Here is a 461,373-nt window from a genome sequence, read left to right as displayed (position 1 = left end):
CGTCGAGCCAGGCCCCGTCGGTCCACGTGGCGAGCGCGCGCAGCCGTCGGCGCGGGCCCTCGGGCGCGGGCGGGGCCAGGGCCACCGGGGCGACGACGAAGAACGCGAAGCCGATGCTGGTGGTCGACTCGACGACCGACACCCACAGGTTGCCGGGTTCGAAGAACCGGCCCCCGGCGGCGGGGGTGGCCTCCAGGACGTAGAACGTGGCGGCGACCGCCCAGCAGAGCCCCGGCGAGGTGCCGACGGTCCGGCAGAACCGGCGGACCGGGCCGTCGGGGCCGCTCTCCCGCCAGGCCCACTCGGAGAGGGTGGCCAGCGCCATCCCGACCGCGAACATGCCCATACAGCGCGGCAGCCAGGAGTGCATGAGCTCGCGGGGCTCCGGGAAGTACTGCGGGACCAGCGCCAGGTACGACAGCACCGTGATCACGACCAGTCCGCCGATGAGCCTGCGGCCGCGCGCGTCCACGCTCGCCCCGCCCCTGGCCCACAGGCCGAGGAAGACCGCGAAGAGCGGGAGTGTGAGGTAGAAGGCCACCTCGACCGACAGGCTCCACATCTGGCCGAGGCCCTCGGGTCCCGGACCCGCCCAGTGCGGGCTGGTGTTGAAGGGGAAGGTGAGGGTGAGCACCTCGGCCCAGTGCCGGACCGAGGCCAGGTGGTCGCCCGCGTACAGCACGAGGGCGACCGCGGCCACCACCCAGTAGGCGGGGAAGACGCGCATGACGCGTCGCCACAGGTAGGCGCGGGTGTTCGGCCCCCGTGTGCCGTCCAGCGCGGCCCGGGCCCAGGGGCGGTACAGCAGCACGCCGGAGAGGGCGAAGAACAGCGGCACCGCCATGGCCGAGGCGCTGAGGAGGGCCCCCACGGGTCCGGGGGCCAGGGCGTCACCGGTCTCCGTGGACACGTGGACCACCAGCACCATGAGGCAGGCCAGCCCGCGGACCCCGTCGAGGGCGTGGTGCCGACCGCTCACCTGCGGCAGCAGGAGCGCGGGGTCGGCGGTGGTGGTTCGGGCGCTGCCGGAGGTGGGGTCCTCGGGCGCGGAGGAAGTGGGCGCCATGGGGCCTTCCAGAACGGGAGGGAGCCGAAACGCGTTCTACTAGAACGTGTTATAAAAATTCAGACACGCCCAGGTGACGTCGTTCACTACTGGGCAGTACTCTACCCGGAACTGAACCTAGTTCCAGCTCTGACTCTCATCCGCCCAGGAGGGCACATGCGCCGTACCGTTGCGGTTGTTCTCATCGCGCTGGGGGTCTTCTGTCTCGCCTTGGCACCCATGATGCGCACGTGGATGTCCAGTTCCCTGATGAAGACTCCACTGGACTACTACAACCCCACCGTCAACGTCGGAGAGGTCACCTACTTCAACATCGAGGACGTCGAGCTCGTCGAGGACGCCGACGTGGAGGCGCACTCGACCATCCGGGCCGACGTGGCCTCCAGCACCGACGACGTGGTGGTGTGGGACCAGTTCACGTGGATCAAGGACGCCGAGACCGACTTCGGCATCAGCTCCACGAACCGCCGCGCCGGGCACGACCGCGTCACCGGTGAACTCGTCGACTGCTGCGACGCCATGATCAACGACGAGGCCGTCCAGCAGTCCGGGCAGGGGTGGAAGTTCCCCTTCTTCACCGAGCAGCGCGACCACGACTTCTTCGAGACCACCGTCCAGGAAGTCGTCCCCATGCAGTTCGAGGGCGTGGAGGAGGTCGACGGGGTCGAGGCCTACAAGTTCGTCCAGACCGTCGAGCCGACCGTCATCGACGAGCGCGAGATCCCGCGTTCGGTCGCCGGGCTGGAGGGCGACGGTGACGTGGTCGGAGACGAGACCTTCTCCATCGTCCGGACCTACTGGATCGAGCCGGTCAGCGGTTCCCCCATCGACATGAGCGAGGAGCACCACCGCGTCGTCGTCGTCGACGGCGAGGAGGTCCTCACCCTGCTCAGCGGTGAGCTCCGGTTCGACGACGCCACCCGCGCCGCCGCGATCGAGAACAGCGAGCAGGCCCGCACCGTCCTGCCGATGCTGCACACCACGCTGCCCATCGGCGCGCTGGTGCTCGGCGCCGGGTTCGTCGGCATCGCGGTCGTCCTGCTGGTCACCGGCCGCCGCACCGAGAACCACGGCTGACACCCTCCACGGAAGCGCCCACCCCCCGGGCGCCGCCCCCGCGCCGCCTGACCCCGGCGCCCACGGCCCCGCACCGTGACGGCCGCCCCGCGGCCGTACCGCAGGCACCACCGGCCGGACCGCCCACCCCCCTCACGGGCGGTCCGGCCGCCACACTCTTCGCGATCACCAGGAGGGGGCGCGCATGCACCGCACCGGCGCCCTCGTCCGGGCCTGCCGCCCCCGCCAGTGGCTGAAGAACCTGCTGGTGTTCGCCGCCCCCGCCACCGCCGGAGCGCTCGGTGACCCCCGCACCCTGCTGCTCTGCTCGGCCGCCTTCGCCCTCTTCTGCCTGGCCGCCAGCGGCACCTACCTGCTCAACGACGTCCGGGACGCGGCCCGTGACCGCGAGCACCCCCGCAAGCGGGACCGGCCGGTCGCCTCCGGGGACCTCCCGGCCCCGCTCGCCCTGGCCGTCGGGGTGCTGTTCGTGACCGCCGCGCCCCTGGCCTCGCTGGCCCTGGGAAACGCGGGGCTCACCCTGGTGCTCGTCGGGTACGTCCTGCTCACCCTGGCCTACACGCTCCGGCTCAAGGACGTCGTCGTCTGCGACCTGGTCGCGGTCGCCTCCTGCCACATGCTCCGGGCCATGGCGGGCGGGATCGTGGTCGGGGTACCGCTGACCTCGTGGTTCGTCATCGTGGTGGCGCTCGCCGCGCTGCTGGTGGTGGTCGGCAAGCGCGAGGCGGAGCTGCGCGTCACCGCCGTCCCGGGGGACGGGTCCACCGCGCACCCCACGCGCACGGCGCTGCTCGGCTACACGCCCGGCTACCTGTCCCACATGCGCGTCATGGCCTCCGGTGCCATGATCGTCACCTACTGCCTCTGGGCGCTGGAACAGGGTGGTGGACCGCAGTCCGTGTTCCACGCCGCCAGTATCGTTCCGTTCATCATGTTCGTGCTCCGCTACAACCTTCTCGTGGACCGGGGCGCGGGCGAGGAACCCGAGGAGATCGCGTTGCGGGACCGCCCGCTCCAGCTCGCCCTCGTCGCCCTCGCCCTCCTGGTCGGACTGGGGATCTACCTGTGAGCCGCCCGACCCTCCTCACCGGCTGGGGCCGCACCGCCCCGACCGCCGCGCACGTGGTGCGCCCCCGCACCGCCGAACAGGCCGCCCGGATGCTCGCCGAGGCCGGGCCGCGCGGCGCCCTCGCCCGGGGGCTGGGCCGTTCCTACGGGGACGCCGCCCAGGCCGCGGGCGGAACCGTGCTGGACTGCTCCGAACTGACCGGGCCGCCACGCCTGGACACCGAGAGGCGGGAGCTCACCGCGCCCGCCGGGACCAGCCTGGGACGGATCATCGCGCACCTGCTGCGCCGCGGGTACTTCGTGCCCGTCACCCCCGGGACCAGGCACGTCACCCTCGGCGGAGCGATCGCCGCCGACGTGCACGGCAAGAACCACCACGCGGACTCCTCCCTGGGCGCCCATGTGCGCGCCCTGACCCTGCTCACTCCCACGGGGGAGGCGCACCGGCTCGGCCCCGACGGCCCGGACCCCGACCTGTTCTGGGCCACTGTCGGCGGGATGGGCCTGACCGGGGTGATCACCGAGGCGACCATCGGCGTGCACCCGGTGGAGACCGCCTACGCCCGGGTGGACACCGACCGCACCCCGGACCTCGACTCCACGCTGGACCTCATGGCGCGCTCCGACCACGCGTACCGGTACACGGTGTGCTGGGTCGATCTCCTGGCCCGGGGCGGTTCCCTCGGGCGCGGCGTGCTGACCCGCGCCCACCATGCTCTCCGCGCCGACCTGCCCGCGCCCCAGCGCCGCGACCCCCTGCGGCACCGGCCCGGGACCCCGCTGGCGGCACCGCCCTGGGCCCCGCCGAGGCTGCTCAACCGCTGGACGGTGGGCGCCTTCAACGCCGCCTACCACCGCGCCGCGCCTCTGCGGGAACGGGGCCGCGCCCAGCCGCTCGGCGGGTTCTTCCACCCCTTGGACGCGGTGGAGGGCTGGAACCGGATGTACGGGCCGCGCGGGTTCGTCCAGTACCAGTTCGTCGTGCCCTTCGGGGAGGAGGACACCCTGCGCGCCGTGGCGGAGGGGCTGTCCCGGGTGGGCGCTCCCTCGTTCCTGGCCGTCCTCAAACGGATGGGCGCGCCCACCCCCGGGCCGTTGTCGTTCCCGCGCCCCGGCTGGACCCTGGCCCTGGACCTGCCCGCCGAACTCCCCGGGCTCGCGCGCCTCCTGGACGGGTTCGACGAGCGCGTCCTGGCGGCCGGCGGACGCGTGTACCTGGCCAAGGACGGCCGGGCCCGGCCGGAGACCGTGCACGCCATGTACCCCGGACTGCCCGACTGGCGGGCCACCCGCGCCCGCGTGGACCCGGACGGCGTCCTCGTCTCGGACCTCGCCCGACGCCTGCGACTCGTCTGACCCTCCGCACCAAGTAGCCACCTGTCCCGGAAGGACCCGCCCATGCGTGACTCGCTGGGAAGCGTACGAACCGTCCTGCTGCTCGGCGGCCGCAGCGAGATCGGCCTGGCCGTCGTGGAACGGTTGGTCCGCGAGGGCGCCCGCGAGGTGGTGCTGGCGGCGCGCGGCGGGGTGGCCGAGCCGCCGGAGGTGTTCGGTTCGCTGGGCGCCACGGCGCACTCCCTGGCGTTCGACGCCGAGGCCCCGGGCACCCACGCCGCCACGGTGGCCGCCGCAGTGGAACTGGTGGGCGACCTGGACGTGGTGGTGGACGCCTTCGGGGTGCTGGGCGACCAGACGGCGTACGAGGCGGACCCGCTCGCCGCCGCCCGCGCGGGCGCCGTGAACTACACCGGGCACGTGTCCGTGGACCTGGCCGTCGCCGCGCGGCTGCGCGAGCAGGGCCACGGAACCCTGGTGGTGCTGTCGTCGGTGGCCGGGGTGCGGGTGCGCCGGGCCAACTTCGTGTACGGCTCCGCCAAGGCCGGGCTCGACGGGTTCGCCCAGGGGCTGGCCGACTCCCTGCACGGCTCGGGCGCCCGGGTCCTGGTGGTCCGGCCCGGCTACGTGGCCACCCGGATGTCGCGGCACGTGGATCCGGCGCCGTTCCCCGCCACCCCCGCACAGGTGGCCGAGTCGGTGTCCCGGGGTCTGCGCGGCAACGCCACCACGGTGTGGGCCCCGCGCGTGCTCCGGCCGTTGTTCACGGGCATGCGGCTGGTGCCCCGCCCGCTGTGGCGCCGCCTGGGCCGCTAGCGGGCGACGGCGCGCGGGCCGGGGCGGTCAGTCGGTCCCGGCGCGTCGGCCCAGGTAGGCAGCGACGATCCGGCGCAGCTCCGCGCCGTCCTCGGCCGTGTCGAACTCCTCGTCGTCACTGATCAGGTATCCGGCGTCGGTGAGCGCCACGATCCAGCGCGCCGCGCGTCGCGGGTCCACGGGAGTCCGGAAGACACCCGACTCCTGTCCCGCCGCGACGATCTCCGCGAGGCTGGCCCGGGTGCTCTCGTCCTTGGCCACGACCGTGGCGCCGAACTCCGGGTCGCGCTGGGCCAGCTGGATCATGGCCCCGGCCAGGCCGGGGGCGATCGGGTCGCCCAGGTCCGCCGTGAGGAGGTCGAGGACCTCGTCCAGCGCCCGGTCCGGGTCGGTCCGGTCGATCCGTTCCAGACCGGTGGTGACCGTGGCGAGGTCGTCCGTGACGATCGCCAGGAACATGGTGCGCTTGTCCGGGAAGTAGTGGAACAGGGTGCCCGAGCCCACGCCCGCCCGTTTGCAGACCGCCGCGGTGGTGGCGCCGTCGTACCCCCGCTCGGCGAACACCTCGGCCGCAGCGCCGAGGATCGCGGCCCGGCGCGCCGCGTGCTTCTCCGGATCGACCGTCCGCATGTGCGGCTGCTCCGTTCGTCGGGGGCGTTCTGGTCCTGGGCACAGTTAAGCGCCTTATTATTGTAGTGCTTACTCTATTAATGACGTACGCTGACGCCATGAACAGTTCACGGGGGCCGGTGGCGGCCCGGGGGCGGGCGCTCGGACCCGACCTGGCCCGGGGCGTGATGCTGCTGTGCATCGCGCTGGCCAACTCCCACTACTTCGTGCGCGGGGACGCCTACCTCGGCGGGTTCCCGATCGACGGCGGCTCCGTGGACCGCGCGGTCTCCTGGGCGATCGCCACCTTCGCGGACGGTCGCGCCTTCCCCATGTTCGGCCTGCTCTTCGGGTACGGCGTCGCCCTCCTGGTCAGCCGCAACACGAACGGGGACCGGCCCGCCGCCCGCAGGCTGCTGTGGCGGCGCGCGGCCGTACTGGTCGCCGTCGGTGTGGTGGACGGCTTCCTGTTCTACGCCGGGGACATCCTCGCGATGTACGGCGTCCTGCTGCTGCTCGGCTCCTTCGCGGTGTTCTGGCGCGACCGCTGGCTGCTGGCCGTGGCCGCCCTGTTCCTCCTGGTCACGTCCCTGCCGGACGCGGGGGTGTTCGGCACCGAGGGGCCGGACCCGGTGCTCCTGCCCCAGGACCCGCTGACCATGCTCACCGACCGCGCGGCGGCGGTGGCGCTGGTGTCGCTGGTCGGGCCGATCGGCTTCGCGGCACCGTTCCTGGTCGGGCTGTGGGCCGGGCGGCGCCGGATGCTGGAGCGGGAGGGGCGGCACCGCTGGCTCCTCGTCACCACGGCGGTGGCGGGACCGGTGATCGCCGTGCTGGGCGCGCAGCCGCTGGCCCTGGCCGTCGCGGGCGTCGTTCCGGTTCCTCCCGTGCAGGACCAGGCGGTCCTGGGCGCCCTGCACGGGGCGAGCGGGGTCGCGGGCGGGTTCGGCTACGCGGCGCTCATCGCGCTGGTGGCGCTGCGGATCGAACGCCGACCGAACCCCGGGCCGGTGGTGACCGCCCTGGCCTCGACCGGTCAGCGCTCCATGACCTGCTACCTCGCGCAGTCGCCGGTGTGGGCGGTGGTCTTCACCCCGTTCCTCCTCGACCTGTCCGGCACCCTCACGGTGGCGTCGACCGCCCTCCTGGCCACCGTGGTCTGGCTGACCACCGTCGTCCTCGCCGACCGGATGCGCCGGGCCGGACGACGGGGGCCGTTCGAGACCCTCGTACGGCGGGTGACCTACGGCCCCGATCGCAGGGTGGAGCCGAAGACCGGCGCGGAACACGGCGCCTAGGAGTCGGAGCCGGACCGCCCGCCGGAGAGGTCGGGGCGGGTGCTGGGCAGGAACATCGCGGGCACCATCGCCGCGGCGGTCAGACCTGTCATCCACCCGAAGGTCGCCTGGAAGGCGGTCTCGGGCCGTACGGTGTCGGAGAGCAGGGACGCGAGCAGGAGCGCCAGCGCGGCGGTGCCGACGGCGGCGCCCAGCCGCTGGGTGACGTTCAGGGCGCTGCTGGCCCGGGGCACCCGGTCCGAGGGCAGGCCCCGGTAGGCGGTGGCCAGCATCGGCACCATCGCCGCACCCAGCCCCAGCCCCCGGACGAACATCGCGGCGGCCAGCAGGGCGGGGGAGGTCTCCGGTCCGGCGAGGACGAACGGGGCGGTGGCGGCCGCGCCCACGAACAGGCCGCCCACCACCAGGTAGCGCGGTCCCACGTTGTCCGTGACCGGCCCCATGAACAGGTTCACCAGGGCCACGCCGGCGGCCATCGGTGCCATGAGCAGACCGGCGGTCATCGCGGAGGTGCCCTGGACCTGCTGGAAGAAGAGCGGCAGCAGGAACATGCCCGCCCACACGCAGATCCCGAAGACGAACATGAGCAGCGCGCCCAGCCGGAACAGCAGGTTCCGGAACAGGCGGAGGTCGATCACGGGCGGCGGGCCGCCGGGCCGCTCACGCAGGGCGTGCACCACGAAGCCGACGATGAGCAGCAGCCCCGCAGCGGCGAACAGCGGGGCCAGCGCCGAGCTCCCCAGCACCGACAGCCCGTGCAGCAGGGTCGCGATGCCGGGGGAGAGCAGGAGCAGCCCCACCACGTCGAGCCGTTCGGTGGCACGGGGGGTGCCCCTGGGCACCCCGCGCACGGCCAGGGCGATGGCGAGCAGGATGAACGGCACGGAGATCACGAAGATCCACCGCCATCCCAGCGTGTCCAGGACGATCCCGCCCAGCACCGGGCCGAGCGCGGGCGCCAGCTGGATGGGCACGCTGATCAGTCCGATCGCCCGGCCGAGGCGCTGGGGTCCGGCGGCCTGCACGAGGATCGTCATGACCAGCGGCAGGACCATGCCGCTACCCAGGCCGGTGAGCACGCGGAAGACGATCAGGCTCTCGATGGACCAGGCGGCGGAGCACAGCAGGGACCCCACCCCGAAGAACACCAGCGCGGTGATCCAGGTGGCCCGTTGGCCGTAGCGGTCGATCGCCCAGCCGGTCACCGGGATCACGGCGGCGGTGGAGAACAGGTAGGCGCTGGCCACCCACTGCGCGGTCGAGACCGGGGCGTCCAGGGCGCGGGAGAGGTGGTCCACGGCCACGTTGACGATGGTGGTGTCCAGGAGGGCGGCCATCGAACCGACCAACAGGACGGCGGCCAGCTTCACCAGCGGCCGGTCGAGCCGGTGGGGCGCCGGGGGAGGACCGACAGAGGGGCGCGCGGGGGGCGGGGAGGTCTGTGCGGGGTCGGCGGACACAGCGGAGGAGGAGTGGGGGTCGTGCTTCGCCATAACAGGTAAACTACACGGTGCAGTTTCGCGGGGGAACGGGGTTCTCCCCGGTCGGCGAGGGCACGAGGACAGAGGGCGAGAGATGACCGACACGTGCGGGGACGGGCGGGAGCGCCGGTCGGCGGTCAAACGCGAGGCCATCACGGAGGCCGCGCTGCGCGTGTTCCTCAGGGAGGGCTACGCGCGGGCCAGCGTCGACGCCATCGCCGCCGACGCGGGCGTGTCCAAGCGCACCATCTACAACCACTTCGAGGACAAGCAGCGGCTGTTCCTCACCATCGTCACCCAGAGCAGCGCCGTCCTGGCCGCCGACCACGCCGAGGCCACCGCCCGCCACCTCGGACCGGCCACCGACGCGCGGACGGCGCTGGTGGGCTTCGAGGACGAGTGGCTGTCACCGTGGGGGCGCAGGGCCGACCACACGGCCCTGGTCCGGCTGCTGATCGGGGAGGCCACGCACTTCCCCGAGGCGGCGCGCGCCTGGTCCGACAGCGGCTCGGAACTGGTGGTGGGGGCCCTGGCCGCCCACCTGCGCGCCCTGGCCGACCGGGGCCTGCTGGAGATCGCGGAGGGCGGGGAGGAGACCGCCGCCGGGCACTATCTGGCCCTGGTGCGCGGCCCCGCCAACAGCCGTTCGTTCTTCGGGGCGCTGCCGCTGTCGGACGAGGAGCGGATCGCGACGGTCCGCTCCGGGGTGGACGCCTTCCTGCGCATCCACGGTCCCGTCCGGGGCCGGTAGGGGCGGGGGCGGAGGGGGCCGCCCCCGCCCCCACCGGCGGGGATCAGCGCTCGGTCGCCTCGGACGCGGCACTCGCGGTCTCGGGTGCCCCGGCAGCGGCGTCCTCGACGGGGACGGAACCGGAGTCCTCGGACACACGAGGAGACGGGGCCAGGGACTGGCCGGGGGCGGGGACCCTCGCGCCGGTCGCGGCGACGTCCCGGGTCAGCATGTCGTGGGGGACCGGGCAGCCCTTCGGGAACGTGCCGATGCGGTCCGGCTCGTAGCCGTCGGGGTAGCTGCGGATGTTGGGGCTCATCCGGGCCCAGCGGGGCTCCTGGCGCGGCTTCATCCGCCGTACGACCCGCGCGCGCAGCCGCAGGGCGAGGTCGCCGCCCCTGCGCCAGAACGCCGAGGGCTCCGGGTAGTCGAAGGCCTTGATCAGCGGCGGGTCCAGCAGGGCCTTGGTGAAGGGGCGCACCAGCGGACGCTGCCAGGCCGGGTAGAAGTCCACCATCAGTCCGAGGGTGGCGTCCGAGACCGCGCGGCCTCCCTCGGTGAAGGCGAAGTGCTCCGCCTCGTAGGAGTCCATCAGCTCGCGGAACTCGGCGTAGGTCTCCGGGATGTCCTTGATCCCCATGTGCCTGCCGAGCTTGCGGTAGTAGTTCGTGCTGGCCGCGATCTCGTGGTCGCTCAGACGGCGCCAGCTGTACCCGTAGTCGTTCAGCCAGCGCACCGGCATGACGACGAACGTGCTCAGCACGTAGCGGTAGTCGTCGTTGCTGATGTCGTACGACCGGTGCATCTGGTTCATCCGGCGCAGCGCGTCACGCCCGCGACCCGGCCCGAAACCGTGCTCCATGATGTCGTTGAGGATGAGCGCGGTGTCGTCGTAGCGGTGCTGGGTGCGCGCGGTGAACTCGTGGGTGTCCCCGAGCAGCCGACCGATGGACGGGACCGCGTAGGTCCGGTACAGGGCCAGCCCCAGGGCCTGCTCCAGGTCCCAGGGGAACTCCAGGGTGCCCAGGATCCGGACGATCCTCTCGCAGTCGGCCTCCGCGTCCAGGCCGCGGATCTCGTCTCGCCAATGGAAACGCTGCATGGAACTCCACCTTCGTCCTGGACCTCCCGGGACGTGTGCCCCGGATTCCTCCGAACGCCCGCCGTCGAGGGCACCGCGCTGCCCCGCACTTTACCTGGAACCTACACGTGTACAACGGAAGGGGGAGGCCCCGCGCCGTCCGACACACGCGAAGGGGCGGGTGGAGGGGAGTGCCGAACCCCCTCCACCCGCCCCGCGTCGGACCGGCCGCGCCAGCCGTGACCGGCACGGATCAGGCCGCGACCTGCTCCGACACCCGGTTCATGAGCGCCAGCAGCACCTGCTTCGCGGACTCGCGCTCACGGGCGTCGCACAGCGTCACCGGAATGTCCGGGTTCAGGCTCAGCGCCTCACGCACCTCGTCCGGCTCGTACTGGTGCGCCCCGTCGAAGCAGTTCACCGCGACCACGAACGGCACCCCGCGCTGCTCGAAGAAGTCCACCGCGGCGAAACAGGTCTCCAGGCGGCGCGTGTCCGCGATGACGACCGCGCCCAGGGCGCCCTCGGACAGCTCCTCCCACATGAACCAGAAGCGCTCCTGACCCGGCGTGCCGAACAGGTACAGCACCAGGGCGGGGCTGATGGTGATGCGGCCGAAGTCCAGCGCCACCGTGGTGGTGGTCTTGGACTCCACGCCGGAGAGGTCGTCGATGCCGTAACTGGCCTCGGTCATCACCTCCTCGGTGCTCAGGGGGGCGATCTCGCTGACCGCGCCGACCAGGGTGGTCTTCCCGGCGCCGAAGCCCCCGGCGACCAGGATCTTGAGTGCCGAGGGGACGGGGGCCTCGGGGCCCGGGTCAGAGTCTCTGGATGCCATCGAGAACCGCCTGGAGTACGTCCCGGCTCACCGGGCTCTTAGCTGTGTAGGGGGCGCGGGCCAGGGCCAGCCCGCGGTTGAGCAGGTCACTGAGCAGGACCTTGACGACGGCCACCGGGATGTCCAGGTGGGCCGACACCTCGGCCACCGACAGGGGACGACGGCACAGCTCCAGGATGCGGAGCTGCTCCGGTTCGAGGGCCATCTCGTCGACCTCGGCCCTCTTGGCCGCGATCACCACGCTGATCATGTCCAGCTGGACGGCGTCGGCGTGGTCGCGTCCCTGCGCGATCACGTACGGCCGGACCAGCGGCCCCGCCTCCTCGCCCTCGGGAGCGTCCGCGTCGAACCCTCCGACGGCGTCGCGGTGCGGCAGGCCGTGCGGGGACTCACCAGGATCGAACTCGCTGTGTGCTTGCATACGAACCCCTATCGCGTGGCTTCCCCGGACGCCTCGGCCGCGCCCTCGTGACGGGGAGCGGAGTCGAGGTAGCGGCCCACCTGCTCGACCAGGACGTTCATCTCGTAGGCGATGAGACCGACGTCGGCGCTCTCCTCCGCCAGGACGGCCAGGCAGGCGCCGCGACCCGCGCCGGTGACGAAGAGGTAGGCGCTCTCCATCTCCACGACGGTCTGGAGGACCTCGCCGCCGCCGAAGTGGCGGCCGGTGCCCCGGGCCAGGCTCTGGAACGCGGAGGCGACCGCGGACAGGTGCTCGGCGTCCTCCTTGACCAGTTCCTTCGAGCGGCCGATCAGCAGGCCGTCAGCGGAGAGGACGATCGCGTGGCGCGAACCCACGGCGCGGTCGAGCAACTCGTCCAGGAGCCAGTCGATGTCCTTCTTGCCCGCGGCGCTTCCGCTGCCGCGCTCAGCGCTTTCGGTACTCGTCACGGTTACGCGTCCTTGTCGGTGTCGTTGGTGTTCTGCTTGCTCTCGCGCCGTCCACGGTCGGTTCCCTGCTGGAACGCGGACATGTTCCGACGCAGGCGCGCCAGCCGTTCGGTGCCTTCCATGGGGGACTCGGCGGAGGCGGACCGGCCGAAGGTTCCGGACTCGGCGGGGTCGGTCGCCAGCTGCGGCGCCAGGTTCTCCTGCGGCCGCCGCTTGGGCAGCGCGGGACGGCCGCCGCCGGCCTCGACCGTCTCGGGCTCCTCGGCCGTCTCGGCGGGTTCGGGGGTCTCGGGGGTCTTCGGAGCCGCGGGCTCCTTGGCGGGGGCGTCCTTGGCGGCGTCCGGCACCGCGCTGATACGGGACTGGCGGGTGGGCAGGACCGGACGGGACTCGTCCTTCGTGACCGGGGCGCTGAGCAGGTCGCTCTCCGAGGCCTCGGGGGTCTCGGACGACGTCTCCGGCTCCTTCGTGCTCGGGGACGTGGACACCGAGGTCAGCACGGGCTTGCCCGGCCGGGCGGACCGGCTCGCCTCCAGGGCGACCTCGGGCGTGCGGTCGACGATCTCGCGCACCTCCCAGATGTCGCCGGGCTCCTCCGTCGCGGGGAGCGGGGTGCGGTCGCCGGAGATCAGTTCCTGCGGGAGCAGCACGATCGCCTGGACGCCGCCGTACGGCGACGGGCGCAGGTGCACCTTGATCCCGTGACGGTGCGCCAGGTGCGAGACCACGAACAGGCCGAGGCGCATCTTCTCGTTGAGGCGCATGACGTCGAACTCGGGCGGGTCCGCCAGCAGGGCGTTGGTCGAGGTGAACTCGGCCTCCGCCATGCCCAGACCGCGGTCCTCGATCTCGATCGTCACGCCGTTGGGCACGTCGTCGCTGCTCAGGCGCACCTGGGTGTGCGGCGGCGAGAACATGGCGGCGTTGTCCACCAGCTCCGCGACCAGGTGGATGACGTCCGCGACGGCGGGGCCGTTGAGGTTCACCCGGGCGATGCGCTCACGCTTGACCCGCGTGTAGTCGCCGGACTCGGAGATCGCGCCGCGCAGGACGTCGATCAGCGGCATCGGGCGGTGCCAGGTACGGCCCGGGGCCTCACCGCCGAGGATCAGCAGGTTCTCGGCGTTGCGGCGGGAACGGGTGGCCAGGTGGTCCAGCTTGAACAGCTGGGCGAGCTGGTCCGGGTCCTCCTGCTCGCGCTCCATCTTGTCCAGCAGACGGAGCTGGCGGTGCACCAGCGTCTGGCTGCGGTGGGCGATGTTGAGGAAGACGCGGTTGACGCCGTGGCGCAGCTCCGTCTGCTGGACGGCCTCCTCGACGGCGGCGCGCTGGGCGGAGTTGAACGCCTTGGCGACGTCACCGATCTCGTCCTCCTCCGTCCGCAGCTCGGGCAGGGAGGTCGAGGCGTCCACCCGCTCGCCCCGGTGCAGGCGGTCCATGATCTCGGGCAGCTTGTTCTCGGCCAGGTCCTGGGACTCCTCGCGCAGGGTGAGCAGGCGCGAGGTGAGGTTCCGGGAGGACCGACGGGCCAGGGTGAAGGCGATGAGGAGGACGGCCGCGACGCCCAGGCTGCCGCTGACGGCGAGGATCACTGCGCCGTGCGCGTCGCCGCGGGTCACCTCGGCCGCGTACAGCGACTCCTGCGCGCCCAGGTCGGTGAGCTCGGTGATCACGTGCTCGTACGCCGCGTCCCACTCGGCCTGGGAGACCGGCATGGAGAGGTCGTCGACCGTCTCCGGGAGCAGGGTGACGGGGTCGGTGACCGTGGTGGTCTCGACCTGGCGGTCCGTGATCTGGTCCGAGAGCTCGGTGAGGGTGGCGTACTCGGGGCTCTCCCGGACGGCCTCGTACCGGTCGAGGAGGCCGTCGCCCTCCAGGTAGGGGGCGTTGGCGTCCAGGAGGGCCTCGAAGGCGCCCATCATCCTGGTGAACTCGCGCTGGTCCTCGACGGTGAGCTCGCCGGTGGCGAAGGCGCGGGCGATCTGGGCGTCGGCCCGCGCGCCCACGTCCACGGTGCGGAAGAGGTAGATGGCGGTGAAGCCGGGGCTGACCGCGTCCCCCTCGTTGCCCTCACGGCCCTGGCTGTCGAAGCTGTCGGCGCCGTGCAGGACGAGCTCGTTGTAGAAGTCCAGGACGTCGGCACGGGTGGCGTCGCCGTCGTCGACGGACGTACGGACGCCGTCGATCTCCTGGTACATGTCGTACAGCATCTCGATGTGCATGCCGCCGTCGCCGGGGGCGAGGTCCGCGAAGCCCATGAGGTCGTCCACGACGACGCCCAGGGACTCGTCGGTGGCCTGACGGCTCTGCTCCAGCCGCTGGGCCAGCTCGGCGTCGTCGGGGTCCTCGATGTAGGCGATCGTGGCCGAGCGCTCGGACATCGCGGAGACGAGGCCGACGGCGGCGGGGGTGACGAGGTCGTCGGTGGCCTTGGAACGGATCAGCTGGTAGGCAGCGTCGCCGCCGAGGACGAAGGTGAGGATCAACCACAGTGCGAACAGCGCGGTGGTGGGGATCATGACCATGGCGCGAATACGGGCGGCGATGGTCCGCCCACGTTTCTTCGGTACTGCCTGCACGGTTCTCCTGTCGATCCGCGTCAAAGTCTTCTCAGGCACTGTCGGAGCCGAGCGGTCGCCTGGCCGCGTCCAGCGGGCCGGCGCGCGCGGACCTCCCGCCGTGTGGTCCGCGCTCGTCCCTCCAGGGGTCGGGGCTCGCCGGAGAGTCACCACATGCGGGGGTTTTCGGCGTTGGGGATCGTATCTCGCCCGAGAAACGGCGGATTATCCGGGTGGTGCAGGCAGTCTGCCATGAAGTAGTGAATTGTTCACACAAGGCCAGGTATGGCGCGTGCGAACCACCACGTGGGGAGCCGCGCGCTCGCCGTGGGACCAACGTCACAGGGGGTTTCGGCGGTGTCGGGAAGGTACCCCTCCGGGCCCGGAGAAGCGCGCCAGCGGAGTGATATCACGGTTCCCTCCCCACACACGTGCGGCCCGTACTAGCCTGGCGCACCGGGAACGAGCAAGGGGAACGCACACGCCATGGGGCAACCGTTCGGCGGAGGTCAGGCCGCCATCGAGGTGGCGGTCGCCGCCATACCGCTGTTGATGGTCACCGCATCCGCCCTCTACCTGCGCGGACAGCACCAGAGGTACGGGCGCCTGGTCGGTTGGCCCGGGCAGCTGACCCTCGCCGCCCTCGTCACCGGGCTCGGACTGGCCGCCTACGCGGTCTGGCCCCTGCCCGCCTCCGCCGACGGGCTGTGCGCCGTCGAACCCGCGCCCGTGCCAGCCCTGACCGTGCGCGACGCGGCCCTGGCCCTGGGCGTCTTCCTGCCGGTCGGCCTGCTCGCCCGCTCCCGGTTCCGCCGGGGGCCGGTCACCACGGTCGCCGTCGGAACCGCGCTGGCCCTCGCCGTGGTGGTGGTCCGCGCCACCGGGGTCCTCGGCCTGTACCCCTGCGCCTACAACGCGGTCGGGTTCGGGACCGCCGGGGTCGGCGCCGCCGCGACCCTCCTGGGCTGGCTGCTCGCCCGCTGGGTGCCGACGGTGTGGCCGTTCGGACCGCACCGCTCCTGGCCCGCCGCCGTCCCGGACCGGGTCGCTCCCGACCTCGGTCGGCGGATGCTCGGCACCCTCGTCGACCTGGGCCTGTGGTGGTTCGGCGCGGCCACGGTCGTCGCCCTGACCGCCGCCTACGGAACGGTCGGCCCCGGCGCGCGGGAGCACCTCCTCACCGCGACCCTCCTGGTCCTGGTGGTGCTCTTCGGGCTGTTCTCACCCCTGCTCCGCGGCGACCGGTGCACCCCGGGCGCGGCCTCGGTCCGCCTGGCCCTCACGGAGTGGCACCGCCCCCGACCGGCCTCCCGGTTCCGGGTCCTGGCCCGCACCGCGCTGCTGTACGCGCCGGTCGCCGTGCTGGTCGCCCTCGACCTGCCCTGGTTCTCCCTCGCCGTCCTCGCACTGCACGCCAGCACCGCCGTGGTCCGCCCGGACGGCGCCGGCCTGGCCGACCTCGTCTGCCGCGTGCGGGTCCGCACCCGGTCCAGCCTCAACGGCGACCTGCCCCGACGCCTGGTCCGCTACGCCCCGCCCCGGGAGGCGGAGTCCCCCGCCCCCGTGTGAGCGGCTACTGCTCCCACCAGTGCAGATAGCCCAGGAAGAGGCCGATGAGGACCAGCACGAGGCCCAGCCCGCCGAACATCCCGCGCACCCAGTGGCTCAACCACGGCCCGGAGACGATCCTGGCCCGCTCGGGGACCTCCGGGTCATAGGAGACGGTGACGATCTCCCCGGCACGGGAGGCCATCCACCCGGTGTTCTCGTGCTCGGCGTGGACCTCCTTTCCGTCCTCGGTCTGGAACTGCACGATCATCCGGGAGGCCACCGACGTCTCGTGGTAGCCGATCACCCTCCCCTTGGCGCGCACGCCGTTGCGGACGAGCATCAGCTCGATTCGGGTGTCGCGGGTGACCATCCACAACAGGACGGCACCGACGATCACGGGCAGCAGAGGGTACAGATCGGCCATGGCGGGGGAGTCCTCTCCGGAGTTCTTCTTCGGGTGTCAGCGCGGGGAGGCGGGGGAGCCGATGAGTCCGTCGGCCAGATGCGCCAGGGTGGTGTGGATCTCCTCGACGGGACGCTCTGGCTGGAGCGTACGCCAGTCGAGGGCCACGGTCACCACCATGCCGAACAGTGCCGATCCCGCGAGGGCCGTGTCCAGGTCCGGCCGGGTCAACCCGCGTTCCACCATGGCGTCGAGCTGACCGGTGATGACCCCGATCGCCTCCGTGCGGATCTGCCGGACGGTCGCGTACCAGGCCCGGTTGGTGCGCCAGGCCTCCGCCATGAGCAGCCGGGCCATCGCCTCGTGGGTGCTGATGAAGACCACGCCCGCACGCAGCACCGTGGCCAGGGCCTCCCGGGGTTCGACCTGCTCAGCGGGATCGGGCACCGAGCTCCGCAGGGTCTCGGCCAGCCGGGTGATGCCCCACTCCATCAGGGCCGCGTACAGCTCGTTCTTGCCCCCGAAGTTGTAGTAGACGGTGCCCTTCGCGACACCGGCCCGTTCGGCGATCTCGTCGACCGTGGTCGAGCCGTACCCCTGCTCGGAGATCAGCGTGACCGCCGCCTCGAACAGCTTCTGCCGGGTGGCCTCACGGCGCCCGCTGCGGGGCCTGTCGGGGGTGCTCACGTTCATCGGTTCCCTATCCTTTTGCATCTCCGCTTCGCTTCGGCCCGTGTTCGGGCGCCCAAGAAGCCAGGGACTTCTTCATCCTCGTCCACGCCTGGCTCGTTCCTCGCTGGCGGCTTGACTCGTCTTGCAGAACCCTGGCGGCGCCCGAACCGGGCACCCCCTTGTGGTCAAGCTTCGCAGGTGGCCACTTGGTCTTCGATTGAGGCGGGCAGTCGGGCACTCGGCAGGGGCTCCCGGCCGCTCTTCGGGCGAGGGCCGGGTGCCCCCGGTGATCAGACCTTCAGCGCGGGATAGAGCGTGGACATCGTCCACACCCGCTTGCTGTTCACCGCTCTCCAGGTGAGCAGCAGGGGCACCACGAGCCATAGGGCCATCACACCGAACGCCTGCGCGACCAGCATCATGTCCCCGCCGCCGATCAGGTGCCGCATGGCGGTCACCGCCCAGTGCAGGGGCAGGTACGGGCCGATCGCCTGGAAGAACGTCGGGCTCGTCTCGATCGGGTAGGTGCCGCCCGCCGACGTCAGCTGGAGAACCAGCAGCGCCAGCGCCACCACCCGGCCCGCCGCGTTGAACTTCACGTTCAGGTACTGGACGGTCGTGGTGAAGGCGGCGGAGGTGAGCGCCAGGAAGGCGAGCATCAGCGCCCAGTTCTGCGACTGCAGGCCCAGCCCCAGGTGCAGGACGGTCATCATGACCGCCACCTGTGCCCAGCCGAGCAGCAGCGGCACGACGCGACCGGACAGCGCCACCCGCCAGGAGGGCGCTGAGGAGGCCAGGGCCCGGGTGGACAGGGCGGGCAGCACCATGAAGACCACCATGGCGCCCACCCAGAGGGACAGGGGCACGAAGAACGGCGCGAAACCGGTGCCGTAGTTGGGTGCCTCGTTGTCCACCTCGCTGTCCAGGCGGACCGGCTCGCTCATCATGTCGGCGGCGCTGACCCGGCCGTCGTCGGAGTAGGTGGGGATCTCGTCCACACCGTCGGACAGCCCCTCAGCGAGTTCGTCCGAGCCCGAGGCCAGGTCGCCCAGACCGTCGTGGAGGTCTCCGGCGCCGCCGCTGAGCTGGCCCAGCCCGCTGTTGAGCTCCCCGGCGCCCGAGGAGGCCTCGGAGAGGCCGTCGCGGAGCGTGCGGGACCCCTCGGCCAGGGTCTCCAGGCCCTCGGCGAGCTCGTCTGCCTTGGCCCGCGCGTCCTTGGCGTCCTCGACCATCGTGGGCAGGTCCTCGGAGAGGGCCGCCGCCTTCTCGCTGAGCGCGGCGGCCTCCGCGGCGGTCGCGTTGATGTCCTCGCGGTTGTCGTTGACGTATCCGGCCACCGACAGCGCTGTGTCCATGGCCCCCTGGAGGTCGGTCAGCAGCGCGTGCAGGTCGGGCTGTTCCTTCTCCAGCTCGGGATGGTCCTGGAGGTAGGTGGACAGGCGACCGTCGACCTCGTTCAGGGCGGTGACGTCGATCTCCTGGGGCAGGTCCTCCAGGGCCTCGGACACCCCGGCGGACACCTTGGCGGCCTCACCGGCGCGCTTCTGGATGTCGGGGATGTCCTCCTCCAGCTGCGGCAGCCACTCGTCGGCCAGGTCGTCGAGCTTGTCGACCTGGTCAGAGACCTGCGAGGAGGCGCTCGTGGCACCGGAGGCGAGGGTCTTGGAACCCTCGTGGAGCTCTCCGATACCGCCGCTGAGGGTGCCCGCGCCCTCGTGGGCGCCGTCGATGCCCTCGGAGAGCTCACCGGAGCCGCTCTCGGCGTCCCCGGCACCGGTGGCGATCTGTCCGGCGCCCTCGGCCGCGTCCTCGGTCTGGCCGTGGATCTCGTTGAAGCCCAGGAAGATCTGGTCGAGGTAGTCGCTGATGGCCGAGGAGGTCGCGGCCGAGCGGATCTCGTTGAAGGCGCTGCCCGCGAGCTGGCGCACGACGTAGCTGTTGGAGTCGTTGTAGTTGGCGATCAACAGAGCGGGGACCGGGTCCTCGCGGTCCCGGGAGGGCGAGGTGAGGGCCTCGCTGAAGTACGCGGGGATGGTCAGGGTGACGTAGTACGTACCGTCGTCCAGCCCCCGGGCGGCGTCGGCGCCGTCCACCAGGTGCCAGTCGAGGTCGCCCCGGTCGAGGAGGGTGTCGGCGAGCTCCTCACCCGCGTTGACCTCCTCGTCGTCGACCTCGGCGCCCTCGTCCTCGTTCACCAGGGCTACCGGGAGGTTCTCCATCCGGTCGAAGGGGTCCCAGAACGACCACAGGTACATGCCGGAGTACAGCAGGGGGATGAGCATGAGCGCGGCGAGCGCGGCCGTCGGGAGCGGTGACCGCAGGAAGGACCGCATGGTGAGCAGTCCGAGCCGGGGGACGGACATGAACCGGTAGACGGGTGCGTCCCCGGCGTCCTTCTTCTTCCTGTCACGAAAGCCCACGGTGTCTGCCCCCCTTCCGGGCGGACCCGTCCTCGGACGGCGGATCCGTCTCGGTTCCCTCGTGGAGCAGTTGGTCGATCCCGATCACTTCCTCGGTCGGTTCCTCTCCGGTGTCCGTGTCGCCCTGCCTGATCCGGAGGGGGCCCTGGGTGTCGGGCCCGGCCACGGAGTCGAACTCCTGGGCGTCGGCGCAGGTGGCGATGACGGTCAGCCCCTCGTCGGTGAGGTTCGTCAGGGACCGCCACATGTCGGCCTGGTGTTCGCGGCTGAGCCCGCCGTCCACGTTGTCCACCACGAGCAGGCGCGGTTCGTAGACCAGTGCGAGGGCGACGCCGAGGCGCCGCCGCTCCAGCATGGAGAGCTCCTTGATCATGGTCCGGCGGTCCAGGTCGGCCAGGTCGGCCGCCTCCATCGCCTGGTCGGTCACGGACCGCGCGGCGGGGCGCATACGCAGCAGGCGGGCCTCGGAGAGGTGCTCGCTCACCCGCAGGCGGTCGTCGAGGGCGTTGACGTCGTCCATCAGCCCGAGCGAGCTGATCCGGCGTACCTTCCGTGCCTGCTTGGGCAGTGCGTACCCGTCGACGTGCAGGCTGCCCCCGGTCGGCTTCATCCGGCCGGACAGGGTGAGCAGCAGTGCGCTGCGCCCGCCCCCGGAATCGGCCTGGAAGACGGTGAGCGTTCCCGGCCGGGCGGTGAAGTCGACCCCCGTGTAGACGGGTCCCTCTCGGGTGGTGAGTGTGACGCCCTCGGCGTGCACACGAGCTCCGGTGGCCCGACGCATTCTTGCGGCCTCCCCAATTTTTGAACTGACCGGTCAGTACAAATTCACGGCTCCACGGTACTGCTCCGGGGCGGTGCTCCCGAGCGTTCGGGTCTGTGGCCTCCGGCACAACGCGACGCTCCACAAGGCGTATGAAATTGGGCGGTTCTTTTCTTGGCGGCGGAGTGGTGTACGTTGATACGTAATTACGTAGAAGAATCCCCAGGGAGTCCAGATGCGAGGCATCCTCACGAACCTCGGCGCACCCCTGCTGGTGGTGTACTTCGCCTACGCCGCCGCGGCCATCGCCTTCGGCCTGCCGATGGAACCGCTGCTGCCCCTGCTCGCCGTGGCGGGGGTGTTCCTGTTCGGGCCGCGCCTGTGGACCCGCAAGCCCTCCGAACAGGCCAGGGAGGAGGCGACCGTCACGGTGGCCCCACCGGTCGCGGGCGCGTGGGTGGGGCTCAACAGCCCGGCCGACAGGGTGCCCAGCCACGGCACCCACCAGTACGGGCAGACCTACGCGATCGACGTCTACGTGGACGAGGGCCGCCCCCAGGGCCGCAGCTACTGGTGGCCCCTCTCCCGCCGCCCCGACGACGGCTACCCCGCCTTCGACCGGCCGCTGCTGGCCGTGGCCGACGCCACCGTCGTGCGCGTGCGCGACGGCCAGCGCGACCACCGCAGCCGCGACACCTGGCCCGGGCTCCTGTACCTGCTCCTCGAAGGCACCGTCCGGAGCCTCGGCGGTGCCCGCCGGGTGGTCGGCAACCACGTCGTCCTGGACCTGGGCGACGGCGTGTACGCCGCCTACGCCCACCTGCGGAAGGGATCGGCCGAGGTCCGCGAGGGCGACCGGGTCACCGCCGGACAGCGGATCGGGCGGTGCGGCAACTCCGGCAACTCCAGCGAACCCCACCTGCACTTCCAACTGATGGACCACCCCGATTTCAACCGGGCCATGGGGATCCCCTTCCGCTGGGAGGGGGCCGGGGTGCCCGCCGCCGGGCAGACCTTCACCGGCCTAGACTGCGCCTGAGAGCCCGGACGGGGAGCGGACGAGGGAACCGAGGAACAACACGTGAGCGACGTCGCGCGGCGGGCGGCCCAGGCGCTGGACGACCCGGAGAACTGGCCGAGCGACCCCAAGGAGGCGGTGGCCCGGCAGCGCCTGCTGGCCGACCGGGTCCGCACGGAAACCCTCGACCCGGACGCCGTGCGCTACGTGGCCGGACTCGACGTGAGCTACGGCGTGGGCGACAAGGAGCTGGCGGCGGCCGCCGTGGTTCTGGACGCCCGCACCCTGGAGGTGGTGGACACCTCCCTGGTCGCCGACACCCCGTCCTTCCCCTACATCTCCGGACTGTTCGCCTTCCGGGAACTGCCCCCGGTGCTCCGCGCCATCGAGGGCCTGTCCGTCACCCCGGACGTGTTCGTCTGCGACGGCTTCGGCGTGGCCCACCCCCGCCGCTTCGGGATCGCCAGTCATCTGGGCGTCCTCATCGACGCACCGGTGGTCGGGTCCGCCAAGTCCGTGCTCTACGGCCGCAACTCCCCGCCGGGGGAGGAGCGCGGATCGTGGACCCCCATGGTCGCCGGGCGCTCCGAGGTGGTCGAGGACACCGAGACCCTCGCGGCCGAGGGGGCCGAGGTCATCGGCCGGGTCCTGCGTACCCGCGCCCGCACCAAGCCCGTCTACGTCTCCGTGGGCCACCGTGTGGACCTCGCGGGCTCCGCCGAGCTCATCCTGCGGGTCTCGCCCAGGTACCGGGTCCCCGAACCCATCCGGCACGCGGACCGCCTCTGCGGCCGGTACCGCAAGGAACACGAGGCCGGCAGCCGGGAGGACGGCTCCGCCTAGCCGACGGGCACGGAGCCTGGTCCGGGCACACGGAAGGGGAGGGGCCCGAAGACCCCTCCCCCTCACCGTGTTCCGAACGGTCGCCGTCTACCAGCCGTTCTCCACGGGACGACCCTCGTTGTACCCGGCGGCGCTCTGCACGCCGACCACGGCGCGCTCGTGGAACTCCGCCAGCGAGGTGGCGCCCGCGTACGTCATGGAGCTGCGCACACCGGCGATGATCTGGTCGATCAGGTCCTCGACCCCGGGACGCTCGGCGTCCAGGTACATCCGGCCGGTCGAGATGCCCTCCTCGAACAGCGCCTTGCGGGCCCGCTCGAACGGGGAGTCCTCGGACGTGCGCAGACGCACCGCGCGCGCCGAGGCCATCCCGAAGCTCTCCTTGTACTGGCGGCCCTGGGCGTCGCGCATGACGTCGCCGGGCGACTCGTAGGTCCCGGCGAACCAGGACCCCACCATCACGTTGGAGGCACCGGCCGCCAGGGCCAGGGCCACGTCGCGCGGGTGGCGCACACCGCCGTCCGCCCACACGTGCTTGCCCAGCTCACGGGCGGCGGCCGCGCACTCCAGCACGGCGGAGAACTGCGGACGGCCCACGGCGGTCATCATCCGGGTGGTGCACATCGCGCCCGGGCCCACGCCGACCTTGACGATGTCGGCCCCGGCCTCGATGAGGTCCCGGGTCCCCTGGGCGGTCACGATGTTGCCCGCGACGATCGGCACGTCCGGCGACAGCGCGCGGACCTTGCGGATCGCGGAGATCATCTTCTCCTGGTGGCCGTGCGCGGTGTCGATCACCAGGGTGTCCACCCCGGCCTCGAGCAGCTCCGCGGCCTTGCCGGACACGTCGCCGTTGATGCCCACGGCGGCGGCGACACGCAGCCGGTTCCGGTCGTCCACGGCGGGCCGGTACAGGGTCGAGCGCAGCGCGCCGGTGCGGCTGAGCACGCCCACCAGGGCACCGTTCCCGTCGACCACCGGGGCCAGCCGGTGCCGGTTCTCGTGCAGTATCCCGAACGCCGCCTGAGGGTCGGTGCCCTCGGGGATGGTCAGCAGCTCGGCGGACATCACGTCGTGCAGCTGGGCGAACCGGTCCGCGCCCGCGCAGTCCGCCTCGGTGACCACGCCGACGGGGCGGCGCGCGTCGTCGACCACGATGACGGCGTTGTGCGCCCGCTTCGGCAGCAGGTTGAGCGCCTCACCGACGGTGCTGGTCGGGTTCAGGGTGATGGCGGTGTCGTAGACCAGGTCGCGTTGCTTGGTCCAGGCGATGACGTCGGAGACCACCTCGAACGGGATGTCCTGCGGGATGACGGCGATGCCGCCCCGGCGGGCGACCGTCTCGGCCATCCTGCGGCCCGCCACGGCGGTCATGTTCGCGACGACCAGCGGCACGGTGGTGCCGGTGCCGTCCGGGGACGACAGGTCGACGCTGAGCCGGGAGCCCACGGCGGAGCGGCCCGGAACCATGAACACGTCGCTGTAGGTCAGGTCCTGGCTGGGAACCTGGTCGTTGAGAAAACGCAATGCCTCTACCTCGGTCAAGACCGAAGGGGGTGGACCACTCCGCCCGGCTGCGCGCGGGCGGCACCCTGTTGATCCCCCTCTTACCTGTCAAGTATGCCGTCACCGATTAGGTTGGGGGTACCCCCGTCTGGCATGATGACTCGATTCCCGCCTCAACCCAGCCCTCGCCCCTGCCCACAAACGGTGCAGATTCCGCCGCACCGTAGGCGTTCGCGGGTTAACAGGGCCCTCCAGGAGAACCCCGCATGTCGCGTTTCACGCTCGCGCAAGTCAAGGACGAGACCTACAAGGCGAAGGACGCCTGGTGGACCGTCTTCCTGGTTGATCCGCTCGCGGGTCGGATGGTGGTGTGGACGGCGAACCGGACCAACGTCACACCGAACCAGCTCACGCTGGGCGCGGGCGTGCTGGGCCTGCTGTCCGCGATCTGCTTCGCGGCCCCCGTCTGGGCCGGTGACCTGGGTTGGGCCTGGCTGCTGGCGGGCGCCCTGCTGTTCCACCTGAGCTTCGTGCTGGACTGCATGGACGGAAAGATCGCCCGCCTCAAGGGCACCGGGTCGGTCTTCGGGAGCTGGGTCGACTTCGTCTTCGACCGCATCCGCTTCTTCGGCTGCGTGATGGCGCTGCTGGTCGGCCAGTGGCTGGTCACCGGCCAGGCCGCCTACCTGATCGTCGCCCCCGTGGTGGTCTTCTTCGACCTGCTGCGCTACCTCAACGGCTCGCAGGTCGCCAAGACCCGCAAGACCATGAAGCAAGCGCTCGCCGTGGCCTCCGGGGACACCGAGCGGCTGCGCGACGAGGCCACCAACCCGGACGTGTCCGACCCCGAGGACGACGAGGTGTCGGACGCCCCGGCCAACGCGGACGCCCCGGCGCCCCGCGGCCTCTACCCCCGGGTGCGCGGCGCCCTCCTCAGGCACCGCGTGCGCCCGCACCTGTTCAGCGGCATCGAGTTCGAGATGTTCCTGTGCGTGGTGGCGCCCGCGACCGTCGTGTTCGCCTTCTTCACCCCGCTGAACAGCCTGATCATCCCCGTGGCGGTCTTCTCCTGCCTCGCGCTGGGCTTCTTCGAGGTGGTCCTGGTGGGTCGCCTGTGGAAGGAGTCCCGCCGCTTCGAGGCGCGCCGCCGGGAGCTGGCCGCCGCGACCCCGGCGAGCGTGGGCGGCAGCTGAGCCCGACCCGGCCCGGAGCCGGGTACCCGAACGAGGGAGGGGGCGTTCCGCACCGTGCGGAACGCCCCCTCTTCTTCCCGTCTGTGGACGCGGTCGGCTACACGGAGCTCCGCTCCGCCTCGGCCGTCCGCCTCCTCGCCTCGGCCTCCTCGTGGGCCAGACCCCTGTCGTCCTGGCGCAGGAACCACGTGGGCTGCGGTTCGACCGCCCACCGCATGCACCCGCGCACCCACGGAGTGCACAGCAGGAGGGTGAGCCCCATGCCCAGCGACAGGGTGGTGGCCAGGGCCACCGGGCCGGACATCAGGTCGTACCAGGGGCTGGCCTTGAGCAGGATCAGGAAGACCGAGTGGCCCAGGTACACGTAGAGCGTGTAGGCGCCCAGCGACGTGTACCAGGTCCGCCTCTTCGGGGTGAGCGCCAGGACCGCGACGGTCATGACCAGGGCGATGCCCATGAAGGCCAGCCGGATGCCGATGCTCGGCATCAGCGGGTCGATGGCGCGGTCGGTCAGGCTCTCCTTCCAGAAGAGCCAGTCCCTGCTCATGCGGCCCGAGACCGGTACCGCCAGGACGGCGGTGAGGCCCAGCACCAGCACGGAGGCGATCCGCACCCAGAGCCGGTCCAGGTGGGCGAAGTGCTCGCGGCGCAGGCTCAGGCCCAGCACGAAGAAGGGCAGGAAGCTGAGCACCCGGCCGATCGAGAGGGTGCTGCCCAGGTCCGCCGTGGTGGCGAACAGGGAGATGACCACCGCGATCGCCACGGGCCAGCGCAGCCGCTGCCAGACCGGCACGGTGAGGCGCCACAGGAAGAGGGCGACCAGGAACCACAGGGTCCAGGTCGGCTTCAGCACGGACAGGGTGTCCGGGAGTCCGCCGCGCTCGACCGTGTAGATGGTCTGGTGGATGGTCCAGAAGATCAGGTAGGGGACGGCCAGCGTCAGGACCAGCTTCTCCACCCGCATCGACGAGGAGTCGAAGGAACGGGAGAGGTAGCCGCTGATCATGATGAACGCGGGCATGTGGAAGAAGTAGACCCAGTAGTAGAGGGCACTGGCGGGCCCGTAGTCCGAGAGCGGCTCGATCGCGTGGCCGACGACGACCAGAGCGATGAGGATGAACTTGGCGTTGTCGAGTCGGGCGTCACGGCCCGGCGGTCGCGCTGCCGCCGAGGCCCTTGCTGCGGAGACCGGGTCGGTCGCGCCGTTCCCGTTCTCCGTGGACTGGGGTGCCGGACTGGTCGTGGATGAGGCCACTAGGGACTCCGAGATCACTGATTTCTGGGGCTTGTGTGTCGGTCCCGCGACCCTCTGTGCGGGATGTGGTCGACCGTCGGTCAGGGGCCAGGGGCCGATGGTGTGGTGCCGCGTGGCGCGCGAGGGGGGCACCGGCGAATCCGTTGCGCGAACGTAGTTCCGTTACCCTACTGAGACATACTGCGGTATGCCAGTAGTTCGCACAAATCAGGCAAAGGTCCCCAACGCCGTGCCGGGATCCGAGGAACGGGGACCCACGAGGGCACGCGCACCCGAGGACACGGGTGTGGGATGGCTTACCGTGTGCAGACCCTAACCCATGGGCACCACCAGGGGACGCCAAGGCGCACCGCGGCACCAACGTGTCGGTGTGAACGCGCGACGGACACGCCGATAGGCTGCCCCCAGGCGGCGGAACCCCCTGTCAACCTGTCATAGCCCGCCAGACGAGAACGAAGAAGGCGGTGGAAACCGTGCCGCACGCGGTGGACCCCAACCGTGCAGCCCAGCACGGAAGCGTGGTCATGCGACTCCTCGACGAGCTCTTCCCGCTCGTCGAGGGCGTCTACGTCGACCTGCACAAGAACCCGGAGCTCTCCCACTCCGAACAGCGCACCGCCAGCGTCGTCGCGGAATGGCTGAACCGAACCGGCTACGAGGTCCACCGGGGCGTCGGCGGCACCGGTGTGGTCGGCATCCTCCGCAACGGCCCCGGCCCCACGGTGATGCTCCGCGCGGACATGGACGCCCTCCCCCTGGAGGAGAAGACCGGTCTGCCCTACGCGAGCACGGCCAAGGCCCACGGCCCCGACGGCGTCGAGGTCCCCGTCATGCACGCCTGCGGCCACGACGCGCACACCGCCTGCCTGATCGGCGTCGCCGACCTGCTCTCCGAGACCCGCGAGGAGTGGGCCGGGACCATCATGATCGTGGCGCAGCCGGGCGAGGAGACCCTCGACGGCGCCCAGGGGATGATCGACGACGGACTCTACGACCGCTTCGGCCGCCCGGACGTCATCCTCGGCCAGCACCTGGGTCCGCAGCCCGCCGGGCTCATCTCCCACCGGGCCGGGATCATCCTCGGCGCGGCCAGCGCCTACCGGGTGCGGATCTTCGGAGAGGGCGGCCACGCCTCCCAGCCGCACACCACCGTGGACCCGGTCCTCATCGCCGCGAACATCGTCACCCGCCTCCAGGGCGTGGTCTCGCGCGAGATCAGCCCCAGCGAGATGGCGGTGCTCACCGTCGGCAGGATCCAGGCGGGCACCAAGGCCAACATCATCCCCGACGAGGCCTACCTGGAGATCAGCACCCGGGCGCTCAACGAGAACGTCTCGGACCAGCTGGAGCGGGCCATCGAGCGCGTCGTGCGCGCCGAGGCGGCCGCCTCCGGGGCCAGCCGAGAGCCCGAGGTCGAGCGCTTCCAGAGCAGCGGGGTCACCCACAACGACCCGGCCAGCACCGCCGACGTCGCCGCCGCCCACCACGCCTACTTCGGCGGCGACTACGTCATCCACCTGCCCGACCCCTCCCCGGCGACCGAGGACTTCTGCCGCTTCGGACTGCCCGAGGACCCGCAGCCCATCCCGTACGTGTTCTGGTTCGTCGGCGCCACACCGCACGACGTGTGGGACAACGCCCCCGGCGACACCCCCTACGAGAAGATGGGGAACGTCCCGAGCAACCACTCGCCGTTCTTCTCACCCGACCGCGAACCCACCCTGCGGGCCGGGCTCGCGGCGCTCACCATCGCCGCCCTGTCCTACGTGGGCAGCGACAACCCCAACCCCGCCGCCATGGCGTCGCCGCCCGGAGCCGCCCCGATGGGCACGGCCTTCCCGGGCCCGGCGCCCTCCGAGGCGGCGGACACGCGCGGCAACACCGACCCCGGCGCCCACTCGGGGGAGGCCCAGCCCCGCACCGAGGCACCCGCCCCGGTCCACGCCCTCTCCGATCCCCTCTCCGACCCGCTGACCGGGCCGCGCCCGGCGGAGCCCAGCTTCTCGGACGAGGCCAACGACGCCTACGACAGCGCCTTCCTGGCCGCGTCCTCCGCCTGGCCGGAGGAGCCGGGCAAGGCCACCCACGACACCGACATGCAGTCGATGATGGGCCGCCAGGACCAGGAACGCCGCGACGAGTGGCGCAGTGAGAAGGCCGAGGAGTCGACCCTGTCCGCCGACATGGCCGCGATCATGGACGAGGACGAGGCCCCCGCTCCGCCGCCGTCGGCCCCGCCCGCCGGTCCCGCCTTCGGGGGGCCGCCGCCGATGGGCAGCGCCCACTCCGCGCCCCCGCCCCCCGGCCCGGACGACGACCTCCCCGACGCGCAGTACCGGCTCTGACCGCACGTGGGGGCCATCCTCTGGCGATGGGGTGACCCCCGCGTCCGCCGCTCCCTGCGCCATCACCGGGAGACACCCCTCCTGGTGGGCTGTGTCGCCGTCACCCTGCTCGCCGTCGGGGGCGCCGTCAGCCGTGCGCTCTCCGGCGACCCCAACGAGCCGCTGCTGCTCCTGAGCATCCCCCTGCTGGTCTTCTTCGTGCGCGGACAGCTCTACGCGCGGCAGCGGGTCAACGGTGTGCGCATCACCGAGGCGCAGTTCCCGGACGCGTACCGGATGGTCCAGGACGCCGCCCGCGCCTTCGGGATGAGCCAGGTCCCCGAGGCGTACATCGTGCTGGGCAACGGCACCATCAACGCGTTCGCCTCCGGGCACGGGTTCCGCCGCTACGTGGCCGTCCACAGCGACCTGTTCGAGGTGGGCGGCCGCCTGGGCGACCCCGACGCGCTGCGCTTCGTGATCGGCCACGAGGTCGGCCACATCGCCGCCGGGCACACCTCGTTCTGGCGCCAGTTCGCCGTCTCCATCGCCCAGGTGATCCCGGGGGTGGGCAGCACCCTGGGCCGCGCCCAGGAGTACACCGCCGACAACCACGCCTACGAGTTCTGCCCCGAGGGTGTGCAGGGCATCCGCGTTCTGGCCGCGGGCAAGTACCTGTACCCGGCCGTGGACTTCGACGACATCGCCGCGCGCGCCCACACCGACACGGGCTTCTTCGTGATGCTGGTCAACCTCCTGTCCAGCCACCCCGTGAACACGTTCCGCTTCGCCGCCCTGGCTGACCGGTCCACCCCCGGAAGGGTGCTCTAGGAGGTAGGGCCTCTTTTCACCTCCGCTTCGCTTCGGCCCGGGGTTCGGCGCCTTTGCAGAGGAACCTTCGGCACCTTCGGTGTGATGGCTCGTTCCTCGCAATCCCACCTGCGGCACCTCCAGAACCCTCTCCGGCGCCGAACGGGCACCCCCCGGTGGCCAAGACCAGGGGCAGGGCTCACGCCTGTGGCTCAGGCTGGGCGGACCGGCTTCCTCCATGACTGAGGTGCTCGCTTCGAGGTCGCTGGCCTGGGCCTACCGGTGTCCGGACCCGGCCGGGCGGTGGCCGAGCTGGGCGGGCAGGGGCTCGTGGCGCAGGTAGTCCCGGGTGAACACCCCGGTGCCGTGCGAGACCGAACGCAGCTCCACGGCGTAGCGCAGGATCTCCAGTTCGGGGACCTCCGCGCGGACCACCACCCGGCCGCCCGGCGCGGTCTCGGTGCCCACCACGCGTCCGCGCCGGGCGGCCAGGTCGCTGAGGACCGCGCCCAGGTGGGCGTCGTCGACCTCGACCGTCACCGTGTCCACCGGCTCCAGGACCGACAGCTCCGAGGAGGCGGCGGCATCCCTCAGAGCGAGCCTCCCGGCCTTCTGGAAGGCCATGTCGGAGGAGTCCACCGAGTGCGCCTTGCCGTCGTACAGGGTGACGCGCAGGTCCACCAGCGGGTGCCCGTCGGCCACGCCCTCGGCCATCTGGGCGCGGACGCCCTTCTCCACCGAGGACACGTACTGGCGCGGGACCACACCGCCCACGATCCGGTCCACGAACTCCAGACCGGCACCGGACGCCAGCGGCTCGACCCGGATCCGGCACACCCCGAACTCCCCGTGCCCACCGCTCTGCTTGACGTTGCGGCCCGTGCCCTGGCAGGGGACGGTGAAGGTCTCCCGCAGCGGGACGAGGACGTCCTCCGTCTCCACGCGCACCCCGTACCGGTGCTCGAGGCGGTCCAGGGAGGAGTCCAGGTGGGCCTCGCCGAGGCTCCACAGGACCATCTGGTGGGTCTCCTCGTTCACCCGCACCCGAAGGGACGGGTCCTCGGCCAGGAGCCGGGCCACCGCCAGGGAGAGCTTGTCCTCGTCGCCGGCGGAGGCCGCGCGGATCGCCACCGGCATGGTGGGGTCCGGGAAACGCCAGGGCGACACCCGGAGCGGCAGCTCGGGCGCGGAGAGCGTGTCCCCGGTCCGGGCCTCGGGAAGCTTCGCCACCAGGCACAGGTCGCCCGCGATCACCTCTCCCACCGGACGGGCCCTCGAACCGAGCGGGACGGAGAGGGCCCCCGTGCGCTCGTCGTCCCCGGACCGTTCCCCGTGCAGGTGCACGTCGGCGTCGGGCCGTAAGGTCCCGGAGAAGACCCGGACCAGGCTGACCCGGCCCACGTACGGGTCGGTGGACGTGGTCAGCACCTCCGCGACCAGAGGCCCGTCCGGGTCGCAGGACAGCCCCTCCACCGGTCGGCCGTCGGGGCGGGTCACCGACGGGAACGGGCGCCGGGTCGGGTCCGGGCAGGAGAGCGGGAGCTCGCGCAGGAGCTCGGGGACCCCCACGCCGTGGGTGGGGCTGAGCGCCAGGACGGGGTGGAACCCGCCCGCCGCCACCGCCTCCTTGAGGTCCTTGATGAGCAGGTCCGGGTCGAGCTCACCGCCCTCCATGTAGCGCTCCATGAGCGCCTCGTCCTCGCTCTCGGTGATGACCTCCTCGATCAGCGTCTCCCGCAACGGGCCCGCCTGTTCACGCAGCCAGTCGGGGGCGGAGTCCGGGCCGCCCTCGCCCGAGTAGTCGTGGTAGCGCTCCGAGACCAGTCCCCAGAGCCCCACCAGGGCGCGATGGTCCCCCGAACCCCGCATGGCGGGCACGTAGGCGGGGTGGACACCGGGGCCGAACGCCTCCTGGCAGCGCGCCACCACCGCGTCGAAGTCGGCGCGCGGATGGTCGATCTTGGTGACGGCCACGGCTCGCGGCATGCCGACGGCCGCGCACTCCTCCCACAGCATGCGGGTGCGTCCGTCCACGCCGTCCAGGGCCGAGATCACGAAGAGGGCGGCGTCGGCGCCCCGGAGCCCGGCGCGCATCGCCCCGACGAAGTCGGCGTAGCCGGGGGTGTCCAGCAGGTTGACCCTGACGTCGCCCACCATGATCGGGTTGAGGGTCAGGTGCACCGACCTCCTCTGGCGGACCTCGACCTCGTCGTGGTCGCTGACGGTCGTGCCCTCCTCCACGCTGCCGGGGCGCCTGATCTCCCCGGCGGCGAGGAGCAGCGCCTCGACCAGGGTCGTCTTGCCCGCGTCGGCGGGACCCACCAGCGCGACGTTGCGGATGTCCTGGGGCCCGTCGGCCCCGGGTACGGCTCGATCAACCATCCTCGTCCACCCAACCCTCGGGGTTCCGGGCGGTGGTCGTACGGGACCACCGCTGGTATGACCTGCGACACTCACCACCGTCGCTCTTCGCGGCTCCGACCACAAGGGGTACGCCGGTCCGTATCCGGGATGGGCGCTTCCGTGTCCCTATGACCCGGGTCGTTCTTCTAGGCTGTGCCCGTGCCATGGTCGGAGAGTCTTCCTCAATTCAGTCTCGCCGGGACCCTGCTGACGGTCCTGCTGCTGTTCTTCGCGGCGTTCGGCGAACCCCTGCTCGGACGGCGCGCGTTCGCGTGGCTGTCACGCCGTGAGAACGGCGACGAGCGCGCCCTCGGGCTGCTGTACGCCGTCACGATGGCGATCCACGTGCTGTGGGGCCTGCTGGTCCTCGCCGTGCTCCTGCTGTCGCCCGAGCTGAACCTGGTCGACCTGGGGCTGCGCGTCCCGGACGCCTTCGGCCCGATCGTGGGCGCCGCGATCGGCGGCACCGTCGCGCTGGCCGCCTTCTGGGTGCTGGTCAACGGTCTTCCCACCCGGGGCGCCAAGGGCGGTAAGGGCCGCAAGGGCCACCGGGGACGCCGGGGCGCGGCCAAGCCCATGACCCTGCCCGAACCCGGCCGTCGGCAGTACCTGCTGCTGCCGCGCACCGGCCGTGAGCGGGCGCTGGCGGCCGGGATGGCCGTCACCGGAGGTGTGTTCGGGGAGCTCCTCTACCGGGGTCTGTTCATCACGCTCGTCGCCAGCATGGGTGTCCCGCTGTGGATCGCCGCTGTGCTGTCCGTCCTGCTCTTCTCGCTGGCCCACGCCTACCAGGGCTGGTGGGGTCTGCTCAGCGCGGGCTTCTCGGGCACCCTGTTCACCGTGCTGTACCTGGGAACGGGCAGCCTGGTCGTGCCGGTGCTGGTGCACGTCGCGCTGAACCTGCGTTCGGTCGTCTTCCCCCCGGCCTCGGAGCGGGAGGCGGCGGAGGAGGCCCTGCGCCCGGACGAGGACTACTACGACGACGAGTACCCGGAGGACGAGTACGCGGACGACGGGTACCCGGACGACGAGTACGGTCGCACGGGTGAGTTCGAGGCGGTCGGGGAGGAGACGCCCGCGGGCCGGGCGCACGTCCAGGACACGCCTCCCCACGGTTCCGCGCCGGTCGACCCCCACCCGCAGGCCCCCCAAGGGCCGCCGCAGGGTCAGTTCCAGCAGGGTCGGCCCCCCGGCCAGTACCAGCAGGGCCCATCGCCGGACCAGTACCAGCCGGGACCGCTCCCCGGTCAGTACGCACCGGGACCACCGCCCGACCAGTTCCGGCAGGGTCCGCCGCCCGGCCGGTACCAGCAGGGTCCGCCCCCCGGTCAGTACGCGCCGGGTCCGCCGCCAGGCCAGTACCAGCAGGACCCACAGCCGGGGTATCCCGCGCCGAACCCGCAGCGGCCCGCCCCGCCCCAGGGCCTCCCTGACGGCCCGTACCCGGGTCCCCACCCCGGCCACCGGCCCGGGGGCGACACACCGGGGCCGCACTCCCCGTACAGGGACTGATCGTGCACGATGGAGTGGTGTCCGACGCCATTGACCACTCCATCGCCCAGCCCCGGGAGAACCGTTTCTGGCTGACCACCACGGACGGTGTGGGGATCGACGCCGTGCTGCTGCGCGGCTCCGTCCCCCGCACCACCGTGGTGGTCCTCGCCAACGGCTTCACCGGCACCTACCGGAGCCCGCACACGCGTGCCATCGCCCAGGGACTGCTGTCCGTCGGCGACGTGATGACCTTCGACTTCCGGGGCCACCACGGGTCCGGCGGGCGCAGCACCGTGGGCAACGCCGAGATCCACGACCTCGAAGCGGTCGTCGGCCGCCTGCGCGAACTCGGGTACACCCACATCGCCACCCTGGGCTTCTCCATGGGCGCCGCGGTCGCCATCCGGCACGCCGCCATCTTCGGCGGGGTCTGCGCCGTGGTGTCCGTGAGCGGCCCCAGCCGCTGGTACTACCGGGGCACCCGCTCCATGCGCCTGCTCACCTTCGGCGTGGGCCGCAGCTTCGGACGCGCCTTCCTACGGCGCTTCCGCAAGGTCCGCGTCACCGACCAGCGCTGGAACCCCACTCCGGCCGAACCCCGGGAGGTCGCCGGAGAGGTCGCCCCGGCGCCGCTGCTCGTCGTGCACGGCGACTCCGACAGCTACTTCCCCGTCTCACACGCCACCGCCATCCACGACGCGGCGCGCCAGCCGAAGGACCTGTGGATCGTCCGGGAGATGGGGCACGCCGAGCGGGCGGTCCGCCCCGAGCTCGTGGTCCGCCTGCGGGACTGGCTGGGGGAGCGGCTGCCCCAGCCGGAGCAGCCGGGATAGGGGAGCCGGGCCGTGTCGACAGCCCGCCACGGCTCGGTTAGAAAGGACGGATGATCCCATCTGGCTCCCCGGCCGCAGGTAGCGGTGCCCCCGTGCCCGACGACGACCTTCCCGGACTCCGGGGGCGGGGCTTCGCCCTCCTGATCATGGCCACCGCCGTCGGCCTCTGCGGGTTCGCCGCCGTCCTGCCCCTCGTCCCCCTGTGGGCCAGTCGGGGCGGCGCGGGCGAGTTCGGCGCGGGCGGCACCACCGCCGTCTTCATGCTCACCACGGTCCTCACCCAGCTGGCCATGCCCTGGCTCCTGGACCACGCGGGCGGCTACCGGTGGACCTTCCCCGTGGGCTCCCTCATCATGGGCCTGCCCATGCCGCTGTTCGCCCTCACCACCGACCTCGGCCCCCTGGTGGCCATCTCGGCGGTGCGCGGGATCGGTTTCGGGATGGTGACCGTGGCCGGGACCGCGCTCGCCGCCCGGCTGGTGGCCGCGCACCAGGTCGGCCGGGCCACCGGCTACTACGGACTGGCGATCGGCCTGCCGCAGGTCGTGATCCTGCCCGGCGGGGTGGCGCTGGCGCTCAGCCTCGGGTTCGACACCGCCTTCTGGCTCACCGGGATCTGCGGCGTGGTGGCGGCGGTGCTCGCCTCCGGCATCTGGTTCGCGGACGGCGGCCGCAACCGGGCGGCGCTGCGCGGAGCCGGACACGACGAGGGTGACACGGCGGCCCCCTCGGGCTCCTCGCGCGGACTTCCGCTGATGGTCGCCCTCGCCGCGCCGCTGGTGATCATGCTGGTGGTGGCCTCGGGTGCCAGCGGGGTCGTGACCTTCCTGGCGATCCCGCTCGAACGGGCCGCCTGGCTGGTCGGTACGCTGCTGGCCGCCTACGCCCTCGGCGTCGTCGCCGGGAGGTGGACCGCCGGGATCCTGTACGACCGGCACCGGCGCACCCTCCTGCTGATGCCGGGAACCCTCGCGGCGGCCGCCGGGGCGGGACTGATCACCGCCGGACTGTGGGCCAACGGCGACGCGACGCCCGGCGCGGGCGTGGCCCTGCTGGTCCTCGGCGGGTCGGCGCTGTTCGGCCTGGGGTTCGGCGCGGTGCAGAACGAGACCGTCACGGTGATGCTGGGCCGCGCGGGACCGGCCGGGTACGGCAGGGCCAGCGCGGCCTGGAACATCGGCTTCGACGCGGGCACGGGGGTCGGGGCGGTCGGCCTCGGCCTGCTCATCCAGCTCACCGGATACGGCCCCGCCTTCGCGGTGGTCGCCGTGGCCCTGGTCGCGGTCCTGCCGCTCGCGCGGGCCCGGGCGCCGCGGCCACGGATCAGTACGAGCTGATGTGCACGTGGTCGTAGTGGTTCTGGGTCAGGTCGCCGCGGTCGTTCATCCAGGTCCACTGGCGCGACGTCGACTGCCAGATCTGCTGCTCCCAGATGATGTACTTGATGCCCAGGCGGTCGGCGTTGGCGATGCCGTAGTCGGAGATCTGCTGGCCGAGGGCCTTGTTCGCGGCTGAGGGAGCGGCGCCGTTGGCGCTCATCATGAAGTCGCAGGCGGTACCGGTGCCGTGGTCGTCACTGCTGGGACGCCAGCAGCCCACCGGGTAGGGCGCGCCGAACTGCATGATGATCTCGTCGCGGATGGCCGCCATCCGGGGCGTGGTCTGCTCCCAGCCGCCGCCGCGCGCGCTGTCGGGGATCGAGCCGTTGCCGGGGTTCTCCGGAGCCTCCGGGACCTGCTCCTCCTCGTACTCCTCGATGCGCTTGGTGACCTCCTCGCGCTGCTCCTCCAGGTCGTCGATCAGCTCCGAGGCCTCGGACATCTCGTCCTGGAGCTCGCTGGTGAGCACGGCCTGCTCGTCGCGGAGCGTGATGAGCTCGGCGATCTGCTCGGCCTGGCTCTGTCCCAGGTAGTCGACGGTCGCGGCGTCCGCGAACATGTCCTCGGGCTGGCTGGAGAACACGATCTGGAGGGTCGGGTCGAAGCCGTCGCCCTTGTACTGGGCGGCGGCGATGGCCGACACCCCGCCGCGGGACTGCTCCAGGCGCTCGTCGAGCTCCTCGAGCTCGGCCTCGGCGGTCTCCACCCGGTCCTTGATCTCGGTGTACTGGAGCAGCTCGCCGTCGTAGGTCTCCTCCAGCTCCTCGGCCCGCTGGTTCAGCTCGTCGATGTCGACGTCGTCGTCGGGGTCGGCGTGGGCCGCACCGGGCAGGCCGACGAGGACGAGTGCGGTCACGGCGGCGACGGACGCCGTGAACCGGCCGCGACGAGTGGCGTTACGAGGAGTGGATGTCATTTCTGCTCCGTGGATGATCCGAGAGCATCCGCTGCGCCGAGGGGACGGTTGGGCCGTCACGGGAGGGGAGGTGCTCAGCGGACCATACGAGGTCTCGGTGATACGTGCACAGTGAGTTGACTCGCGTTGCTGTGGGGGTTGAGCGGGGGTCTGTCCAGAAGATACCCGGACCGGGTGACCGCACCGAACGTCCGGGTCAGGCTCTGCCGCCGAACGCGCTGGGCAGGCTGACGGAGGTCGAGGGGGCGGGCGTCTCCGAGGGCAGGAACCAGTCCGAGCGGCGGATGTCACGCAGGGCCTGCTTGCGGGTCCCGGCGTCCAGGCGGTCGATGTAGAGCATGCCGTCCAGGTGGTCGGTCTCGTGCTGGAGGCACTGCGCCATCAGGCCGGTGCCCTCGACGGTGACCGGCTCATTGCGCAGGTCCACGCCCCGGACCACGGCCCGCAGGGCGCGGCGGCTCCTGTACCAGAGGCGCGGGATGGACAGGCAGCCCTCGTCGCAGTCCTGGAGCTCCTCGGAGAGCTCGACGATCTCGGGGTTGATCACATAACCGGTACGGCCCTCGACGTCGTAGCTGAACACGCGCGAGCCGACCCCGATCTGGGTGGCGGCCACCCCGGCGCGCCCGGGGGCGTCCACGGTGTCGAGGAGGTCGCGGACCAGCTTCTCCGTGCGCTGGTCGAAGGTGGTCACGGGTGCGGTCCGGGTCACGAGGACGGGGTCGCCGAAGCGGACGATGGGGCGCATGGTCATGTCCCCAGATTAGTTGCCCGGCCCGGTGGGCGGACCGGTGGCTCAGGTGGCCAGCCCCGGCCGCAGGGACTCGTCCAGGACCATCTCGATGTAGTCGAGGGCGGCGCGGCGGCGGGCCAGGGCGCTCTCGTACAGGGAGGGGGCCTGGACGCCGCGCCGGACACGCAGGCACTCGTTGACGATGCGCTGCCAGCGGTCGGGGAAGGCGTGCAGGGCGTACAGGCCGGCCCCGGACTTGGAGGTGATCTCCCCGGTCTTCAGGGTGAAGTGCAGGCGGCTGACGCTGAGCACGCTCCAGGACGGGGCCAGCGAGCCGAGGACGGCCAGGCCGCGCGGGGTGACCAGGCGTCCGGCCTTCTCCCGCCAGCGGCGCCAGTGCTCGTCGAGGGAACCGAGGGACCAGGTGCGCAGGCTCTCCGGCTCGTCCCACACGTCCAGCTCGGAGGGGTGCGGGCCGCGCACGGTGACGCCCCGGTCGGCCAGGACGTGCCAGGTGACCGGGTTGACGTCGACGGAGGCGCGGTCGCGGAACCGGCCGTTGATGACGGAGGGGACGGGGCCGCAGGCCGAGGGGTCGCGGTTGAGCTCGTCCCAGGTGACGTGGACGCCGTTGAACTGGGGGCGCGGGACCTCGCTCCGGGTGCGCGCGTGCACGCGGCGCAGGGCGTCCAGGTCCTCCCGCTCGGCGCGGCGGTTGGTCACGATGACGAAGTCGACGTCGCTGGTGTGCGGGCGGAAGTCGCCGAGGGCGACCGAACCGGTCAGGTAGAGGCCCTGGACCAGGCCGGGAGACTCCTGGTCGGCGTTGGCGAGGAAAGCCTGGGTCAGCGTCTGCACCCGAGGGTGGACGGCCATGCTCAACTCCAGTCTGGGACGGCTCGGTGGTCTTCGGTGGTGGTCCGTACGGTGGGGCGGGCGGCCCCGTCGCGCTGTGGGGAGGTCCTCCGGTGTGCCGGGGGGACAGCGGGACGCTGGTGGGACCGGAGGTCCCTGCCCATTTGGTTCCCAGTGTGCTGCGGGTGCGGGGGTATCGCAAGTGATCACGCCGGACTCGCACCCTGTCTCCCCACGTCAAGTGGTGTGCGGTTCTGCTGGGGAGGGGGAGTGTGCACCCTTGACAACGGGGCTGCCATGTGGCAAGGGGTGGGAGCTCCATTTCCGGTGTGCGGGGTGAACCCGCGCATTCCGTGGCACGTGCATCCGGCCCGTGCATTCGCCTCGGTCATCCATTTACGGCGGATTTCTCTGGAGAGGTCCGGGAAAGGTTGTGAGTGGCGTCCGGGAGTTGGTCGAGAAATCGGGACCCGGTTCCCTTTGGGCGTTCCTCGTCGGCCTATTCGCGTGTCCCACGAGGTCAGTGGGGAGAAAGGGAAAGGCTGCGAGTTCCGAGTCCGCGTTCTGGAGACGCACGCCACTCTCCGGGGAAGTGGACACGCGTCCTCCGGTGGTGGATTGTTATGATTCACCAAGACTTCCCCTGGTGATAACCATCACAGCCATTGTCCACTGTTTTCCTCCGCGTAACACCGGGGCGCATTCACGAAACCCCGCCTCCCTACGCTCGGTGGACCATGGCTGACGCCTCAGCGATCCCAAGGAGCCGATCATGGTCCCCACGATGGTTCTCGTTGCCGACGACTCGCGAGACGCCCACCGACGCGAGGCCCTGTGCGGGCTGGCCGAAGCGGTGGCCGACCGCGGAGAGGCGCCCGTCTCGGCGGCCTTCGGCAGCCCGGACGAGGTCAGGGCGGCGATCCGCGCCGTCCGCGGCCCCAAGGTGGTGGTTCCGGCCTTCGTCGCGGGGGGCGACGTCGCCAGCGCCCACCTGCTCACCCAACTGGACCTCGGCCGCATGGGGGACTCCTGCCAGACCTCTCCCCTGGGAGCGGTCCCGTCGATCGTCGCGGACCTCGCCGGTCGGCTCGCGGACTCCGGCCGCAGACCGGACGACGGCGTGGTCCTGGCCGCCGACGGCACCACCGGTACCGAGGAGCGCCAGGTGGTCATGGACGTGGCCCGGATGCTGAGCCGACGCCTCTCCTCCCCGGTTCAGGTCGGCTACCTGCGCACCTGGGCGCCCTCCGTCCTCGACGCCGTCGCGCGGCTGCGCCGTGACGGCCAGGACCAGGTCGCCGTGGCCGCCTGGAGGCTGGTCGACGGACCCGACTTCGACCTGCTCCGGCGCCTCGACGCCACCGCGATCACCGCTCCGCTCTGGCCCTCCGAACTGGTCGTGGACACGCTCCTCGCCCAGCACCGGGCGGCCAAGGGGCGCCTCACCTGACGTGCCCGGGCGGTCCCCCTCCGTGGTGGCGCCGCCGCGAACAGCCACGATGCCGTTACCGTCGCCGCGAGGATGGGTATGTGCCCCACGGGCGGGAACTCCCCGCACCCGCGACGCGGCGACGGTGCGGCCACGGCCCCTACGCGAGGTACCCGAACGTCAACCCGGTGCGCGACCCCCTCCACGGCGGGCACCGGCGTGAGCGAACCGAAGGTGGATGTATGAACGACGGAACAGCGCAGTTCGTCGACGACCGGCAGCGCCGCCGCCTGGAACGGCGCTTCGGGGGCCACGTCACCGAGTGGCTCGCCGAGCTGCCCGCGATCGTCGAGAAGCTGGCCTCCGAGTGGGGGCTGACCGTCGAGGGCCCCGCCCCGCACGGGCGCACCTCCGTCGTCCTCTACGTGCGCCGCTCCGACGGCGTCGAGGGGGTCCTCAAGATCTCCCCGGACAGCGGCCTCTCCGTCTCCGAGGCCGACCTCCTGCGCATGTGGGCGCCCTCGCGGCGGGTGCCCGACGTGTGGGGGGTGGACGCCGACCGGGGCGCCTTCCTGATGGAACGGGTCGAGGGGGACACGGTGGCGGCCACCGGCGTGGTCCCCGCCATGGAGACCATCGGCGGCCTCGTCGCGGAACTCCACGCCGTGGAGGTCAGCCCGGCCGAACGCATGGAACTGCGCCCGCTCAGTGCCAGGGTGCAGTTCGTGTTCGAGATGTGGGGCCGTGAACGTGAGGAGGGCGCCGCCGCGGACATCGTCCCGGCCGCCGTGATGCACCGGGGCGCGGCCAACGCCCGCGACCTGGCCCACGGAGACGTCGACGTGGTCCCGCTCCACGGCGACCTGCACCCCGGCAACGTCATCGACGGCGGGGAGCGCGGACTGGTGGTCCTCGACCCGCGCGCCTGCCTGGGTGACGGCGCGGCGGACGCCGTCGACTGGGCCGTGTGGAAGGCCGCCGACGTCACCGAGGTGGAACGGCGCGTGGACGCGCTCGCCCGGGCGATGTCCGTGGACGCGAACCGGCTGATGGAGTGGGTGCGCGCCTTCGCCCCCTGCTTCGCGGTGGCCAAGGCCAACCGGGGACAGACCGACTCCGTGGAGTTCGACCTGATGATGGACCTGTGCGGGGCCGCCGCCCCCTGAGGGGGACGCCCCGCACGGGTGCACCCCGGACCCCGCGCCCCCGGGAAGGGCGCCCGCACCGTCCTCGGGCAGGGGGTCAGCCCTCCCGCTCGAAGCGGTAGCCGCGACCGGCCTCGGTGATGAGGTGGCGCGGGTGGGAGGGGTCGGGTTCGAGCTTGCGGCGCAGCTGGGCCAGGTAGACCCGCAGGTAGTTGGTCTCGTTCTGGTAGTTGGGCCCCCACACGTCGTGCAGGAGCTGGCGCTGGCTCACCAGCTGCCCGGCGTTGCGGGCCAGCAGCTCCAGGATGTGCCACTCCGTGGGGGTGAGCCGCACCTCCTCGCCGTCCCTGGTCACGCGCTTGGCGCCCAGGTCCACGTCGAAGGAGTCGGTGTGCACCACCGGGGCCTCCTCGGTCTGGACCGCGCGGCGCTCGGCGGCCCGCATCCGGGCCAACAGCTCGTCCATCCCGAACGGTTTGGTGACGTAGTCGTCCGCCCCCAGGTCCAGGCAGCGCACCTTCTCCCCGGCGGAGTGCCGGGCCGAGAGCACGATGATCGGCACCTGCGACCAGCCGCGCAGCCGTTGGATGACCTCGACGCCCTCCATGTCCGGAAGTCCGAGGTCCAGCAGCACCACGTGGGGGTGGCGCTCCGAGGCCAGGCGCAGCGCGCTCTCACCGTCCGGGGCGGTGTCCACGTCGTAACCGCGCGCCCTCAGGTTGATCCGCATCGCCCGGATGATCTGCACGTCGTCGTCGACGACCAGGACCCGCATGCCGCTCCTCACTCGTCCGCCTCGTCCACCGCACGCAGGGTGAACACCATGGTCAGTCCGCCGCCCGGGGTGTCCTCGGGGGCCAGGGTCCCGTGCATCGCCTCAACGAAACCACGCGCCACCGCCAGTCCGAGCCCCACCCCGGTGCCCTGGGGGGCGTCCCCCAGGCGTTGGAAGGCCTCGAACATCCGCTGTTTGGCCTCGTCCGAGACGCCCGGCCCCCGGTCCACCACCCGCAGCTGCACGCTGTCGCCGTGCGCGCTGGCGGCCACCAGCACCGGGAAGCGGGGATCGGGGTTGTACCGCACCGCGTTGGTGACCACGTTGGCCACCGCCCGGTCCAGCAGGCCCGCGTCCACGCGTACCCGGGGCAGGCCGTCCGGGACGTCCACCACGACCGCGTCGCCGGGAACGCCCAGCAGCGTCGCCGGGATCACCTCCTCCAGCGCCACCGGCCGCAGTTGCGGTCGCACGCTGTCGGTCTGCACCCGGCTCATGTCCAGCAGGTTCCCGATGAGCCGGTTCAGCCGGTCCGCCGACTCCTCGACGGTCTCCAGCAGCTCCGCGCGGTCCTCCTCGGAGAGCTGGATGTCCGTGGCCCGCAGACTGGACACGCTCGCCTTGATGGACGTGAGGGGTGTGCGCAGGTCGTGCGAGACCGCCGCCAGCAGCGCGGTGCGTATGCGGTTGCCCGCCACCTGGCCGCGCGCCTCGGCCGCGTCCCAGGCCAGCCGCTGGTGTTCCAGCGCGATCCCCACGTGCGTGGCGAAGGCCTCCATCACGCCCCGGTCGGCGGCGGGCAGCACCCGGCCGCGCAGCGCGAGGGCCACGGTGTCGGAGACCGCCACCAGGGCGTCCGCCTCCTCGGGGGCCTCACAGGCCGGTGCCCCCACACTGTGCACCGGGTACCAGCGGCCGTCGTCCAGGCGCTCCAACAGCGTCGCCGAGCGCTGCCCGAAGGTCTCCCTGATCCGCCGCAACAGCGCCTGGAGCGGTTCGTTCCCGGACAGCACGCTCGCGGCCAGGAGGGCGACGGCGTCCGCCTCCGCCCGCGCGCGCAGGGCCTGTGACGACCGCCGCGCGGCCATTTCGACCATGGTCGCCACCAACCCGCCCACGAGGATGAACGCCGTCATCGACAGGAAGTTGTCCAGCGACACCGAGGGCCGTCCGTGTAGCGGTGACAGCAGCACCGTGAGCAGGACCGCGCTCCACAGGGCCGAGGCCAGCGCCGGTCGCAGACCCCCGACGGCCGCCGTGGCCACGGTGATCAGCAACAGGAACAACGGGTCCGCCGCCGGTCCCACCTCGGAGAAGACCGGCAGCGCCAGCACCAGGGTGACCAGGGGAGGGGCCATCAGGGACAGCGACCACCCCCACAGCCGCCGGTGCTCGTTCAGGCCCCGGCCCGGCGCGGGCAGCGGCCAGCTCCCCCGACCCACCTCCTCGTGCGTGACGATGTGCACGTCGATGTCGCCGGACTCCCGGGCCACGATCGTGCCCACTCCGGGGCCGAACACGTACTGCCAGGGCCTCCTGCGGGAGGAGCCGAGGACGATCTGGGTGGCGTGGGCGCCGCGCGCGAACTCCAGCAGCGCCGAGGGCACGTCGCCCCCGACCACCTGGTGGTAGGTGCCGCCCAGCTCCGCGAGCAGGTGCCGCTGCCGCAGCAGCTCCCCGGTGGGGCGTTCACCGATCCCGCTCGGCGGCACCACGTGCACCGCCAGCAGGTGGCTCGGTTGGGGGCGCCCGCCTCGTGAGCGGGCCGCGACCCGGGCGGCGCGGCGGATCAGGGTCTCGCCCTCCGGGCCCCCGGTGAGCGCCACCACGACCCGTTCCCGGGCTTCCCAGGTGTCGCGGATCTCGTGCTCGCCCAGGTAGTGGCTGAGCCCCTCCTCGACCCGGTCGGCGGTCCAGAGCAGGGCGAGTTCACGCAGGGCCGCCAGGTTCCCCTCGCGGTAGTAGTCGGCCAGCGCGGCGTCCACCCGCTCGGCGGGGTGCAGGTCGCCGTGGGCCATCCGGCGGCGCAGCTCCTGGGGGGTGGCGTCGACCAGCTCGATCTCGGCGGCGGCGCGCACCACCCGGTCCGGGACGGTGTACTCGGGCCGGACGCCGGTGATCTGGTGGACGACGTCGTACAGGGAGTCCAGGTGGTGGATGCCCACGGTGGCCAGGACGTCGATCCCCGCCGACAGGAGCTCCTCCACGTCCTGCCAGCGGGTGGGGTTGGGGGAGCCGGGGTCGTTGGGCCGGGCGAGGTCGTCCACCAGGACCAGTCGGGGCGCGCGGGTGATCACGGCGGCGGTGTCCACCGCCCCCGTGGGCAGGGGCGGGACGGTCTCCAGGCCCTCCAGCAGCGCGGAGGTCTGGGCGCGGCGGTGGGTGTGGACCGCGCCGACCACCACGTCGGTCCCGCGTTCGGCACGGCGTCGCGCCTCGGCCAGCGCGTGGTGCGTGCTCCCGACACCGGGGGCCGAGCCCAGGTGGATACGGAGTGTTCCTTTCACGTGTCCCATTGTGGGTGCGCGGAGCCGCGAACGCCTTCGTCCGGGTGTGATCATGGCGACGGTAGGTGACCGAAAGAGGACGCGCGCAGATTCTTCACGTCCTGTGTCCGGTAGAACTTGAAGGGCCCGATTTCGACAGATCAGACCACGAGGTACCCCCATGGGACAGCCCCCGCCCCCGAACGGCCCGCAGGGCCCCTACCCCGGCCAGCCGCCCCAGGGCCCGCCGCCCGGGTACGGGCAGCAGCCGCCCCAGGGTCCTCCCGGCCAGTTCCCCCCGCAGGGGATGCCTCCCCAGGGTCCGCCGCCCGGGTACGGCCACCAGCCGCCCCAGGGCCCGCCCCCGGGTTTCGGTCAGCAACCTCCGCAGGGACCTCCTGGCCAGTTCCCCCCGCAGGGGATGCCTCCCCAGGGTCCGCCGCCCGGCTACGGACCGCAGGGCGCCCCCAAGAAGAAGACCGGTCTGATCGTGGGCGCCGCCATCGGCGCCGTGGTGCTGGTCGCGGCCATCGGCGGCGTGGTGATCGCGCTCAACTCCAGCTCGGTGTACACGGCCATGCCTAACAACTGCGCCGACGCCTTCGACAACCGCGTGATGAGCCCCTTCTTCGAGGGGGACGTCCCCTCGGCGTCCGGCGGCTTCGATCCGGAGGACCGGTCCATCGGAGAGTCGTTCGGCACCCTCTCGTGCTCGATCGAGTCCGACGACGCCTACATCGAGGTCACCGCGGAACTCATCGATCCCGACGACCCGGAGACCCAGCGGGACCTGGACGAGCTGTTCAGCGGGGAAACGATCCGCGACGAGCTGCCTGACTCGCTCCCGCCCGCCGGCGAGATCACGGACACGGAGCACGGGTACGGCGTGACGTCCCAGGTCCTGTGGGACTTCGCCTCCATCGGCACCGAGAGCCTCGTGTTCGCCTCGATGGCCGAGGGCGGCGGCGACATGGTCAGCGCCTCGGCCTCCGGGGGCATGGGAACCTTCCTCACGGACAACATCGTCGGCGTCGTCGTTGTGAGCGGTGCCGGGAGCGATGGTGACGTGCAGGACCTGTTCAACACCGTGGAGTCCGTCAGCAGTGACGTCTCCCGCCAGCTCAAGCGCTCGGCGGAGAAGTAGGCGGTCGCGCCGCCCCCGCACCGGTGACGTGCGGGGGCGGCGCGGGCCGTGACGACCTCCCTCAACGGACATCGGAGCGCAAGGCACCACCATGGGACATCCCCCGCCCCCGAACGGCTCTCCCGACCCCTTCCCGGGGGTGCCCGGGCCGCCTCCCCCTCCCGGCCGACCCCCGGGCTCGGCGCCCCGCCGACGGTGGGGCCCGATCCTCGGCGGGACCGGAGCGGTCCTCCTGCTCCTGGTCTCCACGGGGGTCGTGGTGGCGTCCCTCTCCGGTGGCAACGGCCCCTACGCCTCCCTGCCCGGGTGCGGCACGCTGATGCCGCGCGAACTCCTCCAGGAGATCCCCGGTGTCGGCGCCCCGAGGGCCAGCGGTCAGTACACGGACTACAGGGAGGCGGGGGCGGGCGCCCTCCTCAGGGACGACGACTTCGCCTTCGTCGGCGCCCTGCCCTGCGAAGTGACCGACGGTGGCGAGGTCCTGATGGTCGTCGACATCTCGTTGAGCGAGCCCCGCCCCTCGGATCCGGAGGCCGCCCAGCGGCTCAACGAACACCTCGTCGAGGCGATGGGGGAGCGCCGCGAGCCCTGGGAGAACGGTGACGCGTTCGACTCCGCCCTGGGCCGGGACGTGCGTGAGTGGCGCGAGACCGGGGTCGGGGACGGAGGGACCGTCGCGTTCATGGAGACCTCCGACAACTCCCGCTCACGGGAGGCGGTGATCTTCGAGTTCGTCACCGACAACCTCTGGGTCCGGGCCCTCCACACCCCCGAGGGCACCCCGGAAACGGGGGAGACCCTCGACCGCATGGAGCGGTTCTCCGAGCGGCTGCACCGGCGGATCACCCGGGAGGCGGAACCGGCCGTCTGACGCACGGCCGGGCGCGGACCCCCTCGGAGTCCGCGCCCCGCCCGACCGCTCAGGCCTCCGGGATGAGCTTGCCCGGGTTGAGCACACCCTCCGGGTCCAGCGCCGACTTCACCGCGCGCAGCACGTCGGCGCCCAGCGGGCCCAGCTCGGCCGCCATCCACGGGCGGTGGTCGGTGCCCACGGCGTGGTGGTGCGTGATGGTGCCGCCGTTGGCCACGATCGCGTCCGAGGCCGCCCGCTTGGCGCGGTCCCAGCGCGTGGCCGGGTCCTCGCCCGCGCCCGTGGCCACGGTGAAGTACAGCGAGGCACCGGTGGCGTAGGTGTGCGAGACGTGGCACTGCACCACGGCCCCGCTCTCGTCGTCGTCCAGGGCACCGGTCAGGGCGCCCGCCACGGCCGTGTACAGGGGCAGCAGGTCGCTCCAGGACGCGGCGGTCTCCAGGGTCTCCGCCAGGATCCCCGCCGACAGCAGGGTGTCGCGCAGGTACGGGGCGTGGAAGCGGGTCTCGCGCCAGTGCGCCACCGGGTCCGGGCCGAGCGGGGTGCCGCCCGCCGCCTCCATGACCTCCCGGACCACGGCCGCGCGCGCCTCGACCTCGGCGTCGGTGCCCTCGAAGCCCAGCACGGCCTGGCAGCCGGGGACGGCCTCGCGCCCGCCGAGGGCCGCGTTCACGAAGGTCTCGGTCTCGTCGGACAGCCGCGCCATGGTGGGCCGGGTGTCCGACTGCGCGAGGGTGCGCAGCGCGTCCACCCCGGTGGCGTAGTCGGGGAAGGACCAGGCCTCGTCCAGGACCCGCTCCGGCCTCGGACGGACGCGGACGGCCACCTCGGTGATGACGCCCAGCGTGCCCTCCGAACCCACGAACAGACGGCGCAGATCGGGTCCGGCGGCGGAGGCCGGCGCGCCGCCCGCGTCCAGGGTGCCGCGCGGTGTGGCGACCCGCAGGCCCACCACCATGTCCTCGAACCGCCCGTACCCGGCGGAGGCCTGGCCGCTGGAGCGGGTGGCGGCGTACCCGCCGATGGTCGCGTACTCGTAGCTCTGCGGCACGTGCCCGAGGGTGAGGCCGTGCTCGGCCAGCATCGCCTCGGCGTGCGGGGTGCGCACGCCCGCGCCGAGGACGGCCGTCAGGGACGTGGCGTCCAGGGAGACCAGCCGGTTCAGGCGGCGCAGGTCGAGGGTGACGACCGCGCGGAAGCCGCCGTCCAGGGGGGAGACCCCGCCCACCACGCTGGTGCCGCCGCCGAAGGGCACCACGGCCACGCGTTCCGCCGAGCAGAGGGCCAGGATCCGCTCCACCTCGTCGTGGTCGGCCGGGTACAGCACGGCGTCGGGGGCGGGGGCCCGACCGGCCCGGCGGGCGAGGAGGTCGGGGGTGCTCTTGCCGCCGGCGTGGACCAGGCGGGTGGCGTCGTCCGCGAGCACGTGCCCGGCGCCGAGGACGTCGGTGAAGGCCGCCAACAGCGGGCCGTCCAGGCGCGAGGGGGACAGTTCCACATCCGACGCGGCCACCGGGGGCATGTCCGCGGTCCTGGTGCGCAGCACCTGGGAGACCAGTTCACGCAGTCCGGGGTCGAGCTCCTTCGCCTTCGCGGGGTCGCCCCAGGCGTACCAGCTCATGTCCGGAGCGGTGGCGGCGGTGTCGGTGAGGCTGACAACGCCGGATTCAGTGCGAGCATCGTGGGTCATGCTCTACAGTTTTACACATGGCGTCAAAACGTAACGTAGAGGACGACATCCTCGACGCGGCGCGCGCATGCGTCGAGGCCTTCGGCGTCCGCCGCACCACCCTGACCGACGTGGCACGGCGCGCGGGGGTCAGCCGCCCCACCGTCTACCGGCGGTGGCCCGACGTGACCGCCCTCGTCGCCGACCTGCTCACCCGCGAGCTCCGGCAGATCCTCGTCGCGGAGGAGGTGGGCCCCGGCGGCGCGGAGAGCATCCGCGCGCAGCTGGTACGGCACGCCGCCAGGGTCGCCCGGGCGATGCTCGCCCACCCGCTGGTCACCCGCATCGTGGACACCGAACCCGAGCTCCTGGCCACCTACACCTTCCACCGGCTCGGCAGCAGCCACCGGGCCGCGCTGGAACTCCTCGAACCGGCCGTCGCGCAGGGCCAGGCCGACGGATCGGTGCGCGGGGGAGACCCCGCCGTCCTGGCGCACCTGATCATGGTCACGGTGCAGAACACCGTCACGTCCCACCGCCTCCTCACCGACGTCCTCGACCACGACGGCCTGGTCGACGAGCTGTCCACCCTGCTGGACGGCTACCTCCGGCCCTGATCCACCGCTCCCGGCCCCTGCTCCCCGGCCACCCTCTCTCGGAAAGGACGCCACGATGCGTCAGCAGAACCGGTCCGCATCCCTGAACGCCGCCCGGCGCGCCGCCGACCTCGCTGAACTGGAGGCACGTCCCGAGGTGGACGTCCTGGTGGTCGGCGGGGGAGTCACCGGCACCGGGGTGGCCCTGGACGCCGCCGCACGCGGTCTGTCCACGGTGCTCGTCGAACGCGAGGACCTGGCGTTCGGCACCAGTCGCTGGAGCTCCAAACTGGTCCACGGGGGGCTGCGCTACCTCGCCAAGGGGCAGGTCGGCATCGCCTACGAGAGCGCCCGCGAGCGCGACGTCCTCATGCGCGTCACCGCCCCCCACCTGGTCCGGCCCATGCCGATGGTGGTCCCGGTCTTCCGCGGGTCCGGTCTGGCCCGCTCCCTCTTCGTCCGCACCGGTATGGGCCTGGGCGACCTCCTGCGCGTGCTGTCCGGCACCCCCTCCTCGGTGCTGCGCGCCCCCCGCCTCCTCAACGCCCGCCAGACCACGCGCCTGTTGCCCGGGGTGCGGACCGAGGGGCTGCTCGGCGGCATCCTCTCCTTCGACGGGCAGCTCGTCGACGACGCCCGCCTGGTGGTGGGCATCGCCCGCACCGCCGCACGCGAGGGCGCCCGGATCATCACCCGCTGCTCCGCCGAGAGCGTCAGCGCGGACGGGGTGGTCCTGCGCGACGAGACCACCGGCCGGATCATCCCGGTCCGGGTGCGCGCGGTGGTCAACGCGACCGGCGTGCACGCCGACGCGCTCGACCCCAGCGTCCTGCTGAGTCCGAGCCGGGGCACCCACCTGGTGCTGGACGGGGTCAGCCTCGGCAACCCCACGGCCGCGCTCACCGTCCCGCTGGAGGGCAGCGTGAGCCGGTTCGTGTTCGCGCTTCCCCAGCCCGACGGCCGGGTCTTCGCCGGGCTCACCGACGAACCCGTGGACGGCCCCGCCGCCCGCGTGCCCGAGGTCCCCGAGGAGGACGTGGACTTCCTGCTCACCCAGTTCAACCGCGCACTGGCGACCCGCCTGACCCGGGCGGACGTCATCGGCTCCTTCGCCGGGCTGCGCCCGCTGCTCCAGGGGGACGGCTCCAGCGCCAACCTCTCCCGCGAGCACTCCGTCTCGGTCGCGCCCAACGGCACGGTGACCGTGGTCGGCGGCAAGCTCACCACCTACCGCGCGATGGCGGAGGAGACCGTGGACGCGCTCGTGGCCGCGCACCGCCTGTCGGCGGGGCCCTGCCGCACCCGCACGATCCCGCTCGTGGGCGCCGCCTCCCACGAGGAGCTCGACGGGTTGGACGCCCCGCGCCACCTGGTGGCCCGGTACGGAACCGAGGCGCTCGACGTGGTCGCCGAGGCTGGCGGAGACCCGGCGGCGCTGACACCGGTGGTCCGGGGCATCACCCCCGCCGAGCTCCGCTTCGGCGTGCGGCACGAGGGCGCTCTGGACGTGGCGGACCTGCTGGAACGCCGGAGCAGGCTGGCCCTGGTCGACGCCGAGCGGGAGCGCGCCGAGGACGCGGCCAAGGAGGCCCTGGCCCTGGCTGAGTGACGGGAGGGGGCGGGAGGGGGGACGGATACGGCTAATTCGGGAACTCACCACACCGGGCTCCCCTGTTCCGCGACGATGTGATCGCGTAAGGTCATACCGGTTCGAGCCCTCCCTCCCCCCTCGGACACTCCCGCAGCCGCCCCCGTTCCGGCGCGCCCGTCCACTGAGCCGCCCCGCCGAAGGAGTCAGTCATGCCCACGCTCGTTGCCGTGCCCACCCTCACCAGGAACGAGGACGGTGTTCTCGCGAGGGTCCCGGACGAGTACCGGCACTACTTCAACGGCCGTGTCCCGGTCCCGTTCACCAAGCGCCGCTGGGAGTTCGCGGGTGAGCCCGTCAGTGTGCCGATGGTCCGCGCCTTCCTGGACACCTGCGCGGCCGGACGGGACTCGGACTACCGGTACGTCCTCACCCTGCTCGGCGCCGAGCTCGCCACCAACGCGATCCGGCACAGCAGGTCGGGGGAGCCGGGTCAGAGCTTCGTGATCCGGGTGGACCGGGGGCCGAACGGGCTGACGGTCACCTGTAGGGACAACGGGACGCCCCTCAACGCGCTGAGAGACGAGGGGGGCCAGCTGTTCGCGTCGCCCCCCGAGGACCGGCTCACCGCCGAGGACGGGCGGGGGCTGGCGCTGATCGACAGCTTCGCCACCACCTGGGGGGACAACGGGCACCCCAGTATCCGCAAGGTGTGGTTCCACCTGGCCTACGACATGACCGGGAGCTCCTGGCCCGCCGCCTGACCTGGTGCGGAGGGGCCCTTGCCAGTCGGGGTGACGCGTGCCACCATCTCCTACCTGTAGGTAGCCATGTGGCGTGGGTCACGTGTCCACCCCGACCGCTCCGCCGCCCCCGCGGCCCTCCCCCCAAGGTGCCCCCATGGACTCCGCCCTCACGACGATCGGTCTGCCGGTCGCCCTCGGCGTCATCATGCTCGGACTGGGCCTGTCCCTGACCGTCCGGGACTTCACCCGGCTGCTCTCCATGCCCTGGACGATCGTCCTGGTGCTGGGCTGCCAGATCGTCCTGCTGCCACTCTTCTGTTTCGGCCTGGTCCTGCTGTTCGTCACCCGCTTCGACCTCTCGCCGCTGCTGGCGGTGGGCATGATGATGATGGCCGCGTCCCCCGGCGGCACCACCGCGAGCCTGTACAGCTACCTGTTCAAGGGGAACGTCGCGCTCAACATCTCGCTGACCGCGATCAACTCGCTCACCGCGATGGTGACCCTTCCGCTGATCACCGGCTTCTCCCTCGGCTACTTCACCGAGGGCGGCTCCATCGGACTCCAGACCGACAAGATGGTGCAGGTCTTCGCGGTCATCCTGGTCCCGGTCGCCCTGGGCATGCTCGTCCGCGCGAAGCTGTCCTCCTTCGCGGAGCGCATGGAGAAGCCGGTCAAACTCGGCTCCGTCCTCGTGCTGGTCGCCGTCATCGTCGGCGCCATCGCCGCCGAGTGGGCCAACCTGCCGGAGTACATCGTCTCGGTCGGCCTGATGGTCCTGGTCTTCAACGTGGTCAGCCTCGTGATCGGCTACTGGGCGCCGCGCCTGGTCGGTACCGAGCGCCCCGAGGCCGTCGCCTCCTGCATGGAGATCGGCCTGCACAACACCACGCTGTCGCTGACCATCGCCGTGACCGTCCTGAACAGCACCGAGATCGCCATCCCCTCGGCGGTCTACGGCGTGCTGATGTTCTTCACCGCGGCGGCGGCGGGCGCCCTGCTCAACCGTCGCGGTGCCCGTGAGGACCGAGCGGCCCAGGCCGTCTGATCCGTCCCACCCGGCCCGGGCGGAGCCGCGCCGCTCCGAGCGGCGCGGCTCCGGCCTCAGGCGCGGTGGCTCAGGTAGGCCAGGACCGCGCGCACCCTGCGGTGGCCGCTGTCCGTGGGGGCCAGGTCCAGTTTCTGGAAGATGTTGCCGATGTGCTTGTGGACCGCGTTGGTGGTGACGACCAGCCGCGTGGCGATCTCACCGTTGTCGTGCCCCTCGGCCATGAGCGCGAGCACCTCGCGCTCCCGGGCGGTCAGGGTCTCCAGCGGGTCCCGTCTGCGCGAGGTCAGCAGCTGCTGCACCACCGACGGGTCCATCACCGTGCCGCCCCCGGCGACCCGGTCCAGCGCCTCCACGAACTCGCTCACCCGGCCCACCCGGTCCTTGAGCAGGTAGCCGACCCCGCCCTGGCCGTCGGAGAGCAGCTCGCCCGCGTAGTCGCGCTCGACGTACTGGGAGAGCACCAGGACGGGTAGTCCCGGGTGGGCGCTCCGGGCGGCGATGGCGGCGTGGATGCCCTCGTCGCGGAAGCTCGGCGGCAGCCGCACGTCCACCAGGGCGAGGTCGGGGCGGTGCTCGTCCACGGCCGCCGCGAAGGCGGGCACGTCCACGGCGACGGCGGCCACCTCGTGCCCCCGGGTGGACAGCAGCAGTTTGAGGCCTTCGGACAACAGCACGTTGTCCTCCGCGATCACGATCCGCACGGCAACTCCACCCTGATCGTCGTCGGTCCCCCGGAGGGGCTGCTCACGGTCACGCTCCCGTCCAGGGCCGCGGCCCTGCGGCGCAGCCCCCGGACCCCGCTTCCGGCGGTCTCGTCCACGCCGCCCCGCCCGTCGTCGGACACCTCGACCCGCAACAGGGCGTCCTCCCGGGTCAGGCGGACGGAGATCGTCTCCGCCCCGCTGTGGCGGACCGCGTTGGTGACGGACTCGGTGACCGCGTAGTAGGCGGCGGTCTCCACCGCCACCGGCAGGGTGCCGGGGTCGGCCACGTCCAGCCGCACCGGCAGGGTGGTGCGTCCGGCGAGCGCGGTGAGCGCGCCGGGCAGGCCCCGGTCGGCGAGGATCGGGGGGTAGATGCCCCGGATGACGTCGCGCAGCTCGGTCATCGCCTCCTCGGTCCCGCTGTGCGCCTGTTCGAGGAGGGTGGCGACCGCCGGGTCGGAGGCGGCCTCCTTCGCCACGCCCAGCTGCATGGCGATCGCCACCAGGCGGGCCTGGGTGCCGTCGTGCAGGTCGCGTTCGATCCGCCTCAGCTCGGCGCCGTGCGCGTCCACCACCCCGGCGCGGGTGCGCTGGAGCTCGTCCACTCGGTGCGCGAGCACCTCCTGCTCGGAGGGGGCCAGGGAGCGCACGCACATCCGGGAGTACGCGTCGGCCATCGGCACCATCGCCCACCTGAGGAAGGCCAGGCCGAACGCGAGCTGGAGGACGGCGGTGACCACCGCGATCCCCCATCCGTCGACGGTGAACCCGAGCTGCGCGAGCCGGTCGTCGGCCGGGAACGCCCACCACAGGAGTGACAGCGCGGAGTTGAGCACCATGCCGGGGCCGAGCAGGGCCAGGCATCCGAGCAGGACGCTCACCAGGGAGAAGAGCGGCATCCACAGGAGTACCCGGTGGGTGGCGGGGGCGCCGAGCAGTGCCCGGAGGCCGCTGTCGGCGGGGCCGGGCAGGTCGGGGATGTCGACCCCCAGCCACCGCGCGGCGCGCCGCCGGTGCGAGTCGGCCCACGCGGTCACCAGGCGGACCCACCAAGAGACCAGGAAGGTACCGACCCCGCTGAGGGGGAGGGCCAGCGCCACCACCAGGGTCAGGGGTGCCATGACGAGGGTGAGCAGGCCGGCTCCCAGCGCCGCCAGCAGGAGGCCGCACGCCCGTATCGGCCGATCCCACACCTTCCGCATTCCGTGCTCCTCAGCCGAGTGTCCGTGACGGCGTCGGTCCGCCGTCACGGACCAGTCTGGGGCACCGGCGGACCGGGGACACTACAGCTGGCTACCGGAAGGGGGGAGGGTCAGTCGTCGTCCCCGTCGTGCCCGTCGTCGCCGGTGAGGGCGTCCACGGCCACGGCGACCGCGATCACCAGGGCGGGGTCCCCGGCGAGGTCGCGCCGGTGGGTGTTGACGTCCACCGCGTAGGTGTCGCGCATCCGGAACCACTTGCGGGAGACGACCGCGACGGTGCCCTCCTTGTCGCTGATCGAGTACTCCTTGTCGAAGAAGCTCCCGACCACCTCCCAGTCGTGACCGTCCGCGACCTCCACGTTCAGCTTGTCCCGGACGGGGTTGAACAGCCGCTTGCGGACGGTGGCGACGGTGGTGCCGTCGTGCTCCACGCGCATCTGGTCGCGGACCTTGAAGAGCTTCTTGCGGATCACCATGAGGACCTCGCCCTTCGGGTCCTTGAGCTCGAAGGTGGTGCGCAGTCTCAGGGCCTTGCCGTCCACCCAGAACACCTTGGCGCCCTGTTCGTCGGTCACCCAGAAGTCGTCGCCGATGTCGAACACGCGTTCACGTACCAGAAACTTCATGCCCCGACGGTAGGGCATAGGCCGGTCTCGGCCACACCTCACCGCTGTGGGCGGGCCGGGTGGCCGTGATCGGGCGTGCCCCCCCCGCCTCAGCGCCGCGTCCCCTGGCGCTGGGACAGCCAGATCGCCAGGACCACCAGCACGCAGCCGCCCAACTGGACGGGTGTGACCCGCTCGCCCAGGAAGACCGCGCTCATGGCCACCGCGAGCACCGGCGGAAGCACCAGGATCGCCGCCCCCGTGCTCGCGGTCAGCCTGGGCAGCGCCGACCCCACCAGCAGCCAGGTCAGCACCTGCCCGGTCAGCGCCAGCATCGCCAGCCACAGCCACGCCATGGCGTCCAGCGAGGCCAGGTCGATCCCGCTCCACAGCGCGCCCAGCACACCGGCGGCCAGCGCGGCGGAGGCGGTGGAGACGCACACCGGGGTCACCGTGTGCCCCTGGCCGCCGCCGAGCCGGGACAGGAAGAGGTAGCCCGCGTAGGTCACCCCGGCGGCACAGCCGTAGAGCAGGCCGAGCCAGGGGTCGCCCCCGGGGGCGGCGCCCGTGCCCGGACCGACCACCCCGGCGGTCAGGGCCACCCCGGCCAGCATCACGGGGACCGCGAGCAGGAACCGCAGCGGGGCCCGGTCGCCCAGGAACACCCACGCCAACAGCGGGAAGACCACCACCTGGATGTTGAGCAGCACGGTCGCCATCCCCGCGCCCACGTGCTGGATGCTCGCCACCCAGAACACGTAGTCCACACCCAGCAGCAGTCCCGCCACCAGGTCCAGTCCCACCAGGCGGAGCGCCCGGGGGCCCACCCGGCGGACCTCCACCAGGGCCATCGGGACCAGGACGAACAGCGCCAGCGCGCACCGGAGGAAGGCCGCCGTCCCGGTGTTGGCGCCGGACAGCTTCACGAACACCCCCGTGGCGGAGGTGGTGGCCGACCCCACGACGGCCAGGACCACGGGGTTGGCCCGGTCCAGCACCGACCCCTGATCCGTCCGCCTCGTGTCCGTTCCCGCCACTGGTCCCGCGCCCCCTCCGTCACCGCCGACCCGCCGCGCACGGGCCACAGGTCCAGGGTGACGCCTCCGACCCAGAAACAAAAGCGATGATTTGTCGCAGGTAATCGGTAGTGTTGCTTACGTGTTCAGCTTGGAACGACTCAGGGCGCTGGCCGCCGTGCGCACCCACGGCTCCATCGCGCGCGCCGCACGGGTCCTCCACGTGACGCCGTCGGGCATGTCCCAACAGCTCGCCAAACTGGAGCGGGAGGCCGGGCAGACCCTGCTCGAACCCGAGGGTCGCACCGTGCGGCTCACCCACGCGGGCCGGGTCCTGGCCGCGCACGCCGACCGGGTGCTGGCCCAGGTCAGCGAGGCGCAGACCGACCTCGCCGCCCTCGACCGGCAGATCCTCGGCCCCCTGCGCCTGGGCGGTGTGGGCAGCGCCGTGCGCAACCTGCTCCCCGGCGCGCTGTCCGCACTGCTCACCGCACACCCCCGGCTGGTCCCCACGGTCCGCGACGGCGAGGTGGTCTCCCTGATCCCCCCGCTCCTGCGCGGCGAACTGGACCTGGTCCTGGCCGAGAGCTGGTCCAGCCGCCCGGTCGCGCTGCCCGCCGGGGTCCGTACCGTGGAGCTCCTGGAGGAACGCGTGTGCCTGGCGCTGCCGGGGGGCCACCCCCTCGCGGACCCGGCCCCCGTCGACCTCGCGTCGCTGGCCGCACCCGGCGGCCTGCCCTGGGCCAGCTGCCCGGCGGGCACCGAGCCCTACGAGGCGATCCTCCAGGCCCTGCGCTCCCGAGGCGTCGAACCCGACATCAGGTACACACTCGCCGAGATCCCCTCCCAGTTGGAACTGGTGGCCTCCGGGCTCGCCATGGCACTCGTCCCCGACCTCGGCCGACGCACCGCACCCGAGGGTGTGCTGTTCCTGCCCACCGACCCGCCTCTGCGTAGGACGATCAAGGCGGTGTGGCGGGCCGACGCCGAGACCCCGGCGATCCGCGCCTGCGTCACCGCGCTCACCGAACACACGGTCCCACCCCGCACCGAACCGAGAACACGAGGAAACACGTGAACACTTCCTGGCACACCCGGCCCATGGCCGCCTTCGACGTCGAGACCACCGGCCTGGACGTCGAGGGCGACCGGATCGTCACCGCGGCCCTGTGGCGCATCGACCCCGCCAACCGGACCAAGGACGTCACCACCTGGCTGGCCGACCCCGGGATCGAGATCCCGCTGGAGGCCACCGAGATCCACGGCATCACCACAGAAAGGGCCCGCACCGAGGGGCGCCCCGCCGCCGAGGTGGTCACCGAGATCGCCGCCGCCCTGGAGGCGGTCATCGCGGAGGGTCTGCCCGTCGTGGTCTACAACGCCCCCTACGACTTCACCCTCCTCGACCGCGAGCTCGCGCTCCACCGCCCCGGCCAGCCCCTGGCCGCCCAGCCCCTGGTGGTGGACCCCCTGGTCCTGGACAAGCAGGTGGACACCTTCCGCCGCGGCTCGCGCAAACTGGTCGACGTCTGTGCCCACTACGAGGTCCCCCTCGCCCAGGAGGAGGCGCACGGGGCGGCCGCCGACGCCCTGGCCGCGGCCCGCCTCGCCTGGAAGATCGCGGCCAACCACCCGGAGATCGCGGCGCTGACCGCCGAGGAACTGCACGCCGCCCAGATCACGTGGAAGTCGGAGCAGTCGGCCAGCTTCCAGGAGTACCTGCGCCGCCGGAACCCCGAAGCGGTGGTGGACGGCTCCTGGCCGCTGATCCCCGCCTGAGCGCGCCGTCCCGACCCCGAGAACACGAAAAGACCGGCGGGACAGTGTCTCCGCCGGTCTTTCCTCGCTGTGCCCCCTGGAGGATTCGAACCTCCGCACCCGGCTCCGGAGGCCGGTGCTCTATCCCCTGAGCTAAGGGGGCGCTGCTGCGAGAACAACTGTAGCAGGGGTTCCGGGAGGGTTGACCACCCGAGCGCCGGACCCGCCTCCGGCCCCCCTCAGATACTGGATTCCAGTGGTGCGGCCACGCTCGGCGGCGGTAGTGTCACGGGCGTGAACGCCCTTCCCGCACGGGTTCTCGTCGTCGAGGACGACGAGGTCATCCGCGAACTCATCCGCCTCAACCTCGAACTGGAGGGGTTCGAGGTGTTCACCGCCATGGACGGTCAGGACTGCCTGGACCGGGTCGGCCACGTCGACCCCGACGTCATCACCATGGACGTGATGATGCCCCGCCTCGACGGGTGGTCCACGGTCGAGCGCCTGCGGTCCGACGGTTTCGCGCGCCGCATCGTCATGGTGACCGCCCGCGCGCAGGCGGACGACCGCCGACGCGGAGAGCGGATCGGTGTGGACGACTACCTGACCAAGCCCTTCGACCCCGACGAGCTGGTCGACCTGATCCGGGCGCTCCTCGGGGAGGGTGACGGCGGGATCGGGGGAGCGGCGTGACGCCCCGGAAACTGGAGACCCTCGTCCGCAGGGCCGCCCTGGGCGCCTTCGGGCTCGGCGACGCCGACGTCCCCCACGTGTGGCCGCGCGCCGACCACGCCGCCGAGGGCACCGACGCCGCGATCGCCCTGGCCCCCCGCCTGGTCGGCCGGGTCAGGGACGAGCTCCCCCGCGGCCGTGAGGACTCCCACCGGCTCATGGTGTCCGAACGCATCGTCGCCAGGATCGAGGACATGGCCGACGAGGGCGATCCCGACGCCGGATTCGCGCGCGTCCACGCCGACCGGCGCGGCTTCGCGAACTTCACCTTCACCTGCGAACAGCGCCAGAGCCTCCTCGACGCGGCGGCGGACGGGCCCCGCTACCTCACCGGCCGGGCCTGGACCGGGACGGGGGAGTGGCCCCGCTCCGACCTGCACGAGGCCGGACCCCTGGCCCAGGCCCGCCGCTACGCCCGCGCCGACGCCCGAGCCCGTATCGCCATGGCCGTGGAGGGGGACCCCCCGCCCGGCCCCGAGGGCGAGGTCTCCTGGCGCGACCGCTACCTCGACACCGACCAGTCCGCGCTCTTCACCCCCTCGGGACGCGCGCTCGGCCGGATCGGTGAGGCCAGCGCCCGCGTGGCCTTCTGCCGGTCGGTCCCCGAACGCCCCAGGGAGAACGAGACCACCGGCCGCGACCTGCCGGTGCTGCCCTCGGCGGAGAACGCCGGATCCTGGGTCCGGCTCACCGACGCCAACCCCGCCTTCCGGCTCCGCTACGCCCACGCCCACGCGCTGACCAGCACGCGCTGGGCGGAGGAACAGCGGGCCGCCACCGGACGGGGTTCCACACGGACGCGCTGCCACCACGCACACGGCGCGAAGGTGCGCGGACTCCTCTTCGACGGCCCCAGCGTCCTGGACACCGCGGCCCGCCGAGAGGAACCCCATATCCTGGTGAGATACCTGGAGGCACTGACCAGTGCCTACGATGAGTGGCGGACCGGTTCCACCGCCGGGGCCGAACCGGCCTCGGAGCCGGAACCGACCTGGGCCGCGCTCGACCCCGCGCTGCCCGCCGCCGTCGCCGGTGTGGTCGGCACCGGACTCTTCCTGCTCGGAGTGTCAGCGCCCACAAGGCTGTAGACACCCGAGGCCGTGAACCCCCGGTGGGGCCAGCCCAACCCCTGTGTTCCGATCGGCTTGGTGGACAATGGGCGGAGCGACCGCCCCGACCCCCCGCGCCGCACCGAACACAGCACAGCCAAGACGCACCAGCAGTCCCAGCCGAAAGACCGTCATGAGCCGCTACGCCCACCCCGCCGGATCCCGCCACGCGGAGGTCCTGCCGGAGGAGAACCCGCCGCTGCCGCCCGAGGACCTCAACGCCCTCAACCCGCGGATCTGGCCCGCCACGGCGCACCGCTCCGACGGTGAACTCACCGTCGGCGGCGTCGGTGTGCGCGCGCTCGCGGCCGAGTACGGCACCCCGCTCTTCGTCATGGACGAGGAGGACTTCCGCGGCCGTGCCCGCGCCTACTCCACGGCCTTCGCGGACGCCGACGTCTACTACGCGGGCAAGGCCCTGCTGAACAAGGCCGTCGCCCGCTGGGTGGTCGAGGAGGGGCTCAAGCTCGACGTGTGCTCCGGGGGCGAGCTGGCCGTGGCCCTGGCCGCCGGGGTCCCCACCGACCGCGTCGCCATGCACGGCAACAACAAGTCGGTCTCCGAGCTGCGCCGCGCCGTGGAGGCCGGGGTCGGCCGGATCATCCTGGACTCCCTCGACGAGATCGACCGCCTGGAGGCGGTGGCCGCCGAGTCCGGCGCGCACCCCCGGGTGCTCATCCGGGTCACCACCGGCGTGGAGGCGCACACCCACGAGTTCGTCGCCACCGCGCACGACGACCAGAAGTTCGGCTTCGCGCTGAGCACCGGCGCCGCCGCCGAGGCGGTCCGCCGCGTCCTGGCCGCCGACCACCTGGAACTGGTGGGCCTGCACTCGCACATCGGCTCGCAGATCTTCGACACCTCGGGCTTCGAGGTCGCCGCCCGCCGCGTCACCCGGTTCCTCACCCGGATCCACGAGGAACTGGACATCACCCTGGCGGAGCTCGACCTCGGCGGCGGCCTCGGTATCGCCTACACCGCCGGGGACGACCCGCTCGACCCCAGGACCATCGCCGCCAGCCTCACCGAGATCGTGCGCCGCGAGTGCCAGGACGCGGGGCTGCCCATGCCGCGCATCGCCGTGGAGCCGGGGCGCGCCGTGGCCGGTCCCGCCGGGATCACCGTCTACGAGGTCGGCACCGTCAAGGACGTCGAGGGCATCCGCACCTACGTGAGCGTCGACGGCGGCATGAGCGACAACATCCGCACCGCCCTCTACGGCTCGGAGTACACCAGCCAGCTGGTGTCCAGGGAGAGCGACGCCGAGCCGATGCTCTCCCGCCTGGTCGGCAAGCACTGCGAGAGCGGTGACATCATCGTGCACGACCTCCACCTGCCCGCCGACCTGCGGCCGGGCGACCTGGTGGCGGTCGCCGCCACGGGTGCCTACTGCTACTCCATGGCGAGCAACTACAACCACCTGCCCCGCCCCGCCATGGTGGCGGTCCGGGACGCGAACGCACGGGTGATCGTGCGCAGGGAGAACGAGGAGGACCTCCTCCGCCTCGACGTAGGCTGAACAGTCCGCCCTCCGGGCGCCGCACCGGCGCCCGGCTCGGACACGAGAGAAGTGGGAGTCACGCCCAAATGGCGATGAAGGTGGCGCTGCTCGGATGCGGCGTTGTGGGTTCGGAAGTCGTCCGCCTGGTCAACGAGCAGTCCGAGGAACTGGCCGCGCGGATCGGCACGCCGATCGAGATCGGCGGCATCGCGGTCCGTCGGCTGGACCGCGACCGCGGCGTCGACCCGGCGCTGCTGACCACCGACGCCACGGCGCTGGTCACGCGCCCGGACATCGACGTCGTGGTGGAGGTCATCGGCGGGATCGAACCGGCCCGTTCGCTGATGCTCGCCGCGATCAAGTCGGGCAAGTCCGTGGTGACGGCCAACAAGGCCCTGCTCGCCGAGGACGGTCAGACGCTCCACGCGGCTGCCCGCGAGGCCGGGGTCGACCTCTACTACGAGGCGTCCGTGGCCGGGGCGATCCCGCTGCTGCGCCCGCTGCGCGACTCCCTGGCCGGGGACCGGGTGAACCGGGTCCTGGGGATCGTCAACGGGACCACGAACTACGTGCTGGACCGCATGGACTCCCTGGGCTCGGGGTTCACCGAGTCCCTGGAGGAGGCGCAGACCCTCGGTTACGCCGAGGCCGACCCGACCGCCGACGTCGAGGGCTTCGACGCCGCGGCCAAGGCCGCGATCCTGGCCCGGCTGGCCTTCCACACCCAGCGGGTGACCGCCGCCGACGTCCACCGCGAGGGCATCACCGGGGTGTCGGCCGCCGACATCGCCAGCGCCCGCGCGATGGGCTGCGTCGTCAAGCTCCTGGCGATCTGCCAGCGCTCCGAGGACGGGACGTCCGTGGGCGTGCGCGTCCACCCGGTGATGCTGCCGGTCGAACACCCCCTGGCCAGCGTCAAGGAGGCCTACAACGCGGTGTTCGTCGAGGCGGAGTCCGCCGGGCGCCTCATGTTCTACGGGGCCGGTGCCGGGGGGACTCCCACCGCCAGCGCCGTCCTGGGCGACCTGGTGGCGGTGGTCCGCAACCGTTTGGCCGACACGTCCGTGTCCGAGGGCGCGCACGACACGGGCCTCCCGGTGCACGACATGGGCCACACCATCACCAGCTACCACGTCGCGCTCGACGTGGCCGACCGCCCGGGTGTGCTCTCCAAGGTCGCGGAGATCTTCGCGGACCACGGGGTGTCCATCAAGAACGTGCGCCAGGAGGGGACCGGGGACGACGCCCAGCTCGTGCTGGTCAGCCACCCGGCGCCCGACTCCGCCCTGAGCAGCACCGTCGAACAGCTCAGCGCGCACCCGATGGTGCGCGACGTCGCCAGCGTGATGCGCGTGGAGACCTTCCAGGACTAGGGCGCCGGCCCGGGTCGCACCCGGGCCGGAATGTCCACATTGTGAGAACAACATTCCCGAGATGCAAGACGGCTCGGGCTTGGTCATAGACTCGTGGCTGGTGGGACGGATCGCTCCGCGACGCCCGCCACATCCCCACGCGCGCCGGTCCGGCCGCGCGTCAACAGAATCCACCCGAAAGGGACACCGTCGTGAGCATGACACGGGCGTGGCGAGGCATCGTCGAGGAGTACCGCGACCGCCTTCCCGTCAACGAGAACACCCCCGTCGTCACCCTCCAGGAGGGCGGCACTCCGCTGCTGCCCGCCACGCGCGTATCCGAGCTCACCGGATGCGAGGTCCTCCTCAAGGTCGAGGGCCTCAACCCCACCGGTTCCTTCAAGGACCGGGGCATGACCATGGCCATCACCAAGGCCGCCGAGGACGGCGCCAAGGCCGTCATCTGCGCCTCCACCGGCAACACCAGCGCCAGCGCCGCCGCCTACGCCATCCGCGCGGGCATGACCTGCGCCGTGCTGGTGCCCCAGGGCAAGATCGCCATGGGCAAGCTCGCCCAGGCCCTCGTGCACGGCGCCCGCCTCCTCCAGGTGGACGGCAACTTCGACGACTGCCTGGAGCTGGCCCGCAAGCTCAGCGTCGACTACCCGGTCGCCCTGGTGAACTCGGTCAACCCCTACCGCCTCCAGGGGCAGAAGACCGCCGCCTTCGAGATCGTGGACGCCCTCGGGGACGCCCCGGACATCCACTGCATCCCGGTCGGCAACGCCGGCAACATCACCGCCTACTGGATGGGCTACACCGAGTACGCCAAGGACGGCGTCTCCACCAAGGCCCCGCGCATGTTCGGCTTCCAGGCCAGCGGCTCCGCGCCCATCGTCGACGGCGCCCCGGTGACCAGCCCGAGCACCATCGCCACCGCGATCCGGATCGGCAACCCCGCCTCCTGGAAGCTCGCCGAGCAGGCCCGCGACGAGTCCGAGGGCCTCATCCACAAGGTCACCGACCGGCAGATCATGGCCGCGTACAAGCTCCTCGCCGCCGAGGAGGGCGTGTTCGTCGAACTCGCCTCCGCCGCCAGCGTGGCCGGGCTCCTCCAGTCCGCCGAGGCCGGACTGGTCCCGAGGGGCAGCCGCATCGTGTGCACGGTGACCGGAAACGGCCTCAAGGACCCGGACTGGGCCCTGGCCGGAGCCTCCTCGGCCACCACCGTGCCCGTGGACGCGCTGGCCGCTGCCAAGGCCCTCAGCCTGGCCTGACCCCATCCGCAGCCCCATCAGGCGAAGAGTCGACCGGAAGTCCCAGCCCGGACACGGGGCTGATCGGGTGCCTCCGTTCCGGGAGGCGCCCGTTCAGGGACCTCCGTAGCTGACCGGACGTCTCAGCTGACAGACGAATCGCGCCTGCTCACCCGTGAACCGGATCGAGCGCTGACGGGGTCTCCTAGGCCACAGCCGTGGATCCTGCACGTTCACCTGAGCCGCAGAGGTGTGCTGGCCGGGCCAGCTCAGCCAGAGGTGTGAGTCGGCCCGTCCGCCTCGGCCACAGGTGTGATTCCCGCCCGAACACCCCTGCCGCAGGGGGGTGCCCCGTTCGAGCGCCGGAGAGGGTTCTGCAGGAGGAGTCGAGCCGCTAGCGAGGAACGAGCGTCAGGCGTGGACGACGACGAAGAATCCCTCTGCAAAGGCGCCGAACCCGGGCCGAAGCGAAGCGGAGGCCCAAAGTGGTACAGCCGAACCCCGGGCCGAAGCGAAGCGGAGGCCCAAAGAAAGCAGGAAAAGGAATGACCCCACCACGCGTGTCCGTCCGGGCCCCGGCCACCAGCGCCAACCTCGGTCCGGGCTTCGACGCCCTCGGTCTGGCCGTCCGGCTGTACAACGAGTTCCACGTCGAGCTCCGCACGGACGGCGAGCTGCACATCCGTGTCGAGGGGGAGGGTGCGGGCGAGGTGCCGCTCGACGGACGCCACCTCGTGGTCCGGGCCATGCGGGAGGCCTTCGACCGGGCCGGGGAGAAGCTTCCCGGGCTGGACCTGCACTGCGTGAACGGGATTCCGCACGCGCGCGGGCTGGGGTCCTCCTCGTCGGCGATCGTGGGCGGGGTCGCGGCGGCCTCGGCGCTGCTGGGCCGGTCCGGTCCCGGGGGCGGGCCGGACCGGGAGTGGATCTACCAGGTCGCCGCGGACATCGAGGGCCACCCGGACAACGTGGCGCCGTGTGTCCACGGCGGTTACACGGTCGCCTACCGCGACGGCGGATCCTGGGGCGCCGCCCGGCTGACTCCGGACCCGCGGGTGCTGCCGGTGCTGTGCGTGCCCGGGTGGCGGCTGTCCACCGAACGCGCGCGCGGGCTCCTGCCGGAGTCCGTCTCCCACGCGGACGCCGCCTTCAACGCGGGGCGCGCCGCGCTGATGACCGCGGCCGTTTGTGGCCAGACCGAATCCCTGTACGCGGCCACCGAGGATCGGCTACATGAGGCGTACCGGGCCCCGGCGATGCCGCGTACCCTGGATCTCATCCGTGACCTGCGTGAACACGAGAAACTTCCGGCGGTGGTCTCCGGTGCGGGCCCCACGGTGCTCGTTCTGTGCTCCGTTTCGGAGGGACACGCGCGGGCGGATTCACCGGAAATCACCCGACAGGTTGATTCGATTCGCCTGCGGGCGGGTAATGATTGGGACATACGCCCCCTGCACATCGAGCCGGTGGGGGTGCGGACCCCATCTCCCCATCCGTAGCATCTGTGTCGAGGAATAGCCGTGGCCTCTGGTGATGTTAGGCTTGGTGAAGCACCAGATGCCCCGTTGCGGGGCGTGTGCTCATCCGCCACAACGGCTTCCGCGTCTCATACTCCGGCGGTCCGATCTCTCGACCTGTTGGAAGCGGTGGCCCAAGTGTCGATCCAGCGGATCTCCCGCTGTGCCCACGTCTCCCGAGTACTCTCCTCCGTCATGGTCGAGTGTGTCCTCAGGGTAGACAGGCAGTACCTCCGAGCCACTCGCCCCGACGTCTGGCTGTACCCAGAGCCCGCCGCGATTGGGTAGGGGACCGTCTTCGCCGGTTTCCGACATCCACGTGGGGCACGCCCTACCCGGCCCCTGCCGGTTCGCACCACCGGGCCGGCCGCTCAAGCAATCCGCTGACGGCCGAAGCCCGCTCCTTGGGAAGGACCCTTAGTGAGCGACACCACCGAACTCCGAACGGACGCGGCGGTCGACAGCAAGAAGAGCGCCGACGCCTCCTCGGAGGCCGGCGAAGCCACGACCGCAAGGTCACGCACGGCCTCGCGCGGTACCGGGCTCTCCGCCCAGAAGCTCCCCGAGCTCCAGAAGCTCGCGTCGAGCATGGGTATCACCGGCACGGGGCGCATGCGCAAGAGTGACGTCATCGCCGCGATCGAGGCCAAGCAGGGCGGCCCGGTCGGCGGACCGTCGACGGCCAAATCCGCAAAGAAAGCCGACACCGCCCCCAAGGCCGGTAAGGTCGAATCAACTGACGGCCCGGCCGAAGCCCAGTCTCCCGCCAAGTCGGGCACGGACGAGGCACCGCGCAAGAGCGCCGGTGAGCGGTCGTCCGACCAGGCCGTGACCGAGACCCAGGGTGGGAAGGGCGAAAAGCCCTCCCGTAACCGCCGCTCGTCCCGCAGGCGCGGCGACGAGTCCGGTGACCAGACCCGCTCGGTGGACGGCACCGACTCCTCTACCTCCGCGAGCAGCGTGACCAAGACATCCAGCACCCCCCAGAAGAACGGCCCCGACTCCGAGGACCGTGACACCAGGTCCGGGCAGGGTCGCGAGCGCCAGCGCAACCGTCGCAACCGCAACCGCGGCGGTGACGACCAGAACGCGAACAACAACTCCGAACGCCAGCAGGGCGGCGGCGGTGGCGGCGGCCAGAACCAGGGCGGCCGCGGCAACAGCGGGAACAACAACGACGACGACGACTTCGGTGGCGGTCGCCGCCGCGGGCGCCGTCGGGACCGCCGGGACCGTCGCGGCGGACGCGGAGGCGGCCAGGAGCCGGAGCCGGTCATCGGTGAGGACGACGTCCTGCTGCCGGTCGCGGGCATCCTGGACATCCTGGACAACTACGCCTTCGTCCGCACCACCGGCTACCTGCCCGGGCAGAGCGACGTGTACGTCTCCCTGGCCCAGGTGCGCAAGCACGGACTGCGCAAGGGCGACCACATCATCGGTGCGGTCCGCCAGCCCAAGGACGGCGAGCGCCGCGAGAAGTTCAACGCCCTCGTGCGTCTGGACTCGGTCAACGGCATGTCGCCGGACCAGGCCCGCGGCCGTCAGGAGTTCTCCAAGCTGGTTCCGCTCTACCCCCAGGAGCGTCTGCGCCTGGAGACCGAGCCGAACATCCTGACCACGCGCATCATCGACCTCGTCGCGCCCATCGGTAAGGGCCAGCGCGGTCTGATCGTCTCGCCGCCCAAGGCCGGCAAGACCATGGTGATGCAGTCGATCGCCAACGCGATCACCGAGAACAACCCCGAGTGCTACCTGATGGTGATCCTCGTGGACGAGCGTCCCGAGGAAGTCACCGACATGCAGCGCACGGTCAAGGGCGAGGTCATCCACTCGACCTTCGACCGCCCGGCCGAGGACCACACGGTCGTCGCGGACCTGGCGATCGAGCGGGCCAAGCGGCTCGTGGAGATGGGCATGGACGTGGTCGTCCTGCTCGACTCCATCACCCGTCTGGGCCGCGCCTACAACCTGGCCGCCCCCGCCAGCGGACGCATCATGTCCGGTGGTGTGGACTCCACCGCCCTCTACCCGCCGAAGCGCTTCTTCGGCGCGGCCCGCAACATCGAGGGCGGCGGCTCGCTGACCATCCTGGCGACCGCGCTGGTCGAGACCGGCTCGCGCGCCGACGAGGTGATCTTCGAGGAGTTCAAGGGCACCGGCAACATGGAGCTCAAGCTCAACCGGTCCCTGGCGGACAAGCGGATCTTCCCGGCCGTGGACGTGGACGCCTCCAGCACCCGTAAGGAGGAGATCCTGATGTCGCCGGAGGAACTGAACGTCGTCTGGAAGCTCCGCCGGGTGCTGCACGCCCTGGACACGCAGCAGGCGATCGAGCTGCTCCTGGACAAGATGAAGGAGTCCAAGAGCAACGCCGAGTTCCTCATGCAGATCCAGAAGACCACGGTGGGCCCCGAGCGCTCGTAGCCGCTTCGGAGTCCGTCTCACGAGGGCCCCCTTCCCGGGTTCGGGGAGGGGGCCCTTCGTGTGTCCGGGGTGCCTCCGCAGGGGTGGTTTCCGGAGCGCGGAAGCCGATGATCACCGATGTGTCTCGGATCACAGTGGGGGGCTGGTGGGTGTCGGTCCGCGAACGTAGGGTCACGCGGGCCAGAGTGCACACCCCCTACCAGGGAGCCGCCTGGATGGACAACCTCGCCCTGCTCAGCCTTCTCGCGCTCACCCCGATCCTGGTCGTCGGAGTCCTGCTCGTCGGGTTCCGCCTCCCCGCCATGTACGCGATGCCCGCCGGATACGTCGTCGTGGTCACGATCGCCGTCCTCTTCTGGCGGACCGAATGGGCGACCGTCGCCGCCTCCACCCTCCAGGGCCTGATCCTCGCCGCGGGCCTGCTCTACATCATCTTCGGCGCGCTGCTCCTGCTCTCGACCCTCACCAGGAGCGGGGCGGTCGCCACCATCCGCCGGACCTTCACCGACATCACCCCCGACCGCCGGATCCAGGCGATCATCATCGGCTGGCTGTTCGGCAGCTTCATCGAGGGCGCCTCCGGGTTCGGCACCCCCGCCGCCGTGGTCGCCCCCCTCATGCTCGCCCTGGGCTTCCCCGCCATGGCCGCGGTCATGGTCGGCATGGTCATCCAGAGCACCTCGGTCAGCTTCGGCGCGGTCGGCACCCCGATCCTCGTCGGCGTCGGCGGCGGCCTGGAGGGCGGCGGAGGGGTGGAGGCGCGTGCGTCCGAACTCGGCATGAGCTTCCCCGAGTACGTCACCGAGATCGGCTTCCAGACCGTCCTGCTGCACTCGATCACCGGGACCCTCGTCCCCGTACTCATCTGTTGCATGCTCTGCGGTTTCTACGGCGGGAGGCGGCGCTTCTCCGACGGTCTGGAAGTGTGGCGGTTCGCGCTCTTCAGCGGTTTGGCCCTGACCGTCCCCTCCCTCCTGTACAACTACTTCCTCGGCGTCGAGTTCACCAGCCTCCTCGGCGGACTCACCGGCCTGGTCATCGTCGTGCTCGCCGCCCGTCGGGGCTTCCTCATGCCGAAGCGGGTCTGGGACTTCCCGCCCCGGGAGGACTGGCTGGCCCGCTGGACCGGGCGGATCGAGTCCGGCGGCGCGGAGCGGACGGCCGACACCGGCCGACGCGTCGGCTTCCTCAACGCGTGGGCCCCCTACCTCCTGGTCGCCGCCCTGCTCGTGGCCACCCGCACCGTCGAGCCGGTCAAGGACTGGCTGTCCGGCGTCACCGTGGGCGCCACCGACATCCTCGGCACCTCGATCGGGGACTCCGTGGCCCCCCTCTACTCGCCCGGCGCCACCTTCGTCCTCGTCTGCCTCGTCACCTACGGCCTGCACCGGATGCGGCCGCGGGAGATCCTCGACTCCTGGCGGACGGCCGCCTCCCAGCTGGCCGGTGCCGCCGTGGCCCTGCTCTTCGCCGTGCCCCTCGTACGGGTCTTCATCAACACGGGGACCGGGTTCGGCGCGACCGACCTGGAGAGCATGCCGCTCACCCTGGCCACCGGGGCCGCCGAACTCGGCGGCCAGCAGTGGCCACTGCTGGCTCCCTGGATCGGTGCCCTGGGTGCCTTCGTGGCCGGGTCCAACACCGTCTCCAACCTGATGTTCTCCCTGTTCCAGCACTCCACCGCCGAACGCATCGGGGTCCCGCCCGAGAACGTCGTCGCCGCCCAGGCCGCCGGTGGTGCGGCGGGCAACATGATCACCGTGCACAACGTGGTGGCCGCCTCCGCCGTGGTCGGCCTCGCCGGGAGGGAGGGCGACATCCTCCGCCAGACGGTGTTCCCGCTGACCTACTACCTGTTGACGGCGGGTTCCCTGGCCTACCTGTTCATCCACGGGCCCGGTGCCAACGCGGGACTCCTCATGCTCTGCCTCACCCTCGCGGCCACCGGCGGCACCCTGGCGTGGCTGTGGCGCCGCGACCGCCGTGAGTCCGCGGCGGTCGGGACACCGGGCGCGAAGACGCCGGAAAGGGGGCGGGAATAGGTACTGGTCCCGGCACGGTTGATGGTCTGGCAAACTGGTATCAGGGAACGGCCGTCCTCCCGAGGGGGAGTGCACGCCGCCCTCTTACCTGGATCGCCGCGACACCGGTTCGCGCATGGTCAACGAACGCCGCCCCACCCCCGACGGTGGTGCGGTCGTCATGCGTCCGGCGGTCGCGCACTAGCAAGGAGACACACATGCAGGCCGACATCCACCCCGAGTACGTCCCGACCGAGGTGACCTGCACCTGCGGGGCCCAGTTCGTGACGCGCAGCACGGTTTCCGAGGGCAAGATCCGCGCCGACGTGTGCTCCGCGTGCCACCCCTTCTACACCGGCAAGCAGAAGATCCTCGACACCGGTGGCCGGGTCGCCCGCTTCGAGAAGCGCTTCGGCAAGCGCAAGTAGCGCTGCCCGTCGCCCGGTGGTGCCGCCCCTCCCAGGAGCGGGCGGCACCACCGGGCATCCAGGCGGTTCCCCGTACGGGGGAGACGGACAGGGCGAGCGACAAGACGGGAACGTGGGAAAGTGAAGCTGGACGACCTCCTTGGGGAGTACTACGAGCTGGAACAGCAGCTCGCCGACCCCGAGGTGCACGCCAACCAGGCCAAGGCGCGCACGCTGGGCAAGCGCTACTCACAGCTCACCCCGATCATCGAGGCCTACCGTCAGCTCAAGGAGGTCGAGAACGACATCGACGCCGCCCGTGAGCTGGCCGCCGAGGACTCCTCCTTCGCGGAGGAGGCCGACCGCCTGACCGAGGATGCCGAGCGGCTCACCGAGCGCCTGCGCGTCCTCCTCGTCCCGCGCGACCCGGCCGACGACAAGAACCTCATCATGGAGGTCAAGGCCGGCGAGGGCGGGGAGGAGTCCGCCCTGTTCGCGGGCGACCTCGTCCGCATGTACCTGCGCTACGCCGAGCGGCAGGGGTGGAAGACCGAGGTCATCGACGCCACCCACTCCGACCTGGGCGGGTACAAGGACATCACGATCGCCTTCAAGAACCGGGGCACCCCCGAGCCCGGCACCGGCGTGTGGCCCATGCTCAAGTTCGAGGGCGGCGTCCACCGGGTTCAGCGCGTCCCGGTCACCGAGTCCCAGGGGCGCATCCACACCTCCGCCGCGGGCGTCCTCGTGGTCCCCGAGGCCGAGGAGATCGAGATCGTCATCAACGACAACGATCTGCGCATCGACGTCTACCGCTCCTCCGGGCCCGGCGGTCAGAGCGTCAACACCACCGACTCCGCCGTGCGGATCACCCACCTGCCCACCGGCATCGTGGCCTCCTGCCAGAACGAGAAGAGCCAGCTCCAGAACAAGGAGCAGGCCATGCGCATCCTGCGTGCCCGCATCTTCGCCGAGGCCCAGGCCAGCGCTGACGCCGAGGCGTCCGCCGAGCGCAAGAGCCAGGTCCGCACCGTGGACCGCTCCGAGCGCGTGCGCACCTACAATTTCCCGGAGAACCGTATCTCCGACCATCGCGTCGGCTACAAGGCCTACAACCTCGACCAGGTCCTCGACGGGGAGCTGGACGGGGTCGTCAAGGCCCTGGTGGACGCGGACACCAAGGAGAGGCTCGAAGCCGCCCAATCATGAACTTCCTGCTCGACGAGGTCGCCCGCGCCACACTGAGGCTCGCGGAGGCGGGCGTGGCCTCACCCCGTACGGACGCCGAGGAACTCGCGGCGTTCGTGCACGGTGTCCGTCGAGGGGAACTCCACGCCGTCTCCGACGCCGACTTCGACGCACGTTACTGGGAGTGCGTCTCCCGCCGCGAGGCGCGCGAACCCCTCCAGCACATCACCGGCCGCGCCTACTTCCGGTACCTGGAACTCCAGGTGGGCCCGGGGGTCTTCGTGCCTCGGCCGGAGACCGAGATCATGGTGGACTGGGCGATCGAGACCCTGCGCTCCATGGACGTCGCGGACCCCCTCGTCGTGGACCTGGGCTCCGGCTCCGGCGCCATCGCGATCTCCATCGCCCAGGAGGTCCCCCGCTCCCGCGTGCACACCGTGGAGATCGACCCCGGCGCCCTGTCCTGGACCCGCCGCAACATCGAGGCCACCGGGCACGCCGACCGCGTCACCTCCCACGAGGGCGACATGCGCACCGCCCTGCCCGAGCTCAACGGCCGCGTCGACCTCCTCATCAGCAACCCGCCCTACGTCCCCACCAGCGAGGCCGGGGTGATCCCGCCCGAGGTGCGCGACTACGACCCGGCGCCCGCCCTGTGGTCCGGCGCGGACGGGCTGGACATGATCCGCGAGCTGGAGGCGGTCGGCCGCAGACTCCTCCGCCCCGGCGGCGCCATGGCCGTCGAACACCACGACGGCCAGGGCATCGACATCCCCCGGCTGTTCCCCGAGGACCGCGGCTGGCGCGACGTCCTCAACCGCAAGGACATGGCCCGGCGCGACCGCTTCGTGGTCATGCGCCGCGCCGACGACGACGGTTAGCCGCCCCGTGTCCGCAGAGCCACACCCCCCATCCCCACCGCAGGACCGGCAACCAGGTCCGGTCGACCGAGATTGAGGTGACGCAGGTGAGCCGCATCTACGACTGCGCGGACGAGACCGCCCGCAAGGACGGCATCGCCGACGCCGCGTCCGCGGTACGCCGAGGCGAACTCGTGGTGCTGCCCACGGACACCGTGTACGGCATCGGCACCGACGCCTTCAGCCCGAAGGCGGTGGCCGGACTCCTGGAGGCCAAGGGTCGCGGGCGGGACATGCCGCCGCCGGTCCTCGTGGGCTCCATGCGCGCCGCCTCCGCGCTCATCGAGGACCTGGGCAACCACGGACGTGACCTCATGGAGGAGTTCTGGCCCGGCCCGCTCACCCTCGTGTGCACCGCCACCCCCAGCCTCTCCTGGGACCTGGGCGACACCAAGGGCACCGTGGCCGTGCGCATGCCGATGGACCCGGTGGCGCTGGAACTGCTCAAGGAGACCGGCCCCATGGCGGTGAGCAGCGCCAACAAGTCCGGTCAGGCCGCCGCGACCACGGCGGAGGAGGCGATCGAACAGCTCGGTGACGACGTCGCCGTGTACCTGGACGGCGGCGAAGCCGAGAGTCCGGTGGCCTCCACGATCGTCGACCTCACGTACGCGGTACCCCGCGTGCTGCGCTCCGGAGCGATCTCCATCGAGCAGCTGCGTTCGGTGTGCGGCACCGTGATCGGGGAGCTGCGCAAGGGCCGCACCAAGCCGAAGAAGGCGCAGGAGGGCGAGGCCCCCGCCGAGGCGGCGGCCGAGTCGCCCGAGTCAGCGGAGGCACCCGAGTCCGGGGCCGCCGAGCCAGAGACCCAAGGGTCCAAGGACACCGACCGCTCCGAGAGCTAGAGGGATCAGGCAGTGCGGGAGTACGCGCTCACCTTCGTCATCGCGGCCGCGGTGACCTACCTGCTGGTCCCGCTGGTACGCCGACTGGCCATCGCCTTCGGCGCCGCGCCCCCCGTGCGCGACCGCGACGTGCACACCGAACCGATCCCACGGCTGGGCGGGCTGGCCATCTACGGCGGGTTCGCGGCGGCGCTGCTGATCTCCGCGCAGCTGCCGCACCTCCAGAACGTCTTCGTCGCCAAGACCTGGATCGGTCTGCTGCTGGCGGGCGGGCTCATCACGGTCATCGGCGTCATCGACGACCGGTGGGGGATGGACGCCCTGAGCAAGCTGGCCGGTCAGGTCGCCGCGGCGGGCATCCTCGTGTGGCAGGGCGTGCAGCTGCTGTGGCTGCCGCTGCCCGGAACCCAGCTGTCGCTGGGGCCCTGGCTCGGGGCGATGATCTCCATCCTGCTCATCGTGGTGACCATCAACGCGGTCAACTTCGCGGACGGGCTGGACGGCCTCGCGGCGGGCATCGTCGGCATCTCGTCGCTGGCGTTCTTCGCGTACTACTACGTGGTCGCCGTGGAGCAGGGCTTCGTCCGCCAGTCCTATCCGGCGATGATCGCGATCATCCTGGCCGGAACGTGTGTGGGCTTCCTCTTCCACAACTTCCACCCGGCCCGCGTGTTCATGGGCGACACCGGCTCGATGCTGCTCGGCCTGCTGCTGACCTCCATCACCATCACGGTCACCGGCCAGTTCGACGCCAACACCGCCAGGGAGGAGTTCAACTCCTCCGGTCTGGTCGTCTTCCTCCCGATCGCGCTGCCGCTGCTGGTGATCGCGCTGCCCCTGGCCGACCTGGTCCTGGCGGTCCTGCGCAGGACGCTGGCGGGCAAGTCCCCGTTCGCGCCCGACCGGGGCCACCTCCACCACCGGCTGCTCGACATGGGGCACACCCACACCCGCGCGGTGCTGCTCATGTACCTGTGGGCGGGGATCGTCGCCTTCGCCGCCGTGTCGCTGTCCATCTTCGACTCGGCCCTCATCGTCCTCACGGTCACCGTGTTGGTGGCCACGTGTGCGGTCGGTCTCATCGCGCTGCCGCGTCTGCGCCGCCGCGGACTCCTTCCGTGGGACCGGGGGAGCCGGGCCCCGGAGAGCGCAGATCACCATCGGTCAACCGATGGATAAACGCGGCGTCACGTTCGGGACGGAGGTCCCGCAGTGCGTTCGGAATGTGCGCTGGTGTGAAGCTCGAGGCAAGTGTGGCCAAGGTGACACAAGGGCCGAAGTGGCCGTGGAACGGCGCTTTCGCGAGGCGTTAAGACCGCGTTAAGGGCACCCTGGATATGGCACCAAAAACCTTGTGATAGCTTTCACGAGCAGGTAATCACTGAACCCCACGGAGCTTCGTCATGCAGGAACACGACGCCCGGATTCTCCGCGGCGCCGCGCTTCCGAGCGCCGCGTGCGGGGTCCTGGCCATCGCGGTCTCGGCCCTCTTCGCGGGTATGGCCGGAGCTCTCAGCTCGGCCCTTGCGGTCGGCATCATCCTGGCCTGTTTCGGGCTGGGCCAGTGGGCGGTCATGATGGTCACCCGGAGGAACAAGGACCTGTTCCTCGTGGCGAACATGCTCGGCTTCGTCGTCAAGATGGCGCTGCTCGGCATTCTGCTGGTGACCCTCGGTCAGAGCCCCTTCATCGCTGACCTGAGCAGTAACTCCTTCGTCTACAGCGCACTGGCCGTCGTCGTCACGTGGCTGGGCGGGCAGACCTGGGCCACCTCCCGGGCGAAGATCCTCCACGTGGACCCGAGTGAGAGCTCGGAGAACACGTGATGGGGTGCCCCGCCGCAGCCCGTGGGAACGGGCGTAATACCCTGTTCCATGGCAGGCGGGCAGCCACGGTCCAGCCGTGCCCCACATGCTATATTCCGGAGCGAGATGAGCAGCGAACCAGCCAAGAAGAAGGACTCCAGCGCGCCCCGGGCGCCGCGCGAGTCCGACGGCTGGGCACTCTTCTCCACTCTGCTCTCGGGTGTCCTCCTGTGGAGCGCGGTCGGCTGGGGTGCGGACAAGCTCCTGGGTTTCCAAGCGCTCTTCCTGCCCATCGGGGCCGTTCTCGGCATGGCCGGCTCGATCTACCTGATCGTCGCCAGGACTCGCCACCTCTGAGCACCCCGCAGTCCCGCGTCGCCCGCACTCGCGACGACGCTTGCAGTAACAACCATCAACGAGGCTTTCTTGCGTCACGACGAAAGGATTCGCCGTGAGTGCTGACGTGCGCATTCTCGCGGCCGAACCGGGTTGCCATCTCTTCGGCGACAACGGTTGCGGGTTCGAGGCTCCCACCATCAAGATGTTCTTCCCGGAGCCGTGGTTCGCCAACATTCCGGGCAGCGCGGGCATCGACCTGTACCTGGTTCTGTTGCTCGTCGCGGTCGGTGCGGTCCTGCTTCTGTGGTCGTGGTTCAGCAGGAAGCTGAGCCTCGTCCCCAGCCGCAGGCAGAGCGTCGGTGAGATGCTGATCCTGTTCATCCGGGACAACATCACCCGACCCACCATGGGTGCCAAGGGTGACAGCTTCATCCCGTTCCTGACCGGCATCTTCACGCTCATCCTGGCCATGAACTTCACCGGGCTCATCCCCGGGATGCTCCCGGTCAACAGCAACCTCGCCTTCACGGCGATGTTCTCCCTGACCATCTACGTGATGACCATCGTCATCGGTATGCGCAACCAGGGCGGTTGGGGTTACTTCCGTAACCAGATCTTCCCCCCCGGCATGCCGAAGGTGTTCTACGTCATCGTCACCCCGATCGAGATCCTCTCGGTCTTCCTGATCCGCCCCGCGACGCACGCCCTGCGTCTGTTCGCGACCATGTTCGCGGGCAGCCTGCTGCTGGCCGTGTTCGCCTACGGCGGCTGGTACATGCTCAACCTGACGGCGGAGCCGATGCTCGCCGCGGTCTCCGTGGTCTTCTCCGGTGCCGCGCTGCTCGGGTACATCGCCTTCTTCGTCTTCGAGATCCTGATCATGCTGATCCAGGCCTTCGTGTTCACGCTGCTCGCGAGCCTGTACCTCAGCCAGTCGCTCGAAGCGGCTCACTAAAGACCCCCTCCACGTTCCCCCGATCCCCTGATCGGACCAGGGCGCGGAGTGCTTCTGACCCGTCCACACCGGCGCACTGACCAATCGCAGAACGCGACGCCGGACGTCGAGTAAAGGGAAACACCATGGACATCGCCGCTATCTCCGGCAGCATCAACACCGTCGGCTACGGCATCAGCGTCATCGGCGCCGGTATCGGTGTCGGTATCGTCTTCGGTCTCGGTATGCAGGCCATCGCCCGCCAGCCCGAGGCCCGCGGCCCGCTCCAGACCAACATCTACCTGGGCATGGCCCTCGTCGAGGCTCTGGCCATTCTGGGCTTCGTCCTCGCGTTCGCCGTCAACTAGCCGGTCGGATCGCCAACCGTTTTTTGATGGCTACTGACGTGAAGGAGGGCTGACCATGTTGGTCGAGTTGGCAGCCGAACCAAACATTCTGCGGATCGACTGGGTGAAGTTCACCTTCGGTGCGATCGCGCTCGCCGTGGTCTACTTCTTTGTGGCCCGCAAGGCGGTCCCCAAGGTGATGAAGGTCCTCGACGAGCGTCACGACGCCATCGAGGGTGGCATCGAGCGGGCCAAGAAGGCCGAGGCCGAGGCCGAGGAGATCCGCCAGCAGTACCGCGAGAAGCTCGAAGAGTCGCACCGCGAGTACGCGCAGGAGCTCGAGAAGGCCAAGGAGCAGCGCGCGGCGATCATCGCCGAGGCTCGCGAGGAGGCCCAGGTCGAGGCCCAGCGCATCATCGAGTCCGCCAAGGCGCAGATCGAGGCGGACCGGCAGCAGGCCTTCGTCCAGCTCCGCGGCGAGATCGGCGCCCTGTCCACCGAGCTCGCGAGCCGCATCGTCGGTGAGACGCTCAGTGACGGCGCCGCTCACACCCGTGTGGTGGACCGGTTCCTGGAGGAGCTGGACCAGGACGAGAGCGCGAAGCAAGCCGGGGTGCGCTGATGCGTGGTATCAGCCGTAGCTCCCTGGCTGAGGCGATCCGGCGCCTGGACGAGAACGTCCTGGCGTCGGCCAGCGCCGAGCAGGCGGTCTCGCTGGGTGGCGAGCTCTTCGAGGTCGTCGCCCTGATCAGCGGCGAGCACTCGCTCCGCCGCTGGCTGGCGGACCCGGCCAACGACCCCGAGAAGAAGACCGCGCTGATCGGTCAGATCCTTGAGGGCAAGGTCTCGCCGTCCACGGTCCTCGTGGTCAGCGACGTGGTCTCGCAGCCTTGGTCCACCGGGCGCGACATGCTGGACGCCCTGGAGCGGACGGCGCTCTACGCGACCGTCGCCTCCGTCGAGGGCACCCGGCTGGACGAGCTGGAGGACGAGCTGTTCCGCTTCCAGCGGATCGTCGTCGCCCAGCCCGAGCTGCGTTCGGCCCTCACCCGTGAGGGCGTGGCCGACGCCCACCTGCGCGCGCTGGTCGAGAACCTGCTCTCGGGCAAGGTGAGCACCGCGACGCTGGCCCTGGTCGGCCAGGCGGTCACCCACCCCCGGGGACGTACGCTGGAGCAGGCGCTCGACAACTTCGGACAACTGGTGGCCGAGCGCGCGAAGCGCTTCATCGCCGTCGTCCGTACCGCCCACGCGCTGAACGAGACCCAGCAGACGCGCCTGCGCACCCTGCTGAGCCGCAAGTACGGCCGCGAGATCCACCTGAACATCGAGGTCGCCCCGGAAATCCTGGGTGGACTCTCCATCCAGGTGGGCGACGAGGTCATCGACGGCACGATCGCCGGGCGCATCGCTGAGGTCCAGCGCCGCCTGGCCGGCTGACGCGAAGACAAGCAAGCACGCACGGCGCCGGCCCGGCGCCATTTGAGAGCAAGGACAACGTAGAGATGGCGGAGCTGACGATCCGGCCGGATGAGATCCGGGACGCGCTACAGCGCTTCGTCCAGTCGTACGAGCCTGACGCCACCCGCGCTGAAGAGGTCGGTACCGTCACCTACTCCGGTGACGGCATCGCCCGCGTCGGTGGCCTTCCCTCGGCGATGGCGAACGAGCTGCTGCAGTTCGAGGACGGCACCCTGGGCATGGCCCAGAACCTTGAGATCGGTGAGATCGGTGTCGTGGTGCTGGGTGACTTCACCGGCATCGAGGAGGGGCAGAAGGTGCGTCGCACCGGCAAGCTCCTCTCGGTCCCGGTGGGCGACAACTTCCTCGGCCGTGTGGTGGACCCCCTGGGTAACCCCATCGACGGCAAGGGCGAGATCGAGACGACCGAGACCCGCGAGCTTGAGCTCCAGGCCGCGACGGTCATGGAGCGCCAGCCCGTGGGCGAGCCGCTCCAGACCGGCATCAAGTCGATCGACACGATGACCCCGGTCGGCCGTGGCCAGCGCCAGCTGGTCATCGGTGACCGGCAGACCGGCAAGACCGCGATCGGTATCGACGCGATCATCAACCAGAAGGCGAACTGGGAGACCGGCGACCCCACGAAGCAGGTGCGCTGCATCTACGTCGCGGTGGGTCAGAAGGGCTCGACCATCGCCAGCGTGCGCGGTGCCCTCGAAGAGGCCGGCGCCATGGAGTACACCACCATCGTGGCCTCCCCGGCGTCCGACCCGGCCGGCTTCAAGTACCTCTCCCCGTACACCGGTTCGGCCCTGGGCCAGCACTGGATGTACGAGGGCAAGCACGTCCTCGTCGTCTTCGACGACCTGACCAAGCAGGCCGAGGCCTACCGCGCGGTCTCCCTCCTGCTGCGCCGCCCGCCGGGGCGCGAGGCCTACCCGGGTGACGTCTTCTACCTCCACTCCCGGCTCCTGGAGCGCTGCGCCAAGCTCTCCGACGAGCTGGGCGCGGGCTCGATGACGGCCCTGCCGATCATCGAGACCAAGGCGGGCGACGTCTCGGCGTACATCCCCACCAACGTCATCTCGATCACCGACGGTCAGGTGTTCCTGGACTCGGACCTGTTCAACCAGGGCCAGCGTCCGGCGATCGACGTCGGTGTCTCCGTCTCCCGAGTCGGTGGCGCCGCCCAGACCAAGGCCACCAAGAAGGTCTCCGGCACGCTGCGTCTGGGCCTGGCCCAGTACCGCGAGCTCGAGGCGTTCTCCGCCTTCGGTTCGGACCTGGACGCCGTCTCCAAGCAGCAGCTCGCGCGCGGTGCCCGGATGATGGAGCTCCTCAAGCAGGGGCAGTACTCGCCCTTCTCCATGGAGAAGACGGTCGTCTCGGTCTGGATGGGTAACACCGGCCTGATCGACGAGGTCCCGGTCGAGGACGTCCGCCGCTTCGAGGAGGACCTCCTGTCCTTCCTGGACCGCGAGCACAAGGCCGTCCTGGACACCATCCGGGACACCGGCAAGTTCGAGGACGACAGCCAGAAGACCCTCCAGGCCGCCATCGAGAAGTTCAAGCAGAGCTTCCAGACCTCCGCCGGTACCCTCCTGGGCACCGAGGCCGAGGCCGAGGCTCTCGCTGAGGAGAAGGTCGGCCAGGAGACCATCAAGGTCGCCAAGGGCGGGAAGTAACCCATGGGTGCACAGCTTCGCGTCTATCGCCGGAGGATTCGCTCGACGAAGTCGATGGCGAAGATCACCCGCGCGATGGAGCTCATCGCCGCCACGCGCATCACCAAGGCGCAGCGCGCGGCCGAGGCTGCCGGACCCTACGCACGGGAGATCACGCGGGCGGTGTCGGCTCTGGCCAGCCGGGTGACGGATCACCCGCTGCTGACCGAGGCCGAGAACCCCACCCGTGCTGCCGTCCTGGTCGTCACCAGCGACAAGGGTCTGGCCGGCGCCTTCTCGAGCAACGTCATCAAGGAGGCCGAGTCCCTCACCCAGCTCCTCAAGGAGCAGGGCAAGGAGGTCCTCACCTACATGGTGGGCCGCAAGGGCGCCGCCTTCTACAAGTTCCGCGGCCGTGAGGTCGAGGAGTCCTGGGAAGGCTTCACCGAGCGGGTGACCTACGCGCACGCCCAGGAGATCGGCTCCACTCTCATGGAGAGGTTCTCCCAGGACACCGCCGAGGGTGGTGTCGACGAGATCCACGTGGTTTCCACGGAGTTCGTGTCGATGCTGACCCAGCGGGCGGGGGCGGTCCGCGCCCTTCCGCTGGAGGTGGAGGAGGTCGAGGCCGAGGAGCTCGAGGAGAGCGTCGGCGGCGAGGCGTTGCCGCTGTACGAGTTCGAGCCCTCCGCGGAGGAGGTCCTGGACCAGCTGCTTCCGCAGTACGTGGTCAACCGGATCTACGCGTCCCTCCTGGAGTCGGCCGCCTCCCAGCAGGCGTCCCGTCGGGCGGCCATGAAGGCCGCGACCGACAACGCGGAAGAACTCGTCAAGAACCTGACCAGTCTGGCCAACCAGGCTCGTCAGGCCGAGATCACCAATGAGATCAGTGAGATTGTCGGCGGTGCCGATGCGCTCTCTGGGTCCAGCGCGGGAAGTGAGTAACAGAAGTGACTGCGACAGTTGAAGGTACGGCCGGCGCTGGCACCGCCACCGGCCGCATCGCCCGGGTCACCGGCCCGGTCGTCGACGTGGAGTTCCCCGTCGGCTCCCTGCCCGGCATCTACAACGCCCTGCACACCGACGTGAGCATCGGTGGCACGGAGAAGGTCGTGACCCTGGAGGTCGCCCAGCACCTGGGTGACAACCTGGTCCGCGCCATCTCCCTCGCCCCGCAGGACGGCATGGTCCGTGGCGCCGAGGTCCGCGACACCGGCGCGCCCATCAGCGTGCCCGTCGGCGACGTCGTCAAGGGCCACGTGTTCAACACCCTGGGCGAGTCCATGGACGTGCCCACGGCCGAGCTCGGCGTGACCGAGCGCTGGCCGATCCACCGCAAGGCCCCGGCCTTCGACCAGCTCGAGTCCAAGACCGAGATGATGGTCACGGGCATCAAGGTGATCGACCTCCTCACCCCGTACGTGCGCGGTGGGAAGATCGGCCTCTTCGGTGGCGCGGGTGTGGGCAAGACGGTGCTCATCCAGGAGATGATCACCCGTATCGCCCGCAACTTCGGTGGTGTGTCCGTGTTCGCCGGTGTCGGTGAGCGCACCCGTGAGGGTACGGACCTCTTCCTGGAGATGGACGAGATGGGCGTCCTCCCGGACACCGCGCTCGTCTTCGGCCAGATGGACGAGCCCCCGGGCACCCGTCTGCGCGTGGCGCTCTCGGCTCTGACGATGGCGGAGTACTTCCGCGACGTCCAGGGTCAGGACGTGCTGCTCTTCATCGACAACATCTTCCGTTTCACCCAGGCGGGTATGGAGGTCTCCACGCTGCTGGGCCGTATGCCCTCGGCCGTGGGTTACCAGCCCAACCTGGCCGACGAGATGGGTCAGCTCCAGGAGCGGATCACCTCGACGCGTGGTCACTCGATCACCTCGATGCAGGCGATCTACGTCCCCGCGGACGACTACACCGACCCGGCGCCGGCGACCACGTTCGCCCACCTGGACGCGACGACCGAGCTCTCCCGCCCGATCTCGCAGAAGGGTATCTACCCGGCGGTCGACCCGCTGGCCTCCACCTCGCGCATCCTGGACCCGCAGTACGTGGGCGAGGAGCACTACCAGGTGGCCCAGCGCGTCAAGGAGATCCTCCAGCGCAACAACGACCTCCAGGACCAGATCGCCATCCTCGGTATGGACGAGCTGTCCGAAGAGGACAAGATCATCGTCAACCGGGCTCGTCGCCTGGAGCGTTTCCTCTCGCAGAACATGTTCGTGGCCGAGAAGTTCACCGGCACCCCGGGTGTGTTCGTTCCGCTTGAGGAGACCATCGCGTCCTTCAAGGGTCTGTGTGACGGCGAGTACGACCACCTTCCCGAGCAGGCCTTCCTCGATGTCGGCAACATCGACATGGTCGTGGAGAAGGCCAAGAAGCTGCAGGAAGGCTAGTACTGCGCGTCAGTGTCCCCCCGCTCTGGGAGCGGAGGGCGACGGGCGGGGCTAGACCCGAGGCGGGGCCGAGTATCCATTTCGTACTCGGCCCCGCCGAACCCACCCGCTAGCCGAGGAGTTTGTGGCAGTGTCGAAGAAGCTTTTCGTCGAGATCGTCTCTCCGGACCGCGAGGTCTGGGCGGGCGAGGGCGACATGGTCATCGCGAAGACCGTCGAGGGCGAGATCGGCGTCCAGCCCGGGCACGTCCCGGTGCTGTCGCTTCTGGCCGAGGACGCGGTCGTTCGCGTTCTGGGCGCGCGTGAGACCGGTGAGATCCGGGCCGCCGCCCACGGTGGGTTCGTCTCGGTTTCGGGTGAGGGCCGTATCTCCATCCTCGCCGAGACCGCGGAGCTCGCCGAGGACATCGATGTGAACCGTGCGCGTCAGGCGCTGAAGGACGCGGGCGAGTCGGGTGACAACCTGGCCGCCGCCCGTGCCCGCAGCCGCCTGCGCGCTGCTGGCGAGGAAGTCGCCTAGCGAAGCCGGGAGGCGACGAGACGTGGGAGTGGCACCGCTTCAGGGAACACCGTGGTTGGAGTCCTTGTGGTGGGTGGTCCTCGCCATCGTCCTGCTCGTCGTGCTGGTGCTCGGCACCGGCTGGATGCGACGGTTCGTGCTGCTGCGCAGCGGCGGGGCCGTCGAGTGTTACCTGCGCGCGCGTGGGGAGAAGGGGCGTCGGGGATCCTGGCGGATCGGCTTCGGCCGGTACGGATCGGGTGACCTCGGCTGGTTCCCCGTCCTCTCCCTCAGACCGCGGCCGACAGTGCGACTGTCGCGCCGCGGTCTCGTCGTTGTGGGGCGTCGTTCCCCCGGGGCGGGGGACGCGCCCCTGCCCGCCGACGTCACCGTCCTGGAGATCGGTTGGGCCGGGTCGGACGGCAGCGACCCCAGTGCGGCGGCCTTCGAGGTCGCGATGGGCGAGAGCGCGCTCACCGGGTTCCTGTCGTGGATCGAGTCGATGCCCCCGGGCACCCAGTGGCAGGCCTGACCGCCGCGCGGCGGAGCCCCTGAGGTTCACAGGGACGGGGCCCGTGTGTTTGCATGGCCCCATGAGTACCATCGTCGCTTTCTCCGTGTCCCCGCTCGGTACGGGCGAGTCCGTCGCCCCGGCCGTGGCCCGTGCGGTCAGGGTCGTACGCGAGAGCGGGCTGCCCAACGAGACCTCCGCCATGTTCACCACCGTCGAGGGTGAGTGGGACGAGGTGATGGACGTCGTCAAGCGCGCCGTGGAGGCCGCCGGTGAGGGTGCCGCGCGGGTGAGCCTGACCCTGAAGGCCGACGTCCGCGAGGGCGTGACCGACGGACTGCACAGCAAGGTGGAGGCCGTCGAGCGCGAACTCGGCGGCTCCTCCTGATCCTCGTCTCCGGGCCGGGCGGCGGGAGTCCCGGGAGCCTCCGGGGCGCCTAGCGTTCGCCGCCCGGCTTCCACAGGATCTCGTCGCCGTCTCCGGCGACGTGGCGTCCCAGGATGAACAGCAGGTCCGACAGACGGTTCAGGTACTGCGCCGTGAGCGGGTTGACGCCGTCCCCGTGCTCCTCGATGGCCGCCCACACCGAGCGTTCGGCGCGGCGGACCACGATACGGGCGGCGTGCACCAGGGCGACGGTGGGCGAGCCCCCGGGCAGGATGAAGCTGCGCAGGGTCGGCAGGTCCGCGTTGTAGGTGTCGCAGGCCTCCTCCAGCCGGGTGACGTACTCGGGCAGGACGCGCAGCGGGGGGTACTCCGGGTCGGGCACGATCGGCGTGGACAGGTCCGCGCCCAGGTCGAAGAGCTCGTTCTGGATCCGCAGCAGGAGGACGCGCACGTCTTCGGGGAGGTCTCCCAGGGCGAGCGCGACGCCGATGGCGGCGTTGGCCTCCTCGGTGTCGGCGTAGCCCACCAGGCGGGTGTCGTTCTTGGAGGTGCGGCTCATGTCGCCGAGCGCCGTCGTGCCGGAGTCACCGGTACGCGTGTAGATCTTCGACAGTACGACCGGTTTGTCCGTGTCCCTTGTGCTCATGGCCCCAGCCTAGGGGAGGGCGTGGTCGGGGGCCGGGTCGGGGCTCTGAGCACGGGTGGGTCACGGAGGATAACTGTTCAGTATCAGGGGGTGGTGGTGATGTGGCTCACTGATACCTTGAGGTACGAGGGAGCTACACACCGTAGTTTCCGGCGGTGTTCACGCGCGGACACCCGGGCGAGACTGAGGGGGGTCGCCCGGACGACCGTACGAGGGGGAGACATCGCGAAGGGCGGGCGGCGTGGAACCGGGGGGTTCACGCCACCCGCCCTCCAGCATTCCGGGGTCAGCGGATGTTCACGCGCCTAACGGACCCAGGCGTCGCCCTTGCGGGGCAGGTCCACCGTCACGGAGGACATCGACAGCACGCCGTTGACCGGGAGGGTGCTGTCTGCGAAGAACTCCACGCCGTGCGCGCCCGCCGCCGACAGCTCGGCCACCGAGTCCCAGTTGACGTTCTCCATGGTGTCGTCGGCCGTGTGGTAGTACGGGTCGAACGGCTGGCCGGCGGTACCGCCGTACCACTCGGCCTGCTCCTCCGACTTCACGACGTCGGCGCCGCTGAACAGGCCGCCGGAGGGCACGCCCGCCTGCATGAAGGCGAGGTAGTCGCTGCGGCCGCTGAGCACGCCCGGCTCGCTGACCTGGCCCTGCTCCTCGAAGTAGTCCTCGAAGACCTTGGCGATCGCACCGGAGCCGGACGGGGCGCCGCCGGACTCCGGCAGGTCCATGCGGCCGTCGAGCACGAACCGGCCGTAGTTGTGCGAGCCGATCATGTCGAAGTTCAGGTAGAGCGCGAGGTCGTCGAGCTGCCGCTCGTCCAGACCGGCCACGTACTCGCTGGAACCGACCAGGCCGGACTCCTCGGTGCCCCAGAAGGCGAAGCGGACCTGGTTGTTCGGGTCGGCCTGCTCGGCCATCCGGATGGCGGTCTCCAGCAGGAAGGCCGTGCCGCTGCCGTTGTCGTTGATGGCGGGACCCTCCTCGACGCCGTCGAGGTGGGCGCCCACGACCACCACGTTGTCGTCCCTGCCTCCGGGGGTCTCCGCGAGCACGCTGTAGGAGCTCTCCTGGCGCACCTCGGAGTCCACGGTCACCTGGAGCTCCAGGTCCGGGATCGACAGCAGGTCGGCGCCGACCAGACCGGAGACGCCGACGGCCGGGATGGCGGACAGCTCGCCCACGGTGCCGAGGAAGACCTCGTCCTCGTTGTTGACCACGACGGCCGCCGAGGCGCCCGCATCGGCGGAGTTGGTCACCTTGTCCTCGAACGCGCAGCTGCCGCGCACGGTGATGGCGATGGCGCCCTCGGGGAAGTCCGCGAAGTCGTCCGGGGAGCAGCCGCTCGCGGCGCTGTCCGGGGCGACCGCGACGGCGGGGGCGGTGACGTCACCGGAGCCCGAGTAGCTCATGGTGACGTAGTCCTGGTCGAGCTCGTACGCGTGCTGCTTCGGCGCGGACTGCGCCAGCACGGCGGGGGAGTTCTCGCGCCAGGCCTCGAAGTCGTACTCGTGGCGGTAGGGCTCGTATCCGGCCCGCTTGAGCTGGTCCTCGACGTACAGCGCGGACACGTCGTACCCGGGGGTGCCGCTGGCCCGGTTGCCCCCGTTGTAGCGGGCGATGGTGGCCAGGTTGGCCATGTGGCCCTCGATCGCCTCGGCCGTCACGAGGTCGGGGAGGTCGGCCTGCTCGGCGTGGGCCGGTGAGCCCGCCAGGGTGCCCGCGGTCATCATGAGGGCGGCCAGACCGGCGGTCGCGGCGGTGCGCCGTCTGGAGGAGGGGAGTGCGGCCGCTCTGTCGCGCGGGCTCCCAGGGGTGGTCGGTTGCACGGACTTCCTCCGGTTCGCGGGGGTCCATCGTGCCGTGGTGTGGGGGATGGACGCCTGGGGTGGGCGAGGTACCGGAGAAGCCTCGCAGGAGGTTCCGGTCGCGGCAAGACATGGCACGGGACATTGCCACAATCAGCCACAGACCTTACGAGAAGGTGCGCGCTGTGATTTGATGGACGGCCCGAAAAGCCCGGATCGTCGCGTCAGTCGTCGCCCTCGCCGTTCTCCTGGTGCCTGCGCGCGCGGTACGAGACCCCGACCCCGCCCATCAGCGCGATACCCCGGATGTGCACGATCGGGGCGCCCGGCTCCACCACGCTCGGGGTGTCGCCCTCGATCCCGAAGCCGCCCATGACCGGCAGGCCGTGCACGCGCACCTGGATGTCGTCGGGGACGATGATGCCGACCCCGCCCATGACGGCGCCGATCCAGACGGTGGTCTCGCGCTCGGTGAACCGGGCCTCGCGCAGGTCGAGTTCGACTCCTCCCATGGTCGCCACGGCGAAGAACCGGCGGGGGACGACCCAGTTGCCGGAGCGGTCGGCGCCGCCCATGAGGGCGATCGCGCTGTGGCTGGTGGGCGGCTGGTCGACGATCCGGCTCGCGCCGTACACCGGGCGCGGGGACCGGAAGTCGGACGGGGCCGGGAGTCGTGCGGACACCGGGTCGGAGCCCGGCAGGTCCTCGGTGAGGGGGACCAGCTCACCGACGGTCTTGGCGCGGTACACCGCGTCCAGCCGGTCGCTGTGCTCGTCGGGGTCCAGGCGCCCCTCGGCGAGGGCCTCCCGGAGCAGGTGCGCGACGGCGTCGCGGTCGGCGTCCGAGGCGCGCATCCGGCCGTTGCCGTCGTCGTGGGGGGTGAGTTGGCTCATCTGTTCCACCATATGCCGATTCTGCCGTCCGCGGAGGTCCACGGGATCGGGGAGAACCCCCGAACCGACCCTGAGAACCGGGCCCCGGGGCTACTTCTCGGGGAGCAGGCCCCGGCGCATCGCCTGGGACACCGCCGAGGTCCGGTCGCCCACCCCCAGCTTCTCGTAGACCCGCATGAGGTGCGTCTTGACCGTCGTGGCGCTGATGTGCAGGGCGCGACCGATCGCCGCGTTGGTGAGCCCGTCCGCGGCCAGCCGCAGCACCTCGACCTCGCGGGGGGAGAGGGCGGGCCCCTCCGGCTCGGTGCGCTGTCGCACCCCGGTGAGCAGCTTGCCCGCCAGTCTCCCGCTGAGCACCGTCTCGCCCCGGGCCGCCGAGCGGACCGCGTCGGCCAGCTCCGCCCTCGGAGTGTCCTTGAGCAGGTAGCCGGTGGCGCCCGCCTCGACCGCGCGCAGGATGTCGGTGTCGGTGTCGTAGGTGGTCAGCACGAGGACGTGGACGCCCGGGTGCTCCGCACGGATGCGTTCGGTGGCCTCGGCGCCGTCCCCGCCGGGCATGCGCAGGTCCATCAGGACCACGTCCGGGACCAGGGACGCCACCCGGGCCACCGCCTCGGGTCCCGAACCGGCGTCACCGACGATGTCCAGGTCGGGTTCGGCGCTGAGCATGCCTCGGATGCCCTCGCGGACCACGGGGTGGTCGTCCACCAGAAGGACACGGATCATGGGACGGCTTCCTCTCCGGGGCGGATCATTCGTCCGCTTCGTCATGGGGGATGGCCAGGCGGACGGTGGTGCCCCGTCCGGGGACGCTCTCCAGGTCGAGCAGGCCGCCCACCGACTCGGCCCGGTGGCGCATGTTGGCCAGGCCGTTGCCATGGGCGGGCAGGGAGGTGTCGAAGCCGAGCCCGTCGTCCGCCACGGTCAGCCGTACGCCCACGTCGGTGTAGGCGAGGGTGACCGCGGTGGTGCGGGCTCCGGCGTGCTTGCGGACGTTGGCCAGAGCCTCCTGCGCGGTGCGCAGCAGACAGATCTGGAGGTCGTTGGGGAGCTCCTCGGGCTCACCGGCCACCTCCGCGTTCACGGAGATGCCCAGTTCGCGGCCGAGCCGTTCGCAGATGCGCCGGACCGAGGCGTCCAGGCCCTCGTCCTCCAGCCGGAGCGACTGGCGGGCGGCCACCATGGCACGGGTCTCGGCCAGGTTCTCCGAGGCGGTCTCCCGCATCAGCGCCAGGTGGCGGCGGGCGGTCACGGGGTCGCTGTCCAGTTCCGACTCCACCGCCTGGGCCAGGGTGACGATGCTGGTGAACCCCTGGGCGAGGGTGTCGTGCATCTCCCGGGCCAGGTGTTCCCGCTCGGCCAGCGCCCCGGCCTCCTCGGACAGCCGGGACACCTCCTCGCGGCTGCGCCGCAGGGCCTCGATGAGCTCGTACCGCTCGGCGCTCTGCACCACGATCCGCTCGATCCAGGTCCCGAACCACAGGGCGTAGCCCAGGAGCGCCCCGTTGATGAGCAGGCTGACGCCGACCGAGGACCAGGCCTCCCAGCCGAGCAGCCCGCCCAGCACGGTGGGCAGGATCAGGATCACGCCCACCGTCGCCACGGCCAGCACGCTGCCCACCGTCATGAAGCAGACCGGGGCGATCGCGATCAGCGCGAACACCAGGGTCGGGTTGATGATCACGGCGGGGACGCTGGGCAGGAGGAAGAGGCCCATCAGGCCCAGTGCCCTCCGCGTGCTGGGGAAGTCCTTCGCCGGGCTGATCAGCGGACGGGCGAAGACCAGGTAGACGAGCACGACCGCGATCATCAGCGCCGCCGTCAGCCAGCGCCACTCCGGCGGGCCGGTGACCAGGGCCAGCACGGTCACCGCGGCCATCGCGGCGGTGAAGGCCACGTGCCACCAGGTGCCCATGTTCCACGCGTGCCGCTCGTCCCGGTCCGGCGACGGGGCGGAACCGGTCGGGTCCGACCCGGTGGGATCGGACCCCGGCGGCGCCGTCGTCTCCGGCCCCGGGGCCCGGTCCGTCGTCATGTCATCCGTCCTTGCGGGTCTTCCAGCGGAACGTCAGGAGTGTCAGGACCAAGCCCACCACACACCAGCCCCCCAGGACCAGGGCGACCATGGGCAGGTCCCAGGCCCCCGACGCCTCCATGACGGCCATCTCGTCGGGGAAGAACGCGGCGCGCATGCCCTGCGCCATCCACAGCAGGGGGAAGAGCGAGGCGCCGGTCAGGATCCAGTCCGGCATGAGGTGGACCGGGACGAAGATCCCGGAGGTGAACTGGAGCAGGAGGAAGGGGATCACGACCACGGCGGAGGCCGTCTGCGCGGTGCGGGCCAGGGAGCTCATGGCGATGCCCAGCAGGGAGCAGCCGACGGTCCCGAGCACGAACACCCAGGCGACGGTGGACCACGCGGCCAGCGTGGACGGCATGGTCCCGCCGAAGAACAGGGCCGCGACCGCCAGGAGGAGGGCCACCTGACCCACGGCGAGGAAGAGCACGAGCAGCGTCTTGCCGACGAAGTAGGCGCTGGGCGGCATGGGCGTCCCGCGCAGACGGCGCAGCGCCCCCTGGTCGCGTTCGACCGCGATCGCGATTCCGAGCGTCTGGAAGCTCACCGACATCAGACCCATCGCGATGAGCCCGGGCAGGTAGTAGTCGACCGCCGCCATCTCCATGTCGAACATGCCGTCGAAGATCGACGCGAACATGACCAGGATCAGCGCGGGCAGCGAGAAGGTGAAGATCAGGCTCTCCCACTCGCGGGAGAAGGTGCGGATCTCCAGCCAGCCCCGGGAGAGGCCCACGCGCACGGCGCCCGGCGGGCGGCCGTGGGCCTCGGGGGCGGGGGAGGCGGGGGCCGCCGTCACGGTGTCGGTGCTCATGCCGCGACCTCCTCGTGGTCCTGGTCGTCCTGGATCATGTCGAGGTAGATGTCCTCCAGGGTGGGGCGGTGCACGCTCAGTTCGGGGATCTCCCCGGGGATGCGCGCGCTCAGCTCGGCCACCAGCCGGGTGGGGGTGTCGGTGCGCGTCTCGTGCCTGCGCCCGTCCTCCGTCCAGGAGACGGTGGCCTGCGCGGAGGCGCGGCCCCCCAACTGCCCGGGGGCGTCCACGGCGCGGATGCGGCCGTTGGCGATCACGCACACCCGGTCGGCCAGGAACTCGGCCTCCTCCAGGTAGTGCGTGGTGAGCACGATGGTGGTGCCCCGCCGGGCCAGGCCCTGGATGAGCTCCCAGAACTCCCGGCGCGCCCGGGGGTCGAAGCCGGTGGTCGGCTCGTCGAGGAAGAGCAGTTCGGGGCGGCCGACGATACCCAGGGCGACGTCGAGGCGGCGCCGCTGACCGCCGGAGAGCGCGTCGGGCAGGGCTCCGGCCTTCTCAGAGAGGCCGACCATCTCCAGGACCTCGTCGCTGCCGAGAGCCCGGGGGTAGTAGCCCGCGAAGTGCCGGACGACCTCGCGCACCGGCATCTTGGGGACCATGGTCTCCTTCTGCCACACGATCCCGATCCGGGAGCGCCAGACCCGGCTCGCCCGGCCCGGGTCCTCGCCCAGCACGCTGACGTCGCCGCCGCTGCGGGTGCGGAAACCCTCCAGGATCTCCACGGCCGTGGACTTGCCCGCGCCGTTGGGCCCGAGGAAGGAGAAGACCTCTCCCCGGGGGACGCTCAGGTCGATCCCCGCGACCGCGTGGTTGTCGCCGTAGCGCTTGGTGAGGCCCTCGACCTCGATGACTGTTCCGCTCATACGCCCAGCGTTCCGTGAACGGGGCGTGAGGGGTGTCCGCTGGGGGGACCGACCGCTGTCCTCCGAACGGAGGACAGGCGGGGGCGTGCCAGCACGCGGGCCCGCCCCCGGGTGGTCAGAACAGGCGCAGGGTGTCGGGCTCGATGCCGCGCAGTTCGTCGTAGTCGAGGACCACGCAGGCGATGCCCCGGTCCTCCGCGAGGACCTTCGCCTGGGGCTTGATCTCCTGGGCGGCGAACACACCGGACACCGGGGCCAGGGAGGGGTCCCGGTTGAGCAGTTCGAGGTAGCGGGTGAGCTGCTCCACGCCGTCGATGTCCCCGCGCCGCTTGAGCTCCACCGCGACGGTGTTGCTCTGGCCGTCGCGGCAGAGGATGTCCACGGGGCCGATGGCCGTGGGGTACTCGCGGCGGATGAGGGTGTACCCCTCGCCCAGCGTGGTGATGTGCTCGGCCAACAGCTCCTGGAGGTGGGCCTCCACGCCGTCCTTCTGGAGGCCGGGGTCCTTGCCGAGCTCGTGCGAGGAGTCGTGCATGACCTCCTCGATGGTCAGCACGAGCTTCTCACCGGACTTGCTGTGCGTGACCGTCCACACGTCGGGACCGTCCTCGACCGTCTCCTCGCGGAGCTTGCACGGCGGGTTCATCCAGTTCAGGGGTTTGAACGCCCGGTCGTCGGCGTGGATGGACACGCTCCCGTCGGCCTTGATCAGGATCAGGCGGGGAGCCATGGGCAGGTGGGCGGTGAGTCGGCCGACGTAGTCGACGCTGCACCGCGCGATGACGAGACGCACGGGACGTCACGTTACCGCCTCCGCCGCGCCCGCGAACCCGCTTCCGGGGGAGGGACGCGCGGGGGGCGCGCCGGGGGACGGCTCCGACACTCCCTAGGCTGGCGGGATGCTCGTGCGCAATCGTTGGGTCGTCCTGTCGGTCAGCATGGTCGCGCAGGTGGCCAGCGTCTCGGTGATGTTCGGGGTGCCGGTCGTGCTGCCGCAGCTGCGCGAGGCCTTCGGGGTCTCCACGGCGCAGGCGGGGATGCTGGCGGGTCTGCCCTCGTTCGGGCTGCTGGTCACCCTCCTGGCCTGGGGCGTGGTCATCGACCGAGCGGGGGAGCGGGCGACCATGGCGCTGAGCCTGCTCCTCACCGCGGGCGCGCTCGGGCTGCTGTGGACCGTGACGGACCTGTGGGGCGCGGCCGCGGTCCTGCTGCTGGCCGGTGCTGTCGGCGGCCCGGTCAACGCCGCCAGCGGGCGACTGGTCATGACCTGGTTCGCGCGCCGGGAACGGGGGCTGGCCATGGGGATCCGCCAGTCAGCCCTGCCCCTGGGCGTGGGCCTGGCCGCCCTGGTGCTGCCCCGGGCGGCGGACGCGTGGGGGTTCGTCGGGGCGATGACCCTACCGGCGGGGCTCGCCCTGGTGGCCGTCCCGCTGGTGCTGGCGATGGCCTCGGCGCCGCCGGTGGCCGTCCCGGAGGCCGACTCCCCGGAGGCAGACTCCCCGGCGGTCCCACCCGCACCGGCCCGAGCGGAGTCCCCCTACCGCCAGTGGGCGATCTGGCGGGTGCACGGCGTGAGCATGCTCCTCGGGGTCCCGCAGGTCACGCTGATGGTCTACACGGTCATCTACCTGGTCCAGGAACAGGGGTGGAGCCCGCCCGCCGCCGGAGCGGTGGTCGCCGCCGCGCAGATCCCCGGGGCGGTGGGGCGGCTGCTCCTCGGCGCCTGGTCGGACCGGACCGGCGACCGCATGCGACCGGTCCGCTGGCTGGCCGCGGTCTCCGGGGTGAGCCTGGTCCTGCTCACCTTCCTGCCGAACGTCTGGGGCGGGGCGGCCGTCCCCCTGGTCCTGGTCTGCCTGGTCCTGACCATGTGGCACAACGGCCTCACCTTCCTCTCGGTCGCGGAGATCGCCGGAACCGCCTGGGCCGGACGGGCGCTGGCCGTGCAGAACTGGCTCCAGTCGGTCAGCACCACCCTCACCCCCGTACTGATGGCCGCCGTGATCACGCTCGCGGGGCTGCCCGCCGTGTTCGCGGTGAGCGCCGTGTTCTCCGCGCTGGCCCTCGCCGTGGTGCCGGTCCGGCGCGGGCGTATTACCGAGCAGTAGTAAAGATCTGGTCCCCGTGCGCGGTCGGGACCCCCGGGAGGTCTAGGGTGGGGCCCATGGTGCAGGAATTTGACAAGGTCGGCGTCGTAGGACTGGGCACGATGGGTGCGGGCATCGCTGAGGTGTTCGCCAGGGCCGGGTTCAACGTCGTCGGGGTCGAGATCGACCAGGCCGCCCTCGACCGCGGCCGTGGCCACGTGGACAAGTCCCTCTCGCGCGCGGTGAGCAAGGGCAAGATCACCGAGGAGGAGCGCTCGGAGATCGACGCCCGCCTCACGTTCAGCACGTCCCGCGAGGACCTCGCGGACGCCGACTTCGTCGTCGAGGCCGTTCCCGAGCGCATGGACATCAAGCGCGACGTGTTCGGGGACCTCGACCGGATCTGCCCGCCCGGCACGATCCTGGCGACCAACACCTCCTCGCTGTCGGTCACCGAGATCGCTGCGCTGACCGACCGCCCCGAGAAGGTCGTCGGCCTGCACTTCTTCAACCCGGCCCCGGTCATGAAGCTGGCCGAGGTCATCACCACCGTCTCCACCAGCGCCGAGACCGTCGACATCGTCACCGAGGTCGCCAAGCGCGTCGGCAAGACCCCGATCGCGGTGGGCGACCGCGGCGGCTTCGTCGCCAACGCCCTGCTGGTGCCCTACATCAACGACGCCGCCCGTCTCTACGAGCGCCGGATCGCCACCCGCGAGGAGATCGACGAGTCCGCGAAGAAGGCCGCCGGCCTTCCGATGGGCCCGCTCGCCCTCGCCGACCTCGTCGGCCTGGACGTGTGCCTCGCCGTCATGGACGTCCTCTGGGACGAGTTCCGTGACCCCCGCTACGCCGCCACGCCGCTCATCCGCCGCATGGTCGCCGCGGGCCGCCTGGGCCGCAAGACCGGCCAGGGCTTCTACGGTTCCGGTGACGAGGCCCCCGAGCCCCGCCCCACCGGCCGCCTCGCCGAGATGGTCCGCGAGGAGGAGACCCTCGACCTGGGCGAGATGCTCCTCGTGCCGCAGATCGACGACGCCATGCGGATGGTCGGTGACGGCTACGCCTCCGCCAAGGACGTCGACACCGCCATGCGGTTCGGCTGCGGCTACCCGAAGGGCCCCACCGAACTCCTGGAGGAGCGCGGTGCGGAGTCCGTCATCACCACGCTCGTCGCGATGTCGGAGTACAGCCTCACCACCATCGCCGTGCCCGCCCCGCTGCTCATGGACCAGCTCCCCGACGCCGAGGAGGGCGCCGCGCACGGAGGCGGCTGCGCCTGCCACTAGTGTCCTCAGGGACTTCGGCCGCCGTCACACCACGAGATGTGACGGCGGCCACTGTTCGTTCTCTCCTACCCTTGGAGGGTGAGCCCGCGCCGTAACAGCCCCCGCCGCAAGACCGCCCGGGGCAAGAGCACCCCCGGAGGCCCCCCGGACGAGGACGCCCTCATGCTGCGCGTCACCGGAGGACAGCGCCGGGAGACCGGACCCGACGGCGAGTGGGTCACCCGCCGGATCAGCGGCGGCGCCGCGACCAAGGTCTACCGCTGCCCCGGCTGTGCCCAGGAGATCCCCGCCGGAATGCCCCACGTCGTCGCCTGGCGCCCCTACGGTGACGGCGGCGACCGGCGGCACTGGCACACCTCCTGCTGGGACCGGCGCACCCACCGCTCGCCCAGGGCCCCCAGACACTGACCTGACGAAGAGGACCCATGGAGATCCGCGCCACCACGGTGCTGCCCGCCGTCCGACGGCCCATCACCCTGCACACCGCCGACGGACTGGAGCTGGTCGGAGAACTGGCCCTGCCCGAGGGGCGCAGGCCCGTCGCCACCCTCGTCTGTCTGCACCCGCTGCCCACCGCAGAGGGCATGATGGACAGCCACGTCCTGCGCAAGGCGTCCTTCCGCCTGCCCGCGCTGGCCAACGTCGCCGTGCTGCGCTTCAACACGCGCGGCACCACCTCGCGCCACGGCACCAGCCAGGGCGAGTTCGGAGAGGGCGAGACCGAGCAGCACGACGTCATGGCCGCCATCGAGTTCACCGAGTTCGAGGACCTGCCCGAACCCTGGCTGCTGGGCTGGTCGTTCGGCACCGAACTGGCCCTCAAATGGGGCTGCGACCCGCAGGTCCGGGGCGCGCTGCTGCTCTCCCCGCCGCTCCACCGCGCCGACGAGTCCGACATGCGGGTGTGGGCCGACTCCGGCAAGCCGGTGGTGGCCCTGGTCCCCGAACACGACGACTACCTGAGGCCCGACGAGGCCCGTGAGCGCTTCGCGCCCCTCACCCAGGCCGAGATCATCGGCGTCGACGGCGCCAAGCACCTGTGGGTGGGCGAACCCTACGTGCGCCGCGTCCTCGACGAGGTCGTGAAGCGGGTCAACCCGGAGGCGTACCCGCTGCCCACCGAGTGGGACGGGCCGTGGGAGAAGGATTCCGCATAACTTTGGGCCTCCGCTTCGCTTCGGCCCGGGGTTCGGCTGTATTTCCTTGGGCCTCCGCTTCGCTTCGGCCCGGGTTCGGCGCCTTTGCAGAGGGATTCTTCATCCTCGTCCACGCCTGACGCTCGTTCCTCGCTAGCGGCTCGACTCGTCTTGCAGAACCCTCTCCGGCTCCGAACGGGCACCCCCCCTGCGGAGGGGGTGTACGGGCGGGAATCACGCCTGTGGCTGAGGTGAGTGAGCGGCTTTCCTGTGGCTGAGCCCCCGGGCCTGGGTCTTCGGGTGAGAGTCACGTCTGTGGCTGAGGGGGACGGCAGAGCACGCTTCTGGACGGTGGTCGGACACGCGTGTTGGGCACTGAGGCGTGATGCGGACGTGCGAAGGGCCCGGCCCGGGGTGAACCCCCGGGGCCGGGCCCTTCGTCGTGTCAGGACGACTCAGCCGAGGCCGGTCGTTACTCCTGCCACCAGTCCTCGTCGTCGGAGCCCTTGCCGGAGTGGGCGGGCTGCTTCGGCTCCTCCGCCACGGGGGCGGGGGCGGGCGGAGCGGCCGGGGCCTCCTGCTGGATCGCGGCGGGGGCGGGAGCGGCCGGAGCGGCGGGGGCGCCGCCGCCACCGAGCAGCTGACGCAGCTGCTGGAGGTGCGACTGGATGCTGTCCCGCTGGCGGTTGAGCTCGTCGACCTCCTTCTTGGCGGCCGTCATGATCCGGTTGGCCTCGGACTTGGCGTCGCTGAGCTGGTGGTCGGCCTTGGACTTGGCCTCGGTCTCGATCTGACCGGCGTTCTTCTTGGCGTTGCTGACCAGCTGCTTGGCGTGGTTCTCGGCGTCGCGGCGGGTCTGCTCGGCCTGCTGGCTGGCCTTGGTGGCCCGCTGCTCGGCGCTGGAGGCGCGCTCCTCGGCCTCGTTGACCATCTTCTGCGTGGCGGCCTGGGCGGCGGCCAGACGCTCCGCGTCCTGGCGCTCGGCCTCGGCGCGGCGGTCGGCCAGCTGGAGCTCGAACTGGTCCTCGGTCTCGGTGCGGCGCGCCTCGGACTCGGCGTAGGCCCGCTCGGCGTTCTTGCGCAGCTCCTCGGCCTGGCTCTTGGCCGACTGGATCGTCTCGTCGCGCTCACGCTTGGCGGCGGCACGGGCCTGGGCGCACTCGCGCTCGGTGGTGGTGCGCAGCTTCGCGATCTCACCCTCGAAGGTGGCGCGCTTCTCCGCGATCTCGTGGTCGACGGCCGAACGCTTCTTCTGCACCTCGCGCTCGGTGGTCGAGGCCAGCTCGTCGGCCTCGCGGCGGGCGGTGGTGCTGATCTCCTCGGCCTCGGTCTCGGCGGCCTGGCGCTGCTCGTCGGCCTCGCGCTGGGCCAGCGTGCGGACCTCGGTGGCCTCCGATTCGGCGGCGGCGCGCATCTCTGCGGCCTCGATCTGGGCGGCCGAGCGGATGTCGTTGGCGTCGATCTGGGCGCTCTGCACCAGCTCGTTGGCCTGCTCCTCAGCGAGGCGGAGCAGTTCCTCGATGCGCGAGCCCAGGCCGGAGTAGGAGGGGCGCTCGCGCTCCTGGAGCTGGCGGTTCTTCGCGTTCAGCTCGGACTTGGCCTTCTCGAGCTGCTTGCTGGACTGCTTGACCTCGTTGCGCAGCCCGTCCAGGTAGTCCTGCACCTGGGTGCGGTCAAAGCCACGCAACACCACGTCGAACTCTGGCGGGGTGTTGTCCTCGTCGAAGATGTTGTTGAGCTGGGTGTCAATGTTGTTTGACGACATGTGGCGGAATCCTGAACGGGTGCGAGACGGCTACTTGCAAACTGCCGGGGGACGACAGGAGGGCTGCTGTGCCCCCGGGGGACGGGTTGTCGCCGGGGTGGCCGGGACGCGGGCGGACCGGTGGACGGGTTCCCGAAATGACCCTGACCGCCTCCGACGGACGCCTGGGTACTGGTGGACACCCGGATGCGACCGCCCCGGCTCACTGACCGGACTGCAAGACATGGACCAACGCCGGAGGGACATACAAATCCGGCAGCTAGCCGACTTTATCAAGCGTGACACCCCTGGGAAGGGGGTTTCGGGTAACTTCCGGCGGGGTGGGTGGTCAACCGCACCACGGGAGCTCAAGCTGTGATGAGTCCGGAACGTCCCCGTGACGTGAACCGGTCGGTCGGTTCCCTCAGCATGGCGCTAGTGGGCGCTCTGCACCAACTCGGTGAGGACGCCACCGCAGTCCTTCGGGTGCAGGAACACGATTCGCGAACCGGCCGTGCCCGAACGCGGCTCGGCGTCCAGCACGCGCACCCCGCTCTCCCCGATCCCCGCCGCGCTCGCCGCGACGTCGGCGGTGCCGAACGCGATGTGGTGCACGCCCTCGCCGTTGCGGGCCAGGAACTTCGCCACGGGGGAGTCCTCGCGCGTCGGCTCCAGGAGTTGCAGATACGTGGCGCCACCGTCGTCCGTACCGTTGATTCGGAGCATGGCCTCACGGACCCCCTGCTCCTCGTTGACCTCCTCGTGCTCCACCTCGAAGCCGTAGGTGGTCCGGTAGAACTCGACGGACGCGTCGAGGTCGCGGCAGGCGATCCCCACGTGGTCCAACCGGGTCAGACCGCCGAATGGGCCGGTGGGGCTGGGTGTGTCACTCACTGGCGAACCTCCCGAACGTCGCTGGGACCTGTGTGGGTATCGTTGCAGACCAACTGCGACACTCATCACTTGGAGGCCAGTCAGATGCCCGGTTCCGTCATCGTCGGTGGGGCCCGCACCCCGACCGGCCGTCTCCTCGGCTCCCTCGCCGGGTTCTCCGCCGCCGACCTGGGGGGCTTCGCGATCAAGGCCGCCCTGGAGCGCGCCGGGATCAGTGGTGACCAGGTCGGGTACGTGGTCATGGGACAGGTGCTCCAGGCGGGCGCCGGTCAGATCCCCTCCCGTCAGGCCGCCGTCAAGGCGGGCATCCCCATGGACGTCCCGTCGGTGACCATCAACAAGGTCTGCCTCTCCGGTCTGGACGCCATCGCCCTGGCCGACCAGCTCATCCGCGCGGGCGAGTTCGACGTCGTGGTCGCGGGCGGCATGGAGTCCATGACCAACGCCCCCCACCTGCTGCCCAAGTCCCGCAAGGGCTACAAGTACGGCTCCGTCGAGGTTCTGGACGCGACCGCGCACGACGGCCTCACCGACGCCTTCGAGGGCGACTCGATGGGCGCCTCCACCGAGCGCCACAACGGCAAGCTCGGTATCGAGCGCCCCGAGCAGGACGCCTTCGCGGCCCGGTCCCACCAGCGCGCGGCCGCCGCCGCCGAGCAGGGCCGGTTCGACGCGGAGATCGTCCCCGTGGAGATCCCGCAGCGCAAGGGCGACCCGGTCGTGTTCGCGCACGACGAGGGGGTCCGCCCCGACACCACCGCCGAGAGCCTGGGCAGGCTGCGTCCCGCCTTCGACAGCGACGGCACCATCACCGCCGGGTCCTCCTCGCAGATCTCCGACGGCGCCGCCGCCGTGGTCGTGATGAGCCGGGAGAAGGCCGAGGAGCTCGGCGCCCCGATCCTCGCCGAGATCGGCGCGCACGGGAACGTCGCCGGTCCGGACAACTCCCTGCACTCCCAGCCCTCCAACGCCATCAGGCACGCGCTCACCAAGGCGGGCAAGAAGGTCGCGGACCTGGACCTCATCGAGATCAACGAGGCCTTCGCGGCGGTCGGCATCCAGTCCACCAAGGACCTCGGCGTCTCGGAGGACATCGTCAACGTCAACGGCGGCGCCATCGCGCTCGGTCACCCGATCGGCGCCTCCGGAGCACGCATCGCCCTCCACCTGGTCCACGAGCTGCGCCGTCGCGGCGGCGGGCTCGGCGCGGCCGCCCTGTGCGGCGGCGGTGGCCAGGGCGACGCCCTGCTGTTCACGGTGCCCGGGGAGTAGCGCCGCCCCGGTCCGTGCGCGGGCCGGGCGGGAGTGAGATCGTACGGGGCGGGGGCGTCGGGCCTCCGCCCCGACACATGTCCGCAGGTCGAAGTCGAGGAGTCGCATGAACGCCCCCCAGTTGGTCGAACGGGTTCGCGGGGGTGACCGCCGGGCGCTGGCCCGCGCGATCACCCTGGTCGAGAACGGTGCCGCCGAACTGCGCGAGATCATGGCGGGGCTGGCGCCCCACACCGGCCGGGCCCGCGTGGTCGGGTTCACGGGCTCCCCCGGGGTGGGGAAGTCCACCACCACCAACGCCGTGGTGCGCGCGCTGCGTGCCCGGGACCTGTCGGTCGCGGTCCTGGCGGTGGACCCCTCCTCGCCGTTCACCGGCGGCGCGCTGCTCGGTGACCGGGTACGGATGCAGGAGCACGCCACCGATCCGGGGGTGTACATCAGGTCGGTGGCCAACCGCGGACACCTGGGCGGGCTGTCCTGGGCGACCCCGCACGCGCTGCGGGTGCTGGACGCGGCCGGGTTCGACGTGATCCTCGTGGAGACGGTCGGCGTGGGCCAGGCCGAGGTGGAGATCGCCGGTCTGGCCGACACCACCGTGGTGCTGAGCGCGCCCGGGATGGGCGACGGGGTCCAGGCCGCCAAGGCCGGGGTCCTGGAGGTGGCCGACGTGTTCGCGGTGAACAAGGCGGACCGCGACGGCGCCAAGGTGACCCTGCGGGAGCTGCGCCAGATGATCGCCATGAAGGACCGCTCGGACGACGAGTGGAAGCCGCCGATCGTCATGACGGTGGCGGCGAAGGACGAGGGGATCGACGAGCTCTGGGAGCGGGTCGAGGAACACCACGCGCACCTGGAGGGCTCGGGGGAACTCGTGGCGCGGCGCCGTCGGCGCGCCCGTGACGAGGTGGAGGCCATCGTGCTGGACCTGCTGCGCGCCCGGATGGGCGGTGTGGGCTCGGAGCACGGGCTGGACGAGCTGGCCCGGGAGGTCGCGACCGGTGAGCGTGACCCCTACGCCGCCGCAGACCTGCTCCTGAAGGAGCTCGGCGCCGTCACGGCGGAGTGGACCCCGGTGGGGGACTCCGGGCCCCGGACATGAGGCGGCCGGGGCGGACCGTCGCACGTCGGTCCGCCCCGGCCTGGCGGCGGTGCTCCCCGGATCAGAGCACCGACGCCGCTGGTTCCCGCCACCGGCCTGGACCGGAGGCGGGGGTCCTCGGTCCTACCCGCCGAGCGACGAGTCGATGGCGGCCATCAGGCTGCCGTCGGCGTCGTCGCCGTCGATGGACCAGATCATGACGCCGCCGAGGCCGTTCTCCGTCACCCAGTCGGTCTTCTGGGTCATGGCGGTCTCGTCGTCGAACGTCCAGAAGGTCTCGCCGTCGTAGAGCCAGGCCGTGCCGAGGTCGTCGTCACGGAACAGCTCGTACCCGGGGAGGTCCTTGAGGTTGCGGTACTCCTCGCTGCCGTCGGCGTAGGTGCCGGGGGCGGGGCCGGTCGCGGGCTGGAAGAGCCCGTCGCCCTCCGGGCCCGGTTCCACGCCGGTCCAGCCCTGCCCGTAGAAGGGCACGCCCAGGACCAGCTTGTCGGGGTCCACGCCGCGGTCGAGGTAGGCCTGGATGGTGGTCTGCGTGGAGATGACGTCGCCCGGGTCGCGCGGGTCCGGCGCCAGGTTCGACTGGTGGTTGGTGACCGACTCCCAGGTGCCGTGGTAGTCGTAGCCCTGGACGGTCACGAAGTCCATGTTGGGCATGATCTCGTCCAGCTCGAAGCCGGTGTCGATGCGCCACGGCCCGGCGGGCATGAACGAGCTGATCTCGTAGTGGCGGTCGGTCTCCGCGCCGAGCTCGTCCAGCTGGTCGCGGAACTCCTGGACCAGGGCGGTGAAGTTCTCCCGGTCCTCGGGGCGGACCACGTTGTGCGGGTTGCCGTCGGAGGCGGGCCACTCCCAGTCGAGGTCGATGCCGTCGAAGACGCCGTAGCCGACGCCCTCGCCGCCGGCCCCGTCGATGACCGGCAGATTCCCCTTCAGGTACAGGTCGACGCAGGAGCTGACCAGTCGCTCGCGGGACTCGGGGGTGAGCGCGGCGTCGGAGAAGTGCTCCGACCAGTTCCAGCCGCCCAACGAGATGTTGACGATCAGGTTGGGGTACTGCTCCTTCAGCTTGCGGATCTGGTTGAAGTTGCCGCGCAGGGGCTGGCCGGGGCCGTCGGCGGCGCCGTCGACGCTCTCCGAGGCGGGGACGGCGCGGCCGTAGTCGGCGCGGGCGTCGCCCTGCTCGGGCTCGTTGGTCATGAAGCACTCGCCGTCGGGGCCCACGTTGCCGAACGCGTAGTTGATGTGCGTGAGTTTCTCGGCGCTGCCCGAGTCGACGAGGTCGCGGACGGTGTAGTCGCGCTCCTCGACGCCCCACTGGGTGAAGTAGGCGATGCTGCGGCTGCCGTGCTGGGGCCCCTGGTCGGGCTCTCCCGCGCACGGTGCGCCGTTGACGGTGCAGTCGAGGAGGTGGCTGTTGCCGCCGGTGTGGACGCCGTTGAACCCGAACTGGTAGCTGCCGCCGGCGGGGATCGCGGCGCCCCAGCGCGGCGGGGTCACGGTGTAGCCGTCCTGGGCGGTGCCGGCGAGGGAGGCGTTCCACAACTGGTGGACGCTGCTGCCCTCGGGGAGGTCGAACTCCAGCGTCCAGTCGGTCAGCTCCGCCCCGGAGGTGTTGTGGACGGTGATCTCGCCGCTGTAGCCGGTGTTCCACCGGGCCGACTCGACGTAGGTCACCCGGAGGTCGGAGGGCTCGGCGTTCTCGGCGGCCACGGGCGGGACGAAGAGGGCGAGCGGCGCCACCAGCGCGGCGGCGGCCGCCACCGAGAGGTGGTTTCTGAGTCGTCGTGAGCTCACGTCGCGAGTTCTCCTGGGGGGAGGGTGTCAGGGATCTGGGGGCTGCCCGCGTCCCTGACGTGGGGGGATAAATTTTTAGGAAACTTAACTAATAATTACAGCCCCCGTCAACGCCCCGCCGGGAAGTTTTCGCCGACCCGCACCGGATTCCCTGGTCGGCGAGCGGTCGGTTCGACGAATCTGCCGAGTTGGCGGGCCGGACCAGTGGGTCGCGTCGAGAACTGTCCCTTTGTGGCCACGGAAGAGTCTTGACACGTCGTGCGCTGAAAGGGTAGGAGCCCCGGCTGGGACAGTCGGGGCTCCTGTTTCTGATGTGTCGGGAGTGGGGGCTACTGGGCCAGCGCGGCGTCCACGGCTGCCATCAGGGTGCCGTTCGCGTCGTCACCGTCGATCGACCAGATCATCACCCCGCCCAGCCCCTGGGCCTGCGCCCAGTCGGTCTTCTGGGTCAGCGCGATCTCGTCGTCGTAGGTCCAGAAGGTGGTGCCGTCGTAGAGCCAGGCCGTACCCAGGGCGTCATCCCTGTGCAGGGTGAAGCCCGGCAGGTCCTTGATCACCTTCCAGTCGTCGATGCCCTGCTCATAGGTACCCCGGGCCGGGCCCGTCGCGCTCTGGAAGAGACCGTCCCCGTTCGGTCCGGGAGCGACACCGGTCCAGCCGCGGCTGTAGAAGGGCAGTCCGAGGACCATGTCCGCGGGGTCGACGCCCCGGCTGACGTACTCCTGGACGGCGATCTCGCTGGAGAACCGCCGCGGGCTCGGGTCGTCGGCGTCGAACACCGTGTTGGACTGGTGGGCGGTGGCGTTCTCCCAGGCGCCGTGGAAGTCGTACCCCTGCACCGTGACGAAGTCGAAGTTGGGCATGAGCCGGTCCATCTGGAAGCCCGCCTCGACCTTCTCCGGGTCGGCGGGCAGGAAGGCGGTCAGCTCGTAGGGTCGACCGGTCTCGGCGCCCAGGGCGTCCAGCTGGGTGCGGAACTCCTGGACGAGGGCGGTGAAGTTCTCCCGGTCCTCGGGGCGCACCACGTTGTGCTCGTGGCCCGCGCTGCCGGGCCACTCCCAGTCGAGGTCGATGCCGTCGAAGACCCCGGCCGCCGCGCCCGGACCGCCCGCGCCGTCGAACAGGGGCAGGTTGCCGCGCAGGAACTGGTCGACGCACGAGCTGACCATCCGCTGGCGCGACTCGGGGGTCCGGGCCGCGTCCGAGAAGTGCTCGGACCAGGTCCAGCCGCCGAGCGAGATGTGGACCTTCAGGTCGGGGTGCCTCTCCTTGAGCTTGCGCAGCTGGTTGAAGTTCCCGCGCAGGTCCTGGTTCCAGGTGTCCGCGACGCCGTCCACGCTCTCGTCCGCGCGGAAGGAGCGGCCGTAGTCGGCCCAGGCGTCGCCCTGGCCGAGCTGGTTGGCCATGAAGCACTCGCCGTTGGCGTTGACGTTGCCGAACGAGTAGTTGATGTGGGTGAGGTTCGCGGCCGTGCCGGAGGTCTCCAGGTTGCGGACCAGGTAGCCGCGGTCGTAGATGCCCCACTGGGTGAAGTAGGCGACGCGGCGCTCACCGGTCGGTGAGGTGCCTCCCCCCTCCAGTGTGGTGGCGGTGACCGCCGGGCTCTCCGCGCCGCGGTTGTTGGAGGTGTCGAACGCCCGGACCGTGAAGCCGTACCGGGTCAGGGGCGCCAGGCCGCCGACCGTGGCCGTCAGGGCGTCCGCGCCGACCGAGCGCACGACCTGGCCGTCGGAGACGATCTCGTAACCCGCGACGGCGACGTTGTCCGTGGCCGCGTCCCAGGACAGGGCGACGGTGTTCGAGGTGACCTCTCCGACGGTCAGCCCGCCGGGTGCGGAGGGCGCCTCCGTGTCGGGCTCGGCGGGTCCGCCGGAGCAGGAGGCGCCGTTCACCGTGCAGTTGACGGGTGCGGTCTCCGCGCCGCCGTGAGTGCCGTTGAAGCCGATCTGGTACGAACCGTTCGCGGGGACGGTGGCGCCCCAGGACGGCGGGGTGAGGGTGTGCGTGTTGCCGTTCGCGGTGTGGACGGCGTTCCACAGGCTGGTGATCCGGACCCCGGTGGGGGTGTCGAAGCTGACCGTCCAGTCGGTGAGGTCGCTGGCGGTCTCGTTCCGGATCGTGATCTGTCCGCCGTAGCCGCTGTCCCAGCGGGACGTCTCGACGTAGGTGACGGACACCTCGCCCGGCGCGGCGGCCGCCGGGGCGGGGGACAGGAGGGGGACGACCAGCAGTGCCGCGGCCAACGCGGCGAGCCGGGTTCTCAGATGGCGTGCTCTCACGGGGCTCTCCTCATGGGGGAGGGGTGGGGGGACCGCAGGGGAGTGGGGGGCTCCCGGCAGCGGAAGGAGTCCTTGCGGAGTCGGGGTGCGTGGGATCTGAGATGGGAATTCCAAGGACGGTGGCGAGCGAGCCATAGCGCCTCTGAAGTGGGAAAACCAATTTTTAGGAAAGTTAACTAATAGTTTCCCGCGCGTCAATGAGAGTACGCCGACTTTCTTCGCCTTTCGTGGAGTGGGGGCGGGCCCGGACCGCCCCGGACCGGCTTTTCCGAGTTGGGGTACCGGACCAGTGCCGCGTGGCCCTCCTGTCCCCTTCCGGCCAGGGGAACCCCTTGCCCTTCCCCGTCGATCGTGCAGCGGTGCGGGATCGGGGTGAGAGGTGCCGGGTCGCGGCGGGGCGGTGGTCCGGCCCCCCGTGCGCCTCTTCACGGGGGTCGGAGGGCCGGGGAGCACGGTTAGAGTGACGGCGTGGGAAACCCTTTGAACCTTCCGTTCGACCCGATCGAACGCGCTCACGACAACTGGAGTGAGAGATGGGGTGCCTCGCCCGCCATGGCGGCGGTCACCTCCCTCATGCGCGCGCAGCAGATCCTCATCGGTGAGCTGGACGGCACTCTCAAGCCGTTCGGCCTGACCTTCGCCCGGTACGAGGCGCTGGTCCTGCTCACCTTCAGCTCCTCCGGCTCACTGCCGCTGGGCAAGATCGGTGAGCGCCTGATGGTGCATCCCACCAGCGTCACGAACACCATCGACCGGCTGGAGGGGCAGGGCCTGGTGCTCCGCCTCCCCAACCCGAGCGACGGCCGCGGCGTCCTGGCGGAGATCACGGAGGCCGGGCGCGAGGTCACGGAGGAGGCCACCCAGGCGCTCCTCGGAATGGACTTCGGGCTCGGCTGCTACTCCGGTGAGGAGCTGTGGGGCATGCACGAGGCGCTCACCCGGCTCAGGGTGGACTTCGGTGACTTCCCCGCCCCCGTGGCCGAGGCCGCCGAGCAGCGCTGACCGGGCCGGTCACCGGCGCTCGCGCGCCGGAGGCGCCGTGTCTGTACATATATAGTTGGACGTCCTACTATCTTCGTATGGCGAACACCACAGGAGAGCCCACGGGCGGCGGGTCCGACGAGATCGAGGCCGGACGCGACCGCTGGCAGCGCCGCTACGACGCCGCACGCAAGCGCGACGCCGACTTCACCTCGCTGTCCGGCCGCCCCCTCGCACCCGTCTACGGGCCCCGGCCCGGCGCCGAGGTCCCCGGGTTCGAGCGCGTCGGCTGGCCCGGCGAGTACCCCTACACCCGCGGCCTCTACCCCACCGGTTACCGGGGGCGCGCCTGGACCATCCGCCAGTTCGCCGGGTTCGGCAACGCCAGGCAGACCAACGAGCGCTACAAGATGATCCTCGCCCAGGGCGGCGGCGGGCTCTCGGTCGCCTTTGACATGCCGACCCTCATGGGCCACGACTCCGACTCGCCCCACGCCCTCGGAGAGGTCGGGCACTGCGGCGTGGCCATCGACTCGGTCTCCGACATGGACCTGCTCTTCGACGGCATCCCGCTCGGTGAGACCACCACGTCCATGACCATCAGCGGACCGGCCATCCCGGCCTTCTGCATGTACCTGGTCGCGGCCGAACGCCAGGGCGTCGACGTCGGCGGCCTCAACGGGACCCTCCAGACCGACATCTTCAAGGAGTACATCGCCCAGAAGGAGTGGCTGTACCCGCCCGAGCCCCACCTGCGCCTCATCGGTGACCTGATGGAGTACTGCGCGGAGCACATCCCGGCCTTCAAGCCGCTCTCGGTCTCCGGGTACCACATCCGCGAGGCGGGGGCCACGGCCGCGCAGGAGCTGGCCTACACCCTGGCCGACGGGTTCGGCTACGTGGAACTCGGCCTGTCCCGGGGGCTGGACATCGACCGCTTCGCGCCCGGTCTCTCCTTCTTCTTCGACGCCCACATCGACTTCTTCGAGGAGATCGCCAAGTTCCGCGCCGCCCGCCGCATCTGGGCCCGCTGGATCCGCGACACCTACGGCGCGAAGACCGAGAAGGCCCAGTGGCTGCGGTTCCACACCCAGACCGCCGGGGTCTCCCTCACCGCGCAGCAGCCCTACAACAACGTCGTGCGCACCGCCGTCGAGGCGCTGTCCGCCGTGCTCGGCGGCACCAACTCGCTGCACACCAACGCGCTCGACGAGACCCTGGCCCTCCCCACCGAGCAGTCCGCCGAGATCGCCCTGCGCACCCAGCAGGTCCTCATGGAGGAGACCGGCGTGGTCAACGTCGCCGACCCGCTCGGCGGCTCCTGGTACGTGGAGGCCCTCACCGACGAGATCGAGGCCGAGGCCGAGCGGATCTTCGAACAGATCCTCCGCATGGGCGGGGGAGAGGACGCCGAACACGCCATCGGGCCGATGACCTCCGGCATCCTCGCCGGAATCGGGAACGGCTACTTCAGCTCCGAGATCGCGGAGTCCGCCTTCCAGTACCAGCAGGCGCTGGAGAAGGGCGACAAGCGCATCGTCGGCGTGAACTGCCACACCAACACCGTCTCCGGCGAACTCGACATCCTCAAGATCAGCCACGAGGTCGAGCACGAGCAGAAGCGCGCCCTCACCGACCGCCGCACCCACCGCGACAGGGACGCCGTGGACCGCGCCCTGGCCCGCCTCCTGGAGGGTGTCCGGGCCGACGACGGCAACCTGATCCCGCTCATCATGGACGCCGCCCGAGCCGAGGCCACCCTCGGCGAGATCTGCGCCACGATGGGCGAGGAGTTCGGTACCTACACGGAGGACCCGCAGTTCTGAATTGGGCCTCCGCTTCGCTTCGGCCCGGGCGCCTGAACACGAGCGCCCCCTTGCGGCGAAGGCCTGGGGGTGTGGTGGGAGATCCCGGGGCGGTCCTCGAACCGCTCCGGGATGCGGCAGGATAGGGAACATGCAGCCTTCGGACTTTTCACCGAACAGTGCGGTTGACCTCGGGGCGCGCAAGGCGGCCTTGGAGCGTGAGGCCAAGCAGCGTGCCGAGGTGTCGGCCGGTCGAACCAACCCCTATTCCGTCAACGCCGACGAGTCCAACTTCCAGCAGGTGCTGGAGCGGTCGATGGCCGCCCCGGTCGTGATGGCGGTTCTGGCGAGCTGGTCCGAGCAGTCCAAGCAGGTCGAGGCGGTCCTCGACAAGCTCTCCCAGGGCTCCGGCGGGAACTGGCTCCTGGCCAAGATCGACAGTGACGCGAGCCCGCAGCTGGTGCAGGCCCTGCGCGTGTCCGGGACCCCCACGATCATCATCGCGGTCCAGGGGCAGGTGATGCCCCTGATGCAGGGTCCGGCCAACGAGGAGCAGCTGCGCGACGCCCTCACCCAGGTGTTCGGCGCGCTCGCCCAGCAGGGCATGCTGCCCCCCGGCCACCCCGGGACGGTGGACGGCGACCCCTCCGAGATCCCGGAGGAGTCCGAGCCCGCCCCCCAGGAGGACCCTGTGGCAGCGCAGGCCCAGGCCGCTCTGGAGAGCGGGGACTTCGAGGCCGCGGCGGCGGTCTTCGAGAAGGCCCTGGAGGACGACCCGAAGAACGTCGACCTCAGGGCCAACCTCGCCCGGGTCCGGCTGGTCGGCCGTCTCCAGGACGTGGACGGTCCCGCTGTGCGCCGGACGGCGGACGAGGACCCCGCGAACGTGGACGCGCAGATCACCGTCGCGGACATCGACGTGTACGGCGGCGAGTACGAGGCGGCCTTCGACCGGCTCGTCGAGACGGTCCGGCGGACCTCGGACGACGACCGCGACCGGGTGCGCGGGCACCTGATCTCCCTGTTCGACCTGCTTCCCGCAGGTGACCCCCGGGTGAACGCGGCCCGCCGCAAGCTCACCTCGGCCCTGTTCTAGGTCGGTTGTGACCGGCCCCGGGACCCCCGGGGCCGGTTTCTTTATGCGGATTTCCTCCCCGTGTGTCACCAGGAGCGGCAAATCGGTGCGTATTTACCGATTTGAAGATGGGGGGATAGCGCCCCCGCCGCGGGGTAGAAGCTGGGGAGAAGTTCCGTTCGGCGAACCGGGCAGGTGTTCCATGGTGAACAACGACGCTACGGCGCCCGTGGTCACGATCTCCGCGACCTTCGGCGCGGGCGGCAGTGTGGTCGGCCCCGCGGTCGCCGCCCGCCTCCACGTCCCCTTCCTCGACCGCGCGGTCCCGAGTGCGGTGGCGGCCGAGATCGGCTGCTCCCTGGACGAGGTGCTCCAACGCGACGACCGGACCCCCGGCGGGTTCGAGCGGCTGCTCGCCAGCGCCGCGCGCCTGCCCACGGTCACCCTCGGCAGCGTGGACACCGGCTTCATCGGCACCACCAACGAGGAGGGGCGCCTCCTCTACGACCACGAGTTCGTCGAGCAGACCGAACGGGTCATCCGCGACGTCGCCCGCACCGGCGGCGTGGTCCTGGGGAGGGCCGCCGCCGTGGTGCTGGCCGACCACCCCGGTGCGCTCCACGTGCGCCTGGACGGGGAGCGGACGGCCCGCCTGCGCAGGGCACGCGGCCTGTGGGAGAGGGGCGACCCGGGGGAGTTCGGCGGGCGCACCTGGGACCCGAATCCGCCCACGCTCCGGCTCCTGGACGACAACGACCGCGCCCGCGCGGCCTACGTGCGCCGCTTCTACCGCACGGATCCGGCCGACCCCGGCCTCTACCACCTGGTGGTCGACTCCACGGCGCTGTCCACCGACGCCTGCGCGGACGTGGTGGTGCGCGCCGCCGCCGACCGCGCGCGGGGCTGAGATCCCCGAAGATGCTCGGAATTAATGCGATTTTTTCCGAAGGCGTTAATTGTCACCTTGTGCTGACGTTACCTGCTTGACTCGGGTAAGGTGAGGCGACTCGGTTGTGGGATCCCAAGTACCGCCCCCGCCCGGCAACCGAGGCCCGCGCAGGACGCCCGATGACCGGGTGTTCCACGGCGGGACGCGCAACCGTCACGGACCCGGGTCCGATCGGCGCGCAGGCGCCGACGAGGCTCCACCGGGTCCGGCCACGGAGTGCAGGCCGTGCGCCCGACCCCCGGTGGAGGAGTCCCGACGTCGGTCCGTACGTCCACGGGAGGGGCCGCCGGTGTGCCCCGCGGACGCATGACATCAGCAAAAGCCAAGGAGCAATACGTGGCCACCCTTCCCAGCGTTTCGTACTCCATCACCGTCCGCCTCGAACTGGACGCCGGAGGCAGCGCGGTCGGCAGCCTCACCAACGCGGTGGAGCAGGTCGGCGGCATGATCACCGCCCTGGACGTGGCGGCCGCTGGGCACGAGCGCATCCGCATCGACGTCACCTGCGCCGCCCGCGACACCGACCACGCCCAGGCCATCGTCGACGCCCTCGGCGGGGTCGAGGGGGTCGTGGTCCACAAGGTCAGCGACCGCACCTTCCTCATGCACCTCGGCGGCAAGATCGAGATGAAGTCCAAGGTCCCGCTGCGCAACCGCGACGAGCTCTCCATGGCCTACACCCCCGGTGTCGCCCGCGTCTCCCAGGCCATCGCCGCCAACAAGGACGACGCCCGCCGCCTGACCATCAAGCGCAACAGCGTCGCCGTGGTCACCGACGGCTCGGCCGTCCTGGGCCTGGGCAACATCGGCCCCGAGGCCGCCATGCCCGTCATGGAGGGCAAGGCCGCCCTGTTCAAACGCTTCGCGGACATCGACGCGTGGCCCATCGCCCTGGACACCCAGGACGTCGACGAGATCGTCCGCACCGTCCAGCTGCTGGCCCCCGGCTTCGGCGGGATCAACCTGGAGGACATCTCCGCCCCCCGCTGCTTCGAGGTCGAGGCCCGCCTGCGCGAGCTCCTCGACATCCCCGTCTTCCACGACGACCAGCACGGCACCGCGATCGTCGTGCTCGCCGCCCTGCGCAACGCCCTGCGCGTGGTCAACAAGAAGCTCTCCGAGGTCCGCATCGCCATGTCCGGCGCGGGCGCGGCCGGTACCGCCATCCTCAAGCTGCTCATGCACGCCGGTGCGCGCGACATCATCGTCAGCGACGTCCACGGCGCCGTCCACGCCGGCCGCGACAACCTGGACAGCAACCTGCGCTGGATCGCGGAGAACACCAACCCCCAGGGCTACAGCGGCGACCTCAAGGGTTCCGTGGCCGGGGCCGACGTCTTCATCGGCGTCTCCGCCCCGAACCTGCTCGGCGGTGACGACATCGCGGAGATGAACGAGGACTCGATCATCTTCGCGCTGGCCAACCCCGACCCCGAGGTCGACCCCGAGGTCGCCCACCTGCACGCGGGCGTGGTGGCCACCGGCCGCAGCGACTACCCGAACCAGATCAACAACGTCCTGGTCTTCCCCGGCTTCTTCCGCGGCCTGCTGGACGCCCAGAGCCACCACGTCACCTCCGACATGATGGTCGCCGCCGCCGAGGCCCTGGCCGACGTGGTCACCGAGGACGAACTGGGCCCGAACTACATCATCCCGAGCGTGTTCCACGCGGACCTGTCCACCCACGTGGCCACCGCCGTGCGCGAGGTGGCCCAGCGCGGCCAGTCCGAGTAGCGATTCGGGGAGTCGGCCCAGCGAGGGGCGACCACCGGGCCGGTTTTCCGGGTAGGTGTGGAGCATGGACCAGTCGACACTGACCGGGCGCCTGCTGGTGGCCGCCCCCCTCCTCCAGGAGGACTCCTTCCGCCGATCGGTGGTCTTCGTCGTGGACGACGCCGACGACGGCACCCTCGGGGTCATCCTCAACCGTCCGCTGGAGCTGCCGGTGGACGAGGTGGTGACGGACTGGGGCGCCTACGCGAGCGCGCCCCGGGTGATGTTCTCGGGCGGGCCGGTCGGCACCGACTCCGGGATCGCCCTCGGCACCGTGCCCCCGGACGAGGCTCCGCCCGGCTGGGCCCCCTTGGAGGGGGTCGGTCCCGGCCCGGAACTGGCCGGGGTGGGGCTGGTGGACCTGGAGGCACCCACCGAGTTCCTGGGCGCGGCACTGGTTTCCCTGCGGGTGTTCGCCGGGTACGCCGGATGGGGTGCCGGGCAGCTGGCGGGGGAGATCGGGGAGGGCGCCTGGTACGTGGTGGACACCCTCGCCGACGACCTCTTCGGAGGTTCCCCGGAGACACTGTGGTCGCGGGTGCTGCGCCGCCAGGGCGGCGAGATGGCCCTGTTGTCCACCTATCCTGACGATCCCACCATGAACTGAGCGGTTCGCCGAGGGCTTCGAAGTGGGGCGCGTCACCCTATACCGTGGTAGACGGACGTTGAAAGGTGTGAGGACGATGTCGATGGATGTCCTGAACAAGGTTCTTCCGGACAGCGAGACCAGGCCGGACATCTCGCACGACGACGGGGACCGGGAACGGTTCGCCCACTACGTGCAGAAGGACAAGATCACCCAGAGCGCGGTGACCGGCGACCCGGTGATCGCGCTGTGCGGCAAGGTCTGGGTGCCCAACCGGGACCCGAAGAAGTTCCCCGTGTGCCCCGACTGCAAGAAGGCGTACGAGGACATGATGAAGTGACGGCCCCTCGTGGCCGGAACGCGGAAGGGCCCTGACCCACCCCGAGGGGTGAGCCGGGGCCCTTCGTGCCGTCCGGGGGCGGGCCCCGGGGATCAGGCCACGGCGCCCGCGCGTCGGCGGGTGGCGACCAGGGCGGTGCCGCCCGCGGCCACCGCGACCCCCGCCGCGACCAGGAGGCCGGTCAGGGCCGCACCGGTGTTGGGCAGGCCGGGCTTGCCGCCGCCCTCACCGGGACCGGGCGTGGGGTCCGGGGTCGGAGCGGTCCCGCCGTCGCCGCCGCCGGTGCCGCCACCGGGAACCCGCACGTCCTCGTCCACGCTCACGGTGAGGCTGATCGGGTCGAGCCGCTCGCCCGCGCCGTAGAAGTCCGCGAAGGCGGGGACGCCGTCGGCGGTCAGGGTGGCCGGGATCGGGTCCCAGGACAGCACGCCCTCGTCCAGACCGTGTCCGACGCCGGACAGGTCCAGGTCCGCGAAGGCCACGTCGTCGTAGGTGACGAGCTCCTCGTCGGTGAGGGACTTGCTGACCACGTCGGCGTAGAGCGTGCCCGTGTCGCCGTCGATCTCGACCCGGGGGTCGGAGACGGTCATGTACAGCAGGGGGTCGGCGTCGCCGTAGACGTGTCCCTCGAAGAGCACGGTCCCGGCGAAGTCGATCTCCGCGACCCCCTCCTCCAGGTTCACGCTGCCCGTGCCGTCGGTGAAGGAGAAGGTGTCGTCCTCGTTGCGGGTGGCGCCGTCCTCGGTGCGGATCGCGCCCTTGGCGATGTTGCCCTCGATGTAGGTGCGGAAGGACTCCTTCACACCCCAGTCGGCGCGGCCGTTGTACACGGTCAGGTCGCCCTCCGGGGTCTGGCCGCCGCCCTCGCCGCCGCCCTCGCCGTCGCCGTCGCCGTTCCCGGCGGCCGTGAAGGTGACGGGGGTCCACACGTCCTGGTCACGGTTGTCCAGGTCGTGGCGGTCGTTGAACACCGCCACGTAGCACTGGCTCTCCAGGCAGTCGTAGGCCGTGCCGCCCTTCTCGAAGGCGCCGACGACGTCGAGGTCGGTGCTGAACGCGCCGTCCGCGTCGGGCGCGGATCCCTCACGCAGCCACACACCGCTGCCGTACCAGTGCTGCGGGTGCGAGGCGTCCGACCGGGCGATGCCGGTGAGCGCCACGTACACGCCCGACCCGGGCCGGAACCCGGTGCCGTCGACCCGGACGGTCTGGCCCTCGGGGTCCAGCCCGGTGGTCTGGTCGACCCGCACCTCGGGGGAGGGGGCGGGCACCTCGGGGTCGGTGGGGTCGGTCGGGTCGGTGCCCCCGGCCGCCTCGGTGGTGAAGGACAGCGGGTCCATGGTCTCGCCCGCCGAGTAGAAGCTGGCGAACGGTTCCACGGCGTCGGCGTGCAGGGTCCCGGCCTCGGAGGTGAAGGTGATCACGTCACCGTCGACACCGATCTCGGCGCCGGTCAGCTCCGCGACCGCCACCTCGCCGTACTCGACGAGGTCGCCCGGGGGGAGCGCCGGGTTGGCGCCCGCGAACTCGCGGCTGGTCACGTCGGCGTAGACGGTGGCCGCGCCCTGTCCGTCGAACTCCACGCGCGGGTCGTTCACACGGATCTCCAGGACGGGGCCCTGGCCGTAGTCGTGGCCGCTGAAGACCACCCCGCCGGAGAAGCTCACCGCACCGGAGGAGTCCTCCTTGGAGACCGTGCCCTCGGCGGTGGGGAAGTCGAGGGTGCCGTCGGTGTTGCGGCTGGCGCCGTCGACCGCCTCGTAGCCGCCGTGGGCGATGGGGCCGGACACGTAGTTGCGGAAGGACTGCTTGACGCCCCAGGTGGCGGAGCCCTGGGTGACGGTGACGGGGGCCTCCTCGGCCAGGGCCGGTGCGCCTCCCAGGGTGAGGGAGGCGCCGAGGGCGGCGGCTCCCGCGAGGCAGAGGAGGGCGCGCGGGGAGCGGCGGCGTGGGCCCGCTCCGGCGGCTCTCGTGACGGTGCTGCTCATGGGGACGGGTTCCTATCGACTCGGGGGATGGACGGGTGCCGGTTCCGGTCGCGCACCGGGTTCCGGGCAGGGGAGTGGGGCAGCGGTCCCGGGGCTGAGCGGGCGCTGGTGGGGCCGCTGAGGGAGAACGTGGTCGGTGGTGCCTAGGCGGTGGTCGGGGCCGGGGTGGCGGCACGGCGGCGCGCGGCGAACAGCGCCACGGCACCGGTGAGCACGGCGACGGCGGCGGCCAGGACCAGGCCGGTCAGGGAGGACCCGGTGGTGGCGAGCGGACCGTTGCCGCTCCCTCCGGAGCCGCTGGGGCCCGCGCCACCCGCACCGGACGCCGTGGTGCCGCCGGTGGTCCCGGATCCGGTCGCGCCGTCGCCGGAGGCGCCGCCGTTCCCGCCGGACGCGCCCGGGTCGCCGGTCTGTCCGCTGAACGTCACGGGGACGAACACGTCCTGGCCACGGTCGCTGGAGCGGGTGTGGTCGTTGCGGGTGACGACGGCGCAGTCGGTGGCGGCGGAGAGGCAGTCGGTGTGCTCGTCCGATCCCTTGACGGTGAGCTCGACCGTGAACCCGCCGTCGGTGCCGCCGCCGGTGTAGGGGGTGGCCAGGCCCTCGCCGTAGGGCGGCGGGTTGCTGGAGACCCAGACGGAGGCGCCGCCCTCGCCCTCCATGTCCACGCCGCCGATGCACGGGCTGGGCGCCTGGGTGGAGCTGGCGTTCGCGGTGTCGCACAGGGCGACGTAGACGCCCTTGGAGGTGTCGTAGCCCGTTCCGGTCACGGTCACCTTCTCGCCGGAGGGGTCGAGCCCGCTGGTCCGGGAGACGGTCAGGGCCGGGGTGCCCGGGGTCCGGGGAAGGGTCCGCGGCGCGGACTGGGCCTGGGGAGCAGCGGGCGCCTGGGCGGAGGCGGGGGCCTGGGGCCGGGAACGCGGTGCCGACGGTGCGGCGGGGGCGGCGAAGCTCACCGGGACCACGCCGACGACGGGCGCGCTCCGGGGGCGCGCCGGGGCGGTCACCGGTGCGCTCCGGCCGGGGCCGGGGGCCGAGACGACCTCGGTCCCCTCCACGTCCCGTGCTTCCGGCGCGGTGTCGCCCTCGGGGTCCGGAGAGCCGGGAGCAGTGGGTTCGGGGGTCCCCGGGGTGGTCTCCTCGGGGACGGGAGCCCCGGCGATCTCGGTCAGGACGATCTCGAAGGGGTCCTCGGCCGTGTCGAGCCCGGCCTCGGCGGCGAAGCCGACGCCGGTGACGAGGTCCTCCGTGAACAGGCCGCGCTCGTCCACCTCGACGCGGACGGTGTTCCCGGTGTCCAGGACGGCGGACTCGTCGGAGTCCTCGGCCGACGCGGCCGGGGCGGGCAGCGCCCGGGTGGTGATCTCGATCAGGCTTCCGGGGTCGTGCCCGATCCCGGACACCGTGACGGTGTCGCCCCGGGGGTCGAGCCCCTCGGTGCGGTCGACGACGGTGGTCCGGGGATGGGCGCGGTGTTCGGTCGGGGCGGCGAGCGCCGTGTCGGGCAGGGAGGCGGACAGGACCGTCGCGGCCGCCACTGCGGCCAGGGAGGGGAGGAACCCACGGAGGGAAACCGCTGCTTGCATCGGGGGCCTTCGCGTTCGTGCGGGCCGGACGGTGTCCGTCACCCGCGAGACCTGGGGAATGGGGTTTAGGTTATGCTTACCTTGGCAAAGTGAGCCTTACCTAACTTGATCCCGCGCTGGAACAGTGGAACACCGCACCTCCACGGTTGTCAAGAAGATGACGACCTGTCATGAAAAAGGCCGCATCGCACCCCCGCTCCCCGGCGACACCCGGCACACGGATCCATCGAAAGCGACCGCCATGCCCCACGCCCTCCCCCGATCCCCCCTGCGCGGACACCCAGGAACAGGGCCGGCCGCCGTCCTGCTCGCCGTGGCCTGCGCCCTCGCCCTGACCGCCTGCACCGGATCGCCCGCCCCCGAGGACGCGGCGGCGGGCGAGGGCATCCCCGAGCTCGCGGAGAACCGGCTCCAGGTCCTGGCGGACGCCCCGGACCCCGAACTCCCCGTCACCGTCGACTCGGTGGTCCTCGACCCCTACCGCACCAGTGCCGACCCCCTGGAGTACGAGGAGGTCGAGGTCACCGACGCCAGTCGCGTCCTCCCGCTCACCGGCGGCCTCGCCGAGATCGTCTTCACCCTCGGCCTCGGAGACCGGGTGGTCGGCCGCGACGTCGCCGCCACCTTCGACGAGGCCGCGGACCTGCCCGTGGTCAGCGAGGGCCACGACGTCTCCGCCGAGTCCGTCCTCGCGCTCCAGCCCACCGTGGTCCTGGCCGACACCCAGACCGGGCCGCCCGAGGTGATCGAGCAGATCCAGCGCAGCGGGGTCCCCGTGGTCATCGTCGAGGAGGCCTGGTCCTTCGACGAGATGTACCCGCGCTTCGAGCGCGTCGCGGAGGCGCTCGGCGTCCCCGACGCCGGGACCAGCCTGGTCGACCGCACCAGGGAACAGATGGCCGAGGTGCGCGAGACCTCCGTGGAGACCGCCGGCGACCCCCTCGTCGCCTTCCTCTACCTGCGCGGCACCGCCGGGGTCTACCTCCTCGGCGGTCCCGGATCGGGCGCCGACGCCATGCTCTCCGAGATCGGCGCCCGCGACGCGGGGGTCGAGATGGGCCTGACCACACCGTTCACCCCCATCACCACCGAGGCGCTGATCGAGGCCCAGCCGGACGTCCTCCTCGTCATGACCAAGGGCCTGGAGTCGGTGGGCGGTGTGGAGGGGCTCGTCGAGATCCCCGGAGTCGCCCAGACCCCGGCCGGTCGGAACCGGGCCGTCATCGACTTCGAGGACGGCGTGCTGCTCAACTTCGGGCCGCGCACCCCCCAGGTCATCGTGGCCCTGGCCGAGCAACTGGCCGCGCTCCCCGACGACGGGGACACCGCGTGACCGCCCTGCGCCACCGCGGCGCCACCGCGCCCGGACCCCCGACGGAGGGCGGCGGCCGCGTGCGACGTCGGCTGCGCGCCGGGCTCCTCCTCGGCGGGCTGTCCGCCACCCTCGTGACCGTCGCCGTCGTGGCCGCCGGGGTCGGTGCCTACCCCATCCCGGCGGGACAGGTGGCGGCGTCCCTCCTCCAGGAGGTCGGTCTCGACGTCGGCGCCGAACCCGACCAGATCGCCCGCACCGTCCTGTGGGACGTGCGGCTGCCCCGCGTCGTCCTCGCCGTCATGGTCGGCGCGGCCCTGGGCAGCGCGGGCGCCATCATGCAGGGCGTCTTCGGCAACCCCCTCGCGGAACCCGGCGTGATCGGTGTCTCCGCCGGTGCGGCGGTCGGCGCGATCGCCGTCATCTTCACCGGGATCACGGTGCTCGGACACTGGACCGTCATCGCCTCGTCCTTCGTCTTCGGGCTGGCCACGACCCTGTTCGTGTACGTCTTCGCGCGCTCACGGGGCCGTACCGAGGTGGTCACCCTCCTGCTCACCGGGATCGCGGTCAACGCCATCGCCGGTGCCGCGATCGGTCTGATGACCAACTTCTCCCAGGACGCCGAGATCCAGACCATCACGTTCTGGCAGCTGGGCAGCGTCTCCACCGCCACCTGGTCCAAGGTCGCGGCGATCACGCCCTGCCTGCTCCTGGGACTGGCGGTCGTCCCCGTGTACGCCCGCCGCCTGGACCTGCTCGCCCTCGGGGAGGGGCCCGCCCGCCACCTGGGCGTGGACGTGGAACGCATGCGCCTGGTCCTCATCGGCGCCATGGCCCTGCTCACGTCGGCGGCGGTCGCCTTCGCCGGGATCGTCGCCTTCGTGGGTCTCGTGGTCCCGCACATCATCCGTATGGTGACCGGACCCGGCCACCGGGTGCTGCTGCCCGCCTCCGCGCTCGGCGGCGGACTGCTGCTGCTCGCCGCCGACTTGCTGGCCCGAACGGTCGCCGCCCCCGCCGAGATCCCGCTCGGCGTGGTCACCGCCGCCCTGGGCGGGCCGTTCTTCTTCTTCCTCCTGTACCGCACCCGCGCCAAACAGGGAGGCTGGTCGTGAGCACCGACACCACGGGCACCCCCGGTACCACCAGCACTGACGGCCCCACGGGGCACACCCCACGGCGCTCGGCCCTCGCCCGCGGGTGGGCCGCGGCCGTCGCGCCCCTGACCCGCGCACCGGCCCCGCCCGCACCCGCCGAACCCGGATCCGTGGTCGTGCGCGCCGAGGGACTCACCGTCCGCCGGGGCGGCCGCGCCCTGCTCGACGGGGTCGACCTCACCGTCCGCGCCGGTGAACTCCTCGCCCTGGTCGGACCGAACGGCGCGGGCAAGTCCACGCTGCTGTCCGCGCTGTCAGGAGACGTCACCGGCGGCCCGACCAGGGGCGAGCGCGACTCCGGAACGGTGCGCCTGCTCGGCCGCCCGCTGCCGGAGTGGAGCCCGCCCGAACTCGCGCTCCGCCGGGCGGTCCTGCCCCAGGAGGCGGCGGTCAGCTTCCCCTTCTCCGTCACCGAACTCGTCGCCATGGGTCGTGCGCCCTGGGCCGGGCTGAGCTCCCCGGACCGGGACGACGCCCTGGTCCGGGACGCCATGGCGGAGGTCGGCGTCACCCATCTGGCCGACCGCCGCTTCCCCACGCTCTCGGGGGGAGAACGGGCCCGCGTGATGTTCGCCCGCGTCCTGGCCCAGGACACCCACCTGCTCCTCCTCGACGAACCCACCGCGGCGCTGGACATCCGCCACCAGGAACTCGTACTCTCCATCGCGCGCGGCCTCGCGTCCCGCGGTGGGGCGGTTATCGTGGTCCTGCACGATTTGGGGCTTGCGGCCGCGTACGCCCATCGTGTGGCGGTACTCTCCGGAGGACAGGTCGCCGCGCGGGGAACCCCCGCCGACGTGTTCAGCTCGTCGCTCCTCAGCGCTGTGTACCGACACGAGGTCGAAGTTCTGCCGCATCCGCGTACGGGGGTCCCGCTCGTCGTCCCCCTCCGGTCGCCCGGGTGCACACGAAAGCGTCCACAGGAGTAGGTCGTATTGGTGTCCACAACTGAACGGCAGTCCCATGATGAGCCCCACCCCTCGGGCGAGGGGCGTGAGCGGCCCCCACGGGGCCGTCGGCGCCGCCCGCGCAAACGGGCCACCCCGGGCGACGTCGTCCGGGGCATCGTCCGCTTCTTCGGCGAGGTCCTCCTGACCCTGGGTCTGCTGATGCTCTTCTACGCCTCCTACGAGGTGTACGGCTCCCAGTGGGAGACCGACCGGGAGCAGCAGGGGCTGGCCGACGGTCTGGACGAGGCCTGGGCCGCCGCCGACGAGCGCGGCCCGGACTCCGAACCCCTCCCCGGCAGCGCCGACAGCCGCCTGTACGTCCCGAGCCTGGACCTGGACTGGGTGGTGGTCAACGGCACCACCCCCGACGACATCCGGTACAGCCCCGGCCGTTACACGGAGTTCGACAGCGCGCCCGGCGAGCTCGGCAACTACGGCGTCGCCGCGCACCGCACGCCCGGTCTCTTCTGGGACCTGGACCTGCTCGACGACGGCGACGTCATGGTGCTGGAGGACGGCGAGAACTTCCACACCTACGAGGTCTTCCGTGAGGAGACCGTGCTGCCCGAGGACTTCTGGGTGGTCAACCCGGACCCCTTCGAGGAGGCCTCCGAGGAGGACCCCGAGCGGGCACTGCTCACCCTCACCACGTGCGCGCCCAAGCTCAACAACACGCACCGGCTCATCGTCTGGGCCGAACTCACCGAGACCACACCCAAGTCCGAGGGCATGCCCGACAGCATCGCCCACATGGCTCCGGACGCCTAGGGGAAGGGACGCACGAATGTACGGTCTGATCTGGCGCATCCTGCCCGGCCCCTGGGCCTCGAAGTTCATCATGTCGGTGGGCCTCCTGGCGGGCGCGGCCGCCCTGCTGTGGTTCTTCGCCTTCCCGGCGCTCTCCCCGCACATGCCGTTCAACGACGGCGCCGTCGACATGACCGGGGTCGGGGGCGAGGCCCCCGTCGGGGAGGCCGACCCGGCGACCGGTGAGGCGGACCCCGGGGAGACGGAGGTCTCCGGCGAGGGCACGGGGAACTAGGGGAGGAGCGTTCCCGAGGGGGATCTCCACACGGATTCGGAACGACGGCGCGGCGCGGTGCGGCAGGCACCGTGCCGCCTTGTCGTGGGGTGCGCGGGAGGCGCGGGGCCCGGCTCCGCGGCCCGATCGCCGGACACGCCCGGGGTGGCCGCTGTGCCCGGCGCCACCGCCGGGGCTCCCGATACGGTCTCCGGCGGCCGCTAACCTCAAGCAGGTGAGTAACGGGGGACGGAACGAATGACGGTGACGCAGACCACGACGGAGAACCGCCTGAGCGGTCTCCGGGCCTGGCAGCGGGAGGCCTTCGAGGAGTACTTCCGCAGGCAGCCACGCGACTTCCTCGCCGTGGCCACGCCCGGGGCGGGCAAGACCACCTTCGCCCTCACACTGGCGAGCGAGCTCCTCCAGCGGCACGCGGTTCGAGCGATCACCATCGTCTGCCCCACCGAGCACCTGAAGAAGCAGTGGGCGGAGGCGGCGGCCCGGTTCGGGATCGCCATCGACCCCGACTTCAAGAACGGGCAGGGCGCCCTCGGCCGCCAGTACGTCGGCGTGGCCGTCACCTACGCGCAGATCGCCGCCCACCCGATGCTGCACCGCAACCGCACCGAGGCGCGCAAGACCCTGGTCATCTTCGACGAGGTCCACCACGCGGGTGACGCCCTCTCCTGGGGCGACGCCGTCCGGGAGGCCTTCGACCCGGCCACGCGGCGGCTCTCGCTCACCGGAACCCCGTTCCGCTCCGACATCAACCCCATCCCGTTCGTGGACTACGTGCAGGACGGGGCGGGTGTGCGCCGCTGCTCGTGGGACTACAGCTACGGGTACGCGCCCGCCCTGGAGGACGGGGTCGTGCGCCCGGTCATCTTCATGGCCTACTCCGGGGAGATGCGGTGGCGGACGCGGGCGGGTGACGAACTCGCCGCCCGCCTCGGCGAACCCCTCACCAAGGACGCGCTGTCCCAGGCGTGGCGGGCCGCGCTCGACCCCAAGGGCGACTGGATCAAGAAGGTCCTCCAGGCGGCCGACCGCAGGCTGACCGAGGTGCGCAAGACCCACGCGGACGCGGGCGGCCTGGTCATCGCGAGCGACCACGAGAACGCCCGCGCCTACTCGCGCATCCTGCGGCAGATCACCGGCAAGGGCGCCACCGTGGTGCTGTCCGACGACCCCACCGCCTCGAAGAAGATCACCCGCTTCTCGAAGAGCGACGACCGCTGGATGGTCGCGGTCCGGATGGTCTCGGAGGGCGTGGACGTGCCCCGCCTGATGGTGGGCGTGTACGCGACCTCCACCAGCACCGCGCTGTTCTTCGCGCAGGCCATCGGCCGTTTCGTGCGGGTGCGCCAGCGCGGCGAGGTGGCGTCGGTGTTCCTGCCGTCGGTGCCGACCCTGCTGGAGTACGCGGGGGAGATGGAGCGCGAGCGCGACCACGTCCTGGACAAGCAGCCCGCGGACGACGAGTACCCCGAAGAGGACCTCCTCAAGGAGGCCAACAAGAAGAAGGACACTCCGGACGCGGGGGAGGAGCTCCCCTTCGAGACCATGGAGTCCGCCGCCGAGTTCGACCGCGCGCTGTACGACGGGCTGGAGTACGGGGGCGGGGCCGCCGGGTCCAGCGAGGAGGAGGACTTCCTCGGGCTGCCCGGACTGCTCGACCCGGACCAGGTCTCCCAGCTGCTGCGCAAGCGCAAGGCGGACATCCACGCGAGCCAGCTCAAGGCCAAGGGGAAGTCCGAGCCGGAGGAGGAGTCGGGGCCCACGCACGAGGTCCTGGCCGAGCTGCGCAAGGACCTGAGCAACCTGGTCGGCGCCTGGCACCACCGCACCGGCAAGCCGCACGGGGTGATCCACAACGAGCTGCGTCGCGCCTGCGGGGGGCCGCCGGTCGCGCAGGCCACGCCGCCGCAGATCCGTGAGCGCATCGCCAAGCTCAGAGCCTGGGCCGTGGGCCAGAAGTAGGTCCGCGGCGGGGAGCGGGGCGTACGGGCGGCGGCCCCGCCCACGGGCCGGGGACGGCAAACACTTCGCAAGGTCGGGCAAGTTCACCAAACGCATAGCAATCGGACCACTACAGTCCGTGAGGTGATTGGACGAAGCCCGCGCGGAGGCTCAGCCGCGACCTGGACCGGCCTGACCCTGTGCGCACTCGCACTGACCGGTCTGGTGGCGAGCTCGCTGCCAGAACCCGCCCACCCCGAACCACAGCGGGCCGGGGTGACGCTCGCCGCGGACCAGCACTGTCCCCCCGAGGGGGACCGGGTCGACGACGCCGTTGACACCGCCGCCCGGGCGGCCTCCACCAGGGTCGCCGGCCCCGGGGCCGGGACCGCCGAGGTGGAGATCACCCCGGAGAAGGCGGCCGAGTACGAGGAACGGCTCCGCGACGCCCTGGTCGCCGAGCGCGGACGCGAGCTCGCCGCGCCGTACACGGTGCCGGTGGCCGTGCACGTGATCTCCGCCGAGGACGGCCGGGGCGAGGTGACCGACGAGCGGATCCAGGAGCAGGTCGACGTCCTCAACAAGGCCTACCAGGGCGGCTACGCGCTCGGCTCCGAGGGCACCGACACCGGTTTCCGCTTCGAGCTCTCGGACGTCACCCGCAACGTGAACGACGCCTGGTTCCGCGACTTCAACCGTTACCGCGACACCATCCGGGCCGACCTGCGCCAGGGCGGTGCCGAGACGCTGAACATCTACACCACCCAGCTCGACTCCGGTCTGCTCGGCTACTCCACCTTCCCCCAGGACTACGCCGCCGACCCGGAACAGGACGGCGTCGTCATCGCGCACGACACCTTCCCGGGCGGGACGCGCGACCGCTTCAACGAGGGCCACACCGGCACCCACGAGGTCGGCCACTGGCTGGGCCTGTTCCACACGTTCCAGAACGGCTGCGAGAGCCCGGGGGACTACGTGGACGACACCCCGTACGAGCGCGAGGCGGCGGCGGGCTGCCCTGAGGGTCGGGACAGCTGCCCCGATCTCCCGGGACTCGACCCCGTCACCAACTTCATGAACTACAGCGACGACGCCTGCATGACCCACTTCACCCCGGGGCAGTCCCAACGCATGGCCGAGCACTGGGAGGCCTTCCGAAGCGGATCGGCCCGGCTCTGACCGGTCCGCTCCCAGGAGGACGGCGCCCCGCCCGGCGGGGCGCCGTCCGCGTGTCCGGGGCCGGGCGGCGTCGATAGGCTGGGAACATGGCAGCGAACACCTATCTGACCGGGATCAAGCCCACCGGCGACTTCCACCTGGGCAACTACATCGGCGCGATCAAGCCCGCCCTGGCGGCGGCGGAGGTCTACGACACCTTCTACTTCATCGCGGACTACCACGCGCTCAACATCATCAAGGACGCGGACGAACTCCGTCAGAGCATCCGGTCGGGCGCTGCCACCTGGCTGGCCTGCGGACTCGACCCCGAGCGCACGGTCTTCTACCGTCAGTCCAGCATCCCCGAGATCTTCGAGCTCACCACGATCCTGAGCACCCTCACCCCCAAGGGGCTCATGAACCGCGCACACGCCTACAAGGCCGCGCGCGACCGCAACACCGAGGCGGGCGTCACCGAGCTCGACGCCGGGGTCAACATGGGGCTGTACAACTACCCCGTGCTCATGGCGGCCGACATCCTCATCATGGAGGGCGAGCGGGTCCCCGTGGGGCGCGACCAGTCCCAGCACATCGAGTACACCGCCGACATCGCCGGGTACTTCAACCACCGGTACGGCGACCGATACAGCTTCCCCCTCCCCAAGGGCGTCATCGACGACAGCGAAGCGAGCATCCTGCCCGGGACCGACGGCCGCAAGATGAGCAAGTCCTACGACAACCACATCCCGCTCTTCCTGCCGGAGAAGAAGCTCCGCAAGGCCATCAACCGCATCCCCACGGACTCCACCCCCGTCGAGGACCCCAAGGACCCGGACACCTCGATCCCGTTCCAGCTGCTCACCCACTTCGCCGACGCCGAGAAGGTGGCCGACGTGCGCCAGCGCCTGGAGGCGGGCGGCATGGGCTGGGGCGACCTCAAGAAGGAGCTCTTCGAGGCGGTCAACACCGAGCTCGGCCCCAAGCGCGAGCGCTACGAGGAGCTCATGGACTCGAAGACCGAGCTCGACGAGATCCTCGACTCCGGCCTCGAACGCGCCCGTTCGCGCGCCCGCCGCGTGCTGGGCGACGTCCGCGCCGCCATCGGCATCGACTAGGGAGTGTTTTTTGGATGCTTTCGCTGGTGGCGGCGGAGCCGCCATCGATGCGAGCGGCCGTCGCCCCTACTGTGCACTGCTACGCAAGCTCCGCAGCCTCGCACAGCGGGGGCCCGGCAATCTCTCGCAAGACGTGGAGTGAAGCTGCCCCTACTGTGCGCTGCTACGCAAGCTCCGCAGTGTCGCACAGCGGGGGCCCGCCCGGGTTTGGCTGTCCGAGCTTCATCGGCGCAGTGAGAGGCAGCCTGGTGGTCGCGAGCGCGGAATGATCCAAAAAACACGACCTAGGTTGTGTTTTGTGGTTCGGCTGCGGGGGCGGATGCCGTGCTGTTAGTGATGGAAGCGTGGTTCGACGACACGAGATCACTGACCAGGCCTGGGAAACGATTGCCCCGCTCCTGCCCACCAACCAGGGCCGAGGCGGCCGCTGGCACGACCACAGAACCATGCTCAACGGCATGATCTACAAACTCGCCACCGGATGCCCCTGGCGTGACCTGCCCGAACGCTACGGACCCTGGCAAAGCGTCTACGGCCGCTACCGGCGCTGGGCCCACGACGGCACCATCGACCGAATCCTCGAACACGTCCAGGTCCGTCATGACGCCGTCGGCCGTATCGAATGGGAGGTCAGTATCGATTCGACCGTGGTGCGCGCCCACCAGCACGCCGCCGGCGCACCAAAAAAGGGACCGAGCACAGAACAAAGCAGGACCAAGCACTCGGACGCTCCCGAGGTGGGCTGAGCACCAAGGTTCACCTGGCCACCGACGGGCGCGGACTACCGCTGGCCCTGGTCATCACCACGGGAAACACCAACGACTCCACGGTCTTCGCCCAGCTCATGAACACCATCCGGGTTCCCCGGCCGGGCCGCGGACGTCCCCGTAGCCGACCCGAACGCGTCATCGCGGACAAGGCCTACTCCTCCAAGGCGATCCGGCGGCTGCTGCGCAGCCGCCGGATCGGGTGCACCATCCCCGAGCGCAGCGATCAGAAGGCCTGGAGACAGCGGCGCGGCTCCTATGGCGGGCGCCCGCCCGCTTTCGACCGCGGCGCCTACAAGCGCCGCAACCTGGTCGAACGCTGCATCGGATGGCTCAAGCACTACCGGGCGGTCGCTACGCGCTTCGACAAACTCGCCACGCACTACCGCGCCGGAGCCGTACTGATCAGCGCCCTGTTCTGGCTCAACCACGAACCAAAAAACACGACCTAGGGAGTGTTTTTTGGATGCTTTCGCTGGTGGCGGCGGAGCCGCCATCGATGCGAGCGGCCGTCCAGGCAATCTCTCGCAAGCCGTGGAGTGAAGCTGCCCCTACTGTGCGCTGCTACGCAAGCTCCGCAGTGTCGCACAGCGGGGGCCCGCCCGGGTTTGGCTGTCCGAGCTTCATCGGCGCAGTGAGAGGCAGCCTGGTGGTCGTGAGCGCGGAATGATCCAAAAAACACGACCTAGCGGTACCCGTACACAGACGGGGGCGGTGGTGATCGCGTCACCACCGCCCCCGCCGTCGTTCCGGGCCCCGGACGGGGCCGCCGCCGGGCTCAACCCACCAACGGCTCGCCCTCCAGCTCCACACCGGCCCCGCGCAGCCGCTCCAGCGCCGAGTCCACCGTGGGCCTGGCCACCCCCGCCGTCAGACCGAGCAGGACCCGGGTCCGGATCCCCTCGCCGTTGGCGTCCAGAGCGGTCGCCCGCACGCAGTGGTCGGTGGCGACGCCCACCACGTCCACCTCGTCCACCCCGCGCTCGCGCAGCCACGCCGCCAGAGTCGTCTCGCCATCCCCGGCCGTGCCCTCGAAACCGCTGTAGGCCGCCTCGTACTGCCCCTTGCTGAAGACCTCCTCGGCCAGCGAGGCGTCGAAGTCGGCGTGGAACTCCGCGCCGGGCGTTCCCGCCACACAGTGCACGGGCCAGCTGTCCACGAAGTCGGGGTCGTCCGAGAAGTGCGCCCCCGGGTCGATGTGGTGGTCACGGGTGGCCACCACGTGGTCGTAGCCGCCGGTCCGCGCGAGCTCGGTGACGGCGGCCGCGGTACGGGCGGCCCCCTTCACGCCCAGGCTGCCGCCCTCGCAGAAGTCGTTCTGAAGGTCCACCACGATGAGTGCCCTGGTCATGTCGGCACCTCACTTCCTTGTCGTCGAGAAGCCGATCGGGATCGGCGGGGTGGCTCGGATCAGTGGAAGACGGTCGCCAGCGCGACGTCGCCGCGGGACATCCTCAGCGCCTGCTCGGGAAGCTCGGCCAACGCCGCGCTGTGGCGTGCCCGAGCCTCGTGCACGCTCTCGTGTCCCACCACCTCGCCGCCGGTGACCAGCGGGCGCAACAGCGGCCGGGTCCCGACCTGGTCGGTCGGCTCGTGCGGGTACACCTCCTCCGCCACGGCGATCCCCTTGTCGTCCAGCCGCCGGACCGCCCACTTGCGGCCGCCCCGGCTCGGCTTGCCGACCGAGCGCTTGGCGACCGGCTCCAGCGGAGCGTCCGGCTCCAGGCCGCGCGCCCGCGCCACCAGCTTGTACACCAGAGACACGGTCGGGGCCCCCGAACCCGTCACCAGGGACGTACCCACTCCGTACCCGTCGACCGGGGCCACCGCCAGCGCCTGGATCGAGTGCTCGTCCAGGTCACCGGTGACCACGATGCGGGTCCCGGTCGCGCCGAGGTCGTCCAGCTGCCGACGCACCCGGGAGGCGGTCGTCCCCAGGTCCCCGGAGTCGATCCGGATGGCGCCGAGCTCGGGTCCGGCCAGCTCCACCGCGTGCCGCACCGCGCGTTCGACGTCGTAGGTGTCCACGAGGAGCGTGGTCCCCGTGCCCATGGACTCCAGCTGGGCCTTGAAGGCGTGCTGTTCGCTGTCGTGCAGCAGGGTGAACGCGTGCGCCGCCGTGCCGCCGGTCGGTACCCCGAAGCTGCGCCCCGCCTCCAGATTGGAGGAGGTCGAGAACCCGGACACGTAGGCGGCGCGGGCCGCCGCGACGGCCGAGCGCTCGTGGGTGCGCCGGGAGCCCATCTCGATCAGGGGCCGCTCTCCGGCGGCCACGCGCATCCGGGTGGCGGCGGAGGCGATCGCGCTGTCGTGGTTGTACACCGACAGGGCGAGGGTCTCCAGGATCACGGCTTCGGCGAAGGTGCCCTCCACGACCAGGATCGGCGACCCCGGGAAGTAGGCCTCGCCCTCGCCGTAACCCCACACGTCCCCGGAGAAGCGGTACTCCGACAGCCACTTCAGGGTGGTCTCGTCCACGACTCCGTGGTCGGACAGGAAGTCCAGTTCCTCGGAGCCGAAGCGGAAGCGCTCCAACAGGTCCAGGAACCGGCCGGTCCCCGCCACGACGCCGTAGCGTCGGCCCTCCGGCAGGCGTCGGCCGAACATCTCGAACACCGACCGGCGTGCGGCGGCCCCGCTGTGCAGGGCTCCCTGGAGCATCGTCAGTTCGTAGTGGTCGGTGAGCAGCGCGCTGCTGCTGTCCTCGCTCATAGGGGCGAGCCTACGTGTTCCGGTCTGGGCGGGTACGCGCGCCCCACCTGCGCCGGGGTGCTCTCCGGAGTGACCTCCCCCGCATTAATACCCACTTGGTTGGTAGAGAAGCGGATGTGGGTACCCTGGAGCCATGCTGAGGATCGACCGCTCCATCCACGACCAGATCGTCGCCCACGCGCGACGCGACCACCCCGACGAGGCGTGCGGTGTCGTCGCGGGGCCCGAGGGCTCCGACCGCCCGGAGCGGATCATCGAGATGCTGAACGCGGCACGCTCCCCGACGTTCTACGAGTTCGACTCGACCGAGTACAAGAAGGTCTACGACGAGCTGTGGGACCGCGACGAGGAGTTCGTCGTGATCTACCACTCCCACACCGCGACCGAGGCCTACCCCTCGCGCACCGACATCACGTACGCGCAGTGGCCCCAGGCCCACTACGTCCTCGTGTCCACCCGCGAGCCCGACACCGCCGAGTTCCGTTCCTTCCGGATCATCGACGGCGAGGTCACCGAGGAGCCCGTCGAGATCGTCGACGCCGACGGCTCCGGCGCGGACCAGTAGGTACGCGCCCATCGGACGACCCGGCACGACGGCCCACGGAATGCCACCGGCGGGCCGCCTGTTGGACCTGAACGCACAACAACGACCGTTTACGGAGTCACCTTCATGGCCATCGAGGTCCGCATCCCCACCATCCTGCGCAACCTGACCAACGACGCGAAGGTCGTCCAGGGGTCCGGCGAGACCCTCAGTGACCTGGTCACCGACCTGGACCAGCAGTACCCCGGCATCGCGGAGCGCCTGGTGGACGGCGGCAAGCTGCGCCGGTTCATCAACGTCTACCTGAACGACGAGGACGTCCGCTTCGTCGGCGGTCTTGAGGCCAAGCTCTCCGACGGCGACAACGTGACCGTCCTGCCCGCCGTCGCGGGCGGCTCTCGCTGAGGAAGCCATGCGCTACGACTCCCTGCTCGACTCCCTCGGAGGCACGCCGCTGGTCGGCCTGCCTCGGCTCTCGCCCTCGCCGGAGGTCCGGCTGTGGGCGAAGCTGGAGGACCGCAACCCCACCGGCTCGATCAAGGACCGCGCCGCGTTCTTCATGATCGAGCAGGCCGAGAAGGACGGGCTGCTCTCCCCGGGGTGCACCATCCTGGAGCCGACGTCGGGGAACACCGGCATCTCGCTGGCCATGGTCGCGAAGCTGCGCGGCTACCGCATGGTCTGCGTCATGCCGGAGAACACCTCCGACGAACGCAGGAAGCTGCTGGCCATGTGGGGCGCCGAGGTCCACTACTCCGACGCCGCGGGCGGTTCCAACGAGGCCGTCCGGGTCGCCAAGAAGATGGCCGCGGAGAACCCCGACTGGGTGATGCTCTACCAGTACGGCAACCAGGCCAACGCGCGGGCCCACTACGAGACCACCGGGCCCGAGCTGCTGACCGACCTGCCGGAGATCACCCACTTCGTGGCGGGGCTCGGCACCACCGGAACCCTCATGGGTGTCGGCCGGTACCTGCGCGAACGCAAGCCGGACGTGCGGATCGTGGCCGCCGAGCCGAGGTACGGGGAGCTGGTCTACGGGCTGCGCAACCTCGACGAGGGGTTCGTTCCGGAGCTCTACGACGAGTCCGTGCTCACCACGCGCTTCTCCGTCCCCTCGGAGGCGGCGCTCCGGCGGACCCGCGACCTCCTGCACAAGGAGGGCATCTTCGCGGGCATCTCCACGGGCGGAGCGCTGCACGCGGCCCTGGGCATGGCCCGCAAGGCGGAACGGGCGGGCGAGAGCGCCGACATCGCGTTCGTCATCGCGGACGCCGGGTGGAAGTACCTCTCCACCGGCGCCTACGAGGGCACCGTCGAAGAGGCGGAGGAGCGCCTGGACGGCCAGCTCTGGGCCTGACCCGGGCCTGACCCGGGCCCCGCGACGGCGCGGGCCGGGCCGCGTCCGGGGTGGACGGGTCCGGGTGCCCGTCGCAGGGTGCCACGGTGTCACGGAGGCCGGTTTCCCACGGGGAACCGGCCTCCGGTACGTTCCCCCACAGGTCAGTTCCTGTCCTGAACTCGGCCCCGGTGAACCGGTCAAATCTGGTCAATCGGTGTGAAAAATTCACACGTGATGCACGTCGCCTGAGATGCGGGCCACATTTTGTACCACCCAGGCGGTCATTGGGGTACACCCGTAACAACGGGACATCCGCAGAACCAGCCGCCCACCGCTCTCCCCGCACACGTCACCAAGGGGCCACGGAAGCAGTGCGGCCGATCGAAAAGGCGACGACGACGTGCGACTCACGATTATCGGGTCCTCCGGGAGCTTCCCCGGGCCGGACAGTCCGGCCTCCTGTTACCTGGTGGAGGCGGACGGCTTCCGGCTCCTGCTCGACCTGGGCAACGGCGCGCTCGGCGCCCTCCAGCGCCACGCCGACCTCTACTCCGTCGACGCCGTCTACCTCAGCCACCTGCACACCGACCACTGTGCGGACATGTGCGCCTACTGGGTCGCCCGGATGTACTCGCCCGGGGGCGCCAAGCCCCCGATCCCCGTGTACGGCCCCGAGGGCGTCGCGGACCGCCTCGCGGAGATCTACGGACTGGACCCCGACCCCGGCATGACCGAGGTCTTCGCCTTCCACGAGCTCACCCCGGGTGAGTTCCGGATCGGTCCCCTGACCGCCCGCGTCGCCCGGGTCAACCACCCCGTCGACGCCTTCGGCATCCGCCTGGAGCACGGCGGCGTCAGCCTCGTCTACTCCGGCGACACCGGCTCCTGCGACTCCCTGGTCGACCTGGCCCGCGACACCGACCTGTTCCTGTGCGAGGCCGCCTTCCACGACCACGTGGAACACCCGAAGGACATGCACCTCACCGGCAGCGAGGCCGGCGACCACGCCACCAGGGCCGGGGCGCGCAAACTGCTGCTGACCCACCTGGTGCCGTGGAACGACGACGACGTCACGCTGGCCGAGGCGCGCGGCACCTACGAGGGGCCCATCGAACTGGCCCGGGGCGGAGAGGTCCGCGAGATCGGCGCCTGACCCCGACCGTTCGGTGAGGCGGTACCCGGACCCGACCGAAACACGGAGGGTCACGGACACACCGGGTCACCAATGAGGTGGGACCGTGTCCGTGTGAGTAGGGGTGGGTGGGGCCCGTGTGGCGCGGGTCCCACCTGACCGGTAGGACCCGGCTCCAGCACAGTGGAACACCGTGCCGATATACGCTCGTGTCCATGGCTCGACCTGACGGACGCGTTCCGACCCAACTCCGCCCTGTGAACATCCACCGCAACTGGCTCCGCCACGCGGAGGGATCCGCCCTCATCGAGTTCGGGGACACCCGCGTGCTCTGCGCGGCCACCGTCGAGGACGGTGTGCCCCGCTGGCGCCGGGGTACCGGCGAGGGCTGGGTCACCGCCGAGTACGCGATGCTCCCGCGCTCCACGGACACCCGAGGCGCCCGTGAGTCGGTGCGCGGCAAGATCGGCGGCCGCACCCACGAGATCTCCCGCCTGATCGGCCGCTCCCTCCGTGCCGTCGTCGACTTCAAGGCGATGGGCGAACACACCATCACCCTCGACTGCGACGTGCTCCAGGCCGACGGCGGCACCCGCACCGCCGCGGTGACCGGCGCCTACGTGGCCCTGGCCGACGCGATGAAGCACCTGCGCAAGCGGCGCAAGCTCAAGAACAACCCGTTGACCGGCTCGGTGGCGGCCGTCAGCGTCGGTGTGGTGCAGGGGCAGCCCCGGCTGGACCTGAACTACCTGGAGGACTCGGTCGCGGACACCGACATGAACGTCGTGCTCACCGGTGACGGGAAGTTCGTGGAGGTGCAGGGCACCGCCGAGGGCCAGGGAGCCGCCTTCGACCGTGAACTGCTGAACAAGCTGCTCGACCTCGCCTCCGGCGGGTGCGAGGAGCTGACCGCCATCCAGAAGAAGGCCCTGTCGGAGTGACTGTCGTGAGCGGGCCGGTCCGGTACCGGCACCGCTCCCCAGGGGGAGGTCCCCTGGGAGGAGTAACGGTGAGAGCGGAGGAGGCACGGTGAAGCTCGTCCTTGCGACGCGCAACGCGAAGAAGGTGCCCGAGATGCGCGCCATCCTGGCCGAGGCCGGGGTGACGGCGGAGGTGCTGGCCCTGGACGCGTTCCCGGACGCGCCCGAGGTCCCCGAGACCGAACCCTCCTTCATCGGCAACGCCCTGCTCAAGGCGCGGGCGATCGCGGCGCACACGGGTCTCCCGGCCGTCGCGGACGACTCGGGTCTGAGCGTGGACGAACTCCGGGGGATGCCCGGGGTGCTGTCCGCGCGCTGGGCCGGGCGCTTCGGTGAGGGCGACCAGGACCGGGCCAACCTGGACCTGGTGCTGGACCAGCTCGCGGACACCCCCGCCGACCGCAGGGGAGCGGAGTTCGTCTGCGCGGCGGTCCTGGTGATGCCGGACGGAACCGAGGCCGTCGCCGAGGGCGTGCTGCGCGGGCGCCTGGTCGGCGAACGCCGTGGGAAGAACGGGTTCGGCTACGACCCGGTCTTCGTCCCCGAAGGGGAGACCCGAACGGCGGCGGAACTGTCGCCCGAGGAGAAGAACGCGATCAGCCATCGAGGCATCGCCTTCCGGCAGCTCGCCCGTGAACTGGCGGAGATGGTCTGAGCCGTCGGCAGGGCCGTCGGACCAGCGACGGTGGGGGCGGGTGCGGGACCCGGTCGGGTCCCGCACCCGCCCCCACACGGTTTCCGAGGCCATGGTTCGGAAAAGAATCGCTGACCGGTGTTTGACCGGACCCCGTGCGGGGGAGGACCACCTATGTCTGACAAGCAAGCCACGAGAAGCGCCGGTCTCCGTCTGTGGGACCGAGCCGAACGGGGCGTCGCTCCGCGGACCGGTGAAGGACCCGAGATCACGGGGGCTTCCGGTTCGACGCGGAACGTCCGGGCAGATCGGGGTTCCTCCCACGGTCCGGACGGATTTGACGTCTTCGGACCAGTTACCTAGACTCAGCGAGTCGCTGCGGGACGGCGAGCGGAACCTTCGCGGTTTCGACTCGGAACCGGGCCGCGATCACAGACATCCTCCCGAAGCAGAGTGGTTCGAGCAGTCGCTCGGAGCATGTAGGCTCGGGGAGTTGCTTCAAAAGCCCGGCGGAAACGCAGAGCGGACGAGGCACCGGGAATTCTTTCTCCGGATCAGGTTTGAAAGCGAAAACGCCGATTTGGCGGGGCGCGGAACACCTGATAAAGTAAAGACACAACACAGCGAAGAAGCCGCTAAAGCGGTGGAAACGCAGAGGCCTTCTCCGGAAGAGCAGACGGAACCTTGAGGTTCTGGCGCTTGTACGGGAAGAGCGATTGTTTCTTGAGAACTCAACAGCGCGTGTTTGATTTTCTTTAAGCCATGTTTGTTTTGGCCCCGACGCACTTCGGTGCGTAGGGTTCCTTTGATTAACCAACGCGAGTTGGTTGGTCAGGATTTCTTCTAGGTTTACTCGCCCCAGGCTGACCTCTGGTCGCCGGGACGGGTTGTTTGACCTTTATGGAGAGTTTGATCCTGGCTCAGGACGAACGCTGGCGGCGTGCTTAACACATGCAAGTCGAGCGGTAAGGCCCTTCGGGGTACACGAGCGGCGAACGGGTGAGTAACACGTGAGCAACCTGCCCCTGACTCCGGGATAAGCGGTGGAAACGCCGTCTAATACCGGATACGACCCGCCACCTCATGGTGGAGGGTGGAAAGTTTTATCGGTCAGGGATGGGCTCGCGGCCTATCAGCTTGTTGGTGGGGTAACGGCCTACCAAGGCGATTACGGGTAGCCGGCCTGAGAGGGCGACCGGCCACACTGGGACTGAGACACGGCCCAGACTCCTGCGGGAGGCAGCAGTGGGGAATATTGCACAATGGGCGAAAGCCTGATGCAGCGACGCCGCGTGGGGGATGACGGCCTTCGGGTTGTAAACCTCTTTTACCACCAACGCAGGCTCCACGTTCTCGTGGGGTTGACGGTAGGTGGGGAATAAGGACCGGCTAACTACGTGCCAGCAGCCGCGGTAATACGTAGGGTCCGAGCGTTGTCCGGAATTATTGGGCGTAAAGAGCTCGTAGGCGGCATGTCGCGTCTGCTGTGAAAGACCGGGGCTTAACTCCGGTTCTGCAGTGGATACGGGCATGCTAGAGGTAGGTAGGGGAGACTGGAATTCCTGGTGTAGCGGTGAAATGCGCAGATATCAGGAGGAACACCGGTGGCGAAGGCGGGTCTCTGGGCCTTACCTGACGCTGAGGAGCGAAAGCATGGGGAGCGAACAGGATTAGATACCCTGGTAGTCCATGCCGTAAACGTTGGGCGCTAGGTGTGGGGACTTTCCACGGTTTCCGCGCCGTAGCTAACGCATTAAGCGCCCCGCCTGGGGAGTACGGCCGCAAGGCTAAAACTCAAAGGAATTGACGGGGGCCCGCACAAGCGGCGGAGCATGTTGCTTAATTCGACGCAACGCGAAGAACCTTACCAAGGTTTGACATCACCCGTGGACCTGTAGAGATACAGGGTCATTTAGTTGGTGGGTGACAGGTGGTGCATGGCTGTCGTCAGCTCGTGTCGTGAGATGTTGGGTTAAGTCCCGCAACGAGCGCAACCCTTGTTCCATGTTGCCAGCACGTAATGGTGGGGACTCATGGGAGACTGCCGGGGTCAACTCGGAGGAAGGTGGGGACGACGTCAAGTCATCATGCCCCTTATGTCTTGGGCTGCAAACATGCTACAATGGCCGGTACAATGGGCGTGCGATACCGTAAGGTGGAGCGAATCCCTTAAAGCCGGTCTCAGTTCGGATTGGGGTCTGCAACTCGACCCCATGAAGGTGGAGTCGCTAGTAATCGCGGATCAGCAACGCCGCGGTGAATACGTTCCCGGGCCTTGTACACACCGCCCGTCACGTCATGAAAGTCGGCAACACCCGAAACTTGTGGCCTAACCCTTCGGGGAGGGAATGAGTGAAGGTGGGGCTGGCGATTGGGACGAAGTCGTAACAAGGTAGCCGTACCGGAAGGTGCGGCTGGATCACCTCCTTTCTAAGGAGTCTTTTGAAGACCAACACCTTTCTATCGTTGGTCGGACTCGAAAGTGGACCTCACACCCTTCGGGGTGATGGGGAGTGGCTGAAGTGAAATCGAACTTAACCTCCGGCGACTAGAAGCGTCGGGGGGCGCGCTGTTGGGTATCTGAGGAAGCAATCCTTGTGGTTGGTTCCCGCTACCACCTCCAGTAACTCCCACGATCCTGGCCCTTGCGGGTTGGGTTTGTGGTTTGAGGTAGGGGAGTTTGTGGTTGGTGTTTTGATTTGTGAATAGTGTGCGCGAGCATCTTATTATCTGTAGTGGCCAAGTGATAGTGGCACACGGTGGATGCCTTGGCATCAGGCGCCGATGAAGGACGTGGGAGGCCACGATAGGCCGCGGGGAGCTGTCAACCGAGCTTTGATCCGCGGGTGTCCGAATGGGGAAACCTAGCCCGAGTTGTGTCGGGTTGCCGCTACCTGAATGTATAGGGTAGTTGGTGGTGACGCGGGGAAGTGAAACATCTCAGTACCCGTAGGAAGAGTAAACAACAGTGATTCTCCTAGTAGTGGTGAGCGAACGGGGAAGAGGCTAAACCGTGCGCGTGTGATAGACGACAGTCGTTGCGTGTGCGGGGTTGTGGGATGCATCTTTTCAGGTCTGTCGGCCTGGAGCGCTGATGATTTTTCTAGCTGAATCCGTTGGGAAGCGGTACCGGAGTGGGTGAGAGTCCCGTAGGTGAAGGAAGAGTCTAGGTGTTGATGTTCTCCCGAGTAGCGCGGAGCCCGAGAAATTCCGTGTGAATCTGGCAGGACCACCTGCTAAGCCAAAATACGTCCTGATGACCGATAGTGCACTAGTACCGTGAGGGAAAGGTGAAAAGTGCCCCGGTGAGGGGTCGTGAAATAGTACCTGAAACCGTGTGCTGTCAAGCCGTCAGAGCAGTCCTTCGGGGTTGTGATGGCGTGCCTTTTGAAGAATGAGCCTGCGAGTCATGGTGTGTGGCGAGGTTAACCCGGGTGGGGTAGCCGTAGGGAAACCGAGTCTGAATAGGGCGTTTGAGTCGCATGCTGTGGACCCGAAGCGGAGTGATCTACCCATGTCCAGGGTGAAGCGGGGGTAAGACCTCGTGGAGGCCCGAACCCACCAGAGTTGAAAATCTGGGGGATGAGGTGTGGGTAGGGGTGAAAGGCCAATCAAACTCCGTGATAGCTGGTTCTCCCCGAAATGCATTTAGGTGCAGCGTCGCGTGTTTCTTGCTGGAGGTAGAGCTACTGTTTGGCTGATGGGCCCTACAAGGTTACTGACGTCAGACAAACTCCGAATGCCGGTTAAGTGAAGCGTGGCAGTGAGACTGCGGGGGATAAGCTTCGTAGTCGAGAGGGAAACAGCCCAGATCATCAGCTAAGGCCCCTAAGCGTGTGCTAAGTGGGAAAGGTTGTGGAGTTGCCCAGACAACCAGGAGGTTGGCTTAGAAGCAGCCATCCTTTAAAGAGTGCGTAATAGCTCACTGGTCAAGTGGTTCTGCGCCGATAATGTAGCGGGGCTTAAGTACACCGCCGAAGCTGTGAAGTCCAAGTTTATTCTTGGGTTGGTAGGGGAGCGTCGTGCATCCAGTGAAGCTGCCGAGTGATCGAGTGGTGGAGGGTGTGCGAGTGAGAATGCAGGCATGAGTAGCGAAAGCAACGTGAGAAACGTTGCCGCCGATTGACTAAGGGTTCCTGGGGCAGGTTAATCCGCCCAGGGTGAGTCTGGACCTAAGGCGAGGCCGACAGGCGTAGTCGATGGATAACGGGTTGATATTCCCGTACCCGTGCACGAGCGTCCAGTATCGAATCAGGTGATGCTAACCACGCTGGTTCTTGGTGGTCCCTTCGGGGAGTGCCTCTGAACTGGTCTGGGACCCGAGCTTGTAGTAGGTAAGTGATGGGGTGACGCAGGAGGGTAGCTCTACCCGGCGGTGGTTGTCCGGGGGTAAGCGTGTAGGCCGAGGGGTAGGTAAATCCGCCTCTCATGAAGGTTGAGACGTGATGCCGAGCCGTTTTTGGCGAAGTGAGTGATCCCATGCTGTCGAGAAAAGCCTCTAGCGAGTTCGTGTGTGGCCAGTACCCTAAACCGACGCAGGTGGTCAGGTAGAGAATACCGAGGCGTTCGGGTGAACCATGGTTAAGGAACTCGGCAAATTGTCCCCGTAACTTTGGGAGAAGGGGAGCCCTGTCCGGTGAAGAAGCATGCCTTCGGAGCTGGGTGGGGTCGCAGATAGCGGGGGGAAGCGACTGTTTATTAAAAACACAGGTCCGTGCGAAGTCGTAAGACGCTGTATACGGACTGACGCCTGCCCGGTGCTGGAACGTTAAGAGGACTGGTTAGTGGGTTTCGGCCCGCGAAGCTAGGAATCTAAGCGCCAGTAAACGGCGGTGGTAACTATAACCATCCTAAGGTAGCGAAATTCCTTGTCGGGTAAGTTCCGACCTGCACGAATGGCGTAACGACTTCCCCACTGTCTCAACCATGGGCCCGGTGAAATTGCACTACGAGTAAAGATGCTCGTTTCGCGCAGCAGGACGGAAAGACCCCGGGACCTTCACTATAGCTTGACATTGGTGTTTGGGATGGTTTGTGTAGGATAGGTGGGAGCCTGTGAGACTGTCACGCTAGTGGCGGTGGAGGCGTTGGTGAAATACCACTCTGACTGTTTCGGGCATCTAACTTTGGACCGTGATCCGGTTCGGGGACAGTGTCTGGTGGGTAGTTTAACTGGGGCGGTTGCCTCCCAAAGAGTAACGGAGGCGCCCAAAGGTTCCCTCAGCCTGGTTGGTAATCAGGTGTTGAGTGTAAGTGCACAAGGGAGCTTGACTGTGAGACGGACGTGTCGAGCAGGAGCGAAAGCTGGGACTAGTGATCCGGCACCGGCGTGTGGAAGCGGTGTCGCTCAACGGCTAAAAGGTACCCCGGGGATAACAGGCTGATCTTCCCCAAGAGTCCATATCGACGGGATGGTTTGGCACCTCGATGTCGGCTCGTCGCATCCTGGGGCTGGAGTTGGTCCCAAGGGTTGGGCTGTTCGCCCATTAAAGCGGCACGCGAGCTGGGTTTAGAACGTCGTGAGACAGTTCGGTCCCTATCCGCTGTGCGCGTTGGAGACTTGAGAAGGGCTGTCCCTAGTACGAGAGGACCGGGACGGACGAACCTCTGGTGTGCCAGTTGTCCTGCCAAGGGCATGGCTGGTTGGCTACGTTCGGGAGAGATAACCGCTGAAAGCATCTAAGCGGGAAGCTTGCTTCGAGATGAGGTCTCCTGCCTCCTTGAGAGGGTAAGACTCCCTGTAGACGACAGGGTTGATAGGCCGGGTGTGGAAGCCTTGTGAGGGGTGGAGCTGACCGGTACTAATAGGTCGAGGGCTTGTCCGCTGCAGATAATTGGATGTTCGCGCACACTTTGTTCACGAAGCTTGCTCGTGGCTGTCATTCCCTTTCGGGGTTGAGTGGTGGTTGTGGGTGTTGGTTTCCGTGGTGGTTTTGGCAGGAGGGTCACACCCGGTCTCATTCCGAACCCGGTCGTTAAGTCTCCTTGCGCTGATGGTACTGCCCTGTGATGGGGTGGGAGAGTAGGTCGCCGCCACGGTTTTTCTTGGAAGGGGAGGGGAAGGGTTCACGCCTTGGGGTGTGGGTTCTTCTCCTTCTCTTTTTTGTTGTCCTGGTTTGTGCATTTGTGAATTGGGAAAGTGGTGGGTGGGCGGGTCTGTGTGGGTGGGGGTGGATGTTCCCCCGGTGTCGATGTTGGGTGTGGTGGGTGGGGGTTGGCCATGGCGGGTTTGTGAGCCTGCGGACAACCTCCGACAAGGCGATCGTCCGGGGTGCTGGCGGTGCCGTTTTCCCGCGATGGGAGAATTTCCCCATGACGAAGACAATCCCCGAGGACCTGCTGGCGGCCGCTGAGGCGGCGACCGGTTTCATGCCCACTGACGAGGGGACGGCCCTCTTCGAGGCCGCCCTGGAGTACGCGGATCGCGGCCCCGTCGTGGAGATCGGCACCTACTGCGGCAAGTCCACCGTGTTCCTCGGTGCCGCCGCCCGTGTGGGCGGGGCGAAGGTCATCACCGTGGACCACCACCGGGGTTCTGAGGAGCACCAGGAGGGCTGGGAGTACCACGACAGCTCCCTGATCGACCCCGTCACCGGGAAGTTCGACACCCTTCCGCACTTCCGGCACACGATCACGAAGGCGGGCCTGGACGACGAGGTCATCGCGATCACCGGTGCCTCCGTCGATGTCGCCGCGGTCTGGGGCACGGAGCTGGGCATGCTCTTCATCGACGGCGGGCACAGCGAGACCGCCGCCCAGAACGACTACGAGGGCTGGTCGCCGCACGTGGCCATGGGCGGGGCGCTGGTGATCCACGACGTCTTCCCGAACCCCGAGGACGGGGGTCGGCCGCCCTACAACATCTACTGTCGGGCGCTGGACTCCGGGCAGTTCCGGGAGGTGCGCGTCGTGGGCTCCATGCGGGTCCTGGAACGCGTCCAACGCGTCTCCTGAGGCCTGGCGAGGAGGCGTCATTTGTGACGGGGGTCCCTGGAGTCGAATGCGCACGCTCCGTGATTGTTCCTGAGTATGGCAATATTGGTTCAGGAAAGTGAGTGAGCCAACATCCGGACATAGACACGTCTTCGAAGGGTAAGCCTTCGGTAAGAAGTGACCGTGCGGTTACGGATTCGACCTTGACACGGTTACGTGCGGGTATCGTGGCTTCGAGGGTGGAGCGATGATGGTGATTTTCCCCGAAATACCGCTTCAGCCCTGAATCGAACTGAACCGATCAGGGGCACTCGCGCGTCAAACACCAGGACGGCACGGTGCCGGACGTGATTTGCCTTGGGGGCGGGGAGCTGAGCAAGAGCACACACGGCGATGGCGGGACGGACGGACAGCGTCCCGATTCGAACACGCCGGAGACGAACGACACCTCTGCTGAGGAGCTGTCCAGTCCAGCGACCCCCCAGGGTGATGATCTACCCACCAGTGGTGAGGATCAATCCGAAGGGGAGACTTCGGAGTCGGGTACGGAGCCCAACGGCCAACCCGAGCCGGAGTTCATCGCGGGACCCATCGCATTCAAGACGAGCGGCACGTTCCTTCGTGACCGCGTGGCAATGACACTCGCTGAACAGGGCTTCGAGTCCGAGGGGTCGGACTCCGCCGGTGGAGCTGACGACTCCGCCGACGGGTCGGAGCAGGCGGAGACCCAGGTTCCCGAAGAGGTCACCGACGACTCCGCCGCCGCCGAGGCGCCTGTCGCCGGTACGGCCGGGGAGAGTGACGGGGACTCCGCGCGGGCGGCCACCGAGGACGCCGAGCCGGAGGAGAGCCGGACGGAGCAGATCCCGGTTCTGGGGACCGAGGAGACCGACCAGTCCGAGGACACCGTCGAACCGGCGGTGGCTGCCGCAGCCGCCGCCGTCCCAGGGACCCCGTCCGAGCCTGAGGGGGACTCCGCGGTCGAGGCTGACACGGGAAGGGGCTCCGACGAGGAGGCCCGGACCGAGGCCATGCCCGCACCCGCCGCAGGGGCGGTGGCCTTCGCCGCCGCTCCGCCGGAGGGGAACGCCACCGGAGGCGACGGTGCCGAGGGCCCGACCGAGGCCACTCCCGCCGAAAGCGGATCCGGCGAGGGCACCGACCCCGGTGCCTCGGCGGAGGACGCCGCGATGTGGCCGACGCCCCGACGGCTGTCCGACTACGTGTCGGACCAGCCCGGGTCGGAGGGCTCCTCCGGGAGCTCCGACGGTGCGGAGGGTGTCGCGGCGGCCGGTGCCGGCGGTGCCGGGACCCCGGGCGGGCCCGAAGGTCCGACCGACAGCGCCGGGGGCCCGGGTGACGGGTCCGGCAAGAACAAGAAGAAGAAGGCGAAGAAGCCACTCTGGCTGCGGATCCTCCTGTGGTTCCTCGCCATCACCGGCCTGGGCTTCATCCTGGCCTGCGCCGTCTTCACGTTCTTCTACGTGACCGTCGAGGTCCCGGACGCCGCCAAGGCCGACGCGGTCGAGCAGGGCTCCACCTTCTACTTCGCGGACGGCGAGACGGAGTTCGCCTACCGGGGCACCGACCGCGAGGTCATCGACTACGAGGACATGACGGCCGGCGGCGACCACGTGGTCGAGGCGGTCATCTCCGCCGAGGACCGCGGATTCTGGACCGAGCCCGGTGTCTCGCTGAGCGGCACCATGCGTGCGGCGTGGTCCACCATCACCGGCGAGCAGGTGCAGGGCGGCTCGACCGTCACCCAGCAGATGGTGCGCAACTACTACGAGGGCGTCTCCCTGGAGCAGACCGTGTCCCGCAAGGTCCAGGAGATCATCATCTCCATCAAGGTGGACCAGAGCGAGGACAAGGAGTGGGTGATGGAGCAGTACCTCAACACCATCTACTTCGGTCGCATGTCCTACGGTGTCCAGGCGGCCTCGCAGGCGTACTACCACAAGGACGTCGACGAGCTCACCGCCGAGGAGGCGGCCTTCCTGGCCGCCGCGATCCAGCAGCCGACCCGGTTCGGCCAGGCGGACGTGGAGACCACGCCCGACATGGAGAACCGCTGGCAGTACGTGGTCAACGGCATGGTCACCACCGGGGCGATCACCCAGGCCGAGGCGGACGCCATGGAGTTCCCGGCGCCCGAGCCGGAGAAGACCACGGAGGACCTCAGCGGCTACCGGGGGTACATGCTCCAGGAGGCCATGAGCGAGCTGTCGGACCTCGGCTACACCGAGGACCACATCAACCGCCAGGGCTTCAAGATCGTCACCACGTTCGACAAGGACATGATGGACGCCGCCTACGAGTCGGTGGAGGAGATGGTCGACCCGGAGAGCCTCCCCGAGGGCGTCAACATCGGCCTGACCACCATCGACCCGAAGACCGGTGAGGTGCTGGCCTTCTACGGCGGGCACGACTACCACCTCAACCAGTACGACAGCTCGTTCCTGGGCGCCGCGCAGGCGGGTTCGGCGTTCAAGCCCTACGTGCTGGCCACGGCGTTGGAGCAGGGGTACGGCCTCAACTCCACGGTGGACGGGCGCGGTCCGCAGACCATCCACGGTTCCCGTGTGCAGAACGCGGGCAACGCCCCCGGTGGGGTCATGACGCTCACCCAGGCCACCACGGTGTCCAACAACCTCGGGTTCGTGGAGCTGGCCCAGGAGGTCGGGTTCGAGGAGGTCAGGCAGACCGCCTACGACATGGGCCTGCCTGAGGGGAGCATCGACGACAACCAGCTGGTCCCGGTCATGCCGCTGGGCGCCACGAGCGTCCGCTCGGTCGACCAGGCGAGCGGCTACGCGACCTTCGCCAACGGGGGTGTGCACATGGAGGCGCACGTCATCAAGGAGATCGTCAACCAGGAGGGTGACAACGAGCGGCCGGAGATCGAGGGCGAGCGAGCCCTGGAGGCCTCGACCGCGTCCGACGTCACCTACGCCCTGGAGCAGGCGGTCAGCTCCGGTACCGGTACCGCGGCGCAGCTGTGGGACCACCCGGTGGCGGGCAAGACCGGTACCACCAACGGCAGCGTGGCGGCCTGGTTCGTCGGGTACACCCCGCAGCTGTCCACGGCGATCGGCGTCTACAGCGGGAACAACGAGAGCTTCTACATCCCGGGGCACAACATCTCCGGTGGCGGTCTGCCCGCCCAGATGTGGAAGTCGTACATGAACCGCGCCATGGAGGGCTACGAGCGCGCCTCGTTCCCCGGGCCCGAGTTCGGCGGCACCACGGAGAACTGGGCGCCCGACCCGGCGACCCAGGAGCCGCAGCAGCCGGAGGCACCGGAGGGCGGCGAGCCCGAGGTCCCGGAGGGGCCGGAGACACCCGAGGTGCCGACCGATCCCGAGCCGGAGGTCCCGGACGTTCCGACCTTCCCGGAGAACCCGGAGGGGCCGGGCGAACCGGAGGAGCCGGGGATACCCGAGATACCGCCGGGCCGGGGCGAGGAGACCGGATAGTACGCGAAGGAGGGCCCCACGGGGCCCTCCTCGTGTGTTCAGGCCCCGGTGTGCAGGAAGACCCGCGACCCCGGTGTGGTGCGGGTGAGCGCGTCCACCGCCAGGATGATCGCGGCCGAGGTCCAGGTGCTGCGCTCCACCGGCCAGCGGACCTGCTCCGCGAACTGGTAGCCGGTCCAGTAGACGCCGTCGTCGGCGTCGCGCAGGTGCTGGACGTCCCGCAGGACGCGCACGCCCGTGTCGGTCTCGCCCATGGCGGCCAGCGCCATGACCAGCTCGGAGGACTCCGCCGCCGTCACCCAGGGCTGGTCGCTCACGCAGCGCACACCCAGACCGGGCATGACGAAGGTGTCCCAGCGCTCCGCGATCCGCTCCTTGGCGGCCTCGTCCCGCAGCACGCCGCCGAGGATCGGGTAGAACCAGTCCATCGAGAAACGGGAACGGTCCGAGAACAGGCCCTCGTCGTGGGTGATCAGCTCGGCCAGCCGGTCCGCCGCCTTGGACCAGTCCGGCCGTTCGCGGCCCAGCCGCGCGCCCAGGGCGGCGCCGCAGCGCAGGGCGTGGTGCACGCTCGCGCACACGGTGAGCAGCGCGTGGTCGCCCGGGGAACCGTCCTCGGAGCGGGCCCACAGGATCTCCCCGTGCTCGCCGCGCAGGCCCAGCACGAACTCCAGTCCGCTCTCCACCACGGGCCACATCCGCTCCGCGAAGGACGCGTCGCCGGTGGTCAGCAGGTGGTGGAGGAGACCCACGGCCGGGTAGGCGGCGTGGTTGGCCTCGCGCAGGGCGGTCACGGGTCGGCCCTGGCGGTACTTGGCGTACCAGCCGCCGTCGGGGTGAGGGCTTCCGTCCAACCACAGGTAGGCGCGGCGGGCCGCCTCGGCGTGCTCGGGGACGAGCACACCGGTGACGGTCAGCGCCATGGCGCACTCCACGTGGTCCCACACGTCGGCGTGGCCGCCCGGGAACCACGGGATCACCCCGTCGCCCTCCTGGGTGCGGGCGAGGTAGTCGGCGGACCGGTACAGCTGTTCGGCGCTGAGGACCCCGGGCAGGCGCAGGGCGCCGGGGTCGGACGGTACGGGGGCCATCAGGCGGCCGCGTCGGCGTGCGGCTTGCGCACGTACACGATGACGCTCTTGCCGATGACCGGGTTGAGGAGCCGCTCGGCCACGCGGGTGACCCTGGGGGCCTGGAGCATGTCCCAGACCAGGAGGTCGTGGTAGGCCTTGGCCGCCGGGTGGTCGTTGTTGTCGGTACCCACGGCGCACTTGATCCACCAGTACGGAGCGTGCAGGGCGTGCGCGTGGTGGTGCGGGCCGATCACGAATCCGGTGGCCTTGAGCTTGGCCTCCAGTTCGGCGCGGGTGTAGATGCGGATGTGGCCGCCCTCGTTGGTGTGGTACTCCTCCGAGAGGGCCCAGCAGATGCGCTCGGGCAGGAAACTGGGCACGGTGACGGCCGCGATGCCGCCGGGCCTGAGGACCCGGTAGAGCTCCTTCATGGCGGCGGTGTCGTGCGGCAGGTGCTCGAAGATCTCGGCGGCCACGACGCGGTCGAAGCTGTCGTCGTCGAAGGGCATGTCGAGGGCGTCGCCCTTGACCGTCTCGGCCTTGGCGGAGGAGGGGGCCTCGCCTTCGTGGGCCATGGCCGCGAACATGGTCTCGACGTCGGCGAGGTCGCTCACGTTCTGGTCGAAGGCGACCACGTCGGCGCCGCGGCGGTAGATCTCGAAGGCGTGGCGGCCGCCGCCGCAGCCGAGGTCGAGGACGCGGTGGCCCGGGCCGACGGGGAACAGGTTGAAGTCGACGGTGATCAGTGGAGGCTCCCTAGGGACGGTGCTGCGGGTCGTGCGTGGAGTCAGGCGCCGTTCGCGCGGGCGGCCCGCGCGGGTGCGGGCCGGGTGTCGTCGTCTCCGGTACCGGCGCTGGTCCCCTTGACGGCGTCGATGGTGGTGGCGTAGCGCTGGGCGGTCAGTTCGGCCACGGCCTTCCAGGTGAAACGCTCCTGGACCCGGCGCCAGGCGGCGGCGCCCATGCGCTCGCGTTCGGCGGCGTCGTCGAACAGGGAGGCGAGTTCGGCGGCCAGGAGCTCGGGGTCGCCCGGGGGGATGAGGCGTCCGGCGTCACCGTCGGTGCCGACCACCTCGGGCAGGGCGCCCGCGTGGCTGGCCACGAGGGGGGTGCCGCAGGCCATGGCCTCCACCGCGGGCAGGGAGAAGCCCTCGTAGAAGGAGGGGACGACCGCGACCTCGGCGCTGGAGACGAGTTCTCCCAGCTGCTCGTCGTCGATACCGCTGACGAACTCCAGCCGGTCACGCAGGCCGAGTTCGTCGACGAGCTGGTCGGTGGGACCGCCGGGCTTCGGCTTGCTGACGATCCTCAGGGTGACGTCGCGCTCCGTGGCGAGTTTGGCGGCGGCGCGCAGCAGCACACTGACCCCCTTGAGGGGGCTGTCGGCGCTGGCGGTGCAGACGATCCGGCCGGGGACGCGCTCGACGTCGGGGCGCGGGTGGAAGTACCGGGTGTCCACGCCGAGCGGGGTGACCTCCATGGTGGCGGGGTCGACGCCGAACTCGCGGGCGATGTCGTCGGCGGAGGACTGGGAGGGGACCAGGATCGGGTCGAGGCGGCGGGCCACCCGGGCCTGCATCCTCACGAAGCCGTACCAGCGGCGCTTGGAGAGCTTCTGGAGGCCCCGGGCCTCCTCGATCTCGATCCGGCGGTCCACGCTGATGGGGTGGTGGATGGTGGTGACCAGCGGAAGCCCGGCGGACTTGATGCCGAGCAGGCCCCAGCCGAGGGTCTGGTTGTCGTGGACGACGTCGAACTCACCGAGGCGGCGGCGGAGCTCGCGGTTGGCGCGCAGGGAGTAGGTGAGGGGTTCGGGGAACCCGGCGGTCCACATGGTGGCGACCTCCAGGACGTCGATCCAGTCGCGCCACTCGCGCACGGGGGGCGCGACGAACGGGTTGACGTCGTTGTAGAGGTCGAGGGAGGGGAGCTTCTCCAGGGTGACGCCCTCGTCGAGGACGGGGTAGGGCTGCCCGGAGAAGACGGTGACCTCGTGACCGAGCGCGGCCAGTTCGCGTGACAGGTGGCGGACGTAGACTCCCTGCCCGCCCACGTGCTGTTTGCTGCGGTACGACAGGAGGGCGACGCGCAGGGGGCGGTCGCCGGAGGGCCGTGGGGTCGGTTCCGTGCTGGTGCCCGACTGGGTCAAGAGTCCACCTCTTCGTTGGATCGCGTGCCCGGTCGCCGCCGTTGGTGTCCCGGCCCTGGCCGGAGCCACTGGTGGGCGGCTGCTGGGATGCTGCGCGCCCCCATATGTTACTCGCGAGTTCACTCGGGGTCGGCGCCGGGCATCAGGTACAGGGGATCATATTCGGGGCGTGGTCCCCGGGGTGACGCTGGCCCAGCGGGGGAGGTGTGCGGGTCCCTCGCGGGCGACGCGGCCGCGCTCCTCCAGCAGTCGCAGGTGCGCGGCGGTCTCGGAGGCGGCCATGTGCCGGGCCAGGGGGCGCATGTCCGCCCAGGCGCGCCGCCACTCCAGTCGTGACGTGAGCTCCCAGAGGGTGGTGGGGCCCTGGCCGACCAGACGCACCATGAGGTCCAGCCGCTCCTCGTGGTGGTCGACGATCTCCTCGGCGCGCTCGGTCAGCCCGGAGAAGCGCGTCTCGTGTGAGGGAAGACATAGGAGCCGGTCCGCGCCGGGCAGGCGGCCGATCCGGGCCTGGGAGGCGAGGAAGTCACCGAGGGGGTCGCCCTCGGCCGAGTCCAGGGGGAACTGGCCCACGTGCGGGGTGATGCGCGGCAGGACGTGGTCGCCGGTGAAGAGGAGGTCGCGTCCGGCCAGGTGCAGGCACAGGTGCCCGGGGGTGTGGCCGGGCGTCCACACGGCGCGCAGGTCCAGGCCGGGGAGGTCGACACGCTCGCCGTCGTCGAGGGAGGCGTCGGGGAGCGCGGGCGGCCGGAAGACGGCGGGGGAGTCGCGGAAGGCCTCGATGTCCTGCTGGGGGAAGCCCGCGCGGACCATCTGCTCGATCACGGAGGCGGCGCGTTCGTCGTCGGTGCGCCCCTCCTGGCGGCGCAGGACCTCGGCGTCGGCGGGGTGCATGGCGATCCAGGCGCCGGAGGCCTCGCGTAGGCGGCCGGTGAGCCCGGAGTGGTCGGCGTGGAAGTGGGTCACGACGGCGCCCCGGACCTCGTCCACCCGGTGGCCCGCCTGTCGGAGGCCGCCGACCAGGGCGTCCCAGGAGTCGTCGTGGTTCCAGCCGGTGTCGACGAGGAGGGGGCCGCCGGGCGTGTCGAGGGCGTAGACGTAGGTGAACCCGATGGGGTTGTGGGGGACCGGCACGGGGATGCTCCACAACCCCTCGCCCAGATCCTCCACTGGGGGAACCTCACGCATCCTGGCCCGACCTCTCCACTGGAAACCGAATCTGGTTCGATTCTAGGGAAGCGTCCTTCGGGGCGTGCGGGCGGTGGGTGCCTCCGAGGGCCGGTCGCGGCCCGGACGATTTCGGCCCGACAAAATAGAACATATTCTACAAAGGTCGGGGCGCCTTCCTGAAAGTTGCCGTCAAGCCCTCGTATTGCCTCTGCCACGTCGGGCAATGAGGCGAGGATCATGGGTTCCAGGCGCTGTGATCAAGGGAATTCGTTGGATAACGTGTTCTCGTGAGCCGGGTCGTCGGGCGGGGAGTCCACCCGGTGCGGTCGACCTCGGCGCCGTGGACACGACGGCGACGCGCGGACCGAAGACGAATGGGAGAGACCCTGTGGCGGTGCAGGCACCGATCGGAACGATGACACGGACTCAGACCCAACGTCGTCGGCGCATCGTCCAGACCGCGGCCGCACTGGCCGTGCGCGGGGGCGTGGAGGCGATGCAGATGCGTTCGGTCGCCGAACGCGCGGGGGTCGCCCTCGGCACGCTCTACCGCTACTTCCCCTCCAAGATGGACCTGGTCGTGGCCGTGGTCACCGAGGAGCTCGACCTCCTGGAGGGCGGCATCGTCCGCCGACCGCCCACCGCCGACAGCCCCTCCGGCCGCGCGGTGGACGTCCTGCTCCGCGCCACGCGCGGCCTCATGCGCGAGCCCGAACTGGCCGACGCCCTGGTGCGGTCCCTGATCATGGCCGAGGTCAAGATCGAGCTCGACGTGCGCATCAGCGACCTGGTGTGGCGGGTGGCCACCGGCAACCTGGAGGGCGCGGTCACCACCGACGGGCCCCGGGACGACGAGGCGGAGACCGGCACCGACGTGGACCGCGACAGCACCGGATACGTCCTGGTCGGCGCGCTCACCAGCGTCTGGATCTTCGAGCTGGTGGAGATCCTCAAGGGACGCCGCGACATCGACGAGGTCGAGGGGCGGCTCCAGACCGCCGCGAGCCGCCTGCTGTCCTCCTTCTAGCGGATCCGGCGCCCGGCCGCCCAGGGCTGAGCGGGCTACTCGTCCGGTTGGTCGGCCTCGCTCTGACCGCTCCCGAACAACAGCCCCAGCAGGCCGCCGAGCAGACCGGAGGAACCGTTCCCCGGAGCCGCGCCCCCGTCTCCGGGGGGATCCTCCTCGTCGGCGCCCTGGCCGGGGTCGGGGTCCTGCGCCGGGGGACCCGGCGCGCTCGGCGCCTCCCCCGGGTCGTCGGGTGTGCTGCCGCCGCGTTCGGGCGGCCCCTCGCGCTCCTCGTCCTCCGGCCCGTTCGGGCCGCCGCTGGGATCGTCGTCCGGCGCGTCCGCCCCGGGGCTCTCGGCGCCCGCGTCCCCGGTGACCGTGACCGGGGTCGGCTCGGTCCCCGGCTTGCCGTCGGAGGCGGTGGAGACCGCCTCCGCCTCGGACAGGCCCGGACGCTGGCCCGGCAGTACCGGGCCCGAGTCGATCATGGTGGTGGGGTCGCCCATCGAACTGGCCCACCACCACAGCCCCACCGCCACCGCGACAGTGGCCAGCCCGGAGATCGCGGGCAGCGGCCAGCGCCGACGCCCGGTGTCGGTGACCTCGTCGAGCGGGTCGTGGTCGGGGGAGGGCAGCGGGGAGCGCGCGTCGTCGCGCACGGGGTGGTCGGCGGTGGTCAGGAGGTCGCCGGGCAGGGCACGGGGGAGCGGGACCTCGACGGGCCCGCTCTCTTCGGGGTCCTCGACCACCGGTGCGCCCGGCGGGCGTGAGCGGTGGACCGGGTAGCCGTCGGCCGTGAGCGGCTGCATGGCGGCGGAGATCCGGGAGCGCTCCTCGGCGGCGTCGGGCGCGGTGCAGGTGTGCACGACCCGGTCGCGTAGACCGGGCGGGGCGCCGGGCGGACGCAGCAAGGCCAGCGCGGAGGAGACCTGGTGCACCTGGGTGCGCCAGGTGCCGCTCGGGGTGTCCTCGTCGGGTTCGGGCGCGGGCGCGGGGAGCTCCTCCAGCCCCTCCGCCGCGCGGCGGATCGCGGAGCGGGACAGTTCGCCGCAGATCCTCGGCTCCAGTCCCAGGACCCGGGAGACGGCCGAGGTGGACAGCGCGTGGCGCAGGTTCAGTTCGACCAGTTCGCGGTGGCTGGCGGGCAGGCGCGAGAACATCCGCGCGACCGGGGCCTCGTCGGGCACGGTGGCCAGGCGCGTGTAGGGGCAGGTCGGCGCGAATCCGCGCCGCTGGCAGGCGGCGCGGACGAGGGCGAAGAGCCAGGGGCCCCGGTCGGCGGGGTCGCTGAGTCTGGACTCCAGTCCGATCCCGGCGACGAGGGCCTCGTGGACGGCGTCGGTGACCGGGTCCTCGTCGGGGCGGTCGGCGCCGTCGGTGTACTGGTCGGGATCGCCCAACAGGGACCACGCGTACCGGTAGAGCGGCTGCGCGAACGCGTCGTGCAGCGCCTCGACGGTCTCCGCCTCCGGTACGCCTGTTTCGTTACCTCTGGTCACGATTCTCCCCCCGCTCCTGAGGTGACGCTAGCGAGGGGAGGCGTCTGGTGTGGGCGAATGGATCAGCTGTGGCTGGAAGGTGAGACTTCTGTTACCGTCCAGGCGCGTGCGGCGCCACGCGCACGCGCGCCTCCTCGCCCGACGCGACGGCTACTCGCCGCCCCGTGAGGGCTGTCCGATGGCGACCATCCGCTCCACGGAGCGGCGGGCCCGCTCGGCGGTCCCGGGGTCCACCAGGATCTCGGTGGTGCCGTGCCGGAGCGAGTTCAGCAGCTTGTCGGCGTCGATCATCTTCATGTAGTGGCACTCGGCGCGCGAGTTGACCGCCTCGAACTCCGTGGTGGAGTTGGCGTTGCGCAGCTGGTGGAGCATGCCGGTCTCGGTGGCGATCAGCACCTTCTTGGCGGTGGTGTTCTCCGCGGCGCTGAGCATCCCGCCGGTGGAGAGGACCTTGACCCGCTCCTCGGGGACGGCTCCGCTGCCCACGAGGTAGAGGGCGGAGGTGGCGCAGCCGCACTCGGGGTGGACGTACACCTCGGCGTCGGGCTCGGAGGCGACCCGCTCACGCAGGGTGTGGCCGTCGATCCCGGCGTGCACGTGGCACTCGCCCATCCAGATGTGGATGTTCTCGCGGCCGGTGACCCGCTTGACGTGGGCGCCCAGGAACTGGTCCGGGAGGAAGAGGATCTCCCTGTCCTCCGGGATGGACCGGATGACGTCGGCGGCGTTGGACGAGGTGCAGCAGATGTCGGTCTCGGCCTTGACCGCCGCCGTGGTGTTGACGTAGGCGACCACGACCGCGCCGGGGTGCTGGGCCTTCCAGGCGCGCACGTCCTCGGCGGTGATGGTGTCCGCCAGCGAGCACCCCGCGTTGGGGTCGGGCAGCAGAATGGTCTTCTCCGGCGCGAGGATCTTGGCGGTCTCGGCCATGAAGTGCACGCCGCAGAAGACGATGGTGCCGGCGTCCACGCTCGCGGCGAGCCGGGAGAGTGCCAGGGAGTCGCCGGTGTGGTGGGCGACGTCCTGGATTTCCGGGCGCTGGTAGTTGTGCGCGAGGATGACAGCGTCGCGCTCCTCTGCCAGGCGGCGGACCTCGGTGGCCCACTCCTGCCTGGTCATGGTGTCCGCCGTCGCGGTGACCGATGCCATGTCCTACTACTTCCTTGGGGCTGTGGGCACGCCGTGCGGGCGCCGTGCCAGGGGAGATGCGTGCGAAGACCTAGTTTTTGTCTGTCAGGCACAAACCTGGTGAAGCTTAACATGGCGTGGAACGGAAGGGACAGGGTGGATATCCCGGAAGCAAACGGACAGGCCATGGTGGCCGCCGCGGGCCCGACCGCGACGGCCGACCCCGAACGGAGGGGAGGGGCGGCGGTGCTCTCGGCGCACGAGGCCCTCGCGGTCGTCCTCCAGATCCGCGCGGGCGAACTGTGCGTCCTGTTGTGGCGGCGGGCCCTGCCGCCCTGCGAGGGCGAGTGGGCGCTGCCCGGCGGACGGCTGGGCGCCGACGAGAGTCTGGGCGCCTCGATCCGCCGACAGCTCGCCCAGAAGGTCGACGTCCGCGACGTCAGTCACATGGAACAGCTGGAGACCCGCAGCGACCCCCACCGTGATCCCCAGCGCCGCACCCTGGCCACCGCCTACCTGGGCCTGGTCCCGGCGCACATCGACCCGGTGGTTCCGGCCGACACCGGCTGGCACCCCGCCGCGGACCTGCCGCCGATGGCCTTCGACCACGCCTCCATCGTCCGCTCCGGCCGCCGACGGCTGCGCTCCAAGCTGAGCTACACCAACCTGGGGTTCGCCCTGGCTCCCCCGGAGTTCACGATGTCGGAGCTGTCGGCCCACTACCGGGCCGCCCTCGGGCACGACGTGGCCGCCACCAACCTGCGCCGGGTCCTGCTGCGGCGCGGGCAGATCGAGGAGACCGGCCGCTCCGTGCCCTCCGGCCGCTCCGGCGGCCGACCCGCCGCCCTCTTCCGCTTCCGCGCTCGGGAACTGGAGGTCACCGACGCCTTCGCCGTGCTGCGCCCGCCCGGCGCCTGAGCCCTCCTCGGCGCGGGCCCGGGCGCCACGGCCCGGGTCCGCGCCGGTGCACGCCTTGTACACTCCCTAACCGTGGCAATTCGTACTGTGGTGTTCGACGTCGGCGAGACGCTCATCGACGAGACGCGGATCTTCGCGCGCTGGGCGGACCGGTTCGCCATCCCGCACATGGCGTTCTTCGGCACCATCGGCGCGGTGATCGCCTCCGGTGGCACGCTCACCGACGGTTTCCGGCTGCTCGTGCCCGGGTTCGACCTGGAGACCGAGAGCGCCCGCTGGCGCGCCGAGGACCCCGAGGGCGTCCGCGAGCACTTCGACGAGCGCGACCTCTACCCCGACGTCCGCCCCGCCTTCAAGGCCATGAGCGCGGCCGGGCTGTCCCTGGTCATCGCGGGCAACCAGCCGCCCGAGGCCGGACCCACCCTGGACGCCATGGGCCTGGGCGTCGACGGCATCGGCATCTCCGACGTGTGGGGCACGCAGAAGCCGCAGCCGGAGTTCTTCGACCGCGTCCTGGAGCTGGCCGACCGCGGCCGCCCCGGCGTCACCGCCGAGGAGATCCTCTACGTGGGTGACCGCGTCGACAACGACGTCCTGCCCGCCCGCCGCGCCGGTATGGGCACCGCCCTGCTACGCCGGGGCATCTACGGGTACCGGCACGCCGCCACCCCCGACGCCCGGAGGGCCGACGTGATCGTGGACGACCTGCACCAGCTCACCGAATGGATCGCCGCCCGGGGCTGAGCCCGGCCAGCGCGGAACGTGCCCCGATTCATACTCCTGTTCGATTCGGGCGGAGTGTCGTCGTGTCCGCCACCTCCCGGCCTCGGGTACCCTTCCCGGCACGCCCAGGGACCGACCGGGGTCGCGGTCCGGTCACGGTGCCCGCTTCCACCCGTTTGATCCCCGAGCCCAGGGGAAGGCCGTGTACCCGCGCGGCCCCCCGCGGTAACCCAACAGGCCCCCGAACGGAGACGACCCCGCGATGATCACATTCGAGGGCGCCGCCAAGACCTATCCGGACGGCACCGTCGCCGTCGCCAGTCTGGACCTGACAGTGGAGTCCGGCGGGACCACGGTCTTCGTCGGCCCCTCCGGCAGCGGCAAGACCACCTCCCTGCGGATGATCAACCGCATGGTCGAACCCACCGCCGGAACCATCCGCGTCGACGGCGCCGACATCCGCGAGCAGGACCCGGCCCAGCTGCGCCGCTCCATCGGCTACGTCATCCAGCAGGCGGGGCTCTTCCCGCACCGCACCGTCCTGGACAACATCGCCACGGTGCCGCTGCTCCTGGGATGGCGGCGCGCCAAGGCCCGCGCGCGAGCGGCCGAACTCATGGAACTGGTCGGCCTCGAACCCGCCCAGGCCAAGCGCTACCCCCACCAGCTCTCCGGCGGACAGCAGCAGAGGGTCGGCGTCGCCCGCGCCCTCGCCGCCGACCCGCCGATCCTGCTCATGGACGAGCCCTTCAGCGCCGTCGACCCGGTCGTGCGCACCAGCCTCCAGGACGAGCTGATCCGCCTCCAGCAGGAGCTGCACAAGACCATCGTCTTCGTCACCCACGACATCGACGAGGCGGTGCGCCTCGGTGACCGGATCGCGGTCTTCCGCCCCGGTGGCGAACTCGCCCAGTACGACACCCCGAAACGGCTCCTGGCCGAACCCGTGGACGCGTTCGTGGAGTCGTTCATCGGCTACGACCGGGGTGTGCGCCGCCTCTCCTTCTTCCCCGCCAGCGCGCTCTCCCCGCGTGAGGACGTGGTCTTCGACGACGAGGACCGGGTCGAACGCGCCAAGGACGTCGTCACCGAGGACGGCGAACCGTGGGCGCTCGTGGTGGACGCCGACCGGATGCCCCGGGGGTGGGTCAGCGCCGCACAGCTCGACCGGGCCCCCACCGGCGTGCCGCTCGGCTCACTGGGCCTGGCCCCCTACGGGCACACCTTCGACGTGGGCGCCGACTCCCTGCGTGCCGCCCTGGACGCCGCCGTGCTCTCCCCGGCGGGACGGGCGGTCGGCGTGGACGACGAGGGCCGCGTCGTCGGGGTGGTCTCCCAGGACGACCTGGGCGCCGCGATCTGGTCGGTGTCCGAGTGATCGCCGCCGACGGCGGGAACTGGGCCGTGGGCGTCTGGGAGTGGGCCGTCCGGGTCACTGACTGGGGCGTGACCAACTGGAGCTACCCGGGCGAACCCGACCGGGGGATCCTGCCCCGGCTCCTGGAGCACATGCGCCTGGCCTACCTGTCCATCCTCATCGGGCTGGCCGTCGCCGTGCCCCTGGGGCTGGCGTGCGCGCGCTGGCGCGGGGTCTACCCGCCGGTGCTCACCGGCGTGAACGTGCTCTACGCGGTGCCCTCGATCGCCCTGTTCTTCCTCATGCTGCCCTACACGGGGTTCAGTGACTGGACCGCGATCATCCCGCTGTCCCTCTACACCCTGGTGATCCTGCTGCCCAACGTCGTGGACGGGCTCCGCCAGGTCCCCGACCACGTACGCCAGGCGGCGGTCGCGATCGGCTACGGCCCGTTCCGGCGCCTGGTGACCGTGGAGATGCCGGTGGCGGTACCGGTGATCATCGCCGGGCTGCGCGTGGCCTCGGTGGCCACCATCAGCATGGTCAGCGTCGCCTCCCTGGTGGGCCTGGGAGGGCTGGGCCAGCTCATCCTCAGTGACGGGTTCCGCCGTCAGTTCGACGCGCCCATCGTGGTCGGCATCGTGCTGGTGGTCCTGCTGGCGTTCGTCACCGACGCCCTGCTGGTGATCGCCCAGTACCTGCTCACCCCCTGGACGCGCGGCACCGGGCGGAAGGGCACCGGGTTCCGGGCCCGCCCGCGCCGAGGGGCCGCCGCGCCCACCCTGGCGACCGCGGGCACCGCGCCCGCGCACCCGAGCCCAGCCACGGCGGGGGAGTGACCATGGACATCCTGAACGAACTCGTGGCGTGGTTCGCGGACCCCGCGCAGTGGAGCGGCTCGGCGGGCATCCCGGCCCGGCTGGGCGAACACGTCTCCTACTCGCTGCTGGGCCTGCTCATCTCGGCCGCCATCGCGGTGCCGATCGGCCTGTTCACCGGGCACACCGGCGTGGGCGGCTTCCTCACCGCGAGTCTGGCCAACTTCGCCCGGGCCCTGCCCACCATCGGCGTCCTCTTCCTGATCGTGCTGGCCGCCGGGATCGGGCTGGTGCCCGTCATCGCGGCCCTGGTGGCACTGGCCGTCCCGCCGATCCTCGTCAACACCCACGAGGGGGTCCGCGGCGTCGAGCCCCGGCTCAGGGACGCCGCCCTGGGCATGGGCATGCGCGGCCGCGAGGTCCTGTTCAAGCTCGAACTCCCGGTGGCCACGCCGCTCATCCTGATCGGGATGCGCACGGCCGCCGTCCAGGTGGTGGCGACCGCCACCATCGCCGCCTACGTGGGAGTAGGCGGTCTGGGCCGCTACATCGTCGACGGGCAGGCCCGCCAGGACCTCACGATGATGCTGGCCGGCTCCGTACTCGTGGTGGCGCTCGCCGTGGTCACCACGCTCCTGTTCGCCGGGCTGCGACGGGTCCTCGTCGCACCCGGACTGCGTGCCGAGTCCGCGGTGGCGCGCTGACCGGGCGGTCTTCGGGCACCGCCCGTCAAGTAGGACTCCCCAGAGAGAAGGTTCGGACATGCACAAGAAGCTCGCCCTCATCGGGCTTCCCCTGGTGTTGCTCCTCAGCGCGTGCGGTGGCAGCGACCCCTACGAGGAGGACGGTGGCGAGGACGCCGCGTCGGGAGCGGTGGTCATCGGCTCGGCCGACTTCCCCGAGAGCACCCTGCTCGCGGAGCTGTACGGCAGAGCCATGGCGGCCGAGGGCGTCGAGGTCGACTACCAGCTCAACATCGGCAGCCGCGAGGTGTACTACTCGCAGATCGAGTCGGGCAACCTCTCCGTCTTCCCCGAGTACAACGGGGCGACCCTGGCCTACCTCGACGACGAGGCGCCCAGCGCCGACGCCGAGGAGACCAACGCCCTGGTCGAGGAGGCCCTGCCGGAGGGGCTGGAGATCCTGGACTCCTCCAGCGCGGAGAACAAGGACTCGATCACCGTCACCAGAGAGGTGGCCGAGGAACACGACCTGGCCAGCCTCACCGACCTGGCCGACGTGGCCGACCAGCTCGTGCTGGGCGGACCGCCCGAGTTCGAGACCCGCCACCAGGGCGTGGTGGGCCTGGAGTCGGTCTACGGGATCGAGTTCTCCGAGTTCCGCTCGCTGGAGGTCGCCCTGCTGACCAAGGCGCTCAAGGACGGCGACATCCAGGCGGCCAACCTGTTCACGACCGACCCGCAGATCGCGGTGGAGGACCTCGTGGTCCTGGAGGACCCGGAGAACCTCTTCGGCTCGCAGAACATCACCCCGCTCATCAACGGCGAGCAGGTCGACGACACCGCGCGTGCGGCCCTCAACGCCGTCTCCGAGGCGCTGACCACGGAGGAGCTCACCCAGCTCAACGAGCGCGTCGTGATCGCCAACGAGAACGCCGCCGACGTCGCCCAGGAGTGGCTGGAGGAGAAGGGCCTGGTCTGACCCGCCCGTCCACGAGGGGCCCCGGAACCGCGTACCGGTTCCGGGGCCCCTCACACGTCCGGCGGGATCAGCCCAGGGAGTGGTACCGGCCGTCCCAGCGGACCATCGCCGGGCCGCGCCGCTCCGCGCCCACCTCGGGCAGGCCCACCACGTCCGCGAAGAACACCGTGTGGTCACCGACCTCCACCCGCTGGCGCACCGAGCACTCCAGCGCGGCCAGGGCGTCGTCCAGCACGATCGCCCCGGTGTGCCCGCCCCGGTGGTGGGACAGGCCCGACACCAGGTGCCGGGCGCTGGGGCGTCCCTCGGCGGCGAACCGTCCCGCCACCGCGCGCTGGTCGGCGGCGAGCACGCTCACCGCGAAGGCGCCGACCTCCTCCACGACCTCGGCCACGTAGCCCTCCCCGGCCACGCTCAACATCACCACCGGCGGGTCCGTGGAGATCGACACCAGGGCACTCACCGTCGCCCCGATGTCGTCGCGGCCGTCCGCGACGGTCACCACGGTCACACCGGTCGGCAGCAGCGCCATCGCCTCCAGGTAGGCGCCGCCCGGAACGCTCAACGGATCTCCCACGAGCCGGGCATGCTCAGCGGACCGGAGGCGGGCAGCCCCAGCCGTGCCGCCACGTGCTCCAGCGGGCCCCAGGCGCTCAGGACCGTCTGCGGCTCGGCGGAGGCCACGTCCTCGCTGGACTCGTGCTGGCGGAGCCGGTCCAGTGGGTGCGAGCGCGGGAAGACGCGCACGGGGAGCGCCCCGGCCCCGGCCTTGGCACGGGCCAGTCGCACCGCCGTCTCGACCCCGCCCAGCTCGTCGACCAGACCGTTCTCCAGGGCGTCCGCCCCGGTCCAGATCCGGCCCTTGGCCACCGCGTGGATCTCGTCCCAGGTACGGCCCCGGGCGGCGGCCGCCTTCGCCACGAAGTCCTCGTAGATGGTGTCCAGCAGCGTGTTGATCCGCTCCCACTCGGAGTCGCTGAACCCCGTCAGGGTGTCGAACATGCCCGCGTGCGGACCCTCGCTCACGGAGTCGGAGGTGATGCCGAACCGCTCACGGAGCGCGCCCAGGACCGGCTTGCCGATCAGTACGCCGATGGACCCGGTGATGGTGGCGGGCTGCGCCACGATCGCGTCGGACCCCAGCGCGACGTAGTAGCCGCCCGAGCCCGCGACGTCGCCCATGGTCGTGATGACCGGCTTGCCGGCCTCACGGGTCAGCTGGCTCTCCCGGCGGATCAGGTCCGAGGCGATGGCCGACCCCCCGGGGCTGTCCACCCGGAACACCACGGCCCGGACCCGGGGGTCCTGTCGGGCGGCGCGGAAGGCGGCGCAGACGGTGTCCGAGCCCATCACGCTGCCGCCCAGCGGGGAGCGGCGGCTCTTGCCCAGGTTGATGCCGCCGTTGGCGGAGATCAGGGCGATGTGGTCGCCGCCGTCCGCGATCCGGGGCCGGGGCGGCGGGACGTGTTTGCGGTGGTAGCGGGTGACGAACTGGAGGGCGGGCTCGGGGGAGTCCTCCCCCTTCCGCGCGCGCACCTCGGCGTTCAGCTCGGCGTACACCTCGTCGCGGTAGGCGAGCTGGTCGACGAGCCCGGCGTCCAGCGCCTCCTGGCCCAGGATCGGCGCGGTCGCGACCAGCTCCCGGACCCTCTCCTCGCTGAGCCCGCGGCTCTTGGCGACCGCCCCGACGATCTGGTCGTTCATGGACGCGACGAGCCGCCCGGCGGCCTCGCGGTGGGCGTCGGTGTACCCGGTCTGGGTGTACGGGTTGATCGCGTTCTTGTACTCGTGCCGGGCCCCGGCCTCGAACTTCACGTCGAGCCGGTCCAGGGCGCCCTTGAGGAAGGTGGTGCGCGACATGAGGCCGCTCAGCCCCACCAGGCCGGTGGGGGACAGGACCACCCGGGAGAAGGCGGTGGCCAGGTAGTAGGGCAGGTTGCCGTCCCCGGCCTCCCCGAAGGTGTCCGCCCAGGCCACGGCGGGCTTGCCGGTGGCACGGAAGTCGGTGACGGTGTCGCGCAGCTCCTGGATCTTCGCGATCCCCAGGGAACGGGCGTCCACCCGTACGATCAGACCGCCCACGTCCGGGTCGCGGGCGCCTCTGCGAATGCCCTCCAGCACCTCCAGGTAGTGCTGCTTGCGCCTGTTCATGATCTGGCTGAGGGGGTCGCCCGGCGCCTCGTCGGCGACACCCTCCGTGAGGTCCAGCTCCAGGACCAACGGCCCCTTGGGCCGGGGGCCGAACCGGTTGAGGGACAAGGGCTCAGTGATCTTCGCGAGGTCCACCATGGACCCAGAGTAGTGGGGGAGGTGGCCCGGCGCGGAGGGTGTGTCGGGGGCGCTATGGTCGACTGTGCTCCGATCTGTCAGACACGAGGTCGGGGACCGTACGAGAAGGGCGGAACGGACAATGGCGGGCACGACGGACCTGGTTCGGCACCGGCTGGGGGGCGGTCGCGTGGCGGCGGTCGCCGCTGCGGCCCTGCTCGCGCTCACCGCCTGCGGTTCCGACGAGGCCTCGGGCGGAATCGAACTGGAGCGCGGCGAGAGCGGCATGATGCCCGCCGTCGAACCGCCCGGCCCGGAGGGCTTCGACAACGCCGACGTGATGGGCGTGCGGATCGACACCCCCGAGGACTGGGACGTCCAGAACGACGGCTCCCAGCTGTGCATGACCCCGCCCGGACAGAGCTCCTGCGCCTACGGTTCGATCCAGCTCGTCCCCAAGCAGGCCGACCAGCACCCGCAGAGCTGGCCCAAGAAGGACGACGCCTTCCACGACGACGACGGCTGGGCGGACAACACCGACAGCTGCCGCAGCCTCAACACCGCCGCCTCGGGCAACATCGGGGTCGAGGGCGCGACCCTCACCACCGGGCCCGGCAACGTCTTCGAGCACGCGGACGGCCTCAAGTCCCACCACTCGCTGTGGACCGTCACCTGCGACAACGACGACACCTTCGAGGTCCGTATGTGGTTCCTGCCCGAGAGCGACGTGCTCCTCTACGTGTGGTCCGTGGACGCCCAGTACAGCGCCGTCTACGACGAGATCGCCGCGTCGATGGACACCACCGAGTACCGGAACGGATAGAAGCGGGTAGGGCTGTATCTTTTTGCATCTCCGCTTCGCTTCGATGCGTGTTCGGGCGCCCAAGTAGCCAGGGATTCTTCATCCTCGTCCACGCCTGGCTCGTTCCTCGCTGGCGGCTCGACTCGTCTTGCAGAACCCTGGCGGCGCCCGAACGAAAGCACCCCCCTGGTGGTGACGGCCCCCGGGCGGGTCTCACGGCTGTACTTCTTTGGGCCTCCGCTTCGCTTTGGCCCGGGGTTCGGCGCCTTTGCAGAGGAACCTTCGACACCTCCGGTGTGACGGCTCGTTCCTCGCAATCCCACCTGCGGCACCTCCAGAACCCTCTCCGGCGCCGAACGGGCACCCCCTCGTGGCGGCGGTGTGCGGGCGGGACTCACGGCTGTGGCCGGGGTCCTGGGCGGGGCTCAGGGCCCGGTTCCGTGCTCTGCGGTGCGGCCGGGACGGGGGTCAGGTTCGCGTCCGTGGATTGCCCGAATCGTGTGTCCCGGAAGGGGTCCGAGGACATAGGGTCGTGTTCGGTGAAGCAGTCAACGGAACTTGATGGGGTGCATGCGCTGGTGACCACCATGGGAACGGCGGGACGGGTCGAGCAGTACACGCTGGACAACGGACTGCGTCTGGTGACGGCTCCGGCCTCCACCGGCCAGGTCGCCTCGGTCAACCTCTGGTACGGGGTCGGCTCTCGGCACGAGGTGACCGGCCGCACCGGGTTCGCGCACCTGTTCGAACACCTGATGTTCCAGGGCAGCGGGAACGTCACCAAGGGCGAGCACTTCGACGTGGTCGAGCGGCTGGGCGGCGACATCAACGCCTCCACCTCGACGGACCGCACCAACTACTTCGAGACGGTGCCCACGCACGCCCTGGACACCGTCCTCTGGCTGGAGTCGGACCGGCTGGCGACCCTGCGCGACGGCATGACCCAGGAGGTCCTGGACAACCAGCGCGACGTCGTCAAGAACGAGCGCCGCCAGCGCTACGACAACCAGCCCTACGGCACGGCCCTGGAGCGCATCCTGCGCCTGGCCTACCCCGAGGGCCACCCCTACCACCACTCCACGATCGGCTCCATGGCCGACCTGGACGCCGCCGACCTGGACTACGTCAAGTCGTTCCACAAGGCGCACTACGGCCCCGACAACTGCGTGCTGACCATCGTCAGCGACCTGGCGTCCGAGGACGTCCTGGCCAGGGTCGAGAAGTACTTCGGCGGCATCCCCGCCCGCGAGGAGATCCCCGAGACCCCCGACCCCGCGCTGCGCGCCCCCCTGGGCGGCCCCGTGCGGGACGCCGTCACGGAGACCGTCCCGGCCGCCGGCGTCTTCATCGGCTTCCGCGTCCCCTCCTACGGCGAGCGCGGCCACGACGCCGCCCAGCTGGCCGCCGCCGTCCTCGGCCAGGGACAGGGCAGCCGCCTGTACCGTTCGCTGGTCGTGGACCGGCCCATCGCCGCCGACGACGGCGGCGGTTCCGCCGACATCCTGCCCTTCCGCTACACCGACAGCCTCCTGCTGGTGAACATGCTGGCCCGTGAGGGCGTGGAGGGCGACGTCCTGGAGCAGGCCATCCGCGAGGAGGTCGCCAGGCTCGGCAACGGGATCACCGACGAGGAGCTCGACCGCGCCCGCGCCGTCCTGGAACGCGAGCACCTGCACTCCATCGCCAGCCCCTCCGGTCTGGCCGACACCATCGGCAGCTGCACCCAGCTGCTCGGCGACCCCGAGCTCGCCTTCACCTGGCCCGAGCGCTGGGCGGACATCACCGCCGAGGAGGTCCGCGCCGCCGCCGCGAACCTGCTCGTCGACGACAACATGCTGATCGTCCGGTTCGACCCCGAGCCGGAGACCGCCGCCGAGACGCTCCAGGCGGAAGCCGAGGCCGACGCCGCGGCCCACGTCCAGCAGGCGTAACCGCCCCGTTCCCGCCCAGCCGCAGAAAGAGCCGCAGAGCATGCAGCAGAACCGCCCGGACCTCGGCGCGCCCGCGTCCTTCACGTTTCCCAAGCCCCAGCGCATCACCGTCGGCGGCGGCACCATCGTCGCCCTCGACGTCCCCGGCCAGCAGCTGGCCTCGCTCCGCCTCGTGCACCCCTTCGGCGGTGCCGTCGAACCGCTCGACGCCATGGGCGTCAGCGCCCTGACCAGCGAGGCCCTGGAGGACGGCCCTGGTGGCAACAGCTCCCTGGCCCCGGCCCTGGAGCGCCACGGCGCCGAGTGGATCGCGCGCGTCAACTGGGACGGCTTCATCACCGGCCTGGACGCGCCCACCAACCGCCTCGGTGAGGCCGTCCACCTGTTCGCGGACGCCGTGCGCCGTCCGGCCCTGAACCCCGACGACGTCGTGCGCCGCCGCGAGCAGCTGTTGGAGCGCTTCTGGCTGGACGCCTCCTCCGCCTCCACGCTGGCCATGCGCAGCCTCGGCGGTCAGCTGTTCACCGGCCGCTACGCCACGCCGCTCGCGGGCGGACCGGTCAAGCTGGCCGACATCACCCCCGAGACCGTCGCGCGCTTCCACGCCGACTCGATCGCCTCGGTCGCCGGGACCCTCGTGGTCGTCGGGGACCTCGCCAACGTGGACCTGGAGGAGCTGGGCCGGATCGTGTTCGGCGACGCGGCGCCCGCGCCCGAGCGCCAGACCACCGAGCCCGCCCCGCCGCCCGGCGACCTGCCGCGCGTGCTCATCGTGGACCGGCCCGGCTCCGTGCAGTCGGCCCTGGTCATCGCGCACCGCGCCCCCTCGCGTTCGCAGGTGGACCTGCCGCGCGCCGAGGGCATCGGTGAGATCCTGGGCGGGATGTTCACCTCCCGCCTCAACATGGAACTGCGTGAGCGGCTGGGCTACACCTACGGCGCCGGGAGCCGCTTCGACCTGCGCCGCGACAGCGGTGTGTTCTTCATGAGCACGCAGGTCGAGGCCGGGACCACCGCGCACTCGGTCACCTCCTCCCTGGAGCAGGTGAACAAGCTGCGGGACCAGGGCGTCACCGAGGACGAGCTGTCCACGGTCCGCGAGTCCAACACCGTGGGCCTACCGGTCACCTACTCCACGGCCCGCGCCATGGCCGGGGCGCTGGTCGACATGGTCGTGCACGACCTTCCCGACGACAACGTGGACCGCATCCGCGCCGGGTACGAGAAGCTCACCGCCGAGGACCTGAACTCCGCGGCCGTCGAGTACCTTCGTCCCGAGGAGGCCGTCGTGGTGGTGGTCGGTGACGCCGACAGCCTGCGCGAACCGCTGGCCAAGACCGGCGTCGGGCCGGTCGAGGTACGGACGCCCGAGTCCCTCTGGAGTTGATCCCCCGGAGGCGGTGCCCGCGCGCACGCACGTGCACGTGAGGACCGCCCAGGTCAAGGATTGGCAAGGGAGAGCCTCGTCACGGTATGCGTGGCTCTCCCTCGGACATAACGAAACCGAACCTATGTGTCAGCCATCAGACAACCAGCGGCGTGGCCCCGGCGTCATCCTGGTATAACGAGTGATCCGTGCACCTAAGTGGTGACAGCGACCGCAATGCTCCGCAGGAGGCCACCATGGCCGGTGAATGGACCCGTGGATAACCGTGTCCTCCCTAGAAAACCCGCACACCCAGCGGCCCCAGACGTCGCCCGACGCCGCGCGTCCCGAGGCGGCCGTGGCTGAGCCGGAGGGCGGTGGTCGGCTGCTCAAGGGTCGCTACCAGCTGACCTCCGAGATCGCCCGCGGCGGTGTCGGTACCGTCTGGCGCGCCACCGACCTGGTCATCAAGCGGGAGGTGGCGGTCAAGGAGCTCCGCCTGCCCTCGGACCTGAGCCGGAACGAACGCGAGTCACTGGTCCAGCGCACCACGCGGGAGGCCCGGGTCGCCGGGCGCCTCGTCCACCCCAGCCTCGTCACCGTCCTCGACGTCGTGGACGAGGACGAGCGGCCGTGGATCGTCATGGAGCTGCTGGAGGCCTCCACCCTGGAGGAGATCATCCAGGTGGGCGGCCCGCTGCCGTACCAGCGGGTGGCCGAGATCGGGCTCCAGCTGATCGACGCGCTCAAGGTGGCGCACAACGAGGGCATCGTCCACCGCGACGTCAAGCCCGACAACGTGATGATCAGCGAGGCCGGACGGGTGGTGCTGACCGACTTCGGCCTGGCCGCCTGGAACGGCGAGTCCGCTCTGAGCGCGTCCGGACGCATCATCGGTTCACCCGCCTACATCCCGCCGGAGCGCGCCAAGGCCGGTCCGGTCGGCCCGGAGTCCGACATCTGGTCCCTGGGCGCCACCCTGTACGCGGCGGTCGAGGGCTACCCGCCCTACGACCGCAAGGGCTACATCAAGATCCTGCGCCAGGAGCCGTTGGACGAGCCCAAAGAGGCCACCAACGCCGGTCCGCTCGCTCCGGTGCTCGCCGGGATGCTGCGGGTCGAGCCGGGTGAGCGGCTGCGCGCGGAGAACGCCGCCAAGATGCTGCGGATCGCGGCCCTGGCTCCCTGGGCCCCCGAGCGCACCGACCCGGAGCGGTCCTCCGCGGCCGGGTCCGAGGAGGGGGCCGACGGCGACGAGGAGCCGGAGGAGCGCGAGTCGGCGCGGGAGCACTTCCGCGCGGGCGCGCACGTGCTGGCCGAGTCCATCAGCGAGCGGCTGCGCAACAGCCCCGAGGCGGTCAACTCGATCATGCTCTCCATCCGGGAGTCCACGGAGACGCTGGGGCTGACCAAGTCGGGCAAGCACTCGGAGCGCAGCCACCTGACCGTGGCGGCGGGCGTGGGCCTGGGCGTGGTCGCCCTGCTGGCCCTGGTCGTGTGGGCGCTCTTCGGTCTGTGACCACCGGACACACGAAGAGGCGCGCGAACGGGTTCGCGCGCCTCTCGTCGTTCCTGGTTCCGCCGGGCTCCTCCGTAGGGCTCCCGGGGCGAGTGGGGCCGGCGGGATTCGAACCCGCACTGTACAGCACCTAAAGCTGCCGTCTCCTGCCAGTTGGACTACGGCCCCGACGGGGTCACTCTACCGGGATCGGGGACTCGACCGGCCGTCCGGGGCCCGTGGCCGCCGGACGGCCGGTCGGCGGGCTCAGACGCCCAGTTCCTTCTTGACGCGGTCCACGTGGCCGGTGGCCTTCACGTTGTAGAAGGCCCTGCTCACCTTGCCGTCGGTGCCCACGATGACGGTGGAGCGGATGACGCCCTGGACGACGCGGCCGTAGTTCTTCTTCTCACCGAAGGCGCCGTAGGCGCGGAGGGTGTCCTTCTCCGGGTCACCGAGCAGGGTGAAGGTCAGGCTCTCCTGCTCCCGGAACCGGGCCAGCTTCTCGGACGTGTCCGGGGAGACGCCCAGGACGGTGAACCCGGCACTGGCGAACTCCGCGATGTTGTCGCGGAAGTCGCAGGCCTGCGTGGTGCACCCGGGCGTCATGGCGGCCGGGTAGAAGTACAGGACGACGCTCTTGCCGGTGTCGGCCAGGACCTTGCTCAGGGTGACGGGCTGGCCGTCGGCGTCGCTGAGGGTGAAGTCGGGAGCCTGGTCGCCGGGCTCAAGGCGGATGGGGTCGCTCACGTTGTGTCTTCCTGTCTGCTGCTGGCGGACCGCGTGCGACGGTCCGCGTCGTTCACGCCTCACAGTACGAGATCCGCCTGAGCGGAGGGAGGGCCGGTTCGTCGGCGCTGGTCGTCGGGGCGGATGATCTTCGGTTGCGATTCCGGTTCGGTTCATCCGCTTTGGGATCGACCAACGGTTCGATCACCTATTGTTGACCCTGTGCTATAGGTTGGTCGTCCTCTGGGACATGGCGCAGCGTGCGCGGGTCTCCCGTGACCCGATGGTGTGTCCGACGGCCACGGACCGGGACACATCCGCTTCGCTTTGGGAGTAGTTCGTCACGATGCCTGGATACACACTCGACGAGGTCAGGGCTCGTACCCTCAAGGAACGCGACTCCTGGTTGACGGTGTACCTGGTCGACCCGATCGCGGTCCGGCTCGTGCGACTGTTCGCGAACCGGACGGCCGTCACCCCCAACCAGCTGACCGTCGTCGCCCTCTTCCTCGGCCTGGGCGCGGCCGTGTGCTTCGCGTTCGGCTACTGGCAGCTCCTGCTCCTGGGAGCGCTGCTCTACTACCTCTGCTTCCTCGTGGACTGCACGGACGGCAAGCTGGCCCGCCTCACCGGTTCGGAGTCGCTCTTCGGGGCGTGGATGGACTACGTCTCGGACCGGTTCAGGGTCCTGGTGTGCGTGGTCGCCCTCATGGGCGGCCAGTACCGGGAGACCGGGCACGTGGCGTTCGTCTGGCTGGCGCTGGCCGTGGTCTTCCTGGACATGCTGCGGTACCTGAACGCCCTCCAGGTGTACAAGGTCCGCCGTGAGATGCGCTCGCACCTGGCGGCCGCCCTGGAGCGGGCCCGCGCCACCCTGTCCATGCTGGAGCCGGAGCGCGACGCCACCGGCGACGCGACGGGCGGCGGCGGCCGCACCATGAGCGACGGCGGCGAGCAGGCGGTGCTGCGGCACGGCATCGGCGTCCTGGAACAGATCCTGCGCAGCCAGAACGAGCGGGAGGCCCGCAACCAGCGCACCGCTGGCAAGCAGCCGGACCTGACGCTGCCCAAGGTGGACCTGCACCAGGAGTTCCGTACACGTTTCCCCTGGTACCAGCGGTTCTGGGCGGCCCTCAACGCCCGACGGATCCGGACCCACCTGGTGGGCGGGATCGAGTTCCAGATGGCGGTCTTCGTGGTGTCGCCGGTCGCGGCGGTGGTCTTCGGGCCGCCGGTGATCGGCTGGATCACCGCGTTCGTGGGCGTTTCGCTGCTCGCCTTCGAGATCGCCATCATCTATAAACTGTGGTTGTCCACGCGGGACTTCTTCCGCGTGGTCGACGGAATCGATGGCGCGCTGAGATTCTCCAGTCCGTTCGACGGCGCGGAGGAACAGGGTCGGGACACCGGCTCGGACTCGGGCTCTCAGACAACCGTGCGCTAGTGAAGAGAGGCACCCCATGACGGGACACGAGACCGAACCGCGCCAGACCCCCGCCGAACTCCAGGCCGAGATCACCCGAGAGCAGCGCCGGTTGGCGGAGACGCTGGACGAGCTCAGCGTGCAGGCCCGACCGGCCAACATCGCCCGGCGGCAGATCGACCGGGCCAAGGACCGGGGCACCCGCATCTTCGACGAGGCCCGCGCACTCGTGTTCGGCGGCGGCGCCGTACGCGTGGAGAGCCGCCTGGTGCACCCGGAGGAGGGCAGCATCGTGGTCAAGGGCGACGACAAGGTGGTGACCACCTACCAGTCGCGCGGCCAGCTGCCCCCGGAGGCGCTCCTCCTGATGGCCGGGGTGGGTACGGTCGTCGCGGTGGGCGTCGTCGCCTGGGCGGTCCGCCGCAAGCGGAAGTAGCCGCACCCGGGCCGTTTCCGGCCCACCGAAGGCAGTGAGGGGCCCGCGCGAGAGTTCGCGCGGGCCCCCTCGTCGTGTCGGGCGCCGCCGTGGGGGCGGTGGGTCAGAGGAAGGTCCGGCCCTCGCCCCGGTAGGTGGGGACGGAGCCCTCGTAGGTCCCGGTGTCGGAGTCGACGAGGTGCAGGGTGTCGAAGCGTTCGCAGAGTTCCCCGGCCTTGGCGTGGCGCATCCACACGCGGTCACCGACGCGGAGCCCGCGGGCGGCCTCACCGATCAGTGGGGTCTGGACCTCTCCGGCACCCTCGGTGGAGCTGTAGGACAGACCGGCGGGCAGGTGGGGGACCGGGGGACGGTGGGCGTCGGCGGGCCCCGAGGCCGGGTAGCCGCCGCCGAGGACGGTGGCCACGTTCGGGGCGGGGCGGCGGACGACGGGCAGGGCGAACAGGGCGGCGGGGCGGCCCCGGAACGAGCGGTACTGGTCGAACAGGTGCGGTTGGTAGAGACCCGAACCGGCGGACAGCTCGGTGACGGCGCGTTCGCGCCCGGTGGTGTGGAGGCTGCCGGTGCCGCCGCCGTTGACGAAGCGCGGTTCGCTGACACCGCGGACGGCGCGGGTGATCGCGGCTCTTCGTCTGGCCAGTTCGACGGCGGAGCGGCGCTGGACGGCGCGCAGGACCCGGCCGTACAGGGGGCGGCCGGGGGGCGCGTCGCCCACTCCGGCGATCTGCCCCTCATAGGCCATGATCCCGTCCAGTTCCAGCTCGGGGCGGCGCACGACGGCGCGGGCGAGCGCGGCCGCCTGCGCGGGGGTGCGGACGGGGGAGCGGTAGGCGCCCACGCGCAGGCCGGAGCCGAGCGGCTGCCAGCTGGTGTCGATGTCCAGGCAGACCCGGATCGGGGGCGCGTCGGGGGCTCGGTCGGCCCGGGCGACCGCGGCACTGATGAGGTCGAGGTGGGCGGTGTCGTCGACCATCAGGGTGATCACGCGGGCGGCGCCGGGTGAGGCGGCGAGTTCGGCCAGGGCGTCGGTGTCCGCCGTGGGGTAGGCGACGAGGATGTCGTCGCTGAGCGGTTCGGTGTCTCCGGTGGCCAGCCAGAGCGCCTCGGGGAGGGTGTAGGCCATGACGCCCTCGTACCCGGGAAGGTCGAGGACGGCGCGGAGGAGGGCCCTGGAGCGCACGGACTTGCTGGCCACCCGGATGGGCCGTCCGTGGGCGCGGCGGGTCAGGTCCGCGGCGTTGGCGCGGAAGGCGGCCAGGTCGACCATGGCGAAGGGGGCCTGGATGTCGCGCGTCGCGGCCTCGTACTTCTCACGCAGTCTCGTCATGTTCCCGAGGATGCCAGAACATGAATGAGCTTCATATTGTCCGGAGGGCCCGATTTCGTGCTTTTCGGGTCAGGCGCGGGTGACGCGGGATACCCGGGCGGCGGCCCCGTGGGTGCCGCACGCTGGATATCCTGGGGCGTCACGGCTGATCAGCCGGTCGACCCCGGGAGTTGTTTCCATTCATGAACGAGCGCGAGTACGTCCTGACCCTCTCCTGCCCCGACAGCCGGGGCATCGTCGCGGCGGTGGCCAACCTGTTGGCCGACCACGGTTGCAACATCACCGAGAGTCAGCAGTACGGTGACCACTTCAGCGGTCGCTTCTTCCTCCGGACACAGTTCGTGGCCGAGGCGGGGCACGCGGGCGCGGTCAGCGAGGACGTCCTGCGCGGAGCCTTCGCCGCCCTGGCCGGGGGGTTCGGCGGCGGCGACGGCGGCTCGTTCGTGGAGTGGGACCTCCAGGCGCGGGACGTGCGCCCCCGCATGATCGTGATGGTGTCCCGGTTCGGGCACTGCCTCAACGACCTCCTCTACCGCCAGCGCAGCGGTCTGCTGGACATCGACATCGCGGCGGTGGTCTCCAACCACCCCGACCTGGAGTTCCTGGCCGACTCCTACGGCGTGGACTTCCACCACCTGCCGGTCACCCCCGAGAGCAAGGGCGAGCAGGAGGGGCGGGTCCTGGAGCTGGTCGACTCCTACGACGTGGACCTGGTGGTGCTGGCCCGCTACATGCAGGTGCTCTCCGAACAGCTGTGCACCAAGATGTCCGGGCGCATCATCAACATCCACCACTCCTTCCTCCCCAGCTTCAAGGGCGCCCGTCCCTACCACCAGGCGCACGCGCGCGGGGTGAAGCTGATCGGTGCCACCGCCCACTACGTCACGGCCGACCTGGACGAGGGCCCGATCATCGAGCAGGAGGTCTCGCGGGTCGACCACACCCACAGCCCGGAGCAGCTCACCGCGATCGGCCGGGACCTGGAGTCCGTGGCCCTGGCGCGCGCCGTGAACTGGCACGCCCAGCGGCGGGTCCTGCTCAACGGGGACCGGACGGTCATCTTCGGCTAGGGTCGCCGCCCGGCCCGGCGACGCGGCGGGCACAACACGATTTCGGACGCAGGGGTGCCTACGGGCACCCCTGACGTTTTTCCAGCCCAGCCGGGGTTCCGGATGTGTTTTTGGGGCAAGGATGGAATCACCGTGACCCTTCTGACCTGCAAATCATGACTGCTGGTGTCTTGTTGGCTACATAGAGTGCGTATAAGGTGTGATGAGGCCGAAACCGTTCCGGTCGTCCCGACCCGGGGGCGACACGGGTTTCGGACTGACAACCCTGAGCCGTATCGGCTCTGATCAGGGGGTACTCATGGGCAAGCACTTCGACGACGCGGCCGGTAAGGGCAAGGAAGCCCTCGGCAAGGTCACCGGGGACAAGGGCACCGAGGCCGAGGGCAAGGTCGACCAGGCCAAGGCGGGGGCCAAGGACGCCGCCGACAAGGCCAAGGACAAGGCCGAGGACCTCAAGGACAAGGCCGAGGACAAGATCAAGGGCGTCTTCAAGAAGAAGTAGCGGCGTCCAGGACGGTTTTCGCACTGCGTAGGGGGACCAGTGTCGGACATCAAGACCGAATCGGCGGTACCGAGCGCCCGTGAGTCCAAGGGCGGCGACTCCGCGAGCAGGAACGAGCACGGACACACGCAGATCGCTGACGGCGTCGTGGCCAAGATCGCCGGTATGGCGGCCCGCGAGATCGGCGGCGTCCACGCCATGGGCGGCGGCGCGGCGCGCGTGGTCGGGGCGGTACGCGACGCCGTGAGCGGCGGCAGCTCCTCCGGGTCGGTGGCGCAGGGCGTCTCCGTCGAGGTGGGGGAGCGCCAGGCCGCCGTCGACATCGACCTGGTCGTCGAGTACGGGGCCGCCATCCAGGACCTCGCCTCCGCCGTGCGGCGCAACGTCACCCACGCGGTCGAGCGGATGACGGGCCTGGAGGTCACCGAGATCAACATCCGGGTGGACGACATCCACCTGCCCGAGGACGACGAGTCCGCCGACGACGGCGGCTCCGAGCCCAGGGTCCAGTAGCCGTGAGCGGCGACGACCGGGGCGCGGTCGCACGGGCCCTCGCGGAGGGCGCACTGCGCTTCTCCGACGTGGTGGAACTGTCCTCCGGATCCTTCGGAACCCTGAGCACCGCGGTGCCCGGGGGCCGTGTCCGGGGGGTGGCAGTGCGGGAGGACCACGTCGAGGTCGGTGTGGTGCTCCGCTACGGGCGTCCGCTGCCGGAGATCGCCGCCGAGATCCGCCGGGGCCTGGCCCCGCTGTCCGGCGGCCGCGCCGTCCACGTGTCCGTGGAGGACGTGGTCGCCGGGCTCGGAGACGGCACACGCACCGCCAGCTAGACCTACAAGCAGGGATTAGAGGGGGTAGCCATGTGGCCCATCGTTGGTCTGTCCTACGGGACGGTGCTCGGGCTCGCTGCGGCGTTCGGCGGGTTCCCCGCCTTCGCGCTGGTACTGGTCCTCGGCCTCGTCGGGTTCGTCGCGGGCCGGGCGATGGAGGGTGAGATCGACCTCGCCGAGATGTTCACACGGCGGTCGGCGTAGACAGGGGTGAGGTCGTGGTCGGGGTTCGCAGTGACACCGTCCCTCGTCAGCGGGGACCCGCCCCCGAGGGGGAGGCCGGGAGGCACGCCCGGGACCGGGACCCCGGAGGCCGCACGGACATCCCCGGGGCCGCCATCGAGAAGGTGGCGGCCAGGGCCGTCGGGGAGGTCGCCGGGGCGCGGGCCGCGCGGTCCCGGGCGGCCCGCGCCAGGGTGAGCGGGGAGATCGTCCTCCTGCGGCTGCGGGTCGGGGTGCGCTACCCGAGGCCCGCGCGCCAGGTTGCCGAGGAGGTGCGCGGCCACGTCAAGGACCGGGTCGAGCGGATCACCGGCAAGCAGGTCCACCACATCGACATCGAGATCGCGGAGCTGGTGCGCTGACATGACCACTGTGGAAGAGGCGCTCGGCCGTCCGAGCCAGGGGATCGACCGCCGCGCCAAGCGGGTCGCCGTCCACACGTTCCGACCGCGCAGGTCATGGCCCGCGGTTCTCACCGGGTTGCTGATCCTGGTGGTGGCCGTGGTCGCCGCCGCCGAGGTCATCGCCGCGCTCGCGGGCAACCCGCTGCGGCTGATCCCGGTCGCTCCGGCGACGGACTACGCCGCGGCCACGACCTGGTCGGAGCCGTCCGTGCAGATCGCCTCGGCGGTCCTGGCGCTGATCGGGCTGGCCCTGATCGTGGTGGCGCTGGCGCCGGGGCGGAGCCGGTGGACCGCGCTGCGCACCGACGACCCGGCGCTGGTCGTCGGCCTGACCCGGCCCGCCCTGCGGCGGGCGGTGGCGGCCGCGGCGCAGGACGTGAGCGGGGTCGACCACGTGCACGTGGCCGTGCGCGGCAACCGGCTCCGGGTCCACGTGCGCACCGGGATGCGTGACTCGCACGGGCTGCCCGCCGAGGTCACCTCGGCCGTGGAACACCGGCTGGAGGAGCTGGCCCCGCTGCGCAGCATGCGGATCGCCACGCACGTTCGATACGCGGAGGGTTGACCATGGCGAGGGACAGGTCTCGAAGGTCGGCCCGGGGCAACCGCCTGGGCCTGGTGATCGTGGGTGTCGTCCTGTTGGCGGCGGGCCTCGCGGCCCTGGCCGCCGGACGGGGCCTCCTCGGCGGCGACCTCGCCGCCACCCCGCTGCTCGGGGACCGGACCAACGAGGTGCTCGCCCAGCAGTGGGTGCCCTACGTGGCGGTGGCCGTCGCGTTCGTGGCCGGATTCCTGGCCCTGCGGTGGCTGATGGTGCAGGGCATGAACGACACGGTGGGCCGCCTGTACCTGGCGCGCGACGAGGCGGGCAACGTGGAGATGTCGGAGAGCGCCGCCCGGGGCGCCCTGGAGCAGGAGGTCGCGGACTATCCGGGTGTGCGACGGGCCCGGGCCCGCCTCACGGAGTCGGGCGACCGCCCCCACCTTCGGCTGGCGCTGACCCTGGAGGACGACGCCGACGTGGCCGGGATCTGGCGGCGCGTCCGCTCGGAGGCCATCACCAACCTGCGCGGCGCCCTCGAACTCGACCAGGTGCCCGCCGTCATCCGGATGTCCATGACCGCCCCCGCCAGGAACCCCCGGCGCAGCCTGGCCTGAGGGACCCCGTGGAACGAGGGAGGGGGCGGCGCGAGAGGCGCCGCCCCCTCCGTGCCACTCACGACTGGTCGGTTTGAGGACCGTCGGGACTCACTGCCAGCGGATGATCGACTCCCCGTACACGGGGGACGGGAAGGCCTCCTCGGGCTCAGCGGAGCCGTCGAGGGGGACGCGGTACCAGCTCTCGTCACCGGTCTCCGGCTTCGAGACGAAGAGGACCTCGGTGCCGTCCGGCGAGACGAAGGGGTAGGTGTTGACCCGGGGGCTCTCCGGAATGAGCGTGTGTGCGGTCGGAAGCGGATCCCATTGGGTGACGGGCTCCTGTTCCCGGTCGCCCGCGTACTCTTCCAGCGTCTCTTCGGTGAACTCCACGACAGACAGGGAGTTGTCCGCGATCAGCAGGGTGTTGTCGTCGACGAACACGGGCAGGCCGTTCGTCTGCAGGTTCACCTCGCGTTCGGTCAGCTCGTGCGCCTGGCCGGTGCCGATCAGCGCCGGGGCGTCCTCGGTGACCGTCTCGAGGCCGAAGAAGCCCAGCTGGAGGCCGCTGCTGTTGCTGTCCGCGTAGATCAGGGTCGTACCGTCCGGAGACTCGAGGAGCTTGCCCTGGCCGACAAGGTCGCTCAGAACCGGGGTTCCGGTCTCGGGCAGAACCTGGAGTTGGCCGCACGTGTCCTCGCAGCTGCCGACGTCACTGACGTCCCCGCTGTACAGGTCCATGGCCTTGACCGCTCCGGTGCGGCGGTTGTCGCCTTCGTACTCCACGTAGAGGATGCGTTCGTTCAGAGCGTCGTAGGTGGGGTGCTCGTAGTTCACGGGGGTCCCGAAGTCGGAGATCTCCTGCTCGGGGGACAACGTGGTGACGCCGTTCTCCGGTGAGAGCACCCCGAAGTTGCTCACGGTGTTGCCGTTGATCTCCTCCTCATAGGACACCAGGAGCAGCTGCTCGTCCGGTGAAAGGTGGATGAGGTTCTTCGAACAGATACTGAGGCCGGTTGGATTCGGGGAGGCCGCTCGGCCGTGGTCGAGTGCCTCCGGGGGATCCGCGGGCTCCGGGCTGTTCTCGAAGGTCACGCTGGTGATCTCGGAACCGTCGTCGGGGGAGTGCAGGGTGAAGACGTTGGTGGTGTTGTCGCAGGCAACGGCGAGCAGGCCCGCGTCGGTGATGGAGGGCTGGTTCGCGGCGTCCTCGGCCCCTTCTTCGGTGGAGGCGCCCGCCTGGTTCTCGTCGGAGGATCCACCCTCTCCGTCGGAGCCGCCGCAGGCGGAGAGCAACAGGGCCAACGCGGCCGCGGGGGCGAGCGCGCGGATAACGGGGGAAATGGTTCTGGAGGTCACGGGCGAAATCTATCCCACTCGCGGAGGGTGGGAATTCGGGGAGTTCTGGGAATGACAGTGAGAATGGCCATGCGTTTCCCGCGAGAATCGGCTCGAAACAGGAGTATTCGGAGGCGGCACAGGCCGGAACGACCCACCCGGGGACCGGTGGCCGGTTGTGGCCAGGTGGGTGCCCTCAGGAGTTATCGCCAACCGATGACCGTCGAGACGTTCCCGGGCATCCCGGGCAGCTCCTCCGGTGCGCCGGATCCGTCCGTGGGCACCCTGTACCAGCTGGCCGGACCGCTCTGGGGCTGGTTGCGGAAGAGGATCTCGGCGCCGTCGGGGGAAGGCACGACGTGGGAGTTCTCCCCGTCGCCGTCGGGGGCCAGCGTCCGGTTGACCGGCAGGGGCTCCCACAGGTTCCGCGGCGTGGTGGCGTTCTCCTCCTCGTAGCCGGCGAGGGTGCTGTCGGAGAATTCCAGGACGCTCAGCACCTCGTCGTCGAAGAGCAGGGTGTTGGAGTCGAGGGCCTGAACGGTGCCGCTGGCGTCCACGTCCACCTCGGTCGTGCGGTCCCGGTTGAGGAAGTTGAGGGTCAGGTCGACCACGTCGGAGTCGGCCTGGTCCCCGATGTCGAAGAAGGACAGGCCCAGGTCGTTGCTCTGGACCACCGTCGAGCCGTCGAGGACCACTGCCATCGGAGTGCTCTGGCCGTCGTCGATGGCGACTCGGTCGAGCCCCGGCATGATCGTGAGGTTCTCGCAGACCTGCTGACTGTCACAGGTACCGAGGTCGGTGAACTCCCCGCTCTCCAGGTCGAGGGCCTGGACGGTGTCCTCGCCCTCGCCGGTCTCCGTCACGAAGACGATCCTGTCCCCTTCCGGATCGGCCACGGGGTGGACGTGGTCGGCCGGGGCGTCGGCCCCGGACTCCTCGTGGTCGGGGCTGAGCGCCGTGAACGTGCCGTCCTCGGCCATGACCCCGAACCCCGTGACGGCGACGCCGTCGACCCTCTCCTCGAAGGTGCCCAGGACGAGGCCGCGTTCGGGGAACAGCGACGGAGCGTCCGTGTCGCACGAGGTCTCCAGGGAGACGCTCCGCGCGTCCACCGCACGGCCGTGGGTGAGGTCGTCCGACTCGGCGTGGACGGCCTCGGCGGTGTCGAACCGGACGCTGGTGATCTCCTGGGCGTCCTCGGCGGAGTGGAGGGTGAACTCCAGCCAGCCGGACTCGGGCTGGCACGCCGCGGTGAGGATGCCGGGGTCGGCCAGGGAGTTCGACCCCGTGGACCTCTCCCTGGAGGGGCCGCCCTCCTCGGTGTCCGGTGCCTCCGTTTCCTCGGAGGCACCCTCCTCGGTCTCCGTGGAGGCGGGTTCCTCCGCCCTGAGAAGGCCGCAGCCGGAGAGCAACAGGGCCAGCGCGGCCGCGGGGGCGAGCGCTCGGACGGCAGGGGGAATGGTTCTGGAGGTCACGGCCGAAATCTATACCACCCTCGCGCCGGGGGAATTGCCGGAGTGCCGAAAATGGCGCTGGGGCCGTCACGTGTTTCTCGCGGGAGCGACCTGGAAGAGGTGGAACGGGTGGTTATCCGGGCGCGAATCGCCGGGTCCCGCTGCGGTGGCCGGAAGTGGCCAGAAAGGGGGCGAGTCTGGTGGCGAGCAGAGCTCAAGCCACCAGACCCGGGGTGACGGCCGACGAGGGCGAGCGGGTGGGAGCTCGAGCCCGGTCGTCGACCGTGCCCTCCGTACAACCAGGGAACGAACCAGGACATTCCCGGCACACGGTCAGCACTCGATGACGTTGACGGCGAGGCCGCCGCGGCTGGTCTCCTTGTACTTGTCGTGCATGTCGCGGCCGGTGTCGCGCATGGTCCGGATGACCTTGTCCAGGCTCACGAAGTGGCTGCCGTCGCCGCGCAGGGCCATGCGGGTGGCGCTGATCGCCTTCACGGAGGCGAGCGCGTTGCGTTCGATGCAGGGGATCTGGACGAGGCCGCCGATGGGGTCGCAGGTCAGACCCAGGTTGTGCTCCATGGCGATCTCCGCGGCGTTCTCCACCTGCGCCGGGGACCCGCCCAGGACCTCGGCCAGACCGGCCGCCGCCATGGAGGAGGCCGAACCCACCTCACCCTGGCAGCCCACCTCGGCGCCGGAGATGGACGCGTTCTGCTTGAACAGTATGCCGATGGCCGCCGCCGTCAGCATGAAGCGGACCACGCCGTCGTCGCCCGCGCCCGGGCTGAAGTGCAGGTAGTAGTGCAGGACCGCCGGGACGATACCGGCGGCGCCGTTGGTCGGAGCGGTCACCACACGCCCGCCGGCGGCGTTCTCCTCGTTGACCGCCAGCGCGTACAGCGTGATCCAGTCGCTGCCGCGCATCGGGTCCGGGTCCACGTGGGTGGGGGCGAGCAGCCCCTGCTCGTCGCAGTTGCCGCCCAGCTGGCGGTAGAGCCGGTGCGCGCGGCGGGGCACCTTCAGGCCCCCGGGCAGACTGCCCTCGGTGGACACCCCGCGGCGCACGCACTGGCGCATCGCCGTCCAGATCTCCAGGAGCTCCTCGCGGATCTGGTCCGGGGTGCGTCCGAAGGCCTGCTCGTTGGCGAGCATCAGCGCGCTGATCGACATACCGGTCTGCTCACACAGCTCCAGCAGCTCCTCGGCGGACGAGAAGGGGTGCGGCAGGACGGTGTCGTCGGCCTTGATCCGGTCGGCGCCCGCGGCCCGCTCGTCCACCACGAAGCCGCCGCCCACCGAGTAGTACACCTTCGCGGCCACCTCGGCGCCGGAGGCCTCCAGTGCCACGAAGCGCATCCCGTTGGGGTGGTCCGGCAGGCTCTCCCTGCGGCGGAAGTCCACGTCGACGGCGGGGTCGAAGTCCACCGCCGGGCCCTCCGGGCCGCCCAGGAGGAGTCTTCGGTCCGACCGCACCCCCTCCACCAGGCGGGGGACGGCGTCCACGTCCACGCCCTCGGGAGTGTGCCCCATCAGCCCCAGGATCACGGCGGTGTCGCTGCCGTGCCCCTTGCCGGTGAGCGCCAGTGAGCCGTACAGCTCCGCCCGCACGTGGGTCACACGCGACAGGAGGTCCTCGGAGCGCAGACCGGACACGAACGTCCGGGCCGCCTTCATCGGGCCGACGGTGTGGGAACTCGACGGTCCGATACCGATCTTGAACAGGTCGAAGACGCTGATGGCCATGGCTGTCCTCCTCGTTGAGCACAGGGGTGGGGCCGTGGTGACCGGCGCCGTGTGGGCCCGCGCGGCCCACACGGCGGGGACTGCTACAGGTTCGGGTAGAGCGGACGCTTGGCGGCCAGAGCGCTGACCCGGTCGCTCAGGGCGGCCTCGTCGAACTCGGGCTTGAGCGCCTCGGCGATGACGTCCGCGACCTCGACGAAGTCACCCTCGTCGAACCCGCGCGTGGCCAGGGCCGGGGTCCCGATCCGCAGACCCGAGGTCACCATCGGCGGCCGGGGGTCGTTCGGGACCGCGTTGCGGTTGACCGTGATCCCGACCGAGTGCAGCCTGTCCTCGGCCTCCTGCCCGTTGAGCTGGGAGTCGACCAGGTCGACCAGGACCAGGTGGACGTCGGTGCCGCCGGTCAGGACCTTGACCCCGACCTTCGCGGCGTCCGGCTGGGTGAGCCGTTCCGCGAGGATGCGGGCGCCCGCCACCGTACGGCGCTGGCGGTCGGCGAACTCCTCGCTCGCCGCGACCTTGAACGAGACCGCTTTGGCCGCGATCACGTGCTCCAGCGGGCCGCCCTGCATGCCGGGGAAGACCGCGGAGTTGATCTTCTTGGCCAGCTCGGCCTTGGACAGGATCATGCCGCCGCGCGGGCCGCCGAGGGTCTTGTGGGTCGTGGTGGTGACCACGTCCGCGAACGGCACCGGGTTGGGGTGCAGTCCGGCGGCGACCAGACCGGCGAAGTGCGCCATGTCCACCATGAGCAGCGCGCCGACCTCGTCCGCGATCTCGCGGAACTTGGCGAAGTCGAGCTGGCGCGGGTAGGCGGACCAGCCCGCCACGATCATCTTCGGCTGGTGCTCCTTGGCGAGGGCGGCGACCTCGTCGTAGTCGACGGTGCCGTCCTCGTCGCGCACGTGGTACGCCACGGCGTTGAGGATCTTGCCGGAGTAGTTGATCCGCATGCCGTGGGTCAGGTGACCGCCGTGGGCCAGGTCCAGGCCCAGGATGGTGTCACCCGGCTTGAGCAGCGCGAAGTACACGGCCGTGTTGGCCTGCGCGCCCGAGTGCGGCTGCACGTTGGCGTGCTCGGCGCCGAACAGCTCCTTGGCGCGGTCGATCGCCAGCTGCTCGACGACGTCGACGTGCTCGCAGCCGCCGTAGTAGCGACGGCCGGGGTAGCCCTCGGCGTACTTGTTGGTCAGGACCGTGCCCTGGGCCTCCAGAACCGCCTGGGGGGCGAAGTTCTCGGAGGCGATCATCTCCAGGGTGTCGCGCTGGCGCGCCAGTTCGGCGTCGACCGCGGCCGCCACCTCCGGGTCCAGCTCGCCCAGGGTCTGGTTGAGAAGGTTGTCGCTGGTCATGCTAGTTCTCGCCTTCGGTCAGCTCGGTGTACTCCTCGGCGGAGAGCAGGTCGGCGGGCTCCTCGGAGACGCGCACCCTGAACAGCCAGCCACCCTCGAAGGGCTCGGAGTTGATGGTCTCGGGGGCGTCCTCGAGCGCCTCGTTGACCTCCACGACCTCTCCGGTGACGGGGGAGTAGATGTCGCTGACGGACTTGGTGGACTCCACCTCGCCCGCGGTCTCGCCGGCGGTGACCTCGTCACCGACCGCGGGGGTCTCGACGAAGACGATGTCACCCAGCGACTCGGCGGCGAAGGCCGTGATCCCGACGGTGGCGATCCCGTCCCTGACCGCGATCCACTCGTGTTTGGCGGTGTAACCCAGCTCCGTGGGAACGCTCACTTCAACTCTCCTTGGAGGTGTTCCATTTGTCTGCCGTGCGCCCGTACGGCGACCCGGCCCGGCCTACGCCTGGCCACGCCCCGACCGTGCCGGTCCCTCGTGGGGATCCGGCCGCGCGGGGCGTGCAGGTTCTCGGGTCCGCCCGCTGGCGGCCCCGCTTCCTACGACTGCCGCTGGTAGAACGGCAGCTCGACCACGTCGACGTCCTCGCCCCGTCCGCGCACGTCCACGGTGAACGCGCCGGTCGAGGTGTCGAGGTCGCCGTCCACGTAGGCCATGGCGATGGGGCGGCCCAGGGTGGGGGAGGGGGCGCCACTGGTGGTGACTCCGATGACGGTGCCGTCGCGCAGCACGTCCTGGCCCTTGCGGAGCGGGCGGCGGCCACGGGAGACGAGGCCGATCAGGCGCCGACCGCGAGCGGTGCGCGAGGCCTCCTCCAGCGCGGCGCGGCCCACGAAGTCGCCCGGCTTGTCGAGCTTGACCACGCGGCCCAGTCCGGCGTCGAAGGGGGTGAGGTCGGCGGAGAGCTCCTGGCCGTAGAGCGGCATCCCGGCCTCCATGCGGAGGGTGTCGCGGGAGGAGAGCCCGGCCGGGACCAGCCCGTGCGGGGCGCCCTCGGCCATGAGGGCGGCCCAGACCTCGGGCGCCCGGTCGGCGGGCCGGACGAAGATCTCGAACCCGTCCTCGCCGGTGTAGCCGGTGCGGGCGAGCAGGACCGGGACCCCGGCCACGGTGTGCTCGTATCCCGCGTAGTAGCGGATGTCGTCCAGGTCGGCGTCGGTGAGCGGGGCGAGGATCTCCACCGCGCGCGGGCCCTGGACGGCGATGAGCGAGTAGTCGGCGGACTCGTCGATCACCTCGACGTCGAAGCCGGACGCGCGCTCGGCCAGGGCGGAGGCGACCACGGGCACGTTGGCCGCGTTGGCCACGACCAGGTACTCGTCCTCACCGAGCCGGTAGACGATGAGGTCGTCCAGGACCCCGCCGTCCTCGGCGGTGATCATGGTGTAGCGGGCGCGGCCCACCCTGACCTTGGACAGGAAGCCGACCAGGGCGTGGTCGAGCGCCTCGGCGGCCTGCGGGCCGGTCAGCCGGATCTCGCCCATGTGGGAGAGGTCGAACAGCCCGGCGGCCTCACGGACGGCCGTGTGCTCGGCGGTCTCGCTGCTGTAGCGGAGGGGCATCAGCCATCCGGCGAAGTCGACGAGCGTCGCCCCGGCCTCTTCGTGGATCTTGTGCAGCGCGGTGAGGCGCGGCGCGGTCGCGGACTCTGACATGGGCACTCCCGAGAGGATGGGTGTCGTGCGTAAGGCGTTGCCATCCTCCCCCTCTGTCATGGGTGCCTGAGAGCTTCACCGCGCGCTCGGCGTGGTTTGCACCTTCGGCGAGGGAACGCGTCCCTGCTTTCCAGAGTGGTCTCGCCCGTACGGTCCGCTGTGCCTGAGAGGTTGTCTTCGGGGAGGGATTGCTCCTTCGGCGGCCCACGCTGGATACGCGGACACTCTCCCGTACGGGGTCAGCAACACGCTCAGCCTAGCAGCGGCGAACTGGGTCGCCCAAGACTGCCCGGGCGGTTGTGGACGACCCCGCCGCCCCGCATCCGACCGGCGGGGACGACCTTCGCGACACGGTCCGCCGAGGTCACGAAGCATGGTGTGTGACCACCGTGCATGCCCTAGCTTTGTTGGTGGACGTTCCTTCGGACAGCCTGTGGAGGAGACGAGTGCGTACCGACACCGAACACGCTCCCGGGAGGCCGGGGCACGCCCCCGGCCGCTTCGCCCTCGGAGCCGCCGGTTGTGCCATCACCCTGTTCAGCGGGGCCGCCTGCGCGACGACGGACGACACGGAGCCCGCGCAGGGAACCGTCGGCAACCCCGTCCAGCTGGGCGACGTGCAGACCGTGGAACGTGAGGACCTGGAGGCGGTCTTCGCCGAGGCCGGGGTGAACGGGACGTTCGTGCTCTTCGACGCCGGTGACCGGTCCGCCGTCGTGGTGAACCCGGAGCAGGCCGACGAGCGCGCCGTGCCCGCGTCCACCTTCAAGCTGCCCAACACGCTGATCGCCCTCCAGACCGGCGAGGTGTCCGACGTCGACGAGGCGATCTCCCCCGAGTCCGGCGACGAGCTGAGCCTGCGCGAGGCCCTGCCCACCTCCGACGTCCCGGTGCACCAGGAGGTCGCGGACCGGATCGGGTACGAGCGCATGTCCACCTGGGTGGACCGTTTCGACTACGGCAACCGGAACGTCGGCGAGGAGGGGGCGATGGACCGGTTCTGGCTGGAGGGCCCCCTGGAGATCTCCGCGCTGGAGCAGGCCACCTTCGTCGCGGAACTGGCCCGCGAGGAACTGCCCGTGGACGTCCAGCACCAGCGCGCCCTGCGCGACCTGCTGCTGGTCGAGGAGGGGCCGGACCACCAGCTCTTCGGCCGGACCGGCCTGGGCGTGGACGTGGACCCGGTGCCCGGCTGGTGGGTGGGCTGGGTCGAGCGGGGCTCCGACCTGCACACCTTCGCGCTCCGCCTGGAGGTCGAGGACGAGGAGGACGCCGAGCTGCGCGAGTCGCTGGGCCGTGAGCTCCTGGTCGCCCTGGACGTCCTCCCGGCGGCCTAGCGCCCCGGGCCCTACGGGTCGCCGGGGGACCGGAGCTGGACCGGCACCGACCGCACGAAGCGCTGGTCGGCGTCGGTCACCCCGCCCATGAACTTGAACGTGCGCAGCGTCATCCGGCGGTCCGCGATGCGCAGCCCCGGCAGCTCCTCCAGCAACCTGCGCTCCACCCGGGTGAGGTCGGGGGCGTCGCGCAGCCACAGGATGAACAGGGTGTTCTCCGGACCCGCGATGGTCGTGCACAGACGCACCTCGGGGATGCGTTCCCCCAGGTCGGGCACACCGTCCAAGACGCTCGGGTCCACCGTGCCCCACAGGGTGGCGGCGCTCGGCCACCCCATGTGCGCCCGGGAGATGTCGCAGCGCAGCCCGAGGAGGCCGTCGCGCAGCAGTCGGTTGATCCGCCGCGCGGCGGTGGTGGGCGCGACGTCGAGGCGGTCGGCGATGGCCTGGTAGCCCAGCCGCGCGTCCCAGCACAGCAGGTCCACGATGTCCTGGTCGAGCTCGGTGACGCGTTCGTCGCCCACCGGGGCGCGCAGGGTGGGGGAGAGGGCGCGCAGACGGCGCCGCTGCCCGGGTGACAGGGCGCGGACCTGCCACAGGTAGGCCTCCCTGGGTACCTCGGTCACGACGTGCACCCGGTAGGAGACCACGTCGGGGATGCCGCCCACCCAGTTGAGCAGGTAGTCCGCCAGCCCACCGCCGGGCACCACGGTGAGCATGAGCTGGTGGGACCCGGCCACGAACTGGATGCTCAGGGTGTCGCGGTCCTCGGCCAGCGCAGCCGCCACCCGCTCCACCGATCCGTTGCGGCAGCTCAGCTCCACGTAGCTGAGGTGCCGACGGGCCATCACCCGGCGGCGGGGGAACGCCGCTATGCGGGCCAGCCCCTCGTCCTCCAACCTCTTCCAACGGCGGGCGAGCGTGGTGGGGTCCGCGTCCAGCACGGGCCCGAGCTCGGCCCAGGTGGCCCTGGGGGCCAGCTGGAGCGCGTTGATCAGGGACAGGTCGAACTCGTTGGGCATGCTCGATTCCGGCAGAATCCACCTCCTCCATAGCGGTTTCCGGCGATTTCCGAAGGCTACCGGAGCATCCACGTAGGTTTCCGCAAGATCAGAAGCGCGGCTCTGAGCTGCGAGTCCTCGGTTGGATGCGCGCCGTCGCGTCCGGGTGGCCGCGTCGCGGCGCCGGGACCGGGTGCGGGGAGAAAGGTGGCGTCGATGGCCTCGGCTGTCAGGACCCTCGTGGTCCACAACGGAACCGTGATCGACGGGACCGGAGAGGGTCCCCGCCACGACTGGGCACTGGTCCTGCGTGACGGACGGATCGACTGGATCGGCCCCGCCGACCAGGCGCCGCACGTCGGCGAGCCCCACGAGAGGGTCGACGCGGCCGGGGGCACGATCCTCCCGGGCTTCGTCGACACCCACGTGCACATGACCATGTCCGGCGACGGCATGAACCCCGCCGACCTGATCGACCAGCCCCCGCACTACGGCTACTTCACCGCCATCCCGCGCCTGGGGGCCACCCTCGACGCGGGGGTCACCAGCGTCCGCGACCTGGCCGGGCTCGACCAGGCCGTGGTCCGCGCCGTCGACGAGGGCATCGTCCCCGGCCCGCGCGTCACCACCGCCTACCGGGCCCTCGGCCCCACCGGCGGCCACGGCGACTTCCGTACCTGCTGCGGCTTCGACTACGGCACGGTCCTGGGCCCGGACGGGGCCGTCTCGATCAACACCGACGGTCCGGCCGAGGCCCTGCGCGCCACCCGTGAGGTGATGCGCAAGGGCGCCAGGGTCATCAAGGTGATGGCCAGCGGCGGCGTGTGGAGCCCCCAGGACACCCCCTGGCACGACGGCCTCAACGTCGAGGAGATGTCCGTGATCGTGCGCGAGGCGGCCAGCCACGACATCCCGGTGGCCGCCCACGCGCAGAGCGCCCGTAGCATCCGCAACGCCCTCACCGCCGGGGTCACCAGCGTGGAACACGGCTACGAGATCGACGAGCGCGGTATCGAGCTCATGCTGGAGAACGGCGCCTACCTGGTGCCCACCCTGTCCACCGCCACCACCCCGCCCGACCCCGCGAAGTCGGCCGACTACGCGGTGGCCAAGAAGCTCAAGCTCCAGGAACACCTCAGCGAGAACATCACCGCCGCCGTCCGGGCCGGGGTCCGTGTGGCCCTCGGCACCGACTCGGGCATCTGCCAGCACGGCCGCAACCTGCGCGAACTCGCCCTGCTGGTGGAGCACGGCATGAGCCCCATGGGCGCCCTGCTCGCCGGAACCCGCGACGCCGCCGCGCTCCTCGGGCTGAGCGGGCAGATCGGCACCCTCGAACCCGGCAAGCGCGCCGACGTCGTCGTCTGCTCGGGGGACCCCCTCGCGGACATCACCCTGCCCGGCGACCCCGACAACGTCACCGTGGTCATCAAGGACGGCGCGGTCCACAAGGACACGGCCCGCACCCGACCGGGCACCGCGAACTGACCCCCCCGGGACCCACCCCGACCCCTTCATCCCAGAGGTGACCCATGAGCACCCCACGCTCCCACCAGGCCGTCGGCGGCCCCGGCCGCTCCGCGCCCCGCCCCGGGTTCTTCGCCCGCGTGCTGGACGGCATCGAGCGCGTCGGCAACCGGATCCCCGACCCGTTCGTCCTCTTCCTCCTGCTCTTCGCGATCGTCGCCGTGGCGTCCACGGTCATGGCGTCGGTCGGCACCACCTACGAGGTGCCCGGCAGCGACGAGGGCGAACAGGCCATCAACGGTTTCCTCACGTCTGACGGCCTGACCTGGCTGACCACGAACCTGGTCCCCAACTTCATCGGCTTCCCGCCCCTGGGCGTGGTCCTGACCGTCCTGCTCGGTGTCGGCCTCGCCCAGCGGACCGGCCTGCTCAACGCGCTGGTCCGCAGGGCCTTCGCCGGAGCGCCCCAGTGGCTGCTCCCCTACGTGGTCGCTCTGGTCGCGGTCTCCGGCAGCATCATGAGCGACGCCGCGATGGTGGTCATCCCGCCGCTGGCCGCGATGGTGTTCAAGGCGGCGGGCCGCCATCCCGTCGCCGGACTCATGGGCGGCTTCGCGGTGGCCACCGCCGCGTTCAGTTGCAGCCCCTTCATCACCAGCACCGACGCCCTGCTGTCCGGCATCAGCCAGACGGCCGCCGCCTCCGTGGGGATGGGCACCACCGTCACACCGGTCTCCAACCACTTCCTCACGTTCACCATCGCGGTCCTGCTCAGCCTGGTCGGCGGCCTGCTCATCGACAGGGTCCTCGAACCCGCGCTGGAGCGCGGCGGGGTCACCCGCGAACAGGTCGGCGCCGAGGACGCGGGCGACGCGGAGGACCGCCCCGACATGCGGATGGACCCGGTCCTGACGCGGTCCGAGACGCTCGGTCTGCGCTGGTCCGGCGTGGCGCTGCTGGTGACCGTCGCGGCGGTGCTGTCGGTGACCCTGCCCGCGAACGCGCCCCTGCGCAACGGGGAAGGCACCTTCCTGCCGGAGTCCCCGCTGCTCAGCTCGGTGGTCTTCCTGGTCTTCCTGACCCTGGCCGTCCCGGCCGTGGTCTACGGCCTGGCCACACGGACCATCAGCAGAGGAGCCGACGTCCCCCGCATGATGGGCCACACGGTCAGGGAGATGTCCGGCTTCATCGTCCTGGCCTTCGTCATGGCCCAGTTCCTGGAGCTGTTCAACTGGACCGGGGTGTCCACCTGGATCGCGATCCGGGGCGCGCAGGGCCTGGAGGCCACGGGTTTCACCGGGTTCGGGGCCATCCTCTGCTTCATTGTGCTGGCGTTCCTGATCAACCTCTTCATCATCTCGGGCTCGGCCCAGTGGGCCCTGTTCGCCGCGGTGTTCGTCCCGATGTTCGCGCTCATCGGCTTCGAGCCCGGATTCGTCCAGGCGGCCTTCCGGATCGGTGACTCCACCTCGAACGTGCTGTCGCCGCTCAGCCCCTACGTGGTGATCATCCTCGGCTTCCTGCGCCAGTACGAGCCCAGGGCGGGCATCGGCACGGTCATCGCGCGTGCCCTTCCCTTCTCCCTGGTCTTCCTGGTGCTGTGGACCGGAGTCCTCGCCGTGTTCTACTTCGGCGGACTGCCCGTCGGCCCCGGCATGTACCCGCACATCTAGGTCGCGGGCCCGGGGGACCGGGCCCGCCTCCCGCACGCACAACGACGCAAGGAGACCGCCCATGACCCGCGCCAGGACCCTCTACCGGGACCTCACCCTCATCGACGGCACCGGAGCCGCACCGGTCACCGACGCCGCCGTGCTGGTCGAGGACGGGCTGATCGCCTACGCGGGGCCCGCCGCCGACGCGCCCGAGCCCCGCCCCGAGGACACCGTGGAGAGCCTGGGCGGTCGCACCCTGCTGCCCGGGTTCATCGACACCCACGTGCACTTCGGGTTCTCCGACAGCCGGGCCCTGGCCAGCAACAACGCGGCCGTCTCCCGCAGCCTGCACGCCTTCGAGTCCGCCGAGCGGATGCGGGTCACCCTGGAGGCGGGCGTCACCGGCGCCCGCGACCTGGGCGGGGCCGACTCCGGGTTCCGCGTCGCGCAGGAACGCGGGCTGATCCGCGGGCCGCGCCTGAGCATGGCGCTGCGCCTGATGAGCCACACCGGCGGCCACGCCGACTTCACGCTGCCCTCCGGCGCCAACCCGCACGACTGCGAGCACACCGCGGCCGAGATCGCGGACTCCCCGCAGGAGGTCCGGGTGGCCACCCGCAGACTGGTCCGGGACGGCGCCGACGTCATCAAGGTGTGCGCCACCGGCGGGCTCTCCAGCCCCTCGGACGGGCCCACCGACGAGGGGATCACGGAGGAGGAGATCGCCGTGATCGTGGCCGAGACCGCCAAGCACGGCGGGCGGCCGGTCGCGGCGCACGCCCAGGGCGCGGCGGGGATCAGGAACGCGGTGCGCGGTGGTGTTGCCAGCGTCGAGCACGGCTACCTGATCGACGACGAGGGCATCGACCTCATGCTGGAGCGCGGCACCTTCCTCGTACCGACCCTGACCACGTTCGACTTCGAGGACCGGGTCCACCTGATGACCCGGAAGGCGATCGACACCAAGCGGGCCCTGGCCGAGGAGACCTACCGCCGGATCTCCCACGCGGTCAGCCGAGGGGTGCGGGTCGCGATGGGTACCGACGCCGGCATCTCCGAGCACGGCCGCAACCTGCGCGAACTCGCCCAGCTGGTGTCCGTGGGACTGTCACCGATGGAGGCGATCCAGGCGGGGACGGGCAACGCCGCCGAACTGGTGGGCACCGCCGACCGGACGGGCACGGTCGAGGCGGGCAAGTTCGCCGACCTCGTGGTGTGCGAGGGCGACCCCCTCGCTGACATCTCACTGCTGGGTGACCGCGCCAACGTGGTGCTGGTCGTCCAGGGCGGCGAGGTCGTCAAGGACACCCGGGCCTGACCCGGGTCCCCGACCGACCCGGGCTCCGCCTCGGGCGGACACCCGGGCCGACGGGACGGGCCCGGCACGCCGTCCTCGTGCCGGGCCCGCGTACGCCGGGAGTCAGGCGGCGTTCTTGCGGCGCTGGCGGACCGCCTCGGCCAGGTTCTCCAGCACGCCCTCGGTGGTCTCCCAGCTCATGCACTTGTCGGTGATGGACTGGCCGTAGGTGAGCTGGGCCGGGTCACCCAGCTTCTGGGCGCCCTCCTCGATGAAGCTCTCCAGCATGACGCCGACGATCCCCCTCTGGCCCTCGGCCACCTGGGCGGCGATCTCCCGGGCCACACCCGCCTGGCGGACGTGGTCCTTGCCGCTGTTGGCGTGGCTGGCGTCGATCATCAGGCGGCGCGGCAGCTTGGAGCCCTCGAGCACGTCCAGGGCGGAGGCGACCGAGGCGGGGTCGTGGTTGGGGCCGCCGCGCCCGCCGCGCAGGATCACGTGGCAGTCCGGGTTGCCGTCGGTGACCACGACCGAACCGGTGCCGGCCGGGTCCACACCGAAGAACGTGTGGGAGGCGGCGGCTGCGCCCACGGCGTCCACGGCCACCTGTACGTCGCCGTCGGTGCCGTTCTTGAAGCCGACGGGGGTGCTCAGACCGCTGCTGAGCTGGCGGTGCACCTGGCTCTCGGTGGTGCGGGCGCCGATCGCGCCCCAGGAGACCACGTCCGCGATGTACTGCGGGGTGATCGGGTCCAGGAACTCGGTCCCGGCGGGCAGCCCGAGGGCGTTGATGTCGATCAGCAGCTCACGCGCGGTGCGCAGTCCCCGGTGCACGTCGTAGGTGTCGTCCAGACCGGGGTCGTTGATCAGGCCCTTCCAGCCGACCGTGGTGCGCGGCTTCTCGAAGTACACGCGCATGACCACGCACAGCTCGCCGCTGACCGACGGCACGAGGTCGCGCAGGCGACGCGCGTAGTCCAGGGCCGACTCGGTGTCGTGCACCGAGCAGGGGCCGACGACCACGAGGAGGCGGTCGTCGCCGCCGTCCAGGACGCGCTTGACCTCGGCGCGCGAGCTCTCCACGAGGGCGGTGCTCTCCTCGCTCATGGGGAGCTCAGCGAGCAGGTCCTGGGGGGCGATGAGCGGTTTGTAGCTCGCCACCCGTGTGTCGTTGGTGCTCGTCATCGTTTCCCCTGGTCCCATCACGTCGATCGCCTGGCGGCAGATGCTCGTGCCGCACCACGACCGTAGCGCGGTCCGCCGGGGCGGACACGGTCGCGGTGGGAATTGGACCGTGAATCCGGGGATGGGAAAGGCCACACCGGCGCATTCCGCGGGAAGACGTCCCAACCCGCGAGACACAATGGCCCGGTCGCCATTTCCGTCGGGCGCCGTACCGCCCCGCGGGGTCAGTCCTTCAGACCCGGGAGGTCCTCCTCCCAGTACTCGCGGGGGTTGCGCACGCCGTCCGCGACCGTGCCGCGCTCCTCCTCGGCACGGCGCAGCCGGACCCGCCGGATCTTGCCCGACACGGTCTTGGGCAGCTCGGTGAACTCCAGGCGGCGGACCCTCTTGTGGGGTGAGAGGCGTTCCCGGGCGTACTCAAGGATGGCGCGGGCGGTGAGGGCGTCGGCCGCCACACCCTCGGCCAGGGTCACGTACGCCTTGGCCACCGACAGCCGCAGCGGGTCCGGCGAGGGCACCACGGCGGCCTCGGCCACGTATTCGTGCTCGAGCAGAACGCTTTCCAGCTCAAATGGTGAGATGCGGTAATCCGAGGCCTTGAACACGTCGTCGGATCGGCCGATATAGGTAATGGAACCGCGCGAATCCCGCTTGGCGATGTCGCCGGTGCGGTACAGCCCGCGCCGCGTCGCCTCCCGTGCGTCGCCGGAGGCGTCGGCGTAGCCGCTCATCACCCCCACGGGGCGGTCGGCCAGGTCCACGCAGATCTCACCGGTGTCCGAGGGCTCCTCCGTCTCCGGGTCGATCAGGACGACGTCGTAGCCGGGCATGGGCCGCCCCATGGACCCCGGAACCACCTCCTGGCCGGGACCGTTGCCGACGAGCAGGGTGGTCTCGGTCTGCCCGAACCCGTCCCGTACCGAGAGCCCCCACACCTGGCGCACGTACTCCACGATCCGCGGGTTGAGCGGCTCCCCCGCCGCCACGACCTCCCGCAGCGGTACCTTCCAGGCCCCCAGATCCGCCTGGACCAGCATCCGCCACACCGTGGGCGGCGCGCACATCGTGTGCGCCCCGCACCGCACCGCCGCGTCCAGCAGGGTCGCCGGGTCGAATCGCTCCTGGTTCACCACCAGCACCGTGGCCTCGGCGTTCCACGGCGCGAACACACTGCTGTAGGCGTGCTTGGCCCAACCCGGGGCGGACACGTTCAGGTGCACGTCTCCGGGCTGGACCCCCAACCAGTACATGGTGGACAGGTGCCCCACGGGGTAGGAGCTCTGGGTGTGGGTGACCAGCTTCGGGCGGGCCGTGGTGCCGGACGTGAAGTACAGCAGCAGGGGGTCGTCCGGGTCGGTGGGGCTGGGCTGGGTGAAGTCCAGCCCCGAGTGCTCCGAGTCCGGGTAGCTGAGCCACCCGTCCATGTAGCCCACGCAGATCCTGGTCCAGTGGCCGCGCAGGAGCTCGAACCGCTCGGTGTGCTCCGGCGAGCAGATCACGTGCGCGACCTCACCCCGCTCCAGCCGGTCCACCAGGTCGGCGTCGGACAGGTTGGTGGCGGTCGGCGTGACCACCGCACCCAGTTTGACGGCGGCGAGCAGGGTCTCCCACAGCTCGACCTGGTTGCCGAGCATGAGCATGATCCGGTCGCCCGGGTGCACCCCCTGGCCGATCAGCCAGTTCGCCACCTGGTTGGAGCGCTCGGACATCTGGCGGTACGTGTGGTGCGTCTCGGTCCCGTCCGCCTCCACCAGCCACAGCGCGGTGCGGTCCGGTCGGGTGGCGGCGACGTGGTCGAAGTGGTCCAGCGCCCAGTTGAACCGTTCCGGCCGGGGCCACGTGAACTCCCGGTGGGCCGTCTCCTGGTCCTCCCGGTGCTGTAGGAGCAGGTCCCGCGCGGCGCGGAACTCCCGTGCCCCCTCGGACATCTCGTGCGACATCGAAGGCCTCCGGTTCGGGGGCGGCGCGCGGTGCGCACCTCCCACGGGCTCCCGGCCACCGGACGGGTGGCGGGACGAGGTGTGCCCCGGTTCTACCCGGAACCGGACATCCCGACCCATCGTCGCGTCGGTCCCGGCACTGGTCGGGCGCCTTGAGACGTGGAAACCGGGGATGTCCGCCCGGCACGGGCACCTCTAGGATGGTCTGCCATGGAGGAACTGCACGGACACCACGCCATCTGGCGCTTCGACGAGGAGACGGTGCGGATCGGTTTCGGTACCGGCCGCAAGGTCCCGGCCCTGTTCAAGGCGCTGGGCCACTGCTCCGTACCGCTGAGCGCCGTACGCGACGTGGAGTTCGACCCGGGCGACCGCAAGCAGGGGTGGCGGCTCCGGCTGCGCCTGGTGGAGGGGGCCGACCCCTACGCGCCCCTGGAGACCGCGGGCGGCTCCGGGGCCGCCACGCCCCTGGTCCTGACCGGCCCGCACGAGCGCGAGCTGGTCGCGGAGTACTGCGCCGACCGGATCACCGAGTCGGCCCGCTACGCCCGCGAGACCCGCTCCTCCCCGCTCGACCTGGCGCAGGTCGCCAGGGCCCTCGTGGTGGGGCTGCCCTACCAGGCCCGCACCGGAGAGGGCTCCGTGTCGTTCGACGGCGAACGGGTGCGGCTGGTGTGGGACGGCTGGATGGCCAGTACCGCCAAGGGCCAGGAGAAGTCGCGTGAGTTCCCCTTCTCCGAGATCGACTCCGTCCAGTGGTTCCCCCAGCGCGACTTCGACGAGGGCTTCCTCCGGGTCGTGCTGCGCGGGGTGACCATGCCCGAGGCCTCAGGCCTGGAGAACGACTTCTTCACCCTGGCCTCGCACGGCCTCAAGGGCAGCGAGGAGAGCCTGTTGATGGCCGCCACCGTCAACACCCACATCGCCCTCGCCGGGGAGGAGGCCGCCGACGAACCGTCCGGGGAAGCCCCCGCGCTGGAGGCGGCGCCCCCCGCCGAGGGCAGCGACGAGATCTTCGCCAAGATCCGCGAGCTCGGCAGCCTCCACGCCGAGGGGCTGCTGACCGACAGCGAGTTCAGCAGCAAGAAGGCCGAGCTCCTCGACCGGCTCTGACTCCCAGCCACCACCACGAAAGGGCCACGCCTTGCGCACCTTGTACCCGCCCATCGAGCCGTACGACTCGGGCATGCTCGACGCCGGTAACGGACACCGCGTCTACTGGGAACTGTGCGGAAACCCGACGGGCAAGCCGGTGGTGTTCCTGCACGGCGGCCCGGGCGGCGGCTGCACCCCCGACCACCGTCGGCTCTTCGACCCGGAGAAGTACCGCATCCTCCTGTTCGACCAGCGCAACTGCGGCCGGTCCACCCCGCACGCCAGCCGTATGGACTCCGACCTGTCCACCAACACCACGTGGTCGCTGGTCGAGGACATCGAGCGGCTGCGCGAGATGATCGGCGTGGAGGCCTGGCAGGTCTTCGGCGGTTCCTGGGGCAGCTGCCTGGCCCTGGCCTACGCCCAGAAGCACCCGGACCGCGTCACCGAGCTGATCGTGCGCGGCATCTTCACGCTGCGCGACCAGGAACTGCGCTGGTTCTACCAGGAGGGCGCCTCGAACCTCTTCCCGGACCTGTGGGAGTCCTACCTGGAGCCCATCCCGGAGGAGGAGCGGGACGACCTGATCGGCGCCTACGCCCGCCGCCTGGAGTCCCCGGACCGCGAGGTGCGCCTGGAGGCGGCCCGCGCGTGGAGCGTGTGGGAGGGCTCGACGATCACGCTGCGGCCCAACCCGGCGCTGCGCGAGCACCACGCCGACGAGGACTACGCGCTGGCCTTCGCCCGGATCGAGAACCACTACTTCCACAACAAGGGGTTCCTCACCCCCGAGCAGCTCATCGAGGGCGCCGCGAGTATCCGGCACATCCCCGGCGTGATCATCCAGGGGCGCTACGACGTGTGCACCCCGGTGCGCACCGCCCACGACCTGCACCGTGCCTGGCCGGAGGCGGACTTCCACATCGTCGACGACGCGGGCCACGCCTTCAGCGAGCCCGGCATCCTCGACCTCCTCATCGAGGCCACCGACCGCTTCGCCAAGTAGCGGGTGGGGGTCGCGCCCGACCGGGCGCGACCCCCTGTGGTGTTCCGGAACCGCGCAGTCGGCGCGGTCGGAGGCGGCTCCCCCGAAGTCGTGAGCGGGGCGCGGGCGCGCTCACGGGAGAGGTTCCCGGCACCGGTCTCGTCGGAGTACGACAGGCGCGCGACCGGCCCGCGTCACGCGGGGCCGCCATGTGACGTCGGTCTCTCCCGGGCGGTTGGTGGCTAGGGTGTTGCCACCCGCAGACCCCCAAGGGCCCACGGCCCAGGAGAGAAGGACGACATGCGAGTAGAGGTCGACTACGACCAGTGCGAGAGCAACGCCCTGTGCATGGCCGCCGCCCCCGAGGTGTTCGAGGTCAGGGACGACGACTTCCTGTACCTCCTGACCGAGGAGCCGGGCGAGGAGCTTCGCGAGAAGGTCCTCAAGGCGCAGCGGCTCTGCCCCAAGCAGGCCATCACCGTGACGGGGTGACCCCCGCCGCGGCCAGGGCCTCGTCCCAGGTGGTGGGCTTCTCCAACAGGCCGCGGTAACGCATGGTGCGTGGGGTGGAGCGCAGCCCGAGCACACCGGTGAGCATCCCCCCACGCCCCAGGAACGCGACGAACTTTCGGTCCTCCGGTGACCCGTGCACGAAGGTGACCTGATCGGCGGGCGCGCCCTGTCCCAGGAGCTGGATCTTCTTCCGGTACTGGTCAGACCAGAAATAGGGCACCGGGGTGAACGGCGTCCGCCCCGACCCGGCGAGCAGGTTGCGGGCGGCCGCCTCCCCCTGCTCGCTCGCGTTGGTCCAGTGCTCCAGCCGGATCCGGCCGCCGTAGCGCGGGTGCGGCCAGTTGGCCAGGTCACCGACCGCGTACACGTTCGGCACGGAGGTCTCGGAGTACTCGTCGCACACCACCGACCCGTCGTCGAACAGCTCGACCCCCGAACCGCGCAGCCACTCGGTGTTCAGGTGCACGCCCACACCGGCCACCACCAGGGAGGCGTCGATCGTGGAGCCGTCCGCCAACCGGACCCGCTCCACCCGGCCCGCCCCCTCGAACGCGCGCACACCCACGCCGAGGCGCACGTCCACGCCGTTCTCCCGGTGCAGGTCGGTGAGGATCCCACCGATCCGGGGGTCGACCACCCGGGTCAGCGGGGTGGTCGCCGCCTCGATCAGGGTGACCTCCATGCCCACCGCGCGGGCGCTCGCGGCCACCTCGGCGCCGACGAACCCGGCGCCGACCACCACCAGGTGCCCGGAGGAGTCGAAGGCAGCCCGGACCGCCTCGGCGTCGTCCAGGGTGCGCAGGACGTGCACCCCCGCCAGGTCGGTGTCCGGACGCCGGGCCCGTGCCCCGGTGGCCACGATCAGCCCGTCGTAGCGCAGCGCACCCTCCTCTCCCGGTCCCTGGACGCGCACCTCCCGCGCGGCCGGGTCCAGCCCGACCACCCGGGTGTTGGGGCGAAAGTCCAGGTCGAGGCCGTCGATGACGGAGTCCTCGCGCAGCTGGAGCCCACGGTGCCCGACCAGCCAGCCCGGGCCCCCGTTGGCCGGGTCCAGTCCGACACCGGTCAGCGCCTCCTTGGACAGCGGGGGTCGGGAGTAGGGCCGGTGGGCCTCCTCGCCGACCAGGGTCAGACGCCCCTCGAAGCCCCGCTCCCGCAGGGCCTCGGCGGCATGCAGACCAGCCATGCCCGCACCGGCGATGACGATCTCGTTCAGGGTGTCCGACACCGTTCTCTTCTCTCCTTCAGCCGTCCCGTCGTCACGGGAGACCAGTCACAGTCCACGTCCGTCCCAGTGAACCCGCCGCTGTCCCCAACCAGTCCTGGAACCCCCTACAGGGCCCGGACCTCACCCACCTTCGCCCCGCCACCGTTCACCGGTGTGGTCAGGCGGTCGTTGACCGCGCTGACGTCCACGCCCAGGGCGCTCAGGGCGGTCAGGCCGACCACCACCCGCGAGCGCTCCTCGGCGTCGCCGTCGCTGATCTTGACCGCGACGGTCTCACCGGTGGGGGCGTTGAGCACGAGGACGCCGTCCGCTCCGATCTTGGAGACCAGGCCGGGCATCCGGGTCATGAGGTCGGTGTCGACGCGCTCGGGGCCGGAGACGTACTCGGGGTGCGCGCTCATCGCCTCGACGATCCTGCGCTCGTGGGTGCCCTCGGGGGACAGGCGCATCCCCTGGACGCCGCGGGCCAGACCGGTGAGGGTGACGGCGAGTTGGGGCGCGCCGCAGCCGTCGACGGCGGTGTGGGCGACGGTCTCCCCGCACATGTCCTCGGTGGCCTCGCGTACGAGCAGCTGGAGGGGGTGCTCGGGGTCGAGGTAGTCGTCCGTGCTCCACCCCTGGGCGACGCAGGCGGCGAGCATGCCCGCGTGCTTGCCGGAACAGTTCATGTACCGGGACTCGGGTTCGCGTCCGGCCGCGACGAACGCCCGGCGGGCGGCGGGGGCGCCGGGAACGGCGGGCGGGCACCGGAGGGCGTCGGCGGTGAGCCCCACGGAGGCCAGGATGCTCTCCGCCTCGGCGGCGTGGAACTCCTCGCCGCCGTGGCTGCCCGCGGCGATCGCCAGGGAGGGGCCCTCCAGCCGGGCGCCCGCGCGGAGCATGGCCAGTGCCTGGAAGGGCTTGGCGGAGGAGCGGGGGAACATGGGGTCGTGCACGGGGCCGCGCGCGTAGGCGATCTCACCGTCGGCGGAGAGACCGATCACCGCTCCGTAGTGCACGCCCTCACGCATTCCGGACCGGACGACCTCGGCCAGGGGGGCGTAGCTGGGCAGCGGTGGCTGGTTCATGCGGCTTCTCCTCGCCGTTGAGGCTGTGCGGTTCGTGCCCGTTGGTGCCGGGCACGCGTCAAAACGTACACACACCCCTCCTTCTTCCCGTTCGGCGGTGTGCGGTCCGTGGGGCCGTGTACGCGGGGGCGGCCGGTGTCGGGCACGGGCAGTAAGGTCGTGAGCCGACGTTGATCGACCACAGGGAGTAGGGACAGACGATGGGAACGCTGCGGACGGGCGCACTGACCCGGAGAAGGGTCGGCACGCGGGCGGCGGACCTGGAGTACGCGGTACTCGACGTCGAGACGACCGGGCTGGACCCGCGCGAGGGCGCGCGGTTGGTGGAGATCGCGGTGGTGCGGGTACGCGGGGACGGCACCCTCGTGGAGGAGTTCAGCACCCTGGTGGACCCCCGGGCGCCCCTCAGCGGGCAGGAGTTCCACGGGATCGGGGAGGGCGACGTCATCGGCGCCCCGCGTGCGGAGACGATCGTCCCGCGCGTCTCCCAGCTGCTCTCCGGCGCCGTGGTGGTCTGTCACAACCTGGACTTCGAGGAGCGCTTCCTCACCTCGGAGCTGGTGCCCGCCGGGCTGCCGCGCGGGCTGTCGGGGCTGTGCACGCTGCGCGCGCTCCGTTCCCAGCTGGACCTGCCGCGCTACTCGCTGCCGCGCGCCACCCACCTGCTCAGCGGGGAGTGGCCCACGGGCCAGCACACCGCGCTCGGTGACGCGCGCGCGTGCGCCCGGCTGCTCGTGGAGATGATCGCGAACGCCCCCGGCGAGCTGCGCTACACCGGACCGGAGCCGCGTGTGCTCCGGGCCGACGTGTCGTCGGTGGGGGAGGGGTCGGACGAGCCGGTGCGCTGGAAGCCCCGGACCACGCCCCTGCCCGGCGGCCTGACTCCCCTGAACCCCTGGAACGCGCGCTGGCGCGGGAGCGAGCTGGACGCCGCGCTGTGCGGGGGCGCCTTCCGTGAGACCGAGCGGGCGGTCGCGGAGTCCGCCGCGCGGCGCGGGTCCCGGATGCGGAGCCGGGTGGCCACGGCCGCGGCGGTGACCGGAGGGATCGCGGCCACCGTCGCGGGCGGGCTCCTGGTGCGTCTGGCCGGAGGGCGCGGCGGCCGCCGGGGCCGCGCGAGCTGAACCGGCCGGTGCGGACCGGTGCGGTCAGAGACCGGACAGGCTGAGGAAGAACGCCACGATCAGCGCGCTCCCGCCGACCGCGGTGAACAGGGCGCGACCCTGTTCGGTCAGTCGGGCGGAGACCAGGCGTACCCGTGGGGGCACGCTGGTGCGCTGCGCCGTGGCGACCCCACCGGCGGAGCGTGGATCGGGCAGGCGTCCGGGCACGTAGCGGGGCACCTTGTTGAAGAGGGCGAGCGACACCAGGGCGGCGCCGACGGCGATCAGCGTGAGGGACACGAGGAGGAGGGCCTAACGGGTCTCGGCGGCGGTCGGACGGGTACGCCCGGGTGGGGGTCGGGCAGTGCGGGTCGTTCCCCGCTTCCGAAGCCTTCATGCCGCAGGGTGATGGCCGCTAACGGCCACCACCCGGTTAGAACCTGACCCTTATGACTGAGGGTGTTTCAGTTGGAACTCTGTGTGTTCGACTGGGGGTCGGAGGGGAGGATCGTGTCCACGGTTTCGGTCCGCACGCCGAGGGCGCGGAGCACGAAACGGGTCACCAGGGTGTGGGTGCCGTCGATGTCGACCTCGCCGTTGACCAGGGGCAGCCGCTGCGAGCCCACCATGGACAGGGTCAGTCCCGCGACGCGCTCGGCGGGCAGGCGGTCGAACTCCCCGGCGGCGCTGCCCTCCTCCAGGATCTCGGTGAGCAGGCGCTGCATCGGGGCCACGTGCGCGGCCAGCGCCTGGTAGGCGTCGGGTCCCAGGCTGGCGCCCAGCTCGGCGGCGGGCGGGTGCGGGTGCGCGACGATGCCTTCCAGCTGGAGGCGGACGAAGGCTGACAGGCGGCGGGCGGCCGAGACCCCCGAGGGGAGCTCGCGCTTGTAGCGTTCGACGAACGCGTTGCTGACCTGCTCGGTGAAGGCGAGGAGCAGCGCGGGCTTGTCCGGGAAGTAGTTGTACAACGCGGTGCGGGTGATGCCCGCCGCGTTGGCCACGTCGGTCATGGAGATGCGGTCGATCCCCTGTGACCTGGTCAGCTCCTCGACCGCGTCCATGATGCGCTCCCGTGTGCGGGCACGGTGAGCGGCGATGGTCGGAGCCGTGATCTTGGGCATGACTCCTATGGTGGCACGCCAGGGGAGTGCCGGACGTTCTCCCGGGCGTGCGGCAGGGGGAGGCGGGAACGGGTCAGGCGTGGCGCCTGCCGAGGTCCGCGAGCACCTCGGTGTTGAGTTGGTAGGCGAGCCGGGTCTCCCGGAGGAGGAAGTCGGCGGTGCGCTCGTCGAGGTCGAGGGAGTCGAGGCGCTCCCGGTACCCGGTACGGAACTTCGGCAGGCTGCCCAGGGCGTCGAAGACGTAGAAGGCCACGCCCGCGTCGTCGGTGAGGCCGTACGCCCTGGCAGCGATCCGCCGGATGAACTGCCCGCCGGAGACGTCGCCCAGATAGCGGGTGTAGTGGTGTGCCACGAACCCCGCCGGGTGGTCGGCCATCTGCTCGATGCGCGCCACGTAGGTCCGGGTGGCCGGGGTCGGGGAGACGCGGTCGCGCCAGTCGGCGCCGAGCAGGTGGGCGAGGTCGGTCTCCAGTGCGGGGACGCGCTCCAGCTCGGGGTAGCGGAAGCGGCCCGCGACGGGGTCCTCGGCCAGGTCGCGGCCGACCCGCTCCAGGGCCACGTACGCGAAGTAGTGCTGGGCGACCATCGCCGTGTATCCGTCGAGGGGGAGTTCGCCCTCGGTGAGGGCCCTGGTGAAGCCGTGGTGTTCGGCGGCCGCGTGGTCGTTCCAGGTGGCGGCCTTCAGCCGCGCGGAGAACGGTTCGGCCGAGGGGTCGACCGCGGTGGGGGCTTCGGCCGTGGCGCTCATGGTCACCTTCACCTCTCTTTCCGGAATCTTTATGACATGATGTCATTTAGGTGGTTCGGGTTGTCAAGATGGATACGACACTGTGTCAGAAAAAACGTGACACAACGCCCACTCGAAGTGTCCTGTGTCACTGCGTTCACGTGCCTGCGCACGCGCATCTGCACGCGCTGACCACCTGCGCGACCCCTCAGCCACGCCGGGCCCCCTCGCCCGCCCGGCCCCCGCGACACGCCCGAACCAGAGTGGTTCCGCCCCCCGGCGTTGGATGTGTCTCGTCTCGTCTGCTGGTCAACTGGTCGCCGGGGCGTTTATCGTTTGGGTGTCGTGCGGTCCGAACCACCGGTGTGACCCGAGGCCAACGCCTCGGGTACGCGGCGTGACGGACTCCCACGGCCCCGTGGACCTTGAGGCGATGAGTGGATACCAGGAGAACAGGGCACGATCACGTGACAGTGATCGGCGACGACGCGGCCCGAGCCGCCGACGGCGCTGCGACACACGGCAGCGCCGCCCTGGGTGACGACACCGTTCTGGACGACCGGGTGGAGGCTACCGTCGAATCAGTTGACGTCCTGCTGATCGAAGACGACCCCGGGGACGCCTTCCTCGCCGAGGAACTCCTCGCGGACACCGCGCTGACCACCAGGATCACCTGGGTCTCCACGCTGGCGGCCGCCCGCGAGCACCTCACCGGCTTCCGCGGCTGCGTGCTGCTGGACCTCAACCTCCCGGACGGGCACGGCCTCGGCCTCCTGCGCGAGGTCCTCGAGGGCGCGCCCTCCGCCGCCGTCGTCGTCTTCACCGGCCTCGACGACGAACACGAGGGCATCGCCGCGGTCGCTGCGGGAGCCCAGGACTACCTGGTCAAGGGCCAGGTGGACGGCTCCCTGCTGGCCCGCAGCCTGCGTTACTCCCTCGAACGGCGCCGCGCCGACGAGAACGCCCGCCAGCTGCGCGAGGCCCGCATGCGCGCCCGCGAGAACATGCGCCTGGAACGGGGCCTGCTGCCCCAGGTCCTGCTCGACAGCTCGCCCCTGAGCCACCGCGCCTACTACCGCCCCGGCCGCAAGCGCGCGCTGGTCGGCGGCGACTTCTACGACGCGGTCGAGAAGGACGGCACCACCCACGTCATCATCGGTGACGTCAGCGGCCACGGGCCCGACGAGGCCGCCCTCGGCGTCAGCCTGCGCATCGCCTGGCGCACCCTGGTCATGAGCGGGGTCGCCGAGAAGCGCGTCCTGCCCAACCTGGAGGACCTCCTGGTGAGCGAGCGCGCCCAGGAGGAGATGTACGCGACGCTGTGCATGATCAGCCTCGACAGCGGCAGCGACCGCGCCCGAGTGCGCGTCCTCGGACACCCGCCGCCCATGATCGTCCGGGACGGCGTCGCGGAGGAGATCCAGGCCGTCCCGCAGCCGCCCCTGGGCGTGTTCCCCGTCGACCAGGACGAGTCGACCGAGGTGGTCCTGCCCGAGGGCTCCAGCATGCTCTTCTACACCGACGGCCTGGTCGACGCCTACGACGGCGGGCCGCCCGCCCGCCTGGAGGTCGCGGGCCTGCGCCGGATGGTGAACGGGGTCCTCAGCCAGGGCGTGGCCCTGTACAACCTGCCCGAACACCTGGTGGACGAGGCCGAACGCAGCAACGGCGGCCCGCTCCAGGACGACGTGGCGATGCTGCTCATCAACCACGGAGAGCCGCAGTGAGCCCCTCCGGGGAGGAACACCGCACCATGGACACCGACTCCCGGACCGGAGACCACGACGGGGAACCGGACGAGGGGGCCCGGACGTCCGTCGGCGGAGCCCCGTTCGTGAACGCCTCCCCGCACGAGCGCGTCCACTCCAGCCGCCACTCCTGGAGCCTGCGCCGCAGGGTCACCAGCCTGCTGACGGTGGTCGCCGTCGTCCTCGTGGTGGCCGTCTCGGTCATCACCCTCGCGGCCTTCCAGGCCAGGGACTCCCTGGTGCTCCAGGTCGACTCCCTGACCCCCGGGCTGAGCACCGTCGAGCAGACCCGCTCGGCCTACCTCAGCCAGGACCACGCCCTCCGCGGCTACATCCTCACCGGCGACCGCGACTTCCTCCAGCCCTTCGTCGAGCAGCGCATGTCGCTCGCGGAGCACCGGAGCGCCCTGGCCACGCTGGCCGAGGAGAACCCGGACATCGCGCCGAAGGTCAACGAGCTCATCGAGGCCGGGGACGTCTGGAGCGAGCAGTTCGCCGAACCCGTCCTGGAGGAGGTCCGCAGCGGCGAGACCCCCACCCAGGAGGACCTCCAGCGCGGACGGGTGCTCTTCCTGGAACTGAACCGGGCCGCCGACGCCACCACCAACCACCTCACCAACGAGATCCAGGAGGCCCAGAGCGGCCTCACCCTGGCCACCCAGCAGGTCGTGGCCCTGCTGGTGCTCGTCGGTCTGGTCGTGGTGTTCCTGTCGGTGTTCCTGTGGGTCATGCTCCAGCAGTGGGTGCTGCGGCCCCTGGAGGAACTGGCCGGGCACATGCGCCAGGTCTCCGAGGGCTACTACGCGCACCGCATCTCGCTGCACGGGCCGCCCGAGATCGTCCAGCTCGGCCACGACGTGGACGCCATGCGCGAGCGCATCGTGCAGGACCTCGACGAGGTCGCCTCCGCGCGCCGCAAGCTCCAGGAGCAGTCCACCCTCCTGGAACACCAGACCGAGGAGCTGCGCCGGTCCAACCTGGAGCTGGAGCAGTTCGCCTACGTCGCCTCGCACGACCTCCAGGAGCCGCTGCGCAAGGTGGCCAGCTTCTGTCAGCTGCTCCAGCGCCGGTACCACGGCCAGCTGGACGAGCGCGCCGACTCCTACATCGACTTCGCGGTCGAGGGCGCCAAGCGCATGCAGACGCTCATCAACGACCTGCTGGCCTTCTCCCGGGTTGGGAGGACGAAGAACTTCGCGCCGGTCGACCTCAACGTGGCCCTGGACGACGCCCTGAGTAGTCTGGAGACGCGTCTGGAGGAGGCGGGCGCCGAGATCTCCGGCGACACCCTGCCCACCGTCCAGGGCGACCGCACCCTGCTCACCCAGGTCTTCTTCAACCTGGTCGGCAACGCCGTCAAGTTCCGAGGCGAGGACGCCCCCGAGGTGCGCCTGAGCGTCGAGCGCCAGGGCGACGAGTGGGTCTTCTGCTGCTCCGACAACGGCATCGGTATCGAACCGCAGTACGCCGAGCGGATCTTCGTCATCTTCCAGCGCCTGCACACCCGGGAGAAGTACACCGGCACCGGCATCGGCCTGGCCATGTGCAAGAAGATCGTGGAGTTCCACGGCGGCCGCATGTGGCTCGACACGGGCGCCGAGAACCCCGAAGGGTCCGAAACCACCGACGACACGGACTCCGGGCGGACCGGAACCCGCATATGCTGGACCCTGCCCGTAGACATCGAGGCGGAGAAGGAAGAGTCGGTTGCCGTGGAGGGAACCGAACCGACCGACGACGTCGATAACGGTGTCGAGGGCACCGAGGTCGCCGAGCCCGCCCCCACGGACGAGGCACCGACGGCCACACGAGAGTCCGGCGGCACCGAGCCGGAGACCGGTTCCCCCACGGGCAGTGACGCCGAGGGGGATCCGAGTCCCCTGCCCGGCGGCGCTGGCGGTACGGTTCCACCCGGTCACGGGGCGGGGCCCGTATAGGGGTCTGGAAGCTTGAGCGAGGTCATGTTGGTGCATCCCATTGAGGTGCTGCTGGTCGAGGACGATCCCGGTGACGTCCTGATGACCAAGGAGGCGTTCGAGGAACACAAGCTGGGCAACCGCCTGCACGTGGTCTCGGACGGCGTCGAGGCGCTCCGCTTCCTGCGTCGCGAGGGCGAGTTCGCCGACGCGCCCCGGCCCCACCTGATCCTTCTCGACCTCAACCTGCCGCGCAAGGACGGCAGGGAGGTCCTGGAGGAGGTCAAGAACGACGACGACCTGGCACACATCCCCGTCGTCGTGCTCACGACCTCGGAGGCCGAGGAGGACGTGCTGCGCAGCTACCGCCTGCACGCCAACGCCTACGTGCCCAAGCCCGTGGACTTCGAGCAGTTCATCAGGGTCGTGCGGCAGATCGACGACTTCTTCGTGACCGTGGTCAGGCTGCCCAAGGGCTGATCCGTGAACGGACCGGGGACGGAACCGTCACTCACCGCGCCGGATCGGGTGGGTGTGGCGGTTTTTCGTTACGGTAAGGGGCATGAGCCTGCCGGAACCGCGTGACCCCACTGGTCCCTACCGTGTCAGCGTCGTGTGCCTGGGCAACATCTGCCGATCGCCCATGGCCGAGAAGGTGCTCACCGCCGACCTCGAACGCGCCGGAATGAACGACCTCGTCCGGGTCGACAGCTCCGGCACGGGCGAATGGCACATCGGGGACGGGATGGACTCCCGCGCCGCCGCCACCCTGCGCGTGCACGGGTACCTCACCCACCACACCGCCCGCCAGTTCCACCCCGAGGACCTGGCCACCCGGGACCTCGTCCTGGCCATGGACCTGGACAACCTCGACGACCTGCGCGGGGTCGTCGACGAACGCGGGCCCGAACTCGGCTTCGACCCCTCCCGACTGTTCCTGTTCCGCTCGTTCGCGCCGGGCGGGGGCCCCAACCCGGAGGTCCCCGACCCCTACTACGGCGGAGACGACGGGTTCACCGCCGTCCTGAACATGGTCGAGGCCGCCTCCAAGGGCCTCACCGGGGAACTCGTCGCCCGGTTGCGGGGCTAGTCGCGTGGACAGGGAGCCGATCGTGCGGTCCTTCGGGGGCACCGGTGACGGACCGGGCAGACCGGGCCGAGACCCGCAGACCGGCACCCTCGCGGACCGGGTCGAGGCGCTGCTGGACACCGAGGTCCGCCGCGCCGCGAAGGCCGGGACCAGCCATGACTGGACCCTGTCCTACGTCGAACTGGCCGACGGTACCCGGCTGTTCGTCAAGTCCCAGACGCGCGGGGCCGAACCGGCCGGGGCCCTGGCCGCCGAGGCGCGCGGCCTGGAGTGGCTCGGCCGGTGCTTCGGCTCCCCGGTGCTCCAACCCCTGGGCTGGGACGAGCGCCTGCTCGTGCTCCCCCTGGTGGAACAGGACGAACCCACACCCGCCGCCGCCGAACGGCTCGGCCGACAGCTCGCCGGAACCCACCTGACCGGAGCGGACGCCTTCGGTGCCGACTGGCCCGGCTACATCGGCCCGCTGCCGATGGACAACACCCCCGCCCGGCACTGGCCGCGCTTCTACGCCGAACAGCGGCTGCGCCCCTACCTGCGCCAGGCCCTGGACCAGGGGGCGCTCACCCCCACCGACGCCCGGGCGATCGAGCGCGTGGTCGACTCGGTCGAGGAACTGGCCGGGGAGCCCGAACCGCCCGCCCGTGTCCACGGGGACCTGTGGAGCGGCAACGTGCTCTGGCGCGCCCGCGACGCCGTGCTCATCGACCCGGCCGCACACGGCGGCCACCGCGAGGCGGACCTGGCGATGCTGGCGCTGTTCGGCCTGCCCCACCTGGACCGGGTCCGCGACGCCTACAACGAGGTCGCCCCGCTCTCCGCCGGGTGGCGCGGCCGGGTGGCGCTGCACCAGCTGCACCCCCTCCTCGTGCACGTGTGCCTGTTCGGCGCCGCCTACCGGACCACCGCGCTGGAGGCGGCGCGGGCCGCCATCCGCTCCACCTGAGTCACCCCTTGACGCTGCCCGCCAGCAGCCCGCGCACGAAGTAGCGCTGGAGCAGGAAGAACACGAGCAGCGGGACGACGATGGACACGAACGCGCCCGCGGTGAGCCGGTGCCAGGCCTCGCCCCGGGTTCCGGCCAGCTCGGCCAGCCGCACGGTGAGCGGGGCCGTGGAGGTGTCGCCCCCGGCGAAGATCAGCGCCACCAGCAGGTCGTTCCACACCCAGAGGAACTGGAAGATGCCCAGGGAGACCAGGGCGGGCGCGATCAGCGGGAGCGCCACCTTCCGGAAGATCGTCCCGTGCCCGGCCCCGTCCACGCGGGCCGCCTCGAAGAGCGACCTCGGCAGCTGGGACAGGAAGTTGTGCATCAGGAAGATGCCCAGCGGCAGACCGAAGACGGTGTGCGCGACCCACACGTTGGTGAACGCCATCGCCCCGGTGAGCTCCCACGCGGGCAGCAGCTGCACCTCGCCCACCGACACCCCCTGCGAGAAGAAGCGCAACAGCGGCACCAGGGACATCTGGATCGGCACGACCTGGAGGGCGAAGATCCCCAGGAACACCCAGTCGCGGCCCCGGAAGTCGATCCAGGCCAGCGCGTAGGCGGCGAGCGCCGCCAGGCCCAGCACGAACACGGTCGAGGGCAGGGTGATCACGAAGGAGTTCACGAAGTGGCTGGCCAGACGTCCGTCGTTGGCGCTGCCGAAGAGAACGTCCCGGTAGTTGTCCAGCGTCACCTCGGGGGAGCCGAAGAACGTCCACCAGCCGCTGCCGCGGATCTGGTCGGCGGGCCGGAACGACGAGATGAACAGCCCGGCGGTGGGGAGCGTCCACAGGACGGCGATGACCAGTGCCGCGAGGCTGGCCGCCCCTCCGCTGAGCCGACCGCGTACCCGGGCGGCGGCGCTCCGGTTCCGCGCGACGTGATCGATGCTCATGCCAACTCCCTGGCCTTGCGGTTGCGCCGGATCTGGAGGACGACCAGCGGGACGACCAGGACGAAGAGGACCACCGCCAGGGCGGACCCCTGGCCCGTCTGGCCCTGGGAGAAGGCCTGGCTGTACATCTCGTTGGCGATCACGCTGGTGCCGTAGTTGCCGCCGGTCATGGTGCGGACGATGTCGAAGATCTTGAGGGTCTGCGCCGAGATGGTGATGAGCACGACCACCAGGGTGGGCCACACGGACGGCAGGGTGATGCGGGCGAACAGCTGCCAGGCCCCGGCCCCGTCGATCCGGGCGGCCTCCACCGTCTCGGCGGGGATGGCCTTGATCGCGGCGGACATGACCACCATGGCGAACCCGGCCTGGACCCAGATCAGGACCAGGATCAGCAGGAACGTGTTGAGGGGCTGTTCGAGGAGCCACAGCCGGGGCTCGCCGCCGAACCACACGACGATCTGGTTGAGGAGGCCGTACTGCTCCTGGTCGGCGGGCCGGTAGGCGTACACGAACCGCCAGATGATGCTGGCGCCGACGAAGGAGATCGCCATCGGCATGAACACCATCGACTTGGCCAGGGACTCGAACCGGGACCGGTCGATGAGCACGGCGTAGAGCAGGCCGACGGCGGTCGCCAGGGCGGGGGCGAACAGCACCCACAGCAGGGTGTTCGACAGGACCTGGAGGATCTCCGGCCGCTGGAACATCCACTGGTAGTTGGCCAGCCCGACGAACGCGTCCCCGGAGCGGTCGTGGAAGGAGAGCACGGTGGTGCGGACGACGGGGTAGACCAGCCCGCCGAGGAGCAGCAGGACGGCCGGGCCGAGGAAGAAGGCCGCCTGCCAGCGGTCCCTCCTGCTCCTGGGGGTGTCGAGCAGGACGAGCATCAGGCCGATGACGCCGAGGAACACGGCGATCCCGATGAGCATCCAGACGAGCTTGGGCAGCTCGTCCAGGAAGGAGAACTCCATGGAAGACCCCTGGTGGTACCTGGAGGTGTGGGGGGAGGGCCGGCCGGGGCTCCCGGGCCCCGGCCGGAGGGCCGACCGCGTACGTCAGCCCCGAGGGGGCGACCGAACACGGACCGAGGCGAAGCAGTGGCTCAGAGAACTAGGGCCAGGCCGACTCCACGCTCTCCAGGACCGTCGCGGTGTCGGCTCCGGTGACCCAGTCGACCATGCCGCTCCAGAAGACGTTGGTCCCCACGGAGGAGGGCATGGCGTCGCTGCCGTCGAAGTGGAAGACCGTGTCGGGGTCGTTGAGGACCTCGGCGGTGAACTGGTCGGTGGGGTCGGACAGCACGGACGGGTCCAGGTCCTGGTGGGCGGAGACCCAGGAGCCGAGGGAGGCGCGCTGGTTGGCGAACGCGCCCGAGGACAGGTACTCGTGGACGGCGACCACCTCGTCGCGGTCGTCGAAGGCGACGACGAACTCCCCGCCGCCCATGATCGGGACCTCGGAGTCGCCCTCCAGCGGGGGCAGCACGAAACCGTAGACGTCGCCGTCCTCACCGACCTCCACGTCGTCCTCGAACTGGGCGCCGTAGAAGGAACCCATCAGGTACATGGCGCAGCCGCCGTCCAGGAGCGGCATCCCGGCCTCCTGGAAGGAGGTGACGGCGATGCTGTCCACGCCGCCGAAGGTGCCGTTGACGTAGTCCTCGTTGCGGATGACCCCGTCCGCCAGGTCGAAGGCCTCCTCGACCTCGGGGGCGTCGAAGGGGATGTCGTGGGCGATCCAGTCGTGGTAGACGTCCGTGCCCGAGGTGCGCAGGAGCGCGTTCTCGATCCAGTCGGTACCGGGCCAGCCGGTCGCGTCGCCGGACTCGAAGCCCACGCACCAGGGCTTGGTGCCGTCCGCGGCGATGGTGTCGCTGAGCTCGATCATCTCGTCCCAGGTCTCGGGGACCTCGTGGCCGTTCTCGGCGAAGAAGGTGGGGGAGTACCAGACCATCGACTTCATGTTGGCGCCGAGCGGGGAGCCGTACAGGTCGCCGTCGACGGTGGCGTAGCCCCGCCAGTCCTCGCTCCACCCGGACTCGACGTTGCTCCGTACGCCGTCCGCGACCGGGACGGCGTGGCCGTCCCGGGCGGCGCGCTCCAGCAGGCCGGGCTGGGGGATGAAGGCCAGGTCGGGTGCGTTGCCGCCATCGAGGCGGACAGGGAGCTGGGCCTCGAACTCGCCGCTGCCCTCGTACTGGACGGTGATGCCGGAGCAGGCCGCGAAGTCCGCCCAGGACTGCTCCAGGCGGTCGCCCTCCTCGTCGCGGATGGAGGCGTAGACGGAGACGGTGCCGCCGGTGCCCTCCCACTGTTCGTAGGGGGAGCAGTCGATGCCGGAGGTGTCGGCGCTGCCGCCGTCGCCCCCGCTCAGGTAGGAGCAGCCGGAGACGAGGAACACCACGCCTCCGGCGGCCAGGGCGCGTCGAGTGACCGAACTTGGCATGGGGGGTCTCACTCCTTCGGCACGCACACCCACCGGGGGCGGGGGTGTGATCCAGGTCATGCGCTTCTCGATGTAAGTCCCATCCGGGGCGAATGTCCATACCTCGCGCAACTTCTTGCGTAACGATCCGAAATATTGCAGGACAACCGTGTGCGCTGCGCCTTTGCCGAGCCGAAGTGGATCCGGCCACCCGTCCGGTCCCGGGGCGGGTGCGCCGTTCGCCCGACGGGTCCGACGGAGCCGTACATTGGGGGCATGGCTGACGCATCCAGCCCTGGTCAGGGCCCACACGACGGACCCGAACTGCACGTGGCCCTGGTCGGCTACGGCAAGGGCGGCGAGGTCTTCCACGCGCCGCTCATCGACGCCGTCCCGGGGCTGCGCCTGTCCGCCGTGGTCACCGCGTCCCCGGAACGCGCGCGGGCCGCACGGCAGCGCTACCCGTGGATCACCGTGTACCCCAGCGTCGCGGAACTGTGGGCCGACGCCGCACAGTACGAGATCGCGGTGGTCAGCACGCCCAACGACACCCACGCGCCGCTCGCACGGGCCGCGCTGGAGTCCGGGCTGGCCGTGGTCGTGGACAAGCCGTTCGCGCTCACCGCCCGCGAGGCCCGGGAGCTCACCGACCTGGCCGACAAGCTGGGCCACGTGCTCACCGTCTACCAGAACCGCCGCTGGGACGCGGACTTCCTCACCCTGTGGCAGCTGATCGAGGAGGGCAGCCTGGGGCGGGTGCACCGCTTCGAGTCGCGGTTCGAGCGCTGGCGGCCCCAGCCCAAGGGGACCTGGCGGGAGACCGGAGGCGTCGACGCCGGAGCCGGGCTGCTGTACGACCTCGGCCCGCACCTGATCGACCAGGCGGTCAACCTGTTCGGCCCGGTGGCCACCGTCTACGCGGAGATCGACGCCCGCCGTGAGGGGGTGAACGCCGACGACGACGTGTTCCTGTCCCTCGGGCACGTGCGGGGGACCCGCTCCCACCTGTGGATGAGCGCCCTCAGCGCGCAGAACGGACCCCGGTTCCGGGTCCTCGGTGACGTGGCCGCCTTCACCAGCTTCGGCCTGGACGGCCAGGAGGCCCGGCTCACCACGGGCGAGCGACCGGACACCGCCGACTGGGGCGTGGTCCCGCGAGAGGACTGGGGACTCCTCGGCACCGACGGCCACACCGAACCGGTGCCCAGCGCGCGCGGCGCCTACCCGGAGTTCTACGCGGGGGTCCGCGACGCCGTGGGCGAGGGCGAACCCCTGCCGGTGGACCCGCACGAGGTGATCCACGGCCTGGAGGTCATCGAGGCGGCCCGCCGCTCCGCCCGCGCCAACGAGGTCGTGCGGTTGCCAGCCCGCTGACCGGCTCCCGAACCCCGGCCTTGGCCCTATGTTGGACACAGGTCAGTGCAGGGATTCCAACGCCGAAGGAGCAGCGCCGTGGCCCAGGTCCTCGTGGTCGCCGATGACCTCACCGGAGCCAACGCCACGGGCGCGCGGTTCGCCCGCACCGGCATGCGCGTGGCCACGGTGACCCCCGAGCACGTCAGCCGGGTCGCCGGGGACTACGACGTCGTGGTCGCCAACCTGGACAGCAGACACGTCCCGGCCGAGCAGGCGGCCGACCTGGTCACCGACGTCGTCGAGGCGGTCTGGCCGGTCGGTCTGGTGGTCAAGCGCACCGACACCACCCTGCGCGGCAACGTGGGCGCGGAGATCGAGGCCACCTACGACGCCGTTCGCGAGCGACTGCCCGCCGGGACCCGCGTCCGGGTGCTGTTCGCCCCGGCCTTCCCCGGTTCCGGCCGCATCACCGAGGACGGCGTGCAGCTGCTCGACGGGGTGCCGCTGGAGCGCAGCGAGCTCGCCAACGACCCGCTGTGCCCGATGACCACCAGTGTGGTCTCGGACATCCTCGCCGCCCAGACCGACCTCGCCGTGAGACACGTGCCCCTGCGGCGGATCACCCAGGAGATGCTCACCGCCGAGCTGCTCGCCGGTGACGAGCCGATCGTGCTCTGCGACGCCAGTACCGAGCAGCACCTCACCGACATAGCCGAGGCCGCGGCCGCCGCCCACCACGCGGAGGGAATCGTCTGGGTGGCCGTGGACCCCGGTCCCACCGGGGCCCTGCTCGCCTACGCCCTGCGCCTACGCGGCCAGGCCGGTTCACGCGGGCCCCTCCTCGCCGTGGCGGGCAGCACCACCGACCTCACCCGCCGCCAGCTCGCCACGGTCGCCCGCACCGGCGCGGTCCGGTTCGTGGACCTGGACGCCGTGGCCCTCAGCGACCCCGACAGCGACCACCCCGACCAGGTGGCGCGGGAACTCACCGACCACCTGTCCTCCTCGGGCTTCCCCGAGCTCTGCGTGCTGAGAGTGGTCACCACCGCCGAACGCGTCCGCGAACTGCCCGCCCACACGAGGGCCGAGCTGCCGGGCCGCGTCGCCGGTCTCGTGGCCGACGTGGTCAACGACCTGGCCGACACGGTGGGCGCCCAGGCGCTGCCCAGCGGCCTCTACCTGACCGGGGGCGACCTGACCGCCAGCCTCCTGGACGAACTCGACGTGCACGCCTTCGACGTGGGCGGTGAGATCGTCCCGCTGGCCGTACACGGCCACCTCAGCGGGGGCCCGCTCGACGGAACCCCCGTCGTGGCGAAGGGCGGTCTGGTGGGTGACGACATCACGCTGGTCGAGTGCCTGGCCAAACTGCGCCGGTCGGTGCAGGCCCGCCTGCACCAGGTCCACTCCGAGGTGTCCGAACACGTGATCCCCACCGCGACCCGCGACGTGTAGTGGCCCGGTGGCTCCGGGCTGCTCGGACCGGAGACGCCGGGCGGCATAAGGCTCCGGCTGTTCAACCCGCGTGGGCGGGCCCTTTCTCGAAGGCCTGCTCCACCCGCAGGCGTTGTGTGTGGTGCATGTCCAGCTCACGGGCTTCCTGCCGGGTGAACCAGCCCGCCTCGTGCGACTCGTGGCTGACTGCCAGCTCTCCTCCGAGGACCCGGGCACGGAAGCAGACGTTGAACTGGCGGCGTACCTCACCGTCGTCATAGGCGATCACGTGCCGGGGATCGGTGTAGGTACCGACCAACCCCGACACCACGACCTCGTAACCGGTCTCCTCGAGAACCTCACGCGCGGCGGCCTGAGGGAGGCTCTCCGTCATCTCCATCGCTCCACCCGGCATCGCCCACAAGCCGTTGTCCACCCGCCTCTGGAGAAGGATTCGGCCTTCGTCGTCGATGACCGCGGCGCTGGCAGCGACCACCAGGTTGTTGGGCTCCGGAGCGTCCGGGGCGTCGAAGTACTCGGTTCTGGCCATGTCCTGAATCACCCCTCCAGAGGTCGGGCTGTGCTCCACACGGCGTCCATGCTGGCGGCGTAGGCGTCGAACAATCCGCTGGGAGCCCTGCGTTTCAGCCGTAGCAACGGGTTTCCGAACGCGGTGACACCGTAGACGTGCGTGTTCACGTACATCTGGTCATCGGCTCGGTAGAGCGAGTTGTACAACGTCGAGGAGTGCACTCTCACCGCGACCCCTGGGGCGGACGCCACGTTCTGGTAGTGCATCGCGGTCAGGTGGCATCGGGACTGGATCCCATGGCCGAAGTGTTCCTCCTCGCCTCGAACACGCACCGCCTCGCATTCGGGATCTCCGATGAGTACACGCACACGGACACCGTTCTCCGCCTTCTCACGGAGCAGTTGGTTCCAGTCGGGAATCTGTTCGTGGAGGAACAGCGCGGCGAAGACCAGTATCTCGATCGACTTCTCGGCCGCCGCGAACATCTCCCGCCAGTGTTCCGCTGGTACGTCGGAGCGCTGACGGTGCAGTTCCACCAGGTCCGTGGCGTCGGACCTGGGCGTGTCCAACGCGGGCCAGAGTTCCCGGACCTCCGTACCCAGCACCCGGGCCACGGAGTGGGCGTTCCGGCGGTGCGGTACGCGTCCGGTGGTGATCCAACGAACCACGGTCTTCGGGTCGGTACCGACGCGCTGCGCGAGGGAGGTCGCCGTGTGACCGGATCGCTCCAAGTGAGCGCGGAGACGTTCGTTGGGGGGCATGGGACGTTTCTACCGCACGAGGACGTCCTGCGAGGTGTCCTCTGTGGGGTCGATACGTCCCTCCGATCACGGCCAGAATCGTGAACAGGATCTATGGGAACGAAGGAGCGATCGACGATGCACGACGACGAACTCCCGAAGACGGAACGTGGTCCCGTGGCGCACGAGATCCCACCCGTCCTCGTCACACTCGGAGACGCCGTGGAGCTGACTGAGGGAACGAGTAACAGGAGCGGAACCGAGGACAAGCGCTACAAGTACCGGTAGCTCGTACGAGGGAGTCGGCAGGCGCTCACCAGAACAGGAGAGTCATGCAGTGGTTCGGCGGGACACTCGGTTCGCACACGCTCCACCCGGTCTCCTCCACGTGGTCTCGGAAACTCTCTTGCGGGCGGTTGTGGACAGCCGGTGCCGCCAACAGAGTGTCCCTGGCCACGGCCGAAGTGGGTCCTCTGTTCGGTGCGGTGATCGGTTCCCACACGGTTTCCCCTGAGCGTCTGAGCGCGTGGCTCTCAGGGGAATGGCGTTCCGGACCACCTTCCTGGGCGGGCAACTACGCCGTTCTCGTCGCCTCCGGGGGAGAGGCCACCGTGTTCGCTGATCCGGTCCACGCGTTGCCCCTCCACTACCGCGAAGTCGACGGGGCGGTGGCGTGGGCGTCGTCGAGCCGTGCCCTCTCCGGTATCACCCGCAGTGGAGTGGACCCCGTCTGGGTCTCGGGCCTGCTCCTGGCTCCTCCGGAGGCACACGGGACACACCGAAGCGCCTTCCCGGACGTACGCACCGTCCCGCCGGGGCACTCGCTGCGGGTGAGCGGAGGTGGGCGAGCCCGCGTCAGTCGTTGGTGGTCACGGCCCAGGGTCACCCGACGGGTCGAGGCGTCGGATCGGTTCAGGGCCGCTCTGGAAGAAGCGGTCGCGGTACGGACCGCACAGGCCGGACACCTGTCCTGTGACCTGAGCGGTGGGCTGGACTCGACCACGCTGTGCCTTCTCGCCTCCGCGGGGAGGCGGGGCCTGACAGCCTGGACCGTCCACCCGGCCTCGAGACTCCGGGGTGCGGACCTGGACCACGCGCGGAACGCCATGTCCGGTCGGCCCCACGTACGGCATGCGCTGTTGCCCATGACCGATGTGGAACTTCCCTACGGCGGCCTGGACCGGCTACCACCCACGGACGAACCAGCGCCAGCGACGATCACCCGGAACCGGCACGTTCTGGCCTACCAGCGGATCAGCGCCTTCGGTAGCACGCTCCACATGACGGGAGACGGAGGCGACGCCCTTCTGATGCAGTCCCCCGAACTCGTGCTCAGGCTGGCGGCTGGCGGACGTGTGCTCCGGGCTCTTCGCGACCTGCAGGGATGGGCCAAACTCGATCGCGGCAGCCCCCTCCGTCTACTGCCAGGCGCGGTCGGGGCTGGGCGACCCACGTTTCCCCGCTGGTCCACCGCGAAGGCGCGGGAACTGGCGGGTCCCGGAGAGGGGCGTCGCATCAGGGACTTGCTGCGCACTGACGCGGAACTCGCCACACTGTCCGGTATCGGACGCACCGCCCACGCCGACACCCAGTTCGCCGAGCCCTTCGGGGTGCGCCTCGAGTCTCCGTTCCTGGACCGGAACGTGGTGGAGTCCGCCATGGCCTTCCGGGTTCGGGACCGAGGTTCGCCCTGGAGGTACAAGCCCCAGTTGACGGAAGCCATGGGAGACGTACTGCCCGACGGGGTCGCCCAGCGCCGCACGAAGGGCGGTACGGACGCCGATCACCACCTCGGACTACGTGCACATCTGCCCGAGGTGTCGGCCCTTCTCAGCGACGGCTGGCTCGCGGGCCACGGCCTGGTCGACGTGGAGGTCCTCCTCGCGGAGCTGCGGTCCGCTGCTACGGGCAGGCGCGTGTCATGGGGGATGCTGGAACCGGTGGTGGCCGCCGAAGCGTGGGTACGGACGGTCGAAGCAGGCCCCCCGGTCAGGTGGACGCGGGTCGCCGCGTGCTCGGGGGTGAAGGGGTGACCCTCCCGTCCTCTGTCGTCCCCGCCGGGGACCTGAGGTTGGTCTGTTTCCCCGCCTCGTGCGTCGCGCTCGACGTGCGGTCGGGAACGGTGCGACTCCTCTCCGAAGGGGGCTCGGAGGCCCTTGTGCACCTGCGGAGCACCGGCGGAGCCACATCGACGTCATGCGAGCGGGAACGCGTGTTCCTCGCCCTGTTGGTCGCAGGGATCCTCCTCCCGGGAGAGAGCCACCGTGACTGGGACCGGGTCAGACTCGGTGTGCCCTCCTCCGCCAGTTGGGGAGCGTCCGAGAGTCCAGCCGCGCTGGAGCCCCTTCCGGCGGCATCATGGCGGTGGTACGCCCTGGGAGCACTTGCGCTGTTGGTCGTGCTGAGCTGTGGCGCGGGAAGCCGCAGAGGTGCGTTCACACGTACTCGACGGCTGGTGGCCAGGGCCAAACGGGGAGCCCCGGACCTCGACGCGGCCGAGGAGGCGGCGAGGGCCGTGCGGAGGGTCGGTCGCCTGGTCCCGCTGCGCGTGGCATGTTGGGAAGAAGCCGCGGCGACCAGTACCGCTCTGCGCTGGGCGGGCTTCCAGGCGGCGTTTCGGCACGGAGTGGCGACCGACCCGGTGCGATTGCACGCCTGGGTCGAGGTCCGGGGACGGGCCGTCGCCGAGTCCGACGACATCACCGACTACACACCTTTCGAGGAGCCTCGTGAGTGACATCGCCGAACCGGTTCTCTGGGCACGGGCCGAGGGCATCGCCCTGGGGGCCCTGCGCTCGGACCTGGCTCACGAGTACTGGCGGTGGGAGAGCGACCCCGGCGCGGTGTTGGGATACGGCCGCCAGGTGGCCGAGAGCCCCGAGTCCCGAGCCGAGGGACTCCAACACCAGTTGCGCGGAGCCCCTGACCAGGCACGGTTCACCGTCTACGACCTGCGGGGCGGCGAACCGACCCCGTGCGGACTCGCGAGTCTGCTCATCGACCACGCGGTGCGCACCGCCGAGTTCGTCCTCGTCATCGCGCCGGAGGCCAGGGGCACGGGCGCGGGTACCGTGGCCACTCGGTTGACGTTGGACTACGCCTTCCACATCATCGGGCTGGAGATGGTCTGGCTCAAGGTCCTGGAGCCCAACACCGGGGGAAGAAACGCCTACGCCAGGGCCGGTTTCCGGGAGGTCGGCGCCATGCGCAGCGCCGGGCTCTGGAAGGGGCGGCGCTGCGCGGAGATGGTGATGGACGCTCTGCCGGACGAGTTCCCGTGGCCCTCCGTCCTCGTGGACGGGGAGGCCTGAAGAAGGGGCGCGGTGCCACCTCTGCACCGCGCCCCCGTATGTCGGGCCCTACGCCTTCGCGTCCTCGATGATGTGGTTGGCCGCCAGTTTCCCGACCAGTTCAGCCAGGGTTCCGGGGGCCTCCAGGGGGCCCATGTGGCCGAGACCCGGGATCACCCGGACCTCGACGGGGTCCTGGACCAGCTCACCGATGTGGTGGGCGTGCCACGGGGGAGTCAGCTTGTCCTCGTCACCTCCGACGACGACGGTGGGCACCGCGATCTCCCGCACCGAGTCGTCCAGGTGCAGCCTCGTCATGACCCGGCCCCACTCGCCGCGGGGGATGCTTCCGCACTCGTGCACCAGCCGGGCGCACAGGCGCTTCGCGGCCGGGCTGCTCCCCTTGCCCATGACCAGGTACCGGAGCACGTTGGCGCTTCCGGCGTTGGCCGGGCCCAGGGGCAGCGGCGCGGTCAGGAAGACCTTCGCGCCCAACTTCCCGAGCGGGCCGGGCAGGGGGATCGCGGTCGACCGGTCGGGCAGCTCCGTGCACCCGGTGTTGGTCAGGAGCACCGCGGCCACCTTCTCCTTGAAGGTCGCGCGCGGCCCCGAGGCCATGATGGTCATCCCGCCCATGCTGTGCCCGGCGACCACCGCTTTGTGCCCGGTGGGCACGGTCGCCTCCAGGACGGCGCACAGGTCGTCCGCGAGCTTCTCCGTGCCGTAGCCCGCGCGGGTGAGGGGGGTCTGGCTCCGCCCGTGGCCGCGCTGGTCGTAGAGGACCACCTGGAGGTTCGGGTCGAGGTCCCGCACCACGGGGCCCCAGGAGGCCAGGGACGTGGACCAGCAGTGGGAGAACACCACGGTCGGTCCGTCCGAGGGCCCGCGCACCTCGACGTGCAACTGGGTGCCGTCGTCGGACCGGACCCGGAGTTCCCGTGCCGGTCCCACGTGTCGTGTCGCCATGGGGGTCTGCCTCTCAGTCGTCGAGGTCGATGCGGGGGACGGCGAAGGGCGGTGTGCCCGACCCGTTCACCGGGAGCCCTCCCCACAGGTTGGGGCCGTCGAGTTCACCGACCCCCTCGTGGCCGTCGGGGGTGCGCACGATGACTGTACGCGCCCCCTCCTCGTAGGCCCTGGTGAGTCCGGGCTCCGGGGCCAGGCGCCCCTTCCAGCGGTAGTCGCCGGTGAGCGGCGAGAAGTGTCCGGCGAAGTGCGCCCGGACCTCGAAGCTCTCCGCCGGATCCGTGCCCTCGGAGTGCAGCTGGACCGTCACGGGGCCCTGGTACTCCTCTTCCTCGTCGTCGAAACCGCTCACGCGCCCTCTCCTCCGGTCGGTACGGGGCGCCGGCTGCTCGGGGCGCGGCGCAGGTCGTAGTTGTGCGGGTCGAACCAGCGGGTGCGCAGCGCGTAGTTCCAGGTGAAGGTGGGCCACAGCGTGGTGTTGCGGCCCTGCTCGTTCAGGTACCAGCTGTCGCAGCCCCCCGTCACCCACACGGTGCCCCGCATGGACCTGTGGACCATCTCGTTGTAGGCGTGCTGGGCCTCGGGGCGGGGCTCCAAGCGGTCCACCCGGTTGCGGCAGGCGAACTTCAGCGCCTGCATGGTGTACCGGATCTGCGCCTCGATCATGAACACCTGCGAGGTGTGCCCCAGGCCGGTGTTGGGTCCGGCGAGCACGAACGCGTTGGGGAAGCCGCTCACGGTGGTGCCCCGGAAGGCCTGGACGTCGTCCCCCCAGTGCTCGGCGAGCGAACGGCCCCGCGCGTCGTACACGCGGTGCGCGATGGGCGGGTCGGTGACCTGGAAGCCCGTGCCGAGGATGATCGTGTCCACCTCGTGCTCGGTCTCCCGGCCGGAGGAGTCCCGGGTGACGACGGAGTTCGCCCGGACCTCGACGATGCCGTCGGTGACCACGTCCGCGTTGGGCCGGGCCAGCGCGGGGTAGTAGTCGTTGGACATCAGGATGCGCTTGCACCCGGCGCGGAAGGTGGGGGTGAGCTTCCGCCGCAGTTCGGGGTCCTTCACGCTGCGGTTGATGTTGGCCCGGCCGAGCCGTTCCACGACCCCGAGCAGCCTGGGGTTCTTCGCGAACCCGAAGATGTAGGTCTCGCGCCCCCAGTAGATGCTCTTGCGGGCGATCTGCTGGGCGCCCGGGACGTTCCGGTAGAGCCAGCTCTCGGCCTTGGTGATGTCCCGGTCGTGGCGGAACATCACCCACGGGGCGGTGCGCTGGAACAGCGTCAGCCTCTCCACGAGCGGCTGGATCTTCGGCACGAACTGGATCGCGGACGCGCCGGTGCCGATCACCGCCACCCTGCGCCCGGTGAGGTCGTGCTCGTGGTCCCACTCCGCTGAGTGGAAGAGCCTGCCCTCGAAGGAGTCGAGGCCCTTGATGTCCGGGTAGGTGGGGTCGGCCAGCGGACCGGCGCCGCTGACCAGGAACTGCGCGGTGACGGTTCCGCTGGTGGTCTCGATCCGCCAGCGGTTCTCCTCCGGCTCCCAGCGGGCGGCCCGGACGTCGCTGTCGTACCGGACGTGCCGGTCCACGCCGTGCTCCCCGGCGACCCGCTTCATGTACTCCCAGATCTCCGGCTGCGGGGAGAAGGTCCGGCTCCAGCCGGGGTTGAGCGCGAAGGAGAACGAGTACAGGTGGGAGGGGACGTCGCAGGCGGCACCGGGATACGAGTTGTCGCGCCAGGTCCCGCCGATCCCGTCGGCCCGTTCGAGGATGACGAAGTCCCGGAGCCCGGCCTGTGTGAGGCGCACAGCCATGCCGATCCCGGCGAACCCTGAGCCGATGATGGCGACCCGGTGGTGCGGCACTTCTTCGGTCACGATGCTGTTCCCTTCGTACGGGCCCGGTGCGGCCGTGGACGCTGGCGTACCGACCGGCAAGTATGGACCCCCGGGGAACGTGGCGCGTTACGTTCCCCGGGGGAGGGGGGTCGGGGGCTGAGCGCGTGGCGCGTTCGCTCTCAGCCCCCGACGTCTGGGCCGCCGCCGGAAGACGTGGCGCGTTGCGCCTTCCGACGACGGTGTTCCGGGGAGAGGTGGTCCTCTCGGGAGGGGGCTAGGGAGTGTTTTTTGGATGCTTTCGCCGGTGGCGGCGGAGCCGCCATCGATGCGAGCGGCCTCCAGGCAATCTCTCGCAAGACGATGAGTGAAGCTGCCCCTACTGTGCGCTGCTACGCAAGCTCCGCAGTGTCGCACAGCGGGGGCCCGCCCGGGGTTGGCTGTCCGAGCTTCATCGGCGCAGTGAGAGGCAGCCTGGTGGTCGCGAGCGCGGAATGATCCAAAAAACACGACCTAGCGGCCGAGCAGCCCGGCCTTCTTCCAGAAGTACCGGCCCAGGCCCGTGATCGCACCCGCGGTGTCCAGCGTGTTGACGACCTTGCGGGCGGCCCAGGTCTTGGTCTCCACCCAGTGCGGGTTTCCCCTGGCGACCCGCTGGGCCTCCTTCGGGTCCAGCCCGACCTGTTCGTAGACCTTCGGGTTGATGAGCCGGGTCGCGGAGTAGTAGGTGACCAGGCCCAGCACGATCCGGCTGTAGGCCTTGTTCAGGGCGCCGCGCTCGGGCCAGTCGCGCTGGAACTCCTCACGGGCGTACCGCATGTGGCGCGCCTCCTCGGTCACGTGGATGCGGGCCACCGCGCGCACCAGCGGGAGGATCTGCTCGTCCGGGACGGCCTCGCGCTGGAGCTGGTCCAGGACCTCCTCGACGAAGAGCGCGCCCGCGAAGATCAGCGGGCCGTGCGCGATCGCCTTGAACACACGGCCGAGGTGGAACGTGACCGGGTCCAGCCGGTGCGCCTCCCAGCCCAGCTTCTGCACCATCTTCGCGAACATGACCGTGTGGCGGCACTCGTCGGCGATCTCGGTGTACGCGTACTGGACGTGGAGGGTCGTGGGGTCGTTGTGGTACGCGTGCCGGACCAGCATCTGCATGAGGATCGTCTCGAACCAGATGCCGATGGTGGCGACGCTGGCGACCTCCAGGCGGGAGAGCTCCTTGCGCTTCTCGTCGCTGAGGCGGTCCCACAGGTGGGTGCCGTAGAGGGAGATCCGCTCCGGGCGGATCGCCCACATGTCGGGGTCGACGGGGGCGTCCCAGTCGATCTCGACCAGGGGGTCGAAGGAGGCCTTCGCGGAGCCGCGCAGGAGGCGCTTGGCGATGTCCTCGCGGTCGGTGAGTTTCGGCTTGGCGACGACTTCGGCGGTCATCTCGTTCCTCCTCAGGAGGCGCTGGTCTGGGCGTGCGGGGAACCGTGGCGCGCGTGGAGCCCCCGGGCGATCTCCGCGTCCGCGAAGGCGCCGTCGGTGAGGAGCAGGCCGAGCTGGAGCGACACGATCTGTTCGGTGGTTCCGGGGAAGTGCTTGGTCAGGTGCAGGGCGGCCGTCCCGAACGCCGTGCAGGCGACGTCGCGGGGGGCGCGCCGGGCGCCGGCGGCGCGGACCACCGTCATCACGGTGTCGCGCTCGCTCTCGGCGGGTACCAGGCCGTCGAGTGAGGCGCCGGTGGCGCGGGAGCTCTCGTGGATGGGGGTGTCCACGTAGCCGGGGTAGACCGTGGTCACGCCGACGTGCGTGCCGTACTCGGCGCGCAGGCCGTCCGCGTAGGCGGTCACCGCGCGCTTGGAGACCGTGTAGGCCCCGGCGAGCGGGAGCTGGAGGTTGGCCAGGAGCGACGCGGTGACGATCACGCGGCCGCGGCTCTGGAGCAGGGCGGGCATCGCGGCGGCGGTGACGCGCCAGGTGCCGAGGAGGTTGACCTCCAGCGCCTGGTGGGCGTGGGAGTCGGGCAGGTGGCCGATGTCCACGGAGGGGCCGACCCCGGCGTAGTGGATGAGCAGGTCGAGGCGTCCGCCGAGCTGCTCGATCGCCTGGGCGACCCCTGTGCGCACCTGCTCGTCGTCGGTGATGTCGCAGGCGATGACGCCGGGGGCGGGCTTGCGGTCGATCCCGACGACGTTGACGCCGAGGTGGCGCAGGACCGCCACCGTGGCGCTGCCGAACGCACCGGAGGCGCCCGTCACGATGGCGTTCTGGCCGGGCAGCCGACTCAGGTGGCGAGGCAGGGGGGCCGTCATGTGATCTCCTCCACAGTCATTGCGGGAACGTTACAACGAGCATTGTCACAATGCAATGGGTATCAGCCGGAAATTTACTCGCGAGTAAGGTCCGTGTTCCGCTGCTGTGACGCGGTGCTGGCACGAGGACGGGGCCGCGCCCGCGCGCGGCCCCGTCGCTGCGGTCCGTGTCCTACCCGCGCCCGAGCAGCCCGGCCCTGCGCCAGAAGTACCGGCCCAGGCCGGAGATGGCCCCGGCGGTGTCGAGCGTCCTGACCACCTTGCGGGACAGTTCGGTCTTGCTGTCGATGAAGTGCGCGTTGCGCCGGGCGGCCCGCTGGGCCTCACGCGGGTCGAGGCCGATCCGCTCGTAGACCTTCGCGTGGATCAGCCGGGTCGTCGCGTAGTAGGTGACCAGGCCCAGCACGAGCCGCGAGTAGGCCCGGTCCACGGGGCCGCGCCGCACCCAGTCGCGGTGGAACTCCTCGCGGGCGTAGCGGATGTGGCGCGCCTCCTCGATCACGTGGATGCGGGAGGTGGCCCGCACGACGGGCTCGATGCTCCCGTCGTCGATCATCTCCCGCTGGAGCTGGTCGAGGATCTCCTCGACGAAGAGCGCGCCCGCGAAGATCAGCGGTCCGTGCGCGATCGCCTTGAAGAGGTTGCCGAGCACGTGCGCCACCGGGTCCAGGCGGTAGGCGGTGGATCCCAGCTTCTCGATGGCCTTCGCGAACATGACCGTGTGGCGGCACTCGTCGGCGATCTCCGTGTAGGCGTACTGCACGTGGAGGGTGGTGGGGTCGTTGTGGTAGACGTGCCGGACCAGCATCTGCATGAGGATCGTCTCGAACCAGATACCCGTGGCCATGGTGCTGGCCATCTCCAGCCGGGACAGCTCCCGGCGCTCGTCCTCGCTGAGGCGGTCCCACAGGTGGGTGCCGTAGAGGGAGACCCGTTCGGGGCGCATTCCCCACAGGTCCTCCAGCGGAGCCTCCCAGTCGATCTCCACCAGGGGGTCGAAGGAGGCCTTCGCGGAGCCGCGCAGGAGGCGCTTCGCGATGTCCTCGCGTTCGGTGAGCTTCGGTGTCGGCGCGTTTCCCACGGACATGTGTACCTCCAGGGGGTTCCGTGCCGGAGGCGCGCCGAACGGGCGGTTCGAGTGGTGTGACCCCGTTCACTCCGATCACCTGAAACGTTACAATCTCCGTTGTCATCGTTCAACGGCGCCAGGGAGCGGATTTACTGATGAGTACGGCACCACAGGGTCTCTAGGCTGGGTTCTATGGCGGAATACCGTATTGACGAACTCGCCCGGCTCGCCGAAACGACGGTGCGCAACGTGCGGGTGTACCAGGACCGAGGTCTCCTCGCCCCGCCCCGGCGCCAGGGCCGGGTGGGCATCTACTCCGAAGCGCATCTGGCGCGTCTGCGGCTGATCGGCCAGCTCCTCCGGCGCGGCTACACCTTCGCCAACATCGGTGAGATGTTCCAGGTGTGGGAGCGCGGCGGCGACCTGTCCGAGATCCTCGGCTTCGAGTCCGCCGTCGGTGACGCCTGGAGCGACGAGATCGCCGACTACCTCGGCATGGGTGACCTCAAGGACCTGTTCGGCAAGGGGGTGACCCCCAAGACCATAAGGCGCGCCCTGGACCTCGGCGTCCTGGAGCGCGACGGACTGCGCTTCCGGGTCCCCAGTCCGCGCCTGCTGCACGCCGGCGTCGAGCTGGTGAAGCTGGGGATGAGCGTGGGCGCGGTGCTGGACATCGCGGAGAACCTGCGGGACAAGATCGGTGACGTCTCCGAGCACATGGTCCGCCAGGTGTCCGACCACATCATCGCCGAGCACGCCCCCGGCACCGTGATCCAGAGCGAGGAGGTCGCGCAGATCGCGGAACTCATCCGCCGGGTGCGCCCCCTCGCGCAGCAGGCGGTGGACGCGGTCCTGGCCCAGGAGATGGCCCACCACCTCACCAACGTCATGGGCGACCACTTCGCGGACGCCATGGAGCACCTCAGGAGCGAGGACCAGACGCCCCAGGACACCGACGGCCCGCACGGGCCCTGAGACGAACGAGGACGCGTCGCACCCGCCGGACCCGCTCTCCGGCCCCCGAACCCCCTGACACCCCCACCCCCCGGCCCCCACCGCGCGACCCCCGTACATCCCAGCCCCGAACATCCGCCCCTCGACACGGACCACGGGCCCGGACACCAGCGCAGGTGTCCGGGCCCGTCCGTCGTCGGGGTCGGTCAGTCGTCGACCTTCGCGGCCCCGTTGGCGGGGGCGGTCGTGCCCTCGACCACGGTCAGCGGCAGCGACGTCGTGAAGCGCAGCTCCGCGAAGGCGCCGCTCGGCACCGCCGGGGCCTTCGGGAAGACCGGCCGGACGCTCCGGTACGCCTCGCCCGGCGCCGGGCGGGCGTCCTCCTCGCCCTTGTTCGGCCACATGGACATCGCCCGTTCGGCCTGGGCGGTGATGGTCAGGGACGGGTTGACGCCCAGGTTCGCGGTGACCGCCGAACCGTCCACCACGTGCAGGCCGGGGTGCCCGTACAGGCGGTGGTAGGGGTCGATCACACCGGTCTCGGGGCTGTCACCGATCGGGCAGCCGCCCAGGAAGTGGGCGGTCATCGGGATGTTGAAGATGTCACCGATCGTGCCGCCCGCGTAGCCGTCGATACGGTCGGCCAGCCGCGTGGCCACCTCCTGGCCCGCGGGGATCCAGGTGGGGTTGGGCTCGCCGTGTCCCTGTCTGGAGGTGAGCTTCTTCCTGCCGCCCAGCAGCCCGCGCTTCACCGAGGTGGTCAGCGAGTTGTCCAGGGACTGCATGACCAGGCCGATGATGATCCGCTCGGACCAGCGCCGGTTGGAGAAGCTGCGCAGGAACACGGTCGGGTGGCGCGCGGCCAGTCCCAGGAAGCGCAGCCAGCGCGGAATCGAGCCGCCGCCCGGAACCTGGATCGCGGTGAGCAGGCCCATCGCGTTGGAGCCCTTGCCGTAGCGGACGGGTTCGATGTGGGTGTTCTCGTCCGGGTGGATGGAGGACGTGATCGCCACGCCGTGGGTGAGGTCCTCCGGCGGCGGCACCTGCCTGCTCATGGCGCCCACCAGCGCCTCGGAGTTGGTCCGGGTGAGGGTGCCCAGCCTCTCGGACAGCCGTGGCAACAGGCCGTCGGAGCGCATCCGGTGCAGCAGGCTCTGGGTGTTGTAGGTCCCGGCGGCGACCACGACCTGGCGGGCGGTGAACGTGCGGGCGTTGGAGCGGCGCCGGGGCGCGTCGGTGCGCAGGGTGTCCACCGCGAAGCCGCCGCCCTGGGACCCGGGGCGTTCCCGCAGCCGCTCGACGGTGGTCAGCGGGTGCACCTTCGCGCCGCCGCGCTCCGCGAAGTACAGGTAGTTCTCGGTGAGGGTGTTCTTGGCTCCGTGGCGGCAGCCCGTCATGCACTCACCGCACTCCGTGCAGGCCCGGCGCTCCGGGCCCGCGCCGCCGAAGTAGGGGTCCCCGACCGACGCGCCGGGGGCCGCCTGGGAGCCGTCACCGTCCCGCCCGTCGCCGAAGCACACGCCGACCGGGGTGAGGCGGAAGGTGTCACCGACCCCCATCTCGTCGGCCACGGCCTTCAGGTGGACGTCCGAGGGGGTGACGGTGGGGTTGGTGCGGACGCCGAGCATGCGGCGGCCCTGGTCGTAGAAGGGGGCCAGCTCCGACTTCCAGTCGGTGATGTGGCGCCACTGCGGGTCCTCGAAGAACGCGTCCATGGGGTGGTAGAGCGTGTTCGCGTAGTTGAGCGAACCGCCGCCGACACCGGCTCCGGCCAGGATCATCACGTCCCGCAGGAGGTGGATGCGCTGGATGCCGTACAGCCCGGCACCCGGGGCCCAGAGGAAGTTCCGCACGTCCCAGGACGATGACGGCAGGGTCTCGGGTGTGAAACGTCGGCCCGCCTCCAGGACGCCGACGCGGTAACCCTTCTCTGTGAGGCGTAGGGCGCTGACCGATCCGCCGAAGCCGGAGCCGATCACTACCACGTCGTAGTCGAAGGGGTCTTGTGTGTGGTGCGGACCTTCGGCGGGGTCTTCCGTGCGCTGAGGGGACATGGTGTGGGTCTCTCTCCAGGTCGGATGCGTGCTCGTCCTGCGCCGGAAACGAGTCCGCAACGATGAATGCGCCATCTAGAAATGTGACATTCGATATTGTAATGTTCGTCACTACCGCCGAGTAAGGTGTGTTCCATATAACACACGAGGCGTGCTTCGGCGCAAGTTTCGCTCCCCCTCGCCGCTCCCCCCAGCGGCGGACCACTGGAGGTTCACATGCCCAAGGCCCCCGAAGAGGTGCCCGAGGCGCCACAGGACGCGCCTGAGCAGCACGAAGGCGGTGGCGGAACGCGCTGGCGCAGGTTCGCACTCGTGGCGGTGCCCGGGTTCCTGGCGGCCGGAGTGCTCGGCGCCATGACCACGCAGGGCCTCCTCGCCGCCTCCTTCGCGGTCTCCGGGGACAGCTTCAAGATGTCCGCGGACTCGCTCTCCGGGACGGGGTTCAGCCAGTACGGCGACGTCGCCAACTCGGTCGACGGCTCCGCCCGCGCGGTCGGCCTGTCCACCGTGAACACCGCCGAACTGGAGAACCTGTGCATGTCCTCCCTGTGGGACCTGCCCATCGGTGAGGCCACCCTCGTCATCAACGCCGGGGCCAGCAGCCCGGTCGAGGGCACCAACCTCGTCATCGACATCGAGCAGCTCCAGGGCAACGCCGAGTTCGGCGCCATCGAGATCGGCCGTGACGCCAGCACCCTGGACAAGGCCGAGGGCGGCCAAGGCCCCGCCGGTGGTTTCGGTCTCCAGGCCGACTCGATCACCGTCTCCGAGATGGAGATGACCACCTGGGCGGTGACCTCGGGCTCGCTGCGCCTGACCGGGCTCAACCTGGCGATCAAGCCGGGCAACCACGAGTGCTTCTGAGCTCATGGCGCACGCACTGACGCCGATCCGATCGGGGTGGAGGTGGTTCCGTGACTGGCGGCGGAACCGGCCGTTCTGGGGCGGCTTCCTCCTCGTCGCGGCCGGGATCGAGCTGCTGGTCGCACCCGCCGCGCAGAGCCTGATCCTGCCGATCGACCTGGTCATCTACGCGGGCATCGCCGGGGTCTACGGGCCCCTCATCGCGCTGCTGCTGATCTCGCTCGGCGTGCTGAGCTGGCTCCAGCCCGCGCAGCACGTGTTCTTCGGCCTGGTCGGGCTCATGCTCGCCCTCGTGTCCTTCCCGACCTCCAACTTCGGCGGATTCGTCATCGGCATGCTGCTCGGCATCGTCGGCGGATCCCTCGTGTTCGCGTGGTCCCCCGAGGTCAGGCGCCGACCCCGTCGGCGCCGCGGGGACCGAACCACAGTCGAGGACACCGAGGACACCGGCGGGGAGCCCGATCCCGCCGAAGGGTACGGCGAGACCGAGGGCGCCGGGACGCGTTCCGAGACGCCCGCCGGGGACCACACCCCGACCGAGACCGTCGACCCGCCCGCACCGCGCGGCCCGACCCGTTCCCTGGCCGCCGTCGCCCTGCCGCTCGCCGCCGCCGTCGCCCTCGCCTCCGCGCCCGCCCCCACTCTGGGCTGGCCCTGGGACTGGCTGGTCCCCGGTGACGACAAGGAGCAGAACGAGGAGCGGCCCTCCGAGGAACCGTCGGACGAGCCCACCGAGCGGCCCGGCGGCACCGACCCGGGGAACCCCGAGGACGACCCCACTGAGGACCCGGCCGACGAGGACCCCGACGCGGAGGAACCGGAGGACGAGGAGGAAGAGGAGACCGAGCCGGAGGAGGGCGACGCCGAGGACTGCGAGCTGCGTGTCGGGGAGGCCGCCCTGGTCGAGGACGAGGAGGATCTCCTCGCGGCGGTCCTGGCCTGCCAGGCCGCCCAGGACGAGGGCCTGTACCCGGAGGTCCTGGTCGACTCCGACTACGACTGCTTCCGGGGTTCGGTCCGGGAGTCCGGACTCACCGCCGACAGCCTCGCCATGTACGGCGCCCGCTACCGGGGCGTCGTGGAGTGTCCCACCGAGGACGGTCCCCGGCGCTACATCCGCCTCACCATGAGCAGCGGCGACGTCCGGGGCGGCGAGCTGTGGTTCGACGACCTCGGCACCCGGCGGAGCCTCGGGCTGCCCACCATGAACATGACCGGTGACGTGGAGATGCACGTGACCCGCATGCACGTCCGGCTGCTCGGGATCCCGCTGACCTTCACGCCGGACTTCCCGCCACCGCTCCTGCTCCCGATCATGTACCTCACCGACGTGGACGTGGACAGCCCGATGGCGTACACGGACTCGATGACCATCCCCGACCTGAACGGCCAGTACGGCGGCGGCTAGCCGCCCAGGAGCCGCCGTGGTCCCCACGGCACCTGACGGGGACGCCCGGCAAGGGGCGTCCCCGTTCCCGTGCGGCCGGGCTCCGGGCACCCGGGCCCGAACACCCTCGCGTCCCCAAGCGGGCACCCCGACGGGGCGGGTCGCCCACAGGGGGCGCCCGCCCGATCAGGACCTCAGCGGCGGTGCGTCAGCGCACCGGGATCACCAGTTCTCCGAGATCAGACGGCTCGGCTGGCCCACGTGCGACACGTACAGGGCGTCGCGGGCCCGGGTGCAGGCCACGAACAGCAGCGTCCGCTCCTGCTGGTGGGTGTGCTCCAGGGCCACCTGGTCGCCGTCGGCGGCCTCCAGCGCGGCCTTGGGCGGCAGCAGGTGGTCACTCACACCGACCAGCGCCACGCAGCGGAACTCCTGGCCCTTCATGCTGTGCATGGTGCCGACCCGGACCGCCGCCGGGTCGGCGGCGCCCTCCACGGGAGTGGTCCGCACACCGAGGGCCTCCAGCTCCTTGGCCACACCGCGCACCACCCAGTGGTTGCGCCCGGCCACCGCGATCTCGGCCGGGTTCACCCCGGCCTCCAGCCACACCCGGACCCACTCGCCCAGGGCGTTGAGCTCCTCGGCACGGCTGTCACAGCCGCGCACCACCGGAGCGGGGCCGCGCAGCAGCGAACGGTAACCGGCCAGGGTGTCCGCGTCGTCGTCCATCCCGAGGGCCGACCTGCGCCCCAGGATCGGCATGCTCCAGTCCAGGATCTCCTGGGTCACCCGGTAGCTGACCCGCAGCCGGTGGCCCCGGCCGCGCACGTTGATCCCCAGCGAGGCCAGCGACACCCGGTTGTCGGACACCCGCTGGTTCGGGTCGCCCACGATGAACAGGTCGTCGGAGCACTCAGGGACGGCGGCGCGCAGCATCCGCCACTGCGTCGGGTGCAGGTCCTGGGCCTCGTCGACCACCACGTGCCGGAACAGCGGACCGGTGCGGCCCAGCAGACGCGCGGCCTCACCGGCCAGCTGCGGGTGGGACCACAGGCCCTCCACCCGCATCGCGCCCACGTAGCGCCGGACCGTCTCCCACACCTGCCGCCGGTGTTCGGGTGCCAGGTGCTGGACCCGGCCGCTGCGCTCGCAGCGGATGTAGTCGGGCAGCAGCTCCAGACCCTTGGCCAGGATCACCTGCTCCCACTCGTCCACCAGGAAGCGGCCGGAGAAGGGCAGACCGTCCGCGAGCGCGACCGCGCGCCAGCGCTGGGCCAGCTCGTCCCTGCCCACCATGCGCGGGGCGACGCTGGTGTGCGACTGGACGATCGACCGGGCCAGGCTGTCGACGGTGGCCACCCGGACCCGGGAGCGCGTGTCCGGGTCGGGCAGCAGCTGGTCGAGGCGCTCGGACAGGGACTGGGCCAGGGCCCGGTTGTAGGAGGTGAGCAGGATGGACTCGCGGTGGCCACCGGGGTCCTCGGCGGCGTCCAGTTCGGCCAGGTGCGCGGCGCGGTACAGGGCCATCACGGTCTTGCCGGTGCCGGGCCCGCCGGTGACCTGAGCCGATCCCCTGAAAGGCGCCTTGACGACCCGGTGCTGGTCCGGGTGCAGGGTGATCCGCCACTGGGAGAAGGGCGCGCCGAGGGCGCCGGAGAGCTCGGGCGGGCCGACGGGGGTGGGGTCGACGCTCTCGCTCCCGACCTCGGTGAGGGTGTCGGAGGTGCGCGGGCGCAGGCTCCGGGCGTAGCGGAGCGCCTCGTCACGCGGGCGCACGGTGAGCAGCCGGTAGTGCGTGTCGGCGGCGTCGTCCCCGGCCGGTTCGGTTCCGGCGTCGGGGTCGGGGACGATCACGCCGGACCAGTCGGGGGCGATGCTGACGACCCGGACCCGGGGGTCGGCGGCGCCCTCGACGGACTCCGTTCCCGGGTGGTCGCCAGCCTGGTAGGCGCGCATCACGGCCAGGGTGTCGAGCTGGACCTCGGGCGTGAGACGGCTGAAGTCGCTGAGGAAAGTCGGGGCGATCGCAAGGGCTGACACGTGGTGTGTTCCTCCGGTCTTCGACCTGGTGGTGGCTCTGGTGGACGGTCGGATCGGATGTGTCGCGGGAGGAGGCCGACGGGCTTCGCTCCCACCTGAGACATGCTCGCGGCGGAATTTGGGCAAACGCCGCCCGAGGGTGGATTCGCGGCAGGTTTCCGGAGTGTTGGTCTCTTCTTGTCCTTGCAGGTCAGGGTGGTGTTTGCGTAAGGGAGTTCGATGGTGTTCCGGAGGTTCTCCGGGGCCTTCCGAGTGGCCTCTTCTGACCTGCGGTTCCTTGGGGCGGGGAAATGTCCGAAAGTAGGGTTGTGTCGTGGACCGAAACCCGTGAATCGCGCGTGGATCTCGCTGTTCGCGCTGAGAAGCACGGGGGAGGGGAGGGGCGGCAGGCTCGTGGGAACGCGGTGACCGAAACCCGACGTGGGTGCGGGGCGCGGGAGGGGCACGAACATGAGAGGTCACCCGGTCCGGGCTCACACTCTGGCCAGTTTCGGACACGCTCTGTGCGGAAGGCCGCGCGGTGCGAGATCGTGTACGCACCCGGGGCGCATGACGCGTGGTTCAGGACTCTGCCGGGGTCCGTCCTACCCCGGCAGAGTCCTCAACCACCCGGAGGGCGGGGTCGTCGGCCCGCGCGACGAGTGCGGCCGTCGACCGCTCCGGCGTGAGGGGGACCTCGACCACCCTAGAGAAGCGGTACCCCGTCCCCGGCCTCCCCAAAGCCCCGACGCCGCCGAAGCCCCGCGTCGTCGAGGGTCCCGCCCGCCGCGGCGATGTTCCCCCTCGGCCCCGGGGCCCCTTCCGGCAGTGCTCATCGTGTCCCCTCCCTCCCGTGCCGATCCGTCCCGCACCGCTGCGGCTCCCGGGCCGACGCGGCTCCGTCTCCGTCCCGTGTGCCGCCTCAGCGCCACGCCGCACCCTCCTCCCTCCCGCGCCGATCCGGGCCCGGTCGGCGGGCCCCAGGTCGTCGACTCCGGGACGCATCCTGCCGTGTGGGTGCGACAATCGGTCCCGGGGCGTGACGACCGTGGTCGCGGGTGCGGACGCCCGACGTCCGTGGCGGCGCGGACCGGGGGGCATGCTCTAACGTTGGTGAAGACAAACCGGGCGGAAGGAGCGGGACGAGCACGTGGCCCCCAACGACAAGAACCAACTGCGTATCTCGGACACCGAACGCGACCAGGTCGCGGAGATCCTGCGCGAGGCCGCGGGCGAGGGCCGACTGGACCTCGACGAGCTGGACGAACGCCTCGGCGCCGTCTACGCCGCCAAGACCTACGCCGACATCCAGCCCATCGTGGCCGACCTCCCCGCCGGCGCGGGCGGCTTCGGCGGCTCCGCGCCAGCCGGACCGAACCGACCCGGCGGACTCACCCCCCAGGTCCCCAGCCCGGTCTCCTCCGGAGGGCAGACGCTGTACCTCACGGGCCAGGGCGACTCCGTGGTGCGCAAGAAGGAGTGGACCGTCCCGCAGCGGGTCGAGGTGAACGTGCGGTTCGGGGAGGCCAGACTCGACTTCCGCGAGGCCCGCCTGACCGCCCCGGTCACGGAGGTCTGGCTGGACGTCTCTTGGGGCTCCGGCGACCTGATCATCCCCGAGGGAGCCACCGCGGAGGTCAACCTCGAGACCTCGTGGTTCGGCAGCCAGCGTTCGGACGTCGACTCCATCGCCCGCCACGGCGCCCCGCACTTCGTGATCACCGGCAAGAACCAGGGCGGCAGCCTCAAGGTGCGTCACAAGAGGTCAGGCGGCTGGTCCGACCTCTTCGGGTGACCCGGACGGCCCGAGGCCCGGTTCCCCCGCCCCCACCGTGCGCCATGATGGTGTGGCCGCGCGGCAGGGGCCGCACGGGGAGCGGAGGTCTCGGGCTGTGGGTATCTGGATCGCGGCGACGTTCGCGGGCGTGTGCGCCCTCGCACTGGCCCCCTTCGCCTGGACCTACCTCGCCAGCGCGCGCCGTCGCGGCACCGTCGCGTCCGTGCCCCACCGGCCCGTCGCCGTGGTGCTCGGCGCCGCCGCCTGGCACGACGGCCCCTCCCCGCTGCTCGCCCGCCGCCTCGACCTCGCCGTCCGGCTGGTGGAGACCGGGAAGGTGGACCGGGTCATCGTCTCCGGGGACAACCGCGAGGTCTCCCGCCGCGAGACCGACACCATGACCGACTACCTCGTGGCCCACGGCGTCCCCGCCGACCTGGTGACGGCGGACCCGTTCGGCTACCGCACCTGGGACACCTGCGTGCGGATGCGCGGGCTCTACGGGGTGGACGCCGCGACGATGGTCACGCAGTCCTTCCACCTCCCGCGCACCGTCTCCCTGGCACGGGCCGCCGGGATCGACGCGGTGGGGGTGGGCGACCCCAGCCTCGGGGCGCGCCGCCGGTCCACCCTCATCGGCTACGCGCGGGAGGTCGGCGCCGCCGCCAAGGCCCTCAAGGACGCCGTCCTGCGCCCCGAACCCCTCCGAGGGGAACTCACCGACTCGGACTCCTAGGCACCGTCGGGGGTTCCCCCCTCACCGGTGAGAAGCCCGACGCCCGACGCCGATTCGCGTGCGGCCGCCGAGCCGGGATAATCGGCACATGAACGCGACCACGGGAAACGAACCACACGACAACGCGGCGGACACGGACTGGACGGCCCTGATCCCCGAGGGCGGTGAGCGCGTCCCCGAGCTGCTCGAACAGGTCGCGGCCAGCGACAGCGCCCTGTCCGACCTCCACGACCTCATCCACTTCCCCGCCCCGGGCCACCGGGCGGCCCCCAGGGTCGTTGACCGCCTGGTCGACGTCGCCACCGCGGAGGAGACCCTGCCCACCGACCGGTGGCGCCCCCTGAGCCTCCTCCTCGAACTGGTCAGCGCCCACGCCGAGGACCGCTTCCCCCAGCACCGCGACCTCGACCAGTGGCGCGACGAGGTGGCCTGGGCCGTCTCCAACGACGCCGAGAAGGTCCGCGAGCAGTACCGCGCCTGGATGGAGGAGGCCCCCGACGAGCAGCACTTCCACCGGATGCGCAACCGCCTGGCCGTGATGGAGGCCGACGACGGCGCCGAGCTGCTCCAGGCCGAGCTGGACACCTACGAGGCGGTCCTGGCCCGCGTCCCCGACCTGGTCACCCTCCTCCAGGGCGGCGCCAACCGCGGCGGCCTCGACCGCGCGGGCGAGTGGGTCAGCTACCTGCTCGGCTTCCTGCCCTCCGACTCCGAGCGGATCTCCTCCGAGATCACCGGAGCCTCCCAGATGCTCCTCGCCAAGGACCTGCGCTCCGCACCCAAGGCCCCCACCTCCATGCGCGAGATCATGACCCAGGGGCTGGACAGCGGTGAGCCGCTGCCCGCCGAGCTGTTCGCCCTCGGCCAGGTGGCCGACCCCCGGGACGTCGACACCACCATCGGCCTCACCCACCAGATGGCCGGGGGCAACCTCTACAACTCCTTCGCCGCCTCGGTGGCGCTGGTGCTGATCCACGGCGAGAACACCCCGCGCGAGGGGCTGCGCCGGATCGGTCGCGGCGGCGGCACCACCGTGGGATACGAGGGTCTGTTCAACGAGTCGTGGCCGCACTGCGGGCAGCGTTCCCCGCAGGTCCTGGGGTTCCTGGCCCTGGGCCGCGCCGGTGACCGCGCCCGCCGCCTGCGCCTGGACATCCTGCCCGGGCTGATCAAGGGCGAGGACGACTCCCGCGCCCTGGTCACCGGTGCCGGTCTGGAGATGGTCCTGGGCCCCCGCTCCAAGGGGCACACGGTCGAGGAGCACGCCCAGGCTGACTACGACGAGGAGACGTTGAAGGTCCTGTGGGCCATCGCCGAACTGCCCGCCTCCGCGTGGGAGGACGAGGAGTTCAGGGAGACCCTGCGGGCCTGGGCGCTGCCGGACGACGCCGAGGAGTACTGCGCCCTGGTCGGTGTGGAGCCCGAGCCGGAGGCGGAGGAGCCGCAGGAGGCCGCGCCGCAGCAGCCCCAGGAGGCGCCCGCCGGTCTGTTCGGCCGCCTCTTCGGCGGAGGCCGCTGACCCCACCCCCGAACCCGCTCCCCGGCGCCGAGGCCCCGGAGCGGGTTCGCGGTCAGGGGGTGCGTGCGGCGGCGAGGGCGTCGTCCACGCCGGTCTCGTAGTCGCCCAGGAAGTGGGGGTCGGGCCGGAGCACCACGGTGCCCAGGGCCGCCACCGCCGCCGGGACCTCACGGGCCCACCCGTAGACCGTGGCGACGGCGCGCTGCTCCATGCTGGCCCCGCCCACCCCGACCGTGTCGATCCCCGCCGCACGGCACAGGCGCACCGCGCGCGGCAGGTGGAACTCCTGGGTGACGACCGTGGCCTCCTCCACGCCGAACACCTCGCTGGCCCTGGCACACGAGTCCCAGGTGGAGAACCCGGCGTGGTCGCCCACCACCCTGTCCTCGGGGACGCCGGCCTCCACCACGTAGTCGCGCATCGTGTCGGTCTCGTTGTAGTGCTCGGCCCCGTTGTCGCCGGTGACCAGGACCGCCTCGACGCTCCCGGCCTCGTAGAGCTCCACCGCCAGGTCCAGCCGCTGGGCCAGCAGATAGCTGGGCAGGCCGTCGGAGCGGACCCCGGCGCCCAGGACGATGGCCACGGGCCGGTCCGGAACGGAGTCCACGGAGTGCCGCAGGCCTCCGGTGGAGGCCAGCACCCACACGAACGGCGCGAACCCCAGGAGCACCGCGGCCGCGGCCAGCAGGGCCAGACGGCGCCGCGACCACCCCCGGCGGGAGGGTGCCGTGTCGGGGCGGTCGGTGGTCTCGGACCCGGGAACGGATTCCCCGTCGGGGCTCGGTGTCGCTGAGGTCGTCACATCAGGGGAGACGCACGGGGAACGGCCGGAGTTCCGGGCGGGGCGGGCGTCCGCCCCCGGAAACCCACCTGTGTGGCAGGGGTGCCCGGGGCTAGAGTCGGCGCATGTCTGCACAGCCCCACGAATCCGCACGGTCCCCCCACGACGACCTCCCCCCGAGGCTGAGGGCCATCGCCGACCTCATGCCCGGATCCCTGCGCGAGGGCGCGGGAATGCACGAGTACGACGGCAGGGCCGCCGACCTCTCCCCGGAGGGGGTGCGCGCCGCCCTGGCCGATCTGGGCGGTGAGCCCCTGGACGACCCCCACGACGAGGACCACCTGACCGCCTTCGAGAACGGGCTCCGCCACGAACTGGGCGAACTCCAGACGCACCGGACCAACCCGCTCCACCACGTGGGCGAGATGGACCTGTCCAGCTACGAACGCGCCTACGCCCCCGAGGCCGAACGCGCCGCCGCGCGGATCGAACACCTGCGGCTCTGGCCCACCCTCGCGGACAACGCGGTCGCCGCGCTGGACCGGCTGAGCGCGCCGGTCGCCCAGTCCCTCCTGGGCGCGGTCCGAGGTCTCGCGGAGGGGCTCCCCGAGGGGCTTCCCGACGACGTGCGCCGCGACGCCCTGGCCGCGCACGCGCGCCTGCTCGCCCACGTCGAGCACGCCGCCGGACACGGCCCGGAGAGCGCCGCACTGGGCGCCGAGGCGCTCAGCCGTCTGATGGGCACCGGAGAGGCCATGGAGGTCGACCTCGACGCCCTCGCGGCCCGCGCCGACGCCGAACGCGACCGCCTGCGCGCCGGACTCGCGGCGGCCACGGCGCGGCTGGCCCCCGGGCGGGATCCGATGGAGTTCAGCCGGGAGCTCACCCGCCAGCACCCCGACTCCGAGAGTGTGCTGGACGCCGCCCGCACGTGGACCCGGATCGCCCTCGACTTCACCGAGGAGCGCCAGCTGGCCCCCTTCAACGACGGCGAGTGCCGGATCGACGTGCCGCCGCCCGCGCTGCGCTGGGCCACCGCGATGATGGCGTGGTCCGGCCCCTGGGAGGCGGACAACCCGTCCTTCTACTACATCACCCCGCCCGACCCCGAACTGTCTGAGCGGGAGGCCGCCGAGTGGCTGGAGCAGTTCAGCCACACCACCCTCCCGGCGGTGAGCGTCCACGAGGTGGCGCCCGGCCACTTCTCGCACGGGCGGGCCCTGCGCCAGGCGCCCAGCCAGGTGCGCCGGGCCCTGCACTCCATGACCTTCGCCGAGGGGTGGGCCCACTACGCGGAGGAGATGTGCCTGGAGGAGGGGTTCGGCGCCTACGCCGCCGAGCGGCTGGGCGACCCCGACTGGACCGCCGACCACTACGAGATCGGCGTGTGGCTGGAGGCGCTGATCCGCGTGACCCGGCTGTCGGTGGCCATCGGCGTGCACACCGGCACGATGACGGTGGAGCAGGCGGCGGCGCGCTTCTCCGAGGACACCCCGTTGCAGGGTCCGGCGGCGCTCTCCGAGGCCCGGCGCGCCACCTTCGACCCGACGTACGGTCGCTACACCTGGGGGAAGCTGGAGATCCTGGCGCTCCGTGAGCGCGCCAGGGAACAGTGGGGGAGCGCGTTCTCGCTGCCGCGCTTCCACCGCGCGCTCCTCCAGCTGGGCTCGCCGCCCCTGGGCCTGATCGGCGCGGCCCTGGACGACTGACCGGTGGGGCCCGGGGACACCGGCGCGGTGTCCCCGGGCCCCTCGTCCCTAGGCCCCGGGGGTCTCCTGACCCGGCAGGCCCAGGTCGGCCAGGGCGGTCCGCACCCGGCCACGGGCCTTCTCCAGGGACCTCGCCGCCGTGACCGCGTCCACCTCGGCCAGCAGCGACACCAGGGCCACACGGGTGTCGCCCTCGGCCTCGGAGAGGGCCTCCGCGCAGACCTCCTCGGTCAGACCGGTGGCCTCCACCAGGATGGTCACCACGCGCCCGCGCAGCTTCCCGTTGGTGGCGTCCACGCCCACCATCAGGTTCGAGTAGGTCCGCCCGATCCGCACCATCACGGCGGTCGAGAAGGCGTTCAGCAGCAGCTTCTGCGCCGTGCCCGCCTTCATCCGGGTGGAACCGGCGATGACCTCGGCTCCCGTGGACACACCCACGTGCACGTCGGCGGCCGAGGCCAGCGGGGCGTCCGGGTTCGCGGTGATCAGCACCGTGGCGGCCGACCTCTCACGGGCCGCCTCCAGGGCACCGCCCACGTACGGGGTCCGGCCGCTGGCGGCCAGGCCGACCACCAGGGCGCCCGGCCCCACGGCGGCGGCGTCGATCCGGCCGGACTCCCAGTCGTCCTCGATCCCCTCGACCGCGCGGACCAGGGCCTCGCCTCCGCCCGCGTGGTGGGCCACCACCCACTCCGGGGGGACCCCGTAGGTCGGCGGCAGCTCGGCCGCGTCCAGCGCCGCGATCCGCCCGGAGGTGCCCGCGCCGAAGTAGTGGATGCCCGCGCCGCGCTCCAGCGCCGCCACACCCAGCTCCACGGCCCGGGCCAGCTCCGGCAGTACCGCGGCGACCGCCGCCGCGACGGTGGTGTCCTCGGCGTTGATCTGCCGCAGCACGTCCAGCGCGGGGAGGAGGTCGATGTCGTAGGTGCCCGAGTTGCGGGCCTCCGTGGGCGCCCGCACGATCACGGCCCCACCGTCGGCCGCTCGCCCGTCTGATCCGTTTCCGGGGTCCTGCTCCGTGCCACCGTGCACTGCGCTCTCCTGTTCGGTCCGCACCCTCGTCCTTCCGCTCGGCCGCGCCCGGCGGGCGGGCGGGTCAGTCGTCGCTTCCGGCGGGGGTGTTCCTCGCGGCGGACGCCTCGTTCCGCCGACGTCTGCGGTCGTCGCTCAGACGGAGACCACGGACCGCCTCGTAGGTGGTCTCCAGAGCGGTCCTGCTGTCCGTGTAGCGGATCTGCGCCAACCCGACGAACAGGCAGTCCACCACGGTCAGCTGGGCCAGCCGGGACGCCGTGGCGCCCGATCGGAACATGGTCTCCCGCGCCGCCGTGGTCAGCACGTGGTCGGCGAACCCGATCGGTGACCGGGGGAAGTTGGTGATCGCCACCGTGCGCGCCCCGCGTCGGCCCGCCTCGGTCAGCGCCTGCACGGTGTCGATGGTGGTTCCGCTGTGCGAGATGCCGATGGCGACGTCGCTCCCCTCAAGGAGGGCGGCGCTGGTCAGCATCACGTGCGCGTCCGACCACGCGAACGAGGTCAGCCCGATCCGGTGCAGCTTCTGCTGGAGGTCGGCGCCGACGAAGGCGCTCGCACCCACCCCGTAGATGTCGACGCGTCGCGCGTTCGACATGGCGTCGATGACCGCGCGCAGCACCTCCACGTCCATGGCGGCGCCGGTCTCCTCGACGGCCCGCGCGTCGGTGTAGGCGATCTTCTGCACGACGGTGACGAGGGTGTCGTCGGGGTTGATGTCACTGGCCAGCTCGGCCGCGTCGCCGCGCGCGCCCCGGGCCTGACCGGCCTCGGTGGCCAGCGCCAGGCGCAGCTCGCGGTAGCCGCTGAAGTCGATGGTGCGGCAGAACCGGATGACCGTGGCCTCGGAGGTCGCGCAGTCCTTGGCCAGCTGGGTGATCGAGGAGGCGGCGGCGCGTTCGGGGTCGTCGACGACCCGCTGGGCCACACGCTGTTCCGCCGGGGCCAGCGAGGGGAGTAACGACCTGATCCGCAGGACCGTCGTGGGGACCGGCGGTGGAGGGACGTCGCCACGGCCGCCAGACGGCTTCGGGATTTGCGCCATGGAGGAAAGTTTCTTTCGGTCGTGGTGCAGAGTCAACGCACTGGCGGGAAAAACCGGGAGATTCAAGGATTTCAAGGGACGGCCCGTGCGGCAAGTGCCCCCGTTCTGATTGCGATATCCCAGCTCAGACGGCACCCTTGGAGGCGAGGCGGCACGTTCCCACCCAACACACCCGTGTCCGCCTCACAGGGGGGATGGAGCCGTGCCGCTGTACGACCCGCCAGAGGTTCGGGGCGCGGCGACCGTCGACGCTGCCGTGACGGCCTCCCAGGGACTCCACGTCGGCCTCCTCGGCCGTTTCGTGGTCCAGGTCGACGGCGTTCCGCTGAGCCTGCGCGGCGACCGCCGCCGCGCGCTCCTGGCCACCCTGATGCTCAACACGGGCCGGACCGTCTCCACCGACGAACTCATCGAGCGCGTCTGGGACACCCCGGGACAGGCGGCCAGGGGAGCGCTCCAGGTCCACGTGGCCCGGGCGCGCGCCCTCCTCGAACGGCACCTCGGGAGTCCGCTGATCCAGGGCGCGGACGGAGGCTACCGGATCGACCTCGACGAGCACCGTTCCGACCTCCTGCTCTTCCGCTCGCTGGCCGAACGGGCCGAGCGCGCCGCCGCCAAGGGGGAGACCGACGAGCACGCCGACCTGCTGCACCGGGCCCTCAACCTGTGGCGCGGCCCCGTCCTGGGCGACGTCACCGCGCCCCTGCTGCACGCCCGGGACGTGGCGCGGCTGAACGAGGAGCTGCTCCGCGTGGCCGAGCGGGGGTTCGACGCGGCCCTGGCCCGGGGGGAGCACCAGCGCGTCGCCGCCCGTATCGGCCCCCTCGTCGTCGACCACCCCGAACACGAACCCCTCATCCGGGCCCAGATGATCGCCCTCTACCGTTCCGGCCGCCAGAGCGAGGCGCTACGCGTCTACGCCAGGACCCGGACCGTGCTCGCCGAGCGCCTGGGGGCCGACCCCGGCCGCGAGCTCCAGGAGACCTTCCACGGCATCCTGCGCGGCGACCTCGACTCCCGCCTCGGTGCCGGTCCCGCCAAGGCGGCTCCCGCCACGGGCGCCCTCGTGCCGCGTCCGCGCACCCACAACGAGACCCGGCCCTGCGCCGCCCGCCGCGCCACGACCCGGCCGGGCAGGGGCCTGGTGCCCGCCGAGCTCCCGTCCGCGCCGCGCACGCTGGTCGGTCGGGCCGAGGCGATGGCCGAGCTCGACCGCCTCGTCGACCCCTGCTCGCCGGTGCCGGGCAGCGTCCTGGTCCGGGGCCCGGCCGGGGCGGGGAGCAGCGCCCTGGCGGTGCGCTGGGCGCACTCGGTGGCCACGCACTTCCCGGACGGACAGCTGTACGTGAACCTGCGCGGCCCCGACGGCAGCCCGCGCCAGCCGGGGGAGGTACTGCGCCGCCTGGTCCGCTCGCTCTCCGCGGGGGTCGTGGACGCCCGGAACCCGGACGGTCCGCCGACCGAGCCCGACGAGGTGGCCGCCCGGGCCCGTTCCCTGATGGCGGGGCGCCGGGTGCTGATCGTGCTGGACAACGCCGCCACGGCGCACCAGGTACGGCCCCTGCTGCCCGGCGGTCAGGGGAGCTGTGCCGTGGTGACCAGCCGCAACTGGCTGACCGACCTGTTGGTCAGGGACGGGTTGCGTGCCGTGCCGGTGGGCGCCCTGCCCGAGGAGCACGCGGTCACCCTGCTGCGGTCACTGCTGGGCCCGGACCGCTGTCCGCCCGAGTCGCTGCGGCGCGTGGCCGAGCTGGCGGGCTGCCTGCCGCTGTCCCTGCGGATGGCGGTGGCCTGGCTGGACGCCCACCCGGAGCGGTCCGCGTCGGAGCTGGTGGGACTGGTGGAGCGGGAGGACCCGGCGCACGGGGTCTCGCCCACGGCCCGGATGGCCGCGGTCCTGCGCGCCGGGCCCCTGGGGGCGGGCACGGTCGCAGGGAAGTACCGACCGGGTCCGGAACCCCGGGCCTGAGTCTCCGCGATCCGTCTTACGGTCGGCTTTCATCCAGGCGAAGTCCTCGTGTGCGGATGCGGGGGACCGGTGGGTGCCGGAGCCACGGGGGTGACCTGGTTGTTTCGGAAAGTCCGGGTTTTGGTCATCCCAACAGAGGGTTGTGGGATCGACCGGATCTTCCCCAAGGGGTGCTCAGCGGTCAGATGAGTCGCTAGTGTCAAGGCCATGACGCAGAACAACGATCCCAGCATGGACCCGGCGGGAACCACCCAGCACTTCCGCCGTTTCGTCGACGAGAACCCCGAGCCCGAGGAGGCTCCGCGCCGCCCGATCCTGCCGCTGGTGCTCGCCGGCGTCGGTGTCGCCCTGACCGTCGGCATCATCGTCGCCCTGTTCGTGGCCTTCTTCTAAACGGAGCGCTACGAGCCGTGCCCGGTGGGTTCGCCCCTTCCGGGCCAGGGCCGCGATGTGACGGGGCCGACGCGTGGTCGGATCCGAAACCGGTTCGCGGCCACCCCGTGGTCCTGCTAGAGTTAACTCGTTGCCGCAGAGAGCCGGAAGGCGCGAAGCGGAGACCGGCGTCATTAGCTCAGTTGGTTAGAGCAGCTGACTCTTAATCAGCGGGTCCGGGGTTCGAGTCCCTGATGACGCACAGCGAAGGGTCCTGGCGGGTGGAGTTCGTCTCCATCGGCCGGGGCCCTTTTCCGTGTGCCCCGGGGACCCTGTGGGGCTCCGCGTGGGCCTCCTCCGTGTTCTGGGGCACATCGCCCGTTTCCGGCCCCGGGCGCTCCAAAGTTCGGGTAGAGTTAACTCGTTGCCGCAGAGAGCCGGAAGGCGCGAAGCGGAGACCGGCGTCATTAGCTCAGTTGGTTAGAGCAGCTGACTCTTAATCAGCGGGTCCGGGGTTCGAGTCCCTGATGACGCACAGCGAAGGGTCCTGGCGGGTGGAGTTCGTCTCCATCGGCCGGGGCCCTTTTCCGTGTGCCCGACGGCCCGCCTCCGTCCCGGTCGGGCCGAAACCTGCGTAACGAACTCCCGAATCGGTTGAAACCTTCTCGCCGTCGGACGCGTCTGGATAGATACGCCGATACCCCTCCCGAGTCGGTGAGCAACCAGATACCCCGTGGAGTCGTCATGTTGTCCGAAGCGCACCGTCCCCTGCTTGGCCGAATGGCCCTCGTGGCCGTGGCCACCGGTGCCGCCCTGTCCCTGTCCGGGTGTGGCCTGCCGCTGCTGCCGCCCGCCCTCACCGGGGGCGGCGACGAGCCCAGCGAGGAGTACGACCCCGAGGCGGCCGAGGAGACCGAGTACGACGAGGAGAGCGAGCCCGCGGAGGACGTCGACGCGCCCGTCGGTGCCGAGGACCAGGACATCAACGCGCTCGCCGTGGGCGACTGCCTGAACGAGATGTCGACCGAGGTCGACGACTCCGTCAGCTCGGCGCCGATCATCGACTGCTCCGAGCCCCACGACCTGGAGGTCTACCACGGTGGCTTCCTGGACAGCGGCCTCGACTACCCGGGCCGCGAGGAGCTCATCGAGATGGTCGACGAGCAGTGCCTCGGCACCTTCCAGACCTTCGTCGGCACCTCCTACGAGGAGTCGGCCCTGGTCTTCCAGACCCTCTTCCCGATGGAGGAGGGCTGGGAGATGGGTGACCGCGAGTACCTCTGCCTGATCAGCCAGATGGACGGTTCCCAGACCACCGGCACCCTCGCCCAGTCCAACCTGTAGGCGCCACCCGGACGCGCGGCCGTGACCGCGGAACGTGAACGAGGGCCCGCGCCGCGCGAAGGCGCGGGCCCTCGTCCGTTCGCTGGCGCCGGAGGCCACTCCGGGTGCGTGTTCCGCCGCGTCCTCCCCGAATGTCGTCACCCCGCGAGATGATCGGTGCGGCCTCGGTTCCTTTCCGCCAGGGGAAGGCCGGGGAATCGCCGCCACCCGGCGGTTCCTTTCGTTTCCCGGATCCTTCCGCCGCCGCTTCCCACCCGGTGGGAAAAGTGCCCCTGGTGAGTGCTGGATGCCATGACTTTCCAGGTCAGGCGTGCTGGATCGCCCTCGTTCGGTCACCTGGAGTATTCATGCGTCACATATTCGTGTTCGCCGGAAAACCAGATTGACATCGCGCTCCACCTGGTGAATTCTTTCATTCTCGCCACCACCGTTCCGGCGAGATTCCCCGCAAGCAAGAAATCCCGGAGTTCCCTCATGTCTTCCCTCTCCCCCGCCGTCCGCGGTGCCGCCCTCACACTGCTCTCCGCCGGTGCCGTCGTCAGCCTGTCCGCCTGTGGCGTGCTCAACTCCGTCCTCGGAGGGGGCAACGTGATGGAGATCGGGGTCGGTGACTGCTTCACCGAGAGCGAGATGCAGACCGCCCTGGGCGGCGGGGAGGTCGAGGACATCCCCCTCGTCGACTGCTCCGAGTCGCACGACTCCGAGGTCTTCCACGTCGAGGACCTGCCGGAGGGCGACTTCCCGGGCACGGAGTCCGTGAACGCGTCCCTGGACGAGATCTGCGCCGGCAGCGCCTTCACCGAGTTCGTCGGTGTGGATTACGCGGAGTCGGAGCTCTACGCCAGCGGTCTCAGCCCGACCTCCGAGACCTGGGAGATGCTCGACGACCGCGAGATCGTCTGCTACGTCGCCTCCGACGCACCCATCACCGAGAGCCTCGAGGGCGCCAACCGCTGACCCGTCACCGGTCCCTCCGTACGGGAAGGCCCGCGCCGTGCGAACGGCGCGGGCCTTCGTCATGCCGGTGCGACCCTCCCTACCTCAGGGCGGTCGGCGTCAGCCAGGCGTCCGGCTGTTCGACGTCCGTCAGGATGACGTCCGGGGCGGCGTCGAGGGCCGACACCTCCGCGGCGTCCGGTCGGGGGATGCCCCCGCACTCGGTGTCCTCCGGAACCACGCCGTCGACCAGGTAGGCGTCCACGACCCCGTTCACGCAGGGGTAGCCCAGCTCACCGGTGTACGGGTCGGGCATGAGGTAGAACCCGTGGCCGCCCTCGTCCGTGACGGTGAGCAGGGGGCTCTCCAGTCGCTCGGCCATGGCCGGGCCGCCCGCGTAATGGGTGTTGGCGTCGTGGTCGGCGGCGATCACCAGCGCCTCGGGGTGTCCGTCCCGGACCAGCTCGACCGGCTTCTCGGTCGGCGCGTTCCGGGTGAAGGTGCACGCCTGCGGGGCGGTCCACAGGGCGCCCGTGCTGTACGGGTGCGCGTCCCGGTACTCCCGCGACTGCTGGTGGTACAGGCCGAGCCGGTCGGGCCACTCCGACTCGCAGACCACCGCGGAGAACAGGTCCATGTTCGTGTCGAAGACGGGGTTGATCTCCGGCTGTTCCACCTCCTCACCCGGGACCGGTTCGCCGTTGACCAGCAACTGGAGGAACCAGGCGTTGGCGTCCCAGTGGCCCTGGGCGCGCGAGGCGCCGAAGACCAGGCTGTCGAAGGCGGCTCCGTCGAGCAGTTCGAGGTTGGGGACGTCGTCCCGGGGCTCCTCGTCGAGCCGCGCCGAGGTCTCGTCGAAGAGGGCGACGATCTCCTCGGGGTCGGTACCGAACCCGTACACGTCGTCGTGCTCCGCGAGCCAGGCGGTGTAGCGCTCCAGGTTGGCCGTTCCGGCCGGGGCCTGCCCCAGGAACACGTCCCGCCAGATCTCGGCGGGGTGAACGGACGAGTCCAGGACGCTGCGGTCGAGCCGCTCCGGGAAGAGTGAGCCGTACACCGGGCCCAGGTAGGTGCCGTAGGAGTAGCCGAGGTAGTTGACGGTGTCCTCGCCCGACGCCGCGCGCAGCACGTCCATGTCGCGGGCGGTGTTGGCGGAGGTCATGTGCGGGAACCGGTCGCCCTCGGCGGCGTCGCAGGCCCGGGAGTACCGGATCTTCTCACGCGTGTCCGCCGCGATCTGCGCGTCGCTGGCGCGGAAGCGGATCATCGGGAACTCGACGCCGCAGTCGAGAGGCGAGGAGGCCCCGGTGCCGCGCGGGTCCATGCCGATGAGGTCGTACGCGGCGTGCGCGGACGATCCGGCCAGCGCGGCCGGCATGATGCGGGCCGCTCCGCCGGGACCGCCGGGGTTGATCATGAGGACGCCGCGGCGCTCCTCGGGGTCGGTGGCGGCGGCCCGGCTCGCGGCGACGGTCAGCCGGGTGCCGTCGGGATCGGCGTAGTCGAGCGGGACCTCGAACTCGGTGCACTCCAGGCCGGTGAGTTCGACCTCGGGGCACTCGGCCCAGACGATCTCCTGGTCGTGGAAGGCGGCCAGGGCGGAGTCCTCCACCGGATAGCCGGGGGAGAGGGGAGCCGTGACGGGGTCGGCCGCGGCCGGGGGCGTCGCCGCCAGGGAGAGGGCCAGTCCGGTGGCGGTGGCCACCGCGACGGCGCGGATGGTGTTGCGTGCTCGGGGCACGGGGGGTTCCCTCCGATGTCCTGCCGCCGGGCGGGGGAGCGGGTCCGTTCCGGCAGGCGCGAGTGATGACTCCGTGACAGTACGAAGCGCCCATAGAGCAGCAAAACCATCAAAAGTAGCGTCTTCCCGCTTCTTCGGATGAGTGGCCGGATACGGCCACAAGTTAGTTGGCCATTTGTGGGTCTATGTCATCTTTTGTTCTTTTTGTGATGCCGATCATGTCGCACAAAAGACGCCGTTTGGTCACGAGGGTGGCGTGAGCCACATCGGTGGCGTTACCGTGACGTTCTATTAGGAAAGTTTCCTAATTAATACGTGCCTGCCCCCACCCCCTCCCCCCACCGCCGTGCCCCCTGCTCGAAGGAGCCTCGTGGCCACCGAAATCGCGGCCTCCCCACCACCTCCGGACACGGGTGAACCCGGGCCCGCCGCCCCCCGGACGACCCAACGCCTCCTGAACCGGATCTGGCGCAACTACGTCTTCGTGAAGCTACGCAAGGCCTTCGTCGTGGTCTTCGTGGTCGCCAACGTGACGTTCTTCCTCGGCCGCGCCATGCCGGGCGACCCCATCGACGTCATGGCGGGCCGCCTCACCCAGGGCGGCATGTCGATGAACGAGGCCCGGGCCATCGCGATCCACTCGCTGGCCTACGACCCGGACGCGCCCCTCTTCCGGCAGTGGTGGGAGTTCATCGTCGGGCTGTTCACGCTCGACCTCGGCGGCACCATCAACCGCCCCGGATACAGCGTCACCGAGGCCATCGGCGCCTACCTCCCCTGGACCCTCTTCAGCATCGGCGTCGGCACCCTCGTGGCGATCGCCCTCGGCCTCGCCCTGGGCATGATCATGGCCTACCGCCGCAACCAGGTCCTGGACCACGTGCTCAGCGTCCTGGCCTCGGTCCTCGGTGCGATCCCGAACTACCTCATCGCGATGGTGCTGGTCGTCGGCGGTGGCATGTACCTGGGCTGGTTCAACCCCATCGAACTGCGCGGCACGCTCAGCCCCGGCGTCCAACCCGAGTTCACGCTCAGGTTCGTCGGTGACGCGTTCTTCCACGCCGCCCTGCCGATCGGCACCTACGTACTGGCCATCATCGGCACCTGGATGCTCGTCATGAAGGCCTCCACCACCGAGGTGCTCGGCGAGGACTACGTGACCGTGGCCCGGGCCCGGGGGCTGCGCGACGGCCGCATCGCCACCGCCTACGTCGGCCGCAACGCCGTCCTGCCGCTGGTCGCCCAGATCGCGATCTCCTTCGGCACCCTCGTCGGCGGCGCGATCTTCGTCGAACAGGTCCTCGTCTACAAGGGCGTGGGCGGTCTGCTCCTCGACGCGGTCAACTACCGCGACTATCCGCTCCTCCAGGGGCTGCTCATCATCATCACCTCGTGCGTGGTGATCGCCAACCTCGTCGCGGACCTGCTGTACAGCAGGCTCGACCCGCGCATCCGGAAGTAGGGGGACGCACGCATGGCCGTCACCACCGCACCAGCGTCCGCGGGCGTCTGGGGCACCATCTGGCAGGGCATCACCCGGAGCACGAGCGGCTTCATCGGACTCTGCCTGGTCCTCAGCGTCCTGCTGTTCTCCTTCGTGGGACCGCTGCTGATCGACCACCACAACCCCACGGACGTCAGCAAGATCTGGGGTCCGATGAGCTCCGAGCACTGGCTCGGCACCAACCACGAGGGCAAGGACACCCTCACCCAGCTGATCCTCGGCGGGCGCGAACCCATCCTGGTCGGCCTCATGGCCGCCGTCATCACCGTCGTCATCGCCGTCGCCCTCGGCGCGGTCGCCGGATACGTCCGGGGCCGGATCGACCACTTCCTGCTCCAGCTGACCGACATCACGATGACCATCCCCTTCATCGTCCTGATGCTGGTCATCGCCTCCTTCTACCGGACCTCCTCCCCGCTGGTCGTCTCCTTCATCATCGGGCTGGTCACCTGGCCCTACCTGATGAGGTCGATCCGCGCGCAGGTGCTGACCCTCAAGGAGCGCGAGTTCATCGAGGCCGCCCGCCTCCAGGACCTCGGCACGGCCCGCATCCTCTGCGTCGAGGTGCTGCCCAACATGGCGGGCTACATCTTCATCAACTTCATCATCGCCATCACCAACGCGATCTACGCGGTCGTCGGCATGTACCTGCTCGGCCTGCTCCCCAGCACCGCCGAGAACTGGGGGCTGATGATCCAGCAGGCCTGGGACAACAACGCCTTCCTCCTCCCGCAGGCGGCGCCCTTCCTCGTCGCCCCGATGGTGATGATCATGCTCTTCCAGATCGGTCTGGTCACCATGACCCGGTCCCTGGAACAGGCCCTCAACCCACGACTCCGGGACAGGTGAGCCCCGTGAACGACCTCCCCGCCACCCCGGACGACTCCGGTCCCCTGCTGTCGGTCCGCGGCGTCGACGTCGGCTACCGCACCGGGCGCAGGACCCAGGTCACCGCCGTCCACGACGTCTCCTTCGACCTCCACCCCGGCCAGTCCATGGCCCTGGTCGGTGAGTCCGGCTGCGGCAAGACCACCCTCGGCCTCGGCCTGCTGCGGCTGCTCCCGCGCACCGGCGTCGTCCCCAAGGGCGAGATCCTCTTCCGCCGCAAGGACGGCACCCGCGTGGACGTGCGCACCCTGGAGAAGGAGAAGCTGCGCCGCTTCCGCTGGAACGAGGCGGCCATGGTCTTCCAGGGCGCCATGAACGCGTTCAACCCGGTGCTGCGGATCGAGGAGCACTTCCTCGACACCTTCCGCGCCCACGAACGCGCCGGGCGGCGCCGCCCCCGCAAGGAGATCATCGAACGCTCCGCAGAACTGCTGGAGATGGTGCGGCTCGATCCGGCCCGCGTCCTCGACAGCTACCCGCACGAGCTCTCCGGCGGCATGCGCCAGCGCAGCCTCATCGCCCTGGCCCTCGCGCTCAGGCCCCAGCTGATCATCCTCGACGAGCCCACCACGGCGCTGGACATCCTCACCCAGCGGTCCATCGTGGAACGCCTCGCGGAACTGCGCGAGGAACTGCGGTTCTCGATGGTCTTCATCACCCACGACCTCGGGCTGGCCGCCGAACTCGCGGACCGGGTGGGCACCATGTACGCCGGACGGCTCATCGAGACCGGGACCACCCGGGACATCTTCTACCGCTCCCGGCACCCCTACACCTCGGCGCTGATCAACTCCGTGCCGCCGGTGGTGGGCGACCTCCACATTCCCGAGTCCCTGCCCGGCGGACCGCCCAGCCTCAACGCACTGCCCCCGGGCTGCGCGTTCGCGCCCCGCTGCGCCCACGCCCTGGACGCCTGCACCACCACGCGTCCCACGCTCGACGTTCTCAAGCACCGTGACGCGGGCCTGAGCCACACGGCGGCCTGCCTCCGCTCCACCGACGCCGAACTCCACGCCGAGGGGGTCTCCCGTGATTGACCGGACCGTCAACCCCGCCCACGCGGAACCGCGTCCCGACGACACCGCGCCGCGTGCCGCCAGCACGGTCGGCCACGCCGGAGCGCCCTCCGACCCGGCTCCCGGCAGCGTGCTCGACGCCGCCGACGCGACCGAGGCGGACGAGCGCCGTGCCCAGCCCCCCGTGCTGACCCTCAGGGGGGCCCAGCAGATCTTCCGGACCTCCCGGGGCGACGTCCCCGCCGTCGCCGGGGTCGACCTCGACGTCCGGCCCGGCCAGGTGCTCTGCCTGGTGGGGGAGTCCGGCTGCGGCAAGACCACCACGGCCCGCATGGCCGCCGCCCTGTCCAGTCCCACGGCCGGTGAGGTCCTCTTCCGGGGCAGGGACGTCGCCACGATGGACCGCAAGGAGCGGGCGGCCTTCCGGCGTTCCGTCCAGTACATCCACCAGGACCCCTACGCCTCCCTGAACCCCGTGCGCACCGTCTTCTCCACGGTCTCCGCCGGGCTGCGCCGCCACCGGCTGGTGAAGGACCGCCACGAGGCCCGCCGGGTCGCCACCGAGCTGCTGGAGCGGGTCGAGCTCACCCCGGCCGAGGACTACCTGGACAAGTACCCCCACCAGATGTCCGGCGGCCAGCGCCAGCGCGTCGCCGTGGCCCGGGCCCTGGCGATGGACCCCGAGGTGATCATCGCGGACGAGTCCACGTCGATGCTGGACGTGTCGATCCGCGTCAGCCTCCTCAACACCCTCGGGAGGCTCCGCGACGAACTCGGCGTGAGCTTCCTGTTCATCACCCACGACCTCGCCGTGGCCAAGTACTTCGCCTGGCGGGGCGAGATCGCGGTCATGTACCTGGGCAAGGTCGTGGAGCACGGACCCACCCCCCAGGTGGTCAACGATCCCCAGCACCCCTACACGAAGGCGCTCATCTCCGCGGTCTGCGAACCGGACCCGGACCTGGCGCGGAGCAAGGAGCGGGTCCGGCTGCGCAGCTCGGACATCCCCGACCTCACCGACCTGCCTCCCGGGTGCGACTTCCACCCGCGCTGCCCGCTCTACGCCGAGGGCAGCTGCGACACCGAACGGCCGCCGCTGGTCCGCAGCCACGACCGGTTGCTGGCCTGCCACGTCGTGACCCGGGGGTGAGGTGAGCTGCTGCTCCTCATTGGACGCTTCGGCCTGTTCGTCGGAGCGTTCCTCACCCTCGCCTGCACGCTCATGGTCGTGATCACATCCCCCGGCACAGCCGAGTTCGTCATCAGCGTCGTCACCGTCGGTGTCGGCCTGGCCGTTCTCTCCCTCGGTCTGCTCGCCGTCCTCCTGGAAAGGAAGCGTCAAGAATGACCTCCACCCCCTCGCGCAACGCGATCCTGAACGATCTGAGCAGAAGGCGGCTCCTCAAGGCCGTCGGCTTCAGCACGGTCGGGGTGGCCGGCGCGGGTCTTCTGTCCGCCTGCTCCGCAGACGGCGGCGGGAACTCCGACGCCACCCAGTTCACCGGGGTCTTCGACTACGACCTCGACTCCATGACGCGCAACGTCCACCGTGAGGACGGCGCTCTGCTGCTCAACTCGGTCTACAAGGACCTGTTCCTGTGTCCGGGGGGCGTCTACAACTGGGCCGAGCACGAATGGGACTACCTCCTGCTGGAGGGCCACGAGTGGGATGGCGACGACCTCGTCATGACCCTGCGCTCCGGGCTGAAGTGGAGCGACGGCACCGACCTGAACGCGGACGACATGATCCGCAGCTACGCCATGCGCGTCCTGGAGGCCCCGCCGTGGGGCTTCGGCTTCCCCCAGGTGCAGAACCTGGAGAAGCTGGACGACCTCAGTGTGCGGCTCGGGTTCGAGAACCCCTTCCCCAACATCGAGCGCAGCATCGTCAAGCACCGGATCGTCTCCAAGGTCACCTACGAGGAGTTCGGTGAGCGCGCGGTCGAGATGGTCAACGACGGCGTCCGGCAGGGCGACGACGAGCACGCCGAGTGGAACTCCGGGTTCATCGAGTTCAACCCCGACGTGATCGTGTGCAGCGGCCCGTACATGTTCGACGAGGCGCAGATGTCGGACGCGCGCATCACGCTGGTGCGCAACGAGAACGGCTACCAGGGCACCGAGGTGAGGTTCGACGAGGTCGTCGTCCACAAGGGCGACAACCGGCAGTCGGCGCTGCTGGTGCAGCAGGGCGAGGTGGACTACTCCAGTCTGGCCCCCTCCGCCGCCGACCAGCAGGCCTTCCAGAGCGTCGAGGGCTTCCGCTGGGTCGAGCACGCGGGCTACGACGGCTGCGGCATCATGTTCAACCACAAGGCCAAGCCCGAGGTCCAGGACGTGCGCGTGCGCAAGGCGCTGGCCTACGTCCTCGACGGCGACCAGATCGGCCAGGTGGCTCGGGGCGAGGGCTACAGCCGCGTCAACCACTACGCGGGTCTGGCCGACATCCAGGCCGAGGAGATCCTCACCGCGGAGGAACTGGCGGACTTCGAGACCTTCGACCAGGACCTGGACAAGGCCACGGAGCTGCTGGAGGACGCGGGCTGGACCAAGGAGGGCGGCAGGTGGTTGCTCCCTGACGGCGAGGAGGCCAGCTTCGAGGTCATCGGCGTCGCTGGCTGGGGCGACTTCGAGCTGACCGCCTCCCAGGTCGAGGAGGCCTGGAACGCGTTCGGCATCAAGACCGAGGCGCGCAACGTCCCCGAGGACAACCCGTGGGGCATCTGGGGAGCCGGTGACTTCGAGGTGGCCGTGCGCCACTGGGGCAACCCGGAGCAGCCCGACTACTGGGGCGCCTTCCAGATGAACTTCCTGACCGAGAACGCCAGGACCGAGGACTCCCCGGGCCAGGGGTTCGAACTCCAGGTCGAGAGCCCCTCGCAGGGCGACGTGGACATCGAGGAGCTGGTGGACACCGCCCAGCGGGCCGAGACCGAGGAGGAGCAGAAGGAGGCCCTGAAGACGCTCGCGATCGTCTTCAACGAGCTCCTGCCGCGCATCCCGATCTGGACCTACAAGTACCTCGCCCCGGCGGTCGAGGGCGTCCGCGTGAAGGAGTTCCCGACGGACACCCCCACCTCCCAGAACGAGCAGTACCAGGACAACCACGTCATCCTGGCGCTGATCAAGGGCGAGCTGGAGCCGGTCGAGGGTTGAGCGACGGATCCCCGGCGGTGAACCGGGGGTGACCGGGCCGGTCCCGGGCGGGGGCGGGTGCCTTCGGGCCCCGCCCCCGCTGGTGTGCCCGACCCCGCAGGGGGGTTACGGGCATGCGGGAGTTTGTCCCTCCGGGGGGCCGTTTGTGCGCGTTCCAAGCGAAGACAGGTAGTCTCCCGTGCATTCGCACGCGCATCTGCGCGGTGCCTCTCCGTTCCCGTCCCCTGTCCCGGCACCCGCCGACCCCCGTTCGCCCCGCCCCCGCCCCGCCTCCCGGCGCCCTGGAAAGGACTGGCACACCGTGACCAAGGACCCGAAGGACCTGTACGACCTCGGTGAGGTACCGCCCCTGGGCCACGTGCCCGAGCGGATGCACGCCTTCACCATCCGGCGGGAGCGCTACGGCGAGCCCCGCGACGCCTTCGCCCACGAGATCGTGCCGGTCCCGGAGCTTCGGCCGGGTCACGTGCTCGTCTACACGATGGCCGCGGGCATCAACTACAACAACATCTGGGCGGCCAAGGGCCACCCCGCCGACGTCATCGCCGCCCGGGAGAAGGCCGGGGCGACGGAGGACTACCACATCGGGGGCTCCGACGGCTCCGGAGTGGTCTGGGCCGTGGGGGAGGGGGTGAGCGGGGTCAAGGTCGGTGACCACGTCATCATCGCCTCCGGCCAGTGGGACGAGGGTTCCGACGACATCCGCATGGGAGGGGACCCCGTCGCCTCCCGGAGCATGCGCGTGTGGGGCTACGAGCACAACTACGGCTCCTTCGGGCAGTTCACCCTCGTGCAGGACGTCCAGTGCCACCGCAAGCCGGAGAACCTGCCCTGGGACGTCGCGGGCGGCTTCCTCGTCAGCGCGGCCACCTCCTACCGGCAGCTCTTCGGCTGGGAGCCCAACGTCGTGCGACCGGGTGACCCGGTGCTGATCTGGGGCGGCGCGGGCGGTCTGGGAACCTCCGCGATCCAGCTCGCCCGCCAGGTGGGCGGAAAACCGATCGCCGTGGTCTCCACCCCGGAGAAGGCCGAGGTGTGCCGCAGGCTGGGGGCGGTCGGCACGATCCTGCGCACCGAGTTCGACCACTGGGGCCGGGTCCCCGACGAGAGCGACACCCAGGCCTTCGCGGCGTGGATGCGCGGGGCGAGGGCGTTCGGCAAGAAGTTCTGGGAGGAGCTGGGGGAGCGGCGGTCGCCCCGGATCGTCTTCGAGCACACGGGGGCGGACACCCTGCCCACCTCGCTCTACCTGTGCGACAACTCCGGGATGGTGGTGATCTGCGGGGCCACCTCGGGTTTCCAGGCCGACGTGGACCTGCGCTTCCTGTGGATGCGGCTCAAGCGCCTCCAGGGCTCGCACTTCGCCTCGCCCGCGCAGTGCCGCATGGTGATCGACCTGGTGGCCGGCGGACAGCTCGACCCCTGTGTGACCAAAACCGTACCGTTCGACGAGATCGGTACCGCGCACCAGCTCCTACGGGACAACAAGCAACCCCCGGGGAACATGGCGGCCCTGGTCAACGCCGCTCCGGGGCAGGTCGGGATCGAACTCTGACGGTCCCTTCCGGGGGTGGTCGCGGGGTCGTCCTCCAAGGAGGTGACACCCGGCAAGAATCAGACATTTCATGACAAAAGCACTACTTTCGGTCTGGTTCGAGCGGCGTATTTTCGGGTGTTCTCGCACGTCACCCGGGTCCTGTCCGGTGCCCCTTCGGCGGATCTTCGATTCTTCTGTCAAGCTGGGCGTCCTTTGTTAGTCTGACGAACCGAACGACGGTTCCCGGTGGAAGTACGGGAATTGTGTGGAGCGTGGACACTTGTCCACCGGATCGGGCGCTCTCCGCCGACCCCGGCCGCGCACCACGATCCCCTCTCCCGCCAGAACCGTCGAGGCGTCCCCCCGGCGTTCGGGGCGTCTGGTCGTCTCACGGGCCGAAAGGTCCCGAGAAACGATTTCCTCCCTGGTCAGGGCGGTGGTGCGGGGCCACCGCCATCCGCCCACCTGATGCGAGGAGACGAGATTGTGGCACAGGCGTCACCGCAGGAACGCGATGACCACTCCCTGGCCAAGATGATGTCGACGGAGGATGGGCGTGGAGCCAGGCGCGAAGGAAGGTTCCGCCGAGCCATCTCCCGGATGGTCAAGTCCCAGGAACCCCCGTCACCGGAGACCGAGCAAGGAAATCCCGTGCATCAGCCCGTGCATCCGCACTCGCAGAACCCCGACCGAACGTCGGACGGCGAGGAGACAGCCGCGACGGAGCCCCCCACCGGACCCTTCTCCGCGTCCGCCGAGAACGGTTACCGTCCCACCTCCCGGGTGAGCGTCCCCAACCCCTACACGACCCGGAACCTGGAGATCGACGACGTCGACACCGGCGCCAACCAGGTCGGCCAGTGGCGCGGCGTCGGGCTCAACGAGCCGGAACCGCGCAGCCCACACATCCCCGCCACCACGGACACCATGACCGACAGCCCCAAACCTTCAGAGCACACAGAGCGGCCCGAGGCCCCTGTGTCACCCACGGCACCGGCCACGCCGGAAGCCACGGCCGCGCCCCGGCACACGCCGGGCCCGCGCGCCGCCCACGAGACCGCGAGGACGGAACCGCCCAGGGGCGAGTCCGGCGTGCCCGAGGCCGCCGACGCCCAGCGCTTCCCGGCGCCGGCCGAGTCGCGGTGGCCCGCCAACGAACCCGCCGAGCCCCGCGCCCAGTGGACGTCCCCTCTGGGCGACCCCGCGCCCGCGCCGTACGAGCAGCGACGCCCCGCCCCCGCCCGCCCCCAGGGGTCGGAGCCGGGACGGGAGTACCGCCCGACCGGGCAGGACCCCCACGCTCCGTACGGCTACCAGGGCCCCCCGGAGCACAACGGCCACCCGGGCCACCCGGGGGCGCGGAACCACCAGCCCTCCCAGGGCTACCCGGAGCCCTACGGCTACCAGGAGCCCCGCTACCGCCACGACCACGGCGGCTACCAGGAGCGCCCCGGACACCCGGACCAGGGCCCCCAGGGCCCCGGCTACCCGGGGTACGGCTACGGCCGCCCCGAGGCCGTGCCGCCCGGCTACCAGCAGCCGCACGAGGCCCAGGGCCACCCGGCCCCCTACGCCGGGTACGCGGCGCAGCCGCCCGCGCCGCACTACGCGGCCTACCCGCCGCCGCTGCCGTACCAGAGCGCCTACCCGCTGCCCTACCAGCCTCCCGGCTACGTCCTTCCGGGCCAGCCGGTGGTCTACCCGGGCCAGTTCGCGCCCTACGGGCAGATGAACCCCTACGGTCAGCCGGTCCAGCACGTCATCGTGCTCGCCGCCGGTCAGCAGCCGCAGGTGATCACCGCGGAGTCGGCCGCCACGCTCTTCTCCGAGCGCACGGAGCCGTCCGTCTCCCCGGAGATCGGCCAGGACCGGGCGCTCACCCGCTCCGAGACCGGGACGGACGCGAACACCGCCACCGAACCGGCCAAGGAGACGGCCGAGCCCGAGGCCCCCGCGCGGGGCCGGGACGGTGGGGCCGCCACCGAGGCACCCGTCACGGAGGCCGTCCAGCACGCGCCCGCCGAGTCGGCCGGGGCCACCGCCGCCCCCACCGAGGACGGGCTCCAGGGAGACCTCCTCAACGAGGCGCTGGCCGGTCTGGCCATGCGCGACCTCTCCCTGGTCGACGCGCTCCTCGAGATGGTCGAGGCCCTGGAGACCGGGGCCCAGGACCCGGACCTGCTCGACAAGCTCTTCCAGATCGACAACTTCGCGACCCGTATGCGACGCAACGGCGAGAACTTCCTGGTGCTGACCGGGCACGACGGCGGCGAGTCCGACGCCCACGACGAGATCGTCCCGCTGCTCGACGTCGCCCGCGCCGCGACCTCGGAGATCAAGGACTACCCCAGGGTCAGCCTGGGCAAGATCCCCCAGGCCTCCATCACCGGTCTGGCCGCGGACGACATCAGCCACCTCCTGGCCGAGCTGCTGGACAACGCCACCGCGAACTCGCCCGAGCACTCCCAGGTCGTGATCAGCGCCCGTGAGCTGGACGACGGCCGCCTCATGATCGTCGTCGAGGACGAGGGCGTGGGTATCCCCGAGGCCCAGCTGGTGGAGCTCAACAGCCGTCTGGACGGCGAGCCCGTCCTGGACGACGAGGTGCCCAAGCACATGGGCCTCTACGTAGCGAGCCGGATCGCCCAGAAGCACAACCTGGAGACCAGGCTGGAGTCGCGCTCCTTCCGAGGGGTCAGCGCCTACACCATCGTCCCCAAGGAACTCCTTCGCGTGGCCACGCCCCGGATCCCCGGGCAGACCAGCACCACCACGATTCCCAGCACGAGTGCTCCCGTGACCTCGACCGGACCGATCCCGCAGCAGCCCTCCGACGGCCGTGCGGTCAACGGCTCCAGCGGGCCCAAGACCCCGCCGCAGCCCTCTCCCGGAGGGAGCTCCGCGGTCACCTCGGCGGGCCTGCCCCGGCGCAGCGCCACCCCGCACGGCTCGCCGCTGCGGATGATGCCGCACCCCGACGCGCTGTCCGAGAACCCGCCGCCCCCGCCGAAGGGCCGGGACGACACCCCGCCCCGCCTCACCGGTGAGGCCCGTGCGGAGCAGATCCGCGACGAGATCGGTGACTTCCTCGACGGGGAACGCGCCGCCCTCGACGGCGAGGAGCTTGAGGACGACAAGGAATGACCTTCCAAGCGGGGGCCCGAGAGTCCCGTCCGGGCCCCCACACCCCAGACCCCCAGCGAACACGACCTTCGGCCGAGGCAGGTAGAGCACAACCATGACTGAATCCACGAACGACAGCGTTGAGAACTTCTCGTGGCTCATCGACCGGTTCGTCCGGGACGTGCGCGGTGTCGAGCACGCCGTCGTGGTCTCCTCGGACGGCCTGGTGCTGACCCACTCCAGTGACTTCCCCGAGGTGCACGCCGAGCAGCTGGCGGCCATCGCGAGCGGGCTGCACAGCCTGGCGGTCGGCGGTGCCAGCCTGTTCCAGCGGGGGGAGTGCGAGCAGCTCCTGGTGCGCTTCAACCACGGCCACCTGTTCATCATGGCCATCAGTGACGGTTCCTGCATGGCGGTGCTCACCGCACCCGGTACGGAGCTGAAGATCGTCGGTTTCCAGATGGCCAAGCTCGTGGACAACGTCGCCCACGTGCTCACTCCGCAGTTGCGCTCGCAGCTGCGCGAGGTCATCCAGAACTGACGACGGTGACCCGTAACGGTTCGGCAGGAATGAGGTTGCCGCGGCTATGAGCTTCCGCAGGCGAAGGAGTAACCGTGTTCGCCCGTTCACCTTCACAGGTGGGCGGACGCGGTCACGGCATCCGCTGATGGTGCAGACCCTGGTCTCGACGTCCGAGCCCGGGCAGGAACCTCCTGGCACCCTCATGCCGGAGTCGATCAGTATCTACAAACTGTGCCGGGAGACGCGGTCTCTCGCTGAGGTGTCGGCCGAGTTGAACATCCCCCTGGGTGTGACTCAGGTTCTGGTCAGTGACCTGGCCGAGCAGGACCTGGTGTACATCCACCCGACCATCACCGGCAGCAGTCCGTCCGAAAACCAGGTTCTGGAGAGGGCTCTTCGTGGTCTCGAACGACTTTTCCAGTGACAACAGGTCGAATCGCAAGAAGATGTCGAGCAAGATCGTCATCGCCGGTGGCTTCGGTGCCGGCAAGACGACCTTGGTGCGCTCGGTGTCGGAGATTCCGCCGGTCACGACTGAAGCGATCATGACCGAGGCCAGTGTCGGACACGACGACACCTCGGTCACACCCGACAAGACGACGACCACCGTCGCGATGGACTTCGGCCGCATCACCATCGACGACGAACTGGTCATGTACATGTTCGGCACGCCGGGTCAGGCCCGGTTCTGGTTCATGTGGGACGATCTGGTCCGCGGCGCCGTGGGCGCCGTCGTCGTGGTCGACTGCCGAAGGCTCGCGGACTCCTTCGACGCGGTCGACTACTTCGAGACCAACAAGCGGATTCCCTACATCGTGGCGCTGAACAAGTTCGAGGGGCGCCTGGACTACACCGCCGAGCAGGTCCGTGAGGCTCTGGAGGTCAGTCCGGAGGTGCCCATCATCGACTTCGACGCTCGACACAGGACGTCCGGCGGCGACGTGCTCAAGACCCTGTTGCGGTACGCGCTGGAGCACAACCGAGCGAGCGAGCCCGTCGCCTGACGGGCGGGGGCGTTCGGACTCCCTCTGGCCGATCCTCCCCCGCGGCCCCGTAGATTCCCAGGAAAGTTAGCGACACAATGCGCAAGATCCTTATCGTCGGCGCTGGCCACGCCGGCCTGCACCTGGCCCACGGTCTCCTGACCCATGGCTACGACGTCACGGTGATCACGGGGCAGTCCTCGATGGAGATCAGGACCGGGAAGCCCTCCATCTCCCAGTTCACCCTGCCCACGGCCCTGGAGTACGAGCGCAAGTTCGACCTGGACTTCTGGAGCGCGCTCTCCCCGCAGATCCGCGAGCAGAAGCTCATCATGTACGTGGGCGGTCAGAAGGTCACGTCACTCACCGGAAGCTCCCACCCCGGCAACGGGTACACGGTCTCCGTCGACCGGCGGGTGAAGATGGCCGACTGGCTGGAGTCCTTCGAGGACCGGGGCGGCAAGGTGGTCATCCACGGTGTCACCGTCACCGACCTCGACTACTTCTCGCGGATGTTCGACCTGATCATCGTCGCGGTCGGGCACGGGGAGCTGGGTCAGCTCTTCGACCACGACAGCAGTCGGTTCAGCGGGGCGCGGCCGCGCTCGCTGGCGCAGGCCTACATCTACGACGTGTGGCCGGACCCGGAGGAGTCGGAGAACGTCGGCTGGGCGGCCATCACCGAAGAGGCCGGGAACATCATCTTCATCCCCATCCTGAGCCAGGACGGGCCGTGCTACAGCATGTTCATGGTGGACAAGAAGGGCAGCCCCATGGACGCCTGGCCGGACCGGCCGGGGCCGCAGGAGCAGCTGCGCCGGATGAAGGACCTCAGCCGGAAGTACGCCCCGGACGTCTTCGAGCGGGTGCGGGACGCCGAGCTGATCGACGGCCGCAGCACACTGGTGGAGGACCTGACCCCTCAGGTGCGCAACCCGGTGGGCACCCTTCCCTCGGGAGGGAAGGTCCTGGGCATGGCCGACGTGGTCGTGACCATGGACCCCTTCGTCGGTCAGAGCTGGAACAACTCCACCCGCTGCGCCGAGGCGTACCTGGAGAGCATCATCGAACACGGTGACAAGGAGTTCGACGAGAACTTCCTGGTCAGGGCGTTCGACCGCTTCTGGGCCTTCGGCCAGGACAACCAGATGTGGGCCGAGTTCGCGGGGAGTATGTGGGAGCACGACCTGCCCGAACACGTCACCAACGTCATGACGGCGGCCTCCCAGCACCGGGAGATCGCCGACCGCTGGATCCAGGGGTGGGACCTTCCGTCCGACTACAAGAACTGGCTGTTCGACAAGGACGTGGCCCAGGCCTACATCGAGGAGGTCAAGGCGCGGAACGGCGGCTGATCCGCCCGTCTCCCCGGCCCCGACACCTCTGAGGCCCGGCGTCCCACTGGGACGCCGGGTCCTTTGTAGCATGGGTGCAAATTCGGGTAATGAAGGCCCGAATCCTCTGTCCGAAACCCCCCTCCATTGTCAGTGCTTGTGAACTAGCGTTACGCTCTTTCGGGTTGATGCCCGTTAGTCCTGAATGGTCTTTTGTGGGTCGGCGCCGAGAACAACTCGGTCCGCCTCGGTGAAGGTGTGGTAGACGCGTCTCGAAAACAACGTCGGCCTGTGCAGGTGCACGGTCGCTTGTTCATTCCCCGTGTGAGGAACGGACGCCGCCTCTCGCACAAGGGCCGGACATGGCGGACGAGAGTGAGAGGCAGCGATCGTGAGTGGCGAACCAGAGGGAACCCCTGCCCAGGACACCTGGGAGCCGGTCGCCGTCGTCGGGCTCGCCTGTCGGTTGCCCGGTGCCGGTTCCCCGGACGAGTTCTGGCGCCTGCTCTCGGAGGGACGTGAGGCCGTGGGCCCGCCCCCCGAACGGCTCGGGGAGACGGTCACCGAACGCGGCCCCGGCTGGGGCGGTTACCTGGACGACGTGGCCGGGTTCGACGCGGGGTTCTTCGGGGTCTCCCCGCGCGAGGCCGAGACCATGGACCCACAGCAACGGCTGATGCTCGAACTCGGCTGGGAGGCGGTGGAGCGCGCCCGGATCGCCCCGAGCACCCTGAGGGGCGCACGCGTGGGCGTGTTCACCGGAGCCATCGGGTCCGACCACGCCCTCCTCCTGGACCGCGAGGGCCCCGAGGCCCTCACCCGACACAGCCTCACCGGGACGCACCGGAGCCTGATCGCCAACCGCGTCTCGCACACCCTCGGGCTGCGCGGCCCCAGCCTGACCGTGGACGCCGGGCAGGCGTCCTCGCTCGTCAGCGTCCAGATGGCCGTGGAGAGCCTGCGCCGCGGCGAGTCCGAGATGGCGCTCGCGGGAGGGGTCAACCTCATCCTCGTCCCCGAGAGCACCGAGGCCGTCGCCCGGTTCGGCGGGCTCTCCCCGGACGCCCGCTGCCACACCTTCGACGCGCGGGCCAACGGCTACGTGCGCGGTGAGGGCGGCGCCCTGGTCGTGCTCAAACCGCTGGGCCGCGCCCAGGCCGAGGGCGACCGCGTGCTCGCGGTGATCCACGGCGGTGCGGTGAACCACTCGGGGGCGGGCGAGTTCCTGACCCGCCCCACCGCGGGGGGTCAGGCCGCCGCCATCCGCGCCGCGCACGAGGACGCGGGCGTACGCCCGGACCGCGTCGGCTACGTCGAACTGCACGGCACGGGCACCCCGGCGGGCGACCCGGTGGAGGCCCGGGCGCTCGGAGAGGTGTTCGGCGCGGACCGGTCCGACCCCCTCCGGGTCGGGTCGGCCAAGACCAACGTCGGTCACCTGGAGGGGGCCGCCGGTATCGTCGGCCTGGTCAAGACGGTGCTCAGCCTGGACCACCAGACCCTGGCGCCCTCGCTCAACTTCGTCCAGCCCCACCCCGACATCGACCTCGACGGCCTCGGCCTCTCCGTGCAGGCCCGGCGCGAACCCTGGCCGGGCCACAGCCCGCTCGCGGGTGTCTCGGCCTTCGCCATGGGCGGCACCAACTGCCACCTGGTGGTGGGCCCCGCCCCGGCCACCGACCAGACCGCGGCCGAACACGGCGGCGGCTTCGGCGGCTCCCGGGTCCTGGACCCGGTCCCGTGGGTGCTGTCGGCCCGTTCGGAGGCGGCGCTGCGCGAACAGGCCTCCGCCCTGCACGCCCACGTGTCCTCCCGGCAGCGGGACCGGGCCCTGGACGTCGGCCTGTCCCTGGCCACCACCAGGGACGTCTTCGAGCACCGCGCGGTGGTCTTCGCCTCCGGTGAGGACGACACCCGCGAACTGGAGTCGGTCCGCCTCGCGGACACGGGCGGCCCCCTGACCGACCCCCACGGGCCGGTGCTGGTCTTCCCCGGTCAGGGGGGCCAGTGGGTCGGCATGGGGCGCGATCTGCTCACGGGTGACGGGCTCCTGGCCAAGGCGTTCTCCCAGCGGATCCGGGTCTGCGAACGCGCCCTGCGCCCGCACGTGGACTGGTCGCTGTCCGCCGTGCTCCGGGGCGACCCCCAGGCTCCGCCCCTGACGGGGGAGGGGGCCCGGGTCGACGTCGTGCAGCCGGTGCTCTGGGCGGTGATGGTCTCGCTGGCGCAGGTGTGGTCGGTGCTGGGGCTGCGGCCCTCCGCCGTGGTCGGCCACTCCCAGGGGGAGCTGGCCGCGGCCTGCGTGGCCGAGGCCCTGCCCCTGGAGGAGGCCGCGCGGATCGTGGCCCTGCGCAGCCGCGCGCTGACGGCGTTGGCGGGCAGCGGTGCCATGGCGTCCCTGGGCGTCTCGCCGGAGGAGGCGGAGGAACTGGCGGCCTCCCTGCCGGACCTGCACGTCGCCGCGGTCAACGGGCCGCGCGCCGTCGTGGTCTCCGGCGCGCCGGAGTCGGTCCGCGAGGCGGTACGCGGGTGTGAGGAGCGGGGACTGCACGGCTCCCTGGTGGACGTGGACTACGCGTCCCACTCGGCGCACGTGGAACGTATCCGGGGGCGGTTGCACACCGCCCTGGGCCGGGTGCGCTGGCGCCCCGCGAAGATCCCCTTCTACTCCACCCTGACCGGTACGGAACCGGGCGGGAGCGGCCCGGCCCTGGACGCCGACTACTGGTACGAGGGCCTGCGCAACCAGGTGCGGTTCGCGTCGGCGGTGCGGGCGCTGGCCGCCTCCGGGCGCCGCACCTTCATCGAGGTGGGCCCCCACCCCGTGCTGTCCTACGGTCTGCGGAGCACCCTGGCCGAGGCCGGGGTGCGCGGACACGTGCTGGAGACGCTGCGTCGGGGCGAGGGCGACCAGGCCCGGTTGCTCACCGCCGCGGCGGAGGCCTTCACCGCCGGGGTCGACGTCGACTGGGCGAACCTGTTCGAGGGCACGGGCGCGCGCACCACGGACCTGCCCACCTACCGCTTCCAACGCGAACGGTTCTGGCCCCGTGCCCGGGCCAGGGCACGGGCGGTCGCCCCCGCCGAGCCGTTGGACGAGCGGGGTCTGGAGCTGGTTGACGGGCGCACGGTGTTCGGCGGGCGCTTGGACGACGCCCGCCAGTCGTGGGTGCTCGACCACCGGATGCTCGGCCGTACGGTGCTGCCCGGCGCGGCCGTGGCCGGTCTGCTGTCGCACGCCGGTGAGCGGTCGGGCGCCGCCACCGTCGCGGAACTGACCGTCGAGGAGCCGCTGGTGCTCCCCGGCGGCGGCCGGGAGACCGAGGTGCAGGTGACCGTCGGGCCCGCTGACGAGAGCGGAGCCCGGGACGCGAGCGTGCACACGCGCGGCCCCGGCGAGACCGGGTGGACCAGGCACGCCTCCGGTTCCCTGGAGCCGGGTGGACTCACGTCCGAACCCCTCGTCGGAGCCTGGCCGCCACCGGAGGCGGTCGACGTCGGTCTGGATCCCGAGGACGCCTACCGGCGTCTGTCGCGCCGGGGCTACGCCCTCGGTCGGCTCTTCCGCTGCCTGCGCCAGGTGTGGAGCCTGGGCGACACCCTCCTGGCCAGGGTCGCCCTCCCGCGCGGCCACGGACAGACGCTGACCGGGCTGCACCCCGCGCTCGTCGACTCGGCGCTGCACGCGGCGCTGCTGTTCGGTTCGCGGTCCGAGGACACGACCCTGGTGTCCGCGTCCTGGCGCGGCCTGCGCACACGCGCCGGGGCCGCGCCCACGGAGCTGTGGGTGTCCCTGGAGCCGCTGGGCGCCGACCGCTACCGGGTCAGCGCCCTGGATCCGACCGGCCTCCCGGTCCTGGAGGCCGACGAGGTCGGGTTCCGTTCGGTGGAGCAGGGGGCGCTGCCGCCCGCGCCCGGCGAGGAGCCGGTGCTGTACCAGCTGCGCTGGGACCCGACGACCGTGCCGAGGAGCACCACCGACGCCCCCGCGAACCTGCCCGACCTGGACGACCTGGACCCTGACGGCCCGGTCCCGGACGTGGTCTTCGCCGAGCTTCCGGCCGCCGTCGTCTACGCCGAGGGGGAGAGTGTCCCCGACACCGTGCGGGAGGGGTTGTCGGCGGCGCTGGGGACGGTCCGCTCCTGGTTGCGTGACGAACGCTTCGCTGACTCCACCCTGGCCCTGATGACCTGGCGCTCCGTCTCGGTCGGACCGGACGAGCACATCGGCGGCCTGGCCGCCGCCCCCGTGTGGGGGCTGTTGCGCTCGGTCCAGCGCGAACACCCGGGTCGGCTGCTGCTGGTCGACACCGACGGCTCCGAGCGCTCGCACGGCATACTGCCCTCCGCCGTGCGCTCCGGCGAACCCCAGATGGCGCTGCGCAACGGCGGTGTCCTGGTACCGAGGCTGGTCCCCGTGGCCGACGCCGACCGGTCGGCGTCCGCGGCGCCCGTCTGGCGCCTGGACGCGGACGGCTCCGGTTCCTCACGGGACCCGGACCTGTCGGCGGCCTCGGACGCCACCGCGCCGCTGGTGTCCGGCCAGGTACGGGTCGCCCTGCGCGCCGTGGGCGTGGGCCGCCGCGACGTCTCCACCGTGATCGACGGCGGAGCGGGGCGGCGCGGGGGTCTGGACGGAGCGGGGGTGGTCGTGGAGACCGCCGAGGACGTCACCGACCTGTCCGTGGGGGACCGTGTCACCGGCCTCTTCCCCGGCGCGACCGGCCCGATGGCCGTGGCCGACCGCCGGGTGCTGGCACCCGTCCCCGACACGTGGGGGTGGGCCGAGGCCGCCGCGATCCCCGGGGCCTACCTGGTCGCCTACCACGCGCTGGTCGACGTGGCCGGGCTGCGGCCCGGCGAGAGCGTCCTGGTGCACGCGGCCGCCAGCGGTGTGGGCCTCGCCTCGGTCCAGTTGGCCCGGCACATGGGCGCCAGGGTGTTCGGCACCGCGGACCCGCACCAGTGGCCGGTGCTGGAGGACTACGGCCTCTCCCAGGACCGGCTGGCGCCCTCCCGGACCCTGGACTTCGAGGACGCCCTGCGAGCGGCCAACGGCGGTTCGGGCATGGACGTCATCCTGAACTCCCTCACCGGCCGGTTCGTCGACGCCTCCCTCCGGCTGCTGCGCTCACCCGCCGACGGGCGCGGGGCCGGCGGCCGTTTCGTGGAACTCGGCGGAACCGACGTGCGCTCGGAGGCGGAGGTGGCCGCCGCCCACCCCGGGCGCGGTTACGAGAGCTTCGACCTCCTCGACCTGGCTCCCGAACGCGTCGGGCAGATGCTCACCCGCGTCATGGAGCTGCTGGCGTCCGGGGCCGTGCGGCCGTCGCCGGTGAACGGGCTCGACGTCCGCGACGCCGAGGAGGCGTTCTCCGCGGTGCGTCGCGGGGAGTACATCGGTCGCACCGTCCTGCACCTGCCTGCTCCCTTCCCGCACGGCGCGACGGTCCTGGTCACCGGTGGAACCGGAGAACTCGGCCACCGGGTGGCCCGCCACCTGGTCGCCGGCTACGGGGTGCGCCACCTGACCCTGACGAGCCGTCACGGCGAGTCCGCCCCCGGGCAGGACGAGCGGACCGACGAGCTGCGCCGGATGGGCGCGGAGGTGGTGGTGCGGGCCTGCGACGCCGCTGACCGCCCCTCGTTGGAACGCCTGGTCCGAGGGCTGGACCGGCCGCTCGGCTCCGTGGTGCACGCGGCCGGGACGGTCGACGGATCCCCCGTCCTTGACGGTGACCCGGACCGGTGGGAGGAGACGCTGCGGTCCAAGGTGGACGCGGCCTGGAACCTGCACGAGCTCACGGAGGACCTGCCCCTGGCCTCCTTCGTGCTCTTCTCCTGCGCGGGCGGGGTCGTGGGGTCGCCCGGACACGCCCACCAGGCGGCGGCGGACGTCTTCTGCGAGGCCCTGGCCCACCTCCGCCGCGGCCGGGGCCTGCCCGCGACCTCCCTGGCCTGGGGCCCGTGGCGCGGAGACGACCGACCGGCCGAGGAGGACGACGCCGCCACGGCCGGTGGTGTCCTGTGGCCGATGCCGCCGGACCGGGCCCTGGCCAAACTCGACGCCGCGCTGTTCCTGCGGGGGACCGCGTACGTTCCGGCGCTGCTGGACACCGAGGCCCCGGACCTGCCGGTGCTGGCCGCCGGTGCGCGTGCCGAGGCCACGGCCGCCCGGCCGACGGCGCCCCTCGTGCCCCGACCCGCCGTGGAGCGCGCCGACGAGGAGAGCGCGGCGGAGCCCGGTCCCACCGGGGGTGACTGGACCGGGGTCGACGGCCCCGAGCGCGAACGCCGCCTGCTCGCGGAGGTGCGCGCCCACACCGCCGACGTCCTCGGGCTCCGTGGCGGCGCGGCGGTCCCCGCCGACCGGCCCTTCCGCGAGCTCGGACTGGACTCCATGGGCGGGGTCGAGCTGCGCAACCGGCTCTCCGGGGCCACCGGGAGGCGGTTGCCCGCCACGGCGGTGTTCGACCATCCCAACCCGCGTGCCATGACCCTGTTCCTCACGAAACTTCTGGAGACTACTGACGACGCGGCCTCGGTGGTCGCGGACGAGACCGACGACGGGACCAACCGGACCGAGGGAGGCGCCGGCGACGCCGCCGGAGCCAGCGACATCGACCGGATGGACGTGGCGGGCCTGCTCGGCCTGGCACTGGGAGATCAGGGCCGTGACTCGGCCGAGGGGGAGACGGTTGATGGCTACCGATGACGTGGGGAACGCGCAGCTGGTCGAGGCGCTGAGGGCCTCGCTGAAGAAGAACGAGCAGCTGCGCCGCGAGGTCGAGCGGACCTCCGAGCCCATCGCCGTGGTGGGTATGGCCTGTCGGCTGCCCGGCGGTGTGGACACCCCCGAGGACCTGTGGGCCCTGCTGGACAAGGGCGCCGAGGCCGTCGGCCCGCTGCCCGGCGACCGGGGCTGGGACGTGGACGCGCTCCTGGGCCGTGGCGACGGCGGCGCGCGTTCGGCCATGGGCCAGGGGTCCTTCCTGGAGGACGCCGCCGGGTTCGACGCGGGGTTCTTCGGGATCTCCCCGCGCGAGGCCGAGGCCATGGAACCCCAGCAGCGCCTGTTCCTGGAGGTCGCCTGGGAGGCGATCGAGCGGGCGGGCATCCCGCCGACCTCGCTGAACGGCACCGACACCGGTGTCTACGTGGGCGCGATCCCCCAGGAGTACGGTCCGCCCCTCGCCCAGGCCCCCGGCGACGGGTTCGCGATGGCGGGCACCACGACCAGCGTCATCTCCGGCCGTGTGGCCTACACGCTGGGTCTGACCGGGCCCGCGCTGACGGTGGACACCGCCTGCTCCGCCTCGTTGGTGGCCGTGCACCTGGCCGCGCGCGCCCTGCGCGCGGGGGAGTGCGCCCTGGCGGTGGCGGGCGGTACGACGGTCATGTCCGACCCGGGGCTGCTCACCGAGTTCACCCACCTCCGGGGACTGGCCCCCGACGGCCGTTGCAAGGCCTTCGGCGCGGGCGCCGACGGGGCCGGCTTCTCCGAGGGGGCGGGCGCGGTCCTGTTGGAACGGCTCTCCGACGCCCGCCGCAACGGGCATCCGGTGCTCGCGGTGATCCGCGGCTCGGCGGTCAACCAGGACGGTGCCTCCAACGGGCTGACCGCGCCCAACGGGCCCTCCCAGGAACGCGTGATCCGGGCGGCCCTGGCCGACGCCGGGCTCGCACCGGGTGACGTCGACCTGCTGGAGGCGCATGGGACCGGCACCACGCTCGGTGACCCCATCGAGGCCCAGGCGCTCCTCTCGGCCTACGGCACCGGACGGAACCCGGACCAGCCGCTGTGGCTCGGATCGCTCAAGTCCAACGTGGGCCACACCCAGGCCGCCGCCGGTGTCGCCGGGCTCATGAAGCTCGTGCTGGCACTGCGCCACGGCACCATGCCCCGCACCCTGCACGCCGACGAGCCCAGCGGCCACGTCGACTGGTCCCCGGGAACCCTGCGCCTCCTGAACCGCTCCCGTCCCTGGCCCGAGGGGGACCGTCCCCGCCGGGGCGCGGTGTCCTCGTTCGGGATGAGCGGTACCAACGCGCACGTGGTGGTGGAGGAGCCCCCGGAGGAGGAGCCCTCGGAGCGGCCCCTCGCTCCACCGCACCACGCGGCGCTCGGGAACGGGATCCCGGTGCCCTGGGTGCTGTCCGCCCGCGACGGCGCGGCGCTGGCCGCTCAGGCCTCCCGTCTGCGCCAACACCTCCAGACCCGGCCGGAGGCCGACCCCGTCGACGTCGGCCGGACCCTGGCCGCCGACCGGGACGCCTTCGAACACCGGGCCGTGGTGATCGGCCGCGTTCCCGGTGACCACCTGTACGGGCTCGACGCCCTGGCGGCGGGGCGCCCCGACCCGACGGTGCTCACGGGCCGCGCCCCCGGCGACCGCGGCACCGTCCTGGTCTTCCCCGGTCAGGGCGGCCAGTGGGCGGGCATGGCCGTGGAGCTGCTGAGGTCGTCGCCGCGCTTCGCCGCGCGCATCGCCGAGTGCGAGGCCGCCCTGGCCCCGCACGTGGACTGGTCGCTCGGTGCCGTCCTGCGAGGGGAGGAGGGCGCCGCGTCCCTGGACCGGGTCGACGTCGTCCAGCCCGCGCTGTGGGCGGTCATGGTCGCCCTGGCCGACCTGTGGACGGCCCACGGCCTGCGCCCCGACGCGGTCGTCGGCCACTCCCAGGGCGAGGTCGCCGCCGCCTGCGTCGCCGGGGCGCTGTCCCTGGAGGACGGCGCGGCGGTGGTGGCGGTGCGCAGCCGCGCGGTCCTGACCCTGTCCGGCACCGGCGGCATGCTGTCGGTGGCCCGGTCCGAGGAGCAGGTCCTGGCCGACATCGCCGACGAGCCGCTGCACGTGGCCGTGGTCAACAGCCCCTCCGCCACGGTGGTCGCCGGTGACGCGGAGGCGCTGGACCGCCTGGCCGACCGCTACGAGGAACAGGGGGTGCGGGCACGCCGGGTCGCGGTCGACTACGCCTCCCACACCCCGCACGTCCAGCGTCTGCGGGAGACCCTGCTGAGCTCGCTGGCCACGGTGACGTCCCGCCCGGCCGACATCCCCATGTACTCGACCCTCACCGGGCAGCCGGTGCGGGACGGGGAACTGGACGCCCTGTACTGGTACCGCAACCTCTCCGAGCCCGTGAACTTCCAGCGGGTCACCGAGTTCCTGCTGTCCACCGGGCACGGCGTGTTCGTCGAGGTCGGACCGCACCCCGTCCTGAGCATCGCCCTCCAGGAGACCGCCGAGGCCGCCCACTCGGGCGAGACCGCCGTGCTGGCGACCCTGCGCCGCGACGAGGGCGGACCGGACCGTTTCCTCGCCTCGATGGCCGAGGCCCACGCCCACGGCGTGCCCGTCGACTGGTCCACCGTCTTCGGGCCCGGAGCCCGCTCCGCGGACCTGCCCACCTACCCCTTCCAGCGCCGCCGCTACTGGCGCTCCCGTGCCGCGACCCCGGCGGCGCCCACCGCCGTACCGGAGCCCGGAACGGCCGGAGCCGAGCCGGAGCCCGGACCCGCGCGGACGGCGGTCCGTGCGTGGACACTGCCGGAGGGCCTTTCCGACGCCGAGCGCCAGGACGCCGTCATGGGCCTGGTCCGCACCGAGACCGCTGTGGTGCTCGGCCATCCCGGCCCCGAGGAGGTGGAGCTCCGCCGGGGCTTCCTGGACGCCGGAGGCACCTCCCTGGCGGCCGTCACCCTGCGCAACCGGCTCAACGAACTCACCGGGCTGAATCTGCCGGTCACCGTCGTCCTGGACCATCCGACCCCGGTGGAGCTCACCGCCCACCTCCTGGAACGGCTCGCCTCCGACGAGCGGACTCCGGTGGGGTCCCTTCTGGAGGAGCTGGACCGGCTGGAGGCGTCGCTCTCCGCCGCCCCCGTGGAGGCGAACGTCCGCGACGAGGTCGAGGAGCGCCTGCGCGGACTCCTGCGCCGCCTTGGTGAGGGCACGCGGACGGACGGCGGACGGGACCTGGAGGAGGCCTCCGACGATCAGCTGCTCGAACTGATCGACCAGGAGTTCGGGATCTCCTGACCAGAGCGAGAACGTACAGGAAAGTAGCACCGGCATGACTCACGAGAACAAGTTCCGCGACCTGGTCAAGAAGATGGCCGTCGATCTGCGCCAGGCGCGCGCACGCGTCGACGAACTGGAGGAGCGCGACCACGAACCCGTCGCGGTGGTCGGGATCGGCTGCCGCTTCCCCGGCGGGGCGAACACCCCCGAGGCGCTGTGGGACCTGCTCACGGAGGAACGCGAGACCCTCGGCGCGTTCCCCACGGACCGCGACTGGGACCTGGAGGGCCTGTTCGCCCCGGACCCCGACGCCCCCGGGAGCACCTACGTGCGGGCGGCGAGCTTCCTCGACGGAGCCGGAGACTTCGACCCCGCGTTCTTCGGCGTGAACCCGCGCGAGGCACTGGCCATGGACCCCCAGCACCGGCTGGTGCTGGAGACCGCCTGGGAGGGTCTGGAGCGCGCCGGGATCGTCCCGTCCACCCTGCGCTCCACCCCCACCGGAGTGTTCGTGGGCATGGTCGGGCAGACCTACGGCCCGCCCGTCCAGGACTCCACCGCCGAACTCATCGGCTACCGGATGCTCGGCGCGATGCCCGCCGTGGCCGCCGGACGCCTCTCCTACACCCTGGGGCTGGAGGGCCCGGCGGTGACCGTCGACACCGCCTGCTCCTCCTCCCTGGTCGCCCTGAACCTGGCCATGCGCTCCCTGCGCTCCGGTGAGACCGGGCTGGCCCTGGCCGGGGGCGCCACCGTCTTCACCGACACCTCCTCCTGGGTCTCCTTCTCCGGTCACGGCGCGCTCGCCGGGGACGGCCGCTGCAAGGCCTTCTCCGAGCACGCCGACGGCACCGGTTGGGGGGAGGCCGCGGGCATGCTCGTGCTCGAACGCCTCTCCGACGCCCGCCGCAACGGACACCGCGTACTCGCGGTCCTGCGCGGCGGCGCCATCGGTCAGGACGGCGCCAGCAGCGGACTGACCGCCCCCAGCGGGCCCGCCCAGGAACGGGTGATCCGCCAGGCGCTCGCCGACGCCCGTCTGACCCCCGGCGAGGTCGACGCTGTGGAGGCCCACGGCACCGGCACCCGGCTCGGTGACCCGATCGAGGCCAACGCCCTGCTGGCCACCTACGGCCGCGACCGCACCGGCGCCCCTCTGTGGCTGGGATCCCTGAAGTCCAACATCGGGCACACCGCGGCCGCCGCCGGGGTGTCCGGGGTGATCAAGATGATCCTGGCGATGCGCGAGGGGATCCTGCCGCGCACCCTCCACGTGGAACGGCCCACCTCCCATGTGGACTGGGCCTCGGGCTCCGTGGAACTGCTCACCGAGGCCCGCTCCTGGCCCGACACCGGACGGCCCCGGCGCGCCGGGGTGTCGTCGTTCGGGGCCAGCGGCACCAACGCCCACGTCATCGTCGAGCAGGCCCCGGATCCCGAACCCGCCCCCGAGACCGACCCCGGCGCGCGGCCGGTCACGCTCTCCCGGCCCACCGGCCCCGCCCCGGTTCCGGCCCCGATCCCGTGGGTGCTCTCCGCGCAGACCCCCGACGCGCTCGACGCCCAGGCCGACGCCCTGCGCGCCCACGTCGAGGCCCACCCGGACCTGGACCCCGCCGACGTCGCCTGGGGCCTGGCCACGGAACGCGAGGCCCTGCCGCACCGCGCCGCCGTGGTCGGCACCGACCGCGCCGCCCTCCTCGGCGGCCTGGCCGCTCTGCGGGAGAACACCAGGGAACCGGGGACCGTACGCGGACGCGCCCACGAGGGCCGCACCGTCTTCGTCTACCCCGGCCAGGGCTCCCAGTGGCCCGCGATGGCACGCGAACTCCTGGACTCCTCTCCGGTCTTCGCTGACCGGATCGCGGACTGCGAACGGGCCCTCAGCCCCCATGTCGACTGGTCGCTGACCGACGTGCTGCTCCAGCGTGACGGCGCGCCGCCGCTGGACCGGGCCGACGTCGTCCCGCAGGCGCTGTGGGCGGTCATGATCGCGCTCACCGCGCTGTGGTCCTCCCACGGCATCCGCCCGGACGCGGTGGTCGGTCACTCCCAGGGCGAGGTCGCCGCCGCCCACGTGGCCGGTGCCCTGTCCCTGGAGGACTCCGCCAAGGTCATCGCCCTGCGCAGCCGCGCCGTCCGCGCGCTGGTCGGCAACGGCGCCATGGCCGTGCTCGCGCAGGGGGAGGAGCGGGTGCGCGACCGCCTCTCCGAGTTCGGTGACCTCCACGTGGCGGTGGTCAACAGCCCCGGGACCACGGTGGTCGGCGGAGACCACGCCGCCGTCGACCGGATCGTCGCCGCCTACGAGGCCGAGGGCGTCCGCGCGCGGGTCTTCTCCGCCGACGTCGTCTCCCACATCCCCCGCACCGAACCGGTCCGCGCCGAACTCCTGGAGTCCCTGGCCGACATCCGGCCGCGGCGCCCGGACATCCCCGTCTACTCGCCCGTCACCGGAGGCCTGCTGGACCGGCCGATGGACGCCGACTACTGGTACGCGGGACTGAGCCGACCGGTGCTCTTCCAGAAGGCCACCGAAGCGCTCCTGGCCACCGGCCACACCGTGTTCGTCGAGGCCAGCGCCCACCCGGTCCTGACCGTGCCGGTCCAGGAGACCGTGGCCGAGTCCGTCGAGCGGGCCACCGCCGTCCCCACCCTGCGCCGCGACGACGGCGGCCCCGAACGGTTCCTGACCTCGCTCGCCCACGCCCACGTCGCCGGGGCCACCCCCGACTGGTCCACCGTCCTCGACGGCCCCCGCGCCCCCGTGGACCTGCCCACCTACCCCTTCCAGCACCAGCGGCTCTGGATCACCGGGGGCCGGAGCGGCGGCGACGTGTCCGCCGCGGGCCTGGAGACCGAGGACCACCCCCTCCTCGGCGCCGCCCTGCCACTGGCGGAGACCGGAACCACCCTGTTCACCGGCCGGGTCTCGCGGCGGAGCCACCCCTGGCTGACCGACCACGCGGCGGGGGACACCGTCCTGCTGCCCGGGACGGCCCTGCTCGAACTGGCCCTGAACGTGGGGGAGCGCCTCGACAGCCCCCACGTCGAGGAGATCGTCGTCCAGGCCCCCCTGATCCTGCCCGCGACCGGCGCGGCGCAGCTCCAGGTGACCGTCGAGGCCGCCGACTCCGAAGGGCGCCGGGCCTTCGCCGTGCACGCCCGCCAGGCCGGTGACCCCAACGCCCCCGACCTGGGGGACCGGCCCTGGACCCGGCACGCGAGCGGCGTCCTGGCTCCCGAACCCGCGCGCGCGGGCGAGGACCTGGTCGCCTGGCCGCCGCCCGGCGCCGACCCCCTGCCCGTCTCCGACCTCTACACCCGCATGGGCGACATCGGCTACACCTACGGCCCCGCCTTCCGCGGGCTCGTCGCCGCGTGGCGGCTGGGCGAGGAGGTCTACGCCGAGATCGAACTGCCCGACCCCCAACGGGCCGACGCCGCCCGGTTCGGACTCCACCCCGCCCTGGCCGACGCCGCCCAGCACGCCGTCGCCTGCGCCCCCTGGATGCCCACCGACGGGATCCGCCTGCCCTTCACCTGGAGCGGTGTCACCCTCCACACGGCCGGGGCCACCAGGCTCCGGGTCCGTGTACGGCCCACCGGCACCGACGAGGTCGCCATGGTGCTGGCCGACGGCACCGGCGCGGCCGTGGCCACCGTCGACTCCCTGGTCCTGAGGGCCCCGGCGGACGGCCCCGTCGCCGCCGCCCCGGCCGACGACCTCTTCCACGTCATCTGGACCCCCGCCGCCACCGAACCTGCGGCGGAACACCAGGTGTGGGCGGTGCTCGGGGAGGACATCCTGGACACCGCGGCCGCGCTCACCGCCTCCGGGCACACCGTGCGCGTCCACGCCGACGCCGACGCGCTCACCCGCGCGCTCGACTCCGGTGCTCCGGTCCCCGAACGGATCCTGCTGCCCTACCTGTCCCGCCCCGCCGAACCCGGTCCCGCGCACGTGCACACCGTGCTCAAGCACGTCGTGGCCCAGACCCAGCGCCTGCTCTCCGACGACCGGGCGGCCACCGCCCGCCTGGTGCTGCTCACCCACGGGGCGGTCGCCACCGGCCCGGACGAGGACGTCCCCGACCTCGTGCACGCGCCCCTGTGGGGCTTCGTGCGCTCCGCCGAACACGAACACCCGGGCCGGTTCGCGATCGTGGACACCGACGACCCGGGCCGCACCGCGCCGCTCCTGGTCAGCGCGCTCACCGGCGGCGCCCACCAGTCGGCCGTCCGCGCCGGGGCCCTCCTCGAACCGCGCCTGGCCCGCACCGAACCGCAGGGTGCCCCGATCGACTTCGGTGACGGGACGGTCCTGGTCACCGGGGCCACCGGCGCCCTGGGCGGGGAGGTCGCGCGCCACCTGGTCGACCGGCACGGCGTCACCGACCTCCTCCTCGTCAGCCGCAGGGGCCCCGACGCCAAGGGCGCCACCGAACTCAGGGAGGACCTGCTGGCGCGCGGGGCCTCGGCCACCCTCACCGCGTGCGACACCGCCGACCGGTCCGGGTTGGCCCAACTGCTCTCCCGGCACCGGGTCTCCGCCGTGGTGCACGTGGCAGCCACCCTGGACGACGGTCTGCTCACCTCACTCACCCCCGAGGGGATCGACCACGTCCTGCACCCCAAGGTCGACGCCGCCTGGAACCTGCACGAACTCACCGACGACCTGTCGGCCTTCGTGCTGTTCTCTTCTGCCGCCGGGACCCTGGGCAGCCCCGGACAGACCGACTACAGCGCCGCCAACGTGTTCGTCGACATGCTCGCCCACCACCGGAGGGCCCACGGCCTGCCCGCCACCTCCCTGTCCTGGGGCATGTGGGAGCGGCGCGGCGAGAACACGGCCAAGCTGGGGGAGAGCGACATCGTCCGCTACGCCCGGCTCGGCATGGCCGGGCCCGTCGCCACCGACCACGGACTGCGGCTGTTCGACGCCGCGCTCGGCAGCGGCCATCCGCACCTGCTGCCCGTCCCCATGGACCTGGCCGGGGCGCGTGCCCGGGCGGCCAGGTCCGGGGAGGTCGCCACGATGCTGCGCGGACTGGTCCGTCCGCCCCGGCGCCGGGCCGGCACGGGCGGCCCCTCCGCAGACGACCTGCGGCGCGCCCTGGCCGCGACCCCGCAGGAACAGCGCCACGGGGTGGTGCTCGACCTGGTCCTGGGCCGTACCACGGAGGTCCTGGGGCAGGGTGCGGCCGAGGCCGTCACCGCGGACTCGTCCTTCCTGGAGATGGGCTTCGACTCGCTGACCGCGATCGAACTGCGCAACCACCTCAGCTCGGCCACCGGGCTGCGGCTGCCCGCCGGGCTGGCCTTCGCACACCCCACCCCGGCCGCGCTGGCCGCGTTCCTGAACGGCGAACTCACCGGCACCGTCGAGGAGGCGCCCCGGGAACGGCGGGACACCTCCGACAGCGCGCTCGTGGACCTGTTCGTGCGGACCTGTGAACAGGGCAAGATCGTCCAGGGGCTGGACCTGATCTGGGCGGCCTCCCAGGTGCGCCCCACGTTCGACGGGCCCGATCAGATCAGCGAACCCCGCGTCCCGGTCCGCCTGTCCAAGGAGGGCGGCGGCGTGCGACTCATCTGCCTGCCGTCGGTCCTGATGATCTCCGGGGTACAGGAGTACGCCCGGTTCGCGGGCGGTGTGCGCGGACTGCGCGAGGTGGACGTCATCCCGCAGCCCGGGTTCGCCGCCGGGGAACCCCTGCCCGCCTCCATCGAGGCGGTCACCCGGGTCCTGGCCGACGCCGTCGTCGAGTGCGCGGAGGGGCGCCCCTTCGTCCTGGTGGGCCGCTCCTCGGGCGGCTGGGTGTCGCACGCGGTGGTCGAACGCCTCGAACGTCTCGGCCACCCTCCCCGCGCCTCCGCCATGATGGACACGCCCCACCCCAGCGACCTCGCGACCATGCCCACGCTGGAGACCAACGTCGTCGAGCGCGGCGAGATGCTCGGCATCATGGACGGGGTACGGCTCACCGCGATGGGCGCCTACCTGCGCCTGTTCCGGGACTGGCGGCCCGGGCCCGTCCGCACCCCCACGGTGGTCCTGCGGCCGGAGGAACCCACCTTCGACCGCGAGGGCGTGGCGGTGCCGCCGTTCACCTGGGACCTCCCGCACGACGTCCTGCGGGTGCCCGGGGACCACTTCACCATGCTGGAGGGGCACGTGGACGTGGTCGGCCGCGCCCTGCACGACTGGTTGGAGGAGCGCGGCCTGTGAGAGGCGCCGCACCGGAACAACTCCGACATCCCGGGCGTTGCCCCTGAGGCGCGCCCGGGACGTCCCGTCCGGCACGGGCCCGTCCCGCCCAGAACCGTGCCCGCCGGGAAAACCGGTTGCCAGCCCTCCTAACCTTGAGTACTGATGAGCACCACCACGCCCGCGCCCGCCACGGACCAGCTCCGTTCCCGGTTGCGCGACCTCATGCCCGCCGACCGGCACCGTCTGCGTCGCCGTATCGACGGTCTGGCCAGAATCCGTGACGAGCGCCGCCGCGCCTCGGTGACCGCCCAGATCTCGGGCGACATCGACCGCGCCGAACTCCGCGTGGGCCTGCGCCGCGAGGCCGTCCCCGAGCTCAGCTACCCCGAGGACCTGCCGGTCAGCGCCCGGCGCGAGGACATCGCGGAGGCCATCCGCGACAACCAGGTCGTCATCGTCGCCGGAGAGACCGGCTCCGGGAAGACGACCCAGCTCCCGAAGATCTGTCTGGAGCTGGGGCGCGGCGTCATGGGCACCGTGGGTCACACCCAGCCCCGCCGCCTGGCCGCCCGCACCGTCGCGGAGCGCATCGCCGACGAGATCGGCACACCCCTGGGCGAGACGGTCGGCTACAAGGTCCGGTTCACCGACTCCTCGAACGACAGCACGCTGGTCAAGCTGATGACCGACGGCATCCTGCTCGCGGAGATCCAGCACGACCGCATGCTGCGGCAGTACGACACGCTCATCATCGACGAGGCGCACGAGCGCAGCCTCAACATCGACTTCCTGCTCGGCTACCTCAAACAGCTCCTGCCCAAGCGGCCGGACCTGAAGGTCGTCATCACCTCCGCGACCATCGACCCGGAACGGTTCTCCCGCCACTTCGACGACGCCCCCATCGTCGAGGTCTCCGGGCGCACCTACCCGGTCGAGGTCCGCTACCGGCCCATCTCCGAGGACATCCTCGACCCCGAGGAGAAGAACCCCGGCCCGGGAACCGACAAGGACCAGACCCAGGCCATCCTGGACGCCGTCGACGAACTCTCCAACGAGGACCCCGGGGACGTCCTGGTCTTCCTCAGCGGGGAGCGCGAGATCCGCGACACCGCCGAGGCCCTAGAAAAGAAGAAGATCCGGGGCCTGGAGGTACTTCCCCTCTACGCGCGCCTGTCCGTGGCCGAGCAGAAACGCGTGTGGTCCCGGCACGGCGGCCGCCGCGTCGTCCTGGCCACCAACGTGGCCGAGACCTCGTTGACGGTCCCCGGCATCAAGTACGTGATCGACCCCGGCACCGCGCGCATCTCCCGGTACTCGCACCGCACCAAGGTGCAGCGCCTGCCCATCGAGGCGGTCTCACAGGCCTCCGCCAACCAGCGCAAGGGCCGCTGCGGCCGTGTGTCCGAGGGCATCTGCATCCGGCTCTACTCCGAGGAGGACTTCCTCTCCCGCCCGGAGTACACCGACCCGGAGATCCTGCGCACCAACCTCGCCTCGGTCATCCTCCAGATGGCCGCGCTGGGCCTGGGCGACGTCGCCGCCTTCCCGTTCGTGGACGGCCCCGACCACCGGCAGATCAAGGACGGCGTCAACCTGCTGTCCGAACTCGGCGCCCTCCTGCCCGAGAACCGGGACGAACCCCACCGTCAGCGCCGCCTGACCCCGACCGGACGCCGCCTCGCCCAGCTGCCCATCGACCCCCGCCTGGGCCGCATGGTCCTGGAGGCCGAGAAGCGCGACTGTCTGGCCGAGGTCATGGTCATCACCTCGGCCCTGTCCATCCAGGACCCCCGCGAGCGCCCCACCGAGAAACAGCAGCAGGCCCAGCAGGCGCACGCCAGGTTCACGGACAAGGAATCGGACTTCCTCGCCTTCCTCAACCTGTGGAACCACCTGCGCGACAGGCAACAGGAGCTGTCCGGCAACCAGTTCCGCCGGATGTGCCGCGACGAGTTCCTCAACTACCTGCGGGTACGCGAGTGGCAGGACATCCACGGCCAGCTCAAGCAGGTCCTGCGCACGATGGACATCGAGGTCCCGCCGCTGCGCGAGGAGGCCGCCGACCCGCGCTCCGTGCACATGTCGCTGCTGGCCGGTCTGCTCTCGCACGTCGGCCTCAAGGACCCGGACAAGCACGAGTACCTGGGCGGCCGGGGAGCGCGGTTCGCGATCTTCCCCGGCTCCGCGCTGTTCAAGAAGCAGCCCCGCTTCGTGATGGTCGGTGAACTGGTGGAGACCTCCAAGCTCTGGGGTCGCATGGTCGCCAGGATCGAGCCGGAGTGGGCCGAGGAACTCGGCGCGGACATCGTGAAGCGCGGTTACAGCGAACCGCACTGGGAGCGCAAGCGCGGCGCCGTCATGGCCTACGAGCGGGTCACCCTCTACGGGGTGCCCATCGTCGTGCAGCGCAAGGTCTCCTACGGGAGGATCGACCCCGAACTCTCCCGGGAGCTGTTCATCCGCCGTGCCCTCGTCGAGGGCGACTGGGAGACCCGGCACCAGTTCTTCCACGACAACCGCAAGCTGCTCGACGAGGTCGAGGACCTGGAGCACCGCGCCCGCCGCCGCGACATCGTGGTGGACGACGACACGTTGTTCGACTTCTACGACCGTCGCGTGGCGGACAGCGCCGTCTCCGCCGCCCACTTCGACTCGTGGTGGAAGAAGGCACGCCGCACCGAGCCCGCGCTCCTCGACTTCACCCGCGAGGAACTCATCAACGACGGTGTGGAGGGAGTCAGTGAGGACGACTACCCGGACGTGTGGCGCCAGGGCGCGTTCGTCTTCCCGCTCACCTACCAGTTCGAGCCGGGCAGCGACTCCGACGGCGTCACCGCGCACATCCCGGTGAAGTTCCTCAACCAGGTGGAGAACACCGGCTTCGACTGGCAGATCCCCGGCCTGCGCGACGAGCTCATCACCGCGATGATCCGCTCGCTGCCGAAGCCGCTGCGCCGCAACTTCGTCCCCGTCCCGGACAACGCGGCCCGCGCCCGGGGAGGGATCACCCCCTACGAGGGCTCCCTCACCGAGGCGCTGGCCGCCGAACTCACCGTGATGGCGCACGGAGAACGCGTCCGCCCGGAGGACTTCCAGCTGGACCGGGTCCCCGACCACCTGCGGATCACCTTCCGCGCCCTGGACGACCGCGGGCGCACGCTGGCCGAGTCCAAGGACCTCGAACAGCTCCGCGCCAAGCTCAAGCCGCGCCTGCGCGAGGCGATCGCCACCGAGGCCAAGGGCGTGGAGAAGAAGGGGATCACCTCCTGGGACTTCGGTCCGCTGGAGCAGACCCTGGAACGCAAGGCCCTGGGGCCCAAGGTCAAGGGGTATCCCGCTCTGGTCGACGAGGGCGAGAGCGTCGCGATCCGCATCTTCGACACCCGGCCCGAACAGCGCGCGGCCATGCGCGCGGGCACCCGGCGCCTGCTCATGCTCACCATCCCGTCCCCCGCGACGGCGGTCAGCAAGGGCCTGAACAACCCGGACAAGCTCGCCCTGGCGGACAACCCGCACGGGTCGATCCGCAGGATGCTGGAGGACGCCGAGGCCGCCGCCGTCGACCACCTGCTCACCCGCGAGGGCGGGCCGGTGTGGAACGCCGACGACTTCGCCCGGCTCTGCGACCGGGTGCGCGCCGACCTGGGCGACACCCTCGCGGAGATCCTGGACCGCACCGCGCGCGTGCTCGTGCTGTGGCGCAAGGTCAGCAAGAAGGTCAAGGGCACCACCTCCCTGGCGGTCCTGCCGTCCCTCAACGACGTCCAGGGTCAGCTGGGCGACCTCGTGGGCGACGGGTTCGTCACCCGCACGGGGCCGGCCCGCCTGGACGACGTGCACCGGTACCTGCGCGGGATCGAGTACCGGTTGGGCAAGCTCCCCGAGAACCCGCGCCGCGACCAGGTCAACATGTCCAAGGTCGAACAGATGCGCCAGGCCGTGGCGAAGGTCCGCGGGGCGCTCCCGGCGGGCCGGGCCGACGACCCGGACGTGGTGGAGCTGCGCTGGATGCTGGAGGAGTACCGGGTCAGCCTCTTCGCCCAGGAACTGCGGACCGCCTACCCGGTCTCGGACAAACGCATCATGAAGGCGATCGAGGCCGTCAAGGACGCGGGCAGGCGGCCCTAGGCGCGGAGGGTCGCCCCGCCGGGGCGACCCTCCGCGGCCCCTCCTACCGAGGGCCGGGGCCGGCGGCGGCGTGCCTTCCGGCCTTCGCCGCGAAGAAGTCGCCGCCCTTGCGCAGGGTGTCGTCCGTGCCCCAGGACTCCTCCGCGCCGACCCGGCGCAGGTGCGGGATGTGCTTGCGGCAGTGGATGTAGGCCTCCTCGACCTGCACCATCATCCACATCTGCGCACGCTGCCCCGGAACCTGCGGCAGGGGCAGACTCGGGACGTGCGGGCGCAGCGTCTCGTCCTCCATGATCTTCACCCGGCCGTTCACGTGCAGGCCGATCCGCTCCCGCTCGAAGTCGAGGAACATCAGCCCGATGTGCGGGTTCTCCAGGATGTTGCCCGCGCTGGCGAACACGCCGTTGCCCCGGTACTCGGGGTAGGCCAGGGTCCGGTCGTCGATGACGTGGACGAACCCGGGCGGCCCGGCCCGGAAACTGGAGTCGCACTCGCCCCGGGCGTCCGCCGTGGCGACGAACAGCATCTCCTGGCGGGCGATGAACTCCTTCATGAGCGGGTTCAGGTGGTCCAGCATCTGGTCGCGGTAGAAGCGGTCGGCCCGTTCGGCGGTGCCCATGACCGCCTGCACGTGGCGTTCTCCCTCGGTCCCGGGCGTACGGTTCTGATGGCTCTGAGTCATGGACGAAGGCTTTCGACGGGGGTGAGAGGAGGTGGGGTGCGGGTCCGCGTCAGCGTCGCCGGTGGGACGTGTGCGCGGGTTGGGGGGCCTGTTCGGCCCCGGCGATCATGTTCGCGGTGATCCACTGGTAGACGAGCACCCAGGCCGAACTCATCGAGGACGACCAGGTGGGGGAGACCTCGCTGACGGCGCGGACCAGGGCGCGCCCGACGTGCGGGTAGTGCTCGGGCAGCACCCCCAGCTCGTCGCGGTGCTGCCGTCCCAGGCTCTGCAGGTAGCGGGCCACGTCGTCGGGGCTGTCGAGGTACCGCACCACGGACAGCAGGGCGTCCGCCATGCGCTGCTGCTGGGGCTTGATGTCCTCGGAGAACATGCTCCGCACCTCGGGGACCATCATGAACAGGTTCTCGTAGAAGGACCGGGCCAGACGCGTGGATCCCTCGGGGATGTCCACACAGGACTGACGGACCAGCTCGATGATCTCCTGGTCGGGCAACGGCACTTCGGACAGTGAGCGATGGGTCAAGACGAATCCAGACGTCGGGTGAGCGGGGAACCACGGAACGCGATGGGGGACCGGTGTACCGAGGCTCGGGTTCCTCTGGCGGTGGTCTTCGTCCGCGGGGTATCACTCGGTCCCGCGGGTGCAGCGCCGAAACGGTATCCGCTCGCGGCCTCGTCGATCCGAGGCCCGGAACCCGAAGACGAACGGGACAGGTCGGAGTGAGGGGGACCTGACCACCGTTAATCGGGCTGTCGAGGAGGAACTGTAACAGAAGGGCTACGTGAGGCAGAGGATTCTCTTGGTGAGCACCAGGTGAGGGCGCTCCGCGCCGTCCTTCCCCGCCGACGACCGGGACGGTAGCATTCCGGCCGTGGTCTGGACCACGATCCTGCCCGAGGCGACGGAAACGAGACACCCTGTGGACACACCACGACGGCTCCTGCTCGTGGGGACCTACACCCCTGACTCCGACCCGCCCGGCAAGGGCGAGGGCGTCCACCGGGTCTGGTTCGACCCGGAGACCGGCGAGCTGAGCTCGGACGGCGTCGCCGCCCGCACCACCGGACCCTCGTTCCTCGCCTTCCGGCCGGACCCGCCCACGGTGTACGCGGTCAACGAGAGGGCCGAGGGCTCACTCACCGCCTTCCGGGTGCACGGGGACGCCACCCTCACCGAACTCGGCTCCGCGCCCACCGGCGGGGGATCGCCCTGCCACGTCCGCCACCTGGGCCCCGAACGGGTCGCGGTGGCCAACTACGCCAACGGTGTGGTGACCCTCCAGCCCACGGGCGAGGACGGCGCGCTCACGGAACCCCGCCGCGAACTCGCGCACCGGGGCCGCGGTCCGGTCACCGACCGCCAGGACGGCCCCCACGCGCACAGCACCGCGGTGGTCCTCGACTCGCACGACCCCCGCCTGCGCTACCTGCTCGCCGCCGACCTCGGCACGGACGAGCTGCGCGTGTACCACTACGCGACCCCGCTCAACGAAGAGAACCAGGGCCCGGCCCCCGACATCGACGAAGGCCTGCTGGGCACCGTCCGCCTGCCCTCCGGCACGGGCCCCCGGCACATGGCCGTCAACGGCCGCCACGTCTACGTCACCGGGGAACTGGACTCCCGAGTGCACGTCGTGCGCTGGAACCCCCGCAACGGCACGGGGGAGCACCTGGGGTCCGTCCCCGCCGTGGGCGACCCCCTCCCGGACAACTTCCCGGCCGAGATCGCGCTCCACCGGCTCAAGGTCGAGGGCCGCGAGATCGCCGACGGCGACGCCCTCCCGATGACCACCACCTACGAGGGGCGCGTCTACGTCTCCAACCGCGGCGCGGACGCGGTCTCGACCTTCGCCGTCCGCGACGAGGGCGCCCGCCTGGAGCACCTGGCCGACACCCCCGTGGGCGCCTGGCCCCGCCACTTCACCGTGGTCCGGGGGCACAACGGCCAGCCCGACCACCTGGTCGTGGCCGCCCAGAACGAGGACTCCCTGATGTCGCTGCGCATCGACCCGGACACCGGAATCCCCGCCGACACCGGCCACCGCCTCGACGTCCCGGTCCCCGTCTGCGTGCTGCCGGTCCCCATCAAACGCATCCAGCGCGCCGAGGCCGCCCGGGGCTGACCGGGGAAGTACTGGACATCCCCAAAGGGCCACCATTGGTCCGATCTCGACCTTCGGTGGCCCCTCCCGCGAACCCTGTCGCATTCGATGACGGGCGTTGCGCTGGATACCACGAGGTGTCGCAGGCGCCGCCACCGATACCTCCGGCGTCACGGGATCCATCCTCGCTTGAGATTCGTGGCTGGATGAGGAGGGCATTGAACGAAGCCGGAGAAACGGAGGGGGAAGGCCATCTGCGTCGGTAGGCTCGTGGGTATGGCCACCCCCATCGCCGTTCGGCACGTGAGAATCGCCATCTGCCAACATTTCGCGGATGTGATCGACTTCAGTGACTCTCCCGGAAACTCCCTCAAGGACGAAGACCCCTCTTCCGCTGCTCTTACCAGAGGGCTGGCGGCCTTGGCCGTCGCGAAGCTGTCCGGATGTGAGATCGAGGAGGCAGGGGCCTCGGTTATCGACGGAACGGACGACGGTGGGATCGACGCCGTCCACGTCGACAGCAGCCGGAGCCAGCTGTTCCTGGTCCAGTCCAAGTGGCGGGCCAACGGTAACGCGACGCTCGACCTCGGGGCCACACTCAAGTTCTGTGAAGGGGTTGGCCGGATCCTCTCAGCGGAAGTCGACGCCTTCAACGACAGGTTCCAGAAGCTGTGGCCAGCAGTCCAGGAAGCAATCGACAACTCACGAGTGAGGATCACCGTCGTGATCGCTCTCCTGGGAAACGAACCCGTGCACGAGGACATCCGGTCACGGCTGGACGCGCTCGTGGAGCTGCACGGTGAAGACATCCTCGATGTGGAGTACGTGCATTTGCGCGACTTCCATCAGTTCGTCAAATCAGGTGTCAGCCGCTCCAGAGTGGATCTGGAAGTAATGGTCGATCTCTGTAACAAGTACGAGGCCCGCCAGAGTCCGTACAAGGCCTACTTCGGCACTGTCCCCGTTGGCCAGATCAAACAGTGGTTCGACGACCACGGCGACCGTCTCTTCGACGGGAACATCCGCAGGTCCCTGGGTGTCACCGGGGTCAATCAGGAACTCATCGACACGTTGAAGTCCGAGCCACAGCACTTCTGGTACTTCAACAACGGCATCACAGTCCTCGCCGAATCCGTCCGCAGGGGCGTGAAGTACACGGGGACGGCAGGGGGAAGCGGCCAACTGACAGTAGAGGGGGCTAGCATCGTCAATGGTGCCCAAACCGTCACCGCCATCCACCGGGCGGTTCGGGATGAACCCGATCTGGGGGAGCGTGCCCAGGTCGGGGTCAGGTTCATCTCGCTGGGTGAGGAGGAGGGTGACTTCGGGGAACGAGTCACTACCGCGACCAATACCCAGAACCAGGTGGAGCGGCGCGACTTCGTTGCCTTGGACAAGGTACAGGCTGAGCTCCGGGACGACTTGGTGCTGACGCTCGGCAAGACCTACGCGCTCAAGCGCGGAGAACAGATCATCCCTTCCCAGGACGTCGGTTGCACGGTTCGGGAGGCCGCTCTGGCGCTGCTGTGTGCTGAACCCCGACCCGAGTGGGTGGCCAGGGCCAAGGAGAACGAGGACGTGCTGTGGGGGCCTGCCGGTGACCCCCTGTACAAGCGTCTCTTCGGCCCTGAGCCCACGAGCGCGCGGGTCTGGAATAGCGTTCGCCTGTTCCGGGTGACTCAGGAACGGTTGAAGTTCCTTGCCGACCAGCGTGAGGGGCGAGGTGCCGCCATCGCCGAACAGGGGCGGCTGTTCATCACCCATTTGGTGTTCCAGAACACCGACACGAGCGAGATCGGGGATCTGGACTCGGATTGGGATACCGAGCTGGAGAACGCGGCCGAGGCTGTTGAGTCTCTGCTGGACCTCACCATCCACTACGTGGACGCTCGGTTCGGTAACACCAGCTACCCGCTCACCACGTTCAAGAACCCTGAGCGGTGTGTGGAGCTGAGTGAACACGTGCTGACCCACCTGGAGACCGGGCAACCCGTCTCACCGGCTGTGCAGGAGGCTTACACCAAGCAGAAGAAGCAGCGTAAGCCGCGCACCGTGAGCACGCTCGTTGACGCCAACGCGATTCCCGAGGGCACGGCTCTGGTGTTCGAGCCACAGAGTGGTCCGCAGCGCAAGGGCATGCGGGCCTGGCTGGAGGAAGTGCCCGAACGACGGTTCGCGACGTGGGTCAACGACCGTTCGCAGCCGCTCCTGTGGGCGGCGGACGGCAGGCGTTACTCTCCGAGCAACCTGTCACTCCGGATGATCCAGGAGGCCATGGGCGTCAAGGCACCCAAGGCCGTTCAGGGGCCCAAACTCTGGTTCGTCCAGGGGGAGGGGTCTCTGGTGGAGCTCGCGGAGCAGGTACTGCGGGGCGAGGCGGAGTAGCGAGATCGTGGGGGCCGCACGAGCGTTTGGCCTCCCACAACAGCAGCTCGGGTGGCTCGGGCAGCTCCGATTCGTTCCTGTCGTAGACCGCTCCTAAGCTGGGCTTCTCGTGTCGATGAGACCTGTGAACGGCACGAACACTTCAAGAGGGGACTCTGTGGCCACGCACGCCAAACTCACCTTGCCTCAGTTGGAACGACACCTGTTCTCGGCGGCTGACATCCTGCGGGGACGGATGGACGCCTCCGAGTACAAGGAGTACATCTTCGGGATGCTGTTCCTCAAGCGTGCCTCTGATGAGTTCGAGGACCACCAGCGGCAGGTGGTCCAGGAGCTACTGGACGACGATCACACCCCGGAGGAGGCCGAAGAACTCAAAGAAGACGATGTCTTCTATGAGGGTGTGTTCTTCGTTCCGAAGGAGGCGCGGTGGGAGCGCCTGCGCGACAAAGTGCACACCAACGTCGGTAGTGAGCTCAACAAGGCGCTGGAGGCGCTGGAGGGAGCCAACCCCGAGCTGGAGGGCGTGGTCCAGCACATCGACTTCAATGCCACAATCGGTAAGACCCGCCTGTCCGACCGCTCTCTGCGGGACCTGATCAAGCACTTCAGCCAGCACAGGCTGCGTGACACCGACTTCGAGTTCCCCGACCTGCTGGGTGCGGCCTACGAGTACCTCATCGGCCGGTTCGCAGACTCGGCCGGCAAACGCGGTGGTGAGTTCTACACCCCGCGTGCGGTGGTACGGATGATGGTCCAACTCGTGGACCCGCAGGAAGGGGAGAGTGTCTACGACCCCACCGCGGGGTCGGGCGGAATGCTCATCATGGCCAAGCAACACATGGAGGAGCAGGACCGCAACCCGCGTGACCTCAAGCTGGCCGGGCAGGAGCTCAACGGCGGTTCGTGGTCCATCTCCAAGATGAACCTGCTGCTGCACGGAATCCCTGACGCCGACCTGCAAAACGAGGACACCCTCATCAACCCCCAGCACGTCAGTGACGGCAAGCTGGATCGGTTCGAGGTAGTGCTGGCCAATCCTCCGTTCTCCCAGGTGTTCCAGGGGGAGGAAGCGAAGTTCCGTCAGGAGCGTTACCAGTGGGGCCAGGTCAAGGACGGCTCCAAGAAGGCCGACCTGATGTTCCTCCAGCACATGGTGGCGGTACTGACCAAGGACAGTGGCCGGGGTGCCACCGTCATGCCGCACGGTGTGCTGTTCCGTGGGGGAGAGGAACGCCAGATCCGCACCGACCTCGTGCGTGACGACTGCATCGAGGCGGTCATCGGTCTGGCGCCCAATCTCTTCTACGGAACCGGTATCCCGGCCTGTGTGATCGTCTTCCGTGCTCCGCGTAGTAAGCCTGAGCAGCGTAAGAACAAGGTGCTGTTCATCAACGCCGACCGTGAGTTCAAGGCGGGCAAGGCTCAGAACTACCTTCTGCCCGAGCACGCGGAGAAGATCCTCTACGCCTACCAGAACTTCGCGGATATCCCAGGTTATTCGCGGGTGGTGGACCTGGAGGAGTTGAAGGAGAACGACTTCAACTTCAACATCCGCCGCTATGTGGACAACGCTCCGCCGCCGGAGCCGCAGGATGTGTACGCTCACCTCCACGGCGGGGTGCCGGAAACGGAGATCGCCGATCGTACGGAGGACTTCGCCCGCATCGGTTTCAGCGCTGACCGGACTCTGATTCCGCGTCCCGAAGGTGCTGATGGCGAAAACGGACCCTACCGGGATTTCGCGGAGGGGTTGACGCGAGCTGATTTGGCCGCCCAGGTGTCTGAGGACAGCGGTGTGCAGGCCAAACGCGAAGAACTGTTCAAGGCTCTGGACGAGTGGTGGGAACGTCAGAGAGAGCTGGTGGTGGCCCTGCCGGAGACCAAACATTTGATGAAGGTGCGCCAGGAGCTCATCAACAGCTTTGTCGAGGCCTTGGAACCAGTGGGTTCGCTGGACCGGTTCGAGACCACGGGTGTGGTCGTTCGTTGGTGGGATGCGATCCAATACGACATGCGGGCCTTGACGGAGATCGGGTTCGCTGGAGTGTTGGATGGCTGGATCACCAACATCGAAGATGGTGCGCAAGCCATCCCACCCAAGGACCCTACCGGGCACCCATTGGTGAAGGCGCTGCTCCCGAAGCACTTGGACAATTTGGCTGAGGCTGAGCAACAGGCTTCGAAGCTGGACACTGAGATCAAGGCCATGGCCCCGGAGTCGGCAGAGAACGACGATGGCGCCACTGACGAGGAAAACGCCAGGGAAATTGCGGACAATTCGCTGACGGTGAGTGAAGCCGAACTGAAGAAGCTCAAGAAGCAGCGCACCGAGGCAAAGAAGAAGGTTAAGGCTCTGAGGGAGGGCTTGGTTGCGGCGCTGAAGATGGAGCGTGAGGGGATGGGAAGTGAGAAAGAGCGCGCCTACATTCTGGAGTTTGCCGAGTGGGAACTGGTGGGAGAGCTTCAGGAGTACTCAGATCAGCAGCGACGCGTAGTTGTGGCTGAACTTGAGAACTGGTGGGACAAGTACCAGACTTCACTGAGGCAGATCCAGGGCCGCCAGGACAGGGTGGGGGATAAGTTGGATGGTTTCCTGAAGGAACTTGGCTATGTATAGTTCAGGCGTGCTTCCCTCGGTGAGGCTCGGCGAGATTCTCTCTTTGGAATACGGCAAATCACTTGAATCGTCTTTTCGTTCAGGCGATGGGTTCTCCGTCTATGGTTCTGGGGGCGTAGTTGGTGAGCATGCTGTTGGATTAATCCATGGACCGGGTGTGATTGTTGGTCGCAAGGGCTCGGTTGGGTCAGTTTATTGGAGCTCTGGAGCGTATTGGCCTATTGATACGGTCTACTATGTGAACCCCGTGTTTGATGGGAAATTTCATGACAGGTGGGTCTACTGGCTACTTAAGTGGCTGCCATTGAAGAGACTTGACTCTTCGACCGGGGTTCCCGGGCTTAACAGGAACGATGTTTACCGCATCAGTGTGCCGCTTCCGTCCCTTGCTGAACAGTGGCGTATTGCTGAAGTGCTCGACGTCGTGGATGAGGCCACTGAGGCTTCTGCTGCGTTCTCCGAAAAGCTTAATGCGGTGCGGGCTGGGCATGTAGTCGAGATGCTTGGTTCGATCGAATCTTGGGGAAAGTTGGGAGACTTTCTTTCGTCTGATCCAAAAAATGGAATATATAAACATCAATCATTCTATGGTGATTCGGGTGTTCCTATTCTGCGGATTGACTCTTTTGGTAATGGAGTTATTTACGATTTGAATCGACTGCATAGAGTTCGTCTTTCTGAGTCTGAGATGCTTGGCTACTCTCTTTGGGGAGGTGATATTGTGATCAATCGAGTGAATTCTATTGACCACATCGGGAAGTCTGCATTGATTCCATCCCTGTCGGTGCCTATGGTTTTTGAATCGAATGTAATGAGGCTCCGCCTTGTTGGATCCGAGTTGGATTCGAGGTATGCATCTCTAGCATTGAATGGCGGAAATTGTTTGAATTATTTTCGAAGTCGCGCAAAGAGTGCAATTTCTCAGGCCAGTATTAATAAGGGAGATGTTGTTGCGTGTCCTGTTCCTGTTCCATCCTTGGGAGAGCAAAGGCGCATCGTCTCGATCATTGAGGCACATGACGATCGGATTGCGGTAGAGCAGGCGCGGCTGGAGAAGCTGCGAATGCTGAAGGCCGGGCTGATGGATGACCTGCTGACCGGGCGGGTGCGGGTGAACCAGCTCAAGGACCTTCCTGTGTGACGGTTGGGGGCCTGAACACAGGTGCGGCCCGGGATGGGGTCCCGGGCCACTGTTGGTGTGAACTAGCAGAACGCACGAGTACGGGCTGGGCGTCGCCAGAAAGAGAAGCGTCGCGTGGGCGCCTGCGTCGGGTAGTTGCTTGGCTGGATGCGCTCGATCTCAGCGGTCAGGGCCTGCGGGCTCTCGCCGCTGAGCAACACCATCCGTCCGGTATGGGCAGCCCAGTACTGGTTCGTTGAGTTGCCGTGCCAGATGGTCCATCCCCGCTTGCGGTAGGTAGCCAGGAGCCTGCGCAACTGAAATGCCAGAGGTCCTTCCAGGGTGTCCAGAGTCATCACTGGCTGTGCTCCTCTGCCAACTTTGTCTTTCCGCTGCCGAGGACGGTGAGTGCTCGCCTCAGCTCATCCGGGTTCCCCGTCACGATCAGCTCCGGCCGACCGTCGGTGTTGTGGGTACTGGTCGCGGTGAAGCAGGGGCTGCCGAACTCACCGCTGAGTTCGCAGATGAGGAAGTCCGGGAACTCCGCGCGCAGGCGCCGGATCGTTTCGCTGGGGTGCAGCTGGTAGCCGGTCATGGTCATCACCGCTCCCAACGCAGCTCGAAGTACATGCCGGGCCCCCGGCCCGACTCGAAACACCCCCACTGGGAGGCGAGGGCGTTCACGAGCAAGAGTCCGCGACCGTGCTCGGCGTTCAGGTCGAGGGAGATGGCGTGGATCTCCGGGTTGTTGCCTTCCACGTCCCGAACCTCCACCCGGAGCCATCCGTGGAAGAAGAACGCTCGGACGAAGTAGTCCCCGTTGGACTTGTCGGTGCGCGGCGTGTGCAGCACCTGGTTGGTGGCCAGCTCGGAGAGCAGGAGTAGCGCGTTGTCGTGGTTCTGCTCGGGAACGGACGCGCCATGTACAGGCGGCGCGTGAGCCAGTCGCGGGCCTGCTTCACGCTCGTGGGCTGTCCGGCGAACCGGAAGGAGCAGCGCCGGAGCGGCAGCCGCTGGCTCCTGCTGGCTGGGGAAACGATACGGTTGACCATGAGTCCTCACCTGGTGTCTCAGGTTGTGGGCTAAGGCCCTGTGCAGGTGCTGTCACACCTGTGCGGGGCCGTTGTCATGTGAGGCCGCAAACGACTCGGGCTCACATGATCACGGTTGCACGTCCAGCACTGAAAAGTCTCGCGTGGCCAGCAGAAGTAGCGGATTGTGGAAAAGTGCAGCGGAGAGTGTCCAACTGTGGTCAACTGTGTCCATGGCGAGCGGGAAAAAGACGGTCTCTAAGTCGGCATTAGTCCGCTTTGGTAGTGAATTGCAACGATTGCGCCAGTCGGCAGATCTCTCCCAGCGCGAGCTGGCGAAGGCCACGCTGATCTCGCATCAGATGCTGGGTGCGGTCGAGCGGGCCGAGCGTGCTCCGCGAAAGAGCTTTGCTGAGAAAGCGGACACGGTACTTGGCGCCCGCGGTGGCTTGCTGCGTCTCTGGCCTGGTGACCAGGACGGATATCCTCAGGGGTTCAAGGAGTACGTAGAGCTTGAGAAAGATGCGAGGATAATTCACGATTTCCAAGCTCAGGTAGTTCCTGGCCTATTGCAGACTCGGGAGTACGCCGCTGCCGTGCTGCGTGCAGGTTGGCCGCCCAGTGAGGACGAAGAGGTGGAGCGCCTGCTGGAACGCGGGTGGCACGTCAGCGGATCCTTGAGCAAGAGCATCCACCCCTGATGTGGGTCGTGGTTGATGAGGGTGTGCTGCGGAGGCCAGTGGGTAGCTGGGAGGTGATGGATGCCCAGCTCGCCCACTTGTTGCAGTTGGCGGTGCGCCCTAGTCTTCGGCTTCAGGTCCTGCCCTTCTCGAAGGGTGTGCACGCGGCGATGGATGGTTCGTTCAAGGTCTTGGACATGGGTGGGGGTGAGCAGTTTGCTTACGCTGAGACTCCGGGAAGTGGACGCGTGTCCATCGACTTCGCGGAGGTGGAACAATGCACTCTGCGCTTCGGGGCGCTGCGCTCACTTTCGCTCTCTCCAGACGAGTCCGTTGACTTCATCTCCCGCTACAGGGAGGCACACAGCCATGGAATTGACCCCTTCTAACTGGCATAAGTCCAGCTACAGCGGCAACCAGGGAGGCGACTGCGTCGAGGTTGCGGACACTTCCCGCCGCGTCCACGTCCGGGACACGCAGAACAGGGCGCTGGGGCACCTCTCCTTCGTGCCTTCCGACTGGGCCTCCCTCCTGGGTGCTCTGCGTGAGGGCGAGGCCACCCAGTAGTCTCGGGCCTGTCGAGATCAGCGCTCTCGGAGGGCCCCAACCCTCCGAGGGTGCGGGCGTTTGTCATCACCGACCGGCAGAATCCGGGCAACATGGACATGTCGCCCGCTCGCTGAGTCGCCCGTGATGAAAGGTCGCCGATGGACACCCCCGAGGGTTCTTCCCCCAACCCCTCCGCCCCCTCCTCCGGTCCCTCCGGCAAGCAGCCCACCGGGCCCGAGTGGGAGCTCACCGAGAAGCCCCTCATCGAGCAGCTCACCACCCTGGGGTGGACCCTGGACGAGGGACACGGCAAGGGCGCCGGCCGTTCCTCCTACACCCAGACGCTCCTCGAACTCCCGCTCCGCTCCGCGCTGCGTCGGATCAACCTCGATGACAACGGCGACGAATGGCTCGACGAGAGCCGTATTGACCAGGCCATGAGCGCGATCACCCGCCCTCAAGCGCGCACGCTCATCGAGATCAACGAGGAACTCACCGGCCTTCTCCTCGTCGGGACCGAGGTCGACGGGGTGGAAGGCTGGCACGGTGGCCGCCGCCAGAGCGTCCGGTTCATCGACTTCGACGACGTCGACAACAACGACTTCCGTATCGCCCGGCACTTCGTCCTGGACGGACCCGGCGCCCTCGGAACCGACCGGATCATCCCGGACCTGGTCCTCTTCGTCAACGGCATCCCGCTGGTCGTCATCGAGTGCAAGTCACCCGACGCCAGTAGCCCCATGGCCGCTGCCATCGATCAGCTGCGCCGGTACGCCGACCAGCGATCCGAGGTCCGTGCCAAGGAGGGCAACGCCAAGCTCTTCCACACCAACCAGTTCGTCGTCGCGGCCCAGGGCACCAACGCCCGCGCGGCCGGGTTCACCGCCGGGCCCGAGCACTTCATGGAGTGGAAGACCACCGAACCCGCCACCCCTGAACAGGTCGCCGCCGAACTCGACCTCACCGGCCCCGAGGCGTCAGGCCCCGACGCGGTCAAGAACCTCAACGGTCAGCAGATACTGGTCGCCGGGATGCTCCGTCCCGCGATCCTGCTGGACCTGGTCCGGCACTTCACCCTGTTCATGGAGACCGGAACCCGGCGGGTCAAGGCCGTCGCCCGGTATCAGCAGTACCGGGCGGTCCACCGCGCCATCCGGCGCATGGCCACCCAGCCCACCCGGCTCCAGCACGGCGAGTTCGACCAGCGCGGCGGCATCGTCTGGCACACCCAGGGCTCCGGCAAGAGCCTCACCATGGTCTTCCTGGTCCGGGCCATGCGCTCGCACCCGAAGCTGACCGCCTTCAAGATCGTGGTGGTCACCGACCGCACCCAGCTTCAAGGCCAGCTGTCGGAGACCATGGCGCTCACCGGGGAGAGCACCGAGACCATCGAGAAGGTCAAGGAACTCGAAACCACCCTGGCCATCCCCGGCAAGGGCCTGTACTTCGCCATGATCCACAAGTATCGGGGGGATAGCGCCGTCACCCGCGAAGAAACTACACCCGATGGCGAGGCGGCGGACGAGGAAGCTCCCGAGAGCGAGAGCGAGGCCAAGGAGAGCAAGGAGAAGAAGGAGATCGTCCCGCAGCTGGACATGGCCGACGACTCCACGGACATCCTCGTCCTGGTCGACGAGGCGCACCGCTCCCAGGGCTCCCAGCTGCACGCCAACCTCATGGGTGCCCTGCCCAACGCTGTGCGGGTCGGGTTCACCGGGACGCCCATCATCATGGGCGACAAGGACCGATTCACCAGCAAGATCTTCGGCGCGTTCATCGACTCCTACACGATCAAGCAGTCCGAGGCCGACGGCGCCACCGTGCCCATCCTCTACGAGGGCCGCACCACCAAGGCCCACGTGCGCGACGGCAACGACCTCGACGAACTGTTCGTGAGCATGCTCGACGCCACCCCCGAGCAGCTCGAAGAGCTCAAACGCCGCTACGCCACCAAGAACAACGTCCTCGAAGCGGAACAGATGATCGCGGCCAAGGCCGCCAGCATGCTCCGCCACTACGTGGACGTCATCCTGCCCAACGGCTTCAAGGCGCAGGTCGTCGCGGTCTCCCGCAAGGCCGCCGTGCGCTACCAGGCCGCGCTTCTCGTCGCCCGAGACGATTTGGTCGCCGAGATCGACGCCCTGCCCGCTGAGCTGCGCACCCCCGAAGCGGCCGAGGACCCCGAGGCCCACGGCGCGGCCACCGCCCGGCTCATCCGTGCCCTGCCCCACCGCGACCTCATCGCCCGGCTCGACGCCGCCGCCGTCGTCTCCGGCGCGCACAACGACAGCGCTGACTGGAAGGTCCAGAACAAGGAGTGGACCAATGAGACCCAGCACCGCAACCGCATCCGTGAGTTCAAGAAGCCGCTGCCGCACGGCACGGACCCCCACCCGGAGCAGACCAGCCCGCTGGCCTTCCTCGTGGTCAACTCCATGCTGCTGACTGGCTTCGACGCCCCCAACGAGCAGATTCTCTACCTGGACCGGCACATCAAGGAGGCCGAACTCCTCCAGGCGATCGCCCGGGTCAACCGCACCGCGCAGGACAAGCAGGTCGGCTACGTCATCGACTACTACGGGGTCGCCGAACACCTCAAGACCGCGCTGGCTGCCTACGCCGCCGAGGACATCGAGGGCGCGCTGAGCAGTGTCCGCAGCGAGGTGCCCCTTCTGCGCGAGCGGCACGAGCGGGTGCGCAAGATCTTCACCATCCACGGGCTCGACCGGTTCGGCACCGACGAGGAGCGGGAAGAGTGCGTGCAGCTCCTAGCGGACGAGTCCCGGCGGCGCGAGTTCCGCAACGCGCTCAAGGACTTCAACCGGAGCCTGGAGACCGTGCTGCCCCGCCCCGAGGCCCGCGAGTTCGTCCCCGACGCGAAGTCCTTCGGCACCATCGCCACCCTCGCCCGCGGACGCTACCGGGAGGGTGACGGGTTCGACCCCTCCCTGTACGGCGGCAAGGTCCGGGAGCTCATTGACCAGTACATCCGTGTGCACGACATCCGGACCAAGATCCCGCCGACGGCCATCACCGCGAGCGACTTCGAGACCAAGGTCGAGGCGCTGTCCTCGGATCGGGCGAAGGCCTCGGAGATGGAACACGCGCTGCGCCACCACATCAGCGAGAACCTGGACCAGGACCCCGAGCACTACGGCAAGCTCTCCGAACGCCTCGACGAGATCCTCGACCGGCTCGACGGCAACTGGGCTCAGATGTACGAGGCCATGCGCGACCTGCGCACCGACATGGCCGAAGGGCGTCAGGCCGACGACACCGGACTCGACCCGAACACCGAAGCACCCTTCTACGACCTGCTCGCCACCACCATCCGCGACGAGCAGACCGGCGAACTGGCCCCGGAACTGGATGACGTGCTGGTCGACTTCACCAGGGGCGCGAGCCGTGATATGCAGGCCGCCATTGCCCTTCGGGGCTACGGGGACATCCCGGGCCGGAACCTGCGCAAGAAGATGACGCAGAAGTTGATCAAGGTCAAGTTCGCCGAGACACGCCTCTTTCCCATGGACGTGGCCAAGGAACTCGGCCCCCGCCTGGTCGACCTCGCGGAGCGCAAGTTCGACCACAGATGACCGGAGCCCGAACCGTCCTCGGCGGTCAGCCCAGCCAGGCCTGGCCGCCGAGGGCGGCGAGCCGGTCGCGTTGGCGCTCGAAGTCGGGCATGACGGCACGGACTCGGGCCCAGAAGGCAGGGGAATGGTCCCGAACCGCAAGGTGGGCGAGCTCGTGTGACAGGACGTAGTCGATGACGGTGGGCGGCAACTGCATTACCGCCCAGTGCAGGTTGAGCCGGTCCCTCGCACCCGCCGAACCCCACCGGTGTCCCAGATCACGCACACTCACCCGTTCGGGGTACAGCCCCATGCGTTCGCTCCAGGGCCTCAGACGCGAAGGTACCCAACGACGGGCTCGACCCCGGTACCACGCCACCAACGCTCCGGCCGGATCCGGACCGTTCGCCACCGACGAGTGCATGCGGATCCGGCCGCCGTTGAAGTGCACGCACTCAACCTCGTCGGAGATCTTCAGTCGGTAACGGCGCCCCAGGTAGTCGAAACCCTCACCCGAGACGAACTCACGACGCGGCTGGTCTGACAGCAGCAGGTCCTTCTCCGCGAGCTTGTCCCTCACCCAGTGCCGCTTTCGGCGCACCCACTGCTCGACCCTGGCCCAATCTGTATCCGTTGGCACGTGCAGGTGCAGAGATCCGTCCCGGTCGACCGTGATTCCCACTGTCCTTCGTCTGTTCGAGACGTGAACCGAGAACACCAACCCGTCCAGTCGCAGTGGAGTGGTAACCGGGAGCACGGGCATACCCACCAGCTTAGGGCACCTGAAGTGCGAATAGAGGGAGGTCCCAGCCCTGCTCCCACGTGGGCCGCCTGCATCAGGCAGCGACTCCCGGCTGATGCATGCGTGAAAACTTGACGATCAGGACCCAGTTCGTCCGGAGCCTTATTGGAACCGCCACAGAGGGGAGAAGCCCGCGGAGCGATGACGACCCGGGTCCCACCGCCGGTGTGACCCGGGTCCTAGGCGAACCCCTACAACAGGCGTGCCGGGGTTCTGTGTGCCCCGCCTCCTGCCGGGCGCCTCCGCATAACGGACAATGGACGGTGATCCGCTCCCGACTCCTCCCCGAAGGGGACCACGCATGCCCACCACCGTGACGGCCCACGTCCGCTACCGGGGCCTCACCGCGCGCGACCTCGCACTCGTCGCCGTGTTCGCGGCGCTGATCGCCGCGCTCAGCGTCACCGTCGCCATCCCCGTCGGCCCGGTCCCGATCACCCTCCAGACCCTGGGCATCATGCTCGCCCCCAGCCTCCTCGGGTGGAAGCGCGGCAGCCTGGCGATCGCCGCCTTCCTGGCCCTCGGCCTGGCCGGGCTCCCCCTCTTCGCGGGCGGGCGCGGCGGCCTCGGCGTCCTGGCCGGGCCCTCGGCCGGGTTCATCGTGAGCTGGATCTTCGCCGCCCTCGTCATCGGCCTCCTCACGGACCTCATGGTGGCGCGCGGGAGGTACGGCTTCTGGCGGGGCCTGCTCATCAACCTGCTGGGCGGGGTCGTCGTCATCTACGCCGTCGGCGTCCCCTGGATGGCGGTGGTCCTCGGGGACGGCGTCCTCGCCGGAGCCCTGTCCATGGCGGTCTTCCTCCCGGGCGACATCGTCAAGGCCGTGGTCACCGCCGCGATCGCCAGCGCCGTCTTCCGCGCCTACCCCATCCCTCCGGCGGGCCGCCCGGTCATCGACGACCGGGTCACCCGGGAGAACGACTGATGCTCCGTCTCGAAGGGGTCTCCCACTCCTACGACGGCCGCGCGGTGCTGCGGGACGTCAGCCTCGACCTCACCGAGCACCGGATCGGCGTGATCGGGGCCAACGGTTCGGGCAAGTCCACCCTGGCCCGCACGCTGAACGGTCTGGTGCTGCCGGACGCGGGCCGGGTCTCGCTGGGGGAGTGGGACACCCGGCGGCACGCCAGGCAGGTCCGGCGCCGGGTCGGCTTCGTCTTCTCCGACGCCGCCAACCAGATCATCATGCCGACGGTGGCCGAGGACGTGGAGATCGGGCTGCGCTCCCTGAGACTGGGCAGGGAGGAGACCGCCCGCCGGGTGGACGAGGTCCTGGAGCGCTACGGGCTCGGTGACCACCGGGACCACCCCGGGCACCTGCTCTCCGGCGGCCAGAAGCAGCTGCTCGCGCTGGCCTCCGTTCTGGTCACCGGGCCCGAGATCCTGGTCTGCGACGAACCCACCACCCTGCTCGACCTGCGCAACACCCGCATGGTGCACCGCACGCTGGCCGGGCTCGACCAGCGGGTCGTCCTGTTCACCCACGACCTGGACCTGCTCACCGACTTCGACCGGGTCCTGGTCATGGCCGAGGGCCGGGTGGCCTTCGACGGCGCACCCGAGGACGCGGTGTCCTTCTACACCAAGCTCATGGACCAGGCGGACACCGCGTGAGCGCGATCGGCCTGTACGTCCCCGGCACCGGGCCCCTGCACCGGATCCCCGCCGGGCCCAAACTCCTGGGCCTCCTGGTGGTCGGCGTCGCCCTGCTGGTCGCCGCCGACCCGTGGGTGTCCCTGGGCGTGTTCGTCGCGAGCCTCGTGGTGTACCCCGTGGTCGGCCTGCACCCGCGTCGGGCCCTGGGGGTCCTGCGGGCGCTGTGGCCGTTCCTGTTGGCCATCGGGGTGTTCCAGGCCCTGTTCGGCGCCTGGGAGGAGGGTGTCCGGCTGTGCGCCCAGCTCGCCTCCCTGGTGCTGTTGGCCAACGCCGTCACCCTCACGACCCGGGTCCGGGAGATGCTGGACCTCTTCGAACGCCTCGCCCGTCCGCTGCGCCACGTGGGAGTCAACCCCGACCGGGTCGCGCTGGTGCTCGCCCTGACCGTCCGGTCGATCCCGATGGTCGCCACCGCCTGGCGCGCCGCCCGTGAGGGCTACCGGGCGCGGGGCCTGTCCGGGCGGCCCCACCTGCTGGTCGTGCCGGTGATCGTCCAACTGCTCCGGATGGCCGACGCCACCGGTGAGGCGCTGGTGGCCCGGGGGATCGACGAGGACACCCGCGAGCGCACGGACTGATCCGGCGGTACCGATTCGGCATCGGGTGGGTGATTCGCGCCGATTGTCCGGGGATAATGTCCGGCACCAGTTCCCACGGTGCAGAACCGGTGATCGCGTGACCAGGCGTTCCCCCACCGAAGGGCGGCCCGCGGCCGTCCTCGTCGCCCTCCTGATGGCCGTCTCCCTGCCCGGAGCGCACCCCGCGATCGACGCCGTCCCCGAGGCCGCGCGGATCGCCCACCCGGCCGCCCCGCCCGCTGTCACCGCGCGCGGCGGCACGGCCCTGCCTCCGGGGGAGCGGGCCGCCCTGGCCGCACGCGTCGGGGCCCTCGACACCGAGCACCCGGCGGAGTTCGGGATCGCCGTCCAGGACCTGCGGACCGGCACCACCTTCAGCCACGAGGCGGAGCGGCCGTTCCCCACGGCGAGCGTCGCCAAGCTGACCGTCCTCACCATGCTCCTCATGAGTGCCGAGGAGGAGGGCCGCGCGCTCACCGCGAACGAACGCGAGCGGGCCGAACGCATGATCAGGTACAGCGACAACTCGGTGGTCGACGACCTCTACCTCCGGATGGGGTTCACCGACGGGTTCCGCCGCCACTCGGAGCGCCTCGGGTTCACCGCCACCGAACCCCACCCCGGCGGTAGCTGGGGCTCCACGACGACCACCGCGGCCGACCAGATCCGCCTGCTGCGCGCGCTGTACACCGACGAGGGACCGCTCTCCGAGGACCACCGGGCCGTCGTCCGCGCACTCATGGAGTCGGTCGCCCCCGAACAGGCCTGGGGCGTCTCCGCCGTCGCCGGTCCCCGGGACACCGCGGGGGTCAAGAACGGTTGGACCCCGCGCGAGTCCGACGGCCTGTGGACCGTCAACAGCGTCGGCCACGTCCGGGGCCCCGACCGCGAGTACCTGGTGGCGGTCCTGTCCGACGGACACCCCGACTACGCCTCGGGTGTCGACCTCGTCGAGGAGCTGGTCACCGAGGTCACCGATGCCATCGAGGGTCGACCCCTGCCCCGCGACGACCTCGCCCCGGCGGCGCACACGTTCCCACCGCACTGACCAAAGCGGGGGAACTCCGGTGCGTGGAGGAGTCCTGACCAGCGCGTTGTGTCAGGGTGAGGAGACGAGGGGTAACGATCCACGGGTCCACCACTGGGGAGACGGCGGCACATGGACAGCTACGGGGTGCAGCTCGGGTTGGTTCTGGCCCTCGTCCTGGTCAACGCGCTGTTCTCGGGCAGTGAGATCGCCCTGATCACCCTCCGCGAGGGCCAGGTCAGGCAGTTGGCCGAACGCGGGGCGGGCGGCAGGGCCGTGGCCCGCCTGGCCGGGGACCCCAACCGCTACCTCGCCACCATCCAGATCGGCATCACCCTCGCCGGGTTCCTCGCCTCCGCGACCGCCGCCGTGTCCCTGGCGCGTCCGCTCGTCGAACCCCTGGGCTTCCTCGGCGCGGCGGCGGCCCCGGCGTCGGTCGTCCTCGTCACGGTCGTCCTCACGTTCGTGACGCTCGTGCTGGGGGAGCTCGCTCCCAAACGCGTCGCGATGCAGCGCGCCGAGACCTGGGCGCTGGCCGTCTCCCGCCCCCTCGACCTGATGGCGACGCTGTCCCGTCCGGTCGTGTGGCTGCTGAGCGCGTCCACCGACCTCCTGGTCAGGCTGACCGGGGGTGACCCCGCGGCGGCCCGGGAGGAGATCTCGGAGGAGGAGCTGCGGGACATGCTCGCCTCCCAGCGCGACATCACCCAGGAACAGCGCACCATCATCACGGGCGCGTTCGAGATCGACGACCGGCGGCTGCGTCAGGTGGTGGTGCCGCGCGGGGAGGTGTTCGTCATCCCGGCCGGGACACCGACCGACGACGCCCTGCGGATGCTCGCCGACCACGGCCACTCCAGGGCGCCGGTGGTGGCCGAGGGCGACCTGGACGAGGTCCTCGGCGTGGTGCACTGGTCCGACCTCGTGCGGGGGACCGGAAGCGTGCGGGAGGTCGCGCGCGAGCCGATGCTGCTCCCCGACTCGCTGGTGGTCTCCCTGGCCCTCGAACGGATGACCGAGGAACGCGCGCAGCTCGCCGTGGTGGTCAACGAGATGGGCTGGATCGAGGGGATCGTCAGCCTGGAGGACCTGCTGGAGGAGATCGTCGGGGAGATCTACGACGAGACCGACACCGACGTCCGTGTGGTCCGGCGGCACGAGGACGGTTCGATGTCGCTGCCGGGCACCTACCCGGTCCACGACCTGTCCGACCTCGACCTGGACCTGCCGGACCCGCCCGAGGGCGACTACGTCACCGTGGCCGGGCTGATCCTCGCCGTGCTGGGACACATCCCGCAGAGCGCGGGGGAGCGGGTGGACTTCGGCGGCTGGACGGCCGAGGTGGCGGAGACCAACGGGCGGACCATCACCGAGGTCCTCGTGCGGCCGAGGACGGACGAACAGCCCTCCTGAGACCCCGGTCCCGGAACCCGGTGGCCGGAACCGGCCACCGGGTGCGACGGCGCCCCGCCGGTGCGGGGCGCCGTGCGGGCCGGTCAGTCCAGGGGACCGCCCGCCACGTACAGGACCTGCCCGGACACGAACCCGGCGTCCTCCCCGGTGAAGAAGGCGACGGCGTTGGCGATGTCCTCCGGGTAGCCGACCCGCTGGACCGGGATCTCGGCCGACTTGAACGCCTTCATGTCGTCGTAGTCGACGCCGATCCGCTCGGCGGTGGCCCGGGTCATCGCGGTCTCGACGAACCCGGGGGCGACCGCGTTGCAGGTGACGCCGAACTTGCCCAGCTCGATGGCGAGGGTCTTGGTGAGGCCCTGGAGCCCGGCCTTGGCCGCCGAGTAGTTGGCCTGGCCCCGGTTACCGAGCGCGGAGGAGCTGGACAGGTTGACGATCCGGCCCCACTTGGCCGCGGTCATGTGCGCCTGGGCGGCCCGGCTCATCAGGAACGACCCGCGCAGGTGGACGCCGAGCACCGTGTCCCAGTCGTCGGCGGACATCCTGAACAGCAGGTTGTCGCGGAGCACGCCCGCGTTGTTGACCAGGATCGCGGGCGGGCCGAGCCGTTCGGCGACGGTGTCGACGGCCGAGGCGACCTGGTCCTCGTCGGAGACGTCGCACCCCACCGCGACGGCCGTGCCTCCGGCCTCCGTGATCCGGTCCGCGACCTCCTGGGCGTCGGACTCCCCGAGGTCCAGCACGGCCACGGCGCGGCCCTCACGGGCCAGGCGCTCGGCTGTCGCGGCGCCGATTCCGCGGGCCGCGCCGGTCACGATCGCCACACGAGGCGTTGGGGACATGGTGTTACCTCCGTAATTCGTGTGCTGGACGCGGGGGAATCCTATCCGCATGCCTACCGGTCGGTACGTGCCCGGGTGGTGGTTGCGCCGCACTTGCGAAACGCTCGGGTAACGCTTCCGCGACAGCTGTTCGATACGTCTCACCTGCGCGCAGGTAATCCTTTCGGGTTCGTGTCCGCGTTTGCCTGCACTTTGCCGGGGCGTGGCCTACGATTGCGTGCAACACCGAGATGCACGTGCATTCGGGTCGTGCACCGGCACGGGCCCTCCCTTTCGTCGGCGGCCCGGCGCGCGAAGCGTCAGTGAGGAGTTGAGGGGCATGGAGTGTGCGGAGGCGGTGGCGAAGCCGACCGGCGCCTGGTGGCTCAGGGTCCTGACCCACGGTTCGCGCCGTTGGAACACCCCGGTCTGCGGTGACCGGCACGACGCCGTCACGTGGACCTTCGAGCCCCGTCCCCGGGCGGTGGCCGCCGCTCGTGAGATTTCCGCGGCCCTGCTCCTCGAATGGCGCATGGAGTACTTGTCCGGTGATGTGGCGGTGGTTGTTTCCGAATTGGTCACCAATGCGGTACGCCACGGTGGACCGCTGGCCTTGACCAGGCAGGGCGAAGCCGGTATTCAGCTGTCCCTCATGCGCAGCGGCGGGGAATTCATCTGTGCCGTTCGTGACGGCGGAGATCGCTTGCCCCACAGAAGGGAAGCGGAGCCCAGCATGGAGGGGGGCAGAGGGCTTGCCCTGGTGAGCGCTTTCGCGCGAGAGTGGGGAGTGATTCCCACACCGCCCGGCGGAAAGTTCGTTTGGGCGCAATTCGTGTGAGTCGATGACATGGGCCCCCTTCTCGGGCGGCCGACCGCTTGGCTGGCCCCGGAGGGGGCTCATCCAGCGGTCCGTCGTCCCGGAGGGGTCGACGGGACCGATCCGTGGGTGCCGCGGGGCGCGGGCTATATCGTGTACGTGTAGTGTCCGGACCGCGCGGCAAAGGGGTTCGGCCGACCCGATACCCTTGTTCGGAGAATGACAGAGAGGCGGCGAAGGTGGATATCGCTCAATTGCGTCAGGGGAGTGGACCCACCGTGCGTCGCATGCTCCTCGGGCACCAGCTGAGGAAGCATCGGGAGCGCAGCGGTCTCACACGAGAGGCCGCTGGCGAGAAGATTCGCGCCTCCGCCTCCAAGATCAGCCGCATGGAACTCGGCCGGGTCGGATTCAAGACCCGTGATATCGAGGACCTCCTGAAGTTGTACGGCGTCACGGACCGGAAGCTGCTCAAGCAATTCCGTGAACTGGCCGCCGAATCCAACAAGCCCGGTTGGTGGAAGGAGTACGGCGACGCCCTCCACAAGTGGTTCATCCGCTACGTGGGCTTCGAGGAGGCCGCCGACCAGATCAGGATCTACGAGTCCCAGTTCGTCCCCGGCCTGCTCCAGACCGAGGAGTACGCCCGCGAGATCATCTCGGGTGGCGTGGACACGGACATGGTGACCGAGCAGCGCATCCAGGCCAGACTCACCAGACAGAAGCACCTGGAAGCCGGGAAGAAGATGTGGATCATCCTCGACGAGGCGGCCGTGCGCCGTCCCATCGGGGGCAGGGAGCGCGGGCCGGAGATCATGGGCGGCCAGCTCCGTCACCTGATCCACCTCTGTGAGAACCACGAGAACGTCACCCTCCAGATCATCCCCTTCGAGGTGGGCGCGCACGCCGCGGAGGCCGGTTCCTTCACGCTGCTGCGCTACTCCGAGTTCGAGCTCTCCGACATCGTCTACCTCGAACAGCTCACCGACGGCGAGGTCATCGACAAGCCCGCCACGGTGGAGGCCTACACCAAGGCCATGACGCGGCTCAGCGTCTCCGCGGCCACCCCCGACGAGACCCTCTCCCTGCTCAAGGACATGTTGAAGGACCTCGAAGGCAACTGACACCGGGACCACAGCCGTCCCCCCGACCGCAGCAGGCGCCCCCGCCCGGCCGGTCCGCACACGTGTGAAGGGCTCCGTCCACGCCGGACGGAGCCCTTCGGTGTTCATGGAGCCCCTGCGGCCTGGGAGAGAGCAAGGGTGAGGCGAACCAGGCCGTGGTTGACGCACCGCCCCGGGGTGCGCCGATCAGGTGCGGCGGAACACGGCCTAGCTGAGCAGGTTGTCGAAGTCGCCGTCCTTGGCGCCCAGGATGAGGCAGTCGATCTCCTCCTGGGTGTAGACCAGGGCCGGTCCGGTCGGGAAGCGCGAGTTGCGCATGGCGATCGAACCGTCGGTGAGGCGGGCCATCTCCACGCAGGCGCCCTGTGAGTTACTGCGCTTGGCCTTCTGCCAGGAGGCCTCGATCAGCTCGGTCGCGCGGATGCCGTTGTGTGCGGTCATGTTCGTCTAGCTCCTTGGTCTCTCTGAGGGGATGTGCGTGCGGATGCACTGCCAGATGCACGTGCAAAAGCACTGACACTCTTCCGAGCATAGCGTGACCATCGCCACTTGTCCTCGCGTTTGTGAGGATGTAAGCGCCATGTAATCGAGATGCGTTGCGGTTATCCCCTCGACCCCCTTTCGTTGCAGGTCAGGCAGGTTGCGGCGGCAGATCCGGCCCGTTTGTGACGATCAAGGAACCGTTCTTGGAAAGGGCGCTCCGATTCGAATGCCCTGTGGTAGCAAAAAGCCCCGCCGGTCATCCGACGGGGCCTGGTTCGGGGGTCTCTCCACCCCCGGAACTCACTCGCAGGAGAGCGCCGCGGTCAGCGCGTCCAGGTTGCCGAGCATGATCGACGGGTAGTCGTCGCCGGGCGACCGGTCGGTCACGCCCTCCAGCGGATCGAGCACCTCCACCCGTGCGCCGGTCTCGGCGGCGATGGTGTCGGCGGTGGCGGCGGGCATCAGCGGCTCGGTGAAGACCGTCGTGATGTCCCGCTCCCGGACGACGTCGGTGATCGCCGCGATCTGGGCGGGGGAGGGCTCGGTGTCGGGGTCCACGCCGCTGACCCCGATCTGCTCCAGGTCGTACCGGTCGGTCAGGTAGCTGAAGGCGGTGTGGCCGACCACCACCTCGCGGTGCTCGCAGGTGGCGAGGCCGGTCTCGTAGGCCTCGCCGAGGGTGGACAGCTCACCGACGACGCGCTCGGCGCCCTCCTGGTAGCGCTCGGCGCCCTCGGGGTCGACCTCGCCCATCCGCTGGGCCAGGGCCTCGGCGGTCTCCTTCATGAGGTCCACGTCCAGCCAGAAGTGCGGGTCGAGGTCGCCGTGGTCGTGCCCGTCGTCCTCGGCGTGCCCGCCCTCCTCCTCGTGGTCATGGTCGTGGTCGTGGTCGTCCTCCGCGTGCTCGTCCTCGCCGCCGGCGGGGCGGAGCTCGACGACGTCGGCCACGTTGAGCGCGGCCCCCTCCGCCTCCTGGCCGATCGCCTCGTCCACGGCGGGCTGGAGGCCCTCGACGTAGAAGGCGATGTCGGCCTCGCTGACCTGGCCGATCTGCCGACCGGTCAACTCCAGGTCGTGGGGTTCGGTGCCCGGCTCGGTGAGCTGAACGACGGCGACGCCGTCACCGCCGATCTCCTGCGCCAGCCACTCCAGCGGGTACACGCCGGTGACGACGGTCAGGTCCGCGTCGGCGGGGGAGATCCCGTTCCCACCGTCCTCACCTCCGCCGCTTCCGCACCCGGTGGCGATCAGGAGTGTGGTGGCGCCGAGGGCGGCGGCTCGCGCGATGGGAGTTCTCATGGACCCATCATCGGGAAAATGAAAACGGTTGTCAATTTGCGCGCTTTGCCGGAACCCTCCCGACCTGCCCGAACCCGGCTCAGGTGGTCTCCGCGAACCGCTCCACGTCGTCGGTGCGCCCCGCCACCACGATCACGTCGCCCTTGTGCAGGACGGTCTCCTGGGTCGCGTAGGTGAAGGAGGCTCCCACCCTCTTCACCGACACCACGGTGATCCCGTACTGCTGGCGCACCCGCGTCTCCCGCAGCGTCCGACCCAGCAGCGACTTCGGCGCCCGGGTCTTGCCCAGCGCGAAGCCGGCGTCCAGCACCACGTAGTCCAGCATCCGCCCGGACAGCAGGTGGGCCACCCGCTCGCCCATGTCGTGCTCAGGCAGCACGACGTGGTCGGCGCCCACCTGTTCCAGGATGCGCCCGTGCCTGCGGTTGGTCGCCTTCGCCCAGATCGAGGGCACGCCCATGTCCACCAGGAGCGAGGTGGCCAGGATGCTCTCCTCCAGGTGGCTGCCGATCGCCACCACGGCCCGCGCGTACTGGGCCGCGCCGATCTGCTTCAGGGCCTCCTCGTCGGTGACGTCGGCGACCACCGTGTGGGTGAGCGCGTCGGCGTAGGTCTGCACCAGACGGGGGTTGGAGTCCAGGCCGAGCACCTCCCACCCGCGGTTGACCAGTTCCAGCGCGAGCGAACTCCCGAACCGGCCGAGGCCGATGACCAGCACGCGTTTGTCGTCGGATCTGTCTCGATGTGGCATGTGCCCTCTCCTCCGGGGAAGTGCTGGGTGCGCCCGCCGCTCAACCGATGATCGGTCGGGCCTCCGCGAGCTCGTATCGGCGGTGCCGGTCGCGGAAGGCCAGGGCCGTCACGAAGGTGACGGGCCCGATCCGCCCGGCGACCATCAGCACCGCCATCAGGTACTGGTTCCACGGCGCGAGCTCGGGTGTGATCCCGGTGGACAGCCCGACCACGCCGAAGGCGGACACCACCTCGAACAGCACCTGCATGAGGTTGAACCGGGTGGCGTACAGCATGAGCACCGTACTCACGGCGACGACGGTCGCGGACAGGAACACCAGGCTCAGGGCCTGGCGGATGACGTCGTAGGGGAGCTGGCGGCCGTAGACGTGCACGCGGTCGTGCGCGCGGACCTCCGCCAGCACCACCAGGAAGATGACGGCGAGGGTGGCGACCTTGATGCCGCCCGCCGTTCCGGCGCTGCCGTTGCCGACGAACATCATCATGACGGTCAGCAGCAGCGTGGAGTCCTGCATCTCGCCGGTGGGCACGGAGTTGAGGCCCCCGCTGCGCGGCATCACCCCGGCGAAGAACCCGTCGGTGATCCTCGCCCACCAGTGCAGCTGCCCGAGGGTGGCGGGGTTGTTCCACTCCATGATGGTGACCAGCACCGCTCCCACGACGAACAGCAGGCTGGTGGTGGTGACGGTGAGTTTGGTGTGCAGGGTCCAGCGGCGCGGGGTGCGCAGCTGGCGGCGCAGTTCCAGCAGCACGGGGAAGCCGATCCCGCCCAGGATCGAGGAGAGCGCGATGGGGAAGAGGACGAACGCGTCCCCGGAGAACCGGATGAAGCTGTCGGGGTACAGGGACAGCCCGGCGTTGTTGAACGACGAGATGGAGTGGAAGAAGCCGGAGTAGACCGCCTGGCCGAAGGTGAGGTCGTAGCCCAGCCACATGCGGGGGGTGATCAGGAGGAAGGTGATCCCCTGGCAGACCAGGAAGATGGTCAGCACCCGGCTCACCAGGCCGCGCACGTCACCGACCCAGAGGGTGCGCACCTCGGCCTGCACGTTGAGCTGCATGCGCAGCCCGAACCGGTGGATCACGGCGGTGCCCAGCAGCGAGGCCAGGGTCATGATGCCCATGCCGCCCGCCTGCATCAGCGCCAGCACCACGCCCTGGCCGAACCCGCTCAGGTCGTCGCCGATCGAGACGACGCTGAGGCCGCACACCGAGAGCGCGGAGGTCGCGGTGAAGAGGGCCTGCTCGAAGGGGAGCCCCCGGCCGTCCGTGGTGGCCCACGGGGTACTGAGGAGGACGGCGCCGACGAGGTCGACGGTCACGAACATCAGCAGGAAGACGCGCGCCGGCTTGAGCCAGACGCGGGACTCGCGCGGCGCGTGCCACTCCGAGCCCCGGTTGCGGTTCCGTGCCGCTCCCCGGAGCGAGCGCAGGCCGCGAACGAGCTGGCGCAGCGCTCTGGGAGGTCGGCGCGCGGGCGGTGGGATCACCGCTGACGTGCCTGGTGGTCGGCGTTGCGTGACACGGACACTCCTCGCTCGGGGACCCGAACAATACTGCCAAAGCCCCCCGCTCCGGGCACGTCGCCCCTCCGTGTGGTGTCGGACCCCTCAGGGGTGCCGGGCGCCCTCGTGGTCGGCGTGGCCGGGCGGTTCCAGCTGGAGGGTGGAGTGCTCCACGTCGAAGTGTCCGGTCAGGCACTCGTGCAGCTCGTCGAGCATTCTCCCGGAGTCGCGCAGGTCGTCCTCCGAGACCACCACGTGCGCGGACATCACGGGGACCCCGGAGGTGATGGTCCAGGCGTGCAGGTCGTGGACGTCGATGACGGCGGGGTGGTTCATGAGGTGTTCGCGGACCTCGCTCAGGTCCATGCCCTTGGGGGTCGCCTCCAGCAGGATGTGGACGGCCTCCTTGAGCAGTGCCCAGGCGCGGGGCACGATGATCGCGGCGATGCCGAGCGAGACCAGGGTGTCCGCCTGCTGCCAGCCGGTGAGCCACACGATCAGGCCGCCCACGATCACGCCGACCGACGCCAGGGCGTCGCTCATGACCTCCAGGTAGGCGCCCTTCACGTTGAGGCTCTCCTTGGCGCCCGAGCGCAGGACGACCATCGCCACGATGTTCATGACCAGGCCGAAGGCGGCGATCACCACCATGCCGAGTCCGGACACCTCGGCGGGGTCGCGGAGCCGGTCGACCGCCTCGACCACGATGAACGCGCACAGGGCGAACAGCACGATCGCGTTGACGGCGGCGGCGAGGATCTCGGCGCGCTGGAATCCGAAGGTGCGTTTGCTGGTGGCCGGGCGTGCGGCGATCCACACGGCGGCCAGGGCCAGGGCGATCCCGAAGGAGTCGGTGACGGTGTGCCCGGCGTCCGCGAGCAGGGCGAGGCTGCCGCTGAAGGCGGCGCCGGTGACCTGAACGACGGCGACGACGAGCATCAGCCCGAGGACCAGCGCCAGCTTCCTGCTGTTGGCGGCCCCGGCGGTGATCGGGCCGTGGTCGTGTCCCGCGCCCATGGGTTCCCTCCTCGGTTCTGCGAACGGTGGTGTCCCCACGCGTCGCGGCGGTCTGCTGCTGCGGGCCCGCGCGCTCGGGCGGTCCCGGGTGTCCGGCCGAACAGTTCAGCCTTCACTGTTTATACAGCGAGGACTGTCTATACAGCAAACGATGTACAATGATTTTCATGTTGACCTCCGAGCAGCGCCTCTCCGCGATCCAGCGTCTCGGCCGCGCCCTGTCCGACCCCACCCGGTGCCGCCTCCTCCTGGCGCTGCTGGAGGGCGCCGACTACCCCGCCGGGCTGGCCGACCGGCTCGGCCTCACCCGACAGAACGTCTCCAACCACCTCGCCTGCCTGCGGGACTGCGGACTCGTGCGGACCCAGGCGCGCGGTCGCCAGGTCAGCTACGAACTCGTCGACGCGTCCCTGGCCCACGCGTTGGAGGACCTCCTCGGTGTCGTCTGGGGCACCACGCAGCCGCACGCGGCCCTGGACTCCCAGGGAGAACCAGGGGAACAGGCGCCGGTCGCCTGAGTCACCGCGGCGCGCCGTCGGGCGTGCCGGGCGCGGGTGAGCGCGCCTGAGGGTTTCGGGGGGCCGGAACGCGACCTGTGATGTCCGTTACAGGAATCCGTGAGTTCGGAGTGCACGAAGACCCACTTCGGGACGGGCGACCACCGACTTTCCGAGGGTGTCCCTAACTTTGGTCGGACGGGACCCTGACAGAAGGCTGACATGTCCCTGAGAGATCCCTGAACCTCCCGGGTTCCGCCCAACTTCCGATATAACGCGACGTATGGTGAGTGGTGCGCCCGGCGGATGCGCAGCCCTCGCGGGCCCCGTACCAGGCGGACGACACCCGCATCCCCCACACCCACGTCCTCGCGGATCGGCACCGAGACCGCACCGGTGAGCGCGCGCTCGACGAGCGAACGCCGCACACCCGGGTCCGGCCGTCCCACACACGGCGAGCTAGGAGCGAGCACCTCTCATGTCCAGACAGGCCCCAACGGCCCCCGGCGCGGAGCACCCCCTCACCCGGGGCTCCGCCCACCCGGTGGAAGGGACGAACGCGTGAACCGCCTTTCGGTCATGTCGCTCGGCAACCGGGCGCTGGTCCTCCTCATCACCTTGGCCGTCCTGCTCTTCGGCGTCCTCGCGGCGATGTCGTCCAAGCGTGAGCTCTTCCCCGAGATGTCCCTGCCGATGGTGATGGTCTCCGCCCAGTACCAGGGCGCCACACCTCAGGTGGTCGAGGGACAGGTCACCGAACCCCTCGAACAGGCCCTCCAGGGCGTGGAGGGGGTCGACACCATCACCTCGACCTCCACCACCGGGTCCGCGCAGATCATGGCGGAGTTCGACTACGGCCGCGACCAGGACGCCCTGGTCCGCGAGACCCAGGTCGCCGTCGACCAGATCTCCGGGATGCTCCCCGACGACGTCTCCACCTCCGTCATGGCCCTGAGCATGGACATGATGCCGGTGATGATGCTGGCCGCCAGCACGGAGAGCGGCGACGAGCAGTCGATGGCCTCCTCCATCGAGAACGTGCTCATCCCGGAGCTGGAGTCGGTCCCGGGCGTCCGCTCGGCCAACCTGTCCGGCGTCCCCGACCAGCGCGTGGAGATCACCCCGGACGAGGACGAGCTCGCCGACGCCGGGATCACCACCCAGGACCTGGCCGACGCCCTGGAGTCCAGCGGCCTGCTCATGGCGGGCGGCAGCATCGACGAGGACGGCCGCAGCCTCAGCGTCACCACCGGTGACCAGCTCACCAGCCTCGACGACATCGAGGACGTGTGGGTGCAGCCGTCCCAGGGCGCGGACCCGTCGGGCGCGATGCCCGGCGCCCCGCCCGCACCGGCGCCCTCGCCCGTGCAGCTCTCCGAGGTGGCCGACGTCGAGATGGTGACCGAGGACGCCTCCTCCATCGCCCGACTGGACGGCAACCCCAGCGTCGCGCTCATGGTCATGGCGACCCCGGACGGCAACACCGTCGAGATCTCCGACGGGGTCCAGAAGGTCCTCGACCAGCAGTCCGACCTGCTCGGTGACGACATCTCCCTGAGCGTCGTCTTCGACCAGGCGCCCTTCATCAACGACTCGATCACCGACATGTTCGAGGCCGGTGCCTACGGCCTGGCCGCATCGGTCATCGTGATCCTGGTCTTCATGCTGTCCATCCGCTCCACGCTCGTGGTGGCGGTGTCCATCCCGGTGTCGGTCCTGGCGGCCTTCATCGGCATGCAGGCGTTCGGGTTCACCCTGAACATGCTCACCCTCGCCGCGATCACCATCGCGATCGGCCGGGTGGTGGACGACTCCATCGTGGTGCTGGAGAACATCCGCAGACACATGGACTACGGCAAGGAACGGATGGCCGCCGTCAAGGACGGTGTCCGCGAGGTCGCCACCGCCGTGGCCTCCTCGTCCTTCGCCACCATCGCCGTCTTCCTCCCGCTGGCCTTCGTCGGCGGCATGGTCGGTGAGATCTTCATGCCGTTCGCGGTGACCAGCAGCCTGGCCCTGGCCGGTTCCCTGCTCGTCGCCCTGACCATCACCCCGGTCCTGTGCTACTGGTTCCTGCGGCCCGCCGAGGTCGGGGACTCCAGCCGCGAGGAGATCGAGCACGCGGCCTACCAGCGCGAGATGCGCACCCCGCTCCAGCGCGCCTACCTGCCGGTCATCCGGTGGATCACCACCAAGCGGAAGGTGGCCACGGTGGTCACGCTCGCCGCCTCGGTGGCGATCTTCGGCGGTACCGCCGTGATGGCCGCCAACTCCGAGACGGACTGGCTGGGCGAGGCCGAGGAGAACACCTACACGGTCATCCAGGAGCTCGAACCGGGCATGTCCCTGGAGGCCGCCGACGCCGAGGCCGTCAAGGTCGAGGAAGCCCTGGCCGGGATGGCCTGGATCGAGACCTACCAGGTCAACGTCGGAGGCAACCCGATGATGGGCGGCGGTGCCGCCGACCAGATCGACTACACGATCACCGCCGACCCCGACACCGACCAGATCCGCAACCGCGACGTCCTGCGGGACACCTTCGCCGGACTCGACACCGAGTACGAGCCGCGCCTGGACTCCACGGGCGGCATGGGCGGATCCGGCATCGAGGTCCGCGTGACCGCCGAGGACCAGGACACCCTGGTCGAGGCGGCCGGGATGATCGAGGACGAACTGCGCGAGATCGACGGCGCGGACGACGTCACCAGCGGTATCTCGGAGTCCCAGCCCGCGCTGGAGGTGCACGTCGACGGCGAGGAGGCCGCCGAGTACGGTCTCAACGAGACCATGGTCGGCCAGACCGTCTCCGCGGCGTTCAACGGCCGTGACGTCGGTGACGCCACCATCGAGCACATCCGCCGCGACGTCGTCGTCCTGGTCCAGGACGCGCCGGGTACCGTGGCCGAGCTCAGGGAGCTGCCGATCACCACGCCCACCGGGCAGGAGATCGAGCTCGGTGACGTGGCCGAGGTCTCCGAGGTCGAGCAGCCGCCGGAGCTCACCCGCATCGACGGTGTCACCAGCACCACGGTGTCGGCCAACCCCACCGCCTCCGACCTCGGCGCGGTCAGCGTCGCGATCACCCAGGCGCTGGACGGCATGGACCTGCCCTCGGGCGCCACCGCCAGCCTCGGCGGGGTCAGCCAGGACCAGACGGAGGGCTTCGCCCAGCTGGGTCTGGCGCTGCTCGCCGCGATCATCATCTGCTACCTGATCATGGTCGCGACGTTCAAGAGCCTGATGCAGCCGCTCATGCTGCTCGTCTCGGTCCCGTTCGCCGCCACCGGCTCGCTGGGCCTGCTGATGCTGACCGGTACCCCGATCGGCGCCGCGGCCCTGATCGGCATGCTGATGCTGATCGGCATCGTGATCACCAACGCCATCGTGCTGATGGACCTGATCAACCAGAACCGGAAGAAGGGGATGGACCTCAGCGAGGCCATCGTCGAGGGCTCCCGGCACCGCCTGCGCCCCATCCTGATGACCGCGGTCGGCACCATCGCCGCGCTCGTCCCGATGGCCACCGGGCTGGCAGGCGGCGGCGCCTTCGTGTCCGCCCCGGTCGCCCTCGTGGTGATCGGCGGCCTGGTCACCTCGACCCTGCTCACCCTGATCCTGGTCCCGGTCCTCTACCAGCTGGTGGAGGTCCGCCGTCAGCGCCGTGAGGCCAGGTCTGCGGCCCGCCAGGAGCGGCGCCGCGCCAAGCGCCGGGCCCGCGCCGAGGACAGGGCGTCCAGCGACGGCCCCACGGCCGAGGGCGACGCGGGAGAGGTCCCGGAGAAGCAGGACACGGCCACCGGAGGCTAGCTCCGGAGCCATAAACCCAGGAGGGTGCCCCGCGCGGTCCACGTGCGGGGCACCCTCCTCCGCGTTCCCCGAGGCTCCGGGACGGGTGGGGGACGCGAGGGGCACGAAGCCGTCGGCTGAGCGCAAAGCCCTGTGAATCAGGGGATCCAGGGCCCTTCCTCTGTGTCACCGGTATGTCGATTTGTGCTATCCGCGCAGTCCAGGCAGGCTTCCTCACATGGATGATTCGAAGAAGAGCCTGGACGACCTCGTCCGCGACGAACTCGGTGACGAGCCCTCCCAGGAGGCCAAGGACTACGCGCGCGAACTCTACGAGCGCTACCGGCTGCCCGCCACGGACACCGGTGCGACCCCAGCGGACCCCAAGGGGGCCGCTCCGACCACGGCCGAGGAGTAGGACCGCACACGCCCCCGGCACGGCGACGCACGGACCTCACGACCGGAAACGCCCCGCTCCAGACCGCATCGGCCCCCTACCGGGGCTGGTCGGACTCCCGGTCGTCGCCGTCCCACACCAGCTCGAACCACACCTGGCGGCCCCGGCCGTCGTGGCGTGGTTCGGTCCCCCACTTACTGGCGAGCGCCTCCACCAGGTCCAGACCCCGGCCGTGTTCGGCCGTGTCGTAGGGATCCCGGTGCTGGGGCGCGGGCGCCTCCGTCGTGCTGCCGAGGTCGCGGACCTCCACCCGGGCCCACCCGGGCGCGAGCCGCACGCACACCTCGAACTTCCCGGTGGCACGCCCCGAGTCGCTGTGTGTGATGGCGTTGGTGGCGAGCTCACTGGTCAGCAGCGTCGCCGTGGTGACCTCCGGTGAGACCGCCAGCTGGCGCGCGACGAACCTGCGCGCGTAGGCGATCTGGCTGGGCAGACCGGGGAAGCGCCGCCGTGCGGGTCGGCACTCGGTGGTGGACGGGGTGCTGCTGGACTCTTCCATGGGACTGGCCGGGCGTTGGGGACGGTCGAGAGGGGCCGACGCCGTCGGGAGCGGGTGCGTTGGCGCGGAACGAGGGGCTGCGGTCTCACACAAGTGGGTTCACTCCCCGAGGACGTGTGTTCGCGGGCAGGGCCGAACTGGCGCCTGGCCCTGGACGCGTCCATGCCCGGAACGGGTCACGGCGCTGGGTGCAGACACGGGGCGAAGCCCCCGGGGGCAGGGAGGGACACGGCTCGGTGCCGTTGGGGACACGGCACGAGGGCGGCGTGCGACAGGGGAGAAGCCGCGGGGCTTCACACGGGACGGTGGCGTGGCCGGGGGGCTGGCCGTGGAGGATGGTCATGTGTGCGGTGGGGTGTGCCCTACGACACTGAAGGGCCTACTCGCGCTCAGCATACGCTCCGTGCCTCCTTGACGACCCAGCCGACCTGGTCCGGACAGGGTAACCCCCTCTGAGCTGCCCAAAGAGGGTTCCGGTCGGGTTGGCTGGCCCGGCGGGGACCGAATATCGGCGCGGATGCGCGCCCCTGCGCCGATTCAAGGGCGAATAACGATTTGGTGAAGACCTCCCGAATTTTGCTACTTGCTTCGGTCTTGCGCGTGCTGTGGATCACCCGACAGGGTGGGAGTCATGGCCTCGCCCATCCCCGATCCCCTGCCCGTGGGCCTCGGCGTCGAGATCGACCGCGCCGTCCGGCTCACGGACGAGGGCCACGTCCTCGTCGGCGGTTCACCGCCCAGCGCCCTGCGCCTGCCGCCCGAGGGCGTCAGCTCGGTCATCCGCTGGCTCAGCGGGGCCGCGCCCGACCGCCCCGGTGAACGGCGGCTCGCGCGTGCGCTGGTGGCGGCGGGGCTGGCACACCCCCGCCCCGCCCCCGGCGTGCCGGTCCCCGGTGTGCAGGTCGCCGTGGTCGGGGCCGCGGACCACCTCGCACTGGAGGCGACCCTGGACCGGCTCCGGTACGAGTACCCGGACCTGAGGCCGGTGGTGGTCGGAGCGACCTGTCTGGGAGCCCGGGTGGCCCGGACCCGGGGCCTGCACGTGGTGCCCGGCCCCCTGACCGGGGCCGAGGCCCGGGCCGTCGCGCTCAGGGTCTGCGACGCACCGGTCGTCGCCCTGCTGGACGCCGGCGCCCGGCCCGCCCCCGGCTGGCTCGCCACGGCGCTCGGCCACTTCGCCGACCCCGGTGTCGCGGCGGTGGTGCCCCGGGTCCTGCCCGAACGCGTACGGAGCGGCCCCCGGGGGATGCTCGTCGCCTCCCTCAGCGCCCTCCACACCGACCGGGGCCCGGACCCCGCGCCGATCCCGCCCTGGGGCCACGGCTCCGGCGGCCCCGCTCCGACCCGCGGCCCGGGGGTGTCCCCGGAGCCCGTGCCCGCACTGTTCGTGCGCCGGGGTCTGCTCGACCATGACCCCGCCCTGGGCGCGACGGCCGACGTGGACCTGCTGTGGCTCCTGGCCGCGCGGGGGTGGTCGGTGCGGTACGAGCCCCGGTCGAGGGTGCGCACCACACCCCACACGGACCTCCGTTCCTACCTGGGTTCCCGGTTCGAGGCCGGTGCCGTGTCCGGGCCGCTGGCGCGTAGGCACGGTCGGCGGGTGGCCGGCCCCGAGCTGTCCCTGTCCGGCGCGGTCGGCCTGGGCCTGGCCCTGTCCGGTCGGCCCCTGGCGGGCCTGGCCGTGAGCTCCATCGGGGGAGCGGTGACCGCGCGGAGGCTCACACGGGGTGCCGGTGTCCCGGCCCGGGACACGGTACGCCCGGTGGTCGTGGACCTCGCCCACACCGTGCGGTCCGGGGCGCGGCTCGCACGTACCGCGCACTGGCCACTCGTGGCGGCGGTGGCGGTCGGCGGGGCGGTGCTCTGGTCGCGGGAGCGGTCGGGCGGCGGGCCCGCTCGCGGCCCACGCACGGCCGGTTCCCCGAGACGCGGGCGTGCGGGCCGTCGGGCCCTGGTGGCGGCCGCGGTGCTGACCGTCCCACACCTGCTCTCCTGGCGGCGCCACCACGGTGTGGCACCGGTGGGCCCCCTGGCGTGGACCGGCCTGGCCGTCGCCGGTGACGCGGCGCGCTCGCTGGGCACGTGGTGGGGTGTGGTCCGATCCGGTTCCCCGGCTCCGCTGGTACCTCGTGTCCGCCCGGCGGTGTCGGCCACGTCACTTGAATCGTTGCAGGTGACAGAGGGTCCGGCTGAGTCTGTTCGTAAGGCTGGGCCAGGGGCGATGCTTAGCCCGTGTTAACGCGTGTTACGTAGGGTGACAGAATTCGCGCCCCCGGATTGGCCTCCGAACGCCGGAAATCACGGTTTTTGTGACTCACGGTAATGTTCGACCGGTCTCGTTCGTCGTTGGGGGAAGAGCGTGTTTCCAGGGTGTCGCGAACGGCGCCCGTCACGCTGGCGAATCGTCGACCGGGGTCGGTTTCTCGTAAACGTCGTTTACGCGTATGGCCCTCTCATCTCTCATATGTCCAGTTCAGCGGGCATTTGTGACACACCGGAGTTGGTTCACTGCGTTGCGTGCCACACTTGACAATTGCACGCGAACTTGCTGCCCGCATTGCCACCGTTGTCCTTTCTTGATGTGGCGGTTACCAGCAAGTGTCTAGTGATCCCCCAGAATCTTGACATTCCGGTCACTGACCGTGAACCGGAAGACCGTGTGTTTCGGCAGTCACTGGGGGTGATCCCCGCGGTGTCGGCAGAGCTTGCGCGCTTACCCGGGCTAACCGGCCGGAGCGCACGAACCTTGCCCGACCCGTGTCACTCCCCGTGCCGGCGACTCGCAACAGATCAAGACAGATCAAGCGCCGGGCTCGGCTGTGAGGTTCGGAGATAGTTTTGGGCAAGTTCCTGGCCAGACGGCTGCTGAACTACGTCGTGCTGATTTTCATCGCGACGAGCTTCGCGTACGTGCTAGCGGCCACCAATCTTCAACCGCGCGTCTACTTCGAGCAGATGCAGCCACCTCCGCCGCCAGAGGTCGTCAACACGCAACTGGACTCGCTGAACCTCAACGACCAGACGCCGCTCGCCCAGCGTTACGTCACCTGGATCAGCGGGGTCCTCACCGGTGACTTCGGTAAGAACATCCAGGGTGGCGACGTCACCTCCCAAATGTGGTTGAAGGCCGGCGTCACCCTGCGTCTCATCACCGTCGCCACCATCCTCGGCAGCGCCCTGGGCATCGCGATCGGCGCCTACGCAGCCGTACGTCAGTACCGGGCCTTCGACAAGGCGGCCACAGGAGCCTCCTTCTTCGTGCTCTCGATCCCCACGGTCGTCATCGCGATCGTCATCCAGGTCCTCGCGGTGGCGATCAACGACGGTCTCGGGTTCACCTTCCTCAAGTACGTCGGCGAGTACTCGGCGGGCTTCCAAGGCAACCTCTGGGAGACCCTCCTCAATCGCGTGCACCACGCGATCCTGCCGACCCTCGTCCTCGCACTGGCGCTCTTCGCCGCCTTCGCTCGCTACCAGCGCAACATGATGCTGGACGTGCTGGGTTCAGACTTCGTGCGGACGGCGATGGCCAAGGGGCTCACACGGCGGAAGGCGCTGTTCAAGCATGCCCTGCGGACCGCGCTGATCCCCACCATCACCTACTTCACCTTCACCTTCGGTGCTCTGGTCTCCGGATCGACCTTCACCGAGAAGATCTACGGATGGCACGGCATGGGCGCCTGGCTCATCGACTCCATCGCGCGACAGGACGTGCACGTGGTCGCGGCGGTCTCCTGGTTCATGGCCGTCACCATCATGGCGGCGTCGTTCCTCTCAGACATCCTCTACGCCTGGCTCGACCCGAGGGTGCGGGTGTGACGATGCCGAACCGCCACGCCACCAGGACAAGCGAGCCCTTCCCGGACGCCACCGCAGCAGCCATGTTGGAGACCACGCAATGACCACCGCCACCGAGATGCCCCAGGAAGTCCCCACCTCGCCACCTGCGCCGAGCCGACTCAAGGACATCGCCCGGCAGCTCATCTCCACCCGGCGGGTCATCGTCGGCATCGTGATCCTCGTGCTGCTGATCGCACTGTCCCTGATCGGGCCCATGATCAGCCCGTGGAACGTCGGGGAGCGCGACTACGGGGCCCTGCTCAAGGGCATCTCACCGGACCACTGGTTCGGAACCAACCGCACCGGCCTGGACATCTTCACCCAGACCACCGCCGGTCTCCAGAAGTCGCTCCTCATCGGCCTCCTCGTGGCCGCGATCTCCACTGTGATGGCCGCCCTCATCGGCGCCTTCGCCGGCTACTTCGGCGGAGTCACCGACCGCACCCTCACCTGGATCGCCAACCTGGCCTTGGTCCTGCCCAGCTTCGTCATTCTCGCGATCCTGTCCCGGCACTTCGTCGGCCAGGGTGGCTGGCTCATCCTGGTCATCCTGCTGGCCGCGTTCAGCTGGATGGTCACCTCGAAGATGGTCCGGGGTCTGACCATCTCCCTGCGTGAGCGCGAGTACATCCACGCCGCCCGCTTCATGGGCGTACCCCCCTACAAGATCATCCTGCGGCACATCCTGCCGAACATGTCGTCGCTGCTCATCGCCGACGCCACGATCACGGTCAGCACCGCGATCATCGGTGAGACCGCGCTGAGCTACTTCGGTCTGGGAGTGCAGTCACCCGACGTCAGTCTCGGTGTCGTCATTGCTGACGGAGCCTCCTTCGCCACCACCGCGCCCTGGGTCTTCGTTTTCCCCACGGCCCTGCTGGTGCTGCTGGTCCTGGCCGTCAACATGATCGGGGACGGGCTGCGCGACGCCCTCGACCCCACCGCCAAGTCGCGTCGGTCCTAGTAGGGGGAAGGCCCACCAATGAGCACCGAGACCATCGCGGACACGGAGTCCGAGAACACCGCCAACACGGGATCGACCCCCGTCCTGGAGGTCACCGACCTCACGGTCACCTTCCGTGGCTTCAACAACAACCCCGACGTCAAGGCCGTACGAGGCGTCAGCTACGCGGTCAACCGGGGCGAGGTCCTCGGCATCGTGGGCGAGTCCGGCTCCGGCAAGTCGGTCTCCTCCATGGCCGCCATGGGGCTGCTCCCCGAACACGCCGAGATCACCGGCTCCGTGCGCCTGCACGGCCAGGAGCTCCTGGGGAAGTCGGACCGGGACATGGCCCGCATCCGCGGCAAGGTCATCTCCATGGTCTTCCAGGACCCGTTGTCCGGCCTGACCCCCGTGTACACGGTCGGCGACCAGCTGGCCGAGGCCGTCATGGTCCACAACCCCAAGGGCGGCAAGGACAAGGCGCGGCGCCGCGCGGTCGAGCTCCTCGACCTGGTCGGCATCCCCAACGCCGAGGACCGCTACCGCTCCTTCCCACACGAGTTCTCCGGCGGTATGCGTCAGCGCGTCATGATCGCCATGGCGATGGCCAACGACCCCGACGTGATCATCTGCGACGAGCCCACCACGGCCCTCGACGTCACCATCCAGGCACAGATCCTCGACCTGCTGCGCACCGCGCAGCGCGAGACCGGCGCGGCGATCGTCATGATCACGCACGACCTCGGTGTCGTGGCCGGATTCGTCGACCGACTTCTGGTCATGTACGCGGGACGTCCCGTGGAGATCGGCAGCATCGACGAGATCTACTACGGCAGCCGTATGCCTTACACCATGGGCCTGCTGGGTGCGGTGCCGCGCATGGATCTGGAGGACCAGGGCGCACTCGTCCCGATCAAGGGCACCCCGCCCTCGCTGACCGACCTGCCCCCCGGCTGCCCCTTCGCGCCCCGCTGCCCCATCGCGCGGGACGAGTGCGAGGCCGCCGAACCGGAGCTGCTCGTGATCGGGTCCCGGCGGGACCTCGACGAGGACCCCGTTCGCGTCGAGGACACCGGGGTCCAGCGCGCGGCGTGCATCCGCTCCGGCGAGATCGACGCCAACGACTGGACCGCCAAGGACATCTACCCGGTACCCGAGATTCCCGAGGCGCAGGCGTCCTCGGTGCGGAGAGAGGACCTTCCCGAGGTCCTCCGCGTCCGGGATCTGATCAAGCACCACCCTCTGATGAAGGGGGCGGTCCTCAAACGTCGTGTCGGCACGGTGTACGCGGTGGACGGCCTCGACTTCGACATCCGGGAAGGCGAGACCCTCGCGCTTGTCGGGGAGTCCGGCTGCGGGAAGTCCTCCACTCTCATGGAGATCCTGGGCCTGGAGAAGCCACAGCGAGGCAGCGTCGAGGTCATGGGCCGGGACGTCTCGACACTGTCTCGCACGGAGCGGTTCGCGCTCCGTCGCGACATGCAGATCGTGTTCCAGGACCCGATGAGTTCACTGGACCCGCGCATGCCGGTGTTCGACATCATCGCGGAGCCCCTGCGTACCCACAGGGTTCCGACGCGGGAGGTCACCGAGCGCGTCTACGAGCTCCTCCAGCTCGTCGGCCTGAACATCGAGCACGCCACCCGGTTCCCGGCGGAGTTCTCCGGTGGCCAGCGCCAGCGCATCGGCATCGCCCGCGCCCTGGCTCTGGAACCCAAGCTTCTGGTGCTCGACGAGCCGGTCTCCGCCCTGGACGTGTCCATCCAGGCGGGTGTGATCAACCTACTGGAGGAGCTCCAAGCCAAGCTCGGTCTCGCCTACCTGTTCGTGGCACACGACCTGTCCGTGGTCCGGCACATCGCTGACCGGGTGGCGGTCATGTACCTCGGGAAGATCGTGGAGGTGGGCGACACCAAGTCGATCTACAGCCACCCGAGCCACCCGTACACCCAAGCCCTGCTGTCCGCCATCCCCGTTCCCGACCCGGAACGCGAGCGGGCACGCACACACATCGTTCTGGAAGGCGACCTGCCGAGCCCCGCCAACCCGCCCACGGGTTGCAGCTTCCGGACGAGGTGCCAGAAGTTCATCACCCTCTCGGAGTCCGACCAGGAGAGGTGTATGAGCGCAGAACCGGCGATCCTGTCGACCAACGGAGGAGACCAGGCCTCGGCCTGCCACTTCTCGGATCGGCAGGCGGGTCTTGCCTGACCCACGGTTCACCCAAGGCAAGGCCGACGCCGCCCCGCGCGCCGGTCAGACCACCCCTAGGAGGAAGATCCCCATGCGTATCGGGAAAGCGCGTTATCTCGCGCCCGTGGCCGCACTGGTGCTGATGGCCAGCGCCTGTGCGAGCGATGAAGGTCAGAGCGAGGACGACGCCCGCGAGGAGCAGGCCGCCCTCGCCGCTGAGGACCTCAACCCGGCGGACCGCGACGACCTTCGGGACGGGGGTGACTTCGTCTGGGCTCTGAGTGAGTACGAAGAGCAGCACAACATGAATCACGTGCAGGGCAACAAGGGCGACGTCCGTCGCGTCATCGCCGCCGTCATGCCGTCGGCGAGTCGTTACGACGCCGAGGGCGGGTTCGCTCCGAACGAGGACTACGTCCTCGAGTACGGTGTCAGCGACGACGGCCTCGAGGTCAACTACGAGCTGAACCCGGACGCCGTCTGGTCCGACGGTGAGCCCATCACCTGGGAGGACTACGAGGCCACCGTCATCACCCGCAAGGGCGAGCGCGACGGGGACTTCGAAATCCTCTCGACGACGGGCTACGAGTGGATCGACGAGATCGTCCAGGGCGACGACGAGTATTCCTTCACCCTGAAGATGAAGGAGCCGTACGGCGAGTGGCCGACCCTCTTCTCCCCCCTGTACCCCAAGGAGTACATGGAGGACGAGGAGCTCTTCGCGGACGGCTACAACAAGGACATCCCCGTCACCGCTGGCCCGTTCGGTGACGTGGAGTTCGACGACGTCGCCTCCCGCATCACGGTGCACAAGAACGAGGACTGGTGGGGTGACGAGGCCAAGCTCGACCGCATCATCTTCGCGGGTCTCGACACCAGTGCCCAGGCCGGTGCCTTCGCCAACGGCGAGATCGACGGCTTCTACCTCGGCTACGACGCCGCCGGCTACGAGCGCGTCAAGGACATGGAGGGTAACGGAGCGTACTTCACCCGCGCCGTCAACCACGGTCACCGCTTCACCGCGCTGAACGGCTCGAGCCCGCGCCTGGAGGACAAGCGCGTGCGCCAGGCCATCGCCATGACCCTGGACCGCGACACCATGGCCGAGGTCGCCCTCGGTGCCGTCGACTGGCCCATCACGGGTGAGGTCAACCGCCTCCTCCGTTCCAGCCAGAACGGCTATCAGGACAACAGCGGCGACCTGGGTGAGCGCAACCTCGACCGCGCCGCCGAGCTGCTTGACGAGGCCGGCTGGACCCTGGAGGAGGGCGAGGAGATCCGGACCAACGAGGACGGTGAGACCCTGACCCTGGCCTACGTGGCCTCCGAGGGCATGGACCTGGCCGTCGACGAAGGCGAGATGGCGCAGCAGATGCTGGCCGAGGTCGGCGTCGAGGTCGACGTCCAGCAGGTCCCCGCCAACGCGCTGTTCTCGGAGTACGTCACCCCTGGCAACTTCGAGATGGTGACCTACGTCCTCGTCGGTACCTCCCCCTTCACCGCCGCTTCCAAGGGCAACTACGGTATGCCGCTGGACGAGGCTGGCGAGGACTGGGGCGCCAACAACAGCAAGCACTCCACCCCGGAGATCGAGGAACTCTTCGACGAGCTCTCGATCGAGACCGACCCTGAGCGGTACGCCGAGATCGCCAACCAGATCGACACGCTCCTGTGGGACGAGGTCCTCACCATTCCGCTGTTCGAGCGCCCCGGTCTCTACGTGGTCAACGAGGACCTGCACAACTGGGGCGAGTACGGCCTCGCTGCCGACTACGTGTACGAGGACATCGGCTGGGCCAAGGAGTAGTCACCCCAGAGGGTGATCGGAGCTCCCCGCTGTCCGCGCCGGACACCGGGGAGACCGCACCGGCGAGCGTTCGCGAAACGTGACAGTCAGGGCGTCGGCCCCCATCGGACGGGGTCGGCGCCCTGCGCCGTGCCCGGAACCCCGCGGGAGCGCACGGGCGGTGTGTCCGGTGTCTCGTGCCGCCTGAGAGAATCGTCGGAGTCCGACATCTCCCCCCGCCCCGCTCGTTGGAAAGTTCCCGATGCGACTCCACCCTCTCGCCGCCGCGTGCCTGGCGGTCCTCGTGTGTGTGGCCCTCAGCTCCTGCTCCCGCCAGGAGGAGGACACGGACGACACTCTCGAACCCCCCGTCGGTGCCGCCGTGGACCCGGACCCGGGGGAGGCGGACGAGTCCAGTCCGCCCCCGGAGACAGCTGAGGACGAGTGGCCCTTCGGCACCCCGGTGGGCTGGGCGAGCCAGCCCCTGATGCTGCCCGACCCGGATGACGAGGAGGCCGAGGACGTGGACCCGGAGGACGGGGACGCGGACGCGGAGGACGCGCCCGTCGAACACCCCGGAGTGACCGGCGGGGTCGAGGGGGACACCGTGGCCGCGGCCGACGCCGACCAGCTCACCGAGTACCTGGAGGCCGAGGAACCCCTGGTGGTGGAGGTGGAGGGCGAGATCGACCTGGACGGTACCGTGCGGGTCGCCTCGGACAAGACCCTCGTGGGCACGGGGGAGGGCGCCGAGCTCACCGGCGGCGGCCTGCTCGTGGACGGCGCGGAGAACGTCGTCCTCGCCAACCTGGGCATGGACTCGGAGGGACCCGCCATCGAGATCCGGGGAGGCGCCCACCACGTGTGGGTGGACGGGTCCACCTTCTCCGGTGGCGGGGACGACTCGCTGATCACCGTGGCCGACGGCGCCGACCACGTCACCCTCTCCTGGAACCACTTCACCGACGCGGAGTCGGCGGTCACCATCGGCGGCGGTGACGAGGAGCCCGGCGCGCTACGGGTGACCGTGCACCACAACTTCTTCGACGGCACCTCCGAGCGTCACCCGAGTGCCCACAACGCCGAGCACGTCCACGTGTTCAACAACTACTTCCGCGCCAACCCGGAGTACGGGGTCCGGTCCGCCCACGGCTCCCAGGTGCTGGTCGAGGGCAACTACTTCGAGAACACCCCGGTCTCGGTGTCCACGGAGCCCGACGAACCCGGGAACGTGGTCACCCGTGACAACCTGCTGGTCGACTCCGACCAGCCCGAACCGCGCGGCACCGTGCCCGACCCTCCCTACACCTACGAACTCGACGACACCGTCAACGTCCCCGAGCTCGTGATGGGCCGCGCCGGAACCGACTGACCCCTGAGGCTCAGGGTTCCGCCCCCGGGTTGTTGCCCGCGTACCGCGTTCCTGGGTCGGTCCCGCCCGTTCCCGGACCACGCGTCCACAGTCCGCCACCCCCAACGGACACCCCCGGCCCGAGGGCACCGGGCCTGGAGGTCCTGAGGTCCGGGGTCGCCGTCGACCGCGTCCCGGATCTCCAGCACGGCGGGCCCAGCGGTCTGTTCACTCCTCCCACGAGTCGCCCGCCACCTCAACGAACGCCCGTGGCCGACGGCCCTGTGCTCGCTTCCGGTGTCCCCTGAACGGCCGCGTGCCGCGCGGGCTCCCGGCGTCGGTACCAGGCGGCCGCTCGCCTCCGGCGCGCCCGCTAGACGGCCATGGGGTGGTAGTCGTAGGTCTCGCCGAACCCGTTCACGGCGGTGTAGCTGAGTCTTCGGGGGTGTCCGGCCTCGTCCACCCAGAGGTCGAACCGGGCCTCGGGGACCGGGAGGAGGCTGTTGCGGCCGACCTCGGACAGGTAGTCTCCCGCCTCCGTCGCGAAGGTGCCCGTGTACCGGTAGGCGGTGTGGGTGCTGGCCGGAACTCCGCGCGTGCTCTCGGGGAGCTCGATCTCCTCCGATCCCACCAGCTCCAGATCGGCCGCGGTCTCCACCAGGTCCTCCAGGACCGCGAGCACGAACTCCTCCGAGCAGAGGCGGCGGTCGGCCTCCGTGGGCCGGTCCAGCACGGTCATGCCGGGCAGTCCCTTCTCGGCGGTCATCATGAAGCCGGTGCCGGGCAGGTCGTAGCGGTAGACCCGCACCCCCTCGGAGGTCTCGAAGTAGTGCTCGAAGGCGGTGTCGGAGTCGGGTTCGTGGCGGGCCCACCCCCGAGCGGGCTCCGCACCCTCGACGGTCCGGGTGTAGCTCACGTGGAAGGAGGGGGCGTCCCGGACCACCTGGACAGCGGACTCCAGGAACACCTCCGGGTCCGAGGGATCGGCGTCCACGGCCCGCACCAGCGGAGACTCCACCCCGCCCGGATCCACCGCCGGCGGAGCGGCGGTGCCTCCGTCCAGCGTCAACCGGGCCACGGTCCAACCACTGGCGACCACGGCCAGGCTGGCCAGGGCCACCAGCAGGCTCAGCAGCCAGTTGGGCCGTCCGGGGACGGCGTCCTCCAGCTCCTGTTCCGTGGACGGCATCGACGTCGACACTGACAACGCCTCGATTCTGCGGTTCGGTGTTCGGGGGGTGCCGCTTACGCGGAGTACGACGCAGTAACTCACCGCTCTGTTCGGGGGTCGGGTGAACATCATCGCCGCGGCCACTGACGAACGAGGCGCCCGTCACGGTCCCCGGAGCCCGGCGCGGCGGTATCCGATCCACGGATCTCCCTCCGGTCCGGAGCGCGTTCGACCAGGGTGCCGCACGCGCGCGGCGTCGTCGCGCGGGCCAGCACACGGACTCCCACAGGGAGGGCCCTGACACGGTACGGATCCGCCCCGTGGCCGCATGTGGCCGTCCCCGTGAACGCGGAAACGGGCTGTTCGACGGCGAGGACACGCCGTGCCCCGACCCCACTGTGGCGGATGACGGCGGGGGTTGGTTCACCACGAGGGGGCTGAGAGCGAGGTGATGCGAGCCCCGCATACGGCGGGAATCCACGTGACGGGGCCACACGGCGAAGGCCCACGGCGGTGCCCCTTCCCCGGGCCCGTTCCTCGCGTGAGGTCCCCGTGCGGGCGGGGCCGAGCGGCCCGGTGCCGGGCGACCCGCGCACGGCCTGGTCTCAACCCAACTTCGGGGGTCGGCGCTCGACACGGTGGATGGACCGCCACACCCTCACCGTCCGCTCCGGTGTCCCCGACCAGCCCCGGTCGGTGAGCGCCGCCAGGACCTGCCGCAGGAAGCCTGCCGGGCGTGAGCACAGGTCGTACACGCCGATTGAGATCACGATCCACTCCGCCTCCTTCATCGCCCGGTACCGCAGTCGGTCACGGGCCCGGTCGACCGGCAGGGAGTGGTGCTCGGCGCTGTCGTACTCCACCGCCACCCGGTACGCGGGCCAGCCCAGATCGACCCTGAACTCGCCCTCCACGGTGGAGACCCCGCACTGGGGCACGGGCCTGGGCAGGTCCACCTGGTGCAGCAGGACCCGGGTCCAGCTCTCGGCAGGGGACTGGCTGCGCCCGTCAGCGAGCCTCAGCGCACGCCTCAGCTGCCCCTGCGCCCGACGGGGGTGGGTCAGGGCGGCGGCCCGCAACCTGTCCTCGGAGGTGAGACGCAGCGCGAGGAAGCGGTCCAGGGCCGCGGTCGCCGCGTACAGGGAGCCCGACTGCGCCGCGGCGTCCAGCGCGGTCCGTGCCCTCGTCGTCACCCGCACCCCGCCCAACCGCGTGCGTTCGGACTCCGGAACGCACTCACGGTGCGCGACGACCCCGGCCCGGGCGGCTCCCGCGACACCCGGGGGCACCGCCACGTGCAGGCGGTTGCGGGTGACGGAGGTGCCCTGGGGGTACAGGTCGACCCCCCACACGTAGGCGGCGGTCCGACCGAAGGCGACCGCCCGAGGGGACAGCTGGGCCAGCACCGGCCGCAGCGTGCGGAGCAGGAGGTCGTGGTCGGGTGGGGGACCGGCCAGTGGAGAGGGCCGCCCGGGACGTGCGTCGGAGCGGGTGGCCCTGGGGGCCGGCGTGGGTCGGGGGAGGGGGAAGAGCGGGGAGCAACCAGAGGGAGCACGGTGGTCTCGCGTCATGCTTCCAGGTTCGGCCGACGGACCACCCCGGACAAGCCCCGACTCGGATCTGTGGACAACGCACCACGGGGCCCGGCGGAAGCGGGACACACGACCTGGAGAACAGAGTCGCGTGCCCCTCGACCGGAGCCCGCCCGGCGTCCTGGGGCACGGGGAGCTCCGGGCGGTGAACTACCGGAAGGGCGGTGGACCGGCGGAGAGGTGGATGTGGTCCACGTGGTCCAGGGTCGGGTTGTTGTACACCGTGTTCGCCGGACGTCTGACCTCCATCCAGGGCCCGGTGCGATCCTTGCTGGGACTCCAGATGTGGTAGTTGTAAATGATCCCCTTGACGTTGAGATCCTGGGCGTTCGCGATGAGGAAGTCGATCACCTCGATGGCGGTCGCGTCCATCTCCGAGGTCGGAGTCGCACCCAGGTCGGCCATCATGTAGTCCACCGCCTGGCCGAACCCGTGGTCGCTGGTCCTCTCGTCCCGGTACCCGCCCGCGCTCAGGTAGAAGCCGGGGAACTCCTGGTTGAGCGCCTCGTGCGCCGCGCACATCTGCGGGTGCAGGCCGCCCAGGGAACCGCAGTCGGTGATCGCCCCTCCGCCGAAGACCGAGTTCGGATCGAACTTGAACCGGCCCTCCTGGTCGATGAGGTGCACGTCGAAGAACTCCCTCGCCTGGTCCTGGTCGGTGACGGCCCGTCCGCCGCACACCAGTCCGTCGGTCTCCCGGCCACACTCGGCCGAGAGGTCGATGATCGCGATCGCGGCCGCGGTGCCCTCGAAAGACCCGGCGTCGTCCTCCTCGCCGTCGCACACCACGTCGTTCCAGGCCCGGGAACCGTCCTCCGTCAGCTCCTTCTGACAGTGCGCCCCGCGCACCTCCACCCGCACGATGTTGCCGAAGCGGCCCATCGCGTTGTCACTGGCCCGGATGTCCGTGAGCACGCCGCCGTTGTTGCGCGCGTACGTCTCGGCGCGGGACTGGGCGATCTCCTCGTCGTACCGGGGCATGGGGTGGACGCCGTCGGCGAGCTGTCGGGCGGCGTGGTCCCGGAGCCCCGCCACCGCCGCCAACACCGAGGCGTCGGCGGCCGTCTGCGCCTGTGAGCGCATGTCGTTGGCCGCGCCGACCCGTACGAACAGCACGGTGAGCGCGAGCAGGCTCAGGGTCAGACCGAACAGGAGGAGGACGTTGGCCTGTCCGTCGTCGCGGCGTCCCAGGAGACGGCGTCTGCGTACCGGGGAGGAGGGGGGCCTTCGCATGGCGGTCCGGGGGTTCGGTCCCCGCGCGGAGAGCGGGGGAGACGGGCTCGGGAGGACTCGGAGGGGCGGGGCGGGGGCCGGGGCGCGTGGACACCGCGAAACCCCTGTCCGGCGCAGCTTAACCCGGGCGGGCGCGGGAGGGAAAGGGAACGCTGAAGGCCCTGTGGACAACCGCCCGGTCACCCCAGGTGACGCCGGTGACACCTCCGGGAACGCGGTCGCGGCCGCCCGTCCCCCGTGGACGGGCGGCCAGGAACCGGCCACCCGCCCGCGGCGGCCTACAACAGGGTCGTCCAGTAGCTCCAGAAGGCCTCAGCGACCGCGCCCGCGATCACCACTCCCCAGACGGTGAGCACCACCGTGTGGTTGCGGGCCAGCACACCGACCGGCCGCCGCAGCGCCACCGGTACCCGGAGGTGACCGGCGCGGAGGTTGTGCAGCGTGACGTACCAGAAGATCGGGATCGTCGCCGCCCACACCACCATGCAGTACGGGCACAGCGCCCCGATCCGGTACAGGCTCTGGAAGATCAACCAGTGCACAAACACCACACCGAACAGGCATCCCGCCTGGAGACCCAGCCAGAACCAGCGCCGGAACCCGGGGTCCGCCCCGGTGCCCGGACCGGTCCGGGCGAGCAGGGCCGCGCCCACGGCCGTGACGGCGGCGAAGCAGGCCACCCCGATGAGCGGGTTGGGCACCCCGAACACCTCGGCCTGCGGGGTCACCATCACCGTCCCGCAGGACAGCACCGGATTGAAGCTGCACGCGGGTACGTGGTCGGGGTCGGCCAGGACCCGGATCCTCTCCACAAGGAGGGCTGCGGCCGCGACCAGGCCGACCAACCCGCCCACCACCAGCAGCCACGGCAGGGCCCGGCTGACGATCGGCACGTCCGCGCCGGGGAACGGGTTCCGGGTGTCGGCGGTTTCGTGGCGTGCGGGGGCGGCCATCACTCCAGCTCCGAGTCGATCATGGCGGACAGGACCTCGTGACTCGGCATGCTCGGCGCGGGACGGCCGTTGACGAAGATGGTCGGGGTGCCCTGCACGCCCAGCAGGAGACCGTCGTCGAAGTCCGCCTGGACCCGCTCCTCGGTCTCCTTGGACTCCATGGCCTCCACGAACTCGTCCATGTCCAGGCCGAGGTCCTCCGCGAAGCCCACGAACACCTCGCTCTGATCCTCCCGGGACTCGCCCCACTCGCCCTGGGTCTCGAACATCCGCTGGTACATCTCGTCCAGGGAGTCCTGCTGCGCGGCGGCCTCCACAGCGGCGGCGGACGGGCCGGAGTTGAGGTGGCCGGGGAGCGGGAAGTAGCGGATCACGACGTTGATCCGGCCGTCGTAGTCCTCGCGGATCCGCTCCATCACGGGGTACTGGGCGCGGCAGGCCTCGCACTCGAAGTCGAGGAACTCCACCACCGTGACCTCGGCGCCCTCCACCTGGTCGAGGTGGCGGCTGTTCTCCCGCACGAGCACGTCGGCGGGAGCGGCGGGCTGTTCCTCGGGGGTGGCCCCGGGTGCGGTCGGTCTGGCGGCGCCCCGGGCCGTCGCGGCCTCGTCGTCCCGGTCCAGGTAGACGAGCAGGCCGATCCCGAGGGCGGCGACGACGAGGAGGCAGAGGGTGATGACCAGGTTCTTGCTCATGTGAGGGTTCCAAGGGTCCGAAGCGAACGAGGGCACGCGTGTGAGCCCCGCGAGTGGGTGCGGGGCTCCTCGGTGCTCCTAGACCCGCTGGACGCAGAGGAGGGTGAGCAGGCGGTGGCCGTGGGGGCCGGCGGGGTCCCCGCGCGTGCGGCGCGGAGAGGGTCCGACCCGCGGCGGCACGGGCAGACACAGGACCAGGGCCGCCCCGAGGGCGAGCATCGGCTGCGCGGTCAACAGCCCGCGCTCGTCCGGCGTGGGACAGGCGTGCGGGGAACCGGGGTCCTCGGCGGAGTCGGAGGCCGCGGACCACTCCGCGGCCACGCGGGCACCGCCCTCGCCCGGGGCACCAGCGCCGGGATAGCAGAGCGCGCACAGGAAGCACAGCACGACGACGGCGACGAGGGGCACCACCAGGGTGCCCCACCGCCAGGTCGTGGTGTGACCGCTCATGAGGGGAACTGTAGCGGTGTGTCCACGATTGTCGAGGCCGGGGTGGCTGACCTGCCCCGACCTCGGCGCCTCCGCTCGGGTGTCAGTGGATGCGGCGGTTGATGGCCGCCACCAGGTGGACGTCGGCCACGGTGACCTGGAGGTCTCCCGAACCCGTCGCGGAGACCGTCGCGGAGCGCACGTAGGCGCCGTGGCTCCACCTCCGGGCCGTCTGGTCCGGCACGGCCTTCGCCCCCACCTTGGCCAGGGCCCCGGCCGGTCCCGCCTTCAACCTGAGCTGCCACGAGGTACGCAGCACCGATCCCCGGTGGTCGTCGTGGTCGAGCAACGGCAGGGTCCCCACCAGCCGTCCCTCCTGGCGGCCGGGGTGGGCGGGCATCGCCTCCAGCGGGTACCGCTGCCCCGCCCCGGTGCCCCGTACGACCTCCAGCGCGAAGCTCGTGTCCTCGGGCAGCGGGGTCCCCAGCACCACCTCGAAGTACAACAGGTCGCCGCGGCGGCCCATCGGCCGCGCCCGGACCCGGTCCACCGGGAGCGACGGGGCGAGCGGAGCGGTCAGAAGCCCCAACCGGTCGTTCACCGTGTAGTACGGGCGCACCCTGGTGCCGAGGCCCCGCTCGGGCCGCACCTTCTGGGGCGCGTACTGGATGATCTTCTTGTACCCGACCACCCCGGACAGGTGCCGCCCCACCGTGTACTCGGTGCCGTCCGACAGGATCACCCGCATCTCCCACTTCTCGGAGTCGCCCTCCCGCCCGCGCACCACCAGCTCGGGGTCGATCACGGAGGTGAACTCGCCTCCGGCCGCGACCGCCGAGGGGAACTCCCTACGGGTCTGGGGTGAGGTCCGCAGACGCACCACCAGTCGGGCGCGCGCGTCCGGGCGGTGTCGGCCGAGCACCCGTCCCTGCACCGTGATCAGCCCGTCCGCGACCTCCACGTGGGAGATCTCCGCGTGGTGTTCCGAGCGCCGCACGTGCAGCACCAGGCGTCCCTTCGAGGACCGCGAGGGGATGACGAGCGAGAGCCCCGGGGTCCGCGCGGGCGACAACGGGAAGCCGTGCTGGTGGATCTCCACGTCCCGCACCGGGGCCTCCAGGCCGGCGTCCACCCGGAACACCTGCCACACCCCGGTGACCAGCCCCTTCTGCCGACCGCCGCCCGGTCCCTCCATACCCGTGCGGGAGGCGTCCACCAGGAACCGGCCGTCGGACTCGGGGAGCACCTCGACCCTCCTGCCCGGCTTGGTCAGCACCACCCGCTCGGGAAGGCGTCCCACCACGGCCCCCGCGGCTCCCTCGGGCGGACCGAACGACAGCACCGTCACCCCGTCGGGACCGGCCTCCACCCGACAGGAGGCGGTCGGCTCCGGACGCGGCGCGGGCAGGGCCGACACCGGCGAGGGCGGCATCCCGACCCCGACGAGGTCGAAGAACAGCTCCTCGTGCAGGCGCACCACGTTGACCGGGTCGAAGCGCTCGGAGCCGGTGAGGGCCGCCGCCGACATGCGTCGCCGAAGCGCGTCGTCACCCATGAGCCGCGCCAGGCCCTCAGCGATCCCCGAGGCGGACTTGTTCGGTACCAGCAGCCCGTCCTCCCGGTCCCGGATGATCGACGCGGGCCCGTGGGGGCAGTCGGTGCTCACCACCGGCAGGCCGGACCGCATGGCCTCCACGATGGTCATCCCGAAGGGCTCCTCGCTGGAGGTCACCGCTGCGAACGCCCCCTGCGCCCACGCCTCCTCGACCCTCGGGTGCGGCCCCATCAGCCACACCTGGTCCTGGAGACCCAGGGAACCCACCAGCCTGCCGAGCGCCCCGCGTCGGCTGCCCCGTCCGTAGATCCTCAGCGTCCAGTCCGGGAACTCCTCGCTGATCATCGAGAACGCCTGCACGAGCAGGTCGTGCCGCTTGCTGGGGGCCAGCCTGCCCGCGGAGACGATCGTGCGCGTGTCGTGCCCGTTCACGGTGAAGGGCGGCGCGGGCACCGAGTTGGGGATGGAGAGCAGCCGCACCCCCGGCAGCGGCATCCGCGCCGCGTAGGTGCGCGCGTCCGCCTCCGTCACGGTGACGAAGGCGTCGAGGTTGGGGTACTCGGCCGCCATCACCCGGCGCAGCTCCTCGGAGTGCTGCTCGTAGGTGAGGTGCTCCTGACCGATCTTGATGATCCTGCCGGGCGCCGCCCGAGCGATCACCACGTTGAGCCCGGGCCGTGTGCCCACGACCACGTCGGCGTCGGTGGTGGCCAGGTACTCCTCCAGCCGGTCGTCGGTGAGGCGGCTGTGGGTGTCCCCACGACCGTCCTCCACGGGGAAGAGCAGCGGGGGGAGCCCGGCCCGTTCCGACCCCTCGTACAGCGGGCGTCCGTCCACACCGGTCGAACGCTCGTCCTGCTGGCGGATGTCGACCAGCGGACGGAGGCTGACCTGGGCGGGGACGGGGAGGACGGGTTCGGCGCGGTGCCGGAACACCGAGACGATCTCCACCTCGTGCCGGGCGGACAGGGCCGCCGCCTGGTTGGCGACCGTGCGCACGGTGCCACCGATGCCGTACACGTCGTTGATCAGATAGGCGATCCTCATCGAGCCCCCATGTCCCCGGGGCCGTCCACGCGGTGTGCGTGCGAGGCGGCCCCGGCCCCCGTCCCCCGCACCGAGCCGGGCCCCCGGCCAGGGACTCAGTGGGGATTGAGGGATCAGGCTATGGGCGATATGGCCCTAAAGGTCCGCATCTGTCCCGAGCTGTCCAAAGGTTTGCCGCCACCTGTTGGTGTTTTGCGGCGGATTCACGCGACCGTGGTGGGAGAGATCCGCTCCCCCGCCCCGCGGCAAGGGGAGCCGTTGGGCGGGGGAGCGGTGGTGGGAGACGGCGCGAGCCGGGTTCCTGGGAAATCCTCGGGCGGGTGCTCGGAGACCCTCCAGGTCCGAGCACCACCCCCGACTGCGGAATCCGACCCGTCCGAGCGGGGCCCGCCCCCCGCTTCGGTACCGTCTCCTGGTCTGTGGCCCCATCGGTCACCGGGCACGATGGGGACTCGCTGCTTCCAGCGCTACACGCTTGTTTCAACCGAACAACGCTCGGTGGTTGACCCACCGACGACGTCTCGCGGAGAGCAACGCGACGTTGGTTGACAAGGACACTCTGCCGGATCGGACCGCGAAAATCGTGGGTTCTGGCGGACTTCCCGTGGCCGAATCCGGCCACAGCGGGGAAACGCCAGGTCGCACAGGGTGAGAGAGTCCAGGAAGCCGCGCCTGGTTCGCGGACGGGCGTTCGCCTAGTACGTCCCGGTGCTCTGCCAGTACCGCCAGGCCGTACAGGGGGAGCCGTGCGCTTCCTGGATGTGCCCCAGACCCCAGCTGATCTGGGCGGACGCGCTGTCGTCGAACCCCGGGGGCAGCGATCCGTGCTGCGCGGCGTTGAAGCCGACGATCCCGCGCGCACCCGTCGTCGGGTCGACCAACCCCTGGTCCCAGTTGGACATCGCACCCCAGAGGCTGTCCAGGCAGGTCCACTCCTGCTCGGTCCAGTTGTACGGCTCAGCCGCCGCCGCCTGCATACCGAGGTTCTTGTTGTCGCTGGTGTTGGAGTTGCCCGACCCCCACTCGAACTGTTCGGGCTCCTCGGGTCGGTCCTCGTCCACCCAGGTCTGGTCACCGCAGCCGGGACCGTTCACCAGGCACACCATCTGCCGAACGCCCTCGTTGAAGGTGGAGCTCACCCCGGAGGCGTAGACGGTGGTGATGATCAGCCCGGCGAGGATGACCGTCGCCCCCATCTCCACGAAGGCCGCGCCCCGGTCCCGCTGCCCCCCCGGAGCGGGCCTCGCCCAGCGTGGGAGCCCCGGCCGCCGCACGGACATCCGAGGAGGGCGGTCGCGCCCGTCCGAACGGTTGGGGGGTCGGCTGGAGGAGGGGCGGCGCGTGTCCCCGAGCTCGGGACGGTGGGGGGTGGTCAACTCCGCCTCCAGAAGAGTCCAGGAGCGAACGTGGGGGCAGTTCCCAGGATAGGGGAGTCCCCGGGACCCGACGCGAAGTCCGTTCCCGCCCTGGGAACGGGACGGTGGATCGCGAGGATCAGGAGACGGGGATGTTCTCGATGGCGTCGAATCCCGGGATCTCCAGGTCGATCTCATCCACGTCGGTGGGCACCGAGTACATGGACCAGTAGGCGACCTTCTCACCTGGATCAATGGTGCTCTTGGAGTCCACGTTGATGTTTCCCGAACAGAGACAGTCGCCCTCGCTGTCCATGACCGGGTGGTATCTCTGCCCCTCGTCGGAGGAGGAGACGGTGACCCCCGAGTACGAGTTCGCGTTGTGGTACATGTACGTGGTTCCGTGCGGCCAATCGAAAATGGCCTGCGCGTCTCCCTGGTTTTCCACGCTCCAGGCCACTGAAAGCAGATTCCCCGACCCGTTCCGTTCCGCGGAGTGGGCTTCCGCTGTGAGCCCCGAGCTGATCGAGTCATTGGATTCCGCTGTGCCCAGAGAGTCGAGGTTCTCGGTCTGCGGGGCTGGTGCCGCGAGAACGCTCGAAGCCGCCCCGAAGGGGAGGACCAGTACGAGCGGGACGGCCCAGGTCCATCGGAGTCTCAGGTTCATCGCTGCCCCTACTTCTCGAAGGTGACGCTGACTCGGCGGTTACGTTCGCGACCCTCTTCGGTGGAGTTGTCGGCTATGGGATCGGCGGATCCGTGACCCTCGACTTCGAACGTGACTCCCTCTCGGGTGATGAGGTCGTTCAGTGCGGACTCAACGCTTTCGGCGCGTTCCTTGGAGAGGGGCCGGTTCACGCCGTCGCTGCCGGTGTCGTCCGCGTGGCCGTCGACGGACACGACAGCGGAGCTCGCGTCGTCGATCTCCTGGGCCACCTGCTTCAGGATGTCCTGGGCCTCGTCGCTGAGGTCGGAGCTACCGGTGCCGAAGAGGACGTCGGAGGAGAGAATGATGCTGACTTCGTCGCCGCTCTCGGTCCGTCCGGTCTGGTCCTCTTCAAGGCTGTCGGAGATCAGCGTGAGGTCGAGGATCCGTGCCTCCCCGAGGTTGCTCTGCTCGACTGACTCGGAGACATCGCTGATGGGGATGTCGAAGAACGGTGAAGTCAGCGGAGTCGTGACGGTCATCTGCTCCAAGGATCCCTGGTCGCCGGGGAAGATCACCCAGAGAGTCTCTGTCGTACCACTGCCGAGGGGGCCGTTCAGTGAGTCACAGAAGCAGCTTCCGTCGCTCTGGTCGTAACTCAGGTACCGCTGTTGATTGACGTCGTCAATGAGGCTGATCTTGCTGGCGGTCTGCGCATCGAGTTCCTCGGCGAGCTTGTACCCCAGATCGAAGCTTTCGGAGGAGTTGTTGGTGATGCTCATCCGGAGACGAAGGAGATCGTTGCTCAACCGCTCCAGCGCGATGATGTCGATCTGTAGGTCCGAACCGATGTCTGAAGAGGTGAACTGCGAACTGGCGATGATCGCTTCCTCTTCCCCGGCCTCCTCCGGAGCCGACTGCCCGGGTTCCCCGGTGGCCCCTTCTCCGGGGGCCTCCGGCGACTCCTCCGCCCCCACGACGCACCCTGCGGTGAAGAGGAGAACCAGAGTCGCGGCCAAGCCGACCCACCGGTGGCTTCTCTCCTTCAACGGGGAAGGTCTACTTCTGGGGGCCACGTTCTTCCCGTTCCTCTGGCTTCCTGGGGCGTGGAGCGACCTGTGCGGTAGTTCCCTGGCGGTTCCTTCTCCGACTGGACTACGGGGGGCCAGCGAAGATGCCGTCAATGGTGCTGCTGATGCCCTGGGCGATACGGGTCCCGATTCCGGCGTTCATGATCACCACGGCCACGAGTGCGACGAACACCAGGATCGCCCCGTACTCGACGAAGCCAGCGCCTCGGTCGCTGCTCCGCCCGGCCCTGGGCAGGGCGAGGGAGCTGAGCTTGACCCAGACCTGGTGCGTGAGGTTCACGGGGTGACTCCTTGGGGAACAGGGGCTGCGACTTCGATGCTGCTGGGACGTTCGCCTGGTTCGGGGGGCAGGGGAGGGGTGGTGTGGACGGCCCGCTCGTGGGCGGCCGCCTCGAACGTGGTCATCGCGATCACCTCCTCACGGGGTCTGGCGGATCCGGCTGCGCGCATGGCGGTGCCCTGATCCTGTGCCCCTCCACTATCGGACATCTCGCGGTGTCCTACCCCAGAGTCTGGCCGGATGTGGCCAGATCGTTTCCCGGTGCGTTTCGGCCGCTGAGCTCTGCCCACACCCTTTCTGTAGAGGTATTCACAGGTGAGGGGTGATTCCCACGGGTTCTCCCCCATCACTGGGGGCATCGGATTCCACCCTGCGCCTGCCTGCTGCCACTTGACAGCGGATCGCGTCGTGTGTTCCTGCGGCCGAACGCCCAGCGCGGGGGCGAAGGCCCAGGCCAGGGGCCGTGTCCGCGTCATGGTGTTGAATTGTCCAGTTCTCGTACGCGCTGCCCCCGGATCCACCCCCTTACCCCAGAGACCCTCCACCGCCGCACTCCCCGCTCCAGCTGATCCTCCCGGCCGACTCCATCGGTCGGCCTTTCAGAAAGGCCCGAATCTTGGACGCCACGGTGCTCATCCCCCTCCTGGGGGCCCTGCTCGGCCTGGCCATCGGTGTGTTTCCCCTCGTCAAGGTCTTCAACGCGAACCGCTCGATCGGCGCCGCGATCGCGTCCGTCCCCGTCCCGACGCGTCGTCCGAGGCCTGAGGAGCTCACCCCCACCGAACTCGCCTACCTCGTGGGCGGCGCCACCCGCGTGGGTGAGGTCGTGCTCATGGACCTCTTCCTCTCGGGCCGCGTCCGGCGTCAGACCAGGGGCGGGTTCTTCACCCTGGTGGGGCCCTCCAACGCCTATGTCACGGAGAAGGACCAGGTCCGCCGGGACATCGTCAAGGCGTTCAAGGACCGCACCGGCCTGACCGCGCGGGGGATGATCCGGACCGCCACCTTCAGCCGGGGCATCGACCGCGTGCGGGAAAGGCTCGCGGACCGGCGTCTGATCGCCCACTCCGGTGAGCTCACCAGGTCGCTCGCTGACTTCCACGACGCCGGGTGGGTCGCGCAGCGGCTCTCCTTCGTGAGTACGGGGCTGCTGATCGCCGGGCTGGTGCTGGTGACCGCCTACGAACAGAACGGGTGGACGGTGGCGCTGGTCGTGGTCGGCGGGGTCCTCTCAGTGTTGAACGGTCTCTCCTCCGGGCTGTACCTGGGGAGGGGAGGGCGGAACGTCACCACCAGGACCCCCGCCGGTCGGGAACTGCTCGTGGAAGCGGAACAGACCTACTCCGTCGGCCGGATCGAGAGGCGTCCGATGGTGCGCGAGGTGGCGCTCGGCTACACCGCGGTGATCGGGCTCGCCAGGATGGGCCGCGAGGGCGGACAGCGCGGGCGCGGCCGGGACGGTTCCGGGGACGACGCGGTGCGGGTCGTGACGGACTCCGGTTCGGCGCGGCTGGTCGGAGAACCCTCGGGGAGGGTGGGGGAGCAGACCCCGGAGCCCCGGGAGGGGTTCGAGCTCGACTGGGGCAGCCTGTGCGAGTTCGCTGACCTCTGCTCGGTGGGCGGCCACTCCATCAGCTCGGACGGCTCCGGTTCCCAGGGTGCCTCCGGTTCCCACGGTGGTTCCTCCGGCGGCGGCCTCTTCGACGGAGGTTCGGGGGGCGGCTCCGGAGGTGACTCCGGTGGCGGTGACGGAGGCGGCGGTGGCGGAGGGGACTGACTCCGGACCGCACCCCCTACACCCCCGGCGGCCGGTCCGCATCCGCTTCCCAGGAAAGGGGTGAACCGCCGGTACGGGTGCTCGGCGTAAGAGAATGCAGGGGGAAGTGAGGTGTGTGGGGTGCCACGACGGTGTGCCCGGCTCGGGGGGCCGAGGGGCGATCCCCGGTGCTCGAAGCGGGGGATCCGCTCCGAGCGAAGCCCCCACACCACGCCGCGATCGTCCCCTGAGCCCGATCCCCGTGCCCCCGGCCCGTTCCCGCCCGGCTGATCCCCGGCGACGGCCTCCGAACCGACCCAGCTCACCCAGAAGGAGTTCCATGACTCCGGAACCAGCGGAACCAGAGGCGGGGGAGTGGTTTCGCCGCTACTTCGCCCCCGAGGAGCTGGACCGGCTCGAACAGTTCCCGGTCCGCATCCCCACAGGCCACGAGTTCGGTCTGCTGGGCCTGCTCGGCGCCTGGCACACGCACGTGCGAAGACTGCGGGAGGACCTGCCCCTTCTGGACGCGGACCCCTCCGCCTGCGGTGTCCACGACCTGGTCACCGCGCTCGTGCTGCGCGACTTCGTGGACCGGGGGGTCGCCACTCTGGGTTCGGAGCGCACCGCCAGCGTGGACTCCGCCCTGGCCGACATCGACGCGCGCTTCCGCTCCCTCACTGAGGAGGACGGCGCCGGGCTGCTGGCCCTGGCCGAACCCGAGGCGCGGGACCGGACCGACGAGCAGTGGTGGTGGCGGCGCATCCCGTCGAGCGGCCCCGCGCGCAGGGAGCTGGACCGCGCGGCCGCCCGTGAACGGGACGGCCGGGTGCGCGCCGAGAAGGGCTAGCCGGACCCGTTCGCGGCCCTGGTCAAGGGCGGCCGGGGTCCCGGACGTGATGCGGGGCGGGGTCCCTGACGACCCCGCCCCACCCCTGTCACCGGAGGAAACGGTTCCGGACCCTGCCTGATCCGGTCCCGCACCCTTGACCAGTACCCCCGGTCAGGGTTCCGTGCCGACCTCAGCCCCCGTTGGGCGCCGCCAGGCCGAACGCGTCGGCCAGCAGCTCGTAGGAGCGGAAGCGGGCGGTCTTGTCGTAGATCATCGAGGAGATCATCAGTTCGTCCGCGCCGGTGTCGGCGACGAACTGGTCGATCCTGCTCCGCACGGTCTCCTGGGAGCCCACGAAGGAGTAGCGGAGCATCGCGCTCGTCTGCTCCTTCTCGCCGGGACGCCACATCGTGTCCATGGCCGAGCTCCGGACCGGGGGCTGGAGCAGTCCGCGCGCGTTGCGCATGATGCCCAGGAAGGCCTGCTGTTGCGAGGTGAACAGGTCCTTCGCCTCCTCGTCCGTGTCCGCGACGACCACGTTGATCCCGGCCATGGCGTAGGGCTTCGAGGCCTGTTCCGAGGGGGTGAAGTCCTCCCGGTAGGCGGCGAGCGCGTCGTGCAGCGCGCTCGGCGCGAAGTGCGAGGCGAAGGCGTACGGCAGCCCCAGGTGCGCGGCGAGCTGGGCGCCGAACAGGCTGGACCCGAGGATCCAGAGGGGCACCCGCAGGCCCTCACCGGGGACGGCGCGCACCGGCTGCCCGGGGCTCGCGGGCTCGAAGAGGGACCGGAGCTCCTGGACGTCCTGCGGGAAGGTCGAGGAGGCGGAGTGGTCACGGCGCATCGCGCGCATGGTGCGCGGGTCCGTTCCCGGGGCGCGCCCCAGACCCAGGTCGATGCGTCCCGGGTAGAGGGACTCCAGGGTGCCGAACTGCTCCGCGATCACCAGCGGGGAGTGGTTCGGGAGCATCACGCCGCCCGAGCCCACCCGGATGGTGGAGGTTCCCTCCGCGATGAAGCCCAGCGAGACCGAGGTGGCGGCGCTGGCGATGGCCCGCATGTTGTGGTGCTCGGACAGCCAGAAACGGGTGTAGCCCCAGCGCTCCAGGTTCTGGGCGAGTTCACGGGCGTCTCGGAGGGCCTCGCCGGGGGTCGAGCCCTCGACGATGCTGGCGTGGTCCAGGACGGACAGGGCGGGCCCCGTCCCCGGTACCCCGGTCTTCGCGGACCCGGTCTTTTCCGTCATCTCAGTTACCCCCACTGGCCTGGATCATTCGATGATCGACGAACATCGAACAGTGACGGTACACTCGCCGCTGAACGCACGCCAAATCCTGTTCGCGGACCGGCTCGGCCACCGGGCGGGGTCGGGTGGGACGGTGGGGCCCTCGGGCGAGCGTGCGGAACGGCCGTATGACAGAGGAAGCGGAGGTGGGGTCTTGGTTCCCAAGGGGACGTCGAAGGGGCACGAGCATCCGGCCCTGTCCGAAGTGGATCTGGTCACGGTGCTGTCCGCGCTGGCCGAACCCACCCGGATGCGGATCGTGTGCATGCTCGCGGAGTTCGAGGGTGAGCGGGCCTGGAAGGACATCGAACTGCCGATCGCGCAGTCGACCCTGAGCCACCACCTGAAGATCCTGCGCAACGCCGGCGTGATCCAGAACCGGACCGAGGGCACGCGCTGCTTCGTCTCGCTGCGGGACCAGGAACTCGACGGGCGGTTCCCCGGGTTGCTGGAGACGGTGCTGAGCTGCCGGGGCCCGCACTAGGCCGTGTTTTTTGGATGCTTTCGCCGGTGGCGGCGGAGCCGCCATCGATGCGAGCGGCCGTCCAGGCAATCTCTCGCAAGACGATGAGTGAAGGTCAGCCCGGGTTTGGCTGTCCGAGCTCCATCGGCGCAGCGAGAGGCAGCCTGGCGGACGCGAGCGCGGAATGATCCAAAAAACACGGCCTTGGGTGACCCGGCGGCGCGAACACGTCATATCTTCACTCACGCAGGCGCAACGAAGCCCGATCACACTGAGTTCCCGCCCGCGACGGGTTTCTGGCGGGACTCTCCCGTGCGCGCAACGGCGACGGCCGTTCGGAACCGGGGCCGTATGCGTGATCCGGGTGAGGGCTCGACACCGGGCCGCGTTCGTGGGATGGGCGCCCCCCGGGGCGGGTGCGACGGGCCGCGGCCCCGGTCGCGGTCGGCTCGGTGTGAACCGACGCGATCCGGGGCCGCGCCTGAGGTTGGCCTCCGCTCCCGTGTCTCCCCCAGACGCCGGGAATCGGAGAGTGCCCCCCTTTTTTTCCTCATGGTCGGGGCCCGCGAACCCTCTGTTCCCCTTTGCCTCCCGGTGGCCTTGCCGCCCGGCAGTCAGCAGAGGGGTGGGGCCCCTTGGTGGCGAATGGAACATTCACGTGCTCGGTGAACGTGAATTCCCCCGAATCCCATGCCACCCCGACGGGTGGGAGTGCTCTTGGCGGAAGTTCCCCCTAGATCGCAACTTCCACGAAGTCACTCCCCATTGAACCCGCGCCCCTCCCGTGTGACGAACGAGAGAAAGCGAGATCCCGCAGGTGCACTCTATCGCTTCGCGAAACCATTCTGTCCAGGTCCGGGAGCCTCGTTCTGTGGTGAACGTGAACCAACCGGCGGGCCCCGGGAACGAACGGGCGCACGGAACGTCGAGTGCATGGCGCGGGCGCCTGGACACGCGCTGGCTTCGGGCTCTAAGCCTGCGCCGACCGGGCGACCGACGGTCCGAGTATGCCTGAGGAGGAGGGCGCTTCGCAGCCGTTCTACGGCAATTCCTCGAACTGATTCTCCGATGTGGTCGAGTGGCGCACTCGGGGTGGCCATTGGCGGCGTCCGGATTGGTCCGGACCGGAGCCTCGCACCGTCTTTTGTAGGTGGTTTGGTGTCTAAAGTCATCGCTTGGCGGAAACCGGACACCCTCGGGGCAATGGTTTCGGGGGTGGCTGATCCTGAGGGTGTCCGTGCGGGCCCTGTCGGTGTCGTGGCGCCACGGCGGGCCCCTGGGAGTGCCTCGGGGTCGGTGCGGCCGCAGCGGAGGCCCTGGCGGCCCTTGGGGACTCCGGGGCATTCTTCGACCCGAAGTGAGACATCGACTGTTGTCCCATTCGATGGGGCGACTGTCCGGTTTCCCCTCGTGGTGGGCCTGGGGGCGGTCGAGGGGCGGCTGGTCTCTCGGAGGGATCCGGTCATCACATGACATCAAGGCGAGGGTTCGTCACCGGTGAGTGGCGGCGGACTCGATCGGCGGGGTGGCGCCTTCCCTGGGGGGCGAGGACGAATCGGTACGAATGCCAACATCGTGCCTCCGGGGAGAGAAGGTGCCGGGTAAGGGACTTCCGGGGGTTCGGCGGGGTCCCTGGTTGGATGGCGCGGAGGGCGCGCTCAGGTCGGGTTTCCGCAAGGTGTCCCCGTGCTTTCTCCCGGGGGTTTTCCGAGTGAATGCGAATGGACGGTTTCCGAGAATGGAGCGTCGTTCCGCATGGGAAATGCGTGGTCTCGCCGGTCCGACCTGGAGCCGCCGTCGAGGTCGTGGGTGGTGGAAGTGCCGCAGGGGGCGGGTCAGGTGAAGAGGGGGGCTTCCCTCGGGGGCGAAATCATGAGTTCTATGCGAGTCCCGCATGAAGTGGACCGTTCCGGAACCGTCGGCCCCGAATACTCCGGGCGGAGCCCGGCGCTCCGCGGAACGGGCGGGGTGTCGGTCAGGCTCGGATTCGGGTCATCCGGAGGAAGCCACCGCACTGCCCGACGACGAGTCCGAGGTTGGCCAGGGCGTAGACCCACCACAGCGAGGCCAGTCCACCCGCCGAGGCCACGGGGAAGGCGGCCAGGGCCAGCAGCCCGAAACACACCGCGAACGTGTACAGGGTCGGGGTGGTGCGCCTGAGGGCGAGCAGCCCCATTCCGGGCAGGGCCTGCACGCCGTCCGCGAGGACGACCACGAAGACCACCGGTACCAGCACGGTGACCAGTGCGGAGACCGCCGGGTCGGGGGTGAGGACCCCGATGATCGGGCCCGCCGCGACCCAGAGCAGCAGCATGCTCAGCGTGATCACGGGCAGGGCCAGCGCCAGTCCCGCGACCAGTGCCCTGCGGACCTCCCCCAACCCGTTCCCCGAGGCGTCCTCCTCTGGGTCCTCGGCCGTTCGTGCGGCACGGGCCATGAAGGGGACCGCCGCCTGTCCGGCCGCGGTAGCGGGGAGGAAGGCGAAGGTCACCAGGGTCACCATCACCTGGTGGGCGGCGGCCTCGGTGGCACCGACCCGCGCCACCGCCATCGCGAGCAGGCCCAGCACGCCGAACTTGATCAGCATCGTCGACCCCATGGGGAGCCCGACCCGGGCGATGTGCCAGACCCCGGCCCAGTCCGGTGCCCTCGATCCGGGCGGCCGGGAGGTCGGCGCGGTGCCGCGCCGCAGCAGGACGTGGGCCACCGCGGTGGTCGTCAGGGCGGTCAGGAGCATCGCGAGACCGGCGCCGGTGATGTCCAGACCCAGCACCAGGACCAGCGTGGGGATCAGCACCACTGACGACGCCGTTCCGACCAGGCCCACGGCCATCGCCCGCTTCGACCGGCCCAGGCCGATGAGCAGGACGGTGGTGCACGACTGGAAGGCGTTGACGAGGAGGGCGAGCGCCATCAGGTAGGGGAAGGGACCGAAGGCCGCCACCGTCGCGGCGGGCACCCCGATCAACCGGGCGACCATCGGCACCGCGGCGACCACGGCGCCGCCGACCAGGCCCACGCACAGGGCCAGCCAGAGGGAGTCGCGCAGGACGGGGGCGAGGGCGGCGGGGTCCTCGGAGTTCCGCGCGACGAACGGCATCGAACCGCGCAACGCACCCTGGACCACCATCGAGGCGGGGTTGTACAGGGCGATGGTCAGGGAGTAGGCGGCCAGGACCGCGGTGCCGGTGTGCCCCAGTACCACCGCCGTGACGACGGTCCCGAACACCGTGGCGACCATGGAGAGGTAGAGGGGGAGGGCCTTTCCCGCGATCGCGCCGACCAGCCGGAGGAAGGGCGGACGGGGCTTCCGTGGTGGCTCGTTCACGGTCGCGTCCTCCGGGAGAGCGGCCGAGGCCGGGAACCCGTCACCGGAGGCGGGGGAGGGGTCGGTGCGGTGCCTCGCGGTGTTCCCGGTGTCGTCAGCCATGGTCTTCTCTGTGGGGGAAATCGGGGCCGTCGAAAAGCTATCAGTGGAAGTTCAGGGCGATTTATGGTGATTTTGAACTGGTGTTTGGTCCGTGGTTGGATCGAGGTTTATCGGCCTTTCCCGAACGCGTGCCCCGTAAAGGTTGATATGCGACCAACGTCCGTGGCCAGCCGGGTGCGGACCGCTGTGCGTTCGGGGTCGCGGGTGTGGTGTGGGCCAGGAGCGCGGGCGGGGTTCGGGGGCTGGTGATTGGCCGGACACGGTCAGGGCGGCCCGTCCCCGAGAGTGCCTCTGGGTCGGTGCTCTGGTCGGAGGCGCGTCCGCGCGCCGGGGGTGTCCGGTTCGGCGGGGCCCCACGCTCTCGGTCCGTCGTCAGGACGAGGCCTCTCCCGGCGCCCGGTGGGGTGTGGTTGACGATGGTTTACACCGATTTCCTCTCCTTCCCATAACGTCCTCACCCACCGTGTCCACCGGCGGTGCCCTTCGCGGCGGTCCCCTCGGGCGTCGGGGCGGTGTCACGGGGACCGCCGCGATCCTTGGTGAACAGGGCTAACCGGCCCGCACGCCCGGGCGCGGGCGCACGATCGCGCCGGGGCGGACACGCGCCGCGAATGAGTCCCGTGTGCACGGAAAAAGGGGGGATCGCTGTGTCGGCTCCCTCACGAATTAGGTAGATTCGCAGAACAACGGGATCGAATGTGCTATCCCGGCACAGCCCACCACAACCGTCCCTGATGTGTGGAAAGCTGCCCCCAATGGACTTCTCCCTCCCCGCTCTGCCGCCGAACGTCACCCCCCTGACCGACGGTGACCCGCTCCAGGTGGGCCGCTACCGAATCATCGGACGACTGGGTGCCGACGGTGTGAGCACCCTGTTCGCCGCGGTCTCCCCCGAGCGAGAACCGACCGCCCTCCGGATCGCCGGTCCCGAGTGGGCCGCCGTGGGTGCCACCGGTGCTGAGACCTCGACCGTCGCCCGGAACGACGGCGTGTGCGCGGTGGGCGTTCGGGAACTCGGGACACACGAGGGTCGGCCGTGGTCCGCGATGGGGTACCTCCCCGGTCCCGATCTGCGTGAGCACGTGCGGATGCACGGTCCCGTTGGTGGAGACGCCCTGTTGGCGCTGGCCGCGGGGATGGCCGAGGCGCTCGCCACCACCCACGGCGCGGGTGCCGTGCACGGCGACGTGCGCCCGGAGAGCGTGGTGTCGTCGGCGCGCGGTCCCCGCGTGCTCGACTTCGGGATCGCCCGCCGGATCGACGACACGGCGTCGGTGCAGAGCGGGACGAGTCTGGGCTGGCTGGCCCCCGAGCGCTACGACGGTTCACCCGCCACACAGCGCTCCGACGTGCACGGGTGGGCCTGCCTCGTCGTGTTCGCCGCCACCGGTGAGCCGCCGTTCGGGGCCTCCCCGGCCGGGCACACACCTGGGCGGGTACCGGGGCAGATCCTGTGGGAGATGGCCCGCCGCACCCGCGAGGCGAGAGTCGACCTCAGGGCGCTCCCGGAGGACCTGCGGTCGCTGCTGCTGCGCGCCTTCTCCCCGGACCCGGAACTGCGCCCCTCCGCCGAGGACGCCTACCTGGAGTGCCTGCTCATGCTCGGCATCGACGAACAGTCGACCGCCGACACCTGGCCGGACCAGCTCCGCGCGCTCACCGCGCGACACTGGCCGATCCCGGACCTGGGCTGGCACGACCCGGAACGCTGGGCCCAGGCCGCACACGCCCTGAACCAGCGCCCGCCGGAGCCCGGTGACACGGGAGCGGCGCCCGGGGCGGTCGCGTCGGTCGAAGGCGGCGCCGAGCCGGGGGAGCCCCCAGCCGGCTCCGCCCCCCTCGGAGGCGACACGACCCCCGGGAACACGGGTGCCGGGTCGGGTCCCGACGACGAGGCGTGGGGCCCCGAGGCGGCGGCGGAGGCGTACGGGCACTCCCTCCCCGCACCTGCCGCTGACGGGCACGGTGCCGTGCCCGGAGCTCGCAGCTCCGGCACGGCGGGTCGGGGCGGAGCTGACTACCTGTTCGGACCCTCGCGAACCGGAAGCCACGACCTGTCGGGAGTGGAGAGCGCCGGGATTGACCTCGACGAGGACGACGGCACCGGCTCCCGGGGCAGGGTCGGCCTCTGGCTCGCCGTGGGAGCCGCCGGGATGGTCGCGGTGCTCGGGGGCGGGTACCTGCTCCTCGACGCGCTGGGCGAGTCGCCCGCCGACACCGTCGTCTCGGAGGACGTGGCCGAGGAACCGGCCGGGGCCGAGGACGAGGAGGAGGCCGGAGACGCTGCCGCCCCCTCCGCGCTGCCCTGTGACGACGATGAGCGGAGGGCAGCCCAGAGTGAACACGCCCCCTGGCGCCCCTTCAGCACCGACACCGTCTCCCCGGACGCGTACGCCCCGCTCCTCGTCCCGGGCCCCGAGGGAGAGCCGAACACCAGCCCCGACGTCTGGCCGTTCGTCTCCCCGCTGGACCACGACACGATGGACTTCGGGTTGGTCACGCCCAACCTGGAGGCCTTCCCGGTGATGAGCGTGTGCATGACCGGGGCGCGGGACACCGGCGAGGGGGTCGAGTTCACGGCGGAACTCACCTACCACCCCACCGTCGGCAGCCACCGTGTGTACGAGGAGGACTTCCTGGCGGTGACGCCCCTCGACCCCGAACTGAACGGGGGGATCGACAAGGAGGTTGTCAGGGGCGGGAGCGGCAGCGAGTTGGGACAACCCATGGCCACGCTCACGGAACTGAGCCCGCAGCACCCGTCCGCCGAGGTCACCGTGCTGGTGCCGGGAGCCCCGGAACGGGCGGGGGTCGCCTACCGTCCCTCCGAGTACGCGGGCGCTCTGGTCCACGACCTCAGCGGGCACTGCTACGACGTGGACGGAACGGAGGAGTGGCGGGACGGAAGCCGACTCGGTTCGGGCTACTTCGCCCTGCCGAGCACCGTCCCCGGAGAGAGCGACATGTCCCTGTGCCCGGTGGACGGGTCCCCGGAACAGGGCGGCGCCTGACCTCCCGGGTCCCGACCGCGCCTCAGCGCGGTTCCCGCGAGGAACCCGGCAGACGGGTGCGGGCGTAGGTGAGCCGACGCAACACCACCTCGGCCGGTCCGCGTAGGCCGCGGCGGCGCGAGGCCTCGGCGAGGGCCACGGTCAGCCCCCAGGTGAGGACGGCCACCAGAACGGTGACGGAGGCGCTCGCGGTCGCGCCCAGCCCCAGACCGTAGGGGGCGAACACCACGGTGAACACCACCGCCTGCGCCAGGTAGCAGCTCAGCGAACGCTCTCCCACGGCGGCGATCGCGGTGGCGACCGGCCCCGGAGAGCCGTCGCCACCCCCGCGTGCGGCCCGCTCGGTCAGCCACAGGGCGACCAGAGTGATCAGCGCGGCCCATCCGGGCCCGCCCACCCAGCCCGCGACGTCGTGCACCATCCACAGGGAGACCAGCACCGCGGGCTCGGGCTCCGGCAGGAACTCGGCGGTGACCAGGGCGTCCGGCAGCCCGGCGACGACGGCAACGCCCAGGCCCACGACGGCGGTGCGCACCAACAGGGGAAGGTGTTCCCGAGGGTGTTCCAGGATGCCCCGGCGACCGGCCCACATCCCCACCAACAACGGCGACGTCACCACCAGCAACAGGGTCACCGGTGTGTACAGGGTCCACTCCGCGAACCGTTCGGCGCTGGCGGCGAGGAAGCCCGGCTCCACGAGTGAGGGCGCCGTGGGCGCCGGTTCGGTGTCCCCGGGGGCGGTGTTGAACGCGTTGCCCAGACTGAGCACGGTGTTCAGTGAGGCGGACGCGAGGGCGACGGCGCCCGCGGTCCACAGCAGCACCGCGTCACGCGCGCGCAGGAAGCCCACGAACAACAGCAGACCGAGCCCGTACGCCCCGACGATGTCCACCGGCAGCAGCAGGACCCCGTGTGCGAGCCCGATCACCAGCATCCACAGTCCGCGACGGCGCAACACCACGCGGGCGTGCACCCACCCGCCGCCCGCGTCGAGGACCCGGCGCATGATCCACACGGTGCCGTAACCGAAGAGCAGGGAGAACATCGGGATCGCCCGCCCGGTCACCAGCGTGCTCTGGACGAGCAACAACACCTGGTCGGTGAGGGTACGAACGGTCTCGGAGTGGGTGAGGAAGAACTGGGCGTTGACCAGCGCGATGAACAACAGCATGAAGCCGCGCGCGAGGTCTGGGGCGAGGGAGCGCCCGGGCCCGAGCACGGGTGGGACGCCGGTCGAGGGAGGACGGCGGGGCTTGCTCATGACGGTTCCTTCGTGGGGGGCGGACACGGGGGACAGGGGCCAGTTTGGGGCCCGTCAACGAAACTACGGAGTCGCGGATCCCGTTCCAATGGGGCCTTCCCGATACTTCGGGTGGGTCCGTCCCCACCCGAACGAGCGCCTATGATGGTGGGGCGTCGCGTGTTCCCGGCCAAAGAGCAGTGGGTCGGCCGGAGTGCATGGAGGCGCCATGACCTTTTCGGGGAGCCAATCGTGAGCACACACTTCGCGTACCGAATCTGAGCGGCTGAGCCGTTCGCGGCGCCGGTGTGACGCGGCCGTCGAGACCGTGCCCCTCGGCCCCGGTGAGAGACCGGGCCCTGTGGAGTCCGACCCGCCACCCCTGGCCCCGCTTCGGCCGTACACCCGCCAGCCCGGTGCCCCGGCACCACTTCTCGGCGGACTCCCCGAGCCCTTCCGGCCTGACGGCTGCCCGGTGCCCTGCCCCCCGACCCGCACCCCGGAACCGAGCGCGACACCCGCGCCCTCGGGGACGTCCGCCTCCACGACCAACAGTGAGAGGACCGTCCCTTGACGGAGACCGACAACAAGAAGACGACCGATGAGAACACCGGCGGCCCGGACCAGCCGCCGGTCGGACCACACCAGCGCCCCGCGCCCTTGGTGAGCCCCTGGAACGAACCGGTGGTCGCGGAGTTCCGCGCCAACGGCGGCCGTGTGGGCGGCCGGTTCGAGGGCGGGGACCTGCTGCTGCTCACGACCACCGGAGCACGCTCGGGCCGCGAGTACACCAACCCGCTCGGCTTCGTACGGATCGACGACCGCGTCTACGTGGTGGGTTCGGCCGGGGGATCCCCGAAGGACCCCGACTGGTACCGCAACCTGCTCGCGCACCCCATGGTGACCGTGGAGCTGCCGGGAGAGGACACCCGCGAGTCCATCGCGGTCCCGCTGGCCGACGACGAGCGCGACCGGACCTTCCAGGAGATCGTCCGCCGCCACCCGGGGTACGGCGACTACCAGGACCAGGTGGAACGCCGGATCCCGGTGGTGGAGCTCCAGCCCTCTCCGGAGTTCGGCCCGGGTGAGGTGGGCAACCTCGCGGACAAGCTGTTCCAGATCCACGCGTGGTTGCGTGGCCAGCTCGCCAACGTGCGCGCGGAGGCCGAGCGCTACCTGGCCGGGCGCGACGCCGCGTCGACCGCGCCTCCGGTCGGGCTCAACCTCCAGATCCGCCAGCACTGCCTGGCCTTCTGCGAGTCCCTGCACTTCCACCACACCAGCGAGGACAGGATGTTCCCCGGCCTCGCTGAGGGGTTCCCGCACCTGAGGGAGCCGGTCGAGCGCCTGGTGGAGGAGCACCGTGTGGTCGACCGTGTCCGGGGTGAGCTGGAGGGACTGCTCGCTGACGTGCGCACCGCCGACCCGGTGCGGTTCATGGCGGAGCTCGACCGGCTGACCGAGGAGCTGGAGGCCCACCTGGACTTCGAGGAGGAGGCCCTCATCCCGACGCTGTCCGGGATCCCCTTCCCGCCCGCGTAACCCCCTCGGGGGAGAGTGGGGTGCCCCGGGGCCGTTCGTCGGCCCCCGGGGCACCCCGGCGCCAGCCGCGACCCGGTCACGGGGCTCCGGTGGCCTATCCGCCGAGGAGGGTGCCCAGGTCGATCTCGGTCCCCAGGAACATCGAGCCGATGATGAGGATCAGCAGCCCCGGGAGCAGGGTCGCCGCGGTCACCATCGTCACCCTCGGGTTGAGGCGCTGGGCCTTGCGGCGCATGTACTGGGCGTCGGCCAGGCGCATGTCCTTGCTGATGTCCACCAGGGTGTCGCTCAACGGCGCGCCCAGCTCCTCGGCCTGCTGGATGGCGGTGACGAACTTGCTGAGCGACTCGTTGCGGTTGCGGCGGCGCAGTGACTCGAAGGCCTCCCGGCGGGAGGTGCCCAGCTCCATCTGGTGGAGCGCGATCGTGAACTCGTCCGCCAGGACCCCCGGCATCGACACCGCCACCCGGGCGACGGCGGCGCGGAACGACATGCCCGCGCTCACCGTCACCGCGAGCACGTCCAGGAAGTCCGGCAACTGCGTCTGCACCTCGTCGGCGCGCTCCTGGGTCTGCACGTACAGGTTCAGGTCGGTCAGCCCCGCGAAGGCCAGCGCCAGGAGGGCGAGCAACGGACTGGAACCGGCCAGCAGCACCACGACCGCGAGGGTCCCGTAGATCGCGACCTCACCGACCTTGCGCCGCACGTACCGTTCCGTGGTCAGGCCGTCCGGTCGCCCCGCCGCCTCGATGCGGGAGGAGACGGACGCCTTCGCCTTCTCGCTCATCGACGCCATCAGCGCCTTGGAGAAGGGGCGTCCGATCCGCTCGGTGATCCGGTGCAGGAAGAAGGTGTCGTCGCTCTTGGTGGTCACCGGGGCGTTGACCGGGTCGTCCACCGCCACCCGGGTCTGCGACTGGGTCAGGTGCAGGCCGTAGACACCGAGCAACACGACCAGGGCCGAGGCGAGGGCGGCCGCCAGGGGGATCAGGAACGGGAGGTTCATGGGGGTGTCCTTCGAGGAGCGGGGCGGGGACCGTGACTTTACGAGGCGCTACATCTTGAACCTGGTGATGCGGGCGACCAGCACGAATCCGGTCGTGTACAGCGCCGCCACGACCAGCAGCACCGCGATCCCGGAGCCGGAGCCGGTCATCGTGCGCATGATCCCCGGCTCGACGCCGTTGATCAGGAACAGGGCGCCCACCGACATGAACCCGAGTGCCCACGCGGTGGAGGTCGTCTCACTGAGGATGGTGCTCACCTCACGTCGCGTCTCCTTGCGGCTCTCCAACGTGGAGGAGATGTTGCGCAGGGCCGTCACCAGGGACCCGCCGGACCTCGACGACACCAGCAGCGTGGACAACAGCACGCCCAGTTCGCGTGAGGGCATGCGCTGGCGGAGATCCGCGATGGCCTCCTCGAAGCTCGCGCCGAGCTTCATGGACTCCGCCATCCGGCCGAGCTCCTCCCCGGCCGGGCCGTCCAGCTCGTCGGCGGCGATGGCCACCGCCGTCGGCAGCGCCAGCCCGGCGGAGGTCGCGTTGCCCAGCACCCGTGCCAGGTCGGGCAACTGGTTGGTGAACTCCTCCCGCCGCTTGGCCTCGGCCCGGCGCAGGTAGGAGAAGAACAGGAAGCCCACGCCCGCGGCGGCCAGCAGACCGAAGAACGGCGCGAGGACCTGCCACACCACCAGGACCGCCAGCAGCGCCCCGGACACCAGCGCCACGACGAACGTGGCCGGGCGCATGTCCGTGCCCGAACGCGCCATACGGCGTGCCAGCCGCGCACCCCACTGCGTGCGCCGCAACCAGGCGTCGAACCTGGCCATGGGAGTGGACGCGGCGTACTCCGCCTGGTCCAGGGCGCTGCGCGCGGCGATCAACCGCCGCTGCTCGGCGCTGGCCACGAACTCCCACAGCGCCCACAGCATCAGGAACAGAACCAGGGCGAGGCCGCCGAGGATCGCCGGAACCTGCCAGTTCACCCGGACTCCCTTCGGGCCGGTGCCGTCCAGCGGCCCGGTGTCGTACTTCGCGGGGGGTACGTCCTCGCGGACGCGGTGCGGGCCCTCAACGGCTGCCCTGGTCGCGGTCGTCGGTCACGACCCCGAACACGGAGGGGATGCTCTCCCCCACGTGGTAGATCCGACCGGCGACGTGGCGCGGCAGCGGGTGGTGCCGGAACCGCCCCTCGACGGTGCGGTCGGGGTTGGCCGGAAGCGCCGCGAACTCCATGAGCCGGTCCAGCCGGAACTCCTCGCGTCGGCGCGAGGACACCACGGCGATCTCGTTGATCCGTCGCGAGCCGTCCGGCCACCGGCCCAGGTGCACGACCGCGTCCACCGCGTTGTTGATCTGGTCGCGGATCGCGTCGTAGGGGATGTTCCCCTCGCCCAGGGTCGCCAGGGTCTGCAACCGGTGGATGGCGTCGTCGGCGGAGTTGGCGTGCACGGTCACCAAGGAGCCATCGTGGCCGGTGTTCATCGCCTGGAGCATGTCGATGGTCTCCGGGCCGCGGACCTCACCGACGATGATGCGGTCCGGGCGCATCCTCAGCGCGTTGCGGACGAGGTCGCGGATGGCGATCCCGCCCCGGCCCTCGATGTTGGCCGGCCGCGACTCCAGCCGCACCACGTGCTCCTGCATCAGCTGGAGTTCGGCGGAGTCCTCGATCGTGACGATCCGCTCCCGGCTGGGCACGAAGGCCGACAGCGCGTTCAGGAAGGTCGTCTTTCCGGTGCCGGTACCGCCGGACACGACGATGTTGAACCGGGCCCGCACCATCGCGGACAGCAGCACCCCGGTCGCCTGGTCCAGGCTGCCCATCCGCACCAGTTCCTCGATGGGGTAGGGCTTGGGGAAGCGCCGGATGGTCAGGACGGGGCCGGACAGGGACAGCGGCGGGATGATCACGTTGACCCGCTCGCCGCTGGGCAGCCGGGCGTCCACCATCGGTGAGGACTCGTCCACGCGCCGGTTGACCAGCGAGACGATCCGGTCGATGGTCTGGTACAGCTGCTCCTCGCCGTTGAAGGCCGCGTCGATCCGCTCCATGCGGCCGCCGCGTTCCACGAACACGTTGTCGGGGCCGTTGACCATGATCTCGGTGATGCTCTCGTCGGCCAGCAGCGGCTCCAGCACGCCCAGCCCCAGCGCCTCGTCCACGACCCGGCGGATCAGCACCGAGCGTTCGCGGTCCGACAGCACCGGGCCCTCGCGGGACAGGAGGTGTCCGACGACCCTCTCCAGGCGGACGCGGCGCTGGGCGAGCGTCAGCTGGGTCAGGTCCTCCAGGTTGATCTCCTCCAGGAGGCGCCGCCGCCAGTGCGTCACACTCCCGCGGTCCGCGCGCTCCTCGACGCCGCGGTCCTCCTCCAACCGGTCCTTCAGCCCCATGTCCCTCGTGTCCTCCCTTGCCGGTGCCGTCCTGGTCGCGCGGGTCCCGCCCGCCTCACACGTTCGGCATGTCCACCCGTCGGGTCAGTGTCAGGTTCAGGTCCACCGACGAGAACACGATCGGCAGTGGATGCGAGACCTCCACGAAGTAGCCGTCGCTGTCGTTGGCCCCGCTGGTGACCGTGGCGTCGTCCAACCAGCCGGGCAGGGCGGTGCGGGCGGCGTCCTCGGCCCCGGACAGCTGCTGGGTCCCGGCCGCCCGGGCACCCGCCCTGGCGGCCGACTCGATGCGTTCGACGGCGGTGAAGGCCAGGAAGACCTCCATCGCCACCACCACCGTGAGCAGCAGGACCGGCAGGGTCGCGGCGAACTCCAGGATGGGCCCGCCCCGGTCCGACCGCGGCTGGCCGCCGAACAGCAGCCTCCGGAGGACGGGGGCCCGTGTTCCGGGATCCGTCCCCGCGCCGTGAGTGGCCGGGCGGCGCGTCCCGGGGATCCGGGGCCCACGGGCGCGCTCGGTGGGGGGTGTGCCGCTCAGGGGGACTCCACCCCCTCGGGGTCGGTGGTCCCGCGCGGGCGAACCTCCGTGACCACCTTCGCCTCCCCGGTGATCGGCCACGGAGCCGTCACGCCCGGGAGGAAGACCGGCATGTCCAGGCTCACCCGAGCGAACCGGTCGCCGTCGCGCTCGACGATCTCCGTGGTCAGCACGTCCTCACCGTCCCAGGGCGCCCCCACCCGTTTGCGCGCCTCCTCGTCGATGCGCGCCATGTCGTCCGGCGTGACGGAGGCCTGCCTGGCCGCCTCGGCGGCACCGTGGGAGGCGTACATGGAGGTGACGCCGACCAACAGCACCTGCCACACCAGGGCCAGCGCCAGCATCATGAACGGAACCATGGCCGCGAACTCCACGAAGATCGCGCCGCGGTCGTCCCGGGTGGTCCGTCTCCTCACGGATCCCCGGTGGTCCTCAGCCACCGATCCCTCCTGAGTGCTGGGGGCCGACCTGACCCCAGGGCGGCCCGACCGGCCGGGACTGGTGACCGGCGGACGGTTCGGGGCCGCCCATGGCGTTGAGGAACCCGGACACGTCCCGGGTGGTGGGGCCGCTCGGCGGTTGGGCACGCGAGGCCAGCCCGGCCAACCCCTGGGGGAGTCCGGCCGAGGGGGTCGTGTGGCCGCCCTGCCCGGTTCCGCCCGAGACGGCGGCGGGCGGAACGAGCAGGTCCAGCTCCGACGCGAGCCGCGCGAAGGCCTTGCGCAGTCCCTCGTCGGTCACCTTCGTGGGGTCCCCGTTGTTCTCCCCGGGCTCCAGCGCCCGGTAGGCCGCGGGGACGGGTGTGCGCAGCACCTTGGTGCCCAGCAGCTGCTGGAGGAAGTCCGGCTGGATCTCGTTCTTCCGGCTGTGCCGGTTGACCAGCGAGTAGACGTCCTCGTGCGAGCGGATCTGGAGGCGCTCCCACATGGCCATCAGCCGTTGGGCGCCCCGCAGCGCGGGCACGTCGGGGGTCACCGTCACCACGGACCTGTCGGCCACCTCCACCGCCATCGCGGTCGCCTCGTTCATGGTGGAGCCGCAGTCCACGATCACCAGTTCGTAGCGGGACCGCAGGGCGCTCAGGATACGGCGGGTGGCCCGCGCGGTGACGTCCTCGCCGCGCTCGCCGTGCTGGGGCGCGAGGAGCACGTGGGGGCCGCGCGGGTCCACGTAGAGGGTCTCGGCGAGCATTCCGGGGCTGATGTCGTCGGCGGCGTCCACCAGGTCCGTGATGGACCTGCGGTGCTGGAGGTTGAGGTAGGAGGGCAGGTCACCGGCCTGGAGGTCCAGGTCGACCAGGCACACCAGCCGGTCCCGCCGGGCCGCCGCCATCGCCAGGTGCACGGTGCAGGTGGTGGTGCCCACCCCTCCCTTGGCCCCGCTGAGCGTCAGGATCCGGCCGCGCACCCCCGAGGCGGGCAGGTCCAGCGACGCCGACTCCAGGTGTCGGCGCAGGGTCCGCGACCACTCGGCGGCCTTGGCCACCCGGGTCTCCAGTTCGGTGGCACCGGAGTCGGCCGGGACCACGCCCCGTGCTCCCGCCTCCATCGCCGCGGTGAAGGTGTCCGGGTCCATCGACGGCGAGACCAGCAGGATCGCCAACTGCGGATGCCGGTGCGACAGGTCCCGGATCGTGTCGAAGACGGGGGTCGGACCCAGCTCCTGGTGCACGAGGACCACGTCGAGGTCGGGGTACTCTCCCGCCCCGCTGATCAGGTCCGTGCTGGTGAGACGGGACGAGACGAGGTCGGCCCCGGACAGCTCCTCGAAGCGCGCCGCGATCACCATCTCCGTCTCGGAGCTGGGCATCCCCGCCAGGACTCGGAAGTTCACTGGTACTTACCCCTCGTGCGGCGTGCGCCGCTGGTCGCTCTGGTCGTCCTGGCCGGTTCCGCCGGAGGCGTTCTCGAAGATCCCCTCGAAGTCACCGCTGCACACCTGGGTGTCACCGGGGTCTCCGCCGCCCGCCGCGCTCACCAGGGCCATGCGGAGCTTGGTGGCGAACTCCTCGGCGTAGGCGAGCTGGAGCGCGGTCTGCGGGTCGAGCCGGAAGGTCACCGGGACGACGCCGGTCACCCCGCCGGCGTCGGACTCCTGACTGCGCAGTTCCCCGACGTCCAGGACCTCCACCTCGGTGACGATCCGGGTCGCGCAGGCCTCGCCGTGGTCGCGCGGCTGGAAGGTGCCGTAGATGTCCACGACCGAGCCCCGCTGGATCTTGCCCGCCATCCCGGTCTCGGCGTTGACCATGACCGCGATCTCCCGCTCGCCGGCGGTCAGGGTCGGCTGGGGCTTGACCATGCCGTGCTGGAGGATGGCCCCCTCGGTCAGGTGGCTGGCGGCCACCAGCTCCTGACCCTCGGGGGTGTCGATCTCCTCCAGGTCGGAGATGAAGACCTCCGGGTCGAAGTACGACGCGGGCACCTCGACGGAGGTGTACGAGTCCTGGCCCAGCGGCTGGTTGGCGTCGACGTCCTCGACCAGTTTCAGGACGGTGGCGACCCTGCCCCCCTGGTCCTGCTGGCCGTTGACGTAGGTGAAGACGGAGGCGAACACGGCGACGGCGCCGATAGCGGCCACGACCATGAGGAGTACGCCGCGTCGCTGACGGGGGTTCATAGGGGGTGGTATCCGTTTCCGTGTCGTCGGGGGCCGTCCGTCCGGGCGGCGGAGCGGCGGGCCCTAGCGGGAGAAGGTCCTGGGGGATTCCGGGCTCGGCAGGGCGTCCGGGTTCGCGGGGCCCGGTGGCGGGCTCGGCGGGGCGGACGGCCGGTGCCCGTTCGCTGGTACGGGGGGTCTGTCGGGGTGCGGGCCGGAGGAGGGAAGGCCGGTCCCGTGGGGAGGGTTCGGCGCGGCCCGGTGGGGCTGGGCGCCCCACTGCACGACGGTCGGCTGTTGGGCCGGGGCCGGGGCCGCCTGGGGCGCACGAGGGCTGTGGGGGTCGGGGGTCCCGTGGGGTCCCTGGGTTCCGCGCGGTACGGCGTCGACCCGTGACGAGGGGGAGCCGGGCGGGCCCGGCGGTGCCGGGGAGACGGGTGGCCGGGGCCCGGAGGGTGTCCGGGGCGTGCCGGGATCCTGGGTGGCGGTGCCGTAGGACGCGGTGCCCGGCGCGGTCTGGGTGGAGGGGCCGTGGTGCGTCCTGGTGGGGGTACCGCTGCTGACCCCGCCGCAGAACGGGCAGGAGGTGGCGGTGACGGGCTCACCGCACCAGGCGCACTCCGCCGCTCTGAGTGCCCCGGCGGCGTAGGCGAGGGCCTGGGGGTGGGCGCTCAACGCCACGAACTCCACGTACTTGCTGGTGCCCCAGTAGGTACTGCCGAGTGGTTGGACGGGCAGGGTCCGGGTGGCCACCGGCTGGATCGCCTGGGGCAGGTTCTCGTCGAACACCCGGGTGATGCTCGGGTCCGGGGTGGAGCACAGCAGCTGCACCGGTTGGACCGGACGGAAGGGCAGCTCGCTGATGACGTCGGAGGGTCGCAGGCGCCCCACCTGGGCGGAGGGGGCGCAGTAGGCGAGGAAGGAGACCGTGGGCGCGTACGAACCCATGTGCTGGCGCAGGCTCGTGGGGAGGGTGGACAGCCCGGACACCGTTCTCAGCCAGGCCCCGGCCAACAGGTGTTTGGGCAGTTCCGCGCTGAGCGCCGCCACCATGCCCGGCGGCAGGTAGGGGGCGAGGTAGGCGAGCTGGTCGGCGATGAGGGAGAGGGCGAGGGGGGACAGGTCGACGCTGATCCCCGCGATGTGGTCGGTGCGCAGGGCACCCCGCGCGAAGTTGACCGCCTTCTGGGCGTCGGTGGAGCGCCAGGCGGGGTAGAGGGCCACGACCCGACGACCCGCCCGTACCTCCTCCATGGCGAAGGCGACGAAGGCGGCGCTGCGCGCACCCACGTCGTCGCCTTTCATGGCGAACCGCCGTGCTCCGGTCTCGCCCACGTGGCCCGTGCTGGGGATGTCCGCCAACAGGGCTACGGTCGTCTCCGACCGCGGTAGGGCATTGGACACTGGAAAGGCTCCATCGGTTCTGCGCGCTCGGGCGATGTCGGTTGCTTCGGAGGCGCCCCGCGTCTCAGGTGCCACTCGGACGCATCGTAACGAATGGGTGTGGTGCAGCGGGAGACCCGGTATTCACCACCTTGGGGCACGGGTTGCGCCATGTGGTGGGTTTTCGTCAATGAGGCCAAGGTGACCAGGACAACGGGAAGGGGCGCTGGGGTCGGTCGAGGGGCGGAGGCGGCCAGTCACGTGTCCGGAGTACTTCGGGCCGGGACGGCCCGTGTGGGGCCGTATGCGGGCGATCCTATGTCTTTCGTGCTCCTCGTCCTCTTCGTTTCCTGGCGTCGTTCCGGCTGGCCGTAGCCGGAACCACCCTCGTCGAGCGGTGTCGCCGCTGATGGGAGGGTGCGTGGTCTGCGTCCGGTGGCTGGGCGACGGTGTGGTGGCGTCGCGCGGCGGTGGGAGGGGCGGGGTGCCGTTCCTTCCAGCATGCCCCTCCCGCTCCGGACCCACCAGTGCCACCGGTCCTCCTGTGGACAACTCGGCGGTTCGGGGAGCCGGTCCGCAGGTGTCGTGTCCGTCTCGTTCGGGGTTGTCGTCCGTGTCAGGGGGAACGAACGAGGGTGACTTCGCGTCATATCTTGAGAAGTCACGTGCCCCCTGAGGAGACGAACACGATGCGCAAGGCAAACCGGGCCGCAGCCGGTGCGGCCGCTTGGCAGGTCATCCAGAACTCGGACAGCAAGGTCTCGCTGTGGGAGCGGACCCGGGCGATCCCGCGCATGCTCGGCGCGAAGCTGCGCGGACGCTACCCGGAGCTCGGCGGCGGCAAGCTCTTCATGATGCTGGTCCTGGTCGGCTACATCATCTCCCCGATCGACTTCGTCCCCGAGCTGATCTTCTCGGTGTTCGGCCTGGTCGACGACGTCGCCGTCGCCGTCTGGCTCACCACCATGGCGTTGGGGGAGAGCGAGCGCTTCGTCGTCTGGGAGCGCGGGCAGCGGGCCCAGGAGGCCTTCGACCGGACCAACCAGCAGGGTCAGTACCCGGGCCAGGGCGCCCAGGGGCAGGGCCCTGGCGAGGGAGGGCACCGGACGCCGGGCCAGTACCCCGGCCCGGAGCAGGAAGCCGCCCACCAGCGACAGCGGCGCTGACCGGAACCCCCGGACCCTCGGACTCCCAGGGCCCGGGAGATCCGAGGCCGCACCACCTTCCCGAAGGACACCGTGTACACATCCCCCAGAACGCCTGACCACCCCGGGCGCCTCCGGGCCCCGTTGATCATCGGGGCCACGGTCCTCTCGGTCGCCCTGTTCGGCGGCGCTCTCCACTGGGCGCTCCCCGGACTCGTCGGCCGACCCGAGCCCGAGCCCGCGCACGTGGACGACGACGCGGACACGCCTCCCTACGCGGGCGACTACCTGGTCGGCGAGGCCACCTGGGGTCTGAGGACCTCGCGTCTGGCCCGGACGATCTCCGAGGTGTGGACCGAGGAGATCGACGAGGTCACCTTCTCGGAGCAGGTCGCCAACGACCTGCTCGACCCGGGCGCCGAGTTCCTGGCCCTCGAGCGGGAGATCGACGCGCCCAAGAACGGCGCCGCCTACCGCAACGACGTCGTGCTGACGCACAACACGTGGTACACCCGGCTCCGGGACGGAACCCTCGACGTGCGTGACGGTGACCCCGTCCGGGAACCCGAGAACGTCATGGTCCTGGGCAACGTCTCGCCGAGGACCCTTCAGTACGTCGTCAGGGCCGACTCCGACATCCACACTCTGGAGGATCTGGCCGGTGCCACGGCGCTCATCCCCCGGGAGAACCCCGAGATCCTGGAACTGAGCGACCTGGTCCTGCTCGCCGCGGGACAGGACCCGCTCGCCATGGACGTCGCCTCCGAGGCCGACTTCGAGTCCCGCCACACCTCGCAGCAGCTCCTCATCGACGGTGACGTCGACGTCTACGTCCTCTGGGAGGGGGTCCGCAACGCGGAGCTCGACCACTTCGAGCGGCAGGGGGCGGACCCGCGCGTCCTGGAGATCCCGGAGGAGGTGGTGGCGGCGGTCGGCCGCGTCGACCCCTCCCAAACGAACCTCACCGTCGAGGCGGGGACGCTGCCCGGTCAGGACGGGGACGTCAATCTGATGGCCTCCTGGAAGACCCTCCACGCCCACGCCGACCTCGACGAGGACCTGGCGTACGAGCTGGTCGGCGCCGTGTACGAGGAGCTCGGAGACCGCATACCCGGTGAGGTGACCGCCACCGCGGAAGAGGCGCTGAGCGGGGTCGACCCCGGCTGGGTCCACCCCGGCGCCGCTCGCTACTTCAGCGAGCGGGGCGTGCTCTGAACGGACCCCTCGGCAGCGCGCCGCCGACCCCGGGGTCCTGAGGTCCACGCGCTCATGCGCGCAGCACGGTGTGGGCGGCGCGCAGGCGGGCCTCCTCGGTCTCCGAGCCGGTCTCTCCGGATGGCCCGCCCGCGACCTCGTCCGCCCAGGTGAGCAGCTGTCCGAGGGGAGCGCCAGCGTCGCCCGTGGTGACGCGGGTGCGGCCCAGGAACAGCTCACCGCTGGTGCCGTCGACGGTCACGGTCGCGCCTTCGGGTACCCGGTGGCCACCGACGCGGATCGCACCGGGCTCCACGGCCAGGTCCCCCACGCCCACCACCGCCGGAGTGCCCAGGGACCGGGCGACCACGGCGGCGTGGCTGGCCGGGCCGCCCCGTGCGGTGACGATCCCCGCCGAGGCGGCCAGTCCGCGCAGGTCCATCGGTGAGGTCTCCGGGCGGAACAGGACCACCGGATCCCGTTCGGCCGTCCGGACCGCCCGCTCCGCGCTGGTCGCCACGCGGCCGACCGCCACGCCCGGGCAGGCGCCCACGCCCCGGGCGAGCGGGGGCCGTCCGTCCGGCGGGACGGCGCGGGCGGTGCGCGCGTGCCGCAGCTGCGGGGGAGCCACCCGCAGCAGGGCCTCCTCGCGGGTGATCGCGCCCGCCTCCGCGAGATGGACCGCCACGCGGACCGCGGCGGCCCCGACCAGGCGGGCGGGGCGCAGCTGGAGCATCCACAGCCGCCCGGACTCGTAGGTGAACTCGACGTAGCAGGCGTCGCGATGGTGCCCCTCCACCCGGTCCAGAGCGGCCAGCAGGTCGGCCCAGACGGCCGGTTCCCGGTCAGCGAGCTCTCCGAGGGGACTGGTCAGCGTGGTGCCCGAGACGACCGCGTCCCCCTGGCGACCGAACAGCACCTCGCCGAAGGGGCCGTGTTCACCGGTGTTGGGGTCGTGGGTGAACGCGACCCCGCTGCCGCTGTGGTCGTCGCGGTCCCCGCGCACCATCACCTGCACGGTCACGGCGGTGCCGAGGCCGTCGGGCACGCCGTGCAGCGCGCGGTAGGTCCTGGCACGGGGAGTGTTCCAGGAGGAGAACACGTCCGTGATCGCCTGGTGCAGCGCCCCCAGGGGGTCCGCCGTGCCGTCCCGGAAGGTCGGTGGGCCGACGTTGAGGATCGTCGTCATCATGCCGGGCATGGAGACGCTGGCGCCGGAGCGCACGGACACCGTCAGGGGGTCGCGCGGGTCACCGAACCGGCGTCCGGTCCCGGCCTCCAGCGCTGTGACGGCGGCGGCGACCTCATCGCGCAGGCCGTCGGGATCCCGGCCCTCGCGGAGGAAGGCGCGACAGGCCTCGGTGGTGACGACGAACCCCGCCGGTACCGGCAGGCCCAGGCGTCTCAGGGTCAGGAGCCCGTGGGCCTTGCCGCCCAGCAGGTCCGGGCCGTGCCCGACCCGTGCGGAGAGTGGGTGCGTCCACGTCATCACGACCGCCTTTCCGGGGTCTCCGTCAGTACCGGGGGAGACCGAGGGTCACCAGCAGGTCCTCGTGCAGCTGGGCCCACACCGCGTGATACGAGGCGGTGCCGTCCGCGACCTGGTCGCGGGCCCCCGCCCGGGCCCGGTCGAGGGCGACGGAGAGCCGGGCCCGGTAGCGGCCGAAGCGGACCAGGCGCGCGGACAGGTCGTCGCAGACGGCCGCCAGGCGCCGGTCGAGATCGGAGAACAGCTCCAGGACCCGGGAGTCGTGGTCGGGGTCGGTGTGGTCGTTCACGGTCGGTACGCCGTCCACCGTCCGCAGCTGCCAGGCGGTGCAGAGGTCCAGCAGCTCCGGGTTGAGTTCGAGGAAGCCCTCGTGGGTGTGCTCCACGAGGGGTCGGGCGCCGGTGGCGTCCAGCTCGGCGGTGATCCGCGCGACGCCCGCCGTGCGTCCCGCCTCGCTCAGGCCCCAGCCGCCGAAGTCCCCGGCGGTGCGGGTGACCAGTCCCGCGACGGCGAGGTCGATCAGTTCGGACTCGGCCTGCGCCTCGCTCAGGCCGGTCACCTCGGCCAACCTGGCGGTCCCGGAGAACCCCGCGCAGCGCAGGGCGTGCAGGACCAGCAGGTCCTGATCGGTGGTGTGCGGTGTGCTCGTCGACTCCATGGATCCCCCTCAGCGTTCACCAATCAAGATACTGTAATCATCTGGATGATGAGAACATGCGAAATTGCGAGCTGGGGGAGTCCTCGCGTTCACGGGCCCGCCTCTCGTGGCGGGCCCGTGAACGGGTTCCGAGGCTCAGAACTCCTTGGCGAGCGGCCCCAGGACCGGGATCCACTCCCGCACCGAGACGTCCGTGACCACGCCCTCCAGGCGGAACGGGTCGGGCTCGGTGTGGGCCAGGGCCTCCTTGGCGGAGTCCGCCCGGAAGAGCAGCAGGGCCCCGGGGGTGTCGTCCGGGCCGAAGGGGCCCGAGCAGAGGTTGACGTTCCGCTCGGAGAGTTCGTCCAGGTAGGCGCGGTGCGCCGGGCGGTGCTGGTCGCGTGCCTCGGTGCTGTTCTCCGCGTAGGTGTAGGTGACGGCGTAGACGGCCATGGTGGGTGCCTCCTGTCGAGCTGCCCGGGGGCAGGGGTGGTCGGTCCGGAGCCAGGATGCCAGGTCCCGTGGGGTGGAGAAGGCGCGTGCCCGGTATCGGGGCCCGCCCGGACTCGCGCCGACGCCGGACCGCGGCCCCGCGCGTGCGCGGTACTCCGTTCGATGCGAGACTGACCGGACCGGATGTTCGCCCCCCGCCCGTTCGGGCGCCGGGCGAACACGCGGGGCGAGCTCCGGAGGTGTTCGGGAATGGCCAGGTCCGCGTCGGGGGAGTCCGTGCTCACCCGCACCATGAGGATCCTCCGCGCCTTCAGCACCGTCTCCACCTCGCTCACGGTCTCCGAGATCGCCCGCCACACCGGCCTCCCCAAGGCCACCGCGCACCGCCTGGTGGCGGAGCTCGTCACGCTCGGAGCCCTGGAACGCGAACCCGACAGGCGCGTCCGTGTCGGCTACCAGCTGTGGGAGATGGCCGCGCGTTCCTCACCCGCCCGTGACCTCGGCCGCGCCGCACTGCCCTTCATGGAGGACCTCCAGGCGGTGGTGCGCGAACACACCCAGCTGGGAGTGCTGGAGGGCGACGACGTCCTCTACCTCGAACGCCTCTCCGCGCGGGAGGCCGGGCGCAACGTCGCGGAGATCGCCGGGCGCCTGCCGGTCCACGCCACCTCCACGGGCCTGGTGCTGCTCGCCCACGGCCCCGACGAACTCCGGGAACGGGTCCTCGGCGCAGACCTGCGAGCACACACCCCGCACACCGTCACCGACCCCGTCGAGCTCCGGCGCCTGCTCGCCGCCGTGCGCAGGGACGGGTACGCGGTCGCCCCCGGCATGATCGACCCGGGCGCCGCGGGTCTGGCCGCGCCGGTCCGCGACCGCGACGACCGGGTGGTGGCGGCCCTGTCCGTCGTCGTCCCGTTCCCCGGTGCCACCCCACCGCGCGCGCACCTCCCGGCCCTCGTGGCGGCGGCCCGTGGCGTCTCCCGGGCCATGGGCGCGCCGGCCAGGGGAGGGGGCGTGATCCGAACGAGGGGCCGCGCACGGTACCCCTCCCGCTGATCCCCTACGGCGGAAACCGTCCCATTCAACGGAACGGGACTGGTGCCGCCCCCACGACGGATCGCATGCTGTGCCCATGGACACCAACCCCCGCCAGGTCAGGGCCCGCGTGGCCGTCGTCGGCGCCGGGCCCGCGGGCCTGATGCTCTCCCACCTGCTCTCCCTCTCCGGAATCGACTCCGTCGTCATCGACGTGCGCGCACGCGCCGACATCGAGGCGACCATCCGCGCCGGCATCCTGGAACAGGGCACGGTCGACCTCATGACCGGAACCGGGGTGGGCGACCGGCTCCTCACGGAGGGCCAGCGCCACGAGGGCGTCGCGATCCGCTGCCGCGGCGAGTCCCGGCGCATCGACTTCCGCACGCTCACCGGCCGCGCCGTCCACCTCTACCCGCAGCACGAGGTGCTCAAGGACCTCATCGCCGCCCGCCTCGCCGCCGGGGGCGACCTGCGGTTCGGGGTCAGCGACGTCAGCGTCCACGGCGTCACCACGGGCGCCCCGCTGGTCCGCTTCACCGAGGCGGACGGGACCCGGGTGGAGCTCTCCTGTGCCGTGGTCGCCGGCTGTGACGGCACCCAGGGGGTCTGCCGCGCCGCCGTCCCCCGCCAGGCGCGGACCGACTACTTCCACGCCTACCCGCACGGCTGGTTCGGCATCCTCACTGAGGCGCCACCCAGCTCCCACGAGCTGGTCTACGCCCACTCCGAACGCGGTTTCGCGCTGATCAGCTCCCGTACGCCCACGGTGCAGCGGATGTACTTCCAGTGCGATCCCGCCGAGGACGCGGCGGACTGGAGCGACGAGCGGATCTGGGCCGAACTGCGCGCCCGGGTCAACGGCGGCGGGTTCGAGCTGAAGGAGGGCCCGATCATCCAGCGCGGCGTCATCCCGATGCGCAGTTACGTCGTGGACCCCATGAGCCACGGCCGCCTCTTCCTGGCGGGGGACGCCGCCCACACGGTGCCGCCGACCGGGGCCAAGGGCCTCAACCTCGCCGTCTCCGACGTCGCGGTGCTCTGCCAGGCCCTCGAACGCCACTTCCACCAGGGGGACCCGGGCCTGCTCGACTCCTACGGACGTACCGCCTCGGACCGGGTCTGGCGGGCGCAGCACTTCTCCTGGTGGATGACGTCCATGCTGCACACCGACCCGGCCGCCGACGCCTTCGGCCGCCGTCGCCAACTGGGCGAGATCGATCAGCTCACCGCGTCCGCGGCCGGGAGCACCTATCTGGCGGAGGCCTACACCGGCTGGCCCGTCGCCCGTACCAACCCCGACTCGGTCATCGCCGACACCCTCCGCCGGTCGGCCGAACGCACCCCGTGAGCGCTCAGGAACCGCCCAGGACCTCGTCGATCCGGGAACCCATGTCGTCCGCGAGCAACCGCGCGTAGGTGCCCGTGAGGTGGTGGGAGTCCCGGTAGACCACCACGTTCCCCACCACCGCCGGACAGGTGTCGTCCGTGCAGATCAGGTCGTTGAGGTCGACCATCTCGGCCCCCTCCACCTCCCGGACCGCCAGCTCCTGGGGGTCGTCCCGCTCCAGGGCGTCCGACACCGGCCGATCGCAGGACGAGGGGTCGTCCGCGTTCTTGGCCAGGCAGTCGAGCACGTCCGCCGTGGTGCGCGGCGTGTCTCGGATCGCGACGAGCGGGGTGCCGGACGAGGTGACCTCCTCCCACAGCTCGACCATCCCCTCCGCCATGGCGTCGCGCGCCTCCGGCCCCGACTGGTGGCCGTAGGGGAGCCCGGCCGCCGAGGAACTGCTGACCACCAGGTCCGGTTCCATGTCCTCGATCTCGTCGACCACCGCCTGGTTCCACTCCTGGCACTCCTCGTAGGGTTCGCCCTCACGGCCCACCTCGGCGGCGGTGAACGCGCAGGCGGACTTGTTGAACACCGCGAGCCGCCAGCCCCGGTCCTTCGCGACCTCGTGCAGGGCGGGGAACCACTGTGTGCTGTGCGAGTCCCCGGTGAGCGCCACCGTGGTGTCCGCGTCGTCGGGGCCGTAGAGGCACGGGTCCGAGGGGTCCCGTTTGTCGAAGCCCGCGTGGCAGCCGTCGTCGTACGCCTCGGGGGTGTCGTCCTCCGCGCCGATCGGTGAGGGGTACATCCAGGCACCCTCGGGAGAGGGCAGACCGATCGCCTTCGGCCCCACGTGCAGCTCCGGGTCGAAGTCGCTGGCCTGGAACCGCTCCACCCGCACCAGCGCCGTCGCGGACACGGCGGCCACGGCCAGGACGCCCACCAGTGCCACGGACAGCGCGCCGCGCCCGGTACGCACCAGGCCGTGCCGGGCCACCGGGTCCTCCACCCACAGCTTGGTCAGCCATGCCAGCAGGATCGACGTCGCCGCGACGGCCACCGTCCCGAGCGGCCCCAGGGTGTCCCGTTCGAGCAGCACGAGCGCGAACACGATCAGGGGCCAGTGCCACAGGTACAGCGCGTAGGAGATGTCACCGACGAACCTGGCGGGGCCGGTGCTCAGCACCGTGGCGGCGGAGGGACCCTCGGAGCGTTCGGCGGCGATCACCGCGACGCAGCCCAGCACGGGCAGCAGCGCGGCGTACCCCGGGAAGGGGGTGCCGGAGTCGTAGAACACGGCGGAGGCCACCACCGCGGCGAGCCCCGCCCACCCCAACGGCAGGCGCAGTCGGCGCGGCAGCCCCCGGTCGGCCAGGAACACCGCAAGCAGCCCTCCCGCCGCCAGCTCCCAGGCCCGGGTGGTGGGCAGGAAGTACGCGGAGGGATCGCCGCTCCCGGTCAGGACCACCGAACAGACCAACGACGCGGCGAACACCGACGTCAGGACCACCGTGAGCACACGGAGCCGACCACGCAGGAAGAGCGCCCACAGCACGAACAGCAGCGGCCACAGCAGGTAGAACTGCTCCTCCACCGACAGGGACCAGAAGTGCTGCACTGGGCTCGGAGCGGTCTCCGCCGCCAGGTAGTCCAGCGTCTGGTTGGCCAGGTACAGGTTCTCCACGTACGCGGCCGACGCCAGCATCTGCCAGGCGGTGTCGCCCAGCCGGGTGACCGGCAGCAGCACCAGCGCGGCGGCCCCGGTCATGAGGAGGACCACGGTGGCGGCCGGGAGCAGGCGCCGGACCCGGCGCACGTAGAACCCGGCCAGCGACACCCGGCCGTGCTCCCGCACCTCACGCAGAAGGAGGGAGGTGATGAGGAATCCGGAGATCACGAAGAACACGTCGACGCCCACGTACCCGCCCGGCAGCAGCTCCGGGTTCAGGTGGTAGACGAGCACGAGCAGCACGGCGACGGCGCGCAGCCCCTGTACCTCGGGTCGGAAACGGTTCCCGCGACCCCGGGCCCCGGACCGCCCCGGAGCGGCCTCGGCCTGTGGCGAAGTGAAGTCGGGTGATCGCATGCCGTCATACTGCGCCCCGGCACGGCCTTTGTGGAGGGAACTCGGAAGACCTTTCGCCAGTGTTTCCTGAGTCTTCGCCCTCCCGAGGGACACCGCTCCACTCACGTGCCCTGGGACCCTCCTGCCGCGGTGCCCCGACGGCGTCGGAGCCGACCTCGTCGGGAGGTTTCCCGTTTCCCCTCGCCTGGGCGGAGGGAAACAAGCCCATTGGCCTTTCTGAATCAGCTGTTTGGGCACATTATCGGAGCGCTGGCAAAAGGCGGATGGTGGCGATATCAACCACCGCGACCAATGCTGCCCAGGGTCCAGTGAAGTTCGTTCGAATGACGTGTTTCAGTGTGGAGGGAAATCCGTGACCAGCTGTTTCATCAACTATCGGACCGGAGATGGCGAGCAGGTCGCCACGCACCTCGGGCGGGAACTTTCCCAGCGTTTCGGTGAGAGTGAGGTGTTTCGTGCCAGTGATTCGATTCCGGCCGGTGTCGACTTCGAGCGGAGTCTCAAAAAGGCCGCTCGTGGTTGTGAGGTCCTCCTGGCGGTCATTGGCACCCGCTGGTTGGAGAAGCGGGAGAGCGACGGCCTGAGGGCGATCGACGATCCGGACGACTGGACGCGTTGGGAGATCGCCGCGGCCTTCCAGGCCGGATCCACCGTGATCCCCGTTCTGATCGACTCGACGCCCCGTCTGCGTGCCGCCGACCTTCCCGACGAGATCGCGGCCCTGGCTCGCTGCCAGTACCGGCGACTCCGTCACCGGACCATCGGCCCCGATCTCGACGAGATCGCCGAGGCGGTCCTGATCGCGGCCCCCGAACTTGAGGAGAGGGTGCGGTCGAGGGAGGAGGCCGGGGCGGCGGAACGGTCCGAACCCGGTACGGGCAACACCATGGGAAACGTCGAGGGGACGGCGATCCAGGCCAGGGACTTCAGCAACCACGGCGTGGTCGTCAACGGCGACCACGCGACCAACAGCACCGGTTCCGGTGACATCAACCAGAACTCCACCGTGCACCATGTCTCCGGGGATCAGAATTCCACCGTGCACCACGTCTCCGGGGACCACAACTCCACCGTGAACAACGTGTCCGGCGATCAGAGCATCAAGGAGCAGAACACCGGCCGCGCCGACCGGCGGGGGCGTGAGTGACCACCCAGGACACCGTGCGTCCCCCCGGTTCGCCTGCCATGTCCGTCACCGGTGACCGAGCCACCACCCACACTGGGTCGGGCGATGTCAACCAGGATGCGACGATCAACAACGTCACCGGCGACCAGTACCTGAACCAGTACTACGTGAGCGCCTACTCTGAGCGGCTCGGGTCGGGTGCCGACGGTGGCGTCACGTACGTCAAGGAACGCAGGATCGTCGCGGGTGACCGGCTGGCGACCCTGCGTCGACGGTTCGTCGCGCCGCCCGACTTCGACGAGCTCCACTGTCGCACCGTCATTGCCGAGCATGGCGCGGTGGTCCTCAGCTCCTCGCCGGGCGACGGTGCCAGGACGGCGGCGCTGATGGTCCTGGCGCCCGAGGGCGAGGAAGTGGACGGGGACGTCGAGGACGACCTCGTTCGCACCGGTCCGGACGGTCAGCCGGAGCTCGACGGAGCCACGCTTGAGGGCGGAGCCCGCTTGCTCGTGGATCTGACCAGGGAGAGCGGGTACTCCCTCACTCCCCTGCGCGACGCGCTGGAGGGTTTGCGCGTGCGAGTACATCGCGCTGGAGCCTCCTTGGTGGTGCTGGTCGGACGAGGCGATGAGGGGAAGCTCTCCCCGTCCCTGCGGGACCTGGTGGTGCGCCTCGACCGGCCGGACCCGCTCGCCGTGCTGGACAGGCACCTGGAGTCCCGCAATGTTCCGGGTACTTCCACTGCCTACGCCACACAGAGGGTCCGTACCTGGGCCGACACCGCCACCATGGGCGAGATAGAGGAAGTGGCGCGTCGCACCTTCACCGCTTACGGGGAGGCCGGGTACAAGGGGACGATCGGGGACTGGTTGGGCAGGGCCCTGGAATCGGGGGAGGTGGCTCCACCGGAGGACCTTGAAGCCGTGAAGGGGCGTGCTCGGGCGATCCTCCTCGCCACCTCCCTGATGGAGGGGGCTCCCGTCGAGAACCTGGCCGTCGGGGTGGATCTGTTGCTGTCCCAGGTCTCCTTTCCCGATGACGAGACACCCCTGCTCGACCGGCCGGGTTTCCAGGAGGAGCTGCGTCTGTGCGGGATCGAGACACGCTTCGAGCGCAGGGCGTACTTCACACGGATGGGCCGTGCTCGGATACTGCGGTCGGCGTTCTGGGACGCGCACCCCCGGCTCCACACCTCGTTCGGTCAGTGGGTGGACGCTCTCATGGCCGATCGCTCACTGCCGCCCGTGGACCGTGACCGGATCGCGGAGCGCTGGGCCGAGCAGACGCTTCGGATATCGGACCTCGGCGCGCTCTTCCCACGGGTCGAGAAATGGTCCAGGCAACGGCGATGGACGGCTCCGCAGGCGGCCGTACTGCTGACGAGTGTGCTGCGACACGAACAGTACGGGAGGAACGGTCGCCAGTTCATCTACTCGAAGGCGAAGAACGCGACCCTCTCCCCGGAGCTCGGTCAGGTCCTGGTCGCCGTCTGCGCGCAGGAGCTGGCCGCGACCCACCCGGGACAGGCGATCGTCCGGTTGCACCTGCTCGCTGGGAACCAGGAGACGGCGGTGGCCGACGCTGCGCGGGCCGAACTGGCCACGCTGACGACCGAACGCCCCCTGTACCTGAATCTTCTGGTCAGGGTCTGTGACCAGCTCCAGGAGCACTGCCACAAGCCGGGCTGGGACCACGGCACGGATCGCGACCTGCTGTGGGATCTCACCTCGCCCGCCCGATTGGCTGGCGTCCTGCGGGAGCGAGTCGGTCGCACCGCCGTGGAGTGGCGACTCAAGTCCGGATTGGCCGCGCTGTTCCACCGTGAGCAGGCCCAAACGAGAACGTACGCGGCGCGGTGGATCGGGTCAGGGCGGAGGCTGATGGAGGTGCTGCTGGCCGCCTCGGTCTCTGCCGGGACGCTGCCCGCCCTCTACACCTCCGGGCTGCGCTGGGCCGACGGGACGGCGACTCCGGAACAACGGGAAAGCCACCGGGCGGACGGCGAACTCCTCGTTCGTATGGTCGACGCCGCCGAGGGCCTGGACGGTCGTGAGTCACCGGTGGCGGACACCTCGACCCCGGCCGGAACACCGAGGAAGGAGAACGGATGAGTCCCGCACAGCGACGTGCCGCGATCCTGACCGCAGCGTTGGTCTCGTTGGGGGTGGTCCTGTACCTGACCATCGACTGGTGGGCCCTGGTGTTGGTACCGCCTCTGGTGCTCATCGGGGTGCTCGCTCTCATGATCAACAGCACCAAGGCGGCGACCCCCGGGGAGACGGTTCGCCCACCGGACCCGTTCGTGGAGAGCGGACCGAAGAACACCCGGATCAAGGCGGCCCTGGCACCCAGTCAGGACAGGGAGTACCCGTTCGTCCTCTCCGCCATGGTCTGGTGGAAGTGGGTGGGGGATCCGGACCACCGGTTGCGCAATCCCGAGGGCCTGGCAAGACAGCTCGTCGTGGAACAGGCCCGACGGGTGAGCGAGGGGTATCAACCCGAGCAGCACGACATGGCGCTCCACCAGGTCGCGGCGACGCTGGGAGTGGCGTCCCACGGATTCGGTGGGGCTGTGGAGGTGTGGGCGGAGGACGTCACGCTCGCGCTCTCCGAGGAGGACGAGACCCGGCTGGCCCGTATCGCCAAGGCCCGGAAGGAGAGCGTCCTCTGGGAGGTGGAGCGTTCGGTGGAGTCCGCGAAACGCAGGTACTACGCGGATGACGTGCTGGCGACCCCCGGCAGCGCGATCGTGTGGGACCTGGTGCGAGGGGACGCCGACGTCGACCGGACCCATGGACTGATCGAGGTGCTCACGCGGGTCGCGGAGGCCTCGAAGGGCGTCGACTCCGCCGATCTCCTGGATCGGCTGAGGGTGGCCTCCCCGGAATCGTTCTCCTTCCTCAACGGGACCGGACTCGCGGGCCGGTCACCGGACGGTTCCGTGTGGGAGTGGCCGGAGGGCCGGGACTGGGCGGACGAGGTGACGGTCGCCCGGACCTCCGGTGGCGGGGCGTCCACCAGCGCCGAGGGTGCTCTCGACGGAGCGGTCGGCGTGCTGATGAACGCGATCGAGGGCGTGGAGAACGAGGACCTGCGAGTCCAGCTCGTGGACAGACTGGTCAAGGATTTCGAGTTGGCTTCCCTGACCGGGATCGCGGAGATGATCCGTCGCCGCCATCCGCTTGAGCCCGAACGTGAAGCAGGCGGTGACGAGTCGCCCCTGATCGGCCTCACGTACCTCGCGCCGGAGGCGGTGCCCTCACCCAACGGTAACGGGGTGCCTTTCTGATCACGACGCACCACTGAACGAGCGAGGGGCCGTGCCGGGGAGCTGTCCTGGGGCACGGCCCCGCCCTTGTCCCGCTTCCGTTCAGCTGGCATGGTCCTCGCCCCGAATCGGGGCGAGGACCATGCTGTTTCAGACCGTGCTCAGACCGTGCTCAGAGCGGTGAGGAGACTCGGGGAGAGCTCACGCACGGATCGGTGGCCGTGGTGTCTCGCCAGGGTCTGGTGGAGGCGGCGTAGGTCCAGGCGGACGGTGGCCGAGTCCACCCCTGACACCCCGGTCAGGAGTTCGGTGGCGATGGTGCAGGACTGCTCCACCTCCCCGGACAGGGCGTGGGCGAGCGCTCGGCGCACCCCGAACCGGGTCCGCGCCCGAATCGCCTTCTCGGGCAGCGACGCGCATTCCTGGTCCAGGAGTTCGGCCGCCTCGTCCACGCGACCCAGATCGACCAGGCACCAGCCTCGGGTAACCCCCACCGGGTCGCCGACGTGCCGGGACCCAAGAATCTCCGGGCTGACCGTCTGAACGTCGGGGACTCCGGCCTGATCAGCGGCGAGGTGCTCACGGGCTCGCTCCAGGGCGCGCTCACAGGACACCAAGTCACCGATCAGGGCGTGCCCCTGCGCTTCACGTTTCGCCGCGAGACCGAGCACCCGGGACGACGTTCCAGGTGACATCTGGGCCTGCTGAGCCAGGGCAACGGTCTGCGGGCCGTCGTGCGCGTACATGGTCAGCAGGGCTCGGCGCACCAGCGCGTACTCGCCCATCTCCGCGTCGCCTCCGGCACCGGCCAGGGCCACTGCGGTGTCGGTCCACCACAGTGCCCAGCGCTCCGATCCACTCTCCTGGGCCATCCACCCGGTGTACTCCGCGAACCGCGCGGCCAGCCTCAGCACGGCTGGGCGCTGAGCCGGGGGAGCGGACTTCGCCAGCTGGCGGAGGGCATTGGACTGGACGATGGCGATGGGGAACACCATGGACGGGGCCATGTGCTGCCCCATGGTCCTGAGCTCGCCCAACTGACTACGGAAGCTGGCGAGCGCGGGTTCGGCGTCGGTGTGTCCTCCCTGGGTGGTGCCACCGGGCCCGGCGGCACCACCCAGCCCCGCCCCCAGCACGCTCAGGGCGCTGAGGGAGAGGGCGGTCCGGCGGTCCATTCCGGCGAAACCCGTTTCTCCGTCCGGGGTCATACTCATGAGCCATACCTCCTGGTCGACCGAAGGAGGCTCCGCCTGGTCGGTTTGGCTCTCGGTTGGTCCGGAGACGTGTGCTGCCAACAGGCCCTCGGCTCCGAGAGCCACGTCGCAGGCCCTCACCAGGTCCTGGGAGGGGTTCTTCGCCCCGGTCTCCACCTTGCTCAGGTGACTCTTGCTGAAGTGAACCTTCCGGCAGAGGTCCTCGAGGGTCATCCCGGCTTCCTGCCGACGGCGGCGGAGCTCCGCACCGAACATTCTTGTCACCTCACGGGGGGTAGAGCGGGGGTGTTCCGGTGCCTGCCAGCAGAGGCGGAGGGAAACGGACCGGGGCGGGCAGCCCGGCGACACCGGTCGGGCACAGGGGTCATATCCGACGGGCCTGGCCGGGAAACAGGTCCCGGGAGGAACTCTGTCCCGAGCGGGGACCGCCGGTCCTGAAAGCGGAGGAGTGGGTCCGAAGCGGGCCTGGGCCGGGCTCCGACTCGGCGTTGGTGACGCGTTCACGCCGGTTCTCGGGCACACTGGCCTGAGGAACCTTCCCGTCCAGCCCCTTGCCCCCGCACGAGGAGACACCCCGTGGCCACCTTCGCCCGTATCCGCCTCGCGGCGGTCATCGTGGTGTTGATCGTCCCCGCGGTGCTGTTTCCGCTGGTCGGGGAATGGACTCTGCTGTGGTTGCCCTTCACGATGGCGCTGTTGGGCGTGGTCCTGGCGCGCCCGGACCTGCTGGTGACGGCGGCGGAGCTGGTGACCGGCCGGGCCGGGGAGGCTGAGCGGCGGGAGGAGACCGACGTGCGAGGCTCTGGGGACGAACTCCGTGACCGCTCGGACCAGGGGGACGAGCCCGCGCCCGTCGAGGCGCCGCGCGGTCAGAGCGGGACCCTCGGTGTCCGCACGCGTCGGATCGATCTCCCGAGCGCGATGGACGACTACGCCTTCGGCTTCTCCGCGCTCGTGCACTGGCGGTGGGCCCACCGGGTCGACCTGAGCCTGCGCAACCCGGCGGGCCCGGCGGTCCGCTCGGTCGTGCTGCGGGCCCGCGAACTCCTGCGCGACACGCACCCCGAGGACCGCGCGGTGGCCGAGAGCGAGCTGGAATCGGCCTTCGCGGTGGAGGAACCGGTCGCCGGGGGCACGATCCAGGTGTGGGCGGAGAACGTCCGTCTGGAGCTGGAGGACGAGGACGAGGAGCGCCTCGGCCGCATGGCCCACCTGCGTAAGGACCGTGCGCTGAGGGCCGCCGAGCACGAGGCCGCGCGGATGCGCGAAGCGATGACCGGCGGCCCCGGCCCCGGGCCTGAGCTCGACCTGGAACCGGAGCCGAGGTTCCCCGTCCCGTCGCACGAGCTGTCCGACCTGCTGGAGGAGCCCGAGCCCGTCCCCACCGCCGGCAGCGGGGTGGACGAGGAGGGCTACGAGAGCTACTGGTGGCCCGCCGAGGAGGACGTGGACGAGGGCGGCATGGAGCAGGACGTCCAGGTCGCCATCCTGCGCGGGCTCATCGACTCCGTCGAGGGGGAGAGCGAGCGCGCCGCGTTCGTCCGCGAGCAGGTGGAGATCCTGGAGCGGAGCGGCTTCCCGGACGTCGCCGAGCGCATCCAGTCGGTCTACCCCGAGCAGTAGGTCACCCGCCGAGTTCGAGCGCCAGGACCCCGGCCACGGTCAGCACGACCCCGGCGACCTGGACGCGGGTGATCCGGTCGCGCAGCGCGAACACCCCGATGAGCGTGACGGCCACGATGCCCACGGCCGCCCACACGGCGTAGGCCACGCCCAGCCCGATCCCCTCCTCCAGAGCGAGGGCGAACAGGTAGTAGGCGCCGACGATGGTCACCACGGTGACCGCGGTGGGCGCGGGCCGGGTGAAGCCGTCCGAGTAGCGGCTGGCGATCGCGCCCACGACCTCCAGGGCGATCGTTCCGGCGAGGAAGAGATAGGCGAGGGACACGGGTTCTCCTGAGGTTCTCCGGCTCAACAACTTGAACGATGGTTCAAGTAGATCTAGTGTCAGAGTACACACCTATCTGAACGATAGTTCAAGTAGTTGGCCGCGCGGGCGCGGCCGACCGAACGAGGGGAACGAACATGGCCTGGCTCTACCTGGCGGCGGCACTCCTGACCGAGATGGTCGGCGCCACCGCCACCGGCCTCTCCGAGGGATTCACCCACCCGGTCGCGGTCCTGGTGGCCGTCCCGGCCGTCCTGGTCGCCTACTTCATGCTCGCGCTCGCACTCAAGCGGGGCATGGCCGTGGGCGTCGCCTACGGCCTCTGGACGTCATCCGGGGTGGCGATCGTCGCGGTCATCGGTCTCGTGCTGCTCGGCGACGAACTCTCCGCGGTACAGGTCGGGGGACTGGCACTCGTGATCGCCGGAGCCCTCGCCCTGGAACTGGGCCGGGCCCGCACGAGCCCGGAGCCCGAGGTCCCCAGGGAGCACAGCCGGGCCTGAACCCGCTGGTATCGTCGCCGCCAGAGCACTGACGGGGGAGATCGTGAGCGGCACGACGGAGCGGGTCGACGGACGACGGGCCCGGGGCGAGCGCAGGCGTGAGGAGATCATCGCCGCGACGCTCCGGGTCGTGGAATGCGACGGCGTCGCCGGGGTCACCCACCGGGCGGTCGCCCGGGAGGCGGACGTTCCGGCCAGCTCCGCCGTCTACTACTTCAAGACCATGGACGACCTGCTGGTCGCCGCGCTGACCGCCGCCTCGGACGCCTACATCGACCAGCTCACGGCCCTCCAGGAGCCCGGTCGGGACGCGGCGCGGGCCGTCGCGGGACTGGCCCGGGTGATCTCAGGAGCCGGTGGTGAGGGCCGCGCCCGGGCCCTGGCCGAGCGTGAGCTCAACCTGTTGGCCGCCCGTCGCCCGGCCCTGCGCCCGGTGGCGCGGAGATGGCGCGAGGCGGTGTCGGAGGTGGCCCGGCAACAGGGTGTCGACGAACTGACCGTCCGCCGCTTCGCCGCCACCGCCGACGGCCTGTGCGCCAGGATCCTGCTCGGGGACGAGGACCTCACCGAGGACCGAGTGGCCGAGATCCTCCGCCACGCCCTGCGTGAGGACTGACTCCGGACCCCGGCTCACACGCTGGTGACCTCGGGCGCGTACGCCGAGTGCAGTACCAGCGCGGCCGCGCCGATCGCGCCGACGTCCTCGCCGATGCTCGACGTCTCCACCCGCACCCGCCGCATGGAACGGGCGATCGAGCGCTCCGAGACCGCGTCGAGCAGCGCGGTGCCGTACAGCTCCCCGACGTGCGACATACCCCAGCCGCCGAGCACCACCAACGGCACGTCGACCAGGTTGAGCAGGGTGGTCGCGGCCTGGCCGAGGCGGCGACCGGCGGCGGACACCACTTCCAGGGCCACGGGGTCGCCGGCGTGCGCCTCACGGCACACCCTGCGGTACGCGGCGACCGTACGGGCCTGCCCGCGTTCGAAGTCCGCCGTGCCCTCGCCCCGGCGCCTGGCCGCGTCCGAGGCGACCGCGTGCGGCGCGACGTAGGTCTCCAGGCAGCCCCGGTTCCCGCACGGGCACTCCGGCCCGCGCGGGTCCACCGTCACGTGGCCGATCTCGGCGGCGTTCAGGGTGGCGCCGCGGTAGACCCGGCCGTCCAGGACGAGCCCGCCGCCCACCCCGGTCCCCACGTACACGAGGGCCATGTCCGAGGACCGCTCCTCGCCGCCGGACCAGCGCTCACCGATGGTGGCGGCCGTGGCGTCGTTGTCGAGGACCACCTTCAGGCCGGTGCCCTCCGCCAGTGCCTCACGCAGCGGCACCGATCTCCAGCCGGGCAGGTGGGGCGGGGTGACGGCGCCGCCCTCGGTGTCGAGCGGGCCGGGCGTGGCCACCCCGAGCCCGAGGATGCGGTCGGGGACGTTCGCCTCCGCCACGATGGCGCGCACCGACCTGCTGAGGGCGTCGATCACCCTCTGCGGCCCCTGCGACGTGGGGGTGCGCCGACGGCTCCGCGCCACGACCCGCCCGGCCAGGTCCGTGACGACGAGCGTGGTGGAGGCCGGGTCGATGTGCATCCCGACCGCGTAGTAGGCGCCGGCGTTCAGCCGGAGCACCGTCGCCGGTTTGCCTCCGCGCGAGGTGGCGCGGCCGTCCTCCAGGACCAGCCCGTCCTCCAGGAGCCTGCGCACGATGTTGGACACCGTCTGGGCGGTCAGGCCGGTCTGCTCGGCCAGTTCCACCCGGCTGATCCCGTCGGAGCGGCGCACGGCGTCGAGCACCCTGCTCTGGTTGAGCCCGCCCAGCCACAGCAGGTTGGTGCTTGTGCGCATACGCCGATTCCCTCCGCCCGATCGGGCCGCTGACTGACCACATGAGGGTAACCGCCCCGGAAGAGCCCACTTCACCCATTGTCTTTATCCAAGGTTTTTAGTAAGCAAGTGATGTGAGTCACGTGTCGGGGGCTTCGGGTGCCCGGCACCCCACTTCTGCGCGAGGGGCCACGATGAGGAGAAACCGACGGAACACCATCCGTGCGGCGGTCGCCGTCCCGCTCCTGGCGCTGGTCGCCTCGGGCTGCTCGACCGGCGCCGACCGGGACGAGGACACGGTCCGGGTCGTCTACCAGAAGTTCGGCACCTTCATCGCGATGGACTCGCTGATGCGCCAGGTCAAGGAGGACTTCGAGGACGCCAACCCCGGCGTCACCGTCGAACTCAACGCCATCGAGGCCCAGGCCGAGGACTACCAGACCCAGGTCAACCTCATGAACGGCTCGCCCAGCGAGGCACCGGACCTGATCTACCAGGACACGTTCACCATCAACCAGGACGCCGACGCCGGATACCTGATGCCACTCGACGACCGCTTCGACGCCTGGGACGAACGCGACCAGTACAGCGACCAGGAGGCGGTGGCGGTCACCTCGCTGGACGGACAGCGCTACGGAGTGATGCTCGGCACCGACGTGCGCGGCCTCTGGTACAACACCGAACTGCTCGAACAGGCCGGGGTCGACACCCCCTGGACACCGGCCACCTGGGACGACGTCCTCGACACGGCCCGCACCGTCCGGGCGGAACTCGGAGACGACGTGGTCCCGCTCAACGTCTACTCGGGTACCCCCGCCGGTGAGATGGCCTCCCTCCAGGGCTTCCAGATGCTGCTCAGCGGCACTGAGGGCGCCCTCTTCGACGACGCGTCGGAACAGTGGGTCACCGGCAGCACCGGGTTCACCGACTCCCTCGGGTTCGTCCGGACCCTCTACGAGGAGGACCTCACCCTCGATCCCCAGGACGCCCTGGACGCCAACGTCGGCACGGTCAACAACGAGGAGCGCTTCCCCTCCGGAGGGATGGCGATCAGCCTGGAGGGCTCCTGGGCCACCCAGTCCTGGATCGAGGAGGCCAACCAGCCCTGGCCCGAGTGGGAGGAGGTCATGGAGTTCACCCCGATGCCCACCCAGAACGGTCAGGGAGCCGGGGCCACCAGCATGTCCGGTGGCTGGGCGCTCTCCATGGGCGCCAACGCCACCGACCCCGACCTCGCCTGGGAGGTGATGACGTACGCGCTCAACCAGGAGAACGGCGTCAAGTTCGCTGTGGAGGGCGGTCAGATCCCGGTTCGCGCGGACGTCGCGGAGGACCCGGCCTTCCTGGAGGAGTCCCCGAAGGCCGAGGAGTTCGCCTCCCTGGTCGACATCACCGGCTTCCGCCCCGCCTACAGCGAGTATCCGAGGATCTCGCTGGCCGTCCAGGAGGCCATGGAGAGCGTGATGCTCGACCAGGCCACCCCGGAGGAGGCCGCCGCGGTCTACGCCGAAGAGGTGGAGGGCATCGTCGGTCCCGACAACGTCACGACGGGTTCCTGACCGGTGGCCACCATCGGGTCCCGCCGACCCGTGGCCCGGGCGGCGCGGTGGGCCGTTCCGATGGCCCCGGCCCTGTTCCTGCTCCTGGCCTTCTTCGCGGGGCCCATCCTGTGGACGGTGTGGGCCTCCCTCACCAACGCGGCCCTGACCGGGGCCCAGGCCGCGCAGACCGAGTTCGTGGGGTTCGACAACTTCACCCAGCTGCTGTCCGACCCCCGGTTCCGGGCCGCCACCGTCCTCACCGTCGTCTTCCTGGTGGGCTGCGTGTTCGGGCAGACCGTGCTGGGCCTCACCCTGGCCCTGCTGCTCCAGAACCGCAACGGGGCGGTCCGCGCCACCGTGGGCGCGATCGTGGTGGGCGCGTGGGTGGTTCCGGAGGTCGTGGCCGGGTTCGTCTGGTACGCGTTCCTCGAACGGGAGGGCACCCTCAACACGGTCCTGGGCTGGATCGGTGCCGGGTCCCAGAACTGGCTGTTCGCCGCCCCGCTGCTGGCGGTGGTGCTGGCCAACGTCTGGAAGGGAACCGCCTTCTCGATGATGACCTACTCGGCGGGGCTGTCGGAGGTCCCCGAGGACCTCAAGGAGGCGGCGCGGGTGGATGGAGCCTCCGGCTTCCAGGTGCTGTGGCACGTCGTCATCCCGCTCCTGCGCCGGACCCTGGCCACCACCCTGCTGCTCATCACGCTCCAGACCGTCCAGGTCTTCACCCTGATCTTCGTGATGACCTCCGGTGGTCCGGGCTCCCGGAGCACCACGCTCCCCCTGCTGATGTACCAGGAGGCACTGCGCATGGGAGACCTCGGATACGGCACCGCCATCGCGTTGGCGCTGCTCGCGGTCGCCGGACTGTTCTCGATCGTCTACGTGTGGATGCTCCGGAAGGAGGAGGGCCGGTGAGTGACCATCCCAGCCGTGGCCGAGGGCCCGCGAAGCGGAGCCGGAACACCGGTCGGCGGACGCGCGCCGTGGTCAGTGCCCCGAGCCGGGCCGCGGGCGGCTTCCTCGCCTACCTCGTCCTCGGCGTTCTGGCGGTGCTCTTCCTGGTCCCGATGCTGTGGATGGTCTTCGCGTCGGTGGACCCCGAACCCTCGCTGCGCGCCAGCCCGCCCTCGGGGTTCACGCTGGACCACTTCACGGCGATCATGACCCCGGAGGTCGTCTACCTGCCGATCTGGAACAGCATCCTGACCTGCGGGGGAGCCGCGCTCATCACCGCCGTGTGCTCGATGCTGGCCGCCTACCCGCTCTCCCGGTACAACCTCCGGTTCAGGAAGCCGTTCCTGTACACGGTGCTGTTCGCCACCGGACTGCCCGTCACGGCCATCATGGTGCCGGTCTACGGGATGTTCGTGCAGGCCAACCTGTTGAACTCGCTGGTGGCGACGACACTGTTCCTGGCCGCCAGCACACTGCCCTTCGGGATCTGGCTGACCAAGAACTTCATCGACGGCATCCCCCTCGCCCTGGAGGAGGCCGCCTGGGTGGACGGGGCCTCGGCCTGGCAGTCGATCCGCTACCTGGTGGCCCCGCTGCTGGCCCCGGGGCTGGCGGTGGTCGCGATCTTCACGCTCGTCACCACCTGGGGCAACTTCTTCGTCCCGTTCATCCTGCTCACGAGCCCGGACAAGATGCCGGCGGCGGTCCGCGTGTTCACCTTCTTCGGCCAGTACGGATCCGTGCGGTACGGCGAGCTCGCCGCGTACTCACTGCTCTACACGGTTCCCGTCGTCGTGCTGTACATGGCCGTCTCGCGGGCGCTGGGCGGCCGGTTCGCCCTGGGCGGTGCGGTCAAGGGATAGCCGGGTCGGCGTCGGGGGCCGGGGTCCGGACTCGGGACGGCGAGCCCGGACCCCGGGGTCGGGTCAGCGCTCGAAGCGCAGGGTCAGGATCTGGAAGGGCCGCAGTGCGGCCGACACCCGCAGGGTTCCCCGCCCGTCCGGGGCGGTGGTCGTGAGCAGCTCCGGTGCCTCCTCGTACTCCTCCTCCAGCAGGTTCACGGCGCGCACCCCCGAGGCCGGGAAACCGGTGCTCACCGCCGCCCGCGCACGACCTCCTCGGGCCTCGTACAGGCGCACCACCACGTCGCCGGAGCGGTCGTCGGCGAGCTTGACCGACTCCACCACCACACCGGGGTCGTCCACCGCCACCAACGGCTCGACCACGGCGTCTCCGGGCACCTCCCGTACCGGCAGGTTGATCCGGTAGCCCTCACGCACCGCGTCCTCGATCTCCGCTCCCGGGGCCAGGGCGTACCGGAACCGGTGTTCGCCCTGGTCGGTGTCGGGGTCGGGGAAGCGCGGCGCGCGCAGCAGCGACAGCCGGACCGTGGTCGTGGTGCCGCCGTCGCTCCGGACGTCCCGGGTGACGTCGTGCCCGTAGGTGGAGTCGTTGAGCACCGCCACCCCGTAGCCGGGCTCCGCGACGTGTACCCAGCGGTGGGCGCAGATCTCGAACCTGGCCGTGTCCCAGGAGGTGTTGGTGTGCGCGGGACGCCGGACGTGGCCGAACTGGATCTCCGACGACGACTCGTGCGCGCGCACGTCCAACGGGAAGGCGGCCTTGAGGAACTTCTCCCGCTCGTGCCAGTCCACGACCGTCTCCACGTCCAGGCGCCTCGCTCCGGGCGCCAGGGAGATCACCTGGACCACCGAGGAGTCCCCGAAGGAACGGGTGACGCGCAGGGCGGCGACGCCCGAACCGGGCTGTTCGGGTTCGACGGAGTCGGCCCGGGTGAGGTCCTCGGTGGTGTTGCGGTAGAACTCGTCCACGTCCCAGGCGTCCCACTGGTTGGGCAGGTCCTGGTGGACCTGGAGCAGGTTGCCCGGCTGGCCCGGGGCGAGTACCTCCCGTCCCTCCGACTCTCCGACCCTGTCCAGGACCGAGGTGACCAGACCCCGTTCGTCCACCCGTACCGTCAGCAGCCCGTTGTCCAGGACGAACCCGCCCGGAGCCTCCAGGTCCGGGCCGAGTGAGGCGTGGCCGGGGGCCGCCGTCCGCTCCCGGGGGAGGGCGCCCAGGGCCGGAACACCGTCGCGCTCGTGCGGGGTGGGGTTGAAGACCACGCCACCCCCGCCGGTCCCGCCACCGGCCAGGGCCTCCTGCGCCCCCGCGATGATCTCCCGGAGCTCCTCCGCGACCCGCGCGTACGTCTCCGCCGCCTCGCGGTGCACCCAGGCGATGGAGCTGCCGGGCAGGATGTCGTGGAACTGGTTGAGCAGGACCGTCCGCCAGACCTCCTCGATCCGTTCGTAGGGGTAGGGGGCACCCACCCGTACCGAGGCCGTGGCCGCCCACAGCTCGGCCTCACGCAGCAGGTGCTCCGAACGCCGGTTGCCCTGCTTGGTCGCGGTCTGGCTGGTGTACGTGCCCCGGTGGAACTCCAGGTAGAGCTCCCCCCACCACACCGGGGCGTCCGCGTACTCCTCGTGTGCCTTGGCGAAGAACCGCTCCGGGTGCTCGATCTCCACCGTGGGCGAGCCCTCCAGGTCGCGCAGACGCGCCGCGCGGGCCAGCATCTCCCGGGTGGGGCCGCCACCCCCGTCCCCGTGACCGAAGGGCACGAGGGAACGCGACGCGCCCCCCTTGTCCCGGAAGTTGCGAGAGGCGTGCGCGAGCTCGGCGCCGGTGAGCTCGGCGTTGTAGGTGTCCACCGGCGGGAAGTGGGTGAACACGCGGGTGCCGTCCAGCCCCTCCCACCAGAAGGTGTGGTGGGGGAACTGGTTGACCTGGCTCCAGGAGATCTTCTGGGTGAGGAACCAGCGCGACCCGGACAGCCGCACGAGCTGGGGGAGGGCGGCCGAGTAGCCGAAGGAGTCGGGCAGCCACACCTCCTGGGTGTCCACGCCCAGTTCGTCGCGGAAGAAGCGCTTGCCGAAGACGAACTGGCGTGCCAACGCCTCCGACCCGGGCATGTTGGTGTCGGACTCCACCCACATGCCGCCGACCGGGACGAACCGTCCGGCCTCGGCGGCCCGCACCACCCTTGAGAACACCTCCGGGCGGTGCTCCTTGAGCCAGGCCCACTGCTGGGCCTGCGACATCGCGAACACGAACTCCGGGTGGTCGTCCATCAGAGCCACCACGTTCGCACTGGTCCGCACGACCTTGCGGACGGTCTCGCGCAGCGGCCAGAGCCAGGCGGAGTCGATGTGCGCGTGCCCGACCGCGGACACCCGGTGGGCGCTGGCCGAGGCGGGGGAGCGCAGCGCCGGGGCCAGCACGCCCCGCGCCCGCTCCGCCGTGCCGGGGACGTCCTGGAGGTCGAGGGCGTCGAGGGTGCGGCCCAGGGTGCGCAGCAGCTCCCAGCGGCGGGGGTCACCGGTGTCGAGTTCACGCATGAGACCGCCCGCGACCTCCAGGTCGAGGGCGAGCTCCCACACCTGGCGCTCGAAGACGGCCACGTCGGCGCGGACCAGCCGGTACAGGGGGCGGTCTTCGGGGCCGCGCCCGGAGCCCAGGTCGGTCCGCTGGAACGGGGGGTCACCGAGGATGACCGGGTTGGCGGCCGCCTCCACGTGGAACTCGACGGTCTCGCCGCCGCTCACGGGGGCGCCGACCGGAATCCAGGCGTTGCGGGGGTTGAGGCCCTTGACCACGGTCCCGTCAGCGAGGTGGACCAGCCCCTCGCACTGGAAACCGGGCATGGCGTCGTCGAAGCCGAGGTCGACCACGGCCTCCACGGTCCTGCCCGCCCACTCGTCGGGGACCCGACCGCGCAGCCGGAACCAGGTGGTGCCCCAGGCCGGGCCCCACGCGTCGCCCACCCGCGCGGGTTCGTGGGGCGCACCGATGCCCTCCTCGGCGGGGACCGGTTCCCCGGGCGCGTCCCAGCGGGCCACCTCCAGGGGGATCGACGTCGTGTACACCGCGGGCCAGACGCGTTCCCTCAGGACGCGGTCCAGTCGTGCCTCGGTCAGCCGCCGGTCGTCGTGCACGGTGGGTCTCCGTTCGGTCGTCCCCTGGCAGATGCCGCGTACATTGCCAGCGCGGCGGCACTTCGTCAATGCTTTGGACGAAGTCCGTTCCGCGGGTGTCGGCCACGGGACCTCGCGGGCGTCGACGCGCCCGTCCAGCGGGCTTCCGGGGGCCGCGGTGGTGCCGATCCGACGATTCGTCGACTGGATCGACCGGTGTCGGCGGGTGTTCCCGTAGCAGCGCGACCCGACTTCCACCCCTGTCGTTGGTCAGGGGGCCACCCCGTCGGTCGTCAGTGTTGGCGCGGGGGTGCCGATTCCTAGCGTGGATTCCGGATGGTTGGACACGTGGGGGAAGGAACCGGATGAGCAGCACGCCGACCGAACGGCGCGACGCGGTACTCCAGGCGAGTGAACTCGTACGGCGGTACGGAGCGGGGGAGGCCGCCGTCACCGCGGTGGCGGGGGTGAGCCTCACCTTCGAGGCCTCACAGTTCACCGCGATCATGGGGCCGTCCGGCTCGGGGAAGTCCACGCTCATGAACCTGTTGGCCGGGCTGGACACCCCGACTTCGGGACGGGTGCTGGTGGAGGGTCGGGACCTGTCCCGACTCGACGACCGGGGGCTGACCCGGCTACGGCGCGAACGGATCGGTTTCGTCTTCCAGTCCTTCAACCTGTTGCCGGCCCTCACCGCCGAGCAGAACATCCTGCTGCCGCTCAGACTCGCCGGGCGGAGACCGGACCGCACCCACCTGGACGAAGTGGTGCGCACCCTGCGGATCGGCGATCGGCTGCGCCACAGACCGGCGGAGCTCTCCGGCGGGCAACAGCAGCGGGTCGCCATCGCTCGCGCCCTGCTCACCCGGCCCGCGGTGCTCTTCGCCGACGAACCCACGGGTGCCCTGGACGTCAGCACCGGACGGGAACTGCTCGCACTCCTCCGCGCCGCCAGTACCGAACTCGGTCGGACCATCGTCATGGTCACCCACGATCCGATCGCCGCGACCTACGCCGACCGGGTCCTGACGATGTCCGACGGTGTCCTGCGGGACACCCTGGAACGACCCACGACCCCGGAGGTCCTCACCGCCATGGCCCGAACGGAGCACCCGTGTTGAATCTGGCCTGGGCGCAGATCCGCTCCCATCCCGCCCGACTCCTCGCCGTCCTGCTGGCGGTCGTGCTCGGCACCCTGTTCCTGGCGGCCACCGCGGTGTTCTCCTCGACCTCGGCGGCCGGACTGCGTGCGGTGGCCGCCGCTCCGCTGACCGTCGCGGACGTGGTCGTGGACCGGGACCCGGAGGCGGTCGACCCCGGGCCGGACTGGGCCTCGGCCGTCGCGGAGCACCCCGACGTCGAGACCGTCACGGAGGTCCACGCACGAACCGTGCAGGTCGCCACAGACGACCTGCGCGGGACCGCGAACGTCTACGGGCTCGCGGACGATCCGGGTCTGCGCTGGTTCGACCTGGCCGAGGGCGACTGGCCCGTCAGCAGGTACGAGGTCGTGGCCGACACCGACACTCTGGAGTCGCTCGGACTCCGTGTGGGGGACACCGTACGGGTCTCCGGCAACCGGACCAACGGTTCCGAGGGGGACGCGCAGGGCGAGGAGGGGGAACGACCCGCCGGTGAGCACACGGTCACGGTGACGGGCAGCGTCGACCTGGACTTCCAGCCGCTGACTGGTGTGCGGTACACGTTCTACGCCCCCGAGGCGTACTTCGCCGGAGACAGCCCCCTCACGGTGCTGGCCGGTGTGGCCCAGGGGGTCAGCGCGGGGGAGGCGGTGACCTCCCTGACCGCCGCGCTGTCCCCGGAGCTGCACGTGATGACCGCCGAGGAACAGGCCCGGCTGGCCGCCGACCGTTTCGCGGGCGGTTCCCAGCAGCTCGATCTCATCCTGCTCGCGTGCGCGCTCATGGCACTGCTCGCGGCGGCCATGGTCATCGCCAACACCTTCACGATCCTGCTCTCCCAGCGTCGCCGTGACACCGCCCTGCTGCGCCTGGTGGGAGCGGACCACGGACAGGTGCGCGCGCTGGTCGTCGCGGAGGCCCTGATCATCGGATGCACCGGCTCCCTGATCGGGCTCGGCGCGGGGATCGCGGTCGGGTACACGGGGGCCTCCCTGGCCGGACTGGCCGGGGACGGTCCGCACCTCAGCCCGCTCCTTCTGGCCGGTTGCGTGATCATCGGCGTGGGCACCACCGTGGCCGCGGCCTGGGCCCCGGCACGCGGGGCCGCCGACACCGCCCCGGCCGAGGCCCTGCGGTCGGCACCTCTGGACGGCGCGGTGCGCTTCCGTGCGACACACGCACTGGGAACCGTGCTCGCTCTGTTCGGGGTGGGGGCCATGGTCGCCGGGGCACGGGTGGAGTCCCTGCCCCTGGCCCTCGGCGGGGGCTTCGCCGGAGCGGTCGGCGTCCTCATGGCACTGCGCTATCCGATCTCCCGACTGCTCCGTCTGGCGCATCGGCCGCTGCGGCGGATGGGCGGCGTGGCCGACCTGGCCGGGGCCAACCTCCGGCGCGACACCGGCCGGGCAGCCACCGCCACACTCGCGCTCGTCCTGGGGCTCGGACTGATCTCCGCGCTCACCACGGCCGCGGCCACGGGCCGGGCCACCATCGACGGCGACCTGGACTCCCGCTATCCGGTGGACGTCAGTGCCAGAGTCGACGAAGGGTCGGTGTCCCCGGGCACCGTGGAGCGGGTGCGGGAGATCGAGGGTCTGGAGTACGTGGAGTCCCCTCGGACCGCCCAGTTGGAGATCGAGGGCCTGGACCGGGTCACCGTGGTCGGTGTCTCCCCGCGGCTCGCTGAGGCCACGGGCTTCGAGGCGCTCCTGGATGCCGCCGCGGGCACCGACGCCGGGTTCGGCCCGGGCCAGCACCCGGCCATGTTGGTCTCCGGGGATCAACTGGAGGCGCTTGACGCCACGCCGGGGGAGAGCGTCGAACTCGGAGTGGACGGCGCCGCGCGAACCTTCACCGTGTACCCGTCCGCCCTGGCCACCGCCTCCGGCACGGCCGCCCCGGTGGTGCTGGTGGAGGTCCTGGAGGACATGGCGCGGGGGACCGCCAGGGGCATGGTGTGGGGTGTGTCGGCACCGGGGACGGACCGCGACCACCTCGCTGACCAGATGGACCTGGTCGCCGGGGCCGACCCGGAGGTCTCACTCGGCGGGGCGCTCAGTGAGCGCGGTGACCTCACGGAGGTCCTCGATCTCCTGGTCGCCCTGGCCTTGGTGATGTTGCTGGTCACGGTGGTGATCTCGGCTCTGGGGGTGGCCAACACCCTGAGCCTGTCGGTCCTGGAGAGAACCCGTGAGGTGGCCCTGCTGAGAGCCCTGGGGCTGAGCAGGGCCGGGCTGTGCGGCACGCTCGCCGTCGAGGCCGTGGTGATCTGCCAGCTCGGGGCTGCGCTGGGGGTGATTCTCGGTGTGCCCTTCGGGTTGGCCGGGGTGGACGCGATCGTCGGTGGGACCGCACCCCTGGTGGTGTCCGTTCCCTGGCGCGAACTGGGGCTGGTCCTGGCCGCTGCCCTCGTTATCGGGGTGCTCGCGACCCTGGCCCCCGCTGTCCGTGCCGCACGTGTCGCTCCGGCCGAGGGCCTGACCCGTGAGTGAGCCAGCGACCGAAGGCGGGCGAGGGACCGTGACCACACCGACCCGAAAAGAAGCGGAACTACCCGGAGCCCTCCGGACCTGGCTCCCTCAGACCGGCCTCGTGCGCGACCGCCGCGGCCTCCACCCTGTTGCGTACCCCCAGACGGCGAAGGATGGTGCTCACGTGGCCCTTCACCGTCCCCTCCACCATGTAGAGCCGCCTGCCGATGTCGCCGTTGGAGAGTCCCGTGGTCAGGAGGGCGAGCACCTCGTGCTCCCGAGCGGTCAATCCGGCCAGGCGTTCGCGGGCGCGCAACCGGGCCGTGGAGCGTTCGTGGGTCAGGCCGTCGAGAACCCGGCGGGCCACCTTGGGGGAGAGGAAGGCGCCCCCGTCCGCCACCGCACGCACCCCCAACAACAGCTCCCGGGGGTCGCCGGTCTTGAGCAGGAACCCGTCCACCCCGCCGTCGAGGGCCCGCACCATGTACTCCTCCTCGCCGAAGGTGGTCAGGATGACCACGCCGACCCCTGGCACGGCTCGGCGGATCTCCTCCGCCACCTCCAGTCCGTTCATCCCCGGCATGCGGATGTCGACCAGAGCCACGTCCGGCCGATGGGACCAGGCCAGCTCCACCCCCTCGCGGCCACTGGCGGCCTCGGCCACCACCTCGATCTCCGGGTCGTTGCCGAGTACCGCCCGCACCCCCGCACGGACCATCGCCTCGTCGTCGACCAACAGAACCCTGATCACACTCCGACCTCCCCGGACTCCTCCGTCACCACGGCAGCAACTCGACCGAGACCAGTGTCTCCGAGTCGAAGCAGAGCCGGTATCTGTCGTCATCACCCGAGACCAGGTCCGAGCTGGAGCGGTAGTAGCGGCACTCCTGCCCCTCGGGCTCCTCGGGCCAGGTATCGGGTGTGAGGGTTCCCGGGTGGACCTCGCGCTCGGGGAGCAGGGCCTCCACCGCGGCCCGTTCCTGACCGGGACGCAACCGCTCGAACACCTTCCGGTCGAGGGTGGAGCTCGCGGCCTCGTGCATGGTGAACGCCAGGAGCAGGCCGTACCCCACCATCGCCATGAGGACCGGAACCATCACGATCGTGCTGATCGCCCACAGGGTGCGGCGACGTATGAGGCGATGCAGGCGTGCCTCTCCCGTGTCGGGGGTGACATCTCCGGGGCCCGCGAAGCGACCCGTTCCCGTGTGGAACGGGACGTCGCCATCCACGAACCGACCCCCGGAATCCGCGCTGTTCCCGTCCCTGGCGTCGTCCGTCCCGTCACCGGTCGGGCCCGCCGCGTGGACTTCACGCCCCGGGAAGGCTCCGTCTCCGGTGACGCCCTCGCCGCCGAGCGGGGTCGGCTCCTCCACCGGCAGCCGGGCCGACACCACCCAGTGGCCGCCCTCGGGGCCGGCCGTCACCTCGCCCCCGGCCAGGCGCACCCGTTCCCGCAGTCCCACCAGGCCACTGCCGGTACCGGGGGCCCGGCGCGGGGTCGTGTCCCTTCGAGGCAGCGGATTGGTCACCGTCACCCGCACACCGCCCCCGTCGGGTGCGTGGTGCAGGACCACCCGTGGGTCCGTGCCGGGGGCGTGCTTGGCGGCGTTGGTCAGCGCCTCCTGCACCACCCGGTACAGCGCCCGGTCCGACATCACGGACAGGTCCGTGCGGCTGCCCTCCCGCTCCAGGGTCACGCGCAGCCCGGCCTCGCGCGAGCGCTCGACCAGTTCGGTGACGCCGTCGCCCAACGGCACCAGGGGCGCGGACTCGGTGTCGGCGCGCAGGACCCCGACCGCGACCATGAGTTGTTCCGCCGCCCTCCCGGCCGCCTCCCTCAGCTGACCGGCCTGGACCCTGCGCTCCTCCGGCAGGTCCGGCGCCGTCTCCATGGCCCCCGCGCCCAGGGTGAGCAGGCTCAGCTGGTGCCCGACGGCGTCGTGCAGGTCGCGGGCGATCCGTGAGCGCTCGCGCATCCGTGCCCGCTCGGCCATCAGCCGCCATTCCCGGTCCAGGGTCCGAGCCCGTTCCCAACCCGCCCTTTCCAGGGCGGAGGTACTGCGCAGGTACAGGCCCAACAGCCACGGCAGGACCACGGCGAACGCGGCCAGGACCCCGCCGGTCACCCACATGCCCACGGGGTGGCCGCCGAACACCAGTAGCCCCACCCCGAGCAGACCCACCACGGTGAACGCGCATCCGGCCACCCGTGGGTCACGGGACAGCCGCCCGGTGAGCAGGGCTGGCGCGGGTACGGCCATCACCAGAAGCGGCCATTTCGGGGTCAGGGCCAGCAGAAGGAGCACGGTGGTCAGGGCCAGGTGACCCACGGGCGCGCGGAGGGGACGGAGACGGAGAGGGCGCATGATGGGGAACGTAACCCGCGGGACGCGGCCGTGTCCCCTGTCGAAAGTCAGGGTCGCACCATTGCTGGTGGCAGTGCCGGTCCGGTCGGCGTGGCGGGCTCCCTCGTTCGGTCCTCCCCCGCGGCTCGACCCACCTCACCCCGGCGCCACCCCGGCCCCCGCGCGGTCGTCCCGTGACCCTCCGTGTCGTACTTCCCACTTCTTCCGTGCGTGCCGGGAGCGGACTTTCGAGGGGATCGGGCCCGGGCGCGTGGCATCCTGGGACGACGCAGTCCGGTCTGGGAGGAACAACAGCACATGAGCATCGACGCGTCGCGGGACCGCTCGCGGCCGGTCCTCGGTTCGCTCACGGAGCACGCCAGCCTGCGCGCCCGGGTGACCGACGTCCTGCGTGAGGCCATGATCGCCGGGGAGCTCGAACCCGGTGTCGTCTACTCGGCCCCGGTCCTGGCCGAACGCCTCGGTGTGTCCGCGACCCCGGTACGCGAGGCCATGATGGAGCTGACCCAGGAGGGACTCGTGGAGACCCTCCGGCACCGGGGGTACCGCGTGGTGGAGTTCGGCGACGTCGCGCTGGACGAGCTCATCGAACTCCGCGCGCTCATCGAGGTCCCCACGGTCGGTCGGGTCGCCGCGATCGCCACCGCCGAACAGATCGCCGCGCTGCGTCCGCTCGCGGACCGGTTGACGGAGACCGCCGAGACAGGGCAGCTGCGCGAGTTCATCGCCAACGACATGGCCTTCCACCTCCAGATGCTGTCCATCGCGGGCAACCAGAAGCTGGTGGACGAGGTGCGCAGGCTCCGGGGGATGTCGCGGCTGTCGGCGCTGCGGGGTCTCTACGAGGAGGGTCGTCTGGTCGACACCGCGCAGGAGCACCACGCCTTGCTGGATCGCCTCGAAGCCGGTGACACAGCGGGTTCCGAGGCCCTCATGCGCCACCACCTCGGCCATGTCCGGGGGGTCTGGGCGGGCCGCGCGGAGGTCTGACGCAGGGCGGGGCGGAACACGAACCAGGTAGTTGAGCTGCGTCGATTAGGTCACGGGCCTTGATTCGGTGAGGGTGCAATTGTACGTTGCACAAGTTCCCATCTTGAGGCCCCTCTTCGTCGGGCCCTGATCCGAGGAGTTGTGAGTGGCCTCGCAGCACTCGGTGGTCGGTAAACCGGCCACCAACCGCCGTGTACTCTTTGGCAGCCTCAGCGGCAGCGCGATCGAGTGGTTCGATTTCTTCCTCTACGCCACCGCCGCGGCGCTCATCTTCGACAAGCAGTTCTTCCCCAACGACGACCCCGTGATCTCGTTGATGCTGTCGTACCTGACCCTGTCGCTCACCTTCTTCATCCGGCCGTTCGGCGGGATCGTCTTCTCCCACATCGGTGACCGGATCGGGCGCAAGAAGACCCTCGTCATCACCCTGTCGCTCATGGGCGGCGCCACCGTGGCGATCGGCCTGCTGCCCACCTACGACCAGGTCGGCCTCCTCGCCCCCGTCCTGCTGATCCTGTGCCGGATCATCCAGGGCCTCGCGATCGGCGGCGAGTGGGGCGGCGCCCTGCTGCTCGCCTACGAGTACGCCCCGGAGAACCGCCGCGGCTTCTTCGGCTCGGTGCCCCAGACCGGCATCACCATCGGCATGCTCATGTCGACCGTCGCCTTCGGCCTGGTCAGCCTGCTCCCGGACGGTGCCTTCGAGGCCTGGGGCTGGCGTCTCCCGTTCGTCGCCAGCATCGTCCTCGTCTTCGTCGGCCTGTGGATCCGCAAGGGGCTGGCCGAGACCCCCGCCTTCCGTGAGGCCAAGGAGAGCGGCAACGTCGCCAAGCTGCCCATCCGGGACACGCTGCGCGACCACTGGCGCTCCGTCCTCGTGGCCGTCGGCGCCAAGGTCGTCGAGACCGCCCCGTTCTACATCTTCGCGACCTTCGTGGTCAGCTACGCCACCGGAACGCTCGACATCCAGCAGTCCGTGGTCCTCAACGCCGTCAGCGCCGGTGCGCTGGTCAGCACCCTCGGCATCCTGCTCATGGGTGCGCTCTCCGACCGCGTCGGCCGCCCGAAGGTCTACCTCGCGGGCACCCTGCTCATCGCCCTGTTCGCGGCGCCCTTCTTCATGCTGCTCGACCTCCAGATGAGCTGGGCCGTGTACGCGGCCGTCGTCATCGCCCTCGGTGTGGCCTGGCCCCCGGTCACCGCCACCCTCGGCACCCTCACCTCCGAGATCTTCACGACCCGTGTGCGCTACACCGGCGTGACCCTCGGCTACCAGATCGGCGCCGCCCTCGCCGGCGGCACCGCTCCGCTGCTGGCCACGTGGCTGCTGGCCCGCTTCGACGGTGCCTGGTGGCCGATCGCCACCTACCTGGTCGTCCTCGCCGTCATCTCCTTCGTCGCCGTCGCGTGCTCCGGCCTGGTCGTGCGCAAGGAGAGCGCCCTGATCGAGGCCCGTGAAACCGCCGCCAACGAGAACTCCAAGGTGTCCGCATGACCGAAACACACACCGGCCTGCCCTTCGTCAGCGCGGAGGAACTGCGCGAGCGGGTCGGCCCCAAGCGGGCGTTCGAGCTGATCGAGCGCGCCCTGCTCGACGGTTTCGACCCCTCGCGGGACCCGGCGCGGTCCCACGCCGGGGCCGGAGACGGCCACCTGCTGCTCATGCCCTCGACCCTGGGTGACTGGGTCGGCGTGAAGGTCGCGTCCGTGTCCCCGGACAACCCCGCGCGCGACCTGCCGCGCATCCAGGCCGTCTACATGCTGATGGACGCCAGGACCCTCACCCCGAGGGTGTTCGTCGACGGTGTCACTCTGACCTCCCTGCGCACCCCGGCCACCTCCGCCGTGGCGGCCGACCGCCTGGCCGCACCCGAGGCGTCCCGCCTCGTGGTGTTCGGCAGCGGCCCCCAGGCGGTCGAGCACGTCGTCGCGGTGGCGGGCATCCGCGAGCTCACGAGCGTCCGGATGGTCGGCCGTACCCCGCACCGTGTGGACGCCGCCGTCCAGGAGCTCGCTGAGCGCGGAATCACCGCCGAGACGGGCACCGAGGCCGACGTGGCCGAGGCCGACATCGTCGTGTGCGCCACCTCCGCCAAGGACCCGCTGTTCGACGGCTCCCTGGTCCGTGACGGCGCCTGTGTGGTGGCCATCGGATCGCACGTGGCCGACCGCCGCGAACTCGACGCCGCCCTGATGGGCCGTTCCCTCGTGGTGGTCGAGGAGAGCGACGCCGCCCTGCGCGAGTGCGGGGACGTCGTCATCGCCATCGAGGAGGGCACCCTCACCAAGGCGGACCTCGTCGGCATCGCCCCGCTCGTCCGGGGTGAGGTCACCCGCCGCACCGACCGGCCCAACGTCTTCAAGGGCTCCGGCATGTCGTGGGAGGACCTGGCCGTCGCCGTGGGTGTCGCGCCCACGCTCTGACCGGTCCGAGGGCGGACCAGTCGCCCGGGCCGGACCGTCCTGTCGGCCCGTGTGACACCGGGGCTCCGCACCGCGAGGCGACTCGCGGTGCGGAGCCCCTTCTCCATGGAGCACCCCGGCCATGGGACGCTCCGTCGTTCAGTAGCTGCCGTGCCCGACCTCCCACAGCAGGTCCCCGATCTCCCCCACCAGGGACTTCGGCGCCCCCAGCCGGACACCCCCTCCGTGAAGGAGCGCTCCGCCTCGCGCACCGGTCGATCTGCGGCTCGGCCCGCCACGTGTCCCTGAGCATCCCCGCCGACGCGGGAACCCCCGTGCCGGACCGGGCTCGGATCACGCGGTCGGGGTGGTCTCGCGCTCGGACGGGGCGTCCGGGCGCCTGGCGGCGCGCATCCGTGCCACCACGACGATGCCGACGGCCAGCAGGATGACGGCGTAGATGCCCAGGGTGATGGGACCGGTGAACATGACTCCGACGTCCCCCTGCCCGATCGCCAGTCCGCGACGCAGTTCGGTCTCCGCGAGGGGACCGAGGATGACGGCGATGAGCACCGGGGCGACGGGGATCGCGTACCTGCGCATCATGAACCCCAACAGTCCGAGGAGGATCAGCAGCCACAGGTCGGTGACCGAGTAGGAGGAGGCGTAGACGCCGAGCACCGCGAAGCCGGTGATCCCGGCGTACAGGTACCTCTTGGGGATGAGCAGCAGCTTGGCCCACAGCGGGGCGAAGGGCAGGTTGAGGATCAGCAGCATCACGCTGCCCACGAAGAGGCTGGCCAGGAGCGCCCACACGAGGTCCGCGTTGCGCTCGAACAGCAGGGGTCCCGGCTGCATGCCGTACTGCTGGAACGCGGCCAGCATGATGGCGGCCGTGGCCGACGTCGGCAGGCCCAGCCCGAGGAGGGCGCCCATGGCGGTACCCGCGGTCGCGCTGGCGGCGGCCTCCGGAGCCGCCACACCCTCGATGGCGCCCTTGCCGAACTCGTCGGGGCGCTTGCCGCGCCGGGCCCGCAGCTGGGAGAGCTTGCGCTCCGTGCCGTAGGCCAGGAAGGTCGGGATCTCCGAACCCCCGGCCGGGATGGTGCCGAACGGCAGGCCGAAGCCCAGGCCGCGCACCCAGGCGGGGACGGCGCGGCGCAGGTCCCCGCGCTTGAGCCAGAGGGTGCCACCGGTCCTGACCGGCTGAGCGTCGTCCCGCTGCCGGTGGATCCGCGAGGCCACGTGGAGCACCTCGCCCAGAGCCAGCAGTCCGACTGTCACCGTGACGATGCCGATCCCCTCGAACAGCGAGGGCACTCCGAGGGTGAACCGCGCCGCGCCGCTCTGCGCGTCGATGCCGACCATCGCGATCGCGAGGCCCAGGGAGAGGGCGATGAGACCGCGGACCATGGACTGGGCGACGACGGCCGAGGTCGCCACGAAGGCGAAGACCGCCAGGGCGAAGTACTCGGCGGGGCCGAACCGCAGGGCGATGTCGATGATGACACCGGAGAAGAACGCCACCACCGCGGTGGAGACGACCGCACCGAGGAAGGCCCCGATGGCGGAGGTCGCCAGCGCCTGGGAGGCCTTGCCGCGCAGCGCCATCCTGTGGCCCTCGATCGCGGTGGCGATCGCCGAGCTGTTGCCCGGCGTGTTCATCAGGATGGACGTGGTGGAGTCACCGAACAGCCCGCCGTAGTAGACGGCGGTGAACATGATGAAGGCGCCCGTGGGGTCGAGCTTGAACGTGACCGGGAGCAGGAGGGCCACGGCCATGGCCGAACCCAGGCCCGGCAGGACCCCGACCGCGGTGCCGAGGACCACGCCGACGAAGGCCCACAGCAGGTTCTCGGGGGTGAGGGCGGAGGCGAAACCGCCGCCGAGGAGTACGAGTGTGTCCATGTCAGAGCACCCCGCCCAGGATCCCCGAGGGGAGGTTCAGGCCCAGGCCCGCGACGAACGCGAGTTGGACGACCGCCGAGTAGACCAGTGCCACCGCCGCCTCGAACAGCGAGCGCCTGCCACCGAACGCCGTGCTGACGCCGAAGAACAACAGGGCTCCGGACAGCAGCCAGCCGAGGGGTTGCAACAGCAGGGTGAAGACGATGACCGAACCCAGCACCAGGCCGACCGTGCGCCAGTCACTGTGGGTGGCGGTGCGCCGGGCCTCCTGGCCCTCGACCAGGTCACCGACGATCCCGGCGGAGTCCGTGTCCGAGACGCCGTCGGCCGGGGGAACGGCCGGTTCGCGGGCGACCTGGACGATCAGCAGCGCCCCGAGCACCAGCATCAGTCCGGACACCAGACCGGGGAAGAGCTGGGGGCCGGGCCCTGTGGAGGTGTCTGGGACGTGCATGGCCATGGTCTGCGTGGCCAGGAAGGCGCCGACCCCGATGACGAGCAGGCCGACGAAGACCTCGCTGCGTCCCCGGAGCCAGGCCCGGGCCGGGTGGGACGCCCGCGAGGGCGCGGGCGGCGCTGATTCTCTCTGTGGGTTCATGACAGCCCCAGGTCCTTGGTGACGTCGGTGATGCGGGTGATCTCTTCCTTGAGGAAGGCCTCGAACTCCGGACCGGACTGGAAGGTGTCGTCCCACCGGTTGCGTTCGAGGGTGTCCTGCCACTCGGGGGTGGCGACCATCTCCTCGACGATGGCCGTCAGCTCCGCGCGTTCCTCCTCGGTGATCCCGGGCGGCGCCATGAAGCCCCGCCAGTTGGGGAGCACGGCGTCCACGCCCTGTTCGGGGAGGGTGGGATGGTCCTCCAGACCGGTGACCCGCTCGTGTGCGGAGACGCCGAGGACCCGGAGGCTCCCCGTCTCCACCTGGTCACTGAACTCGTTGTAGCCGGACACGCCGACGTCGATGCTGCCCGAGAGCAGGGAGGTGAGCGCCTGGGCGCCGCCCGCGAACGGGATGTAGTTGACGTCGGTCGGGTCGAGGCCCTGTGACTGGGCGGCGAGCCCGGCCAGCAGGTGGTCGGTGCCTCCGAGCGAACCGCCGCCCACGGCCACCGCGCCCGGGTCGTCCTCCCAGGCCTCGATCAGGTCGTTCATGTCCTGGAGGGGTGAGTCGTCACGGACCACGAAGACCTCGTAGTCGTCCGCCACCCGTGCGATGGGGACGACGTCATCCAGGGTCTGGGCGGAGTCGTTGACGATGATGCCGCCGATCATGACGGTCCCGGTGGTCATCAGGGTGGTCGCCTCGCCCTCCCGCCGCACCGTCTGCGCGAGACCGATCGTGCCCCCCGCTCCGGGCAGGTTCACGACCTGGGTGTTGGCCACGACGTCGTTCAGACGCATCGCGTGCTGTGCCTCCCGTGCGACGAGGTCCCAGCCACCGCCCGGGTCGGCGGGCACCACGATGTCCACCCGGGCGCGGGCCTCGGCTTCGTGCGTCTGTGAGAGCGCGGCGTTCACCGCGGCGGCACCCACGACGAGGGTCGCGCACACGGCCCCCACCGCACGCAGGGTGCGCTGCTTGTCCATCTTCACTCCCTCTCGACCCCAGTGGTCCACCAGGTGGACCTAATGGGCCGCTGATTGGTTCAGAGAATGATGCAAATCACTCGGAGGTGTGTCAATGCGTCCGGGAAATCTTTCCTTAACGAAGTCGTCACGCCAGCTGGGGTGCGTCATCCCTGGACAGAAGCCCCGTGCCGAGGGGGTCGGCTCGGGGGCCTCTGGCGGTTCCAGCTTCGGTGGGTTACCCTGACCCCCAGAATGACCATCTAGTAGACCAATGAGTCCACCAGGTGGACCACGATGGGAGGGTGATGGCCGGGGACACCGAAGGGGGAGTGCGCAGCGTGGTGCGCGCGCTCGACCTGTTGGACCTCTACGACGAGAGGAACCAGCGCTACACCACACGCGAGCTGGTGGAACTGACCGGTCTGGCCAAGACCACCGTCCTCCGCCTGGTCGGAACCCTCGAACAACGGGGGCTGCTCTGGTCCGGTTCGGACGGCCGCGTCGGAGCCGGACCGGGGCTGCTCCGCTGGGCGCGCCTGGCCCACGCCGTCTGGCAGGTGCCCGAGTCGATCCGCGTGATCATGCGGGACCTCACCGTCGAGACCTCCGAGACCGTCAACCTCTACGTACGCGCGGACACCGTTCGGGTCTGCGTCGCGCAGGAAGAGGGCCCCCAGCGGCTCCGACACGTCGTGAACACCGGCGACGAGATGCCCCTCTGGGGCGGTGCGGCCAGCAAGGTGCTCCTGGGCGGAGCTCCCGAGTCGGTGGTCCGGAGGGTCGCCGCGGCCTCTCCGCACGGACCGCAGTACGTCGACCGCCTGCTCACCGAGATCGCCGAGGCCCGCGCCCAGGGGTTCGCGGTCAGCCACGGCGAACGCGAACACGGTGCCTCGGGCGTCGCCGCCCCGGTGAACGGTTCCGGTGGAGGTCCCGGACCCGTCGCCGCGCTGGCGGTCGGCGGGCCCACCGCGCGCTTCACCGACGCCTCCGTCCGTGCCTTCAGCGGCGCGGTACGCGAGGCGGCGGAGCGCATCGGACGGATCGGGTTCGACCCGGGATCGGAGAACGTGGCGACCGAGGACAAGGAGAACAGATGAGCACCGCGACAGCCGCGCGTGACCCCCTCCCCCTGGAGGGGGTCCGCGTCCTGGACCTGACCAACGTGCTGGCCGGGCCCTACGCCGGATACCAGCTCTCCCTGATGGGCGCGGACGTCGTCAAGGTGGAGGTGCCCGGCGCGGGCGACCTCGCACGCCAGCTCGGAGCCTCCTCGGAACTCAACGACCAACGCGTGGGGGCGTCCTTCCTCGCCCAGAACGCGGGCAAGCGGTCGCTGACCCTGAACCTGAAGTCCACCGAGGGGCGCCGGGTCCTGAGAACGCTGGTCAGGGACGCGGACGTGCTGCTGGAGAACTTCCGGCCGGGGGTCATGGAACGCCTGGGCTTCGACTGGGAGACCCTGCGCGGCCTCAACCCGGGCCTGGTGTACTGCGCCGTGTCCGGGTTCGGCTCCGACGGGCCTCTGAGCGACCGGCCCGCCTACGACCAGATCATCCAGGGCCTGTCCGGGATGATGGACGCCACCGGCACGGAGGAGACCGGCGCCCTCCGTGCCGGCTTCCCGATCGCTGACGTCCTGGGCGGGCTGGCCGCCGCGTTCGCTGTCGGAAGCGCTCTCGTGCGGCGTGAACGCACGGGGGAGGGCACACGCCTGGACGTGTCGATGCTGGAGACCGCCATCACCGCCATGGGGTGGGGGGTCTCCAACTACCTCTCGGCGGGCGTGGAGCCCTCCCGTATCGGCAACGAGAACGCCACCGCCGCTCCCTCGGGCACCTTCTCCACCGCCGAGGGCACACTCAACATCGCGGCCAACAAGCAGGAGCAGTTCGAGACCCTCTGCCGCCTCCTCCAGGCCTCGGAGCTCGTGGCCGACCCCCGCTTCGGCACACGGGAGAACCGCAAGGCCCACCGGGTCGCCCTGCGCGACGAACTCGAGGAGCGCCTGGCGAGCCGGAGCGCGGCGGACTGGGAGAGGGTCCTGTCCGAGGCGGGGGTCCCCGCGGCACGGGTGCTCAGTGTCCGCGAGGCCCTCGAACTGGAACACATCGAACACCGGGGCCTGGTCCGCACACTGCCGTTCCCCGGTCGGGACGACCGCGACCTGCGCGTCCTGGGCAGCGGCGTGCACGTGGACGGCGCCTCCCTGGGGCCCGACCGTTCGCCACCCCTCCTGGGTGAACACACCGACCAGATCCTCCAGGAAGCCGGTTACGAGCAGAGCGAGGTCAACGCGCTCAGAGAGGCGGGTGTGGTGTGAGTGATTCCGACGCCCCGACCATGACCCACGAGGAGATCGGTGACTGGTGGTCGACCTCCCTGACACGTATCGCCCCGGGTGAGATCGAACTGCGCGGCTACCCCGTGCAGGACGTCATCGGCCGCCACGGTTTCGTCGAGGTGGTCTGGCTCATGCTCAGGGGCGAACTGCCCGAGCCGGCCCAGGCCCGCATGCTGGAGTCCGCGCTGGTCGCCGGGGTCGACCACGGACCCCAGGCGCCCTCCATCGCGGCCGCCCGGATGGCCGCCACCTGCGGGCTGGGACTCAACAACGCCGTCGCCAGCGGAGTGAACCTCCTGGGAGACGTGCACGGCGGCGCGGGCCAGCAGTGCGTCGCCCTCCTGAACAGGATGGCGGAACTGCGCTCCGACGGCACCGCCGCCGACGACGTGGCCGAGGCGATCGTGGCCGAGTACCGGGAGAGGGGCGGCTACGTCCCCGGGTTCGGGCACCGCTTCCACCCCAGGGACCCCCGCCGCGACCCCCTCCTGGGCATGGTCCGCGAGGCGGTCGGTGCGGGAATCGTCGAGGCCGGACCGCTGGAGTCCGCACTCGCCCTGGAGAAGGCCCTGGAGGGACGCCGGGGCAGACCCGTTCCGATGAACATCGACGGGGCCACGGCGACCGTCTACGCCTCCCTCGGCTTCGACGCCGAACTGGCCCGCGGGCTCTTCGTCCTCTCGCGGTCGGTCGGGATCCTGGCCCACGCCTGGGAGGAGAGCAACAGCGGCGCGAGGATCAAGGGTCCCCTCCCGCGTACGGTCCTCGCCGGTTACACCGGCCCGGCGACCCGCCTCCCGGGCGAGGCCCACGACGACTGAGCCGCTCGCGGTGCCCCCGGCCGGTGCGAGCGCGCACCGGCCGGGAGGTGTGGGGACCGTTCCCTCCGGAGGGGATCAGCGGCCGGTCCGGCCGTCGATCCACTCGCGGAGGATGTCGAGGTGCCCGGCGTGACGGCCGGTCTCCTCGATCATGTGCGCCAGGGCCCACCGCATCGACGGCGCGGGCCCGCCGCGGTGGCCGTCATGCGCGGGTCGGCCGAGGTCCTCGCAGGCGGCGATGGCCCTGTTCGCTAGGGCGACGGCGTCGCGGTAGCCCTGGAGCACCTCCTCGGTGCTCTGGTCCGGACCGGCATGGAACGTCGCCGCCCAGTCGGCGGTCTCCTCACCGAGGAACACGCGGCGCTCGACGCGGGTCAGGTGCACGATGAGGCCGAGCAGGTTGGTCCCGGAGGCCACACCAGGGGTGCGTACGTACTCCTCCGGCGCCCCCTCGACCTTGGCCAGGGCGCCCTCACGCAGGTAGTCGAGGAATCCGGTGAGGACCTCCTTCTCACCGGGCCCGGTCCTGGGCGGTGGGCGGTCGCGTCGTGTTCGGGCGGACATGGTGCTCCCTCCGTGGGCGGTGTCGGCGTTCTCGGCGGTGCGGGCGTTCAGGCCCGATCGGTCCTCGGAGTCGTCCCCGGACGGCGGCGTGCCGCCACCACGTTGTCGACCACCGTCGCGGTGCGCCCGCCGGGTCCGTGCGCGAGTCGTGTGCGTTGTTCGACCACGGCGGCGGTCCACTCCGGCCCGAGGTCGAGCGAGTGCCACAGGTCGTCCGCGGTCGGATGCTCGTCGTGCCGGTTCCATGACCAGGGCGCGCTCGAACCGTGGTCGACGACGAGCAGGATCCCCTCGTCGCGGACCGACCGCGCGGCCGTGCGCAGGACCGCGTCTCTGTCGAGGCCCGTCGTGGCGTGGAAGTAGGTGGCGTGGACGAGGTCGACCGGGCCGGTGTCGGGCACGGAGGACGCCAGGTCGAGGGCTTCCACGTCGAGGCGTTCCCCGAATCCGGCCAGCCGGGCCCGTTCGGCCAGGACGTCCACCACGTGTTCCGAGACGTCCACCGCCGTGACTCGCCACCCCCGCGCGGCCAGCCACAGGGCGTCCCCGCCGCGCCCGCACGCGAGTTCGAGGCCCCGGGGCGCTCTTCGGCGCGGGACCGGTACGAGCGCCAGTTCGGCCGCGAGCGCGGCGAAGGCCGTGTTGGGCTGCGGAGGGGGTGTCGAGGGATGTTCGTCGCTGTACTGCTGGTCCCAGAACTCCCGTGCGGGAGAGGGGACCCCGGTTTCGGATCGCATGAAGTCCATGCTGGGCGGTGGCGGCGGGTCCGTGCACGGTTCCGTGCGGATCTGCAACGCCGCGCGCGGGGTCTCAGGACCCGTGCAGGTGGACGCGCTCGCCCTGGGTCCCGAAGATCGCGATGACCTCGGCCACCACCCGCTTGGCGGGGTTGCCGATCCAGTGCGGGGTCCGGGTGTCGAACTCGGCCGCCTCCCCGGCGTGCAGCTGCACGTCCTGTTCTGAACCGAGGACCAGGCGTACGGTTCCCGAGAGCACGTAGAACCACTCGTGGCCCTCGTGCGTGTGCAGCTCGGGAGCCGGAAGGGTCCGGGACGGCGGGTAGACCACCTTGTACGCCTGGATCCCGCCCGCGCGCCGCGTGAGCGGGACGAAGGTCAGACCGAAGCGGCGCACCGGATGCAGGTGGACGCGCGGGTCACCCACCTTGGGCGCGTTCACGAGCTCGTCGATCGGCACCCGGTGGACGCGGGAGAGCGGGAGCAGCTGCCCGAGGGTGGGCTGGAGCCGTCCGGTCTCCAGGCGCGAGAGCGTGCTCGGAGAGATCCCCGTGCGTTCCGACAGCTCGGCGAGGGTCAGTCCCGCCCGGCCACGCAGACGCCGCAGTCGGACGCCCACGGCTCGGAGCACCCCGGCGTCGGGATCGTTGCCTTCCATGTCCGCAACCTATCTCGTGGTGCGCTCCCGCTCTCGCTGTGGGGAGCGGGGGAGTGGCCGCACGCCTTCGGTTTTCGGTTTGAAACGATCCCTATTTTGGTTGTTGCCGAATGAGTCACGGTGGAAAACGAAGGCGATCTCGGCTCCCGGAGCGGCTTCCGGTGGCCCTCGTTTGTCTTGTGGGGTAATGGTGGTTTTGGTCCGCGTATATATCCCCGTTGTTTGTCTGGTGCGGTGTGAATTTGGTAAATTCCTCTTAGTTGAAGGCGCGGCACGATGCCTCGCCGGAATTGCTTTCGGTCATCGTTGGAATGTGTAGGCACCAACCGTAATGCGTCGTACCCTGACCCGCGCGACGGCGGCCTGTGCGACCTACGCCCTGGTTCTCTCACTGGGGGTGGGTGCACCCGTCGCGGCTGACGAGAAACCCGCCACCGTCAAGGAAAGTGCTCCGGGCTCCGGTCCGGTGGAGGTCTCCCCGGCCACTGGCGGATCGCGCGAAGGTCCTGGCGTTCACGCCAGCGATAGCCCTTCCCCGATCCCGCATTACGGCGGTGGCCGAATTCAGTCCGCGAGTTCGCTGTGGGCCCATGTGGACCGCGCGTTTCCGGACCAACCTTCCAACATGGCCGAAATCGGAAGTCTGGGTACGGGTCGCCTCGCATGGGACCGCGTGTACACTCGCAGGGCCCTTTTCCGTTTCCCGGTGGAACTCGGTACCGATTCCGTGGTGGAATCCGCCGTGCTACGGACCGCCGTGGCGTGGTCCTACGACTGTGAAAGCGACTCCGCCGTGGAGTTGCACCGGGTCGACGCGTTCGAAGAGGAAACCACCTGGAACGACCAGCCGGAGTCCCTGGGTCTGCTCGACACCCGGAACGTGCGGGGCGGGCACACGGCCTGCCCGCTCCACGGCGGCGTGGAGTTCGACGTGACCGAGGCCTACCAGCGGGCCCTGGACAACGGAGAACACCACCTCCACCTGAGGCTCGGGGCGGCGGACGAGTCCGGGAGCGCCGCCTGGCGGCGCTTCGACGTCGAGGACGACCCCCCGGTCCTGGTGGTCGACCACGGCCCCGCCCCGAACAGGTCCGTCGCGCCCTCCGAGAGGGCTGAGCCGCAGGCCGACGTCACCCCCCGGGACGACGACCCTCCGAACCCCGTCCGACCTCCCGTGGTCCCCGTGCCCGTGGCAACCGGCGACGTCCTCCTCCGGGGCCACGACGACGGCCCGTCCGGGAGCGAGCTGGTCCGATCCCCTTCGGCGGAGGGACCGGACCACGCGATCGCCGCGGACGACCACTGGTGGGCCGGGGAGACGACCCGGGCCCGTGGACCCCCAGGCAGCTCTTCACTCGACAACTGAACCCCTGGTTGGGCGACCGGGGGAGTCGGTTGGTGAAGGACGACACCCCTCTCCTCCGACGCGTCTTCCGGTCGGGCGGAGGCCCGCGTCGGCGGCCCGTGGGGGAGCACCGTGATGGGGAGGCTCCCCGGCGGCCCAGGAGTCCGTGCCGTCCGCGCACCGGTCACACGGCGCAGTGATCGTTCGCGGCGGACAGCCCGGCTCCACGCCGGTCGGAGAGGTGGTCGTCCCGCAAACCGGACGTGCCCGGGGCAGCGCCAGGTGGGGTGATGCCTCGGGAAGCCGCGGAGGCCCGTTCTCGTCTGTGTGCCTGGGTGCCACACGGACGTGCTTCGGGCCACCGCGGACGTTCGCGTGCCAGGAACCGCGGAGGCGGGAGGTGGATCAGGAACGAGCCGGGCGAACGGCACCAACGGGACACGGGCCCGCCGGACGCGTGACCGGGTCGGTGTTCCATCAGGTCTCGGGCCACGAGGGTGATCCGGGCCCGGAGGAGCCCGTCCGGTGCGGTCACGTCGACCCCCAGGATCCGCACCACCTGGTCGATCCCGCATGTGACAGTGCTTTGGTGCAGGTGGAGGTTTCCCCGGCGCGGGCCGAGGACCTGTCGTCGTTGCCCCCGGCCCACGGCGCAAGCACCGAGTTCGACCCCCTCCGCGACGACCAGATCGAGTACGCGCTGAGCGCCGGAGTCTCGGTCGAGGGTGTCGCGGCGGGCGCTCGCTGGCTCAGGTGAGTGAGTTGACGCCCTCGTAGTTCGCCAACGGAGCCGCCCCGGAGGTGACGTACTCCAGCAGGACCAGACCGGACGGGGTGTGGTCCCGTCCGACCAGGCGGAACCCGGTGCTCTGCGACGGGTGTGTGAACAGGCGTCGGCCCTCACCGACCACGGTGGGCGCGACCACCAGTCGGAGCGAGTCGACGAGCCCCGAGGACAGGAGGAAGCCGCCGAGCCGCGCGCTGCCGTGGATCTGCACCTCACGCCCGGGCTGGTCCCGCAGGCTGTTCACGGCGTTGACCGGGTCCCCTCCCAACAGGGTGGTGGGATCCCAGGAGCCCTCGGCCAGCGTGGAACTCACGACGTACTTGGGCAGCGAGTTCATCCGCACCGTGAACGGATCGGGCTCCGTGATCCGGGGCCAGTCACGCGCGAAGGCCTCGTAGGTGCGTCGGCCGAACAGCAGGCCGTCCGCGTGGTCCAGCCACTCCGACGCGGTGCTCACGAATGTCGCGTCCATGAAGGGCACGAACCAGCCGCCCCGGGTGAACCCGCCGGAGGTGTCCTCGTCGGCCGAACCGGGACCCTGACTGACGCCGTCGAGCGAGACGAACTGGGTGAGGGTGATCTTCACGCGGGCTCCTCTCCGGCGGTCGCGCCCGGACCGTCGAGGTGGCCCAGTCTCACACGGAGAGGACCACCGTCCCCGTCTCCACGCCGAGAGAGCCGAACTGTCACAGGGGCTCCGTACCGTTCGGGGTATGAGTTCAGGACTGATGGCCTTCAGCGTCGACATCGACCGGATCACCCGCCCCGCCTCCGAGACGGTGCGTTCGCAGTGCGAGATGTACGGCACGTTCCTCGACAACCGCTGCTTCTCCCCGGTGAAGTACTGGTGGCTCGGAGAGGTGGACCAGACCCTGTCGGGTCTCGGTGTGCACGCGGTGGGGGTCGAGTACCTGGCGGGCGACCAGGACGACGGCGACTCCTGGTCCGCCAAGTCCGTGGGTCTGGCGGACGAGCAGGCACGCGCGGTCACCCCGGAACAGATCGCGGAGATCGAGGACCCGTACATGCGTGAGGCGGTCACCTCGGTCCTGGGTTGGGTCCGCACCGCCGCCAGCCGCGGACACGGAATCATCGGCTTCTTCCACTGACATCGCCCCCGCCCACCCCCCACGGCCGGAGGTTCGGGAACGTGGATCCGGCAGGGGGCAGGCGTTCCGGCGAATGGTAGACAAACAGTGGCCGTGCCCGGGAGGCGTGCCGTACCGGGTGCCAGGTGTGTGTCCACCGTGGGGTGGGCGCGAAGACTCGGATGGGGTGTGGGCATGTTCGAAGAAGCAGTCAGGGACGGGGTGATCACGCTGGTGCGGGCCATGGCCACCGACGCCTGGCCCGCCGCGCGAAAGGGGATCCTGCGACTGTTCAGAGGTAGGAACGAGGACGAACGGAAGGTCGTCGCCAACCGCCTGGACAGGGACGCTGCCCAGCTCTCCGGCAGCGAGCCGGACCAGTCCGAGCGGGTGCGCGACGTGCTGGTGTCCCAGTGGCAGGCCCGCCTCCAAGACCTGGTGGAACTCAACCCCGACCTCACCGAGGAGCTCCGCGCCCTGGAACGGGAGATCCGGCGGAGTCTGCCCGCCGCACAGGAGAGCGGCACCCAGGTCAACGTCGCCCGTGACGGGGGGCAGGTCTTCGCGGCGCAGAACGGCAGTGTCACCGTGAATCAGTTGCCTCCCCACCCACCGAACCGGCACCTCCCGGCCGGTCCGGAGACCGGTGCGCATGGCTGAGCGTGGCCCCGAACAGATCGTTGTGGCGGAGAACGGCGGGTACGCCTATGGAGTCGTGGGCGCCGACATGCACGTCTTCCAACACGGCGGCCCCGTCTACCTGCTGCACGAGCACCGCGTCACGGCGGCTGGCCGGAGAGAGGGGGCCCTGCCCCGGCCCAGTCGCATGCTCGACGCCCGCTCCAAGGTGGTCGGCTTCACCGGACGGGAGGACGAGCTCACCGAACTGTCCGCCTGGCGTGACGCGGACGGCCCCCGTGTTTCGGCGCTCTGGCTGTACGGCCCAGGCGGTCAGGGCAAGTCCCGCCTGGCCACGGAGTTGGCTGACCGGAGCCTGGCGGGCGGGTGGAAGGTCGTCACCGTCACTCACGGGTCCGGAGCCGTCCCTCCCGAACACGGCAGCCAGGATCTGCGCCTGCACGGTGCGCCGGGACTGCTGCTCCTCGTCGACTACGCGGACCGGTGGCCCCTCAGTCACCTGAACTGGTTCCTCAACAACTCACTGCTGCGCGAGCCAGTACCGACCCGGCTGCTTCTGGTGGCCCGGTCGAACACCATGTGGAGCCCGATCCGCCACAACCTGGAGAGGGCCTTCCACGCCGATACCCGCGACCATGCCCTGCGTGCCCTGGACGACCACCGTTCGCGCAGGCAGCGGATGTTCGTCGCCGCCCGCGACTCCTTCGCACGAAGGTACGGACTGGCCGACCCCTCCGTCGTGGAACCGCCGCCCTACCTCGATCGTTCGGAGTACGGCCTGGTCCTGGCCCTGCACATGGCCGCGTTGGTGGCGGTCGACGCCCACGTCCACGGGGCACGGCTCCCCGAGGACATGGTGGGTCTCTCGTCCTACCTGTTGGACAGGGAACGGGAACACTGGACACGTTTGTATGAGAACGGCATCGCCGGGCTGGATTTCACGACCCCGCCCGGCACCATGCATCGAGTGGTGTTCGCCGCCGCCCTGACCGGATCACTGCCCACACGCGCGGGAACGGCGGTCCTTCGGCGGATCGAGTTGCCCGACACGCACCGCGCCCTCGCGGACCACGGAGCGTGCTACCCGCCCCTCGCCGCCCGAACGGTACTGGAACCGCCCTACCCCGACCGGTTCGCCGAGGATCTCCTGGCCGTCACCCTGCCCGGCCACGCGGTCACCGACCAGCCCGCCGCTCCCTGGGCCGAGGACACCCTCGACCTGGTCACCGGGGTCGCGGATGACGGACCCGTGCCTTCACACGCGGCCAGGGCGATGACCTTCCTGGTCGCCGCGGCCGCGCGTGACCGGTGGCCCCACGTGGCCGAACACGTGGAGGACCTCCTTCGTGAGAATCCCGGACTCGCCATCACCGGCGGCGGGGACTGCCTCGCAGGCCTCGCCAGGATCGACGTCTCCCTGGAGGTCCTGGAGGGCGTGGAGGCTCGGCTCCCCGACCACAGGCGGATCGACCTGGACACGGGCATCGCCGAACTGGGCAGGCGTCTCGCCAAGGAGAGACTGAGCCGCACCGACGATCCGGGACGACAGGCGGTCGAACACCGTCTGCTCGGTCAGCGCCTGGCGAAGGCGGGGCGGCACGAGGAATCGCTCATGGTGTTGGAGCGGGCGGTTGACCTGTACAGGTCCCAGGTGGCACGGGCCCCGGGCGGCCACGAACCCGATCTGGCGGGATGTCTGACCCTGCTCGGCCGTGAACACCGGGAACTCGGCCACTGGAACGAGGGGCTGCTCCGCAGCGAGGAGGCGGTGCGCCTCTACCGGGGGCTCTCCGAGGAGAAGCGCGCGGCCCACGCGTCCGACCTGGCACGAGCTCTGGGGCAGGTCGCGGACCTGGTGGTCGTGGACCGGCGCTGGGCGGAGGCCCTGACCGCCTGGGAGGAGGCGGTGAGCCTCCTGCGCGGCATCCCTGACCAGGAGTCGTCGACGACGAGCGCGGAACTCGCCTACACGCTTGCGGGTCAGGCGGGCATCCACGAGGCCCTCGGGCGATGGGAGGAGGCGACCACACTCCTGGACGAGGCCGCCGCGATCTACGCCCGGCTGACCGAGAGGGAGCCCGGTGTCCACGAACCCGAGCTCGCGATCGTGCTGAACAGCCAGGCGAGTGTGCTCTTCCGTCTGCGACGTGCCCCGGAGGGCCTTCCCCTGTTCGAGGAGGCCGCCAGGGTGACCCGGAGCCTCTCGGAGACCAATCCCGGAGCGTTCTCCGCGGATCTCGCTGCCGTCCTCTCCAACCTGTCGACGGTCCTGCACAACGTGGGTGAGTGTGCCCGGGCCGCCGAGGTCGCCGCCGAGACGGTCGACCGGTACCGGGCCTTGGTCGCGGCCCGGCCCGCGCAGTACCAGAGCGCGCTGGCTGACGCCCTGGTCCACCACGCGCGCTGCCTCGCGCACGAGCATCGCTGGTGGGAGGCGGTACAGGTCAAACGAGAGGCGAGGGAACGCTTCTGGCACGCCGGTCTGGAAGGAGCGATCAGTCCGGGGAAGATGATGTCCGAGAAGGCGGCCGAGCAGGTGCGCAAGGCCGACGTCCTCCGCCTCCAGCGCCCGAGCTGGTCCTTCGACGACCACTGGGTCAACCTCCTGAACCAGGAGGAGGTCTGGAGGGACCGGTACAACCGGGCGCACCGCATCGCGGAGATGGAGGCGTCCTACTGCGCGAACGTGATCGGATTCGTCATGTCACAGGCCGACGGCGTGGTCGAGACCCTGATGATGACCAACAGTGACGAACCGACCGACTGGCACCAGAGCGACACCCCCGAGGTCTGGCTGGCCCGCCGCCCCCTGCTGTGGGCACTGGCCCACCGGGCACGGAAAGGCTGACGCAGAAGGCCGGATCCTCCAGACAGTCGCGAGCTCCACTCCCGCCTCCTCCCTCACTCGTTGGAGGTCAGCGGACTTCGGGGCTCCGGTCCGTCCTCAACCGGGGGTGGCGAAGGCCCCGGCGTCCTCGGGCAGGACCTGGCCTCCGTCGACGACGATGGCCTGACCGGTGATGAACGAGGCCCCGGGACCGGCCAGGAACAGACAGGTCGCGGCGATGTCCTCGACCTCCCCGACGCGTCCGAGGGGGATCGCCGCGCGCATGCGTTCGAGGTAGTCCGGTCCCATGTCGTCCAGACCCTCGGTGCGAATGTTGCCGGGCAGTACGGCGTTGACGGTGACGCCCCGTGGCGCGAGCTCCAGGGCGGCGCTGCGCATGAACCCCAACTGGGCCGCCTTGGTGGCGCCGTAGTGCGTCCAACCCGCGTATCCGGTCAGCGGTCCGGTGATGGAGGAGGTGATCACCACGCGACCCTGCTCGGAGAGCGTCAGGGCCTCCACCGCCGCCTGCACCGTGAACACGGTGCCCTTGAGGTTGGTGTCGATGGTCCGGTCAAGCTCCTCCGGGTCCATCGACACCAGCGGTGACGAGGGGAAGACACCGGCGTTGGCGCAGACCACATCCAGACCGCCGGTACTGCGCACGGCCTGCTCGACCACGCGCGCGCAGTCCCCTGGGTCGGCCACGTCTCCGACGGCCCAGTCCGCTCCCGGCACGCCGTGGGCGGCCTCGCGTGCTCTGCCTTCGTCGCGTCCGACGATCAGTACCCGGTCTCCGGCCCTCGCGAACGCCTTGGCGATGCCGAGCCCGATCCCCTTCGTGCCACCGGTCACCAGAACCGATCTGCCCACGGCCGCCTCCTGTCGCTGGACCGGTGACGGTCGTACCCTGTCGACGGTCGAGGAACCCCCGGGAAAGCGAAAGGCCCTGATCCTCTGGATCAGGGCCTTTCGGCTCTGGGGTGAGTGACGGGACTTGAATGCTGGTGCGGGAGTGTTTTGACCTGCGGTGATGCGAGAAGTTGCAGGTATTGGCGGAGGTGGGTGCTCGGTTGTGCCGCGTTCCCCGGGTGGTGTGCACCCTCCGGGTGTACGCCTCTGGCCTGTCCGGTGCACCCTCACGGGTGCACCGAGTGAACTTTGAGCCAGGGTCACATCTGTTGGTCCAGCCAGTCCTGGCAGCGCCCACGGAACCACAACAGCACCTGGTGCACCCGCTGCCCGCCATCGCCTACGAGGACATCGAGCGGGAAACTCGGCCGCCGGTTCAGTGAGTCCTCGGGCAGGTCGATTCCAGGAACCGCGTTGAACTTGTGCAGCAGCTCCCTCCGCAGAGCCACATCGTCGAACGGAGGACGGCGCGCCATGTGCTGGAAGACCACCTCAGCGCGTCCCGACACCGGGTAGAGCACGAGCGCCCACCGCCAGTCGGGGTTCACGCTCTCGTCCCAGGTGAGGAGGAAACAGCTGGTGTCGGTGCCGCCTCCCCAGACCAGATCGCCTCCGACGGCGGTCCACTCGTCGATCAGGGCCTGAGTCGCCCGCACGACCTCGGGCTGCTGGTTCTCCAGGAGAAGTGCGTGGAACCGTCGTTCCCGTTCGACGAACTCGTCCACCTCGAGCCCTACCAGCTCTGCGAGCGCGGCCGCTGGCACGAACCCCTCGTGTCCTGACCCCGCCTCTTCGGCCGCCCTGGTGTCGGGGAAGACCCGGCCCGTGTGCGCGGTGTCCGGATCGGCGTCCAGATGCCGGGACACGGCCGCCCTCTTGGCTCCCACGAGCACCGCGAGTTCGCGGTGTGTGGTCCAACGGGTGGCTGCCAGCATCGCCAGCGCGTGTTCGAGCTGCTGGGCGAGGTCCTCACCGATTTTCTCCGGCGACTGAGTGCTGGAGGAAGCGGGAGAAGGCCACAGGGCAGGCGTGGTCAGCGAGCAGAGCGGAACGCTGGGCTCGGGGCCTGGCCACACTCGCCGGCCAACTCAACCCCACCGCCGTTCGGCGGTGGGCGGACGCCCTGGAGGAGTGCGTCGGTCCAGGACAGGTGGAACGCGTGCTGCTCGACGCCCACCCGGTGGCGGGTATAGGCCACCATGCCGCAGACCTGGCCCGGCTCTGGCGCCGCCGGCCCCACCTGAGCGGAGACGCCCTGGGCCTGGCCCTGCTCGGTGCGGCCGCCGCGGCGGAGCGGGCCGACCTGCGCCGTTCCAGCGTCGTGGCGACTGGCCCGTCCGGCAGCTCCGCCCTGCACAAGAGCGCCGCGCGTACCACCGGCGCCGCCCTGGAAGAGGTGATCCGCTCTGCACGCGAGCGGCTGTTGGTAGTGAGTTTCGCCCACTACCCCTCGACCCGGATGGTGGAGGAGCTCACCGTGGTGGCTGAACGCGGGGTGACGGTGGACGTGCTGTTGGAGGAGAAGACCGGGGCGCTGAAGGCGTTCAAGGACCCTTTCGCACACATGACCGATCAGGTCCGGCTCTGGCGGTGGCCGAAGGAACGCCGCGGCGCCAGCGGGTCGGCGTCCATGCACGCCAAGTTGGTCGCCGCCGACACCAGCAGGGCACTGGTGGGCAGCGCCAACCTCACCGGGCACGCCCTGCACCACAACATCGAAGTGGGTGTCCTGGTCCGCGACCCGTCCCAGGTAAAGCGGCTGGTGAGCCACTTCCGGTCCCTCATGGGACCTGACGGCCCCCTGGAACGCGCCTGACCGATATCCCTCCGTCTCCCGGGGCCGTGTTCGGCTACTGGTGATCCGCAGCTTGGGCTTTCGGTGATTTCGGCTGAATTCGGTTGCAGGTTTCACATCTGTGCGTGCTGAGGACGGGCTGTACGGTTGTTCCGGGATTCGCGGGGAAGGGAACTTGATTCCTTGACAGGGGCCGATCTGAAATTCTTCTGATTCGCGGCCTTGCCCGGTGGTGGCACAGGGCATTCTAGGATGGCTATCCGGATTCCACCCCCTAAGGATCAAATGAGCACCTCGCCTGTCGGTCAGGATTTCGATCTTGATGTCCGGTTTCTCGACGGGACTCCTTCGCACCTGGTGGATGTCGCTCGCCGATACTGGGATCTTCGCGGCCTGGACGAGGCGGGCGCCTACCCCCTCTGGCGGACACCCGTGCGTGAGATCGACACCGAAGGTTGGGGCGGCCGCCACCACCTCATGGCAGCCGCTGCGAGCAGAGCCTTGGCCAAGGGTTATTTCTGCCCTTCGTGCGAGGAGGAGCTCTCCCTGCCGAATCGGACCGCTTTGAACCAGATCCTCGCTGGTGACACCAGGGTGGTCTGTGCGGACTGTCCCCCCACCCTCAGTCAGGAAGCGGAGGAGTACCGGAATCCTGATGCTGCGGCTCTTCGCCGGGCCGAACGGCGTCGAGAAGAACAATCGCTGAACGAGGCCTACGCTGACGCCGAAGAACGTTGGATCAAGGCGCATCAGGAAGTTCTGGGAAAAGAGTTCGCTCTTCACCATCACCCTGAAGAGGAGTTCCCGAAGCTCGACGTCCGATGGGAGCTCGCCGCGCTCACCGTGGTGCGCAACGCCACCGAGGGCGGGATCATCAACATCAGGGATCACCCGGAGCTGTCCGTGCTCTCACCCGGCGGTGAAGACGCGGACGTGATGGAGGCCTTGCGCCGCCACGGGGTGCTTCACGTCCATCCGTCGACGCGGTGAGCTCACAGTTGTGGAGGATCACTGCCTTCGACGATGCCGTCGCTGCAGCCGGGGGAGATCTGGACGACCTTCCCACACCTGAGCTGAAAGGCCCCTACTACCCGCTGACGACTCGGTTCTACGTCCGCACGGCGATGATGTTCGGGCGGCGGTGGAGTCAGCGGGCACGCGACTTCTGCACCGTTTGGCACAGGTCTTCAAGGACCAACGGCGCTTCGCCTCCCTGGAAGGGCTCCTCGCTGAGGTGATCGCCAAGGAAGCTGTGCGCTACTTCGACTACAAGTTGAAGGAGCACAACCTGCCCGGTGTTCCGGAGGAGAAGGAATTCCCTTCCGTCGAACTCCAGGCCCGTCGATTGGCGGCCATTACGGAGCCGTGGTCATGGCAGGATTTGGCCACGGCGTTTCAGACCGTGCGCGAGGACATCTCACTCGTCTGGGACGAGGACCACCCCAGCCACCCCATCCTTCAAGTGGCCACGGGAGCACTGGAAATGCACCTGCTCCAACTCGGCACCTACCTCAAGGAGCGCGAATCCTCCCTGGCGATGGTGCTCGCAGCTGGACTGCACAGGGAGCTGATCGGAGCTCGTCCCCACGCACTACCTTCCGGAAGGGTGGTCGTGGGTTTGCTGGTGGAAGCCCTCGTTCGTCGAGAACCGGAGAAGGATCCTGTAGAGGAGCGCGATGCTGAGTGACGATGCTCCGCCTCACTTGGCGAGTGCCGCCACGCTACGAAGCAGCAAGCCCTTGCGCCCGGTTGGGTAGTGCATAGGTGGAGTCGCCAAGGCTCTGGGTCGATCACAGAGCTGGTGAAGCCGGTACTCAAAGGCGCTGCCCGTTTCTGTGCGTAGCCACGCCCGCGCCCCGAGAGGGCGCGGGCGGCGAGGGCTGTCACAGCCAGCGGGTGAGTTTCTCTCTCGGGGTGTCCGGGCGTACCCACCACAGGCGGGCCTTTCCGTCCCACCGGGCCCTGACCTCGCGCTTGGCCACGTCCTTCTCGCCGAAGGGGACCTTGAGGTACAGGCGGTCGCCCACCACCTCGCCGATGCCGGGAGTGTCTGCGGGGGCTGCTTGCTCGCTCTGGGCCTGACGGACGTGTTGCAGCGGCTGGTCCCGGCGGGCCCGTTCCACGATGTGCCGGACCCGCTCACAGGCGTCGGGATCGGTCAGTCGCATCATCAGGTCGGTAGGCCCGTTGCTCGACAACAGGTTCAGGGAACCGTGCCAGAGCACCGTGCTGTCCAGCACCACGACCTTCTCGTGCATCCGCTCGCGGGGGCGCACCTCACACCCCTGGTCCCGCAGGCGCTGGATCTGCGCCTGGTGCCGTTCGGCGTTCTTGTCCTGGTTGTCACCGACCGGACGGGTGAACACGGTGACGCGAACCCCTTGCGCGATGCGCGGGGCCAGGTGCTTGAGCCAGCGTTCGACGGGGCCCTTGTTGAGGAAGGCGCAGTAGATCTCGATGCTCTCGTTGGTCCGGGCCAGGTCCCATTCCAGGGCCCTGGTTACTTCATCGGCGGGGAAGAAGGCGGGGCGGCGCAGTTCTTCCTCGCTCAGGCCGACGAGGTCGCCGGCGCTACGGACAGGGACCAGTTCCTGGGCCGGGATCCGCTGGGCCGACTTCTCCAGGGTGTTGAGCATGATCACGGTTTCGCTGCCCGGACTCAGATGTTCGCGTAGGTGTTCGACGTCAGCGATCACCACGAGGTGGTCCTGGGCGCGGCTCAGCGCCACGTTGAGCAGCCGGGCCGTGGACGAGGACATCCCCGTGCCGCTGTAGAAGAAGCCCGGTGCGTCTCCGGCGCCGGCCACGGTGTCCACGATGACCAGGGGCCGCTGACTGCCCTGGAACCGGTGCACGGTGTCCGCCAGTCCTTCGTACTCCTGTCCGAACCGGTACTTCATGCTGCTGCGCAGGTGCTTGACCTGGTCCCGGTAGGGGGAGATGACCGCCATGCGCTGAGCGGGGGTCACGGGATCGTCGTGCTTTCGCCCGGGCAGGACCCTGTCGTGCTGCAGCCCACGGACCAGCTCGTGGATAACGGCCTCGTGCACTTGGTTGGACTTGTGGCGTCCCGAGCCGCCGACCCGGACACGGCTGCCCGAGGTATCCACCAGCACCACGGAGTGGTCCACCAACGGCGAGTGCGGCAGCCGGGAACGGTCCTGGCGCCCGGTGGCCAGGGGAGCGTCACGGTAGGCGACCTTGTTGACCACGGTGCAGATGTCGGGGCGCATGCGGTACTGGGTGTCCAGAGCGACCAGGCGGGGGTCGCCCGTCACCCGCCCGGAGGGGTCGACCAGACCCGCTGCGTGAAAGACGTCCCGGTCCATCCACTGTCGGGAGTGCTCCTGCTCCTCGGGCAGGAGCGCCCCGGACCCGGAGGCCTGGGTGATGGCGGGCAGCTGCCGGAAGTCCCCGGCGACCACGACACGCTTGCCGGCCAACCCGGCCGCGCACCACGCGGAGGGCAGGTCGACCATGCCGGCCTCGTCGATGATCACGGTGTCCACCTCCTCCAGGAGGCGGCGGCTCTGCAGGGCCTTGGACAGGGTCGTGCCCATGATCCGGCACCGGGAGCGGACCGCCTCCAGCAGCCCGTCGAGCTCCTTACGAATTTCGGCGAGTTCGGACTCGGACTGGCCGACCAGCTCCTCCACCTCATCGGCAGAAGGAAGGCCACGGGTGGCTGCCAGAGCGGAGTCCCGTTCCCGGACGCGTTCGGCGATCGCCGTGTTGACCTCCTCCAGGCGACCGGTGGAGGCACCGAGCCGCCGCTGCTCCTCGTTGAGAGCGTTGCGTAGACGATCCCGCTCCTCGATCAGGCGGGCCAGCCGCTCGGCCTTGCGTTTGGCGAACACCCCAGAGGGGGATCCGATCGCCTCGACGCTCGCGACCACCTGGTCGAGTCCCCGTTGGGCACGGGTGGTTCGAGTGCGGTGGCGGGAGATCTGGTTGGTGATGTCCCCGGCAAGGGAACATGCACTCCCCAGCTCCGCCTCGGCCTGGGCGAGGCGTTCGTGTGCGAGACGTTGGGCTGTGACGAGCTCGAGGGTCTCCTCCAGTTCCCCGGCCCGGGCGGAGAGCTCCATCCCTAGCCGTCCGGCGATCATCTCCGGGTCGATCACCGAACCGAACCGCTCCCGGAGCGAGTCAACCTCGATGTCCCCGGCCCGCTGCACCAGACCGGTGTCGAAATCGTCCTCGCCTTCCAGCCGTTCACACACCCGTTCCAGCGCCTGGTCGACAGCCACCCGAGTGGGCGCCAGGAACAGGATTCGTTCACCGAGACGGTGGGCGCCCTCGACGATCAGGGAGACCACCTCGGTCTTGCCGGTGCCGGGCGGGCCCCAGATGAAGGTGATATCGCTGCCCAGGGCCTGTTCCACAGATTGGCGCTGGCGTTCGTTGAGAGTCATGTCCCGGTACCCGCTGATGTACCGGTGCGGGTCGGCCAGCGCCCCGACCGCGGGATCACCGTCTCCGAGGACCCAGGATGCGGTGATCACGTTCACGGGACCGGGACTTTGTCCACAGTCCCGGATGCGGTCGGCGAGGGAGTTCAAGGACCATGTCTCGTCGTCACGGAGTTGGACGTTTCCGGGGCGCTCACCCAGATCGGCCTCCGTGGTGACGAGGATCTTCCCGTCGGGGTGGGCCGTGGCCCCAGCGTGCTGCCAGGGCTGGCGGGAACGGGAGGGGCGCACCAGAAGCCGGTCGGAGTCAAAGGAGTCCTTCCAACGGGCGCAGGAGAACAGGTACTCGTGGGGGTGGTCGCCATCGCTGACCCGGACGCGTTCGCCGTCCTTGAGGGAGACCTTCTCCTGGGTGTTGGCGTTGTCGGCCAGGTGGGCCTTGATTTCGCAGGCGAGGGCGGTGAGGAACTGGTCGGCTGGTTCGGGGAGTGTACTCGGGGAAGTCACAAGACCCTCTCGGTATCGTCAGCACTGGGGAACCGGCGTTCAGGAGTATGCCCCAGCTCGGTGACGTTCCGCAGGTGTCTCTGCGCGAGGAGTTCGCGGGCCCTGAGGGAGGGGAGCCAACGGTGACTGGGCAGGGGCGAGAGGGAGTTTGTCAAACAACTGCCCTCTGCTCAGGCTCTTCACCTCCGCGAGTAACTGCACAGCCGGATCTCTCCGGCAGAACCCGGCTATGCCGGATGCATCGCCGTGCCCCCAACATCAGGAAGTGAGCTCGCGGCACCTCGGTTGCACCATGAGGAGCAACGCCCTGGGGAGAACTGCCGTATCGCCTCTGTATCCGTTGTGACAGGCGGTTGTCGCCGTGTCAGTCGGGTCGGTGGCGACGGGGACCAGTCAGGCCGACAAGGTGCCGATTCTGATCGTGTGACCACCACGGCTTGCCAGGCTTTCCGTAGGCGACTGCGCGGCGGTCCGGGCAGGATGGCACTCTGGAATGCGACAACGGAGCCGGAGGTGGCGGATGGACCCTATCGTGATCGGTGGCCTGGCAGGAGCGGTTGGAAGTGTGGTTACGGCCCTCACCACCCAGGTGTTCGCGCATCGAACCAAGGCCCGAGAGCTCGAACACACGGAGCGCGTGCGCCTCGAACAGGAGCGGTCCGAGGACAAGAAAATGCAGGCAGAACTGTGCCGCTCCGGCTACGTCGCCCTCAACTCGCAGGCTCGGGAGTTCCTGGCCGCCCTGACTGACCTTCTTAAAGCCGCTGAGGCGCAAGTGCCGAGGGATGAGGAGCAGTCCACTTTGGACCGGGTTCGCTCCTCATACCGCCACTGTTATGCCGACGCCCAGCTCGCGTTGAGCGACGAGATCCTCGAGATCGCCTCCGGTGTGAACAGGAACCTGATGGACCTTTTCGGCCTGGTCAAGAGGCTTGACAGCGGAAAACCCAGACCAGGGGAGACCTACGAGGCCGCTGAACGGAAACGGCAGGAAGTCTGGACATGGCTCGCAAGGCTTCGAGCTGCCATGCGTGCGGACTTGGGCGTCTCCGACGCCTGATGAATGCGGCTGGTCACTCCGATGGTCCGTCTCGACGAGAAACGATCGTGTTGTTCGTGGCCACCCTCGCGAGCTGTCGCCTCGTGCGTTTCCGCGGCGTGGTCAGGTGGGAAGGCGCTGCACTGTAGGGCCCCCGGCACGAGAAGGACGGTGGCCCTTCGAAACCGAGCCACGCGGAGACGGTCCCGTTGTGCCAGGGGCGCCAAACTCGTTTCCCCTACTCTCCGACCTGGTATTCGTAGGCTTGCCGCACCAGGCCCAGGACATGGTCCAGATCCGTCTCGGAGTCCAGCACGACCTGGACGTTGCCGTTGCCCGCCTTGCCCTTGCCTGTGACGTCCCAGGCGAGGGCGCGTTCGTCGTGGAGAGCCTCGAAGGGCATGTTCAGGGTGAGCTTCAGTCGCTCGCTCTGCGCCACCACGTCGACGAAGTTGGTCTCGGCTTTGTAGGCGATGTACCGCTTCAGGAAGGTTTCCGTGACAACCTCGTCCAGAGCGATCACCCGGCTACGGAACTTCTCGAACAGTGCCAGCAGGGGTGGTCCCGCCAGATTCGGGTGGTCCTCGATGGAGTATCCAGATTCCGTGGCAGGGCGTCCGGTCTGCGGGAAACCCTCAGGGCAGACGGGACGTGGCCAGATCTCCACGGCTTGCGCCGCCAGTCGCTCCGCGCGCACCCGGATGGTTTCTTCGTTCCAGGTTTCAAGAGTCCCGAGCCCCTTGTTGAGCCGGAGCGGGCTCTCTCGGAAACCGCCTTCCATGTCCCGCTTTTCGACGAAGGGTCGGTCGCTGTACTCGGAGTTGTAGCCGGTCAGCGTCAGGTTCCCCAGTGTGTGCAGACAGCGTTCCTGAATCTGGGACCAGTCTGCACCCAGATCCTCCCGCCATTGGGCGGAGAGCTTCTCGTTCTGCGGCAGGATGTGTTCGATCGTGTAGTCCTCGATCGAAACGTGTTCTTTCCTGCCGAAGTTCTCCAACCGCCGCAACAGGTACGACCTGCGTTTGAAGTTGTACATGTTGGCCTTGGTCAGTTCATCCTTGAAATCCTCGTCAGAGGGAAAGGCACGGTAGCTCTTCAGACCCAGCAGATGCGCCTGGACGCTCTCGACGTACCGACCCTTGTCGATCGCCTTGGTGAACGTGCTGAAGGTTCTGTTGAGTGAGTTGGTGGGCACGCGGCACACCGCGCGGCGGAAAATGTAGGAGGTGACCATCTCGACGATAGAGACCAGATCGTCGCGTTGAAGGAGCCCGCGTTCGTAGTCGGTGTAGAGCTCCAGCAACAGCGGGTAAACGACGTCAGCCTTGATCTCCCTCAGGTCCTGGAAGGCCGCGGCGAGAAGCTTGTCGTCCTCCTGCCCAAGAGCGACGGCGCAGTAGCGCTTGGCGTAGGCGTGCAGTTCGCGGACGAGAGCCTCGATCTCGACGCCCTCGGATGTGAAGCCCTGCGCGTGCTTCTTGTAGGCCCCATAGACGTTGTCGAAGCGCGGGATCTCACCGGTGACGACGGTGAGGTAGTGACGTACGAAGTCGTCGAACTGCTTCTCATAGGCGGCCTGCCCGAAATCGGTCTCCATCGGCCGCCAGTAGGTGTTGTACAGCTTCTCCTGGACGGGCGGTGCCTGGCCCATCAGTACGAAGTTGCGGATGAGGTCCGCCTGTGACAGCTGCAATCCGGTGGAGTTCATGGACTCGAAGATCAGCTGCGGGTTGTCCGATGTGCGGTCCAACCGGATGTCGACGACGACCAGCTTGGCCAGGCCGCGGCACACGTCTCCGAGATTCGTGCTCGGCTTCGTGAGGTGCTCCAGGAAGCGCTGGTGGTTGTTGCTCACACTCTCTGACGGGTTCGATGGCAGGGGAGAGCCACCGATGATCGCCTTCAGCGTTTCCCGGTCTTTTTCTGATAGCAGAAGTTTGAAGTAGTCATCGCCCTCCTCGTCGTTGTTCACCAGGTAGCGGTTGCGCAGCTTCCTGGGGGAGAAATCCGGCAGCGGAAGGGGTGTGCCTTCCGGAAGGCTCTCCAGGGCACGGGCCAGGGCCGCGACGAGGAGCATCACCGTGGTCATCCGCTGCTGACCATCGATGACGAGATGGGGCTCCTGCGTCGTCAAGTTCGACAGCCCCTTCTCCACGTAGACGATCGAACCGGTGAAGTGCGAAGTCAACGTGTCGTCGCGGCCAGCGCGCTCGATGTCGGCCATCAACTGGTCGCATTCTGCTGCGGTCCACGAGTACGCGCGCTGGTAGATCGGTATGACGAACTGGTGACCCTGCTGGATCAGTTTCAGCAAGGGGGTCTCGGAAGCTTTCACCGTGCTGGAGAGCCTTTCTGGCCATGGCCTCTGAGCGAATCCTGGCGGGGCGTCACGGGTGCGGGCGGGGCCGGTGTCCCAGAGAGGATTCGTTGCCTCATGGCAGATTCACGGGGGACCTGCCTGCGGCACAAGGGGAAGTCGACGGACATGCCTGTACTCCGAGGCTAGTGCGCGCAGGGGACTATTGGGACTGGGTGTCGTGTCTCGGGTTCCGTGACTTGGCGCCTCGGTGACTGGAACTTGCTGTCTATTCCTTGATCCCCCGGGGGCCGGTCCGCGTGAGAGGCTGGAGCGCTCTTCCAAGGCCGGGGCACTACGGGTCGGGTGCCCAGGCATGCATACCCCCGATGGATCGCTGAGGAGCTGAACCAGATGGAGTTCGAGTTGGTCGGCTTGGGTGCGGAACCCCCGGGAACGCGAAAGGCCCTGATCCTCTGGATCAGGGCCTTTCGACTCTGGGGTGAGTGACGGGACTTGAACCCGCGACTTCTTGGACCACAACCAAGTGCTCTACCGGCTGAGCTACACCCACCACGTGCGCCTGACCTCTCGGCCCTGCGTACGTATGAAATTCTAGCGGACTCCGGGGAGTGCTTCGATCAGTTTTCCGGCTTGGCGGTGTGGAGAGCCGCGTCACGTGCCTTCAGGCCGGTGCCGTCGGCGACGACCTCGGCGGCGATGGCACGGGCCGTGGCCGAGTTCGGGCCGGGTTCCGGGACGAAGGCGGCCGCGCGGAAGTACCGCAGCTCACGGATGCTTTCGGTGATGTCCGCGAGCGCCCGGTGGCCGCCGTTCTTCTCCGGGCTCGCGTAGTAGACGCGCGGGTACCAGCGGCGCAGGAGCTCCTTGATGGAGGACACGTCGACCATCCGGTAGTGCAGGAAATCGTCGATCCGGCGCATGTCCCGGGCGAGGAACGTGCGGTCGGTGGCGATCGAGTTGCCGCACAGGGGCGCCTTGCGGGGCTCGGTCACGTACTGGCGGATGTGCTCCAGCACGCGGTCCTCCGCCTCCTGGAGCGTCACACCCTTGTCCAGCTCGTCCAGGAGCCCGGACGTGGTGTGCATGTTCCGGACGAAGTCGCCCATCCGGTCCAGGGCCTCCTGCGGGGGTTTGATCACGACGTCGACACCCTCGTCGAGGATGTTCAGCTCACCGTCGGTGATCAGACAGGCCACCTCGATCAGCGCGTCGTTCTCGAAGTCGAGGCCGGTCATCTCGCAGTCGATCCACACCAAACTGTCATTCATACCGGTCAGCTTAGGGGTTGTGGAAGCGAACGGGGGCGGTGGGCCGTCGGCCCACCGCCCCCGTGACGGGTTCTCAGTCCCAGATGAACGGGTCGGACTCGCCCTGGGGGAGACCCAGGTCGAAGATGTCGTACATCCAGTCCCACACGTCCCAGAACTGGAGGTAGAGCATCACCAGGATGATCAGGGGGATCAGGACGAAGAAGAAGCAGCCGCAACCGCAGCCGCGCTTCTTCCTGGGCGGCTTGGGGGGCGCAGGCGGCGGGCCGTACGCGTTGGGCGGACCGCCGTAGGGGTTGCCGCCGCGCGGACCTCCGGGAGGCGGACCTCCTGGAGGCGGACCCCAGGGGGCACCTCCGGGCGGCGGGCCACCCGGGCCACCGGGGCCGGGAGGACCGGCCATGGGGCCGCGCGGGCCGCCGGGAGGCGGACCGAACTGCTGGGGCGGCGGACCCTGCGGAGGCATCGGGGGCCGGTTGCCCATCGGCGGCGGGTATCCGCCGGGCGGACCGAACTGCTGGTGCGGGGGGAAGCCCTGCTGGGGACCGGTCGGCGGCTGGGGCGGGCCCGACTGCTGGGGGCCGGTCGGCGGACGGTGCCCGGGGAAGGCACCGGGTTGCGGGCCGGACGGGGGCTGGGCGACGAAGCCGGGCTGCGGACCCGACGGGGGCTGCGGCTGGCCCGGGTTCTGGGGGGTCCAACCGGCGGGGGGCGCACCGGCGTCGGCGGGGTTGGCAGCGGGGGCGTTCCTGGCGGCCTCCTCGGCTCGCCTGCGCTCCTCCTCCGCCTGCTTCTGGGTCTCCTCGGCCTGCTTCCTGGCCTCCGCCTCGCGGAGGACCCGCTCCTCCTCGCGCTTCTTGGCGGCCTCCTCCTCGGCGTGGCGGCGCTGCTCCTTGCGCTCCTCGGACAGGTCGGCCCACCCCTCCTTGAGGTTGCCGAGGAATCCCTTGAACTTGCCGCTCCTGGGGTCCTCGTCGGAGCCGCCGGAGAACATCGGGTCGTTCGGGTCGAAGACCGCGGTGCCGCCGGGGGAACCTCCCGGAGTGAACACGGCGGTGCCCGGGGTCTCGCCGACGGTGTTGGGGTCGAACACGGCGGTGCCCGGCGTCTCACCGATGGTGTTGGGGTCGAAGACCGCCGTGCGGGGAGCCTCACCGGACAGGTCGGCCGTGGGGATTTCGTCGTTGGTGAGGTCCGCCGTGGGCAGCTCGTCCTCGGAACCGGGAAGGTCGGAGGGGTTCACCCGCATCGTGGCGCCGCCCATGTCGGCGGTCGCTTCGTCGTCCGGAGACTGGGCCCACGAGGGGTTGATGCGCATCGTGCCGGGTTCGTCGCCGACCGGGGTGGGGGAGGGAGGCGACTGGTTGACGCGGACGGTGCTGGGGTCCTCGGGGGGTGCGGGGTCAGGGGTGCGCCGGGCCCACGAGGGGTCGATGCGCATGGTGCTCGGATCGTCGTCGATCGGCGTCGGGGCGCTCGTCCCCAGCCGGACCGTTCCCTCGTCGTCCTCGGAGGAGGAGGGGCCCCCGTCCTGGCCCAGATCGGTGGTGGCGGCTTCCTCGTCGGAGCCGGCCTGGAGCTCGCTCAGTGAACGGGTATGCCTCGTCCACTCGTCACCGTTCCACCATCTGAGCGTCTGCGCGTCGCCCTGTGGGTCGGCGTACCAACCCGGCTCGATAGATCCACCCATGGGCGACAGACTAAGGGGTTGCGGAGCCGTACTTGACCAGTGGTATCCGAATCTCCACGAGGCCTCCGTCTGCGTGTCTACGTGGTCACGGAGGGTCGCGGTTCGAGGGTGAGGGGCTCGGTCAGCACGTGCTCGGGATTCACCCGTCCGGGGGCGGTCGACAGGGATCCCGGGACCTGGTCGTGCCCGAAGTGCCCGCCCTTGGCCCACACGCGGGTCCGTTCCTCAGGCCGGTTCACCGGCCACAGGCCGGGCGGTCCGGCGGGCCAGCTCCTGGGCACGCCCCACGACTCCAGCCACTCCAGGATCGCCCCCAGGCCGAGGAGCGGACCGTCGGTGAACGGCTCCCGTTCCAGTGACACCACGGCGACCACCACGCAGACCCGTCCCTCGTCTCCGTGGTCCAGGAACCGGTCGAACCGGTCGGTGCGGCCCAGGGGGAGGTCGCTGCGCCGGGTGGCGGCCAGGGCCTGGGCCACCGCGCCGGTGCGCGGGTTCCACACCAGGTGGGCGGCCGTGCCCTCCCGGACCAGCCGGACCGCCTCCTCACGCGCCGACCACACGTCCGGGTCCGTTCCGGTCACGGTCCAGACGGCCCGGGGCGCGCCGGTCCCCGCGGCCGTGCGTGCGGGCGCGCCCTCGATCCTCTCGGCACCGGCCATCCACGCCTTCGCCATGGCACTCCCCAATCCGACCGCGGTGGGTCTCCGACCCGTCGATCCGGGCGCAGGAGGCGACGGGTCCCCGAATCCGGGCCCTTCCCGTGGTACGCCACCGGGAGTGGGAAGTCCATAGCGGACGGTGGGTGGACAGGTACATGTCACCTTCCGTTCCGGGCCCTACTCGTCCTCGTCCCCGACGATGCGCAGTGAGAAGGCCTGGAGGAAGATGTCCCCGATCTCGGTCGGGTCCTCGGTCATGTACGCGGCGCCGCCGGTGGCCGCCGCGATCTGCTGGAGCGGCTCCAGGTTCCGCACGTCCGGGCCGAAGGCGATCGTGATGATCGGGATCGGCCGCGAGGGGCTCGACATGGACTCCAGTTGGGACATCAGTTCGTCGAGTTCCATGCCCCCGGGGTTGTCGTCGTCCCCGTCGGTGAGCATGAGGATCACGTTGGTCCGGTCGGGCCGGTAGGTGCGCGACATCTCCTGGTACGCGGCCAGGTAGGTCTCGTACAGCGCGGTGTCGCCCTCGGGCAGCGGCTGCATCCCCTGGAGCGCGGCTCCCAGCACGTCCCGGTGCTCGTTCCCGGAGTCGTCGGTGGCCTGGAGCTCCCGGATCGGGGCGACCTCCTGGTAGTGGAGGTTGTTGTTGACGTTGGTGGAGAACTCCCACAGGCCCAGCTCGGAGCTGTCGGAGAACATCTGGAGGCCCTCGGCGGAGGCGGCCCCGGCCACCTGCATGCGGGTGAGCCCGGTACCGGGCACCTCGGCCAGCATCGACCCCGAGACGTCGACGATGGTCAGCACGCGGGAGTCCATCTTCAGCTGGTTCCAGAAGCGGGTCAGCTCGGTGATGGAGCCCTCGGAGGGCGCGGGCAGTTCCGTGGGCTCCTCCGCGCGGAACCCGGCGTCCCCGGTCAGCACGCCGTCGTCGAGCTGCCCCTCGGGTCCGCGGAACCCCTCGTCGAGGAGGCGTTCGGCCGCCTCTTCGGAGCGCACCGACGCCCGGAACACCTCTGCGGCACGGGTGATCTCGCTGTCCTCGCTCCGCACGATGTAGGGGTAGTCGAGGAAGTAGGTGCCGTCGTCGAGGTAGCTGGGCTGCGCGGCGGCGTCGGCGTGGGCCGTGTTGTACCGCCACACGGACTGTTCGGACATCACCATCACGGGCGGGGCCTCCGCGCTGCCCCCGCTCAGGGCGAGGAAGGCGGAGTCCTCGTCGGCGGAGGCGCCCCGGTGCAGGGACTGGAGCGCGGCGGTCATGTGCGCGTTGAAGGAGTCGGCGTCCGGGCTGGCCTCCTCCAGGGCGCCGTTGAGCAGGTAGAGGGTGGCCAGACCGCTGGAGCTGCGCGTCGGGTCGACCACGCGGACGACCCGGTCGGTCTCCTCGCCCGGGGCGGCGGTGGGGACCACGTCGGTCCAGGTGGTCCCCTCCCGGTCCTCGGCGAACTCCGCGAGTTCGGCCACCACCAGTGGGCTGCGGGCGACGGAGGTGCCGGTCTCGGTGATGACGGCGTCCCCGGCCTGGCTCTGGACCAGGCGCGGCCACACGGAGGAGTCGGGGATCCACACGTGGGAGTCGGTGTCACCGCTGGTGGCGCCGGAGCCGGTGATCTGGAAGGCGACGTCGGCGGAGTCGGCCTCACGCACGCTGGCGCGCACGCAGCGGTTGTCCACGGTGTGCTCTTCGGCGTTGAAGTCGCCGGCGACGTCGGCCAGGGCGGGGGCCAGCTCGGGGCTGACCGCCACGTTCAGTTCGATGTCGGAGCCGCCGCAGCCGTCGCCCTGACCGAACATGTACACACCCGCCACGGCGAGCCCGACCACTATCACCATCGCTGCGGCGAGGGCGGCCACGGCCCCGCCGCGTCCTCGGCGGCGTCTGCTCCGGTCGGAGGGTCCTTCTGCGTACTTTCCGCGGTGACGTCCCACAGCTTTCCTCACGAGGTGGTGTACGGACGGGGTGTCGTACAGGGGGATGGGAGTGTCGGGCGCCCGGTGTTCGCGATACGGGCGAATCCGTGTGTACCGGCCGAGTTCCTGTCTTGCGCGACCTTCTGTGTGTTACCGGTGGGAACGTTACTCAACGCCCCGGGCCGCGCGAACGGGGCCCGGGGCGGACGGGTCAGTTGTCGCAGTTGGGGACGCACAGACGCCGGGAGATCGAGCTCAGGAAGATGTCGCCGATCTCGTCCGGGTCCTCGGTCACGAAGGACGAACCGCTGGTCGCCCGAGCGATCTCGGCCAGCTCCGGGCCGTCCGCCTGCTCCCCGAAGGCGATGATGAACATCGTGACGGGGCGCTGCGGGTCGAACCGGTCCTGGAGGGCGGCGACCAGCTCCTGGTGGGAGAGGTCGCTGGTTCCCTCGTCCTGTCCCGCGGTCAGCAGGATGACGCTGTTGATCTTGTCCTCGTGGTAGTCGTCCTGGACCTCGTCGTAGGCGGCCAGGATGTTGTCGTACAGGCGCGACCCGCCGCCCTCGACCTCCAGTTCCTCGGCCACCCGCACCAGTTCCTGGCGTCGGGTGACGTCGCCGTCGTCGCCGGCGCCCAGCGGGTGCATGTCCGCCGCCCTGTCGCGGCCCTCGTCACCGAACTCCTCCGACATCAGCCACAGGCCCATGTCCGTCTCGTCGGGGAACAGGCCCAGGCCCATCAGCGCCGCCTGCTGGGCGACCTCGACACGCCGCGGACCGCCGTTGAGGTCGTCCGCCATGTTCTGGGAGGTGTCGGCCAGCACGAGCGTGCGGGACGGCATGGAGAGCCGGTTCCAGTCGGTGACCGAGGCCAGCAGGGCGTCGCCGGTCAGGTCGTCCCCGACGGGCGGCTGCTCCGCGATGATCCCGGGCCGATCGGCCAGGACCGGGGCGGCCTCGCCGCCGGGGTCGCGGAAGCCCAGTTCGCGCAGGCTCTGCCGGTGCTCGCTGCCCCGGACGACCTCGTACAGGTCCGCCGCCGCGGCCTGGAGCTCCGCGTTCTCCGTGGTGGTCACGTACGGGTAGTCCAGGTTGACCGTGCCCTCGCTGACGTAGTGCGCCTGGAGCGCGGGCGCGGAGTCGGCGCGGCGTTCGTTGTAGTCCACCACGGCCTGCTCGGGGACGGCGATCACCGGGTCCACCCGGTCGTTGGAGGCGGCGGATCCGGTGAAGACGTTGGTGAGGTCGATCTCCCCGAAGGCGCTGTCCAGCTGGACGTCGCGCACGAAGTCGGTCATGGCGGTGTCGGCGGTGTCCCCGGAGCCCAGGTGCTCGCGGATCGCGCGCATCACCGTCATGCCGTCGGCGCCCCGGTTGGGGTCGACCATCACCACGGGGCGGTCCGGCTCGCGTTCGTCGGGCAGCAGCATGCTCCAGCTGGCGTCGTCCTGGTCCGGCATGCCCTCGGTGTCCGGGGGAGCGGCGAGCACGACCGGTGAGCTGGCCAGCGAGGGCGGGTCGGTCTCGATCCCGTGCGCCCCTCCGTCGGAGACCCGGGCCAGCTCGACCCAGGCGGAGGACTCCGGAACCCAGACGTGCGGGGCGATGGTGGAGTCACCGGGCTGGCCGCCGGTCAGGGCCGCCATGATCCGGTGGGGTGCGATCTCGTCGACCTGTGCGAACACGCACGCGTCGCCGTAGCCGGGCCGCTCCGCGTTGAACTCCGTCGCCGCCGCGCGCATCACCGGGGCGACGCTCTGGGTGGTCGAGACCCGCAGGTAGCGGGTCTCGCCGCAGCCCAGGGCGTTCATGGTGACCGGAACGGCGATCGCCGCGACGGCGATGAGGGCGACGACGATCGCGGTGATCCCCAACGGCGACCGCACCACCCTGCGGGTGTTCGCGGCGGTCGGTGAGGGGTGGCGGTGGCGTCCACTGGACACGGGAACTCCGGGGGTGTGGCGGGCTCCGGTCCCGGGGCGGGAGCCTCCCGGGGGCCGGTCTTCAGGGGGCGGTCGCGGGGTTCGGCGCCGGCGCCCGCGGTGGGATCTCTGAGAACCATCGCGGGACGGAGGGCGTCACACACTGTGGATGTGATCGACCGACCGATGGCACACGAACGATTCCTCACCAGGACCTTACTCGTTGGTAATGCGGGAGCGGAAGGGGAGGGGTGGTCCGGCTCACAGCGCCCCGGTGCGGGCCTCCCCAAAGCGCGGGGTGATCGCTTTGTTACGGTGCCCGGCGGGTAGCACCCCTCACTCCCGGCTACCATTGCCCGGTATTCGCTTGACCGATACTTGGCGTCCGTTTGGCCGAGCGCCCCGAGAACGGGGCCTCGCGCGTGGCGGTCGTCCCCCGTGACCAACCAAACCCTGAGGGTTATGGCATGTCCCATTCGCACAGTGACCGTAGGAGCCGAGGCAGTCTCGGCACCGTGCTGCTCGCCGGTGCCTGCTGCACCGGTGCGGTGGCCTACGCCGTGCTGGTCGCCCCCTCGATGCTGCCTCCGCAGGACGTGGAGACCACCAACGTCACGACCCCGGAGGTGCTCGGGAGCGTCATCGAGCCCGAGGAGGACTCGGCCGACCTGGAGGGTCCCGTCGGCCACCTCCGCATCAACGTCAGCGACCGGGGGCTGGCCTGGGTGCAGACCCTCAACTGCACCGGCGACCTGGCCTCCGACCCCGAGCCCTGCGCCGTGATGGCCGAGGCCGCCGCCGAGCTGGCCGGGGATCCGACCGCCGGCGACCCCGAGTCCGGGGCCGACGAGGAGGAGCCCGACCAGGGGGTCTCCGGCGACCAGCTGTTCACCGAGGTCCGCTCGGGCACCGTCTGCACCGACAAGGTGTACGGCCCGCAGGAGGCGGCGATCGAGGGCACCTGGGAGGGCGAGGAGATCGACACCACACTCTCCCGCAAGGGCTCCTGTGAGGAGGCCCGTTGGCAGCGCCTGCGTGCCGTCACGGAGCAGATCGGCTGACCCACCCGGTCCCGCACGGGATAATCGCTGACCATGGATGTCATCAGGGTCAGTGACCCCGCCGACCCGCGTCTGGCCGACTACACCCGGCTGCGCGACGTCAACCTCCGTCGCCACCTGGAGACCGAGCACGGCCTGTTCATGGCCGAGGGCGACAAGGTGATCCGCCGCGCCGCCACCGCCGGGTTCGTCCCCCGCAGCTTCCTGCTCACCGAGCGTCGGGCCCGCGCCCTCGACGACGTCGTCTCCGACTCCGGAGCCCCGCTGTACGTGGTGAGCGAGGAGACCGCCGAACGGCTGGTCGGCTTCGACCTGCACCGGGGCGCGCTCGCCGCCTACCACCGCGCCCCCCTGCCCGCGCTCGACGAGGTCCTGTCCGGTGCCCGGAGCATCGTGGTTCTGGAGGACCTGGTGGACCACACCAACGTCGGGGCGATCTTCCGCAGCGCCGCCGGTCTGGGCGTGGACGCCGTGGTGCTGGCGCCCCGCTGCGCGGACCCCCTCTACCGCAGGTCCGTGAAGGTGTCGATGGGCGCCGTCTTCACCCTGCCCTACACCCGCCTCGACGACTGGTACGGCGGCCTGGACACCCTGCGCGAGGCCGGTTTCGACCTGATGGCCCTCACCCCCGGAGAGGGGTCGCTACCGCTGCGCGAGGCGATGGACGCCCTCGCACCCGACGCCAGGGTGGGGCTGCTGCTCGGTACCGAGGGCGACGGTCTGTCCGCGCGCTGGCTGGAGCGGGCCACCTCCCGCGTCCACATCCCGATGGCCGACCGCGACGTCGACTCGCTCAACGTCACGGCCGCCGCGGCCGTCGCCTGCTACGAGCTCTCGCGCTTCGGCGCCGTGGCGGCGCGGGACCACCGGGTCTGACCGGGAGCCGGGCCGCGCACCCGCCCTCGGCCCCGCACCCGGGCGAGCCCCTAGGGTGTCGGGTGACACGGACCGAGCAGAAGGAGAGCGGGCGACATGGGCGGCCGAGCACTGGTGCAGTGGGAGCAGAACAGGGACAACGCGCCCCGATCGCTCCACGTCGACCTCTACACCGGGGGTCCGGCCCCCGACGAGGGACTGGAGGACGTCACCTTCTACCAGGTGCCCTACGCTCCCTCCACCCAGGGCGTGGACGAACGGCTGGACGTCATCGCGCGCATGCCCGAGCTCAGGGTGGTGCAGCTGGTCTCGGCCGGGTACGAGCAGGTCCTCGACCTCCTGCCGGACCACGTGACCCTGTGCAACGGCCGGGGTCTGCACGACGCCAGTACCGCCGAGCACACGCTCGCGCTCATCCTCGCCTCACAGCGCGACCTGCCCCGGTGGGCGATCGACCAGCGCGAACACCGCTGGGGTTCGGTCCCGCAGCGGTCGTTGGCCGACTCCCGGGTGGTCATCGTCGGCTACGGCAGCATCGGGCAGGCCATCGAGCGGCGCCTGATTCCCTTCGAGACCGAGGTGGTCCGGGTGGCCAGCCGTGCCCGACCGGAGGAGGACGTGCACGGGGTGGACGAACTCCCCGACCTGCTGCCGGGCGCGGACGTGGTCGTCCTGGTCACCCCGCTCACCGAGCGGACGAGGGGCCTGTTCGGCGCGGACGAGTTCGCGCTGCTGCGTGACGACGCCCTGGTGGTCAACGTGGGCCGGGGCGCCGTGATGGACACCGGTGCCCTGCTCGCCCAGAACGGCCGGGTCCGGGCGGCCCTGGACGTCACCGACCCCGAACCGCTTCCGGTCGCCCATCCGCTGTGGGACGCCCCCGGCGTGTACCTCACGCCGCACGTGGCGGGCGGTTCCGCCGCCTTCTACCCCCGCGCTCGCGCCTTCATGGACGCACAGCTCGCCCGCTGGGCCTCCGAGGAGCCCCTGGAGAACGTGGTGCGCCCCGGCGGCTAGGGGCCTGTTCCCCGGACGCCGCGCGGGACGGCGGGTACGGAGCGGACCGCGCCCTCCGGCCCGTGCGGCGGCCGCCGTTTGTCGGTCTCCCGGGGGAGACTGGGCCCATGCGGATCGCGGTGGTCGCCGACGGCGAGGGCGGTGGATGGCTGCGTGAGCTCGGGGAGGGCGCCGCGGCCGCTCCGGCACGCCGGGTGGGAGACCTCGCCGCCGCCGTGCGCGCGATCGAGGAGGGCCGTTCCGGGAGGGACGGGACGGAGGAACCCGTCGCGGAGAGCGGGGGAGGGGACGGCGGGGCCGTGCCCGTCCGGTGGGTCTGGGCGGACACCGGCGACCTCTACCCCGACCTGGTCCGCGCCGGGGTGCGCGTGGCCCGCTGCCACGACGTCGGCCTGACCGAGGCCCTGTTGCTGGGCTACGGGGCCCGGCACTCCGAACCCCACTCCCTGGGCGCGTCCTGGGCCCGCCTGCACGACCTCCCGGTCCCCGACGACCCGGTGCGGCCGCTGGGCGAGGGGACCGCCGCGCAACCCGCGCTGTTCGAGGCCGACCGCTCCACACTCCCGCCCGGCACGGACCGGCTGGCCGCCCTGGTGGAGGTCCACGACGACCAGCGAAGACGGGTCGCTGCGCTGCCCGAACCGGGGCGGATGGCGCTGCTGGTCGCCGTGGAGTCCGCGGGAGCGTTGGCCGCCGTGGAGATGAGCCACGACGGCCTTCCCTGGCGCCCGGACGTCCACGACCGGGTACTCACCGAGATTCTCGGCCCGCGACCGCGTGCGGGTGAGCGCCCGGCGGTCCTCGCCGACCTGGTCACGCGGATCGGGGAGGTCGTCGGCCACGAGGTCAACCCGGACTCGCCCGCGCAGGTCCTCAGGGCGATGGCGTGGGTCGGCCACCCCGTGGAGTCCACCCGGTCCTGGGTCCTGGAGGAGGTGGACCACCCGCTCGTCCCGCTGCTGCTGCGCTACAAGGAGCTCGCCCGCCTGTACTCCGCCAACGGCTGGTCCTGGCTGGAGACCTGGGTGCGCGAGCTCCCCCGCGAGGACGCCGACGGCCCCCGGCTGGGCCGCTTCCAGCCCGACTACGTGGTGGGCGGGGTGGTCTCCGGGCGGTGGGCCACCCGGGGCGGCGGCGCCCTCCAGATCCCCAAGTCGGTCCGCCGGGCCGTGCGGGCCGACCCGGGCTGGGTCCTGGTCCGCGCCGACGCCGGACAGCTCGAACCCCGGGTGCTGGCGGCCGTCTCCGGGGACGCCGCCCTCGCCGCCGCCGCGGCCGAGGAGGACCTGTACGCCCGGCTCGCCGTGCACGTGGGCGACGACCGCGAACGCGCGAAGATCGGCCTGCTCGCCGCCATGTACGGGCAGACCTCCGGCGACGCCGCGCCGCTGCTGGCCACCATGCGCCGCCTCTACCCCCGGGCCCTGGAGTACGTGGACTCCGCCGCCCGCACGGGTGAGGGCGGCGGGATCGTCCGTTCCTGGCTGGGCCGCACCTCTCCCGCCCCGCACGACTGGTCAGCGACGGTCGCCGCCACCGACGGTGACCGCCGACGCCGCGCCCACGGCCGGTTCACCCGCAACTTCGTCGTCCAGGCCACCGCCGCCGAGTGGGCGCTGGTCCTGCTCGCCGCGCTCCGCCAGGAACTCCCCTGGGCCCCCGAAGGCGGCGGGATCGTCTTCTTCGTCCATGACGAGGTGGTCCTGCACGTGCCCGAGGAGCGCGCGGAGGAGACCGTCCGCGCCATCGACCGCGCCCAGGAACGGACCCGCACCATCCTCTTCGGGGACACTCCGGTCCGCTTCCCCCTCTCCGTTTCGGTTACGGACTGTTATGCGGACCTGTGACGCAACGCCGAAAGACGGGATATCCCCAGGGAACGGACAAGCGGCTGATAGGTGGACGTCCGGTATCGGACGGCGTGGGCGTCTTGCAAACGCGACCAGGTGCACCCATTCTTGGACCCGGACCATGTCATCTAAGGCCGTGCGCCGCAGCGCCTCCCCCCGCCCGCCGCGGTCCCAGAAAGGGTGATCGACCCCCGTGCGGAACCGTCTCAGAACATGTGCGGGTACCACGGCCGCCTTCGCGGTCGCCTTCACGGCCCTCGGGGCCGGGCCCGCCTGGGCCGACCCCGTCGTCCAGGACCGGCCTCCCCTCTCCGAACAGCTCTCCCCCGAGTCCGCCACCCCCAGCGGCTCCGCACCCCGCGCGGCCGAATCCCCGACCGAAACCCCCGACGTCGCGGACGTCGCGGAACTCAGGCGCGACACCTACGTCGCGCCCTTCCGTGAGGCGCGCTCCGTCGAGTACTTCGCGGTGTCCCCCGAACGGCTTCCCCGCGAGGTCGTCGACGCCGTCCGCGACATCGACGGCGTGGACGACGTCCTGACCGTCGACGCCGCACGGGTGGAGGTCGACGGCCAGCCCACCTCGGTGCTGGGCGTCAACCCCTCCAGCTTCCGCAACCACGCCCCCCGGCCCTCCGCCGAGTCCGACGAGATCTGGCAGGGGGTCGCGGAGGGCCACGTCGCGCTGTCCAAGGACGTCGGCACCGAACGCGAACTGGACGTCGGCGGCGAGATCACCCTCGCCGGAGGCAACGGCGAGGTCCCCCTGGAGGTGTGGACGCACGCCACCTCCGGCATCGCCGGGATCGACGCCCTCGTCTCCCGCGAACTCGCCCGTGAACTGGGCATGCCCGAGGGCAACGCCCTGGTCGTCTCCGCCCCCGACGCCGACCTGTGGGACCTGCACGAGGAGATGGAGGAGATCCTCGGGGAGGACGCCTCCCTCCAGCTGGTGGCCGACGCTCCCGAACCCCGGGTCGACGGCGACGCCGTGCCCTCCTCGGTGATCGAACGGATCATCGCCAACGCCGAGACCCAGCTCGGTGTCCCCTACGTGTGGGGCGGGACCACCCCCGACGTCGGCTTCGACTGCTCCGGCCTGCTCCAGTGGGCGTTCCAGGAGGAGGGCGTGTCCATCCCGCGCGTCACCCACGACCAGTGGAACGCGGGCGAGCGCGTGGAGTGGGACGACCTCGAACGCGGTGACCTGCTGTTCTGGCGTTCGGACCCGACCGCGCCGGACTACATCTCGCACGTGGCGATCTACCTCGGTGACGGCCAGATGCTGGAGGCGCCGCGCACCGGTCTGGACGTGCGGGTCACCCCCGTGCGCACCGCCAACTACGCGGGCGCGGTGCGCGTGAGCACCTGATCCCCGGCCCGGACCCCGGAAACGGGAAGGGCCGTGGTGCCACCGGGGCGGTGGCACCACGGCCCTTCCTTCTCCATGTCCGAAAAACCGCCGGGAGGGGAAGGCAGGCCTCGGTTAGGAGGGGGGACAGGGCCGCCGCTGAGGGAGGGGGAGACAGCGGTGGTCGGCCCTTGGGTGGTATGGAGTTGTGGCGGGGATTCCACGACCTCGCAGGCCGGGGTCCCGCCGCACAGGTCTACATAAGCAGTGACCGACCGATTTGGCAAGAGGTCCGGTCAAGCCATGCCACTACCCCCAGGCCGCGACAAAGCCCCCTCCTGTCCAGTCGGAGGGGGCTTCCGTACGTTTTCGTCTGCCCGCCGGTCAGCGCCCGGCGGCGTACCCCTGCGCGCCCCGGGGGTCGGCCGCCGCGCGGAGCTCACCGCTCTCCGGGTCCCGGGCGACCGCCGCCAGACGGCCCAGCGACCACTCCTGGGCGACCTGCACCCGGTGGCCCCGGCGTCGGAGGTCGTCGACGACCCCTTCGCCCACGCCCGGCTCCACGACCAGGTCGCCTGGGACGGTCTCGCGGGGGTGGAAGGAGCTGGGGAAGGCGTTGGTGTGGAACATGGGTGTGTCCAGGGCCTCCTGGAGGTCGTCCACGCCGTTGAGCACCCGCACCAGGGCCGTGGTGGTCCACTGGTCCTGCTGGTCACCGCCGGGGGTGCCGATGGCCAGGACCGCCTCGCCGTCCGCACGGGTCACCAGGGTGGGGGAGAGGGTGGTGCGGGGGCGACGGCGCGGTGCCAGCGCGTTGGGCGAGGCCGGGTCGAGCCAGAACATCTGCGCCCGCGTGCCCAGGGGGAACCCGAGTTCGGGGATGAGCGGCGAGCTGCTGAACCAGCCGCCGCTGGGCGTCGCGGAGACCATGTTGCCGTCGGCGTCCACCACGTCCACGTGACAGGTGTCGCCGCGCAGGTCGGTGGGGGTCCGCCCGGCGGCGTCGCGGACGGTGGGCTCGCCGGTGGTGCGGTCGCCCGGGGCCTCCCCGGCCAGGTACACCGGCGCCTCGTAGGGGACGCGGCCGCCGGGCGCACCCGGGTGCGGCTCCAGGTCGGCGCGCCCGTCGCTGATCCCGCGCACCCGCTCGGCGGCGTAGTCGGGGCTGAGCAGGTCCTTCAGCGGGACGTCGACGAACCCGGGGTCGCCGTACCAGCCCTCACGGTCCGCGAAGGCGAGCTTGGCGATCTCGGTGCTCCAGTGCACGAAGTCCGAGCTCACGCCCTGGCGCGCGTCGGTCCCGACCCCGGCCGCCTCGGCCATGCGCAGCTGCTGGAGCATGACGGGTCCCTGGCCCCAGGGTCCCGTCTTGTGCACGGTGTGGGAACCGTAGACGGTGCTGACGGTGTCCTCGTAGGAGGCGCTCCAATCGGCCATGTCCTGTGCGGTCAGCAGGGCCCGCTGGGGCTCGCCGTGGCCGTTCGGGACGGGACGGGAGAGGAACGCGCCGACCGCCTCCGCGACGAAGCCCTGGTACCAGGAACGGCGTGCCGCCTCGATCTGGGCCTCGCGGTCGCCGCCCGCCGCCTCGGCCTCGGAGACCACGCGCCGGTAGGTGGCGGCGAGCGCCGGGTTGCGCAGCCGCGTTCCGGCGGCGGGGGCGGCGCCGTGCGGTAGGTAGACGGCGGCCGAGCCCGCCCAGTGCCGGGAGAACACCGGGGTGAGCGCCTCCAGCGCGGCGGCGATCCTGCCCAGGACGGGGTAGCCGCGTTCGGCCAGGCCGATGGCGTGGTCCAGGACCTCGCGGACGGACATGGTGCCGTGGTCGCGCAGGAGCTGCATCCAGGCGTCGAAGGCCCCGGGGACGGTGGCGGCGAGGACCCCGCTGCCGGGGACACGGTCGAGCCCCAGCTCCTCGAAGGCCCCGATGGTGGCGGCGGCGGGCGAGACGCCCTGGCCGCAGAGCACGCGCGGGGAGCCGCCCCGGGCCTGGAAGACGACGGGGACCTCGCCGCCGGGGCCGTTCAGGTGGGGTTCGACGACCTGGAGGGTGAAGCCCGCGGCGACCGCCGCGTCGAAGGCGTTGCCACCGCGCTCCAGGACGGACATGCCGGTGGCGCTGGCCAACCAGTGGGTGGAGGCGACCATGCCGAAGTCGCCGCGGAGCTGGGGTCGGGTGGTGAATCCGGACATGATCGCAGTCCTCCTGCGGACGGGGGAGGGCGGGTTCGCCGCCCGTCTGGGGGTGTCGCTCCGGGACGGAGGACGGGGCGCCGACCGGTCCTCGGTGGAAACCGGCCGATCGAGGGTGACGGTACAGCATGGATTGACCCGGATGTCGGGTCATCGGGGGTTCGGGACCTTGGTTGTCGGTCGCGGCCGGGAAGGTGTCGGCGGCACGGGCCCCGGGCATCACCGAAGCCCGGCCGTGAACACGTTCGGCTTCACGACCGGGCTTCGGTCAACGCAGGTCAGACGGTGAGGTTCAGGAGTTCTCCACCGGGATGGACCACGGCAGGGAGTCCCAGAGTTCCGCCCATTCCTCGGCGCCCACGGGGTCCGTCACCGGACCGGTCCCGGTGGCGTCGTGACTCATCCTCCGGACCTCGTCCATCGAGCTGGACATGCTCCGGTCGTTCTCCTGGGCGAGCTCACCGATGATCCCGGAGACCTCCGCGAGGACCCCCTCGACCTCGGCGGGCTCCATGCCGAACCGCTCCGCGCAGTCGTTGGTGGCGACCGCCTTGTCGCCCTCGTCGCCGTAGTACCAGACCGTGGCCAGCAGACGGTCGCGCTCGGCGTCGTTGAGGTCGGACCCGGACAGCGCCCGCTCGACGAGCGCGCCGCTGGTTCCGGTCATCCGAGCGGTGTCGAGCTCGGACTCGCCGGAGCCGAAGTCGACGAAGTGTTCGGTCAGGCAGGTCTTGACCTCACGCGAGGAGACGTTCTCGGGGAGGCCGGCCTGGTCCGGGGACGCGGCCTCCTCCTGGGTCGGAGCCTCGTCGACGACCGGGGTCGTCTCGGCGGTGGCCTCCTCGACCGGGGCCTCCTCGATCGGGGTGATCTCGTCGAGCTCGGCGCCGTCGACCACCTCCTCGTCCACGGGGGCCTGCTCCTGGGTCGGAGCCTCCTCGGCGGGAGCCTCCGCGACGGGGGTCTCCTCCACGGGCGCCTCTTCGACGGGAGCCTCCGCGCCCGGGGCTTCCTCGGCCGGGGTCTCCGCTGCGGGAGTCTCCTCGGCCGGTGCGGCCTCGGCGGGAGCCTCCTCGACCGGAGCCTCCTGAGCCGGAACCTCCGCAACAGGGGCCTCCTCAGCTGGGGCTTCCTCAGCCGGGGCCTCCGCTGCGGGGGCCTCCTCGGCCGGTGCGGCCTCGGCGGGAGCTTCCACGGCCGGGGCCTCCTCCACGGGGGCTTCCTCGCTGGGCGCCACGTCGGCGGCGTCCCCGGCCGGGGGGTCCGCCTCGGCCGCGACGGCACTGGCGTCCTCGGCGGCCGGTGCCTCCGTCTCGGCCTGCGGCGCCGTCTCGTCGATGACACCCTCCGCGAGCTTCACCAGCTCCGCGCGCTCCCAGCGCTCCGGCTGGAGGTGCGTGGCGACGGCGACACCCGGGCTCTCCACCCAGAAGAGGTCGCCGGTCTCCTCGGACAGGTACGCGCCGTGCTCGAACGACCCTCCCGCCGGGACCTCCTCCAGGGAGCTGGCCGAAAGGTGGCTGTACCGGGTCTCGCGGACGTCCTCCAGGTCCTGGAGGCGGTCCGAGCGCAGGACGGAGACCCGGCCGTACAGCTGGTCCGGTCCCTGCACCCACGAGAGCTGGGACTGGCTGTTGCCCTGACGGTCCGTCGTGGACGTGGCGTTGATGCCGTACCGCTCCAGACCGGCGGGCAGGTAGGTGATCTCGAACCCGTCGATGCTGAAGGTGGACACCCCCTGCCGCACGACCGGCCAGCTGAGCGTCCCCGTGTTCTCGTCGTCCGCCGCTGCGGGTCCGGCGAGGCCGATCAGCCCCGTCGTGGAGATCGCGGCGGCACTGAAGAGCGCGACCCACCTCGTGTGGTGCTTGCGCATGAGAGTTCCTTCCCATCGACTACTACACGTGATGTTTACAGGACTCTCTGTGATTATGGAGGGGGCTTACAGTCAAAAATCGGACATGAAGCGATCAATTGCCTACATGGGGTGAGATTGAAGCGTGGGGTTCCCGTGGCCCGAGGGGCGCGGACCCACCAGAAGATGGGCGTCGGATCACCGGCTGCTCCGCGCGTGGTCACCGTCCGGTCACCAGGCGCACTCACCCTGAGGTAGCAGTCGGCCAGTCCACGCGTACTTGGGAGGCCCGGTGCACCAGCGCATCGGATTCGTAGTCGGAGCCGTATCACTCATGTTGGCCCTGGGATCGAGCCCCGTGCTCGCCGTCCCCGCCACCGCGTCCGCGGAGGCGGTGACGGTCACCAAGGCCGCGACGGCGCAGCGGGTGACCCCCGGCGCCAGTGTTCTTCCGTCCCAGCAGTCGTCACAGAACCGCCCCCTCATCGCCGTCGCCCACCGGGGCGCATCCGGACACGCGCCCGAGAACACCCTCGCGGCGATCGACGAGGCACACCGCCTCGGCGCGGAGACCGTGGAGGTGGACGTCCAGCTCACCTCGGACGACCAGCTGATCCTCATGCACGACACCCGGCTCGACCGCACCACGAACGTCGCCGAGGTCTTCCCGGGCCGCGCGCCCTACGACGTCGGTGACTTCACGCTGGCGGAGATCCGCCGTCTCGACGCCGGTTCGTCCTTCGACGACGCGTTCGCCGGTGAACCCGTTCCGCTCCTCAGCCAGGCCCTGAACCGCCTGAAGAGGCACAGGATGAACCTCCTCCTGGAGGTCAAGGAGCCGTCCCTGTACCCGGGCATCGAGAACCGGATCGCGGACGAACTGGCCCGGCATCCCTACTGGCTGATGCCCAACGGGCCCGACCAGCCCCACCGGCTCGTGGTGCAGAGCTTCGACTGGGAGTCCACGGAGCGCTCGAAGGAGATCCTGCCCGCGCTGCCGCACGCGCTGCTCGGCAAGGTCCCGGAGTCGCGGATCGCCGAGTTCGACTGGGCGCACATGATCAACCCGAACCACACCACGATCGACGCCGCCTACGTCGACCGCGTGCACGACGCGGGCCTGGACATCATGCCCTACACGATCAACGACACCCAGGTGATGGGGCGGGTCCTGGAGATGGGCGTGGACGGCTTCATCACGGACTACCCGGACCGCGGCCAGCAGGCCATCGAGGAGTTCCTCAACGCCTCGGCCTCCGCCAGGGAGCCCGAGGCGGAGCCGGTCGGGGCGCCCGCGGGCGACTGACCCGTACCGACGGACGGACCCGCCCGGCACGCCGGGCGGGTCCCGCCGTGTCCGCACGCGCGAAGCCCACCCGGCAGCGGGTGCCCCGGCACCCCCGATGGGATGATCGGTGCGAAGACACCCGAACAGGAAGCGGAGGTCACGTGAGCGACCGGCTGTGCATCCCCCAGGAACACGTCGACTGGCGCACCAAGGGCCTGTGGTGGCCGGGCGAGCCCGTCACCCTGGCCGAGTTCGCCGCGCGCGGGGACCACCTGTTCGACGGCCCCTTCACCTGGCCGCTCATGGTGCTCCGCGCCTCCGCGCTGGACCGCAACATCGCCGCGCTGGCCGAGTTCACGCGCGGCCACGGACTCCTGTTCGCCCCCCACGGCAAGACCGCGATGTCCCCCGTGCTCACCCAGCGCCAGCTCGACGCGGGCGCCTGGGGGATCACCGCCGCCACCGCCAACCAGGTCCTGGACTTCCGCCGGTTCGGGGTGGACCGGATCCTGCTGGCCAACGAGCTCCTGGACCCCCGGGTCCTGCGCTGGGCGGCGGCCGAGCAGGACGCCGACCCCGACTTCGCGTTCCTCTTCTACGTGGACTCGCCCGAAGGGGTCGCGGTGGCCTCCGGGGCGGCGGATGAAGCCGACCGCCCTCTCCGGGTGATGGTGGAGCGCGGTACGCCGGGAGGCCGGACGGGCTGCCGCACGCGGGAGGCGGTGCTGGCGGTCGCGCGGGAGGTCGTGCGCGCCCCGGGCCTGGAGCTGGCCGGAGTGGCCGGGTACGAGGGGTCGCTCAGCGACGCGGAGGGGGTCCGGGGCTTCCTGGGCGACCTCCTCGGGGACGCCGCCGCCCTGGCGTCCGAACACGGGCTGGAGCGTCCGGTGCTCTCCGTGGGCGGCAGCGCGTGGTTCGACGTGGTCGCCGAGGAGATCGGCGGCCGAGAGGACGTCGCACCGATCCTGCGCAGCGGGGCCTACGTCGCCCACGACGACGGCCTGTACCGGCGGACCACGCCGTACAACCGGCTGCCCGAGGGAGGCGACGCCCTGTCCGGAGCCCTGGAGCTGTGGGCGCAGGTCACCTCCACCCCGGAGGAGGGGCGGGCGATCGCAGGGATGGGCCGCCGCGAGGCCAACTTCGACCAGGGCTTCCCCGTCCCGCGCGTCCTGCGAGGGCGCGACGGCTCGGTGGTCCCGGCCGAGGGGGTCGAGGTCACCGACCTCAACGACCACCACGCCTACCTCGACGTGCCCGAAGGGCTGGGGGTGCGCCCCGGCGACCTGGTCTCCTTCGGTGTCTCCCACCCCTGCACGGCCTTCGACCGCTGGCAGGTCATCCCGGTGGTGGACGACGGGTACCGCGTGGTCGACGCGATCGCCACCTACTTCTGAACCCGTGGACGGCCGTCGGGGCCGGTCCCGCGCGGGACCGGCCCCGACGGGGGGCGACTACGCTCCGGCGTGGCCCTGCTCCGGGGCCTCCTGGCCGGGCTGGTAGCCCCAGCCGTACAGGCCCGGCCGGGTGTGCCAGGCGCGCGGGCCGTCGAGGGGCCGGTACTCCACACCCGCCGCGTCGAGCCTGCGCAGGTGGTGCCGCAGGCGCGGCTCGAACTCGGTGAAGTCGCGCTCCCCCTCGGTCCACACCTTCTCCGCGAAGGCGGTCAGACGCGGGAAGACCATGTAGTCGAGCCTGCGGGCGTTGTCGATGTGCTCGCTCCAGAGGTTGACCTGGCCGCCGAGGACGTGCCGGGCCTCCTCCTCGGTGAGGTCGGCGGGAACCGGCTCGCCCGCGTACACGTCCTCCACGCGGAGCAGCGTGCCGACCGGAACCGGCTCGTCCGGCCGCTCGGACTGCTTGTAGTCCAGGTAGGACGTGGCGGTGGGGGCCATGATCACGTCGTGCCCGGCGCGGGCCGCCGCGATGCCGCCCTCCTCGCCGCGCCACGACATCACCGTCGCGCCCGACGCGAGGCCGCCCTCCAGGATCTCGTCCCAGCCGAGCAGGCGGCGGCCGCGCTTGGTGAGGTGGTCGTCGAGCTGGCGGATGAACCAGCTCTGGAGCTCGTCCTCGTCGGCCAGACCCTCGTCCCTGATCCGCTTCTGGGCGGAGGCGCTGTTCTTCCACTGGGTCTTGGGGACCTCGTCCCCGCCCACGTGGACGTAGGTGCTGGGGAACAGCTCGATGATCTCGTCGAAGACGTTCTTGTAGAACTCCAGGACGTCGTCGGTGACCGCGAGGATCTCCTCGAAGACACCCCACTGGGTGCCCACCGGGATCTCCCCGACCTCACCGAGCTCGGGGTAGGCGTGGATGGCCGCCTGGGAGTGGCCGGGGACGTCGATCTCCGGGACCACCGCCACGTGCCGGGCGTCCGCGTAGGCGACGATCTCGCGGATGTCGTCCTGGGTGAGGAAACCGCCGTGCGGACGGTTGTCGAACGTCGCGGGTTTGGTGGCGCCCAGCTGGCTCTCGGTGCGCCAGGAGGCGACCTCGGTCAGCTTCGGGTAGCGGCGGATCTCGACCCGCCAGCCCTGGTCGTCGGTCAGGTGCAGGTGCAGCACGTTGAGCTTGTGCAGCGCGAGCAGGTCGATGAAGCGCAGGATCTCGCGCTTGGGCTGGAAGTGGCGGGCGATGTCGAGCATCGCGCCGCGCCACTGGAAGCGCGGGGCGTCGGTGATGCTCACCGCGGGCAGGCGCCACTCGGCGCCGCCCAGGGGGCTGGTGCGGTAGGCGTCGGCGGGCAGCAGCTGGCGCAGGGTCTGCACCCCGTAGAACACGCCGGCGGGTTCGTTGCCCACCACGATCGCGCCCTCGGAGTCGATGATCAGGCGGTAGCCCTCCCGGCCGAGTCCCGCTCCCGGGTCGACGCTCAGCCGGATCTGGGCGTCCTCCTCGTCGCCGGTGGCCAGGGGCAGGCCGGTGGCCGCGCCGAGCTCGCGCTGGAGCCAGGCGAGCGTGCCCTGGGCCTCGTGGTCCGCGGACACGCGGGTGGCGGAGGTGAGGGTGAGTCCGCCGGAACCGTCGGTGGTCAGCTCCCGGGGCCGGGGAAGCAGGGAAAGGGGATCGGGGTGGGGATTCTCAGGCACGCGGCACTGCTCCTGTCCGGTCTAGACCAATACCCGGACATAGTGTCACGTCCGGCTACGGCGGCACAGGGGCCCGGGGCAATCGGTCCGGGCGGGCTCCGCCATTCGGGGCCACCCAATACCCACTCTTGACCCGCGAAGACTCTTAACCCTCCGGCTTTTGCGGGAGACGTAGGGGAGAAGGGCCCGGAGCGGTCGGTGCCGAAACCGGGGGCGAACGCCGACACGCTCACGGGTGTGTGCCCGTCCCCGCGAGGTGGGGACGACACTACGAGAAAGACGGGGGGTGGCGTTATCGCCGGAGCACGCCGTCCCTCCGTACTGTGTGGCCCGTACCCGTTTGCGGGCGGTCGCGGGTGAGTACCGAGTGGCGGGGGTTGCGGTGATGCGCGGAGCACCGGAGACGGGTTCGGCCACGACGGGGTGGTGCGCCTGATGCCGTTGCACGTACTCATGGCCGTGGCGGGGGCCTTCGCCCTGGCCCTGGGCTCGGCCCTCCAGGAACGCGACGCGGTACGCGCCCCCGGGCAGAAGGTCGCACCGGCGGGCTTCCTCCTGCACTTGCTGCGCCAGCCCCGCTGGCTCCTCGGTACCGGGGCGGCCGTGCTGGGGGCCTGCCTCCACCTGCTCGCCCTGAGCGGGGCGCCGCTCACCATCATCCAGCCGATCGGCGTCACCGGGCTGCTGTTCGCGATCGTGCTGTCCGCCGTGTTCAACCGCCAGCGGGTCCGCGTCTCGCAGATCCTCGCGGGGATCGCGGTGATGGTCGGGCTGGTCGGCGTCCTGATGACCTTCCCGCACGGCACCGAGCAGCCGGTCATGTCCACCGAGACGGCGCTGTGGCTGTCCGGCGGGATGATCGCCGCGGGCAGCCTGGTCTACGTGTCCGCCCGCTGGCTGCCCAGCGGCGTGCGGGCCCTCCTGCTCGCCGCGGCGGGCGGCGCGGCGCTCGGCACGACCTCGGGTCTGGCCCGGGTGATCACCGCGAACGCGGTGGTGGACCCCGTCAACCTCTTCAGCTGGCTCACCCTCATGGCCGGGGTCACCGCGGTCTTCGGCGCCCTCCTGCTCCAGAACGCCTACCGGACCGGCCACTTCGCCGCCGCCTACGCGACCCTGCTGATCGCCGACCCGGTGGTCGGCGTGGGCATCGGCGCCCTCCTTCTCGGTGAGGGGGCACCGGACACCCCGCTGGAACAGGTCGGGGCGTCGCTCTTCGCCCTGCTGGCCTTCGCGGGCACCGTCACCCTGGCCCGGTCCCGGCACCGCAACCCCGAGGCGGACGGGGGCGCGGCGGGTGACGCCGGGACCTCCGCCTCCTCCAGTAGCCGCACTCGTTGAAACAGGGAGTTCCCAGATGGCACAGCCCAACCGTCCGCTGCGCGTCCTGATCGCCTCGGACACCTATCCGCCCGACGTCAACGGTGCCGGCTACTTCACGTTCCGCCTGGCCGAGGGGCTGGCCGAACGCGGGCACCGGGTGCACGTCGTGTGCCCCTCAGAGCGGGGCGAACCCCACGTCACGGTCAACGGGAACGTCACCGAGCACCGACTGCGCTCGGCCCTGATCCCCCTCCAGGCCGAGATGCGGGCGGCCGTCCCCCTGGGGATGGGCGGGCACATCGCCCGGATCGTGCGGCGGCTGGACCCCGACGTCGTCCATGTGCAGAGCCACTTCCCCCTCAGCCGTGCGGCCCTGCGCCGGGGCAGGGCGGAGGGCGTGCCCGTCGTCCTGACCAACCACTTCATGCCGGACAACCTGTACGCCCACGCCCGCGTGCCGCGTCCGATGCAGCGCGCGGCGGGCTCCCTGGCCTGGCGGGACATGGTCCGGGTGGCCGGGGAGGCCGACCACGTGACGACCCCGACCCCGCGCGCGGCCGAGCTCCTGAGGGAACGGGGGTTCGCCCGGGAGATCGAGGCGATCTCCTGCGGGATCGACCTCGACCGCTTCCACCCCCGGGCCGGGGACCTCGCGGCGGCCAGGGGCAGGTTCGGCCTGCCCGAACGGGACACCGTGGCCTTCGTGGGGCGGCTGGACGAGGAGAAGCGGATCGACGACACGATCCGCGCGCTGGCGATGACCGTCCCCGAGCGGGACGCGCAGTTGGTGCTGGCCGGAACCGGGCAGTGTGAGGCGGAGCTGCGCGCGCTCGCCGCCCGGCTGGGCGTGGCCGACCGGGTGTTCTTCCTGGGTTTCGTGCCGGACGAGGACCTGCCGATGGTCTACGCGGCGGCGGACGTCTTCGCCATCGCGAGCGTGGCGGAGCTCCAGAGCATCGCCACCCTGGAGGCGATGTCCACGGGGCTGCCCGTGGTCGCGGCCGACGCGATGGCGCTGCCGCACCTGGTGGAGGAGGGGCGCAACGGCTTCCTGTTCCCTCCGGGGAACCACGTGCACCTGGCCGACCGCCTGCTGTCGGTGCTCGGTTCGGAGCGGCGGCGCGAGGAGCTCGGGCGGGCGAGCCGGGAGATCGCCCGGGGGCACGACCACCACCGGTCGTTGGAGCGGTTCGAGGCGGTCTACACGCGGCTTCGCGGGCGCGGCCGGGGCCGCCCGGAGTCCGAGCGGGTCATGGTGGCGTAGAGCGGGAACCGTGTCCAGGGGTGCCATCCCAAAAAGTCCACTTTGAACACTTTCTGCATTCTTTGCGTAGCGATCGGTGATCTTGGGCCGCCACAGGAAAGACCAGAACTGTGTGGTTCGAAGGCATCAGCGGACAGGCCGGCGTCAGCCGGATCGCCAGGGGTGGAAACGTCACCGAGGGACTCACGGATCGGCTGGTCAGTGCCGAGCGTGAGGCCGGTTTCCACGAGCGCGACATGTCGTCGTTCGAACGAGAACGCATCGACCTGGAGCACCGGGTGACCCGGATGGAGGCCGAGCTGGACTCCCTGCGCAAAAGAAGACTGGAAGCCTACGCGCGCTGGTGGAACGCCCGCGACGACCGCGACCGTGCTCGCCACGTCTGTCGCAAGCTCCGCCGCAGGATCGACAAGGCGCGCCGACGGAGCAACGACCCGTGACCGGTACCCGAACAGGCCACCGGAAGCGCCCGAGAGAACACCGAACACGGCCCGTCCCCTGAGGGGGCGGGCCGTGTGCGCGCCCGCGGGGACCGCGTCCCCGCGCCGTCACCGGGGTCCCTGGACACGTGGGGAGACCGGGCTGAGCTCCCGTTCCACGCTGCGGGCGGCGTCCCGGAGCGCCGACAGGGTCACCTGCACGGCCGGTCGCCGCAGCGAGGCCGGACGCAGCACCGCGTACACGTGCCGCTCCGGTGACGAGGGGAACTTCCGGTACACCAGGCCCGCCGGGGCGCCCACCATGGCCAGCGCCGGGACCGCCGCGATCCCGATGCCCCGCGAGACCAGGCTGAGGATCGTGCCCAGCCCCTCGAACTCCCACGTCGCCGCGGGCAACCCGCCCACCTCGGCGAACAGCTTCTCCGTGCCGTGGCGGGAACGCTCGCCCTCCGGCGCCACGATCCACGACTCGCCCAGCATCTGGTCCAGCACCAGCGGGACCTCCGGGTCGGCCAGCCGGTGGCCCTCCGGTACCGCAAGCACCATCGGGTCCCGCAGCAGGTGCACGTGGCGCAGGCCGCTGTCCGGCCCCCGGCCCGGGTGCTGCCCGGTCCAGTCGTCGACCAGGGCGATGTCCACCTCGCGGGAGCGCACCTTCTGGGTGCCGGTGGCCAGCAGGGTCTGCCTCAGGACCAGCTGCATGCCCTCGTAGCCGCGCAGCGGCGGCGCCAGCAGCGGCGCGAAGGCCACGGCGGCGGTCGGGAAGGCCGTCACCGTCACCACGCCCAGGGCGATGTTCGACTGTTCGGCCAGCACGGACTCGGCCGCCTCGACCAGGGCCAGGATCTCCTCGGCCTGGTTCACCAGCAGCTGTCCGGCGTCGGTCAGTTCGGCGCCGCGCGGGGACCGGTCCAGCAGCGCCACCCCCGTCTCGCGTTCGAGGGTGGCGAGCTGCTGGGAGACCGCCGAAGGCGTGTATCCCAGGGCGTGCGCGGTCGCGGCGATGGTCCCCCGGGTACTGAACTCGCGGAGGAGCTGGAGTCGTCGAAGGTCAAGCATTAGGTCATCTTATGCTCAGCATCGAAAAGACTCGCTTGTACTGATGGCGTGATCTGGGCAGGCTGTGGTGTGAGAGGCCACCAGCTGGACGAGAGCCCAGCTCAACCGGTGGTCAGCGCCTAACGACAAGCCGGAGATGAGTCATCCATGACCGTCACTGTGTCCGCCACCCTCGCCGTGAACGAAGCCCTCAACGACAAGCGCCGCCAAGGGGTGCGCGTGCTTCCGCTCGGGTTCGGTGAGGCCGGTCTGCCGGTGCACCCGGTCATGCGGGACCAGCTCACGGCGAGCAACGCGGCCAACTCCTACGGGCCCGTGGCCGGTTCCAGCGACCTGCGCGAGGCCGCCGCCGGGTACTGGAACCGCCGGGGGCTGCCCACCGACCCCGACCTGGTCATCGCGGGCCCGGGCAGCAAGCCCCTGCTCTACAGCCTGCTCCTGGAGATCGGCGGGGACACCGCCATCGCCGCGCCCAGCTGGGTCAGCTACGCCGCGCAGAGCCGCCTCGTGGGGCAGCGCCCGGTGATGGTGCCGACCGCCACCGGCCAGGGCGGGGTACCGCAGCCCGACCTGCTGCACGCCGCCGTCACCGCCGCTCGTGAACAGGGGCGCACCGTCAACGCGGTGATCGTCACCGTTCCGGACAACCCGACCGGCACCGTCGCGGAGGCGGAGACCGTGCGCCGCCTGGCCGAGGTCGCCCGCGAGCTCGACCTGGTGATCATCTCCGACGAGATCTACCGGGACCTCGTCCACGTGGACGAGCACGGCCGGGAGCGCGCCGAGGTCCACAGCCCGGCCGAGTACGCACCCGAGCGCACCGTCATCTCCACCGGGCTCAGCAAGAACCTGGCCCTCGGCGGCTGGCGGATCGGGGTCCTGCGCCTGCCCGACTCCGAGATCGGCCACCGTCTGCGCGGCGGCCTGCTGGGTGTGGCCAGCGAGATCTGGTCCAGCCCGGCCGCTCCCGTCCAGCAGGCGGCCGCGCACGCCTTCGGTGAGCCGGTCGAGCTGCGTGACCACGTGGACCGCAGCCGCCGACTGCACGGCATCGTGGCCCGCGCCGTCGCCGACGTCTTCACCGGGGCCGGCGCCCTCGTCGCGCCCCCGGCGGCGGCCTTCTACCTCTACCCGGACTTCGAGCCGGTCCGCGAGCGGCTGTCCGCCCTGCACGGAGTGACCACCGGCCCGGAGCTGACCGGGCACCTCCTGGAGCACTTCGGCATGGGGGTGCTGCCCGCCGTCGAGTTCGGTGAGAGCTCCGCCGCCCTGCGGATGCGGGTGGCCACGAGCCTCCTGTACGGGGACTCCGAGGACAAGCGGTACGCGGCGCTGTCCGCCGAGGACCCGCTGGCCCTGCCGTGGATCCGGGCCCACCTGGACCGGCTCACCGAGGTCCTCGGGTCGCTGCTCTCCGACGGCGCGGGCTCCGACGCCCAGTCGCCCAGCGCGGTGATCCCGGCCCCGACGGCGGTCGCGCAGCCGGTCCACTGACCCCGCGCCCGCACCCGGATCGTGCCCGCCTCTCTTATACGGGGTGAGGCGGTCACCACCGACGGGACCCTCCCTCTCTCTCCCAGGGAGGGTCCCGTCACGCTTCCTCGGGTGGGTCCCGGGCCGGTCACGCGCCCCCGGCCGTCACCCGCTCGCGGCGGGCGGCCAGTTCGTGGCTCGGCGCGATCACCGCGCGGTAGTGCTCCACCAGTTCCGCGTTGACCGACCGCCACGTGCGGTGCGCCACCGAGGGCCGGGCTCCGGCCGCCATCCGGGCCCGCACCTCCGCGTTACGCGTCAGACGGCCCACCGCCACCCGCAGCTCACGGATCGAGTCCGGCCCGTACAGCAGGCCGTTGAGCCCGTCAGCCACCAGGTCCACGGGGCCGCCCGCCTCCGGGGCGACCACCGGAACACCCGAGGCCAACGCCTCCTGCACGGCCTGGCAGAAGGTCTCGTCCGCGCCGGTGTGCACGAACACGTCCAGCGACGCGTAGAGCCGCGACAGGTCGGCCCCGGTCCGCTGCCCCGTGAAGACGGCGTCCGGCAGCAGGCGGCGCAGCCGGGCGCGGTCCGGTCCGTCCCCGACCACCACCAGGCGCATCCCCCGCAACCTCGCCAGGTGCCCCAGCAGGTGCACCCGCTTGTCGCGGGACAGGCGGCCCACGTACCCCACGATCACCTCCCCGTTCGGGGCCAGGCGACGACGCAGCTCCGCCGACCGGTGGTCGGGGGAGAAGCGCGCGGTGTCCACGCCCCGGCGCCACAGGTCCAGCCGGGGGAACCCCCGGCCGGTGAGCGCCTCCATGGTGGCCGAGGACGGCACCAGCGTGCGGTCCACCGCGGAGTGGACGCGGTGGAGCAGCGACCACAGCGCCTCGGAACCGGGCAGGCCGTAACGTCCGGCGAACCCGGGCAGGTCGGTCTGGAACGCCGCCACGGTGGGCAGCGCCCACCTGCGGGCCACGTCCACCGCCGTCGCGCCGAACAGCGCGGGGGAGGCCAGGTGCAGCACGTCGGGCGCGAACGCGCGGATCGCGGCGGTCATGGTCCGCCGGGCGGGCAGGCCCATGGAGAAGTCGCGGTACACGGGCAGGGGCAGCGCGGGCATCCGTACGACCGGGAAGCCCGCGTACGAGGTCGGGCCGTGGCCCGGGGCCAGCACGAGGGCCTGGTGACCCTCGGCCGCCAGATGCTCGCTGATCCGGCACACGGAGTTGGTGACCCCGTTGACCTGCGGGAGGAAGGACTCGGTCACGATGGCCACGCGCAGGGGCGGCCGGTGGACGGAGGGCGGGGGTGTGGGGGACATGCGGGGCTCCCAACGCCGAGGTGTCACGCCGAGTGGTGGGTGCCTCCGACGCTAGGGTCGGGGAGTGAACCCGGGTCGCCGGGCGGGAGAACCTCGCCCGAAGCGCCGACACGGGTTGGCCGATCAGGTGGTGACGCAGCCCGCACGGTCGACTGACCGACGGGTGACCCCGGCATGGCCGTGATCGCCGAACGTGACCGACAGAACGCCCGAAGGAGCCGTGTGGTGACACTCGTGGAATGGTCCGAACTGGTCCGAGCGGAACTGGACCTGACCGGGACCGACCCCCTCCGGAAACCGGACGTGGACCGCGTGCTCGACCTCGCGCGCGACGCCGCCCACTCCGTGGCCCGCCCGGCCGCCCCGCTCACGACCTACCTGCTCGGTGTGGCGGTGGGGCAGGGGGCGGACCCGGACGCGGCGGCCGCGCTGCTCAGCAGACTCGCCCTGGCGCAGGTCGAGGGGGAGACCGGGGAAGGTGGCGAGGGGTAGTCCGGCAGACCGGATCCCGGAGTCGGGACACGCGGAGAAGACACGATCGTAAGCCGTAACACGCATTCTGACCTCGCGTGATTTGTTTGTTACGCGTCAGTGCCATTCTTTCCCGATACCGAACAGTGTCCACCGGTTCCAACGTGTTTCCGAGGGTCCTGGTTCCCCCCCATTGCACCGCTGGTGCCCCCTACCCCGCGTAATCACCGAAAGAGAGGTCCTCCGTGGACCACCTCCTAGAGATGGCCGGCGTTCTGTCGGAGATCATCTGGGGACCGTACGTCCTCATTCCCCTGCTGTTCCTGACGGGTGTCTACCTCACCGTCCGGCTGCGCCTCATCCAGCTGTTCCGGCTGCCGCACGCCCTGTGGCTGGCCTTCGTCCGCCGGAAGGAGGACGAGTCGGTCCAGGGCGACATCTCGCACTACCAGGCGCTGAGCACGGCCCTCGCCGCGACGGTCGGCGTCGGCAACATCGCCGGAGCGGCCCTGGCCATCGGTATCGGTGGCCCCGGAGCGCTGTTCTGGATGTGGGTGATGGGCATCTTCGGGATGGCCACCAAGTACAGCGAAGCCCTGATGGGCGTGAAGTTCCGCCGCACCGACGCCAAGGGCGAGCAGAGCGGCGGCCCGATGTACTACCTGAAGTACGGTGTCGGCGGCCGCTTCGGGGCCTTCCTCGGCATCTCCTTCGCGGTCTTCGGCGCCATCGCCGCGTTCGGCATCGGCAACGGCACCCAGGCCAACACGGTCGCCCAGCAGATGAACAGCGTCACCGGTGTGGAGACGTGGATCATCGGGCTGATCCTGATGATCGCCGCGGGCGCCGTCATCCTCGGCGGTATCAAGAGCATCGGGCGCGTCACCTCCGCCCTCGTGCCCGTCATGATCATCGGCTACGTCGGCATCTGCCTGATCGTGCTCGCCGTCAACTGGCAGTCGCTGCTTCCCGCGCTCCAGCTGGTCGTCACCTCCGCGTTCACGGGGACCGCGGCGACCGGTGGCTTCGCCGGAGCCGGTGTCCTGCTCGCCCTCCAGCTGGGCTTCGCGCGCGGCATCTTCTCCAACGAGTCCGGTCTGGGCACGGGCGGTATCGCGGCCGCCGCGGCCAAGACCACCCAGCCGGTCCGTCAGGCCATGGTCTCCATGACCCAGACCTTCATCGACACGATCATCGTGGTCAGCATGACGTGCCTGGTCATCATCGTGACCGGGGTGTGGCAGGTGGAGGGGGCCGAGGACGGATCGCTGCTCACCTCGCAGGCCATGACGGAGGGGCTGGGCGCGATCAGCCCCTCGATGGGGTCGGCCGGTGCCGTGATCGTGGCGCTCTCCGTCACGGTGTTCGCCTTCAGCACCCTGCTGGGCTGGTCCTACTACGGTGAGCGCTGCGTGGAGTTCCTGGGCGGACGCCGCATGGTCCTGCCCTACCGCCTGCTCTTCATCGTCGTCATCTTCGTGGGCTCGGTGGCCAACCTGGACTCGGTGTGGCTCTTCAGCGACATCGCGAACGGTCTGATGGCGCTGCCCAACCTGGTGGGTCTGATCCTGCTGTCCGGGCTGATCAGCTCGGAGACGCGCAAGTTCTTCAGCCACAAGGACTGGCGGAACCCGGACGTGATCATGGAGGACGTCAGCAAGTAGTGCCCGCTCGGCCGGGGGACCTCCCCCGGCCGACGAGAGGGGGGACCGGCCGCCGTGGCCGGTCCCCCCTTCTGTCTGGCGTCGTCCGGTCACCACCAGGCGTGGAAGTGGTGCACCGGTCCCTGGCCGCCGCCCGCGTCGATCTCGTCGGCGCGGCGCAGGGCCTCGGTGAGGTAGGCCTTGGCGTCGGCCACGGCGGCCACCGTGTCCGCTCGCTGGGGGAGCAGCGCGGCGATCGAGGAGGAGAGCGTGCAGCCGGTGCCGTGGGTGTTGCGGGTGGCCACCCGCCCGGCGCGGAACTCGACCGGCTCCGCGACCCCGTCGACCAGCAGGTCGACACTCTCCTCACCCGGCAGGTGCCCGCCCTTGAGCAGGACGCGGCGCGGACCGAGTTCGAGGAGGCGTTCGGCCTGCCCCCGCATCTCCTTGAGGCTGGTGGCCTCGCTCTCACCGAGCAGGTCGGCGGCCTCGGGAAGGTTGGGGGTGAGCAGGTCGGCGCGCGGCAGCAGGACGGTGCGCAGCGCCTCGATCGCGGACCGCTCCAGGAGGCGGTCCCCGCTCTTGGCCACCATCACCGGGTCCACGACCACGTTCGGTAGCCCGTAGCGGTCCACGGCGGACGCGACGGCCTCGGTGACCTCGGACGTGGACAGCATCCCCACCTTGACCGCGTGCACGGTCGCGTCGGTGAACAGGGTGTCCATCTGGTCGGTGACGAAGGACGCGGGGACACCGTGGACCCCGGTGACCCCGCGTGTGGACTGGGCGGTCAACGCCGTCACCACGGTCATCCCGAAGACTCCGTGGGCGGAGAACGACTTCAGGTCGGCCTGGACGCCGGCGCCCCCGCTGGGGTCGCTTCCGGCGATGGACACGACGTTGTACGCGCTCATTGGCGTTCCTTCGCTAGTACGAACTAGGGCAGGTTCGACGGGTGTGCTCTCAGCCGGGAGGAGTCTCTCCGGCACCCCGCGCCGCCGGGGCCTCGCGGCCCCGGCATCAGTGTTGGTTTGTGGTGGTTCCGACTGTAGTGGACGGCCCGCCGGGGCGGACCGTCCCCCTCCGCGCGGTCAGACGGTGACGTTGTGGCGGGTCTCCACCCGCTCCTGCTGGGCGTGCCTGCGCTGCTCCCAGATGATCATGCCGACGACCACCACGAAGCCGCCGACGGCGAAGGCGAGCGTCACGGGGACGTCGGTCATCGGCAGCAGGTCGCGGTTCTCGTCCTGCCACGGCCACAGGGCGCGCAGCGAACCCGCCATCAGACCGGTCAGCACCACGAGGGTGATGTGGTGGTGGTTCTCCAGCAGGAACTGGAGCACCTTCACGAACAGGGCCAGACCCGTGATCATGCCGAGCACGAAGACGGTGATGTAGGGGAGGTCCGCCGCGCGCAGGGCCGCCATGGTCGGCTCGTACAGGCCCAGGGTCAGCAGGATGAACGAACCCGACAGGCCCGGCAGCACCAGGGCGCAGATCGCGACGGCCGCCGCGAAGAAGACCACCACCGGGTGCGTGGGCAGGTTGGCGCCGGGCAGGCCGGTGAGCGTGAAGGCGAGCGCGGCGAAGACGAGGGCGACCGCGTAGTGCCAGGCCTTCCACTTCTTGCCCGCGCCGGTGTAGGGGATCCAGAGACAGGCCAGGACCAGGCCGAAGAACAGCGCGTAGGCGTACTGGGCGTGCGCCTCCACCAGCGGGGCGAGGAAGACGGCGGCCAGGACGAGTGCGAGGGCCATGCCGATGAGGGCGGGGACGAGCACCGACCAGTCCACCTGGCGGAACTGCTCCTGGGCGCGCTCCTTGCCGCGGCCCCGGGGCACGTCCGTGACGTAGCGCTTGATGCCGCTGACCACGTGGCCCGCGCCACCGATGAGCTTGTCGTAGAGGCCGACCATCAGTGCGACCGTGCCGCCGCTGATGCCGGGCAGTGCCTCGGAGGTGCCGACGGCCCCGCCGCGCACCGCGTTGAAGATGTAGGAGCCTACTGACTTGGCCATGTTGTCGGGCGCTGGCCCGGGAGTCTCCCGGGAGAGGGCGCCGTCCTCCGTCCTGATGGGGCCGCCGGTCCCGTGTGCACGGTCGACCGGCGGGTCAAAGGGGTGCTGTACAGCGCGGGTCGCGGGGACGACCTCCACCGGTTCGATACTCCGGCCCGCGCGGATGTTTGCCGCCCGGGCCGTGCGATGGGGGAGGAGAGCCGTCAGGCCCCGGGCCGGGCTGCGCCAATTCTAGCGGCGCCGAACGGGGTGAGGACGTCCGAGAGCCCTGAGAATCGGGGTTTTGGTCAGGTATCAGCCCGCGAGGTCCTTGGTCCGAAAACAGATCGTGACGACGGCGGACCGGAGCACGGTCTCAGGTCCGGTACGAACCGGACAGCGGCGAGGTCGGAACGGCGGGCGCGGCCGGGTCCTCCCCGGCCACCGACGCCGCCCACCGGTAGTCCTGCTTGCCCACCGCCGTACGCCGTACCCGGTCCACGAAGTGCACGGTCCGGGGCACCTTGAACCCGGCCAGACGCACCCGGCAGTGCGCCCGCAGCGCCCCCTCGTCCGGAGCCGAGCCGGAGGCCAGCGACACCAGGGCCGTCACCTTCTGCCCCAGCCGCTCGTCCGGGGAGGGCACCACGATCACGTCCTCGACCGAGGGGTGCGCCTTCAGCACGGCCTCCACCTCCTCCGGGTAGACCTTCTCCCCGGCGGTGTTGATCACCACGCTGCCCCGGCCCAGCAGCACGATGGAGCCGTCCCCGGCCCGGGTGCCGTAGTCGCCCGACAGCGCCCAGCGCCGCCCCTCACCGTCCGTGGGGAACGTGCGCGCGGTGGCGATCGGATCGTTGTAGTAGCCGAGCGGGATCCGACCGGTCCGGGCGATCCGGCCGACCTCGACCGACCCCGGCGGAAGCGGGCGCAGCGCACCGTCGAGCACCGCGATGCTGCCGCCCATCATGAAGCTGCGCCGGTCCGCGGAGTCCGCGACGCTCGTGTGCTCGTCGGGCGCGGTGGCCGAACCGCACACGCCCGTCTCCGAACCGCCGTAGGCGTCGGCCAGGGCCACGTCCTCACGCCAGGCCCGCCACAGCCCGCGCACCGAGGGGGTGAGCGGGGTGCCGCCGGAGCGCACCGAGGTGAGGTCGGGACACAGGTCGGGTTCGGTCAGCAGGTGCCTGGCCAGCGGGCGGGCCATCGCGTCGCCCACCAGCTGCACCGCGTGCACGCCCTCGCGGTGGGCCAGCTCCAGCACCCGGTCCGCGCGGAAACTGCGGTCCGTGGACAGCACCACGCGTTTGCCGCACAGCAGCATGCTCAGCGCGTTCCACTGCCCGGCGGCGTGCATGAGCGGACCCAGCACCAGCATCCGCAGCGGGAAGCAGCGCGCGGCGCGTTCGGCCACGTCCAGCGGGGTCCCGGCGCGCGGGGCGCCCGGGTCGCGCCGCTCCACGGCCGCGCGGAACACGTCCGCCTGGCGCCACAGCACCCCCTTGGGGTAGCCGGTGGTGCCGCCGGTGTAGAGCAGGTAGTGGTCGTCGCCGCTGGTCACGGGCAGTTCCGCCGCTCCGTGCCCGGCGTCGGGTCCGTGCGCGGCGAGCGCCTCCTCGTAGTCCACGCCGTCCAGCGAGGCGTCGCGCTCGGAACCGTCCTCCAACAGGAGCACGTGCCGCAGGCGCGGCAGGTCGGAGCGGACCGTCGCCACCGTCGTGGCCAGGGAGTCCTCCGCGATCAGGGCCACCGCGTGCGAGTCGGAGAGCACGTGCCGGAGCTCGCCCGCCACGTACCGGTAGTTGACGTTGACCGGCACCGCGCCCGCGCGCAGGACGCCCAGGAAGGCCTCCACCCACTCGGCGCGGTTGAACGACAGGATCGCGACGTTCTCCCCGGGGCGCACACCGGCCGCGGCCAGGTGCCGGGCCAGCCGGGTGGAGCGGTCTTCCAGGGCGCGGTAGGTGAGACGGCGCGCTCCGGCGACCAGCGCGATCCGGTCGGGGACGGCGTCGGTCACCGCCGTCATGAGGTTGGCGAGGGAGAAGGGGCTGTCCGGGGACGCGTGTAGGGGCACGTCGATGACCTCCCTGACGTTCGTGAAAGCCGTCCTCGGCGCGGGGCGCTCGCGGCGGCTGTGGCTCGTTACGAGCGAACGTACCCGTCGGGGCGGCGGCCGATCGCTGTGGAGGCTGTGTACCGCGTCACCTGCGTAACCGTCCCCCGTCACCCCCTTTGGAGGCCCCGCCGGGCCGCTCAAGCTCAGCGGGGGTGCCGGGGCGGGAGGTGCCGGGGTTTCGGGCCCGGGGCCGCGGCCGGTGATCTTCACCACCCCTTGTGGGCTCACCGGATCATCTGCTCAACTCTTGGAGATCCCGCCGCGGGGCTCTACAGGGCCCCACGGTGGGTATCTACTGTCTGACCATCGGTCAAAGGTGATCGGAGCGGCTAGATGACCACCCAGAATCTGGGACAGCAGGACTCCGTCGGAAACCCCGGCGGACAGGGACTCTCCAGCGCGGACCACATCGAACTCGCACAGTCGAGGTCCGCACACAACTACTCACCCCTGCCCGTCGTGATCGCCGAGGGCCGTGGCGCCTGGGTGACCGACGTGGAGGGCAAGCGCTACCTCGACTGTCTGGCCGGATACTCGGCCATGAACTTCGGCCATCACAACCCCGACCTCCTGGCCGCCGCGCACGCCCAGATCGACCGGGTGACGCTGACCAGCCGGGCCTTCTACAACGACCAGTTCGGCCCGTGGGTGAGTTCCCTCGCCGACATGGTCGGCAAGGAGAAGGTCCTGCCGATGAACACCGGTGCCGAGGCGGTGGAGACCGGTATCAAGGTGGCCCGCAAGTGGGGCTACGAGGTCAAGGGCGTCCCGGAGAACCAGGCGACCATCGTCGTGGCCGGGGCCAACTTCCACGGCCGGACCACCACGATCATCTCCTTCTCCTCCGACTCCGAGGCGAAGACGGGTTTCGGCCCCTACACGCCGGGCTTCCGCTCGGTGGCCTACGGTGACGCCCGGGCCGTCGAGGACGCCATCGACGAGACCACCGTGGCGGTGCTCATCGAGCCGGTGCAGGGCGAGGCCGGTGTGATCGTGCCGTCCGCCGACTACCTGCCGCGCATCCGGGAGATCTGCGACGCGAACCGGGTCCTGTTCATCGCGGACGAGGTGCAGTCGGGGCTGGGTCGCACGGGCACGATCCGGGCCTGTGAGCACACCGGCGTCGTCCCGGACGCCTACCTGTTCGGCAAGGCGCTGGGCGGCGGAATCCTGCCGGTGTCCGCGATGGTGGCCGACGAGGACGTCCTCGGGGTCATCCAGCCCGGGCAGCACGGGAGCACCTTCGGCGGGAACCCGCTCGCCGGGGCGGTGGGCCGGACGGTCGTCCGGATGCTGACCGAGGGCCCCTACCTGGAGAACGCCAGGAAACTGGGCGAGGTGCTCCGGCGCAGGTTGGACGCGTTCGTCGGTGACGGTGTGGTGTCGGCGCGCAGCATCGGCCTGTGGGCGGGTGTGGACGTCGACCCCGCGCTGGCCTCGGGCAAGGAGCTGTGCAAGCGGCTCGCGGAGCACGGCGTACTGGTCAAGGACACCCACGGGTCGACCGTGCGGATGTCGCCGCCGCTGGTGATCAGCGAGGACGACCTCAACTGGGGACTGGACCGGTTCGCCGAGGTCATCGCGGAGCTCAAGGCCGAGCGGGGCTAGGTTCCCCACGAGGGCGGATCGACGGTGCCCCGTCCCGGACCCCTCCGGGACGGGGCACCGTGGCCTCCGGCCCCACGGGCCGGGCGAGGTGTTCAGGAACCGGCACCGGCCTCGGCGGTGTCGTCCCCGTCCCCGTCGGCCTCGTCGGGGGCGTCCGTGCCGGGGACCGCGTTGACCGGGTCCAGGGGGCCGCCGAGTTCGGTGTGCAGCACGTCGGCGTCGACCTTGTCCAGGGTCTCCCGGGACGTGAACAGCACCCGCTCGGGCCCCTCCTCGATCTGGAGGCGCACGCGCTCGGCGATGGAGCGCTGGCCCTGGGCGGTGGGGTGGAAGCTCGCCCGGTCCACACGCAGGCCCTCGCCCAGCTGACCGAGGACGATCCCGTTGAGCCAGGCGTCGTCCTCACTGACCTCGTGGCCCTTCAACGCCGTGAAGACGTTGACGAACTCCACGCTGCCCACCTGACGGGAACCGTACACGTCGCCGTCCACCTGGTAGGCGGTGTCCCGGATCCGGTCGTTGAACCGCTGGGCCACCGAGTTCAGCCACAGCTGGTCACTCTGGGAGAGCGTGTAGTACATGCCGGGCGGCTGCTCGGGGAACAGCCTGGGGTAGCCCAGGACCAGCACGCGGGCGTCCGGGGCGCGCCCCCGGATCTCGGTGAGCACCTCGGTGAGGGTGTCCTCGAACGCGTCCATCCGCTCGGTGACCTCCTCCTCCTGGTCCGTGCAGGCGGTCCGCTCCAGCAGCGGCATCCGCATGATGCAGGTGCGCAGGACGGGGATGAAACCGAGGTCGTTGCCGCCGATCCCGACCGTGACCAGCGAGGTGTGCTCGGTGACGCGCTCGATCTGCGACTCGGGGGTGCCGACCTGGCTGAGCATGTCGGAGCCCTTGTGGCTGCTGCACGCGTAGAAGCCCAGCGCGCCGTCGAAGGAGAACTCCTGCTCGATGACCCTGGGGTAGGCGTGCTCGGAGCGCCAGCACTCGCCGGGCTCGGCGGTGCCCTCCTCGTACTCGCCCGCGCCGTCACCGGAGGAGTAGGAGTCGCCCAGGGACACGTAGTTGCCCCACAGTGCGGCCTCCTCCGGTTCCATCCGGACCCGCCACTCCTCCTCCTCGTCCTCGGTGATGGGAGGCAGCGGTTCGCCGGGGCACACACCGCCGGTGGTGTCGCACCACAGGCGCAGGAGGGTGTCGCGGCTGGCGGGCACGGCCAGGACTGCCACGAGGGCCAGGACCAGGACGGACACGGTGACCAGGCTGACGCGGCGGCGACGGACCCGTCGGGCGCGGACCCCCTCGTCGCCCTCGTTCGAGGCGGGGGATCCCTCCCCGGGCCCGGACGCTCCGGACTCCTCCGGCTCGGACGACTCGGCGTCGCTCGTCTCGGGGCCGGTCACGGGCTCGCCGGGGGCGGAGGTCGCGGCGGGGTCCTCCGGGCCCTCCGGTTCCCGGGGCTCCCGGGGGTCACCATCACGCGCTGACACGATCTCCTACCGCCTCCCAGTTCCGCGGGGCGTGTGGGATGCGTTCGGCCGGCGCACCCCTGATCCAGAGTCAGACTACCCGGGGCGGTTTGTCGCGATGACGTCGAGAACTCGGCGGATATCGGCGTTGTCCAAGGTGGCGCGGGCAGTCAGGCGGAGCCGGGAACGGCCGTCCGGGACCGACGGAGGCCGGAAGCAGCCCACCCGGACGCCCGCCTCGTGGCAGGCGGCCCGCCAGGCGAGCGCCTCCTGTGGCGAGCGGGCCACGACCGACACCACGGCCGCGTCGGGCTCGCTGACCTCCATCCCGCGTTCGCGGAGCCCCTCGGCCAGCTCACGGGCGCGGGCACGGACGGCCTCGGCGCGTTCGGGCTCGGCGCGGAGCACGCGCAGGGCCGCCAGCGCCGCTCCGACCGAGGCGGGGGCCAGTCCGGTATCGAACACGAACGTGCGCGCCGTCTCCACCAGGTGGCGGATCACCCGCCGCGAGCCCAGGACGGCGCCGCCCTGGGAGCCGAGCGACTTGGACAGGGTCACCGACACGACCACGTCGTCGGCGGCCGCCAGCTCCGTGCCGCCCACGGCGCCGCGTCCGCCCCGGCCGAGCACCCCGAGCCCGTGGGCGTCGTCCAGCAGCAGCGCGGCCCGGTGGTCGCGCGCCGTCGCGGCCAGGGAGGGGAGGTCGGTGAGGTCCCCGTCCACGGAGAACACGGTGTCGCTGAGCAGCAGGCGCCGCCCCGGGGTCTCGGAGAGGAGTTCGGTGGCGTGTCCGGTGTCGCGGTGACGGAAGACCGCGACCCGGGCACCGGCGGCGCGGGCCAGCCGGGTCGCGTCGATGAGGGAGGCGTGGTTGTACTGGTCGCACACCACCAGCGGCGGTTCGACGTCGTCGGCGGCCGGGGCGACCAGCGACGCCACCATCGCGAGGTTGGCCGCGTACCCGGAGGAGAACACCAGGGCGGCCTCGGCTCCGTGGAAGTCGGCCAGCTCGCGTTCCAGCTCGGCGTGGAGCTCGGTGTCGCCGGTGACCAGCCGTGAACCCCCGGCCCCCGCGCCCCAGGTGTGGACGGCGTCGGCGGCGGCCGCCAGCACGGCGGGGTGCCGCATGAGCCCGAGGTAGTCGTTGCCCGCCAGGTCCAGGAGTCCGTCCGAGGGGGAGCGGGGCACCGTCCGGCGGGTGAGCCCGGCGCGGGCCCGGCGCTCGGCGGCCCGGTCCAGCCAGGCGAGGGGGTGGCCCGTGGGCAGCGGTGCCGGGGCGGCGCCCGGACGGGTGGCGCGCAGGGTCCAGGGGCGGCGCGTGGGGCGGACGGCGGTGTGGAGGCGTTCCATGCGGAGGAGGGCTCCTCGGGGATCGGTGGTGGGTGCGGTCGCTGGTGCGGCTCCGTACGTGAGGGGACGGGGGAGGGACCACGGGTGCGAAAAAGCCTTGTGCACGAGGTAAGTGCGCGGGACACGGGGCCGGTGGAGAGGCCTGGGCGGGTCGACCCAGCAGCGGCCAAGCCCGCTGGGGCGACCCGTCCCTCGCGGTGCCAGGGAGGCGTGTACGACTCTGCCGCCTTCCGGCTCCCCGGTCACCGGTGAAAGCCCACAAAGAATCGGTGGGGATTCCTGGCTCACTCGTACGGGGCGCCAGTAGCCGCGCGGGCGGAACAATGGGTCACCATGTCGCGAACCAGCACCGAGACGGCCCACCCCGCCCGGGTCCGCGCCGCCGACAGCGCACACCTGTGGCATCCCTACACGACCGTGCCCGCGGCCGAGACGCCCTACGTGGTGACCGGCGCCCGGGGCGTCCACCTGGACCTGTGGGCCGACGGCCGCCACCATCGCGTCGTCGACGGGATGGCGTCCTGGTGGTCGTCGATCCACGGCTACCGCCACCCGCGACTGGACGCGGCGGTACACGCCCAGGTCGACCGGTTCAGCCACGTGATGTTCGGCGGGCTCACCCACGCGCCCGCCGCCGAGCTGGCCGAGGCGCTCGTCCGGATCACCCCCGAGGGCCTCGACCACGTCTTCCTCGCGGACTCCGGGTCGGTGTCGGTCGAGGTCGCCATGAAGATGTGCCTCCAGTACCACCGGTCCACCGGTTCCCCCGGCCGCCGCCGGTTCCTCACCTGGCGGGGCGGCTACCACGGGGACACCTTCCACGCCATGAGCGTGTGCGACCCCGACGGCGGTATGCACGCGCTGTGGGGGGACGTCCTGCCCGCCCAGGTGCACGCGCCCGAGCCGCCCGCCGGGTTCGACACCCCGCCCGACCCCGGCTACCTCGCGCGGTTCGAGGAGTTGGCCCGCGCACACGCCGGGGAACTGGCCGCGATCATCGTCGAACCCGTCGTCCAGGGCGCGGGCGGGATGCGCTTCCACCACCCCGCCTACCTGAGGGAACTACGCCGGATCGCGGACGCGCACGGGCTGCTGCTGGTCTTCGACGAGATCGCCACCGGGTTCGGCCGCACGGGGGAGATGTTCGCCGCCGACCACGCCGGGGTGGTCCCCGACATCCTGTGCCTGGGCAAGGCGCTGACCGGCGGCTACCTGACCCTGGCCGCCACCCTGTGCACCGGGAGGGTGGCGCGGGGGATCGCCGAGGGGGAGGTTCCCGTGCTCGCGCACGGCCCCACCTTCATGGGCAACCCGCTGGCCTGCGCCACCGCCCTGGCCTCGGTGGAACTCCTCACCGAGGGCGACTGGCGGGGCGACGTCGCGAGGATCGAGGCCGGGCTGCGCAAGGGGCTCGCCCCGGCCGCACGACTGCCGGGCGTACGCGAGGTGCGGGTGCTCGGCGCGATCGGCGTGGTCGAACTGGAGGGTCCGGTGCGCGTGCGCGAGGCCACCCGCGCGGCGCTCGCGGCCGGGGCGTGGCTGCGGCCCTTCCGCCAGCACGTGTACGCGATGCCGCCCTATGTCTGCACGGAGGAGGAGGTCGCGACCATCGCCGCCGCGATGGTGGCGGCGGCCGAGGCCTCACTGGAGGGCGGGACGGCCCCGCCCGGCCCCGAGGAGCCGCAGACCCCGGGGCGGGGCGACGACGAGGAGGGCGGCCGGTGACGACCGTGCTCGTGGTGACCGGCACCGGCACCGAGGTGGGCAAGACCGTGGCCACGGCGGCCGTCGCCGCCCGGGCGGTGGCACGGGGGCGCCGCGTGGCGGTGCTCAAGGCCGCCCAGACCGGGGTGGGCCCCGACGAGGAGGGCGACGCCCGCGCCGTCGCCCGGCTGGTCCCCGGAGTGACCACCGCCGAGACGGCCCGCTTCCCCGAACCGCTCGCCCCCGCCACCGCCGCCGCCCGTGCCGGTCGGGACGGTCCGGCCGCCTGGGAGGTGGCCGACCGTGCCCTCGACCTCGCCCGCGGCCACGACCTCGTGCTGGTGGAGGGCGCCGGGGGGCTCCTGGTCCGGTTGAACAAGGACCGGGAGACCCTGGCCGACGTGGCCGAACTCCTGGCCGCCCCGGTGCTGCTGGTCGCCGACCCCCGGCTGGGCACCCTCAACGCGACCGCCCTGACCGCCGAGGCCCTGCGCTCACGCGGGCTCGTCCCCGCCGGGGTCGTGGTGGGTTCCTGGCCCCGTCGGCCGGACCTGGCCATGCGCTGCAACCTCGTCGACCTGCCCGAGATGGGGGCCGGGCCGCTCTCCGGGGTCCTCCCCTCGGGCATGGGCGCCCTGGCCCCGGACGCGTTCGCCACGGTGGCCGGGAGATCCCTGGGCGTGGGGCTCGGCGGCACCTGGTCCCCTCCGGAACCGGGCTGAGGGCCCCGGCGCGGCCCCCGGAGGCGCCACTCCACTGGCGGACCCCTTCAAGGCCGGGGCCGATTCTTTGTGCCGTTCCACGGCAGACGCACCCCACCGCGCGCCGATACGTTGCCACTGCCAGCCCGAACACCGCCTTCCAGGGGACCCCTTGAACCTGCTCATCACCGGCATCACCACGCAGTCCTCCATCGCCTACGCGATCGCGGAGGAGGCCATGAACCAGGGCCACGAGGTGATCCTGACCAACCCGCCCGGCCGCGCCTTCTCCATCTGCGAGCGCATCGCCAAGCGGCTGCCCAAGGAGCCGGTCGCCGTCCTGCCCATGGACGTCACCGACCCCGCGCAGATCGCCACCACGGCCAAGGCGATCGGTGAGCACTGGGACCACGTGGACGGCCTGCTCCACGCCATCGCCTTCGCGCCCGAGACCGCTCTGGGCGGCAACTTCCTCAACACCGAGTGGGAGGACGTGTCCAAGGCGATCCACATCTCCGGCTACTCGCTGGCCGCCCTCACCGTCGGCATGCGCGACCTCCTCGCCAACGCGCCCGAGGGCGCCGGTGTGGTCTCCCTGACCTTCGACGCCAGCGTCGCCTGGCCGGTCTACGACTGGATGGGTTCGGCCAAGGCGGTCCTGGAGAACTCCGCCCGCTACCTCGCCCGTGACCTGGGCCCGGAGGGGATCCGCGTGAACACCATCTCCGCCGGTCCGATCAAGTCCCTCGCGGGCGGTTCCATCCCGGGCTTCGCGCAGATCGCGGACTCCTGGTCGGGCCACGCCCCGCTGGGCTGGGACACCAAGGACACCACCGTGGTGGCCGGACCCGCGCTCTTCCTGATGTCGCCCGCCGCGCGCGCCGTCACCGGCACGGTCATGCACGTGGACGGCGGCTACCACGCCATGGGTGCCCCGCTCGCCCCCACCCCCGGTCCCGTTTCCGCCTGATCCCGCACCACGAGGGGCGTGCGGGAGGGGTCGACGGGCCCGGTCGTCACCGACGGCCGGGCCCGTTCGTGTGGGCGGGGGCGGTCGCGCACGGGACCTCAGGCGCCACCGGCACGGGCGGGCGCGGGGACCGGGGAGCCCAGGGTGAAGGCCCCCGGGCCGGGGCCCCGGGCGCGCAGGCGAGCCGAGCGCGCCTCCGCCTCCTCCGGGGTGACCGCCGTGGCGGAGCGGGACCACCACAGGGTCCGCTCCACCTCGGGGAACCTCCCGGCCTCCGCTCGGTAGGCGAGCAGGTCCCCGTGGGCCCGCTCCACGAAGGACCGCAGGTCGGCGGGGGAGCGCCAGCGGCTCACCGTGCGCACGGAGGCCCCGTCGTCGGAGAAGTGGACCTCGTCGAGGTGGCCCGGGTGGACCTCGGCACGGGCGCGCAGCGCGGAGGCCAGGGCGGACAGGTGCCGGGGGTCGCCGGTGACCGTGCGGGACTCCACCAGGACCGCACCCGGAGCCTGCGGGGCCGGGTCCACGCGGTTCCGGCAGGCCCTTCCGCGTGCGGACGCGCGGCGGGCGGTACGGGTGGGAAGGAGGGAACGCATGCGAACTCCCGTCTCAACTGGACCCTGAAGGGGCCGGTCCGGCTCTGGTGGGTTCGGTCGGACTGGTGCCAGTATCGGATTCCGACGCGGACACGAGGAGAGCCAATGGAGCCGAAAATGGACCCCGTTCGACGCACCGACGACCTGGTGGACTCCCTGGGCGCCTGGTTCACCGGGAGCGGGGCCCTCCACCGGCGGTTGTCCGACTCCCTGCGCGGGCTGGTCGACCAGGGCACCCTCGTCCCCGGCGAGCGCCTGCCCTCCGAACGCGGCCTCGCCTCCGCGTTGCGCGTCAGCCGCACCACCGTGGTCTCCGCCTACGACCACCTGCGCGTGGAGGGGGTCCTGGAGAGCCGTCAGGGCAGCGGCACCCGGGTGTGCGGTTCCCGGGCACCGGTCCGCTCGGACGGGTGGAACCCCAACGGCACCGGCAACCCCCTGTACCGCAACCTCCTCCAGGCCGACGAGAACGTCATCTCCGCCTCGTGCCTGCGCACCCCCGGTCTGGCCGGGGTGGAACAGGCCATCCGCGAGGTCACCGCCGAGGACCTGCCCGCCCTCATGGCCGAGGGCAACTACCATCCGCGCGGTCTGCCGGCGCTGCGCGAGGCGATCGCGCGGCACTACGAACGCCAGGGCCTGCCCACCCACCCCGACCAGATCGTGGTCACCACCGGAGCCCACCAGGCGGTCGCCCTGGTCGCCCAGCTCTACCTGCGGCAGGGCTCCCCGGTGGTGACCGAGGACCCGAGCTTCGCGGGCTGCCTCGACCTCTTCCGCGACCGGGGCGCCCGGATCCATCCCGTTCCCCTGGACGACCAGGGGATCGACCCCAACGGCGTGCGCCGCGTCCTCACGGAGACCTCACCGCACCTGCTCTACGTGATGCCCTCGTACCACAACCCCACCGGCACCATGATGTCCACGGCCCGCCGTCGTGAACTGGGAGAACTGTCGGCGCGGCACGGGGTGCCGATCCTGGAGGACAGCGCGTACACGGGCCTGCGCGCCGACGACGAACCCGCGCCCCTGGCGGCCCACGCCCCGCGCGGCGCCGAGGTGGTGACCGTCGACTCCCTGTCCAAGGTGGGTTGGGCGGGCCTGCGCCTGGGCTGGCTGCGGGCGCCCGCCGAGATGGCGCTCCGGCTCAGCCGACGCAAGGTCCTGGCCGACCTCGCCAGCCCCCTGCTCGACCAGGCGGTGGGCGTGCGCCTGCTCGACCGCTACGCCCGGCTCGCGCGGGAGCGCTCCGAACAGCTCCGCGCGGCACTCGACCACATGGAGGGCCTGCTCCGCCGGGACCTGCCCGACTGGAGGTGGCGGACCCCCGAGGGCGGCGCGGCCCTGTGGGTCCACCTGCCCGGGACCAGCGCCCGCGCCTTCGCCCGGGTCGCGCTCGCCCACGACGTCGAGCTGGTGCCCGGCCCCGTCATGTCGGCGTCGGGCGACGACCGCCACGACGAGTACTTCCGACTGCCCTTCGCCTACGACCGCGCCACCCGGGAGGAACTGGTGTGGCGCCTGGCCCGCGCCTGGCGCGAACTGGACCGGCACGGCCCCGTGCTGGACCACCCCGACGCCCTGGTGGTCTGACCGGACCTCCGGACCCCGGACGGCAGCGAGGGCGGCACCACACGGTGCCGCCCTCCGCCGTTCCCGCTGCCGGACCGGTCGGTGACCGGCGGAGCGGGCGGGACACTAGGGAGTGTTTTTTGGATGCTTTCGCCGGTGGCGGCGGAGCCGCCATCGATGCGAGCGGCCGTCGCCCCTACTGTGCGCTGCTACGCAAGCTCCGCAGCCTCGCACAGCGGGGGCCCGGCAATCTCTCGCAAGCCGTGGAGTGAAGGTCAGCCCGGGTTTGGCTGTCCGAGCTTCATCGGCGCAGTGAGAGGCAGCCTGGTGGTCGCAAGCGCGGAATGATCCAAAAAACACGACCTAGCCGAGCTGGACCTTGCGGGCCTCGGCGAAGCGCTCCTGGACGTCGGCCCAGTTGACCACGTTCCAGAACGCCTTGACGTACTCGCCCTTGACGTTCTTGTACTGGAGGTAGAAGGCGTGCTCCCACATGTCCAGCATGAGCAGCGGCTGCGTGCCGATGGCGATGTTGGCCTGCTGGTCGAACAGCTGCTCGATGATCAGGCGCTGGCCCAGGGCGTCCCAGGCCAGGATCGCCCAGCCCGAACCCTGGATCGCGGTGGCCGCGGCGTTGAAGTGCGCGCGGAAGGCGTCGAAGGAACCGAACTGGTCGTCGATGGCGGCGCCCAGCTCACCCTCGGGCTTGTCGCCACCCTCGGGGGAGAGGTTCTTCCAGAAGACGGAGTGGTTGACATGGCCGCCCAGGTGGAACGCGAGGTTCTTCTGGAGCTGGTTCACGGTGCCGAAGTCGCCGGACTCGCGGGCCGCGGCCAGCTGCTCCAGAGCGCCGTTGGCGCCAGCGACGTAGGCGGCGTGGTGCTTGTCGTGGTGCAGCTCCATGATCTGACCGGAGATCCACGGCTCCAGGGCCGCGTAGTCGTAGGGCAGTTCGGGAAGCGAGTATGGCGCAGACATCTCTGACGCACCTTTCCAAATGACGCGATTCTTCGGGCTTACAGCGATGGGATCGCTCTAGTCAGCAAGCTATCAGCCGGGCGGCCGGACACCCGATGTCAGGCTCTTGACACCCGTCTCCGGGAATAAACGGCCACCGGGGCGTCCGCGCGCCGGGGCCCGTCCTCGACCGTGACCGGTCACCGGTCCGGCGTCCACGGGGCCCGTGCGCCCTCACCCGCCCAGGCCTTCCCCCAGCCTTCCCGTGCGCCTGTCACACAAACCATCACCCTTGTTCCCGAACCTCCCGAATAACGTCGGAGTCCGGAGCCCGGAGCCCGTTCGACCTACTCTGGCCGGGCTGTCCGAGATCCGCCTGCCGGGTTCCCGGAAAACGTTGTTCGGGCGTTGGCCCGCCATTCACCGGGTGGGCATCGGGAACGGCGAAGATGCAGCGCCGAATTCGAGTGACGGAACCCGTTCAGACGCCTCGTTCGGCGCACAGTCTCCCTAGCACTTCGAGGCCACCGCCGCTCATGCACTCCTCCAATCCGAAGGCCCTCGCCGCGAGGGCCACCTCCGTCCCGTCCGTTCCCGACGACGTGCGCGCCAAGGGCGGCACCGGGGGGTTCCGGCCCGAGATCGAGGGGCTGCGCGCCGTCGCCGTGCTCCTGGTGGCCGTCTACCACATCTGGTTCGGCAGGGTCTCCGGCGGTGTCGACGTCTTCCTGGTGCTCACCGGGTTCCTGATCACCGGATCCCTGGTCCGGAGCGTCGAGCGGGAGGGGCGCGTCCGGTTCGTCGCCTTCTGGACCCGGCTGGTCCGGCGGCTGGTCCCCGCGGTGGCGGTGGTCCTGACGGCGACCATGGCCGCCGTGTACCTGTTGCTGCCCCGCTCACGCTGGGGCGACATCCTGGACGAGGTCCGGGCGGCCGCGCTCTACCACGAGAACTGGGCCCTGGCCCACGCGGCGGTGGACTACCTGGCCAGGGAGGCCGCGCCCAGCCCGGTCCAGCACTTCTGGTCGCTGTCCATCCAGGGGCAGTTCTACCTGCTGTGGCCGGTGCTGATCACACTCGCGGCGCTGGTGGCCACACGGGTGCGGCTGCCGTTCCGCGTGACGGTCCTGGTCCTGGTCACGGCGGTGTTCGCGCTCTCCCTGAGCTACTCGGTCTCGATCACCGCCCGGGACCAGGCCTGGGCCTACTTCGACACCGGGGCGCGCCTCTGGGAGCTGGCCCTGGGAGCCATCCTGGCCCTGGTCATCCACCGCGTGCGCCTGCCCCTGCGGCTGCGTGTGTTCCTGGGCTGGTTCGGCCTGGCCGCCCTGGTCTCCTGCGGGGTGCTCCTCTCGGTCTCCACGCTCTTCCCCGGCTACGTGGCTCTGTGGCCGACCATGGCCGCCGTCCTGGTGCTCCTGGCCGGGACCACGGGCAGCCCGCGCGGCGCCGACCGC

The 461,373-nt window shown here is 70.7% G+C and carries 377 protein-coding genes, 5 tRNA genes, 3 rRNA genes, 2 pseudogenes and 2 riboswitches (2 of these 389 cut by a window edge); of the genes and pseudogenes, 229 read left to right on the top strand and 158 right to left on the bottom strand.

Annotated features, from left to right (window positions below; translation table 11 throughout):
* Positions 1-1,066, bottom strand: partial view of an acyltransferase family protein gene (locus AC0VYM_RS23700; protein WP_475455708.1) — the 5' portion only. 242 nt of this gene lie to the left of the window's left edge; only the first 1,066 of its 1,308 coding nucleotides appear in the window; it begins with the start codon at positions 1,064-1,066; its stop codon lies off the left edge, out of view.
* A gap of 156 nt (positions 1,067-1,222) precedes the next feature.
* On the opposite strand from AC0VYM_RS23700, the gene pgfA reads away from it, so the two are divergent.
* The 4 genes from pgfA to AC0VYM_RS23680 all read left to right on the top strand — a co-directional run bounded on the left by pgfA (position 1,223) and on the right by AC0VYM_RS23680 (position 5,362).
* Entirely contained in the window at positions 1,223-2,143 is a 921-nt protein-coding gene (gene pgfA, locus AC0VYM_RS23695; RefSeq protein ID WP_475455706.1) for a cell envelope lipid trafficking protein PgfA, read from the top strand.
* Positions 2,144-2,327: 184 nt separating this feature from the next.
* The gene (locus AC0VYM_RS23690; RefSeq protein ID WP_475455704.1) at positions 2,328-3,212 is read left to right on the top strand and encodes a decaprenyl-phosphate phosphoribosyltransferase; all 885 of its coding nucleotides are present in this window, start codon (positions 2,328-2,330) and stop codon (positions 3,210-3,212) included.
* Positions 3,209-4,567, top strand: a complete 1,359-nt coding sequence (locus AC0VYM_RS23685; protein ID WP_475455702.1) for an FAD-binding oxidoreductase — start codon at positions 3,209-3,211, stop codon at positions 4,565-4,567. Before AC0VYM_RS23690 ends, AC0VYM_RS23685 begins: the two co-directional genes overlap by 4 nt.
* Before the next feature lie 42 nt (positions 4,568-4,609).
* On the top strand, positions 4,610-5,362 hold the full coding sequence (locus AC0VYM_RS23680) for an SDR family NAD(P)-dependent oxidoreductase (protein ID WP_475455700.1): 753 nt from the start codon (positions 4,610-4,612) through the stop codon (positions 5,360-5,362).
* Between the two features lie 27 nt (positions 5,363-5,389).
* On the opposite strand, the gene AC0VYM_RS23675 is transcribed toward AC0VYM_RS23680, so the two are convergent.
* Positions 5,390-5,992, bottom strand: a complete 603-nt coding sequence (locus AC0VYM_RS23675; protein WP_475455698.1) for a TetR/AcrR family transcriptional regulator — start codon at positions 5,990-5,992, stop codon at positions 5,390-5,392.
* Between the two features lie 98 nt (positions 5,993-6,090).
* Between AC0VYM_RS23675 and AC0VYM_RS23670 the strand changes: the two genes are divergently transcribed.
* Entirely contained in the window at positions 6,091-7,269 is a 1,179-nt protein-coding gene (locus AC0VYM_RS23670) for a DUF418 domain-containing protein (protein WP_475455696.1), read from the top strand.
* On the opposite strand, the gene AC0VYM_RS23665 is transcribed toward AC0VYM_RS23670, so the two are convergent.
* Complete coding sequence (locus tag AC0VYM_RS23665) at positions 7,266-8,762, bottom strand: MDR family MFS transporter (RefSeq protein WP_475455694.1); 1,497 nt, start codon at positions 8,760-8,762, stop codon at positions 7,266-7,268. The two genes, AC0VYM_RS23670 and AC0VYM_RS23665, sit on opposite strands and share 4 nt — an antisense overlap.
* Before the next feature lie 82 nt (positions 8,763-8,844).
* Here AC0VYM_RS23665 and AC0VYM_RS23660 point away from each other — a divergent pair, with 82 nt between their 5' ends.
* The gene (locus AC0VYM_RS23660) at positions 8,845-9,501 is read left to right on the top strand and encodes a TetR/AcrR family transcriptional regulator (RefSeq protein WP_475455692.1); all 657 of its coding nucleotides are present in this window, start codon (positions 8,845-8,847) and stop codon (positions 9,499-9,501) included.
* Between the two features lie 43 nt (positions 9,502-9,544).
* On the opposite strand, the gene AC0VYM_RS23655 is transcribed toward AC0VYM_RS23660, so the two are convergent.
* From AC0VYM_RS23655 to AC0VYM_RS23635, 5 genes are all read right to left on the bottom strand, one after another.
* Entirely contained in the window at positions 9,545-10,582 is a 1,038-nt protein-coding gene (locus AC0VYM_RS23655; protein ID WP_475455690.1) for an oxygenase MpaB family protein, read from the bottom strand.
* 232 nt (positions 10,583-10,814) lie between these two features.
* Positions 10,815-11,399, bottom strand: coding sequence for a GTP-binding protein (locus AC0VYM_RS23650; RefSeq protein ID WP_475455688.1), 585 nt, complete (start codon positions 11,397-11,399; stop codon positions 10,815-10,817).
* The gene (locus AC0VYM_RS23645; protein WP_475455686.1) at positions 11,380-11,820 is read right to left on the bottom strand and encodes a DUF742 domain-containing protein; all 441 of its coding nucleotides are present in this window, start codon (positions 11,818-11,820) and stop codon (positions 11,380-11,382) included. Before AC0VYM_RS23645 ends, AC0VYM_RS23650 begins: the two co-directional genes overlap by 20 nt.
* 8 nt (positions 11,821-11,828) lie before the next feature.
* Positions 11,829-12,290: a roadblock/LC7 domain-containing protein gene (locus AC0VYM_RS23640; RefSeq protein WP_475455684.1), complete on the bottom strand. Its 462-nt coding sequence runs from the start codon at positions 12,288-12,290 to the stop codon at positions 11,829-11,831.
* 2 nt (positions 12,291-12,292) lie between these two features.
* Entirely contained in the window at positions 12,293-14,869 is a 2,577-nt protein-coding gene (locus tag AC0VYM_RS23635) for a sensor histidine kinase (protein WP_475455682.1), read from the bottom strand.
* A gap of 465 nt (positions 14,870-15,334) precedes the next feature.
* Here AC0VYM_RS23635 and AC0VYM_RS23630 point away from each other — a divergent pair, with 465 nt between their 5' ends.
* Positions 15,335-16,417: an antibiotic resistance protein VanZ gene (locus AC0VYM_RS23630; protein ID WP_475455680.1), complete on the top strand. Its 1,083-nt coding sequence runs from the start codon at positions 15,335-15,337 to the stop codon at positions 16,415-16,417.
* Between the two features lie 4 nt (positions 16,418-16,421).
* Here the strand turns inward: AC0VYM_RS23630 and AC0VYM_RS23625 are convergent, their stop codons facing one another.
* The 4 genes from AC0VYM_RS23625 to AC0VYM_RS23610 form a co-directional block, all read right to left on the bottom strand.
* Positions 16,422-16,823 (bottom strand): DUF3592 domain-containing protein, encoded by a 402-nt coding sequence (locus AC0VYM_RS23625; protein ID WP_475455678.1) that lies wholly within the window; start codon positions 16,821-16,823, stop codon positions 16,422-16,424.
* Positions 16,824-16,859: 36 nt separating this feature from the next.
* On the bottom strand, positions 16,860-17,495 hold the full coding sequence (locus AC0VYM_RS23620; RefSeq protein ID WP_475455676.1) for a TetR/AcrR family transcriptional regulator: 636 nt from the start codon (positions 17,493-17,495) through the stop codon (positions 16,860-16,862).
* A 269-nt stretch (positions 17,496-17,764) separates the two neighbouring features.
* On the bottom strand, positions 17,765-19,837 hold the full coding sequence (locus AC0VYM_RS23615; RefSeq protein ID WP_475463192.1) for a YhgE/Pip family protein: 2,073 nt from the start codon (positions 19,835-19,837) through the stop codon (positions 17,765-17,767).
* A 43-nt stretch (positions 19,838-19,880) separates the two neighbouring features.
* Positions 19,881-20,675 carry an ATP-binding cassette domain-containing protein gene (locus AC0VYM_RS23610; RefSeq protein WP_475455674.1) on the bottom strand — a complete coding sequence of 265 codons (795 nt, stop codon included), beginning with the start codon at positions 20,673-20,675 and terminating at the stop codon, positions 19,881-19,883.
* A 214-nt stretch (positions 20,676-20,889) separates the two neighbouring features.
* Between AC0VYM_RS23610 and AC0VYM_RS23605 the strand changes: the two genes are divergently transcribed.
* The gene (locus AC0VYM_RS23605; RefSeq protein WP_475455672.1) at positions 20,890-21,693 is read left to right on the top strand and encodes a M23 family metallopeptidase; all 804 of its coding nucleotides are present in this window, start codon (positions 20,890-20,892) and stop codon (positions 21,691-21,693) included.
* 42 nt (positions 21,694-21,735) lie between these two features.
* Positions 21,736-22,515: an endonuclease V gene (locus AC0VYM_RS23600; protein ID WP_475455670.1), complete on the top strand. Its 780-nt coding sequence runs from the start codon at positions 21,736-21,738 to the stop codon at positions 22,513-22,515.
* Positions 22,516-22,602: 87 nt separating this feature from the next.
* On the opposite strand, the gene AC0VYM_RS23595 is transcribed toward AC0VYM_RS23600, so the two are convergent.
* Positions 22,603-24,042, bottom strand: coding sequence for a GuaB1 family IMP dehydrogenase-related protein (locus AC0VYM_RS23595; protein WP_475463191.1), 1,440 nt, complete (start codon positions 24,040-24,042; stop codon positions 22,603-22,605).
* A gap of 245 nt (positions 24,043-24,287) precedes the next feature.
* Between AC0VYM_RS23595 and AC0VYM_RS23590 the strand changes: the two genes are divergently transcribed.
* Entirely contained in the window at positions 24,288-25,214 is a 927-nt protein-coding gene (locus AC0VYM_RS23590) for a CDP-alcohol phosphatidyltransferase family protein (RefSeq protein WP_475455668.1), read from the top strand.
* Between the two features lie 97 nt (positions 25,215-25,311).
* On the opposite strand, the gene AC0VYM_RS23585 is transcribed toward AC0VYM_RS23590, so the two are convergent.
* On the bottom strand, positions 25,312-26,469 hold the full coding sequence (locus AC0VYM_RS23585; protein ID WP_475455666.1) for an acyltransferase family protein: 1,158 nt from the start codon (positions 26,467-26,469) through the stop codon (positions 25,312-25,314).
* Positions 26,470-26,933: 464 nt separating this feature from the next.
* Here AC0VYM_RS23585 and AC0VYM_RS23580 point away from each other — a divergent pair, with 464 nt between their 5' ends.
* Together AC0VYM_RS23580 and AC0VYM_RS23575 are read left to right on the top strand one after the other, a co-directional pair.
* Positions 26,934-28,814 (top strand): amidohydrolase, encoded by a 1,881-nt coding sequence (locus AC0VYM_RS23580; protein WP_475455665.1) that lies wholly within the window; start codon positions 26,934-26,936, stop codon positions 28,812-28,814.
* Positions 28,815-28,868: 54 nt separating this feature from the next.
* The gene (locus tag AC0VYM_RS23575) at positions 28,869-29,624 is read left to right on the top strand and encodes a M48 family metallopeptidase (RefSeq protein WP_475463189.1); all 756 of its coding nucleotides are present in this window, start codon (positions 28,869-28,871) and stop codon (positions 29,622-29,624) included.
* A 255-nt stretch (positions 29,625-29,879) separates the two neighbouring features.
* On the opposite strand, the gene AC0VYM_RS23570 is transcribed toward AC0VYM_RS23575, so the two are convergent.
* Entirely contained in the window at positions 29,880-31,985 is a 2,106-nt protein-coding gene (locus tag AC0VYM_RS23570) for an elongation factor G-like protein EF-G2 (protein ID WP_475455663.1), read from the bottom strand.
* Between the two features lie 180 nt (positions 31,986-32,165).
* Here AC0VYM_RS23570 and AC0VYM_RS23565 point away from each other — a divergent pair, with 180 nt between their 5' ends.
* Genes AC0VYM_RS23565 through AC0VYM_RS23555 form a run of 3 tightly spaced genes read left to right on the top strand, consistent with a single transcriptional unit; the run spans position 32,166 to position 35,670 of the window.
* The gene (locus AC0VYM_RS23565) at positions 32,166-33,518 is read left to right on the top strand and encodes a CPBP family intramembrane glutamic endopeptidase (RefSeq protein ID WP_475455662.1); all 1,353 of its coding nucleotides are present in this window, start codon (positions 32,166-32,168) and stop codon (positions 33,516-33,518) included.
* 17 nt (positions 33,519-33,535) lie between these two features.
* Positions 33,536-34,333, top strand: coding sequence for an alpha/beta hydrolase (locus AC0VYM_RS23560; RefSeq protein ID WP_475455660.1), 798 nt, complete (start codon positions 33,536-33,538; stop codon positions 34,331-34,333).
* Between the two features lie 50 nt (positions 34,334-34,383).
* The gene (locus tag AC0VYM_RS23555; RefSeq protein WP_475455658.1) at positions 34,384-35,670 is read left to right on the top strand and encodes an MFS transporter; all 1,287 of its coding nucleotides are present in this window, start codon (positions 34,384-34,386) and stop codon (positions 35,668-35,670) included.
* Here AC0VYM_RS23555 and AC0VYM_RS23550 read toward each other — a convergent pair.
* The 3 genes from AC0VYM_RS23550 to AC0VYM_RS23540 form a co-directional block, all read right to left on the bottom strand.
* Positions 35,657-36,628, bottom strand: coding sequence for a coiled-coil domain-containing protein (locus tag AC0VYM_RS23550; RefSeq protein WP_475455656.1), 972 nt, complete (start codon positions 36,626-36,628; stop codon positions 35,657-35,659). The two genes, AC0VYM_RS23555 and AC0VYM_RS23550, sit on opposite strands and share 14 nt — an antisense overlap.
* A 196-nt stretch (positions 36,629-36,824) precedes the next feature.
* Positions 36,825-37,382 (bottom strand): peptide deformylase, encoded by a 558-nt coding sequence (gene def, locus AC0VYM_RS23545; RefSeq protein ID WP_475455654.1) that lies wholly within the window; start codon positions 37,380-37,382, stop codon positions 36,825-36,827.
* Between the two features lie 42 nt (positions 37,383-37,424).
* Positions 37,425-38,237, bottom strand: a complete 813-nt coding sequence (locus AC0VYM_RS23540) for an aminoglycoside adenylyltransferase domain-containing protein (protein ID WP_475455652.1) — start codon at positions 38,235-38,237, stop codon at positions 37,425-37,427.
* Positions 38,238-38,988: 751 nt separating this feature from the next.
* On the opposite strand from AC0VYM_RS23540, the gene AC0VYM_RS23535 reads away from it, so the two are divergent.
* Together AC0VYM_RS23535 and AC0VYM_RS23530 are read left to right on the top strand one after the other, a co-directional pair.
* On the top strand, positions 38,989-39,666 hold the full coding sequence (locus AC0VYM_RS23535; protein WP_475455650.1) for a sirohydrochlorin chelatase: 678 nt from the start codon (positions 38,989-38,991) through the stop codon (positions 39,664-39,666).
* A 221-nt stretch (positions 39,667-39,887) separates the two neighbouring features.
* Complete coding sequence (locus AC0VYM_RS23530; protein ID WP_475455648.1) at positions 39,888-40,811, top strand: aminoglycoside phosphotransferase family protein; 924 nt, start codon at positions 39,888-39,890, stop codon at positions 40,809-40,811.
* 76 nt (positions 40,812-40,887) lie between these two features.
* Here the strand turns inward: AC0VYM_RS23530 and AC0VYM_RS23525 are convergent, their stop codons facing one another.
* Together AC0VYM_RS23525 and AC0VYM_RS23520 are read right to left on the bottom strand one after the other, a co-directional pair.
* A complete protein-coding gene (locus AC0VYM_RS23525; protein WP_475455646.1) occupies positions 40,888-41,565 on the bottom strand; it encodes a response regulator in 678 nt (225 codons plus the stop codon).
* Positions 41,549-44,081: pseudogene (locus AC0VYM_RS23520) on the bottom strand (ATP-binding protein); the annotation flags it as partial. The gene AC0VYM_RS23525 and the pseudogene AC0VYM_RS23520, both read right to left, overlap by 17 nt.
* Positions 44,082-44,472: 391 nt before the next feature.
* Between AC0VYM_RS23520 and AC0VYM_RS23515 the strand changes: the two are divergent.
* Both AC0VYM_RS23515 and AC0VYM_RS23510 read left to right on the top strand, forming a co-directional pair.
* A complete protein-coding gene (locus tag AC0VYM_RS23515) occupies positions 44,473-45,195 on the top strand; it encodes a hypothetical protein (RefSeq protein WP_475455644.1) in 723 nt (240 codons plus the stop codon).
* 91 nt (positions 45,196-45,286) lie between these two features.
* Positions 45,287-46,066 (top strand): hypothetical protein, encoded by a 780-nt coding sequence (locus tag AC0VYM_RS23510; protein ID WP_475455643.1) that lies wholly within the window; start codon positions 45,287-45,289, stop codon positions 46,064-46,066.
* A gap of 49 nt (positions 46,067-46,115) precedes the next feature.
* Here the strand turns inward: AC0VYM_RS23510 and AC0VYM_RS23505 are convergent, their stop codons facing one another.
* Positions 46,116-47,756 carry an FAD-binding oxidoreductase gene (locus AC0VYM_RS23505; protein WP_475455641.1) on the bottom strand — a complete coding sequence of 547 codons (1,641 nt, stop codon included), beginning with the start codon at positions 47,754-47,756 and terminating at the stop codon, positions 46,116-46,118.
* A 17-nt stretch (positions 47,757-47,773) separates the two neighbouring features.
* Here AC0VYM_RS23505 and AC0VYM_RS23500 point away from each other — a divergent pair, with 17 nt between their 5' ends.
* The 4 genes from AC0VYM_RS23500 to AC0VYM_RS23485 all read left to right on the top strand — a co-directional run bounded on the left by AC0VYM_RS23500 (position 47,774) and on the right by AC0VYM_RS23485 (position 51,710).
* Complete coding sequence (locus tag AC0VYM_RS23500; protein ID WP_475455639.1) at positions 47,774-48,352, top strand: TetR/AcrR family transcriptional regulator; 579 nt, start codon at positions 47,774-47,776, stop codon at positions 48,350-48,352.
* Positions 48,353-48,407: 55 nt separating this feature from the next.
* Entirely contained in the window at positions 48,408-49,940 is a 1,533-nt protein-coding gene (locus tag AC0VYM_RS23495) for a glycerol-3-phosphate dehydrogenase/oxidase (protein ID WP_475455637.1), read from the top strand.
* A 191-nt stretch (positions 49,941-50,131) separates the two neighbouring features.
* Positions 50,132-50,683 (top strand): ATP-binding protein, encoded by a 552-nt coding sequence (locus tag AC0VYM_RS23490; protein WP_475455635.1) that lies wholly within the window; start codon positions 50,132-50,134, stop codon positions 50,681-50,683.
* 136 nt (positions 50,684-50,819) lie between these two features.
* Complete coding sequence (locus AC0VYM_RS23485) at positions 50,820-51,710, top strand: bile acid:sodium symporter family protein (protein ID WP_475455633.1); 891 nt, start codon at positions 50,820-50,822, stop codon at positions 51,708-51,710.
* Between the two features lie 56 nt (positions 51,711-51,766).
* Here the strand turns inward: AC0VYM_RS23485 and AC0VYM_RS23480 are convergent, their stop codons facing one another.
* The 4 genes from AC0VYM_RS23480 to AC0VYM_RS23465 form a co-directional block, all read right to left on the bottom strand.
* On the bottom strand, positions 51,767-52,414 hold the full coding sequence (locus tag AC0VYM_RS23480) for a LuxR C-terminal-related transcriptional regulator (RefSeq protein ID WP_475455631.1): 648 nt from the start codon (positions 52,412-52,414) through the stop codon (positions 51,767-51,769).
* On the bottom strand, positions 52,402-53,619 hold the full coding sequence (locus AC0VYM_RS23475; protein ID WP_475455629.1) for a sensor histidine kinase: 1,218 nt from the start codon (positions 53,617-53,619) through the stop codon (positions 52,402-52,404). The genes AC0VYM_RS23480 and AC0VYM_RS23475 overlap by 13 nt, the downstream gene beginning before the upstream one ends.
* Before the next feature lie 110 nt (positions 53,620-53,729).
* The gene (locus AC0VYM_RS23470) at positions 53,730-54,245 is read right to left on the bottom strand and encodes an LURP-one-related/scramblase family protein (protein ID WP_475455627.1); all 516 of its coding nucleotides are present in this window, start codon (positions 54,243-54,245) and stop codon (positions 53,730-53,732) included.
* An 89-nt stretch (positions 54,246-54,334) separates the two neighbouring features.
* Positions 54,335-55,261 carry a DMT family transporter gene (locus AC0VYM_RS23465; protein WP_475455625.1) on the bottom strand — a complete coding sequence of 309 codons (927 nt, stop codon included), beginning with the start codon at positions 55,259-55,261 and terminating at the stop codon, positions 54,335-54,337.
* Between the two features lie 121 nt (positions 55,262-55,382).
* On the opposite strand from AC0VYM_RS23465, the gene AC0VYM_RS23460 reads away from it, so the two are divergent.
* On the top strand, positions 55,383-56,318 hold the full coding sequence (locus AC0VYM_RS23460) for a LysR family transcriptional regulator (RefSeq protein ID WP_475455623.1): 936 nt from the start codon (positions 55,383-55,385) through the stop codon (positions 56,316-56,318).
* Positions 56,315-57,019, top strand: a complete 705-nt coding sequence (locus tag AC0VYM_RS23455; RefSeq protein WP_475455621.1) for an exonuclease domain-containing protein — start codon at positions 56,315-56,317, stop codon at positions 57,017-57,019. The genes AC0VYM_RS23460 and AC0VYM_RS23455 overlap by 4 nt, the downstream gene beginning before the upstream one ends.
* 70 nt (positions 57,020-57,089) lie before the next feature.
* Here the strand turns inward: AC0VYM_RS23455 and AC0VYM_RS23450 are convergent.
* A tRNA-Arg gene (locus tag AC0VYM_RS23450) sits at positions 57,090-57,161 on the bottom strand.
* 131 nt (positions 57,162-57,292) lie between these two features.
* Here AC0VYM_RS23450 and AC0VYM_RS23445 point away from each other — a divergent pair.
* The 25 genes from AC0VYM_RS23445 (at position 57,293) to AC0VYM_RS23325 (ending at position 82,614) form a co-directional block, all read left to right on the top strand.
* A complete protein-coding gene (locus AC0VYM_RS23445; RefSeq protein ID WP_378740634.1) occupies positions 57,293-57,691 on the top strand; it encodes a response regulator transcription factor in 399 nt (132 codons plus the stop codon).
* Positions 57,688-58,818: a DALR anticodon-binding domain-containing protein gene (locus tag AC0VYM_RS23440; RefSeq protein ID WP_475455619.1), complete on the top strand. Its 1,131-nt coding sequence runs from the start codon at positions 57,688-57,690 to the stop codon at positions 58,816-58,818. Before AC0VYM_RS23445 ends, AC0VYM_RS23440 begins: the two co-directional genes overlap by 4 nt.
* Positions 58,819-58,972: 154 nt before the next feature.
* A complete protein-coding gene (gene lysA, locus AC0VYM_RS23435) occupies positions 58,973-60,358 on the top strand; it encodes a diaminopimelate decarboxylase (protein ID WP_475455617.1) in 1,386 nt (461 codons plus the stop codon).
* Positions 60,359-60,426: 68 nt separating this feature from the next.
* Entirely contained in the window at positions 60,427-61,713 is a 1,287-nt protein-coding gene (locus AC0VYM_RS23430) for a homoserine dehydrogenase (protein ID WP_475455615.1), read from the top strand.
* 197 nt (positions 61,714-61,910) lie between these two features.
* Positions 61,911-62,969: a threonine synthase gene (gene thrC, locus AC0VYM_RS23425; RefSeq protein WP_475463187.1), complete on the top strand. Its 1,059-nt coding sequence runs from the start codon at positions 61,911-61,913 to the stop codon at positions 62,967-62,969.
* Positions 62,970-63,508: 539 nt separating this feature from the next.
* Positions 63,509-64,447 (top strand): homoserine kinase, encoded by a 939-nt coding sequence (gene thrB, locus AC0VYM_RS23420; protein WP_475463185.1) that lies wholly within the window; start codon positions 63,509-63,511, stop codon positions 64,445-64,447.
* A gap of 438 nt (positions 64,448-64,885) precedes the next feature.
* The gene (gene rho / locus AC0VYM_RS23415; protein ID WP_475455613.1) at positions 64,886-66,889 is read left to right on the top strand and encodes a transcription termination factor Rho; all 2,004 of its coding nucleotides are present in this window, start codon (positions 64,886-64,888) and stop codon (positions 66,887-66,889) included.
* A 215-nt stretch (positions 66,890-67,104) separates the two neighbouring features.
* Positions 67,105-68,931, top strand: a complete 1,827-nt coding sequence (locus tag AC0VYM_RS23410; RefSeq protein ID WP_475455611.1) for an L-lactate permease — start codon at positions 67,105-67,107, stop codon at positions 68,929-68,931.
* Positions 68,932-69,128: 197 nt separating this feature from the next.
* Positions 69,129-69,338 (top strand): 50S ribosomal protein L31, encoded by a 210-nt coding sequence (rpmE, locus tag AC0VYM_RS23405; protein WP_475455609.1) that lies wholly within the window; start codon positions 69,129-69,131, stop codon positions 69,336-69,338.
* Positions 69,339-69,458: 120 nt separating this feature from the next.
* Entirely contained in the window at positions 69,459-70,526 is a 1,068-nt protein-coding gene (gene prfA, locus AC0VYM_RS23400) for a peptide chain release factor 1 (RefSeq protein ID WP_475455607.1), read from the top strand.
* Positions 70,523-71,386 (top strand): peptide chain release factor N(5)-glutamine methyltransferase, encoded by an 864-nt coding sequence (gene prmC / locus AC0VYM_RS23395; RefSeq protein WP_475455605.1) that lies wholly within the window; start codon positions 70,523-70,525, stop codon positions 71,384-71,386. Before prfA ends, prmC begins: the two co-directional genes overlap by 4 nt.
* Positions 71,387-71,472: 86 nt before the next feature.
* The gene (locus AC0VYM_RS23390) at positions 71,473-72,270 is read left to right on the top strand and encodes an L-threonylcarbamoyladenylate synthase (protein ID WP_475455603.1); all 798 of its coding nucleotides are present in this window, start codon (positions 71,473-71,475) and stop codon (positions 72,268-72,270) included.
* A 12-nt stretch (positions 72,271-72,282) separates the two neighbouring features.
* Complete coding sequence (locus AC0VYM_RS23385; RefSeq protein WP_475455601.1) at positions 72,283-73,449, top strand: MraY family glycosyltransferase; 1,167 nt, start codon at positions 72,283-72,285, stop codon at positions 73,447-73,449.
* Between the two features lie 224 nt (positions 73,450-73,673).
* Positions 73,674-74,096 carry a hypothetical protein gene (locus AC0VYM_RS23380; RefSeq protein ID WP_475455599.1) on the top strand — a complete coding sequence of 141 codons (423 nt, stop codon included), beginning with the start codon at positions 73,674-73,676 and terminating at the stop codon, positions 74,094-74,096.
* A gap of 105 nt (positions 74,097-74,201) precedes the next feature.
* Positions 74,202-74,432 (top strand): AtpZ/AtpI family protein, encoded by a 231-nt coding sequence (locus AC0VYM_RS23375; RefSeq protein ID WP_475455597.1) that lies wholly within the window; start codon positions 74,202-74,204, stop codon positions 74,430-74,432.
* Between the two features lie 106 nt (positions 74,433-74,538).
* On the top strand, positions 74,539-75,369 hold the full coding sequence (gene atpB, locus AC0VYM_RS23370; protein WP_475463183.1) for a F0F1 ATP synthase subunit A: 831 nt from the start codon (positions 74,539-74,541) through the stop codon (positions 75,367-75,369).
* A 125-nt stretch (positions 75,370-75,494) separates the two neighbouring features.
* Entirely contained in the window at positions 75,495-75,716 is a 222-nt protein-coding gene (gene atpE, locus AC0VYM_RS23365) for an ATP synthase F0 subunit C (protein ID WP_475455595.1), read from the top strand.
* A 55-nt stretch (positions 75,717-75,771) separates the two neighbouring features.
* Complete coding sequence (atpF, locus tag AC0VYM_RS23360) at positions 75,772-76,317, top strand: F0F1 ATP synthase subunit B (RefSeq protein WP_475455593.1); 546 nt, start codon at positions 75,772-75,774, stop codon at positions 76,315-76,317.
* Complete coding sequence (locus AC0VYM_RS23355; protein ID WP_475455591.1) at positions 76,317-77,135, top strand: F0F1 ATP synthase subunit delta; 819 nt, start codon at positions 76,317-76,319, stop codon at positions 77,133-77,135. The genes atpF and AC0VYM_RS23355 overlap by 1 nt, the downstream gene beginning before the upstream one ends.
* 65 nt (positions 77,136-77,200) lie before the next feature.
* Positions 77,201-78,841 carry a F0F1 ATP synthase subunit alpha gene (gene atpA, locus AC0VYM_RS23350; protein WP_475455589.1) on the top strand — a complete coding sequence of 547 codons (1,641 nt, stop codon included), beginning with the start codon at positions 77,201-77,203 and terminating at the stop codon, positions 78,839-78,841.
* 3 nt (positions 78,842-78,844) lie between these two features.
* Positions 78,845-79,765, top strand: a complete 921-nt coding sequence (locus AC0VYM_RS23345; RefSeq protein ID WP_475455587.1) for a F0F1 ATP synthase subunit gamma — start codon at positions 78,845-78,847, stop codon at positions 79,763-79,765.
* A gap of 5 nt (positions 79,766-79,770) precedes the next feature.
* The gene (atpD, locus tag AC0VYM_RS23340; protein ID WP_017546083.1) at positions 79,771-81,216 is read left to right on the top strand and encodes a F0F1 ATP synthase subunit beta; all 1,446 of its coding nucleotides are present in this window, start codon (positions 79,771-79,773) and stop codon (positions 81,214-81,216) included.
* 130 nt (positions 81,217-81,346) lie between these two features.
* Positions 81,347-81,736, top strand: coding sequence for a F0F1 ATP synthase subunit epsilon (locus AC0VYM_RS23335; protein WP_475455585.1), 390 nt, complete (start codon positions 81,347-81,349; stop codon positions 81,734-81,736).
* A 55-nt stretch (positions 81,737-81,791) separates the two neighbouring features.
* A complete protein-coding gene (locus AC0VYM_RS23330) occupies positions 81,792-82,247 on the top strand; it encodes a DUF2550 domain-containing protein (RefSeq protein WP_475455583.1) in 456 nt (151 codons plus the stop codon).
* Between the two features lie 61 nt (positions 82,248-82,308).
* Complete coding sequence (locus AC0VYM_RS23325) at positions 82,309-82,614, top strand: MTH1187 family thiamine-binding protein (protein WP_475455581.1); 306 nt, start codon at positions 82,309-82,311, stop codon at positions 82,612-82,614.
* Positions 82,615-82,663: 49 nt separating this feature from the next.
* Here the strand turns inward: AC0VYM_RS23325 and AC0VYM_RS23320 are convergent, their stop codons facing one another.
* From AC0VYM_RS23320 to nucS, 8 genes are all read right to left on the bottom strand, one after another.
* Positions 82,664-83,260 carry a cob(I)yrinic acid a,c-diamide adenosyltransferase gene (locus AC0VYM_RS23320; RefSeq protein ID WP_475455579.1) on the bottom strand — a complete coding sequence of 199 codons (597 nt, stop codon included), beginning with the start codon at positions 83,258-83,260 and terminating at the stop codon, positions 82,664-82,666.
* 305 nt (positions 83,261-83,565) lie between these two features.
* Positions 83,566-85,089, bottom strand: coding sequence for a M28 family peptidase (locus tag AC0VYM_RS23315; protein ID WP_475455577.1), 1,524 nt, complete (start codon positions 85,087-85,089; stop codon positions 83,566-83,568).
* A 203-nt stretch (positions 85,090-85,292) separates the two neighbouring features.
* Entirely contained in the window at positions 85,293-85,973 is a 681-nt protein-coding gene (locus AC0VYM_RS23310; RefSeq protein ID WP_475455575.1) for a DUF1707 SHOCT-like domain-containing protein, read from the bottom strand.
* Between the two features lie 78 nt (positions 85,974-86,051).
* The gene (locus AC0VYM_RS23305) at positions 86,052-86,687 is read right to left on the bottom strand and encodes a response regulator (RefSeq protein ID WP_475455573.1); all 636 of its coding nucleotides are present in this window, start codon (positions 86,685-86,687) and stop codon (positions 86,052-86,054) included.
* A gap of 25 nt (positions 86,688-86,712) precedes the next feature.
* The gene (locus AC0VYM_RS23300; RefSeq protein WP_475455571.1) at positions 86,713-87,996 is read right to left on the bottom strand and encodes a sensor histidine kinase; all 1,284 of its coding nucleotides are present in this window, start codon (positions 87,994-87,996) and stop codon (positions 86,713-86,715) included.
* A 1-nt stretch (position 87,997) separates the two neighbouring features.
* On the bottom strand, positions 87,998-88,852 hold the full coding sequence (locus AC0VYM_RS23295; protein WP_475455569.1) for an ABC transporter permease: 855 nt from the start codon (positions 88,850-88,852) through the stop codon (positions 87,998-88,000).
* Complete coding sequence (locus AC0VYM_RS23290) at positions 88,849-89,715, bottom strand: ABC transporter ATP-binding protein (protein ID WP_475455567.1); 867 nt, start codon at positions 89,713-89,715, stop codon at positions 88,849-88,851. The genes AC0VYM_RS23295 and AC0VYM_RS23290 overlap by 4 nt, the downstream gene beginning before the upstream one ends.
* Positions 89,716-89,830: 115 nt before the next feature.
* Positions 89,831-90,508 (bottom strand): endonuclease NucS, encoded by a 678-nt coding sequence (gene nucS, locus AC0VYM_RS23285; RefSeq protein WP_475455565.1) that lies wholly within the window; start codon positions 90,506-90,508, stop codon positions 89,831-89,833.
* Positions 90,509-90,614: 106 nt separating this feature from the next.
* Between nucS and AC0VYM_RS23280 the strand changes: the two genes are divergently transcribed.
* The 4 genes from AC0VYM_RS23280 (at position 90,615) to AC0VYM_RS23265 (ending at position 94,248) form a co-directional block, all read left to right on the top strand.
* Positions 90,615-91,823, top strand: a complete 1,209-nt coding sequence (locus AC0VYM_RS23280; protein ID WP_475455563.1) for an MFS transporter — start codon at positions 90,615-90,617, stop codon at positions 91,821-91,823.
* A 56-nt stretch (positions 91,824-91,879) separates the two neighbouring features.
* A complete protein-coding gene (locus tag AC0VYM_RS23275; protein ID WP_475455561.1) occupies positions 91,880-93,091 on the top strand; it encodes a 3-hydroxyacyl-CoA dehydrogenase in 1,212 nt (403 codons plus the stop codon).
* Positions 93,092-93,169: 78 nt separating this feature from the next.
* Positions 93,170-93,499 (top strand): ATP/GTP-binding protein, encoded by a 330-nt coding sequence (locus AC0VYM_RS23270; protein ID WP_475455559.1) that lies wholly within the window; start codon positions 93,170-93,172, stop codon positions 93,497-93,499.
* A gap of 17 nt (positions 93,500-93,516) precedes the next feature.
* Positions 93,517-94,248 (top strand): alpha/beta hydrolase, encoded by a 732-nt coding sequence (locus tag AC0VYM_RS23265; protein WP_475455557.1) that lies wholly within the window; start codon positions 93,517-93,519, stop codon positions 94,246-94,248.
* Positions 94,249-94,699: 451 nt separating this feature from the next.
* Here the strand turns inward: AC0VYM_RS23265 and AC0VYM_RS23260 are convergent, their stop codons facing one another.
* Both AC0VYM_RS23260 and mce read right to left on the bottom strand, forming a co-directional pair.
* Complete coding sequence (locus tag AC0VYM_RS23260; protein ID WP_475455555.1) at positions 94,700-95,992, bottom strand: DivIVA domain-containing protein; 1,293 nt, start codon at positions 95,990-95,992, stop codon at positions 94,700-94,702.
* A gap of 414 nt (positions 95,993-96,406) precedes the next feature.
* On the bottom strand, positions 96,407-96,865 hold the full coding sequence (mce, locus tag AC0VYM_RS23255; RefSeq protein WP_475455553.1) for a methylmalonyl-CoA epimerase: 459 nt from the start codon (positions 96,863-96,865) through the stop codon (positions 96,407-96,409).
* Between the two features lie 84 nt (positions 96,866-96,949).
* On the opposite strand from mce, the gene AC0VYM_RS23250 reads away from it, so the two are divergent.
* The gene (locus AC0VYM_RS23250) at positions 96,950-98,137 is read left to right on the top strand and encodes an acetyl-CoA C-acetyltransferase (protein WP_475455551.1); all 1,188 of its coding nucleotides are present in this window, start codon (positions 96,950-96,952) and stop codon (positions 98,135-98,137) included.
* Positions 98,138-98,243: 106 nt separating this feature from the next.
* Positions 98,244-99,236: a methylmalonyl Co-A mutase-associated GTPase MeaB gene (meaB, locus tag AC0VYM_RS23245; protein ID WP_475455549.1), complete on the top strand. Its 993-nt coding sequence runs from the start codon at positions 98,244-98,246 to the stop codon at positions 99,234-99,236.
* Positions 99,237-99,359: 123 nt separating this feature from the next.
* On the opposite strand, the gene AC0VYM_RS23240 is transcribed toward meaB, so the two are convergent.
* Both AC0VYM_RS23240 and AC0VYM_RS23235 read right to left on the bottom strand, forming a co-directional pair.
* Entirely contained in the window at positions 99,360-101,030 is a 1,671-nt protein-coding gene (locus AC0VYM_RS23240; RefSeq protein WP_475455547.1) for a glycosyl hydrolase family 18 protein, read from the bottom strand.
* Between the two features lie 329 nt (positions 101,031-101,359).
* The gene (locus tag AC0VYM_RS23235; protein WP_475455545.1) at positions 101,360-103,309 is read right to left on the bottom strand and encodes a glycosyl hydrolase family 18 protein; all 1,950 of its coding nucleotides are present in this window, start codon (positions 103,307-103,309) and stop codon (positions 101,360-101,362) included.
* Between the two features lie 480 nt (positions 103,310-103,789).
* Here AC0VYM_RS23235 and AC0VYM_RS23230 point away from each other — a divergent pair, with 480 nt between their 5' ends.
* The 7 genes from AC0VYM_RS23230 (at position 103,790) to AC0VYM_RS23200 (ending at position 110,818) form a co-directional block, all read left to right on the top strand.
* The gene (locus AC0VYM_RS23230; protein ID WP_475463182.1) at positions 103,790-104,311 is read left to right on the top strand and encodes a MarR family winged helix-turn-helix transcriptional regulator; all 522 of its coding nucleotides are present in this window, start codon (positions 103,790-103,792) and stop codon (positions 104,309-104,311) included.
* 77 nt (positions 104,312-104,388) lie between these two features.
* Positions 104,389-106,116, top strand: a complete 1,728-nt coding sequence (locus AC0VYM_RS23225; RefSeq protein WP_475455543.1) for an acyl-CoA mutase large subunit family protein — start codon at positions 104,389-104,391, stop codon at positions 106,114-106,116.
* A 130-nt stretch (positions 106,117-106,246) separates the two neighbouring features.
* Positions 106,247-107,191 carry a tetratricopeptide repeat protein gene (locus AC0VYM_RS23220; RefSeq protein ID WP_475455541.1) on the top strand — a complete coding sequence of 315 codons (945 nt, stop codon included), beginning with the start codon at positions 106,247-106,249 and terminating at the stop codon, positions 107,189-107,191.
* A gap of 181 nt (positions 107,192-107,372) precedes the next feature.
* Complete coding sequence (locus AC0VYM_RS23215; RefSeq protein ID WP_475455539.1) at positions 107,373-108,077, top strand: cytidylate kinase-like family protein; 705 nt, start codon at positions 107,373-107,375, stop codon at positions 108,075-108,077.
* 378 nt (positions 108,078-108,455) lie between these two features.
* The gene (locus AC0VYM_RS23210; RefSeq protein ID WP_475455537.1) at positions 108,456-109,853 is read left to right on the top strand and encodes an NAD-dependent malic enzyme; all 1,398 of its coding nucleotides are present in this window, start codon (positions 108,456-108,458) and stop codon (positions 109,851-109,853) included.
* Positions 109,854-109,917: 64 nt separating this feature from the next.
* The gene (locus tag AC0VYM_RS23205) at positions 109,918-110,499 is read left to right on the top strand and encodes a YqgE/AlgH family protein (protein WP_475455535.1); all 582 of its coding nucleotides are present in this window, start codon (positions 109,918-109,920) and stop codon (positions 110,497-110,499) included.
* A 76-nt stretch (positions 110,500-110,575) separates the two neighbouring features.
* On the top strand, positions 110,576-110,818 hold the full coding sequence (locus AC0VYM_RS23200) for a DUF3039 domain-containing protein (RefSeq protein WP_357758318.1): 243 nt from the start codon (positions 110,576-110,578) through the stop codon (positions 110,816-110,818).
* 92 nt (positions 110,819-110,910) lie between these two features.
* Here AC0VYM_RS23200 and AC0VYM_RS23195 read toward each other — a convergent pair whose 3' ends face one another.
* Both AC0VYM_RS23195 and AC0VYM_RS23190 read right to left on the bottom strand, forming a co-directional pair.
* Entirely contained in the window at positions 110,911-112,806 is a 1,896-nt protein-coding gene (locus tag AC0VYM_RS23195) for an HtaA domain-containing protein (RefSeq protein WP_475455532.1), read from the bottom strand.
* Between the two features lie 143 nt (positions 112,807-112,949).
* Positions 112,950-114,392: a cell wall protein gene (locus AC0VYM_RS23190; protein ID WP_475455530.1), complete on the bottom strand. Its 1,443-nt coding sequence runs from the start codon at positions 114,390-114,392 to the stop codon at positions 112,950-112,952.
* A 241-nt stretch (positions 114,393-114,633) separates the two neighbouring features.
* Between AC0VYM_RS23190 and AC0VYM_RS23185 the strand changes: the two genes are divergently transcribed.
* From AC0VYM_RS23185 to AC0VYM_RS23145, 9 genes are all read left to right on the top strand, one after another.
* Positions 114,634-115,725: a heme/hemin ABC transporter substrate-binding protein gene (locus AC0VYM_RS23185; protein ID WP_475455528.1), complete on the top strand. Its 1,092-nt coding sequence runs from the start codon at positions 114,634-114,636 to the stop codon at positions 115,723-115,725.
* The gene (locus AC0VYM_RS23180; protein ID WP_475455526.1) at positions 115,722-116,822 is read left to right on the top strand and encodes a FecCD family ABC transporter permease; all 1,101 of its coding nucleotides are present in this window, start codon (positions 115,722-115,724) and stop codon (positions 116,820-116,822) included. The genes AC0VYM_RS23185 and AC0VYM_RS23180 overlap by 4 nt, the downstream gene beginning before the upstream one ends.
* A 107-nt stretch (positions 116,823-116,929) precedes the next feature.
* Complete coding sequence (locus AC0VYM_RS23175; protein ID WP_475463180.1) at positions 116,930-117,793, top strand: heme ABC transporter ATP-binding protein; 864 nt, start codon at positions 116,930-116,932, stop codon at positions 117,791-117,793.
* Between the two features lie 6 nt (positions 117,794-117,799).
* Positions 117,800-118,582, top strand: coding sequence for a class E sortase (locus tag AC0VYM_RS23170; protein WP_475455524.1), 783 nt, complete (start codon positions 117,800-117,802; stop codon positions 118,580-118,582).
* A gap of 16 nt (positions 118,583-118,598) precedes the next feature.
* The gene (locus AC0VYM_RS23165; RefSeq protein WP_475455522.1) at positions 118,599-118,856 is read left to right on the top strand and encodes a hypothetical protein; all 258 of its coding nucleotides are present in this window, start codon (positions 118,599-118,601) and stop codon (positions 118,854-118,856) included.
* A 237-nt stretch (positions 118,857-119,093) separates the two neighbouring features.
* The gene (locus AC0VYM_RS23160; RefSeq protein WP_475455520.1) at positions 119,094-120,818 is read left to right on the top strand and encodes a DEAD/DEAH box helicase; all 1,725 of its coding nucleotides are present in this window, start codon (positions 119,094-119,096) and stop codon (positions 120,816-120,818) included.
* 123 nt (positions 120,819-120,941) lie between these two features.
* Positions 120,942-121,976 (top strand): zinc metalloprotease, encoded by a 1,035-nt coding sequence (locus AC0VYM_RS23155; RefSeq protein ID WP_475455518.1) that lies wholly within the window; start codon positions 120,942-120,944, stop codon positions 121,974-121,976.
* 86 nt (positions 121,977-122,062) lie between these two features.
* On the top strand, positions 122,063-123,070 hold the full coding sequence (locus tag AC0VYM_RS23150) for a tryptophan--tRNA ligase (protein ID WP_475455517.1): 1,008 nt from the start codon (positions 122,063-122,065) through the stop codon (positions 123,068-123,070).
* 344 nt (positions 123,071-123,414) lie between these two features.
* A protein-coding gene (locus AC0VYM_RS23145) for an IS5 family transposase (RefSeq protein ID WP_475455515.1) occupies positions 123,415-124,289 on the top strand; the annotation gives its coding sequence in 2 pieces (ribosomal slippage) (positions 123,415-123,781 and positions 123,781-124,289; 876 coding nt in all).
* Between the two features lie 326 nt (positions 124,290-124,615).
* Here the strand turns inward: AC0VYM_RS23145 and AC0VYM_RS23140 are convergent.
* Together AC0VYM_RS23140 and AC0VYM_RS23135 are read right to left on the bottom strand one after the other, a co-directional pair.
* Positions 124,616-125,188 (bottom strand): isochorismatase family protein, encoded by a 573-nt coding sequence (locus AC0VYM_RS23140; RefSeq protein ID WP_475455513.1) that lies wholly within the window; start codon positions 125,186-125,188, stop codon positions 124,616-124,618.
* 59 nt (positions 125,189-125,247) lie between these two features.
* Positions 125,248-126,549 carry a nicotinate phosphoribosyltransferase gene (locus AC0VYM_RS23135; protein ID WP_475455511.1) on the bottom strand — a complete coding sequence of 434 codons (1,302 nt, stop codon included), beginning with the start codon at positions 126,547-126,549 and terminating at the stop codon, positions 125,248-125,250.
* A gap of 133 nt (positions 126,550-126,682) precedes the next feature.
* Between AC0VYM_RS23135 and AC0VYM_RS23130 the strand changes: the two genes are divergently transcribed.
* The 11 genes from AC0VYM_RS23130 (at position 126,683) to AC0VYM_RS23080 (ending at position 141,593) form a co-directional block, all read left to right on the top strand.
* Positions 126,683-127,114, top strand: coding sequence for a M67 family metallopeptidase (locus AC0VYM_RS23130; RefSeq protein WP_475455509.1), 432 nt, complete (start codon positions 126,683-126,685; stop codon positions 127,112-127,114).
* 105 nt (positions 127,115-127,219) lie between these two features.
* The gene (locus tag AC0VYM_RS23125) at positions 127,220-127,498 is read left to right on the top strand and encodes a MoaD family protein (RefSeq protein WP_475455507.1); all 279 of its coding nucleotides are present in this window, start codon (positions 127,220-127,222) and stop codon (positions 127,496-127,498) included.
* A 7-nt stretch (positions 127,499-127,505) separates the two neighbouring features.
* Complete coding sequence (locus AC0VYM_RS23120; RefSeq protein WP_475455505.1) at positions 127,506-128,453, top strand: PLP-dependent cysteine synthase family protein; 948 nt, start codon at positions 127,506-127,508, stop codon at positions 128,451-128,453.
* A gap of 382 nt (positions 128,454-128,835) precedes the next feature.
* Positions 128,836-129,588, top strand: coding sequence for an MBL fold metallo-hydrolase (locus tag AC0VYM_RS23115; RefSeq protein ID WP_475455503.1), 753 nt, complete (start codon positions 128,836-128,838; stop codon positions 129,586-129,588).
* A 194-nt stretch (positions 129,589-129,782) separates the two neighbouring features.
* Entirely contained in the window at positions 129,783-130,508 is a 726-nt protein-coding gene (gene rph, locus AC0VYM_RS23110) for a ribonuclease PH (RefSeq protein ID WP_378740516.1), read from the top strand.
* Positions 130,509-130,596: 88 nt separating this feature from the next.
* The gene (gene rdgB / locus AC0VYM_RS23105) at positions 130,597-131,202 is read left to right on the top strand and encodes an RdgB/HAM1 family non-canonical purine NTP pyrophosphatase (protein WP_475455501.1); all 606 of its coding nucleotides are present in this window, start codon (positions 130,597-130,599) and stop codon (positions 131,200-131,202) included.
* A gap of 876 nt (positions 131,203-132,078) precedes the next feature.
* A 16S ribosomal RNA gene (locus AC0VYM_RS23100) occupies positions 132,079-133,611 on the top strand.
* A 306-nt stretch (positions 133,612-133,917) separates the two neighbouring features.
* A 23S ribosomal RNA gene (locus AC0VYM_RS23095) occupies positions 133,918-137,007 on the top strand.
* Between the two features lie 97 nt (positions 137,008-137,104).
* A 5S ribosomal RNA gene (gene rrf, locus AC0VYM_RS23090) occupies positions 137,105-137,220 on the top strand.
* Together the 16S, 23S and 5S rRNA genes form the textbook arrangement of a ribosomal RNA operon.
* A 273-nt stretch (positions 137,221-137,493) precedes the next feature.
* Positions 137,494-138,135, top strand: a complete 642-nt coding sequence (locus AC0VYM_RS23085) for a class I SAM-dependent methyltransferase (RefSeq protein WP_475455499.1) — start codon at positions 137,494-137,496, stop codon at positions 138,133-138,135.
* Positions 138,136-138,452: 317 nt separating this feature from the next.
* Positions 138,453-141,593 carry a transglycosylase domain-containing protein gene (locus AC0VYM_RS23080; protein ID WP_475455497.1) on the top strand — a complete coding sequence of 1,047 codons (3,141 nt, stop codon included), beginning with the start codon at positions 138,453-138,455 and terminating at the stop codon, positions 141,591-141,593.
* Between the two features lie 38 nt (positions 141,594-141,631).
* Here AC0VYM_RS23080 and AC0VYM_RS23075 read toward each other — a convergent pair whose 3' ends face one another.
* From AC0VYM_RS23075 to AC0VYM_RS23060, 4 genes are all read right to left on the bottom strand, one after another.
* Positions 141,632-142,684, bottom strand: a complete 1,053-nt coding sequence (locus AC0VYM_RS23075) for a prenyltransferase/squalene oxidase repeat-containing protein (protein WP_475455495.1) — start codon at positions 142,682-142,684, stop codon at positions 141,632-141,634.
* Positions 142,684-143,412 (bottom strand): class I SAM-dependent methyltransferase, encoded by a 729-nt coding sequence (locus AC0VYM_RS23070; RefSeq protein ID WP_475463179.1) that lies wholly within the window; start codon positions 143,410-143,412, stop codon positions 142,684-142,686. The genes AC0VYM_RS23075 and AC0VYM_RS23070 overlap by 1 nt, the downstream gene beginning before the upstream one ends.
* A gap of 41 nt (positions 143,413-143,453) precedes the next feature.
* Positions 143,454-144,815: a glycosyltransferase family 4 protein gene (locus AC0VYM_RS23065; protein WP_475455493.1), complete on the bottom strand. Its 1,362-nt coding sequence runs from the start codon at positions 144,813-144,815 to the stop codon at positions 143,454-143,456.
* A 156-nt stretch (positions 144,816-144,971) separates the two neighbouring features.
* Positions 144,972-146,003: an MBL fold metallo-hydrolase gene (locus AC0VYM_RS23060; RefSeq protein WP_475455491.1), complete on the bottom strand. Its 1,032-nt coding sequence runs from the start codon at positions 146,001-146,003 to the stop codon at positions 144,972-144,974.
* A gap of 370 nt (positions 146,004-146,373) precedes the next feature.
* On the opposite strand from AC0VYM_RS23060, the gene AC0VYM_RS23055 reads away from it, so the two are divergent.
* Positions 146,374-147,012 (top strand): TetR family transcriptional regulator, encoded by a 639-nt coding sequence (locus AC0VYM_RS23055; RefSeq protein WP_475455489.1) that lies wholly within the window; start codon positions 146,374-146,376, stop codon positions 147,010-147,012.
* 35 nt (positions 147,013-147,047) lie between these two features.
* Here the strand turns inward: AC0VYM_RS23055 and AC0VYM_RS23050 are convergent, their stop codons facing one another.
* Entirely contained in the window at positions 147,048-148,490 is a 1,443-nt protein-coding gene (locus AC0VYM_RS23050; protein ID WP_475455487.1) for an RNA polymerase sigma factor, read from the bottom strand.
* Positions 148,491-148,640: 150 nt separating this feature from the next.
* Positions 148,641-149,639, bottom strand: a complete 999-nt coding sequence (nadA, locus tag AC0VYM_RS23045; protein WP_475455486.1) for a quinolinate synthase NadA — start codon at positions 149,637-149,639, stop codon at positions 148,641-148,643.
* Positions 149,640-149,774: 135 nt separating this feature from the next.
* Here nadA and AC0VYM_RS23040 point away from each other — a divergent pair, with 135 nt between their 5' ends.
* From AC0VYM_RS23040 to AC0VYM_RS23015, 6 genes are all read left to right on the top strand, one after another.
* Entirely contained in the window at positions 149,775-150,536 is a 762-nt protein-coding gene (locus AC0VYM_RS23040; protein WP_475455484.1) for an NUDIX hydrolase, read from the top strand.
* 87 nt (positions 150,537-150,623) lie between these two features.
* Positions 150,624-151,280 carry an HAD family hydrolase gene (locus AC0VYM_RS23035; RefSeq protein ID WP_475463177.1) on the top strand — a complete coding sequence of 219 codons (657 nt, stop codon included), beginning with the start codon at positions 150,624-150,626 and terminating at the stop codon, positions 151,278-151,280.
* Between the two features lie 241 nt (positions 151,281-151,521).
* Positions 151,522-152,637 carry an ABC transporter ATP-binding protein gene (locus AC0VYM_RS23030; protein WP_475455482.1) on the top strand — a complete coding sequence of 372 codons (1,116 nt, stop codon included), beginning with the start codon at positions 151,522-151,524 and terminating at the stop codon, positions 152,635-152,637.
* Positions 152,634-153,455 (top strand): ABC transporter permease, encoded by an 822-nt coding sequence (locus tag AC0VYM_RS23025; RefSeq protein ID WP_475455480.1) that lies wholly within the window; start codon positions 152,634-152,636, stop codon positions 153,453-153,455. The genes AC0VYM_RS23030 and AC0VYM_RS23025 overlap by 4 nt, the downstream gene beginning before the upstream one ends.
* Before the next feature lie 2 nt (positions 153,456-153,457).
* Positions 153,458-154,138 (top strand): ABC transporter permease, encoded by a 681-nt coding sequence (locus AC0VYM_RS23020; RefSeq protein ID WP_475455478.1) that lies wholly within the window; start codon positions 153,458-153,460, stop codon positions 154,136-154,138.
* Between the two features lie 58 nt (positions 154,139-154,196).
* Positions 154,197-155,096: an ABC transporter substrate-binding protein gene (locus tag AC0VYM_RS23015; RefSeq protein ID WP_475455476.1), complete on the top strand. Its 900-nt coding sequence runs from the start codon at positions 154,197-154,199 to the stop codon at positions 155,094-155,096.
* Between the two features lie 67 nt (positions 155,097-155,163).
* On the opposite strand, the gene AC0VYM_RS23010 is transcribed toward AC0VYM_RS23015, so the two are convergent.
* Positions 155,164-155,661: a flavin reductase family protein gene (locus tag AC0VYM_RS23010; protein WP_475455474.1), complete on the bottom strand. Its 498-nt coding sequence runs from the start codon at positions 155,659-155,661 to the stop codon at positions 155,164-155,166.
* Positions 155,658-157,385: a S49 family peptidase gene (locus AC0VYM_RS23005; protein WP_475455472.1), complete on the bottom strand. Its 1,728-nt coding sequence runs from the start codon at positions 157,383-157,385 to the stop codon at positions 155,658-155,660. The genes AC0VYM_RS23010 and AC0VYM_RS23005 overlap by 4 nt, the downstream gene beginning before the upstream one ends.
* 121 nt (positions 157,386-157,506) lie before the next feature.
* On the opposite strand from AC0VYM_RS23005, the gene AC0VYM_RS23000 reads away from it, so the two are divergent.
* The 4 genes from AC0VYM_RS23000 (at position 157,507) to AC0VYM_RS22985 (ending at position 162,982) form a co-directional block, all read left to right on the top strand.
* Entirely contained in the window at positions 157,507-158,187 is a 681-nt protein-coding gene (locus AC0VYM_RS23000; RefSeq protein ID WP_475455470.1) for a hypothetical protein, read from the top strand.
* A gap of 566 nt (positions 158,188-158,753) precedes the next feature.
* The gene (locus AC0VYM_RS22995) at positions 158,754-160,097 is read left to right on the top strand and encodes a M16 family metallopeptidase (protein WP_475463176.1); all 1,344 of its coding nucleotides are present in this window, start codon (positions 158,754-158,756) and stop codon (positions 160,095-160,097) included.
* Between the two features lie 40 nt (positions 160,098-160,137).
* Positions 160,138-161,484: a M16 family metallopeptidase gene (locus tag AC0VYM_RS22990; RefSeq protein ID WP_475455468.1), complete on the top strand. Its 1,347-nt coding sequence runs from the start codon at positions 160,138-160,140 to the stop codon at positions 161,482-161,484.
* Positions 161,485-161,821: 337 nt separating this feature from the next.
* On the top strand, positions 161,822-162,982 hold the full coding sequence (locus AC0VYM_RS22985; RefSeq protein ID WP_475463174.1) for a serine/threonine-protein kinase: 1,161 nt from the start codon (positions 161,822-161,824) through the stop codon (positions 162,980-162,982).
* A 93-nt stretch (positions 162,983-163,075) separates the two neighbouring features.
* Here the strand turns inward: AC0VYM_RS22985 and AC0VYM_RS22980 are convergent.
* Positions 163,076-163,150, bottom strand: a tRNA-Leu gene (locus tag AC0VYM_RS22980).
* 78 nt (positions 163,151-163,228) lie between these two features.
* Positions 163,229-163,711 carry a thioredoxin-dependent thiol peroxidase gene (gene bcp, locus AC0VYM_RS22975; RefSeq protein WP_475455466.1) on the bottom strand — a complete coding sequence of 161 codons (483 nt, stop codon included), beginning with the start codon at positions 163,709-163,711 and terminating at the stop codon, positions 163,229-163,231.
* 325 nt (positions 163,712-164,036) lie between these two features.
* Here bcp and AC0VYM_RS22970 point away from each other — a divergent pair, with 325 nt between their 5' ends.
* On the top strand, positions 164,037-165,134 hold the full coding sequence (locus AC0VYM_RS22970; RefSeq protein ID WP_475455464.1) for a CDP-alcohol phosphatidyltransferase family protein: 1,098 nt from the start codon (positions 164,037-164,039) through the stop codon (positions 165,132-165,134).
* 16 nt (positions 165,135-165,150) lie between these two features.
* Positions 165,151-165,549 carry a DUF3618 domain-containing protein gene (locus tag AC0VYM_RS22965; protein WP_475455462.1) on the top strand — a complete coding sequence of 133 codons (399 nt, stop codon included), beginning with the start codon at positions 165,151-165,153 and terminating at the stop codon, positions 165,547-165,549.
* A gap of 103 nt (positions 165,550-165,652) precedes the next feature.
* Here the strand turns inward: AC0VYM_RS22965 and AC0VYM_RS22960 are convergent, their stop codons facing one another.
* Entirely contained in the window at positions 165,653-166,876 is a 1,224-nt protein-coding gene (locus AC0VYM_RS22960) for an alanine racemase (protein ID WP_475455460.1), read from the bottom strand.
* A gap of 182 nt (positions 166,877-167,058) precedes the next feature.
* On the opposite strand from AC0VYM_RS22960, the gene purU reads away from it, so the two are divergent.
* The 8 genes from purU to amaP all read left to right on the top strand — a co-directional run bounded on the left by purU (position 167,059) and on the right by amaP (position 171,062).
* Positions 167,059-167,946 carry a formyltetrahydrofolate deformylase gene (gene purU, locus AC0VYM_RS22955; protein ID WP_475455458.1) on the top strand — a complete coding sequence of 296 codons (888 nt, stop codon included), beginning with the start codon at positions 167,059-167,061 and terminating at the stop codon, positions 167,944-167,946.
* Between the two features lie 298 nt (positions 167,947-168,244).
* Complete coding sequence (locus tag AC0VYM_RS22950) at positions 168,245-168,448, top strand: CsbD family protein (RefSeq protein ID WP_475455456.1); 204 nt, start codon at positions 168,245-168,247, stop codon at positions 168,446-168,448.
* A 39-nt stretch (positions 168,449-168,487) separates the two neighbouring features.
* On the top strand, positions 168,488-168,961 hold the full coding sequence (locus AC0VYM_RS22945) for an Asp23/Gls24 family envelope stress response protein (protein WP_475455454.1): 474 nt from the start codon (positions 168,488-168,490) through the stop codon (positions 168,959-168,961).
* 2 nt (positions 168,962-168,963) lie between these two features.
* Positions 168,964-169,278, top strand: coding sequence for an Asp23/Gls24 family envelope stress response protein (locus AC0VYM_RS22940; protein WP_475455452.1), 315 nt, complete (start codon positions 168,964-168,966; stop codon positions 169,276-169,278).
* 30 nt (positions 169,279-169,308) lie between these two features.
* Positions 169,309-169,482, top strand: a complete 174-nt coding sequence (locus tag AC0VYM_RS22935; protein ID WP_017546417.1) for a hypothetical protein — start codon at positions 169,309-169,311, stop codon at positions 169,480-169,482.
* Between the two features lie 14 nt (positions 169,483-169,496).
* Complete coding sequence (locus tag AC0VYM_RS22930) at positions 169,497-169,862, top strand: Asp23/Gls24 family envelope stress response protein (RefSeq protein WP_475455449.1); 366 nt, start codon at positions 169,497-169,499, stop codon at positions 169,860-169,862.
* A gap of 1 nt (position 169,863) precedes the next feature.
* Positions 169,864-170,469, top strand: coding sequence for a DUF6286 domain-containing protein (locus AC0VYM_RS22925; protein ID WP_475455447.1), 606 nt, complete (start codon positions 169,864-169,866; stop codon positions 170,467-170,469).
* Positions 170,470-170,471: 2 nt separating this feature from the next.
* Positions 170,472-171,062 (top strand): alkaline shock response membrane anchor protein AmaP, encoded by a 591-nt coding sequence (gene amaP, locus AC0VYM_RS22920; protein ID WP_475455445.1) that lies wholly within the window; start codon positions 170,472-170,474, stop codon positions 171,060-171,062.
* Positions 171,063-171,152: 90 nt separating this feature from the next.
* Here the strand turns inward: amaP and AC0VYM_RS22915 are convergent, their stop codons facing one another.
* The 6 genes from AC0VYM_RS22915 to gcvT form a co-directional block, all read right to left on the bottom strand.
* Positions 171,153-172,400, bottom strand: a complete 1,248-nt coding sequence (locus tag AC0VYM_RS22915; protein ID WP_475455443.1) for a hypothetical protein — start codon at positions 172,398-172,400, stop codon at positions 171,153-171,155.
* A gap of 182 nt (positions 172,401-172,582) precedes the next feature.
* Complete coding sequence (locus AC0VYM_RS22910; protein ID WP_475455441.1) at positions 172,583-173,854, bottom strand: hypothetical protein; 1,272 nt, start codon at positions 173,852-173,854, stop codon at positions 172,583-172,585.
* A 312-nt stretch (positions 173,855-174,166) separates the two neighbouring features.
* Positions 174,167-175,579: an L-serine ammonia-lyase gene (locus AC0VYM_RS22905; protein ID WP_475455439.1), complete on the bottom strand. Its 1,413-nt coding sequence runs from the start codon at positions 175,577-175,579 to the stop codon at positions 174,167-174,169.
* An 83-nt stretch (positions 175,580-175,662) separates the two neighbouring features.
* Positions 175,663-176,931: a serine hydroxymethyltransferase gene (locus tag AC0VYM_RS22900; protein ID WP_475455437.1), complete on the bottom strand. Its 1,269-nt coding sequence runs from the start codon at positions 176,929-176,931 to the stop codon at positions 175,663-175,665.
* Between the two features lies 1 nt (position 176,932).
* Positions 176,933-177,313 carry a glycine cleavage system protein GcvH gene (gene gcvH, locus AC0VYM_RS22895; protein WP_475455435.1) on the bottom strand — a complete coding sequence of 127 codons (381 nt, stop codon included), beginning with the start codon at positions 177,311-177,313 and terminating at the stop codon, positions 176,933-176,935.
* A 161-nt stretch (positions 177,314-177,474) separates the two neighbouring features.
* The gene (gene gcvT, locus AC0VYM_RS22890; RefSeq protein WP_475455433.1) at positions 177,475-178,590 is read right to left on the bottom strand and encodes a glycine cleavage system aminomethyltransferase GcvT; all 1,116 of its coding nucleotides are present in this window, start codon (positions 178,588-178,590) and stop codon (positions 177,475-177,477) included.
* 140 nt (positions 178,591-178,730) lie between these two features.
* Positions 178,731-178,832, bottom strand: a riboswitch (glycine riboswitch).
* A 204-nt stretch (positions 178,833-179,036) separates the two neighbouring features.
* Between gcvT and AC0VYM_RS22885 the strand changes: the two genes are divergently transcribed.
* The gene (locus AC0VYM_RS22885; protein ID WP_475455431.1) at positions 179,037-179,927 is read left to right on the top strand and encodes a penicillin-binding transpeptidase domain-containing protein; all 891 of its coding nucleotides are present in this window, start codon (positions 179,037-179,039) and stop codon (positions 179,925-179,927) included.
* Between the two features lie 11 nt (positions 179,928-179,938).
* Here AC0VYM_RS22885 and AC0VYM_RS22880 read toward each other — a convergent pair whose 3' ends face one another.
* Positions 179,939-180,949 (bottom strand): Lrp/AsnC family transcriptional regulator, encoded by a 1,011-nt coding sequence (locus tag AC0VYM_RS22880; protein WP_475455429.1) that lies wholly within the window; start codon positions 180,947-180,949, stop codon positions 179,939-179,941.
* A gap of 195 nt (positions 180,950-181,144) precedes the next feature.
* On the opposite strand from AC0VYM_RS22880, the gene AC0VYM_RS22875 reads away from it, so the two are divergent.
* From AC0VYM_RS22875 to AC0VYM_RS22865, 3 genes are all read left to right on the top strand, one after another.
* Positions 181,145-182,416: a metal-dependent hydrolase family protein gene (locus AC0VYM_RS22875; RefSeq protein WP_475455427.1), complete on the top strand. Its 1,272-nt coding sequence runs from the start codon at positions 181,145-181,147 to the stop codon at positions 182,414-182,416.
* A gap of 44 nt (positions 182,417-182,460) precedes the next feature.
* Positions 182,461-184,068 (top strand): AbgT family transporter, encoded by a 1,608-nt coding sequence (locus tag AC0VYM_RS22870; protein ID WP_475455425.1) that lies wholly within the window; start codon positions 182,461-182,463, stop codon positions 184,066-184,068.
* Positions 184,069-184,129: 61 nt separating this feature from the next.
* A complete protein-coding gene (locus AC0VYM_RS22865; protein ID WP_475455423.1) occupies positions 184,130-185,368 on the top strand; it encodes a metal-dependent hydrolase family protein in 1,239 nt (412 codons plus the stop codon).
* Between the two features lie 102 nt (positions 185,369-185,470).
* On the opposite strand, the gene AC0VYM_RS22860 is transcribed toward AC0VYM_RS22865, so the two are convergent.
* The gene (locus AC0VYM_RS22860; protein WP_475455421.1) at positions 185,471-186,532 is read right to left on the bottom strand and encodes a 3-deoxy-7-phosphoheptulonate synthase; all 1,062 of its coding nucleotides are present in this window, start codon (positions 186,530-186,532) and stop codon (positions 185,471-185,473) included.
* Positions 186,533-186,756: 224 nt separating this feature from the next.
* A complete protein-coding gene (locus AC0VYM_RS22855) occupies positions 186,757-188,472 on the bottom strand; it encodes an AMP-binding protein (protein ID WP_475455419.1) in 1,716 nt (571 codons plus the stop codon).
* A 210-nt stretch (positions 188,473-188,682) separates the two neighbouring features.
* Between AC0VYM_RS22855 and AC0VYM_RS22850 the strand changes: the two genes are divergently transcribed.
* The 3 genes from AC0VYM_RS22850 to AC0VYM_RS22840 all read left to right on the top strand — a co-directional run bounded on the left by AC0VYM_RS22850 (position 188,683) and on the right by AC0VYM_RS22840 (position 191,044).
* Positions 188,683-189,585: a DUF4429 domain-containing protein gene (locus AC0VYM_RS22850; protein ID WP_475455417.1), complete on the top strand. Its 903-nt coding sequence runs from the start codon at positions 188,683-188,685 to the stop codon at positions 189,583-189,585.
* A gap of 31 nt (positions 189,586-189,616) precedes the next feature.
* Positions 189,617-190,573, top strand: a complete 957-nt coding sequence (pip, locus tag AC0VYM_RS22845; protein WP_475455415.1) for a prolyl aminopeptidase — start codon at positions 189,617-189,619, stop codon at positions 190,571-190,573.
* A 279-nt stretch (positions 190,574-190,852) separates the two neighbouring features.
* The gene (locus AC0VYM_RS22840) at positions 190,853-191,044 is read left to right on the top strand and encodes a ferredoxin (protein WP_475455413.1); all 192 of its coding nucleotides are present in this window, start codon (positions 190,853-190,855) and stop codon (positions 191,042-191,044) included.
* Here AC0VYM_RS22840 and AC0VYM_RS22835 read toward each other — a convergent pair.
* Both AC0VYM_RS22835 and AC0VYM_RS22830 read right to left on the bottom strand, forming a co-directional pair.
* Positions 191,028-192,293: an NAD(P)/FAD-dependent oxidoreductase gene (locus tag AC0VYM_RS22835; RefSeq protein ID WP_475455411.1), complete on the bottom strand. Its 1,266-nt coding sequence runs from the start codon at positions 192,291-192,293 to the stop codon at positions 191,028-191,030. The two genes, AC0VYM_RS22840 and AC0VYM_RS22835, sit on opposite strands and share 17 nt — an antisense overlap.
* 104 nt (positions 192,294-192,397) lie before the next feature.
* A complete protein-coding gene (locus tag AC0VYM_RS22830) occupies positions 192,398-193,360 on the bottom strand; it encodes an asparaginase (RefSeq protein ID WP_475455409.1) in 963 nt (320 codons plus the stop codon).
* 200 nt (positions 193,361-193,560) lie between these two features.
* On the opposite strand from AC0VYM_RS22830, the gene AC0VYM_RS22825 reads away from it, so the two are divergent.
* Positions 193,561-194,484 carry a 3'-5' exonuclease gene (locus AC0VYM_RS22825; protein ID WP_475455407.1) on the top strand — a complete coding sequence of 308 codons (924 nt, stop codon included), beginning with the start codon at positions 193,561-193,563 and terminating at the stop codon, positions 194,482-194,484.
* Positions 194,485-194,508: 24 nt separating this feature from the next.
* Here AC0VYM_RS22825 and AC0VYM_RS22820 read toward each other — a convergent pair whose 3' ends face one another.
* The 3 genes from AC0VYM_RS22820 to AC0VYM_RS22810 form a co-directional block, all read right to left on the bottom strand.
* Complete coding sequence (locus AC0VYM_RS22820; RefSeq protein WP_475455405.1) at positions 194,509-194,763, bottom strand: hypothetical protein; 255 nt, start codon at positions 194,761-194,763, stop codon at positions 194,509-194,511.
* Between the two features lie 164 nt (positions 194,764-194,927).
* Positions 194,928-195,584, bottom strand: coding sequence for a TetR/AcrR family transcriptional regulator (locus AC0VYM_RS22815; protein WP_475455404.1), 657 nt, complete (start codon positions 195,582-195,584; stop codon positions 194,928-194,930).
* A 73-nt stretch (positions 195,585-195,657) separates the two neighbouring features.
* A complete protein-coding gene (locus tag AC0VYM_RS22810) occupies positions 195,658-196,332 on the bottom strand; it encodes a biliverdin-producing heme oxygenase (protein ID WP_475455402.1) in 675 nt (224 codons plus the stop codon).
* Positions 196,333-196,778: 446 nt separating this feature from the next.
* On the opposite strand from AC0VYM_RS22810, the gene AC0VYM_RS22805 reads away from it, so the two are divergent.
* From AC0VYM_RS22805 to AC0VYM_RS22785, 5 genes are all read left to right on the top strand, one after another.
* Positions 196,779-198,038, top strand: coding sequence for a PP2C family protein-serine/threonine phosphatase (locus tag AC0VYM_RS22805; RefSeq protein WP_475455400.1), 1,260 nt, complete (start codon positions 196,779-196,781; stop codon positions 198,036-198,038).
* Positions 198,039-198,064: 26 nt separating this feature from the next.
* A complete protein-coding gene (locus tag AC0VYM_RS22800; RefSeq protein ID WP_475455398.1) occupies positions 198,065-199,996 on the top strand; it encodes a sensor histidine kinase in 1,932 nt (643 codons plus the stop codon).
* Positions 199,997-200,020: 24 nt separating this feature from the next.
* Positions 200,021-200,455, top strand: coding sequence for a response regulator (locus tag AC0VYM_RS22795; RefSeq protein ID WP_026129711.1), 435 nt, complete (start codon positions 200,021-200,023; stop codon positions 200,453-200,455).
* A gap of 82 nt (positions 200,456-200,537) precedes the next feature.
* Entirely contained in the window at positions 200,538-201,065 is a 528-nt protein-coding gene (locus tag AC0VYM_RS22790) for a low molecular weight protein-tyrosine-phosphatase (protein WP_475455396.1), read from the top strand.
* A 4-nt stretch (positions 201,066-201,069) separates the two neighbouring features.
* The gene (locus tag AC0VYM_RS22785) at positions 201,070-202,008 is read left to right on the top strand and encodes a fructosamine kinase family protein (protein WP_475455394.1); all 939 of its coding nucleotides are present in this window, start codon (positions 201,070-201,072) and stop codon (positions 202,006-202,008) included.
* 1 nt (position 202,009) lies between these two features.
* Here the strand turns inward: AC0VYM_RS22785 and AC0VYM_RS22780 are convergent, their stop codons facing one another.
* From AC0VYM_RS22780 to AC0VYM_RS22770, 3 genes are all read right to left on the bottom strand, one after another.
* Positions 202,010-202,945 (bottom strand): carbohydrate ABC transporter permease, encoded by a 936-nt coding sequence (locus AC0VYM_RS22780; RefSeq protein ID WP_475455392.1) that lies wholly within the window; start codon positions 202,943-202,945, stop codon positions 202,010-202,012.
* Positions 202,942-203,919, bottom strand: coding sequence for a carbohydrate ABC transporter permease (locus tag AC0VYM_RS22775; protein ID WP_475455390.1), 978 nt, complete (start codon positions 203,917-203,919; stop codon positions 202,942-202,944). Before AC0VYM_RS22775 ends, AC0VYM_RS22780 begins: the two co-directional genes overlap by 4 nt.
* A 139-nt stretch (positions 203,920-204,058) precedes the next feature.
* Positions 204,059-205,393: an ABC transporter substrate-binding protein gene (locus AC0VYM_RS22770; protein WP_475455388.1), complete on the bottom strand. Its 1,335-nt coding sequence runs from the start codon at positions 205,391-205,393 to the stop codon at positions 204,059-204,061.
* A 255-nt stretch (positions 205,394-205,648) separates the two neighbouring features.
* On the opposite strand from AC0VYM_RS22770, the gene AC0VYM_RS22765 reads away from it, so the two are divergent.
* Both AC0VYM_RS22765 and AC0VYM_RS22760 read left to right on the top strand, forming a co-directional pair.
* On the top strand, positions 205,649-206,746 hold the full coding sequence (locus AC0VYM_RS22765) for a Gfo/Idh/MocA family oxidoreductase (RefSeq protein WP_475455386.1): 1,098 nt from the start codon (positions 205,649-205,651) through the stop codon (positions 206,744-206,746).
* Between the two features lie 78 nt (positions 206,747-206,824).
* Positions 206,825-208,183 (top strand): four-carbon acid sugar kinase family protein, encoded by a 1,359-nt coding sequence (locus tag AC0VYM_RS22760; RefSeq protein ID WP_475455384.1) that lies wholly within the window; start codon positions 206,825-206,827, stop codon positions 208,181-208,183.
* A 61-nt stretch (positions 208,184-208,244) separates the two neighbouring features.
* Here the strand turns inward: AC0VYM_RS22760 and AC0VYM_RS22755 are convergent, their stop codons facing one another.
* Both AC0VYM_RS22755 and AC0VYM_RS22750 read right to left on the bottom strand, forming a co-directional pair.
* Positions 208,245-208,712 (bottom strand): NUDIX hydrolase, encoded by a 468-nt coding sequence (locus AC0VYM_RS22755; RefSeq protein WP_475455382.1) that lies wholly within the window; start codon positions 208,710-208,712, stop codon positions 208,245-208,247.
* A gap of 8 nt (positions 208,713-208,720) precedes the next feature.
* Positions 208,721-209,455 carry a helix-turn-helix domain-containing protein gene (locus tag AC0VYM_RS22750; RefSeq protein ID WP_475455380.1) on the bottom strand — a complete coding sequence of 245 codons (735 nt, stop codon included), beginning with the start codon at positions 209,453-209,455 and terminating at the stop codon, positions 208,721-208,723.
* Positions 209,456-209,572: 117 nt separating this feature from the next.
* Here AC0VYM_RS22750 and AC0VYM_RS22745 point away from each other — a divergent pair, with 117 nt between their 5' ends.
* Genes AC0VYM_RS22745 through AC0VYM_RS22730 form a run of 4 tightly spaced genes read left to right on the top strand, consistent with a single transcriptional unit; the run spans position 209,573 to position 212,745 of the window.
* Positions 209,573-209,722, top strand: a complete 150-nt coding sequence (locus AC0VYM_RS22745; protein ID WP_475455378.1) for an albusnodin family lasso peptide — start codon at positions 209,573-209,575, stop codon at positions 209,720-209,722.
* A gap of 44 nt (positions 209,723-209,766) precedes the next feature.
* Entirely contained in the window at positions 209,767-211,467 is a 1,701-nt protein-coding gene (locus AC0VYM_RS22740) for an albusnodin/ikarugamycin family macrolactam cyclase (RefSeq protein WP_475455376.1), read from the top strand.
* Positions 211,356-212,171, top strand: coding sequence for a lasso peptide biosynthesis B2 protein (locus AC0VYM_RS22735; RefSeq protein WP_475455374.1), 816 nt, complete (start codon positions 211,356-211,358; stop codon positions 212,169-212,171). The genes AC0VYM_RS22740 and AC0VYM_RS22735 overlap by 112 nt, the downstream gene beginning before the upstream one ends.
* Positions 212,164-212,745 carry a GNAT family N-acetyltransferase gene (locus tag AC0VYM_RS22730; protein ID WP_475455372.1) on the top strand — a complete coding sequence of 194 codons (582 nt, stop codon included), beginning with the start codon at positions 212,164-212,166 and terminating at the stop codon, positions 212,743-212,745. The genes AC0VYM_RS22735 and AC0VYM_RS22730 overlap by 8 nt, the downstream gene beginning before the upstream one ends.
* 48 nt (positions 212,746-212,793) lie before the next feature.
* Here the strand turns inward: AC0VYM_RS22730 and AC0VYM_RS22725 are convergent, their stop codons facing one another.
* The 6 genes from AC0VYM_RS22725 to AC0VYM_RS22700 form a co-directional block, all read right to left on the bottom strand.
* Entirely contained in the window at positions 212,794-213,690 is an 897-nt protein-coding gene (locus tag AC0VYM_RS22725; protein WP_475455370.1) for an alpha/beta fold hydrolase, read from the bottom strand.
* 13 nt (positions 213,691-213,703) lie between these two features.
* The gene (locus AC0VYM_RS22720; protein ID WP_475455368.1) at positions 213,704-214,042 is read right to left on the bottom strand and encodes a DUF4873 domain-containing protein; all 339 of its coding nucleotides are present in this window, start codon (positions 214,040-214,042) and stop codon (positions 213,704-213,706) included.
* Positions 214,039-215,562, bottom strand: a complete 1,524-nt coding sequence (locus AC0VYM_RS22715; protein WP_475455366.1) for a flavin-containing monooxygenase — start codon at positions 215,560-215,562, stop codon at positions 214,039-214,041. Before AC0VYM_RS22715 ends, AC0VYM_RS22720 begins: the two co-directional genes overlap by 4 nt.
* A 471-nt stretch (positions 215,563-216,033) precedes the next feature.
* Positions 216,034-216,948, bottom strand: a complete 915-nt coding sequence (locus tag AC0VYM_RS22710) for an AurF N-oxygenase family protein (RefSeq protein ID WP_475455364.1) — start codon at positions 216,946-216,948, stop codon at positions 216,034-216,036.
* Positions 216,949-216,959: 11 nt separating this feature from the next.
* On the bottom strand, positions 216,960-217,814 hold the full coding sequence (locus AC0VYM_RS22705) for an SDR family NAD(P)-dependent oxidoreductase (RefSeq protein ID WP_475455362.1): 855 nt from the start codon (positions 217,812-217,814) through the stop codon (positions 216,960-216,962).
* A 172-nt stretch (positions 217,815-217,986) separates the two neighbouring features.
* The gene (locus AC0VYM_RS22700) at positions 217,987-218,901 is read right to left on the bottom strand and encodes an AurF N-oxygenase family protein (protein ID WP_475455360.1); all 915 of its coding nucleotides are present in this window, start codon (positions 218,899-218,901) and stop codon (positions 217,987-217,989) included.
* A gap of 174 nt (positions 218,902-219,075) precedes the next feature.
* Here AC0VYM_RS22700 and AC0VYM_RS22695 point away from each other — a divergent pair, with 174 nt between their 5' ends.
* On the top strand, positions 219,076-219,858 hold the full coding sequence (locus AC0VYM_RS22695; RefSeq protein ID WP_475455358.1) for a MerR family transcriptional regulator: 783 nt from the start codon (positions 219,076-219,078) through the stop codon (positions 219,856-219,858).
* A 185-nt stretch (positions 219,859-220,043) separates the two neighbouring features.
* On the opposite strand, the gene AC0VYM_RS22690 is transcribed toward AC0VYM_RS22695, so the two are convergent.
* A complete protein-coding gene (locus AC0VYM_RS22690) occupies positions 220,044-221,891 on the bottom strand; it encodes a GMC oxidoreductase (RefSeq protein ID WP_475455356.1) in 1,848 nt (615 codons plus the stop codon).
* Positions 221,892-222,107: 216 nt separating this feature from the next.
* Here AC0VYM_RS22690 and AC0VYM_RS22685 point away from each other — a divergent pair, with 216 nt between their 5' ends.
* Positions 222,108-222,755 carry a DUF6230 family protein gene (locus AC0VYM_RS22685; protein ID WP_475455354.1) on the top strand — a complete coding sequence of 216 codons (648 nt, stop codon included), beginning with the start codon at positions 222,108-222,110 and terminating at the stop codon, positions 222,753-222,755.
* 4 nt (positions 222,756-222,759) lie between these two features.
* Positions 222,760-224,163, top strand: a complete 1,404-nt coding sequence (locus AC0VYM_RS22680; RefSeq protein WP_475455352.1) for a DUF6114 domain-containing protein — start codon at positions 222,760-222,762, stop codon at positions 224,161-224,163.
* Between the two features lie 201 nt (positions 224,164-224,364).
* Here AC0VYM_RS22680 and AC0VYM_RS22675 read toward each other — a convergent pair whose 3' ends face one another.
* Positions 224,365-226,182 (bottom strand): UvrD-helicase domain-containing protein, encoded by a 1,818-nt coding sequence (locus AC0VYM_RS22675; protein ID WP_475455350.1) that lies wholly within the window; start codon positions 226,180-226,182, stop codon positions 224,365-224,367.
* A gap of 1,129 nt (positions 226,183-227,311) precedes the next feature.
* Here AC0VYM_RS22675 and AC0VYM_RS22670 point away from each other — a divergent pair.
* The 3 genes from AC0VYM_RS22670 (at position 227,312) to AC0VYM_RS22660 (ending at position 230,193) form a co-directional block, all read left to right on the top strand.
* Positions 227,312-227,956: a DUF1707 SHOCT-like domain-containing protein gene (locus tag AC0VYM_RS22670; RefSeq protein WP_475455348.1), complete on the top strand. Its 645-nt coding sequence runs from the start codon at positions 227,312-227,314 to the stop codon at positions 227,954-227,956.
* Between the two features lie 97 nt (positions 227,957-228,053).
* Positions 228,054-228,674: a SanA/YdcF family protein gene (locus AC0VYM_RS22665; protein ID WP_475455346.1), complete on the top strand. Its 621-nt coding sequence runs from the start codon at positions 228,054-228,056 to the stop codon at positions 228,672-228,674.
* Positions 228,675-228,762: 88 nt separating this feature from the next.
* The gene (locus AC0VYM_RS22660) at positions 228,763-230,193 is read left to right on the top strand and encodes a hypothetical protein (protein WP_475455344.1); all 1,431 of its coding nucleotides are present in this window, start codon (positions 228,763-228,765) and stop codon (positions 230,191-230,193) included.
* A gap of 52 nt (positions 230,194-230,245) precedes the next feature.
* Here the strand turns inward: AC0VYM_RS22660 and AC0VYM_RS22655 are convergent, their stop codons facing one another.
* A complete protein-coding gene (locus AC0VYM_RS22655; RefSeq protein ID WP_475455342.1) occupies positions 230,246-230,995 on the bottom strand; it encodes a SanA/YdcF family protein in 750 nt (249 codons plus the stop codon).
* Positions 230,996-231,099: 104 nt separating this feature from the next.
* Between AC0VYM_RS22655 and AC0VYM_RS22650 the strand changes: the two genes are divergently transcribed.
* Positions 231,100-232,683, top strand: a complete 1,584-nt coding sequence (locus AC0VYM_RS22650; RefSeq protein WP_475455340.1) for a DUF885 family protein — start codon at positions 231,100-231,102, stop codon at positions 232,681-232,683.
* A 48-nt stretch (positions 232,684-232,731) separates the two neighbouring features.
* Here AC0VYM_RS22650 and AC0VYM_RS22645 read toward each other — a convergent pair whose 3' ends face one another.
* Both AC0VYM_RS22645 and AC0VYM_RS22640 read right to left on the bottom strand, forming a co-directional pair.
* Positions 232,732-233,739 (bottom strand): N-acetylmuramic acid 6-phosphate etherase, encoded by a 1,008-nt coding sequence (locus AC0VYM_RS22645; protein ID WP_475455338.1) that lies wholly within the window; start codon positions 233,737-233,739, stop codon positions 232,732-232,734.
* A 40-nt stretch (positions 233,740-233,779) separates the two neighbouring features.
* Entirely contained in the window at positions 233,780-234,760 is a 981-nt protein-coding gene (locus AC0VYM_RS22640; RefSeq protein ID WP_475455336.1) for a MurR/RpiR family transcriptional regulator, read from the bottom strand.
* A 202-nt stretch (positions 234,761-234,962) separates the two neighbouring features.
* On the opposite strand from AC0VYM_RS22640, the gene AC0VYM_RS22635 reads away from it, so the two are divergent.
* The 6 genes from AC0VYM_RS22635 (at position 234,963) to AC0VYM_RS22610 (ending at position 239,402) form a co-directional block, all read left to right on the top strand.
* Positions 234,963-236,729 carry an AfsR/SARP family transcriptional regulator gene (locus AC0VYM_RS22635; protein ID WP_475455334.1) on the top strand — a complete coding sequence of 589 codons (1,767 nt, stop codon included), beginning with the start codon at positions 234,963-234,965 and terminating at the stop codon, positions 236,727-236,729.
* A 207-nt stretch (positions 236,730-236,936) separates the two neighbouring features.
* A complete protein-coding gene (locus AC0VYM_RS22630) occupies positions 236,937-237,122 on the top strand; it encodes a hypothetical protein (RefSeq protein WP_378737445.1) in 186 nt (61 codons plus the stop codon).
* Between the two features lie 167 nt (positions 237,123-237,289).
* Positions 237,290-237,363: transfer RNA gene (locus tag AC0VYM_RS22625), tRNA-Lys, on the top strand.
* 199 nt (positions 237,364-237,562) lie between these two features.
* Positions 237,563-237,636: transfer RNA gene (locus AC0VYM_RS22620), tRNA-Lys, on the top strand.
* 209 nt (positions 237,637-237,845) lie between these two features.
* Positions 237,846-238,445: a septum formation family protein gene (locus AC0VYM_RS22615; RefSeq protein WP_475455332.1), complete on the top strand. Its 600-nt coding sequence runs from the start codon at positions 237,846-237,848 to the stop codon at positions 238,443-238,445.
* Positions 238,446-238,919: 474 nt separating this feature from the next.
* Complete coding sequence (locus tag AC0VYM_RS22610; RefSeq protein WP_475455330.1) at positions 238,920-239,402, top strand: septum formation family protein; 483 nt, start codon at positions 238,920-238,922, stop codon at positions 239,400-239,402.
* 79 nt (positions 239,403-239,481) lie between these two features.
* On the opposite strand, the gene AC0VYM_RS22605 is transcribed toward AC0VYM_RS22610, so the two are convergent.
* Positions 239,482-241,122 (bottom strand): alpha/beta fold hydrolase, encoded by a 1,641-nt coding sequence (locus tag AC0VYM_RS22605; RefSeq protein WP_475455328.1) that lies wholly within the window; start codon positions 241,120-241,122, stop codon positions 239,482-239,484.
* A gap of 370 nt (positions 241,123-241,492) precedes the next feature.
* On the opposite strand from AC0VYM_RS22605, the gene AC0VYM_RS22600 reads away from it, so the two are divergent.
* The 16 genes from AC0VYM_RS22600 to hrpA all read left to right on the top strand — a co-directional run bounded on the left by AC0VYM_RS22600 (position 241,493) and on the right by hrpA (position 275,550).
* Complete coding sequence (locus AC0VYM_RS22600) at positions 241,493-242,584, top strand: ABC transporter permease (protein ID WP_475455327.1); 1,092 nt, start codon at positions 241,493-241,495, stop codon at positions 242,582-242,584.
* 12 nt (positions 242,585-242,596) lie between these two features.
* Positions 242,597-243,475 carry an ABC transporter permease gene (locus AC0VYM_RS22595; protein WP_475455325.1) on the top strand — a complete coding sequence of 293 codons (879 nt, stop codon included), beginning with the start codon at positions 242,597-242,599 and terminating at the stop codon, positions 243,473-243,475.
* A 5-nt stretch (positions 243,476-243,480) separates the two neighbouring features.
* Positions 243,481-244,551, top strand: coding sequence for an ABC transporter ATP-binding protein (locus tag AC0VYM_RS22590; RefSeq protein WP_475455324.1), 1,071 nt, complete (start codon positions 243,481-243,483; stop codon positions 244,549-244,551).
* Positions 244,544-245,680: an ABC transporter ATP-binding protein gene (locus AC0VYM_RS22585; RefSeq protein WP_475455322.1), complete on the top strand. Its 1,137-nt coding sequence runs from the start codon at positions 244,544-244,546 to the stop codon at positions 245,678-245,680. Before AC0VYM_RS22590 ends, AC0VYM_RS22585 begins: the two co-directional genes overlap by 8 nt.
* A gap of 6 nt (positions 245,681-245,686) precedes the next feature.
* The gene (locus tag AC0VYM_RS22580; protein WP_378737636.1) at positions 245,687-245,878 is read left to right on the top strand and encodes a hypothetical protein; all 192 of its coding nucleotides are present in this window, start codon (positions 245,687-245,689) and stop codon (positions 245,876-245,878) included.
* Positions 245,875-247,686, top strand: coding sequence for an ABC transporter substrate-binding protein (locus tag AC0VYM_RS22575; protein WP_475455320.1), 1,812 nt, complete (start codon positions 245,875-245,877; stop codon positions 247,684-247,686). Before AC0VYM_RS22580 ends, AC0VYM_RS22575 begins: the two co-directional genes overlap by 4 nt.
* A gap of 301 nt (positions 247,687-247,987) precedes the next feature.
* Positions 247,988-249,241: a crotonyl-CoA carboxylase/reductase gene (gene ccrA, locus AC0VYM_RS22570; RefSeq protein WP_475455318.1), complete on the top strand. Its 1,254-nt coding sequence runs from the start codon at positions 247,988-247,990 to the stop codon at positions 249,239-249,241.
* A gap of 633 nt (positions 249,242-249,874) precedes the next feature.
* Positions 249,875-252,367: a sensor histidine kinase gene (locus tag AC0VYM_RS22565; RefSeq protein ID WP_475455316.1), complete on the top strand. Its 2,493-nt coding sequence runs from the start codon at positions 249,875-249,877 to the stop codon at positions 252,365-252,367.
* Between the two features lie 94 nt (positions 252,368-252,461).
* The gene (locus AC0VYM_RS22560; protein ID WP_017543700.1) at positions 252,462-252,887 is read left to right on the top strand and encodes a roadblock/LC7 domain-containing protein; all 426 of its coding nucleotides are present in this window, start codon (positions 252,462-252,464) and stop codon (positions 252,885-252,887) included.
* Positions 252,888-252,933: 46 nt separating this feature from the next.
* Positions 252,934-253,293, top strand: a complete 360-nt coding sequence (locus AC0VYM_RS22555) for a DUF742 domain-containing protein (protein WP_013151545.1) — start codon at positions 252,934-252,936, stop codon at positions 253,291-253,293.
* Positions 253,294-253,315: 22 nt separating this feature from the next.
* Positions 253,316-253,873, top strand: a complete 558-nt coding sequence (locus tag AC0VYM_RS22550) for a GTP-binding protein (protein WP_049576901.1) — start codon at positions 253,316-253,318, stop codon at positions 253,871-253,873.
* Between the two features lie 77 nt (positions 253,874-253,950).
* Complete coding sequence (locus tag AC0VYM_RS22545; protein ID WP_475455314.1) at positions 253,951-255,207, top strand: styrene monooxygenase/indole monooxygenase family protein; 1,257 nt, start codon at positions 253,951-253,953, stop codon at positions 255,205-255,207.
* Positions 255,208-255,577: 370 nt separating this feature from the next.
* Complete coding sequence (locus AC0VYM_RS22540) at positions 255,578-261,901, top strand: type I polyketide synthase (protein ID WP_475455312.1); 6,324 nt, start codon at positions 255,578-255,580, stop codon at positions 261,899-261,901.
* Entirely contained in the window at positions 261,888-265,226 is a 3,339-nt protein-coding gene (locus AC0VYM_RS22535; protein ID WP_475455310.1) for a type I polyketide synthase, read from the top strand. The genes AC0VYM_RS22540 and AC0VYM_RS22535 overlap by 14 nt, the downstream gene beginning before the upstream one ends.
* Positions 265,227-265,260: 34 nt before the next feature.
* Positions 265,261-271,440: a type I polyketide synthase gene (locus AC0VYM_RS22530; RefSeq protein ID WP_475455308.1), complete on the top strand. Its 6,180-nt coding sequence runs from the start codon at positions 265,261-265,263 to the stop codon at positions 271,438-271,440.
* Between the two features lie 144 nt (positions 271,441-271,584).
* A complete protein-coding gene (gene hrpA / locus AC0VYM_RS22525; protein WP_475455306.1) occupies positions 271,585-275,550 on the top strand; it encodes an ATP-dependent RNA helicase HrpA in 3,966 nt (1,321 codons plus the stop codon).
* Between the two features lie 43 nt (positions 275,551-275,593).
* Here the strand turns inward: hrpA and AC0VYM_RS22520 are convergent, their stop codons facing one another.
* Entirely contained in the window at positions 275,594-276,232 is a 639-nt protein-coding gene (locus AC0VYM_RS22520; RefSeq protein ID WP_475455304.1) for a pyridoxamine 5'-phosphate oxidase family protein, read from the bottom strand.
* 49 nt (positions 276,233-276,281) lie between these two features.
* Positions 276,282-276,758, bottom strand: coding sequence for a globin domain-containing protein (locus AC0VYM_RS22515; protein ID WP_475455302.1), 477 nt, complete (start codon positions 276,756-276,758; stop codon positions 276,282-276,284).
* A gap of 397 nt (positions 276,759-277,155) precedes the next feature.
* On the opposite strand from AC0VYM_RS22515, the gene AC0VYM_RS22510 reads away from it, so the two are divergent.
* The 4 genes from AC0VYM_RS22510 to AC0VYM_RS22495 all read left to right on the top strand — a co-directional run bounded on the left by AC0VYM_RS22510 (position 277,156) and on the right by AC0VYM_RS22495 (position 284,483).
* A complete protein-coding gene (locus tag AC0VYM_RS22510) occupies positions 277,156-278,358 on the top strand; it encodes a lactonase family protein (RefSeq protein WP_475463172.1) in 1,203 nt (400 codons plus the stop codon).
* Positions 278,359-278,613: 255 nt separating this feature from the next.
* Positions 278,614-280,722 carry an AIPR family protein gene (locus AC0VYM_RS22505; RefSeq protein WP_475455300.1) on the top strand — a complete coding sequence of 703 codons (2,109 nt, stop codon included), beginning with the start codon at positions 278,614-278,616 and terminating at the stop codon, positions 280,720-280,722.
* Positions 280,723-280,879: 157 nt separating this feature from the next.
* Entirely contained in the window at positions 280,880-283,342 is a 2,463-nt protein-coding gene (locus tag AC0VYM_RS22500; RefSeq protein ID WP_475455298.1) for a type I restriction-modification system subunit M, read from the top strand.
* A 7-nt stretch (positions 283,343-283,349) separates the two neighbouring features.
* Entirely contained in the window at positions 283,350-284,483 is a 1,134-nt protein-coding gene (locus AC0VYM_RS22495) for a restriction endonuclease subunit S (protein ID WP_475455296.1), read from the top strand.
* 62 nt (positions 284,484-284,545) lie between these two features.
* Here AC0VYM_RS22495 and AC0VYM_RS22490 read toward each other — a convergent pair whose 3' ends face one another.
* The 3 genes from AC0VYM_RS22490 to AC0VYM_RS22480 are packed head-to-tail and all read right to left on the bottom strand — an operon-like array spanning position 284,546 to position 285,314.
* Positions 284,546-284,818, bottom strand: coding sequence for a hypothetical protein (locus AC0VYM_RS22490; protein ID WP_475455294.1), 273 nt, complete (start codon positions 284,816-284,818; stop codon positions 284,546-284,548).
* Complete coding sequence (locus AC0VYM_RS22485) at positions 284,818-285,063, bottom strand: hypothetical protein (protein ID WP_475455292.1); 246 nt, start codon at positions 285,061-285,063, stop codon at positions 284,818-284,820. The genes AC0VYM_RS22490 and AC0VYM_RS22485 overlap by 1 nt, the downstream gene beginning before the upstream one ends.
* A complete protein-coding gene (locus AC0VYM_RS22480) occupies positions 285,063-285,314 on the bottom strand; it encodes a hypothetical protein (RefSeq protein WP_475455290.1) in 252 nt (83 codons plus the stop codon). Before AC0VYM_RS22480 ends, AC0VYM_RS22485 begins: the two co-directional genes overlap by 1 nt.
* Before the next feature lie 412 nt (positions 285,315-285,726).
* On the opposite strand from AC0VYM_RS22480, the pseudogene AC0VYM_RS22475 reads away from it, so the two are divergent.
* The 3 genes and pseudogenes from AC0VYM_RS22475 (at position 285,727) to AC0VYM_RS22465 (ending at position 290,315) form a co-directional block, all read left to right on the top strand.
* Positions 285,727-286,562 (top strand): annotated as a pseudogene (locus AC0VYM_RS22475) (helix-turn-helix domain-containing protein).
* Positions 286,543-286,740 carry a DUF397 domain-containing protein gene (locus AC0VYM_RS22470; protein ID WP_475455288.1) on the top strand — a complete coding sequence of 66 codons (198 nt, stop codon included), beginning with the start codon at positions 286,543-286,545 and terminating at the stop codon, positions 286,738-286,740. Before AC0VYM_RS22475 ends, AC0VYM_RS22470 begins: the two are co-directional and overlap by 20 nt.
* A gap of 140 nt (positions 286,741-286,880) precedes the next feature.
* Complete coding sequence (locus AC0VYM_RS22465) at positions 286,881-290,315, top strand: type I restriction endonuclease subunit R (RefSeq protein ID WP_475455286.1); 3,435 nt, start codon at positions 286,881-286,883, stop codon at positions 290,313-290,315.
* Between the two features lie 25 nt (positions 290,316-290,340).
* Here AC0VYM_RS22465 and AC0VYM_RS22460 read toward each other — a convergent pair whose 3' ends face one another.
* Positions 290,341-291,057: a M48 family metallopeptidase gene (locus AC0VYM_RS22460; RefSeq protein WP_475455284.1), complete on the bottom strand. Its 717-nt coding sequence runs from the start codon at positions 291,055-291,057 to the stop codon at positions 290,341-290,343.
* Between the two features lie 340 nt (positions 291,058-291,397).
* Here AC0VYM_RS22460 and AC0VYM_RS22455 point away from each other — a divergent pair, with 340 nt between their 5' ends.
* The 5 genes from AC0VYM_RS22455 to AC0VYM_RS22435 all read left to right on the top strand — a co-directional run bounded on the left by AC0VYM_RS22455 (position 291,398) and on the right by AC0VYM_RS22435 (position 295,770).
* Positions 291,398-292,021: a biotin transporter BioY gene (locus AC0VYM_RS22455; RefSeq protein WP_475455283.1), complete on the top strand. Its 624-nt coding sequence runs from the start codon at positions 291,398-291,400 to the stop codon at positions 292,019-292,021.
* Positions 292,021-292,710, top strand: a complete 690-nt coding sequence (locus AC0VYM_RS22450; RefSeq protein WP_475455281.1) for an energy-coupling factor ABC transporter ATP-binding protein — start codon at positions 292,021-292,023, stop codon at positions 292,708-292,710. The genes AC0VYM_RS22455 and AC0VYM_RS22450 overlap by 1 nt, the downstream gene beginning before the upstream one ends.
* Positions 292,707-293,330, top strand: coding sequence for an energy-coupling factor transporter transmembrane component T family protein (locus AC0VYM_RS22445; RefSeq protein ID WP_475455279.1), 624 nt, complete (start codon positions 292,707-292,709; stop codon positions 293,328-293,330). Before AC0VYM_RS22450 ends, AC0VYM_RS22445 begins: the two co-directional genes overlap by 4 nt.
* A gap of 97 nt (positions 293,331-293,427) precedes the next feature.
* Positions 293,428-294,378: a serine hydrolase gene (locus AC0VYM_RS22440; RefSeq protein ID WP_475455277.1), complete on the top strand. Its 951-nt coding sequence runs from the start codon at positions 293,428-293,430 to the stop codon at positions 294,376-294,378.
* A 111-nt stretch (positions 294,379-294,489) separates the two neighbouring features.
* Positions 294,490-295,770: a hemolysin family protein gene (locus AC0VYM_RS22435; RefSeq protein ID WP_475455275.1), complete on the top strand. Its 1,281-nt coding sequence runs from the start codon at positions 294,490-294,492 to the stop codon at positions 295,768-295,770.
* An 83-nt stretch (positions 295,771-295,853) separates the two neighbouring features.
* Here AC0VYM_RS22435 and AC0VYM_RS22430 read toward each other — a convergent pair whose 3' ends face one another.
* Positions 295,854-296,612 carry an SDR family oxidoreductase gene (locus tag AC0VYM_RS22430; protein WP_475455273.1) on the bottom strand — a complete coding sequence of 253 codons (759 nt, stop codon included), beginning with the start codon at positions 296,610-296,612 and terminating at the stop codon, positions 295,854-295,856.
* Between the two features lie 319 nt (positions 296,613-296,931).
* Here AC0VYM_RS22430 and AC0VYM_RS22425 point away from each other — a divergent pair, with 319 nt between their 5' ends.
* Together AC0VYM_RS22425 and AC0VYM_RS22420 are read left to right on the top strand one after the other, a co-directional pair.
* Positions 296,932-297,429 (top strand): ATP-binding protein, encoded by a 498-nt coding sequence (locus tag AC0VYM_RS22425; RefSeq protein ID WP_475455272.1) that lies wholly within the window; start codon positions 296,932-296,934, stop codon positions 297,427-297,429.
* A 266-nt stretch (positions 297,430-297,695) separates the two neighbouring features.
* Complete coding sequence (locus AC0VYM_RS22420) at positions 297,696-298,532, top strand: helix-turn-helix domain-containing protein (protein ID WP_475463171.1); 837 nt, start codon at positions 297,696-297,698, stop codon at positions 298,530-298,532.
* Positions 298,533-298,739: 207 nt separating this feature from the next.
* Here AC0VYM_RS22420 and AC0VYM_RS22415 read toward each other — a convergent pair whose 3' ends face one another.
* The 5 genes from AC0VYM_RS22415 to AC0VYM_RS22395 form a co-directional block, all read right to left on the bottom strand.
* On the bottom strand, positions 298,740-298,973 hold the full coding sequence (locus AC0VYM_RS22415; protein WP_378737396.1) for a DUF397 domain-containing protein: 234 nt from the start codon (positions 298,971-298,973) through the stop codon (positions 298,740-298,742).
* Between the two features lie 342 nt (positions 298,974-299,315).
* Entirely contained in the window at positions 299,316-300,314 is a 999-nt protein-coding gene (locus AC0VYM_RS22410; protein WP_475455270.1) for a metal ABC transporter substrate-binding protein, read from the bottom strand.
* 79 nt (positions 300,315-300,393) lie between these two features.
* Positions 300,394-301,065: a potassium channel family protein gene (locus AC0VYM_RS22405; protein WP_475455268.1), complete on the bottom strand. Its 672-nt coding sequence runs from the start codon at positions 301,063-301,065 to the stop codon at positions 300,394-300,396.
* Positions 301,066-301,105: 40 nt separating this feature from the next.
* A complete protein-coding gene (locus tag AC0VYM_RS22400) occupies positions 301,106-302,500 on the bottom strand; it encodes a TrkH family potassium uptake protein (RefSeq protein WP_475463169.1) in 1,395 nt (464 codons plus the stop codon).
* A 177-nt stretch (positions 302,501-302,677) separates the two neighbouring features.
* On the bottom strand, positions 302,678-303,589 hold the full coding sequence (locus AC0VYM_RS22395; protein WP_475455266.1) for a cation diffusion facilitator family transporter: 912 nt from the start codon (positions 303,587-303,589) through the stop codon (positions 302,678-302,680).
* Between the two features lie 167 nt (positions 303,590-303,756).
* Between AC0VYM_RS22395 and cmtR the strand changes: the two genes are divergently transcribed.
* The 3 genes from cmtR (at position 303,757) to AC0VYM_RS22380 (ending at position 308,290) form a co-directional block, all read left to right on the top strand.
* Positions 303,757-304,107 (top strand): Cd(II)/Pb(II)-sensing metalloregulatory transcriptional regulator CmtR, encoded by a 351-nt coding sequence (cmtR, locus tag AC0VYM_RS22390; RefSeq protein ID WP_475455264.1) that lies wholly within the window; start codon positions 303,757-303,759, stop codon positions 304,105-304,107.
* Positions 304,108-304,665: 558 nt separating this feature from the next.
* Positions 304,666-307,893, top strand: a complete 3,228-nt coding sequence (locus AC0VYM_RS22385) for an efflux RND transporter permease subunit (RefSeq protein WP_475463167.1) — start codon at positions 304,666-304,668, stop codon at positions 307,891-307,893.
* A 217-nt stretch (positions 307,894-308,110) separates the two neighbouring features.
* On the top strand, positions 308,111-308,290 hold the full coding sequence (locus tag AC0VYM_RS22380; RefSeq protein ID WP_475455262.1) for a hypothetical protein: 180 nt from the start codon (positions 308,111-308,113) through the stop codon (positions 308,288-308,290).
* A gap of 76 nt (positions 308,291-308,366) precedes the next feature.
* Here AC0VYM_RS22380 and AC0VYM_RS22375 read toward each other — a convergent pair whose 3' ends face one another.
* Positions 308,367-308,921 carry an ATP-binding protein gene (locus AC0VYM_RS22375; protein WP_475455260.1) on the bottom strand — a complete coding sequence of 185 codons (555 nt, stop codon included), beginning with the start codon at positions 308,919-308,921 and terminating at the stop codon, positions 308,367-308,369.
* A gap of 538 nt (positions 308,922-309,459) precedes the next feature.
* Between AC0VYM_RS22375 and AC0VYM_RS22370 the strand changes: the two genes are divergently transcribed.
* From AC0VYM_RS22370 to AC0VYM_RS22345, 6 genes are all read left to right on the top strand, one after another.
* On the top strand, positions 309,460-311,067 hold the full coding sequence (locus AC0VYM_RS22370) for a family 2 glycosyl transferase (RefSeq protein ID WP_475455258.1): 1,608 nt from the start codon (positions 309,460-309,462) through the stop codon (positions 311,065-311,067).
* Between the two features lie 599 nt (positions 311,068-311,666).
* Complete coding sequence (locus AC0VYM_RS22365; protein ID WP_475455256.1) at positions 311,667-312,647, top strand: ABC transporter permease; 981 nt, start codon at positions 311,667-311,669, stop codon at positions 312,645-312,647.
* Positions 312,648-312,726: 79 nt separating this feature from the next.
* A complete protein-coding gene (locus AC0VYM_RS22360) occupies positions 312,727-313,632 on the top strand; it encodes an ABC transporter permease (protein ID WP_475455254.1) in 906 nt (301 codons plus the stop codon).
* 18 nt (positions 313,633-313,650) lie between these two features.
* Entirely contained in the window at positions 313,651-315,822 is a 2,172-nt protein-coding gene (locus AC0VYM_RS22355) for an ABC transporter ATP-binding protein (protein WP_475455252.1), read from the top strand.
* A gap of 73 nt (positions 315,823-315,895) precedes the next feature.
* Complete coding sequence (locus tag AC0VYM_RS22350; protein ID WP_475455250.1) at positions 315,896-317,611, top strand: ABC transporter family substrate-binding protein; 1,716 nt, start codon at positions 315,896-315,898, stop codon at positions 317,609-317,611.
* Between the two features lie 241 nt (positions 317,612-317,852).
* Positions 317,853-318,962: a pectate lyase family protein gene (locus tag AC0VYM_RS22345; RefSeq protein ID WP_475455248.1), complete on the top strand. Its 1,110-nt coding sequence runs from the start codon at positions 317,853-317,855 to the stop codon at positions 318,960-318,962.
* Positions 318,963-319,314: 352 nt separating this feature from the next.
* Here AC0VYM_RS22345 and AC0VYM_RS22340 read toward each other — a convergent pair whose 3' ends face one another.
* From AC0VYM_RS22340 to AC0VYM_RS22290, 11 genes are all read right to left on the bottom strand, one after another.
* On the bottom strand, positions 319,315-320,130 hold the full coding sequence (locus AC0VYM_RS22340; RefSeq protein ID WP_475455246.1) for a hypothetical protein: 816 nt from the start codon (positions 320,128-320,130) through the stop codon (positions 319,315-319,317).
* A gap of 587 nt (positions 320,131-320,717) precedes the next feature.
* The gene (locus AC0VYM_RS22335; protein WP_475455244.1) at positions 320,718-321,683 is read right to left on the bottom strand and encodes an endonuclease domain-containing protein; all 966 of its coding nucleotides are present in this window, start codon (positions 321,681-321,683) and stop codon (positions 320,718-320,720) included.
* Between the two features lie 171 nt (positions 321,684-321,854).
* On the bottom strand, positions 321,855-322,937 hold the full coding sequence (locus AC0VYM_RS22330; protein ID WP_475455242.1) for a VldE C-terminal domain-containing protein: 1,083 nt from the start codon (positions 322,935-322,937) through the stop codon (positions 321,855-321,857).
* A gap of 278 nt (positions 322,938-323,215) precedes the next feature.
* Positions 323,216-323,890 carry a vitamin K epoxide reductase family protein gene (locus AC0VYM_RS22325; RefSeq protein WP_475455240.1) on the bottom strand — a complete coding sequence of 225 codons (675 nt, stop codon included), beginning with the start codon at positions 323,888-323,890 and terminating at the stop codon, positions 323,216-323,218.
* The gene (locus tag AC0VYM_RS22320; protein ID WP_475455238.1) at positions 323,890-324,585 is read right to left on the bottom strand and encodes a DsbA family protein; all 696 of its coding nucleotides are present in this window, start codon (positions 324,583-324,585) and stop codon (positions 323,890-323,892) included. Before AC0VYM_RS22320 ends, AC0VYM_RS22325 begins: the two co-directional genes overlap by 1 nt.
* A gap of 78 nt (positions 324,586-324,663) precedes the next feature.
* Entirely contained in the window at positions 324,664-325,035 is a 372-nt protein-coding gene (locus AC0VYM_RS22315) for a hypothetical protein (RefSeq protein ID WP_475455236.1), read from the bottom strand.
* A gap of 82 nt (positions 325,036-325,117) precedes the next feature.
* A complete protein-coding gene (locus AC0VYM_RS22310) occupies positions 325,118-327,616 on the bottom strand; it encodes a glycosyltransferase family 4 protein (protein ID WP_475455234.1) in 2,499 nt (832 codons plus the stop codon).
* A gap of 695 nt (positions 327,617-328,311) precedes the next feature.
* The gene (locus tag AC0VYM_RS22305; RefSeq protein ID WP_475455232.1) at positions 328,312-328,992 is read right to left on the bottom strand and encodes an aggregation-promoting factor C-terminal-like domain-containing protein; all 681 of its coding nucleotides are present in this window, start codon (positions 328,990-328,992) and stop codon (positions 328,312-328,314) included.
* Between the two features lie 118 nt (positions 328,993-329,110).
* Positions 329,111-329,362, bottom strand: coding sequence for a hypothetical protein (locus AC0VYM_RS22300; RefSeq protein ID WP_475455230.1), 252 nt, complete (start codon positions 329,360-329,362; stop codon positions 329,111-329,113).
* A 284-nt stretch (positions 329,363-329,646) separates the two neighbouring features.
* Positions 329,647-330,666 carry an OmpA family protein gene (locus tag AC0VYM_RS22295; RefSeq protein ID WP_475455228.1) on the bottom strand — a complete coding sequence of 340 codons (1,020 nt, stop codon included), beginning with the start codon at positions 330,664-330,666 and terminating at the stop codon, positions 329,647-329,649.
* A gap of 106 nt (positions 330,667-330,772) precedes the next feature.
* The gene (locus AC0VYM_RS22290; protein WP_475455226.1) at positions 330,773-330,988 is read right to left on the bottom strand and encodes a hypothetical protein; all 216 of its coding nucleotides are present in this window, start codon (positions 330,986-330,988) and stop codon (positions 330,773-330,775) included.
* A 616-nt stretch (positions 330,989-331,604) separates the two neighbouring features.
* Between AC0VYM_RS22290 and AC0VYM_RS22285 the strand changes: the two genes are divergently transcribed.
* Together AC0VYM_RS22285 and AC0VYM_RS22280 are read left to right on the top strand one after the other, a co-directional pair.
* The gene (locus tag AC0VYM_RS22285) at positions 331,605-332,765 is read left to right on the top strand and encodes a TIGR04222 domain-containing membrane protein (protein ID WP_475455224.1); all 1,161 of its coding nucleotides are present in this window, start codon (positions 331,605-331,607) and stop codon (positions 332,763-332,765) included.
* 319 nt (positions 332,766-333,084) lie between these two features.
* A complete protein-coding gene (locus tag AC0VYM_RS22280) occupies positions 333,085-333,594 on the top strand; it encodes a hypothetical protein (protein WP_475455222.1) in 510 nt (169 codons plus the stop codon).
* Positions 333,595-333,766: 172 nt separating this feature from the next.
* On the opposite strand, the gene AC0VYM_RS22275 is transcribed toward AC0VYM_RS22280, so the two are convergent.
* Positions 333,767-334,819: an LLM class flavin-dependent oxidoreductase gene (locus tag AC0VYM_RS22275; protein ID WP_475455220.1), complete on the bottom strand. Its 1,053-nt coding sequence runs from the start codon at positions 334,817-334,819 to the stop codon at positions 333,767-333,769.
* A gap of 244 nt (positions 334,820-335,063) precedes the next feature.
* Between AC0VYM_RS22275 and AC0VYM_RS22270 the strand changes: the two genes are divergently transcribed.
* Positions 335,064-335,342 (top strand): ArsR/SmtB family transcription factor, encoded by a 279-nt coding sequence (locus AC0VYM_RS22270; RefSeq protein WP_475463166.1) that lies wholly within the window; start codon positions 335,064-335,066, stop codon positions 335,340-335,342.
* Between the two features lie 1,954 nt (positions 335,343-337,296).
* Here AC0VYM_RS22270 and AC0VYM_RS22265 read toward each other — a convergent pair.
* Positions 337,297-338,751: an MATE family efflux transporter gene (locus AC0VYM_RS22265; protein WP_475455218.1), complete on the bottom strand. Its 1,455-nt coding sequence runs from the start codon at positions 338,749-338,751 to the stop codon at positions 337,297-337,299.
* A gap of 755 nt (positions 338,752-339,506) precedes the next feature.
* Here AC0VYM_RS22265 and AC0VYM_RS22260 point away from each other — a divergent pair.
* Positions 339,507-341,762, top strand: a complete 2,256-nt coding sequence (locus tag AC0VYM_RS22260) for a serine/threonine protein kinase (RefSeq protein WP_475455216.1) — start codon at positions 339,507-339,509, stop codon at positions 341,760-341,762.
* Between the two features lie 22 nt (positions 341,763-341,784).
* Here the strand turns inward: AC0VYM_RS22260 and AC0VYM_RS22255 are convergent, their stop codons facing one another.
* A complete protein-coding gene (locus AC0VYM_RS22255; protein ID WP_475455215.1) occupies positions 341,785-343,023 on the bottom strand; it encodes a DUF418 domain-containing protein in 1,239 nt (412 codons plus the stop codon).
* A gap of 549 nt (positions 343,024-343,572) precedes the next feature.
* On the opposite strand from AC0VYM_RS22255, the gene AC0VYM_RS22250 reads away from it, so the two are divergent.
* Positions 343,573-344,544: a nitroreductase/quinone reductase family protein gene (locus AC0VYM_RS22250; RefSeq protein ID WP_475455213.1), complete on the top strand. Its 972-nt coding sequence runs from the start codon at positions 343,573-343,575 to the stop codon at positions 344,542-344,544.
* 94 nt (positions 344,545-344,638) lie between these two features.
* Here the strand turns inward: AC0VYM_RS22250 and AC0VYM_RS22245 are convergent, their stop codons facing one another.
* From AC0VYM_RS22245 to AC0VYM_RS22210, 8 genes are all read right to left on the bottom strand, one after another.
* A complete protein-coding gene (locus tag AC0VYM_RS22245) occupies positions 344,639-345,550 on the bottom strand; it encodes a type II secretion system F family protein (protein WP_475455211.1) in 912 nt (303 codons plus the stop codon).
* 48 nt (positions 345,551-345,598) lie between these two features.
* On the bottom strand, positions 345,599-346,531 hold the full coding sequence (locus AC0VYM_RS22240; protein WP_475455209.1) for a type II secretion system F family protein: 933 nt from the start codon (positions 346,529-346,531) through the stop codon (positions 345,599-345,601).
* Between the two features lie 85 nt (positions 346,532-346,616).
* Positions 346,617-347,942 (bottom strand): CpaF family protein, encoded by a 1,326-nt coding sequence (locus tag AC0VYM_RS22235; protein ID WP_475455207.1) that lies wholly within the window; start codon positions 347,940-347,942, stop codon positions 346,617-346,619.
* A 55-nt stretch (positions 347,943-347,997) separates the two neighbouring features.
* Entirely contained in the window at positions 347,998-348,363 is a 366-nt protein-coding gene (locus tag AC0VYM_RS22230; RefSeq protein WP_475463165.1) for a TadE/TadG family type IV pilus assembly protein, read from the bottom strand.
* 113 nt (positions 348,364-348,476) lie between these two features.
* Entirely contained in the window at positions 348,477-348,854 is a 378-nt protein-coding gene (locus tag AC0VYM_RS22225; RefSeq protein WP_475463164.1) for a pilus assembly protein, read from the bottom strand.
* A 58-nt stretch (positions 348,855-348,912) separates the two neighbouring features.
* Positions 348,913-350,313 (bottom strand): CpaE/TadZ family protein, encoded by a 1,401-nt coding sequence (locus AC0VYM_RS22220; RefSeq protein ID WP_475455205.1) that lies wholly within the window; start codon positions 350,311-350,313, stop codon positions 348,913-348,915.
* A gap of 6 nt (positions 350,314-350,319) precedes the next feature.
* Positions 350,320-351,099, bottom strand: a complete 780-nt coding sequence (gene cpaB, locus AC0VYM_RS22215; protein WP_475455203.1) for a Flp pilus assembly protein CpaB — start codon at positions 351,097-351,099, stop codon at positions 350,320-350,322.
* Positions 351,100-351,162: 63 nt separating this feature from the next.
* Positions 351,163-352,440 carry a hypothetical protein gene (locus tag AC0VYM_RS22210; protein ID WP_475455201.1) on the bottom strand — a complete coding sequence of 426 codons (1,278 nt, stop codon included), beginning with the start codon at positions 352,438-352,440 and terminating at the stop codon, positions 351,163-351,165.
* Between the two features lie 710 nt (positions 352,441-353,150).
* On the opposite strand from AC0VYM_RS22210, the gene AC0VYM_RS22205 reads away from it, so the two are divergent.
* Both AC0VYM_RS22205 and AC0VYM_RS22200 read left to right on the top strand, forming a co-directional pair.
* On the top strand, positions 353,151-353,627 hold the full coding sequence (locus AC0VYM_RS22205) for a YkvA family protein (RefSeq protein WP_475455199.1): 477 nt from the start codon (positions 353,151-353,153) through the stop codon (positions 353,625-353,627).
* 72 nt (positions 353,628-353,699) lie between these two features.
* Complete coding sequence (locus AC0VYM_RS22200) at positions 353,700-354,821, top strand: TAXI family TRAP transporter solute-binding subunit (RefSeq protein WP_475455197.1); 1,122 nt, start codon at positions 353,700-353,702, stop codon at positions 354,819-354,821.
* Positions 354,822-354,873: 52 nt separating this feature from the next.
* Here AC0VYM_RS22200 and AC0VYM_RS22195 read toward each other — a convergent pair whose 3' ends face one another.
* The 3 genes from AC0VYM_RS22195 to AC0VYM_RS22185 form a co-directional block, all read right to left on the bottom strand.
* Positions 354,874-356,289, bottom strand: a complete 1,416-nt coding sequence (locus AC0VYM_RS22195) for a PEP/pyruvate-binding domain-containing protein (protein ID WP_475455196.1) — start codon at positions 356,287-356,289, stop codon at positions 354,874-354,876.
* Positions 356,290-356,314: 25 nt separating this feature from the next.
* On the bottom strand, positions 356,315-356,947 hold the full coding sequence (locus AC0VYM_RS22190) for a transcriptional regulator (RefSeq protein WP_475455194.1): 633 nt from the start codon (positions 356,945-356,947) through the stop codon (positions 356,315-356,317).
* A gap of 135 nt (positions 356,948-357,082) precedes the next feature.
* A complete protein-coding gene (locus tag AC0VYM_RS22185) occupies positions 357,083-357,379 on the bottom strand; it encodes a YciI family protein (protein ID WP_475455192.1) in 297 nt (98 codons plus the stop codon).
* A 249-nt stretch (positions 357,380-357,628) separates the two neighbouring features.
* On the opposite strand from AC0VYM_RS22185, the gene AC0VYM_RS22180 reads away from it, so the two are divergent.
* Both AC0VYM_RS22180 and AC0VYM_RS22175 read left to right on the top strand, forming a co-directional pair.
* The gene (locus AC0VYM_RS22180; RefSeq protein ID WP_475455190.1) at positions 357,629-358,438 is read left to right on the top strand and encodes an IclR family transcriptional regulator; all 810 of its coding nucleotides are present in this window, start codon (positions 357,629-357,631) and stop codon (positions 358,436-358,438) included.
* Between the two features lie 76 nt (positions 358,439-358,514).
* A complete protein-coding gene (locus tag AC0VYM_RS22175; protein WP_475455188.1) occupies positions 358,515-359,768 on the top strand; it encodes a 4-hydroxybenzoate 3-monooxygenase in 1,254 nt (417 codons plus the stop codon).
* Between the two features lie 4 nt (positions 359,769-359,772).
* On the opposite strand, the gene AC0VYM_RS22170 is transcribed toward AC0VYM_RS22175, so the two are convergent.
* Positions 359,773-361,833 (bottom strand): acyltransferase family protein, encoded by a 2,061-nt coding sequence (locus tag AC0VYM_RS22170; protein ID WP_475455186.1) that lies wholly within the window; start codon positions 361,831-361,833, stop codon positions 359,773-359,775.
* Between the two features lie 352 nt (positions 361,834-362,185).
* Here AC0VYM_RS22170 and AC0VYM_RS22165 point away from each other — a divergent pair, with 352 nt between their 5' ends.
* Genes AC0VYM_RS22165 through AC0VYM_RS22155 form a run of 3 tightly spaced genes read left to right on the top strand, consistent with a single transcriptional unit; the run spans position 362,186 to position 366,248 of the window.
* The gene (locus tag AC0VYM_RS22165) at positions 362,186-362,980 is read left to right on the top strand and encodes a toll/interleukin-1 receptor domain-containing protein (RefSeq protein ID WP_475455184.1); all 795 of its coding nucleotides are present in this window, start codon (positions 362,186-362,188) and stop codon (positions 362,978-362,980) included.
* Complete coding sequence (locus tag AC0VYM_RS22160; RefSeq protein WP_475455182.1) at positions 362,977-365,070, top strand: hypothetical protein; 2,094 nt, start codon at positions 362,977-362,979, stop codon at positions 365,068-365,070. The genes AC0VYM_RS22165 and AC0VYM_RS22160 overlap by 4 nt, the downstream gene beginning before the upstream one ends.
* Positions 365,067-366,248, top strand: coding sequence for a hypothetical protein (locus AC0VYM_RS22155; RefSeq protein WP_475455180.1), 1,182 nt, complete (start codon positions 365,067-365,069; stop codon positions 366,246-366,248). Before AC0VYM_RS22160 ends, AC0VYM_RS22155 begins: the two co-directional genes overlap by 4 nt.
* Positions 366,249-366,388: 140 nt before the next feature.
* Here the strand turns inward: AC0VYM_RS22155 and AC0VYM_RS22150 are convergent, their stop codons facing one another.
* Positions 366,389-367,696, bottom strand: a complete 1,308-nt coding sequence (locus AC0VYM_RS22150; RefSeq protein WP_475455178.1) for a helix-turn-helix domain-containing protein — start codon at positions 367,694-367,696, stop codon at positions 366,389-366,391.
* A 321-nt stretch (positions 367,697-368,017) separates the two neighbouring features.
* Between AC0VYM_RS22150 and AC0VYM_RS22145 the strand changes: the two genes are divergently transcribed.
* Entirely contained in the window at positions 368,018-369,064 is a 1,047-nt protein-coding gene (locus tag AC0VYM_RS22145) for a hypothetical protein (protein WP_475455176.1), read from the top strand.
* A gap of 1 nt (position 369,065) precedes the next feature.
* Here AC0VYM_RS22145 and AC0VYM_RS22140 read toward each other — a convergent pair whose 3' ends face one another.
* Positions 369,066-369,389, bottom strand: a complete 324-nt coding sequence (locus tag AC0VYM_RS22140) for a DMT family transporter (protein ID WP_475455174.1) — start codon at positions 369,387-369,389, stop codon at positions 369,066-369,068.
* A gap of 137 nt (positions 369,390-369,526) precedes the next feature.
* On the opposite strand from AC0VYM_RS22140, the gene AC0VYM_RS22135 reads away from it, so the two are divergent.
* Positions 369,527-369,892, top strand: a complete 366-nt coding sequence (locus AC0VYM_RS22135) for a DMT family transporter (RefSeq protein WP_475455172.1) — start codon at positions 369,527-369,529, stop codon at positions 369,890-369,892.
* A 43-nt stretch (positions 369,893-369,935) separates the two neighbouring features.
* Positions 369,936-370,508, top strand: a complete 573-nt coding sequence (locus AC0VYM_RS22130) for a TetR/AcrR family transcriptional regulator (RefSeq protein WP_475455170.1) — start codon at positions 369,936-369,938, stop codon at positions 370,506-370,508.
* A gap of 14 nt (positions 370,509-370,522) precedes the next feature.
* Here the strand turns inward: AC0VYM_RS22130 and AC0VYM_RS22125 are convergent, their stop codons facing one another.
* On the bottom strand, positions 370,523-371,731 hold the full coding sequence (locus tag AC0VYM_RS22125) for an ROK family transcriptional regulator (RefSeq protein ID WP_475455168.1): 1,209 nt from the start codon (positions 371,729-371,731) through the stop codon (positions 370,523-370,525).
* Positions 371,732-371,904: 173 nt separating this feature from the next.
* Here AC0VYM_RS22125 and AC0VYM_RS22120 point away from each other — a divergent pair, with 173 nt between their 5' ends.
* The 3 genes from AC0VYM_RS22120 to AC0VYM_RS22110 all read left to right on the top strand — a co-directional run bounded on the left by AC0VYM_RS22120 (position 371,905) and on the right by AC0VYM_RS22110 (position 375,068).
* The gene (locus tag AC0VYM_RS22120) at positions 371,905-373,269 is read left to right on the top strand and encodes an extracellular solute-binding protein (RefSeq protein WP_475455166.1); all 1,365 of its coding nucleotides are present in this window, start codon (positions 371,905-371,907) and stop codon (positions 373,267-373,269) included.
* A gap of 3 nt (positions 373,270-373,272) precedes the next feature.
* Positions 373,273-374,166, top strand: a complete 894-nt coding sequence (locus AC0VYM_RS22115; protein ID WP_475455164.1) for a carbohydrate ABC transporter permease — start codon at positions 373,273-373,275, stop codon at positions 374,164-374,166.
* Between the two features lie 68 nt (positions 374,167-374,234).
* Positions 374,235-375,068: a carbohydrate ABC transporter permease gene (locus AC0VYM_RS22110; RefSeq protein ID WP_475463162.1), complete on the top strand. Its 834-nt coding sequence runs from the start codon at positions 374,235-374,237 to the stop codon at positions 375,066-375,068.
* Between the two features lie 63 nt (positions 375,069-375,131).
* Here AC0VYM_RS22110 and AC0VYM_RS22105 read toward each other — a convergent pair whose 3' ends face one another.
* On the bottom strand, positions 375,132-378,203 hold the full coding sequence (locus AC0VYM_RS22105) for an alpha-mannosidase (protein WP_475455162.1): 3,072 nt from the start codon (positions 378,201-378,203) through the stop codon (positions 375,132-375,134).
* Between the two features lie 344 nt (positions 378,204-378,547).
* On the opposite strand from AC0VYM_RS22105, the gene AC0VYM_RS22100 reads away from it, so the two are divergent.
* A complete protein-coding gene (locus tag AC0VYM_RS22100; protein ID WP_475455160.1) occupies positions 378,548-379,303 on the top strand; it encodes an ABC transporter ATP-binding protein in 756 nt (251 codons plus the stop codon).
* On the top strand, positions 379,297-381,816 hold the full coding sequence (locus AC0VYM_RS22095; RefSeq protein WP_475455158.1) for an FtsX-like permease family protein: 2,520 nt from the start codon (positions 379,297-379,299) through the stop codon (positions 381,814-381,816). The genes AC0VYM_RS22100 and AC0VYM_RS22095 overlap by 7 nt, the downstream gene beginning before the upstream one ends.
* Before the next feature lie 58 nt (positions 381,817-381,874).
* Here AC0VYM_RS22095 and AC0VYM_RS22090 read toward each other — a convergent pair whose 3' ends face one another.
* Complete coding sequence (locus tag AC0VYM_RS22090; protein WP_475455156.1) at positions 381,875-382,546, bottom strand: response regulator; 672 nt, start codon at positions 382,544-382,546, stop codon at positions 381,875-381,877.
* Positions 382,547-382,571: 25 nt separating this feature from the next.
* Positions 382,572-384,164 carry a sensor histidine kinase gene (locus tag AC0VYM_RS22085; RefSeq protein WP_475455154.1) on the bottom strand — a complete coding sequence of 531 codons (1,593 nt, stop codon included), beginning with the start codon at positions 384,162-384,164 and terminating at the stop codon, positions 382,572-382,574.
* 297 nt (positions 384,165-384,461) lie between these two features.
* Here AC0VYM_RS22085 and AC0VYM_RS22080 point away from each other — a divergent pair, with 297 nt between their 5' ends.
* From AC0VYM_RS22080 to AC0VYM_RS22070, 3 genes are all read left to right on the top strand, one after another.
* Positions 384,462-385,154: a GntR family transcriptional regulator gene (locus AC0VYM_RS22080; RefSeq protein WP_475455152.1), complete on the top strand. Its 693-nt coding sequence runs from the start codon at positions 384,462-384,464 to the stop codon at positions 385,152-385,154.
* A gap of 145 nt (positions 385,155-385,299) precedes the next feature.
* Positions 385,300-386,649: an MFS transporter gene (locus AC0VYM_RS22075; protein ID WP_475455150.1), complete on the top strand. Its 1,350-nt coding sequence runs from the start codon at positions 385,300-385,302 to the stop codon at positions 386,647-386,649.
* A complete protein-coding gene (locus tag AC0VYM_RS22070) occupies positions 386,646-387,578 on the top strand; it encodes an ornithine cyclodeaminase family protein (protein WP_475455148.1) in 933 nt (310 codons plus the stop codon). Before AC0VYM_RS22075 ends, AC0VYM_RS22070 begins: the two co-directional genes overlap by 4 nt.
* Positions 387,579-387,911: 333 nt before the next feature.
* Here the strand turns inward: AC0VYM_RS22070 and AC0VYM_RS22065 are convergent, their stop codons facing one another.
* The 3 genes from AC0VYM_RS22065 to AC0VYM_RS22055 are packed head-to-tail and all read right to left on the bottom strand — an operon-like array spanning position 387,912 to position 391,052.
* Positions 387,912-389,465: a tripartite tricarboxylate transporter permease gene (locus AC0VYM_RS22065; protein WP_475455146.1), complete on the bottom strand. Its 1,554-nt coding sequence runs from the start codon at positions 389,463-389,465 to the stop codon at positions 387,912-387,914.
* Between the two features lies 1 nt (position 389,466).
* Complete coding sequence (locus AC0VYM_RS22060) at positions 389,467-390,063, bottom strand: tripartite tricarboxylate transporter TctB family protein (RefSeq protein ID WP_475455144.1); 597 nt, start codon at positions 390,061-390,063, stop codon at positions 389,467-389,469.
* Positions 390,060-391,052, bottom strand: a complete 993-nt coding sequence (locus tag AC0VYM_RS22055; RefSeq protein ID WP_475455142.1) for a Bug family tripartite tricarboxylate transporter substrate binding protein — start codon at positions 391,050-391,052, stop codon at positions 390,060-390,062. Before AC0VYM_RS22055 ends, AC0VYM_RS22060 begins: the two co-directional genes overlap by 4 nt.
* Positions 391,053-391,318: 266 nt before the next feature.
* On the opposite strand from AC0VYM_RS22055, the gene AC0VYM_RS22050 reads away from it, so the two are divergent.
* The 3 genes from AC0VYM_RS22050 to AC0VYM_RS22040 are packed head-to-tail and all read left to right on the top strand — an operon-like array spanning position 391,319 to position 394,199.
* Positions 391,319-392,134: an IclR family transcriptional regulator gene (locus tag AC0VYM_RS22050; RefSeq protein ID WP_475455140.1), complete on the top strand. Its 816-nt coding sequence runs from the start codon at positions 391,319-391,321 to the stop codon at positions 392,132-392,134.
* Entirely contained in the window at positions 392,131-393,357 is a 1,227-nt protein-coding gene (locus AC0VYM_RS22045) for a CaiB/BaiF CoA transferase family protein (protein ID WP_475455138.1), read from the top strand. The genes AC0VYM_RS22050 and AC0VYM_RS22045 overlap by 4 nt, the downstream gene beginning before the upstream one ends.
* Positions 393,354-394,199: a citryl-CoA lyase gene (locus AC0VYM_RS22040; RefSeq protein WP_475455136.1), complete on the top strand. Its 846-nt coding sequence runs from the start codon at positions 393,354-393,356 to the stop codon at positions 394,197-394,199. Before AC0VYM_RS22045 ends, AC0VYM_RS22040 begins: the two co-directional genes overlap by 4 nt.
* A 75-nt stretch (positions 394,200-394,274) precedes the next feature.
* Here the strand turns inward: AC0VYM_RS22040 and AC0VYM_RS22035 are convergent, their stop codons facing one another.
* The 3 genes from AC0VYM_RS22035 to AC0VYM_RS22025 form a co-directional block, all read right to left on the bottom strand.
* The gene (locus AC0VYM_RS22035; protein ID WP_475455134.1) at positions 394,275-394,763 is read right to left on the bottom strand and encodes a DinB family protein; all 489 of its coding nucleotides are present in this window, start codon (positions 394,761-394,763) and stop codon (positions 394,275-394,277) included.
* A gap of 47 nt (positions 394,764-394,810) precedes the next feature.
* Positions 394,811-395,500: a class I SAM-dependent methyltransferase gene (locus tag AC0VYM_RS22030; RefSeq protein WP_475455132.1), complete on the bottom strand. Its 690-nt coding sequence runs from the start codon at positions 395,498-395,500 to the stop codon at positions 394,811-394,813.
* Positions 395,501-395,573: 73 nt separating this feature from the next.
* Complete coding sequence (locus AC0VYM_RS22025) at positions 395,574-396,158, bottom strand: helix-turn-helix domain-containing protein (protein ID WP_475455130.1); 585 nt, start codon at positions 396,156-396,158, stop codon at positions 395,574-395,576.
* A gap of 331 nt (positions 396,159-396,489) precedes the next feature.
* Between AC0VYM_RS22025 and AC0VYM_RS22020 the strand changes: the two genes are divergently transcribed.
* Positions 396,490-397,524, top strand: coding sequence for a DNRLRE domain-containing protein (locus tag AC0VYM_RS22020; protein WP_475455128.1), 1,035 nt, complete (start codon positions 396,490-396,492; stop codon positions 397,522-397,524).
* Between the two features lie 568 nt (positions 397,525-398,092).
* The gene (locus AC0VYM_RS22015) at positions 398,093-398,260 is read left to right on the top strand and encodes a hypothetical protein (RefSeq protein WP_475455126.1); all 168 of its coding nucleotides are present in this window, start codon (positions 398,093-398,095) and stop codon (positions 398,258-398,260) included.
* On the opposite strand, the gene AC0VYM_RS22010 is transcribed toward AC0VYM_RS22015, so the two are convergent.
* Positions 398,253-398,876 (bottom strand): dihydrofolate reductase family protein, encoded by a 624-nt coding sequence (locus tag AC0VYM_RS22010; RefSeq protein WP_475455124.1) that lies wholly within the window; start codon positions 398,874-398,876, stop codon positions 398,253-398,255. The genes AC0VYM_RS22015 and AC0VYM_RS22010 overlap by 8 nt on opposite strands.
* Positions 398,877-399,003: 127 nt before the next feature.
* Here AC0VYM_RS22010 and AC0VYM_RS22005 point away from each other — a divergent pair, with 127 nt between their 5' ends.
* The 3 genes from AC0VYM_RS22005 (at position 399,004) to AC0VYM_RS21995 (ending at position 402,865) form a co-directional block, all read left to right on the top strand.
* Positions 399,004-399,399, top strand: coding sequence for a DUF7691 family protein (locus AC0VYM_RS22005; protein ID WP_475455122.1), 396 nt, complete (start codon positions 399,004-399,006; stop codon positions 399,397-399,399).
* 174 nt (positions 399,400-399,573) lie between these two features.
* A complete protein-coding gene (locus AC0VYM_RS22000; RefSeq protein WP_475455120.1) occupies positions 399,574-400,038 on the top strand; it encodes a hypothetical protein in 465 nt (154 codons plus the stop codon).
* Positions 400,031-402,865: a hypothetical protein gene (locus tag AC0VYM_RS21995; protein ID WP_475455119.1), complete on the top strand. Its 2,835-nt coding sequence runs from the start codon at positions 400,031-400,033 to the stop codon at positions 402,863-402,865. The genes AC0VYM_RS22000 and AC0VYM_RS21995 overlap by 8 nt, the downstream gene beginning before the upstream one ends.
* A 96-nt stretch (positions 402,866-402,961) precedes the next feature.
* On the opposite strand, the gene fabG is transcribed toward AC0VYM_RS21995, so the two are convergent.
* Both fabG and AC0VYM_RS21985 read right to left on the bottom strand, forming a co-directional pair.
* A complete protein-coding gene (fabG, locus tag AC0VYM_RS21990; protein WP_475455117.1) occupies positions 402,962-403,717 on the bottom strand; it encodes a 3-oxoacyl-ACP reductase FabG in 756 nt (251 codons plus the stop codon).
* Positions 403,718-404,016: 299 nt separating this feature from the next.
* Complete coding sequence (locus AC0VYM_RS21985; protein WP_475463307.1) at positions 404,017-404,832, bottom strand: hypothetical protein; 816 nt, start codon at positions 404,830-404,832, stop codon at positions 404,017-404,019.
* Between AC0VYM_RS21985 and drmC the strand changes: the two genes are divergently transcribed.
* The 3 genes from drmC (at position 404,823) to AC0VYM_RS21970 (ending at position 407,238) form a co-directional block, all read left to right on the top strand.
* Positions 404,823-405,572, top strand: a complete 750-nt coding sequence (gene drmC, locus AC0VYM_RS21980; protein ID WP_475463161.1) for a DISARM system phospholipase D-like protein DrmC — start codon at positions 404,823-404,825, stop codon at positions 405,570-405,572. The genes AC0VYM_RS21985 and drmC overlap by 10 nt on opposite strands.
* A gap of 264 nt (positions 405,573-405,836) precedes the next feature.
* The gene (locus tag AC0VYM_RS21975; protein WP_475455115.1) at positions 405,837-406,541 is read left to right on the top strand and encodes a hypothetical protein; all 705 of its coding nucleotides are present in this window, start codon (positions 405,837-405,839) and stop codon (positions 406,539-406,541) included.
* A gap of 184 nt (positions 406,542-406,725) precedes the next feature.
* A complete protein-coding gene (locus tag AC0VYM_RS21970; protein ID WP_475455113.1) occupies positions 406,726-407,238 on the top strand; it encodes a hypothetical protein in 513 nt (170 codons plus the stop codon).
* 196 nt (positions 407,239-407,434) lie between these two features.
* Here AC0VYM_RS21970 and AC0VYM_RS21965 read toward each other — a convergent pair whose 3' ends face one another.
* Positions 407,435-410,470, bottom strand: coding sequence for an AAA domain-containing protein (locus tag AC0VYM_RS21965; RefSeq protein ID WP_475455111.1), 3,036 nt, complete (start codon positions 410,468-410,470; stop codon positions 407,435-407,437).
* Positions 410,471-410,990: 520 nt separating this feature from the next.
* On the opposite strand from AC0VYM_RS21965, the gene AC0VYM_RS21960 reads away from it, so the two are divergent.
* Positions 410,991-411,530 (top strand): hypothetical protein, encoded by a 540-nt coding sequence (locus AC0VYM_RS21960; protein ID WP_475455109.1) that lies wholly within the window; start codon positions 410,991-410,993, stop codon positions 411,528-411,530.
* A 217-nt stretch (positions 411,531-411,747) separates the two neighbouring features.
* On the opposite strand, the gene AC0VYM_RS21955 is transcribed toward AC0VYM_RS21960, so the two are convergent.
* From AC0VYM_RS21955 to AC0VYM_RS21925, 7 genes are all read right to left on the bottom strand, one after another.
* Positions 411,748-413,823, bottom strand: coding sequence for a GmrSD restriction endonuclease domain-containing protein (locus AC0VYM_RS21955; protein ID WP_475455107.1), 2,076 nt, complete (start codon positions 413,821-413,823; stop codon positions 411,748-411,750).
* Positions 413,824-414,303: 480 nt separating this feature from the next.
* Positions 414,304-414,379 (bottom strand) — tRNA-His (locus AC0VYM_RS21950).
* A gap of 67 nt (positions 414,380-414,446) precedes the next feature.
* Positions 414,447-415,097 carry an oligoribonuclease gene (gene orn / locus AC0VYM_RS21945; protein ID WP_475455105.1) on the bottom strand — a complete coding sequence of 217 codons (651 nt, stop codon included), beginning with the start codon at positions 415,095-415,097 and terminating at the stop codon, positions 414,447-414,449.
* A gap of 73 nt (positions 415,098-415,170) precedes the next feature.
* The gene (locus AC0VYM_RS21940) at positions 415,171-416,787 is read right to left on the bottom strand and encodes a DUF2510 domain-containing protein (protein ID WP_475455103.1); all 1,617 of its coding nucleotides are present in this window, start codon (positions 416,785-416,787) and stop codon (positions 415,171-415,173) included.
* 77 nt (positions 416,788-416,864) lie between these two features.
* The gene (locus tag AC0VYM_RS21935; protein WP_475455101.1) at positions 416,865-417,464 is read right to left on the bottom strand and encodes a hypothetical protein; all 600 of its coding nucleotides are present in this window, start codon (positions 417,462-417,464) and stop codon (positions 416,865-416,867) included.
* A 162-nt stretch (positions 417,465-417,626) separates the two neighbouring features.
* Positions 417,627-419,381, bottom strand: a complete 1,755-nt coding sequence (locus tag AC0VYM_RS21930) for a substrate-binding domain-containing protein (RefSeq protein ID WP_475455100.1) — start codon at positions 419,379-419,381, stop codon at positions 417,627-417,629.
* 193 nt (positions 419,382-419,574) lie between these two features.
* Positions 419,575-421,308 carry a substrate-binding domain-containing protein gene (locus tag AC0VYM_RS21925; RefSeq protein ID WP_475455098.1) on the bottom strand — a complete coding sequence of 578 codons (1,734 nt, stop codon included), beginning with the start codon at positions 421,306-421,308 and terminating at the stop codon, positions 419,575-419,577.
* 446 nt (positions 421,309-421,754) lie between these two features.
* On the opposite strand from AC0VYM_RS21925, the gene AC0VYM_RS21920 reads away from it, so the two are divergent.
* The 5 genes from AC0VYM_RS21920 to AC0VYM_RS21900 all read left to right on the top strand — a co-directional run bounded on the left by AC0VYM_RS21920 (position 421,755) and on the right by AC0VYM_RS21900 (position 427,463).
* Positions 421,755-422,348 (top strand): hypothetical protein, encoded by a 594-nt coding sequence (locus tag AC0VYM_RS21920; protein WP_475455096.1) that lies wholly within the window; start codon positions 421,755-421,757, stop codon positions 422,346-422,348.
* Between the two features lie 33 nt (positions 422,349-422,381).
* Positions 422,382-423,224 (top strand): TrmH family RNA methyltransferase, encoded by an 843-nt coding sequence (locus tag AC0VYM_RS21915; RefSeq protein ID WP_475455094.1) that lies wholly within the window; start codon positions 422,382-422,384, stop codon positions 423,222-423,224.
* A gap of 96 nt (positions 423,225-423,320) precedes the next feature.
* Complete coding sequence (locus AC0VYM_RS21910) at positions 423,321-424,241, top strand: 2-hydroxyacid dehydrogenase (RefSeq protein ID WP_475455093.1); 921 nt, start codon at positions 423,321-423,323, stop codon at positions 424,239-424,241.
* A 107-nt stretch (positions 424,242-424,348) separates the two neighbouring features.
* The gene (locus AC0VYM_RS21905; RefSeq protein ID WP_475455091.1) at positions 424,349-426,088 is read left to right on the top strand and encodes a bifunctional 3'-5' exonuclease/DNA polymerase; all 1,740 of its coding nucleotides are present in this window, start codon (positions 424,349-424,351) and stop codon (positions 426,086-426,088) included.
* A 196-nt stretch (positions 426,089-426,284) separates the two neighbouring features.
* The gene (locus AC0VYM_RS21900) at positions 426,285-427,463 is read left to right on the top strand and encodes a C40 family peptidase (RefSeq protein ID WP_475455089.1); all 1,179 of its coding nucleotides are present in this window, start codon (positions 426,285-426,287) and stop codon (positions 427,461-427,463) included.
* Between the two features lie 363 nt (positions 427,464-427,826).
* Here the strand turns inward: AC0VYM_RS21900 and AC0VYM_RS21895 are convergent, their stop codons facing one another.
* Both AC0VYM_RS21895 and AC0VYM_RS21890 read right to left on the bottom strand, forming a co-directional pair.
* Positions 427,827-429,635, bottom strand: a complete 1,809-nt coding sequence (locus tag AC0VYM_RS21895; protein WP_475455087.1) for a gamma-glutamyltransferase family protein — start codon at positions 429,633-429,635, stop codon at positions 427,827-427,829.
* A gap of 292 nt (positions 429,636-429,927) precedes the next feature.
* On the bottom strand, positions 429,928-431,511 hold the full coding sequence (locus tag AC0VYM_RS21890; protein ID WP_475455085.1) for a hypothetical protein: 1,584 nt from the start codon (positions 431,509-431,511) through the stop codon (positions 429,928-429,930).
* 313 nt (positions 431,512-431,824) lie between these two features.
* Between AC0VYM_RS21890 and AC0VYM_RS21885 the strand changes: the two genes are divergently transcribed.
* Positions 431,825-432,796 (top strand): glycerophosphodiester phosphodiesterase, encoded by a 972-nt coding sequence (locus AC0VYM_RS21885; RefSeq protein WP_475455083.1) that lies wholly within the window; start codon positions 431,825-431,827, stop codon positions 432,794-432,796.
* Positions 432,797-432,939: 143 nt separating this feature from the next.
* On the top strand, positions 432,940-434,175 hold the full coding sequence (locus AC0VYM_RS21880) for an alanine racemase (protein WP_475455081.1): 1,236 nt from the start codon (positions 432,940-432,942) through the stop codon (positions 434,173-434,175).
* A 57-nt stretch (positions 434,176-434,232) separates the two neighbouring features.
* On the opposite strand, the gene AC0VYM_RS21875 is transcribed toward AC0VYM_RS21880, so the two are convergent.
* Complete coding sequence (locus AC0VYM_RS21875) at positions 434,233-435,870, bottom strand: beta-N-acetylhexosaminidase (protein ID WP_475455079.1); 1,638 nt, start codon at positions 435,868-435,870, stop codon at positions 434,233-434,235.
* 435 nt (positions 435,871-436,305) lie between these two features.
* Between AC0VYM_RS21875 and AC0VYM_RS21870 the strand changes: the two genes are divergently transcribed.
* From AC0VYM_RS21870 to AC0VYM_RS21860, 3 genes are all read left to right on the top strand, one after another.
* A complete protein-coding gene (locus tag AC0VYM_RS21870; protein WP_475455077.1) occupies positions 436,306-437,211 on the top strand; it encodes a DMT family transporter in 906 nt (301 codons plus the stop codon).
* A gap of 16 nt (positions 437,212-437,227) precedes the next feature.
* On the top strand, positions 437,228-438,457 hold the full coding sequence (locus AC0VYM_RS21865; RefSeq protein ID WP_475455075.1) for a glycosyltransferase: 1,230 nt from the start codon (positions 437,228-437,230) through the stop codon (positions 438,455-438,457).
* Between the two features lie 110 nt (positions 438,458-438,567).
* A complete protein-coding gene (locus tag AC0VYM_RS21860; RefSeq protein WP_475455073.1) occupies positions 438,568-438,897 on the top strand; it encodes a hypothetical protein in 330 nt (109 codons plus the stop codon).
* Positions 438,898-439,005: 108 nt separating this feature from the next.
* Here the strand turns inward: AC0VYM_RS21860 and AC0VYM_RS21855 are convergent, their stop codons facing one another.
* Positions 439,006-439,956: a LysR family transcriptional regulator gene (locus AC0VYM_RS21855; RefSeq protein WP_475455071.1), complete on the bottom strand. Its 951-nt coding sequence runs from the start codon at positions 439,954-439,956 to the stop codon at positions 439,006-439,008.
* Between the two features lie 147 nt (positions 439,957-440,103).
* On the opposite strand from AC0VYM_RS21855, the gene AC0VYM_RS21850 reads away from it, so the two are divergent.
* A complete protein-coding gene (locus AC0VYM_RS21850; RefSeq protein WP_475455069.1) occupies positions 440,104-441,450 on the top strand; it encodes a pyridoxal phosphate-dependent aminotransferase in 1,347 nt (448 codons plus the stop codon).
* Positions 441,451-441,577: 127 nt separating this feature from the next.
* Here the strand turns inward: AC0VYM_RS21850 and AC0VYM_RS21845 are convergent, their stop codons facing one another.
* Positions 441,578-442,762 carry a glycosyltransferase family 4 protein gene (locus tag AC0VYM_RS21845; RefSeq protein ID WP_475455067.1) on the bottom strand — a complete coding sequence of 395 codons (1,185 nt, stop codon included), beginning with the start codon at positions 442,760-442,762 and terminating at the stop codon, positions 441,578-441,580.
* Between the two features lie 225 nt (positions 442,763-442,987).
* Between AC0VYM_RS21845 and AC0VYM_RS21840 the strand changes: the two genes are divergently transcribed.
* Positions 442,988-443,254, top strand: coding sequence for a DUF6457 domain-containing protein (locus tag AC0VYM_RS21840; protein ID WP_475455065.1), 267 nt, complete (start codon positions 442,988-442,990; stop codon positions 443,252-443,254).
* A 224-nt stretch (positions 443,255-443,478) separates the two neighbouring features.
* Positions 443,479-444,897, top strand: coding sequence for an alanine/glycine:cation symporter family protein (locus AC0VYM_RS21835; protein ID WP_475455063.1), 1,419 nt, complete (start codon positions 443,479-443,481; stop codon positions 444,895-444,897).
* Between the two features lie 89 nt (positions 444,898-444,986).
* Here AC0VYM_RS21835 and thiD read toward each other — a convergent pair whose 3' ends face one another.
* From thiD to AC0VYM_RS21820, 3 genes are all read right to left on the bottom strand, one after another.
* On the bottom strand, positions 444,987-445,790 hold the full coding sequence (thiD, locus tag AC0VYM_RS21830; protein WP_475455061.1) for a bifunctional hydroxymethylpyrimidine kinase/phosphomethylpyrimidine kinase: 804 nt from the start codon (positions 445,788-445,790) through the stop codon (positions 444,987-444,989).
* Positions 445,779-445,879, bottom strand: a riboswitch (TPP riboswitch). Its footprint overlaps the gene before it by 12 nt.
* Positions 445,880-445,967: 88 nt before the next feature.
* Positions 445,968-446,894 (bottom strand): DUF368 domain-containing protein, encoded by a 927-nt coding sequence (locus AC0VYM_RS21825; RefSeq protein ID WP_475455059.1) that lies wholly within the window; start codon positions 446,892-446,894, stop codon positions 445,968-445,970.
* Between the two features lie 355 nt (positions 446,895-447,249).
* Complete coding sequence (locus tag AC0VYM_RS21820; protein ID WP_475455057.1) at positions 447,250-448,950, bottom strand: acyl-CoA synthetase; 1,701 nt, start codon at positions 448,948-448,950, stop codon at positions 447,250-447,252.
* 375 nt (positions 448,951-449,325) lie between these two features.
* Here AC0VYM_RS21820 and rocD point away from each other — a divergent pair, with 375 nt between their 5' ends.
* Entirely contained in the window at positions 449,326-450,600 is a 1,275-nt protein-coding gene (gene rocD, locus AC0VYM_RS21815; RefSeq protein WP_475455055.1) for an ornithine--oxo-acid transaminase, read from the top strand.
* Positions 450,601-450,692: 92 nt separating this feature from the next.
* On the opposite strand, the gene AC0VYM_RS21810 is transcribed toward rocD, so the two are convergent.
* Entirely contained in the window at positions 450,693-452,090 is a 1,398-nt protein-coding gene (locus AC0VYM_RS21810; protein ID WP_475455053.1) for an SGNH/GDSL hydrolase family protein, read from the bottom strand.
* A 75-nt stretch (positions 452,091-452,165) separates the two neighbouring features.
* Positions 452,166-453,419: an 8-amino-7-oxononanoate synthase gene (locus AC0VYM_RS21805; protein WP_475455051.1), complete on the bottom strand. Its 1,254-nt coding sequence runs from the start codon at positions 453,417-453,419 to the stop codon at positions 452,166-452,168.
* A 333-nt stretch (positions 453,420-453,752) separates the two neighbouring features.
* Between AC0VYM_RS21805 and AC0VYM_RS21800 the strand changes: the two genes are divergently transcribed.
* The 3 genes from AC0VYM_RS21800 to fabI all read left to right on the top strand — a co-directional run bounded on the left by AC0VYM_RS21800 (position 453,753) and on the right by fabI (position 456,794).
* Positions 453,753-455,144: an adenosylmethionine--8-amino-7-oxononanoate transaminase gene (locus AC0VYM_RS21800; protein WP_475455049.1), complete on the top strand. Its 1,392-nt coding sequence runs from the start codon at positions 453,753-453,755 to the stop codon at positions 455,142-455,144.
* Complete coding sequence (gene bioD / locus AC0VYM_RS21795; protein WP_475455047.1) at positions 455,141-455,845, top strand: dethiobiotin synthase; 705 nt, start codon at positions 455,141-455,143, stop codon at positions 455,843-455,845. Before AC0VYM_RS21800 ends, bioD begins: the two co-directional genes overlap by 4 nt.
* 151 nt (positions 455,846-455,996) lie before the next feature.
* The gene (fabI, locus tag AC0VYM_RS21790) at positions 455,997-456,794 is read left to right on the top strand and encodes an enoyl-ACP reductase FabI (protein WP_475455045.1); all 798 of its coding nucleotides are present in this window, start codon (positions 455,997-455,999) and stop codon (positions 456,792-456,794) included.
* Positions 456,795-456,892: 98 nt separating this feature from the next.
* On the opposite strand, the gene AC0VYM_RS21785 is transcribed toward fabI, so the two are convergent.
* Positions 456,893-457,387 (bottom strand): DUF3291 domain-containing protein, encoded by a 495-nt coding sequence (locus AC0VYM_RS21785; RefSeq protein ID WP_475455043.1) that lies wholly within the window; start codon positions 457,385-457,387, stop codon positions 456,893-456,895.
* Positions 457,388-457,504: 117 nt separating this feature from the next.
* Between AC0VYM_RS21785 and AC0VYM_RS21780 the strand changes: the two genes are divergently transcribed.
* Positions 457,505-458,980 (top strand): aminotransferase-like domain-containing protein, encoded by a 1,476-nt coding sequence (locus AC0VYM_RS21780; protein WP_475463159.1) that lies wholly within the window; start codon positions 457,505-457,507, stop codon positions 458,978-458,980.
* 342 nt (positions 458,981-459,322) lie between these two features.
* Here the strand turns inward: AC0VYM_RS21780 and AC0VYM_RS21775 are convergent, their stop codons facing one another.
* Positions 459,323-459,937 (bottom strand): superoxide dismutase, encoded by a 615-nt coding sequence (locus AC0VYM_RS21775; protein WP_475455041.1) that lies wholly within the window; start codon positions 459,935-459,937, stop codon positions 459,323-459,325.
* 515 nt (positions 459,938-460,452) lie between these two features.
* Here AC0VYM_RS21775 and AC0VYM_RS21770 point away from each other — a divergent pair.
* Positions 460,453-461,373, top strand: partial view of an acyltransferase family protein gene (locus tag AC0VYM_RS21770; protein ID WP_475455039.1) — the start only. 1,146 nt of this gene lie beyond the right edge of the window; only the first 921 of its 2,067 coding nucleotides appear in the window; its start codon is at positions 460,453-460,455; its stop codon lies beyond the right edge, outside the window.

Source organism: Nocardiopsis sp. iso_237, from assembly GCF_056173345.1.
This window is presented reverse-complemented; position numbering and strand designations above follow the sequence as displayed.

Excerpts from the sequence above, each read along its gene's own strand:
- AC0VYM_RS23220 (WP_475455541.1), top strand. The coding sequence starts at position 106,247 with ATGCAGCCTTCGGACTTTTCACCGAACAGTGCGGTTGACCTCGGGGCG.
- AC0VYM_RS21865 (WP_475455075.1), top strand. The coding sequence starts at position 437,228 with ATGGCACAGCCCAACCGTCCGCTGCGCGTCCTGATCGCCTCGGACACC.
- AC0VYM_RS22430 (WP_475455273.1), bottom strand. The coding sequence starts at position 296,612 with ATGTCCCCAACGCCTCGTGTGGCGATCGTGACCGGCGCGGCCCGCGGA.
- AC0VYM_RS22870 (WP_475455425.1), top strand. The coding sequence starts at position 182,461 with ATGAGCACCCCACGCTCCCACCAGGCCGTCGGCGGCCCCGGCCGCTCC.
- AC0VYM_RS22830 (WP_475455409.1), bottom strand. The coding sequence starts at position 193,360 with ATGAACCAGCCACCGCTGCCCAGCTACGCCCCCCTGGCCGAGGTCGTC.
- AC0VYM_RS22860 (WP_475455421.1), bottom strand. The coding sequence starts at position 186,532 with ATGACGAGCACCAACGACACACGGGTGGCGAGCTACAAACCGCTCATC.
- AC0VYM_RS22420 (WP_475463171.1), top strand. The coding sequence starts at position 297,696 with ATGCTCCTCGGGCACCAGCTGAGGAAGCATCGGGAGCGCAGCGGTCTC.
- AC0VYM_RS22255 (WP_475455215.1), bottom strand. The coding sequence starts at position 343,023 with ATGAGCAAGCCCCGCCGTCCTCCCTCGACCGGCGTCCCACCCGTGCTC.
- AC0VYM_RS22460 (WP_475455284.1), bottom strand. The coding sequence starts at position 291,057 with ATGCCCGTGCTCCCGGTTACCACTCCACTGCGACTGGACGGGTTGGTG.
- AC0VYM_RS21920 (WP_475455096.1), top strand. The coding sequence starts at position 421,755 with ATGTCCCATTCGCACAGTGACCGTAGGAGCCGAGGCAGTCTCGGCACC.
- AC0VYM_RS21785 (WP_475455043.1), bottom strand. The coding sequence starts at position 457,387 with ATGCGTTCCCTCCTTCCCACCCGTACCGCCCGCCGCGCGTCCGCACGC.
- amaP (WP_475455445.1), top strand. The coding sequence starts at position 170,472 with ATGGCGAGGGACAGGTCTCGAAGGTCGGCCCGGGGCAACCGCCTGGGC.
- AC0VYM_RS21935 (WP_475455101.1), bottom strand. The coding sequence starts at position 417,464 with ATGGCGAAGGCGTGGATGGCCGGTGCCGAGAGGATCGAGGGCGCGCCC.
- AC0VYM_RS22745 (WP_475455378.1), top strand. The coding sequence starts at position 209,573 with ATGCACGACGACGAACTCCCGAAGACGGAACGTGGTCCCGTGGCGCAC.
- AC0VYM_RS22970 (WP_475455464.1), top strand. The coding sequence starts at position 164,037 with ATGCCTGGATACACACTCGACGAGGTCAGGGCTCGTACCCTCAAGGAA.
- AC0VYM_RS22795 (WP_026129711.1), top strand. The coding sequence starts at position 200,021 with ATGTTGGTGCATCCCATTGAGGTGCTGCTGGTCGAGGACGATCCCGGT.
- AC0VYM_RS21775 (WP_475455041.1), bottom strand. The coding sequence starts at position 459,937 with ATGTCTGCGCCATACTCGCTTCCCGAACTGCCCTACGACTACGCGGCC.
- AC0VYM_RS22520 (WP_475455304.1), bottom strand. The coding sequence starts at position 276,232 with ATGACTCAGAGCCATCAGAACCGTACGCCCGGGACCGAGGGAGAACGC.
- AC0VYM_RS23605 (WP_475455672.1), top strand. The coding sequence starts at position 20,890 with ATGCGAGGCATCCTCACGAACCTCGGCGCACCCCTGCTGGTGGTGTAC.
- AC0VYM_RS22345 (WP_475455248.1), top strand. The coding sequence starts at position 317,853 with ATGCGACTCCACCCTCTCGCCGCCGCGTGCCTGGCGGTCCTCGTGTGT.
- AC0VYM_RS23540 (WP_475455652.1), bottom strand. The coding sequence starts at position 38,237 with ATGGCCGTCCACCCTCGGGTGCAGACGCTGACCCAGGCTTTCCTCGCC.
- AC0VYM_RS22410 (WP_475455270.1), bottom strand. The coding sequence starts at position 300,314 with ATGAGAACTCCCATCGCGCGAGCCGCCGCCCTCGGCGCCACCACACTC.
- lysA (WP_475455617.1), top strand. The coding sequence starts at position 58,973 with ATGAGCCGCTACGCCCACCCCGCCGGATCCCGCCACGCGGAGGTCCTG.
- AC0VYM_RS22610 (WP_475455330.1), top strand. The coding sequence starts at position 238,920 with ATGTCTTCCCTCTCCCCCGCCGTCCGCGGTGCCGCCCTCACACTGCTC.
- AC0VYM_RS22680 (WP_475455352.1), top strand. The coding sequence starts at position 222,760 with ATGGCGCACGCACTGACGCCGATCCGATCGGGGTGGAGGTGGTTCCGT.
- AC0VYM_RS22560 (WP_017543700.1), top strand. The coding sequence starts at position 252,462 with ATGACTGAATCCACGAACGACAGCGTTGAGAACTTCTCGTGGCTCATC.
- AC0VYM_RS22405 (WP_475455268.1), bottom strand. The coding sequence starts at position 301,065 with ATGCCACATCGAGACAGATCCGACGACAAACGCGTGCTGGTCATCGGC.
- cpaB (WP_475455203.1), bottom strand. The coding sequence starts at position 351,099 with ATGAACCCCCGTCAGCGACGCGGCGTACTCCTCATGGTCGTGGCCGCT.
- AC0VYM_RS21855 (WP_475455071.1), bottom strand. The coding sequence starts at position 439,956 with ATGCTTGACCTTCGACGACTCCAGCTCCTCCGCGAGTTCAGTACCCGG.
- AC0VYM_RS23325 (WP_475455581.1), top strand. The coding sequence starts at position 82,309 with ATGAGTACCATCGTCGCTTTCTCCGTGTCCCCGCTCGGTACGGGCGAG.
- AC0VYM_RS22840 (WP_475455413.1), top strand. The coding sequence starts at position 190,853 with ATGCGAGTAGAGGTCGACTACGACCAGTGCGAGAGCAACGCCCTGTGC.
- AC0VYM_RS22990 (WP_475455468.1), top strand. The coding sequence starts at position 160,138 with ATGCAGCAGAACCGCCCGGACCTCGGCGCGCCCGCGTCCTTCACGTTT.
- AC0VYM_RS23625 (WP_475455678.1), bottom strand. The coding sequence starts at position 16,823 with ATGGCCGATCTGTACCCTCTGCTGCCCGTGATCGTCGGTGCCGTCCTG.
- AC0VYM_RS23120 (WP_475455505.1), top strand. The coding sequence starts at position 127,506 with ATGCGCTACGACTCCCTGCTCGACTCCCTCGGAGGCACGCCGCTGGTC.
- AC0VYM_RS23615 (WP_475463192.1), bottom strand. The coding sequence starts at position 19,837 with ATGTCCGTCCCCCGGCTCGGACTGCTCACCATGCGGTCCTTCCTGCGG.
- orn (WP_475455105.1), bottom strand. The coding sequence starts at position 415,097 with ATGAATGACAGTTTGGTGTGGATCGACTGCGAGATGACCGGCCTCGAC.
- AC0VYM_RS23215 (WP_475455539.1), top strand. The coding sequence starts at position 107,373 with ATGGTGAACAACGACGCTACGGCGCCCGTGGTCACGATCTCCGCGACC.
- AC0VYM_RS22550 (WP_049576901.1), top strand. The coding sequence starts at position 253,316 with ATGTCGAGCAAGATCGTCATCGCCGGTGGCTTCGGTGCCGGCAAGACG.
- AC0VYM_RS22260 (WP_475455216.1), top strand. The coding sequence starts at position 339,507 with ATGGACTTCTCCCTCCCCGCTCTGCCGCCGAACGTCACCCCCCTGACC.
- AC0VYM_RS22020 (WP_475455128.1), top strand. The coding sequence starts at position 396,490 with ATGCGTCGTACCCTGACCCGCGCGACGGCGGCCTGTGCGACCTACGCC.
- AC0VYM_RS23260 (WP_475455555.1), bottom strand. The coding sequence starts at position 95,992 with ATGTCGTCAAACAACATTGACACCCAGCTCAACAACATCTTCGACGAG.
- AC0VYM_RS23495 (WP_475455637.1), top strand. The coding sequence starts at position 48,408 with ATGCGTCAGCAGAACCGGTCCGCATCCCTGAACGCCGCCCGGCGCGCC.
- AC0VYM_RS22340 (WP_475455246.1), bottom strand. The coding sequence starts at position 320,130 with ATGCCGTCCACGGAACAGGAGCTGGAGGACGCCGTCCCCGGACGGCCC.
- AC0VYM_RS22660 (WP_475455344.1), top strand. The coding sequence starts at position 228,763 with ATGAACGCGACCACGGGAAACGAACCACACGACAACGCGGCGGACACG.
- AC0VYM_RS22995 (WP_475463176.1), top strand. The coding sequence starts at position 158,754 with ATGGGAACGGCGGGACGGGTCGAGCAGTACACGCTGGACAACGGACTG.
- AC0VYM_RS23000 (WP_475455470.1), top strand. The coding sequence starts at position 157,507 with ATGGCGGGCACGACGGACCTGGTTCGGCACCGGCTGGGGGGCGGTCGC.
- AC0VYM_RS22485 (WP_475455292.1), bottom strand. The coding sequence starts at position 285,063 with ATGACCATGACCGGCTACCAGCTGCACCCCAGCGAAACGATCCGGCGC.
- AC0VYM_RS22530 (WP_475455308.1), top strand. The coding sequence starts at position 265,261 with ATGACTCACGAGAACAAGTTCCGCGACCTGGTCAAGAAGATGGCCGTC.
- AC0VYM_RS22545 (WP_475455314.1), top strand. The coding sequence starts at position 253,951 with ATGCGCAAGATCCTTATCGTCGGCGCTGGCCACGCCGGCCTGCACCTG.
- AC0VYM_RS22595 (WP_475455325.1), top strand. The coding sequence starts at position 242,597 with ATGGCCGTCACCACCGCACCAGCGTCCGCGGGCGTCTGGGGCACCATC.
- rph (WP_378740516.1), top strand. The coding sequence starts at position 129,783 with ATGGCTCGACCTGACGGACGCGTTCCGACCCAACTCCGCCCTGTGAAC.
- AC0VYM_RS22630 (WP_378737445.1), top strand. The coding sequence starts at position 236,937 with ATGACGCAGAACAACGATCCCAGCATGGACCCGGCGGGAACCACCCAG.
- AC0VYM_RS22300 (WP_475455230.1), bottom strand. The coding sequence starts at position 329,362 with ATGTACCACAACGCGAACTCGTACTCGGGGGTCACCGTCTCCTCCTCC.
- AC0VYM_RS22025 (WP_475455130.1), bottom strand. The coding sequence starts at position 396,158 with ATGGAAGGCAACGATCCCGACGCCGGGGTGCTCCGAGCCGTGGGCGTC.
- AC0VYM_RS22315 (WP_475455236.1), bottom strand. The coding sequence starts at position 325,035 with ATGAGCGGTCACACCACGACCTGGCGGTGGGGCACCCTGGTGGTGCCC.
- AC0VYM_RS22700 (WP_475455360.1), bottom strand. The coding sequence starts at position 218,901 with ATGTCCGTGGGAAACGCGCCGACACCGAAGCTCACCGAACGCGAGGAC.
- AC0VYM_RS22960 (WP_475455460.1), bottom strand. The coding sequence starts at position 166,876 with ATGACGAGACTGCGTGAGAAGTACGAGGCCGCGACGCGCGACATCCAG.
- AC0VYM_RS23275 (WP_475455561.1), top strand. The coding sequence starts at position 91,880 with ATGGTGCAGGAATTTGACAAGGTCGGCGTCGTAGGACTGGGCACGATG.
- AC0VYM_RS22455 (WP_475455283.1), top strand. The coding sequence starts at position 291,398 with ATGCCCACCACCGTGACGGCCCACGTCCGCTACCGGGGCCTCACCGCG.
- AC0VYM_RS22195 (WP_475455196.1), bottom strand. The coding sequence starts at position 356,289 with ATGACGTGGACGCACCCACTCTCCGCACGGGTCGGGCACGGCCCGGAC.
- AC0VYM_RS21960 (WP_475455109.1), top strand. The coding sequence starts at position 410,991 with ATGGACCCTATCGTGATCGGTGGCCTGGCAGGAGCGGTTGGAAGTGTG.
- AC0VYM_RS22280 (WP_475455222.1), top strand. The coding sequence starts at position 333,085 with ATGACTCCGGAACCAGCGGAACCAGAGGCGGGGGAGTGGTTTCGCCGC.
- gcvT (WP_475455433.1), bottom strand. The coding sequence starts at position 178,590 with ATGTCAGAGTCCGCGACCGCGCCGCGCCTCACCGCGCTGCACAAGATC.
- AC0VYM_RS22470 (WP_475455288.1), top strand. The coding sequence starts at position 286,543 with ATGGAATTGACCCCTTCTAACTGGCATAAGTCCAGCTACAGCGGCAAC.
- AC0VYM_RS22205 (WP_475455199.1), top strand. The coding sequence starts at position 353,151 with ATGCGCAAGGCAAACCGGGCCGCAGCCGGTGCGGCCGCTTGGCAGGTC.
- AC0VYM_RS23160 (WP_475455520.1), top strand. The coding sequence starts at position 119,094 with ATGACGGTGACGCAGACCACGACGGAGAACCGCCTGAGCGGTCTCCGG.
- AC0VYM_RS21940 (WP_475455103.1), bottom strand. The coding sequence starts at position 416,787 with ATGGGTGGATCTATCGAGCCGGGTTGGTACGCCGACCCACAGGGCGAC.
- AC0VYM_RS23290 (WP_475455567.1), bottom strand. The coding sequence starts at position 89,715 with ATGAGCGGAACAGTCATCGAGGTCGAGGGCCTCACCAAGCGCTACGGC.
- AC0VYM_RS23515 (WP_475455644.1), top strand. The coding sequence starts at position 44,473 with ATGCCTCCCCAGGGTCCGCCGCCCGGCTACGGACCGCAGGGCGCCCCC.
- AC0VYM_RS23470 (WP_475455627.1), bottom strand. The coding sequence starts at position 54,245 with ATGAAGTTTCTGGTACGTGAACGCGTGTTCGACATCGGCGACGACTTC.
- AC0VYM_RS22780 (WP_475455392.1), bottom strand. The coding sequence starts at position 202,945 with ATGAGCATCGATCACGTCGCGCGGAACCGGAGCGCCGCCGCCCGGGTA.
- AC0VYM_RS22380 (WP_475455262.1), top strand. The coding sequence starts at position 308,111 with ATGGATGATTCGAAGAAGAGCCTGGACGACCTCGTCCGCGACGAACTC.
- AC0VYM_RS22615 (WP_475455332.1), top strand. The coding sequence starts at position 237,846 with ATGTTGTCCGAAGCGCACCGTCCCCTGCTTGGCCGAATGGCCCTCGTG.
- AC0VYM_RS23555 (WP_475455658.1), top strand. The coding sequence starts at position 34,384 with ATGATCCCATCTGGCTCCCCGGCCGCAGGTAGCGGTGCCCCCGTGCCC.
- AC0VYM_RS22360 (WP_475455254.1), top strand. The coding sequence starts at position 312,727 with ATGACCACCGCCACCGAGATGCCCCAGGAAGTCCCCACCTCGCCACCT.
- AC0VYM_RS23060 (WP_475455491.1), bottom strand. The coding sequence starts at position 146,003 with ATGCGTGAGGTTCCCCCAGTGGAGGATCTGGGCGAGGGGTTGTGGAGC.
- AC0VYM_RS21975 (WP_475455115.1), top strand. The coding sequence starts at position 405,837 with ATGAGCACCTCGCCTGTCGGTCAGGATTTCGATCTTGATGTCCGGTTT.
- AC0VYM_RS22435 (WP_475455275.1), top strand. The coding sequence starts at position 294,490 with ATGGACAGCTACGGGGTGCAGCTCGGGTTGGTTCTGGCCCTCGTCCTG.
- AC0VYM_RS22695 (WP_475455358.1), top strand. The coding sequence starts at position 219,076 with ATGGCGGAATACCGTATTGACGAACTCGCCCGGCTCGCCGAAACGACG.
- purU (WP_475455458.1), top strand. The coding sequence starts at position 167,059 with ATGAACGAGCGCGAGTACGTCCTGACCCTCTCCTGCCCCGACAGCCGG.
- AC0VYM_RS22385 (WP_475463167.1), top strand. The coding sequence starts at position 304,666 with ATGTCGCTCGGCAACCGGGCGCTGGTCCTCCTCATCACCTTGGCCGTC.
- AC0VYM_RS23630 (WP_475455680.1), top strand. The coding sequence starts at position 15,335 with ATGGGGCAACCGTTCGGCGGAGGTCAGGCCGCCATCGAGGTGGCGGTC.
- AC0VYM_RS22800 (WP_475455398.1), top strand. The coding sequence starts at position 198,065 with ATGGACACCGACTCCCGGACCGGAGACCACGACGGGGAACCGGACGAG.
- AC0VYM_RS21890 (WP_475455085.1), bottom strand. The coding sequence starts at position 431,511 with ATGCGCAAGCACCACACGAGGTGGGTCGCGCTCTTCAGTGCCGCCGCG.
- hrpA (WP_475455306.1), top strand. The coding sequence starts at position 271,585 with ATGAGCACCACCACGCCCGCGCCCGCCACGGACCAGCTCCGTTCCCGG.
- atpE (WP_475455595.1), top strand. The coding sequence starts at position 75,495 with ATGGACATCGCCGCTATCTCCGGCAGCATCAACACCGTCGGCTACGGC.
- AC0VYM_RS23305 (WP_475455573.1), bottom strand. The coding sequence starts at position 86,687 with ATGATCCGTGTCCTTCTGGTGGACGACCACCCCGTGGTCCGCGAGGGC.
- AC0VYM_RS23300 (WP_475455571.1), bottom strand. The coding sequence starts at position 87,996 with ATGACGACGGACCGGGCCCCGGGGCCGGAGACGACGGCGCCGCCGGGG.
- AC0VYM_RS22650 (WP_475455340.1), top strand. The coding sequence starts at position 231,100 with ATGTCTGCACAGCCCCACGAATCCGCACGGTCCCCCCACGACGACCTC.
- AC0VYM_RS22750 (WP_475455380.1), bottom strand. The coding sequence starts at position 209,455 with ATGCCCCCCAACGAACGTCTCCGCGCTCACTTGGAGCGATCCGGTCAC.
- AC0VYM_RS21915 (WP_475455094.1), top strand. The coding sequence starts at position 422,382 with ATGGATGTCATCAGGGTCAGTGACCCCGCCGACCCGCGTCTGGCCGAC.
- AC0VYM_RS23020 (WP_475455478.1), top strand. The coding sequence starts at position 153,458 with ATGGACATCCTGAACGAACTCGTGGCGTGGTTCGCGGACCCCGCGCAG.
- AC0VYM_RS22000 (WP_475455120.1), top strand. The coding sequence starts at position 399,574 with ATGTTCGAAGAAGCAGTCAGGGACGGGGTGATCACGCTGGTGCGGGCC.
- AC0VYM_RS22155 (WP_475455180.1), top strand. The coding sequence starts at position 365,067 with ATGAGTCCCGCACAGCGACGTGCCGCGATCCTGACCGCAGCGTTGGTC.
- AC0VYM_RS23190 (WP_475455530.1), bottom strand. The coding sequence starts at position 114,392 with ATGCAAGCAGCGGTTTCCCTCCGTGGGTTCCTCCCCTCCCTGGCCGCA.
- thiD (WP_475455061.1), bottom strand. The coding sequence starts at position 445,790 with ATGAGCGCGTACAACGTCGTGTCCATCGCCGGAAGCGACCCCAGCGGG.
- AC0VYM_RS23075 (WP_475455495.1), bottom strand. The coding sequence starts at position 142,684 with ATGGCCCCCGTACCGTCCGACCCCGGCGCCCTGCGCCTGCCCGGGGTC.
- AC0VYM_RS23655 (WP_475455690.1), bottom strand. The coding sequence starts at position 10,582 with ATGCAGCGTTTCCATTGGCGAGACGAGATCCGCGGCCTGGACGCGGAG.
- AC0VYM_RS23375 (WP_475455597.1), top strand. The coding sequence starts at position 74,202 with ATGAGCAGCGAACCAGCCAAGAAGAAGGACTCCAGCGCGCCCCGGGCG.
- AC0VYM_RS22465 (WP_475455286.1), top strand. The coding sequence starts at position 286,881 with ATGGACACCCCCGAGGGTTCTTCCCCCAACCCCTCCGCCCCCTCCTCC.
- AC0VYM_RS23030 (WP_475455482.1), top strand. The coding sequence starts at position 151,522 with ATGATCACATTCGAGGGCGCCGCCAAGACCTATCCGGACGGCACCGTC.
- AC0VYM_RS22055 (WP_475455142.1), bottom strand. The coding sequence starts at position 391,052 with ATGGACAAGCAGCGCACCCTGCGTGCGGTGGGGGCCGTGTGCGCGACC.
- AC0VYM_RS23380 (WP_475455599.1), top strand. The coding sequence starts at position 73,674 with ATGCAGGAACACGACGCCCGGATTCTCCGCGGCGCCGCGCTTCCGAGC.
- AC0VYM_RS23620 (WP_475455676.1), bottom strand. The coding sequence starts at position 17,495 with ATGAACGTGAGCACCCCCGACAGGCCCCGCAGCGGGCGCCGTGAGGCC.
- AC0VYM_RS22060 (WP_475455144.1), bottom strand. The coding sequence starts at position 390,063 with ATGAACCCACAGAGAGAATCAGCGCCGCCCGCGCCCTCGCGGGCGTCC.
- nadA (WP_475455486.1), bottom strand. The coding sequence starts at position 149,639 with ATGGCATCGGTCACCGCGACGGCGGACACCATGACCAGGCAGGAGTGG.
- AC0VYM_RS22185 (WP_475455192.1), bottom strand. The coding sequence starts at position 357,379 with ATGGCCGTCTACGCCGTCACCTACACCTACGCGGAGAACAGCACCGAG.
- AC0VYM_RS22080 (WP_475455152.1), top strand. The coding sequence starts at position 384,462 with ATGAGCATCGACGCGTCGCGGGACCGCTCGCGGCCGGTCCTCGGTTCG.
- AC0VYM_RS23485 (WP_475455633.1), top strand. The coding sequence starts at position 50,820 with ATGGACTCCGCCCTCACGACGATCGGTCTGCCGGTCGCCCTCGGCGTC.
- AC0VYM_RS22685 (WP_475455354.1), top strand. The coding sequence starts at position 222,108 with ATGCCCAAGGCCCCCGAAGAGGTGCCCGAGGCGCCACAGGACGCGCCT.
- AC0VYM_RS23680 (WP_475455700.1), top strand. The coding sequence starts at position 4,610 with ATGCGTGACTCGCTGGGAAGCGTACGAACCGTCCTGCTGCTCGGCGGC.
- AC0VYM_RS22030 (WP_475455132.1), bottom strand. The coding sequence starts at position 395,500 with ATGCGATCCGAAACCGGGGTCCCCTCTCCCGCACGGGAGTTCTGGGAC.
- AC0VYM_RS23140 (WP_475455513.1), bottom strand. The coding sequence starts at position 125,188 with ATGACCAGGGCACTCATCGTGGTGGACCTTCAGAACGACTTCTGCGAG.
- AC0VYM_RS23085 (WP_475455499.1), top strand. The coding sequence starts at position 137,494 with ATGACGAAGACAATCCCCGAGGACCTGCTGGCGGCCGCTGAGGCGGCG.
- AC0VYM_RS22170 (WP_475455186.1), bottom strand. The coding sequence starts at position 361,833 with ATGCGATCACCCGACTTCACTTCGCCACAGGCCGAGGCCGCTCCGGGG.
- AC0VYM_RS22245 (WP_475455211.1), bottom strand. The coding sequence starts at position 345,550 with ATGAACCTCCCGTTCCTGATCCCCCTGGCGGCCGCCCTCGCCTCGGCC.
- AC0VYM_RS21845 (WP_475455067.1), bottom strand. The coding sequence starts at position 442,762 with ATGTCCCCCACACCCCCGCCCTCCGTCCACCGGCCGCCCCTGCGCGTG.
- AC0VYM_RS22450 (WP_475455281.1), top strand. The coding sequence starts at position 292,021 with ATGCTCCGTCTCGAAGGGGTCTCCCACTCCTACGACGGCCGCGCGGTG.
- AC0VYM_RS22950 (WP_475455456.1), top strand. The coding sequence starts at position 168,245 with ATGGGCAAGCACTTCGACGACGCGGCCGGTAAGGGCAAGGAAGCCCTC.
- AC0VYM_RS22640 (WP_475455336.1), bottom strand. The coding sequence starts at position 234,760 with ATGGCGCAAATCCCGAAGCCGTCTGGCGGCCGTGGCGACGTCCCTCCA.
- AC0VYM_RS22310 (WP_475455234.1), bottom strand. The coding sequence starts at position 327,616 with ATGAGGATCGCCTATCTGATCAACGACGTGTACGGCATCGGTGGCACC.
- AC0VYM_RS23015 (WP_475455476.1), top strand. The coding sequence starts at position 154,197 with ATGCACAAGAAGCTCGCCCTCATCGGGCTTCCCCTGGTGTTGCTCCTC.
- AC0VYM_RS23475 (WP_475455629.1), bottom strand. The coding sequence starts at position 53,619 with ATGCGGAAGGTGTGGGATCGGCCGATACGGGCGTGCGGCCTCCTGCTG.
- AC0VYM_RS22045 (WP_475455138.1), top strand. The coding sequence starts at position 392,131 with ATGAGCACCGCGACAGCCGCGCGTGACCCCCTCCCCCTGGAGGGGGTC.
- prmC (WP_475455605.1), top strand. The coding sequence starts at position 70,523 with ATGAACTTCCTGCTCGACGAGGTCGCCCGCGCCACACTGAGGCTCGCG.
- AC0VYM_RS21780 (WP_475463159.1), top strand. The coding sequence starts at position 457,505 with ATGGACCCCGTTCGACGCACCGACGACCTGGTGGACTCCCTGGGCGCC.
- AC0VYM_RS23690 (WP_475455704.1), top strand. The coding sequence starts at position 2,328 with ATGCACCGCACCGGCGCCCTCGTCCGGGCCTGCCGCCCCCGCCAGTGG.
- AC0VYM_RS23130 (WP_475455509.1), top strand. The coding sequence starts at position 126,683 with ATGCTGAGGATCGACCGCTCCATCCACGACCAGATCGTCGCCCACGCG.
- AC0VYM_RS23570 (WP_475455663.1), bottom strand. The coding sequence starts at position 31,985 with ATGGTTGATCGAGCCGTACCCGGGGCCGACGGGCCCCAGGACATCCGC.
- AC0VYM_RS22335 (WP_475455244.1), bottom strand. The coding sequence starts at position 321,683 with ATGACGCGAGACCACCGTGCTCCCTCTGGTTGCTCCCCGCTCTTCCCC.
- AC0VYM_RS22935 (WP_017546417.1), top strand. The coding sequence starts at position 169,309 with ATGTGGCCCATCGTTGGTCTGTCCTACGGGACGGTGCTCGGGCTCGCT.
- AC0VYM_RS22925 (WP_475455447.1), top strand. The coding sequence starts at position 169,864 with ATGACCACTGTGGAAGAGGCGCTCGGCCGTCCGAGCCAGGGGATCGAC.
- AC0VYM_RS22905 (WP_475455439.1), bottom strand. The coding sequence starts at position 175,579 with ATGGCCATCAGCGTCTTCGACCTGTTCAAGATCGGTATCGGACCGTCG.
- AC0VYM_RS23530 (WP_475455648.1), top strand. The coding sequence starts at position 39,888 with ATGAACGACGGAACAGCGCAGTTCGTCGACGACCGGCAGCGCCGCCGC.
- AC0VYM_RS22120 (WP_475455166.1), top strand. The coding sequence starts at position 371,905 with ATGAGGAGAAACCGACGGAACACCATCCGTGCGGCGGTCGCCGTCCCG.
- AC0VYM_RS23670 (WP_475455696.1), top strand. The coding sequence starts at position 6,091 with ATGAACAGTTCACGGGGGCCGGTGGCGGCCCGGGGGCGGGCGCTCGGA.
- AC0VYM_RS22815 (WP_475455404.1), bottom strand. The coding sequence starts at position 195,584 with ATGCCCAAGATCACGGCTCCGACCATCGCCGCTCACCGTGCCCGCACA.
- AC0VYM_RS23550 (WP_475455656.1), bottom strand. The coding sequence starts at position 36,628 with ATGACATCCACTCCTCGTAACGCCACTCGTCGCGGCCGGTTCACGGCG.
- AC0VYM_RS22810 (WP_475455402.1), bottom strand. The coding sequence starts at position 196,332 with ATGAGCGCCACGGCCGAAGCCCCCACCGCGGTCGACCCCTCGGCCGAA.
- AC0VYM_RS22330 (WP_475455242.1), bottom strand. The coding sequence starts at position 322,937 with ATGCGAAGGCCCCCCTCCTCCCCGGTACGCAGACGCCGTCTCCTGGGA.
- AC0VYM_RS22705 (WP_475455362.1), bottom strand. The coding sequence starts at position 217,814 with ATGACGGCCCCCCTGCCTCGCCACCTGAGTCGGCTGCCCGGCCAGAAC.
- AC0VYM_RS23165 (WP_475455522.1), top strand. The coding sequence starts at position 118,599 with ATGTACGGTCTGATCTGGCGCATCCTGCCCGGCCCCTGGGCCTCGAAG.
- AC0VYM_RS23135 (WP_475455511.1), bottom strand. The coding sequence starts at position 126,549 with ATGAGCGAGGACAGCAGCAGCGCGCTGCTCACCGACCACTACGAACTG.
- AC0VYM_RS22535 (WP_475455310.1), top strand. The coding sequence starts at position 261,888 with ATGGCTACCGATGACGTGGGGAACGCGCAGCTGGTCGAGGCGCTGAGG.
- AC0VYM_RS21805 (WP_475455051.1), bottom strand. The coding sequence starts at position 453,419 with ATGGAACGCCTCCACACCGCCGTCCGCCCCACGCGCCGCCCCTGGACC.
- AC0VYM_RS22275 (WP_475455220.1), bottom strand. The coding sequence starts at position 334,819 with ATGACGGAAAAGACCGGGTCCGCGAAGACCGGGGTACCGGGGACGGGG.
- AC0VYM_RS23185 (WP_475455528.1), top strand. The coding sequence starts at position 114,634 with ATGCCCCACGCCCTCCCCCGATCCCCCCTGCGCGGACACCCAGGAACA.
- AC0VYM_RS22350 (WP_475455250.1), top strand. The coding sequence starts at position 315,896 with ATGCGTATCGGGAAAGCGCGTTATCTCGCGCCCGTGGCCGCACTGGTG.
- AC0VYM_RS23280 (WP_475455563.1), top strand. The coding sequence starts at position 90,615 with ATGCTCGTGCGCAATCGTTGGGTCGTCCTGTCGGTCAGCATGGTCGCG.
- AC0VYM_RS23205 (WP_475455535.1), top strand. The coding sequence starts at position 109,918 with ATGGACCAGTCGACACTGACCGGGCGCCTGCTGGTGGCCGCCCCCCTC.
- AC0VYM_RS22135 (WP_475455172.1), top strand. The coding sequence starts at position 369,527 with ATGGCCTGGCTCTACCTGGCGGCGGCACTCCTGACCGAGATGGTCGGC.
- pgfA (WP_475455706.1), top strand. The coding sequence starts at position 1,223 with ATGCGCCGTACCGTTGCGGTTGTTCTCATCGCGCTGGGGGTCTTCTGT.
- AC0VYM_RS23345 (WP_475455587.1), top strand. The coding sequence starts at position 78,845 with ATGGGTGCACAGCTTCGCGTCTATCGCCGGAGGATTCGCTCGACGAAG.
- atpF (WP_475455593.1), top strand. The coding sequence starts at position 75,772 with ATGTTGGTCGAGTTGGCAGCCGAACCAAACATTCTGCGGATCGACTGG.
- AC0VYM_RS23430 (WP_475455615.1), top strand. The coding sequence starts at position 60,427 with ATGGCGATGAAGGTGGCGCTGCTCGGATGCGGCGTTGTGGGTTCGGAA.
- AC0VYM_RS22900 (WP_475455437.1), bottom strand. The coding sequence starts at position 176,931 with ATGACCAGCGACAACCTTCTCAACCAGACCCTGGGCGAGCTGGACCCG.
- AC0VYM_RS23650 (WP_475455688.1), bottom strand. The coding sequence starts at position 11,399 with ATGGCATCCAGAGACTCTGACCCGGGCCCCGAGGCCCCCGTCCCCTCG.
- AC0VYM_RS22505 (WP_475455300.1), top strand. The coding sequence starts at position 278,614 with ATGGCCACCCCCATCGCCGTTCGGCACGTGAGAATCGCCATCTGCCAA.
- AC0VYM_RS23195 (WP_475455532.1), bottom strand. The coding sequence starts at position 112,806 with ATGAGCAGCACCGTCACGAGAGCCGCCGGAGCGGGCCCACGCCGCCGC.
- AC0VYM_RS21905 (WP_475455091.1), top strand. The coding sequence starts at position 424,349 with ATGCGGATCGCGGTGGTCGCCGACGGCGAGGGCGGTGGATGGCTGCGT.
- AC0VYM_RS22265 (WP_475455218.1), bottom strand. The coding sequence starts at position 338,751 with ATGGCTGACGACACCGGGAACACCGCGAGGCACCGCACCGACCCCTCC.
- AC0VYM_RS22765 (WP_475455386.1), top strand. The coding sequence starts at position 205,649 with ATGGCTGACGCATCCAGCCCTGGTCAGGGCCCACACGACGGACCCGAA.
- AC0VYM_RS22825 (WP_475455407.1), top strand. The coding sequence starts at position 193,561 with ATGGGAACGCTGCGGACGGGCGCACTGACCCGGAGAAGGGTCGGCACG.
- rocD (WP_475455055.1), top strand. The coding sequence starts at position 449,326 with ATGACCACCCAGAATCTGGGACAGCAGGACTCCGTCGGAAACCCCGGC.
- AC0VYM_RS23525 (WP_475455646.1), bottom strand. The coding sequence starts at position 41,565 with ATGCGGGTCCTGGTCGTCGACGACGACGTGCAGATCATCCGGGCGATG.
- AC0VYM_RS23610 (WP_475455674.1), bottom strand. The coding sequence starts at position 20,675 with ATGCGTCGGGCCACCGGAGCTCGTGTGCACGCCGAGGGCGTCACACTC.
- AC0VYM_RS23355 (WP_475455591.1), top strand. The coding sequence starts at position 76,317 with ATGCGTGGTATCAGCCGTAGCTCCCTGGCTGAGGCGATCCGGCGCCTG.
- AC0VYM_RS23265 (WP_475455557.1), top strand. The coding sequence starts at position 93,517 with ATGGAGATCCGCGCCACCACGGTGCTGCCCGCCGTCCGACGGCCCATC.
- AC0VYM_RS23505 (WP_475455641.1), bottom strand. The coding sequence starts at position 47,756 with ATGACCCACGATGCTCGCACTGAATCCGGCGTTGTCAGCCTCACCGAC.
- AC0VYM_RS23500 (WP_475455639.1), top strand. The coding sequence starts at position 47,774 with ATGGCGTCAAAACGTAACGTAGAGGACGACATCCTCGACGCGGCGCGC.
- AC0VYM_RS22395 (WP_475455266.1), bottom strand. The coding sequence starts at position 303,589 with ATGGGCGCGGGACACGACCACGGCCCGATCACCGCCGGGGCCGCCAAC.
- AC0VYM_RS22085 (WP_475455154.1), bottom strand. The coding sequence starts at position 384,164 with ATGCGCCCTCTCCGTCTCCGTCCCCTCCGCGCGCCCGTGGGTCACCTG.
- rpmE (WP_475455609.1), top strand. The coding sequence starts at position 69,129 with ATGCAGGCCGACATCCACCCCGAGTACGTCCCGACCGAGGTGACCTGC.
- def (WP_475455654.1), bottom strand. The coding sequence starts at position 37,382 with ATGACCATGCGCCCCATCGTCCGCTTCGGCGACCCCGTCCTCGTGACC.
- AC0VYM_RS22180 (WP_475455190.1), top strand. The coding sequence starts at position 357,629 with ATGGCCAGGTCCGCGTCGGGGGAGTCCGTGCTCACCCGCACCATGAGG.
- AC0VYM_RS22790 (WP_475455396.1), top strand. The coding sequence starts at position 200,538 with ATGAGCCTGCCGGAACCGCGTGACCCCACTGGTCCCTACCGTGTCAGC.
- thrC (WP_475463187.1), top strand. The coding sequence starts at position 61,911 with ATGACACGGGCGTGGCGAGGCATCGTCGAGGAGTACCGCGACCGCCTT.
- AC0VYM_RS22100 (WP_475455160.1), top strand. The coding sequence starts at position 378,548 with ATGAGCAGCACGCCGACCGAACGGCGCGACGCGGTACTCCAGGCGAGT.
- AC0VYM_RS22175 (WP_475455188.1), top strand. The coding sequence starts at position 358,515 with ATGGACACCAACCCCCGCCAGGTCAGGGCCCGCGTGGCCGTCGTCGGC.
- cmtR (WP_475455264.1), top strand. The coding sequence starts at position 303,757 with ATGTTGACCTCCGAGCAGCGCCTCTCCGCGATCCAGCGTCTCGGCCGC.
- AC0VYM_RS22065 (WP_475455146.1), bottom strand. The coding sequence starts at position 389,465 with ATGGACACACTCGTACTCCTCGGCGGCGGTTTCGCCTCCGCCCTCACC.
- AC0VYM_RS22320 (WP_475455238.1), bottom strand. The coding sequence starts at position 324,585 with ATGAGCAAGAACCTGGTCATCACCCTCTGCCTCCTCGTCGTCGCCGCC.
- AC0VYM_RS23510 (WP_475455643.1), top strand. The coding sequence starts at position 45,287 with ATGGGACATCCCCCGCCCCCGAACGGCTCTCCCGACCCCTTCCCGGGG.
- AC0VYM_RS22415 (WP_378737396.1), bottom strand. The coding sequence starts at position 298,973 with ATGACCGCACACAACGGCATCCGCGCGACCGAGCTGATCGAGGCCTCC.
- AC0VYM_RS23665 (WP_475455694.1), bottom strand. The coding sequence starts at position 8,762 with ATGGCGAAGCACGACCCCCACTCCTCCTCCGCTGTGTCCGCCGACCCC.
- AC0VYM_RS22855 (WP_475455419.1), bottom strand. The coding sequence starts at position 188,472 with ATGTCGCACGAGATGTCCGAGGGGGCACGGGAGTTCCGCGCCGCGCGG.
- AC0VYM_RS23590 (WP_475455668.1), top strand. The coding sequence starts at position 24,288 with ATGTCGCGTTTCACGCTCGCGCAAGTCAAGGACGAGACCTACAAGGCG.
- AC0VYM_RS22725 (WP_475455370.1), bottom strand. The coding sequence starts at position 213,690 with ATGGCGACACGACACGTGGGACCGGCACGGGAACTCCGGGTCCGGTCC.
- AC0VYM_RS22880 (WP_475455429.1), bottom strand. The coding sequence starts at position 180,949 with ATGCCCAACGAGTTCGACCTGTCCCTGATCAACGCGCTCCAGCTGGCC.
- atpA (WP_475455589.1), top strand. The coding sequence starts at position 77,201 with ATGGCGGAGCTGACGATCCGGCCGGATGAGATCCGGGACGCGCTACAG.
- AC0VYM_RS22325 (WP_475455240.1), bottom strand. The coding sequence starts at position 323,890 with ATGGCCGCCCCCGCACGCCACGAAACCGCCGACACCCGGAACCCGTTC.
- AC0VYM_RS23535 (WP_475455650.1), top strand. The coding sequence starts at position 38,989 with ATGGTCCCCACGATGGTTCTCGTTGCCGACGACTCGCGAGACGCCCAC.
- AC0VYM_RS23310 (WP_475455575.1), bottom strand. The coding sequence starts at position 85,973 with ATGGTGGAACAGATGAGCCAACTCACCCCCCACGACGACGGCAACGGC.
- AC0VYM_RS23150 (WP_475455517.1), top strand. The coding sequence starts at position 122,063 with ATGGCAGCGAACACCTATCTGACCGGGATCAAGCCCACCGGCGACTTC.
- meaB (WP_475455549.1), top strand. The coding sequence starts at position 98,244 with ATGAACGCCCCCCAGTTGGTCGAACGGGTTCGCGGGGGTGACCGCCGG.
- AC0VYM_RS22235 (WP_475455207.1), bottom strand. The coding sequence starts at position 347,942 with ATGGGGCTGAAGGACCGGTTGGAGGAGGACCGCGGCGTCGAGGAGCGC.
- AC0VYM_RS21995 (WP_475455119.1), top strand. The coding sequence starts at position 400,031 with ATGGCTGAGCGTGGCCCCGAACAGATCGTTGTGGCGGAGAACGGCGGG.
- AC0VYM_RS22005 (WP_475455122.1), top strand. The coding sequence starts at position 399,004 with ATGAGTTCAGGACTGATGGCCTTCAGCGTCGACATCGACCGGATCACC.
- AC0VYM_RS22355 (WP_475455252.1), top strand. The coding sequence starts at position 313,651 with ATGAGCACCGAGACCATCGCGGACACGGAGTCCGAGAACACCGCCAAC.
- AC0VYM_RS22740 (WP_475455376.1), top strand. The coding sequence starts at position 209,767 with ATGCAGTGGTTCGGCGGGACACTCGGTTCGCACACGCTCCACCCGGTC.
- AC0VYM_RS22370 (WP_475455258.1), top strand. The coding sequence starts at position 309,460 with ATGGCCTCGCCCATCCCCGATCCCCTGCCCGTGGGCCTCGGCGTCGAG.
- AC0VYM_RS23645 (WP_475455686.1), bottom strand. The coding sequence starts at position 11,820 with ATGCAAGCACACAGCGAGTTCGATCCTGGTGAGTCCCCGCACGGCCTG.
- AC0VYM_RS22125 (WP_475455168.1), bottom strand. The coding sequence starts at position 371,731 with ATGCGCACAAGCACCAACCTGCTGTGGCTGGGCGGGCTCAACCAGAGC.
- AC0VYM_RS22865 (WP_475455423.1), top strand. The coding sequence starts at position 184,130 with ATGACCCGCGCCAGGACCCTCTACCGGGACCTCACCCTCATCGACGGC.
- AC0VYM_RS22070 (WP_475455148.1), top strand. The coding sequence starts at position 386,646 with ATGACCGAAACACACACCGGCCTGCCCTTCGTCAGCGCGGAGGAACTG.
- AC0VYM_RS22490 (WP_475455294.1), bottom strand. The coding sequence starts at position 284,818 with ATGACTCTGGACACCCTGGAAGGACCTCTGGCATTTCAGTTGCGCAGG.
- AC0VYM_RS22850 (WP_475455417.1), top strand. The coding sequence starts at position 188,683 with ATGGAGGAACTGCACGGACACCACGCCATCTGGCGCTTCGACGAGGAG.
- AC0VYM_RS22770 (WP_475455388.1), bottom strand. The coding sequence starts at position 205,393 with ATGCCAAGTTCGGTCACTCGACGCGCCCTGGCCGCCGGAGGCGTGGTG.
- AC0VYM_RS22690 (WP_475455356.1), bottom strand. The coding sequence starts at position 221,891 with ATGTCCCCTCAGCGCACGGAAGACCCCGCCGAAGGTCCGCACCACACA.
- AC0VYM_RS21800 (WP_475455049.1), top strand. The coding sequence starts at position 453,753 with ATGTCGCGAACCAGCACCGAGACGGCCCACCCCGCCCGGGTCCGCGCC.
- AC0VYM_RS22755 (WP_475455382.1), bottom strand. The coding sequence starts at position 208,712 with ATGGCCAGAACCGAGTACTTCGACGCCCCGGACGCTCCGGAGCCCAAC.
- AC0VYM_RS21825 (WP_475455059.1), bottom strand. The coding sequence starts at position 446,894 with ATGGCCAAGTCAGTAGGCTCCTACATCTTCAACGCGGTGCGCGGCGGG.
- AC0VYM_RS21910 (WP_475455093.1), top strand. The coding sequence starts at position 423,321 with ATGGGCGGCCGAGCACTGGTGCAGTGGGAGCAGAACAGGGACAACGCG.
- AC0VYM_RS22575 (WP_475455320.1), top strand. The coding sequence starts at position 245,875 with ATGACCTCCACCCCCTCGCGCAACGCGATCCTGAACGATCTGAGCAGA.
- AC0VYM_RS22775 (WP_475455390.1), bottom strand. The coding sequence starts at position 203,919 with ATGGAGTTCTCCTTCCTGGACGAGCTGCCCAAGCTCGTCTGGATGCTC.
- AC0VYM_RS22965 (WP_475455462.1), top strand. The coding sequence starts at position 165,151 with ATGACGGGACACGAGACCGAACCGCGCCAGACCCCCGCCGAACTCCAG.
- AC0VYM_RS22735 (WP_475455374.1), top strand. The coding sequence starts at position 211,356 with ATGGGGGATGCTGGAACCGGTGGTGGCCGCCGAAGCGTGGGTACGGAC.
- AC0VYM_RS22875 (WP_475455427.1), top strand. The coding sequence starts at position 181,145 with ATGGCCTCGGCTGTCAGGACCCTCGTGGTCCACAACGGAACCGTGATC.
- AC0VYM_RS23410 (WP_475455611.1), top strand. The coding sequence starts at position 67,105 with ATGGACAACCTCGCCCTGCTCAGCCTTCTCGCGCTCACCCCGATCCTG.
- AC0VYM_RS21870 (WP_475455077.1), top strand. The coding sequence starts at position 436,306 with ATGCCGTTGCACGTACTCATGGCCGTGGCGGGGGCCTTCGCCCTGGCC.
- AC0VYM_RS23005 (WP_475455472.1), bottom strand. The coding sequence starts at position 157,385 with ATGGTGGACCTCGCGAAGATCACTGAGCCCTTGTCCCTCAACCGGTTC.
- AC0VYM_RS23490 (WP_475455635.1), top strand. The coding sequence starts at position 50,132 with ATGCCCACGCTCGTTGCCGTGCCCACCCTCACCAGGAACGAGGACGGT.
- AC0VYM_RS23295 (WP_475455569.1), bottom strand. The coding sequence starts at position 88,852 with ATGAGCACCGACACCGTGACGGCGGCCCCCGCCTCCCCCGCCCCCGAG.
- AC0VYM_RS21850 (WP_475455069.1), top strand. The coding sequence starts at position 440,104 with ATGACCGTCACTGTGTCCGCCACCCTCGCCGTGAACGAAGCCCTCAAC.
- AC0VYM_RS22425 (WP_475455272.1), top strand. The coding sequence starts at position 296,932 with ATGGAGTGTGCGGAGGCGGTGGCGAAGCCGACCGGCGCCTGGTGGCTC.
- AC0VYM_RS23660 (WP_475455692.1), top strand. The coding sequence starts at position 8,845 with ATGACCGACACGTGCGGGGACGGGCGGGAGCGCCGGTCGGCGGTCAAA.
- AC0VYM_RS22710 (WP_475455364.1), bottom strand. The coding sequence starts at position 216,948 with ATGACCGCCGAAGTCGTCGCCAAGCCGAAACTCACCGACCGCGAGGAC.
- AC0VYM_RS23225 (WP_475455543.1), top strand. The coding sequence starts at position 104,389 with ATGGCGAACACCACAGGAGAGCCCACGGGCGGCGGGTCCGACGAGATC.
- AC0VYM_RS22150 (WP_475455178.1), bottom strand. The coding sequence starts at position 367,696 with ATGTTCGGTGCGGAGCTCCGCCGCCGTCGGCAGGAAGCCGGGATGACC.
- AC0VYM_RS23125 (WP_475455507.1), top strand. The coding sequence starts at position 127,220 with ATGGCCATCGAGGTCCGCATCCCCACCATCCTGCGCAACCTGACCAAC.
- AC0VYM_RS23320 (WP_475455579.1), bottom strand. The coding sequence starts at position 83,260 with ATGAGCACAAGGGACACGGACAAACCGGTCGTACTGTCGAAGATCTAC.
- AC0VYM_RS22555 (WP_013151545.1), top strand. The coding sequence starts at position 252,934 with ATGAGCTTCCGCAGGCGAAGGAGTAACCGTGTTCGCCCGTTCACCTTC.
- AC0VYM_RS23250 (WP_475455551.1), top strand. The coding sequence starts at position 96,950 with ATGCCCGGTTCCGTCATCGTCGGTGGGGCCCGCACCCCGACCGGCCGT.
- AC0VYM_RS22035 (WP_475455134.1), bottom strand. The coding sequence starts at position 394,763 with ATGTCCGCCCGAACACGACGCGACCGCCCACCGCCCAGGACCGGGCCC.
- AC0VYM_RS23675 (WP_475455698.1), bottom strand. The coding sequence starts at position 5,992 with ATGCGGACGGTCGATCCGGAGAAGCACGCGGCGCGCCGGGCCGCGATC.
- AC0VYM_RS21895 (WP_475455087.1), bottom strand. The coding sequence starts at position 429,635 with ATGTCCGGATTCACCACCCGACCCCAGCTCCGCGGCGACTTCGGCATG.
- AC0VYM_RS22190 (WP_475455194.1), bottom strand. The coding sequence starts at position 356,947 with ATGGAGTCGACGAGCACACCGCACACCACCGATCAGGACCTGCTGGTC.
- AC0VYM_RS23200 (WP_357758318.1), top strand. The coding sequence starts at position 110,576 with ATGTCGATGGATGTCCTGAACAAGGTTCTTCCGGACAGCGAGACCAGG.
- AC0VYM_RS21885 (WP_475455083.1), top strand. The coding sequence starts at position 431,825 with ATGTTGGCCCTGGGATCGAGCCCCGTGCTCGCCGTCCCCGCCACCGCG.